This window comes from Corynebacterium glaucum, assembly GCF_002287505.1.
Lineage (GTDB): Bacteria > Actinomycetota > Actinomycetes > Mycobacteriales > Mycobacteriaceae > Corynebacterium > Corynebacterium glaucum.
In genome coordinates, this window is the sequence record NZ_CP019688.1 from 679,480 (window position 1) to 1,128,482 (window position 449,003).

Annotated in this window: 440 protein-coding genes, 4 tRNA genes and 6 pseudogenes (2 of these 450 only partly in view); 227 read left to right on the forward strand and 223 right to left on the reverse strand. The window is 63.2% G+C overall.

Annotation, left to right across the window (positions count from 1 at the left end; genetic code table 11):
• Positions 1-1,428, reverse strand: partial view of a helicase-associated domain-containing protein gene (locus tag CGLAU_RS03300; protein ID WP_095659467.1) — the 5' portion only. The gene continues 636 nt to the left of window position 1, outside the view; the window shows 1,428 of its 2,064 coding nt (coding positions 1-1,428); its start codon is at positions 1,426-1,428; its stop codon lies beyond the left edge, outside the window.
• A gap of 52 nt (positions 1,429-1,480) precedes the next feature.
• Here CGLAU_RS03300 and CGLAU_RS03305 point away from each other — a divergent pair, with 52 nt between their 5' ends.
• Entirely contained in the window at positions 1,481-1,675 is a 195-nt protein-coding gene (locus tag CGLAU_RS03305) for a hypothetical protein (RefSeq protein WP_095659468.1), read from the forward strand.
• Between the two features lie 78 nt (positions 1,676-1,753).
• Here CGLAU_RS03305 and CGLAU_RS03310 read toward each other — a convergent pair whose 3' ends face one another.
• Positions 1,754-2,485, reverse strand: coding sequence for a resuscitation-promoting factor Rpf1 domain-containing protein (locus CGLAU_RS03310; protein ID WP_095659469.1), 732 nt, complete (start codon positions 2,483-2,485; stop codon positions 1,754-1,756).
• Between the two features lie 374 nt (positions 2,486-2,859).
• Here CGLAU_RS03310 and CGLAU_RS03315 point away from each other — a divergent pair, with 374 nt between their 5' ends.
• Positions 2,860-3,243 (forward strand): cold-shock protein, encoded by a 384-nt coding sequence (locus tag CGLAU_RS03315; protein ID WP_095659470.1) that lies wholly within the window; start codon positions 2,860-2,862, stop codon positions 3,241-3,243.
• Positions 3,244-3,267: 24 nt separating this feature from the next.
• On the opposite strand, the gene CGLAU_RS03320 is transcribed toward CGLAU_RS03315, so the two are convergent.
• Together CGLAU_RS03320 and CGLAU_RS03325 are read right to left on the reverse strand one after the other, a co-directional pair.
• Positions 3,268-3,780, reverse strand: coding sequence for a DUF2771 domain-containing protein (locus tag CGLAU_RS03320; RefSeq protein ID WP_095659471.1), 513 nt, complete (start codon positions 3,778-3,780; stop codon positions 3,268-3,270).
• Positions 3,781-3,790: 10 nt separating this feature from the next.
• Positions 3,791-4,585, reverse strand: a complete 795-nt coding sequence (locus tag CGLAU_RS03325) for a glutaminyl-peptide cyclotransferase (RefSeq protein WP_095659472.1) — start codon at positions 4,583-4,585, stop codon at positions 3,791-3,793.
• 48 nt (positions 4,586-4,633) lie between these two features.
• Between CGLAU_RS03325 and CGLAU_RS03330 the strand changes: the two genes are divergently transcribed.
• Entirely contained in the window at positions 4,634-5,332 is a 699-nt protein-coding gene (locus CGLAU_RS03330; RefSeq protein WP_095659473.1) for a DUF3027 domain-containing protein, read from the forward strand.
• Between the two features lie 6 nt (positions 5,333-5,338).
• Here the strand turns inward: CGLAU_RS03330 and CGLAU_RS03335 are convergent, their stop codons facing one another.
• Entirely contained in the window at positions 5,339-5,722 is a 384-nt protein-coding gene (locus tag CGLAU_RS03335) for a VOC family protein (RefSeq protein WP_332461823.1), read from the reverse strand.
• Positions 5,723-5,824: 102 nt separating this feature from the next.
• Here CGLAU_RS03335 and CGLAU_RS03340 point away from each other — a divergent pair, with 102 nt between their 5' ends.
• Positions 5,825-6,421: a TetR/AcrR family transcriptional regulator gene (locus CGLAU_RS03340; RefSeq protein WP_095661010.1), complete on the forward strand. Its 597-nt coding sequence runs from the start codon at positions 5,825-5,827 to the stop codon at positions 6,419-6,421.
• Here CGLAU_RS03340 and CGLAU_RS03345 read toward each other — a convergent pair whose 3' ends face one another.
• The gene (locus CGLAU_RS03345; RefSeq protein WP_157731248.1) at positions 6,422-7,138 is read right to left on the reverse strand and encodes a 3-phosphoshikimate 1-carboxyvinyltransferase; all 717 of its coding nucleotides are present in this window, start codon (positions 7,136-7,138) and stop codon (positions 6,422-6,424) included.
• A 128-nt stretch (positions 7,139-7,266) separates the two neighbouring features.
• On the opposite strand from CGLAU_RS03345, the gene CGLAU_RS03350 reads away from it, so the two are divergent.
• Complete coding sequence (locus tag CGLAU_RS03350) at positions 7,267-8,745, forward strand: NCS2 family permease (RefSeq protein ID WP_415877143.1); 1,479 nt, start codon at positions 7,267-7,269, stop codon at positions 8,743-8,745.
• Between the two features lie 9 nt (positions 8,746-8,754).
• Entirely contained in the window at positions 8,755-9,567 is an 813-nt protein-coding gene (locus CGLAU_RS03355) for a TrmH family RNA methyltransferase (RefSeq protein WP_095659476.1), read from the forward strand.
• A gap of 9 nt (positions 9,568-9,576) precedes the next feature.
• Here the strand turns inward: CGLAU_RS03355 and CGLAU_RS03360 are convergent, their stop codons facing one another.
• The 3 genes from CGLAU_RS03360 to serC are packed head-to-tail and all read right to left on the reverse strand — an operon-like array spanning position 9,577 to position 12,573.
• Positions 9,577-10,440 carry a DUF6928 family protein gene (locus tag CGLAU_RS03360; protein WP_232507178.1) on the reverse strand — a complete coding sequence of 288 codons (864 nt, stop codon included), beginning with the start codon at positions 10,438-10,440 and terminating at the stop codon, positions 9,577-9,579.
• A gap of 30 nt (positions 10,441-10,470) precedes the next feature.
• A complete protein-coding gene (gene sepH, locus CGLAU_RS03365; RefSeq protein WP_095659477.1) occupies positions 10,471-11,391 on the reverse strand; it encodes a septation protein SepH in 921 nt (306 codons plus the stop codon).
• 54 nt (positions 11,392-11,445) lie between these two features.
• Positions 11,446-12,573 carry a phosphoserine transaminase gene (gene serC, locus CGLAU_RS03370; RefSeq protein WP_095659478.1) on the reverse strand — a complete coding sequence of 376 codons (1,128 nt, stop codon included), beginning with the start codon at positions 12,571-12,573 and terminating at the stop codon, positions 11,446-11,448.
• 254 nt (positions 12,574-12,827) lie between these two features.
• Between serC and CGLAU_RS03375 the strand changes: the two genes are divergently transcribed.
• From CGLAU_RS03375 to CGLAU_RS03395, 5 genes are all read left to right on the forward strand, one after another.
• Positions 12,828-14,123, forward strand: a complete 1,296-nt coding sequence (locus CGLAU_RS03375) for a citrate synthase (RefSeq protein ID WP_095659479.1) — start codon at positions 12,828-12,830, stop codon at positions 14,121-14,123.
• Between the two features lie 153 nt (positions 14,124-14,276).
• On the forward strand, positions 14,277-14,636 hold the full coding sequence (locus CGLAU_RS03380; protein ID WP_095659480.1) for an FKBP-type peptidyl-prolyl cis-trans isomerase: 360 nt from the start codon (positions 14,277-14,279) through the stop codon (positions 14,634-14,636).
• Between the two features lie 12 nt (positions 14,637-14,648).
• A complete protein-coding gene (locus tag CGLAU_RS03385; protein WP_095659481.1) occupies positions 14,649-15,476 on the forward strand; it encodes an aldo/keto reductase in 828 nt (275 codons plus the stop codon).
• A gap of 338 nt (positions 15,477-15,814) precedes the next feature.
• Positions 15,815-16,093, forward strand: a complete 279-nt coding sequence (locus CGLAU_RS03390; protein WP_095661012.1) for a DUF485 domain-containing protein — start codon at positions 15,815-15,817, stop codon at positions 16,091-16,093.
• A gap of 6 nt (positions 16,094-16,099) precedes the next feature.
• Positions 16,100-17,749 (forward strand): solute symporter family protein, encoded by a 1,650-nt coding sequence (locus tag CGLAU_RS03395; RefSeq protein WP_095659482.1) that lies wholly within the window; start codon positions 16,100-16,102, stop codon positions 17,747-17,749.
• A gap of 86 nt (positions 17,750-17,835) precedes the next feature.
• On the opposite strand, the gene CGLAU_RS03400 is transcribed toward CGLAU_RS03395, so the two are convergent.
• The 3 genes from CGLAU_RS03400 to CGLAU_RS03415 form a co-directional block, all read right to left on the reverse strand.
• On the reverse strand, positions 17,836-18,750 hold the full coding sequence (locus tag CGLAU_RS03400) for a DUF1906 domain-containing protein (RefSeq protein WP_095661013.1): 915 nt from the start codon (positions 18,748-18,750) through the stop codon (positions 17,836-17,838).
• Positions 18,751-18,825: 75 nt separating this feature from the next.
• Complete coding sequence (locus CGLAU_RS03405) at positions 18,826-19,677, reverse strand: polysaccharide deacetylase family protein (protein ID WP_232507179.1); 852 nt, start codon at positions 19,675-19,677, stop codon at positions 18,826-18,828.
• 390 nt (positions 19,678-20,067) lie between these two features.
• Complete coding sequence (locus tag CGLAU_RS03415) at positions 20,068-20,664, reverse strand: TetR/AcrR family transcriptional regulator (protein ID WP_232507180.1); 597 nt, start codon at positions 20,662-20,664, stop codon at positions 20,068-20,070.
• A 59-nt stretch (positions 20,665-20,723) separates the two neighbouring features.
• On the opposite strand from CGLAU_RS03415, the gene CGLAU_RS03420 reads away from it, so the two are divergent.
• The 3 genes from CGLAU_RS03420 to CGLAU_RS03430 all read left to right on the forward strand — a co-directional run bounded on the left by CGLAU_RS03420 (position 20,724) and on the right by CGLAU_RS03430 (position 23,993).
• Positions 20,724-21,803, forward strand: coding sequence for a GNAT family N-acetyltransferase (locus tag CGLAU_RS03420; RefSeq protein WP_095659485.1), 1,080 nt, complete (start codon positions 20,724-20,726; stop codon positions 21,801-21,803).
• 970 nt (positions 21,804-22,773) lie between these two features.
• Positions 22,774-23,676: an AlbA family DNA-binding domain-containing protein gene (locus CGLAU_RS03425; RefSeq protein ID WP_157731249.1), complete on the forward strand. Its 903-nt coding sequence runs from the start codon at positions 22,774-22,776 to the stop codon at positions 23,674-23,676.
• Positions 23,677-23,714: 38 nt separating this feature from the next.
• Positions 23,715-23,993 carry a hypothetical protein gene (locus CGLAU_RS03430; protein ID WP_157731250.1) on the forward strand — a complete coding sequence of 93 codons (279 nt, stop codon included), beginning with the start codon at positions 23,715-23,717 and terminating at the stop codon, positions 23,991-23,993.
• Positions 23,994-24,021: 28 nt separating this feature from the next.
• On the opposite strand, the gene CGLAU_RS03435 is transcribed toward CGLAU_RS03430, so the two are convergent.
• The 8 genes from CGLAU_RS03435 to CGLAU_RS03470 all read right to left on the reverse strand — a co-directional run bounded on the left by CGLAU_RS03435 (position 24,022) and on the right by CGLAU_RS03470 (position 31,727).
• Positions 24,022-24,369: a proline racemase gene (locus tag CGLAU_RS03435; RefSeq protein WP_095659488.1), complete on the reverse strand. Its 348-nt coding sequence runs from the start codon at positions 24,367-24,369 to the stop codon at positions 24,022-24,024.
• Positions 24,370-24,742: 373 nt separating this feature from the next.
• On the reverse strand, positions 24,743-25,783 hold the full coding sequence (locus tag CGLAU_RS12235; protein WP_157731251.1) for a DUF3039 domain-containing protein: 1,041 nt from the start codon (positions 25,781-25,783) through the stop codon (positions 24,743-24,745).
• A gap of 12 nt (positions 25,784-25,795) precedes the next feature.
• Positions 25,796-26,167 carry a hypothetical protein gene (locus CGLAU_RS03440; protein WP_095659489.1) on the reverse strand — a complete coding sequence of 124 codons (372 nt, stop codon included), beginning with the start codon at positions 26,165-26,167 and terminating at the stop codon, positions 25,796-25,798.
• Between the two features lie 585 nt (positions 26,168-26,752).
• Entirely contained in the window at positions 26,753-28,168 is a 1,416-nt protein-coding gene (locus tag CGLAU_RS03445; RefSeq protein ID WP_095659490.1) for a hypothetical protein, read from the reverse strand.
• A gap of 74 nt (positions 28,169-28,242) precedes the next feature.
• The gene (locus CGLAU_RS03450; RefSeq protein WP_095659491.1) at positions 28,243-28,908 is read right to left on the reverse strand and encodes a DUF4145 domain-containing protein; all 666 of its coding nucleotides are present in this window, start codon (positions 28,906-28,908) and stop codon (positions 28,243-28,245) included.
• A gap of 232 nt (positions 28,909-29,140) precedes the next feature.
• Positions 29,141-29,851, reverse strand: coding sequence for an IS6 family transposase (locus CGLAU_RS03455; protein ID WP_157731252.1), 711 nt, complete (start codon positions 29,849-29,851; stop codon positions 29,141-29,143).
• Positions 29,852-29,878: 27 nt separating this feature from the next.
• On the reverse strand, positions 29,879-30,901 hold the full coding sequence (gene mobF, locus CGLAU_RS03465; RefSeq protein WP_232507181.1) for a MobF family relaxase: 1,023 nt from the start codon (positions 30,899-30,901) through the stop codon (positions 29,879-29,881).
• A gap of 217 nt (positions 30,902-31,118) precedes the next feature.
• Positions 31,119-31,727, reverse strand: a complete 609-nt coding sequence (locus CGLAU_RS03470) for a TetR/AcrR family transcriptional regulator (RefSeq protein WP_332461824.1) — start codon at positions 31,725-31,727, stop codon at positions 31,119-31,121.
• Positions 31,728-31,782: 55 nt separating this feature from the next.
• Between CGLAU_RS03470 and CGLAU_RS12555 the strand changes: the two genes are divergently transcribed.
• The 4 genes and pseudogenes from CGLAU_RS12555 to CGLAU_RS03500 all read left to right on the forward strand — a co-directional run.
• Complete coding sequence (locus CGLAU_RS12555) at positions 31,783-31,998, forward strand: SDR family oxidoreductase (RefSeq protein ID WP_095659493.1); 216 nt, start codon at positions 31,783-31,785, stop codon at positions 31,996-31,998.
• Positions 31,999-32,015: 17 nt separating this feature from the next.
• Entirely contained in the window at positions 32,016-33,239 is a 1,224-nt protein-coding gene (locus CGLAU_RS03480; protein ID WP_095661015.1) for an MFS transporter, read from the forward strand.
• Positions 33,236-34,138 carry an NADP-dependent oxidoreductase gene (locus CGLAU_RS03485; RefSeq protein ID WP_095659494.1) on the forward strand — a complete coding sequence of 301 codons (903 nt, stop codon included), beginning with the start codon at positions 33,236-33,238 and terminating at the stop codon, positions 34,136-34,138. Before CGLAU_RS03480 ends, CGLAU_RS03485 begins: the two co-directional genes overlap by 4 nt.
• Positions 34,139-34,745: 607 nt before the next feature.
• Positions 34,746-34,886: pseudogene (locus CGLAU_RS03500) on the forward strand (IS6 family transposase); the annotation flags it as partial.
• 71 nt (positions 34,887-34,957) lie between these two features.
• Here the strand turns inward: CGLAU_RS03500 and CGLAU_RS03505 are convergent.
• A pseudogene (locus CGLAU_RS03505) lies at positions 34,958-35,599 on the reverse strand (IS6-like element ISCef5 family transposase); the annotation flags it as partial.
• A gap of 153 nt (positions 35,600-35,752) precedes the next feature.
• Here CGLAU_RS03505 and CGLAU_RS12560 point away from each other — a divergent pair.
• The gene (locus CGLAU_RS12560) at positions 35,753-35,923 is read left to right on the forward strand and encodes a winged helix-turn-helix domain-containing protein (RefSeq protein WP_269768557.1); all 171 of its coding nucleotides are present in this window, start codon (positions 35,753-35,755) and stop codon (positions 35,921-35,923) included.
• Between the two features lie 409 nt (positions 35,924-36,332).
• Here the strand turns inward: CGLAU_RS12560 and CGLAU_RS03515 are convergent, their stop codons facing one another.
• Complete coding sequence (locus CGLAU_RS03515; protein WP_092102262.1) at positions 36,333-36,674, reverse strand: helix-turn-helix domain-containing protein; 342 nt, start codon at positions 36,672-36,674, stop codon at positions 36,333-36,335.
• A gap of 146 nt (positions 36,675-36,820) precedes the next feature.
• Here CGLAU_RS03515 and CGLAU_RS03520 point away from each other — a divergent pair, with 146 nt between their 5' ends.
• The 3 genes from CGLAU_RS03520 (at position 36,821) to CGLAU_RS03530 (ending at position 41,244) form a co-directional block, all read left to right on the forward strand.
• Complete coding sequence (locus CGLAU_RS03520) at positions 36,821-38,098, forward strand: hypothetical protein (protein WP_095659496.1); 1,278 nt, start codon at positions 36,821-36,823, stop codon at positions 38,096-38,098.
• 194 nt (positions 38,099-38,292) lie between these two features.
• Positions 38,293-39,285, forward strand: a complete 993-nt coding sequence (locus CGLAU_RS03525; RefSeq protein ID WP_095659497.1) for a tyrosine-type recombinase/integrase — start codon at positions 38,293-38,295, stop codon at positions 39,283-39,285.
• Between the two features lie 102 nt (positions 39,286-39,387).
• Positions 39,388-41,244: a hypothetical protein gene (locus CGLAU_RS03530; RefSeq protein ID WP_095659498.1), complete on the forward strand. Its 1,857-nt coding sequence runs from the start codon at positions 39,388-39,390 to the stop codon at positions 41,242-41,244.
• A 252-nt stretch (positions 41,245-41,496) separates the two neighbouring features.
• Here CGLAU_RS03530 and CGLAU_RS03535 read toward each other — a convergent pair.
• A tRNA-Arg gene (locus CGLAU_RS03535) sits at positions 41,497-41,569 on the reverse strand.
• 61 nt (positions 41,570-41,630) lie between these two features.
• Positions 41,631-42,659, reverse strand: coding sequence for a hypothetical protein (locus CGLAU_RS03540; protein WP_095659499.1), 1,029 nt, complete (start codon positions 42,657-42,659; stop codon positions 41,631-41,633).
• A gap of 28 nt (positions 42,660-42,687) precedes the next feature.
• Here CGLAU_RS03540 and CGLAU_RS03545 point away from each other — a divergent pair, with 28 nt between their 5' ends.
• Entirely contained in the window at positions 42,688-44,088 is a 1,401-nt protein-coding gene (locus tag CGLAU_RS03545; protein WP_095659500.1) for a phytoene desaturase family protein, read from the forward strand.
• Between the two features lie 3 nt (positions 44,089-44,091).
• Here the strand turns inward: CGLAU_RS03545 and CGLAU_RS12350 are convergent, their stop codons facing one another.
• Together CGLAU_RS12350 and CGLAU_RS03550 are read right to left on the reverse strand one after the other, a co-directional pair.
• Complete coding sequence (locus tag CGLAU_RS12350; RefSeq protein WP_198304996.1) at positions 44,092-44,265, reverse strand: hypothetical protein; 174 nt, start codon at positions 44,263-44,265, stop codon at positions 44,092-44,094.
• A gap of 33 nt (positions 44,266-44,298) precedes the next feature.
• Complete coding sequence (locus CGLAU_RS03550; RefSeq protein ID WP_095661016.1) at positions 44,299-44,883, reverse strand: TetR/AcrR family transcriptional regulator; 585 nt, start codon at positions 44,881-44,883, stop codon at positions 44,299-44,301.
• 189 nt (positions 44,884-45,072) lie between these two features.
• On the opposite strand from CGLAU_RS03550, the gene CGLAU_RS03555 reads away from it, so the two are divergent.
• A complete protein-coding gene (locus CGLAU_RS03555; RefSeq protein ID WP_095659501.1) occupies positions 45,073-46,269 on the forward strand; it encodes an MFS transporter in 1,197 nt (398 codons plus the stop codon).
• Positions 46,270-46,341: 72 nt separating this feature from the next.
• Here CGLAU_RS03555 and CGLAU_RS03560 read toward each other — a convergent pair whose 3' ends face one another.
• From CGLAU_RS03560 to CGLAU_RS03575, 4 genes are read right to left on the reverse strand one after another with little or no spacing between them, the layout of a single operon-like run.
• Positions 46,342-46,632, reverse strand: a complete 291-nt coding sequence (locus CGLAU_RS03560; protein WP_095659502.1) for a glutaredoxin domain-containing protein — start codon at positions 46,630-46,632, stop codon at positions 46,342-46,344.
• A complete protein-coding gene (locus CGLAU_RS03565; protein WP_095659503.1) occupies positions 46,629-47,114 on the reverse strand; it encodes a dihydrofolate reductase in 486 nt (161 codons plus the stop codon). The genes CGLAU_RS03560 and CGLAU_RS03565 overlap by 4 nt, the downstream gene beginning before the upstream one ends.
• Positions 47,114-47,914: a thymidylate synthase gene (locus CGLAU_RS03570; RefSeq protein WP_095659504.1), complete on the reverse strand. Its 801-nt coding sequence runs from the start codon at positions 47,912-47,914 to the stop codon at positions 47,114-47,116. Before CGLAU_RS03570 ends, CGLAU_RS03565 begins: the two co-directional genes overlap by 1 nt.
• Entirely contained in the window at positions 47,914-48,687 is a 774-nt protein-coding gene (locus tag CGLAU_RS03575; RefSeq protein ID WP_095659505.1) for a 3'(2'),5'-bisphosphate nucleotidase CysQ, read from the reverse strand. The genes CGLAU_RS03570 and CGLAU_RS03575 overlap by 1 nt, the downstream gene beginning before the upstream one ends.
• Positions 48,688-48,718: 31 nt before the next feature.
• Between CGLAU_RS03575 and CGLAU_RS03580 the strand changes: the two genes are divergently transcribed.
• Both CGLAU_RS03580 and CGLAU_RS03585 read left to right on the forward strand, forming a co-directional pair.
• A complete protein-coding gene (locus tag CGLAU_RS03580) occupies positions 48,719-53,464 on the forward strand; it encodes a DEAD/DEAH box helicase (protein WP_198305005.1) in 4,746 nt (1,581 codons plus the stop codon).
• A 95-nt stretch (positions 53,465-53,559) separates the two neighbouring features.
• Positions 53,560-54,375 carry a DNA-formamidopyrimidine glycosylase family protein gene (locus CGLAU_RS03585; protein WP_095659507.1) on the forward strand — a complete coding sequence of 272 codons (816 nt, stop codon included), beginning with the start codon at positions 53,560-53,562 and terminating at the stop codon, positions 54,373-54,375.
• Here CGLAU_RS03585 and CGLAU_RS03590 read toward each other — a convergent pair.
• Genes CGLAU_RS03590 through pgi form a run of 5 tightly spaced genes read right to left on the reverse strand, consistent with a single transcriptional unit; the run spans position 54,332 to position 58,806 of the window.
• On the reverse strand, positions 54,332-54,775 hold the full coding sequence (locus tag CGLAU_RS03590) for a type II toxin-antitoxin system VapC family toxin (protein ID WP_095659508.1): 444 nt from the start codon (positions 54,773-54,775) through the stop codon (positions 54,332-54,334). The genes CGLAU_RS03585 and CGLAU_RS03590 overlap by 44 nt on opposite strands.
• The gene (locus tag CGLAU_RS12610; RefSeq protein WP_095659509.1) at positions 54,772-55,002 is read right to left on the reverse strand and encodes a FitA-like ribbon-helix-helix domain-containing protein; all 231 of its coding nucleotides are present in this window, start codon (positions 55,000-55,002) and stop codon (positions 54,772-54,774) included. The genes CGLAU_RS03590 and CGLAU_RS12610 overlap by 4 nt, the downstream gene beginning before the upstream one ends.
• Positions 55,003-55,038: 36 nt before the next feature.
• Entirely contained in the window at positions 55,039-55,665 is a 627-nt protein-coding gene (locus tag CGLAU_RS03600; RefSeq protein ID WP_095659510.1) for a DedA family protein, read from the reverse strand.
• Between the two features lie 16 nt (positions 55,666-55,681).
• Positions 55,682-57,169, reverse strand: coding sequence for a glutamate--cysteine ligase family protein (locus CGLAU_RS03605; protein ID WP_095659511.1), 1,488 nt, complete (start codon positions 57,167-57,169; stop codon positions 55,682-55,684).
• A complete protein-coding gene (pgi, locus tag CGLAU_RS03610) occupies positions 57,169-58,806 on the reverse strand; it encodes a glucose-6-phosphate isomerase (protein WP_095659512.1) in 1,638 nt (545 codons plus the stop codon). The genes CGLAU_RS03605 and pgi overlap by 1 nt, the downstream gene beginning before the upstream one ends.
• Before the next feature lie 112 nt (positions 58,807-58,918).
• Here pgi and CGLAU_RS03615 point away from each other — a divergent pair, with 112 nt between their 5' ends.
• On the forward strand, positions 58,919-59,284 hold the full coding sequence (locus CGLAU_RS03615; protein WP_095661017.1) for an antibiotic biosynthesis monooxygenase family protein: 366 nt from the start codon (positions 58,919-58,921) through the stop codon (positions 59,282-59,284).
• Between the two features lie 22 nt (positions 59,285-59,306).
• Here CGLAU_RS03615 and CGLAU_RS03620 read toward each other — a convergent pair whose 3' ends face one another.
• Positions 59,307-59,600: a chorismate mutase gene (locus tag CGLAU_RS03620; protein WP_095659513.1), complete on the reverse strand. Its 294-nt coding sequence runs from the start codon at positions 59,598-59,600 to the stop codon at positions 59,307-59,309.
• Between the two features lie 49 nt (positions 59,601-59,649).
• Positions 59,650-60,279: a LysE/ArgO family amino acid transporter gene (locus CGLAU_RS03625; protein ID WP_095659514.1), complete on the reverse strand. Its 630-nt coding sequence runs from the start codon at positions 60,277-60,279 to the stop codon at positions 59,650-59,652.
• An 84-nt stretch (positions 60,280-60,363) separates the two neighbouring features.
• Here CGLAU_RS03625 and pcrA point away from each other — a divergent pair, with 84 nt between their 5' ends.
• Positions 60,364-62,691 carry a DNA helicase PcrA gene (pcrA, locus tag CGLAU_RS03630; protein WP_095659515.1) on the forward strand — a complete coding sequence of 776 codons (2,328 nt, stop codon included), beginning with the start codon at positions 60,364-60,366 and terminating at the stop codon, positions 62,689-62,691.
• On the opposite strand, the gene CGLAU_RS03635 is transcribed toward pcrA, so the two are convergent.
• Positions 62,688-63,383 (reverse strand): M23 family metallopeptidase, encoded by a 696-nt coding sequence (locus CGLAU_RS03635; protein ID WP_095659516.1) that lies wholly within the window; start codon positions 63,381-63,383, stop codon positions 62,688-62,690. The genes pcrA and CGLAU_RS03635 overlap by 4 nt on opposite strands.
• Positions 63,384-63,659: 276 nt before the next feature.
• Entirely contained in the window at positions 63,660-64,403 is a 744-nt protein-coding gene (locus CGLAU_RS03640; protein ID WP_095659517.1) for a M23 family metallopeptidase, read from the reverse strand.
• 328 nt (positions 64,404-64,731) lie between these two features.
• Between CGLAU_RS03640 and CGLAU_RS03645 the strand changes: the two genes are divergently transcribed.
• The 6 genes from CGLAU_RS03645 to CGLAU_RS03670 are packed head-to-tail and all read left to right on the forward strand — an operon-like array spanning position 64,732 to position 70,405.
• Positions 64,732-65,916, forward strand: a complete 1,185-nt coding sequence (locus CGLAU_RS03645; protein ID WP_095659518.1) for a cell division protein PerM — start codon at positions 64,732-64,734, stop codon at positions 65,914-65,916.
• An 11-nt stretch (positions 65,917-65,927) separates the two neighbouring features.
• Complete coding sequence (gene purN / locus CGLAU_RS03650) at positions 65,928-66,497, forward strand: phosphoribosylglycinamide formyltransferase (protein WP_232507184.1); 570 nt, start codon at positions 65,928-65,930, stop codon at positions 66,495-66,497.
• Positions 66,498-68,033 carry a bifunctional phosphoribosylaminoimidazolecarboxamide formyltransferase/IMP cyclohydrolase gene (purH, locus tag CGLAU_RS03655; protein WP_095659519.1) on the forward strand — a complete coding sequence of 512 codons (1,536 nt, stop codon included), beginning with the start codon at positions 66,498-66,500 and terminating at the stop codon, positions 68,031-68,033.
• 19 nt (positions 68,034-68,052) lie between these two features.
• Complete coding sequence (locus CGLAU_RS03660; protein WP_095659520.1) at positions 68,053-68,946, forward strand: serine hydrolase; 894 nt, start codon at positions 68,053-68,055, stop codon at positions 68,944-68,946.
• A 35-nt stretch (positions 68,947-68,981) separates the two neighbouring features.
• Positions 68,982-69,509, forward strand: a complete 528-nt coding sequence (locus CGLAU_RS03665) for a hypothetical protein (protein ID WP_095659521.1) — start codon at positions 68,982-68,984, stop codon at positions 69,507-69,509.
• 14 nt (positions 69,510-69,523) lie between these two features.
• Positions 69,524-70,405 carry a hypothetical protein gene (locus CGLAU_RS03670; RefSeq protein ID WP_095659522.1) on the forward strand — a complete coding sequence of 294 codons (882 nt, stop codon included), beginning with the start codon at positions 69,524-69,526 and terminating at the stop codon, positions 70,403-70,405.
• On the opposite strand, the gene CGLAU_RS03675 is transcribed toward CGLAU_RS03670, so the two are convergent.
• From CGLAU_RS03675 to rpmB, 5 genes are all read right to left on the reverse strand, one after another.
• Complete coding sequence (locus CGLAU_RS03675) at positions 70,402-71,085, reverse strand: TetR/AcrR family transcriptional regulator (protein ID WP_095659523.1); 684 nt, start codon at positions 71,083-71,085, stop codon at positions 70,402-70,404. The two genes, CGLAU_RS03670 and CGLAU_RS03675, sit on opposite strands and share 4 nt — an antisense overlap.
• Before the next feature lie 131 nt (positions 71,086-71,216).
• A complete protein-coding gene (gene rpsR / locus CGLAU_RS03680) occupies positions 71,217-71,465 on the reverse strand; it encodes a 30S ribosomal protein S18 (protein ID WP_095659524.1) in 249 nt (82 codons plus the stop codon).
• A 15-nt stretch (positions 71,466-71,480) separates the two neighbouring features.
• Positions 71,481-71,786, reverse strand: a complete 306-nt coding sequence (rpsN, locus tag CGLAU_RS03685; RefSeq protein ID WP_066530427.1) for a 30S ribosomal protein S14 — start codon at positions 71,784-71,786, stop codon at positions 71,481-71,483.
• Positions 71,787-71,789: 3 nt separating this feature from the next.
• Positions 71,790-71,954 (reverse strand): 50S ribosomal protein L33, encoded by a 165-nt coding sequence (rpmG, locus tag CGLAU_RS03690; protein ID WP_095659525.1) that lies wholly within the window; start codon positions 71,952-71,954, stop codon positions 71,790-71,792.
• On the reverse strand, positions 71,954-72,190 hold the full coding sequence (gene rpmB, locus CGLAU_RS03695; RefSeq protein ID WP_095659526.1) for a 50S ribosomal protein L28: 237 nt from the start codon (positions 72,188-72,190) through the stop codon (positions 71,954-71,956). Before rpmB ends, rpmG begins: the two co-directional genes overlap by 1 nt.
• Positions 72,191-72,503: 313 nt before the next feature.
• Here rpmB and CGLAU_RS03700 point away from each other — a divergent pair, with 313 nt between their 5' ends.
• Positions 72,504-72,962 (forward strand): DUF418 domain-containing protein, encoded by a 459-nt coding sequence (locus tag CGLAU_RS03700; protein WP_095659527.1) that lies wholly within the window; start codon positions 72,504-72,506, stop codon positions 72,960-72,962.
• Positions 72,963-72,996: 34 nt separating this feature from the next.
• Here CGLAU_RS03700 and mscL read toward each other — a convergent pair whose 3' ends face one another.
• Positions 72,997-73,428, reverse strand: a complete 432-nt coding sequence (gene mscL / locus CGLAU_RS03705) for a large-conductance mechanosensitive channel protein MscL (RefSeq protein WP_095659528.1) — start codon at positions 73,426-73,428, stop codon at positions 72,997-72,999.
• Positions 73,429-73,697: 269 nt separating this feature from the next.
• Here mscL and CGLAU_RS03710 point away from each other — a divergent pair, with 269 nt between their 5' ends.
• From CGLAU_RS03710 to CGLAU_RS03740, 7 genes are all read left to right on the forward strand, one after another.
• Positions 73,698-73,967 (forward strand): type B 50S ribosomal protein L31, encoded by a 270-nt coding sequence (locus CGLAU_RS03710; RefSeq protein WP_095659529.1) that lies wholly within the window; start codon positions 73,698-73,700, stop codon positions 73,965-73,967.
• 25 nt (positions 73,968-73,992) lie between these two features.
• Positions 73,993-74,166: a 50S ribosomal protein L32 gene (gene rpmF, locus CGLAU_RS03715; RefSeq protein ID WP_095659530.1), complete on the forward strand. Its 174-nt coding sequence runs from the start codon at positions 73,993-73,995 to the stop codon at positions 74,164-74,166.
• 121 nt (positions 74,167-74,287) lie between these two features.
• Positions 74,288-74,986, forward strand: a complete 699-nt coding sequence (locus CGLAU_RS03720) for a response regulator transcription factor (RefSeq protein WP_095659531.1) — start codon at positions 74,288-74,290, stop codon at positions 74,984-74,986.
• Entirely contained in the window at positions 74,983-76,509 is a 1,527-nt protein-coding gene (locus CGLAU_RS03725; RefSeq protein ID WP_095659532.1) for a sensor histidine kinase, read from the forward strand. Before CGLAU_RS03720 ends, CGLAU_RS03725 begins: the two co-directional genes overlap by 4 nt.
• A gap of 209 nt (positions 76,510-76,718) precedes the next feature.
• Positions 76,719-77,840 carry a S1C family serine protease gene (locus tag CGLAU_RS03730; protein ID WP_198305071.1) on the forward strand — a complete coding sequence of 374 codons (1,122 nt, stop codon included), beginning with the start codon at positions 76,719-76,721 and terminating at the stop codon, positions 77,838-77,840.
• Between the two features lie 53 nt (positions 77,841-77,893).
• Complete coding sequence (locus tag CGLAU_RS03735; protein ID WP_095659534.1) at positions 77,894-78,457, forward strand: MogA/MoaB family molybdenum cofactor biosynthesis protein; 564 nt, start codon at positions 77,894-77,896, stop codon at positions 78,455-78,457.
• Positions 78,458-78,461: 4 nt separating this feature from the next.
• Entirely contained in the window at positions 78,462-78,653 is a 192-nt protein-coding gene (locus CGLAU_RS03740; RefSeq protein ID WP_095659535.1) for a hypothetical protein, read from the forward strand.
• A gap of 5 nt (positions 78,654-78,658) precedes the next feature.
• On the opposite strand, the gene CGLAU_RS03745 is transcribed toward CGLAU_RS03740, so the two are convergent.
• Together CGLAU_RS03745 and CGLAU_RS03750 are read right to left on the reverse strand one after the other, a co-directional pair.
• Positions 78,659-79,231: an SAF domain-containing protein gene (locus CGLAU_RS03745; RefSeq protein ID WP_232507185.1), complete on the reverse strand. Its 573-nt coding sequence runs from the start codon at positions 79,229-79,231 to the stop codon at positions 78,659-78,661.
• A gap of 100 nt (positions 79,232-79,331) precedes the next feature.
• Positions 79,332-79,931, reverse strand: coding sequence for a 5-formyltetrahydrofolate cyclo-ligase (locus CGLAU_RS03750; RefSeq protein WP_157731254.1), 600 nt, complete (start codon positions 79,929-79,931; stop codon positions 79,332-79,334).
• Between the two features lie 64 nt (positions 79,932-79,995).
• Here CGLAU_RS03750 and CGLAU_RS03755 point away from each other — a divergent pair, with 64 nt between their 5' ends.
• From CGLAU_RS03755 to CGLAU_RS03775, 5 genes are all read left to right on the forward strand, one after another.
• Entirely contained in the window at positions 79,996-80,967 is a 972-nt protein-coding gene (locus CGLAU_RS03755; RefSeq protein ID WP_095659538.1) for a UTP--glucose-1-phosphate uridylyltransferase, read from the forward strand.
• Positions 80,968-80,985: 18 nt separating this feature from the next.
• A complete protein-coding gene (gene glp, locus CGLAU_RS03760) occupies positions 80,986-82,275 on the forward strand; it encodes a molybdotransferase-like divisome protein Glp (protein WP_095659539.1) in 1,290 nt (429 codons plus the stop codon).
• A 9-nt stretch (positions 82,276-82,284) separates the two neighbouring features.
• Positions 82,285-82,944: a GNAT family N-acetyltransferase gene (locus CGLAU_RS03765; protein WP_095659540.1), complete on the forward strand. Its 660-nt coding sequence runs from the start codon at positions 82,285-82,287 to the stop codon at positions 82,942-82,944.
• A 124-nt stretch (positions 82,945-83,068) separates the two neighbouring features.
• Positions 83,069-84,334 carry a divisome protein SepX/GlpR gene (sepX, locus tag CGLAU_RS03770; protein ID WP_095659541.1) on the forward strand — a complete coding sequence of 422 codons (1,266 nt, stop codon included), beginning with the start codon at positions 83,069-83,071 and terminating at the stop codon, positions 84,332-84,334.
• Positions 84,335-84,408: 74 nt separating this feature from the next.
• A tRNA-Ala gene (locus CGLAU_RS03775) sits at positions 84,409-84,481 on the forward strand.
• A 94-nt stretch (positions 84,482-84,575) separates the two neighbouring features.
• Here CGLAU_RS03775 and CGLAU_RS03780 read toward each other — a convergent pair.
• Positions 84,576-85,790: an IS481 family transposase gene (locus tag CGLAU_RS03780; protein WP_095661019.1), complete on the reverse strand. Its 1,215-nt coding sequence runs from the start codon at positions 85,788-85,790 to the stop codon at positions 84,576-84,578.
• A gap of 1 nt (position 85,791) precedes the next feature.
• On the opposite strand from CGLAU_RS03780, the gene CGLAU_RS03785 reads away from it, so the two are divergent.
• The gene (locus CGLAU_RS03785; protein WP_095658980.1) at positions 85,792-87,141 is read left to right on the forward strand and encodes an IS256 family transposase; all 1,350 of its coding nucleotides are present in this window, start codon (positions 85,792-85,794) and stop codon (positions 87,139-87,141) included.
• 239 nt (positions 87,142-87,380) lie between these two features.
• On the opposite strand, the gene CGLAU_RS03790 is transcribed toward CGLAU_RS03785, so the two are convergent.
• Together CGLAU_RS03790 and CGLAU_RS03795 are read right to left on the reverse strand one after the other, a co-directional pair.
• Positions 87,381-87,677 carry a metal-sensitive transcriptional regulator gene (locus tag CGLAU_RS03790; protein WP_095659542.1) on the reverse strand — a complete coding sequence of 99 codons (297 nt, stop codon included), beginning with the start codon at positions 87,675-87,677 and terminating at the stop codon, positions 87,381-87,383.
• 7 nt (positions 87,678-87,684) lie between these two features.
• Complete coding sequence (locus tag CGLAU_RS03795) at positions 87,685-89,808, reverse strand: heavy metal translocating P-type ATPase (RefSeq protein ID WP_095659543.1); 2,124 nt, start codon at positions 89,806-89,808, stop codon at positions 87,685-87,687.
• Between the two features lie 109 nt (positions 89,809-89,917).
• Here CGLAU_RS03795 and CGLAU_RS03800 point away from each other — a divergent pair, with 109 nt between their 5' ends.
• A complete protein-coding gene (locus CGLAU_RS03800; RefSeq protein WP_095659544.1) occupies positions 89,918-90,526 on the forward strand; it encodes a cation efflux transmembrane domain-containing protein in 609 nt (202 codons plus the stop codon).
• 84 nt (positions 90,527-90,610) lie between these two features.
• On the opposite strand, the gene CGLAU_RS03805 is transcribed toward CGLAU_RS03800, so the two are convergent.
• The 4 genes from CGLAU_RS03805 to CGLAU_RS03820 form a co-directional block, all read right to left on the reverse strand.
• Positions 90,611-91,774 carry an MFS transporter gene (locus CGLAU_RS03805; protein WP_095659545.1) on the reverse strand — a complete coding sequence of 388 codons (1,164 nt, stop codon included), beginning with the start codon at positions 91,772-91,774 and terminating at the stop codon, positions 90,611-90,613.
• Between the two features lie 68 nt (positions 91,775-91,842).
• The gene (locus tag CGLAU_RS03810) at positions 91,843-92,445 is read right to left on the reverse strand and encodes a TetR/AcrR family transcriptional regulator (RefSeq protein ID WP_095661020.1); all 603 of its coding nucleotides are present in this window, start codon (positions 92,443-92,445) and stop codon (positions 91,843-91,845) included.
• Positions 92,446-92,530: 85 nt separating this feature from the next.
• Entirely contained in the window at positions 92,531-92,974 is a 444-nt protein-coding gene (locus tag CGLAU_RS03815; protein ID WP_095659546.1) for a thiamine pyrophosphate-dependent enzyme, read from the reverse strand.
• On the reverse strand, positions 92,916-93,512 hold the full coding sequence (locus CGLAU_RS03820) for a DNA-3-methyladenine glycosylase I (protein ID WP_198305006.1): 597 nt from the start codon (positions 93,510-93,512) through the stop codon (positions 92,916-92,918). The genes CGLAU_RS03815 and CGLAU_RS03820 overlap by 59 nt, the downstream gene beginning before the upstream one ends.
• Before the next feature lie 46 nt (positions 93,513-93,558).
• On the opposite strand from CGLAU_RS03820, the gene CGLAU_RS03825 reads away from it, so the two are divergent.
• Together CGLAU_RS03825 and CGLAU_RS03830 are read left to right on the forward strand one after the other, a co-directional pair.
• Positions 93,559-93,969 (forward strand): DoxX family protein, encoded by a 411-nt coding sequence (locus CGLAU_RS03825; protein WP_095659548.1) that lies wholly within the window; start codon positions 93,559-93,561, stop codon positions 93,967-93,969.
• The gene (locus CGLAU_RS03830) at positions 93,962-94,600 is read left to right on the forward strand and encodes a zf-HC2 domain-containing protein (RefSeq protein WP_198305007.1); all 639 of its coding nucleotides are present in this window, start codon (positions 93,962-93,964) and stop codon (positions 94,598-94,600) included. The genes CGLAU_RS03825 and CGLAU_RS03830 overlap by 8 nt, the downstream gene beginning before the upstream one ends.
• Positions 94,601-94,617: 17 nt before the next feature.
• Here the strand turns inward: CGLAU_RS03830 and CGLAU_RS03835 are convergent, their stop codons facing one another.
• Entirely contained in the window at positions 94,618-96,282 is a 1,665-nt protein-coding gene (locus CGLAU_RS03835; protein ID WP_095659550.1) for a dolichyl-phosphate-mannose--protein mannosyltransferase, read from the reverse strand.
• Here CGLAU_RS03835 and rsmI point away from each other — a divergent pair.
• The 3 genes from rsmI to metG all read left to right on the forward strand — a co-directional run bounded on the left by rsmI (position 96,260) and on the right by metG (position 100,849).
• Positions 96,260-97,129, forward strand: coding sequence for a 16S rRNA (cytidine(1402)-2'-O)-methyltransferase (gene rsmI, locus CGLAU_RS03840; RefSeq protein ID WP_095659551.1), 870 nt, complete (start codon positions 96,260-96,262; stop codon positions 97,127-97,129). The genes CGLAU_RS03835 and rsmI overlap by 23 nt on opposite strands.
• A gap of 72 nt (positions 97,130-97,201) precedes the next feature.
• On the forward strand, positions 97,202-98,977 hold the full coding sequence (locus tag CGLAU_RS03845) for a BCCT family transporter (protein WP_095659552.1): 1,776 nt from the start codon (positions 97,202-97,204) through the stop codon (positions 98,975-98,977).
• A gap of 24 nt (positions 98,978-99,001) precedes the next feature.
• Positions 99,002-100,849 (forward strand): methionine--tRNA ligase, encoded by a 1,848-nt coding sequence (metG, locus tag CGLAU_RS03850; protein WP_095659553.1) that lies wholly within the window; start codon positions 99,002-99,004, stop codon positions 100,847-100,849.
• 22 nt (positions 100,850-100,871) lie between these two features.
• Here the strand turns inward: metG and CGLAU_RS03855 are convergent, their stop codons facing one another.
• Complete coding sequence (locus CGLAU_RS03855; protein WP_198305008.1) at positions 100,872-101,792, reverse strand: alpha/beta hydrolase fold domain-containing protein; 921 nt, start codon at positions 101,790-101,792, stop codon at positions 100,872-100,874.
• Positions 101,789-102,178 carry a DUF3806 domain-containing protein gene (locus tag CGLAU_RS03860; RefSeq protein ID WP_095659554.1) on the reverse strand — a complete coding sequence of 130 codons (390 nt, stop codon included), beginning with the start codon at positions 102,176-102,178 and terminating at the stop codon, positions 101,789-101,791. Before CGLAU_RS03860 ends, CGLAU_RS03855 begins: the two co-directional genes overlap by 4 nt.
• Positions 102,179-102,191: 13 nt before the next feature.
• Between CGLAU_RS03860 and CGLAU_RS03865 the strand changes: the two genes are divergently transcribed.
• The 7 genes from CGLAU_RS03865 to CGLAU_RS03895 all read left to right on the forward strand — a co-directional run bounded on the left by CGLAU_RS03865 (position 102,192) and on the right by CGLAU_RS03895 (position 109,764).
• Complete coding sequence (locus CGLAU_RS03865; protein WP_095659555.1) at positions 102,192-103,025, forward strand: TatD family hydrolase; 834 nt, start codon at positions 102,192-102,194, stop codon at positions 103,023-103,025.
• Between the two features lie 101 nt (positions 103,026-103,126).
• Positions 103,127-104,284 (forward strand): resuscitation-promoting factor, encoded by a 1,158-nt coding sequence (locus CGLAU_RS03870; protein WP_095659556.1) that lies wholly within the window; start codon positions 103,127-103,129, stop codon positions 104,282-104,284.
• Positions 104,285-104,296: 12 nt separating this feature from the next.
• Positions 104,297-105,145 (forward strand): 16S rRNA (adenine(1518)-N(6)/adenine(1519)-N(6))-dimethyltransferase RsmA, encoded by an 849-nt coding sequence (rsmA, locus tag CGLAU_RS03875; RefSeq protein WP_095659557.1) that lies wholly within the window; start codon positions 104,297-104,299, stop codon positions 105,143-105,145.
• On the forward strand, positions 105,138-106,100 hold the full coding sequence (locus tag CGLAU_RS03880) for a 4-(cytidine 5'-diphospho)-2-C-methyl-D-erythritol kinase (RefSeq protein WP_095659558.1): 963 nt from the start codon (positions 105,138-105,140) through the stop codon (positions 106,098-106,100). Before rsmA ends, CGLAU_RS03880 begins: the two co-directional genes overlap by 8 nt.
• A gap of 22 nt (positions 106,101-106,122) precedes the next feature.
• The gene (locus tag CGLAU_RS03885) at positions 106,123-106,800 is read left to right on the forward strand and encodes an exonuclease domain-containing protein (protein WP_198305010.1); all 678 of its coding nucleotides are present in this window, start codon (positions 106,123-106,125) and stop codon (positions 106,798-106,800) included.
• A gap of 12 nt (positions 106,801-106,812) precedes the next feature.
• Entirely contained in the window at positions 106,813-108,624 is a 1,812-nt protein-coding gene (locus CGLAU_RS03890) for an ABC-F family ATP-binding cassette domain-containing protein (protein ID WP_095659559.1), read from the forward strand.
• A gap of 18 nt (positions 108,625-108,642) precedes the next feature.
• Positions 108,643-109,764, forward strand: a complete 1,122-nt coding sequence (locus tag CGLAU_RS03895; protein WP_232507187.1) for a glucose-1-phosphate adenylyltransferase family protein — start codon at positions 108,643-108,645, stop codon at positions 109,762-109,764.
• 83 nt (positions 109,765-109,847) lie between these two features.
• Here the strand turns inward: CGLAU_RS03895 and CGLAU_RS03900 are convergent, their stop codons facing one another.
• On the reverse strand, positions 109,848-110,675 hold the full coding sequence (locus CGLAU_RS03900) for a TraB/GumN family protein (RefSeq protein WP_095659561.1): 828 nt from the start codon (positions 110,673-110,675) through the stop codon (positions 109,848-109,850).
• Positions 110,676-110,785: 110 nt separating this feature from the next.
• Between CGLAU_RS03900 and ppk2 the strand changes: the two genes are divergently transcribed.
• Positions 110,786-111,667: a polyphosphate kinase 2 gene (gene ppk2 / locus CGLAU_RS03905; RefSeq protein WP_095659562.1), complete on the forward strand. Its 882-nt coding sequence runs from the start codon at positions 110,786-110,788 to the stop codon at positions 111,665-111,667.
• A gap of 5 nt (positions 111,668-111,672) precedes the next feature.
• Here ppk2 and CGLAU_RS03910 read toward each other — a convergent pair whose 3' ends face one another.
• Together CGLAU_RS03910 and CGLAU_RS03915 are read right to left on the reverse strand one after the other, a co-directional pair.
• The gene (locus CGLAU_RS03910; RefSeq protein WP_095661023.1) at positions 111,673-112,242 is read right to left on the reverse strand and encodes a DNA-3-methyladenine glycosylase; all 570 of its coding nucleotides are present in this window, start codon (positions 112,240-112,242) and stop codon (positions 111,673-111,675) included.
• Positions 112,239-113,033, reverse strand: coding sequence for an HAD family hydrolase (locus tag CGLAU_RS03915; protein ID WP_095659563.1), 795 nt, complete (start codon positions 113,031-113,033; stop codon positions 112,239-112,241). The genes CGLAU_RS03910 and CGLAU_RS03915 overlap by 4 nt, the downstream gene beginning before the upstream one ends.
• Positions 113,034-113,093: 60 nt before the next feature.
• Between CGLAU_RS03915 and CGLAU_RS03920 the strand changes: the two genes are divergently transcribed.
• The gene (locus tag CGLAU_RS03920) at positions 113,094-114,101 is read left to right on the forward strand and encodes a 3-hydroxyisobutyryl-CoA hydrolase (RefSeq protein WP_095659564.1); all 1,008 of its coding nucleotides are present in this window, start codon (positions 113,094-113,096) and stop codon (positions 114,099-114,101) included.
• Here CGLAU_RS03920 and CGLAU_RS03925 read toward each other — a convergent pair whose 3' ends face one another.
• A complete protein-coding gene (locus CGLAU_RS03925) occupies positions 114,102-115,766 on the reverse strand; it encodes a histidine-type phosphatase (RefSeq protein WP_095659565.1) in 1,665 nt (554 codons plus the stop codon). It abuts the gene before it with no gap.
• 203 nt (positions 115,767-115,969) lie between these two features.
• Between CGLAU_RS03925 and CGLAU_RS03930 the strand changes: the two genes are divergently transcribed.
• Positions 115,970-117,430 carry a glyceraldehyde-3-phosphate dehydrogenase gene (locus tag CGLAU_RS03930; protein ID WP_269768551.1) on the forward strand — a complete coding sequence of 487 codons (1,461 nt, stop codon included), beginning with the start codon at positions 115,970-115,972 and terminating at the stop codon, positions 117,428-117,430.
• Between the two features lie 33 nt (positions 117,431-117,463).
• Here CGLAU_RS03930 and CGLAU_RS03935 read toward each other — a convergent pair whose 3' ends face one another.
• The 5 genes from CGLAU_RS03935 to CGLAU_RS03955 all read right to left on the reverse strand — a co-directional run bounded on the left by CGLAU_RS03935 (position 117,464) and on the right by CGLAU_RS03955 (position 123,010).
• Positions 117,464-118,612, reverse strand: a complete 1,149-nt coding sequence (locus CGLAU_RS03935) for a glycosyltransferase family 4 protein (protein WP_095659567.1) — start codon at positions 118,610-118,612, stop codon at positions 117,464-117,466.
• Between the two features lie 5 nt (positions 118,613-118,617).
• Positions 118,618-119,814, reverse strand: a complete 1,197-nt coding sequence (locus CGLAU_RS03940; RefSeq protein WP_095659568.1) for an NAD-dependent epimerase/dehydratase family protein — start codon at positions 119,812-119,814, stop codon at positions 118,618-118,620.
• A gap of 97 nt (positions 119,815-119,911) precedes the next feature.
• Positions 119,912-121,687 (reverse strand): type IV secretory system conjugative DNA transfer family protein, encoded by a 1,776-nt coding sequence (locus CGLAU_RS03945; RefSeq protein WP_095659569.1) that lies wholly within the window; start codon positions 121,685-121,687, stop codon positions 119,912-119,914.
• A 104-nt stretch (positions 121,688-121,791) separates the two neighbouring features.
• Positions 121,792-121,980: a hypothetical protein gene (locus CGLAU_RS03950; protein WP_157731255.1), complete on the reverse strand. Its 189-nt coding sequence runs from the start codon at positions 121,978-121,980 to the stop codon at positions 121,792-121,794.
• Between the two features lie 37 nt (positions 121,981-122,017).
• Positions 122,018-123,010: an SWIM zinc finger family protein gene (locus tag CGLAU_RS03955; RefSeq protein WP_095659571.1), complete on the reverse strand. Its 993-nt coding sequence runs from the start codon at positions 123,008-123,010 to the stop codon at positions 122,018-122,020.
• A gap of 110 nt (positions 123,011-123,120) precedes the next feature.
• Here CGLAU_RS03955 and CGLAU_RS03960 point away from each other — a divergent pair, with 110 nt between their 5' ends.
• The 3 genes from CGLAU_RS03960 to CGLAU_RS03970 all read left to right on the forward strand — a co-directional run bounded on the left by CGLAU_RS03960 (position 123,121) and on the right by CGLAU_RS03970 (position 128,111).
• Positions 123,121-124,548 carry an ABC transporter transmembrane domain-containing protein gene (locus CGLAU_RS03960; RefSeq protein WP_232507188.1) on the forward strand — a complete coding sequence of 476 codons (1,428 nt, stop codon included), beginning with the start codon at positions 123,121-123,123 and terminating at the stop codon, positions 124,546-124,548.
• Position 124,549: 1 nt separating this feature from the next.
• Positions 124,550-126,301, forward strand: coding sequence for an ABC transporter ATP-binding protein (locus CGLAU_RS03965; RefSeq protein ID WP_095659572.1), 1,752 nt, complete (start codon positions 124,550-124,552; stop codon positions 126,299-126,301).
• A 259-nt stretch (positions 126,302-126,560) separates the two neighbouring features.
• Positions 126,561-128,111: an SLC13 family permease gene (locus CGLAU_RS03970; RefSeq protein ID WP_095659573.1), complete on the forward strand. Its 1,551-nt coding sequence runs from the start codon at positions 126,561-126,563 to the stop codon at positions 128,109-128,111.
• Between the two features lie 18 nt (positions 128,112-128,129).
• On the opposite strand, the gene CGLAU_RS03975 is transcribed toward CGLAU_RS03970, so the two are convergent.
• A complete protein-coding gene (locus CGLAU_RS03975) occupies positions 128,130-128,531 on the reverse strand; it encodes a hypothetical protein (RefSeq protein WP_157731256.1) in 402 nt (133 codons plus the stop codon).
• A gap of 24 nt (positions 128,532-128,555) precedes the next feature.
• On the opposite strand from CGLAU_RS03975, the gene CGLAU_RS03980 reads away from it, so the two are divergent.
• The 5 genes from CGLAU_RS03980 to CGLAU_RS04000 all read left to right on the forward strand — a co-directional run bounded on the left by CGLAU_RS03980 (position 128,556) and on the right by CGLAU_RS04000 (position 132,475).
• Positions 128,556-128,909: a DUF2200 family protein gene (locus CGLAU_RS03980; protein WP_095659575.1), complete on the forward strand. Its 354-nt coding sequence runs from the start codon at positions 128,556-128,558 to the stop codon at positions 128,907-128,909.
• On the forward strand, positions 128,906-130,060 hold the full coding sequence (locus CGLAU_RS03985; RefSeq protein WP_095659576.1) for a YihY/virulence factor BrkB family protein: 1,155 nt from the start codon (positions 128,906-128,908) through the stop codon (positions 130,058-130,060). Before CGLAU_RS03980 ends, CGLAU_RS03985 begins: the two co-directional genes overlap by 4 nt.
• A 10-nt stretch (positions 130,061-130,070) precedes the next feature.
• Entirely contained in the window at positions 130,071-130,955 is an 885-nt protein-coding gene (locus CGLAU_RS03990) for an SDR family oxidoreductase (RefSeq protein ID WP_095659577.1), read from the forward strand.
• Between the two features lie 159 nt (positions 130,956-131,114).
• On the forward strand, positions 131,115-131,330 hold the full coding sequence (locus tag CGLAU_RS03995) for a helix-turn-helix transcriptional regulator (RefSeq protein ID WP_095659578.1): 216 nt from the start codon (positions 131,115-131,117) through the stop codon (positions 131,328-131,330).
• A complete protein-coding gene (locus tag CGLAU_RS04000; RefSeq protein WP_232507189.1) occupies positions 131,327-132,475 on the forward strand; it encodes a type II toxin-antitoxin system HipA family toxin in 1,149 nt (382 codons plus the stop codon). Before CGLAU_RS03995 ends, CGLAU_RS04000 begins: the two co-directional genes overlap by 4 nt.
• Here CGLAU_RS04000 and CGLAU_RS04005 read toward each other — a convergent pair whose 3' ends face one another.
• Positions 132,476-133,930 (reverse strand): peptide MFS transporter, encoded by a 1,455-nt coding sequence (locus CGLAU_RS04005; RefSeq protein ID WP_269768552.1) that lies wholly within the window; start codon positions 133,928-133,930, stop codon positions 132,476-132,478.
• Between the two features lie 77 nt (positions 133,931-134,007).
• On the opposite strand from CGLAU_RS04005, the gene CGLAU_RS04010 reads away from it, so the two are divergent.
• Both CGLAU_RS04010 and bioD read left to right on the forward strand, forming a co-directional pair.
• The gene (locus tag CGLAU_RS04010; RefSeq protein WP_095659580.1) at positions 134,008-135,309 is read left to right on the forward strand and encodes an adenosylmethionine--8-amino-7-oxononanoate transaminase; all 1,302 of its coding nucleotides are present in this window, start codon (positions 134,008-134,010) and stop codon (positions 135,307-135,309) included.
• Entirely contained in the window at positions 135,306-135,980 is a 675-nt protein-coding gene (gene bioD / locus CGLAU_RS04015) for a dethiobiotin synthase (RefSeq protein ID WP_095659581.1), read from the forward strand. The genes CGLAU_RS04010 and bioD overlap by 4 nt, the downstream gene beginning before the upstream one ends.
• A gap of 5 nt (positions 135,981-135,985) precedes the next feature.
• Here bioD and CGLAU_RS04020 read toward each other — a convergent pair whose 3' ends face one another.
• The 4 genes from CGLAU_RS04020 to CGLAU_RS04035 form a co-directional block, all read right to left on the reverse strand.
• Complete coding sequence (locus CGLAU_RS04020; RefSeq protein WP_157731257.1) at positions 135,986-137,359, reverse strand: hypothetical protein; 1,374 nt, start codon at positions 137,357-137,359, stop codon at positions 135,986-135,988.
• A 181-nt stretch (positions 137,360-137,540) separates the two neighbouring features.
• Entirely contained in the window at positions 137,541-138,128 is a 588-nt protein-coding gene (locus CGLAU_RS04025) for a TetR/AcrR family transcriptional regulator (RefSeq protein WP_095659583.1), read from the reverse strand.
• 3 nt (positions 138,129-138,131) lie between these two features.
• Positions 138,132-140,489, reverse strand: a complete 2,358-nt coding sequence (locus CGLAU_RS04030) for an MMPL family transporter (protein ID WP_095659584.1) — start codon at positions 140,487-140,489, stop codon at positions 138,132-138,134.
• An 82-nt stretch (positions 140,490-140,571) separates the two neighbouring features.
• Complete coding sequence (locus CGLAU_RS04035; protein WP_095659585.1) at positions 140,572-142,206, reverse strand: peptide chain release factor 3; 1,635 nt, start codon at positions 142,204-142,206, stop codon at positions 140,572-140,574.
• Positions 142,207-142,235: 29 nt separating this feature from the next.
• Between CGLAU_RS04035 and CGLAU_RS04040 the strand changes: the two genes are divergently transcribed.
• The gene (locus tag CGLAU_RS04040; protein ID WP_095659586.1) at positions 142,236-142,775 is read left to right on the forward strand and encodes an NADPH-dependent FMN reductase; all 540 of its coding nucleotides are present in this window, start codon (positions 142,236-142,238) and stop codon (positions 142,773-142,775) included.
• On the opposite strand, the gene CGLAU_RS04045 is transcribed toward CGLAU_RS04040, so the two are convergent.
• Entirely contained in the window at positions 142,772-143,353 is a 582-nt protein-coding gene (locus tag CGLAU_RS04045; RefSeq protein ID WP_095659587.1) for a DUF6891 domain-containing protein, read from the reverse strand. The genes CGLAU_RS04040 and CGLAU_RS04045 overlap by 4 nt on opposite strands.
• Before the next feature lie 18 nt (positions 143,354-143,371).
• On the reverse strand, positions 143,372-143,977 hold the full coding sequence (pth, locus tag CGLAU_RS04050; RefSeq protein ID WP_095661026.1) for an aminoacyl-tRNA hydrolase: 606 nt from the start codon (positions 143,975-143,977) through the stop codon (positions 143,372-143,374).
• A gap of 129 nt (positions 143,978-144,106) precedes the next feature.
• Here pth (CGLAU_RS04050) and CGLAU_RS04055 point away from each other — a divergent pair, with 129 nt between their 5' ends.
• The 6 genes from CGLAU_RS04055 to CGLAU_RS04080 all read left to right on the forward strand — a co-directional run bounded on the left by CGLAU_RS04055 (position 144,107) and on the right by CGLAU_RS04080 (position 148,481).
• Entirely contained in the window at positions 144,107-144,871 is a 765-nt protein-coding gene (locus CGLAU_RS04055; RefSeq protein WP_095659588.1) for a hypothetical protein, read from the forward strand.
• The gene (locus CGLAU_RS04060) at positions 144,871-145,626 is read left to right on the forward strand and encodes a hypothetical protein (RefSeq protein ID WP_095659589.1); all 756 of its coding nucleotides are present in this window, start codon (positions 144,871-144,873) and stop codon (positions 145,624-145,626) included. Before CGLAU_RS04055 ends, CGLAU_RS04060 begins: the two co-directional genes overlap by 1 nt.
• Positions 145,627-145,726: 100 nt before the next feature.
• On the forward strand, positions 145,727-146,500 hold the full coding sequence (locus CGLAU_RS04065; protein ID WP_095659590.1) for a hypothetical protein: 774 nt from the start codon (positions 145,727-145,729) through the stop codon (positions 146,498-146,500).
• Positions 146,497-147,201: a hypothetical protein gene (locus tag CGLAU_RS04070; protein WP_095659591.1), complete on the forward strand. Its 705-nt coding sequence runs from the start codon at positions 146,497-146,499 to the stop codon at positions 147,199-147,201. Before CGLAU_RS04065 ends, CGLAU_RS04070 begins: the two co-directional genes overlap by 4 nt.
• A gap of 11 nt (positions 147,202-147,212) precedes the next feature.
• Complete coding sequence (locus CGLAU_RS04075; protein WP_095659592.1) at positions 147,213-148,133, forward strand: NAD(P)H-dependent flavin oxidoreductase; 921 nt, start codon at positions 147,213-147,215, stop codon at positions 148,131-148,133.
• A 33-nt stretch (positions 148,134-148,166) separates the two neighbouring features.
• Positions 148,167-148,481 carry a hypothetical protein gene (locus tag CGLAU_RS04080; protein ID WP_095659593.1) on the forward strand — a complete coding sequence of 105 codons (315 nt, stop codon included), beginning with the start codon at positions 148,167-148,169 and terminating at the stop codon, positions 148,479-148,481.
• Here CGLAU_RS04080 and CGLAU_RS04085 read toward each other — a convergent pair.
• The 3 genes from CGLAU_RS04085 to CGLAU_RS04095 all read right to left on the reverse strand — a co-directional run bounded on the left by CGLAU_RS04085 (position 148,478) and on the right by CGLAU_RS04095 (position 150,526).
• Positions 148,478-149,320 (reverse strand): fumarylacetoacetate hydrolase family protein, encoded by an 843-nt coding sequence (locus tag CGLAU_RS04085; RefSeq protein ID WP_095659594.1) that lies wholly within the window; start codon positions 149,318-149,320, stop codon positions 148,478-148,480. The two genes, CGLAU_RS04080 and CGLAU_RS04085, sit on opposite strands and share 4 nt — an antisense overlap.
• 228 nt (positions 149,321-149,548) lie before the next feature.
• Entirely contained in the window at positions 149,549-150,109 is a 561-nt protein-coding gene (pth, locus tag CGLAU_RS04090) for an aminoacyl-tRNA hydrolase (RefSeq protein WP_095661027.1), read from the reverse strand.
• A gap of 24 nt (positions 150,110-150,133) precedes the next feature.
• Positions 150,134-150,526 (reverse strand): nuclear transport factor 2 family protein, encoded by a 393-nt coding sequence (locus CGLAU_RS04095; protein ID WP_157731258.1) that lies wholly within the window; start codon positions 150,524-150,526, stop codon positions 150,134-150,136.
• A 106-nt stretch (positions 150,527-150,632) separates the two neighbouring features.
• Here CGLAU_RS04095 and CGLAU_RS04100 point away from each other — a divergent pair, with 106 nt between their 5' ends.
• The gene (locus tag CGLAU_RS04100) at positions 150,633-151,013 is read left to right on the forward strand and encodes a winged helix-turn-helix transcriptional regulator (protein ID WP_232507191.1); all 381 of its coding nucleotides are present in this window, start codon (positions 150,633-150,635) and stop codon (positions 151,011-151,013) included.
• A gap of 99 nt (positions 151,014-151,112) precedes the next feature.
• Here the strand turns inward: CGLAU_RS04100 and CGLAU_RS04105 are convergent, their stop codons facing one another.
• Together CGLAU_RS04105 and CGLAU_RS04110 are read right to left on the reverse strand one after the other, a co-directional pair.
• Positions 151,113-151,784, reverse strand: a complete 672-nt coding sequence (locus CGLAU_RS04105) for a 50S ribosomal protein L25/general stress protein Ctc (protein ID WP_095659597.1) — start codon at positions 151,782-151,784, stop codon at positions 151,113-151,115.
• 157 nt (positions 151,785-151,941) lie between these two features.
• A complete protein-coding gene (locus CGLAU_RS04110; RefSeq protein WP_095659598.1) occupies positions 151,942-153,303 on the reverse strand; it encodes an MFS transporter in 1,362 nt (453 codons plus the stop codon).
• 240 nt (positions 153,304-153,543) lie between these two features.
• On the opposite strand from CGLAU_RS04110, the gene CGLAU_RS12355 reads away from it, so the two are divergent.
• The gene (locus CGLAU_RS12355; RefSeq protein WP_232507192.1) at positions 153,544-154,428 is read left to right on the forward strand and encodes a DUF3558 family protein; all 885 of its coding nucleotides are present in this window, start codon (positions 153,544-153,546) and stop codon (positions 154,426-154,428) included.
• A 557-nt stretch (positions 154,429-154,985) separates the two neighbouring features.
• Positions 154,986-156,431, forward strand: coding sequence for a hypothetical protein (locus tag CGLAU_RS04120; RefSeq protein WP_157731259.1), 1,446 nt, complete (start codon positions 154,986-154,988; stop codon positions 156,429-156,431).
• Positions 156,432-156,453: 22 nt separating this feature from the next.
• Here the strand turns inward: CGLAU_RS04120 and hisC are convergent, their stop codons facing one another.
• The 4 genes from hisC to CGLAU_RS04140 are packed head-to-tail and all read right to left on the reverse strand — an operon-like array spanning position 156,454 to position 161,302.
• The gene (hisC, locus tag CGLAU_RS04125; protein ID WP_095661028.1) at positions 156,454-157,506 is read right to left on the reverse strand and encodes a histidinol-phosphate transaminase; all 1,053 of its coding nucleotides are present in this window, start codon (positions 157,504-157,506) and stop codon (positions 156,454-156,456) included.
• A 49-nt stretch (positions 157,507-157,555) separates the two neighbouring features.
• The gene (locus tag CGLAU_RS04130; protein ID WP_095659600.1) at positions 157,556-158,533 is read right to left on the reverse strand and encodes a ribose-phosphate diphosphokinase; all 978 of its coding nucleotides are present in this window, start codon (positions 158,531-158,533) and stop codon (positions 157,556-157,558) included.
• A gap of 18 nt (positions 158,534-158,551) precedes the next feature.
• Positions 158,552-159,991 (reverse strand): bifunctional UDP-N-acetylglucosamine diphosphorylase/glucosamine-1-phosphate N-acetyltransferase GlmU, encoded by a 1,440-nt coding sequence (gene glmU, locus CGLAU_RS04135; RefSeq protein WP_095659601.1) that lies wholly within the window; start codon positions 159,989-159,991, stop codon positions 158,552-158,554.
• Positions 159,992-160,048: 57 nt separating this feature from the next.
• Positions 160,049-161,302: an MFS transporter gene (locus tag CGLAU_RS04140; RefSeq protein ID WP_095659602.1), complete on the reverse strand. Its 1,254-nt coding sequence runs from the start codon at positions 161,300-161,302 to the stop codon at positions 160,049-160,051.
• 42 nt (positions 161,303-161,344) lie between these two features.
• Here CGLAU_RS04140 and CGLAU_RS04145 point away from each other — a divergent pair, with 42 nt between their 5' ends.
• Complete coding sequence (locus CGLAU_RS04145) at positions 161,345-162,865, forward strand: multicopper oxidase family protein (RefSeq protein WP_232507193.1); 1,521 nt, start codon at positions 161,345-161,347, stop codon at positions 162,863-162,865.
• Between the two features lie 87 nt (positions 162,866-162,952).
• Here the strand turns inward: CGLAU_RS04145 and CGLAU_RS04150 are convergent, their stop codons facing one another.
• Positions 162,953-163,312 (reverse strand): hypothetical protein, encoded by a 360-nt coding sequence (locus CGLAU_RS04150; RefSeq protein ID WP_095659603.1) that lies wholly within the window; start codon positions 163,310-163,312, stop codon positions 162,953-162,955.
• Positions 163,313-163,433: 121 nt separating this feature from the next.
• Positions 163,434-163,649: a hypothetical protein gene (locus CGLAU_RS04155; RefSeq protein ID WP_095659604.1), complete on the reverse strand. Its 216-nt coding sequence runs from the start codon at positions 163,647-163,649 to the stop codon at positions 163,434-163,436.
• 306 nt (positions 163,650-163,955) lie between these two features.
• Here CGLAU_RS04155 and CGLAU_RS04165 point away from each other — a divergent pair, with 306 nt between their 5' ends.
• Both CGLAU_RS04165 and mfd read left to right on the forward strand, forming a co-directional pair.
• Positions 163,956-164,618 carry a TetR/AcrR family transcriptional regulator gene (locus CGLAU_RS04165; RefSeq protein ID WP_095659605.1) on the forward strand — a complete coding sequence of 221 codons (663 nt, stop codon included), beginning with the start codon at positions 163,956-163,958 and terminating at the stop codon, positions 164,616-164,618.
• Positions 164,615-168,283: a transcription-repair coupling factor gene (mfd, locus tag CGLAU_RS04170; RefSeq protein WP_095659606.1), complete on the forward strand. Its 3,669-nt coding sequence runs from the start codon at positions 164,615-164,617 to the stop codon at positions 168,281-168,283. Before CGLAU_RS04165 ends, mfd begins: the two co-directional genes overlap by 4 nt.
• Before the next feature lie 93 nt (positions 168,284-168,376).
• On the opposite strand, the gene CGLAU_RS04175 is transcribed toward mfd, so the two are convergent.
• Positions 168,377-169,744 (reverse strand): esterase-like activity of phytase family protein, encoded by a 1,368-nt coding sequence (locus CGLAU_RS04175; RefSeq protein WP_095659607.1) that lies wholly within the window; start codon positions 169,742-169,744, stop codon positions 168,377-168,379.
• Positions 169,745-169,961: 217 nt separating this feature from the next.
• Here CGLAU_RS04175 and CGLAU_RS04180 point away from each other — a divergent pair.
• Positions 169,962-170,035: transfer RNA gene (locus CGLAU_RS04180), tRNA-Leu, on the forward strand.
• Positions 170,036-170,050: 15 nt separating this feature from the next.
• Here CGLAU_RS04180 and CGLAU_RS04185 read toward each other — a convergent pair.
• Together CGLAU_RS04185 and CGLAU_RS04190 are read right to left on the reverse strand one after the other, a co-directional pair.
• Positions 170,051-170,539 (reverse strand): roadblock/LC7 domain-containing protein, encoded by a 489-nt coding sequence (locus CGLAU_RS04185; RefSeq protein WP_095659608.1) that lies wholly within the window; start codon positions 170,537-170,539, stop codon positions 170,051-170,053.
• A gap of 3 nt (positions 170,540-170,542) precedes the next feature.
• The gene (locus CGLAU_RS04190) at positions 170,543-171,160 is read right to left on the reverse strand and encodes a hypothetical protein (RefSeq protein ID WP_095659609.1); all 618 of its coding nucleotides are present in this window, start codon (positions 171,158-171,160) and stop codon (positions 170,543-170,545) included.
• Between the two features lie 145 nt (positions 171,161-171,305).
• Between CGLAU_RS04190 and CGLAU_RS04195 the strand changes: the two genes are divergently transcribed.
• Positions 171,306-171,680: a hypothetical protein gene (locus CGLAU_RS04195; protein ID WP_095659610.1), complete on the forward strand. Its 375-nt coding sequence runs from the start codon at positions 171,306-171,308 to the stop codon at positions 171,678-171,680.
• 533 nt (positions 171,681-172,213) lie between these two features.
• On the opposite strand, the gene crtI is transcribed toward CGLAU_RS04195, so the two are convergent.
• The 9 genes from crtI to CGLAU_RS04240 are packed head-to-tail and all read right to left on the reverse strand — an operon-like array spanning position 172,214 to position 180,460.
• Positions 172,214-173,806, reverse strand: coding sequence for a phytoene desaturase family protein (gene crtI, locus CGLAU_RS04200; protein ID WP_095659611.1), 1,593 nt, complete (start codon positions 173,804-173,806; stop codon positions 172,214-172,216).
• A complete protein-coding gene (locus CGLAU_RS04205) occupies positions 173,803-174,711 on the reverse strand; it encodes a phytoene/squalene synthase family protein (protein WP_232507194.1) in 909 nt (302 codons plus the stop codon). The genes crtI and CGLAU_RS04205 overlap by 4 nt, the downstream gene beginning before the upstream one ends.
• Entirely contained in the window at positions 174,693-174,974 is a 282-nt protein-coding gene (locus tag CGLAU_RS12480) for a glycosyltransferase family 2 protein (RefSeq protein ID WP_269768553.1), read from the reverse strand. The genes CGLAU_RS04205 and CGLAU_RS12480 overlap by 19 nt, the downstream gene beginning before the upstream one ends.
• Complete coding sequence (locus CGLAU_RS04215) at positions 174,971-176,359, reverse strand: cryptochrome/photolyase family protein (RefSeq protein WP_095659613.1); 1,389 nt, start codon at positions 176,357-176,359, stop codon at positions 174,971-174,973. The genes CGLAU_RS12480 and CGLAU_RS04215 overlap by 4 nt, the downstream gene beginning before the upstream one ends.
• Positions 176,360-176,373: 14 nt before the next feature.
• Complete coding sequence (locus CGLAU_RS04220) at positions 176,374-177,315, reverse strand: ABC transporter substrate-binding protein (RefSeq protein WP_095659614.1); 942 nt, start codon at positions 177,313-177,315, stop codon at positions 176,374-176,376.
• A gap of 21 nt (positions 177,316-177,336) precedes the next feature.
• Positions 177,337-178,035 (reverse strand): ABC transporter permease, encoded by a 699-nt coding sequence (locus CGLAU_RS04225; RefSeq protein ID WP_095659615.1) that lies wholly within the window; start codon positions 178,033-178,035, stop codon positions 177,337-177,339.
• Entirely contained in the window at positions 178,035-178,679 is a 645-nt protein-coding gene (locus tag CGLAU_RS04230) for an ABC transporter permease (protein WP_095659616.1), read from the reverse strand. The genes CGLAU_RS04225 and CGLAU_RS04230 overlap by 1 nt, the downstream gene beginning before the upstream one ends.
• Positions 178,676-179,482 carry an ABC transporter ATP-binding protein gene (locus CGLAU_RS04235; protein ID WP_095659617.1) on the reverse strand — a complete coding sequence of 269 codons (807 nt, stop codon included), beginning with the start codon at positions 179,480-179,482 and terminating at the stop codon, positions 178,676-178,678. Before CGLAU_RS04235 ends, CGLAU_RS04230 begins: the two co-directional genes overlap by 4 nt.
• A gap of 15 nt (positions 179,483-179,497) precedes the next feature.
• On the reverse strand, positions 179,498-180,460 hold the full coding sequence (locus CGLAU_RS04240) for a suppressor of fused domain protein (RefSeq protein WP_095659618.1): 963 nt from the start codon (positions 180,458-180,460) through the stop codon (positions 179,498-179,500).
• A 202-nt stretch (positions 180,461-180,662) separates the two neighbouring features.
• On the opposite strand from CGLAU_RS04240, the gene CGLAU_RS04245 reads away from it, so the two are divergent.
• From CGLAU_RS04245 to CGLAU_RS04255, 3 genes are all read left to right on the forward strand, one after another.
• The gene (locus CGLAU_RS04245) at positions 180,663-181,496 is read left to right on the forward strand and encodes a Bax inhibitor-1/YccA family protein (protein ID WP_095659619.1); all 834 of its coding nucleotides are present in this window, start codon (positions 180,663-180,665) and stop codon (positions 181,494-181,496) included.
• Between the two features lie 237 nt (positions 181,497-181,733).
• Positions 181,734-182,318 (forward strand): META domain-containing protein, encoded by a 585-nt coding sequence (locus CGLAU_RS04250; protein WP_157731260.1) that lies wholly within the window; start codon positions 181,734-181,736, stop codon positions 182,316-182,318.
• A 230-nt stretch (positions 182,319-182,548) separates the two neighbouring features.
• Positions 182,549-184,600, forward strand: a complete 2,052-nt coding sequence (locus CGLAU_RS04255) for a vWA domain-containing protein (RefSeq protein WP_157731261.1) — start codon at positions 182,549-182,551, stop codon at positions 184,598-184,600.
• 125 nt (positions 184,601-184,725) lie between these two features.
• Here CGLAU_RS04255 and CGLAU_RS04260 read toward each other — a convergent pair whose 3' ends face one another.
• From CGLAU_RS04260 to CGLAU_RS04270, 3 genes are all read right to left on the reverse strand, one after another.
• The gene (locus CGLAU_RS04260; RefSeq protein WP_095659622.1) at positions 184,726-185,259 is read right to left on the reverse strand and encodes a hypothetical protein; all 534 of its coding nucleotides are present in this window, start codon (positions 185,257-185,259) and stop codon (positions 184,726-184,728) included.
• Between the two features lie 43 nt (positions 185,260-185,302).
• Complete coding sequence (gene greA, locus CGLAU_RS04265; RefSeq protein WP_095659623.1) at positions 185,303-185,824, reverse strand: transcription elongation factor GreA; 522 nt, start codon at positions 185,822-185,824, stop codon at positions 185,303-185,305.
• Positions 185,825-185,971: 147 nt separating this feature from the next.
• Positions 185,972-186,469: a DUF4307 domain-containing protein gene (locus tag CGLAU_RS04270; protein WP_232507195.1), complete on the reverse strand. Its 498-nt coding sequence runs from the start codon at positions 186,467-186,469 to the stop codon at positions 185,972-185,974.
• A gap of 132 nt (positions 186,470-186,601) precedes the next feature.
• Between CGLAU_RS04270 and mca the strand changes: the two genes are divergently transcribed.
• From mca to CGLAU_RS04285, 3 genes are read left to right on the forward strand one after another with little or no spacing between them, the layout of a single operon-like run.
• On the forward strand, positions 186,602-187,474 hold the full coding sequence (gene mca / locus CGLAU_RS04275) for a mycothiol conjugate amidase Mca (RefSeq protein WP_198305022.1): 873 nt from the start codon (positions 186,602-186,604) through the stop codon (positions 187,472-187,474).
• Positions 187,475-187,774, forward strand: a complete 300-nt coding sequence (locus CGLAU_RS04280) for a hypothetical protein (protein WP_232507196.1) — start codon at positions 187,475-187,477, stop codon at positions 187,772-187,774. It abuts the gene before it with no gap.
• Between the two features lie 30 nt (positions 187,775-187,804).
• Positions 187,805-188,575 carry an isoprenyl transferase gene (locus tag CGLAU_RS04285; protein ID WP_095659625.1) on the forward strand — a complete coding sequence of 257 codons (771 nt, stop codon included), beginning with the start codon at positions 187,805-187,807 and terminating at the stop codon, positions 188,573-188,575.
• Positions 188,576-188,598: 23 nt separating this feature from the next.
• Here CGLAU_RS04285 and coaA read toward each other — a convergent pair whose 3' ends face one another.
• On the reverse strand, positions 188,599-189,534 hold the full coding sequence (coaA, locus tag CGLAU_RS04290) for a type I pantothenate kinase (RefSeq protein ID WP_232507197.1): 936 nt from the start codon (positions 189,532-189,534) through the stop codon (positions 188,599-188,601).
• A gap of 153 nt (positions 189,535-189,687) precedes the next feature.
• On the opposite strand from coaA, the gene glyA reads away from it, so the two are divergent.
• On the forward strand, positions 189,688-190,998 hold the full coding sequence (gene glyA / locus CGLAU_RS04295) for a serine hydroxymethyltransferase (RefSeq protein WP_095661033.1): 1,311 nt from the start codon (positions 189,688-189,690) through the stop codon (positions 190,996-190,998).
• On the opposite strand, the gene CGLAU_RS04300 is transcribed toward glyA, so the two are convergent.
• The gene (locus tag CGLAU_RS04300) at positions 190,995-191,387 is read right to left on the reverse strand and encodes a DUF5997 family protein (protein WP_095659627.1); all 393 of its coding nucleotides are present in this window, start codon (positions 191,385-191,387) and stop codon (positions 190,995-190,997) included. The genes glyA and CGLAU_RS04300 overlap by 4 nt on opposite strands.
• Positions 191,388-191,412: 25 nt before the next feature.
• On the opposite strand from CGLAU_RS04300, the gene CGLAU_RS04305 reads away from it, so the two are divergent.
• Positions 191,413-192,102, forward strand: coding sequence for a LysR substrate-binding domain-containing protein (locus CGLAU_RS04305; protein ID WP_095659628.1), 690 nt, complete (start codon positions 191,413-191,415; stop codon positions 192,100-192,102).
• A gap of 79 nt (positions 192,103-192,181) precedes the next feature.
• On the forward strand, positions 192,182-192,781 hold the full coding sequence (locus CGLAU_RS04310) for an LGFP repeat-containing protein (protein WP_095659629.1): 600 nt from the start codon (positions 192,182-192,184) through the stop codon (positions 192,779-192,781).
• A 67-nt stretch (positions 192,782-192,848) separates the two neighbouring features.
• On the opposite strand, the gene CGLAU_RS04315 is transcribed toward CGLAU_RS04310, so the two are convergent.
• Together CGLAU_RS04315 and CGLAU_RS04320 are read right to left on the reverse strand one after the other, a co-directional pair.
• Complete coding sequence (locus CGLAU_RS04315) at positions 192,849-194,420, reverse strand: MDR family MFS transporter (protein WP_095659630.1); 1,572 nt, start codon at positions 194,418-194,420, stop codon at positions 192,849-192,851.
• Positions 194,414-195,019, reverse strand: a complete 606-nt coding sequence (locus CGLAU_RS04320) for a TetR/AcrR family transcriptional regulator (RefSeq protein ID WP_157731262.1) — start codon at positions 195,017-195,019, stop codon at positions 194,414-194,416. Before CGLAU_RS04320 ends, CGLAU_RS04315 begins: the two co-directional genes overlap by 7 nt.
• A 157-nt stretch (positions 195,020-195,176) precedes the next feature.
• Here CGLAU_RS04320 and CGLAU_RS04325 point away from each other — a divergent pair, with 157 nt between their 5' ends.
• A complete protein-coding gene (locus CGLAU_RS04325; protein WP_095659632.1) occupies positions 195,177-195,542 on the forward strand; it encodes a polyketide cyclase in 366 nt (121 codons plus the stop codon).
• 99 nt (positions 195,543-195,641) lie between these two features.
• Here CGLAU_RS04325 and CGLAU_RS04330 read toward each other — a convergent pair whose 3' ends face one another.
• Positions 195,642-196,160 (reverse strand): hypothetical protein, encoded by a 519-nt coding sequence (locus CGLAU_RS04330; RefSeq protein ID WP_095659633.1) that lies wholly within the window; start codon positions 196,158-196,160, stop codon positions 195,642-195,644.
• Positions 196,161-196,230: 70 nt separating this feature from the next.
• Entirely contained in the window at positions 196,231-197,910 is a 1,680-nt protein-coding gene (locus CGLAU_RS04335) for an AbgT family transporter (protein WP_095659634.1), read from the reverse strand.
• A 126-nt stretch (positions 197,911-198,036) separates the two neighbouring features.
• Between CGLAU_RS04335 and CGLAU_RS04340 the strand changes: the two genes are divergently transcribed.
• Complete coding sequence (locus CGLAU_RS04340) at positions 198,037-199,398, forward strand: M20 family metallopeptidase (RefSeq protein WP_095659635.1); 1,362 nt, start codon at positions 198,037-198,039, stop codon at positions 199,396-199,398.
• 89 nt (positions 199,399-199,487) lie between these two features.
• Here CGLAU_RS04340 and CGLAU_RS04345 read toward each other — a convergent pair whose 3' ends face one another.
• Positions 199,488-200,888, reverse strand: a complete 1,401-nt coding sequence (locus CGLAU_RS04345; RefSeq protein WP_095661034.1) for a class II fumarate hydratase — start codon at positions 200,886-200,888, stop codon at positions 199,488-199,490.
• Between the two features lie 89 nt (positions 200,889-200,977).
• Here CGLAU_RS04345 and CGLAU_RS04350 point away from each other — a divergent pair, with 89 nt between their 5' ends.
• A complete protein-coding gene (locus tag CGLAU_RS04350; RefSeq protein ID WP_095659636.1) occupies positions 200,978-201,667 on the forward strand; it encodes a CPBP family intramembrane glutamic endopeptidase in 690 nt (229 codons plus the stop codon).
• Between the two features lie 20 nt (positions 201,668-201,687).
• Here the strand turns inward: CGLAU_RS04350 and glpX are convergent, their stop codons facing one another.
• Both glpX and CGLAU_RS04360 read right to left on the reverse strand, forming a co-directional pair.
• Entirely contained in the window at positions 201,688-202,701 is a 1,014-nt protein-coding gene (gene glpX / locus CGLAU_RS04355; protein ID WP_095659637.1) for a class II fructose-bisphosphatase, read from the reverse strand.
• 225 nt (positions 202,702-202,926) lie between these two features.
• Positions 202,927-204,372, reverse strand: coding sequence for an alpha/beta hydrolase (locus CGLAU_RS04360; RefSeq protein WP_095659638.1), 1,446 nt, complete (start codon positions 204,370-204,372; stop codon positions 202,927-202,929).
• Between the two features lie 174 nt (positions 204,373-204,546).
• On the opposite strand from CGLAU_RS04360, the gene CGLAU_RS04365 reads away from it, so the two are divergent.
• The gene (locus tag CGLAU_RS04365) at positions 204,547-205,128 is read left to right on the forward strand and encodes a DUF4245 domain-containing protein (protein ID WP_095661035.1); all 582 of its coding nucleotides are present in this window, start codon (positions 204,547-204,549) and stop codon (positions 205,126-205,128) included.
• Positions 205,129-205,161: 33 nt separating this feature from the next.
• Here the strand turns inward: CGLAU_RS04365 and CGLAU_RS04370 are convergent, their stop codons facing one another.
• Together CGLAU_RS04370 and xseA are read right to left on the reverse strand one after the other, a co-directional pair.
• Positions 205,162-205,437: an exodeoxyribonuclease VII small subunit gene (locus CGLAU_RS04370; protein WP_095659639.1), complete on the reverse strand. Its 276-nt coding sequence runs from the start codon at positions 205,435-205,437 to the stop codon at positions 205,162-205,164.
• Positions 205,438-205,504: 67 nt separating this feature from the next.
• Positions 205,505-206,779: an exodeoxyribonuclease VII large subunit gene (gene xseA / locus CGLAU_RS04375; RefSeq protein ID WP_095661036.1), complete on the reverse strand. Its 1,275-nt coding sequence runs from the start codon at positions 206,777-206,779 to the stop codon at positions 205,505-205,507.
• A 128-nt stretch (positions 206,780-206,907) separates the two neighbouring features.
• Here xseA and CGLAU_RS04380 point away from each other — a divergent pair, with 128 nt between their 5' ends.
• Positions 206,908-207,864, forward strand: coding sequence for a 4-hydroxy-3-methylbut-2-enyl diphosphate reductase (locus CGLAU_RS04380; protein WP_095659640.1), 957 nt, complete (start codon positions 206,908-206,910; stop codon positions 207,862-207,864).
• A 14-nt stretch (positions 207,865-207,878) separates the two neighbouring features.
• On the opposite strand, the gene CGLAU_RS04385 is transcribed toward CGLAU_RS04380, so the two are convergent.
• Genes CGLAU_RS04385 through CGLAU_RS04395 form a run of 3 tightly spaced genes read right to left on the reverse strand, consistent with a single transcriptional unit; the run spans position 207,879 to position 211,056 of the window.
• Complete coding sequence (locus CGLAU_RS04385; RefSeq protein WP_198305024.1) at positions 207,879-208,529, reverse strand: DUF6542 domain-containing protein; 651 nt, start codon at positions 208,527-208,529, stop codon at positions 207,879-207,881.
• Positions 208,530-208,570: 41 nt separating this feature from the next.
• Positions 208,571-209,620 carry a DNA recombination protein RmuC gene (locus CGLAU_RS04390; RefSeq protein ID WP_095659641.1) on the reverse strand — a complete coding sequence of 350 codons (1,050 nt, stop codon included), beginning with the start codon at positions 209,618-209,620 and terminating at the stop codon, positions 208,571-208,573.
• Between the two features lie 8 nt (positions 209,621-209,628).
• A complete protein-coding gene (locus CGLAU_RS04395) occupies positions 209,629-211,056 on the reverse strand; it encodes an AI-2E family transporter (protein ID WP_415877144.1) in 1,428 nt (475 codons plus the stop codon).
• 95 nt (positions 211,057-211,151) lie between these two features.
• On the opposite strand from CGLAU_RS04395, the gene ychF reads away from it, so the two are divergent.
• The gene (gene ychF, locus CGLAU_RS04400) at positions 211,152-212,237 is read left to right on the forward strand and encodes a redox-regulated ATPase YchF (RefSeq protein WP_095659643.1); all 1,086 of its coding nucleotides are present in this window, start codon (positions 211,152-211,154) and stop codon (positions 212,235-212,237) included.
• A gap of 3 nt (positions 212,238-212,240) precedes the next feature.
• On the opposite strand, the gene CGLAU_RS04405 is transcribed toward ychF, so the two are convergent.
• From CGLAU_RS04405 to merA, 3 genes are all read right to left on the reverse strand, one after another.
• A complete protein-coding gene (locus tag CGLAU_RS04405; protein WP_005291006.1) occupies positions 212,241-212,630 on the reverse strand; it encodes a peptide chain release factor I in 390 nt (129 codons plus the stop codon).
• A 192-nt stretch (positions 212,631-212,822) separates the two neighbouring features.
• Positions 212,823-213,173 carry a hypothetical protein gene (locus CGLAU_RS04410; RefSeq protein ID WP_095661037.1) on the reverse strand — a complete coding sequence of 117 codons (351 nt, stop codon included), beginning with the start codon at positions 213,171-213,173 and terminating at the stop codon, positions 212,823-212,825.
• On the reverse strand, positions 213,170-214,591 hold the full coding sequence (merA, locus tag CGLAU_RS04415; RefSeq protein ID WP_095659644.1) for a mercury(II) reductase: 1,422 nt from the start codon (positions 214,589-214,591) through the stop codon (positions 213,170-213,172). Before merA ends, CGLAU_RS04410 begins: the two co-directional genes overlap by 4 nt.
• Before the next feature lie 98 nt (positions 214,592-214,689).
• Here merA and CGLAU_RS04420 point away from each other — a divergent pair, with 98 nt between their 5' ends.
• Positions 214,690-215,079: a heavy metal-responsive transcriptional regulator gene (locus CGLAU_RS04420; RefSeq protein WP_095659645.1), complete on the forward strand. Its 390-nt coding sequence runs from the start codon at positions 214,690-214,692 to the stop codon at positions 215,077-215,079.
• A gap of 46 nt (positions 215,080-215,125) precedes the next feature.
• Here the strand turns inward: CGLAU_RS04420 and CGLAU_RS12585 are convergent.
• From CGLAU_RS12585 to CGLAU_RS04445, 4 genes and pseudogenes are all read right to left on the reverse strand, one after another.
• Positions 215,126-215,371, reverse strand: a pseudogene (locus CGLAU_RS12585) (LLM class flavin-dependent oxidoreductase); the annotation flags it as partial.
• Between the two features lie 185 nt (positions 215,372-215,556).
• Positions 215,557-215,813, reverse strand: a pseudogene (locus CGLAU_RS04435) (redoxin domain-containing protein); the annotation flags it as partial.
• A gap of 194 nt (positions 215,814-216,007) precedes the next feature.
• Positions 216,008-217,489, reverse strand: a complete 1,482-nt coding sequence (locus tag CGLAU_RS04440) for a multicopper oxidase family protein (RefSeq protein WP_095659646.1) — start codon at positions 217,487-217,489, stop codon at positions 216,008-216,010.
• 70 nt (positions 217,490-217,559) lie between these two features.
• Positions 217,560-218,135, reverse strand: coding sequence for a CueP family metal-binding protein (locus CGLAU_RS04445; RefSeq protein WP_095659647.1), 576 nt, complete (start codon positions 218,133-218,135; stop codon positions 217,560-217,562).
• A gap of 403 nt (positions 218,136-218,538) precedes the next feature.
• Between CGLAU_RS04445 and CGLAU_RS04450 the strand changes: the two genes are divergently transcribed.
• From CGLAU_RS04450 to CGLAU_RS04470, 5 genes are all read left to right on the forward strand, one after another.
• A complete protein-coding gene (locus CGLAU_RS04450; RefSeq protein WP_095659648.1) occupies positions 218,539-219,261 on the forward strand; it encodes a response regulator transcription factor in 723 nt (240 codons plus the stop codon).
• Complete coding sequence (locus CGLAU_RS04455) at positions 219,258-220,385, forward strand: sensor histidine kinase (protein WP_095659649.1); 1,128 nt, start codon at positions 219,258-219,260, stop codon at positions 220,383-220,385. The genes CGLAU_RS04450 and CGLAU_RS04455 overlap by 4 nt, the downstream gene beginning before the upstream one ends.
• 111 nt (positions 220,386-220,496) lie before the next feature.
• On the forward strand, positions 220,497-220,823 hold the full coding sequence (locus CGLAU_RS04460; protein WP_095659650.1) for a heavy-metal-associated domain-containing protein: 327 nt from the start codon (positions 220,497-220,499) through the stop codon (positions 220,821-220,823).
• A 51-nt stretch (positions 220,824-220,874) separates the two neighbouring features.
• Positions 220,875-223,109, forward strand: a complete 2,235-nt coding sequence (locus CGLAU_RS04465) for a copper-translocating P-type ATPase (protein ID WP_095659651.1) — start codon at positions 220,875-220,877, stop codon at positions 223,107-223,109.
• A 49-nt stretch (positions 223,110-223,158) separates the two neighbouring features.
• A complete protein-coding gene (locus tag CGLAU_RS04470) occupies positions 223,159-223,845 on the forward strand; it encodes a DUF305 domain-containing protein (RefSeq protein ID WP_095659652.1) in 687 nt (228 codons plus the stop codon).
• Positions 223,846-223,938: 93 nt separating this feature from the next.
• Here CGLAU_RS04470 and CGLAU_RS04475 read toward each other — a convergent pair whose 3' ends face one another.
• The 4 genes from CGLAU_RS04475 to CGLAU_RS04495 all read right to left on the reverse strand — a co-directional run bounded on the left by CGLAU_RS04475 (position 223,939) and on the right by CGLAU_RS04495 (position 226,599).
• Positions 223,939-224,565 (reverse strand): ATP synthase subunit B family protein, encoded by a 627-nt coding sequence (locus CGLAU_RS04475; RefSeq protein ID WP_198305026.1) that lies wholly within the window; start codon positions 224,563-224,565, stop codon positions 223,939-223,941.
• A 612-nt stretch (positions 224,566-225,177) separates the two neighbouring features.
• Complete coding sequence (locus tag CGLAU_RS04485; protein WP_075467705.1) at positions 225,178-225,423, reverse strand: ribbon-helix-helix domain-containing protein; 246 nt, start codon at positions 225,421-225,423, stop codon at positions 225,178-225,180.
• 159 nt (positions 225,424-225,582) lie between these two features.
• On the reverse strand, positions 225,583-226,023 hold the full coding sequence (gene arfB / locus CGLAU_RS04490; RefSeq protein ID WP_095661038.1) for an alternative ribosome rescue aminoacyl-tRNA hydrolase ArfB: 441 nt from the start codon (positions 226,021-226,023) through the stop codon (positions 225,583-225,585).
• Between the two features lie 84 nt (positions 226,024-226,107).
• Positions 226,108-226,599 carry an FUSC family protein gene (locus tag CGLAU_RS04495; protein ID WP_095659654.1) on the reverse strand — a complete coding sequence of 164 codons (492 nt, stop codon included), beginning with the start codon at positions 226,597-226,599 and terminating at the stop codon, positions 226,108-226,110.
• A 156-nt stretch (positions 226,600-226,755) separates the two neighbouring features.
• Here CGLAU_RS04495 and CGLAU_RS04500 point away from each other — a divergent pair, with 156 nt between their 5' ends.
• The 4 genes and pseudogenes from CGLAU_RS04500 (at position 226,756) to CGLAU_RS04510 (ending at position 229,482) form a co-directional block, all read left to right on the forward strand.
• A complete protein-coding gene (locus CGLAU_RS04500; protein WP_095659655.1) occupies positions 226,756-227,595 on the forward strand; it encodes a CPBP family intramembrane glutamic endopeptidase in 840 nt (279 codons plus the stop codon).
• Between the two features lie 11 nt (positions 227,596-227,606).
• Positions 227,607-228,005 (forward strand): annotated as a pseudogene (locus CGLAU_RS12490) (chromate transporter); the annotation flags it as partial.
• 266 nt (positions 228,006-228,271) lie between these two features.
• Positions 228,272-228,427: a hypothetical protein gene (locus CGLAU_RS12495; RefSeq protein WP_232507245.1), complete on the forward strand. Its 156-nt coding sequence runs from the start codon at positions 228,272-228,274 to the stop codon at positions 228,425-228,427.
• 86 nt (positions 228,428-228,513) lie between these two features.
• Positions 228,514-229,482, forward strand: a complete 969-nt coding sequence (locus CGLAU_RS04510) for an NAD(P)-binding domain-containing protein (RefSeq protein WP_095659656.1) — start codon at positions 228,514-228,516, stop codon at positions 229,480-229,482.
• A 194-nt stretch (positions 229,483-229,676) separates the two neighbouring features.
• Here CGLAU_RS04510 and CGLAU_RS04515 read toward each other — a convergent pair whose 3' ends face one another.
• From CGLAU_RS04515 to CGLAU_RS04525, 3 genes are all read right to left on the reverse strand, one after another.
• Positions 229,677-231,569: a heavy metal translocating P-type ATPase gene (locus CGLAU_RS04515; protein ID WP_095659657.1), complete on the reverse strand. Its 1,893-nt coding sequence runs from the start codon at positions 231,567-231,569 to the stop codon at positions 229,677-229,679.
• Positions 231,566-231,925, reverse strand: coding sequence for a Cd(II)/Pb(II)-sensing metalloregulatory transcriptional regulator CmtR (cmtR, locus tag CGLAU_RS04520; protein WP_070828718.1), 360 nt, complete (start codon positions 231,923-231,925; stop codon positions 231,566-231,568). The genes CGLAU_RS04515 and cmtR (CGLAU_RS04520) overlap by 4 nt, the downstream gene beginning before the upstream one ends.
• 82 nt (positions 231,926-232,007) lie before the next feature.
• Positions 232,008-232,121 (reverse strand): alkane 1-monooxygenase, encoded by a 114-nt coding sequence (locus CGLAU_RS04525; RefSeq protein ID WP_095659658.1) that lies wholly within the window; start codon positions 232,119-232,121, stop codon positions 232,008-232,010.
• 177 nt (positions 232,122-232,298) lie between these two features.
• Between CGLAU_RS04525 and CGLAU_RS04530 the strand changes: the two are divergent.
• Together CGLAU_RS04530 and CGLAU_RS04535 are read left to right on the forward strand one after the other, a co-directional pair.
• Positions 232,299-232,579 (forward strand): annotated as a pseudogene (locus tag CGLAU_RS04530) (type II toxin-antitoxin system RelE/ParE family toxin).
• Positions 232,566-232,892 (forward strand): HigA family addiction module antitoxin, encoded by a 327-nt coding sequence (locus CGLAU_RS04535; protein WP_095659659.1) that lies wholly within the window; start codon positions 232,566-232,568, stop codon positions 232,890-232,892. The pseudogene CGLAU_RS04530 and the gene CGLAU_RS04535 overlap by 14 nt, the downstream one beginning before the upstream one ends.
• Before the next feature lie 7 nt (positions 232,893-232,899).
• On the opposite strand, the gene CGLAU_RS04540 is transcribed toward CGLAU_RS04535, so the two are convergent.
• From CGLAU_RS04540 to relB, 3 genes are all read right to left on the reverse strand, one after another.
• Positions 232,900-233,250, reverse strand: coding sequence for a VOC family protein (locus tag CGLAU_RS04540; protein ID WP_095659660.1), 351 nt, complete (start codon positions 233,248-233,250; stop codon positions 232,900-232,902).
• A 109-nt stretch (positions 233,251-233,359) separates the two neighbouring features.
• Positions 233,360-233,644 (reverse strand): type II toxin-antitoxin system RelE family toxin, encoded by a 285-nt coding sequence (locus CGLAU_RS04545; protein ID WP_095659661.1) that lies wholly within the window; start codon positions 233,642-233,644, stop codon positions 233,360-233,362.
• Positions 233,631-233,843 (reverse strand): type II toxin-antitoxin system RelB family antitoxin, encoded by a 213-nt coding sequence (relB, locus tag CGLAU_RS04550; protein ID WP_095659662.1) that lies wholly within the window; start codon positions 233,841-233,843, stop codon positions 233,631-233,633. Before relB ends, CGLAU_RS04545 begins: the two co-directional genes overlap by 14 nt.
• Before the next feature lie 43 nt (positions 233,844-233,886).
• Here relB and CGLAU_RS12250 point away from each other — a divergent pair, with 43 nt between their 5' ends.
• Complete coding sequence (locus tag CGLAU_RS12250; RefSeq protein WP_157731263.1) at positions 233,887-234,108, forward strand: hypothetical protein; 222 nt, start codon at positions 233,887-233,889, stop codon at positions 234,106-234,108.
• On the opposite strand, the gene CGLAU_RS04555 is transcribed toward CGLAU_RS12250, so the two are convergent.
• Genes CGLAU_RS04555 through CGLAU_RS04565 form a run of 3 tightly spaced genes read right to left on the reverse strand, consistent with a single transcriptional unit; the run spans position 234,105 to position 236,259 of the window.
• Positions 234,105-234,950, reverse strand: a complete 846-nt coding sequence (locus tag CGLAU_RS04555) for an RCC1 domain-containing protein (RefSeq protein ID WP_095659663.1) — start codon at positions 234,948-234,950, stop codon at positions 234,105-234,107. The two genes, CGLAU_RS12250 and CGLAU_RS04555, sit on opposite strands and share 4 nt — an antisense overlap.
• 6 nt (positions 234,951-234,956) lie before the next feature.
• On the reverse strand, positions 234,957-235,547 hold the full coding sequence (locus tag CGLAU_RS04560; protein ID WP_095659664.1) for a putative glycolipid-binding domain-containing protein: 591 nt from the start codon (positions 235,545-235,547) through the stop codon (positions 234,957-234,959).
• 37 nt (positions 235,548-235,584) lie between these two features.
• Positions 235,585-236,259, reverse strand: a complete 675-nt coding sequence (locus CGLAU_RS04565) for a hypothetical protein (protein ID WP_157731264.1) — start codon at positions 236,257-236,259, stop codon at positions 235,585-235,587.
• Between the two features lie 86 nt (positions 236,260-236,345).
• Between CGLAU_RS04565 and chrA the strand changes: the two genes are divergently transcribed.
• Positions 236,346-237,557, forward strand: coding sequence for a chromate efflux transporter (chrA, locus tag CGLAU_RS04570; RefSeq protein ID WP_232507198.1), 1,212 nt, complete (start codon positions 236,346-236,348; stop codon positions 237,555-237,557).
• An 86-nt stretch (positions 237,558-237,643) separates the two neighbouring features.
• Here chrA and CGLAU_RS04575 read toward each other — a convergent pair whose 3' ends face one another.
• Both CGLAU_RS04575 and CGLAU_RS04580 read right to left on the reverse strand, forming a co-directional pair.
• Entirely contained in the window at positions 237,644-238,723 is a 1,080-nt protein-coding gene (locus CGLAU_RS04575; RefSeq protein ID WP_095659667.1) for a sensor histidine kinase, read from the reverse strand.
• Positions 238,723-239,397 (reverse strand): response regulator transcription factor, encoded by a 675-nt coding sequence (locus CGLAU_RS04580; protein WP_095659668.1) that lies wholly within the window; start codon positions 239,395-239,397, stop codon positions 238,723-238,725. The genes CGLAU_RS04575 and CGLAU_RS04580 overlap by 1 nt, the downstream gene beginning before the upstream one ends.
• Positions 239,398-239,474: 77 nt before the next feature.
• Between CGLAU_RS04580 and CGLAU_RS04585 the strand changes: the two genes are divergently transcribed.
• From CGLAU_RS04585 to CGLAU_RS04605, 5 genes are read left to right on the forward strand one after another with little or no spacing between them, the layout of a single operon-like run.
• Positions 239,475-240,461: a DUF418 domain-containing protein gene (locus CGLAU_RS04585; RefSeq protein WP_232507199.1), complete on the forward strand. Its 987-nt coding sequence runs from the start codon at positions 239,475-239,477 to the stop codon at positions 240,459-240,461.
• The gene (locus CGLAU_RS04590) at positions 240,358-241,224 is read left to right on the forward strand and encodes a trypsin-like serine protease (RefSeq protein ID WP_232507200.1); all 867 of its coding nucleotides are present in this window, start codon (positions 240,358-240,360) and stop codon (positions 241,222-241,224) included. Before CGLAU_RS04585 ends, CGLAU_RS04590 begins: the two co-directional genes overlap by 104 nt.
• A gap of 10 nt (positions 241,225-241,234) precedes the next feature.
• On the forward strand, positions 241,235-241,975 hold the full coding sequence (locus tag CGLAU_RS04595; protein ID WP_095659670.1) for a DUF429 domain-containing protein: 741 nt from the start codon (positions 241,235-241,237) through the stop codon (positions 241,973-241,975).
• A gap of 19 nt (positions 241,976-241,994) precedes the next feature.
• A complete protein-coding gene (locus CGLAU_RS04600) occupies positions 241,995-242,468 on the forward strand; it encodes a chromate transporter (protein ID WP_232507201.1) in 474 nt (157 codons plus the stop codon).
• Positions 242,465-242,926 carry a GNAT family N-acetyltransferase gene (locus CGLAU_RS04605; RefSeq protein ID WP_095659672.1) on the forward strand — a complete coding sequence of 154 codons (462 nt, stop codon included), beginning with the start codon at positions 242,465-242,467 and terminating at the stop codon, positions 242,924-242,926. Before CGLAU_RS04600 ends, CGLAU_RS04605 begins: the two co-directional genes overlap by 4 nt.
• Before the next feature lie 4 nt (positions 242,927-242,930).
• Here the strand turns inward: CGLAU_RS04605 and CGLAU_RS04610 are convergent, their stop codons facing one another.
• The 4 genes from CGLAU_RS04610 to CGLAU_RS04625 form a co-directional block, all read right to left on the reverse strand.
• Positions 242,931-243,722, reverse strand: a complete 792-nt coding sequence (locus tag CGLAU_RS04610; RefSeq protein ID WP_095659673.1) for an ABC transporter ATP-binding protein — start codon at positions 243,720-243,722, stop codon at positions 242,931-242,933.
• The gene (locus tag CGLAU_RS04615) at positions 243,715-244,614 is read right to left on the reverse strand and encodes an ABC transporter permease (protein WP_095659674.1); all 900 of its coding nucleotides are present in this window, start codon (positions 244,612-244,614) and stop codon (positions 243,715-243,717) included. Before CGLAU_RS04615 ends, CGLAU_RS04610 begins: the two co-directional genes overlap by 8 nt.
• 18 nt (positions 244,615-244,632) lie before the next feature.
• Positions 244,633-245,655 (reverse strand): ABC transporter substrate-binding protein, encoded by a 1,023-nt coding sequence (locus CGLAU_RS04620; protein ID WP_095659675.1) that lies wholly within the window; start codon positions 245,653-245,655, stop codon positions 244,633-244,635.
• 119 nt (positions 245,656-245,774) lie between these two features.
• The gene (locus tag CGLAU_RS04625) at positions 245,775-246,146 is read right to left on the reverse strand and encodes a nuclear transport factor 2 family protein (RefSeq protein WP_095659676.1); all 372 of its coding nucleotides are present in this window, start codon (positions 246,144-246,146) and stop codon (positions 245,775-245,777) included.
• A 127-nt stretch (positions 246,147-246,273) separates the two neighbouring features.
• Here CGLAU_RS04625 and CGLAU_RS04630 point away from each other — a divergent pair, with 127 nt between their 5' ends.
• Entirely contained in the window at positions 246,274-246,729 is a 456-nt protein-coding gene (locus CGLAU_RS04630; protein WP_157731265.1) for an acyltransferase family protein, read from the forward strand.
• Here CGLAU_RS04630 and CGLAU_RS04635 read toward each other — a convergent pair.
• From CGLAU_RS04635 to CGLAU_RS04650, 4 genes are all read right to left on the reverse strand, one after another.
• Positions 246,692-248,689, reverse strand: coding sequence for a bifunctional metallophosphatase/5'-nucleotidase (locus CGLAU_RS04635; RefSeq protein WP_095659678.1), 1,998 nt, complete (start codon positions 248,687-248,689; stop codon positions 246,692-246,694). The genes CGLAU_RS04630 and CGLAU_RS04635 overlap by 38 nt on opposite strands.
• Before the next feature lie 277 nt (positions 248,690-248,966).
• Positions 248,967-250,964: a vWA domain-containing protein gene (locus CGLAU_RS04640; protein WP_095659679.1), complete on the reverse strand. Its 1,998-nt coding sequence runs from the start codon at positions 250,962-250,964 to the stop codon at positions 248,967-248,969.
• On the reverse strand, positions 250,957-252,342 hold the full coding sequence (locus tag CGLAU_RS04645; protein ID WP_095659680.1) for a MoxR family ATPase: 1,386 nt from the start codon (positions 252,340-252,342) through the stop codon (positions 250,957-250,959). Before CGLAU_RS04645 ends, CGLAU_RS04640 begins: the two co-directional genes overlap by 8 nt.
• A 50-nt stretch (positions 252,343-252,392) precedes the next feature.
• Positions 252,393-252,875 carry an HPP family protein gene (locus tag CGLAU_RS04650; protein WP_095659681.1) on the reverse strand — a complete coding sequence of 161 codons (483 nt, stop codon included), beginning with the start codon at positions 252,873-252,875 and terminating at the stop codon, positions 252,393-252,395.
• Between the two features lie 119 nt (positions 252,876-252,994).
• Here CGLAU_RS04650 and CGLAU_RS04655 point away from each other — a divergent pair, with 119 nt between their 5' ends.
• The 3 genes from CGLAU_RS04655 to CGLAU_RS04665 all read left to right on the forward strand — a co-directional run bounded on the left by CGLAU_RS04655 (position 252,995) and on the right by CGLAU_RS04665 (position 255,002).
• Positions 252,995-253,561: a CGNR zinc finger domain-containing protein gene (locus CGLAU_RS04655; RefSeq protein ID WP_095659682.1), complete on the forward strand. Its 567-nt coding sequence runs from the start codon at positions 252,995-252,997 to the stop codon at positions 253,559-253,561.
• 167 nt (positions 253,562-253,728) lie between these two features.
• Positions 253,729-254,274, forward strand: a complete 546-nt coding sequence (locus CGLAU_RS04660) for a histidine phosphatase family protein (protein ID WP_095661039.1) — start codon at positions 253,729-253,731, stop codon at positions 254,272-254,274.
• Entirely contained in the window at positions 254,271-255,002 is a 732-nt protein-coding gene (locus CGLAU_RS04665; RefSeq protein WP_198305083.1) for an SCO1664 family protein, read from the forward strand. The genes CGLAU_RS04660 and CGLAU_RS04665 overlap by 4 nt, the downstream gene beginning before the upstream one ends.
• Positions 255,003-255,014: 12 nt before the next feature.
• Here CGLAU_RS04665 and CGLAU_RS04670 read toward each other — a convergent pair whose 3' ends face one another.
• The 4 genes from CGLAU_RS04670 to CGLAU_RS04685 all read right to left on the reverse strand — a co-directional run bounded on the left by CGLAU_RS04670 (position 255,015) and on the right by CGLAU_RS04685 (position 257,869).
• The gene (locus CGLAU_RS04670; RefSeq protein ID WP_095659684.1) at positions 255,015-256,103 is read right to left on the reverse strand and encodes a hypothetical protein; all 1,089 of its coding nucleotides are present in this window, start codon (positions 256,101-256,103) and stop codon (positions 255,015-255,017) included.
• A gap of 28 nt (positions 256,104-256,131) precedes the next feature.
• The gene (locus CGLAU_RS04675) at positions 256,132-256,689 is read right to left on the reverse strand and encodes a DUF1707 SHOCT-like domain-containing protein (RefSeq protein WP_157731266.1); all 558 of its coding nucleotides are present in this window, start codon (positions 256,687-256,689) and stop codon (positions 256,132-256,134) included.
• Between the two features lie 63 nt (positions 256,690-256,752).
• The gene (locus tag CGLAU_RS04680) at positions 256,753-257,256 is read right to left on the reverse strand and encodes a DUF1707 SHOCT-like domain-containing protein (RefSeq protein WP_157731267.1); all 504 of its coding nucleotides are present in this window, start codon (positions 257,254-257,256) and stop codon (positions 256,753-256,755) included.
• Between the two features lie 73 nt (positions 257,257-257,329).
• Positions 257,330-257,869, reverse strand: a complete 540-nt coding sequence (locus CGLAU_RS04685) for a DUF1707 SHOCT-like domain-containing protein (RefSeq protein WP_157731268.1) — start codon at positions 257,867-257,869, stop codon at positions 257,330-257,332.
• A gap of 63 nt (positions 257,870-257,932) precedes the next feature.
• Here CGLAU_RS04685 and CGLAU_RS04690 point away from each other — a divergent pair, with 63 nt between their 5' ends.
• Positions 257,933-258,709 (forward strand): MerR family transcriptional regulator, encoded by a 777-nt coding sequence (locus tag CGLAU_RS04690; RefSeq protein WP_095661041.1) that lies wholly within the window; start codon positions 257,933-257,935, stop codon positions 258,707-258,709.
• A gap of 9 nt (positions 258,710-258,718) precedes the next feature.
• Here the strand turns inward: CGLAU_RS04690 and CGLAU_RS04695 are convergent, their stop codons facing one another.
• The 3 genes from CGLAU_RS04695 to CGLAU_RS04705 are packed head-to-tail and all read right to left on the reverse strand — an operon-like array spanning position 258,719 to position 261,779.
• Positions 258,719-259,468, reverse strand: a complete 750-nt coding sequence (locus tag CGLAU_RS04695; RefSeq protein WP_095659687.1) for an ABC transporter ATP-binding protein — start codon at positions 259,466-259,468, stop codon at positions 258,719-258,721.
• A gap of 1 nt (position 259,469) precedes the next feature.
• The gene (locus tag CGLAU_RS04700; RefSeq protein ID WP_095659688.1) at positions 259,470-260,552 is read right to left on the reverse strand and encodes a FecCD family ABC transporter permease; all 1,083 of its coding nucleotides are present in this window, start codon (positions 260,550-260,552) and stop codon (positions 259,470-259,472) included.
• A 3-nt stretch (positions 260,553-260,555) separates the two neighbouring features.
• Complete coding sequence (locus CGLAU_RS04705) at positions 260,556-261,779, reverse strand: ABC transporter substrate-binding protein (RefSeq protein ID WP_095659689.1); 1,224 nt, start codon at positions 261,777-261,779, stop codon at positions 260,556-260,558.
• A 577-nt stretch (positions 261,780-262,356) separates the two neighbouring features.
• On the opposite strand from CGLAU_RS04705, the gene CGLAU_RS04710 reads away from it, so the two are divergent.
• Complete coding sequence (locus tag CGLAU_RS04710; protein WP_095661042.1) at positions 262,357-262,566, forward strand: DUF3072 domain-containing protein; 210 nt, start codon at positions 262,357-262,359, stop codon at positions 262,564-262,566.
• 25 nt (positions 262,567-262,591) lie between these two features.
• On the opposite strand, the gene CGLAU_RS04715 is transcribed toward CGLAU_RS04710, so the two are convergent.
• Positions 262,592-263,689, reverse strand: a complete 1,098-nt coding sequence (locus tag CGLAU_RS04715) for a DNA alkylation repair protein (RefSeq protein WP_095659690.1) — start codon at positions 263,687-263,689, stop codon at positions 262,592-262,594.
• Positions 263,690-264,523, reverse strand: coding sequence for a non-homologous end joining protein Ku (gene ku, locus CGLAU_RS04720; protein WP_095659691.1), 834 nt, complete (start codon positions 264,521-264,523; stop codon positions 263,690-263,692).
• A gap of 37 nt (positions 264,524-264,560) precedes the next feature.
• On the opposite strand from ku, the gene CGLAU_RS04725 reads away from it, so the two are divergent.
• A complete protein-coding gene (locus tag CGLAU_RS04725) occupies positions 264,561-266,945 on the forward strand; it encodes an ATP-dependent DNA ligase (protein WP_232507202.1) in 2,385 nt (794 codons plus the stop codon).
• 37 nt (positions 266,946-266,982) lie between these two features.
• On the opposite strand, the gene CGLAU_RS04730 is transcribed toward CGLAU_RS04725, so the two are convergent.
• A complete protein-coding gene (locus tag CGLAU_RS04730) occupies positions 266,983-267,192 on the reverse strand; it encodes a hypothetical protein (protein WP_095659693.1) in 210 nt (69 codons plus the stop codon).
• 110 nt (positions 267,193-267,302) lie between these two features.
• On the opposite strand from CGLAU_RS04730, the gene CGLAU_RS04735 reads away from it, so the two are divergent.
• Positions 267,303-267,803, forward strand: coding sequence for a 2'-5' RNA ligase (locus tag CGLAU_RS04735; RefSeq protein WP_095659694.1), 501 nt, complete (start codon positions 267,303-267,305; stop codon positions 267,801-267,803).
• A gap of 25 nt (positions 267,804-267,828) precedes the next feature.
• Here the strand turns inward: CGLAU_RS04735 and CGLAU_RS04740 are convergent, their stop codons facing one another.
• From CGLAU_RS04740 to CGLAU_RS04780, 9 genes are all read right to left on the reverse strand, one after another.
• Positions 267,829-268,620 carry a spermidine synthase gene (locus CGLAU_RS04740; RefSeq protein ID WP_232507203.1) on the reverse strand — a complete coding sequence of 264 codons (792 nt, stop codon included), beginning with the start codon at positions 268,618-268,620 and terminating at the stop codon, positions 267,829-267,831.
• Complete coding sequence (locus CGLAU_RS04745; RefSeq protein ID WP_232507204.1) at positions 268,617-270,077, reverse strand: DHA2 family efflux MFS transporter permease subunit; 1,461 nt, start codon at positions 270,075-270,077, stop codon at positions 268,617-268,619. Before CGLAU_RS04745 ends, CGLAU_RS04740 begins: the two co-directional genes overlap by 4 nt.
• A gap of 11 nt (positions 270,078-270,088) precedes the next feature.
• Complete coding sequence (locus CGLAU_RS04750; protein ID WP_095659697.1) at positions 270,089-271,540, reverse strand: DUF4185 domain-containing protein; 1,452 nt, start codon at positions 271,538-271,540, stop codon at positions 270,089-270,091.
• Positions 271,541-271,645: 105 nt separating this feature from the next.
• Positions 271,646-272,068, reverse strand: a complete 423-nt coding sequence (locus CGLAU_RS04755; RefSeq protein ID WP_095659698.1) for a cupin domain-containing protein — start codon at positions 272,066-272,068, stop codon at positions 271,646-271,648.
• 56 nt (positions 272,069-272,124) lie between these two features.
• Positions 272,125-273,573 carry a hypothetical protein gene (locus CGLAU_RS04760; protein ID WP_095659699.1) on the reverse strand — a complete coding sequence of 483 codons (1,449 nt, stop codon included), beginning with the start codon at positions 273,571-273,573 and terminating at the stop codon, positions 272,125-272,127.
• A gap of 70 nt (positions 273,574-273,643) precedes the next feature.
• Entirely contained in the window at positions 273,644-274,600 is a 957-nt protein-coding gene (locus CGLAU_RS04765) for a DUF808 domain-containing protein (protein ID WP_095659700.1), read from the reverse strand.
• Between the two features lie 51 nt (positions 274,601-274,651).
• On the reverse strand, positions 274,652-276,520 hold the full coding sequence (locus tag CGLAU_RS04770) for a dipeptide ABC transporter ATP-binding protein (RefSeq protein ID WP_415877145.1): 1,869 nt from the start codon (positions 276,518-276,520) through the stop codon (positions 274,652-274,654).
• Positions 276,521-276,750: 230 nt separating this feature from the next.
• On the reverse strand, positions 276,751-277,287 hold the full coding sequence (locus CGLAU_RS04775; protein ID WP_095661043.1) for a ribonuclease FAU-1 family protein: 537 nt from the start codon (positions 277,285-277,287) through the stop codon (positions 276,751-276,753).
• A 26-nt stretch (positions 277,288-277,313) separates the two neighbouring features.
• The gene (locus tag CGLAU_RS04780; RefSeq protein ID WP_095659702.1) at positions 277,314-277,982 is read right to left on the reverse strand and encodes an Rv1157c family protein; all 669 of its coding nucleotides are present in this window, start codon (positions 277,980-277,982) and stop codon (positions 277,314-277,316) included.
• A 195-nt stretch (positions 277,983-278,177) separates the two neighbouring features.
• On the opposite strand from CGLAU_RS04780, the gene typA reads away from it, so the two are divergent.
• From typA to CGLAU_RS04815, 7 genes are all read left to right on the forward strand, one after another.
• Positions 278,178-280,094, forward strand: a complete 1,917-nt coding sequence (typA, locus tag CGLAU_RS04785) for a translational GTPase TypA (RefSeq protein ID WP_095659703.1) — start codon at positions 278,178-278,180, stop codon at positions 280,092-280,094.
• Positions 280,095-280,178: 84 nt separating this feature from the next.
• Positions 280,179-282,119, forward strand: coding sequence for an ABC transporter family substrate-binding protein (locus CGLAU_RS04790; protein WP_095659704.1), 1,941 nt, complete (start codon positions 280,179-280,181; stop codon positions 282,117-282,119).
• Positions 282,116-283,099, forward strand: a complete 984-nt coding sequence (gene mshB / locus CGLAU_RS04795) for an N-acetyl-1-D-myo-inositol-2-amino-2-deoxy-alpha-D-glucopyranoside deacetylase (protein WP_095659705.1) — start codon at positions 282,116-282,118, stop codon at positions 283,097-283,099. Before CGLAU_RS04790 ends, mshB begins: the two co-directional genes overlap by 4 nt.
• Positions 283,100-283,432: a hypothetical protein gene (locus CGLAU_RS04800; protein ID WP_095659706.1), complete on the forward strand. Its 333-nt coding sequence runs from the start codon at positions 283,100-283,102 to the stop codon at positions 283,430-283,432.
• A 13-nt stretch (positions 283,433-283,445) separates the two neighbouring features.
• Positions 283,446-283,769 carry a ferredoxin gene (fdxA, locus tag CGLAU_RS04805; RefSeq protein ID WP_095659707.1) on the forward strand — a complete coding sequence of 108 codons (324 nt, stop codon included), beginning with the start codon at positions 283,446-283,448 and terminating at the stop codon, positions 283,767-283,769.
• 6 nt (positions 283,770-283,775) lie between these two features.
• On the forward strand, positions 283,776-284,921 hold the full coding sequence (gene dapC, locus CGLAU_RS04810) for a succinyldiaminopimelate transaminase (RefSeq protein WP_095661044.1): 1,146 nt from the start codon (positions 283,776-283,778) through the stop codon (positions 284,919-284,921).
• On the forward strand, positions 284,918-285,511 hold the full coding sequence (locus tag CGLAU_RS04815) for a GtrA family protein (RefSeq protein WP_095659708.1): 594 nt from the start codon (positions 284,918-284,920) through the stop codon (positions 285,509-285,511). Before dapC ends, CGLAU_RS04815 begins: the two co-directional genes overlap by 4 nt.
• A gap of 103 nt (positions 285,512-285,614) precedes the next feature.
• On the opposite strand, the gene CGLAU_RS04820 is transcribed toward CGLAU_RS04815, so the two are convergent.
• The 6 genes from CGLAU_RS04820 to CGLAU_RS04845 all read right to left on the reverse strand — a co-directional run bounded on the left by CGLAU_RS04820 (position 285,615) and on the right by CGLAU_RS04845 (position 292,422).
• The gene (locus tag CGLAU_RS04820) at positions 285,615-286,772 is read right to left on the reverse strand and encodes an HNH endonuclease signature motif containing protein (protein WP_095659709.1); all 1,158 of its coding nucleotides are present in this window, start codon (positions 286,770-286,772) and stop codon (positions 285,615-285,617) included.
• A 160-nt stretch (positions 286,773-286,932) separates the two neighbouring features.
• Positions 286,933-287,493, reverse strand: a complete 561-nt coding sequence (locus CGLAU_RS04825) for a GNAT family N-acetyltransferase (RefSeq protein WP_157731269.1) — start codon at positions 287,491-287,493, stop codon at positions 286,933-286,935.
• Between the two features lies 1 nt (position 287,494).
• Positions 287,495-288,466, reverse strand: a complete 972-nt coding sequence (gene dapD / locus CGLAU_RS04830; RefSeq protein WP_095659710.1) for a 2,3,4,5-tetrahydropyridine-2,6-dicarboxylate N-succinyltransferase — start codon at positions 288,464-288,466, stop codon at positions 287,495-287,497.
• A gap of 10 nt (positions 288,467-288,476) precedes the next feature.
• Positions 288,477-289,835 carry an amino acid permease gene (locus tag CGLAU_RS04835; RefSeq protein ID WP_095661046.1) on the reverse strand — a complete coding sequence of 453 codons (1,359 nt, stop codon included), beginning with the start codon at positions 289,833-289,835 and terminating at the stop codon, positions 288,477-288,479.
• A gap of 119 nt (positions 289,836-289,954) precedes the next feature.
• The gene (locus CGLAU_RS04840; protein ID WP_415877146.1) at positions 289,955-291,370 is read right to left on the reverse strand and encodes an amino acid permease; all 1,416 of its coding nucleotides are present in this window, start codon (positions 291,368-291,370) and stop codon (positions 289,955-289,957) included.
• Between the two features lie 98 nt (positions 291,371-291,468).
• Positions 291,469-292,422, reverse strand: a complete 954-nt coding sequence (locus tag CGLAU_RS04845; protein WP_095659712.1) for a DapH/DapD/GlmU-related protein — start codon at positions 292,420-292,422, stop codon at positions 291,469-291,471.
• 19 nt (positions 292,423-292,441) lie between these two features.
• Between CGLAU_RS04845 and dapE the strand changes: the two genes are divergently transcribed.
• Genes dapE through CGLAU_RS04880 form a run of 7 tightly spaced genes read left to right on the forward strand, consistent with a single transcriptional unit; the run spans position 292,442 to position 297,455 of the window.
• On the forward strand, positions 292,442-293,527 hold the full coding sequence (dapE, locus tag CGLAU_RS04850; protein ID WP_095659713.1) for a succinyl-diaminopimelate desuccinylase: 1,086 nt from the start codon (positions 292,442-292,444) through the stop codon (positions 293,525-293,527).
• A gap of 42 nt (positions 293,528-293,569) precedes the next feature.
• Positions 293,570-294,379 carry an LOG family protein gene (locus tag CGLAU_RS04855; RefSeq protein WP_095659714.1) on the forward strand — a complete coding sequence of 270 codons (810 nt, stop codon included), beginning with the start codon at positions 293,570-293,572 and terminating at the stop codon, positions 294,377-294,379.
• A gap of 4 nt (positions 294,380-294,383) precedes the next feature.
• Entirely contained in the window at positions 294,384-295,220 is an 837-nt protein-coding gene (gene folP / locus CGLAU_RS04860) for a dihydropteroate synthase (protein WP_232507205.1), read from the forward strand.
• Between the two features lie 14 nt (positions 295,221-295,234).
• The gene (locus CGLAU_RS04865) at positions 295,235-296,008 is read left to right on the forward strand and encodes a glucosyl-3-phosphoglycerate synthase (RefSeq protein WP_095661048.1); all 774 of its coding nucleotides are present in this window, start codon (positions 295,235-295,237) and stop codon (positions 296,006-296,008) included.
• A gap of 10 nt (positions 296,009-296,018) precedes the next feature.
• Positions 296,019-296,411 carry a cell division protein DivIVA gene (locus CGLAU_RS12500; RefSeq protein ID WP_232507206.1) on the forward strand — a complete coding sequence of 131 codons (393 nt, stop codon included), beginning with the start codon at positions 296,019-296,021 and terminating at the stop codon, positions 296,409-296,411.
• On the forward strand, positions 296,383-296,550 hold the full coding sequence (locus tag CGLAU_RS04875) for a DUF3117 domain-containing protein (protein ID WP_095659715.1): 168 nt from the start codon (positions 296,383-296,385) through the stop codon (positions 296,548-296,550). Before CGLAU_RS12500 ends, CGLAU_RS04875 begins: the two co-directional genes overlap by 29 nt.
• Positions 296,551-296,591: 41 nt before the next feature.
• Entirely contained in the window at positions 296,592-297,455 is an 864-nt protein-coding gene (locus tag CGLAU_RS04880; protein ID WP_095659716.1) for a methyltransferase domain-containing protein, read from the forward strand.
• A gap of 36 nt (positions 297,456-297,491) precedes the next feature.
• On the opposite strand, the gene CGLAU_RS04885 is transcribed toward CGLAU_RS04880, so the two are convergent.
• Both CGLAU_RS04885 and glgA read right to left on the reverse strand, forming a co-directional pair.
• Positions 297,492-298,907 (reverse strand): GH32 C-terminal domain-containing protein, encoded by a 1,416-nt coding sequence (locus CGLAU_RS04885; RefSeq protein WP_095659717.1) that lies wholly within the window; start codon positions 298,905-298,907, stop codon positions 297,492-297,494.
• A 15-nt stretch (positions 298,908-298,922) separates the two neighbouring features.
• Positions 298,923-300,089 carry a glycogen synthase gene (gene glgA / locus CGLAU_RS04890; protein ID WP_095659718.1) on the reverse strand — a complete coding sequence of 389 codons (1,167 nt, stop codon included), beginning with the start codon at positions 300,087-300,089 and terminating at the stop codon, positions 298,923-298,925.
• 179 nt (positions 300,090-300,268) lie between these two features.
• Between glgA and glgC the strand changes: the two genes are divergently transcribed.
• Positions 300,269-301,486 (forward strand): glucose-1-phosphate adenylyltransferase, encoded by a 1,218-nt coding sequence (gene glgC, locus CGLAU_RS04895; protein ID WP_095659719.1) that lies wholly within the window; start codon positions 300,269-300,271, stop codon positions 301,484-301,486.
• Positions 301,487-301,499: 13 nt separating this feature from the next.
• On the opposite strand, the gene CGLAU_RS04900 is transcribed toward glgC, so the two are convergent.
• Positions 301,500-302,183 carry an O-methyltransferase gene (locus CGLAU_RS04900; RefSeq protein ID WP_415877147.1) on the reverse strand — a complete coding sequence of 228 codons (684 nt, stop codon included), beginning with the start codon at positions 302,181-302,183 and terminating at the stop codon, positions 301,500-301,502.
• Positions 302,184-302,318: 135 nt separating this feature from the next.
• Here CGLAU_RS04900 and sigE point away from each other — a divergent pair, with 135 nt between their 5' ends.
• Genes sigE through CGLAU_RS04915 form a run of 3 tightly spaced genes read left to right on the forward strand, consistent with a single transcriptional unit; the run spans position 302,319 to position 303,910 of the window.
• Complete coding sequence (gene sigE, locus CGLAU_RS04905; protein WP_095659720.1) at positions 302,319-302,960, forward strand: RNA polymerase sigma factor SigE; 642 nt, start codon at positions 302,319-302,321, stop codon at positions 302,958-302,960.
• A 60-nt stretch (positions 302,961-303,020) separates the two neighbouring features.
• Positions 303,021-303,395 carry an anti-sigma factor gene (locus tag CGLAU_RS04910; protein ID WP_095659721.1) on the forward strand — a complete coding sequence of 125 codons (375 nt, stop codon included), beginning with the start codon at positions 303,021-303,023 and terminating at the stop codon, positions 303,393-303,395.
• A 44-nt stretch (positions 303,396-303,439) separates the two neighbouring features.
• A complete protein-coding gene (locus tag CGLAU_RS04915; protein WP_095659722.1) occupies positions 303,440-303,910 on the forward strand; it encodes a Sec-independent protein translocase family protein in 471 nt (156 codons plus the stop codon).
• A gap of 1 nt (position 303,911) precedes the next feature.
• On the opposite strand, the gene CGLAU_RS04920 is transcribed toward CGLAU_RS04915, so the two are convergent.
• Positions 303,912-305,060, reverse strand: coding sequence for an Mrp/NBP35 family ATP-binding protein (locus tag CGLAU_RS04920; RefSeq protein WP_095659723.1), 1,149 nt, complete (start codon positions 305,058-305,060; stop codon positions 303,912-303,914).
• 58 nt (positions 305,061-305,118) lie between these two features.
• Between CGLAU_RS04920 and CGLAU_RS04925 the strand changes: the two genes are divergently transcribed.
• Both CGLAU_RS04925 and CGLAU_RS04930 read left to right on the forward strand, forming a co-directional pair.
• Positions 305,119-305,691 carry an ABC transporter permease gene (locus CGLAU_RS04925; protein WP_232507207.1) on the forward strand — a complete coding sequence of 191 codons (573 nt, stop codon included), beginning with the start codon at positions 305,119-305,121 and terminating at the stop codon, positions 305,689-305,691.
• Between the two features lie 71 nt (positions 305,692-305,762).
• Positions 305,763-306,515, forward strand: a complete 753-nt coding sequence (locus CGLAU_RS04930; RefSeq protein ID WP_095659724.1) for a type 2 periplasmic-binding domain-containing protein — start codon at positions 305,763-305,765, stop codon at positions 306,513-306,515.
• A 160-nt stretch (positions 306,516-306,675) separates the two neighbouring features.
• Here CGLAU_RS04930 and CGLAU_RS04935 read toward each other — a convergent pair whose 3' ends face one another.
• From CGLAU_RS04935 to CGLAU_RS04950, 4 genes are all read right to left on the reverse strand, one after another.
• Positions 306,676-310,443, reverse strand: a complete 3,768-nt coding sequence (locus CGLAU_RS04935; protein WP_095659725.1) for a multifunctional oxoglutarate decarboxylase/oxoglutarate dehydrogenase thiamine pyrophosphate-binding subunit/dihydrolipoyllysine-residue succinyltransferase subunit — start codon at positions 310,441-310,443, stop codon at positions 306,676-306,678.
• A gap of 128 nt (positions 310,444-310,571) precedes the next feature.
• Positions 310,572-314,306 carry an ABC transporter ATP-binding protein gene (locus CGLAU_RS04940; RefSeq protein WP_269768559.1) on the reverse strand — a complete coding sequence of 1,245 codons (3,735 nt, stop codon included), beginning with the start codon at positions 314,304-314,306 and terminating at the stop codon, positions 310,572-310,574.
• Positions 314,307-314,334: 28 nt separating this feature from the next.
• Complete coding sequence (locus CGLAU_RS04945; protein WP_095659727.1) at positions 314,335-314,523, reverse strand: hypothetical protein; 189 nt, start codon at positions 314,521-314,523, stop codon at positions 314,335-314,337.
• 20 nt (positions 314,524-314,543) lie between these two features.
• On the reverse strand, positions 314,544-315,593 hold the full coding sequence (locus tag CGLAU_RS04950; RefSeq protein WP_232507208.1) for a hypothetical protein: 1,050 nt from the start codon (positions 315,591-315,593) through the stop codon (positions 314,544-314,546).
• Positions 315,594-315,718: 125 nt separating this feature from the next.
• Between CGLAU_RS04950 and CGLAU_RS04955 the strand changes: the two genes are divergently transcribed.
• Together CGLAU_RS04955 and CGLAU_RS04960 are read left to right on the forward strand one after the other, a co-directional pair.
• Positions 315,719-317,317 carry a carboxylesterase/lipase family protein gene (locus CGLAU_RS04955; RefSeq protein ID WP_095659728.1) on the forward strand — a complete coding sequence of 533 codons (1,599 nt, stop codon included), beginning with the start codon at positions 315,719-315,721 and terminating at the stop codon, positions 317,315-317,317.
• Positions 317,318-317,430: 113 nt separating this feature from the next.
• Positions 317,431-318,387, forward strand: coding sequence for a DNA primase (locus CGLAU_RS04960; protein ID WP_095659729.1), 957 nt, complete (start codon positions 317,431-317,433; stop codon positions 318,385-318,387).
• A 51-nt stretch (positions 318,388-318,438) separates the two neighbouring features.
• On the opposite strand, the gene CGLAU_RS04965 is transcribed toward CGLAU_RS04960, so the two are convergent.
• On the reverse strand, positions 318,439-318,927 hold the full coding sequence (locus tag CGLAU_RS04965) for a hypothetical protein (RefSeq protein WP_095659730.1): 489 nt from the start codon (positions 318,925-318,927) through the stop codon (positions 318,439-318,441).
• Positions 318,928-319,039: 112 nt separating this feature from the next.
• On the opposite strand from CGLAU_RS04965, the gene CGLAU_RS04970 reads away from it, so the two are divergent.
• From CGLAU_RS04970 to CGLAU_RS04990, 5 genes are all read left to right on the forward strand, one after another.
• Positions 319,040-320,254 (forward strand): MFS transporter, encoded by a 1,215-nt coding sequence (locus tag CGLAU_RS04970; RefSeq protein WP_095659731.1) that lies wholly within the window; start codon positions 319,040-319,042, stop codon positions 320,252-320,254.
• Positions 320,251-321,249, forward strand: coding sequence for a nucleoside hydrolase (locus CGLAU_RS04975; RefSeq protein WP_095659732.1), 999 nt, complete (start codon positions 320,251-320,253; stop codon positions 321,247-321,249). The genes CGLAU_RS04970 and CGLAU_RS04975 overlap by 4 nt, the downstream gene beginning before the upstream one ends.
• Before the next feature lie 103 nt (positions 321,250-321,352).
• Positions 321,353-322,177: an ECF transporter S component gene (locus CGLAU_RS04980; protein WP_232507209.1), complete on the forward strand. Its 825-nt coding sequence runs from the start codon at positions 321,353-321,355 to the stop codon at positions 322,175-322,177.
• Between the two features lie 18 nt (positions 322,178-322,195).
• Positions 322,196-322,876 (forward strand): energy-coupling factor transporter transmembrane component T family protein, encoded by a 681-nt coding sequence (locus CGLAU_RS04985; RefSeq protein ID WP_232507210.1) that lies wholly within the window; start codon positions 322,196-322,198, stop codon positions 322,874-322,876.
• Entirely contained in the window at positions 322,867-324,075 is a 1,209-nt protein-coding gene (locus CGLAU_RS04990; protein WP_095659733.1) for an ATP-binding cassette domain-containing protein, read from the forward strand. The genes CGLAU_RS04985 and CGLAU_RS04990 overlap by 10 nt, the downstream gene beginning before the upstream one ends.
• Here the strand turns inward: CGLAU_RS04990 and CGLAU_RS04995 are convergent.
• From CGLAU_RS04995 to CGLAU_RS05005, 3 genes are all read right to left on the reverse strand, one after another.
• Positions 324,038-325,126 (reverse strand): ParA family protein, encoded by a 1,089-nt coding sequence (locus CGLAU_RS04995; protein ID WP_095659734.1) that lies wholly within the window; start codon positions 325,124-325,126, stop codon positions 324,038-324,040. The two genes, CGLAU_RS04990 and CGLAU_RS04995, sit on opposite strands and share 38 nt — an antisense overlap.
• Positions 325,127-325,317: 191 nt before the next feature.
• Complete coding sequence (locus CGLAU_RS05000) at positions 325,318-326,313, reverse strand: L-lactate dehydrogenase (protein WP_095659735.1); 996 nt, start codon at positions 326,311-326,313, stop codon at positions 325,318-325,320.
• Positions 326,314-326,422: 109 nt separating this feature from the next.
• Complete coding sequence (locus CGLAU_RS05005; RefSeq protein ID WP_095659736.1) at positions 326,423-327,847, reverse strand: amino acid permease; 1,425 nt, start codon at positions 327,845-327,847, stop codon at positions 326,423-326,425.
• A 265-nt stretch (positions 327,848-328,112) separates the two neighbouring features.
• Between CGLAU_RS05005 and CGLAU_RS05010 the strand changes: the two genes are divergently transcribed.
• Positions 328,113-330,185, forward strand: a complete 2,073-nt coding sequence (locus CGLAU_RS05010) for a DEAD/DEAH box helicase (protein ID WP_095659737.1) — start codon at positions 328,113-328,115, stop codon at positions 330,183-330,185.
• 316 nt (positions 330,186-330,501) lie between these two features.
• Here CGLAU_RS05010 and CGLAU_RS05015 read toward each other — a convergent pair whose 3' ends face one another.
• The 3 genes from CGLAU_RS05015 to putP are packed head-to-tail and all read right to left on the reverse strand — an operon-like array spanning position 330,502 to position 333,310.
• On the reverse strand, positions 330,502-331,068 hold the full coding sequence (locus CGLAU_RS05015; RefSeq protein WP_232507211.1) for a DUF2269 domain-containing protein: 567 nt from the start codon (positions 331,066-331,068) through the stop codon (positions 330,502-330,504).
• 33 nt (positions 331,069-331,101) lie between these two features.
• The gene (locus CGLAU_RS05020) at positions 331,102-331,713 is read right to left on the reverse strand and encodes an HNH endonuclease family protein (protein WP_095659738.1); all 612 of its coding nucleotides are present in this window, start codon (positions 331,711-331,713) and stop codon (positions 331,102-331,104) included.
• A gap of 43 nt (positions 331,714-331,756) precedes the next feature.
• Complete coding sequence (gene putP, locus CGLAU_RS05025) at positions 331,757-333,310, reverse strand: sodium/proline symporter PutP (RefSeq protein ID WP_095659739.1); 1,554 nt, start codon at positions 333,308-333,310, stop codon at positions 331,757-331,759.
• A gap of 132 nt (positions 333,311-333,442) precedes the next feature.
• On the opposite strand from putP, the gene CGLAU_RS05030 reads away from it, so the two are divergent.
• From CGLAU_RS05030 to CGLAU_RS05045, 4 genes are read left to right on the forward strand one after another with little or no spacing between them, the layout of a single operon-like run.
• Entirely contained in the window at positions 333,443-336,595 is a 3,153-nt protein-coding gene (locus CGLAU_RS05030) for a DEAD/DEAH box helicase (RefSeq protein ID WP_095659740.1), read from the forward strand.
• Complete coding sequence (locus CGLAU_RS05035) at positions 336,588-337,412, forward strand: SWIM zinc finger family protein (RefSeq protein WP_095659741.1); 825 nt, start codon at positions 336,588-336,590, stop codon at positions 337,410-337,412. Before CGLAU_RS05030 ends, CGLAU_RS05035 begins: the two co-directional genes overlap by 8 nt.
• A 37-nt stretch (positions 337,413-337,449) precedes the next feature.
• On the forward strand, positions 337,450-338,610 hold the full coding sequence (locus CGLAU_RS05040; protein ID WP_095659742.1) for a metallophosphoesterase family protein: 1,161 nt from the start codon (positions 337,450-337,452) through the stop codon (positions 338,608-338,610).
• A 3-nt stretch (positions 338,611-338,613) separates the two neighbouring features.
• On the forward strand, positions 338,614-341,265 hold the full coding sequence (locus tag CGLAU_RS05045) for an AAA family ATPase (RefSeq protein ID WP_095659743.1): 2,652 nt from the start codon (positions 338,614-338,616) through the stop codon (positions 341,263-341,265).
• On the opposite strand, the gene CGLAU_RS05050 is transcribed toward CGLAU_RS05045, so the two are convergent.
• Both CGLAU_RS05050 and CGLAU_RS05055 read right to left on the reverse strand, forming a co-directional pair.
• Entirely contained in the window at positions 341,262-341,798 is a 537-nt protein-coding gene (locus CGLAU_RS05050) for a YceI family protein (protein WP_095659744.1), read from the reverse strand. The genes CGLAU_RS05045 and CGLAU_RS05050 overlap by 4 nt on opposite strands.
• A 139-nt stretch (positions 341,799-341,937) precedes the next feature.
• Positions 341,938-342,492 carry a YceI family protein gene (locus tag CGLAU_RS05055; RefSeq protein WP_095659745.1) on the reverse strand — a complete coding sequence of 185 codons (555 nt, stop codon included), beginning with the start codon at positions 342,490-342,492 and terminating at the stop codon, positions 341,938-341,940.
• A gap of 285 nt (positions 342,493-342,777) precedes the next feature.
• Here CGLAU_RS05055 and CGLAU_RS05060 point away from each other — a divergent pair, with 285 nt between their 5' ends.
• Together CGLAU_RS05060 and CGLAU_RS05065 are read left to right on the forward strand one after the other, a co-directional pair.
• Positions 342,778-343,272, forward strand: coding sequence for a MarR family winged helix-turn-helix transcriptional regulator (locus CGLAU_RS05060; RefSeq protein ID WP_095659746.1), 495 nt, complete (start codon positions 342,778-342,780; stop codon positions 343,270-343,272).
• A gap of 107 nt (positions 343,273-343,379) precedes the next feature.
• Positions 343,380-343,610 (forward strand): PspC domain-containing protein, encoded by a 231-nt coding sequence (locus CGLAU_RS05065; RefSeq protein WP_198305033.1) that lies wholly within the window; start codon positions 343,380-343,382, stop codon positions 343,608-343,610.
• Between the two features lie 58 nt (positions 343,611-343,668).
• On the opposite strand, the gene CGLAU_RS05070 is transcribed toward CGLAU_RS05065, so the two are convergent.
• Complete coding sequence (locus tag CGLAU_RS05070; protein ID WP_232507212.1) at positions 343,669-345,285, reverse strand: alpha/beta fold hydrolase; 1,617 nt, start codon at positions 345,283-345,285, stop codon at positions 343,669-343,671.
• A gap of 130 nt (positions 345,286-345,415) precedes the next feature.
• Between CGLAU_RS05070 and CGLAU_RS05075 the strand changes: the two genes are divergently transcribed.
• Positions 345,416-346,249 carry an EamA family transporter gene (locus CGLAU_RS05075; protein ID WP_095661054.1) on the forward strand — a complete coding sequence of 278 codons (834 nt, stop codon included), beginning with the start codon at positions 345,416-345,418 and terminating at the stop codon, positions 346,247-346,249.
• Between the two features lie 9 nt (positions 346,250-346,258).
• Positions 346,259-346,939: a type 1 glutamine amidotransferase domain-containing protein gene (locus CGLAU_RS05080; RefSeq protein WP_095659747.1), complete on the forward strand. Its 681-nt coding sequence runs from the start codon at positions 346,259-346,261 to the stop codon at positions 346,937-346,939.
• Positions 346,940-346,961: 22 nt separating this feature from the next.
• On the opposite strand, the gene CGLAU_RS12505 is transcribed toward CGLAU_RS05080, so the two are convergent.
• Together CGLAU_RS12505 and CGLAU_RS12510 are read right to left on the reverse strand one after the other, a co-directional pair.
• A complete protein-coding gene (locus tag CGLAU_RS12505) occupies positions 346,962-347,411 on the reverse strand; it encodes an alpha/beta fold hydrolase (protein WP_232507213.1) in 450 nt (149 codons plus the stop codon).
• Positions 347,389-347,793 carry an alpha/beta hydrolase gene (locus CGLAU_RS12510; protein WP_232507214.1) on the reverse strand — a complete coding sequence of 135 codons (405 nt, stop codon included), beginning with the start codon at positions 347,791-347,793 and terminating at the stop codon, positions 347,389-347,391. Before CGLAU_RS12510 ends, CGLAU_RS12505 begins: the two co-directional genes overlap by 23 nt.
• A 710-nt stretch (positions 347,794-348,503) precedes the next feature.
• Here CGLAU_RS12510 and cmtR (CGLAU_RS05090) point away from each other — a divergent pair.
• The 4 genes from cmtR (CGLAU_RS05090) (at position 348,504) to CGLAU_RS05105 (ending at position 351,967) form a co-directional block, all read left to right on the forward strand.
• On the forward strand, positions 348,504-348,863 hold the full coding sequence (gene cmtR, locus CGLAU_RS05090) for a Cd(II)/Pb(II)-sensing metalloregulatory transcriptional regulator CmtR (protein ID WP_095661055.1): 360 nt from the start codon (positions 348,504-348,506) through the stop codon (positions 348,861-348,863).
• A complete protein-coding gene (locus CGLAU_RS05095) occupies positions 348,863-349,462 on the forward strand; it encodes a cadmium resistance transporter (protein WP_198305034.1) in 600 nt (199 codons plus the stop codon). The genes cmtR (CGLAU_RS05090) and CGLAU_RS05095 overlap by 1 nt, the downstream gene beginning before the upstream one ends.
• Positions 349,463-350,747: 1,285 nt before the next feature.
• Positions 350,748-351,650 carry an AlbA family DNA-binding domain-containing protein gene (locus CGLAU_RS05100; RefSeq protein ID WP_157731270.1) on the forward strand — a complete coding sequence of 301 codons (903 nt, stop codon included), beginning with the start codon at positions 350,748-350,750 and terminating at the stop codon, positions 351,648-351,650.
• 38 nt (positions 351,651-351,688) lie between these two features.
• Entirely contained in the window at positions 351,689-351,967 is a 279-nt protein-coding gene (locus CGLAU_RS05105; protein WP_157731271.1) for a hypothetical protein, read from the forward strand.
• Positions 351,968-351,995: 28 nt separating this feature from the next.
• Here the strand turns inward: CGLAU_RS05105 and CGLAU_RS05110 are convergent, their stop codons facing one another.
• The 4 genes from CGLAU_RS05110 to CGLAU_RS05120 all read right to left on the reverse strand — a co-directional run bounded on the left by CGLAU_RS05110 (position 351,996) and on the right by CGLAU_RS05120 (position 358,220).
• On the reverse strand, positions 351,996-352,343 hold the full coding sequence (locus tag CGLAU_RS05110) for a proline racemase (RefSeq protein ID WP_095659751.1): 348 nt from the start codon (positions 352,341-352,343) through the stop codon (positions 351,996-351,998).
• A gap of 312 nt (positions 352,344-352,655) precedes the next feature.
• The gene (locus CGLAU_RS12255) at positions 352,656-353,549 is read right to left on the reverse strand and encodes a hypothetical protein (RefSeq protein WP_157731272.1); all 894 of its coding nucleotides are present in this window, start codon (positions 353,547-353,549) and stop codon (positions 352,656-352,658) included.
• Between the two features lie 244 nt (positions 353,550-353,793).
• A complete protein-coding gene (locus CGLAU_RS05115; protein WP_095659752.1) occupies positions 353,794-356,367 on the reverse strand; it encodes a DEAD/DEAH box helicase in 2,574 nt (857 codons plus the stop codon).
• A gap of 2 nt (positions 356,368-356,369) precedes the next feature.
• Entirely contained in the window at positions 356,370-358,220 is a 1,851-nt protein-coding gene (locus CGLAU_RS05120) for a site-specific DNA-methyltransferase (RefSeq protein WP_095659753.1), read from the reverse strand.
• 155 nt (positions 358,221-358,375) lie between these two features.
• On the opposite strand from CGLAU_RS05120, the gene CGLAU_RS05125 reads away from it, so the two are divergent.
• Positions 358,376-360,190 carry a zinc-ribbon domain-containing protein gene (locus CGLAU_RS05125; RefSeq protein WP_095659754.1) on the forward strand — a complete coding sequence of 605 codons (1,815 nt, stop codon included), beginning with the start codon at positions 358,376-358,378 and terminating at the stop codon, positions 360,188-360,190.
• Positions 360,191-360,430: 240 nt separating this feature from the next.
• Here the strand turns inward: CGLAU_RS05125 and CGLAU_RS05130 are convergent, their stop codons facing one another.
• Positions 360,431-360,772 carry a helix-turn-helix domain-containing protein gene (locus CGLAU_RS05130; protein WP_095659755.1) on the reverse strand — a complete coding sequence of 114 codons (342 nt, stop codon included), beginning with the start codon at positions 360,770-360,772 and terminating at the stop codon, positions 360,431-360,433.
• A gap of 146 nt (positions 360,773-360,918) precedes the next feature.
• Between CGLAU_RS05130 and CGLAU_RS05135 the strand changes: the two genes are divergently transcribed.
• From CGLAU_RS05135 to CGLAU_RS05145, 3 genes are all read left to right on the forward strand, one after another.
• Positions 360,919-362,187: a hypothetical protein gene (locus tag CGLAU_RS05135; RefSeq protein ID WP_095659756.1), complete on the forward strand. Its 1,269-nt coding sequence runs from the start codon at positions 360,919-360,921 to the stop codon at positions 362,185-362,187.
• A gap of 194 nt (positions 362,188-362,381) precedes the next feature.
• Positions 362,382-363,374 carry a tyrosine-type recombinase/integrase gene (locus CGLAU_RS05140; RefSeq protein WP_095659757.1) on the forward strand — a complete coding sequence of 331 codons (993 nt, stop codon included), beginning with the start codon at positions 362,382-362,384 and terminating at the stop codon, positions 363,372-363,374.
• A 102-nt stretch (positions 363,375-363,476) separates the two neighbouring features.
• Positions 363,477-365,333: a hypothetical protein gene (locus CGLAU_RS05145; protein ID WP_095659758.1), complete on the forward strand. Its 1,857-nt coding sequence runs from the start codon at positions 363,477-363,479 to the stop codon at positions 365,331-365,333.
• A 249-nt stretch (positions 365,334-365,582) separates the two neighbouring features.
• On the opposite strand, the gene CGLAU_RS05150 is transcribed toward CGLAU_RS05145, so the two are convergent.
• From CGLAU_RS05150 to CGLAU_RS05170, 5 genes are all read right to left on the reverse strand, one after another.
• Positions 365,583-365,659 (reverse strand) — tRNA-Arg (locus CGLAU_RS05150).
• Positions 365,660-365,928: 269 nt separating this feature from the next.
• Positions 365,929-366,534, reverse strand: a complete 606-nt coding sequence (locus CGLAU_RS05155; protein WP_232507249.1) for a LutC/YkgG family protein — start codon at positions 366,532-366,534, stop codon at positions 365,929-365,931.
• A gap of 83 nt (positions 366,535-366,617) precedes the next feature.
• Positions 366,618-368,159 carry a lactate utilization protein B gene (locus CGLAU_RS05160; protein WP_095661056.1) on the reverse strand — a complete coding sequence of 514 codons (1,542 nt, stop codon included), beginning with the start codon at positions 368,157-368,159 and terminating at the stop codon, positions 366,618-366,620.
• A 23-nt stretch (positions 368,160-368,182) separates the two neighbouring features.
• Entirely contained in the window at positions 368,183-368,968 is a 786-nt protein-coding gene (locus CGLAU_RS05165; RefSeq protein ID WP_095659760.1) for a (Fe-S)-binding protein, read from the reverse strand.
• Positions 368,969-369,024: 56 nt separating this feature from the next.
• A complete protein-coding gene (locus tag CGLAU_RS05170) occupies positions 369,025-370,707 on the reverse strand; it encodes an L-lactate permease (RefSeq protein WP_095659761.1) in 1,683 nt (560 codons plus the stop codon).
• A gap of 248 nt (positions 370,708-370,955) precedes the next feature.
• Between CGLAU_RS05170 and argS the strand changes: the two genes are divergently transcribed.
• The 6 genes from argS (at position 370,956) to CGLAU_RS05200 (ending at position 379,259) form a co-directional block, all read left to right on the forward strand.
• Complete coding sequence (argS, locus tag CGLAU_RS05175; protein ID WP_095659762.1) at positions 370,956-372,608, forward strand: arginine--tRNA ligase; 1,653 nt, start codon at positions 370,956-370,958, stop codon at positions 372,606-372,608.
• A 13-nt stretch (positions 372,609-372,621) separates the two neighbouring features.
• Entirely contained in the window at positions 372,622-373,980 is a 1,359-nt protein-coding gene (gene lysA, locus CGLAU_RS05180) for a diaminopimelate decarboxylase (protein WP_095659763.1), read from the forward strand.
• 86 nt (positions 373,981-374,066) lie between these two features.
• Entirely contained in the window at positions 374,067-375,416 is a 1,350-nt protein-coding gene (locus CGLAU_RS05185; RefSeq protein WP_095659764.1) for a homoserine dehydrogenase, read from the forward strand.
• A gap of 10 nt (positions 375,417-375,426) precedes the next feature.
• Positions 375,427-376,371: a homoserine kinase gene (thrB, locus tag CGLAU_RS05190; protein ID WP_095659765.1), complete on the forward strand. Its 945-nt coding sequence runs from the start codon at positions 375,427-375,429 to the stop codon at positions 376,369-376,371.
• Between the two features lie 162 nt (positions 376,372-376,533).
• Positions 376,534-377,856, forward strand: a complete 1,323-nt coding sequence (locus tag CGLAU_RS05195) for a DUF418 domain-containing protein (RefSeq protein ID WP_095659766.1) — start codon at positions 376,534-376,536, stop codon at positions 377,854-377,856.
• 128 nt (positions 377,857-377,984) lie between these two features.
• A complete protein-coding gene (locus CGLAU_RS05200; RefSeq protein ID WP_157731273.1) occupies positions 377,985-379,259 on the forward strand; it encodes a DUF418 domain-containing protein in 1,275 nt (424 codons plus the stop codon).
• Here CGLAU_RS05200 and CGLAU_RS05205 read toward each other — a convergent pair.
• Positions 379,213-380,943, reverse strand: coding sequence for a long-chain fatty-acid--CoA ligase (locus CGLAU_RS05205; RefSeq protein WP_095659768.1), 1,731 nt, complete (start codon positions 380,941-380,943; stop codon positions 379,213-379,215). The genes CGLAU_RS05200 and CGLAU_RS05205 overlap by 47 nt on opposite strands.
• Before the next feature lie 367 nt (positions 380,944-381,310).
• On the opposite strand from CGLAU_RS05205, the gene rho reads away from it, so the two are divergent.
• The 19 genes from rho (at position 381,311) to CGLAU_RS05300 (ending at position 397,979) form a co-directional block, all read left to right on the forward strand.
• Entirely contained in the window at positions 381,311-383,200 is a 1,890-nt protein-coding gene (rho, locus tag CGLAU_RS05210) for a transcription termination factor Rho (protein ID WP_095659769.1), read from the forward strand.
• Positions 383,200-384,279 carry a peptide chain release factor 1 gene (gene prfA, locus CGLAU_RS05215; protein WP_095659770.1) on the forward strand — a complete coding sequence of 360 codons (1,080 nt, stop codon included), beginning with the start codon at positions 383,200-383,202 and terminating at the stop codon, positions 384,277-384,279. The genes rho and prfA overlap by 1 nt, the downstream gene beginning before the upstream one ends.
• Positions 384,266-385,171, forward strand: a complete 906-nt coding sequence (prmC, locus tag CGLAU_RS05220; protein ID WP_232507215.1) for a peptide chain release factor N(5)-glutamine methyltransferase — start codon at positions 384,266-384,268, stop codon at positions 385,169-385,171. The genes prfA and prmC overlap by 14 nt, the downstream gene beginning before the upstream one ends.
• Positions 385,144-385,803: an L-threonylcarbamoyladenylate synthase gene (locus CGLAU_RS05225; protein ID WP_095659771.1), complete on the forward strand. Its 660-nt coding sequence runs from the start codon at positions 385,144-385,146 to the stop codon at positions 385,801-385,803. The genes prmC and CGLAU_RS05225 overlap by 28 nt, the downstream gene beginning before the upstream one ends.
• Positions 385,804-386,970: an MraY family glycosyltransferase gene (locus CGLAU_RS05230; RefSeq protein ID WP_095659772.1), complete on the forward strand. Its 1,167-nt coding sequence runs from the start codon at positions 385,804-385,806 to the stop codon at positions 386,968-386,970.
• An 11-nt stretch (positions 386,971-386,981) separates the two neighbouring features.
• Entirely contained in the window at positions 386,982-387,437 is a 456-nt protein-coding gene (locus CGLAU_RS05235; RefSeq protein ID WP_232507216.1) for a hypothetical protein, read from the forward strand.
• A 344-nt stretch (positions 387,438-387,781) separates the two neighbouring features.
• Positions 387,782-388,576: a F0F1 ATP synthase subunit A gene (gene atpB, locus CGLAU_RS05240; RefSeq protein ID WP_095659773.1), complete on the forward strand. Its 795-nt coding sequence runs from the start codon at positions 387,782-387,784 to the stop codon at positions 388,574-388,576.
• A 107-nt stretch (positions 388,577-388,683) separates the two neighbouring features.
• A complete protein-coding gene (locus CGLAU_RS05245) occupies positions 388,684-388,926 on the forward strand; it encodes an ATP synthase F0 subunit C (RefSeq protein WP_095659774.1) in 243 nt (80 codons plus the stop codon).
• A gap of 51 nt (positions 388,927-388,977) precedes the next feature.
• On the forward strand, positions 388,978-389,559 hold the full coding sequence (locus CGLAU_RS05250) for a F0F1 ATP synthase subunit B (RefSeq protein ID WP_095659775.1): 582 nt from the start codon (positions 388,978-388,980) through the stop codon (positions 389,557-389,559).
• Positions 389,560-389,564: 5 nt separating this feature from the next.
• On the forward strand, positions 389,565-390,401 hold the full coding sequence (locus CGLAU_RS05255; protein ID WP_095659776.1) for a F0F1 ATP synthase subunit delta: 837 nt from the start codon (positions 389,565-389,567) through the stop codon (positions 390,399-390,401).
• A 6-nt stretch (positions 390,402-390,407) separates the two neighbouring features.
• Positions 390,408-392,075 (forward strand): F0F1 ATP synthase subunit alpha, encoded by a 1,668-nt coding sequence (gene atpA / locus CGLAU_RS05260; protein ID WP_095659777.1) that lies wholly within the window; start codon positions 390,408-390,410, stop codon positions 392,073-392,075.
• Positions 392,076-392,127: 52 nt separating this feature from the next.
• Positions 392,128-393,102 (forward strand): F0F1 ATP synthase subunit gamma, encoded by a 975-nt coding sequence (locus CGLAU_RS05265; RefSeq protein WP_095659778.1) that lies wholly within the window; start codon positions 392,128-392,130, stop codon positions 393,100-393,102.
• 57 nt (positions 393,103-393,159) lie between these two features.
• On the forward strand, positions 393,160-394,638 hold the full coding sequence (atpD, locus tag CGLAU_RS05270) for a F0F1 ATP synthase subunit beta (RefSeq protein WP_095661059.1): 1,479 nt from the start codon (positions 393,160-393,162) through the stop codon (positions 394,636-394,638).
• Between the two features lie 10 nt (positions 394,639-394,648).
• Entirely contained in the window at positions 394,649-395,017 is a 369-nt protein-coding gene (locus tag CGLAU_RS05275) for a F0F1 ATP synthase subunit epsilon (RefSeq protein WP_095659779.1), read from the forward strand.
• Positions 395,018-395,214: 197 nt separating this feature from the next.
• A complete protein-coding gene (locus tag CGLAU_RS05280; RefSeq protein WP_232507250.1) occupies positions 395,215-395,673 on the forward strand; it encodes a DUF2550 domain-containing protein in 459 nt (152 codons plus the stop codon).
• A gap of 62 nt (positions 395,674-395,735) precedes the next feature.
• Complete coding sequence (gene nucS / locus CGLAU_RS05285; protein ID WP_095659781.1) at positions 395,736-396,428, forward strand: endonuclease NucS; 693 nt, start codon at positions 395,736-395,738, stop codon at positions 396,426-396,428.
• A gap of 19 nt (positions 396,429-396,447) precedes the next feature.
• Entirely contained in the window at positions 396,448-396,735 is a 288-nt protein-coding gene (locus CGLAU_RS05290; protein ID WP_095659782.1) for a hypothetical protein, read from the forward strand.
• 45 nt (positions 396,736-396,780) lie between these two features.
• Positions 396,781-397,092, forward strand: a complete 312-nt coding sequence (locus CGLAU_RS05295) for a thiamine-binding protein (RefSeq protein WP_095659783.1) — start codon at positions 396,781-396,783, stop codon at positions 397,090-397,092.
• Positions 397,092-397,979: a tetratricopeptide repeat protein gene (locus CGLAU_RS05300; RefSeq protein WP_095659784.1), complete on the forward strand. Its 888-nt coding sequence runs from the start codon at positions 397,092-397,094 to the stop codon at positions 397,977-397,979. The genes CGLAU_RS05295 and CGLAU_RS05300 overlap by 1 nt, the downstream gene beginning before the upstream one ends.
• A gap of 21 nt (positions 397,980-398,000) precedes the next feature.
• Here the strand turns inward: CGLAU_RS05300 and glgB are convergent, their stop codons facing one another.
• Positions 398,001-400,205 carry a 1,4-alpha-glucan branching protein GlgB gene (glgB, locus tag CGLAU_RS05305; protein ID WP_095659785.1) on the reverse strand — a complete coding sequence of 735 codons (2,205 nt, stop codon included), beginning with the start codon at positions 400,203-400,205 and terminating at the stop codon, positions 398,001-398,003.
• Between the two features lie 59 nt (positions 400,206-400,264).
• A complete protein-coding gene (locus CGLAU_RS05310; RefSeq protein WP_095659786.1) occupies positions 400,265-402,289 on the reverse strand; it encodes a maltotransferase domain-containing protein in 2,025 nt (674 codons plus the stop codon).
• A 145-nt stretch (positions 402,290-402,434) separates the two neighbouring features.
• Here CGLAU_RS05310 and CGLAU_RS05315 point away from each other — a divergent pair, with 145 nt between their 5' ends.
• From CGLAU_RS05315 to CGLAU_RS05335, 5 genes are all read left to right on the forward strand, one after another.
• On the forward strand, positions 402,435-403,295 hold the full coding sequence (locus tag CGLAU_RS05315; RefSeq protein WP_198305036.1) for an ABC transporter ATP-binding protein: 861 nt from the start codon (positions 402,435-402,437) through the stop codon (positions 403,293-403,295).
• Between the two features lie 106 nt (positions 403,296-403,401).
• Entirely contained in the window at positions 403,402-404,280 is an 879-nt protein-coding gene (locus CGLAU_RS05320) for an NUDIX hydrolase (RefSeq protein WP_232507217.1), read from the forward strand.
• Complete coding sequence (locus tag CGLAU_RS05325) at positions 404,270-405,454, forward strand: THUMP-like domain-containing protein (RefSeq protein WP_095659788.1); 1,185 nt, start codon at positions 404,270-404,272, stop codon at positions 405,452-405,454. The genes CGLAU_RS05320 and CGLAU_RS05325 overlap by 11 nt, the downstream gene beginning before the upstream one ends.
• A gap of 166 nt (positions 405,455-405,620) precedes the next feature.
• Positions 405,621-406,763 (forward strand): cysteine desulfurase family protein, encoded by a 1,143-nt coding sequence (locus CGLAU_RS05330; protein WP_095659789.1) that lies wholly within the window; start codon positions 405,621-405,623, stop codon positions 406,761-406,763.
• 51 nt (positions 406,764-406,814) lie between these two features.
• The gene (locus tag CGLAU_RS05335) at positions 406,815-407,864 is read left to right on the forward strand and encodes a glycoside hydrolase family 25 protein (RefSeq protein ID WP_095659790.1); all 1,050 of its coding nucleotides are present in this window, start codon (positions 406,815-406,817) and stop codon (positions 407,862-407,864) included.
• A 33-nt stretch (positions 407,865-407,897) separates the two neighbouring features.
• On the opposite strand, the gene CGLAU_RS05340 is transcribed toward CGLAU_RS05335, so the two are convergent.
• The 6 genes from CGLAU_RS05340 to CGLAU_RS05365 all read right to left on the reverse strand — a co-directional run bounded on the left by CGLAU_RS05340 (position 407,898) and on the right by CGLAU_RS05365 (position 413,130).
• Entirely contained in the window at positions 407,898-408,731 is an 834-nt protein-coding gene (locus tag CGLAU_RS05340; RefSeq protein WP_095659791.1) for a spermidine synthase, read from the reverse strand.
• Positions 408,732-408,766: 35 nt separating this feature from the next.
• Entirely contained in the window at positions 408,767-409,516 is a 750-nt protein-coding gene (locus CGLAU_RS05345; protein WP_232507218.1) for an ABC transporter permease, read from the reverse strand.
• Between the two features lie 3 nt (positions 409,517-409,519).
• The gene (locus tag CGLAU_RS05350) at positions 409,520-410,266 is read right to left on the reverse strand and encodes an ABC transporter permease (RefSeq protein WP_095659792.1); all 747 of its coding nucleotides are present in this window, start codon (positions 410,264-410,266) and stop codon (positions 409,520-409,522) included.
• A complete protein-coding gene (locus tag CGLAU_RS05355; RefSeq protein WP_095659793.1) occupies positions 410,263-411,180 on the reverse strand; it encodes an ABC transporter ATP-binding protein in 918 nt (305 codons plus the stop codon). Before CGLAU_RS05355 ends, CGLAU_RS05350 begins: the two co-directional genes overlap by 4 nt.
• Before the next feature lie 88 nt (positions 411,181-411,268).
• Entirely contained in the window at positions 411,269-411,955 is a 687-nt protein-coding gene (locus CGLAU_RS05360) for a response regulator (protein WP_095659794.1), read from the reverse strand.
• Positions 411,952-413,130 carry a sensor histidine kinase gene (locus CGLAU_RS05365; RefSeq protein ID WP_095659795.1) on the reverse strand — a complete coding sequence of 393 codons (1,179 nt, stop codon included), beginning with the start codon at positions 413,128-413,130 and terminating at the stop codon, positions 411,952-411,954. Before CGLAU_RS05365 ends, CGLAU_RS05360 begins: the two co-directional genes overlap by 4 nt.
• Positions 413,131-413,353: 223 nt before the next feature.
• Here CGLAU_RS05365 and CGLAU_RS05370 point away from each other — a divergent pair, with 223 nt between their 5' ends.
• Genes CGLAU_RS05370 through CGLAU_RS05390 form a run of 5 tightly spaced genes read left to right on the forward strand, consistent with a single transcriptional unit; the run spans position 413,354 to position 417,372 of the window.
• A complete protein-coding gene (locus CGLAU_RS05370) occupies positions 413,354-414,055 on the forward strand; it encodes an Abi family protein (RefSeq protein WP_095659796.1) in 702 nt (233 codons plus the stop codon).
• 57 nt (positions 414,056-414,112) lie between these two features.
• Complete coding sequence (gene mnmA / locus CGLAU_RS05375; protein ID WP_095659797.1) at positions 414,113-415,201, forward strand: tRNA 2-thiouridine(34) synthase MnmA; 1,089 nt, start codon at positions 414,113-414,115, stop codon at positions 415,199-415,201.
• 11 nt (positions 415,202-415,212) lie between these two features.
• Positions 415,213-415,716: a hypothetical protein gene (locus CGLAU_RS05380; RefSeq protein ID WP_095659798.1), complete on the forward strand. Its 504-nt coding sequence runs from the start codon at positions 415,213-415,215 to the stop codon at positions 415,714-415,716.
• Entirely contained in the window at positions 415,709-416,587 is an 879-nt protein-coding gene (locus tag CGLAU_RS05385; protein ID WP_095659799.1) for a uroporphyrinogen decarboxylase/cobalamine-independent methonine synthase family protein, read from the forward strand. The genes CGLAU_RS05380 and CGLAU_RS05385 overlap by 8 nt, the downstream gene beginning before the upstream one ends.
• Before the next feature lie 59 nt (positions 416,588-416,646).
• The gene (locus CGLAU_RS05390; RefSeq protein ID WP_095659800.1) at positions 416,647-417,372 is read left to right on the forward strand and encodes an excalibur calcium-binding domain-containing protein; all 726 of its coding nucleotides are present in this window, start codon (positions 416,647-416,649) and stop codon (positions 417,370-417,372) included.
• 10 nt (positions 417,373-417,382) lie between these two features.
• Here CGLAU_RS05390 and CGLAU_RS05395 read toward each other — a convergent pair whose 3' ends face one another.
• Positions 417,383-418,066 carry a 3'-5' exonuclease gene (locus tag CGLAU_RS05395; RefSeq protein ID WP_095659801.1) on the reverse strand — a complete coding sequence of 228 codons (684 nt, stop codon included), beginning with the start codon at positions 418,064-418,066 and terminating at the stop codon, positions 417,383-417,385.
• 282 nt (positions 418,067-418,348) lie between these two features.
• On the opposite strand from CGLAU_RS05395, the gene CGLAU_RS05400 reads away from it, so the two are divergent.
• Positions 418,349-419,086 carry a cyclase family protein gene (locus CGLAU_RS05400; RefSeq protein ID WP_095659802.1) on the forward strand — a complete coding sequence of 246 codons (738 nt, stop codon included), beginning with the start codon at positions 418,349-418,351 and terminating at the stop codon, positions 419,084-419,086.
• A gap of 23 nt (positions 419,087-419,109) precedes the next feature.
• Positions 419,110-421,158 (forward strand): NAD-dependent DNA ligase LigA, encoded by a 2,049-nt coding sequence (gene ligA / locus CGLAU_RS05405; protein WP_095659803.1) that lies wholly within the window; start codon positions 419,110-419,112, stop codon positions 421,156-421,158.
• Positions 421,159-421,170: 12 nt separating this feature from the next.
• Here the strand turns inward: ligA and CGLAU_RS05410 are convergent, their stop codons facing one another.
• From CGLAU_RS05410 to CGLAU_RS05435, 6 genes are all read right to left on the reverse strand, one after another.
• Complete coding sequence (locus CGLAU_RS05410; RefSeq protein WP_095659804.1) at positions 421,171-422,088, reverse strand: hypothetical protein; 918 nt, start codon at positions 422,086-422,088, stop codon at positions 421,171-421,173.
• The gene (locus CGLAU_RS05415; protein ID WP_095659805.1) at positions 422,085-422,366 is read right to left on the reverse strand and encodes a hypothetical protein; all 282 of its coding nucleotides are present in this window, start codon (positions 422,364-422,366) and stop codon (positions 422,085-422,087) included. Before CGLAU_RS05415 ends, CGLAU_RS05410 begins: the two co-directional genes overlap by 4 nt.
• On the reverse strand, positions 422,363-423,376 hold the full coding sequence (locus CGLAU_RS05420; RefSeq protein ID WP_157731275.1) for a serine hydrolase domain-containing protein: 1,014 nt from the start codon (positions 423,374-423,376) through the stop codon (positions 422,363-422,365). Before CGLAU_RS05420 ends, CGLAU_RS05415 begins: the two co-directional genes overlap by 4 nt.
• On the reverse strand, positions 423,376-423,843 hold the full coding sequence (locus tag CGLAU_RS05425) for an ArsR/SmtB family transcription factor (RefSeq protein WP_095659807.1): 468 nt from the start codon (positions 423,841-423,843) through the stop codon (positions 423,376-423,378). Before CGLAU_RS05425 ends, CGLAU_RS05420 begins: the two co-directional genes overlap by 1 nt.
• Positions 423,844-423,995: 152 nt before the next feature.
• Positions 423,996-424,583, reverse strand: coding sequence for a response regulator transcription factor (locus CGLAU_RS05430; protein WP_095661062.1), 588 nt, complete (start codon positions 424,581-424,583; stop codon positions 423,996-423,998).
• A 26-nt stretch (positions 424,584-424,609) separates the two neighbouring features.
• Positions 424,610-425,758: a sensor histidine kinase gene (locus CGLAU_RS05435; RefSeq protein ID WP_095659808.1), complete on the reverse strand. Its 1,149-nt coding sequence runs from the start codon at positions 425,756-425,758 to the stop codon at positions 424,610-424,612.
• Between the two features lie 122 nt (positions 425,759-425,880).
• On the opposite strand from CGLAU_RS05435, the gene CGLAU_RS05440 reads away from it, so the two are divergent.
• A complete protein-coding gene (locus CGLAU_RS05440) occupies positions 425,881-426,861 on the forward strand; it encodes an ABC transporter permease (RefSeq protein WP_095659809.1) in 981 nt (326 codons plus the stop codon).
• The gene (locus CGLAU_RS05445) at positions 426,861-427,514 is read left to right on the forward strand and encodes an ABC transporter ATP-binding protein (protein WP_095659810.1); all 654 of its coding nucleotides are present in this window, start codon (positions 426,861-426,863) and stop codon (positions 427,512-427,514) included. The genes CGLAU_RS05440 and CGLAU_RS05445 overlap by 1 nt, the downstream gene beginning before the upstream one ends.
• Before the next feature lie 19 nt (positions 427,515-427,533).
• On the opposite strand, the gene CGLAU_RS05450 is transcribed toward CGLAU_RS05445, so the two are convergent.
• Positions 427,534-428,199, reverse strand: a complete 666-nt coding sequence (locus CGLAU_RS05450; RefSeq protein WP_095659811.1) for an ACT domain-containing protein — start codon at positions 428,197-428,199, stop codon at positions 427,534-427,536.
• Positions 428,200-428,322: 123 nt separating this feature from the next.
• Here CGLAU_RS05450 and gatC point away from each other — a divergent pair, with 123 nt between their 5' ends.
• The 9 genes from gatC (at position 428,323) to CGLAU_RS05495 (ending at position 439,436) form a co-directional block, all read left to right on the forward strand.
• Positions 428,323-428,622 carry an Asp-tRNA(Asn)/Glu-tRNA(Gln) amidotransferase subunit GatC gene (gatC, locus tag CGLAU_RS05455; RefSeq protein WP_095659812.1) on the forward strand — a complete coding sequence of 100 codons (300 nt, stop codon included), beginning with the start codon at positions 428,323-428,325 and terminating at the stop codon, positions 428,620-428,622.
• 6 nt (positions 428,623-428,628) lie between these two features.
• Positions 428,629-430,125, forward strand: coding sequence for an Asp-tRNA(Asn)/Glu-tRNA(Gln) amidotransferase subunit GatA (gatA, locus tag CGLAU_RS05460; protein WP_095659813.1), 1,497 nt, complete (start codon positions 428,629-428,631; stop codon positions 430,123-430,125).
• The gene (locus CGLAU_RS05465; RefSeq protein WP_232507219.1) at positions 430,115-431,455 is read left to right on the forward strand and encodes an MFS transporter; all 1,341 of its coding nucleotides are present in this window, start codon (positions 430,115-430,117) and stop codon (positions 431,453-431,455) included. The genes gatA and CGLAU_RS05465 overlap by 11 nt, the downstream gene beginning before the upstream one ends.
• A 10-nt stretch (positions 431,456-431,465) precedes the next feature.
• A complete protein-coding gene (locus tag CGLAU_RS05470; protein WP_095659815.1) occupies positions 431,466-432,497 on the forward strand; it encodes a 6-phosphofructokinase in 1,032 nt (343 codons plus the stop codon).
• On the forward strand, positions 432,498-433,019 hold the full coding sequence (locus tag CGLAU_RS05475; RefSeq protein WP_095659816.1) for a mismatch-specific DNA-glycosylase: 522 nt from the start codon (positions 432,498-432,500) through the stop codon (positions 433,017-433,019).
• 352 nt (positions 433,020-433,371) lie between these two features.
• Positions 433,372-434,964 carry a sugar transferase gene (locus CGLAU_RS05480; RefSeq protein WP_095659817.1) on the forward strand — a complete coding sequence of 531 codons (1,593 nt, stop codon included), beginning with the start codon at positions 433,372-433,374 and terminating at the stop codon, positions 434,962-434,964.
• Positions 434,965-434,968: 4 nt separating this feature from the next.
• Complete coding sequence (locus CGLAU_RS05485; protein ID WP_095659818.1) at positions 434,969-436,039, forward strand: glycosyltransferase; 1,071 nt, start codon at positions 434,969-434,971, stop codon at positions 436,037-436,039.
• Complete coding sequence (locus CGLAU_RS05490) at positions 436,039-437,979, forward strand: prolipoprotein diacylglyceryl transferase (RefSeq protein ID WP_095659819.1); 1,941 nt, start codon at positions 436,039-436,041, stop codon at positions 437,977-437,979. The genes CGLAU_RS05485 and CGLAU_RS05490 overlap by 1 nt, the downstream gene beginning before the upstream one ends.
• A gap of 74 nt (positions 437,980-438,053) precedes the next feature.
• Positions 438,054-439,436, forward strand: coding sequence for a polysaccharide biosynthesis protein (locus CGLAU_RS05495; protein WP_157731276.1), 1,383 nt, complete (start codon positions 438,054-438,056; stop codon positions 439,434-439,436).
• Positions 439,437-439,441: 5 nt separating this feature from the next.
• On the opposite strand, the gene CGLAU_RS05500 is transcribed toward CGLAU_RS05495, so the two are convergent.
• From CGLAU_RS05500 to CGLAU_RS05520, 5 genes are all read right to left on the reverse strand, one after another.
• The gene (locus tag CGLAU_RS05500) at positions 439,442-440,503 is read right to left on the reverse strand and encodes a glycosyltransferase family 4 protein (protein WP_095659821.1); all 1,062 of its coding nucleotides are present in this window, start codon (positions 440,501-440,503) and stop codon (positions 439,442-439,444) included.
• A 319-nt stretch (positions 440,504-440,822) separates the two neighbouring features.
• Positions 440,823-441,659 (reverse strand): PrsW family intramembrane metalloprotease, encoded by an 837-nt coding sequence (locus tag CGLAU_RS05505; RefSeq protein WP_157731277.1) that lies wholly within the window; start codon positions 441,657-441,659, stop codon positions 440,823-440,825.
• Positions 441,649-442,230, reverse strand: coding sequence for a hypothetical protein (locus tag CGLAU_RS05510; protein ID WP_157731278.1), 582 nt, complete (start codon positions 442,228-442,230; stop codon positions 441,649-441,651). The genes CGLAU_RS05505 and CGLAU_RS05510 overlap by 11 nt, the downstream gene beginning before the upstream one ends.
• A 66-nt stretch (positions 442,231-442,296) precedes the next feature.
• The gene (locus CGLAU_RS05515; protein WP_157731279.1) at positions 442,297-443,121 is read right to left on the reverse strand and encodes a PrsW family intramembrane metalloprotease; all 825 of its coding nucleotides are present in this window, start codon (positions 443,119-443,121) and stop codon (positions 442,297-442,299) included.
• A complete protein-coding gene (locus CGLAU_RS05520; RefSeq protein ID WP_095659825.1) occupies positions 443,121-443,642 on the reverse strand; it encodes a hypothetical protein in 522 nt (173 codons plus the stop codon). Before CGLAU_RS05520 ends, CGLAU_RS05515 begins: the two co-directional genes overlap by 1 nt.
• Positions 443,643-443,725: 83 nt before the next feature.
• On the opposite strand from CGLAU_RS05520, the gene CGLAU_RS05525 reads away from it, so the two are divergent.
• Together CGLAU_RS05525 and gatB are read left to right on the forward strand one after the other, a co-directional pair.
• A complete protein-coding gene (locus tag CGLAU_RS05525; RefSeq protein ID WP_095659826.1) occupies positions 443,726-444,310 on the forward strand; it encodes a GNAT family N-acetyltransferase in 585 nt (194 codons plus the stop codon).
• A gap of 5 nt (positions 444,311-444,315) precedes the next feature.
• Positions 444,316-445,818 carry an Asp-tRNA(Asn)/Glu-tRNA(Gln) amidotransferase subunit GatB gene (gatB, locus tag CGLAU_RS05530; protein WP_095659827.1) on the forward strand — a complete coding sequence of 501 codons (1,503 nt, stop codon included), beginning with the start codon at positions 444,316-444,318 and terminating at the stop codon, positions 445,816-445,818.
• A 12-nt stretch (positions 445,819-445,830) separates the two neighbouring features.
• On the opposite strand, the gene CGLAU_RS05535 is transcribed toward gatB, so the two are convergent.
• Both CGLAU_RS05535 and CGLAU_RS05540 read right to left on the reverse strand, forming a co-directional pair.
• A complete protein-coding gene (locus CGLAU_RS05535) occupies positions 445,831-447,237 on the reverse strand; it encodes a YkvI family membrane protein (protein WP_095659828.1) in 1,407 nt (468 codons plus the stop codon).
• Positions 447,238-447,311: 74 nt separating this feature from the next.
• On the reverse strand, positions 447,312-447,779 hold the full coding sequence (locus CGLAU_RS05540) for a MarR family winged helix-turn-helix transcriptional regulator (protein ID WP_095659829.1): 468 nt from the start codon (positions 447,777-447,779) through the stop codon (positions 447,312-447,314).
• Positions 447,780-447,824: 45 nt separating this feature from the next.
• Between CGLAU_RS05540 and CGLAU_RS05545 the strand changes: the two genes are divergently transcribed.
• Both CGLAU_RS05545 and CGLAU_RS05550 read left to right on the forward strand, forming a co-directional pair.
• Positions 447,825-448,298, forward strand: a complete 474-nt coding sequence (locus CGLAU_RS05545) for a GNAT family N-acetyltransferase (protein WP_198305038.1) — start codon at positions 447,825-447,827, stop codon at positions 448,296-448,298.
• A gap of 96 nt (positions 448,299-448,394) precedes the next feature.
• On the forward strand, positions 448,395-449,003 hold the 5' portion of the coding sequence (locus CGLAU_RS05550; protein WP_095659830.1) for a DoxX family protein. 324 nt of this gene lie beyond the right edge of the window; the window shows 609 of its 933 coding nt (coding positions 1-609); its start codon is at positions 448,395-448,397; its stop codon lies off the right edge, out of view.

Below are 449,003 nucleotides of genomic sequence, written 5' to 3' on the forward strand. Positions count from 1 at the left end.
ACTGGTCAGTCCACTATCAAGGGCATTGCGTATCGACGCCTCGGTCACACGCCATACACTTGCCAGTCCCGGGGATTCTAAGTCGGCGATTCGCTCGATGAACCGCGCAGCTTCCGGGGTGAGCGGGCCGGGTGCGAGCACGGTCATATCCGCTTGGGCTATGACGTAGCCGACTTCGTCGGGAACGAGGTCCTTGGCAGCGGCGGCGACATCACTGCCGTCAAGCAGGGCAGTCGCCGGAGACGACGGCACGTGCTGGGCGAGCGCGCCGACGGCCTGGCCCTCGGCAACCACGGCGTCGATAAGCGCGTCGCGCATGCCGGATGCTGCCAGCGGGGCGTGGAAGAGGAGCTGTTGCATCTCTCCGCCGTGGCGCAGGATCGTGGCCCGGGCATGGCGAAGCTCTGGCACGTGGCTCTCCGCGGACAGAAGCTTGTGGCCGGTGTCGATGCGCCACGGAGAGGCGACCCAGCCCGCGAGGAGCACAGCCCACTGGTCCGACAGTGTGGCATCCAGCCAACTGAGCGCGTCTCGGGTGGCAGCGAGGACGTCTGCATTGTCGACGCTGCCGCGGCCGATCAAGCCTGCCGACTCGCCGATCGTGATCAGCAACGACGGATCGAAGCCGAGCTCCTTTTCCAAGGCGGCCAGCACGCGGACGCCGACGGTGCCGTCTTTGTTCAACGCGACCGGGCGTGCCAAGAGCGCTGTGATGAGCTGCCGCAACTGTCGCACCGCTTCTAGACCTTGGCTCGCAGCTATTTCGTTGACCTCAGCAAGATCCGCCTCCGGTAACGCGGGCGGCTCGGTGGGAAAGATGCGCGGTCGATGCCCAGCGAGCACGTCGCGGATGGGCCGGGGGAGACGCACGGTGCTGGAATCGGCGCGTACCAAAAACCCAGCTGCTATCAGGCGAGCGACGGGGGTGTCCGGGTTGGCGTCGGTAGCAGCTGACTTAGTAGTGCCGACGCCGCCGGCGTTCGCGAGCGTTTCCAGTACCTGACGTTCACGCGCGGGCAGGGCGGCCAGGCGCGCTTCGAGGTCATCCGGGGCGGTGTCGCTGATTCGCCACCCCGGCGGCAATGCCGACAACGTGCCCGGTGCAATCCGAACCGCGGTATCCGGGCCGTACACCAGCGCGCGCTCCCGCAGGCGGGTGAGGTTGCCGGGTAGGGCGTCCGGCCGCTCGCCGAGTGACGCGTCGACGGGGTCCAACTCGGCGCCGGCGTCTGCGAGGCGCTCCAACGCTCTCAGGTCAGCCGCGTTGAGGGAACGCAGCGCGAGCGCCACCGACCCCGGCAGCGATAAGCGGGTGGCCAAGGACCCGAGTGAGGGTGGGGTAGGGAAGAAGGCGTCGGGGCGTGCGTCGATAAGCAATTTGAGCTCTTCTTCTGAGAGCTCGGTGAGTGCTTGGGTGAACGTAGACATTTCGCGCTCATGTTACGTGCGTTTTGCCAGCGAACGTGAAACAATGAGCAGCATGGCAAAAGAAGCAGAGAAGATCGGCCGCGCGAACCCGGCGTGGCCCACGCACGTCCCCGGTAACGGCCACCCTGTGACCGAGATTTCCTCGAAGCTCACTGGCGCGAACAGCCCGTTCGGCAACGAACTGGTGCTGCCGATGCCGCCGGAGCAGACCGGCTACGTGCACACCACGACGCGCATCAACAAGTAGCTTCGGGTCTCACCCTCAAAGCAAAGCACCGGCTCCCCTCGGTAGGGGACCCGGTGTTTTTGCGTTTGTGTAACTGGCTTACGCCTGGGTGCCGCGGGCCTTGGCGGCGTAGCGAGCTGCCTCAGCGATTGCAGCCTGAGCGTCGCCAATCAGGACAGCCTCGATCAGGGTCTGGTTCTGCTTGTAGAACGTGCCGTAGTCGTAGCGGTTGGCTGCGTAGGTGTCCTGCACGAACTGCGGGACCGCGATGCCGTAGCGCTGCAGTGCGGCGGTGAGCTCGCTGTAGAGCACGTCCACAGCTTGTGCAGCTGCCTCGCGCGGATCGACCGGAGCCTCGGCCTCAGAGGACTCGGCCGGTGCGGAGTACTCTGCCGGAGCTGAAGACTCAACCGGTGCGGAGGACTCGACCGGAGCCGAAGCCTGTGCAGCCTGGTGGTCGCGGTTGGTCGGTGCAGAGTTCAGGCCCAGGCGAGCGGAGCAAGCCGGCCATGCGCCCCAGCCCTGGCCTGCGAGGGTGCGCTCAGCAACGATGATCTGCTGCTCGCGGGTTGCCTGGTGAGCGTACGGTGCGAACTCGCCGCCGCCGTATGCGCGCCAGGTGGAAGCGGAGAACTGCAGGCCGCCGTAGTAGCCGTTGCCGGTGTTGATGTTCCAGTTGCCGCCAGCCTCGCACTGCGCCAGACGGTCCCAGTCGGAATCAGGAGCGGCCGCTGCCTGCGGAGCCAGGACGCCGGTCATCGCAGCGGTCGCTGCGACGCCTGCGAACGTCTTCTTGGTCATCGAGGTGGTCTGCTTGGAGTGGCGTCCCATCGAAAGTTCCTCTCGTGTTCACCGCCTCCGCTTCGCGCAGGGTGTGGGCGAAGCGCTCCCTCCCAGTGAAGTTGTTTGCTGTCAAGTCGTCTTGCTGCTCACGGCGACGGGGCTGGGAAGGATGAAGCGTGCACCCCTTGCCGCATTGCGGGACAGCCTAACGGTTTATAACGATTTAGTCACGCACGGAGCACAAAATAGGTGAACAATGTCCGATTGGCCGCCTACCGGGCGAGTGCTTTAGCGCCATTTCTGCAGGTATAGGGCAGAAACTACAACTAGGGTGATCTGTGTCACACATTCGCGCTTTGTGGGTACGTCGAGGTGGGATAGTAGACTCCTAGATTTCTAGATTGTGCACAGGAGGTTTGGCCATGCCTATTGGAAAGGTGAAGTGGTACGACGCGGACAAAGGATTCGGTTTCGCGTCGAATCCAGGTGAAGAGGACGTTTTCATCGGAAAGAACGTGCTTCCCGACGGCGTCGATGAGCTCGTGGCCGGCCAGCGCGTCGAGTTCGACTTCGCCGCCGGCCGCCGCGGCCCGCAGGCGCTGCGCGTCAAGGTGCTCGACACTCCGAAGCGCCGCCCCACGCACCAGCGCAAGCCGGAAGAGCTGGGCAGCATGCTCGCCGATGTCATGACGATGATCGAGACCCAGATCCAGCCGGCACTCACCGCCGGGCGCTACCCGGACCGCAAGGAGTCGCGCCAGGTCGCCGAAATCTTGCGCGCCGTTGCCAAGGAGCTCGACGCTTAACGACGGCTTGCGTTCGGCGACGCTCTATTCAAACCCGACCGACCACGTGGCGATGACCGGGATCTCTTCTCCCGCATCGTCTACGTCTACGCCAAGGGCGGAAACCTCGCCCACCACCAGCCGCGCGCCGGTATCAGTGACGGCATCGGCGTTGTACTGCGCTGCTTCGCCGGAGGTAAAGACGACTTCGTTGTTCGCGGCCGGATCGTCGTAGATCAGCAGCATCCGCCAGCTCAGTGCTGCGATTTCGTCGGGGACTTTGAAGGTGACCTCGTCGGAATCCAGCGACATAGTCGGGGGAGTGCCGCCGGTGCACTCCTCGTCGAGCTCGCAGACTGTGTACGGCTCGATCTCGCGCGTCTCGCCTGCCGAGCTCACCTCAATGCGGATGTCGCTCGCCGGGGTACCCGGGCGGGCGCTTTGCCACTCCATGAACATGTACACGGCGGCAACGAGGACGAGTGCCGCCATCGCGATGAGCGCGATCTGGTTCCAATTTTGGGTTTTCTTGCCCGCTGCGCGCTTGGTGTCAGACATGGTGAGAAGTCTAGCGAGGCACAAATGCCACCCGGTACATGTCCGGCCACCGCTTGCCGGTCAGGTAGAACTCGTCGGTTCCCGGAATGTGCGCGATGCCGTTGAGCACGTTGTTCGGATCGGCGACAGCGTTATTCGGCACGTCGGAGGCGTCGATCACCGCGGTGACGCTGCCCGTGTCGGCGTCGATGCGGACGATGTCTGTGGTGGTGAAGATGTTGGCGTACACCTCATCGCCAACGCACTCGAGCTCGTTGAGATCTTCCACGGGCTTGCCATCGAGCTCAACGGTGAAGCGTTCGCGTTCTTCGAAGGTGCGGGGGTCCATGCGGCGCAGTTCTGCCGAGCCGTCGGAGAAGATCACCTCATCGGCGTCCTCCCGGTAACAAATGCCCCAGCCTTCGCCTTCGTACGCCACCCGCTCGAGCTCTTCAAGCGTTTCGGCATCGCGGCGCATGGCGACGCCTGCTTGCCAGGTCAACTGCCACAGTGAATCGTCGACAAGCGTGATGCCCTCCCCGAAAAACTCCGGGTCGATGTCTTTGGAGACAAGCTCTGCGCCGTCGAGTTCGCGGCGGTAGATCCGTGATTCGCCGTGCTGGCCGGTGCCGACAACGAGCGTGCCGTCAGGGGCCACCTCGAGGCCCTGGGTGAAGCTGGTGTCGTCGAAGTCGTAGCGTTCCTGCACCACCGCCGTCAGCTCCTCGGGGGAATCAGACGCGATGTTGGTGCTGCACGCACTGGCGGCCAACGCGACGGCAGCTGTGGACGCGGCGAGGATGCGACGCAGAAGACGGTGAGCCATGCCCACCATCTTGCACCACCCAGATTGCAGGCAACGCATAATAGGAGGGTGTCTGATCCGAAGAAGCGTTCACGCAACCGCTCGCGCCGCCGGCCCGCGGCGCAGTCGACCCTTCTCACTCCGGAGGCCGTAGCCGTCGCTCTCGAGGGCCTAGAAGAGGTTGCCGACGACGACGAGATTGGCGAGCACGTCGGTGTCACGGGACTGAGCGCGAACGTGGCCACCCACCGCTTCGAAGCGACCGTGCCGGGGTATGCCGGGTGGGAGTGGAACGTAGTCGTGGCCTGCGCTACCGGCTCCGACGTGGTCACCATTAACGAGGTTGCGCTCGTGCCCGCCAACGGCGCGCTTGAAGCGCCGGACTGGGTGCCGTATTCCGAGCGCTTGTTGCCCGGCGATCTCGGCCCCGGCGACATCATGGAGCTTGCGCCGGGCGACCCGCGGGTCACGGAAGACTCGTTCTCCCGCCACGCGATTACCTTCCCCGGGCGTGAGACGAAGCGCTACCTCACCGAGCAGGGCTTGACCGAGGCGGAGAAGCGCTGGCGCACCGGAGAGTACGGCCCGAACAGCGAGTTCGCGGAAAAGGCGACGCTGCACTGCCGCAGCTGTGCGTTCTACCTGCCGATGGGGGAGCCGGTCGGCGACAACTTCGGGGTGTGCACCAACGAGTTCTCGGCCGACGGGCACGTTGTGGCGGCGTCGTACGGATGCGGTGCCCACTCGGACACGACGGTGGCGGACTAGCTCCGGCTACTTGGCCGAGTCGGCGTACGCAGCCTGAAACTCCTGGCTCGGATCGATGGGTTCAATTACGTCTACTAGCACGTTATCTGGCCCGATCAGAATGAAGTGGCGCTGCCCAAACGCTTCATCACGAAGCTCGAGGGCGGTGTCCAAGCCTCGGGTGGCGACAAGGTCTGTGTAAACCGCGTCAGCATCATCCACCTCGATGTTGAAGAGGATGCCTGCTGGTGCGCTTGAGTAACCGGTTGGGATCGTCTCGTGGTGCTGGTCAAGGATGGCCAGCTCAAAATCACCGTGGCGAAGACTCGCGTACCAATCGGAGCTGAATGTGGGTTCGAAGTTGAAGTAGTCGACGTAAAACTTTGCGGCTTGGGCAACATCGTTCGACATCAGGACAGGGTAGGTGCTTGTAATGACCACGGACACTCCTTAACGTACGGACTGTATGTATCGGGTTCCACTATACATACAGCATGTACGTAAGGAGAGATGATGGCGAGATCTACTGCGGAGGAAACGCAACGAACCCGCGAGCGGGTGTTGCAAGAAGCGCAGGCACAATTTGCAGCCCGCGGATATGCCGGTGCCTCGCTCGAAGAGATTGCTACACGCGCTTCGGTGACCCGGGGAGCTGTCTACCACCACTTCACCAACAAAAGCGGTTTGTTCCAGGCGGTGATGGGTGCGCTCCAGTCACAAGTTGCGGCAGAAGTTCGGCAGGCGGCCGAGAACACAGGGCCCGATGCAGAAGCGAGGCTGCGCGCTGGTTGCCACGCTTTTGTAGATGCCATTACCGAGCCCTCCCGGCTACGCATCTTGCTCGTAGAGGCTCCGTCTGCGGTGGGGTGGCGAGCCTGGCGAGAAGCTGACGCAGCGAACTCGGAGGTCCTCTTGCGGGGCGGCCTCAGAGAATGCGGCGTCGACGCGGCACTAATTGACGCGTACGTGGTCCAACTTTCGGGTGCCATGAATGAAGCGGCGCTTTGGATCGCGGACCAGAGAAATTCGGCAGAAAGTAGAACGAAGTCACATCGCGTGCTCGATGCGGTGTTGGACTCGGTACAACTAGCCTGCAACGGGAGAGAATAGTCACACCGTCGCTGCGCTGCGGCGCCGCACCTCGTTCACCTCGCGGTGCGAGGGGACGCCGTGGCGGTCGAACAGCAGGCGCGCCGGGCGCTTCGTGCCGTACTCGATCCACGTATCCACTAGCCGCGCTCCGTAGACCGGGTCGATCACCCACACCTCGCGGTCCATCAGATCGCCGCGGTCGAAGCCGCGCGGCTCTTCGACGATCTCCACGCCTTGGTGGCCGAGCAAGTCGAGCACGCTTTCCAGCGCGATTGAGTGAGCCGTGTCCGGGTGGGAGGAAACGCGCACTCGACCAGGCTCGACAACCAAAAGCGGGTACATGATGGCGGAAATGACGCGGGACGAGGCGTCGACAAGCAAGCCCTCATGAGCCCCGAGCTGTGCCAACTGGGACTGCTGCCACCCGACATCCGGGCCGAACGTGCCGGGTTCGAGCCGCTCGTCGGGGATGGGAAGTGAGTGCACCGTGATTTCTGACGGTGCTGGAGCGAGCGGGCGAAGCGCGAGCGACGGGGTGCCGCTACGGACTTCGAGCACTCCGCGCCGGGTGCCGGAGACTCCCGCGATGGTGATGCGCAGCCGCTGCAGGTCCGCCACAGACACACCGAGTTTCCGAAGCGCTGGGATGTAACGGTCCGCATCCGTCAACGCCCCCTCCGTTACGGCGAAGTTGAACAGTTCCACTGCGTCCTTCCCGGTCCTTCCCGCGGTCATTTTCAGCGCCCTAACAGTATCTGTATTTGGAAAACCACCACCCGGGTGCCAGTCTATGACAGGTATTGGGCAGATAATCCCAATGCCCATCCAACGTTTCATTGCACAGCAAAGGGCCTTGATTTCCTGTGACTACACGACACGTGCCCGCGCCCGAACAGGGCGCGCCCGCCGAAACCGCGCCGACCGGTGGACTCGACCGATTTTTTCACATCACTGAGCGCGGCTCCACCGTCGGGCGCGAGATCCGCGGCGGTGTGGTCACCTTCTTCGCGATGGCCTACATCGTGCTGCTCAACCCCCTGATCATCGGCACCAGCCCCGACCGCGAAGGCACCGTGCTGGGCATCCCGCAGGTCGCCGCCGTCACGGCGCTGGTTGCCGGCGTGATGTGCATCCTCTTCGGTGTGATTGCGAAGTACCCCTTCGGCATCGCGACCGGTCTGGGGCTGAACACGCTGGTGGCCGTGACACTGGTGGGGCAGCAGGGGCTGACCTGGCCTGAGGCTATGGGCCTGGTGGTCATTGACGGCATCATCATCTGCATCCTGGCCATCACCGGCTTCCGCACCGCCGTGTTCAACGCCATCCCGAACTCGATGAAGGTGGCCATGAGTGTGGGCATCGGCATGTTCATCGCCATGATCGGGCTTGTCGACGCCGGCTTCGTCCGCCGCGTGCCGGACGCCGCGATGACCACCGTGCCGGTCCAGCTCGGCTTCGAGGGCTCCATCGCGTCTTGGCCCACGCTCGTGTTTGTGATCGGCCTGATCATCTGCGGCTTCATGGTGATCCGCAACATCCCCGGCGGGCTGTTCATCGGCATCATCGCCACCACCATCATCGCCATGATCGTCGAGGCTGCCACCGGCACCGGGTCCTCGGCGGACGACCCGCACGGCTGGTCGCTTGCCGTGCCGCGCCTGCCGGAGTCTTTCGGGGGTGTGCCGGATCTCTCCCTGGTAGGCAACGTCGATCTGATCGGCGCCTTCATCAACGCCGGTGCGATTGCCGCCTCGCTGATGGTGTTCACGCTCGTGCTGGCGAACTTCTTCGACGCCATGGGCACTATGACCGCGCTTGGCCGCCAGGCTGAGCTGGCAGATGAGAACGGCAACCTGCCGGACATGAAGCGCGCCCTGGTGGTCGAGGGCTTCGGCGCCGTCGCTGGTGGTTTCGCCTCCAGCTCCTCCAACACCGTCTACGTCGACTCCTCCGCCGGTATCGCCGACGGTGCCCGCACCGGCCTGGCCAATGTGATCACCGGGCTGCTCTTCCTCGCGGCGATGTTCCTCACCCCGCTCTACGAGATCGTGCCCATCGAGGCCGCGGCACCCGTCCTGGTCGTCGTCGGCGCGCTGATGATGATGCAGGTCGGCTCGATCGAGTGGGAGAAGTTCCACGTTGCGCTGCCGGCCTTCCTCACCATCGTGGTCATGCCGTTCACCTACTCCATCGCCAACGGCATCGGCGTCGGCTTCATCGCCTTCACCGTCATGGCTGTTTTCGCAGGCAAGACCAAAGACATCCACTGGATTATGTGGCTCATCTCAGCTCTGTTCGTGGTCTACTTCGTCCAGGGCCCGTTGCTCGCCGCGCTCAGCTAGGAGCAATTTTTGCTTATCGACGACCCCTTGGACCCCCGCCTCGACGACATCCGTGACCTGAAGCATTCGGATACGGAAAAGGGGCTGGTGTATGGCGAGGGCCCGCTGGTGTGCGAGCGCCTGATTGCGTCGCGCTTTCCAGTGCGCGCCGTGTTTGGGTTCGGGGGCCGTCTCGCTACGTTTTTGGAGTCCCACGGCGAGGATCTCGCGCGACGCGACATCCCCGTCTACGAGATAACCCGCGAGATCATGGGCCAGGTCGCCGGCTACGACATGCACCGCGGCCTGCTCGCGTCCGCCGACAAGCCTGATCCGATGGAGGTGGGAGAGGTCATCGATACCGCCCGCACTGTCGTGGTGCTCGAGGGCGTCGGCGACCACGAGAACATTGGCGCAATCTTCCGAAACGCCGCCGGCATGGGCGTTGACGGCGTGCTGTTCGGCGCGAGCTGCGCCGACCCCCTCTACCGCCGCAGTGTCCGCGTCTCGATGGGGCACGTACTGCGCACCCCGTTCGCGCACCTCGACGGCACGCCTACCACGTGGCAGCGCAGCCTTGCGCAGCTTCAAGACGCCGGTTTCCATGTCGTCGCGCTCACCCCGGCGCACGATGCGGTCGAACTGAAAGACGCCGTGCGCGACCCCGACACCGGCGAGCAGTACGACAAGATCGCGTTCCTTGTCGGTGGGGAAGGGCCAGGGCTCACTGAGCACGCGATGCGCGCCGCTGACGTGCGGGCGCAGATTCCGATGGCACCCGGCACCGACTCGCTCAATGTAGCGACATCCGCTGCCATCGCGTTCTACGAGCGCATGCGATAGCCCTGGAACTTACCGGTCCGAGTTGCGCAGGCGCTCCTGCAGCGAATCCTTCGCCTGGCCGAGACGGCGCCGCAGGCTCCGGCCAACACGGCGCGCGGCAGCGACGGAGGCGTCGGCGAGCTCTGCGAATTCGTTGCCCTCGTCGGTGTCGCCGGCAGCTTCGTAGTCGTCGTATGCCTTGTCCTTCTCGGCGAACTTGACGGCGACCTCGTTGACGGTCTTGGTCTTCTTTTCCTGTTTCTTGGCAATCTTCGGCTCGGGCCTGCCGTCGATGGCGTAGCCCACCACGTGCACGTCGGGCCCGCCGGCACCCGGCTCGAGGTCAATCCCGATCCAGTTCTTCTGCGCCTCCCGCACCAGATCCTTCGGCTCAAACGGCAAGGTGATGCCGCCGAGCTGCTCGGCCTTCTCACCGGCCCAGTACGGCGCCTCGAACGGCTCGGGCAGACCGATATCTTCCAGCACCTGCTCGCGGGTCGCCGTCAACGAGCGCCGCAGATTCTCGCCGACGTAGTGCGCAAAGCCTGCGTAGTCGGAGTCGGTGCCCTCCGCGAACATGTACGTTTCCGCCGCGGGCAGCGCCTCTCGCAGATAACCCACGGTTTCGGTGAGCTTTTCCGAGTCGGCCACAAAGGTCTGCACTACGGCCACACCGGGGTAGCCGGCGATGTAGAACTCGTCGCGGCCCGGTTTGGAGGACCGGTTGAGCGGGAACTCGCCAATCGGAGTGATCGGCCAAGTCGGGTTGATCTGGGCCAGCAGTTTGCGGCCGAATCCACGGTCGGCCTTGGGTTCTGCGTCCAGCACCGAACCGGGATCTGCGGTGGTGACAAACCAGAAGGTGACAATCGCCGGGTAGCTAATCGTGTGCATGCGGTTGGGCTCCTCTTACTCCCCGCTGGGTCAATCCCGTGGCCGTTTGGTGTTGGTGCGTACCCCTAAAAGTACGTCCTCCCAGTGAGGGGTAACGGCCTTCCGCCGACGTTTCTGCGGGTGCTGCTGTTCATCCGGGTAGCGCAGGAACTCACCCTCGGCGATCTCATCGGCCGAGTCCTCCCGCACCTCATCAGCTGGCTCCAGGTCAGCTTCAGGCTCGGGGGCATGCGTATCGACGGCAGTGAGCGAGCGCACTGGCTGCACAAAGTCTGGGTCGGTCAGATCCGCGGCAACCGCGTTGCGGGCTTCAGTCGTCGCACCCGAACCCATCTGGCGAGTGTACGACCACACTGCCTCGTTCTCGCTCAACCCGGCTGTCCAGCGCACATGGACAACCCAGGCGTCCCCAGGTTCACGGGTGGCGTCCCAGGTTGCGTCGGACAACGAGTGGCCGCGGGCGGCAAACGCAGAAGCCAAAATCTCAAACAGTGTGAGCTTCGCAGGGCCGTCCTCACGCAGCGGGTGCGACTGCTTCGCTGCCTCCGCTACCTGGGCCCGCTCGAGCAGCACTGGGTGCGCGTACGGCTCGACGCGGCTTTCCGCCACCCCCATCTCTTCGGCGAGCTCCGCTGCGCTCGCGCCTGCGCGAACGCGTGCCTGTATTTCGTTGGGGCGCATGGAAAGCGCGGTGGCGTAGAGCGGATCAGGCTCGGGGAGTGCCCGCTCCTCGACGGGTGCTGCCGGTTCGGGCGCTTCTACTGCCTCGGTGTCATCGCCCGCGCTGGCGTAGGGAAATTCGAGCTGGTTCTTGTCCGCTTGCTCTCCGCGCAGCTGCTCGAGGATGGGATCCATCTCGGCGCGCGCAAGCTGGTAGCGAACGCCATCGGCGTCAAACAGTACGAAGAATGTTTCCGTCGATTCCTCTTCGCTGAGGTACAGCTCGCGCATAGTACTCCTTTAAGCCGGGCACAATTGCGCCCAGCTTAACGCACGAGCTTGCGTTTACTTCGCGCCCACGCCCTGCTCGAGCAAGTAATCAACCGCGCTCGTGAGCTTGGTGATGTCCGCTTCATCGATGGCGGGGAACATGCCGATACGCAGCTGGTTGCGGCCCAGCTTGCGGTACGGCTCAATGTCCAGCACGCCGTTCTCGCGCAGCGCCTTGGCCAGCTCAGCGGCGTCGATGGATTCGTCGAAGTCGATCGTGCCAACCACGAGCGAACGAGAAGCAGGCTCCGCCACGAACGGGGTTGCGTGGGCGTGGTTGTCGGCCCAGCCGTAGAGCGCCTCCGCGTTCGCGGTGGTGCGTGCGACCATGCCGTCGAGCCCGCCGTTATCGTTCATCCACTCGACCTGGTTGGCGAGCATGAGCAGCGTCGCCACCGCAGGGGTGTTGTAGGTCTGGTTCTTGCGTGAGTTGTCCACTGCAGTCTGCAGGTCCAGGAACGCCGGGATGAAGCGGCCAGACTCCTTGATCTTCGCGATGCGCTCGATCGCCGCCGGGCTCATTGCTGCAAGCCACAGACCGCCGTCGGAGGCGAAGCACTTCTGGGGCGAGAAGTAATAAACATCGGCTTGTGCCATCTCGACGGGCAGTCCGCCGGCCCCGGAGGTGGCGTCGATAAGCACGAGTGCCTCGGTGTTGGGGCGAGTGACGGGCACCATTGCGCCGGTGGACGTTTCGTTGTGTGCCCAAGCCACGACATCGGCGTCGGTGCCGTCGAGCTGGCTTGGCTGGGGCGCGGTGCCGGGTTCTGCTTCAACCACCTGCGGTGCGTCGAGCCACGGGGCCTGCTTCGAGGCCTTGGCGAACTTGCCGGAGAATTCGCCGAAGCTCAAGTGGGCCGACTTGTTCTCGATGAGGCCGAAGGTGGCAGCGTCCCAGAACGCGGTGGCACCGCCGAGGGAGAGCACGATTTCGTAGCCCTCGGGGATGTTAAACAGCGCGCTCAGCCCCTCGCGCACGTTGCCCACCAAGTCCTTGACTGCCGGCTGGCGGTGCGAGGTGCCGATGATTGCTGCCCCATCAGCGATTGCGTCCAGCTGGGCCGGGCGAACCTTGGACGGGCCGCAGCCGAAACGGCCGTCGGCGGGAATCAGGTCGGAGGGGAGGGTGGGATACGCGCTCATAGGTATAAACTTCCTTGCCGTGCTAGCCGTGGGGTCGTGCTGGAATGGGCTCAATATACCGCACGGGAAACTGGCGCTGACCAAGGATTATTGGTCCACTTTTTGTGGCCCGTCTCAACAAGGTGCACTTGTGTCGCCCGTGTCACAGGATTTGTTACTATGGCGATTGGAATTTCCGGGCTTTGGCCACCGCTGCATGGTTCGACCGTAGCGCGCCAGCTCGGATTACTTACGACACGCGGAAAGGCTTGACCGTGGCTTCTGAAAACGAAAACAAGGCTGTACTTCACTACCCAGGCGGCGAGTATGAGATGGACATCATGCCCGCCTCGGAAGGTAACGACGGCATTGTGCTGGGCAACTTCCTGGGCGAGACCGGTCTGGTGACCTTCGACCCGGGTTACGTTTCCACCGGTTCGACCGAGTCGAAGATCACCTACATTGACGGTGCAGAGGGCATCCTGCGCTACCGCGGCTACGACATCGCTGACCTGGCGCAGAACTCGACCTTCAACGAGGTGTCGTACCTGCTGATCAACGGTGAGCTGCCGACCAAGGAGCAGCACGACGCATTCTCCGACGACATCCGCCACCACACTCTGCTGGACGAGGATTTCAAGGCCGCGTTCAACGTGTTCCCGCGTAACGCGCACCCGATGGCCGTTCTGGCTTCCTCGGTGAATATTCTCTCCGCCTACTACCAGGACCAGCTGAACCCGCTCGACGAGGAGCAGCTGGACAAGGCCACCGTCCGCCTCATGGCTAAGGTGCCGATGCTGGCGGCGTACGCCTACCGTGCCTCCCGCGGTAAGCCGTACATGTACCCGGACAACAACCTCAACCAGACCGAGAACTTCCTGCGCATGATGTTCGGTTACCCGACCGCAGAGTACGAAGTTGACCCGGTGCTCTCCAGCGCAATGGAGAAGCTCTTCATCCTCCACGCTGACCACGAGCAGAACTGCTCCACCTCCACCGTGCGCATGATCGGCTCCGCGCAGGCCAACATGTTCGTGGCCATCGCCGGCGGCATCAACGCCCTGGCAGGTCCGCTCCACGGCGGTGCAAACCAGGCTGTGCTGGAGATGCTCGAGGACATTAAGAACAACCACGACGGCGACGCCACCGACTTCATGAACCGCGTGAAGAACAAGGAAAAGGGCGTTCGCCTGATGGGCTTCGGCCACCGCGTGTACAAGAACTACGACCCGCGCGCTGCCATTGTGAAGGACACCGCTCACGAGGTGCTCGAGCACCTCGGCGGCGACGAGCTGCTGGACCTCGCGCTCAAGCTCGAGGAGATCGCGCTCAAGGACGACTACTTCGTTCAGCGCAAGCTGTACCCGAACGTGGACTTCTACTCGGGCCTGATCTACCGCGCGATGGGCTTCCCGACGGACTTCTTCACCGTTCTCTTCGCCATCGGTCGCCTGCCGGGCTGGATCGCCCAGTACCGCGAGCAGCTGGACATGAACACCAAGATCAACCGCCCGCGTCAGATCTACACCGGCTACGAGCACCGCGACTTCGTGCCGATGGACCAGCGCTAACACCGCGAATCCACCACCCCTTGTGGGGCCCGGGAACTGCACCGGACCCCACAGCTGAACCGCCAGAGATGTGCATTCCCTTATACTTCGGGGGACGCCGTCTCGGCGGTTTCTTTTCTACGTCTATGAACTTTCCAAGGAGCGAACGACCACATGGAAAAGCCAACCATTGAAATCCCCCAGGAGCCAGCGCCGGTAGACCTCGTGATCGAGGATCTTGTTGTCGGCGAAGGCGCTGAGGCGGTGGCGGGCGGCTACGTCAAGGTCCACTACCTCGGTGTCACCTACGATTCTGGCAGCGAGTTCGACTCCACTTGGGACCGCGGCGAGGCCGCGGAGTTTCCCCTTGACGGCTTGATCCAGGGCTGGCAAGAAGGCATCCCCGGGATGCGCGTCGGCGGGCGCCGTGAACTCACTATCCCGCCGGAGATGGCTTACGGACCTGCCGGCGGTGGTCACCCGCTCGCAGGTCGTACGCTGGTGTTTGTCATCGATCTGCTCGACGCAAGCTAGGGGAGACTCATAGTGCGCATCCCGGTAACCACGCTTAACGACGGCTACGACTTCCCCTTGTTGGGTCTGGGTACGTACAAGCTCCGCGGAGACGAAGCAGAACGCATCGTCCGCACCGCTATCGAGCTTGGGTACCGGCACATCGACACTGCAGCGCTCTACGAGAACGAAGTAGAGGTGGGTAGAGCAATCAACGCCGCCATCGCTGCCGGCGATGTCAGACGTGAAGAACTGTTCATCACCACCAAGCTGGCTAACGATGATCAGCACCGCGCGGCCGAGGCGTACCAAGAGTCGCTGCGACGCCTCGACCTCGAATTCATCGACCTCTACCTCGTGCACTGGCCGATGCCGCAGCGCGGCACCTACGTGTCCGCATTTGAGCAGATTGCCCAACTGCAGGGTATGGGTCAGCTGCAGTCAGTAGGTGTGGCGAACTTCTACGAGGAGTTGCTGGACGAACTTATCAACGAAACGGGTGTGACCCCGGTGTTGAACCAAGTTGAGCTCCACCTTGGCTTCACCCAGCCAGAGCTGCGTGCTTACCACGATGAGCACGACATTGTGACGGAGGCTTGGGCGCCGCTGGCCCGCGGTGAGAATTTCGACGCCCCCGAACTCGTGGCCGTCGCTGATAGATATGGTGTCACCCCGGCGCAGGTTGCGTTGGCGTATCTGCTTCGCATGGGATGCTCGGTGGTTCCGAAGACTGCGAACCCGCAGCGGCTGGTGGAGAACCTTGCGGCGGTTGACGTGGAACTCGGCGACGATGATGTCGAAGCGCTCGATGCAGTCACGGGAGAGCGCCTCTGGGGCAATCCGCGGACGTTCCCCGATTAAAGGTCGATCTTCACCGTCTCGGAGTCACCGAATAAGCCCGCCGATCCGGCGGGTTTTTCGCTATCTGGGGGGCCATACGGGGGTAGTTCGCAGAACGCACATCTTTGCAGCTCGGCGGGCCTGACGGGGGTAGAAACTACTCGAGTCTCAAATCTGGGTAGGTGAAGATGGCTAGGGAAAATGTGCGGTAGGTTACATTCTTTGTGTTGAGTTACTGGTCTCGCATTGAGCCGGTAATGAGGCGAGTGTTTGTTTCCCTGAGAAGAAAGGACTGAGCCGTGGCTGGACCTACCGCTGCCCCGACACGTCGCGAGCCAACTCCAGACGAGTTCGTCGCGATGCAGCAGAGCCCGGAATTCCAGGAACTGCGCAGCACGTTCCGAGGCTTCACCTTCCCCGTGATGATCGTGGCGTTCATCTGGTACGTGGTTTACGTGCTTCTCGCTACGTTCCTCCCCGAGACCATGGCACGCCCGTTCCTTGGCCTCAACGTCGGTCTTTGGCTGGGCCTCGCTCAGTTCCTCACGACGTTTTTGATCACCTGGATCTACGTCCGCTGGGCGAACGCCAACATCGAGCCGCGCGCGGCTCACATCCGCCAAGAGATGGAGGGGTAAGCAACCATGCAGACTCATCTTCTTGCCGCCGCTGATGCTCCTGCACAGGGTGCCGGCAACCCGATTCTGAACATCGCGGTCTTCGCTGTCTTCATTATTGTCACCCTCTTTGTTGTGACTCGCGCTGGTAAAACCACCAGCGAGGCTTCGGACTTCTACACCGGTGGCGCAACCTTCAACGGCACCCAGAACGGCCTCGCCATCGCAGGTGACTACCTGTCTGCAGCGTCGTTCCTTGGCATCGTCGGCTCGATCGCGCTGAACGGCTACGACGGATTCCTGTACTCCATCGGCTTCTTCGTCGCATGGCTGGTGGCGCTGCTCCTCGTGGCAGAGCCACTGCGTAACGTCGGCCGCTTCACCATGGCAGACGTGTTGTCCTTCCGTCTGAAGCAGAAGCCCGTTCGCGTGGCCGCCGCATTCGGCACCCTCTTTGTGTCGCTGTTCTACCTCATCGCACAGATGGCTGGTGCGGGCTCCCTGGTGTCCGTGCTGCTGAACCTACACACCTTCAGCTCGCAGGCAATCTGTGTTGCTATCGTCGGCGTGATCATGATCATCTACGTCCTGGTCGGTGGCATGAAGGGCACCACCTACGTGCAGATGATCAAGGCCGTGCTGCTCATCGCGGGTGTCGCGATCATGGCCGTGCTGGTGTTTGTCAAGCTGCGCGGCGGCGGCCTCTTCGATTCCGCCATCGAAATGCACGCGGCATCTTCGACCCTGGCTGAAAAGGGTTACGCCGCTGAGGCGATCATGCAGCCGGGCCTGAAGTACGGCGGCACCCTGACGAAGCAGATCGACTTCATCTCCCTGGGACTTGCGCTGGTCCTGGGTACCGCCGGTCTGCCGCACGTGCTCATGCGCTTCTACACCGTCCCGACGGCAAAGGAAGCCCGTAAGTCGGTGACCTGGGCGATCGTCCTCATCGGTGCGTTCTACCTGATGACCCTGATCCTCGGCTATGCAGCCGCAGCATTCGTCGGTCCGGACCGCATCCTCGCAGCCCCGGGTGGCGCGAACTCCGCTGCACCGCTGCTGGCGTTCGAGCTCGGTGGCTCCATCTTCATGGCGCTGATCTCCGCCGTCGCGTTCGCTACCGTGCTCGCCGTGGTGGCTGGTCTTGCGATTACCGCGTCCGCTTCCATCGCTCACGACGTCTACGACGCTGTGCTTCGCGACGGCCAGTCTTCTGAGGCCGAGCAGGTCCGCGTCTCCCGCATCACCGTGGTCGTCCTGGGTATCGTCTCGATCATCCTCGGCATCCTGGCCATGACGCAGAACGTGGCCTTCTTGGTCTCCCTGGCGTTCGCTATCGCGGCGTCCGCGAACCTGCCGACCATCCTGTACTCGCTGTACTGGAAGCGCTTCAACACCACCGGTGCTGTGGCGTCGATCTACACGGGCCTGATCTCCTGCCTGCTGCTGATCTTCTTCTCGCCGGCAGTCTCCGGCGCTCCGTCGGCAATGTTCCCGAACGCTGACTGGTCGATCTTCCCGCTGTCCAGCCCGGGTATTGTCTCCATCCCGCTCGGCTTCCTCGCCGGCATCATCGGCACCTTCATTGGTAAGCCGGACAACTTCGATGAGCTGCAGGCGGAAATGGAAGTCCGCTCGCTCACCGGTGTTGGCGTCGAGGCCCCGGTCGACCACTAAAGGTCCCGCTCTCGCCTCACAACAAAAGTGGCGGCCAGGAGAAATCCTGGCCGCCACTGAGGTGTTTTCGGGGGAGCTAGAAGAATCTAGAATAGTCCCCGGATGCTCGAGCTTGGCAAGCTTGAACCCGGCAGGCTCGAGTTGGAGGCGACATCCCCGATCAGCTTGCCGCCCGTGGCCACCAGATCGCTAATCGCAGCGACGGCTTCCTTCTCCTCCTGGGTAAGGCCGCTGAGCGCTTTTCCGGGAGCGGTCGGCGTACCCGGGGCAGCCGGTGCCGCGGGAACAATCGGCGCCGATACGGTTTGACCCGGAGTCCACTGGCCCCAGTCGGCGGCGTAAACGTTGTTGATGTCCACCTTGACGCCGTCAATGGTCGCCTGCCACTTCGCCTTCTGGTGGATGGTGGTGCGCGGGTGGATTTTGCCGCCGGAGCCCCAGTCGTGCTGCCAGAAGAAGGTGCCGATGTTGTCTTCCACGCACCATTGGATCACGTTGTAGTTGCCATACACGCCGGTCTGGTACCCGGCCAGTGCGAGCGCTGCTTGGAACGCGCGCAGGTAGGGGCGGATTTGGTTTTCGTACTGGGCGCGCGACGGGTTGTCGTCAATCGCGACGTAGATCGGTCGGCCGGTCGGGCCGCCTGCTGCAATGTGCAAGCGGATTGCCGAAGGGGCGTGTTGCGCGGCGGCAGCAGCCCCACCCAGCCAGTCGGCCGTGGTATCGCGGCCGAATTGGTACACCGAAGCCGTCGCTAAGCCTTGTGCCTTAAAGTCCTGGGTTTCGGCGAGCGTGACTGGTTTGCCCAGCATCCAGTTTGCGCCGGGGCGGCGTTCGGAAACGTAGCGAACGGCGCCCATGTGGCCTGCAGCTTTGACGGAGCGTGCGGAGGGCACGCCTGCGGAGTAGTCGATGACGGTGCCAACGACGCGGCCTTGCGCCTGCGCGAGGGCGGGGGAGACGAGGGCCGCGGCAGTAGCGATGGCTGCGGCCTTGAGCATGGTGCGGCGGTTCAGAGTAGTCACATTCGTAACAATAGCCCCATCTGTCACAAATGGGCAGCAGGCGCCACGCCCTTATTGCAGTGCGACAAACCGAATGTTGCTGTCCCGCAGCTGTTCGAGCGCCAGCCGAACCCCGGCCGCTGTGCCCGAGTGCGGGTGATTCATGTGCGCGAGCACAATCGCCCCATCGTCAGCGTGCTGAATCCGTGAGGCCACCTCACTTGCACTTGCAGTCGCGCCGCGGTCCCCGTTGACGCTGAATCCGGCGATCCGCACGCCGCTGTCGCGAGCAATGCGCACCGCGACGTCGTCGTAATGCGCTGTGCCCGAACGGAACCACGTTGACCGCACCCCAAGGTCTGCGAGGCGCTGCGCGTTCCCCGCAATCTCCTCGATCGTCTCGGCTGGGCTCGCCGTGCCGCGAATGCTGTACGCCGCGTGGCCGTTAACACTGAGTGGCACATGCCGCGTGCCGTGATTCTCAATCTGGAACAGCCTATCGGCGGCCAGCTCACGCGCAATATCTTCGTGCGAGTCAATCCACGGTTGCGCAAGGAAGAGCGTCGCGGGCGCCTCGAACTCGCGCAGGGTGTCAATCAGGGCCGCGTCGTACGCGCCGCCGCAGGCGTCGAAGGTCAAGGCAATCGTGCGCTCGCCCGGCACAGTCGGCACGGTCTCCACAATGCCGGGCAGGTGCGTGTCAAAGCTTGTCGGCACCTCACCAGCGTAAGTGTCGGGGCTGGGCATGCTTATCGACGCCTCCGTTATCGCCGAAGTCGACGTCGCCGATGTCAATGGGGCGGTGCTACTTGGCTGCGTGCTAGTTGGAGGCTGGTCCTGATCGGGCTGCGCACACGCCGTTGCCGGCCCCAGCGTGAGCAGGGCTGCTGCGAGGAACCGGCGGCGGGGGAGCGGATTGGGCACGATGTCGAATGGTAGATCGGTGCCTACGTACGTGCTCGTCGCAGGGGCGGTTAGTTGCTAACTGAGCAGCCCATTGGCCAGTGCCCGTGCGGCAACGTCGATGTGTGCCGCGCGGGGCAGATCCTCCGGGCTGATTACCGCTCAGAGCGTGAGTCCGTGCAATACCGAGATGGCGAGACCCGCAATGGTCTCCGTGTCGAGTGAACGTTGCTCCTCTCGTTCCAGGCCGGCGCTGATCGTGTCACGCCGCGGATTTAGCGCATTGGATCTGGCATCCGTGGTTTCGAACGCCTGCGGTGCCGTCAGCACAGTCGTGGATGCGAGGGACCGAAACTGCTTGTCGGATCTGAGTATCCTCACACTGCTTCTGACCGAAATAAGATGGTTCCGTCAAGATAAGAGTTTCTTGATGCCCTCGGAGAGGATCTCGCGTGGGCTAATGTGGTGTGCCGCGTGGAGGCGCGCATAAGTCGGGGCTTGTTCGGGGGCGATGGCGACGCGCTTTTCGTCAGGTGCCATGGGAGCCGTCAGGGCGGCGCCGATCACTAGGTTTGATAAACAGTAGGCAGTTCCCAACGGGTCCGGGATGCCCTCTCTTTCGAGCAGGACGCACATACGCTCAGAGAGCGCCAGGTAAGCAGGGCCCCTGGGGGCGCGCATGCCGATAACCTGACCGGCCCACCGGTGGGTCGTGAGGTGCACGAAGAAAGCCTGTATCAGAGTGGGCAGGTCTGCGTTGCGGATTGACTCGGACATTGCGGGGTCATCTGCAAGCGCCGTATCGAGGGCAAGGTCGAATAGGTCCTCGGCTGTCTCCACGCGGGAGTACAGGCTGGCTGGAGCGACGCCCACTTGCTGGGCTACCGCCCTCAAGGTGAGTGCCCTCAACCCACCTTCATCCAACAGCCTCACCGATGCTCTCGCGACCTCCGCAATATCCACGGCGCGGTGACGTTGAACAGGCTTTCGGTGTTCCCAGTAGCTCACCCCACCAGCCTAACCAAACATGCTTGAACCACCTATCCTAACTATGTTAGGTTTGGCACATGCTGGATGCCACCAACCTCCCGATCGCCTTTGAAAACACTCGCCTGCGCCCTCTCTCCGAACTGGACGCAGACGCGTATGCAGCCGGCACCAAAGACGAAGCTGTGCGGCGCTTCGCTCACCTGCCTGAACCCGACTACACCCCCGAGTCCGTGCGACGGATGATTCGTGAGGAGGTCGCGACGGGCCTCTCATCCGGCACGTTGGCAGTCCTCGCGCTTGGCGACGCTGAGACCGACCGGTTCGTGGGCTCCTTAGTGCTTTTCGACGTCAGCCCCGAGGCTGCCGAGGTCGGGTTCTGGATTCATCCCGATGCGCGGGGTGATGGACACGCTCGTCGGGGACTGGAGTTGGCATCGCGCTTCGCGCGCAGCAGTGGACTTCGAACCCTGACGGCACGCACGCTTCCGGAGAACAAGGTCTCCCAGCACTGCTTGACAACGGCGGGATTCCGAGAGGCCGGACGCAGCGTAGGAGTCACGCCTGCAGGACAGCGCGAGGAGTTGTTCCATTACCAGCGCGATCTCGTGCCCACCGCCCAGTGGCCGTTGGTGACAGAACGACTTCAACTCCGCCTGCATGAGACAGGCGATGTCACATGGCTTCACAATCTGTACTCGCAACCCGACGTTGCCCGATATCTGTTGGACGAGCCATGGACTATGGACGTCACCCGCGACAAGCTCACGGAGCGTCTATCAAAGACTGACCTCGATGGTGAGGCTGATGCGCTTGCACTGGTCATCGAGCATGAAGGCAACGCGATCGGGGACGTTGCACTATGGCTGACAGATAAGGAGTACCGCCAGGGTGAGATCGGGTGGGTGCTGGACCCAGCGCACGGTGGACAAGGCTTCGCCAGTGAAGCCGTTCGCGCGGTACTTGCCCTCGGGTTTGATCACTACCATCTCCACCGCATCACCGCGCAGATGGATGCTCGCAACAGCGCCTCCGCGGCACTTGCTAACCGCGTTGGGCTCCGGCTCGAAGCGCATCACGTCCAAGACTGGTTCAGCAAGGGCGAATGGACTGACACCCTCATCTACGCGCGACTCGCCTCCGAGCACATGAGCCAATGATTGGGGGCTGATTTGAGAAGGGGGGCGGCTAGAAGCGATTAACTGACAGTCATATCCAGCAGCATTTCGGCCCGAACGTCCCCGACAGCGGTCCCAAAAACAGAGCGCCCCACCTCAACCTCCACCAATGACAAAGTCGGCACCCCAGAAAACCAAAAACCGAGGCGCCGGTTTGTCCACCATGTCGCGACTCATCTGTCAAACATGTCGCGACTCAGGAGGGGCATTCAGTAAACTCCCCGGCCTCTAGACACGCCGCCGCTTCCGCGGCGGCTTACATGTTTTCCACCGCTTCCTTACACCCCGCCACGCCCACCGTCTCGAAACCCGCCCCGAGCCCCGAACCGAGTTCCGAGGCGAAAACACACACCGCATCCCGCATCGAAACCCGCCACGCACCTCGCAAAGCCCTCCGTCTCGTTTCCCGCTCCGGAAATCCCGTCTCGGAACCACGCACCGAGAACCGAAACGCTCACCGCCGCGCCCGCCGCCCCGAACCCCAAAACGCTAACGCCCCGCCGCACCGTCCCTGCCACGCCCACCGTCTCGGCAACCGAACCGAACCCCGCAACGCTCACCGTCGCGGTAACCCCGCCGCGACTTCCGAACCGAACCCCGTCTCGACAAGCCGCCGCGGACTCCGTGTCGGAAACTCGTAACGGAGCCTCGGGGCGAGACCCCAACCGCCAACCGCCACGTTCTGCGTCACGCTTACCGCCTCGAAAATCCGCAGCGCCTACCGACTCCCGCCCCGAGGTGCGTCTCGGTGCCCCGCGGGTTTCGTTTCGGAGCTCGTTGCGGTTTTCGACCCGGGTGCCGTTTCGGGCACGTCCTCACGCTTCGGAGTCCGACACGTTAGCCGGAGCTGTTGCCGACACGGAAGCGGGGTACGGAGCGGGGACGTTGAACGTGCTGCGTGACCGTTGCATGTGAGCCAGAACCGCCGAAACCGCTTCGTACAATGACACCTATGTTCACCGCCTTGCACTCCGCCCTTGGAATAGTGCCCACCGACGAATTCACAAATGAGATGCTCGACCGACTGGTCGAAGAGCGTATTGCGGAGCGGCAAGACCTCGACTTCAAGGAGAAGATCGACAGCAAGCCGACTCGGCCTGAGAGCGACGTGAAGAAAGACCTGTGTGCTATGGCGAACAGCGGTGGTGGGGTCATTGTCTACGGCGTGGGTGAGCTTCCCGACATGAAAGACCACGCCGGTAAAAGGGTCAGTGCCGGCGAGTACTCCTCTGGACTGGAACAGTCGTATTTGACCGTTGCCACCGCCTACATTTCGCCGCCGCTGCGGGGTGTGGAGTTCCACCGGGTCGAACACCCCGAACACGAAGCATTCGTCGTCGTGGTGCCGGCGAGTCAGCAAGTGCCGCATATGTACTTCGCCGAAAAGAAAAACGCCACGGTGCTCGCTGCGCCGACTCGTAACGGGAGTCACTCAGAGTGGTTGAGTGAGCCTGAAATTGCGAACCTGTACAGGCTGCGGTTTCAACGGGAAGAATCCTCGTCCCGTGAAGTAGACGAGGTGTATAGCAAGGTGGCCGCGAAGCGGTCTAGTGACGGCTTTTGGGGTGTCGGTGTTGCGGTGCCGACGTACCCGGCAAGAAAGGACGACGTTACTGAGCGTGACGCGATTATGGCAAGGTTTGCCGCTTATGACGACCCGCTGCGCCTGGAATACAACGGGGCGGTGTCTCCGGCGACTGCCTCGAATTACCGCAGGGGTTTGAAGTGTTGGACGTTTTCGGGAAAGCAGTACGACACGCAAGAATTGCTCGCGTATGTCGAGCTGCACGAAAACGGGGTTGTCACCGTCCTGTCGCGGCTGGACAGGGAGACGTTCTCGCGGGGGACCAGATAGTGCCCACGCATGCGTTTGCGTGCTTGGCGGGTGACCTTTTGGCACTCATTCGCCACTACGGAGGTGTCACCGGCAACACCGACTACACCGTGCGTTGCAACGTCGAGTGGGACCAAGACAAGCCGCTGGTGTTGTGGCAGCGGAAAGATCCGAGGTACTTCTCTGAAGACCCACTGCCGTTAGAGTCCTTTAGCCCGGTGGAGGCGGAGGTAAGTGTTACCGCGAACGCTCCGCTCATTGACACCGCGAGGTCGCTGGTGCGGGACTGCTTGAACCAGGCAGGAGTTGAGCAGCTTCCGGTGTGGAGAAAGCAGTAAAGCTTAAACGCCTGTCCGTGTCAGGCTACTAGAACTGCGGGTTCTTCTTCCGCTGGTAGGCGGCAGTGTCCACCGTTTCGAGCACCGAGCCGTCTGCCGTCACGACGCGCAATTCGGTGACCATTTCGCGTAGGTAGACGGACTGCTTATTCGTCCAGCCGAGCTCCGTGGCGTAGAAGTCGCCGAGCGAGTCGGAGTAGCCCTCGTTCAGTGAGTTCCAGGCGCCCAAGTCAACGAACTTCTCCGGCTCGATGGTCACCGTCAGCACGCCGTCGCTGTAGGCGACGTCGGTAACGACCTTTGCGCGGACAACGCCTGCTTCGGCGCGCTCATTCAGCCAGTCTCGAACAATGTTGTCGGGGGCAGGGAAAGGCATTCTGTGCTCCTCGGTTGGTTGGGTTGTGTTGGAAGGGGCAACACAGAGGGTAGCGGCGGGTTCGACACGGGTGCGGAAGTATCGACTACATGTTCTGCTCGTTGGCCGGTCACCGACAGGGGCGGTTTGCCGAAAATCGCCATGGTGAACCTTTCGCTCACCGTGGCGGGTTTCTCTCTGTATTTCTACACGGGGTAGACCGTACGAGTTGTCCTACTCAACTGCGCCGGCACACCCTCGTCCCGGAACGACTGGTTAATGCGACGAGCTTATTGGTCGTGGCACATCGGAGTAGGGGGACCTAGGCGATTTGTGACTAATGTGGCAATATCCCTTTTACGTTCCCCGAGATGGCCCTATCTGGGCCACCGTTCTAGCCCTCCCTTGCGTGCTGCAATAGGTTGTGGACGGCGGCACAGCGGGGACACGGATCGAGGTTGTGGTGATCCTGCCGGGGAACAAACGTCGTTCCACAAAGAGCGAACACCGGTTCACCGAAAGCGGTTGCGTCTGCTACCGATCTGATATGGGATTCACCCTCAACCTGGATCGCGTAGTGGTGTTTCGTACCGGGTCTGAACCAGGCCGGCGGCTTGGCGCTGTGATGTCGATTCAAGACCGTTTCAAGACCCACTTCCTCATTAAATTCGAGAGAAAACTGGGGGTTACCACTGGACGTTAGACCATCTTTGGACCACGACTGCTCGCCATCATAAATTGCGGCTGCGACAGTTTCGATACCGAGTAGACAGAGCGGTTGAAGTCGCTGATCAAAAACCTGCTCTTGAACTACCTCGACACCCAAGTAATTCTCTCCGCCGAATGAAATAAGACGGACTGCAACTTCCGGCAATGACTGGGCTGTTATTTTGTCGTCGAGGTGCTGAATTATCCCATCTAGGTTGATCCAAAATGTGGGATCACCGCTTGATCCTAGTAATTGGGAACTACCGATTTTCTTCAGACCAGACGATACTTGCTCGTATAACCCAAGCCGCCACTCCAATAGTTGATTTGCTTTGATGTCCCGTGCCCTCGATGCGCGGTCACTTTTGCTCGGGAGCCACCACCCTTCCTGTGCCTCGCATCGCCTCATAAATTTCCGGTAGAAGTCATCCCGATCTCGGCCTTTACGCAAGCCCGCTGCAACGATCCACACTTGACCTTCCGTGTCGATGTAAGCAATTCCTCTGAATCGAGAAGTCTTAATTTTGTAGCACGTTGGTCTGACGCCACTGATTTTCTCGGGGGCCTTTGACGTGTCTCGATCTTGCGGAAACAGCTCAATAGCATGATCCACGATTGGGTGAATTACATGATGCGTCGCGTCACCGATAGGACCGCTGTCATCCCAGTTATCTAGCTCTAGGTCTTCCAGCGCGCAGCGGATTGTTAGTCGTGGGGGTAGATACATTTTGGGGTGAGTTTACGCCCCAATTGCGTTTGCAGCCTGCTCTACCAGCCGCCCTTGGTGAGCGGCGTGAAGGGCAAAGACTTCACGGCTTCTCATGCATCCCTCAAGACGGCTCATGACAGATGAAGTTTCAACCTTGATCCCACTACCGGTCGTCATCATTCTCAGCTTGCCGTCTCGACCCATCAGTCGGATGTGAAGTTTGCTAACTCCGAGGATGGTGGCGGCAGAGTCGAGATCGATCCAAGATGGAAGCTTCGCGGTTCCATGCTCGAAAGAAACGGCAGTCACAGCAGCCGCTCCATCAACCCCCGCTTCCGCCGTACGCTCAAGGACATCGGAAGTGGTCAGCGACGATTCAACCTGATAAGCTTCGCCTCCCATTTCGGTACTCCTTCCTCATTTCGGCGGGCAACGTGCTGCTAACTATAACCGGATGAGCTCAATAAAGGGGAGCTACTACCCCCGTTTCGAGTAAGAATTTCGGGCATCGACACCTCAGGAACCCCCTTTTTAGTCGAGACTCCCGTACTGAGACGGGATACGTCTAGCGTAGCGGCCACCGCTTCGAGAAACCTTTTCTTTCGAACACCCGTCGACTCTGCCAGGCTTGTAGGAAACCCGCCCCGCCACTCGGCCGGGACCGCAGTGTATACGTGTCGGAAGCCGAGCGCATTTTCTTCGCTTAGAACGTCTCCGGGGCAGCTTAGTGGACCATTTCGAACTAGGCACACCACCGTCACTGTCGTGTCGTTGTTGAGTCATGGACGGGCATTGTGTCGTCGCGAGAGACGAACCGCTACAGCGAGGGTTCGCACCTTGTCCCAACTCGGGACTCTGCTGCCACTATTGACGCACCCCTCCAGGCCAAAGCCCCACTTCCAACCCCTGACACCCTCCCGCACCGACCCTCGCCACGACTTCCGAAACGACTCCCGTCCCGGAACCCAGCCTTGCGACAACCGCGTCTCACCACTGGCTCTCGTCCTCTGGCAACCGCTGCTCAAACGCTGCAATCAGCCCACGGTTCTCGTGCTCGTCGAAGGGGACGGCCATAGGCAAGTCGGTTTCGCCCAGAGCGTTGGTCTTGGTCAGCCGTTCCCTGCACCAGTTGAGCCACTCTTCGGCCTCTGGAACGCCTTCGAGCGCGTCGAGGTGCTCCTCAATTTCCCGCCGCTCTTTCCAGGCCTCAACGCGCTTGAGAAGCACCTTGTGACACTCACCCTCCCGGTGGTGGACACGGGCGAGCTCCGTTGCCTTGTCGAGCCGGCGCTGCCGGCGCTCAGCCTCAATTCGGTCTCGCTCTTCCACCACTGCATACCACTGCTCCCTGCGGTGGACGTCAGCGAAGAAGTCTCCGAGCACCGAATTCAGCCGCGTCGGCTTCGCAGGGGTGTCGTTACGCCTGGTGAAACCGACAGTGAGAAACACCAGACCTGTGCCTTCTTTGACGTAGTACTTCGGCATTTCTTTGCCCTTGTTGTACGACCAGCGCAGCGAGTCCTCGTAGGCTTTGACTTCCTTCTTCGTCGGCGGCCGCTCAACGCTATTTTCGCGCTCGCTGGCCCACACTTCATACGAGCGGTAGTCGGTGTCGAGTGTGACTTTCTCCAGCACCTTCTTTCCCTTGTGGTCCTCGGTGTCGTGGGCCGTCACACTCCACCCGCGGGCTTCGGCCTCAGTGACAACGACGTGCAAAAGCAACTTTGCGCGCTGTTTGGTCTCTGCGCTGTACCACTTAGAGGTTCGCAGAAGCCGGTTGATGGCCGGGTGGAATTTGCGGACCTCAACTTCTCCCCGCAGGACAGGTCCTGGGTCTGGTGACACCCACTCGTCCGCGTCGAGCAACGCAGCGGTCACCGTCACGGGAGAGTTGAAATGCCACGAGTCGTAGCTCCAGTCGAGCATGAACTCTTTGCCGTCTGGGACAAGGTCCTTCCGCGGTCCTTTGACCCACTTTTCTACGGGGTCCCAGTCGGCTCTCGCCACGTCGCGGTTTTCTACGCGCCTGACAACCCACCCGCGCTGAGAGGCGACCAAGTCCGCGAAGAGGTCAGTCACGCGCGTGTCGAGTTCTATTTCGCTTGCAGGTGGCGGCTCTGGTGGAGCGTAGGCCGGCTGGGCGTACACCGTCTCGGCTGCCGTACCGCGCTTGCGTTTCGGTCTCCGGAGCGGTTCTTTACCTGCCAGCACCCGCTTGCCGCGCTCAGTGACCGTTGCTTGCCAGGTCTTGCCGTGGCCTTTGACCTTGACGAGCTCGTGGCCTTCGAGCGTGCGGGCGGTGGTTTTGTACGTCGAAGGCACTTCAGGGTCGGTGGGGCACCCGTCAACGACCCATTGCAGGACGGTGCGTTGGCGCGGGGTGAGTTCGTTCGCGGCTGGCATGGGTTTATTGTCGCCGGTCGGAACGGGTTGCGCAGCGGTTAGCGGGGCGGGTGTCGTTTCGGGGGGACCACCCCTCAAGACTCGTTTTCGGCGTTTGCGTTTCCCTCAAACTCAAAGGCCATGCGAAGAATCATCTGGGTAAACTCGATGGCTTTCAACGCGGTAGATTGCCTCACCGATTTCAGCTCGTGAGTGGCTGCATTGCCCCAGAGTCGAATGCTGTCAGCCCAACTGTCCTTGATGCGCTTAGTGAGAATTCCCTCATTCACCAAAAAATTCACGCACTCTTCGAACTTTGGTGCCCAGCCCCTGTCGTTTTTCTCTGGTAGACCGCAACGAACAGCAGCAGCGAAGACTATCTTGCGGCACATAAGCACCGCGCTGGTGTAGGCGCCAACAGAGTATGTGAGGTTCGCTTCCTCCCACATCTCTGCAACGTCGCCAGGTAGGTTGTCGATAGGTTGCTGTTGTGTCCGCGGCGGGTAGATCTCCTCGCCACCACCCTCCCGAAAAATGCTGATTGAAGCTCCGCAGCAATCTTGGCAGACCATCCAGCGGTACCCGGTTTCAGCGAAGTCGCGCCTGTCGGTGGCCCAGGCGATGTTGACCGTTTTTCCTGCTCCGCACACCGGGCAGGTGATAGCACCCGACTGTGCGCTATCGTCAGCAAACTCAAATCGTTGGTGTCCTTGGTTAACGTCCAGTTCAAGCAGGGCAAAATTTCTGTAGCCGAGCATCATTCTCCTTCGAAACGGGAATCGACACGTTAAGCGTAGCGAGCACCCCGACGCGCCTCGTTTTCTTTCGAACACCCCGTCGACTCTGCCAGGCTAAAAAGCGACACTCGACTCGTTTTCCGAGACGGTTCGATACGCTTATTCCAGCAAAAGAGAGGGTGCTGTTGCAAAGTTGGGCGGAGAGCTGAGACGACCCAGTTTCTCATTTCCTGATGGCCGCTGCGTGTGGGCGTTCTCAGGCCGTCTCGAAGACCCGGTTGACGATCACCGCGTCCGGATTGGGGTGCCCATAAGCAAACATCGTGCCCTGGGCTTTCCGTAATGAATGCATCGCTTCCATCCCTTTCAACGTCCGGTAGGCAGACGTCCGATTTTTGAACGCCCCCTTCGGTCCCAGGATTCGTTTCAACCGGCCATGATCTCCCTCGAGAACGTTGTTCAGGTATTTCACCTGCCGGTGCTCCACCGTCTGAGGGCAGATTCCCTCCGCCTTCAGCTCGAATATTGCCTTGGCCAGAGCTGGTGCCTTGTCGGTGTTGATGACCCGCGGGGACCCGGCTGTCGTATTCGATCGCAGGGTCTTGGCCAGGAAACGCTTGGCCGCCGCGACATTGCGCTTCGGAGAGAGATAAAAGTCCAGGGTCTGCCCACCGGCGGTAATAGCCCGGTAGAGATAGCACCACGTGCCGCCGACCCGAATATAGGTCTCATCCACCCGCCAGGACCGGGCCTGCCAGTCGGGTACCTGCCGGTACCACCGAGTGTGCTTATCCAGCTCAGGGGCGTATTTCTGCACCCAGCGGTAGATCGTGGTGTGATCGACTGGCACACCCCGCTCGGTCATCATCTCTTCGAGATCGCGGTAGCTCACGCCGTAGCGGCAGTACCACCGCACCGCCCACAGGATGATGTCACGGGGGAAATCCCGACCGGAGAAGATGCCCATGGCCGTGATTATTTCACGTCAATCTTCCTACTGCCCCAACTTTGCAACAGCACCCTGCACAGCAAGGTCATCCAACAGCGCCAGGCGTTGCACGGTCTTGCCTTCAAGATTGGTGGGGTCGTAACCGGCATCGCGCAGTTCCTGCACCCACCACTGCTCGTCATGCAGGTCGGTGGGCTTCTTGTCAGGGCGTTGGTGCGTCCATGCGATGCCCTGCATCCGCGCCGTCACGACCGGGCCGAGAACTTCGCCAGGATGCGCGGCTTCCCACTTGACTTCAAGCCGGTCAAGGTTGCGCCTGATCTGTGCTGAGCGCTTCGACATGACCGCGTTGAACGACTCCAACTCGACTACTTCACCGGATGCGGCGTCGAGGGTCAGACCGTGTTCGGCGAGCGCCCGCACGAGCTGCGGGTGCGCAGCAATCACCGCAGTGCCCAACGCGCGGATCGCACCCTGCTGCTTGAACAGCGCGGCGGTGCCCAGCGCCCGCCACTTCCCAGCGGTGAACACCCTCGTGCCGATCTGCATGTGGATATGCCGGTGCGGATCACCCGCCCGAGAAGTCTTGTGCCGGATACCGACCACCTGCATCTGTTCGATCGGCACGACCTCCCGCGCCTCACGCGGCCCGACCCTCGTCACGGAGTGCTGACCGAACCATCGCCGTATCTCCGCCAGCGCGTCCTGCTGCGCGGCGTCGAGTGCCTCGGAGACTCCGGGATGGAGGGCGGTGGCGACCGACAGGCTCTTGGGGGCGTTGATCGTCATCTCCGCGAACAACGGCGACCCGTTCGTCCCCTCAGCGGCCGCACGTGGGGTACCCATCGACTCGCCCGTGATCGGGTTGATCCAGTCCACCCAGCCCTCGTACTCATCCGCTGTCAGGGAACGGGCGGCGGTGACCTCGCCGCTGGCATCGAGCACCGTGTATTCGGCCACGGCGTCGTCCGCGCCGAGGTAGTACTTATCGGCGCGGGAGCGGTCGGCCTCGACATAGCGGCGCGCGGCAGCACCAGAGCCGCGGAACAAGATCACCCCGCCCTTCATTCTGGCCTCCTCATGAGTCGTCTCATGAGGGAGGTGCGCACCACGGCCCCGCCGTGGCATACGTGCATCCAGTAGTTAGGCGTCAGCAGGTGGAAAGGGCGAGACGCAGCAGGTCGGAGACTCGTAAGGCGAGTCTGCGACGCGGGTACTTGCAGTGGGGCGCGCGGCTGTCAGACGGACGGAGTGGAGAAACGCGGCTCGTGGTGGTGCCTGGGCGCTAAGGCTTTGACGTTCCCTTGGATGTGGCGAGCAGCGTCCGTGCAACGGTGACGAGGTGTGCCAGGTCTTCGTATGCGGCCCCGTCTCTGGCCTGGACGGACATGCCCTGAATCAGGGCTCCGATAGTGCGAGCGAGTCCTGTGACATCGGTCGTCTCAGGGAGTTCACCGTCAGCGATGGCGTCGGTCATGCGCTGGCGGAGGCCGGTGAGGGCTTGGTCTCGTTCTGCTCGGCAGATTGCTGCGGCGGCCTCGGCGTCCTGCCCCGTGGCGAGCAGCCCGGTTGACACCAGGCATCCAAGGCCGGGCTCGGTCGTGAACTCGCGGGCGGCTCGGTCGAGGTACTCGATGACAGCGTCGGCGAGGGGGATGTCCGGTCGGATGCCGAAGCCGTACTCCTCCTGGTAGAGCCGCACCGCTCGTTTGAAGAGGCGTTCCTTGGAGTCGAACGCCCGGTAGAGCTGCGGTGCTGTCAGCCCGGTCGCCTCCTGTAACGCGGTCATGCTCGCACCCTCGTAGCCCCGTTCCCAGAACACCATGAGGGCACGGTGGAGTGCCTGCTCTGGGTCGAACGTCCGTGGGCGTCCTGCCTTGCGCATGGTTTCCATAGTGACTGCTATGATACTCTAAGCCCGATTACGTAACAATCACTACGGAGGAATCATGACCCGATCCACAGCTCTCATCACCGGCGCATCCCGAGGCATCGGCGCTGCCACCGCAGCAGCGCTCGCCCGCGACGGCGCCGCGCAGGTCTCCGCGTTCGGCGGGATCGGCACCCCCAAGGACGTCGCCGACATCATCAGTTTCCTCGCCAGCGATCGCGGGCGCTGGGTCACCGGGCAGACGATCGACGCCACCGGCGGCTCCAGCCTCTGAGCCCGCACGAAATGAACATGACCAGAACCGAAACCTCTGTCCACTCCCATCCTGTACGTCCTGGCCTCGCGCTGGCGGGGTTTGTGCTGCTGGTGTTCTGCACCGCCAGCGCCGAATACCTCGTCGCGGGAGTCCTCCCGCAGCTCGCGGCCGATGTCTCGGTCTCCATCGCAGCAGCGGGCCAGACCGTGACCGCCTACGCGCTCGGTGTTGCCATCGGCGGGCCGATCGTGACCGTGCTGACCGCGAAGCTGCCGCGCAAGGGGCTCGCCATCGGGCTCGGGGTGCTGTTCATCGCGGGCACGGTGCTGACCGTTCTCGCGCCATCGTTAGCGTGGATCATCGTCGGCCGCGTGGTCTCCGCGTGCAGCCAGGCCACGCTATTCGCCATCAGTCTCACGACTGCGACCGCCCTGCTCGGAGCGGAGAAACAGGGCCGGGCGATCGCGATCGTCACCTCCGGGCTCACGGTCGCTACCGTGCTGGGCGTGCCCCTCGGGGCATTCCTGGGTGGCGGCACGAACTGGAGGCTCCCGTTCGCGGTGATCGCCGCCGCCGCGATCCTTGCCACCCTGCTGCTCGTATGGACGATGCCTCGCACTCCCGCGCCGACCACCGACGTGCGCGATGAGATCCGCGCCCTGCTGCGCGGCCCGGTACTCCTGGCCGTGGCGACCACGGTGATCGGTTTCGCCGGAGTCAGCGTGGTCTTCACCTACCTCGTGCCGCTGCTGACCGACGTGACCGGCATCGCAGCAGGAGTGATCCCCGCACTGCTGCTCGCATACGGCATCGGCGGCTTCATCGGGAACCTCATCGCCGGTCGCCTCACCGACCTCTCGCTCGGCAAGACACTCGTCGGGGTGTTCCTCGCCCTCGTCGTCACACTGGCCGCGTTCCCACTGCTCGCGGGATACCGGGTGCCGATGATCGGACTCGTGCTGATCCTGGGCTTGCTCTCCACCGCGACAATCGCCCCCTTGCAGTCGCTCGTCCTCCGCCACGCGGGAGCCGCGCCAACCCTGTCGCTGGCGGTCAACGTCGGCGCGTACAACCTCGCCATCGCGATCGGCTCCGCCCTCGGCGGCGTCGGTGTCGCCGCAGGGCTCTTGCAATGGGGCGGCTTCGGCGGGGCCGGTTTCGCCATCCTCGGCCTGATCCTCGCGACCGTTGCACTCCGCGCTAAGCCACGACCTGACACGACCCCCACTGATTCCGCGACCGAGGAGACACACGCATGAAGATCGCACCCATCACCAGCTACGGCGGCCCCGAAGTCCTGACCGTCCAGGACGCGCCGATCCCGGAACCCGGCACGGGCGAAGCTCTGGTCGCAGTGATCGCCTCCACGATCAACCCGGTTGACGTGAAGACCCGCACGCCTGGCACACCGCAACAGGCTGGCCGCTTCCCGGCGGTGCTCGGCTGGGAATTGGCGGGCATCGTCATTACCGCGCCCATCGAGTCGGGCTGGTCGCCGGGCGATCGGGTCATTGCCATGCACCCACCCCGGCCGGACGGGTCGGGAAGCTGGCAGCAGTACGTCACGATCCCCGCCCAGTTCCTCGCGCCTGCGCCGGAGTCCGTCGATCTGCCAACGGCGGCGACCTTACCGCTTGCTGCGTTGACCGCCGACCAAGCGCTGCAACGGCTCGACCTCAAAGACGGTGAGCGGCTGCTTATCACAGGTGCCGCAGGCGGTGTCGGTGGCATGGCGGTGCAGCTCGCCGCACGCGCAGGGGTCACGATTGCGGGGCTGGTCTCACGTCCGGAACACGAGGCGGCAGTCCTCGAACTCGGGGCCGCATCCGCGCACTCGAACCCGACGAGCATGAGTGCGTTCGATGCAATCTTCGATACCGCAGGCATCTTCGACCACCCTCACCTGCTGCGCGAGGGAGGCAGGCTCGTCACCATCAGCGACGACACCATCCCCGAAACTCTTGAACAACGTGCAGTGATCGCGGTGCATAACTACGTCCAGCACGACTCGCAACGGCTCCGACAACTCTCTGACCTTGTGGACTCGGGCAAGCTCACACTGCGCGTCGCCGAACAGTACCCGCTTGCTCTGATCGAGCAGGCACATAGAAGCGCCGAGGTAGGCGGTCTACTCGGCAAAGTCGTCCTCACGACGTAGGGCAATACGCATGTGTCGAGCTATTCCAGCTGGTGCGGGTCGAGGTGCTCACAGAGCGTCTACTCCATCCAGGTTGTGCGCAGTGGAGTCAACGGAGCAGCCAGGACTTCCCTACCGCCAGCAACTCGAAGTGTGACTGAGCGCCGGGTGCCCTCGTCCATTTGACGCCCAAGTGCTCGGCCAGCCGTACCGGGGTGTAATCCCCGGCGCACATCAGTCGCCCGTATCGACGCACAACGCGTATCCGCATCAACAGCTCTATGCGCGGCGCAGGGTGAGCGGCGCGTCTGCTGACGGGTCGCCTTTGTAGGGATGCGATGGTGCGCGTTCTGGCGTGGGTTCCGGTGGCGCACCTCCTTCACGGGAGGTGCCACCGTGACCGAACACACCCCACCCACGACAGGCGACGATGCCCCAGCCCCGGATGGCTCGCCGCGCCACGGGTTCGAGACGCCAGAGGGCTTGCGTGCCCTGCTGATCCGGTTGCACGAGGCCAGGCCTGGGGCCTGGCGTGGTGACCGTGAAGCAGCGGAACTGATGCGGTACACGGCAGGGTGCTGTTGCAAAGTTGGGGCAGTAGGAAGATTGACGTGAAATAATCACGGCCATGGGCATCTTCTCCGGTCGGGATTTCCCCCGTGACATCATCCTGTGGGCGGTGCTGTGGTACTGCCGCTACGGCGTGAGCTACCGCGATCTCGAAGAGATGATGACCGAGCGGGGTGTGCCAGTCGATCACACGGTGCTGTTGCAAACTTCAGGTGGAGAGCCGTGACGTCCCAGTCTTCATCCTCTGATGCTGGCTGCGGGTCGGCGTTCTCAGGCAGCCTCGAACACCCGGCTGACGATCACCGCATCCGGGTTCGGTTGCTCGTAGGCAAACATCGCGCCCTGGCCTTTCCGTAATGAGTGCATCGCTTCCATCCCTTTCAACGTCCGGTACGCCGAGGTCCGGTTTTTGAACGCCCCCTTCGGTCCGAGGATCCGTTTCAGCCGCCCATGATCTCCTTCAATGACGTTATTGAGGTATTTCACCTGCCGGTGTTCCACGGTCTGCGGGCAGATTCCCTCTGACTTCAACTCGGCGATTGCCCTGGCCAGGGAGGGTGCTTTATCGGTGTTGATCACCCGCGGGAACCCGGTTATCGTGTTCGACCTCAGGGTCTTGGCCAGGAAACGCTTCGCTGCGGCGACATTACGCTTTGGGGACAGGTAAAAATCCAGGGTATGCCCACCCGCGGTGATGGCCCGATAGAGGTAGCACCACTTTCCCCCGACCCGGATATAGGTCTCGTCCACCCGCCAGGACCGGGCCTGCCAATCCGGGACTTGTCGGTACCACCGGGTCTGCTTGTCCAGCTCAGGAGCATATTTCTGGACCCAGCGGTAGATGGTGCTGTGATCGACCGGTACGCCGCGTTCGGTCATCATTTCTTCCAGATCGCGGTAGCTGAGCCCGTAGCTGGGAGGGCCACAACGTCCGAACGTAAGGCATTGGCCACGATGGGCCGTAGAGGCGGGCAGAAGGCCGCACAGCGATGGGAGACCGACCCCGAGGGCGACTACGCCCAACGACAGCGCGCCACGATGAAGAAAACACACCGGCGCAAGAAGATGCAGGGGCAGACCACGCGCGCGCGGGTGCAACTGTTCATCGGCGAGGCCTTCGCCGACACCGGGAAGATACCCACGCGCCGGGAGATTATGCGCGAGACGGGCCTCTCGGAGGCCACGGTGAAGCGCCACGTTCGCTCACTCCGGGAGGACGGCCTCATGCCGGACTAGGGGGGGGGTCACGCCGTAAGCAATATACAGTTCCCCTGGAATTGCAAGAAACCCGTGCGGTATCGGCCCAAAACTCACTCTACCAAACGCCTTGCGTACCCCATGTTCGATTGAAGCCGTCTCCGAGACGTTCAGTGCGCCGAAGCCGCTATTTTTGTTGAGTTCCCCGGAGTCGGCCAAAATCGCCAGTTACCCCCGGAATAGGTCAATCAAATACCCCCGGACGGGGTCATCCGAGCGTGCAAACATGCACAAACGTCCGCCACTCCTGTCGACGTCGTTCCGGCCACCCGCGTCGACACATCAAATCGGAACGACTTGCGCCTGCCAGGGGGTGTACTTTTGCGAGTGTGCGAGCGTTTTAGCCATGCGAAACAACAAAACTTTCACCAGCACACACCCGCAAGGCTTACGGGTAGTCGTACCCGCCCTTCGACTTCAACCCCTTTCGCGACGGAGCTTTTTGGTACGGCCACATGGGCATGTGGACTGCGGCTTCGACGGCAGCAACTGTGTCGGCAGACGGCCACACGTCACCTGTGACCCAGCGCGAGAGCACCGAGGGGTGCAGCCCGCACCTGCGGGCAAAGTCCGACCTGTTTTTAGCCCAGCCCTCGGCAACGTAGTACTCGACGGTTTTCACGAGGTTGTCCCGCAATGCCCAAGCCTTGCGGTAGACCTCCGGCACCGTCTCGACGTCCACATCGGGCCACGTCTCGTATGCGCGCCTGGGTGGTGGGAACTGGGCCATACCTGCCACGCTACCGCGTGGGTAGTGCGAACCGAAGCGCAAACAAGCAATGGGGGTACTGGCTTCGGTGTCACGCCCATTTCCGCCGCGCACCCCGTCTCGTTCACCCGTTACGAGTTCCGCTTCGTGACCCGAGGCGGTGCAGCATGACGCTCACCAACCAGCAGCGCGAAGAAGTTGTGCGCCGTATTGAAAACTACGTCCCCAACGGCACCGACGACGGCGCTTGGGAACACATTGCTCATTTCGTCCGTGAGACTGCGAAGAAGGCTACTGTCGAGTCGGCAACCGGGTCGAAGGCATTCGTTGCGGACGCGAAGTCGAGCGTTGACGTGCGTGGTGTACTGCGTGTGCTGACCCGAGCCTCCGCGAGGGCGTTCAACTCCGGGCGTGTGCTCGCCGTTGACACGGTGCTTAGTGAAGCGAACGTGAACGCAGTGCTTGCGGGTTTGGAGTCGAGGAACTCGGTCACTCGCGACGGCTACCTCTACCGGCTCCTGCGCGAGGCAATCAACGGCCAGGAGTTGTCGTTGTACCACCGACGGGACATCGAAAAGCCGCCGGCACAGCCGTACGAGCCGAACGACTGGCAGCGCCTGCACCACTGGGTCGTTTCACAGTCCACCACGCTTCGTCGCGAGCGTGCGGCGGTCATTGTCGGTCTTGGCCTGGGTGCCGGCATTGGCCCAGAAGTCGCTCTCGTGAAAGCTCGTGACGTGACGCTCGACGCGAACGGCGTGGTGTGGGTTGCTGTGCCGCATCGTGTCGCTGAGGGCGCGGCGCCCGCCATTCCTGTGGCGGCGGCACTGGCTCGAAGTGTGTGGGAAGTGGTGCAAGAGCGTGAGCCCGACGAGTTGCTGCTCGGTGGCGCAGAGAGCGACGTTCGAGAAATTACGAAACGGTTGAACCTAAACCGTTCGTTCAGGGTCGAACTCGACAGGTTGCGTGCGACGTGGGTGCGCTCGGTGGTGCGCCACTTACCACGTGAGACTGCGGCGGCCGCGGTGGGCACTGACCTCATCAACTTTCGTCGCCTTGAGAAAACCGCGCGTCTTGACCCGGCCACACCCGACACGCTTGCCGACAGGCTCGACGTGTTGGCAGACCCGCTTCGTGACTGGCCGGCGCTGCGGTTGTCTGAGGCCGCACCTGTGGCTGACGTGGAGGAAGGCACCGGTTCCGCCCCGGTCTCCGACGCAGTGGTCGTGACGCTTCCCGGCACGGCCAGCAACAACACGGACGAGGCCGAACCGGAGCGTGAAACCGAGACACCAGAGCCACAGACCGCCGTCGCCGACCTCGACGCGCACCGCCCAAAGCAGGCACCCCGCTCAATTTCGAGCAAACTGCCTGCCCCCGAAGAGGGTCGTCTTACTGACTTTGCCCGCGGACCGAACCCCGGTACGGAACGTCGTGGGTGGTAGACATGTTGACCTGCGAAATTGCGGTGTTTGTCCAGGCAGAACATTCGGGAACACGCCGTATTCGTGTGCATGTTTGCACGCTGTGAACCTTGACGTCGTGTGCAAATTTGCACACACTGGGGCTAACTCTTTCCACCATAGGAGTAGCCCACGCCACCACCACCTTGTGTGTGGGCGGACAAGGACAAACGAATATGACCACCACAACCACCCGCAAGGACGTCCACCAGGTCATTGCGGCCTACACCCCGAAAGTTGTCGAACCCCACGAATGGGACGTTGTCGCACCGTTTGTGCGCGAGCACGTCGCTGCTGTCGCCAGTGCTGTCTGGTCGGCTGACCAGTGCCGAAACGCCCTTCGACTCGTGACCCGTCTCGCAGTGCATGTGTTCAACGCTGGGCGAGACGTCAGCGTTGCAGCCGTGTTCAGCGAGGGTGCTATCAACGCATTTTGCCACCAGGAGCTCGACACCGCGGCAACGCACGTCCGTGGCACGTCACGGGCGACGCTGCGCCGCATTGCCAAGCAGGTCAACCCGAACTTCGACGGACCGCGTCAGCGTCCCGAGTACGGCAACGAGTCGAAGGCCGCACCTTACACCGAAGCAGAAGTGCTTGGCGTAAAGACCTGGGCTGACGCTGAGCACACCGAGTCTCGCCGCCAGCAGGCGAACCTGCTGCTTGCACTTGCACTTGGCGCAGGACTTCGCTCCGGCGAGGTCGCAAACCTCACGGCCGGCGACATTGAGACCGACGCACAGGGCACCGTGGTCTACCCGTGGGGCTACCGCGGGGCGGACAAACGGTTCGTGCCTGTCGAGAGCGAGTGGGCAGGCGTTGTCGCTCAGGCCGTCGAGAACGCAGCAAGCCGTACAGAGTGGCTGTTTCGGCCAATGCGGACAACCGCCGACTCGGGCACCGTTGCGACGTTTACGAAACGCTCTCCGCACCGGGGCACCGTGCTCGACATGGCCCGGGCGCGGACGACGTGGCTTGTCAACCAAGTGAAAAAGGGCGTGCCGGAGACCGCGGTCGTTGAGGCAGCGGGGTTGACCGACTTGCAGCATTACCGGCAGTTCTTGGTCGAACCGACACACGTTTCGGCACGCGAGGCGAGAAGTCTGCTTTCCGGGACGTTGCACGAGACGCCGAAGCGAGGGCTGACGCTCATTCACGGCAGCGCGTAGGCGCTTTTCACACAAACTTTTAACCCCATAAAACACCTGGTCGCGACCCAGGGTGAGTTTTCTATTGCCAAAAACTTTCCGCTTGAAAAGGAGGTGACAACGATGTCGAAGGGACTTCGCACACGCAAGTTTGCGCCCGCGAAGAAAGGCCACCGCCACAACATTCGCCTTGTGGAGGAGCGCCGCGTGTCGTACGCGAACATGCAGTTGGCCCAGCGCATTGTTGACACCTCCGGCGCGGTTGGTCTCGTGGACTCCTGGCGCGTCGCTGACGGGCTGAAAACCGACAAGGGCGGCCGCCCGCCTGAGGTGGACACCCGCGCGGCGCTGACGCTGTGGACCTACCAGGCAGTCACACAGTCGCCACAGCTCATTGCCCACATGGCAAAGGCCGTCGCCTTCGGTTTGGAAGGTAAGGGCTGGGAACTTCTGGGGCTCACCCCATTCGACTGGGACGAAGCCGACCCGAAGGCGCATTTCGACACCTACATGACGTGGTACAAGCGTATTGCAGCCTGCCTCGACCGCGTTCGCGCGACCATTGAGCCCTTCCCGGAGGTGAGCAAGAAGCGCCGCTACACCGTTGAGGAGTGGGTGCCGTTCATTGCCTACTACGACGAAAAGAAGGGCAAGAAGGAAGTCTTAGCCAAAGTCGAGGAACGCAAAGCCCGCGGCGTCGAACTCGTCAACCGCCTCGTGTGGGCGACTGTGGAACTCATGGACTCCGAGGCCTTCGCCAAGTGGAACGGCGACATTGCCGTGGACGGCACCATTATTCCGGTGTCGAAAAACGGCAACCCGAACAAGAAGGATATGCTCTCTGGCAAGACCAACAAGCACCGCCTTGTCGCCTCGACCCCGACACTTGGCTGGCACGCCAAGGAAGGCGACCACGACGGCGAGAACACGAAGAAGACCGCGACACACACCTGGGGGTTGGAAGCCACTGTTGTCGCCATGTGCGGTGAGGGTTTTGCCGAGCCGGGTGGCGCGCCGGGGCTCATTCTCGGGGTGACTGGCGGAGTACCTGCTGTGGCACCCTCGCAGCGCGTCTTCGAGTCGCTAAAGAACCTCACCGACCGTCCGGAACTCCCGCGCCGGCATTTCATTGCTGACCGCCTGTACTCGCCGGGTCAGAACCCGGTGAAGTTCCAAATGCCTATGCGCAAACTGGGCTACGGGTTCGTCGCTGACATGCGCCGTGACACCCGTGGTGTGCAGACTATTACGACGTCTGGTGCGCCCATTGTGGACGGTACTGCGTACTGTCCTGCAATTCTCAACATGCCGCGCCTGCTCGACCCGTACACCGCTTGGGAAAAGGGGCAACTGACCGACCAGCAGTTCTCAAACCTGCTTCAGGCTCGCAAGCGTCTCGCGCTCGCCCGTTATGGCACGAAGCCGAACAAGAAGGGCGACGTGCGCCTGGGCTGTCCTGCCCGCGCAGAGGGCGCGGAAATTACCTGTCCGCTGGTCCCGCCTGCCGAGGAAGGCAAGAAGAAGGCCGGCTTCCAAAAAGACGAGCTGACCGACTCCGAGGTGCCCTCGAAGGCTGCATGCCCCAAGGTGTGCCAACAGCGCACCGTGACGCTGAAGAACACCGCCGAGGACGGTGCGAAGTTCCTTCAACACGGTCCGGCTTTTATGACCGCCGAGTGGCGTAAAGAGTACGGCCGCCGCAACACCATTGAGTCGCGCAACGCCATGCTCAAGAACGGTTCCTACCAGGGTGCCGGCGACGTCACCACGCGCCTTATGCGTGGCTGGGCAGCGCAAATGCTGTGCATGGCCATGGCCGCGGTGGGGGTGAACCTCGCCATGCTCGACGCTGCTGCCTGGTCTCGTCCACACACGGGTCAGAAGCCGACTCCGCCTCCGCCGCGGGGCGGCCGCAAGCCCAGCTCGGACGACATTGAGCAATGGAAGTTGGGCGACAACGCACCGCCGAAGGCGGCATAAGCCTCCACAGGCCACCGGCTGAATCTTGAGTTTCAAGGACTTCATGCCGAGTGGCCTACAGGTCGTGCAGCAACACCAGTTTCAACACAAAAAACCGGCCGACAAAGCCTTTTTCAGGCTCAAAACCGGCCGGTTTTCGCGTTGTCGGGGATAGTCTCTCCAAAAGTTACCGAACTTTGAAAACCCGGGTTAACCTGGAAGGAGTTTCCTGAATTGAACGGAAAAGTTAACCGAAACCCCCCAGGACAAGAGCGCCCCAGAGAGGAATCGAACCTCCGACACCGGCTTTAGGAGAGCCGTGCTCTATCCACTGAGCTACTAGGGCAGTGGCGCTAGATTACCGCAGCGCCTCGCGGGCTCCGAAATCAGCGACGCCTCGCCTGTGCTTACCGGTTGTACGGCTGCGAAACCCAGGTAAACGGCTGGTCCAGCAGCGTGGTGCCCAGTTCGGACGGGGTGAGCACGAACGCTTCCCCGTCCGCCGGCACGAGCTGCACCGCGTCCCCGTCGGTGTGCCACGTGAACTGCAGGGTTGCCTCCACCGGGCCGCGCGGAGCGGCGTTGACGCGGTCATCGGTCATCGCGGCGGTGAGCTGGATGGTCACCTGATCCCCGCTGAGGGTGTAGAAGCCGAGCTGGAGGGCGCCGGAGGCACGTCGCAAAGCGAAAAGCCCGTGGAACTCACCTTCCGGAGTCTCGCCCTCCACCCGGTAGAAACTGCCGGCCTGGGCACCGTCGTAGGAACCGAATGCGACCTCGGACCAGCGGTCGTCCTGCGAAATGTCGTCGGCGGGCGGGATGTCGCCGCCAGCCACGGAGTACACGCCGGACAGCTCCGTGCCCTCCCGGTCCAGCGCCCGCGGGATGCCGGTGGCCATCGCGTACCCGCCCACACCCAGCGAGGCCACCACGGCCAGCACGGGGAAGAAGCGCGTCACGCGGTGGATTTTCTCGGACGTGATCACGCGCGGCGGCTCCACCGCCTCGGTCGCGCGGCCCGCGAGGAAGCGGAACACCCGGGGCAGCCACGGCAGCAACACCAGCAGATACAGCAGCGCCTGCACCGCGGACGGGATCTTGACGGGGATGTCGAACGTCATGTTCAGCAGCCACACCACGGCCAAATCCACGAAGCCGATGAGCCCGCCCAGCCATGCGGTGCGCCGCCACAGCACGAGCACCGCCGCGACGAACTCGGCCAACCCGGCAAGGAACTGCACCACCGGAGAAAAGCCCATGAACGTCCACAGCAGCCCCATCGGCGACTTCTCGCCGAGGGTGATCAGCAGGTCCGGAAAATCCGGCTTGCCCATTTGCATCAGCCCGAGCTTGGCCAACGCGTACGGCATGAGCAAGAAGAACGCGAGCATGCGCACAACCCAGTGCAGCGCCCAGCCAATCTGTTTCGCAGTCACCCGCCACAGCCTAGCGCGCGTGTTTAGCATGGGCGGGGTGAAACCTTCTGCAGTAGTCGTGGGCGCCGGCCCGAACGGGTTGACGGCCGCCGCTCGACTCGCCGCCAGCGGGTGGAGGGTAGAAGTGCGTGAGCGCGCGAGCTCCGTCGGGGGCGCCGCCTCAACGCAGTTGCTTGACGACGCTTCGTTGCGCGACCTCGGCTCCGCCTGCCACCCCTTCGGCGCCGCCAGCCCCGCGTTCCGGGCGCTCCGGTTGGAGGACTACGGCGTGCGGTGGCTGCGTGCGCCCTACGAGATGGCGCACCCGCTTGACGACGGTGCAGCGGCCGTGCTGGCGGGCTCGTTGGAAGCAACCGCGGCGGGGCTCGGTGCCGACGCCGACGCGTGGGCGCGGCTGCACCGGCCGATAGTGAGGCGTGTGGACGACGTGCTTGCCGACGCGCTAGCGCCGATGCCCCGCTGGCCCGACAACCCGCTGCTGCTGGCCCGGTTCGGCGCCCGGGGGTTGTGGCCGGCGACCGCGCTCGGGCGTGCGGCGTTTCGCACCGAGGAGGCACGCGCCTTGTTTGCGGGCAGCGCGACGCACGCGATCACGTCGCCGTCGAAGCCGCTCACCGGGGCGTTCGGACTGCTTTTCGGCGCGCTCGGGATGACTCGGGGTTGGCCGGTGGCCGAGGGTGGCTCGGGTGCGATCACGGCAGCGCTCCGCCGGATCGTCGAGGAACACGGCGGGGTAGTGCGCTGCGACGACGAGGTTCGCGAGATTCCTAACACGGACGCCGTCATTTTGAACCTCACCCCGGCGCAGGTGCTGCGCCTCCGCGACACTGCGCTGCCCGCCCGCCGCAGCCGGTCCATGCGCCGGTGGCGCTACGGGCCCGCGGTGCACAAGGTGGACTTCCTCCTCAACGCGCCGGTACCGTGGGCCGATGCGCGGGTGGGCCAAGCCGCTACGGTGCACGTGGGCGGCACGGCCGACGAGATCGTGCGCGCCGAAAAGGCGGTGGCTAGGGGAGTGCTGCCGGACCGGCCGTTCGTGATGGCGAGCCAGCAGTACGCCGCCGATCCGTCGCGCGGGCTGGTGCTGTGGACCTACGCACACGTGCCGCACGGCTACCGGGAGCGCTACCCCGGCGAGGTGGCGGAAACAATCACAGAGCAGATCGAACGATTCGCGCCCGGCTTCAGCGCGGTGGTGAAACAAAGGATTGAGACGTCGCCGCAGGCGCTCGAGGAGTGGAACCCGAACCTGGTCGGCGGCGATATCGCGGGCGGCGCGATGAGCGGGACGCAGATGCTGCTGCGCCAACCCCACCGCCTGAGAAGGGGGCTCTACCTCGCGTCGGCCTCGACGGCACCCGGGGCAGGCGTGCACGGCATGCCCGGCTGGTGGGCGGCGGAGGCGGCGCTGCGGGATTTCCCCGGCTAGGGGCTACTCCTCGCCGGTCAGCTCGCGCAGCTTCGCGCGCACGGCGGAAGCCTCCGGGTTGGTTTCGTGGGTGCCGTCGAAAATTGTCCCGATCTCGACGCCGATGCGCGAAGCTTGGACACGAGTGCCAACTGCAGGCTTAAATCTGTCATCGATTGGAGTGGTTTCGTCGAGCACTGATTCGTGGCACCCAACCGTGCTCGATCGCGGCTAATGTAGTAGCCCTTTAGCCAGCGCCTGCGCTGCAATATCGATGTCTGTCGAGTCGGGCAAATCTTTGGGACTGATCACCGCTGAAAGCGTAAGTCCTTGTAATACCGCGATGGTCAGGCCCGCAATGGTTTCCGCGTCGAGCGAACTCTTCTCATCCCGCTTCAAAGCGTCCACGATGGTTTCCCGCCATGCATTTAGCCCATTGGATTTGGCGTCCGTGGCTTCGAAAGCTTGCGGAGCCGTGAGCACAGTCGTGGATGCGAGAGAACGAAACTGCTCGTCGGATCTGAGTAGGGCAATGTATGTGCGAAACAACGAGGCGAGGAATTCTTCTCCGGATTCCTTCCCGAGTTCAGGGCTGAACAAGCGTGCGCCATAGTCTAACCAACCCCAATTCAACGCCTCAGTCAGCAGTGCTCGTTTGCTCCGGAAATGGTGATTCAATGCTCCCCTCGTCACTCCAGCGCGCTCGGCGATGCTCTCGAAGGTCGAGGCCTTCCAACCCACCTCGCCGAATGACTGGAGGGCTGCCTGGAGTAGCGCTTCGCGCGTCTGAGCTGCTTCGGCCGCTGTTCTCTTCATGGAAACAGCATAAATCCGGTTCACGAGAACCTGGCTCACCGTGTCAGTTCCAGCTCGATTTCATTGTGGATGTCGTGGTCTAGCAAGATACATGTTAGTTTGTATGTAAAACACAGCCGCACCAGACTCCGGTAGACCGTGAACCGGTCGCTAGGAGGATCTGACAGAACCGTAAGGGGATACGTACTCATGACGAAACACCACCGCTCCAACTCCGCTGGAGGGACAACGCCTACGCGGGCGCTAATCGTGGGCTCCACCGCACTATTCACCGACATGTTGGTGCACGGGCTCGCAGTCCCAGTGCTTCCCCTTTTGCCCGCAGTTGTCGAGGAGGGCCCGGCGGCAACAGGCGTCTTGTTTTCCTCTTACGCAGTCGCGATGATCATTGCGACGTTGTTCGCTGGTCGGATGGTCGACCGATTGGGACCGAAAACACCACTGCTATTAGGACTCGTTGGCCTGGCCGTTGCAACGATGCTGTTTGCAACCGGGGGTCCGTACTGGCTGCTGTTGGTCGCCCGCCTCGCACAGGGTCTTGCCGGAGGAATGTCCTGGGTAGCAGCGCTTTCACTGATCGCCGCAACCACCCCGTTTGAGAAACGGGGTCAGGCAATGGGGATAGCAATGTCCACCATCACTCTCGGCGTGCTGATCGGCCCGCCCGTTGCCGGATTCCTGGTCGATCACTACGGCACCGCGGCACCGTTCCTCTTGGCGGCGGCGCTCGCACTTGCGGATGGCGTACTCAGGGTCGTTCTTATCGACGGCTCGCCCAAGGTTTCCGACGACCCCGGTGGCCCCGCTTCGGTCATGCGGGTTCCTGGTTCTCTCTCGATTGTGTTGGCCATCGTTGTCGGTGCGGGAGTGCTTTCCGGAATTGAGCCGGTCCTCCCAGTCCACCTAGGGGCCACTGCCCAGACAGTCGGTTTGCTTTTCGGGTTGGCGTCACTCACCGCCATGGTTGCGAATCCCGTTGTCGGCTATCTGGTTCCGAAGGTGTCCTCGAAGGTATTGGTCGGAGGCGGAGTCGTTGCCGCCGCAGCATCCTTGCTTGTCATTGGATGGGCAAGCGCACTGTGGGGGGTGTGCATTGGAATGGCACTTCTCGGAGCTTCTTCGGCGTTGCTGCTTGCACCTGCAACAACGCTAATTAGCGAGCAAGGGCTCCGTTCTGACCCTCCGACGCTTGGTGGTGCGTTCGCGCTCTACAACTTCGCTTATGCGGCGGGTCTGGCTGGCGGGCCCATGCTTACCGGGGTTGCCGTGCAACAGCTAGGGTTCTCGAGCGCGATGGCTGTGACCACGGGCGTGTTGGCAATCATCGGCTGCGCGAGCCTTTTCAAGCTGCCCAACCAGGGAGCCGGAACAATATCTCGAGACTGAAGGCCCGGCGCGATTTAACCGCCGAGCTTTGGGGAAAGAAAGTTGGTGCCCGTCAAACACCGTTGACCGTATCTAGTCCTCCTCGCCGGTCAGCTCGCGCAGCTTCGCGCGCACCGCGGAAGCCTCCGGGTTGGTTTCGTGGGTGCCGTCGGAGTACAGCACGGTCGGCACGACGCGGTTGCCGTCATTGACGCTCTCGATCCAGGCGTTGACATCGTCCATGCCCTCGGCCTCAACGTCGACCAGGTCGTACGGGGTCTCGGTGCGGTCGAGGCGCTCGCGCAGCTTGCGGCAGAAGGGGCACCAGTCCGCCGCGAAGATGGTCACGTGTGCGTCGGTGCTTGGGGGAGTAGGCGCAGTCATGCTTTCCTTTCAAAACGTTGGAACTTGTAGCGCAAGCCGGTAGTAGAGGTTTGCCATTCGCCGTCGGAGACGAGCTCGAACTCGTCGCCGATGCGTGGCGCGTAGACGGGAGTGGCGACGGCGGGTTCCAAGGTGGCGTCGATAAGCGTGCGTTCAATGACGTCGACCTCGTCGAGCGTTGCCTCGTAGAGCTGTCCGCCGCCGATGATCCACGCATCTGCCTCAAGGTCCGGCAAGTCGTGAGACACGTACGCGCCGTCAGACCACGCGCCGGGGGTGCGCGAGGAGAGCACGTGGTTCACGCGTCCTGGCAGCGGTTGAATCGGCAGGGCCTCCCACGTGCGGCGCCCCATGATGATGGGGTGGCCCATGGTGGTGTCTTTGAAGTGCTTGAGGTCTTCGGGCAGGTGCCAGGGCATGCCGACGCCGTCGCCGATCACTCCGTCGCGTGACTGCGCCCAGATCGAACCGAGTGTGGCCATTAGACGGAGACTTTCGCCGTAATGGTCGGGTGCGGGTCGTAGCCGGTGACCTCGATGTCCTCAAAGGTGTAGTCGAAAATCGAGTCGGCCTTGCGCAGTTTGAGCTGCGGGTAGGGCCGCGCCTCGCGAGAGAGCTGCTCTTTGACCTGTTCAACGTGGTCGTTGTAGATGTGGCAATCGCCGCCAGTCCAGATCAGCTCGCCCACCTTCAAGCCAGCCTGCTGCGCGAACATGTGGGTCAACAGCGCATAGGACGCGATGTTGAACGGCACGCCGAGGAACATGTCGGCGGAGCGCTGGTACACCTGCATGGACAAGGTGCCATCGGCAACGTAGAGCTGAAACAGCAAGTGGCAGGGCATAAGCGCCATCTTGTCCAGTTCGGCAACGTTCCACGCGGACACGAGGATGCGGCGCGAGTCCGGGTTGGCGCGCAGCATCTCCACGGCCTGTTCGATCTGGTCGACGTGCTGGCCGTTCGGGGTCGGCCAGGAGCGCCACTGCACGCCGTAGACCGGGCCGAGCTCGCCGTCCTCATCCGCCCACTCGTTCCAGATCCGGACGTTGTTCTCCTGCAGCCAGCGCACGTTGGAATCGCCGCGCAGGAACCACAGCAGCTCGCCGACGATCCCGTGGAAGTAGACCTTCTTCGTGGTCAGCAGCGGAAACGCCTCGGAGAGGTCGTAGCGGATCTGGCGGCCGAACACGCTCCTGGTGCCGGTGCCGGTGCGGTCGCCCTTCGGGGTGCCGTGCTTTAAGACGTCTGCAAGCAACTCCTCGTACGGGGTGGGCACACTCACTAGTTGGAAACTCCTTCGTAGCTGCCGTGCTCGTCGTGGTAGCGCGCGCAGGCGGCCAGGATGTCCTCGGCAAGCTCGGGGCGGCAGATCAGTAGATCAGGAATATAGGTGTCCTCGTTGTTGTAGCGCAATTCCGAGCCGTCCAGGCGCGAGCAGTGCAGACCCGCGGCCATTGAAACACCCACGGGAGCGGCCTGATCCCACTCATATTGACCACCGGCGTGAACGTACGCGTCGTAATCGCCGAGCAGCACGTGCATCGCCTTTGCGCCGGCGGAGCCGACCTGGGCAGTTTCAAAACCCAGCTCGCTTGCCACATACGCAGCGACAGCCGGGGGACGGTTGCGGCTCATCGCGATCTTGCCCGCGAACGGGCCGGAGACGTGGCGGACGTCGGAGGACTTGAACACCACCCCGAGGTCCGGCAGGCCCACAGCCGCGTGGGTGGGCACGCCGTCTTCCACCAACGCCACGTGCACAGCCCAGTCTTGGCGACCGGTGGCAAATTCCTTCGTGCCGTCAAGCGGGTCCACAATCCACACGCGATTGTTGCCCAAACGGCTGTGATCGTCCGCCGCTTCCTCGGAGAGGAATCCGTCGCCCGGACGGTGCTGCTCAAGCACGCGTGCAATCCAGTTTTGCGCGAGGTCGTCGCCAGCTTCACCGAGTTCACGGCCGCGCAGGAGGCCAACACCGCGGATGCCTTTGAGAATCTCGCCGGTGCCTTGGGCGATGAGGTTGGTCAGCCGGGAATCAGAGTACTGGGCGCTCATGGTTCCAGACTCTACCGGCTAAAGTATGCCCATGCCCCCTGAGAGTTCTTCCATCCTGAACCGGTTCCACCCGCAGGTGGCCACTTGGTTCGAGGAAGTCTTCCAGGCCCCGACCGCCGTGCAGGAGCAGGCGTGGCGCGCGATCTCGGAGGGAGAGAACTCTCTGGTGGTTGCGCCCACAGGCTCGGGCAAAACCCTCGCCGCGTTCTTGTGGTCGCTCAATTCGCTCGTGGAGCGCGCCGGCCAGCAGGCTTTGCCCATCGAGGGCTCAAGCTTATCGACGCACGGTGGAACGCGCGTCCTTTACATCTCTCCGCTCAAAGCACTCGGCGTCGACGTGGAGAATAACCTGCGCGCGCCTTTGTCCGGTATTGCACGCGTGGCGCGGCGCATGGATAAGGACATGCCGGATATCTCGGTGGCGGTGCGCTCCGGCGACACCCCCCAATCCGAGCGCAACCGGCAGCTGCGCAAGCCCCCGGACATCCTCATCACCACGCCCGAGTCCCTCTACCTCATGCTCACCTCCAAGGCGGCGGCCATTCTCAAGACCGTGGACACGGTGATTGTGGACGAGATCCACGCGCTCGCCGGCACGAAGCGCGGCGTGCACCTAGCGCTCTCCCTCGAGCGGCTGGAGCGTTTGGCAGGCAAGTTCCAACGCATCGGGTTGAGCGCGACCGTGCGCCCCTTGTCGACGGTGGCGAACTTCCTTGGGCCGCGCACCACCATCATCAACCCGCCTACGGAGAAGAAATGGGAGCTCACCGTCCGCGTACCGGTGGACGACATGAGCGACCTGCCCGTGCCAGAAGACGCCTCCACCATCGGCGAGGCGATCATCGACGACAAGCTGTTCCTTGACGGGTCTCCAGGTGACGGGGCTCCAGGTGACGGCGCAGGATCCGCCGCGGAGCCGATAGCGCCGCCGATCGGGGCGTCGAAAAGCATCTGGCCCCACATTGAGCAAGCCGTATACGAGGAGGTGATGGCGCACCGCTCGACGATTGTGTTTGTGAACTCGCGCCGGACCGCAGAGCGGCTGACCAGCCAGATCAACGAACTGTGGGCGAAGGAGCACGACCCGGAGGCGCTGAGCGCGCCGACCAGGCGGCCGCCAGCGCAGCTGATGAAGCCGGTGGATACAGCGGGGCACGCCGCGACTGTGATCGCGCGTGCGCACCACGGCAGCGTGTCCAAAGAAGAACGCCTGCAAACCGAAACGATGCTGAAAGAGGGCACGCTGAAGGCCGTGATCTCCACGTCTTCACTGGAGCTGGGCATCGACATGGGTGCCGTTGACCTGGTGATTCAAGTGGAGGCGCCGCCGAGCGTCGCATCCGGTCTGCAGCGCGTGGGCCGCGCCGGACACTCCGTGGGCGCGGTTTCTGAGGGCACGTTCTATCCGAAGCACCGCTCAGATCTAGTGCAGACCGCGGTGACCGTGCCGCGCATGCGCGCCGGGCTGATTGAGGAGCTGCACCCGCCGAAAAACCCGCTCGACGTGCTCGCGCAGCACACCGTGGCCGCGGTCGCGTTCGAGGACCTGGATGTGGACGAGTGGTACGAGACCGTCACCCGCGCTTGGCCGTACCGCGACCTGGCGCGAGATGTGTTCAACTCGGTGATCGACCTGGTCACCGGGGTCTACCCGTCGACGGACTTCGCAGAATTGCGCCCCCGCGCGATTCTGGAGGGCACCACCTTGAAGGCCCGACCCGGCGCACAGCGCGTCGCGGTGACCAACGCGGGCACCATCCCGGACCGCGGCATGTTCGGCGTGTTCCTCGTCGGCTCCGATGCGGAAGGCGGCGTACCCCGCCGCGTCGGCGAGCTGGACGAGGAGATGGTCTACGAGTCGCGCGTCGGCGACGTATTCACCCTCGGCGCGTCGAGCTGGCGCATCGAGAACATCACCCGCGACCAAGTGCAGGTTTCCCCCGCGCCGGGCCACACGGGGCGCTTGCCGTTCTGGACTGGTGACGCGCTTGGGAGGCCGTATGAGTTGGGGAAGGCGGTTGGGGAGTTTCGTCGACAAGCAAGCGAAGCCCTCGATCCTTCCTTAGACGAGCGGGCCCGCAACAACCTGCTGGCCTACCTGGCCGAACAGGAGGAAGCGACCGGAATCCTGCCGGACGACACGACGCTGGTGCTCGAGCGCTTCACCGACGAGTTGGGGGACTGGCGCGTGGTGCTGCACACCCCGTTTGGCAAGGGTGTGAACGCCGCGTGGGCGCTGGCGACCGGTTGGCGAGTGGCGCAGGAGACCGGCATGGACGCCCAGGCGGTGGCGGGCGACGACGGCATTGTGCTGCGCCTGCCGCAAGGCGACAAGGAGCCGGACGCGTCGGTGTTCCTGTTTGATGCGGACGAGATCGCCGACATTGTGACTGAGCAGGTGGGCAACTCAGCGCTGTTCGCGTCCCGGTTCCGCGAGTGCGCAGCGCGTGCGCTGCTCTTGCCGCGGCGCAATCCGGGCAAGCGCGCGCCGCTGTGGCAGCAGCGACAGCGCGCGGAGCAGCTCTTGGACGTGGCGCGCAACTATCCGTCGTTTCCGATCATCCTGGAGACGGTGCGCGAGTGTCTGCAGGATGTGTACGACCTGCCTGCGCTTACCGAGGTGATGCAGCACCTGAACACGCGGCGGGTGCGCATCGCGGAGGTGACGACGGATCAGCCGAGCCCGTTCGCGTCATCGCTGCTGTTCAACTACACCGGCGCGTTCATGTACGAGGGCGATACGCCACTGGCGGAAAAACGCGCGGCGGCGCTGTCTTTGGATCCTTCGCTGCTGGCGAAACTCTTGGGCACGGTGGAGCTGCGCGAGCTGCTCGACGCCGACGTGATCGCGGAGGTGGACCGCAACCTGCGGCGCGTGGGGCGCGCGGAGACATCCGAGCAGTTCGCGGACACGCTGCGCATCATCGGCCCGGTGCCGGTGGACGAGCTGGGGGAGTACACCTCCGTGCCGCTTGTCTCGCTCGAGCAATCACTCGGGCCCGCACGCATGATGCGGGTTCGCATCGGCGGCCGCGAGCACGTTGCGCAGGTGCTCGATGCGCCGTTGCTTCGCGACGCCCTTGGCGTGCCCATCCCGCCCGGCGTCCCCGCCCAGGTGGCCACGATCCCGGACGCCCTTGCCCAGTTAGTGGGCCGGTGGGTGCGCACCCGCGGGCCGTTTACGCTGCGCGATCTCGCCGAAGCGTTTGGTCTTGCGGTTGGTGGGGCGTTTGAGCCGTTGTCGCGCCTGGTCGAGTCGGACAAGGTCATCGAGGGCCGCTTCCGCCAGGGCGTGGACGAGCAGGAATACGTCGCGGCGGAGGTGCTGCGCACGATCCGAACGCGATCCTTGGCGGCGGCGCGGGCTCAGTCGCGGCCGGTGTCGCAGTCCGCGTTCGGCCGCTTCCTGCCCGCGTGGGCAAACGTGGCGCCCTCCGGGGTGGTGCCGGCACTGCGCGGGGCAGACGGGGTGTACTCGGTGCTGGAACAACTCGCCGGCGTACGCCTGCCGGCCAGTGCGTGGGAATCGCACATCTTGGCGTCACGCGTTGGGGATTACGCGCCGGAGATGCTCGACGAGCTCACCTCCGGCGGCGAGATCGCCATTGTCGGCGCCGGCAAGGCGGGTGCGCGCGACCCGTGGATCATGCTGCTACCCACCGACTACGCCGCCCAGCTCATGCCGCAGGTCGAACCGCCGGTGCTTTCACTGACGCAGCAGCAGGTGCTGGACCAAGTCGGCCGCGGCGGCGGGTACCTCTTCACGGACCTGTTGGCCGGACCCACTGGCCAACAGACCACCACCTCCGAAGAGCTGCGCGAGGCAATGTGGGACCTTGTCGAGGCCGGGTTCCTATCGCCCGACTCCTTCGCCCCGATCCGGGCGCGCTTGGCGGGCGGGAAGACGGCGCACCGGGCGCGCAGGAGACCGTCGAGAAGCAGGGTGCGCTCCGGCCGCACAAGTTTTGCCAACCTCACGCCCCCCGACATGGCTGGGCGCTGGGCTGCGACTCCCACTCCCGACGGCGACGCGACGCGGCGCTCGCTCGCGTTCGGCGAGGCCTGGCTGGACCGCTACGGCGTGGTCACGCGTGGCAGTGTCGTCGCCGAGGACGTGCTCGGCGGGTTCGCGCTGGCGTACAAGGTTCTTTCCGGGTTCGAGGAATCCGGCAAAGCGATGCGCGGATACCTCATCGAAGGCCTCGGTGCCTCGCAGTTCTCCACGCCCGCGACCATCGACCGGCTGCGCGGCTACCAGGATTCCGACGACGTGGTCGGCTGGCCATCCGGCACCCGCGAGCCGCTGGTCCACGTCCTCGCCGCTACCGACCCGGCCAACCCTTACGGCGCCGCGCTTCCCTGGCCGGAGCAGGGCCCCACTCGCTCGGCAGGGGCACTCGTCGTGCTTATCGACGGCTTGCTTGCCGCCCACATCACCCGCGGCGGCAAAACCATGACCACGTTCTTCGACCACTTCCCGGACGGTGTTGGCGACCCGATGCCGCTGGTGGTGCAGGCGCTGACCGACGCGGTGAACCGCGGCCGCATGTCGCCCCTGAGCGTGGAGAAACTCAACGGCGGCGGCGCGTTCGTTTTGCGCGACTACGGCGCGACGGTGACGCACAAGGGCGCGCGCATCGGCGGCAAGGTGCACGCCGCCCCGAAACGCCGCGGCCGCAGCGTCACCGAGGCCATCGAGGAGATGGAGGGGACCGCGCGGACGGCTGGGCTGGTTGATCTCGACGGCTTCGACGAGGAGCTCAGCTTCGACGATTGATGCCTAGCGGCGGATGGCATGAGGTGCCCGCTCTGTAAAAGATTGCCCGCGTCTTACAGAATGGAACGAGACGAGAGGGGTGTACCCTCGCACGCATGCCCGAAGGCGATTCCGTCTACCAGCTCTCCAAACGCCTGCAGTTCATGGCCGGCCGCGAGGTCACGCATACGTCGCTGCGCGTGCCGCGTTACGCCACCACCGACTTCACCGGCATGACCTGCACGCGGGTGTGGCCCTACGGCAAGCACCTGTTTATGGAGTTTGCCGCCGAGGGCTACGAGCCGCAGGTGCTGCACACCCACTTGAAGATGGAGGGCACCTGGGCGATGCACCGCGCCGGCGACCGGTGGCGCAAGCCCGGTTACACCGCGCGGGTAGTCCTGCGACTCGCGGACCCGCCGCATAAGGACATCGAGCTGGTCGGCCACGAGCTCGGCCTCGTTGAGGTTTGGCCCGCGCGCGACTACGACGAGCGGATGGGCTACCTCGGCCCGGACCTGCTCGCGGAGGACTTCGATTTCGAAGAAGCTTATCGACGCCTCGTGGAAGACCCCGATCGGGAAATCGGACGCGCCCTCTTGGATCAGTATCGGGTGGCGGGCATCGGTAACGAGTACCGCGCGGAGATCTGCTTCCTCGGAGGGGTGCACCCGAGTGCAAAGGTGGGGGACGTGGACGTCGATAAGCTCTTGGAGCTCTCGCGGCGCCTGATGTGGGCGAACAAGGACGAGCCTGTGCGGGTGACCACGGGTGTGAAGCGGGCGGGAGAGACGTCGTACGTGTTTGGGCGCAACAACAAGCCGTGCCGCCGGTGCACGACGCTGATCAAGAAAGGGTTCCTCGGTGGGGAGGGGGACTTGGAGCGGGTTATTTGGTGGTGTCCGGTGTGCCAGCCTGAGCCCAAGGATTAATTACTTCAACTCCCGTGTGCTCGAAGTCGCCCACGCTTCGGGTGGCCAGCGGGGCGCCGTGGCTCCGGCAGATAGCCGCGATCATTGCGTCTTGCGGTGAGATAGGTTTCCCCTCTGCCTTTCGCAATACCAACACTGTGGCGTACTCGACCGCGGCGAAATGGTCGAAAGGGAGAACCGAGCCGAGTTGCTCGAACTCGGAGAGTTGCGCGATTACAACCTCCGAAAGCTTTGTCTTGCGGTGCCCGTGCGGCATGGCACTCAAGCCTGCCCTCAACTCTGCCGCCGTAACCGCGGTGATCGAAGTTTCATCGTTGAGAGCCGCTAACCACCGCAGGACGGAAGAATGTGGCGACGGTTTAGTTACCTCGGAGAGCACATTCGTGTCCAGAACGATCATGAGAAATCGGCGTAACGCGCTTCGCCCTCTCTGGGTGGTAAGGGAAAGTCGTCGACAGCGTGCTCGCGGGTCGCTTCGTAGAGAGCCAACGCGATGTTGTGGGGGCGGGTTCCTTCTTCGATAAGTCTACGAGCTTCTGCTTCCATCGAGCGACCGTTTCTTTCGGCCTGCTGAACGAGCCTCTTCTTTACCGATTCGTCGAGGCCCCGAACAATTATCGATGTCATTACCCCACCTCCTACCGTTTGATAGCAATCATGCTATCACGCCTGAGCCTGGCCGCGCTCCTTGATTGCGCGGCGGATGAAGAAGATAAGGAAGCCCAGGATGATCAGGGCGAGGATCGCGTAGATCACATTGGAGTAGGTGTCCGCGTACTCGGTGGCCTTCTCCCAGTTATCGCCGAGGATGAAGCCGAGGTAAATGAGGATGGCGTTCCAGATGCCGGAGCCGAGGGTGGTCCATAGGCCGAAGGTGACCAGGTTCATCCGGTCGAGGCCGGCTGGGATCGAAATCAGTGAGCGTACACCTGGGATGAGGCGGCCGAAGAAGATCGACGGCTTACCGTACTTAGTGAAAAAGCTCATCGCGGCATCGACATCGGACGCCTTCACCAGCCACATCCAATCGGCGATCGCGCGCAGGCGGGCAAGGCCCAGCCACGCGCCGATACCGTACAAGACGTAGGCGCCGAGTACGGAACCGACCACCGACCAGATGAACACCGAGAGGAAGTTCAAGCTGCCCTGGGCGACGGTGAAGCCCGCCAGGGGCAGCACCACTTCCGAAGGAATCGGGGGGAAGAGGTTCTCTAAAAGAATGGCGATGCCGACACCAGGGGCACCGAGGACCTCCATGAGGTTCACAATCCAGTCAATGATGCTCTGCACAACCGGCTATTGTGCCCTACTCAACCTCGAGCGACCAAGTGTGCACCGGCGCGCCAGTGTTCTGATTCTTCAGGTACTGCCTGAGCAGACGCTCGAGTGCGTCCCGACGCTCGGCCGTCTCGGGGCGCGATGCGGGTGCGATCCGGTTGAGCGCGTTGAGCTGCCACATCGCGCCGTTCTGCCGGTTTCGCACGCGGCCCTCCATGATGGAGAGGTACTCGTCGGCACAGCTCGGGGAAACGTTGAGCGTTTTCAGCCCATCGGCCGCGATTTGCAGCAGATGGTGCTCAACGAGGTCAGTCACTGGAAGCGTGCCCAGAGTCGGCCACTCCAGGTTGGCAGTGAGTCCGTGGCGCGCGCCCTGACGGAAGTTTTCCCGCGCAGCTTCGAAGCTCAGCCGCGACCAGACCGGACGGGTCTGGTCGGCGAGAGTTTTCACGCAGCCGTAGTAGAACGCCGCATCAGCGATGATGTCTTTGACCGTGGGACCTGCGGGCAGGATGCGGTTTTCCACGCGGATGTGGCTGAGTTCCCCATTCGGATCATAAATCGGGCGGTTCCAGCGCCAGATGGTGCCGTTTTGCAGGTTGAGGTAGTGCAGGCCGGGGCTGTCGCCCAGCATCTCGGGCTTGCCTGCCTCCGCGCGGCCCTCCGGCAGAAGGGGAGAGAAGTAGCGGACGTTCTCCTCGAAGAGGTCGAACACCGAGGTGATCCAGCGCTCGCCGAACCACACGCGCGGGCGCACGCCCTGGTTGATCAGCTCCTTGGTGCGCGTGTCTATCGCCTGCTTGAACACGGGGATGCGCGACTCGTGCCACACGCGGTGCCCCAAAAACAGCGGGGAGTTGGCTGACAGAGCGACCTGGGCACCAGCAATGGCTTGCGAGGCGTTCCACGCGTTGGCAAACATGTCCGGTTTTACTTGCAGGTGCAACTGCATCGAGGTGCAGGCGGACTCCGGTGCGATGCTGTCGAAGTCGTGGCCGTAAGTCTCCTCGCGCCACAGATGCATCTCAACCAGCTCGCCGCGCGACTCCATGACAGAGCGGTTCAGCCCCGAGTAGCGGTTCTCCGGCGTCATCCACTCCGGATCCTCGAGGAAAGCCGTGCTCAGCGTGGGCAGGGTACCGATCATTGCAAGCTGCGACCCGACTTCGCCAGCTGCCCGACGCACGTGGTCAAGACGCTCCTGTAAGCCCTGCTCCAGTTTCGACAGGCCATCGCCCTCGATGGAAAGCGGCGGGTGATTGAGCTCCACGTTGAACTGGCCAACTTCTGCCTGGTACTCATCACTCAGCGTTTGAAGGACCTGCTGGTTCGTGGTGTGGGGCCGCATCCGATCGTCGACAAGGTTCAGCTCAAGCTCGAGCCCGATCGTGCCTTTGTCGATGAACTCTGCCTCTTGCAAGTGGCGGTCGAATGCTTCGAGTTCCTCCTCGAGCTGGCGGCGGTAGACCGTGCGCTGGCGAGGGGTGTATGAATCAACCGAGATTTGCTCGCCCATTAGCGGTTGCTCCGGTACCAGGAGATGAGAGCGTCGGTGGAGGAGTCGCCGGTGTTCGGGGTTTCCCTGCCTGCGACAGCGTCGGCTAGATCGTTGGCCTGCTGCTTGCCCAGCTCCACGCCCCACTGGTCAAACGAGTTGATGTCCCAGATGGTGCCTTCGGTGAACGTGATGTGCTCATAGAGCGCGATCAGGCTACCCAGCGCGTACGGGGTGAGCTCCTTGGCCAAGATTGTGGTGGTGGGACGGTTGCCCGGCATCACCTTGTGTGGGGCGAGTTCGCGTGAGATGCCTTCGTCTTCAATCTCTTGTTGGGTCTTGCCAAACGCTAGCACCTTGGTCTGGGCGAAGAAGTTGCCCATGAGCAGGTCGTGCATTGAGCCAGTGCCGTCGGCGGTGGGGAAGTCCTCCTTCGGGGTGGCAAACCCGATGAAGTCTGCGGGAATGAGCGATGTGCCCTGGTGAATGAGTTGGAAAAACGCGTGCTGGCCGTTGGTGCCCGGCTCGCCCCAGAAGATTTCACCGGTGTTGTAGGTCACGGCGGTGCCGTCGTGGCGCACAGACTTGCCGTTGGACTCCATGGTCAACTGCTGCAGGTATGCGGGGAAGCGGGAAAGGTCCTCGGAGTACGGCAGCACCGCGTGGGTCTGCGCGTCGAAGAAATTGCGGTACCAAATGTTGAGCAAGCCCATAAGCACCGGCACGTTCTGCTCGAACGGTGCGGTGCGGAAGTGCTCATCCATGGCGTGGAAGCCGTCGAGCATGCGCATGAAGTCCTGCGGGCCGATCACGGCCATCAGGCTCAGGCCGATCGCGGAGTCCATGGAGTAGCGCCCGCCGACCCAGTCCCAGAAGCCGAACATGTTGGAGGTGTCGATGCCGAACGCTGCAACCTTCTCCGCGTTCGTCGACACTGCGACGAAGTGCTTCGCAATCGCGGACTCGTCGCCGTCGAATTGCTCCAGCAGCCAACGTTTTGCCGCGTGCGCGTTGGCCAAGGTCTCCTGGGTGGTGAAGGTCTTCGAAGCGACGATGAACAGGGTCTCTTCCGCGTTGCAGCGGTCCAGCACAGCGGCCAGGTCAGCAGGATCGACGTTGGACACGAACTCCGCCGTAATCCCCGCGGTGGCGTATGCGCGCAGCGCCTTCGTCGACATTGCCGGGCCCAAATCGGAGCCACCAATGCCGATGTTCACCACCTTCTTGATCGTGTGCCCGGTGTGGCCTTGCCACTCGCCGGAGCGCAGGGCGGATGCGAAGTCGCGCATCCGGCCGAGCACCTCGTGCACATCGGCGGCAACATCCTGGCCGTCTACCTCCAGCTCCGCATCCACTGGCATGCGCAGCGCCGTGTGCAGAACCGCACGATCCTCCGTGTTGTTCAGGTGGGCGCCGGCAAACATCTCGTCGATACGCTCGCGCAAGCTCGCCTCTTCAGCAAGAGCAACAAGTTGCTTCACGACGTCCGCGTCAACCAGATTCTTCGAAAGATCAGCCCGCAGCCCGGCAGCCTCGAAAGTGAAGTGCTCCGCGCGGTTGCTATCTGCGACGAAATGATCGCGCAGTGTCGTCTCTGACTTTTCCGCGTGCAGTTTCTTCAGGTTGTTCCAGGCATCGGTCGTGGTGATGTCGCTCATTGTTCCTCCCAGGTGCGTGCTGGTATTCGTCGCCGGTAGTTGCTTTCCACGGTAATCAAAAACAGTTGTCGGGGCCGGGGGAACATTCTTCGGGCGGGGCATAATGGCGGGCATGAGCATTGTGAAAATCAACGCGATTACTGTCCCTGAAGGAGCCGGGGAGGAACTGGAGCGTCGCTTCCAAGCCCGCAAGCATGCTATCGATTCGCAGCCTGGGTTCGAAGGCTTCCAGTTGCTACGCCCGGTCAAGGGTGAAGAGCGCTACTTCGTAGTCACCCGCTGGGCCGACGAGGATGCATACAACGCATGGTGGGAGGGTGAAGGCCGTGCAGGCCATGCCCAGTCCGGCGATCCCGGCGAGGGCCACGGACACGATGAAGGTCACGCTGAGGGGCGCGGCGGCGAGCGCAAGCCAGTTTCCTCGAAGGCTGAGCTGCTTGAGTTCGAGGTTGTCCTCGACTCGCTCGAGCAGGACTAGAGCTCTCGCGGTTTCAGTCCCGTTACCCCAGTTTGCCGCGGCCGAGGCGCAGAAGAATCTGCGCTAGCCCTGGCCCTTCTTCGCCGAGCTCGTCGCGGAACTGGTTAATAATCGCCACCTCGCGGGTGTGCACGAGCTTGGTGCCTCCGGACCCCATGCGGGTTTTGCCAATGGCCTGCGAGATCTCGGTGCGGCGCTTCACTGCGTCCAGGATGACCCGATCTAGCCGATCAATCTCCTTGCGGTACTCCTGGATCTCCGCGTCGGACAACGGGTCGTCGGTACCGGAGGGCATGCGGATCTCAAGCTCGCTCATGGGAAATGATTATGCCTGACCGCCAGCGCCGACCTGTTGCTTTCCCCCCCTAGATAGACGACGTGACCAGCATCCCAGCCATGATGAACATAGTAATGGCCACCAGAACCTCGATGATCCGCCAGGCTCGGGGAGAGGAGAGTAGGGGAGCGAGCTGGTAGGCACCGAACCCGAGACCTGAGAACCACACGATGGAGCCCAACAGGGCACCGAGGCTGAAGAAAAAACCGTGATCCCCGTGCTGGTGCGCAACGCTGCCCAGCAAAATAACGGTGTCCAGGTAGACGTGCGGATTCAACCAGGTGAGAGAGAGTGTGGTCACCGCGACGCTGTGTAGCGTTGTCGCGTCCGCGTGCCCATTCGCCTGGTCCGGTGTAGAGACCTCGAGAGACTCTTCACTGCGAAGGTTCCGGAGAGACTGAAGCCCGATGTAAACGAGGTATGCGGCGCCGAGCCATTTCATCGCGGTGATCAACTTGGGCTGCTGGCTCAGAAACGCCCCGAGGCCGAAATAGCCAGCCATGATTAAGGTCGCGTCGGACACGATGCAGATCGCAACGACCGGCACAATGAACTCGCGCCGAATACCTTGGCGGAGCACGAACGCATTCTGCGCTCCGATTGCGGCGATGAGTCCGAGTCCCATCGCAAAACCGGTACCGAGGGCGCTTGCAGGCATGGTTCGAAAGATTACCGCGGTGCGTCTCCCGGAGTTCGAACACCCGCACGAGTCGTGTTGGAGGCGGTGGGTAGGGTTTAGCCCATGAGCAATCAGACCGATCTGACGCTGGGGCTGAACCCGCAGCAGCAGGCCGCCGTAGTGCACGAAGGTGGCCCGCTGCTCATCGTCGCGGGTGCGGGCTCGGGCAAAACTGCGGTGCTCACCCGCCGCATTGCGCACTTGCTGCAAGACAGGGGAGTGGCACCCTGGCAGATTCTCGCGATCACGTTTACCAATAAGGCCGCGGCTGAGATGCGCGAGCGCGTTGCGGCGTTAGTCGGGCAAACAGCTGAGCGCATGTGGGTGGCAACGTTCCACTCGGTGTGCGTGCGCATCTTGCGCCAGCAGGCCCAGCTCGTGCCGGGGTTGAACACCAACTTCACTATCTACGACGCGGATGATTCTCGCCGCTTGCTCGGCATGATCGCGAAGGACTTTAACCTCGATCTGAAGAAGTTCACGCCCCGCACGCTCGCCAACGCGATCTCAAACCTCAAGAACGAGCTCATCGGCCCTGAGCAGGCGCTCCCAGAGGCGGAGCGGACCCACAACCCGTTCGAGACCACGGTGGCGAAGGTCTATGCGGAATATCAACGCCGGTTGCGTCAGTCCAACGCTCTCGACTTTGACGACCTCATTGGTGAGGTGGTGCGCATTTTCAAGATGCACCCGCAGGTCACCGACTACTACCGTCGCCGCTTCCGCCATGTGCTGGTGGACGAGTATCAGGACACGAACCATGCCCAGTACGAGCTGATTCACACCCTGGTAGGCGATGGGCCAGACGCGCCAGAGCTCGCCGTCGTGGGCGACTCCGACCAGTCCATTTATGCGTTCCGTGGCGCGACCATCCGCAATATCGAGGAGTTTGAGCGCGACTACCCAAATGCCACCACGATCGTGCTGGAGCAGAACTACCGTTCGACGCAGAACATCCTCAGTGCTGCGAATTCGGTGATTGCCCAAAACGTTGACCGTCGCCCGAAGAAGCTCTGGACGGATCACGGGTCGGGCGAGAAGATTGTGGGCTACGTCGCCGACAATGAGCACGATGAGGCACGCTTCATCGCCGCCGAGATCGACGCACTGACCGACCAGGGCGTGCGGTACTCCGATATCGCGATCATGTACCGCACCAACAACGCCTCTCGTGCGATGGAGGACATCTTCATCCGTTCCGGCATCCCGTACAAGGTCGTTGGCGGCACCCGCTTCTACGAACGGCGAGAGATCCGCGATATCGTTGCGTACCTCAAGGTGCTAGATAATCCGGATGACACGGTGAGTCTGCGGCGCATCGTCAACGTGCCCAAGCGCGCCATCGGAGACAAAGCCCAGGCGATGGTTGCACTCCACGCCGACAATCACGGTCAGAGCTTTGGCCGCTCGCTTATCGACGCTTCGTTGGGCAACGTCGACATGCTCAACTCCCGCTCAACCAACGCCATCTCCGGGTTCGTGCAAATGATGGAGGGTATCCGTGAGGAAATGCCGCAGATGGTCAACGAGGTCACCGGCATGCCGGACCTCGGCCAGCTGGTAGCGCGAATTCTAGATGCCACCGGGTACAAATCGGAGCTCGAGGCATCGAACGATCCTCAAGATGCTGCGCGTCTCGACAACCTCAACGAGCTTGTTTCCGTCGCGCGCGAATTCTCCTCGGAGGCGGCCAACCAGCTCGCATACATGACGCAGGAAGACCTTGACGCAGCAATGGAAGAGGGGGAACCCGCCCCAGGATCACTTCAGGCCTTCTTAGAGAAGGTTTCGCTAGTCGCTGACGCGGATCAGCTGCCGGACAATGATCAGGGTGTGGTCACGATGATGACGCTGCACACCGCAAAGGGCCTGGAGTTTCCGGTGGTGTTTGTTACAGGCTGGGAAGACGGGCAGTTTCCCCACCTGCGCTCGCTCGGCGATCCGGAGGAACTTGCCGAGGAGCGCCGTTTGGCATATGTGGGCATCACCCGCGCCCGCGAGCGGCTGTACCTCACGCGCGCGATCCTGCGCGCTTCGTGGGGCGCTCCGGTAACTAATCCCGCCAGTCGCTTCCTCGCTGAGGTCCCGGAGGACCTCGTCGACTGGCGGAGGGTGGCACCTGAGCCGGAGTTCAACTCGAGCGCGTGGGGCACACCTGCTTCCGTTCCCGCACGGGCGAAACGTACACGGCGCGGTATTGCGGGCGATATGAAAGTGAATAAGAACCTCGAACTGGCCGTTGGTGATCGCGTCAACCACGCGAAGTACGGCCTCGGCACGGTGCTCACCGTAGAAGGTACCGGTGTGCGTGAGACGGTAACGGTGGACTTCGGTTCTTCTGGCACGGTCCGTCTCATGCTGATCGGTGGCGTGCCAATGGAGAAGCTTTAGCTCGGAATCGAGATGCCTCGGGCGTTGAACCACGCCACTGGATCAGCCTGGGTGACTCCATCCGGCTTGATTTCGAAGTGCAGGTGCGGGCCGGTGGACTGGCCTTCGTTGCCGATCTTGGCGATCTGCTCGCCGGCGGAGACACGCTGGCCGACGCTGACGTTGTAGTCGCGCATGTGGCCGTAGACGGAGACCTCGCCGTCATCGTGTCGAATGACGACCCAGTTGCCGAAGCCCTGGGCGGGACCCGCGTTAATGACGGTTCCGTCCATCACAGCGTAGATCGGGGTGCCAATCGAATTCGCGATGTCGATGCCGTTGTGCAGCGTTCCCCAACGCGAGCCGAAGCCAGAGGTAAATGTGCCCTCAGTGGGTGTGACAACTTTGCGGCCGTCAGAAGTGCTGCCCTCCTGGGAGGAAACCCAGTTTTCGGGCAACTCAGGTGCGAATGCCTCTGCTACCTCATCACCCAGTGAACGAGGGTCGTACACTACCGAATATCCGGCGTAGCTCAGGGTGGCACCGGAAGTCACGATCGTGTTTGCTGCGTCGGCCAGGGCCTTGAGCGTTTGCTGGCCGTTGTCGGTGGGAACTCCGTTGACGTGGAGGGTGACAGCACCAGCGTGCGGGGCGGCTGCGGCAGTTAGTACTAGCACCGCTGCGAGAGCGGTGGAAAGCAGACGACAGTTCATGGTGGAGCGAAACCTTTACGTTCGGTGGGTGATACCGCCGTAGAATGTAACGCCGTTACATCCCTTTGACAATGCGTTGACGTGCATGTTTGTCGAAAGAGTGTTTCAAACGCCAAAGAAATGCGCAGGTCAACAAAATGTTACTGGTGTGAAGATTGTTACGAATGTGATTATTGTTCGGGGGTAAAACCGGGGTTGCCCGAGCGCGAAAAACCCGCCACCTTGAGGGTGGCGGGTGCGTTGCTCTGCGCTAGTTAAGGCGATTGCGCGCGAGGGTTAGAGGGAGATGCCTCGCTCGGCAAACCATGCGGCCGGATCCACGGGAGTGTTGCCGTCCGGGTGGATCTCAAAGTGGAGGTGGGTGCCGGTGGAGAAGCCCATGTTGCCCATTCCGGCGATCTTCTGGCCCGCGGTCACGCGCTGGCCGGCGACCACATCAAGGCTCTCCATGTGGCCGTAGATGGAGAGTGAGCCGTCATCGTGCTTGATGCGGATCCAGTTGCCGTAGCCCTGGGCCGGGCCGGAATCGATCACGGTGCCGTCCATGACTGCGAGGATCGGGGTGCCGTTCGCGTTGGCGATGTCGACGCCGGAGTGGAATGCGCCCCAGCGCGGGCCGAAGCCGGAAGTGAAAGCGCCTTCGGCCGGCTTGACCACGTTCGGCATGCGGGCCTGCAGGTCGGCTGCCGCGACCTCGGCGGAGTGCTCGACGGCCTTCACCAGCTGATTGGACAGGTCTTCGACCGGCTTGTACTCGGTGATCGTGAGGATCTGCGGGGCGGCCTCTTCGATCACGCCTTCAGCTGCGGTATCGACAACGTCGAGCAGCTCCTCAGAGTCAGCGGCGAGCTCAAAGTCGAGGTTGGCTTCCGCCGTCTTGTTGGTGGTCAGTTCGCCTGCGGCGGCACCGGAGAAACCTGCAGTCGAGACCGCGCCGGTGGTAACTGCCACCATGGCAACGCGGCCCTTGTTCGGGGACTGCTTGCGGTGCTTACCACCTTTACGAGACGAGTTGTACATATACCCTCTTTGCGCAGATCCTTAGGTTACGTTTAAACCGCTCGTGCTCATCCGTAACCATCTCGTTATCTTGACGTTGCTACTGTAACGAATCGGTTTCGGTGGAGCAACCCAGTTCGCGAACAAAGTACGTCGTTTTGTTCTGAATTTCCGTTACGTCGTTACTTGAGCCACTTTAGTCACACGCGTTACCGTCGGTTGCCCCCATATGCGGACGAGTGTCCCTATCCAATCAGTGCCTTATGTAATGGCAAAGTAAGCGGGGATGAGTAACACACAGAGCACGCGCCCTACCGCCTCCCGTCGCCGGAGGCCGGTAAAAGGGCTCGTGACCGGGCAACAACGGGAGAAGCCTGAACCGAAAGCGCCCGAAACTTGGGCGCAGCGTCTGAAGCAATACGTGCCGTCCGCAGTTGCGCCGCTCGCTGTGCTCGCCCTCGCTACCGGCGTTACCTGCTTCGCAGTGATCTTGCTCTCAGATTGGGGCATGAAATACCTGCCCGCCGCAATCGGGCAGTCCTGGCTCACGTTGCACGGCGTGCCGCTGCGCATCGACGGAGTCGAGTTGTCGCTCGTGCCGCTGCTACCCGCAGTGGGGATCGTTGCGCTTGTCGCCTCCCGCATCCGCGCCGCAACGAAGACTCGCGTCAGCGTGTTGGACCTCGGAGCCATCTTTGTCCTCGTGACGGTGACGTCGCTCGTGCTAAGTGTGGTCTCCCTGTTCATGGTCGCGGATGCGTCCCATGTCTTTGCGATTGCTCCGCCCCATCCAGCGGCCGCGATCCTCATGCCGCTCGGCCTGCACCTCGCCGGCTTTGCGCTCGGCATCAGTCCTGTCGTTTGGCGGGTCATCGCGAAACGCTCCGGAATCCCACCTGAAACTGTCATCACTGCTGGTGCCGCGCTACGCGTCATGCGGGATCTCGTGCTCGCCGCGGCCGTGGTGTACCTGGTATTGCTCGCACTGAACTACCGCCACATCGCTGAGGCGGTCGGTGCATATCCGAACCTCGGTTGGTCCGGGGGACTCGCGCTCACGCTGCTGTGCCTCGGCTACCTTCCGAACGCGGCCGTGGCAACGCTTGCAGTGCTCCTAGGCGGCACGTTCGAATACGCAGGAGCGACGGTAAGCCTTTTCGATGCCACCTCGGTAGCACTGCCGCCACTGCCAATCTTCGCGGCCGTGCCGGCCAGCGCGCCCGTCTGGGTGCCTGCACTCATGCTCATCCCGGTCGCAGTCGTCTTGCGGTTTGCTCTTACCAGGAGCTTTTCGCTTATCGACGTCGCCGCCACCGCCACTTGGGCGGCAGTCCTGGGCCTTGTGGTGGCAAGCTATGCAAGCGGCACTGCGGGTGCCTACGGTCATGTCGGCCCCAACCCGTGGGCGTTCGCGGTCTTGATGTTCCTCTGGACCGCGTTGCCCGGCTTGATCGCGTGGCTGGTTTCTCTCGTTCGGGCGCGTTCCGCTGGCGAAGACAGCGGCCAAGACAGCGGCAAAGACGGCCAGGTCTAAACTCGACTGCTGTGACTACTTCGATCACCGTGCTGGTTTCTGGATCCGGCACGCTGTTGCAAGCGATTCTTGAGAACCAATCCGAGGCGTACCGCGTCGCACTCGTGGTCGCGGATAAACCGTGCCCGGCGCTCGAACGGGCCGAACGCGCCGGTGTGCCTACGCGCGTCGTTGCTTTGGGGGCAGACCGCGGCGCGTGGGACGAGAAACTCGCCCAGGCAGTCGCTGCTGGAAACCCGGACCTGGTGGTCTCCGCGGGGTTCATGCGGATCCTGGGGCAGGCGTTTCTGGACCGGTTCCAGGGCAAGACAGTGAACACGCATCCGTCGTTACTCCCGGCATTTCCCGGTGCGGACGCGGTCGGTGATGCGCTGGCTTATGGTGTAAAGGTCACTGGCTGCACCGTGCACTTCGTTGACGCGGGGGTAGATACGGGCGAGATCATTGCGCAACGTGCCATCCGCGTTGAAGACGGCGACACGAAGGACACACTTCACGAACGCATCAAGCAGGCTGAGCGCGAGCAAATTGTTGGGTTGCTCGCCTCGGCACGATTGGACAATGGAAAGGTGACCTTTTAAATGGGCATCGAGATCAAGCGCGCGCTTATCAGCGTGTACGACAAGACCGGGCTCGAGGAGCTCGCACGCACGCTGGGGGACGCGGGCGTTGAGATTGTCTCGACCGGATCGACCGCGAAGCGCATCGCTGATGCCGGGGTGAAGGTCACCGAGGTCGCAGAGCTCACTGGTTTCCCTGAGGTGCTCGATGGGCGCGTGAAAACGTTGCACCCGCGGGTTCACTCAGGCATCCTGGCCGACCTGCGCAAAGATGACCACGTCCGCCAGCTCGAGGAACTGGGCATCGAGGCGTTCCAGCTTGTCGTCGTGAATCTTTACCCGTTCCAGGAGACCGTGGCCTCCGGTGCCTCCTTCGACGAGTGTGTCGAGCAGATCGACATCGGCGGGCCATCCATGGTGCGAGCTGCAGCGAAGAATCACCCCTCCGTCGCAGTGGTCGTCAACCCGGAGCGCTACGCGGATGTGATCGCAGCGGTACAGAATGGCGGGTTCGACGAAGAGCAGCGTCGGGAGCTAGCGGCCGCGGCATTCGAACACACCGCGCACTACGACGCCGCGGTGTCCGCCTGGTTCAACGAGCAGTTGGGGCGCACAGGAGCCACAAGCGGGGAGACGACCAGCCTGCGCTACGGGGAGAACCCCCACCAGTCGGCCCGACTCGTGTCGTTTGGCACCGGTCTGGCCGCTGCGACCCAGCACGGCGGCAAGGAAATGAGCTACAACAACTACCAGGATGCCGACGCAGCGTGGCGCGCTGCCTGGGACCATGAGCGGGCATGCGTGGCCATTATCAAACACGCCAACCCCTGCGGCCTAGCCGTGTCCGACACCTCAATCGCCGACGCGCACAAGAAGGCCCACGCGTGCGACCCGGTATCCGCTTACGGGGGCGTGATCGCCTGCAATCGCGAGGTGACCCTCGAGCTGGCGGAGCAAATCGCGCCGATCTTTACCGAGGTCATCATCGCGCCGGGCTACGAGCCGGCGGCTTTGGAAAAGCTGCAGGAGAAAAAGAATCTGCGCATCCTGACTGCGGAGAAACCCGAGCGCGACGGTGAAGAGCACAAGCAGATCTCGGGTGGCTACCTGATCCAGGACCGCGACATCTACCAGGCGGAGGGCGACAACGCCGAGAACTGGACGCTCGCTGCGGGCGACGCAGTCGACGCGGAGACATTGGCCGATCTCGAGTTCGCGTGGCGCTCGGTGCGCTGCGTGAAGTCCAACGCTATCCTCATCGCCGCCGACGGAGCGTCAGTGGGCATCGGCATGGGCCAAGTCAACCGCGTCGACTCCGCGAAACTGGCAGTGGACCGCGCGAACACGCTTGACGACGGCAAGAACCGCACCAACGGCGCTGTCGCCGCTTCGGACGCGTTCTTCCCCTTCGCTGACGGTTTCCAAATTCTCGCTGATTCCGGTGTGAAGGCTGTCGTGCAGCCGGGTGGCTCGATCCGCGACGAAGAGGTCATCGCCGCGGCCGAGGAAGCCGGCGTGACTATGTACCTCACCGGCACCCGTCACTTCGCCCACTAAGGGTTTAAAGAGCAAGCCCATGTCTTCCCGCATAGCTGCCGCGCTGCTCGCCGCTGGCCTGGTGTGGCCGGCGATGCCCGCGTTGTACGACGTCCCAGTGCTCGGCCCTGCAATCGCGCAGGCCTACTACCAGCTGCCCAAGGAGATCCAGGGGCGCATCTCGCCCAACGTCCGCGCGCAGATTCTGCCTCCGGCGCTACCAGAACCCAACGCGGCAGGTCCGTCTTATCCTGGTGGCAACGATCACCGCGCGAACCAAGCGGTCCTGGATCAGTTGGTTGCCGAGGTGGGCGCGCGCCACTCGGGCAGCGTCGCGATCTCGGTCGCTGGCGTGCACGGGCAGTACACCGCTGGCGATGACCGGCCGGTGCTTGCATTTTCGACGATGAAGGTGCCGTTGGCGATTGTGGCACTGCGCCAGGATGCGGGTCTCTACCCGGACGCGGAAGCAGCGGTGACGCGCTCCGACAACGAGGCAACATGGCGGATGGAGGAGGTTGTTCCTGCCACCGCGGTTGCCGATGTCATCGCGCAGGCAGGCTCACGCACGACCAACTCGGCCGGATGGCGGATGGGCACGCAGTGGACAACCTCAGACCAGGCACAGTTCGCTTCCGGCCTGCGCTGCGTTGAAGGGCATGAGCCCGTGCTGGACATGATGGGCCGGATCGTGCCTGAGCAGCGCTGGGGTCTTGGGCGCATTGAGGGGGCACGGTTCAAGGGCGGTTGGAATTTCCACGAAGACGGCCACGTTGCTCGCCAATTCGGGTTGATTCCAGGGCCGAATGGAGACGTTGCAGTTGCGATCACGGCGTATAGCCCGGACGGGTACGTGGGCAGCTACCGCATGCTCGATGAGCTTGCCGACGGACTGGCGAAGCTCACTCCACAATTGCCCACGTCGCGCTGCTGAGCGCAGTAGCTGGGGCAGTGCGTTAAGGTGCGAGCATGACACACCCCTACGGCGAAAGTAGCTGGGACCAGTCGCCCAGCTACCCCAGCGGCGATGACGCCTTCTTCGGCCCGGCTTACTACGAGGAGGAGAAAGGCGGCACCAACGCGTGGCTTGTGGCGACTCTCGTGCTGCTGCTCGCCGCGCTTGTCGGCCTGCTGATCTACTTCTTCGGCAGTGGGTTTTTCGGATCCTCGAAGGGTGAGATCGAAGAGCCAACGTACGCACCGTCTACTGACAGTCCCACGACTTCGGCAAGCCCTGGGCCGGAGACGGTGACCACCACAGAGAAACCCCCGGTACGTGATTACTCTAACTTCGCACCCGACACTGATGTCACGTCGCAACAGTTTGCCGCAGAGGTATTCAAGGCGTTCCAGGAGGTTTCCCAGCGAGAAGGTCGGACAGATGTGAGCGTGTCCGCGTACAGTCCGGTGACCGGTGATAGCTACGCCATGACGTGCGGCGGTGACAAGGTTGTGTACTGCTCCGGCGGCAACAACGCCCGGGTGAAGATTTGGTAGGTCGACTCCACACTGTGGCCGCTGGATTTGGCCTTGCGGGAGTACTGATCTTTGCTCGCGGCTGCACGCTGCCGTTACGCGTCGAGGACCTCCCTGGGCCAGCTACTGCAACCACGCAGTCGCAATCTTCTGCTTCCGTGAACGTGACGGCGACCCCAGACACGGCGCAGCCGCAGGGTGGGGAAGAGGCCGGCGCACTTGCTGCGCTTGAATCCGTGATCGCAGACGTTGAGTTAACGTTTGGCGGGAAACTCGGCATCGCGACCGCCAGTTCACAGGGTGCGATCGCAGCAGGCTTCCAAGACGCGAGCCCGGCATGGTCCACCGTCAAGGTGCCGATAGCTATTGCCGCGCTGCGCACGCAACCACATCAGCTTGTCGACGCCGAACTGGCGATCACGGTCTCCGACAACGAAGCAGCGGAGCGCTTGTTCGCGGCCAGCGGAGCTGAGGCCGTGAACACGGTGCTCAAAGAAGCCGGGGTGGGCACCCCAGTCAATGACGTTGTGCTGCGTCCCGGTTTCAGCTCTTTCGGCCAGACGGCGCTCAGTGTTTCGGATGAGGCTGTGCTGGCAAGTAACCTCGCTTGCCTCGAAGGCGCGGACCCGGTGTTGGAGATGATGGGGCGCGTTGACCCGAGCCAGTCGTACGGGCTTGGGGCCATCGAGGGAGCACGCTTCAAAGGCGGGTGGGGGCCGGACGAAGCGGGTAGCTACCAGGTTTGCCAGTTTGGACTCGTACCGCGTAACGACGGCGCCTTCGCCCCGGTGGCCCTCAGTGCTTTCCCCCCCGGACGGAGCGTACGCGACTGGCCAGGCGATGCTCACACACGCTGCAATCACACTTGCGACGCAAGCGCAGTCCCTTCCCGTCGCAGAGTGCTGGTCGTGAACTAGCTCGTCGGCATTTCCGCGCTCACCCGGGAAACCAGTTCCAGTGTCCGTTCACCGCGTCGCTGTGGAATGTCGGCGTGAAGCACGTCGAGCACCGCATCAGCAATGGTGACCGACGGCGCGGGCAGTGCGTCGTCGACAAGCGGATAGGGCGCAATGCCAGTGTTATCGCGCATCTCGATGGCCGCGAGCGTCATATGGAACGGCAGCTCGATGCGGGGATCGTCTTCACCGACGATCTGTGCGGCAAGGTCGCGGTAAATGCCCTCGAGCTGGGCGCGGGCCGCATGGTACTCGGCGAACTCATCGTTGGTGAGCACCGGGAGCTGATAAAGCCTCCCGATGTTCCAGTTCGAGCTGAGCAAGATACGGGTCTCGGCCGCGACGAGCGCCCAGAGTTTGAGCGCCGGCGACTCGTCCGACTCTGCAAGATCGGACGCGAGATCCAACGCGGGCTGAATCGTGCTCATCAGCAACGTCATGAAGATGTCGTTCTTTGAAGGGAAGTGGTAGTACAGCGAAGCTTGTCGCATGCCGACGGCTTCCGCGATCTGGTGGGTCGAAGTAGTCGCAAAACCGTGGCGGGTGAACAGCTCGGACGAGGCGTCAAGGATCTCCTCGCGGGCGGTGCTACCGCGCCGTCGGGGACTCTGCTTGCGCGGGCGGCCGACCGTTCCTGCCATATGCGCCTCATCTCCATTCGTGGCTTCAAGATCGAACGACAACTCTAGACACGAAAACACCCGTCCTCAACCCTGGCGAAACAGGGGAGAACGGGTGGATCGAAGATGCTTACGCTGTTGTCAACCGATTCTTAGCGGCTGGTGAACGGCAGAAGAGCCATCTCGCGCGCGTTCTTCACGGCGGTGGCCACCTGACGCTGCTGCTGCGGGGTCAGGCCGGTCACGCGACGGGAACGGATCTTGTGACGGTCAGAGATGAACAGTCGCAGGGTCTCGATGTCTTTGTAATCGACGGTCTCGATGCCCTTTGCCTTCAGCGGGTTCTTCTTCGGGCGGCGGGACTGCTCCATGCGCGGCTTACGCTGGTTGTTGCGCTTCATTGGTAGTTGTCCTCCTTACCACGAAGACTTACGGACGCCAGGCAGCTCACCACGGTGAGCCATCTCGCGCATACGGACACGGGAAACACCGAACTTGCGGAGGTAGCCGCGGGGGCGGCCGTCACGCGAGTCACGGTTGCGCACGCGCACCGGGGAGGCGTCGCGCGGCTGACGGTTGAGCTCAAACTGAGCGTCGAGACGATCCTCGTCGGAAGTCTCCGGGTTGCGGATGATCGCCTTCAGCTCGTTACGGCGTTCTGCGTAGCGAGCGACGATCTCCTTGCGCTGTTCATTCTTCGCAATCTTGGACTTTTTCGCCATGGATTATCGCTCCTCGCGGAATTCGACGTGCTTGCGCACAATCGGGTCGTACTTCTTCAGCGAAATACGGTCCGGGTTGTTGCGCTTGTTCTTGCGGGTGACGTAGGTGAAGCCCGTGCCAGCGGTGGACTTGAGCTTGATGATCGGGCGGATATCGTTACGTGCCATTAGATCTTCTCACCTCGTGCGCGGATCTGTGCCACGACGGACTCGATGCCGTCGCGGTCGATGATCTTGAGACCCTTCGTGGAAACGTTCAGGGTAATCGTGCGGCCCTCGGAGGGCAGGTAGAACTTCCGCTTCTGCACGTTGGGGTTCCAACGGCGCGAGTGGCGGCGGTGCGAGTGGGACACGGTTTTGCCGAACGACGGCTGCTTCCCCGTGACCTGGCAATGTGCCGACATTGGTTACTTCCTTTACTTCTGCCGCCCACGCACTGATCACGTTGTGAGGAGGGCACCGAAAGGATGCATTGGAAAACGCATCGGTGCAGGTGTAATCGGTTGACGCAGGCGTTTACGTGTTCTTCGACAACAGCGAGTGACAACCTTACAGCTTTGCCGCGCGGATTCCTAATCGCTGATCGCGTTCCGCAATGCCCGCCCACGAGCATTTTCCACCGCACCGGTGCAGATGGTTCCCGTGCAGCGCAGGGTGATGGAAGACTGGCGCTCATGCTGCAAGGAGATCCTCGGCGGAATCCTGCTTTAGCTGCTCATGGTCATGATGGGTGTCGGCATCTTCACCCTCGCCGCGCGCCTCTACCGCGCCGGCTTGTTCCAGCCAGAGCAGGTTGCTTTACGACGCAAGATTGCACGGGTCGGTCTCGGCATCGGGCTTCCACTTGATTGGGGGTTGCGGCTTTTCGCAAGCGGGTCCTCCGGTGTCTTCACCCGGTACCTCAGCTCCACCATTGTTGCTTTTGGGGTCCTGGCGTTGATTGCTGGTTTCTACGTGAAACGCAACAACCGCCTCGGCGCTGCGGGCAGCGCCTTGGCGGCTGTGGGCAGGATGGCTGTGACGTGCTACATCCTGCAGAATCTATTGGCATCAATCGTGTTTTACGACTTCGGCCTTGGCGCGGCCCGGGTCACTGACGGTGAGTTGCAATGGTTGAGGGTCACGCTGATCTACATCGGCCTCTGTGCGGTGCTTATCGGGCTCAGTGTGTTCTAGCTACGAAAGTTTCCGCGGGGGCCGGTGGAGACCGTTATGCATTGGGTGTACGAGTCGCCTGGCCGGGCTGGCCAGGCTGGCCGGCGAGCAGGTCACGGATCTCAGTGAGCAGCTCGGTCTCGGTCGGGTCCTCAACCTCCGGGTCGATGCCCTTGCGGCGCTTCTGTGCCTCGTCAAGCTTGTTCATCGGCGCAACGATGATGAAGTAGACAACTGCGGCGATGAGCAGGAAGTTGATGAAGGCGGTGATCAGTGCGCCGAAGTCGATGAAGGTGGCCTCATTGCCAGGAAGGACGTGGATGCCTAAGGGGGAGAAGTCTGCGCCGCCGACCGCGGAGATCAGCGGGTTGATGATGTTGTCCGAGAACGCGGTGACAACGGCGGTGAATGCCGAACCGATGACGACACCGACAGCCAAATCGATGACGTTGCCGCGCATGATGAAATCTTTGAATCCTTGAAGCATGTGCTCTCCTAAATACAGGCCTAGTTGACGTGGATCGGGTGAAGAACTTATCTGACGCGCGGATTAAGTGCGAAACCAAAGCGGTTTACCGGAGTGTCGCGGGTGGACAAAGGTGGACGGGGGACTCGTCGATAAGCGAACCGCCCAATTATGAGAATGGGCGCCTGAGCTGTAAGCTTTTGCGAGTCCAATTTCGCACCCAACTCAGGCACGGCCGTACGCCTACGGAATCGACCTGATGTTCAACCCTGAGGGAGACGAATCCAACAATGAGGAATGACATTCACCCGGATTACCACCCGGTGATCTTCCAGGACGCAAACACGGGGCACAAGTTCCTGACGCGTTCCACCCTGACCTCCGACCGCACTGACCAGTGGGAAGACGGCAACGAGTACCCGCTCGTCGTCGTTGACGTGACTTCCGAGTCGCACCCGTTCTGGACCGGCGCCCAGCGTCTCATGGACACTGCTGGCCGCGTGGAGAAGTTCAACCAGCGTTTCGGTGGCATGGCTCGCCGCAAGAAGAAGTCCAACTAAGCGCACCCTGTAAGGAGGTACAACGATGGCAACCCCGAAGTTTCGTAAGTCCCGTGCAAACACCCGCATGCGTCGTTCGCAGTGGAAGGCTGACAATCCGGAGCTGACGACCGTCAAGATTGACGGCCAGGAAGTGCGCATCCCGCGCCGGTTGGTCAAGGCGGCAAAGGCTGGCCTGATCGATGTCGAGCAGTTCTAAACTGAACTCGGCGCGCCGGATCTCCCAACGCGTTTGGTAGGTCCGGTTTTTTCTGGTCAATTTACGGCTCAATTGGGTAATCAAGCGCAATTTGAGTTTGCTATACGTTAAGATTTATCACATGAAAATTTTGGTTGTGGATGACGAGCAAGCCGTCCGCGAATCACTGAAGCGGTCGTTGCGGTTCAACGGCTACGATGTGTTACTCGCGGAGGACGGCGAGGAAGCTCTTCAATTAATCCGTGAGCAGCGCCCGGATCTGACGATTCTTGATGTGATGATGCCGAAGCTCGATGGCCTCGGCGTGTGTCGAGTGCTGCGTGAGGAAGGGGATCACACCCCGATCCTGATGCTCACCGCGCGCGATGATGTTGCGGATCGAGTGGCCGGTTTGGATGCCGGTGCCGACGACTACCTACCGAAGCCGTTCGCGCTCGAGGAGTTGCTCGCCCGCGTTCGCTCACTGCTGCGTCGCACCCGGGAGACCCCAACGTCGGAGGAGACCATTGAACGTGCGGCGCTAACGTTCGGGGATTTGACGATGAATCCGGAGACCCGCGAGGTCACCCGCGCTGGCCGCCAGATCACGTTGACCCGAACCGAGTTCGCACTGCTGCTTCTTTTGATGAACAACGCACGCCGCGTGCTTACCCGGCAGCAGATCCTCGAGGAGGTCTGGGGCTACGACTTCCCGACGTCTGGCAACGCACTCGAGGTCTACATCGGCTACCTGCGGCGCAAGACCGAGGCCGAAGGTGAGTCAAGGCTGATCCACACCGTGCGCGGTGTTGGTTACGTCCTGCGGGAGAACGCTCCGTGATCCTCCGACAGTCCGCAGAAAACTACACCCGCGACAAACACGCGAGGCTAGACAATAGTAGTGACAACGCGGACGCTGAGTTCCACCCGGCGAGTTTCTTTGGGCTGGGACTGACCACCCGCCAGCAGTTAGCGTTCTTGGCGGGTGCAATGGTGGTGGTCACCGTGTTGCTGACCTTTACGGTGGGCACGTGGGCGGTTTCGTCTGCGCGCTTGAGCAGGTTGGATAGCGAGCTGAGCTCCAAAGCGTTTGTGGAGATGACTGAGCTGCGCGAGGACGGATTGGCCGACCCGGACGCGATCCGCCAAGAAGTGTGGCGGTTCAAGACCCATAACCCCTTCGTGCGCATTGCGGTTTCGCCCGCAGGGTCCGAGGGTTTCTACGGCGATCCGGTCCCGGTCGGTGGGGAGTTCGCGCCGCTGTCAAACGGCGACGAGCTGTCCACCCGCACCTTGGGTTCGGAGCGCGTAGTGGTGCGTCGTTCACAAGAAGGCGAGTACGTCGCGCTTTCCCAGATGATCGATCCTTATGGTCAGTTGGTGGGCAGCCTCGGGGCGGGATTGCTCATCATTTCCGGGCTTGGGGCGCTGTTGGCGTGGGGATTGGGCAACCTCGTCGTTGCCGCAGGCCTGCGACCCCTCCAACGCCTCCAGCGAGCGGCCGAGGGGGTCACGCGCACGGGAAAGCTGCGCATGCTGCCAGTCGATGGGGACGACGAATGGGCGCAGGTCAGCGCGTCGTACAACGACATGCTGCGCACCATTCAAGATTCCCGCACACGTCAGGCGCAGCTGGTTGCCGATGCCGGCCACGAACTGAAAACGCCACTTACCTCGATGCGCACCAACATCGAATTGCTGAACATGCTGTACTCCTCGGGGCGCCAGGACCAGATCTCGCAAGAAGATCTGGCTGACCTGCAGCACGACGTGATTGCCCAAATGGAAGAAATGTCTTCTCTGATCACGGACCTTGTCGATCTGGCGAGGGAAGACGCGCCTGGCACTGTGTCGGAAGAGTTCCGCTTGGATGAGGTCATCGAGGAAGCCCTGGAGCGTGGCCGGCGCCGCCGTCCTGACGTGCAGTTCCGATACCGCGCCGACCCGTGGATCATGCGAGGAGATCGTGCGGCCATGGTGCGTGCCCCGCTCAACATCATCGATAACGCGTTGAAGTGGTCGCCGCCAGGTGGCACTGTGCGCATTTCGCTGCGTGCCGCGACGCGGCGCGCAGTGCTCATCGTCGATGATTCCGGCCCGGGTATCCCGCCGGAGGAGCGCGACAAAGTGTTCCAGCGCTTCTACCGCGCGACGGAAACCCGCTCGACGCCGGGTTCTGGTCTGGGTCTTGCAATTACCCACCAGGTCCTCGAACGCCACAAGGCAAAGGTCTTCGTAGAAGAATCCGACGACGGTGGCGCACGCTTCCGCGTTGTCTTCCCCGGCCGCGTCCCGTCCGATCTGGAGCTGGCCGGAGGGGTTGACTCCGCTGCTGAGGTGCCGGACGCAAGCGTAGACCTGTAACGCTTCCCGCCATCAAGCTCTTTCACAGCCGGTGCCCAGGGTGCGGCTGGAGAATCTTTGGCAGGAAAGTTTTTCTTCGTTAGTGCAGTCACAGACGCATCGGGCATCATGGTGGGGTGAGTAACGCATATCCACCTCAGGGCCCGTACGAGCCAAACCAGAACTCCTCCTACGAGCCATCTACCTCGAACGCTGGTGTACAACCAGCGTTGAACGAACCTCAGTCAAATCCTGCCTCGCAGCCGAAGCGACGCTCTGGCGTCGGTGCGGCGATTGCGGTGGCAACAGTGACCTCGCTCCTCGTTGGCGGAGGCGCGGGCTATCTCGCGGGTTCCAACGCTACCCCGGAGCCGCGCGATTTCCAGAACAGCTTGAACCAGCCGGTGACCGACTTGGTGGAAGAAGCTCCAGACGGCTCCGTCGAAAAGGTCGCTGCCGCGGTGTTGCCGGCGGTTGTCTCCATCGAGGTGATCGGTCAGCGTTCCGCAGCTGAGGGGTCCGGCTCCATCGTCTCTTCTGACGGGTACGTGCTGACGAACCACCACGTCATCGAGTCTGCTGCGGACAACCACGGCGAAATCACCGTCACCTTGAATGACGGTTCCCGGCACCCAGCGACCTATGTCGCATCCGATGTGAATACTGACATCGGCGTTATCAAGATTGACGGCGTGGAAAACCTGCCGACTTTGGAGTTCGGCAATTCGAATGACCTCAGAGTGGGCCAGCAGGTCGTCGCTATCGGCTCGCCCCTTGGGCTTTCCGCAACCGTGACAAGCGGCATCGTTTCCGCCCTCAACCGTCCCGTTCGTGCGGGCCAGGGTGGGGGAGAGAGCTCGCTTATGGACGGCATCCAGACGGACGCAGCGATTAACCCCGGTAACTCGGGCGGCCCATTGGTCGACATGCAAGGTCGTCTCGTAGGCATGAACTCGGTCATCGCGTCGTTGTCGTCGGGTGGTCCAGGTGGACAGGGCGGAGGCTCGATCGGTCTCGGCTTTGCGATTCCGTCGAACTTCGCCCAGCGAGTCGCCAACCAGCTCATCGAATCCGGCGAGGCGAAGCAACCGATGCTGGGTGTGCAGGTCAATGTGATGGGAGACGCATCAGAAGGTGCCGTCATCGCCGACGTGCAACCGGGAAGCCCCGCGGAGCAGGCCGGGCTGAAACAAGGCGAAACGATTATCCGGCTGAATGACCGCCCGATCGAGTCCGCAGACGCATTGATCGCGGCAACGCGTTCGCGCGATTTCGGCGAGACGGTGACCCTCGAGGTGCGCGGTACCGACGGCGAACTCAGAACGGTAGAGGTGACGTTAAGTTCCGAGTAAAGTGCGATGCGTAGCTTCGTCAGATGAGCAGCAGAGGTAAAGGTGGAAAATCTATGACTACCGCGCAAGACTCGCTGGATTTCTTAGAACCGGATGAGGAGTTTCTCCGCGCCGCGGAACTTGAAACTGGCTCTCGGCCTGCACCCTGCGCGCTTGTGGTCTTAGTCGGCGACCGGCGCTTCGACAGCCCCGACGACAACACGCACTCGATGGTCGCTGAATTATTAACCGAAATCGGCCTCGAGGTTGATGCCGTTGTGCACACGAAGTCGAAGAAGTCGGAGATCCGCAAAGCGATTGAGACCGGTGTTGTCGGCGGCGTTGATCTGGTGTTGACAATCGGTGGCACTGGTGTTGGCCCGCGCGACAAGACACCAGAAGCGACGCGCGCCGTGATTGACAAAATGGTGCCCGGGGTCAGTCAGGCCATCCGCTCCTCCGGTCAGGCCTGCGGTGCGGTCGATGCCTGCACCTCGCGTGGGATCTGCGGCGTTTCGGGTTCTACCGTTGTGGTGAACCTCGCGCCGAGCCGCCAGGCGATCCGCGACGGCATCGCAACCATCGGTCCGCTGATCTCGCACCTGATCAGTGAACTCGACGAACACAGCGTCAGCTAAACGGATGGCTCGAGCACGCCGCCGCGCCAAGCGGACCGCGGATGTGGACTACGACCGCACGGCTGACGTGCCCCTGCAGTCAGCCGATACAACGTCTGACGACGAGCGCGTCGTCGAACTTGATGACAACGCGCCCGAGCTGCTGAGCGACCGGGAATTCTACGAGCACGAACGCCCACCCCACCACGGTGAATAACCCAGCTACCGCGCCGACTTCAACTGCGGAATCGCGGAGTACCCGCCGCCGCTGAGCACCACCGTAAGCGGGTCGACCAACGATGCGGCAGCAACGGCCGCAGCATGCGTCTTTCGCAGCAGCACCAATACCGTGCCTTCCTCTCCCACGGTGACGATCCGCCCACCCTCAGCGATCACTGCGGGGCCGTGGCCAATCACATCGACCCGTGCGCCGTGGTGCAGCATGGGCACGATGTCCGGCTCCGCGAGCGGCAACGGCACCATGGTGAAGTCCTCGCCGGGCGGCTCCTCGGCAACTAGCTGCGCAATCAGATCGGGGCCAACAAGCCGGGTGGTGGTGACCACCTCACCAGCCGATGCACCGGCAGCGAGGATCTGGCCTGTCGCCAACTCGCTTTCTTGAATCGCGTTCGCGGGCACCACGTTGCTGGGAAGGCGAGTGGTTGTCAGATCCTCTTCGGTGAGCACCGCCCCGGCTGCCACGGGCCGGGCAAAGATGAGCACTGAAGGGTCAGCCCGGTGGGCGTCGATAAGCATGCTCAGCCCCGCAACCACCACGAGCACGAGGGCGAGCACCCGCCGTATGACTGTGCTTCGGTGATGTCCGGGGTGCAGGAGGGCGTCAAAACGAGCGAGGTTCATAGGGATTAGACGCGCGCCGAGCCGCCGCCGTTCCCTAGAGCGGGAAGAACCCCGAGGGGGTGATCACCGCATCGACGGGCGCGTCATGCGCTTCGTGCGGCACGGCAGCGACAAACTCTGTGTCATATACCACCGCGGCCACGGGCACATCCAGCCCCACCAACGCTCGGTCGTAGTAGCCTGCGCCTTTGCCAAGTCGCAGGCCATGCTTATCGACGGCCATTGCCGGCGCGATCACCAGCGCGCACGCGCGCAGCACATTCGAGTTGAAGCGGGGCCCTTGCGGCTCGGTGATGCCGAGCGCGCCTTGGCGCTCGGCCTGCCCGTCTTGGGGTGTCGAGGCCCACGCGAGGACCCCTTCTGCCAGCGAAATCGGCAACCAAACGCTTTGAGCGTGGGCGTTGAGGCAGGCCGCGTAGTCCGCGGGGCCCGGCTCGGAAGGCAGGGGGTTATACGCTGCGATCGGCTGGTTCAAAGCGCCGAAGTGCGTCATTGCGGCGATGGAATACGTCACAATTTCGGCGTCCAGCTGAGCCTTGCGCTCGGGCATGCGTTTCAGGGAGCTTCTGCCCTCGGCGACCTCGCGTCGGAGCTGGTCTTTTTCGGTTCCTGGTTTGCTCCGTTGTATGGCCACCGGTATACCTTTCTGGTCGGGTCGGAAAGCGGAGAAGCCTCAATCACGGGTAGACTCCATGCCCATGCGGAATTCTAAAGAGGAGTCTCAGCAGGCGGCGCATGGCGGTGTGCGGACGGTGGTCGTACCCGCGGCAGGAATGGGTACTCGGTTCTTGCCGGCAACCAAGACGGTTCCGAAGGAACTGCTTCCAGTTGTGGACACTCCGGGCATTGAGCTGATCGCGGAAGAGGCTGCTGATTTGGGGGCGGAGCGCCTGGTCATCGTGGTAGCTCCACAGAAGCAGGAAATCATGGACCACTTCGGTGAGTTCAATGTGCTGCAAGAGCGGCTACTCAACCGCGGTAAGGAGGAACAGGCGGAGAAAGTCAGCCGCGCCAACGAACTGATTGACGCTGTCGCGGTGACCCAGGAGTCGCCGCTTGGTTTGGGCCATGCGGTTGGCTGTGCTGAGCCTGCACTTGACGCCGAGGAAGACGCCGTGGCCGTCATGCTGCCAGACGATTTGGTGCTGCCAATCGGTGTGATGGACAAGATGGTGCGCGTGCGCGAGGAGTTCGGCGGCTCCGTGCTGTGCGCATTCAACGTCACCCCGGATGAGGTGTACAACTACGGCGTGTTCGACGTCGAAGACGCTGAGCGCGATATTGAGGGCGTTGAGGTGAAAAAGGTCCGCGGCATGGTGGAAAAGCCTGCCAAGGAAGAAGCGCCGTCCACCCTCGTCGCAACCGGTCGCTACCTGCTGGACCGCGCGGTCTTTGACGCCCTGGGGCGCATCGAGCCGGGCAAGGGCGGCGAGTTGCAGCTCACTGACGCTATCGAGCTGATGATCCAGGAGGGGCATCCAGTGCACGTGGTGGTGCACCGCGGCAAGCGCCACGACCTGGGTAACCCTGGTGGTTACATCCCGGCAAACGTCGACTTCGGCCTTCGTGATGAGAAGTACGGACCTGCCCTCTACCCGGCACTCAAGGAAATCCTCGCTGAATTTGAGGCGGAGCACCCGGAGGTGCTCGAGCGGGGGCAGCAGGGTTAAGCGAGAAACCACGACCCAATGCGCAGCGTTGACGAGCAGCTTGAGATAGTGATCGATGCGGCGGTGACACCGGAACCGGTCCGCGTCGGGATTTCTGATGCGCTCGGACTGATGTGTGCCGAGGAGATCGCCGCGACAAAGTCGCTTCCTGGTTTCCACCAAGCTGCTGTCGACGGGTACGCGGTGCGTGCCGTGGATGTCGGCGGTTCCGCAGGGTTGCGCCGGCCGGAGCCGCGCGACGACGAGGGCGGTGCTGAAACCCCTTCGGCCTCGCGGGACCACACTCTGCCGGTGGTAGGCGAGGTAGCCGCAGGTTCGCAAAAGCCGCTCCGCCTCCAACCGAAGCAGGCAGTTCGCGTGGCCACCGGCGCGCCGCTGCCTACGTTGGCCGATGCTGTGCTGCCACTTGAGTGGTCGGACCGCGGGCGCAAACGCATGACGCCGACGCGTCCAGTTGGCTCCGGTGACTTCGTTCGCCGTCCGGGGGATGACATTCAGCCCGGAGACATCGCAGTGCGTCAAGGGGCTGTGCTCGGCCCCGCACAGATCGGCCTCGTCGCCGCCACCGGGCGGGACAAAGTGCTGGTCTACCCGCGCCCGCGCGTGACGGTCATGAGCTACGGGCTCGAACTTGTCGACGTCGAACGTGACCCCGGATTGGGCCAGGTCTACGACGTAGCTTCCTACGTGGTAGCGGCAGTCGCCGAAGAAGCCGGTGCCGATGTCAACCGCGTGGGCATCATCAACGCGGAACCGCGCCGCCTCGCTGAGGTGATCGCTGGCCACGTTTCGCGCAGCGAACTGGTCATCATTACCGGCGCGGTGGGCGGCTCAGGTTCGGACGCCGTGCAGGATGTGCTCCGCGAACTCGGTGAGGTGGATACCACGCGAGTGGCTATGCACCCCGGCTCCGTCCAAGGGTTCGGACTCTTGGGCGACGAGCGCATCCCGGCCTTTTTGCTGCCGTCGAACGCGGTTTCGGCGTTGATCATCGCAGAAACGATTATCCGTCCAGTGATCCGCGAGTCGCTGGGGAAGAAGGCGACCGGTCGACGCGCGGTGCGCGCACGTTCGCTGCGGGCGATTGACTCCATCGGCGGGCGCCGCGGGTACGTCCGAGCTCGCCTCATGCGCGACGCTGACACCGGGGACTACCTGGTAGAAAGCCTCGGCGGGGTAGGCGGGGCACCGGCGCACCTGCTCGCAGGTTTCGCCGAAGCCAACGCGATGATTCGACTGCCTGAAGGCGTGACTCAGGTGCGTCCGGGCGAGATCGTCGATGTCGAGTTCTTACAACAACGGTCATAGCGTGCGTTAATGCTCGACCGTTTCATCGCTCCTTTCCGCGCACCGACTCCAGGCTGGCCCGAAACCACGCCAGCGGTGCGCATTCGCGACGGTGCCAGCGTGCAGCTGCGGCCGCTGGCAAGCTCCGACGGCGAAGCCTGGAGCCACATGCGCCTGCATGATGAATCGTGGCTCAAACCCGTCGAGCCCACCACACACGGCACCTGGTGGGAGGCGCACTCCCACGCCTCCTGGCGCAACAACTGGCTGAACCTTCGGCGTCTGGCCTACGACGGCACAGTGGTGCCCATGGTCATCGAGGTGAACCGTGAGTTCGCCGGTCAGGTCACGTTGGGCAACATTCAGCACGGGGCCGTGGGGGAGTGCTGGATCGGCTACTGGGTGTTTTCGCCGTACATGGGCCGCGGCGTCGCAACTGCAGCCTGTGCTCTCGGCACCGACCACGCCATCCACCGCGTTGGCATGCACCGCGTCACCGCGACGTACCTGCCCTATAACCCAGCATCGGGCCGAGTGCTTCGATCCTGCGGATACCGGGAGGAAGGGTTCATGCGCCGCAACCTCCATATCAACGGTGAATGGCGTGACCACCACTTCGTCGCTCTTAATGCCGAGGATTACCCGACGACGGCGGTGGAGCGTCTCGCCGCCGCGGGCCGGATCCGCTAAAGCACGCATTATTCAGGCAATTCATGGGTTGTTAACCGGCGCGCCGGGTTCGTTGCCAAGCATGGCCCCGTTAGCGTTGGGCACAACTTTGATGAACTTTGTCGAGGAAAGGTGGCACGTCCTTATGGGCAGCCCGAGCCTGATCATTCTGCTGATCGTCGTCGTGTGGGTGATTGTTCTCGCCCCGCTCGCGTTCGGAAACAACAAGCCGATCCGCCGCTCCGGCCAGGGCTACGAGGAGACCCGCGTGCTCCACGAAGGCGGCACCATGCCAATGGTCGAGCGTCGCCGCCCCAAGCTCACGGCTGCTGATGTGCACCACTACGAGGCTTCGGAGGACGAGGACTACGAGCTTGTCGAGGCAGTTTCGGATGAGGAGCAAGTGCTTATCGACGACACCTCCGCGAGCATGAAGACCCTCATCTCCAGGACTGCCGGCGTGAGCCGGAAGCTCGCTCCCAATGTGATCGAGGCTGATGAGGTCGAGGAGGTCAAGGAAGCCGAGGCGGCCGAGGGTGCCGAGGGTGCCGAGGGCACTGTTGAATCCAACGAGGTCGAGGCTCCGGCGGCAGGTGGCTCCACTGCCTACTCGGTGCTGCAGGCGCAGGCGGAAGACTCGGACGAAGACGAAGACGAAGACGAAGCGCAGGCGGAGTACGAGCTGGCTGAGTCCTACCTTGCACCCGCTGACTTCGGATACGTCTCAGAAGAGGCATCGGCCGCGGCTGAGGATCAGGCTGTCGTGCTCGAACATGGAGAGACTGACACCGAGGACAACGCGGCGGATTCGGACATCGAGGTGGCTGCGGATGCCGATACTTCGAGCGTCGAACTCGAGGACGCCGACATTGCATTCGCCGAAGCTCGCAAGGGCCGCGGCGGCTACGATCCGCAGCGTGATGCGCTCACCCGCGCTGACCGGCTCAAGCGCCGCAAGATCACGTTCATCTCGCTCCTGGCGGCATCCGCGATCACGCTTATAGCGGCGCTCATCGTCGGTGGTTGGATGTGGGTGCTGCCTGCGATCACTGTCGGTCTGACGCTGTGGTTCATGGTCGCGCTGCGCCGCGTAGTCAAGCAAGAGCAGGAACTGCGCGCCCGCCGGATGCGCCAGCTGCGCCGCGCCCGCCTGGGTGTGGACACCGAGGACCGTCCTGCCATCGTGGAGCGGGAGCGCTACCGTGCCGGTGCCGTCATCATGGACCTTGATGATGAGAGCCCGGACTTCGACCACCTGCCGCGCTACCGTCAGGCCGAGCCGGAGTACGGCACCATCGAGCGCGAGCGCCGCGTGCCTGTTCGAGTCGGCGGCCGTTACGACGATTTTGGCGATGACGACAGTTACGACGACTACGAGAGCTACGGCGATTTCGGCGACCGCGCCAGCTAGGGCTACGTCGTTAGTCCAGCTCAGCCTGGCGATTTAACAGTTGCGTGGGAGGGGAGTAACCTCACTTCCCACACGGGGCTATAGCTCAGTTGGTAGAGCGTTGCGTTCGCAATGCAAAGGCCAGGGGTTCGATTCCCCTTAGCTCCACTTTGTCCTGAGTCGCGACATGCTTGACAGATGAGTCGCGACATGGTGGACAAACCGGTGCCTCGGTTTTTGGTTTTCTGGGGTGCCGGTTTTGTCATTGGTGGGGGTTGAGGGGTGGGTCTCCTGTTTTCCAGTAGGGCTTTTGGTAGTCGCGACTGGTGTCGATGTAGTGCTCTGTGATGACTTCGCCGGTGTCGGCCAATGACGTGATGATGTGTTTGTCGGTGATGACCATGAGGATTTTCTTGCTGGCGTATGCGCGTCCGATGCCGAGGTGGAAGAGTTTTCCGGCGTAGCGGACGGTGGTTTTGCCGTTAGTGCATACGGTGTCGTTTCTGATTCGCCATTCTTCTTTGGGGTTGTCGCGTGGGCTGGCTTTGGCCCCAGTGGTGTAGACCTGCGCTGGGGTACGTCTGCCGAGTGCGCGGTGGGGGCGTTGGGTGTTGTAGTAATCAGCGAATTCGTCGAGGAGGTGCTGCAGCTCGTTGATGGTGGGCGCTGGTGATCTGGCGGCGAGCCATTTCTTGAGTGTCTGGTGGAAGCGTTCGATTTTGCCTTGGGTTTGGGGATGTCCGGGGCGACCATTCTTTTGCTGGATACGGTTGGCGGTGAGCACTTTCTCGAAGGCGTTCCTGCCGCCTTTTCGCCCGGCCAAGCGGGCGGTGAAGACGAGCCCGTTGTCGGTCAGCGTTGATGCTGGCGGCCCGTATGTGCTGATGAGGCGGGTCAATTCGGCAGCGACTGCCGCCCCGCTGAAGGCCGCGGCGGCGGTGATTGACATCAGGTAGCGGGAGTGGTCGTCGATGAAGTCGAGGACTTCGACTCGGGTGCCGTCAGCGAGGAACACGTGGGTGATGTCGGCCTGCCAGATTTCGTTGCACAGCGCTGCCTCAAAGCGGATGTAGGAGCTTTTGGGGCGCTTCTTCGGCTCTGGGGTCACCAAACCGGCATCGGTGAGGATCCGTCTGATTGTTGAGGTTGACGGCACCCGTTTGTCCTGCGCGGCTAAGTGGTAGGCAATAGTTTCCGGTCCCGCATCAAGGCCATGGCGGGTGAGCTGTTTGCGCATATCGATGATGTCGTTGCGCAGTGCTTCTGGAACCGCTTGCGGGTGCGTGTGCGGGGCCCGAGATTTCGGGGCGACGGCGGCATCGCCGCCGGCATCGTAGTCGGCGAGGATTTGATACACACGCTGGCGGCTGACACCGAAGCGTTTCGCCACCGCGGCAACTTTTTGTTTCTGGTCGCGCACTGCGAGGGTGTCAGGAGTTTTGTGTGTGAGGCTCTGATCTGAAGGAGTTTCACCGATAATGACTACGGTGTCACCGAAGAAAAGCCATGACCCGGCCAGGGTCAATGAGATCAGCGAGAAGCTGATGGATAACCCCGAGCTCGCCAAGCTCATCGGGGAGCTGTCCACCTCCACCGACGATGCCAGCGAGCTGGTCAAGGGGCTTTTACAGGCCTCGATCAATGCCGGTCTACAGGCGGAGATGGATGCCCATTTGGGCTATGAGCACTCTGACCGCAAAGCCAAAGCTGAGGTTGACACCCGCGGTGAGGATAACCACCGCAACGGGTCGTATACCAAGACCGTCGACTCTGGCTACGGCCCGCTGGAAGTAACCATGCCAAGGGATCGGGCGGGGACGTTTGCCCCGCAGATGGTGCCAAAGGGGGCCCGCAGGCTCACTGAGCTTGATGACATGATCATTTCCCTGTATGCGGGCGGGATGACAGTGCGAGACATCCAGCACCACCTCGCAACCACCCTCGGGGTGGACATGAGCCCCGATACGATCAGCACGATCACCGACGCGGTACTCGATGAGGTGATGATGTGGCAGAACCGACAGCTCGAAGAGTTCTACCCGGTGATCTTTCTCGACGCATTGCGGATCAAGATCCGCGATGGTAACCGCGTGGTCAACAAGTCCTGCTACATGGCCGTTGGTGTCGACATGGACGGCATCAAACACATCCTTGGGTTGTGGATCGCCGGTAACGAAGGTGCCGCATTCTGGGCGTCCGTGTGCGCTGACCTTGCCAACCGTGGGGTCCAAGACGTGTTCATCGTCTGCTGCGACGGGCTCAAAGGCTTACCCGATGCGGTGGAGGCAACCTGGCCGAACTCGATGGTGCAAACCTGTATCGTGCACCTGATTCGGGCTGCGAACAGGTGGGTGTCCTACCAAGACCGCAAACCCGTATCGAGTGCGTTACGGGAGGTCTACACCGCACCGAACGAGGACACCGCCCGCGCCGCCCTGGACGCGTTCGAAGCCTCTGAGCTAGGGCGCCGCTACCCGCAGTCGGTGAAGGTGTGGCGTGATGCGTGGGAGCAGTTCGTGCCGTTTTTGCAGTTCCCGCCAGCGGCCCGGAGGGTGCTCTACACCACGAACGCGATCGAATCGCTCAATGCTGAACTGCGCAAAGCTACCCGCAACCGGGGCCAGTTCCCGAACGACACCGCGGCGCTGAAGACGCTGTGGTTGATGATTTGCAACATCGAAGACAAACGCGCCGCCCAGCGGGCGAAGAAGGCAAAACGGGCAATCGAATGCAACGGCTATATTGAAGGGGCGAAAGCCACCGGGTGGAAACAAGCCATCAACCAACTAGCCGTGGCATACCCCGACCGATTCGCGGACTACCTGTAAACCAAGCCCCCGCACACAAACAATCGGACACCCTCCGCACTGCACGAACGATGGCGAGATTGCGGTTGGGACTGTTCATCTGTCAAACATGTCCCGACTCACCTGTCAAGCATCACTCATCAAGTTAAGGTCGGCCTAAGTGTCAAGTATGTCTCGACTCACCTGTCAAGCATCAGGACCATCGCCGCTGGAACATGGTGTCAAATATGTCGTGAACCTAGACACCCTTAGCTCCACTTCTAGGATTTCAGCATCCGGGCAATCGCCTCGGATGCTTCCTTTATTTTGTGCTCAGCACCCTCGCCGCTGTTCACGGCCTCGGTGACGCAGTGCTTGAGGTGGTCCTGCAGTAGCGCCACAGCGACGTTCTCCAGCGCGGAGTTCACCGCGCTGATCTGCGTGAGGATGTCGATGCAGTACTTCTCTTCCTCGATCATTCGCTGCAAACCTCTGGTTTGGCCCTCAATGCGCTTGAGCCGGGCGAGGTAGCGGTCCTTGTCGCTGATGTAGCCGTAGTGTTCGGACGTAGATGACATGGTCTACCTATGCATTCTCGAGAAGCCGGGCGGTGCTGGCTTCGGGGTTGAGATCGAGGCGGCGCAGCAACTGGGCGTTCAGCGCCACAATCACCGTGGATGCGGACATGAGGATTGCTCCCACGCTCATCGGCATCACAAAGCCGATGGGTGCGAGCACACCAGCTGCGAGCGGCACAGCCGCGAGGTTGTAACCCGCTGCCCACCAGAGGTTCTGTTGCATCTTCTTGTAGGTTTCGCGGGACAAGTCGATGACGGACAGTACCGAGCGCGGATCCGAGGACGCCAGAATGACGCCTGCGGAGCCGATTGCCACATCGGTGCCCGCGCCGATGGCGATGCCGACGTCAGCTTGCGCCAGGGAGGGGGCATCGTTGACACCGTCGCCAACCATGGCCACCGTGCGCCCCTCGCGCTGCAGTTCCTCGACCTTCGCGGCCTTATCCTCCGGGCGAACACCCGCGTAGACGCGGTCGATGCCCAGTTCTGCTGCGACGCTCTCGGCGACAGCTTCAGCATCGCCGGTGATCATCACGACCTCGACGTCGGCGGCGTGGAGCGCCTTGACCGCGTCGAAGGACTCTTCCCGGATCTTGTCGGCGAGGCGCAGGGCGCCGATAACGTGGCCGTCGGCAAGCACATGCAAGATGATTGCCCCCTCCTCCCGCCAGGTGCTGGCGACCTTGAGTTCGTCGGCGCTGCGCTCCTCGACGAGGTACGGGCCGCCGACCTCGATGACGGTGCCGTCGACCGTGGCGCGCACGCCGACTGCTGGGGAGGAGGAGAAGTCGCTGGCGCGGGGAACCTCAAGCTGCTGTTCTTCGGCGGCGCTGACGATCGCGCGGGCCAGCGGGTGCTCACTGTCGGACTCAGCCGCGGCGGCGAGGGCGAGCAGTTCGTTGTCGCTGTAACCCTCGACGGGTTCAAGCGCGGTGACGGTGGGTTCGCCCTGCGTCAGGGTGCCGGTCTTGTCAAAGAGCACCGCGTCGACGTTTCGCATCGATTCGAGCGCGAGGCGGTCCTTGATCAGCACGCCGGCGCGGGCGGCACGCTCCGTCGCAATCGAGACAACCAGCGGGATGGCGAGGCCGAGCGCGTGCGGGCAGGCGATGACCATGACGGTGATGGTGCGCTCGACTGCCTCATCGGGCCGGCCGAGGAAACTCCACACCACTGCCGTGATCACGGCAGCGCCGATGGTGAACCAGAACAGCCAACCGGCAGCGGTATCAGCGAGGCGCTGGGCGCGTGACGACGACGCCTGCGCATCCGAGACCAGTTTTTGGATCCCTGCGAGCGCGGTGTCGTCGCCGGTGGCGGTGACCTCAACTCGCAATCCCGAATCGGTCGCGATCGTGCCCGCCACGACGTTTTCTCCGGTTTCGCGGCGCACGGTCTTCGACTCGCCGGTGACCATGGACTCATCCATCGCGGCGCTGCCTTCGACAATCACGCCGTCTGCTGGGATCGAGGAACCGGGCCGGACGATGACCATGTCGCCGACCTCAAGTTCTGCCGGGGCGACCTTGACCACCTCGTCGCCGTCGACCTTTTCCGCCTCGTCCGGGAGTAGCGCCGCGAGCGAGTCGAGCGCTGAGGTGGTCTGCGCGAGCGAGCGCATCTCGATCCAGTGCCCCAGCAGCATGATCACCACAAGCATGGCGAGTTCCCACCAGAAGTCCAAGGTGTGCGGCAGCACCCCGAGGCTGGACAGCCACGACGCCACGAAGGCGACGGTGATGGCCAGGCCGATCAGCAGCATCATGCCGGGTTGGCGCTGGCGGATCTCATCCACCGCGCCGGTGAGGAAGGGCCAGCCGCCCCAGAAGTAGATCACCGTACCGAGCAGAGGTGAGACCCACGGCACCCAGGAGGCTTCTGGGAGGGAGTAGCCGATCAGGTCGGCGAACATCGCGTTGAAGCCCACGACCGGGATAGAGAGCGCCAGCATGATCCAGAACAGGCGGCGGAATTGGGCGACGTGATCGCCGTGATCGCCGTGGCCAGCATGGCCGCTGTGGCCACCGTGACCGCCATGCCCCTCATGGTCCTCGTGATCGTGGTGTTGATTGTCGTCGTGGTGTTGGTGGTGGGCGTGCGTGTGTGCTTCGCGTGTGTCTTGGTCGTGCATGGTCTATGAATCCCTTGCTCGTTGACGTCTGTATCTGACACCGACCGTATACCCCTGGGGGGTATATCTCAAGGGTGTTTATCCTCACGATGGGGTAGCATGCGCACGCGTGTCTACTGAACGTATCCGCCGCGCCGTACTCATCGTCGCGCTGCTGAACCTGGCCTACTTTTTCGTCGAATTCGCCGCCGCGATCGCAATCGGTTCTGCGTCGCTGTTCGCCGACTCCGCCGACTTCCTCGAAGACACCGCGATTAACCTCCTCGTGTTCTTCGCGGTCGCGTGGCCCGCGCAGCGCCGCCGGAAGGTCGGTGCCTTCCTCGCCGTCCTTATCCTCATCCCGGCCGTTGCCGCGATCGCCACCGTCATCTACAAGTTGCTCAATCCGGTCCCTCCATCGCCGGAAGGGCTCACCGGCGTGGCACTCGGCGCGCTCGTGGTCAACCTCGCGTGCGCAGTCATCTTGCTGCGGGTTCGGGATGAGGGCTCAAGCTTGACGACGGGCGCCTGGCTCGCCGCCCGCAACGATGCTCTCGCCAACCTGCTCATCATCGCCGCTGGCCTCCTCACGTTCGTCTGGGCGACCGCCTGGTTCGACATCATCGTCGGCGCGATCATCGCCGCGGTCAACCTGTCTGCATCGAAGGAAGTGTGGGAAGAATCCCGCGAGGAGCACGACTCGGTGGAAGAAGCGTTCGCGGAGATGGACTGCGACTAAGCCTCCGATTACTCCTCTGCGCTGCCCTCAGGAGTGGCGTGATCTTGGATTTTGCAGTTGCGCGTCGCCCCCCTTTATCTGGAATTAGATAGATGATGCGGCGGATCTCTTAAAGGGAACGGTTTGCGTTGCCAATACGATCGCCGCAAGGCAGGCGAACGCGGCCCCGGTCCACATAGCGATGGCAGGGTCATTACCGGCGATACTCATGGTAAGCGCGCTGACGGCAGTTCCCAGTGTCACGCCCATTGTGATCACAGAGGTGTGGACGGTGCTAACCAGATTTCCGGTCCCGCCTACCTCGGCTACGCGTGTGACAAGAGCGGGGTTCATGGAGACACCTGCGAGTCCGACTAGAAGCACCATTGTTACCGTGAGCCAACCAGTGGTTGCGAACATGGCGATGATGCTGAGCGAAATGATTAAGACTGCGTGTCCTATGCGCAACACCGTTACTGCGTGACTGTCGGCGAACTTGCCCACCACAAGATTCCCGATGAACGAGAACAGTCCATACGTCAGCAAGACCACGGTCGTGGTGTTCGGGCTTAGTCCCGAATTCCGTTCCAGGAGAGGCGTGAAATAGGTGAATGAACCGTAGGCGGCGCCGATGGTCAGCAGGCTGACCAGATAGCGGGACCATAGGCGGAGGGAACGGAGGTTGCGTAGGTCTTGTTCGCTAGCTTCCTGCGATGCGGGATCCCGCGAAGGCAACGCAAATAGACTCGCAACAAACAAGCAGAGCGCTATAAGTGCCAGCAGATAGAAGCTGGTCTGCCAACTGAGTGCGCCAGCAACGTAGTGTGACAGCGGCAGCCCGAATACGGTGCCAACCATGATTCCACCCAGCACAATTGAAATTGCTTCCCCGATTTTCGTTGGACTTTCCGCCAATTGAGCTCCGAAGGTCACTGATAGGCCAAACGTGGCTCCCGACAAGCAACCGGTCAAGATTCGAAAAATGGCTACCCACCAGTACTCGTGGATCAGCGGAACTAGGGCCTCGAGAACCGCATACAAGCCGACGACAGACAGTAAAGCTAGTTTAGGTCGGATGTGGCGCAGCATGTAGGCAACAGCAGGACCTCCAAGCGCCATGCCGAGTGAATACATCGAAACGAGGAGTCCCACCCGGCTGACCGAAGTGTCTAAATCCGTTGCGATTGACGGCATCATTCCGGCCACCTGCAACTCGCTCATCGACACGACCATGATCATGGTCATCAACAGGTATAAATGCTTTTTCATTACGTCACTTTCTGTATAAGAGAGTACAAAATTAGGGCAAAGCCGGGTTGGCGCAGCGGTTTAAAGTTCTATGGCAAGAGAGCAGTCAGCCCAAGTGAAGTCATAGATCGCAAGTCCCCGGGAGACCGCCCAGCTTGAGCCATCACTCGTAGCCCTGCGACAAGTGACACAATCAGCTGCGCCGCGTTCTCGGGGGCAACATTCTTTGAGATTGAGCCATCGGCCTGGCCCTGACGAACCGCTAGTGATAGCGCGGACAGCTGATTGTTTAAACCTTGGTCCAGCAGACGTCTGATGCGATCGTCTCGCCTCGCAACGTCGGGTGTCATGCGAGTGCCGATCGCCATGCATCCGGCAGCGTGGCCATCTTCTGCTGCACACACTTCTTCTTCAATCATGAGGTCGAAGTAGGCGTGCAAGCGCTCGATGCCATTGAGCGATTCGTCACCCAGTACCTCTCTCTGGGCTGCCGACGTGGTTTCCAGGTAGTGCTGCAGTGCTCGTACAAACAACTCGTCCTTCGAAGTAAAAGTGTTGTACAACGTGCTCCGTCGAACGCCCGCTGCTTCACAGAGCTGCTCCGTCGAGGTGTCTGTAAAACCATGAACACGGAACTCGCTCACTGCAGCGTCAAGTACAGATTTCTCGTCAAACATCCTTGGGCGGCCCATGCGGGCGACTCTAGCATGGTTATGGATTCCGTAGTACATAAAAGGCCCGTGTCTAAATCGCTTCACATTTACAGGCGAAACCGAATTACGCCTCTGCGCTGCCTTCAGGGGTGGCGTGATCTTGGTCGACTTTGGCGTGGAGGAGGACGACGTGGCCGTCGTCAAGCTTTTGAAAAGCTCTCTCGATGGTGCCGGGAACCTCCTCGTTGCGCTCGACGGTTTCGGCCCATGCGCCCATGGAGCGGGCCCACTCGGCGAAATCCGGGTTGACCAGCTGGGTGCCTGAGACGCGTCCCGGGTAGGTCTTTTCCTGGTTGGCGCGGATAGTGCCGTACTGCTCGTTGTCCACTAGCACGACCAGCATCGGGGTGTTGTAGCGCACGGCGGTGACGAGTTCTTGACCGTTCATCATGAGCTCGCCGTCACCGGTGAACGCGACCACGGTGCGCTGCAGGGCTACACCGCTCGAGTTAGACCCAGACTCCGGACGCGCCGCGGCGCCAGGTGCCCACCAGGTTGGTGTCCACAATGCCCACCGACTCCATCAGTGCGTACATGGTCACCGGGCCGACAAACGTGAAGCCTCGTGATTTCAGGTCTTTGGCCAGCTGCTCGGATTCTGGGGAGCGGGTGGGCACCTCCTCAACCGTGCGCGGCGCCGGGGTTTCGGCGGGCTGATACGACCAGATGAACTCCGCTAAGTCGGTGCCTTCCTCGCGGAGGGCGACGGTGGCTTGAGCATTCGTCACCGCGGCAGCGAGTTTGCGCCGGTTGCGTATCACGGAGGCGTCGTCAAGCAAATGCTCTACCTCCATACCTGCGACCGTGTCTGGGTCGAAACCGTGGAACGCGCGGCGCAGTGCCTCGCGCTTGGTCAGGATGAGCCGCCATGACAGCCCTACCTGGAACCCCTCGAGGGCGAGGCGCTCGAACATGCCGGCTTCGTCGCGGATGGGCATGCCCCACTCGGTGTCGTAGTAGTCGCGCAGCAGCGGGTCGGTGGCGGCCCACGGCGGGCGGGTGAGGCCGTCGGGACCGGTGATTGGGTAAGTGTGCTCCATACTCATTCGACTCCCTGCGATGCGGTTTGGTTCCATGAGTAGTCTTAGTCGCATGAACCGGCCCGCTGTACGCGACTTTGCACTGCTGCTCTTGCGCCTCGTGCTTGGCGTGGTGTTTGTGGCGCGCGGGTACCAACGCTGGTTCGGTCTTGGCATGGCTCAGACTGCACGCGACTTCGCCGCCGCGGGTGTTCCGCAGCCGCAGATCAGCGCCTATGTGGTCGGCACGGTGGAGCTGCTCGGCGGGGTGTTCCTGCTCATCGGATTGCTCACGACCATTGCGGCGTCGGTGTTGGCGCTGATGGTGCTGGCGGCGGGCTACTTCGTGCACTTCGACCACGGCCTCTTCGTCGAAGATGGCGGGGTGGAGTACCCGCTGGTGCTTGCGGTGTCGCTGTTCATGGTCGTGGTGTTCGGCTCGGGTCGCGCCAGCTTAGATGGGGTGCTCACCCGCAATGATTAACCACGAGGACGTTCAGGCAGCCCTGTCTGCACGACTCGATGGGGAGCTATCAGCGCTTGACGACGAAGTGGTGGACGCCCACCTGGCCGCCTGCGCGGAGTGCTCTCGATTTTGGGAGCGCTCGCTGGTGCTGTCCAAGCAGCTGAGCAAGGTCGACGGTCAACGCGACATGGTGCCGCCGGATCTGTCCGACGTAATCATGGCGGAAGTACGCGATCCGTTCTTGAAGATGGAGCAGCGTCGCGCGCTGACTTTGGCGATCGGCCGGGTGGCGCTGGGCGTGATGGCAGTGGCGTGGGCGCTGTGGGCGGTGAAACTCGTGGCCACCGGTGGCGAACCGGATCCGGTGCTCGCGTCCTTTGCGGCGGTGCGATTCGGTGTTGCGCTCGCGCTCGGGTTGTGCGCGTGGCGTCCACAACAGGTCGCAGGCGTGCTGTTGATCGTGGGCACCATGTTCACGTTCACCGCAGGGTTCGCGGTGCGCGACGCGGTGCTGCAGACCGGGGAATTCCAACCTGCGCTGGTATTCATTCCGCTGCTGACGTCAGTCGCGCTGGTGTGGACCTGGGTCGCCGACCGTGGGGGAGAGCTGCGCCGGGCGTGGGCGCATTTGAACGCTGACCCGAAGTAGCGTTTGGACGCGCGGCGCTACTTCCAGCTCGGCAGCCACATGAGGGACTGGTAGTAGTCCTCCGGCACCATGAAGCCGTAGAGAATCGGCGACCAGTAGACGAACGCGGCACCGACCAGCGCCATGTAGCCCACCACGGCGAGCTGGCCGCTTCGCAGCTGCTGCCCGGCGAGTTTGCGCACCCACTTCCAGGTCACCGGTTTGCCCTTCTGGGCGAGGTTGCCAAGCGCAAGCGCAATGAGCACCGCGGTGAACGGCACGAGTGCGGTGGCGTAGAAGAAGTACATCTGGCGGTCGAACGCGGCTAGCCACGGCAAGAACCCGGCGGCGAAGGCGATGAACGGCACGATCACGCGGAAGTCCTGGCGTGTGAGCCAGCCCCACGCTGCCCAAAGCAGAATCGGCACGGTGAGCCACCAAATCGGAGGCGTGCCGAAGAGGAAGATCATCTCGCGGCACTCCCCGCCATTGCCGCACTCGATGCCGGTGGAGGAGTAATAGAGGATCGGACGCGCAGCGACCAACCACGCCCAGGGCTTGGAGTCCCACGGGTGGGAGTGTCCGCCAGAGGAGGTCAGCGAGCCGTGGAAGTCGAGCACTGAGAAGTGGTAGTACAGCCAGTTGCCCACCGACGGCGGCAGGAGGTTCAGCCACGGCCAGTCCGAATCGGCAACGGTGCCGTCCACGTTCGCGTGGCGGTAGACCGAGGTTTCGGATGCGAACCACGCGCGCCACGACCAGAGGTAGAGCACCGCAGGCAGCAGCACAATCGACGCCAGCGCGGAAGGCACGTCGCGCAGCAGGGTGCCCGCAACCGGCTTTTTTACGCCGTAGCGGTTGCGCAGCCACAGATCCCAGAACGAGCCGAGCAGACCGAAGAAGGCGATGTAGTACAGACCCGACCACTTCACGCTCAGCGCTAGGCCCAGCAGCACGCCGGTGGCAAAGCGCCACCAGCGAAAGCCCACGCGCGGGCCCAACGGACCAGCTGTCTGCACCTCTCCAGCCAGCCACGCATCGTGCCAACGTTGGTGCACCTGGCGCATATCCCCGGCCAGCGTCCACGATGCAATCACGATGAAGAGCACCTGGAAGATATCGAGCATTCCGAACTTCGAGGCGACTAATAAGACTCCGTCGAAAAGCGCAATGGCTCCAGCGAGGATGCCGATCGAGGTGGATTGGCTCAGTCTGCGTGCCAGAAGGAACACGAAGACGACCACGGCTGAGCCGAACAGTGCCGTCATGATGCGCCAGCCGAGTGGGCTGTAGCCGAAGAGCGTCTCACCCATGGCAAGCAGTTGTTTGCCAAGCGGAGGGTGCACGACCAGGCCGTAGCCCGGATTGGACTCGATGCCGCCGAGCACGGGGTTAAACGAGCTGCGCACCATGTCCCAGCCCTGGGGGACGTAGTGCTTCTCGTCGAAAATCGGCGTGCCGCCGCTGGTGGGCTGGGTCAACCCGAGGAAGCGGGTGAACAGCGCGAAGGCGGCGATGACGATGGTGGCTTGGGTGTCGTGCTTCGACCACGGGACCGTCACCGGCGCTTGGGGCGCGGGCCGCTTCGGGCGCACGGGCTTTGGCGCGGGCGTGGTGGGGTTTGGCGCGACGGTACTCACGCCGAAGGATTGTAGCTGGGCGCAGCTAAGATCAGGCCCTATGGTCCCTCCGGTCACAGACATGTCTTCGCCCACAACCGGCGTGGTGCTCGCGGCGACTCCGCTGGGCAACATCCAAGACGCGTCGGAGCGGCTGCGCGACGCGCTCACGCAGGCGGATGTGATCGCGGCGGAGGACACGCGCCGGGCGAAAGCGCTTGCTGCGGCGCTGGGGGTGGAGGCGCGCGGGCGATTCGTGTCCAATTTTGACCACAACGAGGACGCCCGCCGCGAGGAGCTGCTGCGGGAGGCGCGCACCGGGATGGTGCTAGTGGTTACGGACGCAGGCATGCCGATCGTGTCGGATCCGGGGCTTGCGCTGGTGGCCGCCGCGCACGATGCGCAGGTCCCAGTCACGTGCATTCCCGGCCCGTCCGCGGTCACCACGGCGCTTGCGCTCTCCGGGCTCAACGTGGGCCATTTCATTTTCGACGGCTTCGCCCCACGCAAGGCAGGTCCACGCGAGGCGTGGTTGGAGTCGCTGAAACTTGAGCGCCGGGCCGTGTGCTTCTTCGAGTCCCCCCACCGCATCGCTGCGACGCTTGCCGACGCTGCGCGGATCTTAGGCGAGGGCCGCCGCGCCGCCGTGTGCCGCGAGCTGACCAAAACGTATGAGGAGGTCCGCCGCGCGGGCCTCGGAGAGCTCGCGGAGTGGGCGGCCGACGGGGTGCGCGGCGAAATCACAGTCGTCATCGAAGGCGGCGAACCAGAAGCAGCAGAGCCCGGAGACCTCGTGGGGGAGGTCGCGCGCCGCGTCGATGGCGGCCAGCGCATGAAAGACGCCGTCAAGGAAGTCGCCAGGCTGCACCGAGTCAAGAGCAGTTCGCTTTACGACGCGGCGCTGCTGGCCCTCAGCGATTCCCAAGAGTGAACTCGCCTGCCACCTGAATCTCAGCTAACCTGCGTGGTGCTTTGATATTCCCAATTCGATTCAGGAGACGTGATGTCACAACGTGATGAGAAGCAAGAACATCAACCCGACCAGCTAGAAGCAACCGCGACCGGTGAGCTCGCGGCGTTGATCGCTGCCGACCAGCGCGGCGACCTTCCGGAAGTGACAACGCCGGAAAACCACGTCGAGATGCAGTCCGACGCCGAGAACGCTCCGGTGTCCTGGAGCATCGTCGCACCGCTGGCCGTGATCATCGTGGCCATCGTCGCATGGGCACTTGCGGCTGGCGATAGCTTCAACACGTTCGCCTCGGACGCCTTTGCCTGGGTGATGGATAATTTCGGCTGGGCCTTCATCTTTTTCGGCACCGTGTTCGTGGTGTTCATTCTGGTGATCGCGCTGTCGAAGTTCGGCTCGATCCGTCTCGGCGCCGACGACGAGCAGCCGGAGTTCCGCACCACGTCGTGGATCGCGATGATGTTCGCAGCCGGCATGGGCATCGGTTTGATGTTCTTCGGTGCCTCCGAGCCGCTCGCGATGTACCTCGACGGCGTGCCGGGCCACGAGCCGAACGAAGTGGGCACCGCCATGGCGCAGACCATGTTCCACTGGACGCTTCACCCGTGGGCTCTCTATGCAGTGGTAGGCCTGGCAATTGCCTACTCCACGTTCCGTCTGGGCCGTAAGCAATTGCTCTCATCGGCGTTCATCCCGCTCATCGGCCAAGAGCGCGCCGACGGTTGGCTGGGTAAGTTCATTGACGGCTTCGCGGTCTTCGCCACCATCTTCGGCACCGCCTGCTCGTTGGGCCTGGGTGCGCTGCAGATTTCTTCCGGTCTGGAGGCCTCCGGTTTTGTCAACAACGCCTCCACCACGCTTATTGTCGGCATCGTCGCCGTGCTCACCCTGGCGTTCCTGCTTTCGGCCATGTCCGGCGTGAGCAAGGGCATCCAGTGGCTGAGTAACTTCAACATGGTTATCGCGGTAGTGCTGGCCATCTTCGTGTTCGTGCTGGGCCCGACCGTGTCCATTTTGAACCTGCTGCCGACCGCGGTGGGCACCTACCTCTCCCAGTTCTTCGAGATGGCCGCGCGCTCCGCTGAGTCGGCCGATGGCACCGCCGGCGAATTCCTCTCCGGCTGGACCATCTTCTACTGGGCATGGTGGGCGTCCTGGACCCCGTTCGTGGGGACCTTCCTGGCGCGCATTTCCCGCGGCCGCACCGTCCGCGAGTTCTGCCTCGGCGTCTTGCTGGTGCCCTCTGGCGTGTCCACCGTCTGGTTCGCTATCTTCGGCGGCACCGCCATCAAGTTGGAGCAAATGGGCCAGTCGATCTCCGGCGAATCCAACGAGGAGCAGCTGTTCAACCTGCTGCACACCCTGCCCGGCGGCTTCTTCATGGGCATCTTCGCCGTAATCCTCCTGGGCACCTTCTTCATCACCTCCGCGGACTCTGCTTCCACCGTGATGGCATCCCTGTCCCAGAACGGCAAGACCAACGCCAGCCCGTGGCTGGCTGCAGTGTGGGGCCTGGCCACCGCTGGTGTTGGCCTGGTGATGCTCACCGCCGGTGGTTCCGACGCGCTGAACAACCTGCAGAACGTCACCATTGTGGCCGTCGCACCGTTCCTGATCATCCTGGTGGCGCTCATGTTCGCCATCGTGAAGGACATTTCGAACGACTCCATCTACTTGGCGCAGAAGGAGCAGGAGCGGTTCGCCCGCCAGCTGGCCATCGAACGTCGCGCGCTGCGCGACCAAGCCGAGTTTGAACAGCGTCGCAAGCAGGTGGCGGGCATGTTCAAGGGATCGTCGAAAAGCAAATAGCTCGAGTGCCTTAAGCTTTGAACCATGACTGACTCCCAGAATGTTCTTGTGTGCGTGGCGTGGCCGTACGCGAATGGGCCGCGCCACATCGGGCACGTTGCAGGTTTCGGCGTGCCCTCGGACGTGTTCGCCCGTTACCAGCGAATGCGCGGCAAGAACGTGCTGATGGTCTCCGGCACCGACGAGCACGGCACGCCGCTGCTCGTGCAGGCGGACAAAGAAGGCGTGACCGTTAAGGAGCTCGCGGACCGCTACAACCGCCAGATTGTGGAGGACCTGGCTGGGTTGGGTCTGTCGTACGACCTGTTCACCCGCACCACCACGCGTAACCACTACGCGGTGGTGCAGGAGCTCTTCCGCGGGCTATACGACAACGGCTACATGGTCAAAGAAACCACCCAGGGTGCGATCTCGCCGTCGACGGGGCGCACGCTGCCGGACCGCTACATCGAGGGCACCTGCCCGATCTGTGGGGCAACCGATGCGCGCGGCGACCAGTGCGACACCTGCGGCAACCAGCTCGACCCGGCGGATCTGATCAACCCGGTATCCAAAATCAACGGCGAAACGCCGGAGTTCGTGGAGACGGAGCACTTCTTGCTCGACCTGCCGGCGCTGCATGACGCGCTGGAGGAGTGGCTGCGTGGGCGCGAAGATTGGCGCCCGAACGTACTGAAGTTCTCCCTCAACCTGCTCGAGGACATGCGCCCGCGCGCCATGACCCGCGACATCGACTGGGGCATTCCGGTGCCGGTCGAAGGCTGGGAGGACAACCCGTCGAAGAAGCTCTATGTCTGGTTCGATGCGGTGGTGGGCTACCTTTCCGCCTCGATTGAGTGGGCGCACCGCTCCGGCGATCCGGAGGCGTGGAAGGCGTGGTGGCAGGACTCGGCTACCGAGGGCTACTACTTCATGGGCAAGGACAACATCACCTTCCACTCCCAGATCTGGCCTGCGGAGCTTCTGGGTTACGCCGGCCGCGGGGCGAAAGGTGGCATGGCAGGCGAGTTGGGCGAGCTCAACCTGCCGACGGAGGTCGTGTCTTCGGAGTTCCTCACCATGTCGGGCTCCAAGTTCTCCTCGTCCAAGGGCGTGGTGATCTACGTCAAGGACTTCCTGGCCGAGTTCGGCCCGGATCCGCTGCGCTACTTCATCGCCGTCGCCGGCCCGGAGAACAACGACACCGACTTCACCTGGGACGAGTTTGTCCGCCGCGTGAACAACGAGCTGGCCAACGGCTGGGGCAATTTGGTCAACCGCACTGTGTCCATGGCGCACAAGAACTTCGGCCAGGTGCCGGCACCGGGCCCGCTCACGGACGCGGATCAGCGCATCTTGAAGCTGGCCGAGGAAACCTTCGAGTCCGCAGGTGCGGACCTCCACCGCGCGCACTTCAAGGCCGCGATCACCAAGATCATGCACGTCGTCGGCGAGGCGAACGCTTACATCGCCGAGATGGAGCCCTGGAGGCTGGCCAAGGACGACGCACAGCGTGAGCGCCTGGCCACCGTGCTGTGGACCGCGCTGCAGGTGGTTTCCGACTGCAACGCCATGCTCACCCCGTTCCTGCCGCACACGGCGCAGCGGGTCCACGAGACCCTCGGCCGCACCGGCGTGTGGGCTGCAGAGCCGCGCGTGGAGGACGTGGTGGACGACGCCGAGCACACCGCCGACTACAACCTGGTCGGCGTCGGTCTGCCGGAGGAAGGCCAGACCTACCCGATCATCACCGGCGACTACACCGCCGAGCAGGCGGTGTGGGAGCGCGTGGAGGTCACCCCGGGCACGGAGCTGTCCAAGCCGCAGCCGCTCATTGCAAAGCTGGATCCGGAGCTCGGTGAGACCGGCCCGGAGTGGGCCCCGGTTCAGTAGCTCGCTGTTACCCAGCTCGCAGTCAGTCCAGCTGGTCAGCAAGCCACCGGCGTGCGGAAGCAAGCATTTGCTTGACGACGCCTATGTCAAACGCCCAGAGCTCAACCGCATGCGGGGCGCCCTCGATGATTTCCAGCTGCGCCGGCACGCCGGCTGCGCGCAGCCGCGCGGTGTAGTCGCAGATTTCTGGATAGAACAGTTCGATGTCCCCGGCGGAAAGCCATGCGGGCGGCAGCCCTCGCAAGTCGTCGCGTCGAGCCGGGACTGAGTACTGCGGGACTGTCTCTGCTCCCGGCGCTTGCCCCAGGTAAGACGCCCAGGCAAACCGGGTTTGCGCGTTGTTGGCCACCGGCCGGTCGCGCGGGAAGTCGCGGGAGCGATCAGCCGTGGGGCGATCATCAAGCATGGGGCAAAACAGCCATTGCGCACGCGGCAGCGGACCACCTTCATCAAGCAACCGCTGGCACGCTGCCGCGGCCAACCCGCCGCCGGCACTTTCGCCGCCGATGGCAAACGGTGCACCGAACTCGTCGGCGTGCGCGTGCATCCACGCCCACGCCTCCAGCGCGAAGTTGAGGCCGGTGGGAAAGGGGTGCGCGGGCGAGAGCGGGTAGCGCGGGGCCACAACGGTCACGCCCACCTCGGCAGCGGTATTAGCGCACATCGGCCCGTCCTGGCTGGGGTGGCCAATGATGTGGCCGCCCCCATGCAGCCACATCAAGGCGCCCTTGGGCTTGTGAGGTCGGAAAATCAGGTAGTGCCCGCGGCGGAGCACGTCAACTCCTTCGCGGCGCGGGGTGGGAAAGAGCAGTTGCCCGTTCGAGGTGACCCAGCGGGTTGTGCGGTACTGCACCGGTGGGTGCGGGATGAGCCTGGCACGACGGCGCAGCTCGGGCCGGACGTACGGCATGATCGTCGGCTCGCCGCTGTGCGGGGTGGTCACAGGAACTGCGCCAAAAACGTGGTCAGCTTACCGGGTTCGTCGTCGTCGAAGCGGGCATGCACCACGACAAGCGGCGCCATGTACTTCTCGTCGCCTGCGTCCGGGTTCACGACGACCAGATCGGTGCCGTAGTCGTCGTCAAGCAACTGCCACCTGTACCCCTCGCGAACCAGTGACTGGCCGAGTGCCGTGCCGTAGATGCGGGCGGTCTCGCCGCGCGGGTAGGCGCGCTGCACGTCGGCGGGGAGTGCGAGGAAGTCGGTGAGCTCGGCCTCGAAGCTGCCGACGATGTCCGTCGGCGAACCGTTGATGCCGCGGCCGGCGGCTTCGGCGAGGTCGGAGTCGATCTGGGTTTGGGTGGCGGGGTCGATGTCGCGGAATGCCATAGTCTTGGATTCTATGAGCAAGAAGCCACGCCCCACACCCGTGCCCGCCGAGCGAATCGACGGGCTGATCGACGCGCACACCCACCTCGCTTCGGCGAAGGCGCGCACCAAAGAAGAGGTCGATGCGATTGTCGCGCGCGCGGTCGAGGCGGGCGTCGAGCGCATTTGTACGGTGGGCGACGGGCTGGAGGAGGCGGAACTTGCCCTGCAGGCCGCGCATTTCAACGAGCGGGTGGTTGCGGCTTGTGCGATCCATCCGACAAGAGCTCAAGAGCTTGACGACGGCGCGCGGAGCCGCCTAACCGAAATGGCCGCTGACCCGCGCTGCGTGGCGGTCGGCGAGACCGGCATCGACACGTATTGGCTCGAGCACGACCCGGAGCGCACCGCGCCGCTGGAGGTCCAGGAGGAGGCGCTGCGCTGGCACATTGATCTAGCGGTGCAATCAGGTAAGGCCTTGATGATTCATAACCGGGAGGGTGATGCGGAGCTGATGCGGATTCTGGCCGATGCGCCGCGCCCGGAGCACGTGATTTTGCACTGCTTCTCTTCACCGATCGAGGTGGCGCGGGAGGCGTTGGACCGCGGCTACGTGCTGAGCTTTGCCGGCAACGTCACGTTCAAGCGCAATGACTTCCTTCGCGAGGCGGCGGCGCTGGCACCGGCGGGGCAGTACTTGGTTGAGACGGATGCGCCGTACATGACACCAGAGCCGTTCCGGGGCGCGCGCAACGAGCCGGCGTTCATCGGCCACACCGCGAAGGTCATTGCCGAAGCGCGCGGTGCGGATGTGACTCAAGTGGCCCAGGAGATAGGAGAGACGTTTTCGCAGGTCTACGGCGTGTGAATTCATACCAATTTCAGGTAATGGCTTGAAAGTAATGAAGCCGTTACCGTATTGTGACCTTGTATCGAAAAGCCTAAACCCCTAAGGATGCGTTCTTTCCTATGGCTGCTCACTCGGCAAAACGCTCGACTCGGCGACTGAATCCGGCGAACTCCGCACCCACGCGTGTGGCAGCAGGTGTCATTACAGGCGCCGTCGTGGTTGGCGGCGCCGGCACCGCGCTGGCTGCTCAGAAGGACATCGTCGTCGATGTCAACGGCGAAGCCACCAACGTGAAGACCTTCGCGGGTGACGTGGAAGGCACTCTTCAGGCTGCGGGGGTATCATTCGGGGCGCAAGATTTGGTCTACCCGGCGCTGACCGACAAGGTGGTCAATGGAGATACTGTGACTGTGCGAACGGCGAAGCCGGTCGCTGTGGTGGTTGACGGTGTGCAGCAGCAGCTCACCTCGACCGCCGAAACCGTGGGGGATCTGATGGCTGAGGCTGGTGTGGGTGTGGACGCCGCCACCGACATTGACCGATCCGAACCGGTTACCGAGGGATTGACCGTGGACGTTACCACTCCGAAAGTAGTTGCAATCACCGTTGCAGGGGACACCGTCCTCACCACCCAGGCCGCGAAGACCGTGGGCGAGCTGCTCTCGTCGCGCGGCGTGACCGTGGACTCCAACGACCGCCTGAACCATGCTTTGACCGACCCGATCACCCCGAACATGGAGATCGTGCTGGACCGCGTTGAGGTGCACCGCGGCTCCGAGATCATCAAGACCGACCTGCCGGCGAACTACATCGACGACCCGGAGCTTGAAGAGGGTGTCGAGGAGGTGCGCGTAGAGGGCAAGCCGAACGAGAAGATGGTCATCCGCCACACCGTGATCGTCAACGGCGAAATCGAGACCGACGAGATTCTTCGTGAGCGCGAAACCATCAAGGGCAAGCCGGCCACCATCGCGCGCGGCACGAAGCCGACCGGCGGCAACACTGGCGCTGCAGCACCGGCAGTGGCCAACGGCTCCGTGTGGGATTCCCTCGCACAGTGTGAATCCGGTGGCAACTGGTCCATCAACACCGGCAACGGTTACCACGGCGGCCTGCAGTTCTCCGCGTCCACCTGGGCTGCCTACGGCGGCACCCAGTACGCACCGACCGCGGACCAGGCAACCCGCGAGCAGCAGATCGCGGTTGCGCAGCGCACCCAGGCCTCCCAGGGTTGGGGCGCCTGGCCTGCATGCACCGCGAAACTGGGCATTCGCTAAACTCCATCCGGGATGAGCGATTCCCACCTGCTAGGCCCCGTTGAGATCCGCGAGCTTGCCGACGAGCTTGCGGTCACACCGACGAAAAAACTCGGCCAAAACTTCGTCCACGACCCGAACACCGTGCGCCGCATCGTCGCGGCGGCGGAACTTTCGCCTGCCGACGTGGTCGTCGAGGTGGGGCCCGGCCTCGGGTCGTTGACGCTTGGTCTGATCGATTCCGTCGCACATGTCATCGCGTTGGAGATCGACCCGCGCCTGGCGGGGCGTCTCCAACAAACCGTTGACACCCGCGCCCCGCAATTTTCGGAGCGACTCACCGTGATCAACACCGACGCGCTCAAGGTGCGCGCGGAAGACCTCGACCGCGAGCCCACCGCGCTGGTGGCGAACCTGCCATACAACGTCTCAGTGCCGGTGCTGCTGCACCTGCTGGCAGAATTCCCGTCCATCAAACGCGTACTTGTCATGGTGCAAAAGGAAGTCGCCGACCGCCTCGCCGCCGAGCCCGGGTCCAAGATCTACGGCGTGCCCAGCGTCAAGGCCGCGTTCTACGGCGACGTTTCGCGTGCAGGCACCATCGGCAAGAACGTTTTCTGGCCGGCGCCGAACATCGAATCTGGGCTGGTGCGTATCGACGTCTCCGATGAGCGCGACCGCTCACTTCGCGACGCGGTTTTCCCCCTGGTGGATGCAGCGTTTGCGCAGCGCCGCAAGACGCTGCGCTCCACGCTTGCGTCGGTCTACGGCTCGCCGGCCGCGGCGGAACACGCCCTGCGCGCCGCCGGTATCGACCCTGGGTTGCGCGGCGAGGCGCTCGGCGTGGAGGACTTTGTGCGTTTGGGGCAGCAGCGTGGTTAACCAGTTTGCGGCATCCGCGCCCGGCAAAGTGAACCTGCACCTCGGCGTCGGCGAAGCGCGCGCCGATGGCTACCACGACCTTGTTACCGTCTTTCAAGCCGTCGACCAGCGCGAAGTGGTGCGCCTGGTGGTCGAGGACGGTGTCGCCTCCGAGGGTGAAAGCGTCGTCGCCGGTATCACCACGCACTGGACGCTGGAGGGGGCACTCAGCGAGCAGATCGACACACCGTCGAACCTGGCGTGGCGCGCGGTCGATGCGGCAGTGGCTGCGCACCGCGCCGCATTTTTTCCGGTTGCGCTGCCGAAGGTGCGCATCGAGGTAGACAAGGCCGTCTTTGTCGCCGGCGGAATGGCGGGCGGTTCCGCCGACGCGGCTGCGGCACTAGTGGCCGCAAACGCCTACCTGGAACACTTCAGCGGCACCGCGCTCGACCAGAACCAGCTCGTCGCGCTGGCGAAAGACCTCGGCGCCGACGTGCCGTTCGCCCTCATGGGCGGCAACGCGCTGGGCACCGGCCGCGGCGACGACCTGGTGGAGATGCTCGGCCGCGGCGAATTCTGGTGGGTGTTTGTGAACCCGCGCGTGCCTATCAACACCGGCGAAGCCTTCGGCTTGCTGGACGACTTGCGCCACCACAACCCCTCGCTCGTACCCCACCTCGATACCACCGCAGTCGCGCAGGCGCTCACTTCGGGCGACCCGGAGGTGCTCGCGGTAGCGCTGCACAACGATCTCCAAGCTGCCGCGCTCGAGATGCGACCGCAGCTCAAGGAATTGATCCGCGCCGGGGAAGCAGAGGCGCTCGCCGCGATCGTGTCCGGCTCCGGCCCAACGGTGGCTGTGTTGTGCCGGGACAGCGGTCACGCCCAGGAGGTGCGCGACGCACTGGCAGGGCGTTTTCCGGGCTACGAGCTCATCACAACGCACGGCCCCGCAGCGGGCGCCTTGTTGTAGAACACGTGTACGATCTCAGGGCATGATGCTTCTCGACGCCCTGCGCTACCACCTCGACGGCGCTACATCCGGGGTCGATCCGCGCCTTGAGCTGCAGCCAGCCACAAGCGTCGCGGGGTCGGGAAAGCGGAAAGTGGGCAAGTACGTGCCGTCGTTAAGCGAATTGCTTTGCGACGAGTATGTGTGTGTGGATTTTGAGACCGCGAACCGGGTGGGTGGTGCTTCGGCGTGCCAGGTGGCTTTGGTGAAGGTGCGCGGATGTGAGGTGGTGGATGAGCTGTGCACGTTCCTGCGGCCGCCGGAGGAACACATCGCGTTCGAGTTCAGCCATATCCACGGGATTTACCGCGGCGACGTGGAGGACGCGCCGAGCTGGTTCGACATCGCGGACGCGGTGGTGGAGTTCGTCGGCGACGCACCGGTGTATGCGCACAACGCGACGTTTGATGCGTCCGTGTGGCGTGGGCTGGACCGGTACTACTTCACGGGCACGTTCCCGGAGCGGATGTACTGCACGGGTCGGTTGAGCCGCAGGATGCTGCCGGAACTTGTCGATCACCGCTTGCCGACGGTGGCGTCGTACTGCGCGCCGGGGTTTGTGCTCAACCACCACCGGGCGGATTCGGACGCGCTGGCGTGCGCGCACATTGTGGCGCATCTGCAGCGGGACCGGAGTCTGCACGCAATGCTCGCCCCGTAAGATGTTTTCGCGATGGCTAACCTGATCAATCTGGAAAACGTTTCCAAAACCTGGGGGCTGAAAACCCTGCTCGACGGCGTTTCGTTGGGTGTGCAGTCCGGCGACCGCATCGGCATCGTCGGTGTGAACGGCGGCGGCAAGACCACGCTGTTGGAGGTGCTCACCGGCATTGAGCAACCGGATGCGGGCCGCGTGTCGCACAACTCCTCGCTGCGCATGGCGGTGGTGACCCAGCGCTTCGAGCTGGATAGCACGGTGACCGTCGGTCAGGCCGTGGTTGAGCCGCTTGGTTTGCAGGTGTTTGAGTGGGCATCGAACGCCAAGGTGCGCGAGGTACTGCAGGGCACCGGCGTGGCTGATCTCGGGTTGGATACCCCGGTGGGGTCACTCTCGGGCGGCGAGCGCCGGCGCGTGAACCTCGCTGCGGCCCTGGTGCAGGACCTGGACCTGGTGGTGCTGGACGAGCCGACGAACCACCTCGATGTCGAAGGTGTGCAGTGGCTTGCCGACCACTTGCTCTCGCGCAAGCTCGCCGTAGTGGTGGTTACGCACGACCGCTGGTTCCTCGACACCGTGGCCAACCTGACGTGGGAAGTCCACGACGGCCAGGTCGACGTTTACGAGGGCGGGTACAACGACTGGACGTTCGCGCGTGCGGAGCGCGCCCGCCAGGCCGACGCAATCGAGCAGCGCCGCCGCAACCTCGCGCGCAAGGAGCTGGCGTGGCTGCGCCGCGGGGCGCCGGCTCGCACCTCGAAGCCGCGCTACCGCATCGAGGCCGCTGAGGCGCTGATCGCCGATGTGCCCGCGCCGCGCGACTCGGTCGAGCTCATGGCGTTTTCCAAGCAGCGCCAAGGCCGTGTGGTCATCGAGCTGGAGGACGCGCGCATCGATGCCCCCGACGGCCGCACCCTGGTGGACCATCTCACCTGGAGGCTCGCGCCGGGCGAGCGAATTGGCCTGGTGGGCGTCAACGGATCCGGCAAGACGACGCTGCTGCGGACGCTGGCGGGGGAGTACCCCTTGGCGGCCGGCAAGCGCATCGAGGGCCAGACCACCCGCATCGGCTGGCTGCGCCAGGAGCTCGATGACCTCGACCCCACCCGCCGCGTGATCGATGCTGTGGAGGACGTGGCCACCTACATCGAGCTGGGCAAGGGCCAGCTGTCCGCATCCCAGCTCGCGGAGCGCCTCGGATTCTCTCCGAAGCGCCAGCGCACCCCGGTCGGAGACCTGTCCGGTGGCGAGCGCCGCCGCCTGCAGCTCACCCGCGTGCTCATGAGCGAGCCGAACGTGCTGCTGCTCGACGAGCCCACGAACGACTTGGACATCGACACCCTCCAGGAGCTCGAGGACCTGCTAGACAACTGGGCGGGCACCCTTGTGGTGATCTCCCACGACCGCTACCTCATCGAACGCATCGCGGATTCCACCTACGCCCTCTTCGGCGACGGCAAGCTGACGAACCTGCCCGGCGGCATCCAGCAGTACCTGGATCGACGTGCCGCACAACAGGGCAGTGCTGGCGTGTTGGACTTGGGGGAGGCGCGTGCGGCGGAACAACATGCCGTCGATAAGCAAAAAGCTCTGTCCTCCCAAGAGGAACGCGAGCTGCGCAAGCGGATGAACGCGCTGGAGCGCAAGCTGGAGAAGGCCGACAAGGACGCGGCCGCGCTGGAGGCCGAGATTACCGAGTTGTCCGGCGGTGCCGCGCCTGATTTCGAGGCGATTGGCGCCAAGACAAAGGAGCTGGCGGCGCTGCGGGACGAGCGCGACGAGTTGGAGATGCAGTGGCTCGAACTCGGAGAGCAGATCGAGGCCTAATCGTCCACAATGGGTGCCATGCGCAACCCACTCGTCGCCCTCGTCCTCGCAGGCGGCCGCGGCAGCCGTCTCACGCCGCTCACCGACCACCAGCCGAAGCCCGCGGTGGCGTTCGCAGGGAGCTACAGGCTTATCGACATCACCCTGTCCAACCTCACCCACTCAGGCATCAAAAGCGTGTGGATTGCCGAGCAGTACCGCCCCAACTTCTTAAACCGGTACTTAGCGGGTGGGCGCCCCTGGGACTTGGACGGCACCTTGGCGGGCCTGCGCGTCCTCCCACCAGGCGAGGGTGACACCGAGGACGGCTTCAGTGAAGGCAACGGCCACGCCCTCTACCGGCATCTCGACGAGGTGGAGGCGGTGGGCGCCGAGACGCTGGTGGTCATGAGTGCCGACCACCTCTGCCAGCTGGATCTTCGTGCTGTTGTTTCCCAGCACGAACGCCTCGGCAGCGACGTCACCGTGGTGACCACCGAAATCGCCGAGGACCCCTCGCGCTACGGCGTCATCCAGCGTGACGGCGACCGGGTCACCGAGTACGCCTACAAACCTGGGTCGCCGAAGAGTCAAGTGATTGCCACCGAGGTCTTCGTCTTTCGCGTGCCTGCGCTGCGCGCCGCGTGCGACGCCCTGGTTGGTGACGACTCCGACGGTGCTGAGCTGGGCGATTACGGCGAAACCATCCTGCCGTACATGGTGGAAAACGCCACCGTGCACGCGTACCGTTCGGGCGGGTACTGGCGCGACGTCGGCACCGTTGACGCTTACTTTCAGGCGCACATGGAACTGATCGACGGCACCGGTTTCAACCTCTACGACCCCGACTGGCCCATCTTGAGCAACCTCTCGACTTCCACGCCGGCCCGGATCAGGCCGGAGGCAAAGGTCCACAACTCGCTCATCTGCCCGGGCGCTGACGTTGCGGGCGAGGTCACCCACAGCCTGATCGGCCCCGGTGTGCGTGTGGAGCGGGGGGCCACAGTGAACCGGTGCGTGCTCACAGCTGATGTGGTGGTGCCCAGCGGTGCGCACTTGGAATCCGTCATCGCGGACACTGGAGCGCAGGTAGGCGCCGGCCGAACCGGGGCGACGAAACCGGGCCCGGGCAACATCACCGTGCTGACCGCGGAGTTGTAGTCCTTCAACTCGCGGAGGCAACCCAAGTCCATCCGCCCGGGCGTTTGTCGATTACGTCATCGCGGAGCAGCTCGAGGGTTGAGCTAGTGCTTGTCGACGGCCAGGTCAACGCGGCCGATTTCCCACTCCTTATCCGCGAGCAGCGCGAGGACACCGGTGTCGTAGGGCAGGTGCGCGGCACCGAGGAGTACCAGCCCCGGAGTGTCGCGCAGGTGGGTATCCAGCGCGCTGGCCATCGCGGCGTTGCGTTTGAGCATGGTGTCCGAGCGCTGCTCTGCGTCACTGAGTAGGCGGAGGTCTTGGTTTGCGTAGCGGGTGAACATGTCGAAGATCTCGTTCGATTCCGCGCCGCGGAGTTTCGCGCCGTAGTCATCGAGAGCTGCGTCGAGGTCGCTATCAGCGTCGAAGTGCGCGAACTGGTCGGCGGATTGCTCGAGCCCGGTGACTGGGATGTCGCGTTCGGCGGCGACGGTAATGAAGTGGTTCTCCATCTCGAAGCGCGGTTCTTCAAACAGCGGGGAGCGCAGCTGCGTTGCCGTCTTGACGAGCTGGGTGAGCACACCGATGGAAAGCGTTGGAAACTGTTCGCTGAGTGGGTTGAGGACTGGGGAACCGGCTGCGAAATCGTAGAGCCGATCGAGTTGCCCCGGTGTGGCTGGCCCGGTCCCCTGCGGTCCGAGCGCGCTGAGCCCAGTCTCTTGCATCTGCGTCGTCAGCTCCATCATCTCTTCCGGAGCGATTTCGACGTAGAGGTGGCCGAGGCGAATGAGGTGCTCTTCAAGCACGGCGGTCGGCATCGTGATGTGCGAGGTATCGATGACGTGCACGGTGCCGGCAACCACTGAGGTCGCACCCTCGGGTGACTTCAGTGTCCAGAACAGGGAATCTGCGAATCGCTCGTTGGGATGCATGGGGCCGATGATAGGGAAAGTCGTGCCATGATCCGGAGGGCTAACTGGGCTGCGGGGGAAGTGTATACCTCTGACGGGGAGCGAAAATGTGATCCGCTACGGTTGTCCGCATGAGCGAAACGTCTGCCAGCAAACCGCCGAAGCTGTCCAAGAAGGCCTACGAGAAGGAGCTGCTGCGCCTGCAAGCAGAACTCGTCTCCATGCAGGAGTGGGTCGTGCAGACCGGCTCGCGCCTCGTGGTCATCATGGAGGGCCGCGACGCCGCCGGTAAAGGCTCTGCAATCAAGCGCATCACGCAGTACCTCAACCCGCGCACCTGCCGTATCGAGGCGTTGCCGAAGCCGACGGAGCGCGAGCAAGGGCAGTGGTACTTCCAGCGCTACGTCGAGAAGCTGCCGTCCGCCGGCGAGATCGTGATCTTCGACCGGTCTTGGTACAACCGCGCCGGCGTGGAGCGCGTGATGGGCTTTTGCACCTCGCAGGAGTACCGCCGTTTCCTGCACCAGGCGCCGATCTTTGAGCGGCTCTTGGTGGAAGACGGCATCATGCTGCGCAAGTACTGGTTCTCTGTGTCTGACGAGGAGCAGTACCGTCGCTTTGAATCGCGCCGCCAGGATCCGTTGCGCCAGTGGAAGCTCTCTCCGATGGACTTGGAATCAATCACCAAGTGGGAGGAGTACTCCCGCGCCAAGGACGAGATGTTCCTGCACACTGATATCCCGTCTGCGCCGTGGTACACGGTGGAGAGTGAGGACAAGAAGCGCTCGCGCATCAACGTGATCTCGCACCTGCTGTCTACGGTGCCCTACGAGCACCTCGAGCCGCAGCTGCCGGAGATCCCGGAGCGGCCCGAGCCGAGCGGTTACGAGCGCCCGCCGCGTGAGGAGTTCCGCTACGTGCCGGATGCTGCCGCGCAGCTGGAGGAGCGCAAGGTGGAGCCGAAGAAGGCGGCTAAGAAAGACGCTAAGAAGGGCAAGAAGAAGAAGGACTAGCGACCCTACAGCGCGGTCTTCGGATACCCGCGCGGGGTGGACACCGTGCGGTCGCCCGGGATCCAGAACCGCAGTGGCGCGTCGGCGTTCTTCGAGATCCCGATGCGTGGCCCAGCCACCCATTCCGGCTCGGCGTCGCGCATCGCCAGCTCGACCTTCGTACCGTTATCTTCAAGCCGCAGGCCCAGCGCTTGGCCGAGGTTGCCCGGCCCGCGCGCAAGGTTTTCAAATGGAATGAGTGCCCGATCCGGGCGCTGCCGGCGCTCGCGGGCGAGGTCTTCACCAGCGACCACCTCGCCGCCGCGCATGAGACACCCCTGCCCGTCGCCTTCGGGCGCGCACACGAGGTTGCCGTTGTGGTGGATGCCGTAAGAGAAGTACACGTACAGGCGCCCGGGTGGGCCGAACATCGTTGCGTTTCGCGCGGTCATGCCGTTGAACGTGTGGGCGGCGGCGTCGGCGGCACCGAGGTAGGCCTCCACCTCGGTGAGCCGAATGCTCACGCCGTTCATGGTGATCACACAGCCGAGCAGTTGCGGACCAACCACGTCGGCCGGTTGGGAGAAGTCGATCACGCCAGCCACTCCCGCAGCTTGGCCACGGCCCCTTCCTCCGCAACGGTCCCGCACACCTCGTCGGCGATCGCTTTCACGTCGTCGTGCGCGTTGCCCATCGCCACCGCATGGCCGGCTGCCTGCAGCATGCCCAGATCATTCAGGTAGTCGCCGAAGGCGGCGGTATCGGCGGCATTGATGCCAAGAGTCTCGGCGAGCGCCTCAAGCGCGCGGCCCTTGTCTGCGTCGGGGCGCATGATGTCGATCCAGTGCTTCGAGCTCAGCAGCACACGCAGCTCCGGGACGCGGCCCTTCACCCAGTCGAGCGCTTCCGTTTCAGCGTCGCCTTGGATGTACAGGGCGAGCTTCACCGTGGCGTTCAACGGGGCGTCGATAAGCGAAGCAAGCTCCTTCCGCGAGTGGTAGTAGTTGTTGATTTCTTCCGAGATTTCCGCTGGGAGATCCTCGCGGGTGAAGCAGACCTCTGGCGCGCACACCACTGCATAGGCGGTAAAAGGCGCGTCCTCCAACGCCTCAACCAGGCGGCGTACCGGGGCTTCAGGCATCGGAGTCGTCGAAACGATCTCGCCCCTGTGCCACACCACCGCGCCGTTCTCCGCGATGAAGGTATCCGGCGCATCCTGCGCGAACATGTCCCGCAACGTAGCTAGCTGGCGGCCGGACGCCGGCGCAATGGTCACGCCCTGCTCACGAGCCTCGGCCAGCACGGGCCAAAAGCTGTTCGGAATGTCACCCCCTGTGATGAGCAATGTGCCGTCCATATCCAGCGCTACAAGTCGGGGGGTGTGCATATCGGCCAGGGTACCGCCAATGCGGTGCGGCGCCGCGGTGTGATGTGGAACACTGGTCGCATGACTGCACCGAACGAAAACACTGACACCGAAGCCAAGGTTCTCACCGAGGTCCGCAACACCACCGGCGTGATCACGCTGAACCGCCCGAAGGGCCTGAACTCGCTGGACTATGACATGGTCAAGATCATCGACGCGGCGCTGCGCGAGTGGGCCGAGGACGACCAGGTCGAGCGCGTCGTGATTACCTCCAACTCCAAGCACTTCTGCTCGGGCGGCGACGTCAAGTACGCCCGGCAGGCGATCCTGGACGGCGACGAGGCCACCGTGGATCAGTTCTTCGCCGACGAGTACGACATGAACCTGCGCCTGGCCAACTTTGGCAAGCCCTACATCGCCCTGGCCAACGGCGTGATCATGGGCGGCGGCATGGGCGTGTCCGCGCACGGCTCGCATTTCGTGGTTACCGAGGACGCGTTCGCCTCCATGCCGGAGATGAACATCGGTTACATCACCGATGTCGGCATGAGCTTGACCTTGCAAAACCTGCCGAAGCGACCGTCGAAAAACCTCGGCAAATTCCTCGGCCTCACTGGCTACCGCATGACCCCGGACGACATGCTCGAGCTCGGCCTCGCCACCCACAAGGTCGCCTCGCTCGACGGTTTGCTCGATCGCATCGTGGAGGAGGGGGAGCTTTCGCTTGACGACGCCTCGGTAGCGCCGTCCTCAAGCACAATCGCGCAGTATTTCGACGATATTGAAGCGACCTTCGACGGCTCCTGGCCCGAGATCGAGGCGCGCCTTGAGGGCGCGTTCGGTGACTTTGTGCGCAGCCTGATCGCCAAAGCGTCGCCGTCGGCGCTGGTGGCTGCAGCCGAGCTGTTCGAGGCGAACGCGAAGCACGACCTCGCAGGTGCGCTCGAGAACGAGCGCGTGCTCGGCCAGGTCATCCGGCGCGAGCCCGACTTCGCAGAAGGCGTGCGCGCGGTACTGGTGGACAAGGACCAGGAGCCCAAGTTCGCCGAGCGGCCCGAGCCGGAGAAGTACCGCGCGGTGCTGAAGTAGCTAGAAACCGGCGCCGATGATGCCGAGCTGCCAAGCGCCGAAGCCGAGCGCCGCGAGGATAGCAAGCACCGCGGTGACGGCGATCGCGATGGCGCCAGTCTTCGATGAACCGTCTCCGGTGGAGCCGTTCTCCGCCGAGCCGTCCTTCGACGAACCATCCTTGGTGTCGGCGCCCGGTGTGATGTCTGGGCGAGCCTTGGAATGGTCCGAGGTCGAACCGAGCGGCAGGCAGTCGGCCAGCTCCTCGATGGTGTAGAACGCGGAACCATCTACCACCGGCATGCAGCCAGCGTGGAACGGGATCTCAGCCTCGTTGTACAGCATGCGAACCAGGGTGACACCTTGGTCATTCTGGAACGCATCCCACTGGATGTTCGCGCCCATCGGATCGACGGTGTCGCCGCGCCACTTGGAGTTCTCATACGTCATGAGCTCATCTGCCGGCACTCCCTTCTCGGAGCCCGGCAGCTTCAGCAATGCTGCGAGCGGAACAATGGCACCGGAGTGGCTGAACCGGTACTCGGCGGCGATCTCGCCGCCGGCCGCGCGGTCCTTGACACCTTGAATCATGTGGTCCAGCAGCGGAGCGTAGTTGTCGTACGCCACGGTCTCGCCTTCGTTGGCGGGGCCCTTCTGGTAGTAGTCCTCGACATCGAGGAGGTACGCGAAGGTGGGGCCGATTTCATCGTCCATGAACTCGTTGAAGATCCACCCTTCGGCGGGTTTCGCTGCCTCGCGATCCATCGCCGGGGCGATGATGTACAGGTTGTAGAACTGCAGCGCAGCGTCGGCAACGCCTTCCACGGTGTTCTTGCCGTTCTGGGCAGTGAAGGTGAGGGACCCGTCGTCGATGCCATCGACGAAGTCCTGCGTGAAAATCTTCAGCAGAAGCTTCTGCGACGCTTCACGGGAAGCTGGTTTCGCATAGGCCTCATCGATCTTCGCTTCAACGATCTCCCCGTCTTCCCACGCTGCGTACCGCTCGTAGCTGTCGAGAGATTTGTCACCGTGGGCCTTGAGCAGGTCGGTTCGAGCCTCGATCTTGACGTGGTCGTCTTCCATGCCGTCGATCAAGTGGCTGTCCAGTTCAGGCTTCGCCGCGAGCAAGCTGCGGCCGAACTCCCAGCCGGATTCCGTCGCGCGGTCTTCGCCGGACGACATGAACTTGACCTTTGCGTCAGACCCGACGATCGCGTTCAGCAGCTCGGTGTTTCGCTTTGCGTTCCGCTCGCCGATTCCTTGGAGTTCTTCGCGGCCGAACACGGTGAGGTTTCCGTAGCCGGTCTCTGGCCCGGTGAGCTCCTCGTTCGCCTTCGTCATCGCCTTGACCTGCGGGATAAGGCGCTTACCCAGGTCAGTAAGTTGGCCGCGCTTTTCCGCCTCAAGGAGCATCTGCAGCGCGAGGTCGTCGTACTTGAAACCGGAGAGTCCGCGCGATCCGTGGCGGTTCACGGTTGAGGTGTAGATCTGCTTGAAACCGGCAGGTGGCTGGCTGTAGCTAGAGATCGGAGCGGCGGGGGAATACGGCTGCTTGGTGGAGTAGTAGGTGGTCTGGTTCTCAGCCGCGAGCGCCGGAGTGGCCATAAGCGGCGCGGCGAGAGCGGCAGCAAGCGACATTGCGAGAGCGGTGCGGGTGGTTTTTGCGGACGCGGTCAGGGTGGTCAAAACAGGCTCCTCAGATTGGGTGGCGGGCGCGCCCACCAAGCTACCGCCGCGGAGTTACCGCGCGATGAATGGCGGGTGAATATCCGTCTTCCCTTACCGCGCCTGAATTTGGCTTGGACGTTAGTATGGGGGGACGGTTTGAGCAGAGTATGCCCCCAAAAACCACATACGTGATTGATTTCAATGACCGCTTAAGGAGCGACGTGACCGAGAACCAGGTGGACACCACCCCCCGCGACGACTGGAACCACAAGATTGAGCTCGCGCAGGAGATGCTGCCGCTGATCAGCCGTCTGCACCGCGAACACAACGCAGTGACCTCGATTCACGGCCGTCTGCTCATCGGCTTGACCGATATCGAAATCATCAAGGCGCACCGCTACGCACGTCGCATTGTGGAAAAGGAGCTGCCGCTGGATGAAACGCTGCCGATCCTGCGCGAACTCGTCGAGATGGACCTGGGCACCGCTTCGATCGACCTCGGCCACCTGGCGCACCTGTACAAGGAATCTGACCAGCAGGATCTGCGTGCGTTCCTGGAGGAGCAGCTCGCCGAGGTTGTCGGTACTTCCTCCGAACTCGAGGGTCGCGATGTCGTGCTCTACGGTTTCGGCCGCATCGGCCGCTTGCTTGCTCGCATCCTTATCGCCCGCGAGGCCACCTACGGTGGTGTCCGCCTGCGGGCCGTCGTGGTGCGCAAGAAGGGTGATGAGGACATCGTGAAGCGCGCGTCCCTGCTGCGCCGCGACTCGGTGCACGGTGCGTTCAACGGCACGATCACCGTGGACCGTGAGAATGACCTTATCTGGGCGAACGGCACTCCGATTCAGATGATCTACGCCGATTCCCCGTCTGAGATCGACTACACCCAGTACGGCATCGACAATGCCATCGTGGTGGACAACACCGGTGCATGGCGCGACCGCGATGGTCTGTCCCGCCACCTCGAATCCAAGGGCGTGGATCGCGTGCTGCTGACCGCACCGGGCAAGGGTGACATCCCGAACATCGTTTACGGCATTAACCAGGACATGATCGGGGACGACAAGATCCTCTCCGCCGCGTCCTGCACCACCAACGGCATCACTCCAGTACTCAAGGTGATCAACGACCGCTACGGTGTCGTCCACGGCCACGTGGAGACGGTGCACTCCTACACCAACGACCAGAACCTGGCCGACAACTTCCACAAGGGCCCGCGCCGCGGCCGGGCAGCTGGCCTGAACATGGTGCTCACCGAGACCGGTGCAGCGAAGGCCGTCTCGAAGGCGCTGCCGGAGTTCGCCGGCAAGCTCACCGGTAACGCAATCCGCGTGCCCACGCCGGACGTGTCCATGGCGGTGATCAACCTGGAGTTGGAGCAGCAGGTGGACAAGGACGAGGTAAACAACTTCCTGCGCCGCGTCTCCACCGATTCCGAGCTGCGTCAGCAGATCGACTACATCCACTCCCCGGAGGTGGTCTCCACCGACCTGCTAGGCTCCACTCACGCAGGTGTCGTCGACGGCCTGGCCACCATCGCCTCCGGCAATCACCTGGTGCTCTATGTCTGGTACGACAACGAGTACGGCTACTCCAACCAGGTTGTGCGTGTGGTTGAGGACATCGCAGGGGTGCGCCCGAAGATCTACCCGGCCCGCAAGGCGCCGGCTGAAATCCAGTAGCCGATTGCCGCACCCTTCAGCGGCTCGGCACGCTTAGCGATGTAGCGCGCGGCGTGCCGTGATCGCTTTTTTGTAGACCTCCACAACGGCCTCGGTGGAGGTGCGCCAGTTCCAGTGCTCTGCCTCGGCGCGTGCTGCTTGTGCCATTTGCGTGTGCAAGGGGGCGTCGATAAGCAACTGCTCGAGCTTTTCCGCCCACGCGGAATCGGGCAGGGAGGGCTCGACCAAGAACCCGGTGGTGCCGTCGTCGACGACGAAGGGTAAGCCGCCGGCCTTGGCGGCGACCACCGGCACGCCGGACGCGAATGCCTCGAGTGCCGCGAAGCCGAGCGTTTCTGTGGTGGAGGGGAAAAGCAGTGCGTCGCCGGACGCGTAGGCCGCGTGCAACTCCTCGCCGGAGAGGTAGCCGGTGAGTGTGATCCAGTCGCGGTCGAAGGCTTTGCTGATCTCGCGGAACTGGGGTCCATCGCCGATGACGGCGAAGCGGGTGCCGGGGACACGGGCGCGCAGTTCCTCCATAATCGGCAGGCAGCGTTCGACGGATTTCTCGGCGGAAACACGACCGACGAAGATCACCAGGGGAGCGTCGGGGTGGCCGCCAGTGAGACGGGCGCGCATGTCCACGGTGCGCTTCCCCGGCGCGAAGCTCACCGTGTCCACTGCCTTCGGCCACAGCTCAACGTTGGGGATGCCGTAGCTCGCCGCGCGCTCCATCATCGGCCCGGAGGTGACCAGGTTGTACTGCGCCTTGCCGTGGAAGGTGCGAAGCCCCCACTCAGCTGCCGGTTTCGCCCACGGAATGCCCAGCTTGAGGGTGTATTCGGGTACGTCGGTGTGGAAGGAGCCGACCAGCGGCAGGCCCTGGAAGCTCACGATCAGGCTCGACCAGCCGGCAGTCCAGATGGGGTTGATCGCATGCACGACATCGGGTTGAAATTGCGCGAGCCTGCGGGGAATCACCGGAGTGATCAGGCCGAACTGGATCTCGGGGTAAACGGGCCTAAAGCTTAACGACGGCACGTGCACCACGTCGAACCCCGCATACTCATCCGGAGCGTCGCCGGTGGCGAAAATGAGCACCTCATGGCCTAGCTCTGCAAGCTGCTCGAGGTGGCGGATGGTGCGGGTGACTACACCGTCGATCTTCGGCAGGAAGACCTCGGTGAGGATGGCGATGCGCACTGCGGTTACTTCTCGCCTTCCGGCACGCCTTCGTGCTGCTGCTTCGTCCACAGGGAACGCGCCGGGATCTTGCTGCGGTCGGCGCGGTCGGAGTACTTGCGCGCGACATCTTCGACTTCCTGGAGCAGGCCTTCGGCGAGGTAAGTCGGCTCGAGACCCAGGCCGATGAAGGTGTCGTTTGCCACGTGGAGCTCGTTTTCAGCGGACTCCTTGCGCGGGTTGGGCACCATCTGTACCTCGGCGCCGGAGATGTTGCTGATCAGTTCGGCGAGGTCGCGGACGCGGTGGGTCTCGGTCATCTGGTTGAAAATCTTCACGCGCTCGCCTTTGGCGGGCGGGTTCTCCACCGCGAGTTGGATGCACTTCGCCATGTCGCGGATGTGGATGAAGGCGCGGGTCTGCCCGCCGGTGCCGTGCACGGTGAGCGGGTAGCCGACGGCGGCCTGCATGAGGAAGCGGTTGAGCACAGTGCCGTAATCGCCGTCGTAATCGAAGCGGTTGATCAGACGCTCATCGCGCTCGGTCTGCGGCGTGTGGGTGCCCCAGATGATGCCCTGGTGCAGGTCCGTAATCCGCAGCTCATCGTTCTTGGCGTAGTACGCGAACAAGCTTTGATCCAGCACCTTGGTCATGTGGTAGACCGACCCCGGATTAGTGGGGTAGAGGATCTGCTGCTCCACAATGCCGTTCTCACCAGCGTCGACCTGGATGTCCAGGTAGCCCTCCGGGATCTGCATGCCCGCGGTGCCGTAACCGTAAACGCCCATCGTGCCCAGATGCACAACGTGGATGTCGAGACCGGATTCCACGATGGCGACGAGCAGGTTGTGGGTGGCGTTGACGTTGTTATCCACCGTGTAGCGCTTCGTGCGGTGGTTCTTCATCGAGTACGGCGCCGCACGCTGCTCAGCGAAGTGGATCACCGCATCCGGTTCGTAGGTGGTGATGAAGTCGTACAGGCCCTCGTAATCCTGGGCGACGTCGATGTTTTCAAAACCGATCTCTTTGCCGGTGACTTCCTTCCACGCGGCCAAGCGGTCGTCGATAGTGGCGATTGGTGTCAGCGACTGGGCGCCGAGCTCTTCATCGATTGCGCGGCGGGAGAGATTGTCCACAATCACCACGTCGTGTCCGATGTCCGACAGGTGCAGCGAAGCGGGCCAGCCACAGAATCCGTCCCCACCAAGTACTGCAATTTTCACGAAAGAGCTCCAAGCATGATTAGAAAAACAACTTCCCGGATACGTTACCCGGACACACGCAGGCGCGCCGGATGAAAAGGCTCGCTGTGCGATTGTCTTAATCCGGGTGCATAGGATCGCGGCCTTCGGCGATAGCGCGGTATTGCTCTGCCTCTCGGAGAAGCTCGTCACCGGGCTGGTCAGTCGCGTTCTTCAGTAACGAACGGGGTTGCTCGACCTCGCGCCACTGCTGCGGCACACGCTCGCGGTACCCATCAAAGAACTCGCTCGACCACGGGTACGTTCCGATGAACTTCCAGGCGCTTCCCTCCCACAACATTGCTTCGCCCATCGGCATCTGCGCGATGGCTTCAACCGGCACAATATTCGTCCGCTCAGTGTGCACGCTTTGAGTGTCGGAGTGGTAAACGTTATTGCTCCTCGACCAAAAGTCCGGACGGCTCGTGCCCGATGAGCTGGAAATAACTTGGCGGTCAAAATCTCCGGCGATCGCGCTAAAGGTACGAAGCGTCTGATCGTCGCGAATACCTGGCATCAAAATGGCGGACGGGAACATCCCCAAAAAGTTAATTCCTGGCCATGCCGCGCGTGCCTGGGAGAGATCCTGCAGCCCCACCGTTAGCGCAATGCCTTGCCCGCCGAACTGCGAGGCCCAAGTGTCTAAAGGCGGACGTGCCACGTGCGCTGCTTCATCCACCACGACGTTCAACCAGTCCAGGTCCTCACCCTCATTAGCAGCTCGTTTTCGCTCCCGGGTAATCGCCGACAAAAGCGCCATTATCAGACCTGCGGTCACGCTCTGCTCCTCCGGTGACGCTGCGATGTACAGCGTGTCAGACGTGCGTATGAATCGCGCAGGGTCGAAGTCCTCGCCTTTGTTGGACAGCACCGCGGCAGAGTTGTAAACCGAAGTTAGCCGACGCAGCGTGGAAGCGATTGATCCTCGCTCTTTATCCGGTGTGGCCCTGATCCCGCGCAACGTCGAAAGGGCTAAGTCTGCGTCAACGTCCTCTGGGTCGGTCCTGTGCTGCAGAATTGTGTTCTCAACCTGGTCCAATGCCCCCTCGGTTTCCCGGCACCAAGCAGCAAACGTCGGCAAAGAAACGTACTGGCCTGCAAAAAGGATGACTGCGAGCCACTCAGTCGCCGAATCAATCCAGTCACGGTTAGGCGAGCCCACCGCATATGGTGCCGTCCACTCGTTCGCGATCACACGGGCAGAGTCCCATCCAGAGACACTCCATGCTGGCGACCACCGTACGCGCAAAGCTCCATCGGGAATGCCGCTGCCCAGGTCGAGTGCCCAAATACGGCCTCGCTTCGAACGGGTCTGGTGGGTGTCATACAGCACCTCCCACTTCACCGATGTACTTACGACCGGCCCAGTAGCAATAGCCACAGTCGGTGCAATCACGCAGGAAGTCTTCCCTGAACCGGGCGGACCAAGGACAAGCGTCGCACCGCGGGGGTCGGTCACGTGCACATTGTTATCAAAGGTGCCCGCAAACGTACCCGACAGCATCGCAAAATCCGACAGCACTTCTGCCGTCACGGGTTTCGGAGCCCCCCTCCCTGTAACCTTGCGCAGCGCCCACTTACACACCAGGGCAGGCACCACTCGTACGAAGCCGGCTCCAAGACTGAGCCCGGTACCAACCGCTTCATCTTCTGCGTGCTCACTCCGCGTGCTCAGCGTGATGAGGAACCAGATCACGGCGATGAAGATGGCGAACGATTTGAAGAAATCGAAGCCAGTTTGGAAGAAGAGCACGAACAAGCCTGTGCCCCAGAATGGCAAAAAGAGAAATTCCGCCAACTTGTTAAACCAGTAAGTTCTCTCGAAATACTGATGCTGCGGTAATAGATGTGACATGGGCTAACTCTCTTTCTCTTCTACCTTGACTGGGTTACGGAGTTGGCTCTGAGTCCGTTCGGTGTCGGCCACGTCTCCCCCCGTGGTAGCTGAATTTCCTGCGCCTACAGAACGAGCATGAGAGCGCGAACCAGTGAATCCCACAGGCCGGTCACCGAGTAGGACAGATCCGTCAGGGATTGCCGCCAAGATCCGGGTATCCACTGGGCGGCCAAGTCACTGGCCGCGAAATCGCGCACATCCTGCGCGCCGGAGTGGAAGTTGTGGTGCAGCGTTGAACTCAGGGGTGTCATGCCAGCCAGGGTAGCGCTGACGCGGTGGGACGGTGTCTTAAAGCTCATAGTCTGCAAGGGCATCGGCGAAGTGCGGCCAGAATTGGAATTCGCTTCTCAGTAGGTCGAGCTGGCCTTCCCACTGGTAAAGGCCGTCGGTGGCCAGGTCAGGATCTTCGACCTGCATCAGCAACAGCTGGAGCTGCGCGATCCGGAGTGCAACGTGGGCGGCGCTATCGGGCGTTCGCGGCGGCGGCAATTCGGACGATGCTTGGGTAAGCCACAGGCGGAAGTAAGCGAAGAGGCGCCGCACCGCAGTCACTGGGTCGCGGGGCAGCTCGACGCCCACCGCCCAGGTGGCTGCAACAAAGGAGTCGACGCTGGAGGTTTCGATGGTAAGCAGGCCCTCTTCGTAGAGCGAGAACTCTGTCGCCGCCATGAGCTCGAAGGTGGCGTAGTCAGTGTCTCGGCCCAGTTCGGCGAGGGTGATCATAGTCTCGATGTAGGTTTGCTCCGGCGCGTCGAGGTAGGCGGCGAAAGTTGCGATCGACGGCTCGGCGAGGAATTGCTCGCGCAAAACGGCGTGGGTCTCTTTCGCACCGCCTGCTTCCGAATAATTGGGATCGAACCAATGCGGCATGGCAAGTCTGGTGAGCACTGGTTCGACCTGGGGGAGCTCCGCGCGCAACGCGTTGACGAGCTGAACGAGCTCGACCGCGGTCATCCTGTCGAGCGCGGCGTCGAGTAGCGGGTGCCCTCCCGGCTTGAGCTCGGCGGCGTGGACTGCGACCGCGATCGCATGCTTGCACCACTCGTCGCGCACCGAGCAGGTGCAGCTTGCACTGACTCCTTTCGCCGTCAGGCGGAGGGTGATCAGATACGGCTGCGTGCCAACAATCTGGGCTTGTAGTTCATCGTCTTGCACCTCGAGCAGGGCAATATAGTCACCCGGAATGTCTGTCGCACGCGCGATGGACACAGGCTTGGCTACCTGGTCAAGCTGCGTTGCGCTGAACTCGCGCAGTCTGGCGATGATGCGTTGCTCCTCCATGACCCGAACTCTAGGAAACAACCCCCACACGCCATCTGCCGGCTTCGAACGGGCATTTGGAAGCCAACGGAACCAAGGTCGTGTCGGCAACGTCGAATATGGTTAGGTCGGTGAGCACCTTGCCCCGCCCCGACGACCCCCGCTGGCTTTGGAAAACCCTGAACTCCCGGGCCCGCTTTTCGGTGCCCGCGGCACTCGGCATCACCACGATGATGGTCACCAACGCGTCCGCGCCCGTGATCGTCGGCCGCGCAATTGACACCGCCATCGCTACGCAAGACCTCGCCAGCCTAACCCGCTACATCGCCCTGCTCGCAATCGTCATGGCCATCGGCGCAGTTGGCGGATGGTTCGGTCGCAGCTGGCTCTCCAAAGCAGTCCTCACCGTCGGCCATGACCTGCGCATGGCAGTCACCGCGCGCATCCTCGACCCGCGCGGCATTGGCGGCGCCACCCGCTACACCCCAGGTGAGCTGCTGTCCATCGCATCCACCGACGTCAAACGCGTCTCCGAAGCGGTCTTCCTCATGGTCTTCCCGGTGGGCCACCTGCTCACCATCGCGTACGTCGCATACGTTGTCGGCTCAATCCACCTGCCGCTCGGCATTGCGATCCTCGCCGGCGGCCCACTCGTCGTATTTGGCACTATTGCCGCAGGCAAACCGCTCCAGAAACGGTCCGGCGAGCGCCAAAAAGCACTCGCAGATGCCGCCGCCACCGCCACCGATGTCGTGGAAGGCCTGCGGATCATCAAAGGCCTCGGCGCGGTGGACGTAGTCAGCGGCAGGTACAAGGAAGCGTCGATACGCGCTCGTCTCGCCACCATCCGGGCCAACGCGTCGCACGCCCGCCTCGACGCGACGACCGAATCACTCGGCACCCTCTACATCATCGCCGCCACCATCGCGGCCGCGATCTTCGCCGCCCGCGGGGTGATCAGCGTCGGCGATCTCATCACCATCCTCGGTGTCACCCAGTTCGTCATCACGCCAATGACCTTCCTGGGCAAGCACATCGCCGCGCGCCTCGCCCCAGCTCAGGCCAGCGCGCGCCGCATCACCCGGCTTTTACAAGAGCCTTCGCTTATCGACGCCCCGTTGCCCGCACCACAGTTCCCACCCGGCCTCACAGTCATCGACCGCACTCCACCCGCGGATTTGGCCCAGGTCGACCGCACTGAGGTGTTGGTCGCCCCACACGCGGCGCACTTGTTTGAGGGCACGGTGCTGGGCAACGTTGCCGATGACGCGGATGCCGCTCGCGCCGCACTCGTGGTCGCCGCAGGCCGCGACATCCTTGCCGCCGCAGAGCGCGAAGTAGGGGAGAACGGCGCGGGTCTGTCCGGCGGCCAGCGGCAGCGCGTCGCCCTTGCCCGTGCAATCGCCGTCGACCCAGACGTGCTCATTTTGCAGGATCCCACTACCGCGGTTGACTCCGTGACCGAACAAGCCATCGCCGCGAACGTCGCGCAAGCGCGCGCCGGCAAGACCACCGTGGTTTACTCCTCCTCGCCGGCGTGGAAGGCGGTGGCGGAATAGCATGCGTTTCCCAACAGCAACAGGCAGTGAAGTCCGCCAGGAAGTTTCCCGCCAACTCAGCCGGATCCCGCAGGCACGTGGACGTTTCTGGGCCTCGGTAGTTGTGCTCTCCATCGGTGCACTTGGCTCAATGGCGGTGCCGATTCTGCTCGGCCGCGTCGTCGACGTCGTGCTCGCGGGTGGCGCAGACATGGTCACGCGCATCCTTTGGATCGGAGCGGGCGTGTCCATCGCGGCGGTGGTCAGCGCAGGCCTCAACGCCGTCGGGTTCTACCTGCTGTCCACAGTCGCGGAGCGCGCGATCGGCAACCTGCGCGAGGACATGGTCGACACGGCCCTGCACCTGCCTACCCACCGCGTGGAGGAGGCCGGTTCCGGGGATTTGCTGTCGCGATCGACCGATGACGTCGCCGAGTTGTCGTCGTCAATCTCTCAAACCTTGCCCGATGTCACCTCCGCGATCTTTGTGCTCGGCGCAACCGCCATTGCCTTGATCGGCCTCGACCCGTACTACGCCGTCATTCCGCTGCTGGCTGGCCCCGCGTATTTCCTCAGCTTCCGCCAGTACCTGAAGAGTGCGCCGGAGCGCTACGCCAACGAGCGCGCGTCGATGGCCGAGCGCGCGCGGCGCATGCTCGAATCCATCCACGGGCTGGAAACGCTGCACGCGTTCTCGCGCGAGGACCGCGCGCAGGAGCGCATCGGGGAATCGTCGTGGCGAGTCGTGGGAAACGGCTACCGCGCGCGACGCACGATGATGGTGACGCAGGTGCAAATGACGATCATCGAGGCCGGCATGCTCATCGCCGGCCTTGTCATGAGCTATTTCGCCGTGCGCGGTGGTCAGCTCACCATCGGCCAGGTCACCGGCGCGATGATGATCATCATCCGCATCCGCCGGCCGATGATGGGCATCATCCACACCCTCGACACGGTCAATTCCGGCTACGCCTCGCTCGCACGCATCGTCGGAGTGGTGCACAACCCGCCCGCCCGGGTGCCGGATTGCGGCGCCCCCGCGCCTGCCGGCCGCGCGGAGCTGCGTGACGTCTGGTTCCGCTACGGCGACGACTGGGCTGTGCGCGACATCAACTTCAATCTCCAGCCAGGCGAAAAGGTCGCGCTCGTCGGCGCATCCGGCGCGGGTAAGTCGACGGTCGCAGCACTGCTTGCAGGTTTGCGCGTCCCCGACGAGGGATTGGTGCTTATCGACGACACCCCGGTCACCGCCCTTTCCGACTCCGAACGCGTCGCCCGCCTCGCGCTCGTCTCCCAGGAAGTGCACGTGTTTTCCGGCACTCTGCGCGAGGACCTCACTATTGCGAAACCTAACGCCACGGATGCGGAGCTGGAGCAAGCACTTGCCGACGTTGGCGCCGACTGGTTCGAAACGCTTTCCGATGGCCTAAACACCATCGTAGGCAGCCGCGGGATGCGCCTTGAACCCGTGCAGGCGCAGCAGCTCGCGCTCGCACGCATCCACCTGCTCGACCCGGCGATCGTGCTCATGGACGAAGCCACCGCCGAGGCCGGATCTGCCGGCGCAGGCGCACTCGAAGACGCAGCCCGAGTGGTTACCTCGGGCCGGTCCTCGGTGGTCATCGCGCACCGCTTGGACCAGGCGGCGGAAGCAGACCTCATCCTCGTGATGGACGCCGGCGAGGTCGTCGAGCGCGGCACCCACGCTGAACTCCTCGACCTCGGCGGCCGCTACGCGCAGCTCTGGACAGCGTGGTCTCGTGGCCGGGCCTAGCTTCGGCCGCGAACGCGAGGTCGGGGAATGCGTCTGCCATCCAAGTGCGAATCCAGGCGCGAAATCATCTGCGAGATTGTAGAAGGGTCGGGGTGCCGGGGGTATAAAACCGCAGGTCGGTTCGAGCGCGATTGCGTACCCTTCTACATCCACATTGTTGACTTGTGTAGTTGAAAGGAAAATCACATTGGAGTGAGTCTGAGACCTTATTAACGTGGGTGGTGAACCTTGAATATTTGAATATGGAGGAGGAACCACCGTGACTACAAAAGTCAACGGCGGCGCCGGTGGCGCCAGAGTGCCAGATGCCGACGCTAAGGCCGACGGCCAAATCGCCGCGGCGAAAGCGCCGAAGGCGCGCACCACCGGTCAGAACATCGCATTCGTCCTCGCATTCGTCGCCCTGATTGCGGTGCTGCTCATCCCGATTCCCGGCCTCGACGCCACTGGCCAGATTGCACTGGCAATGCTCGCATTCGCCGTCATCATGTGGGTCTCGGAGGCGGTGTCTTACCCCGTCAGTGCGGTGATGATCGTGGGCCTCATCTCGATTTTGCTGACGTTCGCACCCGACCCGGAGAACCCGGGGCAATTAGTGGGATCGAAGACGGCGCTGTCTACCGCAATGACGGGATTCTCGTCGTCGGCAGTGGCGCTGGTGGCCGCGGCCCTTGCGCTTGCCACCGCGATGCAGGCGACCGGGTTGCACCGTCGCCTAGCGCTTTACATCCTCAAAGTCTCGGGCGAGAAAGTCTCGAACATCGTCATCGGCGCGATCGTGATCTCGATTGTGCTCGCGTTCTTCGTGCCGTCGGCAACCGCGCGCGCCGGCGCCGTCGTACCGATCCTCATCGGTATGGTCGCCGCGTTCGGCCTGCCCACGGACTCGAAACTCGGCGCGCTGCTGGTAATCACTGCAACGCAGGCGGTCTCGATCTGGAATGTCGGCATTAAAACTGCCGCGGCGCAGAACCTTGTCGCCATCGGTTTCATCGAAGACCAGATGGGCCAATCCGTCTCTTGGGGACAATGGCTCATGTGGGCGGCACCGTGGTCCATCATCATGTCGATTGCCCTCTACTTCATTATGCGGTGGGCGATTAAGGCGGAAACGGATTCGATTACTGGCGGTAAAGAGCTCGTCGAAAAGCAAATTTCGGAGATGGGCCCGATGACTGGTGCCGAGAAGCGACTGACCGCAATCGCTGTGGCCCTGTTGCTGTTTTGGGCGACTGAAGATGTGCTGCACCCGATTAGCTCGGCGGTGATCACTATCGTTGCCGTGGGCATCATGCTGATGCCGGGGATCGGCGTGATGACCTGGAAGTATGCGCAAGAGAAGATCAACTGGGGCACGCTGGTCGTGTTCGCTGCCGGTATCTCACTGGGCACGTTCCTCCTGAACACCGGTGCGGCGACCTGGCTCTCCGAGGTGACGTTCGGTGCGCTGGGCCTGGCGGGGATGCCAATGCTGGCGACGATTGCGATTGTGTCGCTGTTCAACATCATCATCCACCTCGGCTTCGCCTCGGCGACCTCGCTGGCATCCGCGCTGATCCCGGTGTTCATTGCGCTCGCCGCGACCCTGGACGCGCCGAACGGCGGCCTGGGCTTCGTGATCATCCAGCAGTTCGTGATCTGCTTCGGCTTCCTGCTTCCGGTTTCCGCGCCGCAGAACATGCTGGCGTACGGTACTGGCGCCTTCACCCCGCAGCAGTTCCTGCGCACCGGTATTCCGCTGACGGTGGTCGGCTACCTGCTGATCCTGCTGCTGTCGGCGACCTACTGGAACTGGATCGGCCTGGTCTAAGCCGCGGACCCGCGGCAGCTACTGCAGCACGAGCCCCACGTGAATCGTGGTCAGCTCGTGCTCGCCCGGCCCCGCGGGGAGCGCTTGCAGCTCCGCAGCGGTGGCGGGGGAGACAGGAATGATCCACCCGTGGTTCGGGTCCAGTACCGGAGCGGACGCCGCGTTCGAAGGCACAAAGGTCACCGGGCGCTGGCCCTCGGCGGCAAGCTGCAGGGGCCCGCGAAGGGCACGTAGCTCCTCCAGCGCCTCCGGGGTCGTCGTGATAATCACCAGCTTCTCGTCGGTGTCAGGGGACAGGTTCGCAGTGTGCACGAGCAGTTGCTTAACGACGACGCGCTCATACCGCCTAGGCAACTCGACAAGGCCCGACGCAGTATCGCCGCCGCCGAAAACGTCCCGCACACGGTCCATAAAACCCATGGCCGAAAGTGTAGCGTTCGAAGCATGACTGACCCGAAGCTCGAGCGCGTCTTCGCCTACCCATTCGGCGACATTTACAACAACTACGTGGCCAAAGTTGAGCGCAAAGACCGCACCCGCGGCGAGCTCGATGACGTGCTCGGGTGGTTCACAGGGCTGGACCCGGATCAGCTCGCGGCGGCAGGGGAGCAGACGCTCCGCGAGTTCTTCGACCACACCGCGGAGCTGCCCGCCAGCACCGAGCTCATCACCGGCAGCGTCTGCGGGGTCAAGGTCCAAGAGGTCGACGACCCGCTGATGCGCAAGATCCGCATGATGGACAAGCTTGTCGACGAACTTGCGAAGGGCAAGGCCCTGAAGAAGGTGAAGCGGGGATGACGCAGGACGTCGATAAGCACGAGCTTGCTCAGGGAACCTCCCACCGTGCGCAAATGATCCTGCCGTATGGAACGGGGGAGCTGCGCGTGGCGCAGCCGCGCGAGGAGGAGCCGCTGCGGCGCGGCAACCGGCTTACGAAGCCGGGGTGGAAGTTGGTGCTGAAGCGCTGCCTGATCGACTGGGGCACCGACGCGATGGTGGACCGCGGGGCGACGCTGACGTATTACTCGGTGCTTTCGCTGGCGCCGATGCTGTTGGCGGCGTACTCCATCATCACTTTGTTGCTGCCGCGTGATGAGGCAGCAGCAGAGTCGTTGATGACGGGCTTGGTCAAGGAGTATGTCCCGGCCGAGCTGCAGGACCAGGCACTGGAACTTGTGCTGAACATCATCGGTACGCCGGCGCAGTCCACGATTGCGCTGACTATCTCGGTGATCATTTCGCTGTTGTCGGCGTCCGCGTACGTGCGCTCGTTCTCGCGAAACGCGAACCTGATCTACGGGCGTACGGAGGGCCGCAACATCGTGATCACGTGGCTGACCATGTGGTTGATCACGCTGGTGATGGTTGTTGGGGCAGTGCTGATCCTTATGGGCATGTTCCTCACCGAGTCCATCGTCACCGCCGTCCTTGGGCCGCTCGCCGCGCCTCTCAAGCTCGAGGACACGCTGGAGTACCTCACCTCGATCTTCCTCCCGGTGTGGGCGTACGCGCGCGTGCCTGTCATCATTGTCGCTGCAATCGCGCTGATTTCGGTGCTGTACTTCCTCGCTCCAAACGTCAAACCCGGGCGGTTCCGGTTGCTCACCGTTGGTTCGACGCTCGCTCTAATCGTCATCGCAACCATCTGGAGCCTGTTCAGCTGGTACCTCTCCGCGATCGGTGTGCGTTCGCCGTACGGTGCGTTCGGTACCGTCTTGGCTGTGCTCGGCCTGCTGTGGGTGATGAACATCGTGCTGCTCGAGGGGGTCAAGATCGACGCAGAGATCTTGCGCGCGAAGGAGCTCCAGGCCGGGCTCGATTCTGGGCACCTCATCCAGGCCCCGCCGCGTTCCAACGATGCGGCCAAGTGGCGGCTGCAGACGCTGGCGTGGGCGGACAAGACAGTGGCCGAAATTCAGGCCCGACGCCAAGATGAAGAACGCGAGTAGCCTGGCCGCTATGGCACTTATTGATCCCCGTACCAAGTACCCCTCCGAATTCGACAAGGAAGACCGCCAGAAGGATCCCGGTCTCGATGTGAAAATGACCACGGAGCCGGACCTTGGCCAGAGCACTTATAAGGGCTCTGGCAAGCTCCAGGGTCGCCGAGCACTGATCACCGGCGGCGACTCCGGCATTGGTGCCGCCACTGCAATTGCGTTTGCCCGCGAAGGCGCTGACGTGGCCATCGCGTACCTGCCGGAAGAGCAGGAAGACGCCGAGCGCATTCTTTCCGCCATCGAGGATGCCGGCCAGAAAGCCGTCGGCATTCCGGGCGACCTGCGCGAGCTCTCCGTGTGCGAGGAGACGGTGCAGAAGGCCGTCGACGAGCTTGGCGGGCTGGACATCTTGGTGAACAACGCGTCGCGCCAGGTGTGGAACGACGGCGTGCTCGAGATTTCCGACGAGGATTTCGACGCCACGATGAAGACCAACATCTACTCCGCATTCCGCGTGACCAAAGCGGCGGTGCCGCACATGCCGCCGGGATCGTCGATTATCTTCTCCACCTCGATCCAGGCGTACGACCCGTCGAAGGAACTGCTGGATTACGCAATGACCAAGGCGGCCTTCAACAACTTCGCCAAGGGACTGTCCGGTGAGCTGCTTCCGTCGAAGGGCATTCGCGTCAACGCGGTGGCACCGGGACCGATCTGGACCGTGATCCAGCCGGCCGAGGGTCAGCCGGAGGAAGTGGTGGACAACTTCGGCAAGGGCTCCGACATGGGTCGTCCGGGCCAGCCGGCGGAGCTCGCCGGGGCGTACGTGTTCCTCGCCTCCGAGGATGCGTCCTACGTATCGGGGGAGACGCTGGCAGTCACCGGCGGCGCACTTACGCCGTAGACGGAGCGAGCATTCCGTTTTTGTGCGAACAAGTTAATGTTCCTCACGGAACCAGCCCGGATCGGAACGAACGCTCTGTTTTTTAGCGGTTTATAGCTATACTGCGACGCAGGCTTGCCTAAACGGAGTGAGCGTTCCGATGGAAGTGAGTGGCTCGATATGGATGTGACGGAGCTGGGTGAGTTCGTCCGAATAAACCGCAAAGATAAGGGCCTGACGCAACAAGACCTTGCCGACCTCTCAGGTGTCTCAGACCGGTTTGTACGAGAAATGGAAAAAGGCAAACCTTCAGCCGAGATCGGCAAGGTGATCGCGGTGCTTACAACTCTTGGATTTGATCTCGAGCCCGTCATCCACCGGGGAGTCCTATTGTGATTGCAGCCGATGTCTATCGGAATGAGGAGCTCGTCGGCCACCTCGCAAAATCCGAGGGGGGCATTGTTGAATTTCGGTATCTCGAATCCGCCAAGAGCCCTGTTGCGACAACGTTGCCTCTCGACGGTGGACCCTACATCGGCGTGGCGGGAGCGCTTCCGGCGTTTTTCACCAACCTGCTTCCTGAGGGAAGGAGGCTATCTGCCCTCAAACGGCAGGTGAAAGCTTCGCTTGACGACGAACTGGCGCTGCTGATCGCCGTTGGCGCAGACACGATCGGCGACGTCCAGGTTATACCTCACGGGGAAGAGCCCATTGGTGCGCCAGCGATGATTGACCTGGGCGGCGAATTGGACTTCAGCAAAGCCCTGTCCGACTCCGGTATCCCTGATCCGGTGGCGGTTCCGGGTGTGCAGGATAAGGCCTCGGCGCGCATCATTGCGGCACCGGTGGCGGGAGCCGGAAATGAGTTCATACTTAAGGTCTCCCCGCCAGAGTTTCCGAAACTCGTTGAGAATGAGGCCGCGTGCTTCGACATTGCACGCGGGACAGGGTTTCCACTAGCCGAAACGCAACTGCTCCATGACGTGCATGGGCGCCCCGGTTTGCTAGTCACTCGCTTTGACCGGGAGGGAAAACGACGCCTCCACATGGAGGATGCTGCGCAGATCATGGGTCTTTACCCGAGTGCGAAGTATGACCCGCCCATGGAAGATGTCGTTGAGGCATTGAAATCGGTGAGTGCGTCGCCTGTGCTCACTGCGCGCTCCGTTGCATTCCAGGTTGCTTTGGCTTGGCTTACCGGCAACGGCGATCTTCACGCGAAGAATGTCTCGTTGATCTGGCACAACGGAGCAGCGGAACCCGCGCCGATCTACGACATTCCCTCGACTGTCCCGTATGGCGATACGACGATGGCTCTGGAGCTACAAGGGAGAAACGACAACATCAGCGCGAAAATCTTCCGTGCATTTTGTGCAGAGATTGGGCTACCACAAAGAGCTGCGGAACGCGTGATGGAGTTGGCTCTCAAGACGACCGAGGATGCGCCCGAGCGCATAATTAACGCCACAGAATTCGACCCGCGCCGGGTCCGCGACCTCCGTCGAATTCTGGATCGGCGTCGCCGCCTCTGGCTAGGATGATCACTTCTCCGCGCGGGCCACAACGCGTGCTCCGCGCAGCGCAACGGTGAGCCCGATAACAACCGGAACTAGACCGACAACGAGCAGGTAGGCGCGCTCGGATGACGGGTTCGTTGAATCGTAGAGCACCGATGCGGTACCTGCGAGCGATGTGCCGATTGCCATGGTGAGGAAGTACAAGGCCGCGAACCTCGTTCGGAACGCCGCCGGAGCGTGCGCTCCAGTAGAGGACATGCCGACAGGGCCGATGAACAGTTCGCCGAGCGACATGCACAGCACGCAGCCGGCAAGCGCGAGGAAGGGTGTGCTGGCTTCACCGCCGCCCACAAACGGCAGCAAAAGGAACATCCCAGCCCCGGCGAGCGCGAGCCCACCGCCCATGACGACATGACGTCTCGGCGCGAACCGGGCCATCGCAAACGCGATGGGCAGTGAGAACACCAGGATGTAGAACGGGTTGAGAGACTGCGTCCACGGCGCCGGGATGGTGAAATCGCCAATGGTGCGATCAAGGCGTTGATCTGAGTAAACCGCGAAGACACCTGCGGTTTGAGCGAAGAGACCCCAGTACGCAGTGGAGCAGATGAATAGCGGGATATACGAAAGCACCTTGGAGCGCTCCTCCTTTGTGGTCTCCGGGGAGGTCAGTGCCTGCACAAACAGACCGACTGCCGCGAGCACAGTGAGAGCAAGCAGACCCATCACGAGCCCGTCGGGCTGGAGGACATCCGTGGCCAACAGGGCCAAAATGAGCGCGACAAAGGCAGTTCCAGCGGCGACGATCGAAGCGGCGCGTTTCGAAGCAATCGGCTGCGCCGGGCGCCCGATTGCTTCCTGGCCGAGGACAGCGAGCACCTTTGGACGCAAGGCGAGGTACATCACGGCTCCGGCAACCATGAGCACCGCAGCGGCGCCGAAACCAACATGGAAGCCGTACTGCTGCGCCAACCACCCGGTCAAAAGTGGTCCGAAGAGCGCGCCCACATTAATTCCCAGGTAAAAGATCTGAAACGCCGCATCCCGCGAGCCAGCACGGTCCGGAAATGCAAGTCCCAGCAAGGTGATCGCGGCGGTTTTTAGCAGCCCCGAGCCAAGCGCAATCGCAAGCAGGCCCGCGGCAAGGCCGGCGTACCCGGGGATGAACGCCAGGCAAAGGTGCCCGGCAACCAACAAACCGCAACCGGTGAGCAGCGTGCGCTCGGGCCCGAAGACTCGATCGCCGAACCACCCGCCGACGTAGGCGAAGAGATACAGGCACGCACCGTACGCGCCGACAAGTGCGGTGGCCTGCGTTTCTGCCATCCCCAGCTCGCGGTAGAGGTAATAGACCAGGATGGCCTGCATCCCGTAAAAGCTGAAGCGCTCCCAGGCTTCCACGCCAGCAAGTGCAGCGACAACAGGGCCTTTGGAAGGGGTGCGGGCACGAGCGGTTGAACGGTGTTCAAGTTGAGTCACAAAGAGCAGTATGCACGCAGCTTTAGACTGCTAGGGTCGAATTCGGCAAAATTCTGAACACTGTTCAAAGGGACGTCATGAAGGGAGCAGAGGTGGGCCAGCAAATTGCACCGGAGCAAATTGCCGCGATCGATGCGGCGCACATCTGGCACCCTTACGCCGAGCCAGGACTTTTCACCTACCCCGTCGCATCAACGGGTGGTGCGTACCTCACGCTCGAAGATGGACGCACGCTTATCGACGCCATGAGTTCCTGGTGGGCCGCCATCCACGGGCATGGCCACCCTCGCCTGGTCGACGCGGCGAAGGCGCAGATCGACCGAATGAGCCACGTGATGTTCGGCGGGCTCACCCACGCACCTGCAGCCCGGCTCACGCAGCAGCTGCTCAAGCTCACCGGCGGTCACTTCAACCAAGTCTTCTATTCCGATTCTGGATCGGTCGCGGTCGAAGTTGCGATGAAGATGGCGCTTCAATACGCGCGCGGCACCGGTCATCCGGAACGCACGAAGTTCCTCACCTGGCGCTCGGGCTATCACGGCGACACGTTCGCCACCATGAGCGTGTGCGATCCCAACGGTGGCATGCACGCGTTTTGGGGCTCGGCGCTGCAATCACAGGTGTTCGCGCCGGCGCCGCCGGTCACGGGGGCGTCGACAAGCAAGCGAAGCTCCTACCTTGAGGAGTTCGCATCGCTGATCACCGACGAAATCGCGGCGGTGATCATCGAACCGGTCGTGCAGGGCGCAGGTGGCATGCGGTTCCACGACCCCGAGCTCGTGCAGGGGCTTCGCGAGCTTTGCGACGGCGCCGGGTTGCCGCTCATCGCCGATGAAATCGCGACCGGTTTCGGACGCACTGGGAAATTGTTCACCACGGTGTCGAATGGGGTTGTGCCCGATATTTTATGCGTGGGCAAGGCGCTGACCGGCGGGTTCACCACGCAGGCTGCAACCCTGGCTACGGAGAGGATTGCGGCGGGGATGCAGCCCCGAGCGCTCATGCATGGTCCGACATTCATGGCGAACCCGCTCGCGTGCGCGGTGGCGGCAGAGTCGCTCGCGATGATTGCAGAGGGCGAGTGGGAGCAGCAGGTAGCGGCGATCGAGCGGGGTCTCGAGCGGGGGCTGGGGCAGCTGCGCGGTGCGCCGGGGGTTGCCGATGTTCGTGTGCTCGGGGCGATCGGCGTTGTTGAAATGGACCGTGACGTGCCGATGCGCGAAACCACCGAGGCCGCGATGGCACGGGGCGTGTGGATCCGTCCTTTTGGGCGGCTGATTTACACCATGCCGCCGTATATCTGTACCGAGGATGAAGTAGCGAAGATTTGTGGCGGCATCGCGGCAGCGGTGGACGCAGCGGGAAGGGTTGAAGCATGATCATCTGCGTCACCGGAACGAACACCGATGTGGGAAAAACCATTGCCACTGCGGCGCTGGCCAACGTCATCGACCAGGCTGGCTACAACGTCATCGCGGCGAAACCCGTGCAAACCGGCACCACGACCGATCCAGGCGATGCTGCCACCGTGACCAGGCTAACCGGGTTGCCTACTGTGCAGGGATGGGGTTTCCCCGAGCCCCTGGCACCGAACCTTGCAGCGCGCCGAGCAGGGGAGCAGGCACCGTCGTTAAGGGAAGTCGTTCAGTGGGTGCGAGATCTCGATGCACCCGATCGCACGGTGCTCGTTGAAGGAGCCGGTGGTCTGCTGGTACGCATCGGGGATGATTACTCGCTTGCCGACGTCGCCGTGGAGCTCGACGCACCGCTAGTGGTGGTGACCTCGCTGGGGTTGGGCAGCTTGAACCTCGCGGAGCTTACGTGTGTGCATGCCCGTCAGCGAGGGCTGGATGTTCTGGGGTTGGTCGGCGGGGCAATGCCCGCTGAGCCCGACCTGGCCACCGCGCTCAATGTTGAAGAGCTGCCACGCGTGACCGGGGTGCCGTACCTCGGCTCACTTCCGGCAGGTGCGGGCAAACTTAGCCCTAAGGACTTTGCAGCGATGGCACAAGAGGTACTCGGACCACACGCCCGCAGGTTCACCCCGTAGCCCGATCACGCCCGCTTCGGCGGCAATGCCTGCGGCGTTCTGTTCTGGCCGGGGTAAGTGCGTTTTGGTACGAACTTCAACGGGTGCGACCAGGCATGGACCGAGCCCCCTCTGGTGAGGATGACGTAGTCGCCGATCCCAAATTCCGGTTCGAGTTCTTCGGTGATCCGGGAGAACGGCTCCGGTGCTCCCTCAAGCGGTTCAACGGTGACAATCCACGGGTAGGAATCCTCAATCGCCACGACAGTGTGGATGCCGCCGCCGTTGTCCTCCCCGGTAAGCCGCAATGATTGATGGACGAAGTCGTTCCACCTTTCCCATTCCCTCAGTCGGGCCTGCGGCCGCTCCATGAGCAGTAGCCCGAGGAAGAAGATGACTGTCGCAACTAAGACCAGCCACCACTCGCCGAACGAGACATACATGAGTGTGGTGCTGCCGATGAACGCCAGAGGTGCCCACGCCCACGCGTGCGGGGTTCGTTGTTGCAACATGCGTGCAAAGCCGAAGGCCACGAGGACTCCAGCGATTGCGGGAATGAGGCCGTAGACTCCTCCGCGCGGTTGATCTTCAGCTCCAAGTTCAGTGATCGCGCGAATGATCATGCATATGGCAAGGGCACTGCAGAGTGCGTAGTACCCAGCCGAGATCTGAAACCTGACGTCTTCAAGTAATTGCAGGTTCACCAGTTCCGAGCTGTGCGGCGAGGCTGACAAGTATGAGGCGTGCCGGCGCAGCTCAGGCAATTGCCCTTTGAGTTCTGTTGCGGTGGGGGAGTCGATGACCCGCTCGTGCAGCTCGCGCAGCGTCTCTTCAAGCTCCGCGATCTTCAGCAACGCGGCATTACGTCTCGCCCTCTCTTCAAGCCGCTCTACAGTCTCCGCTTCCCGCAGCACGCGTCGATAGATATCGTCTTCCCACGAGGACAGCTTGCGCTTACGTGCGTCGTCACGTTTGTACTGGCGCCGGGCCGTCTCGCATGCTTGCTTAATTTTGCGTTCTCTGAGCAAAAGTTCAATAGAGTACCAACTAGTGTCGCCAAACTTGTTTCCAAGCTCACGATTGTTGTCCACCGGCTCTACGCGGAATTCCGACGGAGACTCGAGCAAGTCGAAGTACGCGTCCCAGAATGCGGGGGTGCTGATCGGCGTTTCCCCCGTGCTCAGCTTCTCGACGATCGATGCAGCTACCGTGGCTGCATCGCCGCCAATTTGGCGCAGAGCGTCGAGCACCTGCTCGCGCCGTCGAGAAACTTCGTCAGCGGAGCGTTGCTGATCGAACTCCTTCGGTGTGGGGTACAAAAACATCCGGTGCAAACTGACGGTCACCACCTCATTGATCGCCCACGGCGCGGTATTGCCCGGCGACAGGGTCTGATCCACTCGACGGAGGTTCTCTAGCGCGTCTGGGTTGCTTTCAATCTCGCCGAGCAACGCTTCAAGCGTTTGGAGTTCAGTTAGCCAAAAACCCACAGGAGGTGTCCTTTCAATCTCAGCGGATGCCGCTGTCGGGCATGCGGCCCATAGCCCGCGCTCTGCAAGGAAAAGGGAACGTCAAGCGGCGCTAGCGCACGTCGCGAAGCACCTCGAATGCCCGCCGCACGAGGGCGCACCCTTCGTCAGGGTCCCGTGGCTGCGGGAGCGCAAGGTATGTCTTGACTGCTGTGGCGCCCGCGACACCGTACGCGCTGAGCAGCACCTCGGCGTCGAAACGTGTGGCGCCAGGGATGCGCCCGCGCATACTGGTAACCAGCGGCTCGGCCAGCTCGTTCATGGCCTCCTCCTTCGGGGGAGCCTTGGATTCGGAGCGGGTGCGGTCACCGATGAGCACCAGCGTGGAGGCGGAATAGAGCTCGAAGCCGTCTTCGTTGAGTGCGTCGATCAAGATGGCTTCCATCGCTTCCGCTGCGGAAAATTCCGCGGGCATCGCGGCGAGCTGGTCAGCAATGGTGACAAATACCTTGCGCAGGAACTCCACGAGCGCCTCGTCAATGTCCGCGAAGTAGTTGTGAAACGTGCGCGCGGACACACCCGCGCGCTCGGACACCCGCGCGACGGTGACCGCGTCCGTACCCTCCTCGATCAGCAGTGTCGCAGCCGCCTCCGAGATGGCGCAGCGGGTCGCAGCCTTCTTCTCTTCGCGCAGGCTCATGACCTATACCCTAACCGGCTGCTGTTCCTGCGAGTACACGCGGTGGAGCTTCTCGCCCTCGATATCCAGGTTCGGCAGCGCTTTGTCCAACCAGCGCGGGATCTTCCAGGCGCGGTCGCCGAGCAGGTACATCGCCGCCGGAATCAGGGTCATGCGGACCACGAAGGCGTCGATAAGCACACCTGCGGCGAGCGCGAAGCCCATGGCCTTAATGAACGGTTCGTCGATGAGCACGAACGCCGCAAACACCGAGATCATGATTAGCGCGGCCGCGGTGACCACGCGAGCACCGTGCTTGTAGCCGTTGGCAACGGCGTTGCCAGCGGTCTTGCCTCGGGAGACGTAGCCCTCGCGCATACGGGTGACCAGGAACACCTGGTAGTCCATGGCCAGACCGAAGGTGAGGCCTATGAGCATGATGGGCAGGAAGGATAGCAACGGCTGCGGATCCTCAATGAGTCCGAACATGCCCTCCTGGAAGATGGCCACGGTCACGCCGAAGGTCGCCGCCATGGACAGACCGAAGCCGAGCGCGGCGATCAGCGGCACCCAAATGGAACGGAACACCAGCATGAGCACGATGAACGCAAGTCCCAGCACGATGGCGATGTAAGGCACGAGCACGTCGGAGAGCATCTGCGAGATGTCGTCGAAGATCAGCGTGATGCCGGTGATGCCGAACGTGGCGCCGGTTTCGTCCTCGAACGGCTGCTTGAACTCGCGCAGGCGTTCCAGGGTGTCGGTGGTGGCCTGGTCGGTGGCACCAGAGTCCGGGGTGATCAGTACCTGGGCAGCGTCGAGGTTGTCGGTGGTCTGCACGATCTGGGCGTTGACCACGCCTTCAGTGCCAGCAAAGTCCTGCAGTAGCGACTGGTAGGCGCCCATTCGGTCCTGCTCCGCGACGTTGGCGGTATCCACATAGGCGATCATGGGGGCGTTGCGGCCGGGGCCGAAGGCGTCGTCGATAAGCTCATAGGCTTCGCGCTGCGGGGAGCCGAGCTTCGCGGTGCCGTCCGTCGGCATGGCCAGGCGCAGGTTGGCGGCGGGGATGGCGAGGATGCCGAGCAGTACCACCCCTGCGATGAGGTTGAGCCAGGGGCGGGAGCGGATCTGGCGCGCCCACAGAAGGCCCATGGTCGGTTTCTCGTCCTCCGGGTCCGGCACCTTCGGGCCGGGGATGCGGATCGCGAATGCGCGGGTGCCCAGCAGGCCGAGCAATGACGGCAGGAACGTCAAAGCCACCAGCACCGCTATGGCGACAGTCGCAGCTGCGGCGAGCGCCATGGTGGTGAGGAACGGGATACGGATAATTGACAGAGCAGCAAGCGCGATTAACACGGTCGTGCCTGCGAAGACGACAGATCCGCCAGCGGTGCCCAGCGCCAAGCCCATCGCGTGCGCGCGCTTAGCCTTGTCCATCTTCTTCAGTTCCTGCGCCAGCTCCTTCGGCGTTAGGTCATTGAGGCCAGACGAGGAGATCAGCTCGTTCCGGAAGCGCGCCACGATGAACAGGGAGTAGTCGATGCCCACTGCAAGACCGATCATGGATGCGAGCATCGGCGTCATGTCAGAAATCGAATCCGTGAACAGGGTGCCCAGTTGGATGCCGAGGATACCCACGCCGACACCGATAACGGCACTGATCAGTGGCAGGCCGGCCGCGACGAGGGAACCGAATGTCACCAACAGAACAAGTGCAGCGACGGCCAAGCCGATCAGTTCGGAGGTGCCGTCCATCTCTACTGCGCTGGTGAATGCGTTGCCGTTGTACTTCACCGTGAGGTCAGTGTTGTCGTAGCGTTCGAGGATGCTCTCCACCTCGTCGAGCGTCTCCGCCGGAATGTCCATTACGGTGTCATCGGTGAATGTGACACTGACGGTGCCGGTAGTTTCGTCCGGGCTCAGCGGCGACAGCGCCGCGAGGTCCGCCTCGATCTGCTCTTGCGGCATGCCCTGGGCAGCCTTGGCCTCGCCCATTTGTTGAGCCATCCCACCGGCGGCGAGCACCGGGTTGACAATCGCCTCGGGTTCACGGAAATCGCCGGTGGCCTTGAGCTCGTCGAGCATCGCATCAACCTCGGCCATCACCTCTGGGTCCTTCAGCGTTGTGCCCTCCGGCGCCTTGATCACGATGGTGCCGGAAGGCACGCTCATAGCGTCTTCGTCGGTGCCGAAGCGCTCATTCATCTCCTCCTGCGTGACAGTGGAGTCCATGTCAGGCATGGAAAATGTGGGGCTGGGGGATGTTGCAAAGTTCGCGGCGCCGAAACCGAGGGCACCCAAGAGGATGAGCCAGACGACTAAGAACGGCCAGACTTTTTTGTATGACCAGCTGCCTAGACGGTAGAGGAATTCAGACATGTTGCACAGTGTATGCAAAGTTGCAGACAGTGTGCAACATTTAAGCCTCCGCGGAACTCCGCGGCGGCGGCCGGAGCGGCATCTAGTCGGCGACCAGCGGCTCCATGGTCAGCTCGGGGTGCTCCTTCTCCACGAACGCGAGCTTCCACTTGTCGCCGAAGAGGGCAATGAGCTCGCCATCGGAGCGGGTGAAGATCTCCACGCCGCGCTGGCGGCCCAGCTCCGGCGCCGAGGCCTCGTCGGTGCGGCGTGCCACGGAGTAGGGGATTGCCTCCGTGACCGTCTCCACGTTGTACTCCAGCTCCATGCGCGCCTGCATGACCTCGAACTGCATCGGGCCGACCGCGGCCATGACCGGCACGGCATCACCGCGGGTGTCGTTGCGCAGAATCTGCACCACGCCCTCAGCGTCGAGCTGGTCAAGACCCTTGCGGAACTGCTTGTACTTGCCCAAGCTCTTCGCCCGCAGGGTGCGGAAGTGCTCCGGCGCGAACTGCGGCATCGGCGGGAATTGCACCTTCTTGCCGGCGTAGATCGTGTCGCCCGGCGCAAGCGCGCCCGCGTTGACTAGGCCGATGATGTCACCCGGGTAGGCCGTCTCCACTGTGTCGCGGGAGCGACCGAACACGGTCAGCGCGTATTTCGTCGAAAAGCTGCGGCCCGACTGCGCGTGCGTGACTTGCATGCCGCGGTCGAACTCGCCGGAGACCACTCGCATAAACGCCAGGGTGTCGCGGTGGTTGCGGTCCATACCCGCCTGCACTTTGAACACCACCCCAGAAAAGTCACTGTCCAGCGGTCGGTTCGCATCCATTGCGCTTGTCGACGCCTCGACTGCCGCCGGATCCGCCTCACGGCCCTCTGGTGCCGGCGCGATGGCGCACAGCGTGTCCAGGATCTGGTGCACGCCGAAGTTGAGCATCGCGGACGCGAAAATGATCGGCGAGGTCACGCACTGCTCGAACAGCGCCTGGTCGTGGACGGCCCCGTCTGCGGCGAGCAGCTCTGCTTCTTCAACTGCTGTCTCCCAGGCATCCCCTTCCTTTTCGGCCGCTTCAGTGGGCGAAAAGTGCTCCTCGGGCGCGATGGTGGAACCACCCGCGGTGCGCACGAAGTGGACGTAGTGGTCGACCTCGCCGTCGCCATTGACACGGGCGAGGCCGCGGAAGTCGCCCGCGTCGCCGACTGGCCAGTACAGCGGCGTGGGCTGCAGGTCGATCTCGGTAACAATCTCGTCGACTAGCTCGAGCGGCTCGCGGCCGATGCGGTCCCACTTGTTGATCACGGTGACAATCGGCAACCCGCGCGCCTTGCACACGCGGAACAGCTTCAGCGTCTGCGGCTCGAGGCCCTTTGCGGCGTCGATGAGCATCACCGCGGCGTCGACCGCCGAGAGCACGCGGTACGTGTCCTCGGAGAAGTCGGCGTGGCCAGGGGTGTCCACGAGGTTGATCACGAACGGCTCGCCCTCGTGAGACTCGGGTGCGTACTCGAACTGCAGCGCGGACGACGCGACCGAAATGCCGCGTTCTTTTTCCATCTCCATCCAGTCCGACACCGTCGACTTGCGGCCCGCCTTGCCGTGCACCGCGCCGGCCTCAGAAATCATGTGCGCATGCAGCGCCAAAGCCTCTGTCAGCGTCGACTTACCGGCGTCCGGGTGGGCGATAACGGCGAATGTGCGACGGCGAGCGGCTTCGGCGAGGGTGGCGGTCATAACTAGCAGATTCTAGGTACTATCTCCGCATGGCAACAATTGGCATCATCCTTGGTTCCGTCCGTGAAGGCCGCGCCGGCGAGCAGATCGCCCACTGGGTGCTCGAGAGCGCGCAGGCCCGCGGCGACCATGACTACCGGCTCATCGACCTCGCGGACTTCGACGTCCCCCACCTCGTGTCCACCACGCCGCCCGGAGCGGCGAACAAGCAGTACGACGATGAAGCGGTGACCCGCTGGTCTGAGGCCATCGACGCCTGCGACGGATACGTCTTCATCACCCCCGAGTACAACCGCTCGGTGCCCGGCACCATGAAAAACGCCTTCGATTCGCTCGGCCCGGAATGGCTGGGCAAGCCGGTCGGCTTCGTCGGCTACGGCTTCGACACCGGCATCCGCGCCGTCGAGCACTGGCGGGTCATCGTCTCCAACTTCTCCATGTTCGACATCCGCAATCAGGTTTCACTTTCGCTTATCGACGACATGTCGGACGCCACCTTTGCCCCACGCGAGCAGAAGCAAAACGACCTCGACCGGATGCTCAGCGACCTGGCGGGGCAGCTGGACTAGTCCGCGAGCGGAAGCTCGAACACGACCCCCGTGCACTCGATGCGACCGGTGTGCTTGCCGTTCCAGCTAGGGGAGAACCCGACTTCCTCTAGCGCTTCGAAGACCTCTCGGCCGATTTCTGCGTCCGACTCCGAGCCCGGATTGTCGAGCGAGCTGAAACCGAAGTAGAGCTCCCCGATGTGGATCACCGTATCCACGTCCTGCGAGGTGCAGTAGGCGTAGCCTTTGTGGCCTGCTTCCTGGGCCTTCTCAGCGCCGTCTTCGGCTGCTTCTTTCTTGTCGTATCCCTCGTCGAATGAAAAGGAGAGATCGCGCTTCGCGAGCGCTTCCCGCAGATTCTCCATACGCTGCGCGTCCTCTGACGCCTTCGGGATCACGCGGGCATACTCTTCTCGAACCTCCTCGACAAGTGCCTCTGGGTCGGAGATCGGCTCGTCATCGTCCTCAACCCACGTGGTGATCTCATCGATGCTCCACCCGTGGCAGAGCATCAGGGAAATACTGCTGGAGGTCTCCGCGGATTCGTAGAGGCCGTCCGCGGGAGGGAACTTGCTGTCGATCATGGCGTGGTAGGGCATAGCGACATGGTAACAAGACTAGGACTTTGCGTGGATGGTGTTCTGGGCGGCTTGCAATGAGTCGTCGATAAGCAAATGGACAGCTTCCGCTGCGAGCTGGAGCTGGGCCTCGATGTCCTCTTCGACTGGACCGAGGACCCAATCGGTGACTGCCGTGCTTTGGGGCGGGCGGCCGATGCCGACGCGAACCCGCAGGTAGTCGCGCGTACCGAGGGCTTCGGTGATGGACTTCAGCCCGTTGTGGCCGTTCTCGTTGCCGCCGAGTTTGACGCGGACTTTGCCGGCGGGGAGGTCGAGTTCGTCGTGGATGACGATGATGCGCTCCGGTGGGATGCCGAGTTTGGTTGCGAGGGGACCGACGGCCTCGCCGGAGGTGTTCATGTAGGTGGTGGAGCGGGCGTAGGCCGTGTTGTTCTGCACGTCGACGAGCGCTTTGAATCCGCGCGCTGGTTGAAGCTGCGCGCCGAGTTCGTCGAGCACCATGTAGCCGACGTTGTGGCGGGTTGCGGCGTACTTGTCCCCGGGATTGCCGAGGCCGACGACCAGCCAGTCAGCCGCGAGGTCGGCTACGAGATCCTGCGGTGACGCGGTCTTGGTGGGGGAGCTGGAGCGGGCGCGGAACATCGCGCGGATGAATGTGAGCACGACCCTCAGTGTAGGAAACGTGTGCGCTCGGTGAACGAGCGCACGGTAGGCGTCAAACGTACGATGACCGCATAGCACTGTGGCGCGGGTGATGATCGGAGGATCGGCGTGGTTGCAGAGTTAGTCTTCTTTGGGTTCGTCGTTGCTGTCATCGCGATCTCCTTCGGGGTAATTCTGCTGACCGAACTCCGCAAGCGGCGCACCCAAGCCGAGACCGACCGGCAGTATGCCGCGGATCACCGAGCGTTCGCCCAGAGTTGGGCCCGCGACGTGGACATTGCGCTTGCGCACTTGGCGGCATCACCCTTGGTTGCGGGGGCAATGCGGGCCGAGTGGGAGGCATTCAAACGTCGACTCGACTCCGAGCTGGAGTCGCGCGAAGTGTGTGATGGCATCCGCAATGCACGCCAGAACGCCATGTACCTGCAGGGCATCGAACAGGGGGACATGCAACTGAGGGTGCAGGCGGTGAACGAGCTTCGGGAGGAGGCGCACGCCTATGGCGCGCGTGATGCGGCCTTCTTATCGGACCAACTGCGTGCCAACGTGGGCTCGTCCACCTTCACGAACGAGTACATCCAGATCGCCGCGTTGCTTGGGCCGGTCACGCAGCGCTGGGTGGAGCGCGAGATGCGGGTGCTGCGCGGGATCGATGCGTTCTCCAGATCAGCCAAGTTTGAGGTGAAGCCTCCCTCCCTTTGGCACCGCGACTTCGTCCCGGGAGCGGGGTTCGGCGGGTTCATTCCCCGCTACAGCGCGTGGCGTCAGTGCGAACCGCACATCAACATCGGCGGAGAAAACAGCCGCGTGAATTACGAGAACGAGGCCATCTTGTTCACCCGATTCTTGCCGTCGGCGGAGGACGTGCGCTGATGTTCGCCACGATCGTCCTCGTATGCATTGTCCTGTTGTTCGCCTACGTGTATTTCCTGTTGCGCCGGTCCGAACACCGGGTTGCGGACTCGGACTACGCGTTGGATACCTTCGGCACCTATAAAACTGGCGGAAGGACCGAGTGGCGAAACGAAGAATATTACCGCCAAGCGTTAGCCTCCATTCCGCACACCGACCAGCTGGTTGCGCAATTGCGCTCGCCCCTTGCAGCCGGCATCGCGCAGCAGTGGTCGATCGCGAGCAGCGAGTTGCCCGCGCTTCCCAACTATGACCACGATGATCAAGTACGAGCAGCAATGCGCTGCGCGCAGCGTCTCATGCGCATTAACCGGGACTGCGCCACGCTGCTTTCCGCGGAGCAGGGGAACCCGGACGCGCGCCTGGCCATCGTGGCAACGCTCGACCGGGATCTTCGCTTCGCAGACACAAAGTGCCCGACACTGACCCTCGAACAGCTGCGCATCCGCGACGAGCTTCGCGCCATTGCGGATCGCGCCCGCGCGTTGAAAGGCACGGTCGAATCGCCCCGTTTCTTCGACGACTATCTCTCGCTGGTGCGCGACTACGCGGCGCTAGTCGTAAGGGCGCGGCCCGTGTGCTTCAAGCGCATGAAAGCAGACGCACCGTTTGAGCCCCCGCCCATCGGCAGCATCTTCTACGTCTTCGGCTGCACCCACGGTCTCGTGCCGTGGACGACAGCGTATTCCCTGGACAAGCACCGCGTCACGGAGTAGCCGACGAGCTTGGCCCGCATCTGTCGCGGTCACCCTGAGGCAGAATTACAATTCGCGCCGAAAGTAGCAGCGATCGCGGTGGTGAACTCAGAGGAGCAAAATGGCAAATCTCTTCACGTTCCTCGTAGGGGTGCTTATGTTCGCGGGTCTGATCGTGGCCATCGCTCGCACCGGCCGCGAGGAAAAGCGCGCTCAGGCTGAAGCCGATGCGGCGTACTGCGCCGAGCAACATCTCAATGCACAACGCTGCATTCGCGATGTCGATGCGATGCTGCAGCGCATTCCCAATTCTCCGTTGCTTACCGCTGAAGCACGGCGGGAGTGGGAAGTGCTCAAACACCGGTTCGCCACGGAGCCACCTGCCCGCGACGTGATCGAGCAGATCCGCGTGGCACCCCAAAACGCCGCCTACGTGCTGGGATTGGAGCAGGGCGATCCGCACCTTCGCGCTCAAGCGGTCATGGAGCTGTTTACAGAAGCCACGGCCTACGGTGCCCACGACGTAGCGGCACAGATCCTCCATCTACGGACGCGCCTGGGGTCAAACGCGTTCACCCACGAGTACGCCCACCTCGTCGGCAAGCTTGGGCCAATGGCCCGGCAACGGCTGGACGACGACCTCGCGTTTGCGAAGAAGTTTGAACCGTTCAGCCGGCCCAAAGAGCTGACACTCTCGCCGCCGTCGTTGGGGCACAGCGACTTCCTCCCCGGAGCAGGCATTGAAGGATTCATTCCCCGATACAGTGTCTGGCACCAGTGCAAACCTCAAATTGATCTCCACAGCGACAGCTGCGAGGTCACCTACAGGAGCACTGGACTGTTCTTCACCCGCTTCATTCCCTCGCTCCGGGAGATAGGCAGGCTGATTCCATGACATGGCTTACCGTCATCATTGCCGTCGCTGCTTTCTTCACCATTCTGGCGTTGGTAGACGACGTTCGGGTCCGCAGATTGGACACGCGCGGCAGGTACACATCCCCGTCGCACACTGAGCGTCGAGACGAAGAGCTGTACCAGCACGCGACCTCGCTCATTCCTGAAATTGACCGAATGGTTGCGCAGCTTCGCACACCGCTCGCTGCGGGAGTAACGGTGCAGTGGCAGGAAGCGCGCAACGAGATTGCCCCGATGCCGCGCTCCAAACGACGCCGCCAGGTCAACGCCGCCATGCGATCCGCTCGGCGATTGATTCGCATCCACGCCGATTGCCGCATCCTCGCCGCCTTCGAACAGGGCGATTTGCACGCGCGGCTCACTGTTCTAGAAAGCCTCGACCGCGACCTTCGATATGCGCAGAATGCCTGCCAGACCTCGTCACTCGCGCACCTGCAGCTGCGCGACGCGTTGGTAGAGCTCAGCCATCGAGTCAGAGCGCTGTATGGCGTCGTCGACTCGCGGCATTTCGAGGATCAATACCTTGGCACACTGAGGGATTACGGCGCGCTGCTGCAGGCTTACGCTACGGAGTCGTTCGGCCAAGGCGGAATCCCGCCGCTTGGGAGCTGGTTTTACGTGTTCGGCTGCGGCCACGGCCTTGAACCGTGGATGTCGGCAACCGAGGACGAGGCCTATTAAACTCGCGAGGCATGCAACTCCCACGCGTCCTTGCAGCCCCCATGGCCGGCGGGCCCACCACTCCTGCCCTAGTCAACGCGGTCAGCTTCGGCTTCCTCGCACTCGGCTCGTGCACCCCAGCGCAAGCCCGCGAGTGGCTTGCCGAGTGCCAGGCACCGTTCGGAGCCAACCTCTTCCTCCCTCAAGAAGAGCTCTTGCTTGACGACGCCCACGTTGTCGCCACCTCACTCAACACCACAGTCCCCGACGTGGACCTGACCAACGGCTTCGAAGCGAAGTTCGCGGCGGTGTGCGAAGCCGCACCCGCGATCGTCGCGTCGATGTTCGGGTGCTTCACCTCCGCGCAGATCGATCAGCTGCATGAGGCCGGTTCGGAGGCGTGGGCAACGGTGACCAACCCGCGCGACGCTCAAACTGCGAAAGAAAACGGCGTCGACGGGCTGATCGTGCAGGGTCCGTTGGCAGGCGGGCACCGCGGTACCTGGACCGTTACCGAGGACCCCGATGAGCGAAGCCTCGAGCAGCTGCTCGACGAGATCGTGCCGATGGGTTTGCCGGTGATCGCTGCTGGGGGAGTGCGGGTTAAAGGTGACGTCGATAAGCTTCTTGCCCTCGGTGCTGTGGCTGTGTCGTGCGGGACTGCTTTCCTGCTGGCGGACGAGGCTGGGACCTCTGAGCGCAACCGTGAGCTGCTGCGGGGTGACCGTGCAAGTGTGCTGAGCCGGGCGTTTTCGGGGCGGTGGGCGCGCGGGTTGGAGTCGGAGTTCACGCGGGAGCACCCGGACATGCCGCCGGTGTACCCGTATTTGCGGCCGATGACCAGCGATAACGACTACTGCCTCGTGGGCGCTGATCGGGGGGAACTCATGGAGGCGCCCGCGGGGGAGATCGAGCGGTTGTTAACGTCCGGGCCAGAGTCGGCGAAGGAATAGGTAGGTACACGAAAGAGAACCGGAGAGGAAGTCATGAAGAAGTTTTCGAAACTCGCCGTCGCCGCCGCAACCTCCGCAGCGCTTGCAACGGGCGCGTTCGCCCCAGCCGCTGCTGCTGCCGACGATGTTCCGCAAGGCGGCAGCGCGATGTGGCTCTACAGCACCCTGGTGAGCAACCTCCTGAACGGCCTCGATCAGCTCATCGGTGGTCCGGACATGCACCCGACGGAGAAGTTTGGCGGTGTCATGCTCAGCTCGGCACCGTTCATTGTCCTGCTGTTCCCGCTGCAGATGATCGCCGAGGCCGAGGTGCGCCTGCAGGCTATGCTCTCCTCGCAGTACCGCTAGCTCGTCGGGAGCACGCGCGTGGTGTTCTGGATGTGGCCTAGGCCCTCGATCTCCACGCGGACCGTGTCGCCGTCGGCAAGGTAGCGCCGCGGGTCGCGCGCGTGGCCCACGCCGTCCGGAGTGCCGGTGGCGATCACGTCGCCGGGCGCCAGCGGGTAGAGGTGCGAGATGAACTCCACCAGCTTCGCCGGTGAGAACACTAGATCGTCCGTGGGTGCGTGCTGCATGACCTCGCCGTTGACGGTGGTGGTCAGCGTCGGCCCCGGCCGCCAGTCGGTGTCCAGCCAAGGGCCGAACCCGGCTGTCTTCTCCAGCGACTTGCCCTGGTGCCACTGCTGGGTCCGCTTCTGGAAGTGGCGCTGCGTGTAATCGTTGATCACGGTGTAGCCCGCGATGTAGCGCTCCGCGTCGGCCTCGCGCACATGGCGCGCATGCTTGCCGACGACCACCGCCAACTCCCCCTCAAAGTCCAACGTGGCCGAGTTGAACTCGGGGATTTCCGCGTCATCGCGGGCACCGATCAATGCTTCCGGGTACTTGATAAACAGGGTGGGCACGTCGGGGCGGTCGTGCCCCATCTCGTCGATGTGCTTGGCGTAGTTCAACCCGACGCAGATGATCTTGCCCGGGCGGGGAATCACGGGCGCGAGGTCGTGCTCGGTGAAATCAAGTCGCCCGCCTTCGGCGTGCGCTGCAATGCGTGCCCACTCTGGCTCGTGGAGCAGCGCACCGACATCGGCGTAACCCTTGATTGCGGTCGCGGTGCCGTCGCCGTCGATCCGCGCTGCGGTGGTGGTGTCACCGTTTGCTGTGCTCATTCTGATCGTGGCAAGTCGCATGAAGCCAGGGTAGTCCTAATCGCGGCGACGGAATCCAAAGACGCGTTGCCGCGCACCTCCCTCACCCGACCCTTCTACAACGGTTGTAGAGGGGTCGGCACATCGAAGGCGAAAAGCCCAGGTGGCGGATACGCAAAAGACGGACCCCTCTACACTGGATGTAGAGGGGTTGGCACGCATGGGGAGAAGAGGTAGAGGGCCTGGGGCAGAGGCAGGGGCGCTGCCTGATCAGTTTATGGCGCGGAGGAGTTCGTCGGTGGCATCAGCGGCTGCGATTGAGAGATCGACTTGCTCCTTCGCGGAGAATGGATTGAGCACGTAGTCTGCCGGTGCCATGCGTCCGGGCGGGCGACCGATACCAACCGCGAGCTTGTTGTAGGGCTTGCCGCCGAGCGACTTGGTCACTGACTTCAGGCCGTTGTGCCCATGATCGCCGCCGCCGAGACGCAGCTTGACCTCGCCGAGTTCCAGATCCAATTCGTCGTACACCACATATAGATCAGCGGGTTGGACGCGGAAGTAATCGAGCAGCGCCTTGACTGGGCCACCCGAGAGGTTCATGAATGCGCGGGTGCGGGCGAGCACGACCTGGCGGCCGGGAGAGAGGCGGCCCGCCGCGAGCTCGGCGACCTCGGTGTTTGTACGCTTGTGCACCGAGAGTCGCGCAGCCATCGGGGTGGCGCGCTCGAGCAACTCCTCAATCACCGCTACGCCGGCGTTGTGGCGGGTGGATGCGTACTGCGGGCCGGGATTACCCAGGCCGACGATCAAGACGGGGGAGTCACTCACGCCGGCCAGTGTAGGCATCGGCGACTAGTTGCCCCAGAACCGGTCCTCTGCGTCGGGGTCGGAAGAGAACAGGTACACCTCGGCAATCCTGCCGTCGCGGACAATGAGCAGGTCAATGCCGGGCTGATCGAGCGACTGGCTGCCCTTAGTGCCGCTGAAGGAAAGTGGCACGGTTACGTGGTCCTCGTTGACCATCGCGGGGCCAGTCGGCGCGACGATAAAGGTGCCGCTGGTGTCGTCGGCCATTTGGCCAAGGATGGAGGCGACTGCACCGGGGCCTGTGTGCGTGCCAGAGAATTTGTTCGCGCCGGGCTGGTGCCAGATGACATCGTCGGCGAGCAGAGCGAGCGCTTCGGGGACGCGACCCTCGGCGAGGTTGGAGAAATAGGTGTTCACGGTGTTTAGCGCAGAGGACATGGTTGCTCCTTGGTGAGCCATAGAGGGTGATAGTTACAAAATGTAACTAATGGCGGATACTACTGCCCAGGGACTGAATGTCAAGGCCCGGCGATACACTGGGCCCGTGTCTGAGAAACAAGCCGGTGAGCAGCTCTGGGATGTCATGCTCGCCACCTGTCCTTCGCGATCCGCGCTGGTGACCATTGCGAACAAGTGGACAGTGCTCGTGGTCAACAGCTTGCAAGATGGGCCTCAGCGATTTGGCGATCTGCGGGGCGAGGTTGGTGGCATCAGCGCCAAAGTTCTTACTGAACAGCTTCGCGCCCTAGAGCGTGAAGGTATCGTTGCGCGCCAGTCCTACGCCGAATCCCCGCCGCGCGTCGAGTATGAACTCACCGAGCTCGGCCGCGGCTTGGTTGGACCGATGGTCTCGCTGCGGACGTGGGTGGAGGCAAACTTCGCCGATATTCAACAGCACCGGCAAACCTTCGACGCGCAGGACTAAAAACTTTCGCGCCGCCGTGTGGCGCTGAGCCCCAAAACGGCAAACGGCCGGGGGATACGGTTGTACACCGTTCCCGCCGGCCGTCGATAAGCGAAATGCTTACTCGGAAGCGCCCTCGTCGCCCTCGCCGCCATCGGCGATCTCGACGGTTGCGTCCGCATCGGCGCCAGCCTCTGCGCCGCCTTCCTCAGCCTCGGCAGCGGCTTCCTCGAGCTCCTCATCAACCTGCTCGAAGGTGACGTTGACAAGCAGGGTCTCCGGATCGGAGATGAGCTCTGCGCCTTCCGGCAGGGTGATGTCGGATGCGAAGATCTGGTCGCCGATCTCCTTGCCCTCGATGGAGATGGAGATCTCGTCCGGGATGTTCAGCGCGTCGATCTCGATCTCGACCTCGGTTGCCTCCTGCAGGACCACTGCGCCCGGAGCAGCCTCGCCCTCGGTGATGACCGGGACGGACACGACAACCTTCTCGCCGCGCTTAATGCCCAGCAGGTCGATGTGGTCGATCTCCAGGGTGAGCACGTTCTGGTCGATGTGCTTGACCATGGAGAGCAGCTTGGTGCCGTCGACATCAAGCTCCAGAATTGCGTTGGTACCGTTGTTGCGCACCAGCGCGGTGATCTCGATGCGGTCAACCGCAAAGTGGGTGTTTTCGATGCCGGCTTCGTAAAGAACGCCCGGGATCTTGCCGTCGCGGCGCAGGCGACGTGCAGCGCCCTTGCCAAACTCTTCGCGGCGCTCAGCCTTCACAATCGGCGGGGTAATAGCCATGGTGATGCTCCTTCTGTCTGAATGAGAAGGGCCGCGAGAAAACGAAACCGCGACCACTTCAACGGGTACGTGCTCGTCGAGTGATCGCAGGATAAGGATCGTATCGCGTCGATAACGGCTTCGTTCTTTCGCGGAATGTCAGCCCTCGCCGAGACCGCTACAGACTAGCAGGGCGCGGCTGCCACACAAAATGACCTTGGGACTGAATGTCCTCGTATTCGTGGCCGAGCGGGATGCCCTTGCGCTCGCGCATGATGATGGAAATGAACAGGCCGACCGTTGTCATCACCAGCAGGTAGATGGTAATCGCACGGTTGCCGCCGGTGGACTCGTACAGGCGGGCTGCGATGGTGGGGGCGAAGGCACCGCCCAGGATCGCGCCGAGCGCGTAGCTGATCGCCGTTCCGGAGGCGCGCACCGATGCCGGGAAGAACTCGGCGTACAGCGCCGCTACCTGTCCGTACGAGAGACCAATGCCCACTGCCAGGAAGATCAGCGCGCCGTAGATCTTCGCAATCTCGCCCGTGTCCACCAATGGGAACAGCACAGCTACGCCGATGAACTGCACCACGAAACCGATCGTGAGCGTGATGGTGCGGCCCAGGTAGTCCGACAGCCAGCCGGCGAACGCGGTACTGATCATCCAGGTCGCAGCCGATGCGGTCACGGCCCACAGGATGTCACCGCGCGGGATGGCAAGGCCATCCGGGTTGGTCACGTAGCTCTGCACGTAACCGCCGGTGGTCATGTAGCCCACCGCACTGTTCGCGGCGAACGCGAGCGCAGCGGTGATCACCAGCGGGAAGTGGTTGGCAAACAGCGTGCCCAGCGGGTTCTTCGCCTCGTGGGAGCGATCCTGCGCCATCTCCGCGTACACCGGGGATTCGTCCACACCGGTACGAATCCACCAACCCAGCAGCATCAAGACAAGGGAGAACAGGAACGGCACTCTCCAGCCCCACTCCACAAAGGCATCGCCCGGCGCAATCATGTTCATCAAAGCCAGAGCAGCCGAAGACAGCAGCAGGCCGGCGGGAGCACCGACCTGCGGGCCGGAGCCAAAGAGCCCTCGCTTATCGACGGGGGCGTGCTCGACAGACATCAGCACTGCCGAACTCCACTCGCCACCGGCAGAGATGCCCTGGATAATGCGCAGCATCACCAGGATCGCGGGCGCCAGCCATCCGATGGTGGCGTAGGTGGGCATCAGGCCGATCAGCGTCGTAGCCAGGCCCATGGCAAACAGGGTGACCATGAGCACCGCGCGGCGGCCGAACCGGTCTGCGAAGTAGCCCGCGAGAATCGCACCCAGCGGGCGGAACAGGAAGGACAGGCCGACGGTCATGAACGCCGCAATCGTTGCGGAGGCAGCACCAAGCGGAGCGAACATCGTCTGCTTGAACACCAAGCCGGCGACTGCCGCATACAGGAAGAAGTCGTACCACTCGATAGCGGTGCCGATCGTGGTGGCGGCAATGACCCGGCGGCGCTCCGCGGGCGTGGTGTGGGAAACGGTCATGGGGCCTCCGGGGCGTTCAAAAGATCGTCGATAAGCGAAAAGCTCAAAATGTAGCTCGCGTCCACTCTTCTATCGCTAAGTCAGCTTCCGACGTGACACGCCTGGGTGCTGATAAACCGGAAGGCGCGGATCGCAGGCGAAGGAGACGAAATGCTAACACGAAAAATCTACTGGATACTGTGTTGGCCAACCACACCGAGTACGGGCTCGCGTCCTACGTTCTTCTCCGAGAACCCGGACATGCTCTGGCGCGCCTTCGACAACCTCGAGGTCGGCGGCTTGAAGGCTTCCGGCCTGGGCCGCGAAGGCGTGAAGGAGGGCATGCTCGAGTACTCCGAGGCGAAGATGATCGGCGTTCGCGACCCGCACGCCAAGAGCGAGTTTGCTTATCGACGGCTCATAGCAACGCCTTCCCAGCCAGCAACGCAGCTTGGGATAGGGCACTATAGGCGGGACCGCGTCACTTTCTGGGGGACTGAGCTCATGCGCAAAATTGGTACGACTGTCTTGCTGCTCGCGCTGGCGTTAGCTGGCTGCACGGTAAGGGGGGACGGTCAGTTAGCCGAGCCGGCGTTCACTGAGGTTGCCACTGATTCGCCCGATGGAAATTCGCCCAACGAAACCGTGACCCCAGCGGCTGGCTCACCGCGCGCGTTTGTCTTTGAGAGCGGGGTGTTGGAGTTCGGGGACTTCGACCCCTACGCGCTCGGTGATGACCTCTTCGACCCCTGCACCGAGATCACGGAAGCGGAGTACGCGGAGGCGGGGTTTGAAAGGCTGCCGGAGTTCGACTCGATTAACGAGTTAAGTGGGTTGTCGTATTGCGAGATAGCGAGTGATTCCGATTTCGTAGTAAAGAGTTTTTCAAACGGCAGCCTTAACCGAAGGATGTTGGAAGAAGCAGCAGTAGTCCACCACCGATACACTTCGACGCTGCTCCCGGAGATAATCGTCTACGGCCCTAAAGATGGTGTAGAAGGGGATTGCTACACCCAGGTCGATACGCTGCGAGGCGGCGTGGGTGCGGCAGTTGGGGGAATGTCACGTCGGGTCTCCCAGGATGACATTTGCCGCATTGCAATCGACATGACGGAGCAGTTATTCATTGCACATGGTTCAGAGTGAATCGTCCACTTTAGTGCGCACTCCGGATCTAGTTATGGGCACTGATCCGATGTAGCGTTTGATATGACAGATTCAACGGGGATGAAAAAGCCAGCTCTATGGGGGAAATCGTGGGGAACCGAATTCGACTCGACGTGGAGTCTATTGAAAGGGCTGTAGAAGCTCTCAAAGTGGAATCAGCGAAGTTGCTGCGTTCGAAACGCAGCGCCCAAGATTCAAACTTGGACGGGTTTTCAACTGTCTCTGGCTTCAAACAGGCCGGACGCAAACTCGGAACTGTTTCAAACTTCTATTCACCGGAATCATTCGGAGCGCTTTCGGATCATCTCATGGATGCTGCGAAAATTGCTGAAACGAATGTCGCGAATGTGCAGCGCGCGGATGGTTCGTTCGCAGGGACCTTTGATTCCCTCCACGTGCCCAACGTCGACTTTCACGGAATCATGGGCCAATTCCTCGCCAACATGGAATCGGTTAATGCAAAAGCATCCCCTTTTGTACCGCAGGAGCATGTCGTACGACCGCAGCGAAGCCTGCCGCTTCTGCACAACCAGTTCATGGCAACGAACGTTGGTGCTCCGCATGCTGAGTCGGCCTTCTGGAACAGTGTCGCTACTCAAATCACCGACAGCGTGACTTCTCTTTATAGCGTCAAGAACCTTCTGGCGTCTTCAATGGAGACCGAGTGGGTTCGCAACGGCGATGCCCGCATCAACCAGATCCAGCGGGCCGGAGCGCAGTACGCGATGCACGCATCGCAGATGGCTGGACACAACATCGCACTCGCTGCAACGACTTCTGCTGAATCCACCATGGCTGCGGCGTCCTACGCGACGTACATGGCAATCCCAAAGCCGGAGCTGAAGCTCGCTTTTGAACGCGCAGTGATGGCCGCGTTCTCGCCGCGTGCGACGGCATCCCTGACGACAACTGTTCCGCGCTTCGACAAGCTGCTACCTGACCTGTCAACGATCTCGGGAGATCCTTTTTCCATCAACGAGATCACTGAGCCAAATGCACCTTCGTTCGATCGTTCGCCGCTTCCGTCTGTCGTGGCCGAGGCGCTGACGGCAAATGGATACGGTGATCTCGCCCGCGCGCAGACCCCGAGTGAGGTCATCAGCCAGTATGGTCAGCCGAACCCCGACACTTTGGCAGCTATCGCTGCCGGTGAAACCAGGACCCAGGCGGCATCGGTGGCGGCTCCGACAATGCCACCTTCGCTCACTCCCGGTTCTGCACTCGGCAACCTGGCGCAGAACACTGGTTCGCTCAACGGATTGGCGGGCAACGGGGCCGGCGGCATCTTTGGAGGTGGCACCGGTGGTCTTGGCCCTGCGGGTGGCATGATTGCACCGACGGGTGGCGCGGGTGCCGCAGGCGCGTTGGGAAGCGGTGCCGGTGGTCGCGTGGGTTATTCTCCACTGTCGCCTGGCACCACGAACGCAGTGACGACTGCACAGAGCCAGCGTGGTGGCGCGGCCGGTGGCGGCATTAACGGCCGAGGTGAGATTCCCGCCATGCAACCCCTGGCGGGCCAAGCTGGGGGACCGCGTCCTCCGCTGCCAGGCGCAGGCATCGGCGGTGCCGGGCAGGGCGGCGCGATTCCGCGCGGCGGAATGGGCGGCGGCATCGGCGGCGGAGCTGGCTTCGCGCCTACAAGCATGCCGCTCGGAGGCGCGATGGGTGGCGGGTTCGGTGCCGGAGCGGGTGCCGGCGCGGGCGCAGGAGCAACCGGTGGCGGACTCGGTGCCGGCGGACTTGCCCACGGTGCGAATGGCTCAGCTCATGGCAGTCAAGCCCATGCGAACCAGCAATCACGTGCCATGGCGGTCGGTGGCGCACCGATGGCAGGTGCCGCGGGCAACGGCAACAACGACCGCAAATCGTCGAAGGTCAAGGCGGTCACTTCTGCAGTCGAACGTGACGGCAACCTACGCGCGTTGCTCGGCGAGGCTCCGCTTGTCTTGCCGACGGTGATCGGTGACGACGTGCGCCGATAGCGGCAGCCGCTAGCGGCAGCTCCTAGCGGTAGTTACCTGCCACGGTCTCCCAGGCAGCAATGCACGCGTCGGTCTCGTGCGCGTTGGTCACGCTGATCCGGATGCCGTCGTCAAAGGCGCGCACGAGCACTCCGGCCTCGCTGAGGGCGGCTGCGAATTCTTTCGCAGCGACCGGCAGACCGTCCGCGGGGACCCACACAAAGTTGGTCTCCGTCGCCCGGGTGCCGTACTCGGCGAAGAACTCCACCAGGCGAGTCCGCTCGGTGCAGGTTTCGTCGATGCGGTCCGAAAGTTCGTCGTCAAGCGAAAGCGATGCGACAGCACCTGCTTGTGCTGGGGTGCTGACCGAGAATGGGACGGCAACCTTGTTCAGTGCCTCGATGATGGGGGCGGGGCCGAACGCGTAGCCGACGCGCGCCCCGGCGAGCCCGTAGGCCTTCGAGAACGTGCGTAGCCCCACCACGTTTGGGTACTTCGCAATTTCCTCGGTGGCGACGGGGGTGTCGTGTGCGCGGTTGTATTCGAAGTACGCCTCATCAAGCGCAACAAGGACGTCGGCGGGAACGCGTGACATGAATTCGGTGAACTCGGCGCAAGTGATCGTGGTGCCGGTCGGGTTGTTCGGGTTGCACACGAAGATCATGCTGGTGTTCTCGTTGATGGCGTCGGCCATCGCCGCGAGATCCATGCGGTAGTCCTCTGTGAGCGGCACGGGCACCGCAGTAGCGCCAGCGACCTGCACAAAGATGGGGTATGCCTCGAATGAGCGCCACGGGAAGATGACCTCGTCACCCGGCCCGGAGGTTGCGGTGACCAGCTGCTGGCACAGCGCGGATGACCCGGTGCCAACCGCGACCTGTTCGACAGTCACACCGAGGTGCGCGGCCAGCGCCTCGCGCAGTTCCACCGCGCCCATGTCGGGGTAGCGGTTCACCTGTGCGAGTGCATCCACCATTGCCTGGGTTACGCCGGGCAGCGGGGCCTCGGCGGACTCGTTGGAGGACAGCTTCACGGCGCGGTCGTTGCGCGCGCCGGGCACATAGGCAGCCAGGGATTCAAGGTCAGCACGAAACATGCGCCCCATTGTAGGAGGGGCGCATGGTGCTATTCGGGACCGGCTACTGCTACGCCTGGCCCTCGAAAAGGGTGGTCACCGAGCCGTTTTCGAAGATCTCGCGGATCGTCTTGGCCAGCAGCGGTGCGATGGAGAGCACGGTGAGGTTCTTCCAGCCCTCAGTGTTCTGCGGCAGGGTGTCGGTGGTGATGATTTCCTCAGCACCGCAGTCGTTGAGGCGCTCGCGGGCCGGGTCGGAAAACACACCGTGGGTACACGCGATGACCACGGATTTCGCACCGGCTTCCTTGAGCACGCCGACCGCGCCGGCGATGGTGCCGCCGGTATCGATCATGTCGTCCATGAGGATGCAGTCCTTGCCCTCAACCTCGCCAACTACGCGGTTGGACACGACCTTGTTGGCTGCGTCGATGTCGCGGGTCTTGTGCACGAAGGCCATCGGTGCGTCTCCAAGCGCGTTCGCCCACTTCTCTGCGGTCTTCACACGGCCAGCGTCCGGGGAGACCACGCAGAGGTTGTCCATCGAGTAGTTGGACTTGATGTAGTCCACCAGGATTGGCATGGCGTGCATGTGATCCACCGGACCGTCGAAGAAGCCCTGAATCTGATCAGTGTGCAGATCCACCGAGACAATGCGGTCCGCACCCGCGGCGGTGAGCAGGTCCGCGATCAGGCGAGCGGAAATCGGCTCGCGTCCGCGGTGCTTCTTGTCCTGGCGCGCGTAGGGGTAGAACGGCAGGATCGCGGTGATGCGCTTCGCGGAACCGCGCTTCAGCGCGTCGATCATGATGAGCTGCTCCATGATCTGCTTGTTCAGCGGCTTGTCGTGGGACTGCATGACAAAGCAGTCCGAGCCACGCACAGATTCCTCGAAGCGGATGAAAATCTCGCCGTTGGCAAAGTCGCGGGCGGTGGTGGGCACCAACTCGATACCGAGTTCCTTCGCCACAGCCTCGGCCAGCTCGGGATGGGCGCGGCCGGAGAAAACCTTGAGGTCCTTGTGGCTTTCGGTCGAGTAACCAGTCATAGCTTCAGATGCCGTCCTTTATTTCTCTCGTGCTTGTTTCGCGGCCTCGGCCGCATCGGTGCCCGGGCGGTTTTCTTCCACCCATCCTTCGATGTTGCGCTGGCGACCTTCCTTAATGGCAAGCGCGCCAGCCGGCACATCCTGCGTAACAACTGTACCCGCGCCGGTATATGCGCCATCACCCACGGTAACCGGTGCGACGAACATGGTGTCGGAGCCGGTGCGGCAGTAGTCGCCGATGGTGGTGTGGTGCTTCTTCACGCCGTCGTAGTTGGCGAACACGGAGGAAGCGCCGATGTTGGATTCCACGCCCACGGTTGCGTCGCCGATGTAGGTCAGGTGCGGCACCTTGGAACCCTCACCGATCTTGGCGTTCTTCGACTCGACGAAGCCGCCGAGCTTGCCGCGCGCGCCCAGCTCGGTGCCCGGGCGGATGTAGGTGAACGGGCCGACGGAGGCCTCCTCGCCGATCACGCCGAGCTCACCCTGGGTGCGCACGACCTTTGCGCGAGCGCCCACTTCCATATCGGTGAGCGTGGTGTCCGGGCCGATCACGGCACCGTCGCCGATCACGGTCGAGCCCCACAGCTGAGTGTTCGGGTGGATGATCACGTCGCGGCCGATCTCTACGTCCACACCGATCCAGGTGGTTGCCGGATCAATCACAGTTGCGCCGTCGCGCATCGCGCGCTCGACCAAACGGCGGTTGAGTTCCTTGCCAGCCTCGGCAAGCTGCACACGGTCGTTCACGCCAGCCAGCTCGCGCGCGTCAGGGGCGAGGAATGCGGCGACCTTCTTGCCGTCGCCACGCGCAATGCCCAGCACATCGGTGATGTAGAGCTCGCCCTGAGCGTTATCCGAAGTGATGCGGGTCAGCGCGTCGCGCAGCACCGCGCCGTCAAACGCGAAGACACCGGAGTTGACCTCTTTGACCTTGCGCTGCTCATCGTTGGCGTCTTTCTCCTCGACGATTTCGCGCACATCGCCAGTCTGGTCGCGGATAATGCGCCCATAACCGGTCGGGTTCTCAAACTCCAGAGACAGCACAGTCACCGCAGCAGCTTCACGCTCATGCTTATCGACGAGGGCCTCAATGGTCTCAGCCGTCAAGAGCGGAACATCACCGTTTGTCACCACGACAGTGCCATTGAATTCCGGAATGGCGGTAAGGCCAATCTGGACCGCGTGGCCGGTGCCGTTTTGCTCCTCCTGGATGGCCTGGCGGATTTCAACCTGCATCTGCTCGGCGATGTGCTCGACCTCCGGGGAGACCTGATCGCGCTGGTGCCCGACCACGGCCACGAGGTAGGTCGGGTGGACGCCTGCTGCCGCGTGCAGCGAGTGGGACAACAGGCTGCGCCCGCCGATCTCGTGCAGCGTCTTCTGGCGGTCAGATTTCATGCGGGTGCCGGCACCTGCCGCGAGGACGACTACGGCGCGTTCGGAGTGATTGGCCACTCGGGTTCTCCTTTGAAGTGAAGGGACAGTTCACGGGAACGCAGACCAGCTTAACGCCTAGCTGTTTTCAGCGTTTTGCGCGGAGACCTCTTTCAAACTGGATGCGCCGAACACGCCTGCAAAACCCACTACTGCCAGGAAGAGCAAGGTTGCCTGCGGGCCGAAGATGGACACCACGGAGGAGATCCCGCCGACGACAAGCAGCACCACGCCCATCACCGTGTTGGACGCGCCGGTGATCACGGTGCGGCGGTCACCTTCGGCCATGTCGACGAGGTAGGTCTTGCGGCTCACGCGCACCGCGGTGTGAGCCAAATTGACCAGGAAGAACCCGGCGGGGAAGACCCACGCGTTGACGCTGTCCGGCGCCAACCGTGCCGACGCGACCAGCGCGACCAAGACCGCGGAAGCGAAGCCAGCCGACCAGGCCATCGTGCGTTTCGACGACTTGTCCGACCACAACCCCGAGATCCGGCCACCAAGCAGCGATGCGCCGCCGGAGGCGATGATGAAGGCACCCAGCCCGCTGAGGTTGGCGCCCTGCTCGCTCGCGAGCACCACGATGAACGGGGTAGAGAGGGCGGTGACCAGCATGAGCGAACGCACGAGCAAGAAGCGCTGTAGGTCCGCGTCGCTTTTTACCAACTCCCACACCTGCCGCATGTCGGCGCCGTTGGAGCCGGATTTCTCCGGCTCCGGTTCCTCAATTCCGTGGAACACCAGCGAAGCGAAGGCCCAGGTCGACGCACCGAGCGCGAGCAGCGCTGCGAGCCCCCAGGCGGGCAGCTCATCTGGCAGGAACATGAGTATCAAACCGATCGCTAGCGTAAACGCGCCCGCGAGCGCTGTGGCCCGGCCCGTGATCAGCCCGCGGTTGCCCTTGGAGATAGTGCGGCCTTGCACATCCTTGCCAGCAATGGAACACAGCGCCCGGAAGAGCGCCAGGATGGCTAAGAGGATGACGACTGCGATGCCGAGCAGCCAGCCGTCGAAAAGCAAAGCACAAAGCGCAATGATCCCTGCGGCGATGGCTTGGCCCCATGAACCGATGAGCCACACGCGCTTGCGCGATTTGTGCGAGGTGACCCAGGGGGAAAGGAATGCCTGGGGGAGCATCGAGAGCGACTCGCGGGCCGGCACAAGCAGCGAGGTGAAAATGTGGGGCACGCCCGCGGCGGTGAACAGCCGCGGGAGGACGGTTTTGGGCGCGACGATCTGGTCGCCGATGTTTTGCAAACCGTTGGACCAGATGAAGCGTTTCGCGTTGCGTTCTTCGTTGGCGGGGGCGTGATCGCCGGGGGTGTCTGCCATAGTGCGGATAGTAGGGTCGAGTACGTAGAGGCGCAGAAATAAGTGTCGGCTAAGCAGGAGGTTTTGGTGAACGAGCGGTTTGGCAGGCGGACGTTTTTCAAGGGCACGCTGATTGCTGCCGGTGCGCTGCTCGCCGCGTGCACAGACATGGATGGGCCGGCAGGGCCCGGCGGTACGCGCTCTGACCAGGCGGTGCCGAAAGGCGTTGACGCGGAGGCGCGCCCGCTGCCCATCCCGCCGCTCGAGGAGGGAGAGTTGGACGGCACCACCCGCCGCTTCGAACTCACGGCGCAGGAGGGCGAGTTCGAGATCGTCCCGGGCACGACAACCAGAACCTGGGGCTTTAATGGCGCGTGGCTGGGCCCGACGCTGTACATGCGCCGCGGCGAGCGCATCGAGATGACGGTGCATAACGAAGTCTCGGAGCCGACCGTGGTCCACTGGCACGGCCTGCACTTGCCCGCGGCCGCCGACGGGGGACCGGCGCAGATGTTCGATCCCGGCGAGACCTGGGAGCCTGCCTGGGACGTCGACCAGCCGGCGGCGACGTGTTGGTACCACCCGCACCCGCACGAGGTTTCCGCGCTGCACGCCTACAGGGGTCTTGCCGGCGCCATCGTGATCGCGGACGAGGAGGCGGACGCCCTCGAGCTGCCCAACAACTACGGCGTTGACGACATCCCGGTGGTGATCACGGACGCGAAGTTCACCGAGGACGGCCAGCTGGACGAGATCATCGACTCCACCTACGGCCTCCTCGGCGACACGCCGCTGATCAACGGCATCACCAAACCCCGCTTCGAGGCGACCACCCGGCGTGTGCGCCTGCGCGTGCTCAACGGCGCGACGATGCGCTTCCACAACCTCATGTTGGGGAAGCCCGTGCATGTCATCGCCACCGACCAAGGGCTCCTCGAGGCGCCGGTGGAAGTCGACGCGGTGCTGCTCAGCCCCGGCGAGCGCGTCGAAATCATCGTGGACCTCGAGCCGGGGGAGGAGCTCACGCTGCGCTCCGGCGGCGTGGCAAAAGGCAAGACGGCGGACGGCTTCGGGCTCCATGACACGTTCGACCTGCTCGAGATCACCGGCCCACCGGAAGACGCCGCCGAGGCTCCGCAGTTGCCGCGCCGGCTCGTTGCCCATGGCGTCGATAAGCAAACTGCTCCTGAAACCGAGCGGGAGTTTCGCTTGAACGGCTTCCAGATCAACGAGCAATCGATGGACATGCACCGGGTTGATGTGGTGGTGGACCATGAGGGGCCGGAGCTGTGGCGGGTGACCAACGAGAACGACGATTGGCCGCACAACTTCCACATCCATAACGCGCGGTTCAAGGTTGCGGGGGTAGATGGCGGCGAGCTCGCGTTCACCCACGGGTGGCACGACACGATCAACATCCCGCCGCTGGCCACGGTGGAGCTGCTTGTCGAATTCGGCTACTACCCGGATCCCACGCTCGCCTACATGTTCCACTGCCACATGCTTTTCCACGAGGACGAGGGCATGATGGGCCAGTTCGTGGTGGTCGAGCCGGGCCAGTCCCCGCAGCTTGCAGGGCACTAGGGGCTTGTCGCTTAACGACGAAAAAGCAGCGCGGAAACCCAGAAACGCCGGTTCCAGGTTTCCGCGCCGCGGAAGAATTTCGGGCGCTTAGTTCGTCGAGGTGGCAGGTGCGTCCTCGGTGACCTCTTCGGTAGCGGTGTCCGGGTTCTCCTGCTCAGCTGCCGGGCTCTCTGCGGCGGTCGCGGTCGCGTCGGCGGTCGGAGAGATCGGCTGCTCGTCGGAGTCGTCGGAGCAGGAGCGGAAGCCCCAGATCAGCGCAAATGCCAGGATGACCAGGCCGATCCAGATGAGCCAGGACGGGAACTTCTTCTGGCCGGTTGGCATCTGCTCTTCGATCTCGCTCTGGTCCGGATCCGGCGAGGTCTCGGCGCGCTCGTTTGCAGCACGAGCTGCTGAGGTGTCCTTCGCGCGGTTCGGATCGTTCGGGTTCGGGGTTGCGGTGCTCATTTGTGGACGTTCCTCTCATCAGTGTGTCTGGGGAAACGGCGACACAGGTGATTGACAGTTCAAAGACCAAAAATAGTCACGGTCCCAAGTGTGGGCTTGGGGACACCCCTTTAGGGGTGGCTTAGGAACTTTGTGCTTCGTCCACGAGTTGCCCAATCAGCGCACACACTTCACCGCCGATGCGGTTCGCCTCGTCCCACCCTTCAGATGCCGCAGTGTGCTTCAGGCTGGTCAAAATCATGCCGATCCCGGCGGTGAGCGTCTCGGAGTTTCCCAGCGTCTCGGCGGTGGAGGTCATCTCCATCGTGTCAAGGTCGATTGTGATGGTGCGTGCCATCTGAATTCAGCCTTCCGCTTGCAGACGAAAAAAGCTTCCCCACCAGGACTCGAACCTAGAATGACGGTACCAAAAACCGTAGTGTTGCCAATTACACCATGGGGAAAGACAGTAGAAGAGTGTAGACCATCGCTCGGTGAACCCAAAGACGCGGGTAGCGCTGGAAGGACACCCTCCGTTCCGTCACCGTCTTGGACATCGGTTGGAGCATCGGTTTGGGCACCGGTGTGGACATCGGTTTGGGTTCAGACGGCTAGCGGGAAGCTGCCACTCCGTCCAAAGCTACGGTTCCGTAAACTGCATTCCATGGCTCGTCAACGGATGACCGGCACGCAGCGCCGGGATCAACTTATGAACGTGGGTCGCTGCGTGTTCGCCGAGCGCGGGTACGACGGCACTTCAGTCGAGGAGATCGCGAGCCGGGCCGGCGTCTCCAAGCCCGTTGTCTACGAGCACTTCGGCGGCAAAGAGGGGCTCTACCGCGCCGTGATCGAGCGGGAGATGGAACGCCTCCAGGCAGCCATCGTGGGCGCGATCCAGGAGGGCCGCTGGCGCGAGCGCATCGAGCGCGGCGTGCTCGCGCTGCTGACCTACGTTGAAGATGACACCGACGGGTTCATCATCCTCGCGCACGGTCAGGTGCCGGGGGAGGAAGGAACCTACTCCACTATCTTGAACCGGGTCACCGCGCAAGTGTCCTATTTGCTTGCGTTGGCGTTCAACCACCGGGGATTAGATGAGGACGCGGCGACGTTGTACGGTCAGGCTCTGGTTGGCACGGTCTCCAACACCGCCCTGTGGTGGTTGGATGAGCGCACGCCGGACAAACACTCGGTGGCCAGACACATTGCAAACCTGTGCTGGAACGGCCTGCGCGGGCTCGAGGCCCTGCCGCACGTCGCCCCCGATGATCAAGCAGACCCCGCATACCAAGCAGACCCCGCAGAACATTCCGAGAAGGACGAATGACCCCAGGCGATTCCCCGACACCGCAGACCGCTCCTCCGATGCTTGCGGGTGTGTTGACCTCCGCGCTTACCGACCCGAAGCTGCAAGGCGTCGGTGCGCGAGTCGGCGACGAGGCGCTGCACATCACCGCGATCGATCAAGCCCGCCCGTGGGTTGTTGGCGCGATCGCGCGTCAAGCTCCGACCCTGGTGGTCACCGCCACCGCGCACGAAGCTGAAGATCTCGCGGCGGAGCTCAAGGCGATCGTGGGGGAGGATCGCGTCGCCCACTTCCCGTCGTATGAGACCCTGCCGCACGAGCGGCTTTCACCCGCCGCGGACGTGGTGGGCCGCCGCGCCAAGGTGCTGCATGAGCTGCCCCGCGTCATTGTCGCCGCAGCTCGCGCCGTGTGTCAGCCCGCGCTGCCCGCACCTGCGCCGATCACTGTGGCGGTGGACACGGAACGCGATTTCACCGGGCTGGTCCGCGAGATCGAGCAGTTCGCCTACACGCACGTGGACATGGTCGCCAGCCGCGGTGAGTTCGCCACCCGCGGCGGCATCATCGATGTCTTTCCCACCACCGCACTCAACCCCGTGCGCATCGAGTTCTGGGGCGATGAGGTCACCGACATCCGCACCTTCGCGGTGGCCGACCAGCGCACCATCGAGGAAGCCCCTACCGTCGAGCTTTACCCGGCGAGACAGTTGCTTATCGACGACTCCGTCAAAACGCGGGCCGATGAACTCGCCCGCGCCTACCCGTCGAACCCCACGTTGGTGAGCCTGCTTGGCCGGCTGGCCGAGGGCACCCACGCCGATGGGGAAGAGGCGCTCCTGCCAGCGCTCACCGACCAGCCGTGGGCGGTCCTCCCGGAACTATTGCCTTCCGGCGCGGTTGTGCTGGTGACCAACCCGGAGAAGGTGCGTGCGCGCATCGAGGACCTGGCCGCCACCGACCGTGAATTCCTCGAAGCCGGGTGGGAAGCGGCCGCCATGGGCGCCGACGGACCGGTCGCGGTCGAAGGCGTTGATGTCTCGGCATCGTCCTACCGCTCGTTCGAATCCTTGGAGGTTTCCGCCCGCAAGGCCGGAAACGCGTGGTGGACATTCGCACCTCCCGGCATGTTCGTGGCCGACGACGCTGCGACGCTGCCACTTGAGTTCGATGCCGCTCCCGCGCCCAAGGGCGATCAAAAGGCCATAGAGCAGCTCTACGCCACGTTGAAGCTGCACGTGCAGGACAACCACGGCAAAGCCGCGTTTGTGGCCCCAGCCAAGGGCACGATTGAACGAACCGCGGAGCGCCTGCGCGAGCACGGCATCTCGGCGCGCATCGCCACGCCGGGCTTGGAACCCGTCGAAGGCGCGGTGACGCTGTACCAGGCCCTCAACCACGGAGGCCTCGTCTTCTCTGCTCAGAGCTCGACCCCCGGGCTAGTCATGGTGTCCGAAACCGACGTCACCGGCAACCGCGTCGGCGACATTGCGGGTGCCAAGCGCCGCGCGCCGCGCCGCCGCAACCGCGTTGATCCGCTTGCGCTGCAGCCGGGCGATTACGTCGTGCACGAAACCCACGGCATCGGCCGGTTCCTCAAGATGGCCGAGCGCACCATCAAAGCCGGCGACGAGGACTCGCGCCGCGAGTACATCGTGCTCGAATACCAGCCCGCCAAACGCGGCCAACCCGCTGATCAGTTGTGGGTGCCCATGGAGTCGCTTGACCTCCTGTCCAAGTACACCGGCGGCGAGCAACCGCACTTGAGCAAGATGGGTGGCTCCGACTGGAAGACCACCAAGCGCAAGGCCCGCGCCGCGGTCCGCGAGATCGCGGGCGAGCTCATTGAGCTCTACGCAAAGCGCCAAGCCGCGCCGGGCCACGCCTTCGCCCCAGACACGCCGTGGCAGCACGAGATGGAAGACGCGTTCCCGTTCGTCGAAACCGAGGACCAGCTCGCGGCGATCGAAGCGGTGAAAGAGGACATGGAAAAGCCCGTGCCGATGGACCGCGTCATCGTCGGCGATGTCGGCTTCGGCAAGACCGAAGTGGCAGTCCGCGCGGCGTTCAAGGCGGTCCAGGACGGTAAGCAGGTCGCGGTGCTGGTGCCCACGACGCTGCTAGCGCAACAGCACTTCACCACATTCTCCGAGCGGATGGACGGTTTCGGGGTCACCGTGCGTGAGCTGTCTCGCTTCACCTCAACCAAGGAAGCCAAAGAAATCAACGCTGGGCTTGCCGACGGCTCGGTCGACGTAGTCATCGGCACCCACCGCCTCCTGGCAACCGGTGTGCAGTGGAAGAACTTGGGCCTCATCGTGGTCGATGAGGAGCAGCGCTTCGGCGTGGAGCACAAGGAGCACATCAAGGCCTTAAAGTCCCACGTCGATGTGCTCACCATGACTGCGACGCCGATTCCGCGCACCCTCGAAATGAGCCTGACCGGCATCCGCGAGATGACGTCTATCACCACTCCACCCGAGGACCGCCACCCGGTGCTGACGTACGTCGGCCCGCACGAGGACAAACAGGTCGCGGCTGCAATCCGCCGCGAGCTGCTTCGCGACGGCCAGGTGTTCTACATCCACAACAAGGTCGCCGACATCGAGCGGGTGGCAAGCCAAGTGCGAGAACTCGTGCCCGAGGCGCGAGTCGTGGTCGCCCACGGGCAGATGAGCGAACAGGTGCTCGAGCAGACGGTGCAGGGGTTCTGGAACCGTGACTTCGATGTGCTGGTGTGCACCACGATTGTGGAGACCGGCCTCGACATCGCCAACGCGAACACGCTAATCGTCGAGAATGCGCAGAACATGGGCCTGAGCCAGCTGCACCAGCTGCGCGGTCGTGTAGGGCGCTCGCGTGAGCGTGCGTACGCCTACTTCTTGTACCCGAAGGAGTACACACTGACCGAGACGTCCTACGACCGCCTCGCCACCATCGCGCAGAACAACGATCTCGGCGCGGGCATTGCGGTGGCGCAGAAAGACCTGGAGATGCGCGGTGCCGGCAACGTGCTGGGTGCTGAGCAGTCCGGCCACATCGCCGGAGTCGGGTTCGACATGTACGTCCGCCTAGTCGGCGAGGCGGTGGAGACGTTCAAGGCGCTCATGCAGGGCGAAGTCGTCGACGCCACCGACCAGGGGCCGAAGGAAATCCGCGTCGACCTGCCTGTCGACGCGCATATCCCGGAGTCCTACATCAACTCCGAGCGCCTCCGCCTCGAGGTGTACCGCAAACTTGCCGAGGCCCGCAGCGAAGATGCGCTGCGCATCGTCGCGGATGAGATGGTGGACCGCTTCGGACCGCTGCCGACCGAAGTGGAATACCTCATGGCTGTTGCCCGGCTGCGCCACCAGGCCCGTGAGGTGGGTGTTGCCGACATCCTGACTCAGGGCACCCGGCTCAAACTTCACCCCGTTGATCTCCCGGATTCCAAGCAGGTGCGCCTCAAGCGTCTATATCCCGGTGCGAACTACCGCGCTGCGGCAAAGACGCTCCAGGTACCGATGCCACGCGAATCAAAGGCAATCAACAGCCCGAACCTGCGCGACACCGCGCTGTTGCAGTGGGTGTCCGACTTCCTGACCGAGATGTTCGATGCCCCCAAGGTATCTGTATCGGGCTCGAGCGCGGTAGACACCGACAACCTCACCGGCCAGCCGACCGGGGTGCTGTCCTTCCATGAGTAGCCAAGCGTGGGCGCTCAGCCGCCTCGGCTCTGACGAAACCGCGCGATCCCTTTGCAGATGGGATAACGCGCGGGTTGTCGTGAATCGTGCGGGTTACTTCACCGAGAAGATGATGATTTCGGTGTCGTCCGGCTTGCCGGAATAGCGGCCGTCATCGCCTGGGAAGTTGTTATCCAAAGCGGTGAGGTAGCGGCCGTCCTCGAGCTGGATGATGGTCTCTACGCTGCGCAATGCGAAGGAGAACGGGTCGGCAACGCCGTACGCGCCCTTGTCGGACACCATGCCGATCTTGCCTGGGTTCGCGATCCTGAGCAGGTCTGCGTGCTCTTCCTTCTTCAATTCACCGGCCGGGGTGGAATCGCCGAAGTTCTTCACTGCGTAGATCTTCTTCAGCTTTGCTTCCGCGCCGAGGGCATCGTCACGCTCGAGGACGAGCAGGGTGCCGTCCTTGGTCAGGAACGCGTCACCGATCAGCGAGTCGTCGTCTTCGGTGAGGTAGGTCCACGACTTGTCCGTGTACTGCTGCGTCTGCATGTCGAACTGGGAGATGACGCGCGCCTTCTTGTTCTGGGCATCGTCGATGTAGCCCTCGAAGATGGGGTAGAGGTAGCGGCCGTCGCTAGCCATAGCTTCGAAGCCCTTGGAGTTGCGCAGGTTCGCCGTCTCGCTGCCCAGGGTCGGGTTCGACGGGCTCTTCACACTCGGGTGCGCGTACGGTGCCTCGAGCAGGGTGCCGTCCTTGGCGAAGTGGAGGATGTACGGGCCGAACTCTTCACCGATCCAGAACGTGCCGTCCTCCGCAACCCAGAAAGATTCGAGGTCGAAATCGGCGCCCGTGAGCGGGCGGTTCGCATCGTCCTTGTTCACGATGTCCCACTGAATTTCGTTGTTCGGGTCCTTCAGCTGGATGAAGTTGAGTACCTCGATGCCGCCAACCTTCTCCGGGTTCGCGGCGTTGTCTGCGGTCTCCCAGGTTGGCTTCACCGTGTAGATGCGCAGCAGGAAGTCGGAGGAGTTCCCCTTCGCGCCGAAGCCGTTATCAGGCAGGCCGTAAAAGGTGCCGTCGCCGATCTCCTGCACGCCGGAGAAGCCCGGGATAACCTGGCCGTCGTACGGCGGGTTCTGGCCGTTCTTGGGGTCGGTGTCCTTGCCGGAGTTCGGGCCTTCGGCCAGATAGGTGGCGCTCAGCTTGGCGCGCGCCTCAAGCACCGCGTTGGACGCCTTCGGTTCCGGAGCAGACGAAGACGCGGAAGCAGACGGAGTGGCGGAGGCCGTGGCGGTGACGGTGCCGTTGCCACCGGAGTTTGAACCGTTGTTGCTCGAGCCGTCCGGGTTCGAGCTGCCACCGCCGATGAACGCGCCGAAGAGGCCGGTGGCGACGAGCAGGCCGACAATAACGGCAAGTACCTGCTGGAACTGGGGCGAATTGAGGAAGTGTTGCAACTGCGGAGGCAGCTTCATGGTGTTCTCCCGGAGTAGTGGTGTTTGGCAAAACCTCAGGCGCGCCTTATATCGCGCACAGTAATAATAGGTCTGCGGAAACAACCTCGCTGTGCGAGAGAAATCCGTTCAGCAACCGCCACAGAAGTGCTGTAACCAAGGCGGTTCTGAGGGGCCGGAAGCCGTGCCGTATGCTTCTTGTGCGATGCGTCGGACAAGGGTCCGTCGATAAGCACTGGCCCCTATAGCCCAATTGGCAGAGGCAGCGGACTTAAAATCCGCCAAGTGTCGGTTCGAGTCCGACTGGGGGCACTGACGGGGTGGGGGCTACTCCTCGCTGAGCCAATCGCTCATCTCTTTCGCCTGCTGGCGGGCGTGGTACACGACCATGCCGAGCTGGGTCTCGCGGGCGAAGATCGTGAGGACGAGGTGGCCGACCGCCGCATGATCGATCTTGACCAGCGAGACAAACTCGTTGTTCGGTCGGGAAATGGTGACGATGCCGGGCTGGGCATCACCCTGGTCCGGACGCTGCACTCGCCCCTGGGCTTCGGCGACTCCGAGCATAGAAGAACTCAGCGCGCTGATTTCAGAGGCGGCTTGCGAATCCGGGAGACCGAGCGAGCACACGTGCATACCGTCACCGGTGCCAAGGGCTACCGCGTAGAGGCCTGGAACACTCTCGCGCATCCGCGCCATTGCCGGCAGAGCCGCGGCGGCGAGCTCGTTGTTGTCGAAATCGTGACCGCGTACCTGGCGGTGGCGGCCGATCTCTTCCTTCCAGTCATCATTCAGGGTCGGGAAGTCCCGTTGCATGGGCTACAGAAACCTTTCAACTCGTTGCAGTGCCGATTCGACAATGGAAGCAACGTCTCCAGGATCACGCGGGTCCACCATGAGTGCGGGGATATCGCCGAGTTCCATCGAGTTCAGGATCTTGCGAACCGTTGGCAGCGGGTCCGGCTCGTCCTGGGAGACGAAATTCACTCCCACTACCGTACGGTGTAGCGCCCGCTTTTGGTCCAAAATGTCTACCCACAGCTCGAGCTGTTCGCGAAGCATGTGCTCGTAGCCGAAAAGCATCAGGGCAATGCCTGCCTCGGGGTTATGAGCGGGGGTACGAGATGAATGGAAACGGTCCTGACCCGCGGTGCCGAAAAGGGCTACCTGCGAACCGTCCGGGCGCTCCCACATGCCCATATCAATACCGACCGTGGTGGTTTTCTTCTCCTGGGCCACGAAGTCTTCACCGCTGACGGCTAGAACCTCCGAACTTACTGCAGGCACGGAGGAAAGCGTGCGTACTGCGGTGGTCTTGCCGATGCCGACCGGGCCGAGGAAAACTACCTCGAAATCTGAGTGTGAACCGATGATTGCGTCGTCCGGAATGATGAACGGAGCTGCGTTGTCGATGGGTGCTGACAAAGTGAGGGACATTAATTTTCTCCCAGAATTAGCAGATATTTTTCGCGTGTCGTTGAAGAAAATCTCTGGGAAAGCTAGTCTCGTTTTCGCCCGTAAAATCTAAACGTCGACCTTACCCTAAGATTTGGTAAGAACGAGACTAGCCGAAAGGTTTCAAATGACTCAGCAGGACACACTGAACAATTTCCTGAACTCTCTCGCAGAGGATCTCAACGGATTCATCGGTGCATCCATCGTTGACCTCGACACCGGTATGTCCCTTGCTTCCGTGTCCAAGTACCCGGACTTCGACCTCGATGTCGCAGCTGCGTACAACTCTGAGATGGTGAAGGCAAAGTTCAAGACCATGGACGCGCTGTCGATCAACGCGACCCTGGAGGATATGCTGCTCACCCTGACCGGCCAGCTTCACCTGATCAAGTTCCTGGACAAGGACACCTTCATCTACCTGGCAGTCAACTCCGCACAGAGCAACCTCGCCCTCATGCGTAAGGCCGTGATCACCAAGGTCCGCGAATACGACCTCGCATGAATAGCTGACAGCCCTCTCGTCGTTCGACCAACGTCTGCCAACGGCGCTGATACTGGTTTTAAGGTTGCGACCATCGCAGCTTCCGGCACCACTTCTAACGCCAGCGGCAACGGTGGTATCGGTGACAGCACCGCAGCCGACATCATGGCCGGCTACGTGGCCACTGTCTCCCGGTCCGATTCCAATTCGAAGCGTGAGCAGGAAGGCGAAGAGGACAAGGCCCTTGCGGCTTCCGGGGACCGCCCCGATGCTGGCAGTTCCGATGCTGACAGCGAAGACGATCGGAAAGATGAAAAGGTAGTGTCATCCTCTGCGGATGACACCCCGCCTCGAGCGGCCAGTCAAAATGCAAATGCAGACCCTGATAGTCGGGATGTGAGCCCGCTCCGTAGGTTCATGGAACGCACCCTGGGTTGGTCGCCGAACCCCGGCAGATAGCCGACGAAGAGTACGAGGATTGGTACTCCGAGTCGGCTTTTGTCATTTCTGCACGAAGACGCGTTCAGGGGAGGATCGCAAAGGACGCGTGTCGGTTACGCCTTCGAGTTGGGGGACCGACCGGCCAGCGGCGCCTGGAGCGCGCTCGGTGAGCGATCCCCGCGTAGCCGCTTCACCACATTTTCGGCAGAGATCAAGCACATCGGTACGCCCACGCCCGGCAGCGTCGTTGCACCGGCGTAGTACAGCCCGTCAAGCTTTTTCGACGCATTCGATCCGCGGAAGAACGCCGACTGGCGCAAAGTGTGCGCCGGTCCGATCGATCCGCCGCGCCACGCGTGGTAGCGCTCGGCAAAATCCGCGGGTCCGAGCGTTCTTTGCACAACAATGCGCTCACGCAGATCCGGAATCTCGCACCAAGACGCGAGCTGATCCACGGCAGCATCGGCAATCCGCGAAACAGCTTCCGAGCTTGCCTCGCGGTACATGTCGCCGTGCCCCAAATCCTCGTTCGCAGGCACAGGCACCAGCAGAAACAGGTTCTCGCAGCCCTCAGGCGCAGTCGAAGGATCCGTTGCAGACGGCATCGACACGTAGATCGAATGCGACGCACCGAGCGGTCGCGCCGACACCGGACCGTCGAATACTGCATCGAAGTCCGCCTCCCACGCCTCGCTGAACAAAAGGTTGTGGTGCTCGAGCTGCTCGAGCTTGCCCTTAACACCCAGCATCACCAGCACCGTGCCCAGCCCCGGGTCGCGCGGCGCGAAATAAGACTCGTCGTAGGTGCGCAACTTCTTTGGCAGCAGCCGCGTCTCTGTGTGGTGCAGGTCCGCGCACGACACCACGACATCCGCGCGCAGCTCCTCGCCTCCGATCAGTCGAACTCCGGTCGCTTCTCGTCTTTCGTACGTAATCGCAGCAACCTCCGCGCCCAACCGCACCTGGGTGCCGTGCTCGACCGCCAGCGTGTGCAGCGCATCCACCACCGCAGTGAACCCACCCTGCGGATACTGCACACCCTGCACCAAATCCGTGTGGCTCATCAAATGGTACATCGACGGCGTGCGGCGCGGGTGCGAGGACAAAAACACCGCCGGATACGTCAGCATCTGCCGCAGCCTCGTGTCTTTGAACCGCTTGGCCACAAAGCGGTCGAGCGGAACAGTCAAGAATTTCGCCAGGTCACCGTAGCGAGGGAGCATTCGCTTATCGACGAACCCTGCAAGCGAATCGAAGTTCGTATACAAGAACCTCTCAAGCGCCATGTCATACGTCTCGGCGGCTGAATCCAAGTAATCGTGGAGGGCGGCTCCCGCCCCGGGCTCGGTCGACTCGAACAACGCCTCGGCGTTGTTGCGGCCCGAATGCACGTCAATCGGTTCGTGACCTTCCGGGAAGAGACGGTACGCGGGTTGCAGTTCAACCAGGTCGAGCATGTCTTCGGTGAGTTTGCCGAACAGCGCGAAGAAGTGGTCGAAGGCGTCTGGCATGAGGTACCACGAGGGGCCGGTATCAAAGCGGAAACCGTCTACTGCTTCTTCACCCGAGCGTCCACCGAGTGAGTCGAGGCGCTCGACCACGGTGACCTGGTATCCGTCGCGGCCCAACAGTGCCGCCGTGGATAAGCCGGCGACACCAGCGCCGATCACGATCGCATGTCTTGGTATGTGGGTGAAGCTGGTCATGTTCGGTCTCGTTTCTGCAGCGGGGGTTTCTTCACGGGGCGCCTGGAACGGGCGACAGCGCGTGCGGTTATGAAGAGTTTGCGCCGGTTGGGCACGCTGATGCGGGTGTGCGCGAGCTCGCTCGCGGGCGTGGCGGCGACCATGTCGGTCAGCTCGCGAAACAGCGCCTCGGCCGCGGCAACCGCCGGGCGTGCCGAGGTGGGTAGGAGGGGGATCGTGGACTTTGCGTGGTCGAGCTCGCTGCGGATGTCGGCGATGAGGGCGCGCAAGGTGCCGTCGTCAAGCGAATGCCCCTTGAACTGCGGGAAGTAGTTGCGGCCGAGCGTGCCGAAGTCTTCGCCGAAGTCGCGCAGAAAGTTGATCTTTTGGAATGCTGAGCCCAGTGCGCGAGCACCGCACTCCAACTCTTCTCGATCAGCAGCGGTGATTGGGTAGTCAACGAGGAAAGCGCTCAGGCACAACAGGCCGATGACCTCTGCGGAGCCGTAGACGTAGTCAGAGAACTCCGTGTCGGTGTACGTGGTCTGCTTTAGGTCGCGGCGCATTGAGGCGAAGAAAGCCTGCACGAGCTCATCGCGGAAACCGCAGCGCCGTGCGCTCTGGGCGTAGGCGTGGATGACGGGGTCGGTGTGGAAGCGGATCTCGGGCGCGCTGCGGACCTGGGCCTCGTAGGCGTCGAGAAGCGTAGCTGGGTCAGTGCTGGCTTCAGCGGCGGTGCCGTCTACGATCTCGTCGGCAATGCGCACCATAGCGTAGAGGTTGCGGATGTCGCGCTTGAGGCCGGGGCCGAGAAAGCGGGTGGCCAGGGAGAAACTGGTGGAGTAGCGGGCGATGACCTGCGCGGCGGCGTGGTCACACATGTCGTCGTAGCGCGAAAGATACGACGCTACTGGGTTAGGCGCCATGTGGGGCCTGTTGTGCAGTAAACATTGCCACTTAGCATTCCCTTATTTTTGCAATCGTGCAAGTAATCGACGCGGCGAGGCTCTCTAACCACCTGCGCGCCGAAGTCGGTAGCAACAACCTGCGCGCTGTTGTCCGTTGAGCCGTTGTCCACCACGATCACGAACTCAGGCAGGCTGGATTGGGCGGCGAAGCTGTGCAGGCAGCGCTCGAGAAGCGCGGCGTCGTTCAAACAGGGAACAACAACGGCGACAGTAGGAATCACGACTCGGTGGCGGCCTTCATATCGTCGTATGCCGCGAGCGCCCGCTTGCGCGATTCTTTGATTTCCACCATCGGCTCCGGGTACATCGGCGTCAACGCCTCCGGCACCCATTTACTCACGTAGGCGCCGTTCGGATCGAACTTCTCGCGCTGCAGCTCCGGGTTGAACACGCGGAAGTACGGCGCTGCGTCATCACCGGAGCCGGCGACCCACTGCCAGTTGAAAGGGTTGGACGCCACGTCTGCATCTACCAGGGTGTCCCAGAACCATTCCTCGCCGTGGCGCCAATGGATGCCCAAGTTCTTGGTCAGCCACGAGCCCGCCACCATGCGCACCCGGTTGTGCATCGCACCCGTCGCCCACAACTCGCGCATCCCGGCATCCACCAATGGCACACCCGTTTCTCCGCGCTGCCACTGCGCAAGCTCGTCGAGGTGCTCCGTCTCAGGATCCATCGCCTGGTGAGCAAACGCGTGCTCGTCCGAACTCGGCACAGCGCGTTCGGTCCACGCCCAGTCAAAGTGGTCGAATTGGCCCCGCACGTTGCGGGTCTCCATCTTCGGCACGTGGTAATACCGGTGCCAGGCAAACTCGCGCCACACCACCTGCCGCAGGAACGCCCACGCGTGGGGTGCCGCTGCCGTGTACTCGTCGGCAAGCGCGGCAGTTTCGGCCCACACGTACCCGGGCGAGAGTTCGCCGAACCTTAAGTGCGGGCTCAGACCAGACGTCATTCCGCCAGCAAGGTCGTTGTTGTCGTAGCTCCCGCCGTCGCGCAGGCGCTCGAGGAACTCGTGGAACCGTGCCAACGCCGCGTCCTCGCCGGGGGTGTTGTGCGCTGCCAAGGTCTGACTCCACGCCGGTTCCTCGACCGAGTCCGCGTCCGACAGCGCAGCGACATCCACGTCGGCGGACTCGAACTGCGGGGCTTCGAGCGGGTGCGGGGGAGCGTCGATAAGCAATGCCTGAACCGCTTTGTAGAAGGGGGTGAAGACCTTGAATGGGGTGCCTGATCCCGTGACCACTTCCCACGGCTCGGTGAGCAGGAAACCGGGGTGCGAGGTCGCCCCAATGCGCTCTTTCACGGCCGCGTCGACGTCGGTGAGGTGGTAGCGGCGATTCCAGGTCACCTCCGCGCCCAGCGCCTGCGCGATGCGGGGGACTACCTCTCGCGGGTCACCCTTTGCTCGGATCAAGGGGAGCTTTTCGCTTATCGACGCCTCACTGTGGCGCCTCCACCAGCGCGCAGCCGCACCGAGCGGCCGACCTACCGTTTCGTCGACGGTGAGCCCGACCACTGGGCCGCGTTCGGCGGCCCAGTGCAGTGCGGTGTTGTCGGTCAGGCGCAGATCGTCGCGGAACCAGACGATAATTGGGCGGGTCATGGTGGCGCCGGGGCCTACTTGCGGTCGGCGACGTACTCTTTTGCGATCTGCGCGGGTTCTGCGCGTTCCTTGCCCACGTTGCGCAGGTTCATCGAGACTAGATCTTCCGTGGTCAGCGTTGCGTTGACGGAGTTGATCACGTCGAGCGCGCCGTCCGGCAGCTCGCCCGCGCGGTAGAGCGGAAGGATGTTTTGCGGCGGAATGAGGTTTTCCGGATCCTCCAGGGTCACCAGATCCGCTTCTTCACCGTCGTCGTTGAGGGCAGGCGAGGTGGTGTAGATGTTTGCGGCGTCCGCCTTGCCTTCCAATAGAGCGGCTACGGTGAGCGGCCCACCGCCATCGGAGATCGGCGTGACGGTGATTTTGGAAGCGTCGATGCCGTAGACGCCGGTCAGGCCCTCTGGGCCGTAGGGGCGCTCCGTGAACTCCGGGGGCGCTGCGATGGTGATGGTGTCGAGGTTGTCCAGGTCCCCGATGGTGACCAGGTTGAACTTCTCGGCCGTTTCTTTGGTCACGCGGTAGGCGTCCTTGGATTCGCCGGGGGCGAAGTCGCCTGCTTCTAGCTCCTCGGGGAGCGCAGATTTGAGGGCGTCGCGAACGGCGTCTTCGTCGGCGCCGGCCGGCAGGTCACCGAAGTACTGGGTGAGGTTGCCGGAGTACTCCGGCACGAGGTTGATCGAGCCTTCTTCCAGCGCGGTGATGTAGACCTCGCGCGAGCCGATGCCGGAGGTAACCTCCACGTCGAAACCTGCGTCGCGCAGCGCCTCAGCCCAGATTTGGCCGATGATCTCAGACTCGGGGAAGTTCGCGGTGCCGATCTTCACCGTGCCCTGTGCGCCTTCCGTGCCGGTGCCCGGGGCGGTTGTGGTGGCCGTCGGGTCTTCGTTCGCGCATGACGCCAAGGTGAGCGTGGCGATGGCGAGGACGGATGCGGTTTTGGTGATGCGTGCAGTCATACACATCGACTGTAGACAGAATCAGGCTTGAGGCGGTGAACCTGGCAACCGCCCAACACCGGTAGGGCGCACCGCTCGTTGCACTGCGGCGAGGAGGAGGTCAACGGCAAGCGCCAGTGCGATCACCACGACTGCTCCTGCGATCATGCGGGGATAGTCCTGTACCGCGAGGCCGTCGATAAGCAATCGCCCCAACCCCCCGAGACCAATGAAGGCGACCACTGTCGCTGTGGCGAGGACTTGCACCACGCAGGAGCGCAGGCCGCCGACAATCGTCGGAGCGGCCAGGGGAAGCTCGACGCGGGTGAGGATCTGGGTCTCGCTGTAGCCTGCGGCGCGGGCGGAGAGCACAACGTCGCGCTCGACGCTGTCGAAGCCGGCGACGATGCCGGCGACCAGAGGTGCAGACGCAAGCAGGACGAGCGTGAGCGTGGCGGGGATGAGCGGTACGGTGACCCCGCGCGGGAGGGTGACAGCGAAAAACGTGAGCATGCCGAGTGTCGGCAACGCGCGCATGGCGCCGGCGACCGCGAGCACTGCGCTCGCCCCCTTGCGGCTATGGCCGACGGCGACGCCGACTGGCACTGCAACCAGCGCTGCCAGGATGACCGCGAGCACGGTGTAGCCGAGGTGCTGTGCGATGCGTGCGGGAAACCCGCTTGGGCCGGACCAGTGCTCGGCCGCGGTGAGGTATTCGAAGGCCTGGAGGAGGAATTGCATTAGCCCACCCGGCTTGCCCATGGCATGGCTACTCGGCCGAGCAGTACCAACGCGACGTCGATAATGATTGCGAGGAGGATGGTGCCGATGATTCCTGCCATGATTTGGGTGGGGAAGCTGCGCTGGAAGCCCTCGGTGAAGAGCGTGCCCAGCGACGGGACGCCGATGAGCGCACCCACGGACACCAGACTGATGGTGGATGCAGCGACCACCCGGATGCCGGAGAGCAAGCCCGGTCCCGCGAGCGGCAGATCGACGGCGAACACCCGGCGCGCTGGCGCGTAGCCCGCGGCGGTTGCCGATTGCCGCACCGCGGACGGGACAGCGTCGAAGGCGTCGGCGGCGGCGCGCACCATGAGCGCGATGCCGTAGAGCGTGAGCGCAACCACCACGTTGAGCGGGGAGAGGATGGACGTGCCCAGCACCAAGGGCATCAAAATGAACATGGCTAGCGAGGGCACCACGAAGATGAGTCCGGTTGCAACCACCACCGCCTCTCGTGCGGCGGGGAAGCGGTGCGCGGCCCAACCCAGTGGCACAGCGATGAGAAACGCCAGCACGATCGCCGGCAGCGCAATCTTGAGGTGCATCCATGTGAGCTCGGCGATGCGACCGGAGTTCGCGCTCAGCCAGTGCCAGTTCACCGCAGCACACCCTTGATGTTGCCCATGGCGTCGACCACCAGGCGTTCCCCGTCGCGTTCGCGGACGGTCAGGCTGCGCGAATCCATCCCGATGAAATCGCGCACCGCGTCGTTGGCAGGATGCGCCACGATCGCCTCGGGGGCGCCTGCTTGTTCGATGCGGGCTTGAGGCCCGAGGAGCACCACCTCGGTGCCCAACAGAAACGCCTCGTCGATATCGTGCGTGACCATGAGAATTGTGGTGTGGATCCGTTCACGTAGCGCCAAAATTTCCTGCTGCAGGTTGCGCCGCACGACGGGGTCGACAGCGCCGAACGGTTCGTCCATGATCAAAATGTCCGGGTCAGCGACAAGCCCGCGGGCAACACCGACGCGCTGCGCCTGTCCGCCGGAAAGCTCGGCAGGGTAGCGCGTGCCCAGAACGGGGTCGAGATTGACCAGTTCCAGCAGCTCCGCGGCGCGGGCGCGGGCCTCGCGCTTTGAGGCGCCGCCAAGGCGCGCGATGTCGGCGATGTTTTCCGTCACCGTGCGATGCGGCATCAGCCCTGAGTGCTGCATGACGTAGCCGATGCTGCGGCGTAGCTGTACCGGGTCGACATCTTTCACGTCGACACCTCGTACGTGCACCGTGCCCTCGGTTGGCTCCACCATGCGGTTGACCATGCGCAGCAGCGTTGTCTTGCCGCATCCAGATGGGCCGACGAAGACAGTGGTGGCGCCTTCTTCAATGGTGTGGGAAAAGTCTGCAACGGCCGGGGTCTGCGAGCCGGGGTAGCGTTTCGAGACCCGCGAAAATTCAATCACGTCTATCCAACCTAGTTAGGTTCGCTCATCCACGACATGAATTGTCACCGGCGCAGACGAAAATCGGTACACCCCGGGGGCGGTGTCTAAGGTGGCGTTGAGCTCATGTATCAGCGACTTCGTGGCGGCCAGTTGGATGTGTTCCGCATCGGCTTCAAATGATCCCTCCGGGTGCAAGAACACCCAGGCACTCTCGCTTACCAGTGCGAACGAGTGTCCGTGGGGCAGCCGGTAGCGCGCCGCGCGAATCAGCGCCTGCGCCGCTCGCGCATCCATGTCGATGCGGCCGGTCGCATCAACACTCAGCAGTTTCGCGTGCACTGCGCTTATCGACGATCCCTCATCACGCATTCCTCGCTCCACCCGCCCACGCGCGTGAATGTCATTCAAGATGTCGTCGCGCGCCGGGTCGCTAATCCCGAGCGGGACGACGTCGCCAAGTACCCCGGTGAATCGCAGCGGATCCCAAGCGAGCGCGGCTTCGAGTTCGCGTGCGGTGAGCCCCACCGCGTAGGTGAAGCGCACGATGCCGGTAGGCGGGTCGATGACACCGAGGACCGGATCCGTGACAAAGGTGAACGCCTCAATTACGGCGTCGTCGGTGACGGGGGAGCGCATGCGCATGTGGTGGCCCGGAGCAATCTCATAGCCGGAGCGGCGGACGTTGCGCACCATTGTCGCGAGTTGGCGTGCTGGCCATTCATACGGCACCGGGGTATCGGCCGGGGTACGCAGTGTGAGTTCAGTTTGCGTTCCCGCGGCGGGCACTGCGGTGCGCACCCGGGAGAGGCCAAACGTGACGTACAGGGTGTGTGGGAGCGGAGTTTCCACGTGGTAGGCCAGGACTTCGAGCTCGTCGTAATGAAACACGAAGGGATCTTCGGCGCCAGTGAGCGCGGTGATGTGCTCGAGGATCGCATCGCCGCCGAGGCGAGGCCCACGCTTCACCCGCGAGGCGAACTCCGACAACCACCGCATGGGCACCAATCTACGCACCGCGCACAACCCGGCGAACGACGCGGGAACTAAAACACCGCTGGTGACGTTAAAGTTGATGAGTTGTCTTTGAAAAACCTGAGTTTTGACGAGTGGGGCAACTCACGCGATATGTCGTTTCCAGATATATTCGTGAGCGTCTTAAAACTTGAAGTATCAAGAGAATCTGAAAGGACTGGGGTACGTGAGCAGCAACAACCCTGTGTTAACAAACTTGCCTGGTGCGCAGAGCCAGAACGGCTATGGCTACCAGCAGCAGGGCTACGGCTACCAAGACGGCTATGGCGCAGGGGCGCCTCAGATGCCGCAGATGGGCGAGCAGCAGCGCCCGATGACCGTGGCGGACGTGACTGCCAAGACCGGCATCACGCTCGCCGTCATCATCGTAGCTGCGGTGGCGTCGTTCTTCCTGTGGGCTGCGGGGCTCCAACCGCTCGCGTCGATTCTGACCATCGTCGGTGCAATCGGTTCGTTCATCACCGTGCTGGTGCACTCTTTCGGGTCGAAGTTCGGCTCGCCGGTCATCACCCTGGTGTACGCAGTCTTCGAGGGATTGTTCCTCGGCGGCTTCTCCTTCATGATTGCTGGCCGGTTCACCGTTGCAGGTGCTGACGGTGGCGCACTCATCGGCCAGGCGATCATCGGCACGATCGGCGTGTTCATCGGCATGCTCTTCGTCTACCGCACCGGCGCGATCCAGGTGACCAACCGCTTCAACCGCGTCCTCACCGGCGCGATCTTCGGTGTCCTAATCATGGCGCTGGGCAATTTCCTGCTCGCTATTTTCACCGGTATGTCTCCGCTGCGCGACGGCGGTACCCTGTCCATCATCTTCGGTGTGGTGTGCGTGGTCCTCGCCGCACTGGCGTTTCTGCAGGACTTCGACATGGCGGACAAGCTGGTGCGCACCGGTGCACCGGAACGCGCTGCATGGGGTGTTGCGCTTGGCCTGGCAGTGACCCTGGTCTGGCTCTACACCGAGATCCTGCGCCTGCTGTCGTACTTCGCTGACCGCTAAGTACTGTGGCAGATTAACGCTCCGCATTGTTCAGCTCAGAGCTACGAGCAAACCTTGTGCCCGGTCGGCGTTTCGCCGGCCGGGCTTTTGTAATTTTCAGAGCCTGCCTCTGCGTTTGTAAATGGAGGAACCTTGACCTGACGAAGAGCGTCAAACTGGATCAAAATTGGATTGAAGGTTGATGAGCGTCATTTCGAGCCCCTTGTGGCAGCGATCCCAATCAGTAACATCCGGCACATGGTTACTTCAGCCAAGTCTTTAAGGAAACTGTCCATAGCGACCGCAGTCGTAGCCCTTGCGGGTGGCGTGCTCGGAGTCGGTGCAGCCGAGGCTCAGGAGCGACCTGCCACCTCCAGCATCGACCAGTTTGTGCAGATGAGCTCAGATCTCTTCCGCGACCGCGGGGGAAGCCCTGCACCGGCCCCCGATGCCCCAGTTGGCTCGGATCTGATCCGCCCCATCCCCGAGGAAAGTGATCAGCTGGAGGGTGAGCGGCTCGGGTCAGCACTGGACTCCACGCTGCGAGTCAAGAACAATCACGAGATCACGGTCGACTTCCGGGAGAACGGGTTGTTGAGTTACAACGACGGCTGCAACACGGGTACCGCCAACTACCAGATCGACAACACTGGTGCCCTCCGCATCAGCGACCTAGCGGAAACCAAGTTGGCCTGCGAGCCAGGCACCCAGAAGGATGCGGACGACCTGAAGTTGATCCTGCGCTCCAACCCGCAGCTCTACCAGCTCGATTCCACCACACTCTTCCTTTCCGGCCAGGGCCACGGTATCGACTTTGAGAAGATGCATGGCCGAGCGATCTAATTGAGGTGGGACACCCCGTCGACTTCTAGAAAAGGCTGATCGTACTTTCGATCAGCCTTTTCTCTTTTGTAGGGGTCTCGGTGAAACAGTGAAAAAGGTAGAAGTGTCGCCCCTCTCGAGAGACGCTCGGTGCGTCCAAAGCGTCGCCGTCAGTGTGGCGTAGATGACAATTAATGAATATGATCGCCTAGAGCACCGGCCTAGTTACTGGCTCTCTAAGGATCATGGAAATGACGCGCAGATTCTCAGTAGGTTTCTCTTCGGCGCTTCTTGTTCTGGCGCTTGTAGTTGTGTGGGGCATCTTTGCCCCGGGTGATGCAAGAGCGCAGCATGACAGCAGCGCTTCTGCCACGAGTTCTTCTCTATCCACACCACCCAGAAACGCCTCCGCGAGCGAGGCGACCGTAGAAAATAAGGCTGCGCTGGTGATCGATGCGTCAGGGTCGATGGCGGATGCGGATGTCGATGGTGGAACTCGCATGGATGCGGCCAAGCAAGCCTCCCGTGATCTTGTGAACTCCTTGCCAGAGACCGCGAACCTGGGGCTATTGGCGTACGGGATGAGAGAGTCGAGTGCGCCAGACAATCGTGAGCGCGGATGTCGCGACATCGAGACGCTGGTGCCGGTGGGCGAATTGGATAAGCAAGCGATGATCACAAAGATTGACGAGATGACGCCGAGTGGGTATACGCCGATCGGCAACGCGTTGAGGGCTGCAGCGAAAGAGCTTGGCAACGAGGGTGAGCGCACGATCATCTTGGTGTCCGACGGTATTGACACTTGTGCTCCACCGCCGGTATGCGAAGTGGCGAAGGAGCTGGCCAATGAAGGAATCGATCTGACAATCCATACGGTTGGTTTCAAGACGGACGAGGAAGCACGCAAAGAGCTCGAGTGCATTGCCGATGCTGCTGGTGGCATCTTTATGGAGGCGGACGACGCTGGATCCTTAGCTGATTCGTTGAAATTTCTCGCGCAGCGTGATGCCAGCTTGTACAAGACTGCCGGTACGGAGTTCGAGTATTCCGACACCCCGGAGAATGCCAAGTGGCTGGGGGAGGGGCGGTACCGCACAACAGTGACCGCCAAAGTTCGAGAGAACCCAAAGGACGCGGTGGAGCAGCGCTACTTTAAGATCGCTATTCCCAAAAACCACAATGCGATCATTTCAACCGCTGTAATCCCCAAGCGTTCCACCTCTGGATGGGCTCGCGATGTCGATGTTGAGGTGGGAAGAACCGAGCTCATTAACGCCAATGAATCTTGCGGCGGAGTGGCCGGTGGCGTTTGGTCCGGCGACGGGGGGAGGTCGCGGGGGAACGCGGACAACACCCCCGAAGCATACGTCCGACGAATCGAGCCGGTTCGCGAGGAGCGAGGTTGTGAACCGCACTGGACGGTAGCAGATGAGATCTTTCTCACCTACGGTGCGAGTGAGCTGACCTATGGGCCTCAGGGATCGGGGGAAGAAGCAGTCGATGTCGAAGTGGTGATCAACTTCGAGCCGATCCCCGACGAAGCAGAAGTTGCAGATTTTGCTGCACCTGAACAGCCGATGGATAGCGAGGACCAGCTCGATTTTAATGGCGCACAGGAGATCCACGGGGGCTCTAGTTTTGCCAACGCAGTTGAGGTGGAGCCGGGGGCATACAAAGACGCGATCGTTCCAGGTGAATACCGCTTCTACAAAATTCCGGTCGAATACGGCCAACGGCCAGTCATCAACTACCGGACGGGGGTAGCTGAACGAGAAACAGGCGAATCGTTGAACGCGAATCTTTATTCGCCGTTCCGCGCGACGTTAGACACGGATCTCGCCCTCTTTGCCACGAGTTATACAGCTGAAGGCGCGGTTGCGGGAGACACGGTTAACTTTCGCAATCGTGAGGATGGATCCACCGGCAAGCAGATTGCCAATGCCGGTTACTACTATGTGGGCCTTGCTATGGACCAAGGTGAGGGCGAGGAACTCATGGGCGTTGAGCAGCCCTTCGAGATCGCTTTCGCCGTAGACGGGCAGACCACTAATGGTCCGGAATGGCGTCCTACCGACGAGGACGGCCCGGAGCCCAGTGATACGCCGCCAAGTACGAGGAGCTCCGAGGAGCCCGAGGCTACAGAATCGGAAACCACCCAAGCCGAGTCGGAAGAGTCGGATACTCCTGAGACGGGTGACGGGGGTTCCGGCTCACGAGGCATGTTGACCGCCGCAATTGGCATCGGCATCGTGGTGTTGTTGGCAGCTATCGCAGTCGCCGTGGCAGTATTGCGGCGCCGGTAGGTTGACCCGTGGACGAGCGGACGCCGCTCGGAAGTTGCACCGCCAGCACGTTAGAAAGGTTGCAAGGAAAACGGGCTCAAGCAAGGATCCAAACCTTGTTTGAGCCCGTTCTACTCGGCATATGGCTAGATGCCGGACTCCGGGTTCTCCGGCTTGCCGTCGACAGTGATGGTGGTGAACACCAGCTCGCCATCAACAACCTGCGGGCCGCCGAGGGTAACGGTGGACCCCTCCATCACGCGCTCCGGATCAACCGTGATGCGAGTCGCGGTACCGGTAGCGCCGGTGGCGGTCCACTCGTCCCACACGATGTCCTCAAGGCGATCCTTGTTGCCCTTGCAATCAAGGTTCAGGCTAATCGGGCGCTCAACACCCGTGATATCGCAGTTGTTGAACCTCGGAAGCTCACCTGCTGCAGCGGTGGAGCTTGCACCCGCCGACTCGCGCACGGATTCAGCTGCAGTCACGTTGGTCACGGATGCCGCAGAAGTCTCACCCGCGAGGTCGGATCCAGCCAAAGAATCCGGGTTCTGACTTGTTGCGGTATCAACCTTGCCAGAGGCAGAGGGGTTCTCGTGCGGAGGGGAGCAAGCGGCGATGGCCAGTGCGGCGACGGCTGCAACTCCAGCGGCGACTTTACGTGCGGAGGTGGAGGTCACGGGTAGTCCTTAAAATGTCGTCTTGATTTTGGGGAACTGTGCGCTACTTTGCGCGCGGCGTGGAAGCCTTATCCGAATCATAAGGCTCTGCGGAGATAATCGTCACCGAAATCTCGCGGCCGTTCGGGGCGGTGTAGGAACGGGTCTCGCCTTCAGCCGCACCAACAACTGCAGCACCGAGCGGAGAGTTCTCGGAGTAGGTCTCCAGATCCTTGTTGCCGGTCGAGGCGGCGCGAGTACCGATCAGGAAGGTTTCCTTGTCGTTCTCGTCGCCGTCGTAGTACACGTGCACCACGCTTCCCACGTGAGCCACACCCTCGATGACGCCGGAACGCTCGGTTGTGGAGTTAGCGAGGAGCTCGGAGATCTGCTTGATGCGAGCCTCTTCCTGATCCTGCTGCTCGCGGGCGGCATCGTAGCCGGCGTTTTCCTTCAGGTCGCCCTCTTCGCGGCGCTCGTTGATTTCGGCAGCGATGACCGGGCGGTTGTCGATGAGCTGCTGGAGCTCGGACTCCAGCTTCGCTTTCATCTCGGGGGTGATGTACTGCTGCTGGGTCTCAGCCATGGGGTCTTTCAAACCTTCCCTCATACGTCAAACGAGCCCGCACGCCGTCGGCGAGCTGGGCATCGTCAGGTTGTCAAGCCGAAATCCTAACATAGCCGCAGTGCTCCCAGGCAGGAACCCCCAGGCTATCTGCGCCTATCGAGCGGCCTAGCGAGCGCCAAGGTAAGAGTTGGCCGTATCCATATAGAACGGCACGTCTTGCGAGCATCCGTAGATTCGGCCCGAGGACACCGGTGCACGGGTGGGCAGATCAACGGCGACGCTTTGCAGTTTTTCGCCTCCCGCGGGGATGAACACTTCGCGGCGGCCGACCTCCGCATGCTCATAATCGACGGCAAATACGACGCAGTAGGCGTCGACCGTGGTGTCTTTGCGGTCCACCTCGATCCAAAGGCGTGCGGTGGAGTCGTCGACACGCTCCTGCGTGATGAACTCCGCTGTCACCGGGCGCGACTGGGCCCTGATGAATGCTTGGCCGGCCATAACGACGACGAGAAGCACCATGGCCACCGCGAAAATTGCAATGACCTTACCGCTCACGCCCTTCCCAGCAGAGCCCTCCGCGTTTGGTGACCCGGTGCTGGAGCCGTAGCGGGCGCGCTGGCGCGGCTGCGGCGGAGTTGGCTTAGGCGGGCGGCGGGACACTATCGGACAACCTCGAAGAGAAATCGGTGGCGGAATCGAAGGATGGATTTTCCACTGATCGTACTAAGATAAGGCGGCGTTAACGTTTTACCCCCTACAAAAGTTGGAGAACGAGTGTCTGGCCTGCGCCTAATGGCAATCCACGCGCACCCCGATGATGAGTCTTCGAAGGGTGCCGCCACGATGGCGAAGTACGCGGCGGAAGGCCACCGGGTCAAAGTGGTGACCTGTACCGATGGTCGGCGCGGTGACATTCTGAATCCGGCAATGGATCGCCCTGGAGTGTTGGAAAACATCCTCGAGGTGCGAAAAGGGGAAATGGCTGAGGCGGTCAGCGCGCTCGGGATTGAGCACGAGTGGCTTGGCTACGAAGATTCCGGTCTGCCGCAGGGGGACCCGCTGCCGCCGTTGCCGGAAGGCTCGTTTGCCACCAAGCCGAAAGACGAGGTCGCAAAGCGGCTCGTACAATCGATCCGCGAGTTCCGCCCGCACGTGATCATCACTTACGACGAAAATGGCGGATACCCGCACCCAGACCACATCATGGTGCACGAAGCGTCCATGATCGCTTGGGAGAAGTCCGGGGATGCGAACTTTGCGCCCGAGGTCGGGGAACCGTGGACACCGCTGAAGCTCTACTACACCCACGGCTTCATCCTCCAGCGCATGGTGATGCTTCATGAGCTGCTTCTGGAGCGGGGGAGCAAAAGCCCATACGAACTCATGATCAAGCGGTGGAAAGAAAATGAGGGCGACGTCATGCACCGGGTAACCACCCAGGTGAACTGCGCGCCGTACTTTGATCGCCGCGCCCAGGCCTTGACCGCGCACGCCACGCAAATCGACCCGGCTGGCGCGTTCTTGGCGAGCCCGGTTGAGGACCAGCAACGGGTCTGGCCCACCGAGGAGTTCGAGCTCGCGCGCTCACGTGTGGATTCGCCGCTACCCGAAGACGACCTGTTTGCCGGTATCTCTCAGTCCGACGCAGAGGAGGCGGAGCAATAAATGGGGACTAAATTTAGCGACGCGATGACGGAGGCGACCTGGTTCGTTCTGGCCCAGCAGCCGGAGGTGCCGCGCGGGCCCGACTTTGGCAAAGCTTCACCGATCGGTCTGCTTCTGATCGTCGTGCTGCTCGTAGTCGTACTGTTCATCGGCTTCCGTTTCCACCGGCGCTACTCCAGGTTCCAGCGCCGCCGCGCGTTTGCTGAGATGCACGGGCTGGACCCGTTCGACGAGCAGGGGATCGACGAGGCTATGGCGGCCGCGGGTGTGCTCGACAGGCGGCAGAAGCGCTTCCTGTAGGCCACTTTCGCCGGGGTAGGATATCGAACTGTGTCAGTGCTCGATCCAGTTCTCTACCCGCTGTACGAAGCTCGCCTCATGCGCGAACTTCGCCACAAGCCGCGCCCAAAACACATCGCGGTAATGGCCGACGGCAACCGCAGGTGGGCGCGTGAATCCGGGTACGACGACATCTCCCACGGCCACCGCGCAGGCGGCGCGAAGATTGGCGAACTGGTGCGCTGGTCCGCGGAGATGGACGTCGAGGTGGTCACCATCTACCTGTTGTCCACCGAGAACCTCCAGCGCACTTCGGAGGAAGTCGAGCTGCTCTTCACCATCATCTCCGACGTGATTGATGATCTAGCCACCGAGCACTATTCGTGCCGCGTCAAGCTGGTCGGCCACCTCGACCTGTTGCCACCTGAGGTGGCGGGGCGGATGCAACGCTCCGCGGATGCCACCACAGAAAAGGCCGGGCTGACTGTCAATATCGCCGTCGGTTACGGCGGGCGGCAGGAGATTGTCGACGCAGTGCGCTCTCTCATTGCGGCAGAGGCGGATCATATCGACAGCATTGACGGGTTGTGTGAGCGGGTCACGGTGGATTCGCTCGGTGCACACCTCTACACCTCGGGCCAGCCGGATCCGGATCTGGTGATCCGCACTTCGGGCGAGCAGCGCCTCTCCGGGTTCTTAATCTGGCAGGCGGCGTATTCAGAGATCTGGTTCACGGACACGTACTGGCCCGCGTTTCGAAAGATCGACTTCCTTCGAGCGCTTCGGGACTATTCGCAGCGGTCGCGCCGATTCGGTAAGTAGGGGCCGTCGATAAGCGAAAGGCTCTAAATCTTGCGCATGCGCACTCGCTGTACCGTGTGGTCGTAGCCTTTGCGCAGGACGAGAGAGGCGCGCACGCGGGTGGGGAGAATGTTTTCTACCAGGTTGGGCAAGTTGATGGTCTGCCAAAGTTCGCGGGCGCGGAAGGTGGCTTGGGAGTCGTCGAGTTCAGCGAACCTGGCGAAGTGCGCACCCGGCTCGCGGAATGCGGTGGAGCGCAGTTTGAGGAAGCGTTCGATGTACCAGCGCTCGATGTCTTCGGTTTTGGCGTCAACGTAGATGGAGAAGTCGAACAGGTCCGAGACCATGAGGGTGGGGCCTGTTTGCAGGACGTTGAGGCCTTCGAGGATGAGGATGTCAGGCCGGCGCACCTCGATGTACTCGCCGGGCAGGATGTCGTAGGCGTTGTGTGAGTAGATCGGCGCGTTGACCAGGGGATAGCCGGACTTGACCTCGGTGACAAAGCGCAGCAGGTTGCGGCGGTCGTAGGACTCGGGAAAGCCCTTGCGGCTGAGCAGGTTGCGTTCACGCAGTACCTTGGTGGGCAGTAGGAAGCCGTCGGTGGTGATCAGGTCGACGCGCGGGTGCGACTCCCAGCGCTGCAGCAACACTTGGAGCACACGGGCGGTCGTGGACTTGCCGACGGCGACGGAGCCGGCGATGCCGATGACAAAGGGGACGTGGCCAGGGTCGTCGCCGAGGAAGCTCTCCGTCGCGGCGATGAGTTCTTGGCGGGCTTGAACCTGAAGATGGATCAGGCGCGAAATCGGTAGGTAAATGTCCTCGACTTCTTTCAGGTCGAGGTTTTCGCCGATACCGGAAAGTTCTTCGACCTCTGCCTCGGTGAGCACCTGCGGCATGGCCGCGCGACGCTGCTTCCAATCGTTGCGGTGGAAGTCAAGGTACGGGCTGGAGTCGAAGCCGCGCGAAGGTCGAGACATGCGCTCCATTGTCGCACCCGGGTTCACTCAGGTGACTTTCGGGGCGCGCGGTGGGCGGGTGCCTATACTGCAAAGAAACGACTGAGTTTGTTTTTCTCACCTCATTCCAAACACTCTCATTCCAAACCTTGAAAGGATTCGGTGGAAACGTCCGTGTCTGCGCCCGACAACCACTCTGAAGACCTCCGCTACCAGGACCTTGCAACCTACGACCCTGAAGTGCACGCCGCGATCGTGGGAGAGCTGGAGCGCCAGCGCACCACGCTGGAGATGATCGCGTCGGAGAACTTCGTGCCCCGCAGCGTGCTGCAGGCGCAGGGCTCCGTGTTCACCAACAAGTACGCCGAGGGGTACCCGGGCCGTCGCTACTACGGCGGCTGCGAGCACGCCGACGTGGTGGAAGATCTGGCCCGCGAACGCGCCAAGGAAGTGTTCGGGGCGAAGTTCGCGAACGTTCAACCGCACTCCGGCGCGCAGGCGAACGCGGCCGTGCTCATGGCGCTGGCTGAGCCGGGCGACACCATCCTCGGCCTGTCGCTGGCCCACGGCGGCCACCTCACCCACGGCATGAAGATCAACTTTTCCGGGCGTCTCTACAACGTCGCCGCCTACGAGGTGGAGGAAGACACCCACCTCATCGACATGGCGAAGCTGCGCGAGCAGGCGCGCGAGGTCAAGCCGAAGGTGATCATCGCGGGCTGGTCCGCGTACCCGCGCCACGAGGACTTCGCCGAGTTCCGCGCCATCGCGGACGAGGTCGGCGCGTACCTCTGGGTGGATATGGCGCACTTCGCTGGCCTGGTCGCCGCTGGCCTGCACCCGTCGCCGGTGCCGCACGCGCACGTGGTTTCCTCCACTGTGCACAAGACGCTGGGTGGTCCGCGCTCCGGCTTCATCCTGACCAACGATGAGGACCTGAACAAGAAGCTCAACTCCGCTGTCTTCCCTGGTCAGCAGGGTGGCCCGCTCATGCACGTCGTGGCTGCAAAGGCCACCGCGTTCAAGATCGCGGCTACCGAGGAGTTCAAGGATCGCCAGCAGCGCACCATGGACGGCGCCAGGATTCTCGCGGAGCGGTTGCTTGCCGACGACGCACGTGAAGCCGGTGTCAGCGTCATCTCCGGCGGCACCGACGTGCACCTCGTGCTCGTGGATCTGCGCAACTCCGAGATGGACGGCCAGCAGGCGGAGGATCTGCTCCACGAGGCGGGCATCACCGTCAACCGCAACGCCGTGCCGTTCGACCCGCGTCCGCCAGCCGTCACCTCCGGCCTGCGCATCGGCACCTCCGCGCTGGCGACCCGCGGCTTCGGCGAGGAGGACTTCCGCGAGGTTGCGGAGATCATCGCCGAGACGCTGATCAAGGGCAAGGGCGCCGATCTCGAGGCGCTCAAGGCGCGCTCCACCGCACTGGGTGAGAAGTACCCGCTCTACCCGGGCATCGAGGATTGGAAGATGCTCTAGCCCTCAGCAGCCTCAGCGTCAGAGTTTGCCGCCGGCCCGTGTTCCTGCCCGTGTTCCTCCGCGAAGGAGGCACGGGCCTTTTGCAGCCATTCGGGTTGGTCTTCAAGCAGCGCTTTGATCTGCGTGGTGGTCAACGGCTCGTCCATGTCGTTGTTCTTCAGCGCCGTAATGGAGATCCCGAGTTTGCGCGCCACCTCGGGGCGCGGGTGCGGCCCTTCGCGGCGCAGGGTAGCCAGCCACTCCGGCGGGTTGTTCTGCAGATCCCGCAGCTCAGCATGGGTAACTGCACCCTGCTGGAAGTCCTCGGGGGTAGCGGGGAGGTAGATGCCGAGCTTTTTCGCTGCGGTCGCTGGCTTCATCGCGGTGCCGGAAGGCTGCTGGTCACTCATGGCTCAAACGGTAGCATCGAAGCCTATGCTCACCATCGCGTTTGTCACGGGCACGGAGCCGGGGAAATGGTTTCGCCGCTACGAGGAGCTTTCGGGCAATCGCTTATCGACGGTCCCTTCAACCGATCCTTTCCGCCTCCTCGCCGCCGGCGAGGAGGACGAGACGGGGCAGGCAGACATCGCACTCATGCGTCTTCCCGATCCACGCGTGGGGGACGAGCACCACGTCGTGCGTCTTTACGACGAAGCCCCGGGCGTGGCGGTGCCGAAGGATTCCATCTTCGCGGAGCTGGGTGAGGCTGTGGCCGAGCGCGACCTCGACGGCGAGATCTGCAACTTCACCTACGTGCTGGGGGCGGACTCCGCCGCCAGTGTCGACGAGCTGCGGGCGGCGCTCCAGGTGGTCGCCGCCAATGTCGGTGTTGCGCGTGCACCGTTGCCGTTGCTCAAGGCGCTGAGCAAGAAACAGGTGGTGCCGCTTGAACTGAAAGGCGCTGCGGACGGGGAGACGCAGATCGGGCTGGTGTGGCGCAAGGAGCGAGATGCCGAGGACGTGCAGGACTTCGTTGGCGTTGCAAAGGGGAGAACGGTGCGTTCATCGCGGGGTAGGGGTTCGGAAGAGAAGCGCAGTTCTGCAAACTCACGCATTCGTGGTAAAGGGAAAGTCCATCGCGAGCATTCACGCAACCGGAAGCGGACTCGTCGCCCCCATTAAGGGGTGTCGGTCGGTTGTCTAACAATAGGTGTATGCATAATGGAATGCAGCTCGAAAATAGGAGAAAGGTATTATCAAGATGATGAACCGCAAGATCATTGTTTCCGTTGCCGCTCTGGGCCTTGCAACCGGCCTGGCCGCTTGCTCCAACGACGGCGACACCTCCACCACTGTGGAGGAGACCGCAACCGAGACCAACGTCTCCACCGAGACCGTCGCTGAGGAGACCGAGACCGTAAGCTCCGATGCATCCGAGTCTGCTGAGTCCGGCGCTGCTGCTGCAGATGGTGCTGAGGCAACCGAGGAGCTCGCACTGGCTAGCGGCGAGACCGCGCTGGTGCCGCAGGGCGTCATCGATGCCATCGACAAGCACGGCGAGGCGTCCTGGGGCGAGCCGATCGCTGCTGAGGAGACCGACGGCGGCTGGATCATCTCCTACGACGGTGAGCACTACGTGACCTGGAACGAGGCCACCGGTGGCGCACCGATCTGGGGCGAGATCGCAAACGTCTGGATCAACGACGTTGACGGTGCGCGCGAGCTCGGCTTCCCGACGATGCCGGAGACCCCGAACACCGATGAGACCGGCTGGAACCAGGAGTTCGAGAACGGCACCATCGAGTGGAAGCGCGAGGCTGGCTCCACCGACGCATTCGAGGCGCTGGTGACCAAGAAGTAGGGTTTGCCCTCTTTCACGTCGAAAGCCCCAACCGGAATCATCCGGTTGGGGCTTTTTCGTCGTCAAGCTAACTCAAGTCTTCCTTGAGTGGTTCCTCCTTGACTGGGAGCAAGATGACGAGCGCGAGCACAGCGAGCGGGACCATGAGCAAGAACACGGGGGTCAAACCGTCGTTGTAGCTGGAGAGCACGACCTCGCGCAGCGGCCCCGGGAGCTGAGAAACCAGCTCCGGGGTGAGGCTGTTTGCTGCGCCGTTGTTGAACTGTGCCGCCCATTTGGGGCCTTCCTCCGGGCCAAGCTCGGTGAGTGCCTGCGGGAGGCGGTCTTCGAGGTGGCTGCGCATGTTGTGGATGAACAGCGAACCGGACAGCGAGGCACCGATGGCGGATCCGATCTGGCGGAAGAAGTTGTTGGTGCTGGTGGCGGTGCCGACGGCAGAAAGGGGGAAGGAGTTCTGCACGATGAGCACGAGAACCTGCATGACCAGGCCCAGGCCGAAGCCGAAGACGAACATGTAGATCCCGAGCCGGGTGAGCGTCGTTTCCGTTTGCAACGTGGAGAAGAGGTACAGCCCCACCGTGGTCACGGCCATGCCCACGAGCGGGTAGATCTTGTAGCGGCCGGTCTTGGAGATGATGAAGCCGACGGCCATACCCGTCACGAGCATGCCGATGACCATGGGCAGCATCATCAGGCCCGCCTCGGTAGGAGTGAGCTCGTGCACCATCTGCAGGTAGGTGGGCAGGTACGCCAAAGCCGAAGTCATGGCGAAACCGAGCACCGTGCCTGCTGTCGTGGTGAGCACCATGTTGCGGTTGGTGAACAGGTCCAGTGGGATAAGCGGGTTGCTTGCGCGCAGCTCGACGAAGACGAACGCCACCGCAGCCACAAGCGCGATCGAAGCGGTGCTGATGATGGTGGGAGAGGCCCACTCATACTGGGTGCCGCCCCAGGTGGTTGTGAGAATGAGCGCGGTGGTGGCGACCACCATGAGCAAGGTGCCCAGCCAGTCAGCTTCTAGGTCTTTGATGGAACCGCGGCGTAGCTTCAGCACGATCGCTGAGATAGTCATTGCGAGGAGGCCAAGCGGGATGTTCATCCACAGTGCCCAGCGCCAGCCGGGGCCGTCGGTGAACCAGCCGCCGAGCACCGGGCCGAGGACGGATGCGACGCCGAAGACGGCGCCCATCACTCCCATGTACTTGCCGCGTTCGCGAGCCGGTACGACCTCGGCGATGATCGATTGGGAGTTGACCATCATCCCGCCTGCGCCGAGACCCTGCACGGCGCGGCCGAGGATGAGCAGTTCCATCGTGTGAGCGAACCCGCCGATGGCCGAACCGATGATGAACAGCGCAATGCCGCCGATGTAGAGCCACTTGCGGCCGAGGATGTCGCCGAGCTTGCCGTTGATCGGCATCGCGATGGTCATGGTAACCAGGAAGGAGGAGATGACCCAGCTCATGTGCTCTACGCCTCCGAGCTCGCCGACGATGGTCGGCAGCGCGGTGGAGAAGATCATTTGCCCCAGCGAGCTCATGAGCATCGTGGTCAGCAGGGCAGCAAAGACCCAGCCGACGTTTGGTTTCTGCTGTGGTTCATCCACCTCAGACGCCGAGGTGGTTGAGGTTTCTACCATTGAAGTTCCTTCGTATAAGTTGTGATGCGTTGCGCGGTGTGTCGGAGTCCTTCGAGGGGATCTTCGTGCGTGGATGGGTTCCAGAGGTAACGCGCCATGGCGGTGCTAAACAGGCCAACGATCATGTGCGTTTCCTCCTGAACCTCCCAATCGGTAACTCTGTCGGCAGGGAAGTGCTCGAGGTGATCGCCTACGGCGCGGCCGAGATCCGTCAACATCCCGCGCTTTCTCGCCGCTTCCGCGTGGAGGAGCTCCGGGTTGTTATCCAGCATTCGCTGGCGGGTTTCGTGGTTGGGGCCGTAAGCATCTTCCACCGTCTCCAAGCTGGTGACGATGAGATCGATCATGTTGCCCGTTGGTGTTGTTCGGATCCGCTCCAGAGATGCCGGTGTGAACACGAACGGAAACACCCCGAGGACGGCTTCGTCCTTCGAGTCCATGTAATTGAAAAACGTGCGACGTGAAATCTCCGCGGCCTGGCAAATATCTTCGACAGTGACGCTGCCGTAGCCGTTGGCTTGGACCAGCCTCACCGCTTCGTCGATAATGCGCCGCTTGGTTTCGCGCCGCTTCTTATCGCGGATTCCATCGTTTTGCACGGAGTGCAATATTACACTCGGTGCAAGCACCTGCAAATCGGCGCGTTTATCGCCCACCCAACTTTACGGAGGCAAAACAAACCTTCCATGTGGCACACTTGGGTGCAGCCCGGCCGCCCGGCCCGGGACACCCCGACCCACATCCGGAGGGAACCCCATGTCACAGTCCACCTTTTCGCAGGACTACCTCAAGATCTGGACCGAGCCCGACGCGCAGCAGCGCCGTGCAAACATTGAAAGCCTCTTCGCGCCCGAGGGCAAGATGGTCGTCTCTTCCATCGGCAAAACCCTTACCGGCATCGACGAGATCGACCAGCACATCTCCCGCGTGCGAGCGGACGTCATCGAGGACAAGGGCATGTCGTTCTCGTACGGACAGCAGGTCGACAACGCGGAGGCGACCTACCTGACCTCCCTCGTCTCCAACCCTGAGGGCGACGTGGTCGGCCGTGGCGCCGACGTCATCATTCGCGACGAAGATGGCCTCATCAGTGCCGTCTACATGTTCATGGGCCTCAACTGACCAGTGTGTCTGTGGTGGCGGTGAGGTCGCTTGGACCGATCTCGCCGCCCCGCAGACATTCACCCCGGTGGGACACACGCCCCCGCGCGCAACGCCTCTTTAACCAGGTAGGCCGATAGAAAGTGTGCCACCGGCGATAGGCTGGTTGTCCTCCAGGAACGTCATGTGTACTAGGCCTGCTTCGGATGCGTCAATCTCCCACGTGCCTGTGGTGCCCGGCGTAGTGATGCACGCTTGGGTGAGTGGGTGGTTGTCCAAGGATTCGTCGATAAGCACACTGCACCCTGAGTCTGGATAGGTGAGTGTGGCGCTGCCGCCTCCGAATGTGGCGACCGCGACCCACGACTGAGTTTCTGTGGCTGGGTCGAGTGAGTTGAACCTGCCGGAGTAGGTGCCGGCGGGGGCGAGCTCGTCCGGGGCTGTGGTTTGCTCGCTCGGCTGTGCGGTGACCGTGACGGTTGCTGGAAGCTGGTTCGGTTCTGCTTGGGGGCGAGCTGACCACCACGCTGCGGCGAGCGCGATCATTATCAGCGCAAAGGCGAGTGCGGAGACGCCGGCGGCGATCCACGGCTTGTTAGAGCCGCCGGCGCCGCGCAGCTCAGAAAACGAATCGGCCATTGAAAATCCCCAGCTCTGAATGCGGGTAGTGCTGGGAATCGATCTTAGCCAAGGGCTCTCGGCGTTCTGCTTACCCCAAGAAGATGGAGGAGCCAGGGCCGAGAGGAAGGTCGAACGTGTACCAAATGAACAGCAAGATCGCCCAGGCTGTCCAGAACGGGATGACGAAGACCACCAAGCGGGACATCAGCGTGCCCAGACCCGCCTTCGGTTCATAGCGGCGCAGCAGCGTCAAGATCACGATGATGTACGGGTTAAGCGGGGTAATGATCTGGGTAGCCGAGTCGCCCACGCGGAATGCCGCCTGGGTGAAGCTCGGCTCGAAACCGATGAGCGCAAACATGGGCACGAACACGGCGGCCATGAGCGTCCACATGGCGGATCCGGAGATGACGAGCAAGTTCAGCAGCGACGCCAGGATGATGAACGCCAGGATTGCGCCGAAGCCGGTGATGCCAGTCGACTCAAGGAACTCCGCACCCTTGACAGCGGAGAACGTGCCGATTCCGGACCAGTTGAACAGGGCGATGAAGTTGCCCAGGATGAACGCGAGCACCAGGAACCCGAGCAGGTCGCCCATTGCAGAGGTCATCATGTCGACGACGTCTTTCACACCCTTGATCGAGCCGACGACAGCGCCGTACACGACACCCATTGTGAGGAAGTACGTGAAGACGATGAACACGATCGACTGCAGCAGCGGCGACTTGGGCAGGAAGCCGCCCTCTTCGTTGCGCCACGGTGAGTCCGGAAGCAGAACGGCGAAAAGGATGATCGCGGTGACCACAACCATTGCGATGCCGGTGAAGACGAGGCCGCGGTTTTCTTCCTTGGTCAGCTGCGCAGAGATTGGGTTTCCGTCCGCGTCGGTGTCTACGTTGTCTCCGTCGGCGATCTCCTGTGGGACGTCGAGCTTGTGCATGCGCGGCTCGAGCACCTTGTCGGTGATGAAGCCGGCGATAACACCCAGTACGAGGGAAGCGACGATGTTGAAGTAGTAGTTCGAGACCGGGTTGACTTCCGTCGCGTCGAGGTTGGGCAGGGTCTGCATCACCGCGTTGGTGATGCCGGCGAACAAGGCGTCGAGGGAGGTGGGCACAAGCGCGGTTGAGTAACCGGCACCCACCGCCGCGAAACCGCCAAGCAGACCAGCGACAGGGTGGCGGCCGGCAGCCTTGAACACCATCGCCGCAAGCGGAGGAATCACGACGAAGGCAGCGTCCGCCATCACCGATGCGGTGACGCCGATGATGCCCACCGCATATGGCAGGACAGCGCGGTTCGCGGATCCGAAGAGCTTGCGGATGAGCGCGGAGAGCATCCCGGAACGCTCGGCCACGCCGACACCCAGCATGATTGTCAGCACCGTGACAAGCGGTGGGAAGCCGAGATAGTTCGGGCCAAGGTTCGTGGTGAACCAGGTCAGGCCTTCACCGGTGAAAAAGCCCTTGATCTTCACCGTCTCTTCTTCGCCCGGGATCTGCACTTCCGCGCCCATCGACGCCAGCACCGTCGAAATAACGGCGGTGATCAGGAAGAGGATGAGGAAGAGCGTGAACGGTTCGGGCAGCTTGTTGCCCACGTACTCGATTGCGCCGAGCACGCGGTCCATCGCTGTCTTATTCGCTGAGGAGGATGAAGACGAACTGGACGCAGAGCTGTCCGACCGCCCTGTGGTGTCAGCCGCTGCCTTTTTGGACTCGTGCGGAGCATCGGCCCCTGAGCCTGGTGTGATCTTCTTCGAACTCATGCCTCATTGTTCTACCAGTCACACTCTCCGGGCCGCTCGATTTTGCTAACCTCTGGAAGAAATATTCGATGGAAATCGATTTTTCTCCTCGATACCGCCTAAATCCGAGTAACTGAGCTTCAAATCATGAACCCACACCGCCACGCTCCCGATGAACCCACCACCCCTTCCGGTGCATTCTTGGACCAGATGGATGCCATTGTTCAGCACCGTCTGGAAACCGCAGATGCCACTTTCGAAGTTGAGTCCGGTTACTCCAACCGCGAGGCTGTGTGGGGTGAAGCGGAGGCGCGGGTGGAGAATGCGCGCGAAGATCTGGAATTCATCGTGCGGGATCTGCATGCCCACCCAGAAGAAGCGTTCCAAGAGCATCACGCGCAGACGGTGATCGCGGGCATTCTTGAACGCCACGGTTTCGATGTACAGCGGGGCGCGCACGAAGTGGAGACCGCGCTTCGAGCTGAATGGCAAAGTGAAGAGTTTGATGCAGCCACTCACCCCACGGTGGCAGTGCTTGCTGAGTACGACGCTCTTCCCGGAATCGGCCACGCATGTGGCCACAACGTGATCGCAGCAGCGGGCGTCGGGGCCTTCCTCGGAGCAGTTGGCAGCGGTTCAGGACGCATTGTGTTCTTGGGAACTCCGGCAGAGGAGGGGCACTCCGGCAAGGAGTACATGATCCGTGGCGGGATGTTGGACGGTATCGACTGCGCAGTGATGATCCACCCATTTTCCTACGACCTCGTGTCGCATGTCTGGGTTGGTCGCCGAACTCTCACGGCCACATTCACCGGTGTCGCCGCGCACGCATCGATGCAGCCGTACATGGGTCGCAACGCTCTGGATGCTGCGACGCTGGCATATCAAGGGTTCGGCTTGCTGCGGCAGCAGATGCCGCCCTCTGACCGCCTGCACGCCATCATTTCCGACGGAGGAGCGCGAGCCTCAATTATTCCGGAATCCACAACGCTCCAGATCTACGTTCGTTCGCTCTATACCGAAACGCTGATGGATCTGAGCAAGCGCGTTAACGACATCTTGTCCGGCGCGGCGCTGATGACGGGCACGGCGGTGGAAGTGGAGTGGGACAATCACCCGATGTCGCTTCCTGTTCGCAACAATGAGGCACTTGCCGCTCGTTGGGGTGCGACCCAGATTCGCCGCGGCCGTGGGGTGTTGCCAGGTGGCATTCTTCCCGATTCGCAGGCCGCGTCGACCGACTTCGGCAACGTTTCCTACCTCGTTCCCGGCATTCATCCAATGGTCAAGATCGCGGAGGAGGGGACGGCTCTGCACACATCAGACTTCGCTGAGGCGGCAATCTCGAGTGCCGCGTTGGATGGGGCGGTCGACGCAGCTGTGGGTCTCGCACAAGTTGTCGCTGACGTGCTAAATGATCCAGCGCTGCTGGAGGAGGCTCGGCGTGAGTTCGAGGCGGCTGGTGGCCCGGTTTCTGCTGCCGAGTTAGTGGAGCGAGCAAGCGAATAGACAGACTACGGAAAGCAAGCAGCCCCGGGATCCGAAAACCCCGGGGCTGCACCGTATCTCGGCTAATCGACTAGCCGAAACCTGTAGGACTAGTTGCGGTCGGTGTTGGCCATGTCGAGCACGTTGAGGCGCTTGTCCAGCTCTTCCTCGGTGAGCTTCTCGCCGTCGACAAAGCCGAGGTCGATTGTGGCCTGGCGGATGGTGATGCCCTCCTTGACCGCGTGCTTCGCAATCTTGGCTGCGTTCTCGTAGCCGATCGCAGAGTTCAGCGGGGTCACAATCGACGGAGAGGACTCAGCGAGGGTGCGCATACGCTCCTCGTTCGGCTCGATGCCGTCTACAAGGCGGGTCGCGAACTGGCGGGAGGTGTTGGCCAGCAGGCGAGCGGACTCGAGCACGTTGCGGGCCATTACCGGGATGAACACGTTGAGCTCGAACTGGCCCTGGGTGCCAGCGAAAGCAACCGCTGCGTCGTTGCCGATCACCTGAGCGGAAACCTGGGTGGCGGTCTCGCACAGCACAGGGTTGACCTTGCCGGGCATGATGGAGGAGCCCGGCTGCAGGTCCGGCAGGTGGATCTCGCCGATGCCTGCGAGCGGGCCGGAGCCCATCAGGCGGATGTCGTTGGCGATCTTGTACAGGGACACGGCCACGGAGCGCATTGCGCCCGAGAACTCGACGAGGCCGTCGCGGTTGGCCTGCGCCTCGAAGTGGTTCTTCGCCTCGGAGAGCTGCTCGACGCCGGTGAGCTTCTTCAGCTCCTCGGTGACCTTGCCGCCGAACTCGGCCGGGGTGTTGATGCCGGTGCCCACAGCGGTGCCGCCGATAGCCAGCTCGCCGAGGTGCACAAGCGTGTTCTCAACGCGCTCGATACCCAGCTCGATCTGGCGGGCGTAGCCGGAGAACTCCTGGCCCAGGGTGACCGGGGTGGCGTCCATAAGGTGGGTGCGGCCGGACTTGACCACGTCGTGCCATTCCTTGGCCTTCTTGTCCAGAGACTCGTGGAGCACCTTCAGCGCCGGGATGAGGTCCTCGACGGCAGCCTCGGTAGCGGCGACGTGGGTTGCAGTGGGGAAGGTGTCGTTGGAGGACTGGCCCATGTTCACGTGGTCGTTCGGGTGGACCTCAATACCGTTAGCCTTCGCAATAGAGGCGATGACCTCGTTGGTGTTCATGTTCGAGGAGGTGCCTGAACCGGTCTGGAACACGTCGATCGGGAACTGGTCATCGTGCTGGCCGTCCGCGATCTCCTTCGCGGCAGCGATAATGGCGTCAGCCCTCTCCGCGTCAAGGTTGCCCAGGTCCTTGTTCACCTGTGCACACGCCGCCTTGAGCAGGCCGAGCGCGCGGATCTGTTGAGCTTCCAGGCCGCGGCCCGAGATGGGGAAGTTCTCCACCGCGCGCTGGGTCTGTGCGCGCCACAGCGCGTCAACGGGGACCTTGACCTCGCCCATGGTGTCGTGCTCAATGCGGTATTCCTGATCAGCCATGATCATCCTTTTCGTGCTCGAATGTAGGGTGTAGTGCCGTTAGCGATTATGCCCGATTCTGAGACCCGAAGAGGCTTTAAGAAGCGACCATGACCCATCTCACGCCCCCGACGGCGAAGGACGCCCTCGTCGCAGTCGCCGCGAACACAGCAGTCTATGTGCTCCTGGGACTCCAGGGGCTCGCAATGATCAAATTGGAAATCCCGCGGACGGTGGTGGTGGTCGCCCTGTCGGTGGCTATTGTGGTCTCCCTCGTGGTTCCCACCTGGCTTTTGATCCGCTACATGCGCGGCCGCGGGCTCGAACTCGGGTTTACGCCCCTGGGACGGGACGGCTGGCACCTGCTGTGGCGCATCCCGGTGCTCATTCTCGCTGCCGGGATTGCCACTGGGGCGGTTGCGCCGTTGCTCGGCCTCCAGCCGGATCCGGACACTGCGACGGAGTCCATTGCCGGGGACGCCACGAACGCGTTGCCGATTGTGCTGGTGCTTGCCGGGTACCTGTTGCTGGGCCCGTTCATCGAGGAAATTGTGTTCCGGCGCGTGCTGCTGAACTACTTCGACACGCTGATGCCGGCGTGGGTGAGCATCGTGCTCTCTGCTCTGATCTTCGGGCTGGTGCACCTCGCGCCCCAGGCGATCATCTACACCTTCTTCTACGGCATTGGGTTGGCGTGGCTGGCGCGCTTGCACTGCGGGATCACCGGCAGCTTCATTGCGCACCTGGCGAACAACGCGGTGGCCAGCCTGGGCGTATTCGCCGCGTTGTTCGCGCTGTAGAGGGGCCCAGCATTCCGTAGCTATTTGCTCGGCTCGGAGTAGTCCACAACGGAGTACTCTTGCAGCTTCGCCAGCTTGTGAATGGACTCGACGTAGCGCACCGTGCCGGACTTTGAACGCATGACCAAAGAGCGGGTGGTCGCACCGTTCTTGCGGTAAGAAACACCTCGCAGCATGTCGCCGTTGGTCACGCCGGTGGCTGCGAAGTAGCAGTTGTCAGACGTCACTAGGTCGTCGAGCAGTAGCACGCGATCCAAGTCGTGGCCCGCCGCCAAGACCGCCTCGCGCTCCGCGTCGCTCTGTGGAGCCAGCTGGCCCTGAATCTCGCCGCCGAGGCACTTCATCGCACACGCCACGACGACACCCTCCGGGGTGCCGCCGACACCCATCGCAATATCGATGGAGTTGGTGTCCTGCGCCGCCGCAATTGCGCCGGCCACGTCGCCGTCCATAATGAAGCGGACCTTTGCGCCGGCCGCACGAATGTCGTCGACAAGCTGTTTGTGCCGCGGGCGATCCAGCACGACAACGGTGACATCGGCCGGCTTGATGCCCTTCGCGTTCGCGACCGCCTTGATGTTCTCCGCAACCGGGGCGGTGATGTCGATTGTGCCCTTCGCTTCTGCGCCGACGGCGATCTTGTTCATGTAGAACGCGTCGGTTGGCACGAACATGGAGCCGCGGTCCGCAGCGGCGATCACAGAAATCGCGTTCGGGCGGCCCTCAGCCATCAGACGAGTGCCATCGACCGGGTCAACCGCAAGGTCCACCTGCGCCCCCTGGCCGTTACCCACCTGCTCGCCGTTGAACAGCATGGGGGCCTCGTCCTTTTCGCCCTCGCCGATCACGATGACGCCGTCCATGTTCACCGAGTTGATCATCTTGCGCATCGCGTCCACCGCGGCGCCGTCGCCCTCGTTCTTCTTCCCGCGACCCACCCAGCGGCCAGAGGCGAGCGCTGCCGCCTCCGTCACGCGGACAAGCTCCATCGCAAGGTTGCGGTCCGGGAAGTATTCGCTCTGCGGGTCAGTCATTGAACAGGGCCTCCTGAAGGCGGGTTGCAGTTTTGTCGTACGACTTTGTGTCCGTGTGGCAAGCAGGCCACAGCACACCCCTCATTCTGGCACTTTCTGCCGCGCGAAAGCGGGGGTTTCACACCATAAAAGGGGAGGGGAAAGCAAGAGGCGCCGCCAGCAAACTTTTGCTTGACGACGCCTCCGTCGACCCCAAGGGGCCGAACTGGTAGGAATTACGTAGTGCTAGAACAGCGCAGGACGGATGTGCGTCCACGCATCCTCGAGCTCCACACGGAAGATCTCCCAGTTGTGGGTACCACGATCACGGTAAACCACCTTCTGGTGGCGCATGCCGGCCTTCTTCATGGCCTTGTCCAGCTTCTGGGTGCTCTCGTAAGCGAGGACCTCCATCATGGAGCCCATTGCCAGGCCACGGGTGGTGGCATCGGAGTAGTACTGGTTCAGGTAGAGGCCGCCAGTTGCTGCGACAAGGTAGACCGCCTGGTTACGCAGGCCGTACGGGTTGAGGGTGATGTCGTGGCGGCGCCACTCGGTGCTGCCGTACGGGCCCCACATGTTGTCCACGTTGGCGCCGCGCGAACCCGGAACGAACTGCATAGCCTGGCGCCCATTGGTGTCCATCGTGGAGTAGTAGCCGGACAGGCCGATAACTGCGTTGAACTTGTCCGGGTGGCGGTTTGCGATGTTCATCGCGCCGGTCGCGCCCATCGACAGACCCGCGATCGCGCGCTTGCCGTTGGAGTTGATGTCCGGCTGAGCGTCCAGCAGCGGCAGGAACTCCTGGGTGATGAAGGTCTCCCACTTCTGGCGGCCAAGAACCGGGTCGTCGTTGACCCAGTCGGTGTACCAGGTTGCCTCTGCGTCAAGCGGGAAGACGACGGTGACGTTCTCATTGCCGAGCACGCGGTCGAAATCGGTACCGCTCCACTCGCGCAGCCAGCCGGAGTAGGTCGGTGCCGGCAGACCGTCGAGCATGACCAGGGTCGGAGCCGGCTCACCGGTCGGCTGCGGCAGGCGGACATCGACGGTGATGTTGCGACCCATCGACGGCGACGCGACGGTCCAGCGCTCCAGGCGGCGCTCCTCTGAGCGTGGGTAGATCGTGGCGGGCTCGCGGGAGACCAGCGAGACAGAAGTGATAGAGGTGTCGATCGGGTACGGGAAGTTTGCCGGCGGCTCCTGGAAGTCCTTCAGAAGCTGAGTGCTCTGGCTCCCGAACACGCCACCGAGGATGCGCAGCAGGGTAAGAGAAATGAACGGCAGCTGGCTGAACTCGTACAGCAGGGTACGACCAATGTCAGCAGGCTGGGTGTTCGAGTTGTTGGAACGAGAGAAACGGGAACCGGAGGTGCGCTTCTCGGCGGTACGAGACTCCGAATTCTGCGAGCGAGTCGGCTTCGCTGCAGGGCTTGCTGCGGAAGGCTGGGCCGGTGCCGGCTGGGCCGCTTCGGGTTGTGCGGGTGCGGCGTCTGCTGGAGCAGCGTCGGCTGCTTCCGGCTGGATTGGTGCGCCTTCTTCCACGTCCAGCTGCGCTGCAGGCTGGGCAGGGGAGGCATCGACGTTCGGGGTGGCGGGTTCCTGGGCACTTACGGCGGGGACAGTGGCGAGGGGCAGCGAGAGTGAGGCGGCCGTGGCAAGCGCGACGAGCCGGCGACGAGAATTCTGCATGCGAGAATCTTATAACGAACTGAAAACAAATATGTAGTTACCTCAGTACATTTAAAACGTGCTGTGGATAACCGCTGTATATGCCCTGTATGGGCTGACTCCGTGGTCATGGCGCGTGACGCGTCCAACGGTGCGGCAACTGCCCAAATTGACCATCGTGCGATACTGGAGCGCGTGGCTCAGAACAGCAAACCGCGTGTGTTCCAAGACGGCCGTGACATGTTTTTCAATGTCACGGTCGTGGTCGTGCTGATGCTGATTGGGGTGGGTGCCACCGGGTTGTGCACTTACAATCCGGGACGGCCGGAACAAGGGCCGGTGCAAGAGGTCGACGCTAGAACTTTCCTTGAGCTGGAAGCTCGAGCGGTGGATTTTCCCGTCCGCTACCCGGAGATGCCCGAAGGATGGGTGACCAACTCCGCTCGGCGCAGCGTGGTTGATCAACAGCCGGCGCCAGTGGTGGGTTGGGTCACGCCCGACGGCGGATTTCTTCAGCTGACGCAGACCGGGGCTGACCTGGAGACAGCGATCGAGGCACAGGACAGCCAGCCTCGTCCGCATGAAAGCTCCGTGGACATCGAGGGTGTTACCGCGCGGGTCTTGCGCGGAGATGACTCGGACGTCCGGCCGATCTGGGCCGTTGATGCCGGAGATGCCCGGTGGGTGCTCACCGGGGCCGGCACGGACGATGAGTTTCGTGCGCTCATCGCTGCGACGCTCGCTGCGAACCCGATCAACGCTGAAGCTGCGCGGTAAGTTAAACCGTGCCGCCGGGGCGTGGGTTGGGAATTATTCGGCGTCCTCGGAGGTAGTCTGCGCTTCCTCGCGCTCACCGATCACGGCCTCAACGCGCTGGGCAGCGCCCTGCAACAATACTTCGCAGCGTTTGGCCAGCGCTTCGCCACGCTCCCAGTACTTGAGCGATTCGTCAAGGCTCATCTGCCCCAGTTCGAGGATCTTCACCGTCTCTACCAGCTCGGCGCGCGCCTGCTCGTAGCTCAGCGTCTCTGGGTCTGGAAATGCGTTTGCGCCAGCCTGGCCTGCGCCGAATGTGTTCTCTGCCATTTTCAATTTCTCCCTGGTTCAGTCAGTGTTTTTGCGAAAGTTTGTCGAAAAGTTGGTTGTGTGCGGCCTAGTCTGCGCGGCTGACACCCATCGACGCTGCGGAGATGGAGCCGTCCCCGACACGCACCCTCAGCTGCGAGCCAGGCGGGGACTGTTCGATGCTGGTCACTACCTCAGGTTCGCGACCATCGCGCGGCAGCACCTGGACGACTGCGTAACCCCGCGCCAACGTCGCTGACGGACCAAGAGTTGCCACCTGCGCGCGTAAGGATGCGACCAAGGCGCTTTGTTGCTGCACGGTCAGCGAGATCTCCCGACGCATTCGCTGGGTCTCCCGAGAGATTTCCTCGCTGCGCTGCGTGATCGCTGCAAGCGGGTTCGCAAGCGCGGGGCGTGAGCGCATGTTCTGCAGCCCGTGGGATTCGCGTTGGACCCAGCCGCGCAATGCGGCCGCACTGCGGTTTCGCATTTCCGCCACCCAGGCCAACTGCTCGGCGACATCCGGCACAACGCGTTTTGCCGCATCGGTTGGTGTGGCGGCGCGCACGTCGGCCACGTTGTCGAGCACCGGGTTGTCCGGTTCGTGCCCGATCGCTGACACCACCGGCGTGCCTGCTGATGCGACCGCCCGCTGCAATGCCTCCTCAGAGAATGGCAAAAGATCCTCTACTGAACCTCCGCCACGGGCGATGATGATGACATCTACCTCGGGATCGCGGTCCAACCGCTCCAGTGCCGCGATAACCTCAGGGACCGTGCGAGGGCCCTGGACGGCAGTGTTGATGACTTCGAACCTCACGCCGGGCCAACGCCCGCGCGCCACGCTCAGTACATCGCGTTCCGCAGCCGAGCCCTTGCCGGTGATCAAGCCGATCTTGTTCGGCAGGTAGGGGATAGGGCGCTTGCGTTCCGGCGCAAACAATCCCTCTGCAGCCAGTTTGCGGCGCAGTTCCTCAATGCGTGCGAGCAGCTCACCTGCGCCCACGTGTCGGATCTCGCTGACCCGCATAGAGAACGAACCGCGTTTAGTGAAGAAGTTCGGCTTGCCGTGCACTACCACGTGGTCACCGTCGCGTGGTGGGCTGGGCATCGAGGTGAGTAGGCGTGTGTCCGCGATAAGCTCCACGCTTGCTTCCGCCTGGGTGTCGCGCAGGGTGAGGTAGGAGAAACTCCACGTTGGTTTCGTGTTGACTTGGGTGAGCTGGCCCTCCACCCACAGCCAGCCGAGGCGCTCGATCCAGCCCTTCACGCTGGTGTTGAGCTTGGACACGCTCCAGGGTTGGTCCGCGGAACTCCTGGAGCCAGCAGGGTTGTCAGTCTGGTTGCTTGCCTGCGTCACCATCATCTCCTTCGCTGTGTCTTCCCACGCCATGTCACGCCTTCAAGAGTCTTCAACAATAGGCGAAAGTGCCGCGTCTGGGCGCTGCCGGTTTCTAGGGTTTTAGACGCAACTTCGGTAGGGTCGGTTCCATGACTGATCAGGGTAAGACTGTTCTTCTGGCCGCGCCGCGCGGCTACTGCGCTGGCGTTGACCGCGCGGTGGAGACCGTAGAAAAAGCTCTGGAAAAGTACGGTGCACCGATCTACGTTCGCAAGGAAATCGTGCACAACAAATACGTGGTGCGCACCTTGGAGGACCAGGGTGTCATTTTCGTGGAGGAGAACGAGGAGGTTCCGGAAGGATCCCATGTCGTGTTCTCGGCCCACGGTGTCTCTCCCGCGGTCCGCGAGTCTGCGGTGCAGCGAAACCTTTTGACCCTCGACGCCTCGTGCCCGTTGGTAACTAAGGTGCACAATGAGGCCAAACGCTTCGCTCGCGATGGCTACCAGATCCTTCTCATCGGCCATGAGGGCCACGAGGAAGTCGAGGGCACGTCCGGCGAAGCGCCGGAAGTAACCCACCTTGTCGACGGAGTTGAAGGCGTCGAGGCTCTGCCGGAGTTCGCGCCTGACCAGAAACTCGTTTGGCTCAGCCAAACGACGCTGAGTGTGGACGAGACGATGGAGATCGTCGCCAAACTGAAGGAGCGCTTCCCACACCTGCAGGATCCGCCGAGTGATGACATTTGCTACGCCACGCAAAACCGCCAGGCAGCGGTGAAGAACATCGCACCGCGCTGCGATCTCGTCATTGTGGTTGGATCGCAAAACTCGTCGAACTCAAAGCGCCTCGTCGAGGTGGCTCTTGAAGCGGGCGCCAAAGATTCCCACCTCGTGGATTACGCCCACCAGATCGATGAAGCCTGGCTCGAGGGTGTGGAAACCGTGGGGCTGACATCAGGCGCTTCAGTGCCGGAGATCCTCGTCCAGCAAGTTGTGGCACACCTTGATGAGCGTGGCTTTACCAACGTGGAGGAAGTTACCACCACCGTAGAGACCATCACGTTCGCTCTCCCGCGCGATCTGCGCGTGCCGGCAAAACCGTAGGGCGGAAACAGTAACTAGTCAGTGTAGAGGTCGTCGCCGAGGCGATTGACCACGCGCGTCGAGCCGCCGCCTCGTGAAGATCTCGCGCGGGAGCTGCGCTCTCGCTCTCGGCTGACAAGTTCTTGCACCGAAACCGAGCGTGAGCGCTCGCGTGCCCTGCGCCCCTCAATGTTGGTGCGGCGGTTGCTCTCCGACGTGCGGCTGCGCTCTGCGGTTTCGCGCTCAAGAAGAGCGTCGTTTTGCCGTTTGATCAGGCGAATGCGTACCCAGCCGATGAGGATCGCGCCGAGGGTGACCGCGGCCAAGACCGGAAACAGCTCGACGAGCGGGTAGACAACCAGGAGCTGGGCGGCTCGCGAAGATGTCCCTCCTGTAGCGAGCTGATCCCGCGACAGTAAGTAACCGACAGAGACCACTGCAACTACAAAGAGCGGGGGCGCAGTTGCCACGGTGAGGAAGATGCCGCGCGGGTTCACAACCGTTGTCGTGATGATCACGGCTGCGGCGAATAGCGCCAAGAGTGGCCAGCCGATGTAGCCGGCCCAAACGGCGATGAGGGCTCCGGTGAACAGGGCCGCGAAGTTAATGCCAATCGCCGAACCTGTCGGCAAACCAACGAACGTGGTCGTTGACGCGTGGCGGGTTCGGTTCGACGTTTGGGACACGCTGAAAGAGTTTACCCCTCAGCCAAGTCTCAACCACCGATTCAGCCAACATCCGCTTTTCGTGGAGTTGTCGAGACTGGTTGCAGGGTAGTGGAGGCACTGCGTTTGCCGGGCACCTCGAGGTCTTCGAGACGGCGCGCGGTCACCATGACCCGCGAGTCCACCGAGGCCAATGTGGCGTTGAAGGCTTCGACAGCTTTCTCGAGCGAGGAGCCAAGGCGGTTGTAGTGCTCACCCATGACCCCGAGGCGGTGGTGCAGCTCAGCGCCGAGACGCTGGATCTCCCGCGCCTTTTCGTTCAGTGCGTCCTGGCGCCAGCCGAGTGCGACGGTGCGAAGCAGCGCGAACAGGCTACTGGGTGTCGCAATCACGACGTCGCGGGAAAACGCGTAGTCGAGCAGCTCCGGGTCGATCGCCAGCCCCGCGTCGAGGAACGGGTCCGCCGGCACGAACATCACCACGAATTCCGGTGTGGGCTGGAAAGCCTCGATGTAGGGCTTCTTCGAGAGCGTGTCCACGTGCGCGCGCAGCAGGTGGGCATGGCGGCGCAGGTACGCCTGCTTCTCCTCTGGATCCTCCGTCGAGAGCGCGTCGAGGTAGGAGCTGAACGGCACCTTTGCATCGACGACGATCATGCGCCCCTGGGCAAGGCGGATGATCATGTCTGGGCGTACCCCCGAGGCGTCGATAAGCATGTGCTTTTGCACCTCGAAGTCGACGTGCTCGAGCATGCCTCCGAGCTCAACCACCCGCTGGAGTTGCATTTCTCCCCACCGCCCGCGGGTTTGGGGTGAGCGAAGGGCGTTGAGGAGCTGGTCGGTGCGATCGCCGAGCCGCGCGGAGGTGCGGCCGATGGCTTGGACTTGCCCGGCGAGCGCGGAGGCGGAGACGGCTTGGTCGCGCTCCATGGCGCCGAGCTGGTCCTGCATGCGCTCGAGGGAACGGACGATTGGACGCATGTCTGGTGCGGGCGCGCTCGGTGCAGGCTCTGGGGTGGAGCGGCGCAGCCACGCGAGCGCGGCGATTCCGCCGGCGATGATGCCGATCAACAGGCCGGTGAGGAAGATGAGCAGTCCGGTGGCGGTAGGCATACCGCTAGCTAATCAGACGCCTCCGACTTCGCGTCTTTGTTACGCACAGTTTTCTCGAACGTTTCTGCGATCCGCTTGCCGCCCTCGCGGCGAATCTTGGCGCTGCGCTTGCGCAGATTTGTCCAACTCGTGCTGCCGCGGCTTGTTGCTGCAGTCGGCTCGACGACTTCCTCGATCACGGGGGATGCGGACCAGTCGCGCTCGCCGCGCCACTCCTTGCGCTCGAAGACCGACTCGCGTTCTTCAATCTGGGCGATGGCCAGGCCCTCAGGAGTGAAGAAGTCGATCTCTTCGGCCTTGCGCTCGCCGGAGTGAATGCGCAGCATGTCCAGCATGTAGCGGTAGGCCACTGCGATCATCGCCGCGACCGGCACGGCCAGGAACGCGCCGACGAGGCCGAAGAGTCCGCCGCCGATGGTCACCGAGATCAGGACGATCACGGGGTGAAGGTTCATCGCGCGGGATTGCAGCATGGGGGAGAGGACGTTGCCCTCCAGTTGCTGCACGAGGATGACGATGCCGAGCACGATCAGTGCCTTGGTGAAGCCGAGGGATACGAGCGCGACGAGCACGGCCAAGGCGCCCGCCACCACAGCGCCGACGATCGGGATGAACCCGGCCATGAACGTGATCACCGACAGGGTGAACGCCATGGGCACGCCCACGAGCCAGATACCCACACCGATAAACAAGGCGTCGATAAGCGAAACAATTGCCTGTGCCCGAATGAACCCGGAGAGGGTGTTCCATGCGCGAGTGAGCAGCTCGGTGGCGTGCAGGCCGCTGCGACCGCCTGATGCAGAGCGCAGCCACGGCAAAAAGCGGTGGCCGTCCTTGAGAAAGAAGAAGGTGAGCACCATGATCACCACAAGGGTGACGGCTAGGCCCGCGGTCGTGCCGATGCCCGAGATCACGCCGCCGGCGATCGCGCCCGCCTGGTTCTGCACCCACTGCGCGATCTCATTAACAGCCTGGTTGAGGTCATCCGGGTTGAGATTCAGCGGATCGCCTTGCAGCCACAGCTGCAGGCGCTGAATGCCTTCCAAGGCTTGCAAGTACAACACCCGCGAGTGGGCCACGACGTCCGGAGCGATGAGCATGAAGATTGCGCCGATAATTGCAACGAAACCGAGCAGCGTGATCGCAGCTGCAATTCCGGACGGCACCTTCCTTCGGCGCATCCACGTGGCAATCGGCGCGAGCACCGTGCAGATGATCAGCGCCAGCACCAACGGCAAGATGCCGGCCCAGAATGCGCCGATGACCTGCGCGACGGCGTAGAGGAACACCGCGATGATGAGCATCCGCAGCGCGAACATCGCGGTGGACTTCACCCACTCATTGAGCACGACACCACGGTCAACGCGGTCGCCGTGGTCCTCCTCAGCGCCCCGAATCACCTGCTTGTCGTCGGCATCGTTTGTGGTTGTGCTCACCCGCACCATTGTGCACTACGGGCATTTGCTTTGCGACGATTGCTTTCCAAACCACCTGCACGGTCCTGACCTGCCGTGGGCTAGGATTGCGCAGCGTGAGCCTTACTCTTGGAATTGTCGGTCTGCCCAACGTTGGTAAATCCACCCTGTTCAATGCGCTGACGCGCAACGAGGTGCTGGCTGCCAACTACCCGTTTGCCACCATTGAGCCCAACGTCGGCCTGGTGGAGTTGCCGGACCCTCGCCTTGACCGCCTCGCGGAGATCTTTACCTCCGAGCGCATCCTGCCCGCGACCGTGTCCTTCGTGGACATCGCTGGCATTGTCAAAGGCGCGTCCGAGGGCGAGGGCATGGGCAACGCCTTCCTGGCCAACATCCGCGAGGCGGACGCAATCTGCCAGGTCGTGCGCGCGTTCAGCGACGACAACGTCATCCACGTCGACGGCCGCGTCGACCCCGCCAACGACATCGACGTGATCAACACCGAGCTGATCCTCGCGGACCTCCAGACCATTGAAAAGGCCCTGCCGCGTCTGGAGAAGGACGGCCGCAAGGATAAGGACATCGCCGCTCAAGCAGCCGAGGCCAAGAAGGCGCAGACAGTGCTTGAAGACGGTCGCACGCTCTTCGCCGCCTCCAAGGGCGGGGAAGTTGACCTCGGCTTGTTGCACCACCTGCACCTGATGACCGCGAAGCCGTTCCTCTACGTCTTCAACTCCGACGAGGCGGTGCTCACCGACGATGCCAAGAAGCAAGAGCTGCGTGACTTAGTCGCTCCGGCGGAGGCTGTATTCCTCGACGCCCAGACCGAGACGGAGCTGCTCGAGCTTGACGACGAAGACGCCGCCGAGCTCCTCGCCGCAGTCGGTCAAGAGGAACCGGGCTTACAGACTCTGGCCAAGGCTGGTTTTGACACGCTTGGCCTGCAGACGTACCTGACCGCGGGGCCGAAGGAGGCGCGTGCGTGGACCATCCGCCAGGGTGACACCGCGCCGAAGGCGGCCGGCGTGATTCACTCCGACTTTGAGAAGGGCTTCATCAAGGCGGAGATTGTGGCCTTCGATGACTTGGACGAGCTGGGCACCATGGCTGAGGCCCGTTCCAAGGGCAAGGTCCGCCAAGAGGGCAAGGACTACGTCATGCTCGACGGAGACGTCGTCGAGTTCAAGTTCAACGTGTAGTGCTTAACCTCTGCGATGAACTCTTTGATCCCGGGACGTGATGAGGACTGGGGCTATTGTGCTCCCCCGAACGCTACGGCCCGGGGGCACGAGGCTGTGTCGCAGGTGCAAGCGAGAGGACCAGGAGCGAAACACAGACCGCTGAGTCGACGCAGTCACGGTAAAGACGGAGCCGTCTAGGCGGTGCTCGAGGTTGCGCGAGATACGGTGACGCTGGGCGTCGGTAAGCGATGCGCATTCGGCGACATCGATGGAAAGCTGGACTTTGCCGTCCGTCGTGTTGACGCCCTGGCCGCCTGGAGTCGACGATTTCGCGAAACGCTCCGCGAGATCGGCGGCGATGACCGCACCGTCGGGGATCCCCGGGCCGGGCGCTATGGTCAGGTCGTTCATGCCGCCCAGCCTAGGTGCCCACAACCCTTTCTCGTCTCGGCGGAAGCGGAGACCGCGTCGCGACGGCCGGGATCCAGCCTCAGTATTATCCTCGTCACCGGTTGATTCGAACGCTTTTTGCTCCTCCTTCTCCCGTCGGGCTTCGATTTCAGCGGCCTCCGCAGGTGGCAGTGATCACTGGATCCGCTCGAACTACCGGTTCCGATCAGCGGTCGAAGGATTTTCGCAGAAGCCGGACCTGCGGCGCCGGTGCCGCCGCCGTAGCCTGACGAGCATCCCCGCCATGACGGCCATCACGACGGCGGTCCCGGCACCGATGATCCAGGGATTACCGAGGAGCCCACCGACGCCTGCGAGTGCTCCGCCCGCCGCGATGAACGGCAGGCCGCAGCAGAGCAGCGACGGAAGCGCGCAGCATGCCAGCAAGAGCAGCCCGGTCACAGCAGCGACGACGGGACCGGCGCGCCATTCGTCGCGGTCCTGATCGGCGCTCATCGTCTGCTTCAGGATGAGATCTCCCCGATTGCCTGCGTTGCCGTTCATGCGCAGCACGACAGCAGCGACGGGTCGGTGGTGAAGGCCTTCGCGGCGATCCGGATGCCCTCGGCCATGGTCAGGTAGGGGGCCCAGGCGTTGGCGACCTCGGCGACGGTCCTGCCGAGCACGTGGACGCCTGCGGCGGCGAGCTCCCCGGCGTCCTTGGCGACGGCGGTCAGGCCGAGGATCTCGTTCGTCTCGGCGTTCACGACGATCTTGATGAACCCGCGGGTGTCGCGGTTCACCAAGGCGCGGGGCACGTGGTGCAGGGGCAGGACGCGGCAGTCGCAGCGGATCCCCGCGGCGAGGACGTCCTTCTCGGTCATCCCGACCGCGCCGATCGCGGGCCCGGTGAACGTCACCCGCGGCAGGCGGGCGTAGTCGACGGACCGGTCGGCGTCGGCGAACGCGTTCTCGGCGACGAGGGTGCCGTGGTGGGCGGCGACGTAGACGAACTCGGGGTGCCCGGTCACGTCGCCCGCAGCCCAGACCCGCGGGTTCGAGGACTGCAGCCGGTCGGAGACGACCACCTCGCCGGAGTCTCCGGTATTCACCCCGACCGCATCGAGGTTCAGGCCATCGGTGACGGGACGGCGTCCGAGGGCGACCAGGACCTGGTCGGCGCGGAACTCCTGCGAGCCGCCGGACAAGGCGGCGGTCACGACGGCCTCGCCTCCCGTGCCGCGGGAGATCCGGGTGGGCACTGCGCGGCTGACGACGCGGATGCCCTCGTCGGCGAACACCTCCTGGAGCGCCTTCGACACCTCCGGCTCCTCCTTCGAGGCGAGCCGGGACCGCACGAGCAGCGTGACCTGCGAGCCGAGGCGGGCGAACAGCTGCGCCTGCTCCAGGGCGACGTAGCCGCCGCCGAGCACCAGCAGCGACTCGGGGACCTCCGTCAGCTCCATCGCCGTGGTCGAGGTCAGGTATCCGGTCTCCTCCAGGCCGTCGATCGGCGGTGCCCACGGGCGAGAACCAGTCGCGACCAGGTAGTGGTGGGCCTCGATGGTCTCGACGCTTCCGTCGGATCCGGCAACATCGAGAACCGGCGCATCAGGGGTGCCCACGAACGAGGCGTCGCCGCGGAGGACCTGCCAGCCGTAGGAGTCGGCGACGTCGGCGTACTTCTCGCCGCGCAGCGACTCCACCAACGCTTGCTTCCCAGCGATCAGCGCGGGCATGTCGACGGGATCCGCCGTCGTCGCGATCCCGGGGAACCGGGTTGCGGCGTCGACGGCGACGTGCCGCGCGCCGGCCGCGGCAATGAGCGCCTTCGACGGGACGCAGCCCGTGTTCACGCAGGTGCCGCCGAGCGTCCCGCGCTCGATCATCACCACCGACTTCCCGAGCGTGCTGGCGCGGATCGCAGCGGCGAACGCGCCGCCTCCCGATCCGATGATGGCGAGATCGTACTTCGTAGGCATCGCTGCTCCTGTCAACTCTTGGCTTTCTGCTCTGTCTCAGCCATACTGGACCTTCCAGTGCAGGGGAAGGTCAAGCGCGGCCACGGACGGAGACAGCAATGTGGATCGGAGAACTCGCCGAGAGGGCGGGCACTACCGCGAAGACCCTTCGCTTCTACGAGGAACAGGGCCTTCTGCCCCCGACCGAGCGCACGCCGTCCGGATACCGCGACTACGCGCCCGAGACGGTCGCTCGGATCGACTTCATCCACCGCGGCCAGGCCGCGGGCCTCACCCTCGCCCAGATCCGCCAGATCCTCGACATCCGCGACAGCGGCCATGCGCCCTGCGAGCACGTGCGCGACCTGCTTGACGTGCGCCTCGCTGAGATCGAGCAGCAGATCGCGCAGCTCTCCGTGCTGCGCGACACTATCGCGGACCTTAGCCAGGACGCCGCGCACCCGGATCCTGAAACGTGCAGCACCGATCAAGTGTGTAGGTACTTGTAGACGGCGGGAGTCAATGACTCAAACGCTACAACCCCGATATGCGCTAGCGCATGTCGATGCCGCCGGTGCCCACCTCGATGATTTTGGTGGTGGCCGCGATAGCACACAGCAGCGGCATCGGGGCGGAGGCCTGCAGCGCGAAGTGGTGGACTCGGAAGGACGCGTTGTTCACGCCGATTTCGTCCGCAGCCTGGGTGATCTCCAGATGAGTCTTGGCGATCTTTTCCGCAGATGGCCCGCACTAGCTGCCGAAGGCGTAATGCCCGAAGCTTAAGAAGCCGAACGCTTTCATTGGATAACACTCCTTTTGATGGTGTTAACGAGAGGGAGTAACTTTGCAACGACATACCGTGGAGTTCAAGTTCAACGTGTAGTGCTTAACCTCTGCGATGAACTCTTTGATCCCGGGACGTGATGAGGACTGGGGCTATTGTGCTCCCCCGAGCGCTACGGCCCGGGGGCACGAGGCTGTGTCCCCGCCCGACACGGTGCACACCACTGGCCCCAAGCGTTGAGGACGACGACCTCGCCTTCAAAATCAGACAGGCTGATCTCATCACCCGCCTCCTTCAGTGACGGGCCGGAGAAGTCCGGCAGCGGGGCACGTTCCTCCTCTGCGTAGATAATCTCGGTTTGGCCTCCTGGTGAGTGGAACTGGAAGGTGCCCCCGACGGCGACGGCGTTTCGGGCGCCGTCGCCTGAGAACAGGCCACCAGGGTCACGGCGGTGAGCACCGCGGCAACCGCGATGGCGGCTCTGCGGGGGTGTGCTCGGTATGGATTAGATCTCCTTATTCCGGGGCGGTGGGGAAGAAGACGGTGTTCTGCTTGTCCCGGAAGACCACAACACCGAGGGAGGTCATCGTGCTGCCCGGTGGGTGGTCTGCAGCGACTCTGCCCACCTCGGCACTCAACCCTGCTGTGGGGGGTTACTCGTAGCGAAGCGAGCTGAGCATCCCGGTTTCCATGTGATAGGCGTTGTGGCAGTGAAATGCCCACTCACCGGGGTTGTCAGCGATCAGGTCGGCGATCATGGTTTCACCGTGGCGGAGAAGGACGGTGTCCTTGCGTAGCCCGCCGCTGCCGGGCAGCGCCCATGTGTGGCCGTGGATGTGCATGGGATGGGGCATCATGGTCCTGTTGCGCATGACCATCCGCAGGCGCTGGCTCTCCTGCACGGTTGCGGAGGAGGATTGGCCGTCGGTGAGAATGCTCCATTCATACGGCATCATCTGCCCGCCCAGGTCGATGCTGACTTCTCGGTCTGGTGTGCCCTCGGGCAGGAGTGCACGGTCTGCTGGCTTTAGGGAGGACAGAAGCAGTCCGGTGGACGACAACTCGGGGAAGTCAACATCGGGGCGGGGGGCCTGGCCGCCTGCGGTGCGGATGACGGCGAAGGCGCGGTCGTCCTTACCCACCGCCAAAGCCGTGAGCGGGAATATGCCGTCGCCGAGGATGACCTCGACGTCGACACGCTCGCCCATCGACAGGTAGATCGATTCGGTCTCCCTGGGCTGGACAGGGAAGCCGTCGGTGTGGGTGACGGTCATGCGGTGACCACCGAGGGCCACCTTGAAGATGGTGTCACCGCCGGAGTTGATAAACCGCAGGCGGGCCTTGTCGCCCGGGTGAGCCTCGAAGGTCCGGTGAGCACGGGGGATACGTCCGTTGATGAGGTAGTGCGGATACATCACATCGCCGGCATCCCCGCCCAGTACCCGGTCCGGGGTGCCGTGCATCATCTGGCCGTGACCTCCCATTCCCATCCTCCCGTTATGGTCGCCCGAACCCATTCCGGTGAGCTTGTCGAGCTCATCGTCGGGAGTGCCCTGAATGCCATCGACCCAGTCGTCGAGCACGATGGTCCACTCGACGTCCTGGTCCTCAGCGTCTTGCGGGTCACGGATGATCAGTGGGGCGTGGAGGCCGCGATCAAGCTGCAGGCCGGTGTGGGAATGGTAGAAGTAGGTGCCACCGTGGGGGACTTCAAAAACATAGGAGAAAGACTCGCCAGGTTCAATGGGGTCCTGGGTCATGCCGGGCACACCGTCGGCTGCGTTGTGGAGTGCGATGCCATGCCAGTGGATGGAGGTGCTCTCAGGCAGTTCATTGGTGATATCGACCTGCAGGACGTCGCCGGCGGTGGCCTCAATGGCCGCATCCCCGGTGTCAGAGACGTATCCCCACGTGTTGGCTTCGATGCCGCCGATATCCAGGGAGAGGGGCCGGGCGGTCAATGTCCGGCGCACCGTCGGCTCACCGAGCGCAGTGGGGGCGGGAGTGGGGCGAAGGGAGGGACCTGGTGCCGAGGCAGCGGGTCCAGGGTCGCTGGTGCAGGCGGCCACGGCCCCGGTGCCGGCGAGGACGAGCCCGCCGAGCAGAAACTGTCGTCGGGAAAACGCGTTCGTCATGATTTAACCTTCCTGGTGTAAGTATTCAGTGACACGGGAGACAGGCGCAGGTGAGGACCCTGCTGAGCCATCACGTCAGGCGCAGGTCTGTGACACAGGTGGCACCGTCGTCGGTGGTGGAAAACTCCGTGGTGCCGGTACGCCCCTGGTAGCTGACCTCAATCAGGCCGGTGACATCATCGGGAAGCCAGAAGCCAATAAACCCGTTGTCGAAGGTGGTTGTCGCCTCGTCCACCAGCACCTCACCGGTCGCCTCATCGGTGATCGTGACCTGGATATCCTCATTGCTGAGTTCCCCCAGGCAGGTCGTGAGGCTGTGGTAAAAGCAGTCGTGGGTGGAGGTGAGATAGGGTGCGATCGAGACATACGTCTGATTGTCGGGAAGATCGACCACGACTTCCTGGTCACCGCTCGAGAGCAGCAGCTCATCGGCACGCACTGAGGCGATCAGATCCGTGGGACGCTCAGCGACCTTCTGCCGGTCGAGGTGATCAATGATCTCCACCGCGTCCATGTCGGCCAGGCCATGGGTAGTCAGGAATGTATCCTGGGACACCGTCCCGTCGGCCGTGGGTTCCGGGTCGGCGGCCGAACACCCCGTGAGGGCGAGGGCAAGGGCGGCGGCTGCGATCGCTGCTCGTTTCACGTCAATCTCCTTGGATCGTGGTAAGACCGTGAGAAGACACCGCCTCAAGGCCGATGTCATACCTTTATCTAGCACGGGTGCCTGACGGACTAGAAATCAAAAACCCTGCTCACAGCCTTATAGCAGGGCGAAAAGGGGGTGAATTCGGTGGGCTGGGTCACCACCGGGACACCACCCCACAGCCGTGGGCGATGTCCTTCTACCCGCCCCGGGTATGCGGTGCAGGCAGTGAAATCCCTGGTGGCGCCTGCTGAACCGACGAGGGGAGGCGATGCCGCCGGCCCGGGGTGGGGCACAGGGGTGACGGCGGTCGAAGGGTGATATTTGAAGATTTGATGAAGATTTCCCCGCCGGGTACTGAGCGAGGGTGGTATTCCCCCTGGACGGAGTGATACTGGGGTCTATGGCTGACCGCACACCGACCACCGCCACGCCCCCGGGGCGGGTGCTGGTCGTCGATGATGAACAACCCCTGGCTCAGATGGTGGCCTCCTACCTCATCCGGGCCGGCTTCGATACCCGCCAGGCGCACACCGGCACCCAGGCCGTGGACGAGGCCCGTCGCTTTTCCCCCGATGTTGTGGTGCTGGATCTGGGGCTGCCCGAACTCGACGGCCTGGAGGTGTGCCGACGGATCCGCACCTTCTCGGACTGCTACATCCTCATGCTCACCGCGCGTGGCAGCGAGGACGACAAGATCAGCGGTTTGACCCTGGGGGCGGATGACTACATCACCAAACCTTTTAGCATCCGGGAACTGGTGACCCGGGTGCATGCGGTGCTGCGCCGCCCGCGCACCAGCATCACCCCACCGCAGGTGACCACCCCCTTGATCGTTGGTGACCTCATCCTTGACCCCGTCGCCCATCAGGTGTGGGTGGGGGAGACGACCGTGGAGCTCACCCGCACGGAGTTCGAGCTGCTGGTTGCCCTGGCCCTGCGCCCCGGCCAAGTGTTGACCCGCCACGACCTGGTCACCGAGGTCTGGGACACCACCTGGGTCGGTGATGAACGCATCGTCGATGTCCACATCGGCAACTTGCGTCGCAAGCTCGGCACCGACACCCGGGGCCGGGGGTTTATCGACACCGTGCGTGGCGTGGGCTACCGGGTGGGGCAGCCATGAATCACGGACCCGGCCTGACCTTCCGCTTCCTGGCCGCCCAGGTGTTGGTCGTGGTGATTAGCCTGCTGGTGGCCGCGGCCGTGGCCACGATGGTGGGCCCGACCCTGTTCCATGATCATATGTTGATGACCGGCCCGGAGGACCCCTCGCTGGAGTTGTTCCATGCCGAGCAGGCCTACCGGGACGCCAACCTGATCACCCTGGCCGTCGCCCTGCCCTCCGCCTTGATCAGCGCCCTGCTGGCCAGCCTGTGGTTATCGCGTCGTCTGCGCACCCCCCTGCAGGATCTCACCCGCGCCGCTACCAGCCTGGCGGCCGGCAACTCCCGTATCCGCGTGCCCGCCGGAGAAGCAGGCCCCGAGGTCACCACCCTGGCGCATGCCTTCAACACCATGGCCGACCGGCTGGAACACACTGAACAGGTCCGCCGCCAGATGCTCTCTGATCTGGCCCACGAAATGGGCACCCCCTTATCGACGCTCACGGTCTACCTCGATGGTCTCCAGGACGGGGTCGTGGATTGGAATAATGCCACCCACACGATCATGGCTGACCAACTCACCCGCCTGACCCGGTTGATGGAAGACATCGACGATGTCTCCCGGGCCCAGGAACACCGGATCGATTTGGACCTGGCGGAGGAAGGGCTCGGGGATCTGCTCCATACCGCCGCTGCTGCCGCGGGGGAAGCTTATGCTGACAAAGGCGTCGATTTACAGGTCGAGACCATTACGGACACCGCCCGGGTGCTCGTGGACCGGCAACGCTTCGGCCAGGTGATGAGCAATCTCCTGTCGAACGCGCTACGGCACACCCCAGCCGGCGGGCTGGTCCGGATCAGCGTCCACCGACAGGGGGCGTCCACCGCGCTCATCCACGTCGCCGATGACGGCGAGGGCATCCCACCTGGCCAGCTCGAACACATCTTTGAACGCTTCTACCGGGGGGATGCCGCCCGCAGCCGGGACAACGGCGGGGCCGGTATCGGTCTGACCATCTCCAAGGCATTGATCGAGGCCCACGGCGGCACTCTCACCGCCACCTCCCCCGGACCCGGTCGCGGAGCGGTGTTTGCCCTCCGCCTCCCGCTGTCCCCTCCCGACAGTGAGGAGGCTGCTCGGTGACCACACCCTGCCCCGCGTGAGGGCCGTGCCCTGCACCCCTTGAAAATATACCCCCGGGGGGTATATGCTAGCGAGCGTTACCGCATCCCACCGACCCATAGGAGCTTTCCCATGATCACCTCCCCGCCCCGCCTCTTGCCGATGGCCTCCCACGGCTGCAGCTGTTGCGGACCTGCCTCACGTGCCGACACCGCCTCCATCCCTGCCGCCAGCGACTCGTCAGCAGGAGGATCCTCCCCGAGCTACCAGGTCACCGGCCTGACCTGCGGGCACTGCGTGAAAAGCGTGACCCAGGCCCTTCAGGCCCTCCCCCAGGTCGACGACGTCCAGGTTGATCTCGCTGCTGGTGGTGTTTCCACCGTCACGGTCACCGGTGTCGTACCTCCGGAGATGGTTCGCCGGGCCATCGAGGAGGCCGGCTACACCGTCTTATCCTGATCAGTTTTACCCATCATCTCGACCCCGACCGGGTTGAGCGAAAGGAACGTCATGAGCACTCCCCACCATTCCGGTGATCGCCATGGTGATCACCGCGCTCCGGAAACAGACCACACCCACCACCCGGATCATGCCAGCCACGAACACCACGCAGATGCCGACACCCACGGCCAGGCGATGCCCCACGATCACCCGCACTCCGCCCTGGACGAAGATCACCAAGTTCATGGTCACGGCGAACACGCCGGACACAGCACCGCAATGTTTCGGGACCGCTTCTGGTGGTCGCTGATTCTGTCTATTCCCGTCGTTATTTTCAGCCCCATGGTCGCCCAGCTGCTCGGCTACCACCTCCCGGCATTCCCCGGATCCACCTGGATCCCCCCGGTGCTGGGCACGATCATCTTCGTCTACGGCGGAACGCCTTTCCTCAAGGGTGGATGGAAAGAACTGAAATCCCGCCAACCCGGGATGATGCTCCTGATCGCCATGGCCATCACCGTGGCGTTTGTCGCCTCCTGGGTCACCACTCTGGGGCTGGGCGGTTTTGACCTGGACTTCTGGTGGGAGCTGGCTCTGCTGGTGACCATCATGCTGCTGGGCCACTGGCTGGAGATGCGCGCTCTCGGGGCCGCGTCCTCAGCGCTTGACGCGCTGGCTGCCCTGCTGCCGGATGAGGCCGAGAAAGTCATCGACGGGACCACCCGCACCGTCGCCATCTCCGAGCTGGTCGTCGACGACGTCGTGCTGGTGAGGGCCGGTGCCCGGGTGCCGGCCGACGGAACCATCCTCGACGGAGCCGCCGAATTCGATGAGGCGATGATCACCGGCGAATCCCGTCCCGTCTTCCGCGACACCGGTGACAAGGTGGTCGCCGGTACTGTGGCCACCGACAACACCGTCCGTATCCGGGTGGAGGCTACCGGCGGGGACACCGCCCTGGCCGGGATCCAACGCTTGGTTGCCGACGCCCAGGAGTCCTCCTCCCGGGCCCAGGCCCTGGCGGATCGGGCGGCGGCGTTGTTGTTCTGGTTCGCGCTGATCTCCGCTCTGATCACCGCGGTGGTGTGGACCATCATCGGCAGCCCGGACGATGCCGTGGCGCGCACGGTCACGGTGCTGGTCATCGCCTGCCCGCACGCCCTGGGCCTGGCGATTCCGCTGGTCATTGCGATCTCCACCGAGCGGGCCGCGAAATCCGGGGTGCTCATCAAGGACCGGATGGCGCTCGAGCGGATGCGCACCATCGACGTGATGCTCTTCGACAAAACCGGCACCCTGACCGAGGGTGCGCACGCGGTCACCGGTGTCGCGGCAGCTGTCGGCGTCACCGAGGGCGAGCTGCTGGCCCTGGCCGCCGCCGCGGAGGCCGACAGCGAGCACCCCGTGGCCCGCGCCATCGTGGCGGCCGCGGCCGCCCATCCCGAGGCCCCCCTTCGGCAAATCCGTGCAACTGGTTTCAGCGCCGCCTCCGGCCGGGGGGTCCGGGCCACTGTCGATGGCGCTGAGATCCTCGTGGGCGGGCCGAACATGCTGCGCGAGCTCAACCTCACCACCCCGGCCGAGCTCACCGACACCACCAGCGCCTGGACCGGGCGTGGGGCCGGTGTGCTGCATATTGTCCGCGACGGTCAGATCATCGGTGCGGTGGCCGTCGAGGACAAGATCCGCCCCGAATCCCACGCCGCCGTGAAAGCCCTGCAGGACCGCGGGGTGAAGGTCGCGATGATCACCGGTGACGCGCAGCAGGTGGCCCAGGCGGTTGGCCAGGACCTGGGGATCGATGAGGTCTTCGCCGAGGTCCTGCCCCAGGACAAGGACACCAAGGTCACCCAGTTACAGGAGCGTGGCCTGAGCGTGGCCATGGTCGGCGACGGTGTCAACGACGCCCCCGCTCTGACCCGCGCGGAGGTCGGTATCGCCATCGGGGCCGGCACGGATGTGGCCATGGAATCCGCCGGAGTGGTCCTGGCCAGTGATGACCCGCGGGCAGTGCTGTCGATGATTGAGCTCTCGCAGGCCAGCTACCGCAAGATGATCCAGAACCTCATCTGGGCCTCTGGCTACAACATCCTCGCCGTGCCGCTGGCCGCCGGCGTGCTCGCCCCGATCGGGTTCGTGCTGTCTCCGGCCGTGGGCGCGATCTTGATGTCTGCCTCGACCATCGTGGTGGCCCTGAACGCCCAGCTGTTGCGTCGCATTGATCTGGATCCGGCTCACCTGGCTCCGACCGAGTCGAAGGAAGAACACACCACGCCTACTCCGGCATCCACCGCCGTCCACTGATCCACTACTTCTCTCCACTGCCCCCCATATGACCCTGAAAGGCTCCACGATGAAGCGCACGCTTGTTCTTTCCGCTCTCGCCGTGGCCTCCACCCTGGCGCTGACCGCCTGCGGTGAGACCACCGAGTCAGGCAACACCGACGCCACCACCTCGGCCACCAGCACTGCGACGACTACCGCTGAGACGACCGAGACCACCACGGCGACGACTGAGGCGGACGGGGAGATCTCCGCCGATCACAACGACGCGGACATCATGTTTGCCCAGATGATGATCCCCCATCACCAGCAGGCCGTGGAGATGAGTGAGATGCTCCTGGCCAAGGAGGGTATCCCCGCCCAGGTCGTGGAGTTTGCCCAGGGGGTTATTGACGCCCAAGGACCGGAGATTGACCGGATGAACGCCATGCTCGAGGCCTGGGGCCAGCAGCCGGTCACCGACTCTGGGGGCATGGGGACCATGGACGAGATGGGTGGAATGGATCACGGCGAGATGGGTGGCATGAGCGGGATGATGAGCCAGGAGGACATGACAGCCCTTGAGAAAGCCCAGGGCACCGAGGCTGCCCGCCTCTACCTGGAGCAGATGACCGCCCACCACGAAGGTGCGGTCGACATGGCCCGTGACGAGGTTGCTGACGGCCAGAATCCCCATGCGATCACCCTGGCCGAACAAATCATCAACGACCAGGAAGCCGAGATCGCCCAGATGCAGCAGATGCTCGCTGACCTATGACAGGTCCCCGTCTTTTTCTGATCCCGAGGACAGGAATCTGAAAAAGAGGGATAACCGTGACGATTGCGACCTGCTGCGGGCGATGGGTCGTTGTCACCGCAGCGGGTGCACCGGGGTGGATGTTTCTTCTCCCTCTGGTCGCACCACTTCGGCTAGGCCTTCGACGTGCTCCGCCTCCTTGCGTGCGTCGCTGCGAATCTGCTCGGCGTCTTGCTCGGCCTTCTCACAGGCTTCCTGCAATACTCGGTCAGCAACTTTGCGGGCCTGCTCTTCGGCGTTCTGTTGGATACGCTGTGCCTTCTTGAGCTCGTCGGCGTCCTGTTTGCGATCACGTTGCGTCGCGTCCATGTCACGTTGCACGGAGCGTCGCTTCAGTTCGACTTCGCTCTCTCGGTTCGCGAGATCACGCTCCCAGTCTTGCTGCTCAGCGTAGCGGTCCGGGTTCAGTGACTCGTTGTGTCGTTCGGAGACTTCCAGCTCGACCGGGTAACCGAGCGAGTGCATTTGTTCGCGCAGGCCCTTTTGCGCCGTCAGCGTTTTATGTTGTCCAGTGATCTGCTTGCCCTTCTTCGGATCATCCTTGTACCTGTTCGACGGGTCGGTGTTGTACGCAATGCCGGGGCGGCAGCGTAGCTTGTCGGGATCATCGGGATTGGCGGAGAAGGTATCCGCTTGGAACTGGATGTGCAGGTAGCCCTGCACCATGAAAAATATGTACATTGAACGCGCATCCTTCCGTGCCCTGTTGCTTCCCGAGTTGCTAGATATTCCGGGAGCGATAGCGCCATGACCCCATCTTGCGGTACTTCTCTGGATTTACTTGCTGTCTTTAGCGGAAAGGTTTCTTTGCGCCGACACGCCGTGGAGTTCAAGTTCAACGTGTAGTTACGCTTCGGGGCTGCCCACGCAAAACTCGTTGCCTGGGGTGGAGTCGGCCATGACAAAGGCTCCGTAGTCGGTGACGATCTGGCATCCTGTTGCGGCGGATCAGAATTCGCCGAGCTTAGAGGGACCGTTACAGCCGAAATTTATCTGGCTGACAGCGGAGACTGTGTCACACATAGTTCGTATCGAACCTGTCTTCCGATTAGCCGAGAAGGTTCCGGTACTGCTTACGCGCCTTCATTGAATGGATGATTGTCTCCGTTCCGTCATCCCAAAGGAGAACGACGAGCTCAAGTAAGCGCATCGAAGTGTCGAATCCAAGACGGAGCTCTCGTTGAGGATTTTCATCGTCTAGCGGAGCGTGAAATGCGCAGCCTGAGGTCGCCGCGACTATGGAATCTTCGGGCTCAATGCCGTGCTTGGTCGCGCTCCGTCGGACTTCCATCTTTAGATTGCGTTCTTCAAAGCTTCACGGATCGCCTGCGACCGTGACCAACCGTGGGCAGCGGCATACTTGTCGAGGTTCGCAATCTCTTTGGGCGAGAGTCGGATAGAAATCACTTTTGCCGCGTCGTTGTTTCGCGGCTTCCGTCCTCGTCGGCGCAGCGTCTCCACATCGTAACCGTTTTCGGCTTCGGTTACCCACCTGTCAATTTGCGCCTCGCTCACCGGTTGGCCATTAATCGTTTTCATACAAACTAATCGTAATACGGAAATCATTGGAACTTCTAGAGGAAGACGGGTTTTGCCTGAAGTTCGGTGGAGCTCAAATTCAATGTGTGCTTCACCAATGGGCTAGCTGAATGCGGTAACCGACCAAACCCTCGTAACTTTGGCGAAGTTCCACCGAAATCACAGCTGGGGCTTACGCCTCGTCGACTTCAGCTCCGAGCGCCGCTTCTTCGCTTCGAGACGGCGCCGCACCGAGCCGCGCGTCGGCTTCGTTTTCCGCCGCGGAGGAGGCGGTGGGGCGAGCGCCTCCCGCAACAGGGCGGCCATTCGTTCCCGCGCCTCGGCACGGTTGCGGACCTGCGAGCGCTGCGTCGACGCGCTTATGGTGAGCACAGTGCCGTCTAGGCGGTGTTCGAGGTTGTGGAGGGCGCGGCGGCGTTGGGCGTCGGAAAGCGATGCGCATTCCGCGATGTCGATGGAGAGCTGCACCTTGCTGTCGGTGGTGTTGACGCCCTGGCCGCCCGGGCCTGACGCTTTCGCGAACCGCTCCGTCAGATCCGCGGCGACGACAACGAGGCCGCCGGGGATCCCCGGGCCGGGCGCGATGGTCAGGTCCTGCATGCCGTCCACACTACGTTCACCCTGGGGCCGAAGACGAGGCAGCTGGGAAAGGGCTGAGGCGGAGCCCGGCGCAAAACACTTGCGTTAGCGCCGCGGCAGCACGACCTCGGGGCACTTGCGCACGTAGCCGACCGCGCTGACGACGAGCGCCGCGAACACGCCGATGACTGTCTCCGCGGTGCGGGCGAGCAGCATCGGCCAGACGGGGGAGGCCTCGACCGTCTGCACCATCAGCAGGGCGGTCGGGGTGATGAAGCTGGCGGCGATGGTGTAGTTGCGGGTCACGTACATCTCGGTGAGGTACTGCAGAATCACAATCCACACGACGATCTGCCAGCCCTGCATTGGGTGGGACAGCAAAAAGCCGGCTACCGCGATGCCGGTGGGGGTGCCCAGGACGCGCTCGATGGCGCGGTAGTACTGCATCTTGAACCGGGAGTTAACCAGCGGCGCGACGGCGGCGACCATGGCCCAGTAGGAGTGGGTGAGGGGGTCGGAAATCGTCACGGAGATCAACCCCAGGATGCCGGCACGCCGGGCAGGACCCATCTCAAACAGCGGGCTGAAGTGGTGCAACAGGGAACCCCCATACGCGATCCGTGCTCGATTGTGGTTTTCCGCGGGCAGAGTCTAGCGCGGGCGCCGCGCCGGGGCTGATCGACCCGTGAACATATCAACAGACAGGCGTATGATGGCCCGGTTGTTGTAACCGCGAGAAGGAGTTTCGTCACAGTGTCACACGCGGGGGAGTACGCGTTCGCGTCAAGAAACCAACCCAACTACGCCTGGTGGAGGCCGCTCGCCGAAATCGTCGCGGTCGCCGTGCTCACTGTCGCGTTCGTCGCGGTGATTGATGTTTCCCTTGAAGCTGCGGGGGTGGATACGACGAGCGGCGCGGCGGACAAGTACTTCGGGTACGGCTCCGTGGTGGTGGAGATCCTGGCGGTGCTCGTCGCAGTCCGGTTCATCGGGCGCAGGCCGGTTGCGTCGGTGTTCACAGCGCGAACAGGAACGAAACCTTGGGTGCCGTTCGCCGCGTACGCGTTGGCGTTTGTGGTCATCGCCGCCGTCATGGGCGTGGTCGGCGTGGTCGGCTACGGCGCGTCCTGGGACCAAATCATCGGAGATATTCGGAGCGATCTTCCGTTAGAGCTCATCGCTATTCTGCTCGCGGCGCTCGCGGAGGAGATGGCGTTTCGTGGCGTGTTCTTCCAGGCGTTCACGGCGTGGACCAAGCACCCGGCTGTGGGCGCGGCGCTCGCCGCAATCCCGTTCGTGGCGATGCACCCGCAGGCGTACGGCTCACCGGTTCCCTTCGCCCATTATTTCCTTGACGCGCTGCTCTACGCGCTTTTGGTGTGGGCGTTCAACAGCCTCTGGGTCGCGGTTGCGGTGCACGCGGCGTGGAACACCTTCGGCTCGGTCCAAGCCCTGGGAATCCCGAATTCGGCTGCGAGCGTCGTGGCGGCATTCGCGGCTGCTGCGGCGGCTTCCGCCGTGGTGATTGCAGTGCTACCCCGCGCCGCGTCGGGTCACACGCGGGCACCTGCTCAGCGTGGCGCCGACCGCTAGCCTCACATCTTGTGCTTGAGGTATTACACGTATTCACCCGCCTTGGCCTAACGTCGTTTGGCGGACCGACGGCGCATTTGGGGTACTTCCGTGAGGGATTCGTCGAGAGGCGAAAGTGGCTCTCAGACGACGAATACGCGCACCTCGTCGCGTTATGCCAGTTCATGCCGGGCCCCGCATCGAGCCAGGTCGGCATGGCAATCGGCCTGAAGCGTGCGGGATACGGTGGCACGCTCGCGGCGTTTGTGGGTTTCACGCTGCCGAGCGTGGTCCTCATGGTCGCGTTCGCGCTCGGGGTGGCGCGCCTCGGCGACATCTCGGACGCCGGCTGGCTCGCGGGGTTCAAGGCGACGGCGGTCGCAGTCGTCGCGCTCGCCGCCTTCCTTATCGTGCTACTCGTGCCGCACCCCGCGGCCCAGGTCGGTATGATCGTTGCGGGCATGCTCGTGGCCACCTTCGCACTTTCGCCTATCGACGCCCCTTCGGCCCCCAGCCGCACCGTCGACGTGGGCGCGCTCGCTGTGTTCGCGGCCCTGCTGGCACTGCTGCCGCTGGTAGGACGCATGGGCACGAGCTGGGGCATCTTCGACAGGTTCTACCGCTCCGGCGCCCTGGTGTTCGGCGGTGGGCACGTGGTGCTGCCGCTGCTAGAGCAGGCCACGGTGCCGCCCAGGCGATGCCGGGCCCGCTGTTTACTTTCGCCTCCTTCCTGGGCGCCTCTGCGCAGGGCGTGCACTGGTTGTGGGGTGCGGCCCTGGCCACGGTGGCGATCTTCCTGCCGGCGGCGCTGCTGGTGCGTCGACACGCCGTCGAGTTCAAATTCAACGTATAGCGAGGCAACGGTTGTGGAGGGTAAGCTCGCGGAGACACAACTGGGTGGGCATTTGCCCGATGTGGTGATTACGGAGAGATGATCGATTGGCTGAGCATCACACGGCCATCGTCGTCGGTGGTGGCCAGTCCGGCCTAGCCACGGCATACTACCTGCGACGCTACGAAGTGGACTTCTTGATCTTGGACAACCAAGAGGAACCCGGCGGAGCGTGGTTGCACACGTGGCCTTCACTGACGCTTTTCTCCGCCGCGGAGTTTTCCAATCTGCCCGGCTGGCCGATGCCGCAGTACCCGGGGTACCCGCCGGCAAGCCATGTCATCGACTACCTCGAACGCTACGAACAACGGTACGACCTCCCGGTTAGGCGCCCAGTGCACGTTCGCAGCGTGTCCCATGAGGGAGGGGTGTTCCACTTAGATTCGACCGTTGGTCAATTCACAGCGGAGCACGTTGTCGCGGCCACAGGCACGTGGTCCGCGCCCTTCGTGCCCCACTATCCCGGTACCTTCCGCGGACACCAGTCGCATTCGGCGACCTACCCGGGCCCCGAACCATTCCGCGGCGCGAAGGTCGCGGTGGTCGGTGGGGCGAACTCGGGTGCCCAGATCGCCGCTGACCTCATCGAGACGTCGGAGGTCACATGGTTCACACGTGAGCGGCCGCGCTGGATGCCTGATGATGTCGATGGCCGCGATCTCTTTCTCCGCAGCCGCCGGCGAATTCTCGGTGGCGATTCCGGCCCGAACCTCGGGGACATTGTCGCGCTTCCTCATCTACGTGAGCTCCGCAACTCCGGTCAGCTCACCGCTACGCCCATCTTCGATAGCTTGAGCGAGCTCGACCATGACCACCTAATCTGGTGCACTGGTTTCCGTCCGGCCCTCGGCCCATTCCGCCATCTCATGCGCGGCCGCGAAACCACGGTGAAGAATCTGCATCTAGTCGGTTACGGCAACTGGACCGGCGACGGCTCGGCAACGCTGATGGGTGTGGGGCCCTTTGCCAAACACACTGCCCAGGTAATCGCGGGCCGTGTCGATGAAGCTCGGTAGCAAAAGTTTTGAGATGACGCTTGGTCCCTGAGCAGCTCGATCCTTCCAGGATCCGCGTTGGAGAGCCAGCGCGCTCGGTCCACGAATTCGAGTAGCGCTCCGGCCAGGCGACGAAGGGCCAAGCGGTCGAGTACGATCCCGATTCCGCGGAGGCGGACCGTGACTCGACTGACGTGTCTGGGCGAAGGTGTGTCTCAGCGCTTCGCTTGCGCAGCCCGCAGGCCGTTCAAAATCACGATGACTTCGGCGACCTCGTGAACCAACACGACGGCAGCCAGGCCCAGCACGCCGCTGATTGCCAGCGGCATCAACACGATGATGATGGCCAGAGACAGCACGATGTTTTGGTTAATGATCCTGCTGCCTCGGCGGGCGTGTTGCAGTGCCTGCGGGATCAGCCGGAGGTCGTGGCCGGTGAAGGCGACGTCAGCGGACTCGATCGCGGCGTCAGAGCCGGTCGCTCCCATCGCGATGCCCACCGTTGCGCCCGCCAGTGCCGGAGCGTCGTTGATGCCGTCGCCGATCATCGCCGTCGGCGTCTTGGAGGAAAGTTCTGCGACGATGCTTGCCTTGTCCTCTGGGCGCAGCTCGGCGCGCACGTCGTCGATTCCGGCGATTGCAGCCAGCGCCCGGGCGGTGCGAGTGTTGTCACCGGTTAGCATGCTCACTTCCACGCCGTTGGCGTGCAGGGTCTGTACGGCTTCGGGTACCTCGGGCCGCAGCTCGTCGCGGACCCCAATCGCCCCGGCGAGGGCGCCATCGACGGTGACCAGGACGCAGGTCTGGCCCTCGGACTCCATGCGCTCGACGTCTGCTTTCAACGGCCCGGCGTTGATCCACCGGGGGCTGCCCACCAGCACCCGTCGACCTTCGACGGTGCCGCTGATGCCGTGTCCGGCTTCCTCGCTGATGTCCAGGGCGGCGGGCGCTTCGGGCCCCGCTGCCGCGATCGCCGCGGCGAGGGGGTGCGTCGATTGCTGCTCAACTGCCGCCGCGAAGGCAAGCACCTGCGCCTGATCGAATCCCCCTGCCGGGACCACGCCGGTAACCTCGGGCTGGTTGCGGGTCAGGGTTCCGGTCTTGTCCACCGCCAAGTGACGGATGCCGCCGAGCCGCTCGAACGCCGCGCCGGACTTGATGACCACGCCAAACTGGCTGGCCGCGCCGATCGCGGCCACGACCGTCAGCGGCACGGAGATTGCCAGCGCGCACGGCGACGCTGCGACCAGAACCACCAACGCACGCGTGATCCACGTCTCGGGGTCGCCCAGCAGCGAGCCGATCACGCCGACCAGCACCGCCAGGATCATCACTCCGGGCACTAGGGGTTGGGCAATCCGGTCGGCGATCCGGGCGCGGTCGCCCTTTTCCGCTTGCGCCTGCTCGACCAGGTCCACGAGTGTGGTCAGTGAGTTGTCCGTTCCAGCTGCGGTCGTTTCGACCTCCAGCACACCGGCGGAGTTGATCGCTCCCGCGGGCACCTCGTCGCCGGGCGCGACCTCCTCCGGAATGGATTCTCCGGTGATCGCTGAGGTGTCAAGGCTGGAGCGCCCAGACCGAATGATGCCGTCCGTGGCGATCCGCTCCCCGGGGCGCACGAGCATCAGCTCGCCAGCCACGAGGTCCTTCGCTGCGACCTCGACCGCTGTGCCGTCGCGCAGCACCGTCGCGGTCTGCGGTACCAACTTCAACAGTGCCCGCAGTCCGCCCTGGGCCCGGTCCATCGCCTTGTCTTCCAGTGCCTCGGCGATCGAGTACAGGAACGCTAGCGCCGCGGCCTCTCCGACGTAACCGAGGATCACCGCGCCGACCGCGCTGATCGTCATCAGCAAGCCAATGCCGAGCTTGCGCTTCGTGACAAGGTTCCGTATTGCGCCGGGCGCGAAGGTATACGCCCCTAGCAGCAGGCCGACCCAGAACAGTACTGTTGCGGGTGTCTCCAGCCCGGTCCAGTCCAGCGCCAGGCCTATGCAGAGGGCTACGCCGGAGAAGATTGGCAGTAGCAACTCGGGGTCCTTCCACCATGGCCGATCGAGCTCTTCGATCTCCTTGGCGGGTTCGTGTTCGCACCCACACGCCGAGCTCATGCGTCCGCTCCCTTCTCGCCGCAGCCGGGCACGGAGCACTCAGGGTCGATGCAGGGGGCGTTTTCGTCGACAGCCAACGTCGCGTTCACCAGCGCGTCGAGCGCTGCCGCGAGGTGCGGATCGGCGATTTCGTAGCGGGTCTTGCGGCCCTCTGGCTCGGCGACGACGATGCCGCAGTCGCGCAGGCAGGTCAGGTGGTTCGAGACGTTCGAGCGGGTTAGGTCCAGGTCGCGCGAAAGCACGGCCGGGTAGCTCGGGCCATCAAGTAGGGTCATCAGGATTCTGGAACGCGTCGGATCCGCCATGGCCCGGCCGAGCCGGTTCATGACGTCGAGGCGTGAAGCAATAGTCAGCATGTGCTGAACTATACAGTAGTCACTGAACTATTCAAGATTGGCTGAACTGCCATGAACGCGAAGAGCCTGTGACCTGCAGGAACTAGCCGATGGGGTAGCCGGTGACTGGGCCTTCGCGGTTCGGCTGGCACCCCAAGGCGGGGGCGACGCGGGTGGCGAAGTTCTCCAGAATCTTCACGTTGGCGTCCACGCCCATCCCGCAAAACCTATGCGTGTTTCCGTGCGCCCCATATGTTCTCTGTGTAATGACGCAAATTACTGTTTTTTGATTGTTGCAGGCTAACGAGAAAGTAACTTTGCAACGACATACCGTGGAGTTCAAATTTAACGTGTAGCGTTATTGACGCTTCGCGTTATGGGGGTAGGGTGAAGCATGATCCAGTCGTTCGCTGATAAGGACACTGAACGTCTTTGGAACCGAGAACGGGTGCGTTCAATCGATTCGCGCATTCCTCGGTGGCATTGCGGAAGCTACGCCAGCTTGGGTACGTGCAGAGCCTCGACGAGCTGCGAATTCCCCCGGGGAACCGTCTCGAGGCCCTGAAAGGCGATCGGCGGGGTCAGTACAGTATTCGAATCAACGACCAGTGGCGGAACTGCTTCCGATGGACTGCAGCTGGGCCAGAGGAGGTTGAGACCGTTGACTACCACTGACAAGCTGCCCCCAGTGCACCCGGGGGAAATCCTGATGGCGGATTTCCTCAAGGAGATGGGCATTACCCAGCACAAGCTCGCGGTCTCCATTGGTGTTCCCCCTCGTCGGATTAACGAGATTGTTCATGGAAAGCGTGCGATCACCGCTGATACGGCGCTTCGTTTGGCGAAGTTTTTCGGGATGAGCCCGCAGTTCTGGCTTGGGTTGCAGGCCCAGTACGACCTGGACGTGGCAGAGGACAAGATCCTCACCGAGATCGAGAATATTCGGCCGCTCCAAAGTGTTTCGCGTAGCGGTGGAGTTCAAATCTAACGTGTAGCTAGGCTTCGGGGCTGCCCACGCAGAACTCGTTGCCTTCAGGATCCTGCATAACCGTCCATACGAGTCCCGGTGCCTTGTGAGTGCCGAGTTCCGTCGCACCCAGCCCCTTCAGGCGCTGAACGATCGCTTCGCGGTCGGCTCCACCGCCGTCGATATGCATGCGGTTTTTCCCTGGCGTGGGGTCCTCGACGCGCTGGAAGCCCAGCGCCGGAGTGGAGTCGACCATGACGAAGTCCCCGTAGTCGGCAGCGATCTCGCAGCCAGTTGCGGCGGACCAGAACTCAGCGAGCTTAGAGGGATCGTGGCAGTCGAAGGTGATCTGGCGGATGGCGAAGTCGGTATTGTTCATAGCCCCCATTCTGGGCGCGTGGCGCCGCACCTGCAATAGTCCGGCATTTGCGGCTACCGCGTTTTGGCCATCCAGACGTTCCAATCTGCCTCGAAGGTAGGCGGGATTATCAGCCGTAGATTTTGTCGTGTCGCCCTATCGAGAAGACCTCGATGGTTACAGTCTTGTCCTGGATCAGCGCCAGGATGCGGTAGGACCCAACACGGTATCGCCATTCGCCTGAACGATTCGCCGAGAGTCCTTTTCCAAATGCTCGCGGATCTGTACACCCATCCAGGTTGTTTTTGATCCAAGTGGCGAGGATACTCGCATCGAAACGATCCATCTTCTGCAGCTGCTTGCGCGCGTTACTGGTCAGTTCGACGCGATAGGTTCTCTGGTTACCTGAGTTCACTCAGAACCTCGTCGATACTGAACCGCTCGCCTGAGTCATCCGCGATCGCTTGCCGCAGCGCCTGCAGGTCATGGGTATCCTCAATCTTTTCGAGGATCGCGGATCGAGCGAAGGCGGAAATCGTCACCCCCTCGAAACTTGCGAATCTGCGTACAAGTTCCGCATCCTCGTCCGGCATTCGAATGGTCATTGTGGCCATGATTCCTCCCTACCCGTTCTGAATACAACGTATTCTGCCGGAGGTGTCTAGTGCAAGCGCATCGGCGCGAAGTGGAGTCCAACAAGCTTTCAGCGCTCACCGGGCCCGCCCCCACGACCCACTTGTCGCTGCTCGAGCCGATCGGGCAGTCATGCTTGTCGACGGCGTCGTGCGCGACAATCTGCCTCTAGACACCTACTCGGGGGACGACGACGGAGCACGGCTAAACCAGGTCAGCGAGTTGATGCACGCCCACGGGATTTAACGCCCCACGCCTTCAGTACCCAGGCGCCATCCGCTGGTTTCCAACTGACCGTGCCGATTGTCGCCGACGCCGACCACTGTGCCGTCGATAAGTACTCCGAGCGTGAAGGCACTGCCCGCAGCGACGGCGACGACCTGACGCCAATGGCTGACGTCGCATTGACCGTGATCGTTGTTGCCTGCGGCGAGGACTGTGCTTGCCGAGGTCAATCCCACCGTGTGGTAGCTTCCAGCTGCAACGGCGATGATGTTCTCCCAGTCCTGACAACCCTGCCAGTACGCACTGGCACCGGCGCCCAGCACCCGGCCCTCGGCGGTGAGCCCGACCGTGTGGAGATACGCTGCCGACACCGAGGTGAGGTTTTCCCAGCTGGAGACGTTGCATTGCCCGCGCGAGTTGTTACCAGCCGCGACCGCAGTCCCGTCGGTGCGACGGCCCACGATGTGCCAATCACCCGCCGCGACTTGGGCGATGTCGCTCCACTCTGTGAGCTCGGTTGGGTCAAACTTGCCGGCGCAGACTGTGGCTCCGTCCCGAGTAGCTCCAACGCTGAATCGCCAGCCTGCGGCGATGGAGATGATGTCATGCCAAGCATCGACATCGCATTGGTCGAAACGGTTCCAGCCAGCGGCGACTACTGTGCCATCGGTTTGCAACCCAAGCGTGTGCGAGTGCTTGGTGTTGCTTGCGAGGTGCACGGCATTCGCGCTCACCGATGCGATGTCGCACCACGTTGCGACATCGCTTTGCCCGTGGAAGTTCGCACCAGCGGCGACGACGTTACCGTCGGACAAGACTCCCACCGCGTGGCTGGCACCCGCCGCTACGAGATTACGGTCCAAGGGGTTCTAGATGCGCCGGGCCATGTCTGGATATGCGATGACCACGCCATCGTGGTCCACCTCGAGCTCGACGTCGACGCCTCTGGTGCCGCTTCGGTAGTGCACGGTGTCCTGGTCGATGGAGCCGTAGTACTGGTCTGAGGCGATGATCTGAAGCGAAGGCATGTCGATCCACGCCATGATCAGCTGTGTATCCGGCACGGAGTCGGTGAGCAGGTTCAGCCGCCGGATCGGCATGGTGTTGGTCATCGGGCAGAGGCCGAGGTCGCAGTCCAGCGCATCGCTGAGATCAACCCCGTCAACGATGCCAGGGGAGGGGAGATCAGCGGGTTGCTCGCCGGAGACGGTGGTGTCGCTTGACCACTCGCCGTCATCGTTTCGGGTGAGCTCCAGCGTCCGTGTCCAGCCGTTACCTTGCACTTCCACGGTAACGCGCCGGGTGATCCACCCATCGGCAGCGTCCAGGGTCCACGTTGCGCGGTACCCGTTGCCGTACTGCGTGCCGGTGGCGGTCAATCCGTCGTCAGTGAATGCGACCTCCGCGACGTTTCTGATGTTGGGGTCGTCCCAGTGCTCCCAGGTGTATGTCTGCGTCATGGGAACGAGACTAATGATTCAGAGACCAACGGCGCTGTCACAGGAAGCCGGAAGCGACGGCCACTCCCAACGCGATGACGGCGACGATGCCGCCCAGAGCACCGAAGATAATCCCGATCTTGCCGCCGGTGGATTGGTCTTTGTACTTCAGCGGAGCGTAGCGCTGCCCGCTCGCTTGCAACGCTTGGTTGATCTCGCGGTCGAGGTTGAACCCATCGATGCGGCGCTTGACCAACTGGCCCGTCTCGTCGCGCTCGAGTTCCCACGCGAAGCTGGCACCAGCGATGCGTCGCTGGAACCCGGACATGAAGTGGCTGACTTGCTCCCCGTCGGTCTCGACACCCTGGCTAGTCATGCGGTCTTCGCGAACGAACCCGTCCGGCTTCTCGTGCATGATCACGGTGTGGTGCTGATCGGAGACCGCCACGCGTTCCTCGTCGTTGCTCAGCTGATTGTCATCGTAAGACTGAATCACGACGCTCGTCGGGGTGGTGGACACGATGTACGGAGTGCCGCGCAGCCGCGATGCGAGTTCGCTTGCCAGTGCAACGACTCGGGGACCGCCCTGATTGAATTCGGGGCCGGCGACACCGGGATCGCTCGGTGGACGTTCGGTGACGTCGTTGGCGGACCCCAGGACGAAAAATCCCACGGCAACAACGACGGCGGCGACGACAAAGATGAGGAGGATGAACCCGTAAATCCATGCCATGGGATCAGATCGTAATCCGTGTACCGGCATTGCGAAGCGCAACGTTCGGACGGCAGCTCGCCAGCAACGTCCGTAAGGTAGCGGGCGTGTTTGAAGTCCTCGCCGTGTTTTTCCGCCTCGGTCTGACCTCGTTTGGCGGCCCGACCGCGCACCTCGGATACTTCCGCGACGAGTTTGTGGAGCGCAGGAAGTGGATGACCGAGGAGGAATACGCCGACCTCGTCGCCCTGTGCCAGTTCATGCCGGGACCCGCTTCCAGCCAGGTGGGCATGGCGATCGGACTCAAGCGCGCCGGGTATGCAGGCATGCTCGCGGCGTGGATCGGGTTCACCATGCCGTCGGTGATCCTCATGGTGGCGTTCGCACTCGGGGTCGCCCGCCTCGGCGACATCTCGGATGCCGGCTGGCTCGCAGGGCTCAAAGCAGCAGCGGTGGCCGTTGTCGCACAGGCAGTCATGGGCATGAGCAAGAGCATTATTATCGACGCCTGGCGCGCCGCCATCGCACTCGGTGCCTTCCTCGTGGTGCTCCTGGTGCCCAACCCGTTCACACAGGTAGGAGTGATTGCCGCAGGCATGGTTGCCGGCATGCTGTTGTTCGGCCGTAAGCGGAACAGCGAGGACGCCGCCGACGACGTGCCAGCGCCGACCGAGCCAGCGGTAACCCAAATCCGCGCCCAATCCAAAACTCAGTCCCGCACCGTGGGTGCCGCCGCGCTCGCAGCGTTCGGGGCGCTGCTCGTCTTCCTACCGATGATCGCGGGCGCAGCACGCAACACCAGCCTTGACATGTTCGACAGCTTCTACCGCGCCGGCGCGCTCGTCTTCGGCGGCGGCCACGTGGTCCTGCCACTGCTTGAGCAGGCCACAGTGCCCACCGGCTTGGTGGATCACGATTCTTTCCTCGCCGGCTACGGCGCCGCCCAAGCGGTGCCGGGCCCGCTGTTCACCTTTGCGTCCTACCTCGGCGCATCCGCAGAGGGTGTGCCGTGGCTCTGGGGCGCCACGATCGCAACGGTTGCGATCTTCCTGCCTGCTGCGCTGCTGGTCATCGGCATCATGCCGTTCTGGGACCGGCTGCGCCAGCACCCGATGGCCGCCTCCGCCCTCGCCGGCGCGAACGCCGCGGTGGTCGGCATCCTCGCCGCCGCGCTCTACAACCCCGTCTTCACCGCGGGCGTTACGGGCCCGGTGACGATGGCGATCGCAGCGTCAGCGTTTGTGGCGCTTCACATGTGGAAAGTGCCGCCGTGGGTCGTGGTCGTCGCCGCTGCCGTCGTCGGGGGAGTAGTGGCGTAATGGAGCCGCAGGAGCCCTAGCCCAGGAAGGCCTTATCCGAAAGCGTCGCGCCCTTGATCTTGGCCCCGGGAAATCGAACATGCGCACTAAAGGTGCAGTGTGGCGGTCACACCTCCCTGCGGGCGCGCTTCGAGCGCGAGTGATCCACCATGGGCTGCGGCGATGGCCTGCACAAGCGCGACGCCAAGGCCGTGGCCACCCTTGCTGTGGCCGCGCTGGCGAGCACGGGCGAATGGTTCGGTCAGGGTCGCAACCTCTGCGGGGTCGAGCACCTCGCCGCCGTTGGTCACGGTGAGCGCGGCACCGCCGTCGCCGGCGGCCCGGAGGCGCAGCGCTGCCGTGCCCGCCGCGCCGTGCTGCACGGCGTTGCGGGCGAGGTTGTCCACCGCGTGGCGTACAAGGTCGCGGTCCCCGGTGACGGTCACGTTCTCCGCGATGTCGGCAGGAATACCGCGTTCTTGCGCCACCGCGCTGCACAGCGCGGAGAGGTCTACCTGTTCCGCGGCGATCTTGGCACCGCCCTCGAGTTCCGCGAGGCTGAGCAGGGACGCAGTGGTGCGCGCGTTGCGGGAGTTCACCTCGCGGATGCGCGTGAGCCCCGCACGCAGGTCCGCGGCGCTCGCGTCCGGGTCGGCGAGGGCGACATCTGCCACCGTCTGGATGGTGGTGATTGGGGTGTTCAGCTCGTGTGATGCGTTGGCGGCGAAGCGGCGCTGCGCGGCGATGGAAGCAGCGAGGGTGTCCAACATGGTGTTTAGCGCGCTGGCCAGTTCGGCAGCCTCGTCGTCGGCTCCGGTGTGCTCGATGCGCCTGGTCAGGTCGCCGCGGGTGATGTCGCCCGCAGCGTCGGCAATGGTGCGTAATGGGCGGATGACGAGGCCTGCCACCCACCAGCCGATGAGTCCACTCAGCGCGGTGAGCACGGCGAGGCCGCCGAGAGAGCTGAGAAGCACCACGCGGAGGATCTCCCGCGTGATGGGCACGGCCGCGTCGATGACGGCGGTGCCGGGGGCGCCGTCGATCCCATTAGCGCCGAGCACTGCCTGGAACGGCACCGGGGTGAACCGCAGGTAGGCGTACACGATCCCGATCAGCGCGAGACCCACGCCGAGCACCGTGAGCACGAACATCACGGTGATGCGGGCGCGCAGGCTGAGTGTGCGCATCACTGGCCCTCGTCCGCCACGTAGTAGCCGGCGCCGGTCACGGTGTGCACAATCCACGGGTCGCCAAGTTTGCGGCGCAGGTGGGACACGGTCACGCGCGGGGAGTTGGTGAACGGATCAGCGTTGGCATCCCACGCTTCCGCGAGGAGTTCCTCGGCGGAGATGACACCGCCGTCGGCAGCCATGAGCACCTCGAGCACGGCGAATTCTTTCGGGGAGAGCGTGATTGGCTGCCCGCCGCGGGTGACCTGCTTGCGGAAGGTGTCTAGGCGCACGTCGCCGCAGCGGTAGACCTCGCCGCGCTGCGGGGCGTTGCGCCGCGCAAGCGCTTCGATGCGGGCTATAAGCTCGGGCAACTCGAAGGGTTTGGGCAAATAATCGTCGGCACCCAGCGAGAAGCCCTCCAGCCTGGCATCGAGCGTGCCCGACGCAGTCAGCATGATCACGCGCGTTGCCAGGTGCGTATCGACGATCTCCTGGCACACCGCATCGCCGTGCACCACCGGCAAGTCGCGGTCCAGCACCACAACGTCTGGGGCGAGCTCGAACACCTTATCCAGCGCCTCCTGGCCGTCGAACGCAAGCGAAACGTCCATGCCTGCGCGGGTCAGCGCCGTGCCGACTGCCTCGGCCAAATACTCCTCGTCGTCCACTACGAGCACACGGATTGTCATGGGAAAACATGGTATCGGCGGCGGTGTTGCAGCGCCGTTAACGCGATCGCAACATCGCCGGTTCTACTCTCGGCGCCATGCAGTCGCGAAACCCAAGCCGTATCACCGGCATCGACGTGGCCAGGGCAGTGGCGCTGATGGGGATGTTCTTTTCCCACCTCACATTTCCCGACGGCATCGCCGGCCAGCTGATCTACGGTTTCCCCTCGGCGCTGTTCGCCTTCGTGGCGGGCGTGTCCATGTCTCTCATGGCATCCAAGGGGGCCACCCCAGCGCACTTCATCGTGCGCGGCGTGGCGCTCAGCGCGCTGCACCCGCTGCTCGCTTTTGTGCCAACCAACATCTACATCGTGCTGGGCACTCTCGGTGTCTGCATGATCGTGCTCGCCTGGGCCCCGAAGTGGGACTCGCGGTGGCTTGCGGCGCTCACCGTGCCGCTGGCCGTCCTGTCCGCGTTCCAGGTGATCCCGGCGATGTACTCGCCGGCGATGTGGGCGGTGCTCATGATCGCCGGCATGCTGTTCCACCGCCACGTGATGGGTAACGTCGCGCGGCTCGCAGTCGGCGCAGTGACGGGCTTGGCGGCCATCGCCGGCGTGATCGCCGTGCGCTGGTACGTGCCGCTGCACTGGTTCTTCGACGCTGACGGCCACACGGGCGGTCTCGTGGACGTGGTGGGCAGCACTGCGGCATCGGTCGGCATCACTGCGTCGTGCTGCCTCATCGCGCAGCCCTGGCAGCGGGTGATGCCGCGGATGGGAGCGATGCCGCTCACGCTGTACTGCCTGCATGTCGTCACCTCCCCGTTCATCGGCATCTGGCCGACGCTCATCGGTTCCGCCGTAATGGCCACGCTGTGGCTGCAGTACTTCCCCCGCGGCCCGCTTGAGGAGGGCCTGAGGCGAGTTGTCGCATTCGGCGCAAGCGAGATCAACACCAAATTTTCAAAGGAGTCAATGTATGGACGCAAAGCAATCGACAGGCCTGACGCTCGCAGCGATGGTGCTGGTCGCGGTCGCAGCCCCCTCGGCGCTCGCGATGGAGAGCGACACCTTCGCGGGTGACACCGACGAGGCCGGCACCGTGGTCTCCGTGCGCGTCGAGGACAAGGACCCGGCCGACGGCGTGTGCACGGGCACCGCCATCGGCGAGCACTGGGTGATCACCGCCCGCCACTGCGTTGAGGCAGCGAAGAAGCTCGGCGGCTCCGTGCGTACCGGCCAGGGCGAGGAGCAGAAGGTTTACGACGTGGACCGCTGGGAAATCGCCCCGCGCGGCGACATCGCGCTCGCACACACGGTGCAGCCGATGCAGCTTAAGCACTTTGCCGAGGTTAGTGACACGGTGCCCTCCGGCGACGTGCACCTCTATGGCTGGTCCAGCGACGGCTCCGGCGGCTCCACCACGCTCCCGTCCGCAGACGGCAAGGTCGAGGGCGAGTCCCCGCTGGCGCTGTTCGAGGCGCCCTCCGCGCTGCAGGTGACTCTGCAAAACGGCGCGCGCATCCAGCCGGGCGATTCCGGCGGCGCGATCTTTGAGGGCGGCAAGGTCGCCGCCATCATGTCCGCGGGCCTTTTCGAGGACCCGGACAACCCGAAAGAGGAGGAGCTGACCAGCAACGGCGCTGTCGCCGTCGCGCCGGTGGCGGACCAGGTGGAGTGGATCCGCGAGACCATCGCGCAGGCGGAGGCCAACCCGGCCGACACCATGCGGCAGAACGGCGATAACGGCCTGTGGTGGAAGGTCGCCGCCGGCGCGGGTGTCCTCGTGCTGCTCGCAGCGCTCGCCATGGCCGCGGCGCGCTACCGGAAGGCGCCGCTCGACTAAGCGCGGTGTAATGGCAGGCGTGACACTGTTTTCCGGCATCGACCTCGCCGCCGACCCCGCCAAGACCGGCATCGCGTCGATCCACGTCCGTGGCGCAGGGCTCACGCTTACCGACGCTTCTTTAGGAGCCTCCGACACCGACGTAGCCCGCACGGTCGGGGTTGCGGAGCTCACCGGCATCGACATCCCCCTGGGGTGGCCGCGTGGGTTCCGGGAGGTCATCAACGCCCACGCGGCGGGTGCGTTGCCGCCGCCAGCCAGCACCGGCCCAGACTGGCGGCGCGGGCTAGCAAACCGTTTCACAGACCTGGAGGTGCGACGCATCGCTGGCGTCGTCCCGCTGTCCGTCGCCGCCGACAGGATCGCCCATCCCGCTTTGCGCTGGATGGGCATCGAGGCGCGCTTGCGTGCCGACGGTCTCCCCACGAACCGTGACGGATCTGGTCGCGTTGCCGAGGTCTACCCGGCGGCTGCGCTGAAGATGTGGGGGCTGCCGCACCGCGGCTACAAGGGGGATGACGCGGCGGGCAGGATCGCAATCATGGCGGGGCTCGCCAGCCGGTTCGACATTGACTGGGCGGGGTTTGCAACTACCGTCGAGAAAAGCGCGGACGTGCTCGACGCGGTGATTGCAGCGCTTGTCGCACACGAGGTGCGGGCTGGGCGCTGCTTGCCGATACCTGCGGATAACGCGGATCTTGTCGCCGAAGAGGGCTGGATCTGGGTCCCACGCGACACGGAGAAGAGTTAGAAAATCCCGTAGTTGAGTGGTGCCCGGGGGCCACGTCGTCCTTCCGCTGCTCGAGCAGGCCACCGTGCCCACCGGCATGGTGGACCACGATTCTTTCCTCGCTGGCTACGGCGCCGCCCAAGCGGTGCCGGGCCCGCTGTTCACCTTTGCGTCCTACCTCGGCGCATCCGCAGAGGGTGTGCCGTGGCTCTGGGGCGCCACGATCGCAACGGTTGCGATCTTCCTGCCTGCTGCGCTGCTGGTCATCGGCATCATGCCGTTCTGGGACCGGCTGCGCCAGCACCCGATGGCCGCCTCCGCCCTCGCCGGCGCGAACGCCGCGGTGGTCGGCATCCTCGCCGCCGCGCTCTACAACCCCGTCTTCACCGCGGGCATCCACGGCCCCGGCACCATGGGTGTCGCGGCCGCCGCGTTCGTCGCGCTGCAGTCGTTCAAACTGCCCGCGTGGGCTGTGGTGATCGCCGCTGCACTCGTCGGCGGGATCGCGCTATGATCCCTGTCTTCACGGCTGGCGAGGGCGACGGGGGAGTCGTCGCAAAGCTTCTGCGCAAATTCAACACGGAGTTCGACACTCCCGCGCCGCCGCAGGACATCCTCGCTCGTAGTTTTGAGGAGCTTTTGAAGCTTGACGACGTCATCGTCATCCTCGCCGGACACGATCGGGCTTCAGGATTCGCGTACCTGACGCTGCGCCCCACCCCGTATTTCGAGGGGCCGCTGGCCCAGCTCGAAGAGCTGTATGTGGCGCCTGAGCTGCGCGGTCAGGGGATTGGCACCGCGATGATAACGCGGATGGTGGAGCTGCTTCGCGAGCGCGGATGCGAAGAGATCCACATCAACGTCGACGAGCCGGACGTGGACGCGCGCAGGTTCTACGAGCGCCACGGGTTCTCGAACTTCGAGGCTGGGGAGGATTACCGCATGCTCTGCTACATTCGCGAGCTGGGCTAAGCGCTTAACCCAAGAACGCCTTGTCGGAAAGGGTGGCGCCCTTGATGTTGGCGAACTGAGCCAGCAGGTCGTGGACGGTGAGCTTGTTCTTGGTCGCGTCGTCTGCTTCCCAGACGATCTTGCCCTCGTGCATCATGATCAGCCGGTTGCCCACACGCAGCGCCTGTTCCATGTTGTGGGTGACCATCAGCGTGGTCAGCCCGCCGTCTTCCACGATGGAGCGGGTGAGGTCGGTGACCAGCGCCGCGCGCTCCGGGTCGAGTGCCGCGGTGTGCTCGTCCAGCAGCATCACCTTCGGCTGGGTGAAGCCAGCCATAAGCAGCGAGAGCGCTTGGCGCTGGCCGCCCGAGAGTAGGCCAACCTTGTGGGTGAGACGGTTCTCCAGGCCCAGGTCGAGGGACTTCAGCTGGTCGACGAAGATGTCGCGGCGCTGCTGGTTCAGCGCGCGGCCCAGGCTGCGGGACTTGCCGCGCAGGTAGGCCAACGAGAGGTTTTCCTCGATGGTGAGGTTCGGGGCAGTGCCGGTCAAGGGATCCTGGAAGACGCGGCCCACGTGGCGGGCGCGTTGGTGTTCCTTCATCTTCGTCATGTCGGTGCCGTCGATAAGCACCTTGCCCTCATCGGGCTTGAGCCGGCCGGCAACCATGTTGAGCAATGTGGACTTGCCGGCGCCGTTGGAGCCGATGATGGTGACGAAGTCGCCTTCGGCGAGCGTGAGGTCAACCCCTGCGAGTGCGACGCGCTCGTTGGCGGTGCCGGGGAAGAATGTTTTGCGGACACCGTGGATCTTAAGCATGGACCTTCTCCTTCTTGCCGCGGGAACCCGGGTTGCCGATGCCTTGGCCCAGGGACTGGAACTTCGGCAGCAGCAGCGCGATGACCACAAGCACTGCGGAAACCAGCTTCATGTCGTTCGGGTTCAGGCCGAGCTGGAGCGCGAGGAAGATGATCAGGCGGTAGACCACCGCGCCGACAACGACTGCGAATATGGCCTGGAGGAGCCGGCGCTGGCCGACGATTGCCTGGCCGACGATCACCGATGCCAAGCCGACGACGATCAGACCGATGCCCATCGAGATGTCGGCGAAGCCCTGGTACTGGGCGACAAGCGCGCCGGCGAGGCCGACAAGGCCGTTCGACAGAGCGAGGGTGAGGATCTTCGTGTTGTCGGTGGAAACGCCGAAGGAGGTGATCATCGGGCCGTTGTCGCCGGTTGCGCGAATGGACAGGCCGAGGTCTGTGGAGAGGAACCAGTAGACGATGAGCGCGAGTGCGCTCACACCAGCGAGCAGGATAGCCGGGCCGGCCCAGTTGCCCATGAGGCCGGTGTCGCGCATCGCGGTGAAGGCGGTATCTTCGCGCAGCAGCGGGAGGTTCGCCGAGCCCATGATGCGCAGGTTGATCGACCAAAATCCGATCTGGGTCAAGATACCGGCGAGCAGGCCGTCGATGCCACCTTTGGTGTGCAGCAGACCGGTGATGACTCCAGCGAGAAAGCCGATGACGAACCCGGCGAGCGTTGCCACGATCGGGTTGATGCCGTTGATGATCAGCATCGCGGCGGTACCGCCGCCCGCGGTGAAACTGCCGTCCACCGTGAGGTCAGCGAAGTTGAGGACGCGGAACGTCAGATACACGCCCAGCGCCATCACGCCGTAGAGAATGCCGAGTTCTAAAGCTCCGATCATGGCGGTGAGTCTAACCCCTTAGACTTTCTCGGCCTGATCCAGGATGGCCTGCGGAACCGTCAGGCCCTGGTTCTCAATCGCCTTTTCATTGATCACGTAGGAGAACTCGGAGGCGGTCTCCACTGGCATGTCGGCGGTGTCTTCGCCGTCGCGAAGCACGCGCAGCGCCATCTCGCCCGTCTGGTAGCCGAGCTTGTGGTAGTCGATGCCGATGGTGGCGGCAGCTCCGCCTTCGACGGCGCCGGCCTCAGCGCCGATCACCGGGATGCCCTTCTGCTCTGCGGCCTGCACCAGGGAGGCGATGCCGGAGACGACCATGTTGTCGGTGGGCACGTAGAACACGTCGACGTCGCCGAGCGCCTCAATGGCCTGCGGGATCTCGTTGACACTGGTGACGGTCTGGGTCTCGACGGTCCAGCCGCGGCCGTCCGCCTCTTCCTTGGCGTTGTCCACCTGAATCTGGGAGTTGATCTCGCCGGAGGCGTAGACGATGCCGACCTTGGTTGCGTCCGGGACGAGTTCGGAGATGAGGTCGAACTGGTCCTTGATCGGCGTCTCGTCCGAGGTGCCGGTGATGTTTCCGCCCGGCGCGTCCATGGAGTCCACCAGCTGTGCCTCGACCGGGTCGGTGACGGCGGTGAAGAACACCGGGGAGTCGGTGACGTTTTGCACCATGGCCTGCGCTGCCGGGGTGGCAACGGCCAGCACGGCATCGAGCTTCTGGCCTGCGAACTGCTGCGCGATGGTCAGCGCGGTGGCCTGCTCGCCGTTGGCGTTCTGCTCAGTCCAGTTGACCTCGACACCGGCGTCCTCGAACGCTTCCTTGAAACCTGCGGTCGCAGCGTCGAGCGCCGGGTGCTGCACCAGCTGGCTGATGCCGATGTTGTAGGACTCACCGGATGCTGCGGCATCTCCCTTGTCAGCGTCCGAGTCGGAGCTGGAGTCCTGCGAGCAGCCGGCGAGAACGAGTGCAGTAGCGCCAAGTGTGGCGGTAACGATGCGGGTGCGAGCGCCGAAGCGGCCGAAGGTGCGGTGTGACATGGGAATGCCTCCTGGATCTCTCAAAAGCTGCAACCAGGGTGGTTGCAGTGATAATCGGAGAGCATAGTTTATTTAGGCGCGCATATTATTGAGTTTCGCTAGTGAAGTGATTGTGCGCGCTAGTGCGTCGCGGTCGTCTGTTGGTAGACCGCCAGCCGCGGCTTGCCATCAACGTGGTGGTACACGCTGGTCATGATCGCTTCGAACGGCTCCTCGCCGTCGCGCCGCGCCACCGCGCGGTACACCAGGGCTGCGGCGTTGGTGCCCATCGGCACCAGACGCTCGTCGGAAAGCTCGTAGGAAGCCCACGCGGGCGCGCCGTTCAGCGACTCGACCACCGCGTCGCGGGTGAGGACAAACCCGTTGACGAGGACCATCAGCCCGTCGTCAAGCATGAGCTCCCCATAGAAAGCCCCGCCGCGAGATTCGCACAACGCGTCCCAGCCCATGCGCTCCAGCTCGAGCAGTGATTCCAGAGTCAAGTCAGCCATGCGGTGAATGCTACCGGCGCGGCAGGTCGACGGCAGGGAGCGCGAGCTTTGCGACGGTCCTCCGGGCCGGCGGTGTGGAGGATCCGTGGCTCGCCGTCGCAACATCGACTGATTTATGCTCGGCGCCATGCAGATGCAAACCACCACCCGGGTAGTCGGGGTGGACGTCGCTCGAGCGGTCGCCTTGATCGGCATGTTCGCCGCTCACCTGCTCTACCTCGAAGGGGTAGTGGGGGAGGTGGTCTACGGCTTCCCGTCGGCGCTGTTCGCGTTCGTCAGCGGCATTTCCATGGCGCTGATGGCGGAGCGCGGCGCCCGCCCGGCGCACTTTGTGGTGCGTGGAGCGCTGCTTCTCGTGCTGTTCGGGTTGCTCCTGCTCATCCCCACCGACATCATCATCGTCCTCGGCGTGCTCGGGGCCTCAATGATCTGCTTGGCCTCGGCGCTGCGCTTCGTCGCGCGGATCCTGCTGCCGGCTTCGGTGATCGCAATGGAGCGCGACACCTTCGCCGGTGACGCCTTGGAGGCGCTGCGGCGTCGCTGGATTAGGCGAGGATGCCGCCGCGCAGGAATGCCGGGATGAACCGCGAGATCAGGCCAAGCACCGAGGTCAGGCCAACGAGAGCGATGCGGGCGATGGTTAGCACCGGGTTTTCCTTGACCGGCTGGACGGTGTGCGACGGATCCTTCTTGTCGTCGTCCTTGTTGTCGTCGTCGGCGCCTGGGGTGGTGGTCGCCGCGCCAAGCTCGACCGGAACAACGGCTTCGGTGCCGGTGTCGGTGGTGATCTTCAGCTCCTGCGTGCCGGTCAGGCCTGCGGGCACGTCGAGCTCCACGGTTGCAACGCCGTACTCGTTCTTGGTTGCGCCGCCGGTGTCGGCGGTGATCGGTGCGGAGACGGTGGCGTCGCCAAGCGAGACGGTGACGGTGGATGCGGTCTCGCCATCGGCGTAGAGCAGGGAGCTGAGCTCGATGGTCGCCTTCTCGCCGGCCTTGAGCGACTTCGGGAGGTGGACACCGACGTTGGACTGGCTGGTGCGCGGGGTCGGGTTCTCGTTCGCGCCGAGGAACTCTACAAGCGCGTTGACATCGATGTAGCCCAGGTTGGCCTGCGCGCTGCCGCGGGTGAACGCCTCGAACTTGTCGCCACCGCTGAGCAGGAACTGTGAACCTGCGACGATGTAGGTTGCCTCCGGGTCGAGCGGTTCGCCGTCGATGGTCACGGAGGTGACCTTGGATCCGACCGGTGCAGTCGGGTCGTAGGTGTAGGTCACGTTGTCAGAGACGCCGAGCGGGAACATCGGGCGGTCCGGGTCCTCGCGCCACTGCTGCTCGAGCGCCGCGACGAAGTCGGAACCCTTGAGCTCGACGTAGGTGTTCTCGTTGCCGAACGGCTGGATCGCGAACGCCTCGGCGTAGGTCACCTCGCCCGGCTCGAGCTCCGCGCGCACGCCGCCCGCGTTCATCACAGCGATGTCGACCTTGACAGCAGAGTTGTTGGTCACGCCCTGGCGAGTCACCTCAGCGATGAAGTTGTTCAGCTGCGACTCCTGCGCACCGTTGCGGTAGAACTGGGTGTCCACCTTGCCGATCACACGGTTGCCCTCGACGCTTGCGGCATCGACTGCGGCGTTCACGATCGCCTCGACCTCCGGCTGCGGGGTGTCGCAGGCGCGGATCGCGTCAGCGTCGAGAAGCTCGACCTTGTCAAAGGTGATCTCGCCGGTGGCGCGGTCGAAGCTGATGTCGACGTTGGCGAGGTTCTTGCCGTACTCGCCGGCCTGGATGAGCACAGGGGAGTTATCCGGCTCGTTGATCACCTGGTGGGAGTGGCCCAGGAAGGCGATGTCGACGGAGTCGGAGAACTCGCTGGCTTTGATGCCACCTTCGTGAACGAGTGCGACCACGATGTCAGCTTTCTTCGAGTTCTTCAGCTCGTCGGCGAGAGTGTTGGTAACTGCAACCGGGTTGTTCCAGGTGATGCCTGCGATCGATGCGGGGTTGACCAGGTTCGGCATGTCGTCGGTAACCGTGCCAACGAACGCGACCTTGACGCCGTCGATCTCCTTGATCACGTAATCCTCGGTGCCGTCGACACTGTCAGCGTTGGCGGCGAGCCAGGTCCAGTTCGCGTCGGCGGCGACGCGGTTGGCGAAGTCCTCCGTGCCCTGGTCGAACTCGTGGTTGCCCACGGCAGACACCTCGAGGCCCATGAGGTTCAGGACATCGATCGTGGGTGCGTCATCCAGCAGCATCGACTCAAACGGGGAAGCGCCGATTAAGTCACCGGAGGAAGTGAAGATGTGGTTGCGGCCTTCGGCTGCGCGATCGACGGCGCACTTGAGGTGGGTTGCGCCCGGAACGCGCTGGGTGGTGTTCCAGTAGCCGTGGAAATCTGTGATGTTGGAGATCGTCAGCTGGGCGGTGCCAGCGTTCGTTGGTTGTGCAATGGCGACGGTGGTGCCGGAGACAGCAATCGCGGCGGCAGTTGCAGTCGCGGTGGTAACGGTGGCGAAGTTGAGGCGGAAGCGACGGGTACGCATTGTGTGCGGGGCCTTTCGAGCTCAGCAGATAACGGGGAAGAGGCAAAGTCAGCGGTGCGGGTATACCGCACGAACGCTGAGAAAAGTCTAAGACCGCGTCTTGGATCCCGCAGGGCAAGCTGTTTCTCCCGGTTGGTGCGCTCGGTCCCCGTTGTAGACCTCAGCGTTGTAGACCTCACCGGAATGCCGATCGCACAAGTCACTCCAGCCACAGCTGAACTGGGCTTTTATAGGGCGGAATTCTTGAGGTCTACAACCGGAGCCGGGGGGGAGGCGGCTAGAACCAGCCGCGCAAGTACTCACCGACCACGGCTCCGCCGAGCTCGTCTAAGTCCGGAGCCACGACGTTCGCGCCGGAGCGGTTTGCCATGGCGTCGAGAAGCGCGATGAGCCCCGGGTCGTCGGCCAGCCGGAAGAAGGTGATGCGCGCGCCGCGTTTCGTCACCGAGTCGAGCGCGTCAATGGTGCGGGCCAGCGTGATGCGGTCGGTCGGCCAGTTGAAGTGCGCCTCGCCCCATTCGGTGAGCATCGATGTCGGCTCGCCGTCGGTGACAATCAAAAGCGTCGGGTCGAGACCGGGGTGGCGGGTGAAGAACTGCTCCGCGAGCAATAGCGCGTGGTGCAGGTTCGTGCCTTTTTCTTGGATGGGCGGCAGGCCGGTGAGCTCCTCAATCGACAGCGTCTGAGCGTAGAGCCCGAAACCGATGAGGGTGAGTTCGTCGCCGCGGAACTGCGTGGACATCAGGTGGTGCAGCGCGAGCGCGGTTTGCTTCATGGGCATCCACCTGCCCTCCATCGCCATGGAGAACGAGGTGTCTACCAACAGCGCTACGGCGTTGCGAGTGCGTGCTTCGGTCTCCACGACCTCGATGTCGCCGACCTGGATGCGCACGCCGCCTGCGAGGTCGCCAGCAAAGTTGGCCGCGCTGCCGCCTTCGGCCACCGTGCGCTGGATCGCGTTCGTGATTGTGCGGGTGGTGTCCCACGGCTGCGTGTCGCCGAACTCCCAAGGCCGGGTCCCGCCCGTGGCTTCCCCGGTCTGCCCGGCCAAGCGCGTGTCGCGTTGGCCTTCGCGGGAAGACAGGTGCTGCGCGGCGTCGTCAAGCAATGCTTTGCCCAACATGCGCATTGCGCGAGGGGAAAGCTGCAGTGACCCGGATTCTCCCTTGTTCAGCAGGCCCGAGTCGCGAAGGGCGCGCTCGAGGTCTTTGAGCATCTGGGCGTTGGTGGCGGCGTCTTCGCCGAGGAGATCGGCGATATCGTCGAGGTCGATGTCACCGGGGCGCGCGCCGGAGAGCGTGTCGGCGAGCTGGTCCATGCGGCCGATGTCGCGCATGGCGCGCGAAGCGTCGCCGAGCCCCAGCGGATCGTCACCGGAAAACTGCTCACCGGAGGTCCAGTCGAGGTCTGGGCGGATCCCGCGCAGGTTCGCGTCCAGCTCGGAGACCAGGTTCATCAGCTCCTCGGAGCCGAAAGCCTGCGCGGCAAGCTCCATGAGTTCGCGGCGCTGCTCCTCCGTCATCGAATTCAGCATGCGCTGCGCGGCGGCCGAGCGCTGGGCGAGCAGCTCCGCCAGCTCGTCAATGTTCTTCGGGTTCTCCGGGAACTGGTGGCCGTGCTTCGCCATGAACTCCTCGAAGTCGGCATCAGCGGCCATGCCCGCGCGGTGCTTGCCCAGCAGCACGTTCAGATCGCGCAGCATCTCTGCCACGGCCGCGCGGTCCTCATCAGTCGCGTTCTCCAGCGCGCCCTTCATGCCGGCGAAGCGCTGGTCCAAGATCTCGCGACCGAGCAGGTCTTTGATCTGGTCGAACTTCTCGCGCGCCTCGCCGGATGCCCACTCGTACTCGCCGAGCTCGCTCACTGCAGCCGCTGGCGAATCCGGCAGGTTGTCCAAGGTCATCTCGCGCATGGAGCGGTCAAGATCGTCCATCTCCACGTCGCGCGCGAGCTGGCCGCGCTCCGCAAGCACAGCTTCATCGAGCAATTTCTGCACGTCGCGCAAGGTTCCGGTCAGGTTGTGCTGGGACAGCATTGCTTGTCGACGCTCTGCCAAACGCGCCATCAGATCGTCATAGCCTTCGAGGCCTTGACCGCCTCGCCGCAGATACTCCCGGAGCGCCTGCTGCGCCGAGTAGCCCGTCATCACATCGTTCGCGATCGCGCGCACCGCCTTGGTCAGATCCGGCGGCGGGGCCAGCGGGTCCGGCCCCGGCGTGTACGCGCGGTAGCGGGCTCCCCGCCTAGGCCCGCGCGAAGAGTAGGCGTTAGCCATAGATCGTTTCGCCCTCTCCGGAGTCCTTCGAGATCTTGCGCGTCAGGTAGAGCGCTTCCACACCCAGCTCGATCGCGGCGGCGCGTTCGCCGTCGCTGGAGGCGTCGAAGGCGTTCGACAGGTCGTCGTAAAGCGAAGAGCTCAGGCTGGGCAAACCTTCCAGGAACTCGCGGGCGGTGACCTGCTCGCCGGTGGTGATGAAGGTGTTGCCGTCGAGCGCTTCGATGAGCGGGCCGAAGTCGAGGCCGCGGATGCGCCCGCGCACGGCTTCGGCGACGGCGTTGCGCAGGAGGTATTCGAGGATTTCCCACTCGCGGCCCTCCTCGCCGTGCTCGAATTCGACCTTGCCGCCGAGGACATCGACGGCGGCTTCGAGGTCGACCAGGCGGGCAACGGCCTCGTCCTCGCCGCGCACGGCCGCGCGGCGCTGGGCTGCGGCGGCGACCGTCTCTGCACCCGCAATGGCGAAGCGGGCGGAAACGCCGGCGCGCTGGTTGACGGCGTCGGACTCGCGAAGCGCGCGGGTGAAGCGGGCGAGGATCTCCATGATCACGTCCGGCACCTGCGCCACCAGGTCGGCCTCCTGGCGGATCACGGCGATCTCCGCGTCCAGCTCAAGCGGGTAGTGGGTGCGCACCTCCGCGCCGAAACGGTCCTTCAGCGGGGTGATGATGCGGCCCCGGTTGGTGTAATCCTCCGGGTTCGCAGAGGCGACCACCAGCACGTCCAGCGGCAGGCGCAGCATGTAGCCGCGGATCTGGATGTCGGCCTCCTCCATGACGTTGAGCATGGCGACCTGGATGCGCTCGGCCAGATCCGGAAGCTCGTTGATGGCCACAATGCCGCGGTTGGAGCGGGGGATCAGGCCATAGTGGATGGTCTCCGGGTCGCCCAGGCGGCGGCCCTCGGCCACGCGCATCGGGTCCACGTCGCCGATCAGGTCCGCGACCGAGGTGTCCGGGGTAGCCAGCTTCTCCGAGTAGCGCTCGGAGCGGTGCAGCCAAGTGATCGGTGTGGCATCGCCGTCGGCCTCGATGCGGCGCTTCGCGGCGTCCGTGATCGGGTGCAGTGGGTGCTCGCGCAGCTCGGAGTCTTCGAGGACGGGAGTCCATTCGTCGAGAAGCAATGGCAGCGTGCGCAACAGGCGGGTCTTGCCCTGGCCGCGCTCGCCGAGCAGCACAATGTCGTGCCCCGCGAGGATTGCGCGCTCCACCTGCGGAATTACAGTGTTTTCGAGGCCATGCAGGCCCGGCCACGGGTCCTCGCCGGCACGCAGCTTGGCCAGCAGGTTGTCGCGCAGTTCTACGCGCACGGGTTTGTAGGTTGCCCCGGCGGCACGCAGCTCGCCGAGGGTGGACATGCTTGGAGCTTGGCTCATGGTCGACAGGGTACGCCCGTTCGCTGTGAGGCAGGCCCAGTTTCCAGGCGCTACCAGACGTACTCGGGGTAGGTTGCGCCGTTGAGTCGGTTGCCGAGCACTCCGATCAGGACCAGAACGGCCGCGGCAAGGAAAGCGAGAAGGACGAACGACCAGCCCACCGGAACGGCAACTCCGATGACCGCTGTGGCCGCGGCGGGCGAATGGGGCATGCGAAGCAGCATCATCGCTCCCAGGGCCAACCCGCCGGCTAGAGCTGCTAACCAGAGGGAGTCGCCCAGCGCTCCCACCGCGACACCGACGGTTGCGCTCACTGTTTGTCCGCCAATGACGTTGCGAGGTTGAGAGAGCGGCAACTTTGGTGCGCCCATGATCAGTGCCATCGATGCGGCCATTGGTGGAATGAGCCATTCGTAACCGGAAGTCGCAGTGAGCAGAGCGAGTGAAAGAAGAGCGGTGACACTCGACGCGGTAGCTACAAGGATGACGCTTCCAGCGGGTCTTGGCGGAGCTTTGGTTTGTGTGAGAGACATCTGCAGATCCTTTCTAATGGGTTTGGCATTAGCGAGGTTTAAATTTACCCAGATCGGCACTAACGTGAAAGGCATTAATTCATCCGGTTGTTGCTGTCTGAGGGAAGGGGGAGCGTTAGGTGAAAGCCCAATACACCGTGGACGGGGTGCTGGTTCGGCCTTTCGAGCCCATCTCCACGCAATTTCTGAGCAGTCGCTTCTACGACGGGCGCACGATTGTTGATGCCCTGGAAACTCCGGAGTTGGCCGAGCAATGGTTTGCAGTGATGACGCAGGAGTTGTCGAGACCGCCGGTTGCTCACGTGGATGCGGGTGCTCTGGACGCGCTACGGGGTCTGCGCGATGGGGTAGCGACGGTCTACGAGCACGCGCTCGGCAACAACCGAGATCAGATCGCAGATTCACTCAACGCGCTGGTTGGTTCCGTGGAAATCGCCCCAGCGATTCCCAAGCGAAAATCTCAAGCGCTGATCGACTTCGCTGGGCGTGGAAACCCTCTTGAAAGCTTCATGGCTGAGGTTGCTCTTTCCTGCGCTTTTACGGTTTCTGCCCCGCAGGTGGCCCAGCTCGAGAAGTGCGAAGGACCGAATTGCGTGCTCTACTACACGCGAATGCGCGACAGTCAACACTGGTGCAGTAACACCTGCGGAAACCGCGCACGCGTCGCCCGTCACGCGCGTAAGTAAGGATCCGTAGAATCGCGAACGGCTTCAGTGCTGGGAGTCAGTCGCAGTAAAAGGAGTGGGCCGTGGAGGGTTCAGAGAAAATAAGGGTGGATGAACTGTTGATCGACGGGCCTCCCGCTGATCTCGAAGTTGATTCGCTCAAACTCGGTCTGAAAGTTCCCAACTTCATGCCCACCACCATCCTCCTCATCCGCCACGGGCAAACGCCGACCACCGGCACCGTCCTGCCGGGCCGCGCGCCGGGCCTCCACCTCTCGGAAAAAGGCCAGGAGCAGGCACGCAAGGTCGCCGAGGGCATCGAGCGCGTCGACGCAATCTACTCCTCGCCACTCGAGCGCACCCAGGAAACCGCCGCGCCGCTCGCAGAAAAGTTCGGGAAAGAGCCTTTGCTTGACGACGCCTTCTTGGAAGCCGATTTCGGCACATGGACCGGAGAAAAACTCGCCGACCTGGCGAAACTGCCCGAATGGGAGACGGTGCAGAAAACCCCGAGCCAGTTCCGCTTCCCCGGTGGGGAGAGCTTCGTAGAGATGCAGGACCGCATCGTCGCGGGCCTTGAACGCATCGCGGCCGCGCACCCGGGCCAGACCGTCGCCTGCTTCTCCCACGCCGACCCGATCAAGGCCGCGCTGACTCACTTCGCCGGCAAACGCTTGGACGAGTTTCAAAAGGCCCAGGCGGAACCAGGGTCCGTCGCAAAGCTTGAGCTCTGATGGCCGTGAACTTTGAGGCCCAGCTGAACCTGCTGACCCACGGCGAGATGGCCTTTGTCGGGCAGCTCGCCGAGTCATCCAACGCGGCGTTTGTCGTGGAGCTTTCGCTTGACGACGACTACGCCTGGGCGATCTACAAACCCGAAGCGGGGGAGCAATACCTGCACGATTTCCTGCCGGGATTGTGGCGGCGCGAACGGGCGGCCTTTTTGCTCTCGCTGTGGCTGGGGTGGAATCAGGTGCCGCCGACGGTGGTGCGCGACGTAGAGCCGTTCGGGGTGGGGTCGCTGCAGTTTTACGTGGACAACGACGGGTCGCATTACTTCCCGCTGGTGGAGACGCGCGAGGATCTGCATGAGCAGTTCTTCAAGCTGGCGGTGTTTGATCTACTGGCGAACAACACCGACCGCAAGTCAGGGCACGTGCTGCTGGGCAGCATTGGTGAGAGCGGTGAGCGTGGCGAGCGTGTGTGGGGGATTGACCAGGGGTTGTGCTTCCACGAGGACCCGAAGTTGCGCACCGTGATTTGGGAGTTCGCGCACGTCCCGATTCCCGACGAGTGGCTGGCCGCGATCGAGCCGCTGATGGAGTCTGTGCCAGATCAGGTTGCGGAGCTGCTGACCGACGCCGAGGTGGAAGCGCTAAAGAGCCGCGCGGGCCGCCTTGTGCGCCTGCCGTGGCTGCCCGAGCCGCACTCGCAATACCAGTTCCCCTGGCCGCTGGTGTGAGGGGCGGGGTGGTTAGTCCAGGATTTCGTAGTCGCGCGCGTACTCAACGAATGGAGCGAGTTCTGGAAATGCCGGCTCATTCGAGAAGTGAAACAGGGTTTGATCGATGATCAAGCGAGCGTGCTTGCCAACGAGATCTGATGGGCTTCCGCCATCGATCGGTGTATCCGTCCTACCGAAGAACAGCCACTGCACTTTCTCGGTTCTGGTGCCGGGTCCTTGTTTGCCAGTTACCTGGGTGGGTTGGTCGAGCTTGAAAAACCGGTAGCGCGCGGCCGGATCCGCATCGAATACACCAACCTTGTTGATGGCTTCGCTTGCGCTGAGCTCAAGCATTGTCCCTTCGAGCGCCACCTCTCCAGGACCCGCGGCGAGCTTGCCCTGTCCGGAGGAAGGCTTCTTCGGTTTCGTTCCAGCAGCCGATCCGCCGGTGGTGGGTTGGCTGGATCGCAGGCCCGATTTGTCCGTGGTGGCGTACCACTTCACCTCGAGGTGGTCGGGAAGCTCGCTTTGGGAGGCGTACTCAACCTCGTCGCTGACCTTGGTTAACTTCGTCCTGCTGGGTTTGAACGTGGTGGAGTAGGCGTACTCCTGCACCGAGTGGTAGGTCACTTGGTGGATGCCGATGCCGCTCGCGGATGCGTCCACGCGAGCGCGGCTACCGCCGGCGGGAGAGGCCCCTTGGATCAACACATCTTGCGTGCCAATGGCCTTGCCGTCGCTGCCGATCGTGAATGCGAGCACCGGGCTGAAGTGCAAGCTATCGACCTGCAACAGCAGTTCTGGGGTGTTGTCACCGTTCGCCTCTACGAGCGCGTACGAATATGTTCCCTTCGGCTCGTAGTCGGCAGCGGCACTGACTGGGTAATCGCCGGGATGATCGAGTACGTACTCGTAGGCCTTGATCCAGGTGTCGGCCTTGTCATTGGTGGTTGCGGAAGCCTTGGTTTCCGATGTCTGGGAGGTGGGGGCGGTTGAGCTCGCCACGGAGGTGAAGTTGGGTTCTGCCGTGGTCTCGGCACCAGAGCTGCAGGCAGCGAGCGTGGGAAGTATAAGGGTGGCGACAGCAGCCGCAGCATAGACGCGAGAACGGGGTTGCATAGAAGTAAAGACTACTATGCGAACGCGCTTAATTCCCCAATTCCTTGCGACGCTTATCTGCGATGCGGAGGCGTTCCGCCCGCTCCTTCTCGCGCTCTTCCTGGATCTCCTCCAGCACTTCCATTTCTTTCCAGCTCAGGCCTGCACGGTCGTAGAGGACGTACGTCACCACCGCGAGCACAATGGCGACCGGCAGCATGATCCACATCAGGTCGACGTCGATGAACCTGTTCGCCAGGAACACGCCGCCTGCGCCAGCGAGCCAGAGCGCGATCGTCACCGCGTCGACACGCTTCTTGCTCTGCAACTTCTCTTCCAGCTCGGACTCAGCTGAGTCGACCGGAGTGGCCTGCTTGCTGTGACCTGCAGCGCTCGTTGCAGGCAGGTTCGTGGACGAGGTCGGACCCTGGGGGAGATCAGCGAATAGTGCGTCGAGCTCGCTGCGGGTGCTAGCGTCTGCCACCCGCGCCGTGCGATCTTCAAATTCGCCCAGGTTCAGGTATCCGTCCGCGAAGTGCGTCCCCAGTTTGTCTAGCGCGGCGTTGCGGTCTGCATGGCCAATGCGGATCTCGGGGGTCTCGGACAAGGCGGTATCAACTCCAAACGTCGTCTCAGCAATCGTCGCCGATCTTAGCGGAGCTAGAAGTATCTACTGTCCGCTAAGTTCTTTCCTGCGCTTTTCGGCTACCCGCAGGCGTGCTGCCCGCTCTTCGTCGCGTTCTTGTTGGATGGCTTCCAGCGCTTCCCATTCTTTGCCATTGAGGCCTGCGCGGGCGTTGAGTGCAAACGTCACCGCCAAAACCACTGCCGGGGTTGCCAGTGCGCCCCAAAGCGATCCCGCCTGCAACGCCAAAAACGCGGGGATGACAGCCGCGACCCATAACGCAATAGTGATCCCGTCAATGAGCTTCTTGCGCCGCAATTTCTGCTCGAGTTCCAACGCTTCCGGATCGACCCGCGCGATCTCCGTTGCCTGGGGTAGATCCGCAAACAGCGCATCAAGCTCGCTGCGGGTGTTGGCGTCCGCCACCCGCGCCGTGCGATCTTCAAATTCGCCCAGGTTCAAATACCCGTCCGCGAAGTGCGTACCCAGTTTGTCTAGCGCGGCGTTGCGGTCTGCATGGCCAATGCGGATCTCAGGGGTATCGGACACTGCGCTATCAACTCCAATTTTCTGCGCGACAAAACTGAGCAGTGGTCGACGATTTTAGCGAAGCCAGCGGTACCTACAGCTCGCCCAGTTCGCGCCGCCGCTCGATCACAATGCGCATCCGCTCCGCGCGTTGCTGGCCCTGTTCATGTTCGAGGTCGTTCAGCGCCCGGATTTCGTCGCCGCTCATGCCGTACGCGTTTGCAAGGATCACGTTCAGCACGCCGGCGATTGGGAATACGATCCACGCGAACTCCACGTCAAACACCACGCCGAGCATCAGGAACACACCCACGGTCACGCCCCAGAGTCCGCCGATCATCATGTCGACACGCTTTTTCCGCGCCAGTTTCTGCTGGACATCGACCTCGACCTCACGAATGTCCACGCCGTCTTCCGCGCGCAGCACTGGGGCGTTCGCGGTTTCGGAAGGCGCGTCGGGCAGGTCGTCGAAAAGCGAATCAAGCTCCCCGCGCGTGCGCGCACTGGCCGCGCGTGCCGTGCGATCCTCGAACTCGCCCAAGTCCAGATACCCGTCGGCGAAGTGGGTTCCCAGGCGCTCGAGCGCGGCGCTGCGATCCGCGTGGCCCACTCGGATTTCCGGGTTATCCTGCATGATCGCAAGCATATCGAACTTGCGCTTGACCTTGCCCCAACGGAAAGGATGACACTTCTGCACATGACCGAATCCAGTTGGTACAGCATCGGCGAAGCGGCAGAGGCGCTCGGAGTGACACCGAAAGCACTGCGGCATTGGGAGGAGCTCGGCCTGATCGAGCCCGCCCGCACGTGGAGCGACTACCGCGTCTACTCCGAGGCCGACCTCGAACGCGGCGCAGCGATCGCGCTTTACCGCAGCGTCGGCGTGCCGCTCGCGCAGGTCGCCGGTTTGCTCGAGGCATCGGAGCACATGCTTATCGACGCTTTGCGCCACCACCACGAAACGCTGTCGGCAAAGCGCGACGTGCTGGATCGCCAATTGGATGCGGTCATGACCTTGATTGACCAAACGAAGAAAGGAAGTGTCGATATGGACGCAATGAAGCGATACCTCGGCGAGGATATGCCGGCGTATCAGGAGGAAGCGGAGCAGCGCTGGGGCGACACCGCCGAGTGGTCGCAGTCCCAGGAGCGGCTGTCCGAGATGGGCGAAGAGGACTTCGCTCGGCTGCGACAGGAGCAGGACGCGTTCGCGGCTGACCTTATCGCCGCTCGCGACGGTGGGGTAGCGGCTGGCTCGACTGAGGCGGCAGCGCTGGTGCAGCGCCACCGCGAGATGATCGGCCAGTGGTACGAAGCAACGCCCGCGCGCCAGCTCATCCTCGCGCGCATGTACGTGGCCGACGAGCGTTTCCACGAGGCCTACGGCGGTGCGCAGGAGTATCTGCTCGAGCTGGTTGAAGCTCAGGCCGCCGCAGACGGTGTGGACACTGCCAACCCGCAGTGGGAGGGGTAAACGCCTTCCTTATGCCGGGCAGATGACGGGCACGCCGCTATCGTCGAGAATCCGGGCCCGGATGCCGTAGACCTTCTCCAGCAGGTCGGGTGTGAGCACTTCATGCGGAACGTCATGTGCCACAACCCGGCCTGCTTTGATCACCAGCAACTCGTCGCAAAAGCGGGCGGCGAGGTTCAGGTCGTGGATTGCCACGAGCGCAACCCGTTCTGTGCCCACGACCTCGTCGCGTACAAGCTGGAGCAGATGCACCTGGTGGTGCAGGTCGAGGGCGGACGTTGGTTCGTCGAGAAGCAAAATGCTTGGGGAGCGTACCAACATCTGCGCTACACCAACGAGCTGACGTTGGCCGCCCGACATGTCGGAGACCATGCGGTCCGCAAGGTAGGTGATACCGAGGCGCTCCATGATGTCCGCAGTTGCGCCGATCGGATCCCAGCCTGATTCCCCGCGGCGACGTGCCGAAACCATGATGGACTCGAATGCGGTGAGCGAAGCCGTGGTCAGCATGTCCTGCGGGACGTACCCGACGGCGATGGTGCGTGCCTTGCCGGTCACTTCGCTACCGTTCACCACGATCGAGACGCTGCCCGCGGTCGGTGTCTTAATACCGGCGATGGTCTTCACCAGGGTGGACTTGCCGGCGGCGTTGGGTCCAAGGAGGCCAACCACCTTGCCTGCTTCCAAGTGGTCGAAGGTCATGTCATCGATGATTGTGGTGCGGCCGTAGCCGACTGAGAGATTCTGCGCCGCGATCATGTCAGCTCCTCCGTTTTGCGCGGGTGAAGATGAGGAAGACGAAGAATGGCACGCCAACCAACGAAGTAATGATGCCGATCGGAATGGCAAGGCCGGGGATAATCGACAGGCTTACGGCGTACGCAAGGCTGAGCAACATTGCACCTGCGGCGGCTGCGCCAGGGAGGAAATACTTTTGATCCTCGCCGACGAGCATTCGCGCTACATGTGGTCCTACTAGACCAACGAAACCGATGATTCCCGTGAACGCGACGGCAGCCGCTGCGAGGAAAGACGCGACGAGCAGGGTAGTGATGCGCAAGCGTTTGACATCGATGCCGAGGGCGGCAGCGCGATCGTCGCCAAGCCTCAGAGCGGTGAGCCGCCACGAGTTGGCAATACAGAACGGGATCGCAGCTGCGACCACCACTGCGAGGATGATGTTCGCAGTCCAGTTTGCGCGCTGCATCGACCCCATTGTCCAGAACACGATTTGCTGCAGGGCTTCGATGTTTGCACCGTACTGCAGTAGCGAAAGCAGAGCTTGGAAGAAAAACGAGAGGGCGATGCCCAGCAGAATCATCGACTCTGCAGTGGCACCGCGCCACACTGACGCTCCAGCAACAATGGTCACCGCGATAAGCGCTGACAGCGCTGCCATCAGCGCGAGGTTGAACTGGGGATTGGCGATGACGGTCCAGCCCATCACGATAGATAATGCAGCTCCGAAAGCGGCAGCTGCGGAAATGCCCAGCGTGAAGGGCTCCGCCAGCGGATTATCCAAGATGGTTTGCATCTGGCCGCCAGCCAAACCGAGTGCGGCGCCGCATAGCACGGCCATCACTGCAGCTGGGAGGCGGAGCGTCTGGATCACCACTCGAGTTTGCTCGCCGACCAGTTCTGGGCGGAAGACGGCGTTGAATACGTCCGCGGGGGCGATATCGATTGGGCCTACCACCACGGCGAAGATGAAACTCGCGAACGCCGCGGCAATCAGCCCAGCAATGGAGATTGCTTTCTTGCGTCCGCGCCGACGGTAGCTTTCAATCGCCGCTTGGCGAGCATCGTCTGGCGCTTGCAGCGTCGGAGATACCTGAGTTGTCACGGTCTAGCTCTCGTCAGGGTTGGCCGGGTCGATGAAGAAGACGCCGCTGTAGTCGAAAGGCATCCAGTCCTCGTGGAATTGCTTGAAGTCTTCGGTCGGGTTGAGGTCGGAGAATTCCTCCGGGTGAATCCACTTGGCAAATGCCTCGAGTGCGAAGACGTTGAACGGGTTGTCGTAGAACTGGTGGTAGACAGCGAAGTAGTTACCGTTCTTCGGCCCGTCCAGAAGCTCCATACCGGCTTTGCTCAATGGGCCGTCGCAAGTCTCCAACGCTAGCTCCGGAGTGGACTGGTAGCCCAGCTCCACGTGGCGGAACGTGTCGGTCTTATTCGGGTCGCGTGCCCATTCGCCTCCGGTGACGATGATCTTTTCTGGGTTCAGCTCCACGAGTTTTTCCGGGGTGATGGTCTTGTTTTCCGGCCCAATGACCTCGGGGCCGAGGTTGTGACCACCCGCGGCGGTGACCAGGGTGCCTAGGTGGACGTCGCCTGCCACTGCGCAGCAATCGTTGTATCCCGCTGCGGTCCAAAGCAGCACATCTGGCTTGGTGGAGGTCTTAGCGGCCCGCTCGGTGATGTCTTTGACCTTCGCGTTGTAGAACTCGTTGTACTTCTCCGCGCGCTCACTCTGGCCCAGGAGGTCGCCGAGCAGGGTCATCGACACGGTGGTGTTTTCGAGCGGCTTTTGACGGAAATCGATGAAGGCGTAGGTGATGCCAGCCGAGTCCAGGTCCGTGATGAACCCGCTTTCCTCCACCGCTTTTTTCTGATCGAGGGTCATGATCACCACATCTGGATCCTGTGCCAGAAGGTTCTCGACGGTCACGTCTCCCTTTTGGATCGATCCGATCACAGGCATGTCTTTTGCCTCGGGTTGGAGCTCGAAGAGTTTCTCGCGGAAAGCTCCCGCTGCAGTCTCCAAATCCTGCCCGTACGCGACGATGTTGTCCAAAGGGTTCTCCTGCAATAGGGCGGTGGCGTACGCAGCGCGGCCCTCTGCAAGAACGATGCGATCGGGCATCTGCTCGAATTCGATCTTGCGCCCGGCAGCGTCGGTGACTGTGAGCGCGGCATCAGCAGTTCGCTCTGACGATGATGTCGATTGTGATTCTTGAGCTCCGGTGCTCGATGTCTGTGTCATATCCCCGGAAGAATCTGAGCAGGCGGTCACGCCAAGCGCCGTGGTGATAGCGATCGCCGCAGTGGCGACCTTGAGAGAAATCTTCAATTCAACCCCCTTGGGATTTAAGTAAGCCTAGGCTAATTCAGTCAGTAGCGAAGCATGGTAAGGCAAACCTAAAATCAGTGCAAGGGGTGGGTGGGTTAGGAGGGGAAAAATTGACGAGCATGAGGAAACGCCAGGGGTAGGGTGCCCCTGGCGTGGGTTGTTGTTTAGACCCTAGCTCGCGCGGTCGCCAGTGCCGTAGAACACGTACGCGGCGCGAATGTTCGTGGGGCGCGGTGTAAACGAAATTTTCCGTTTGGTCTTGTATGGAAAACAAACGCCGAAGGCCGAAACCCGATCTGCATCGAATCAGTAGGATGGCGAGAACTCTGACCAATGCACACGCCCGCCGAAGGAGCGCACCGTGAACGACAACTATGATCCGCAGCTCGACCCGCAGCAGACCCCGGGTGAGGTGCCGCCGCCGACACCGCTTCCGGATGAGGCTCCGTACGACCCGGAGCTCGACGGTCCGGAACCGGAGCCGCAGGGCCAGCCGGCGGTCGACGGCCAGCAGGCCGCATCAGGCCAGCCGGTGACCAACCAGGGCCAGCAGCAGGCTGAGGCTCAGAGTGGCGAGATGATCGGCGCGACCGGCGACGCGCAGGGCGACAGCACCCTGGAGAAGGACCCCTCCGACTGGGTTTCCGGCGACGACCCGATGACCGAATCCCAGAAGTCCTACCTGGACACCCTGGCCAAGCAGGCAGGGGAGCAGCTTCCGGCGAACATGACCAAGGCGGAAGCATCGCAGCACATCGACCGCCTCAAGGGCATCACCGGAATGTAAGCGGGAAGCCCGGCATCACGAGGGCCTATTCAGTGGTGAGCTCGAACTCCTCGGGCTCGCTTTCCATCCCGTTAACCACCACGGTGAGCGCCTGCGTGCCGGGGTAGTACGTCCGCGTGCCCGTCACGCGGAACACATGGTTCTTCTCCACCACGCGGGTTTCACCCGGCGCGAGCGTGAACTTTCCCAATCGGAACACGCTCGGACGCCGGGTGCCGTTCTTTTTCACGAAGTACACGCGGTACTCGCCAAGCACCTCCTGCGGCTCCGAGCTCGTGTTTGTCAGCGACACCGTGAGCACTGCGGTGTCGCCCACCGCAACAGCTTCGGGGAACTCGATGTCGCTAATTTGGATCGCGTCACCCGTCGCAAAGCCTGCGATGCCCAAAGCCTCCGGATAGCCCTGCTTGATCAGCCCGCGCAGGCCCCGCTCGACCACCCACGCCGCGTGCGGCGCATCGCTCGCCGCCCACCGACGCGCCGTCTCTAGCGCTAGATCAGGGTGCGTGCGCGTAATGTCGTTCAAGTTGTTCGCCACCGACTTGCGCACGAACAGCGACTCATCCGCGTACAGCCGGTTCAGCACCGGAATGATCGGGGAGGGGTCCGCAACAAACGGGGTGTGCACTTTCGCCCACGGCAGGCGAGGTCGAATCCCCTCGGAGGCCAGGCGGCGCACATTGTGGCTTTCCGAGCGCGACCACTCATCCACCCGAGCCAGCGTCAGCTCCGGATAGCGCTCGAGATACGGCCGCACCGCCCACTCACCGGTAAACGCGCGGGTCAGCGCCTCGATCGCATCCAGCGACTCCTCAGGGTGCTCGAGCCCGTACAGCTCGATGTAACGGCTCACCGGCCACAGGTGGAAGCCATGGTTGAAGTAGCCCTCGCCCTCTTGAAGCTCGGGCCCAAGCTTTTCGACGACCCCTTCTACCGCCTCGGCATAATCCTCCGGAAGCCGGTCGCGCAGTGCTTCCGCGAAGACGGTGACGCGGTCGAGGATCTCCAGTTCGCCCACGCGCGGGACGACGTAGGCGGCGTACTCGTCGCCGTCGATGCCCAGTTGGTCGCCGAGCGTCTTCGCCGCCTTCGCGTCGAAGTACTCCTTCATTTTCTTCGCCATTTACGCACTGCTCTTTTTCGTCGACTTCTTCTTGCCGCCGCGCTTGTCCAGCGACGCCTTGAGCGCCTCCATGAGGTCGACCACGTTGTCGTCGTCATCCTCATCGTCCGGCTGCTCGCCGAAGGTGGCTTCGGTGTCGATGGTGTCGCCTTGCTCGAACTTCGCGTCGATGAGCTTGCGCAGCTCAATCTGGTAGTCGTCCTCGAACTCTTCCGGCGTGAAGTCGGATGCGTAGGACTCCACCAGCTGCTGCGAGAGTTCGAGCTCCTTGCTCGACACCTTCGCGCGGGACTTCACGCCCTTGAACTCGCCATCGAAGTCGAGCTCGCGGATCTCGTCGGCCCACATCATGCCCTGCAGCACAATGACCTTGCCCACCACGCGCAGCACGCCAAGGCGCGTCTTCTGGCGCAACGCGAAGCGCACCACCGCGATCAGGTCGGTGTCTTCGAGCGTCTGGCGAAGCAGCAGGTACGACTTCGGCGTCTTGCCCTCAGGCGCGAGGTAGTAGGACTTCTCCAACATGATCGGGTCGATCTGATCCGCGGGCACGAACTGTACGACATCGATCTCGTCGTTGTCGGCCTCGGGTAGGGAAGCGAAGTCGTCGTCAGTGAGCACGACCGTATCCCCGTCTTCCTCGAAGGCCTTGTCGATGTGCTTGTACTCGACCTTCTCTCCGCAGACCTCGCAGCGGCGCTCGTATCGGATGCGCCCGCCGTCCTTGTCGTGCACCTGGTGGAAGGAGATGTCGTGGTCTTCCGTCGCGCCGAACGCTTTGACGGGAACATTGACAAGGCCGAACGTGATTGAGCCGGTCCAGATTGCGCGCATGTGCAAAAGTGTACGGAAACAGAAGGGAGGCGAGCGCGTGGCGCAGCAAAGCACAAAAGTGCGCGTTGACGGGCACGACCTAAAGGTCAGCAGCCTCGACAAGGTGCTCTACCCGGCCACAGGCACCACCAAGGCCGATGTCATGCGCTACTATCTCGAGGTCGCCGATGTCATGGTGCCCCAGATCGCGCGCCGGCCGGTGACTCGAAAACGCTGGCCAGATGGCGTCGATAAGCAAAGCTTCTTCCGAAAAGACCTGGAGGATTCTGCTCCGAGCTGGATCACCACCGGGGAGATCGAGCACAAGACCTCGACGAACACATATCCGCTTGTCGACGGCCCAGCCGTGCTTGCTTGGTTCGCCCAAGTTGCCGCTCTTGAGCTGCACACCCCGCAGTGGCGCTTCGGGAAGGGCGATTCGAAGCAGAACCCGGATCGGCTGGTGCTGGATCTTGACCCGGGCGAGGGCGTGACGCTCGCGGAGACTGCCGAGATCGCGCTCGCGTGCAACGAGGTGCTCGACGGCATGGGTCTGGTCAGCGTGCCGGTGACGTCCGGGTCGAAAGGCATTCACATCTACGCGGGGTTGGATGGGGAGACCGATGCGGCAGGCGTGAGCCAGGTGGCGAAGGCGCTTGCGCAGGCGCTGGAGGAGGAATACCCGGAGCGCGTGACGGCCGTGATGCGCAAGACGGAGCGCGCCGGGAAGATCTTCCTCGACTGGAGCCAGAACAACGGCAACAAGACGACGGTGAGTCCGTACTCGTTGCGCGGCCGGGAGCGGCCGACCGTGGCGGCGCCGCGGACGTGGGAAGAGATCGCGGAGCCGGGGCTGAAGCACCTCGTGTTCGAGGAGGTGATTGAGCGCGTTCAGGAGGGTCTAGATCCGATTGCTGCGCTCGGAGGTGGGGAGACGGCTGCTCCCGGGGGCGACCGCCTGACCACCTATCGCTCCATGCGAGACGCGACGAAGACCGGCGAGCCTGTGCCCGAGGCCGCGCCGCGTCCACGCGACGGGGTGCCGATCTTCGTGATCGGCGAGCACCACGCGCGCCGCCTGCACTGGGATTTCCGCCTTGAGCACGACGGGGTCCTCGTCTCCTGGGCCGTGCCAAAGGGCCCTCCGCTGGATCCGAAAGAGAACCGCCTCGCGGTGCAGACCGAGGACCACCCGATCGAGTACGCCTGGTTCGAAGGCACGATTCCGAAGGGCCAGTACGGCGCGGGGGATGTGAAGATCTGGGACATCGGCACCTGCGAGATCGAGAAGTGGCGCGACGACGAGATCATCGCCGTGCTCTTCGGCCGCGACGACGGCGGCCTCGGCGGGGTCCCGCGCCGCTTCGCGCTGATTCGCACCGATGCGGAGGAAAACCACTGGCTGCTGAAGTTCATGAAGCGCCAGCCTGACGAGGCCACGCCAGCGCCGGGCGAGCTTGAGGCGCCGGAGCCCGCACCGGCTGAGCCCGCGCCCGCCGACACGGCACCCGCCGACTTCGCGCCGGCCACGCCACCGAAACCCATGCTCGCCACCGCCGGCACCAAAGCCGATATCGACCTGGCCGTCAAAGACGGCGCCACCTTCGCGTTCGAAATGAAGTGGGACGGCTACCGCATCATCGCCGACACCCGCGCCGGCACCACCCGCCTGATCAGCCGAAACGGCAAGGACTACACCTCGCTCTTCCCCCACATCGAGGAGTTCGAGCAATTGCTTGTCGACGCCACCGTCGACGGCGAGCTCATCGCCCTCGACGAGGACGGACGCCCCAGTTTCTCTGCGCTGCACGGCGCGGATAAGCACGGCAGTACCGAGGGAGTCGAGCTGCGCTACATGGCCTTTGATCTTCTGCGTCTCGGGGAGCGCGACCTCACCGGTGAGCCGTACACGCAGCGTCACAAAGCTTTGGAAGCGCTGGGGGAGAGCGACCACATCGTGGTGCCTCCCGCCTATACGGGCAGCTTCAAATCTGCTTGGCGGGTGGCTGAGGAAATGGGGTTGGAAGGGGTCGTCGCAAAGCAAACAAGCTCTGTGTACGAGCCTGGGGAACGAAGCCGCGCGTGGCTGAAGATCAAGCGGGCGCTGCACCAAGCGGTGGTCGTTGTTGGGGTGCGTGAGGGCAAGTCGCTGCTGGTGGCGGTGCCGGATGAGGACGGCGAGCTGGCGTACGCCGGGCGGGTGGGCACCGGGTTTTCTGCCGGGCAGTTCGCCGAGATTGAGAAGAAGCTGCGGCGCAGCAAGCGAAAAACGCCCCCGGTGGACGTGCCGAAGTCTGATACCGAGGGCGTGTTCTGGGTGACGCCGAAGTACGTTGCCGAGGTCGCGCTTGCGGGCGCGACTGGGGGCAGGAAGGTACGCCAGGCGTCGTGGCGCGGGTGGCGCGAGGACCTCGACCCCAGCGAGGTGCGCTGGGAGGTCTAGCTGGTTAGCTGGTTTCGCGCGGGTGCTGGTTCAGCCGTTACTTGTCGTCGCGGATGGTCGGGTGCTCGCCGTCGTCGTCCTGGCTGATGTCGTAGGTGAGCTGCGCATCCTCGACAGAATCTTCTGCCTCCTGGCCGTAGCCCAAGGCCGAGCCGGTGTCCTGTGCGAACTGGTCATCATCGTGGTCGACCGGCTTATTCATGCTGCCTTCGGTGGTGTAGCCGGGCTTTGCTGGATCGTTCTGCATGTTTTCGTTCCTTTCACCAGTAAAACGTGGTGCATCCGATACTAGCGGGGGCGCCCTAACTGGAGTCTGCGACTGCCACACGCGCGGTCGAGCTGGCTAAGCTTCCAAGCGTGTCGCAACGATCGCCCGAGAACATCCTGCTTCGCCTCCCCAAGGAGGAAGAGGAGGCTGTCCGGGCGATTTACGCTGCCCTAGCGGAGCGTGGCTTCCCGCAGCAGCACCAGCGCCCGCACGTCTCGATCACCTTCGCGCCCACCATGGACACCCGGGTGGTGGGGGAAGCAGCAGAACTCCTCCCGGGGCTTTTGCCAGAAGCTTTACGACGAGCTGGCGTCGTCATCTTCGGCACTAAATCGAAGCAGACAGTGACGTGGTTGCTTGAGGCCCCGGATGAGCTCGAACGCGCAGCCCGGCGCTTAAGCGCGATGAACCCCGACGGGCGCGGCGAGCGGTGGGTACCCCACCTGACGATGGGCTTGCGCCTGCCGAAGGCCATCGTGCCGGACTACGTCGCGGCCTTGGGAGAGGTCACCTCGCCGCACTTCACCGAAATCACCGCGGAGCGCGCTGTGTTCTACCAGCCGCGACTGGGCACCGAGTTCGCTTTCTAGCGCCCACTTCGTAACGCCTGGCAGCTCAGTCGTGGCGTGGGGCGGCGCCCGCGATGCGGTCCGCCATCCAAGCTCCGTCGCGGTCGCTGCCGCGCCACGGCACCTCGCCGTTGAACGCGAGGGGTGCGTCCGACGCGGCAATCACGACGTTGCCGTAGGCGCGTCCGGCGAGCATCTCCTCCGGACCCGCCACAGCTACGTGCGCGAACACCTCCCGCAGCCCCGCGAGCTCCGCACGCGTCTCCTCCAACCCGGCGCGGTCGCCGACGTTCGCCACGTACAGCCCACCCGGCGTTAGCACCGAACGCACCGCCCGAAAGAACTCCACCGTGGTCAGCGCGCGGGGAGTGTCGGGTCCGGCGAAGACGTCGCGGGTGATTGCGTGCACAGGGGTCGGGGCGTTGGAAGGGGCGTCGATAAGCGAATCGATGAATGCCCGAGCCTCCGCAACCTGAATGGCAACCGGCGGGTCGAATGCCCACCGAACGAGCTCCGCAAGCTCGGCGTCGATCTCCACCGCGACCTGCTCGCCGCCGAAGCGATGAGCGAAATAGCTCGGCAGCGCGCACCCGGCCGCACCGAGATGCACCGCGCCCTCAGGGCGCAGCGCGTGCGACTCCGCAAATCCTGCGATCCAGCGCATGTAGTCGTACTCGAGCACCTCGGGCGCGCCGGGCACGACATACGACGACGGCACGCGGTTGACCTCGAGCACGTATCCGCCGTCGCGCGCCGGGTCCGCGACGATCGATGCCTCGCCAGTGTAAATCGGGTATGTGCCCGCGATGCGCTTCTTCGACGCCCGGGGCTTTCTCACTCGCTCCACGACTGCGTCCGGTGGAAGCAGCAGGCGAGCACCGCACCCGCCGCAATCACCGCGCCGGGCAGCCAGATGGTTGCGCTCATCGCCGCAGCAAAAGGTTCGTGGAGGGTTTCGGGGAGCGGTCCGCTTATCGACGCTCCGCCGCCCACCCGAGCAGCCGCATCCTCGCCCAGCTGGCGTGCCAGTTGGGCAGACATCATCGCGGCGATCGCGGCCGAGCCGATGACGGCGCCGATTTGGCGCATCGTGTTGTACACCGATGAGCCGGAGCCAGCGAGGTGGCGCTCCAGGTTGCGCGTGGCCACCATGGACAGCGGGCCCCACATCATCGAGTTGGCCACGCCGTAGAGCACCGAGATGGCGTACATCCAGCGCGCGTCGACGGCGGGGGTGGTGATCAGCGCCGCCGCACCGATCGAGATGGCGGCCATGGTGAGGCCCGCGATAGCGAACGGCTTCGGGTCGTGAGTATTGGTGAGCCTGCCGATAGCGGGGGAGAGGAAGAACGACACCGCACCCGACGGCAGGATGAGCAGCGCGGCGTGTGTAGGCGTGAACTCCTGGACGGTTTGGACGTAGATCATCCACGGGATCGCGAACGTAGACACCGCGAAGCCGACAGTGGCGATCACCCCGCCGGCGAGAGCGAAGTTGCGGTTGGCGAACAACTCCAGCGGCACGAGCGCGTCCGTCCCGCGGCTCGCCTGCCAGCGCACGAACAGCACCATGGCTACCGCACCGACTGCGAGGAGCGCCCACACGCGCCAATCCCAGCCAAAGTGCTGGGCCTCCTGAATGCCGTAGACCAGGCAGAACATGCCGATTGCGCTGAGTGCCATGCCGGCCCAGTCGAAGCGCCGGTTGGTCTGCTCCAGCTTCGGCACGAAAGTCATTGCCAGGATGAGGCCGACAACGCCGACTGGCACGTTGACCCAGAAGATCCACGGCCAGCCGCCGGCGTCGACAAGCACACCGCCTAGCAGCGGGCCGGTGACGGTGGCGAGGCCGGCGGTCGCGCCCCACACGCCCATCGCGCTGCCGCGCTGCTTCGGTGTGAAAGTGCGGATCATCACCGACATTGTCTGCGGGGTGACCAGCGCCCCGCCGAGGCCTTGGAACGCGCGGGCGGTGATCAGTGCGGCGGCTGAGCTAGCCAGCCCGCAGGCGAGCGAAGATGCGGTGAAGAGCGCGAGGCCGATGAGGTAGATCGTGCGCGGCCCGAATCGGTCCCCGAGGCGGCCAGTGATCAAAAGCGGCACCGCGTACGCCAAAAGGTACGCGCTATTGACCCAGATGACCTCGTTATACGTCGCGTCCAGGCCTGACGAGATCGCGGGGATTGCCACCGAGACGATGGTCGAATCCACCAGGATCATGAAAAACCCCAGCATCATCGACCACAGAGCGGGCCACGGTGATGCGGATGTGGCCGTTGCAGGGGTCGTCGACAAGCGAAAAGCTCCTAGAAAGGCAACATCTGCTGGACCTGAGGCGGCAGCAGCGGGCGCACGGTGGGCAACGCGACGGTGGCGACACCGCCAAGCACCGCGAGGATGCTCAGCACGATTACCGCGGTGGTTGCGGAATCGTTCGACTCAGAGGACAGGGTCATTCGCTGCGGCTTCTGCTCGACCAGAGAGTCCTCGGCCTGGGTCTCCGGGATGACCTGCGCGGCCGGGCGCTCCGTGACGGAGAGAGTCTCATCCGCAGGCAGCGCCGCAGAGTTGATGCCGAAGAACTTGTCCAAGCCCTTCACGTTGAACTGGGTGGACATGTAGCGGGCGTGGGTGTCGGTGTTCCATTGCGAGACCACGATGTCCATGTCCGCGATCGTCGAGCCTGGCACGATGTAGCCACCATACGGCTGGGAGAAATTGCCCGGGGTCTGCGCGTTGGACCAGGGGCCGTGCTTGGCCACCGTCGCCACCGGGACGTTCGCCCAATCCTGCGCGAGGGTGTCGGAGATGCGGACCTCGATTGCCAAGGTCGCCTCGTTGAACATCACCAGTACCCACTTGCCCTGGATGTAGCGCAGGTTCATTTCGCCGGCCTCGATGTTCGAGCCGCTAAGGATCGGTGCGCCCGAGTCGCCCCACTTACCCGAAGCCGGGTCGAAGAGCTGCCACTTCGAGCGGTCCGCGATGTCCTGCTCGCGGAAGCGCGACAGGTACACCGGGTCGTCGCGCTTAAACTGCGTGGACACGACGTAGATGTAGCCGTCTGGGCCCTTCTCCCAGGAGATGAGGTTGCCCATGCCGCTCATGTAGTCGGCGGAGGTGGTGCCGATCGAGCTCCACGACTTGCCGCCGTCGGTGGACTTGAAGATCTCGGTGTCGCGCACGTTGCCGATGCCGTGGTTCCACATCGCTTGCATGTACAGCGTGCCGTCGAGGTTGATCACGTCGGACGGAATCAGCGTGAGCTCATCCTCGTGCAGGTACCCGACGGTCTGCTCGACGCGCTCGCCGCGGTTGAGCGGGCGGATGATCTCGATGAAGCCATCTTCGTTCATGCGCGCGACGACGCCGACCGGGCTCATCCAGTCACCCTCGCCGAAGCGCTGGCCGCTGAAAGAGTCGCCGAAGATCATCGCGAACTCGCCGCCACCCAGCGGAGCCATCGTGCCCAGGTCAGTCGCTCCGAGGCCGACGTGGCGCGAGTGCTTGCCGGCAACATCGTCCATGATCTGCACCACGGTGCCGTCGGGCATGGTGTACGGCTGCGACGCTTGCTTCTGCGGCGGGGCGGAGTTGTCCACCGTTGGGCCGGAGGAGCTAGACAGTTCCGAACTCAAACCGGAGCTGGAGCTTGACTGCGCGAGCGCGTCGGGCACCACCGTTGCCGTAAGGATGAGTGCGGATGCGGTGGCGGCGCTCACGGCACCGGTAAGGCGGGGAAGGGGAGTGCGAGACATCGCGATAGCTACCTTTGGCTTGCGGGGCAAAACATCTCGAATGTAGCAAAAATGCGGCCCGCCCAGTAGGGCGAACCGCGTTTCACAGGTTGCGGGGGAGGCGGGTTACACGCCTGCGTCCTCGTGCGGGTCGTTGTCCGCGTCGTCCTTAGTCTCGTGGCGAGTCCCCGGCTCGTGCTCCGGCGGAGCGTAGATCGAGTACAGCTTCGCCGGCTTCTCGGACTCGTTGACAAAGTTGTGCCACTTGCCGGCCGGGACGAACGCCGCCCAGTCAGCGCCGACAACCTGGTCGACCTCGAGATCATCCTCGCTCGCGCCGATCATTGCGCGCAGCTCGCCCTCTTCGAGGCGCAGGAACTGGTCGTGGTCGTCGTGAATCTCGGCGCCGATCTCGCCGCCCGGCTGGATGGTCATCACCGTCAGCTGCAGGTTCTTGCCGGTCCACAAGGTGTCGCGGAACGCGTCGTTGGCCAGCGTCGCCTTTTCAATATCCACCACGTATGGGTTCGGGCCGTGGTCGTTGCTCATAATCGCTCCTTCGCTCGCCGGTTAGGTACAACTCCCACCGTAGCGAAGCTTTTCGCTTAACGACGGTGGCGCCCACCCCCTTCACGTTCTCGCTGCTTCCGCCGCAGCCTTACCTTTTCAACCTCGGAGAGGTTGGGGTCATCCAAGTCGATGAAGAACTCCTCGTCGTCTTGGTTTTCGGGTTCATGATCTGGCTCCAGCTCGGGTTCTGGCGCCAGCTTCGGAACGGATGCGGAAGCAAGGAGCGATTCCACCGAGAACTCCTGCGAGAAGTCTACTTGGGGCACGAACTCAGGTTCTGGGACCAGCTCTGTTTCGGGGGTGAACCCAATCTCGGGCTCGTCATCAGGCTCAGGTTCGGGCACGGCTTCCGTCTGCGAGGGCGATTCCGGTGCCGGTTCCTGCACCGCTTCCTCTGGCACAACATCTTCCGGCGCAGCGTCTTCCGGCGCAGTGTCTTCCGGCGCAGCGTCTTCCGGTGCCGAGTGTGTTCGCTCGACCGGCTCTGGGTGCTGCGGCTCCGGCACCGGTTGCGATACCGGTTGCGGCTGAGGCTGAGGCTTTGCAACCTGCACACGCTCGAACTCCTCTGTCGTAGGAGCGACGCTGTCCGGACGCTCAATCCCAGCGAGGGAGACGTACCGTGCAGTGTGCTTCGGGTGGAGGTAATCGCCAGGATCAGCAACGTGGTCACGCTCCACGCTGACGCCCCAGGTGTCGTCGGGGAACTCGATGAGTGACCACGGCTTTGCCAAACGCACGTCGGGTACTTTCAGCTGCTGCACCGGATATGCCGGGTTGTCCTCACTCGGCTCAGCTACATCGAGTGCGGCCATGCCCTGCAGTAGCACGGCGCGCGCGTATAACTGCGGAACCTGGGAATCAGTGTGGGTGGCCTGCATGTAGGAGATGAGTTGGGTCGCCTCGTCCCCACGGATCGCGCCCAGCAGTTTCGGTCCCAAGGTGATTGCAACCAGACTGCCGATGTGGTGGAGGGCTACCAGCCATTGGCCTGGCGAGCGGGCCGTGATTTCTTCTCGGGTGTATTCCCCCATCGAGGTGTCAACGACCAGCATTTCGCCCGAAGGCAGTGTCAGGGTGTCGTCCGGCGCGTCGTTACGCGGCACGGCGAGCAATGGGGGAGGCAGCAGCACGCGAACCGCGAACTGGCCTGCGGCCTCATCCCACGCAACAGTTGCGCTGGTTTTCGGCATCAGTAGTGACGCATCGACGCGCCGCATATCGGTGAAGCGCTCTCGATAGTAGGGATCAATCTCGCCGATCACTCGGCCTTGCGCGGTCTCCTGATCGTCGATACTCGCCCCGAGCAGACGCACCCGCCACGAGCCACTGAGCGGGTTGGGTTGAAGCAAAACCTCTTCATGCGCCATGCCAGCCATGCCGGCGAAGTCGTTGAACAGTGGTGCTTGTACGACGTTGTCAACCGGCAGCTCAACGCCTTCTCCCCAGGTCGCAGGCGCCAAAGGGTAAATCCTCGGACCCATGGTGCCTCCTTCAGCGAATCTCATCCCGCCCCGACCCACTCAGGTTCTTCATCATACGGCAGAGCCGAGACTAGGCAGTGCTTGCAGCCTCCCGGCCCGGAGCCGACTCGTCCCGTTCAGGCATGAACTTTTTCGCCAGTTGCACGATCGCGAGCACGATGAACCCGGTGATCAGGCCAAACACCAGCGAGACGCCGGTGTCAACGAGCCAACCGGAGAATCCACCGCCGACGGTTTCGGATAGACGCTCGATGAGGTCGTGTGGCCAGTGCCAGCCCACCACCTCGTGGAGACCCCGCACGATGAGGTGGCCGCCAACCCAGAGCATGGCGATGGTGCCGATGATGCCGATGGCGCTGAGCACGTACGGCATGCCCTTAACCAACGCGCGTCCTGTCTTGGGGGCGTTGCCGCGGCGAATCATGCCGTGGCCGATGTCATCAACCTTGACCAGAAGCGCAACCGCGCCGTAGACAGCGAGGGTGATGAAGATGCCCACCGCGACCAAAACTGCGGCCTGCATCCAAATCGATTCGTTCGCGATCTCATCGAGCGCGATAATCATGATCTCCGCGCTCAGGATGAGGTCGGTGGTGATCGCGCTCTTCACCAACGTGTCTTCGTCTTGCGGGGTCTTGTTGACGGCCCGCTCTTCCTCAGCATGCTTATCTGCGGCAAGCTTGTGCGCGATCTTTTCCGCACCCTCGAAACAGAGGTAGGTACCGCCGGCCATGAGCAGGGGAGTGAGTGCCCACGGCGCGAAAGCGTTCAGCAACAGCGCGATCGGCAGGATGATCACGAGCTTGTTGCGCAGCGAACCCTTTGTGATCTTCCAGATCATCGGCAGCTCGCGAGCCGGGGTGACATCGGAAACATACTGCGGGGTCACCGCGGCATCGTCGATGACAACGCCAGCAGCCTTGGCAGATGTTTTCGCTGAAAGAGCTGCGACATCGTCGACTGAAGATGCTGCAGTGCGTGCGATCAGCGCGACGTCGTCAAGCAAGGCGAGCAAGCCACCGGCCATGGGCGGGTCCTTTCAGTAGGCGTAAGATGCGAGTGCACAGCCTACCGTGACTTACTTCGACTTGTTCTCTACCGGCTCGTACTTCACACGGGTTCGATTGCGCTCAGCGTCCGGGTCCGGGATTGGGATCGCCGACAGCAGCGCTTGGGTATACGGGTGCTGCGGGTTGTCGAATACAGCGTCCGACTCACCAAACTCGACAAAGTCGCCTTTGTACATCACCGCGACGCGATCGGAGAGGTGGCGCACCACCGACAAATCGTGAGCGACAAACAAGTACGACAGCCCGAGCTCGCGCTTGAGTGACTCAAGCAAATTGATCACGCCCGCCTGAATGGAGACGTCGAGTGCCGAAACAGGCTCATCAAGCACGATCACGGCCGGGTTGGTAGCCAGTGCCCGGGCAAGGCCGATGCGCTGTCGCTGGCCACCGGAAAAGTGGCCGGGAAAGCGGTCAATCTGAGACTCGTCGAGTCCAACAGTGCGCATGAGCTCAGTAACCCGTGCATCCTTGTCACCTTCGTACCCAAGCGCATCGAGTGGCTCGCGAATGATCTCTTTCACCGTCATGCGAGGGTTGAGCGAACTCATTGGGTCTTGGAACACCATCTGGATGTTGCGGCGTGCCTTCTGCCGCGTAGCGGTGGTGAACTTCGACGCGTCCTCACCGCAGATCACAATGCGGCTGTCTGGTGCCGGGTCAAGGTTCATAATCTCCAGCAACGTGGTGGTTTTGCCGGACCCTGATTCGCCGACAATTGCCATGCACTCGCCAGCGCGTAAGTTGAACGAAACATCCTTCACTGCATGCACAGTGCCCACCCGCCGCTTCACCAGCGAGCCCTTGGTCAAGGGGAACTCCTTGTTCAAGTTCTCCACTTCGAGCGTGACCTCGCGTTGGTCGCGGGGGACACCGGCAAGCGAGTCGTCGGGAAGCTTCGGCGTGGGGTAAAGCGGCTTGCCGTTGAGCTTGCCGTCGTGGATTTCAGCGTGCCGGATGCAAGCGACTTCATGTGGCACGTGGCCACTGAGCGGGACCATCGGTGGTTCGCCGTCCAAACACTGCTCGATGGCGATGGGGCAGCGGGGCGCGAATTGACACCTGGGCTGCATGTTCACCAGTTTCGGTGGGGTGCCCTCAATGTAAGTTAGGGGCTCAGTTGACGGTTGATCCACACGAGGGGTCGAGCCGAGCAGACCAATCGAGTAGGGCATCTGCGGCTGGTGGAAAAGAGTATGCACATCAGTCTTTTCCACAGGCCGCCCACCATACATCACCAGTACATCATCGGCAGTCCCAGCGACGACGCCCATATCGTGCGTGATCATGATGCACGCGGCGCCAGTTTCGCGCTGAGCGACCTTGATCACGTCGAGGATCTGCGCCTGGATAGTGACATCGAGCGCAGTGGTGGGTTCGTCGGCAATGAGCACTTTCGGGTTGTTCGCGATTGCAATCGCAATGACAACTCGTTGGCGCATACCCCCGGAGAATTCGTGGGGGAACGACTTCAAGCGCTTTTGCGGTTCGGGGATACCAACGAGGTCGAGTAGCTCCGCCGCCCGGCTTAGTGCCGCCTTCTTTGAGATGTTGTTGTGTGCTTGGAGGGCTTCGACAAGTTGCGTGCCGATGTCGTATACCGGCGTGCGTGCTGAAAGCGGATCCTGGAAGATCATGCCGATTTCATTGCCGCGGATCTTGGACATCTGCCTGTCCGTTTTAGTCAGCAACTCCTCGCCGCCGTACATCACAGAGCCGGTGACTTTTGCATACTCAGGAAGTAAACCCATGATTGCCATCGAGGTCACGGACTTGCCTGAACCGGATTCACCCACGATGCCTAGAGTGCGGCCGCGGTAGAGATCAAAGTCAACGCCGCGTACCGCTGAGACCACACCTGCTTCTGACGGAAATGACACGTTGAGGTCGCGGACTGAGAGCACGACCTCGCTTGACGGGTCGGCGTTTGGCTTGTATCACCCGTTTTTCAAGATTAAAGTTCAGTCACATTCGGGCAAGAGCCAATGGAATGCCAAGCGACCGCCCACCGCAGGCACATGCTTCTGCTGGGACGGTCGAAGAAAACGTTTAAATAAGCCGCGCGGGCGCACCCCGCTGAAGCCAACAGCCCGCCGGCGCCAGCCCGGCGCTAGCCCACCGGCGCGAGCTCGACCTCCTCGGCCCAAGTCAGCTCGATGCCCAGGGCACGAAGCCACTCCATCGCGTCGTCGCCGTGGCGGGTGATGCCCTCGACGGCGTTCAGCGTGGCGTCGATAGCCTTTTCTGCTTCTTCCGCCGTGATCAAACCGGCCGATGTCGCCGCGGCAAGCTCGTCGATGTCCAGCACGTCAATCGGGTTGCCGGTGTTGGACACCAGGTCGACGTACAGGTCGCGGGTGGTCCAGACATCGCCCTCAACGTCGATGTCAGCAATGTCGAAATAGAAGTCCTGCTCCATTTGCACGCCTTCGCGGAAGTGGAAGATGTTTGCGCGCAGGCCCAGCGTCGGCAGCAACCAACTCTCCAGGTAGCCGAACCGCGGGTGGTTCGCACCGCGTGCCATGTACAGCCCGAACTCCGTCACCCGGAAAGTATCAACCTCGCGCAGGTAGCCCTTCGGGTCGATGTTGGTCTTCGACGTCGTGTCAAACGTCTCCTGCTTCACGGGATGAAGATCGGCGTTCATGTGCTCCTCATTCGTGGTGTGCATGGTTACCTCACGGAGAATGTTGCGACGGTCGGGGCGAAGTTACAGACGTTATCGGTGGTGCGGACACCGCCGTTAACCACCGCGAGCACCTGCCCGTGGCCAGTGTTCGCGGTCCCGGACAAGGTTGCCGGTCCTGAAGGATTTATCAGATTGTTATCAAGTGACGTTACACCGGTGCTGAACGTGTTCAGGTTTATCCAGTACACCTGCATCAAACCTTGCTGCTCGGCGGCGGCAGACGTGCCCAAGGCGGTGAACACAAACGTGGTCTGACCAGGCACGGCGCCGGGTGCCGGAGTCCGGGTGGGCCCTGGAATCGCGATCGCTGAGGCAGTAGAGTGCAGGCCAGGTCCGATGCAATTGCTCGACACGGTCGGCCAGAGGAATTGGGTGAACGGGGGAGCGTCGTCCGGAAGCGGGGGTCCGCCAATCTCGCCGGTGCCGGCGTAGAAGCTCACTGCGGTTCGCAACGCGTTGGCCGCGGGTTCAGGCACAAGCGGACTGTCGGCGAACTCGTGCACGCGGGCAACGGTGTAGTCCGTCGGTCGCCCGAGGCCGTCGATGTACTGGGAGGACTGGGCATGAGCCGCTGGGAGGGTCACGGAAGTCGCGCCCGCACAGAGGGCGGTTGCCAGCGCCGCGGCGCGCGCGAGTGATCGGGAAAAGCGCACAGCTCTCCTTACAAACATCTACAGTAACTCCCGTAACAATAGTCACTATATTCCCAACGTCAAGGTGAACTCAGAAAAAGAGCTTTCGCTTATCGACGCCTCGTTGCCACGCCTCGCAAGCCATTCAGCGCTTGGACCCCTCGCGCGGTAGTGTTTAACCGTTAATTCCGCCTATATATAAGGAGTAGCGGCTCAGTGACGCACCCTGAATTCCGCAATGTTGCCATCGTCGCCCACGTCGACCACGGCAAGACCACGTTGGTCAACGCCATGCTGGAGCAGTCCGGCGTGTTCGGCGACCACGGCGACCACGGCGACCGCGTGATGGACTCCGGCGAGCTCGAATCCGAGCGCGGCATCACCATCCTGGCGAAGAACACGGCGATCCGCCGCCAAGGCGCCGGCAAAGACGGCCGCGACCTGGTCATCAACGTCATCGACACCCCGGGCCACGCCGACTTCGGCGGCGAGGTCGAGCGTGGCCTGTCCATGGTCGACGGCGTCGTCCTGCTCATCGACGCTTCCGAGGGCCCGCTGCCGCAGACCCGCTTCGTCCTGGGCAAGGCGCTCGAGGCGAAGAAGCCGGTGATCATCTGCGTGAACAAGACCGACCGCCCGGACGCGCGCATCGACGAGGTCGTCGAAGAAGCGCAGGATCTCCTGCTCGAACTCGGTGCGGGCCTTGAAGACCCGGACGCTGCCGAGGCCGCCGAGAACCTGCTCGAGCTGCCCGTCCTCTACACCTCCGGCCGCGCCGGCCGCGCATCCCTGGAGAACCCGGGCAACGGCGAGCTGCCGGATAACGAGGATCTGCAGCCGCTTTTCGACGTCATCTACGACGTGCTCCCGGAGCCCTCCGCCGACATTGACGCGCCGTTCCAGGCGCAGGTGACCAACCTGGACTCGTCTTCGTTCCTGGGCCGTATTGCGCTGATCCGCGTGTACCGCGGCTCGGTGAAGAAGGGCCAGACGGTCGCGTGGGTGCACTACGACGCAGACGGCGAACAGCACATTAAAAACGTCAAGATCGCCGAGCTCCTTGTCACCGAGGGCCTCGACCGTGTGCCGGCGGCCGGCGAGGTCGTCGCAGGTGACATCGCCGCAGTCTCGGGCATCGACGAGATCATGATCGGCGACACCCTCTGCGACCCGGAGAACGTCGAGCCGCTCGAGCGCATCAAGATCGACGACCCGGCCATCTCCATGACCATCGGCGTGAACACCTCGCCGATGGCGGGCCGCAACGGCGGCGACAAGCTCACCGCCCGCATGGTCAAGGCCCGCCTGGACCAGGAGCTGATCGGCAACGTCTCGATCAAGGTGCTGCCGACCGAGCGCCCAGACGCCTGGGAAGTCCAGGGCCGTGGCGAGATGGCGCTGACCGTGCTCATCGAAACGATGCGTCGTGAAGGCTTCGAGCTCACCGTGGGCAAGCCGCAGGTGGTGACCAAGGAGATCGACGGCAAGATCTACGAGCCGTATGACCACGTCGTCATCGACGTGCCTTCCGAGCACCAGGGTGCCGTCACCCAGCTCATGGCCAACCGCAAGGGCAACATGACCTCGATGGGCAACACCGGCTCCGGCGACTGGGTGCGCATGGAGTTCGACATTCCGTCGCGCGGCCTCATCGGCTTCCGCACCACCTTCCTCACCGAGACCCGTGGTGCCGGCATCACCAACTCGTACTCCATCGAGCACCGTCCGTGGGCCGGCGAGATCAAGGGCCGCCCGACCGGATCGCTCGTTGCCGACCGCTCCGGCCAGGTCACCGCCTACGCGTTGCAGCAGCTCGCGGACCGCGGCGACTTCTTCGTCGAGCCGGGAGCAGAAACCTACGAAGGCATGGTCGTCGGTGCGAACTCGCGTGATGAGGACATGGACATCAACATCACCAAGGAAAAGAAGCTGACCAACATGCGTTCCGCCACTGCGGACGCGACGGTCACACTGCAGAAGGCGCGCACTCTCTCGCTCGACGAGGCCATCGAGTTCTGCGACGACGACGAGTGCGTCGAGGTCGCCCCCGAGGCAATGCGCGTGCGCAAGATCATTCTCAACGCCACCGAGCGTGGCCGCGCCCGCTCCCGCGCAAAGCAGCTCAACAAGTAGCTGCTCGCGCACCTGCAACCGGGCACGCAACCCACGCGAGCGCTGCGCGGGGAGGGGAGCTGGCGTGGATTACAATTCCCGTCGATGACTCGCTTCACACACCCCGCGCACAAAGGCTCGGCGCGGACGCGTCACCCGCGCACGCGCCTCGCGGCCACTGCGACCACTGCGACCACTGCGCTCACCGCGCTCGCCGGACTGACCGCGGCCACCGCGCTTACGGCCCTCTCCGGGTGCGCGGCGGATCCCGCGCCGCCCCCTTTGGTTACTGAAGGGGAAGCCGAGAAGGAGCTCGAGCGACTGGCGGAAACGACGGAAAGCGCGACGTCGACAAGCGAACGCCCCGCTCGAGTGGAGGTGAGCGTCGGAGTCGACCCGGTGCGCGCCGGCTTCAACCCGCACCTAGCCGCGGACGAGCAGGCCACGGTCCGCTCGATCGCTGACCTGGTGCTGCCCAGCGCCTTCGTCGACGGCGAGCGCAACCCCGATCTGCTGCTCGCCGCGACCCGCCTGCCCAGCTCGCCCAAAGCCGCGACCGTGCGCTACGTCATCGACCCCGAAGCGCAGTGGTCCGACGGCACCCCGATCAGCGGCGCCGACTTCATCTACCTCTGGCGCGCGATGCGCACGACACCCGGCACCATCAACGCCTACGGCTACGACGCCATCGCCGACATCCGCGTCTCCGGCCCCAGCGGCAAGACCGTCGACGTCGATTTCCGCACGCCGATCCGCGACATCCGCGGCCTGTTCACACACCTGCTGCCGTCGCACCTGCTCGCCGCTGACGCCTCCGACTTCGCCACCGCGCTGCACGATTCCATCCCCGCGTCCGCGGGCCGCTTCCTGTTCTCCGGCGTCGACCGCGGCCGCGGCACCATTACGCTGAACCGCAACGACCGCTTTTGGGGGCCGGCGCCTGCGCGCATCGACATCCTCAACCTGCAGCCCGCGCGCACCACCACGCAGACCGCGGACCAGCTACGCAGCGGCCAAATCGCGTTCGTGGACATGGCGCCCGATGAAACCACGCACCGCGTCCTCGAACTCGTACCCGACACGCAGGTCCTCACCACCGACGGCCCGCGCACACTCGGGGTCACCCTCACCGCGGGCGTCACTTTTGAGGCTCGGCAGGAGCTTGCTTCGCTTATCGACGCCCCCTTGCTCGCGTCCATCGCCACCAACCGCTCCACCGATCTGGCGCTTCCCTCCGAGGTAACCCCCGCCGGTGCTGCTCCAGCTGGCGCCGCTCCAGCTGCGCTCCCCTCAGACGCGTCCACTTCAGGCGCGTCCACTTCAGGCGCGTCCACCTCCAGTGAACCCACCTCTAGCGAGAGCGGAATCGCTGGGGGAGCGCTCGAGGCGTACATCGCAAAACAAGGTGCCCTGCGCGTCGCTGCTGACGCTGCCGACCCAGCAGCGGCCGCCGCCGGGAAGACCTTCGTCGACCAACTCAATGCAGCGGGTATCGAGGCGAAGTTCGTCGGCACCGACAACAACACCATCATGGGTAAATTGCTCCCGGCCGGCGCCATCGACGCAGTCTTTGGGTGGCGAGTATCCGATGCCGCCCTCGCCGCCAGCAAAGCGACCAACGCGACCAACGCGACCAGCGCGACCAACCCCAACGACACCTCGAGCTCCACCAGCACGAGTAGGGTCGCGAGCCCCGCCAACCCCGAGAGCATCACCGAGATCGCTGGCCGCGCCGCTTGCCCCGCGCACGCCTTCCGCGCCGCGAACCTATCCGGCTACTGCTCATCCGGTACCGAGCAGCTGGCCGCCGACGTCCTCGCAGGCACCACCAGCGTCCAAGACGCAGTCGCGATCTTTGCGCAGATCGAGGCGGCCGAAGCGCTCTGGGTGCCTATCGTCACCGAGACCCGCGTCGCCGCGCTCGGCCAGGGCATCGAAGGCCCCGACCCCAACCTGAAGAACTGGGACGGCGGGCTTGCCACCGCGCCGACATGGCGCGTCACCACCCCAGCCAACGCCGGCAAGAAGGAGCCACTCGCACAATGAACCTGACCCGCACCCGCCCCGAGCGCGATCTCGCAGGCTACCGCGTCGTCCTCGTCCACGCGCACCCCGACGACGAGGCAATTACCACCGGCGGCACCATCGCCACCCTCACCGCGCGTGGCGCCGACGTCCTCGTCGTCACGTGCACCCTCGGCGAGGAGGGCGAGGTCATCGGCGAGCCCTACCAACACCTGGTCGCCGACGAAGCGAACCAGCTGGGCGGTTTCCGCATCCACGAGTTGCGGGCCTCGCTCGCCGCGCTCGGCGCGCGCGGGACATTCCTCGGCGGCGCCGGCCGCTTCCGCGACTCCGGCATGGAGGGCTCGGCCGCGAGCCAGCACTCCCGCGCGTTCGTCAACTCCGGCGACACCGCCGTGGACGCGCTCGCTGCCATTTTCACCGCCGAGCGCCCCCACGTCGTGATCACCTACGGACCCGACGGCGGCTACGGCCACCCGGATCACATTCGCGCCCACGAAATCACCCACGCCGCCGCCAAACTCACCGACATCCCGCGCATCCTCTGGGCCGTCCGCCTCGAGCACGAAACCGCCGCGCTCATGCCCACCGAAGCCCCCGCAGGGTGGCGGCTCCCTCAGCCAGGTGAGCTCGATGGAGTCAGCTCGTCCGACTTGAGCATTTCGCTTAACGACGCCTCGTACTCAGCGAAAGTCCAATCCATGCGCGCCCACGCCACCCAGCTGTGGATCGCCGACGGCCAGGTCACCGACGTCAACCCGCACGCCGCCCTCCCCGCCACGGTCTCATCCGCCGTGCACGTATCCGCCACGCACTTATCCGCCACGGTCTCATCCGCCGCAGCGCAGCCCGTGGTCTACTACGCCCTGTCGAACCTCATCGTGCAGCCCATCCAGCGCGTCGAGCACTTCCAGCTCGGCGAAGGTGCGCCGCTCCCTACCGAGGACAATGGTGCCGTTGCGGGTGATGCGGCGGCGCTGTTCGCCGGCATCGACAAATAGATGACCTCCTCCGGCTACCGCGACGACTTCTACCGAGACTTTTCCCGCGGCGAGGTCATCCAGGCGTTCGTCTGGCTGTCCGTCTTCGCGGCCGTCGCGGTCATGCTGCAGGTCGGCTATTTTTGGGCGCCGCTGGGAATAGTATTCGCCGGATGGTTCAACGCGGTGCTCCGCAGAACCGCGAAGCTGTGGACGCAAAACCGCTGGATTCAGCTGGTGCCGCTGGGTGTCTGGGCCGTTGGGTTTTGGATGATGGTGGGCAAGGGGCCGTCGATAAGCGAAATGCTCCTGTTGTTGGTGGGGATAATTTGGCCCCTCGCCACTGTCAAGTGACATACTGAACGGTATGACTTATGTGATCGCCCAACCCTGCGTCGACGTGATGGACCGCGGCTGCGTGGAGGAGTGCCCCGTCGATTGCATCTACGAGGGCAAGCGCATGCTCTACATCCACCCCGACGAGTGCGTCGACTGCGGCGCATGCGAGCCGGCATGTCCCGTCGAGGCCATCTTCTACGAGGATGACACGCCCGACGAGTGGGCCGAGTACTACGACGCGAACGTCGGCTTCTTCGACGACCTTGGCTCGCCGGGCGGCGCCGCGAAGACTGGCCCACTGGACTTCGACCACCCAATGGTGGCGAAGCTGCCGCCGCAGAACCAGGAGTAGGCGATGATACAGCGCACGCCGCTGGGTGCTTCGCTGCCCGCTTTTCCGTGGGACACGATCGCCGATGTCAAAGCAACCGCCGCCGCGCACCCTGGCGGACTGATCGACCTGTCCGTGGGTGGGCCTGTCGACCCGGTCGCGCCGTCGATCCAGCTCGCGCTCACCGAACACGCCGCGGAGCCCGGCTACCCGCAGACCGCCGGCACCCCAGAGCTGCGCCGCACCATCGTCGACGCGCTCGAGCGCCGCTTCGGCATCGCGGGCCTGGACACTGAGTCGGTGCTGCCGGTCATCGGGCTGAAGGAGGCGATCGCGTGGCTTCCGACGCTGCTGGGCCTGCGCGGCCAGACCGTCGTCATCCCGGAGGTCGCGTACCCCACGTACGAGGTCGGCGCACTTATGGCTGGGTGCACGGTGCAGCGTTGCGACGACCCCGTGACCGCCCCGACAGACACCGCCCTGGTCTTCCTGAACTCGCCGTCGAATCCGACGGGGCGGGTGATGGGCACCGACGAGCTGCGCGCGTGGGTCGAGTTCGGCCGTGAGACCGGCGCCATCATCGCATCCGACGAGTGCTATCTGGGCCTCGGCTGGGCCACCCAGCCCGTGTCGCTGCTGCACCCCGAGGTCTCCGGCGGTGACAACACGGGTCTGCTCGCGCTGCACTCGTTATCGAAGACGTCGAACCTCGCGTCGTACCGCGCCGGCACGATCGCGGGCGACCGCGACCTGGTCCAGGAGCTGCTCCTGGTGCGCAAGCACGCCGGCCTCATCGTGCCGGGCCCCGTCCAGCATGCCATGGTGGCCGCGCTTGCCGACGACCTCCACGAACGCCTGCAAGCTTCCACCTACGCCATGCGCCGCGCCGCGTTGCTTAAGGCGCTCACCGGCGCGGGCTTCACTATCGACGACTCCGATGCCGGCCTTTACCTCTGGTGTCGCAAGGACGGGCTGAACTCCCGCGAGGCGCTGGACTGGTTCGCCGAGCGCGGCATCCTCGCAGCGCCAGGCGACTTTTACGGCCCCGCCGGCGCGGACCACGTCCGGGTCGCCCTGACCGCTTCCGACGAGCAGATCGCCGACGCCGTGCGCCGCCTCACCGCGCAGGAGACCACCGCCGGTGACGCCGGCCAGGAGACAACCGCGCAGTGACGGGAGCAGCACAACCACGCAGTGCCAACGCCGTCGCCACAGCTGGCGTAGGCACGTCGCGCGCTCACCGTTTGGCGGTGGGGCTGCGCGAGTTCGTGAAGTTCGGCATCGTCGGCGGGTCCGGGGTGCTGGTCAACCTTGCCGTGTTCTATGTGTGCAAGAAGCTGCTGGACTCCGGCATTGGCATTCACGAGACGGACGTGTTTTTCAACCTCTTCGGCACGCGTTTCAATGTGCGCTGGTACCATGTGCTGTCGACGGTCGCGTTCTTGGTCGCGAACACGTGGAACTACCAGCTGAACCGTTCGTGGACGTTCCGCCACGTGGAGCAGCGGTCGTGGCTGCGCGGTTACTTCCCGTTCCTGGCGACCGGTGTGGTGGCATTCGTAGTTTCGCTGACCTGCATGACACTGCTCATGAACTCGTCCTCGCCGATCGCGCTGCCGGACAGCGTGTTTGACGACTCGACCGGGCTGCGCACCAAGTCGTACTGGGCGCAGGCGATCTCCACGTTGGTGGCGATGCCGGTGAACTTCATCATCAATAAGTTCTGGACTTTCGGGAAGCCGAAAGTTGTCCCAGTAAACTGATCAGCCCTATCGTAGGCGCGCAAAATCGGTGTGCGAGCAAATTCGGTAGGTGTGCAAACCCGCTAGCCCGGGTAATTGCAGACGTCGATAATTGCAAGCTCGGCTAGCCGAATAGCAGGTGCATTGCTGCAAACGGGTGAAGCGTGTTGCGCACGTGATAGCCGCGCGGCGAACACCACGTCGGGGTTCCGCGCACCATTTCTATGCGGCCGCGTTTTCGACGCTGAGGGTCGTCGTCGTTGACCCGGTTGTGATATCGGCACAGTGGGGCAAGGTTGGCGATGTTGGTTTCGCCGCCGTGTTTCCACGCTTTGATGTGGTGGATTTCGCATGAGTCGGCGCCGTGTCGGCAACCGGGCACTGGACAAATTGGCATCGAGATCCTTGCGAGGTCTCGCTGCTTCTGGTTAGCCAGGCGCACCTCGCGGTAGAGGTTCACCGCACCGTCTTGCGCGGCGAATAGCGCAACTTCGAGCTCCGTGCCATAACGCGCCTTGAGGTATTCGACGCCAGTCATCGTGGTGCCGTCGGTGAGCCCGAGGCGGACGTCGTCGCCCTCGCCGCTAAGGATCTTGAGGTGAGTTTCCAGCGGCACGATGATGATCGGGCGCGGGTTGGCGTACGGCACGCGCGGCTGCGATGCCGGGCTGGTGGTGGCGGCGGGCGGGTCGGCGCAGTTTGGGGTGGCGGCGGGGTGCTCGCCGGAGTTGTCGGAGTTGTCGCCGGGGGCGGCGCTGCGGAGGAGATCGATGAAGGCGTCGAGCATCTGTGGCGACACCGGCTTCGACGGGTCGATATCGCGGGTGAGGCGGTGTTCTAAGTCGGCCATGTCGCGCTCGTCGGCGGTGACGCTCATGCGCCGCAGCCCTGCCTTGGACGCAGAGAAGGACATCTGTTTCTTCGGCGGCTTCTGCTCGGCGGGGATCAGTTGGCGGATGCGTCGCGCGAGGGCGTCATACGTGCACGGGCGGGAGAGGAGTTGGAGGCGCGTTGTCCACTGGGCGTCGATAAGCAAATGCGAAATGCGACGCTCGATGAGGACGAGCTGATCGATGGAGAACCCGCCGGCGCGCGCGAGGGCGACTGCTTCTTCCTGCTTGCGGGTGAATTTGGTCGGGCCGAAGTAGGCGCTGTGAACGAGGCCCCAGCTCCGCACCTTGGTGGGCTCGAGACCGGCGGCGAGAGCGGCGTCGCGGTCGAAGCCCACGAGCGAGTCCAGCGCGGCGCCGGACATCGCTTCGAGAAGTGCGGAGAAGGTCATGCCCGGCACAGTAAACGCAATCGAGAGTGCCGTAAAGGGCGCGGTGGCGGAGCTGTGGAGACCGAAAACGGCTATCCACAGGCGAATCGGGAAAATGCCTGGTCAGCGGCTACTGAAGAAAAATGGGGGTTGCAGGGAACCGGCAGCAGCGCAGCGACGGCTAAGCGTCGGTGGCGAGGCGCGCGTACAGCGCGTGGTCGACGAATTCGCCGCGCAGCAGCTCCGCACCGCGCAGCACGCCCTCGAACGCAAACCCGCACTGCTCGGCAACGTGGCGCGAGGCCGCGTTTTCCACGCTGGCGCGAATCACCAGCCGGTGGACACCGTGCGCAAACGCGTGGTCGGACACCAGCCGCACCGCGCGCGTAGTCAGCCCCCGGCCGCGCGCCCACTGCGCCGCGTTGTAACCGAACTCCGCGGCGCGGTGCTGCTCCGACACGAGCCGCAGCTCGGCGTTGCCGCTGTAGCGCCCGTCGATCACCAGCGCCCAGCGGAGCTCGTTCGCGGGCACCTCCAGGAAAGCCGCGGCGTGCTCCGCGGTGCACGGGTGCGGCACTTGCGTCCAGCGCACCATGCGCAGGTCGTTGCAGGATTCAATAAGGTCCTCGCGCACATTGCTTATCGACGCCACCTCGCCCCACGGCACAAGCCCCAGCTCGCCGTCGCGCAGTGGCGGGCAGGGGATGGGCCAGGAGAACGCCGCGGGCAAGGTTGCGGGCACGCTAGTTCGCGTGCAGCGCTTCGTTGAGCTCGATGCCCTTCGCCGGCACAACCTCGATGGCGCCGGACAGCGAGTTGCGACGGAACTGCAGCCCGTTCTTGCCCGACAACTCCAACGCCTTGACCTCCGCGCCGGCTTCCTTGCCCAACGCGTCCGCGACCTCGCTGGTCAGGACCACCTTGGAGGAGGCGGTGACGTACAGGCCGGCTTCGACCACGCAATCGTCGCCAAGCGAAATGCCCACACCCGCATTGGCGCCGAGCAGGCAGCGCTCGCCGAGGGTGATGGTCTCCTTGCCGCCGCCGGACAGCGTGCCCATAATCGACGCGCCGCCGCCGATGTCCGTGCCGTCGCCGACGACAACACCTGCGGAGATGCGGCCCTCGACCATCGATGCGCCAAGCGTGCCGGCATTGAAGTTCACAAATCCCTCGTGCATCACGGTCGTGCCCTCGGCCAGGTACGCACCCAGGCGCACGCGATCCGCGTCGCCGATACGCACACCCGACGGCACAATGTAGTCCACCATGCGCGGGAATTTGTCCACGGAGTACACCACGACCGGGCCTTCCTCCGCGAGGCGGCCGCGCACAGTCTGGAAATCGGCCACCGAGCACGGGCCGTGGTTCGTCCACACCACGTTCGACAGCAGCCCGAATACGCCGTCCATGTTCAGCTCGTGCGGGCGCACAATGCGGTGCGACAGCAGGTGCAGGCGCAGGTACACGTCGTAAGTGTCGGTCGCCGGCGCGGACAGGTCCGCAATCGAGGTTTCCACGGCCACTCGCTCAACGTTGCGCTTCTCGTCACGCCCAACAAGGTGCGCGAAGCGCGGGTCGGCTTCTTCCACACGGTGGGTTCCAGTTTCGGCCACTTGCTTATCGACGTTTGGCGCCGGGAACCAGACATCTAATACCGTGCCGTCTTGCGCCACAGTTGCCAGGCCGCGTCCAGATGCGAAGGAGACAGTCATGGCCCCCACCTTAGAGCACTGTCTTGGGGGTCTCAGCGTGGGCGCGCGTTGCGCTGTTGGCGGCGCTGTTGGCAGGCGCGAGCGGTGGGGTGTTTCGCGTGGTGAACGACAGTGCAATCAAGATCGCCGAGAGGACGCTGACTGCGATGACTTGGGAGCGCGACGAGTCGTCGAAAAGCATGAGCCCTGTCAGCCCAAGGAGGGCGACGAGGGTGACCCACGGTACCCACGACGCGCCGCGGACCTGGACTGCTGAGCCCTGGATCTCGGGGTGGAGCTTGATGTAGCTGAGCGTGATCATGATCCAGGTGACGATGAGACAACCGCCGGTGGCGGCCATGATGAAGTCGATCATGCCCGGCGGGTTCCACCACTGCAGGCCGACGGCGACGAAAGCGAAGAAGACCGAGACCAGGACCGAGTTGGTGGGCACGGCGTTGGCGTTGGTCTTGGCCATCCAGCGTGGGGCGTCGCCTTCGAGTGCCTGCTGGTAGGCGAGGCGGGAGGTGCCGTAGATCTGCGCGTTGAATGCGGACAACAGCGCGAGCACGATCACGGCCTCCATGAAGCCGGCGGCGCCGGGGATGTTCGCCATGTCGAGGACTTGGGTGAAGGGGGACTCGGCGGCGGTGTCGGCGCCGTCGATCTGCGCGAAGGGGAGCAGCAAGATGATGATGACGACGGAGCCGACGTAGAACAGGGCGATGCGCCAAATGATCGAGTTGACTGCGCGTTTGACCGACTCGGCGGGGTTCTCGGATTCGGCCGCCGCGATGGTGACCACTTCGATGCCGCCGAACGCGAAAGCGACGGCGAGCAGGCCCGCCGCGATGCCGGTGAGGCCGTTGGGGGCGAAGCCGGACTCGCGGACGTTGTCAAAGCCGACGAACCCGGAGGCGGGCAGGAGACCGAGCCAGAGGGCTGTGCCGATGACCAGGAAGGCGAGGATGACCACGATTTTGATCATGGCGAACCAGTACTCGAACTCGCCGAAGCCCTTGACCTGCGCGAGGTTGACGGCGGTGAGGATGGACACGACGATCAGCGCTGGCAGCCACTGCGGCACGTCGAACCAGCCGGCCATGATGGCGGAGGCGCCGGTGATCTCGGCGCCGCACGCCATGATTAGCAGGAACCAGTAGATCCAGCCGAGCAGGAAGCCCGCCCAGTGGCCGAACGCCTGGCGGCCGTAGGTGGCGAACGAGCCGGAGCTCGGGCGGGCGGCGGCCATCTCGCCGAGCATGCGCATCACGGAAATGACGATCGCGCCGGCGATCACGTACGCGATGAGGATCGCCGGGCCGGCGGCGCGGATGCCCACACCGACGCCGAGGAACAGGCCCGCGCCGACGGCAGTGCCCAGGCCCATGAGCGTGAGGTGGCGCGACTTCAGGCCGCTGCCGAGCTCAGAGGCAGCGTCGGCGCTGCCGTGAGTGTCGGCGCCGCCGTGGGTGGGTTGGTTGCTCGCAGGAGTGATGCTGCTGCCACTCATTGGTGGGTCCTTTCCGGCGTGGCGTTGCGCGCGAAGGTGTCGGTGCGGGTCCAGATCACGCCGGCGGCAGCGATCACGCCGACGACGATGGCAACGGCCATGACCTGGAAACGGCCGTCCGGGTTAGTGAGCATGAGCAGCACGATGCCGGCTGCGAGCGCAATGGTCGCCCACGGCAGCCAGCTCGGGGCCCACATGCGTACGTGGGTGATCTCGCCGCTTTCAACGAGCCGCGGGTGCAGCTTCAGGAACGAAAAGGCGATCGCGAACCAAATCACAATCAAGCAGCCACCGACTGCGTTGAGCAGGAACGCGAGCAGTCCCGGCGGGTTCCAATACTGCAGGGCCACCGCGCCGAAGCCGAAGATTACGGAGACGATCACGGCACGCATCGGCACGCCGCGCGAGTCGGTGGAGGCAAACGCCGGCGGGGCATCGCCGCGCACAGCCAAGTTGTGCAGGAACCGGGAAGAACCGTAGACCTGCGTATTGCACGCCGAGAGCAGCGCAATCACAATGACGGCCTCCATGATCCCCACCGCGCCGGGGATGTTCGCCATCGACAGCACGGCGGTGAACGGCGACTCGGATGCATCCGACGCGCCGCCGATTTGCTCGAACGGCAGCAACAGCACGATCAGCAGCACCGACCCGATGTAGAACACCGAGATGCGCCATATGATGGTGCGAATCGCCGAGTGCACCGCCACCTCCGGATCCTCGGACTCCGCCGCGGCAATCGTGACCAGCTCGATGCCGCCGAACGCGAACGCCACTGCCAGCAGTGCCGTCGCCACGCCGCCCCAACCGTTCGGCATGAACCCGACCTCTGCGACATTGGACAGCCCCACAAAAGATGTCCCCGGCAGCAACCCCAGCCACAGCAGCGTGCCCAGCACCAGGAACGCCACGATCACGAGCACCTTGATCAGCGCGAACCAGAACTCGAACTCGCCGTAGTTCTTCACCGCGGCGAAGTTGATCAGGGTGAAGCACACGATGGCAACAAGCGCCGGAATCCACGCGGAAATGCCAAACCACGCGGCGATGATCGCGGAGGCACCCGTGATCTCGACGGCCATGATCATGATCATCATGAACCAGTACAGCCACCCAATGGTGAACCCGGCAGACGGCCCGAATGCCATCTCGGCGTAAGTGGAGAACGTGCCCGACGACGGCCGTGCCGCCACCATCTCAGCCAGCATCTGCATGATGCACACGGTGATCGCTCCGGCAATCACATATGCCAGCAGCACGGCGGGCCCAGCCGCAGAGATGCCGACACCGGTGCCCAGGAACAACCCGGCACCGATCGCGGAGCCGAGCCCCATCATGGTCAGGTGGCGCGTCTTCAGGCCCCGCCCTAGCGAGGTCTCCGCGGTCGCGTTCGCGGGAGGCATAGATGACATGCTCCTCACTCTAAACCGCACCTCACCGGGCCCCACCACCGCGGGGGTCAGGCTCATCACAATGCTTATCGACGGCCCCGGTGCACCCGCCCAGGAAACTACAGCACGCGAAGATCGGTACTGCGCGGCGGACGCGTGCGCACCACCGGCGAGTTCGAGAACGGCTCGTGCGCAATCAGCAGATCGCTTTGGCCCGACAACTCGCGCGCCTTCACCTGCTCGCCAACGCGCGCGTCGAACACCACGGTCTCGGGCGCGAGCACGACGTTGAGACCGATCTCGCAGTTATCGCCAAGGTCAACACCGATGAGCCCCGCCGAATGGCGCAGCAAGCAGTCGCGTCCGATGCGCAGCGGTAGCCGGTTGCGTCCCTCGCCCTCGTTGGCCATCACGTTCGCGGACAGCGCGATCTTCGTGCCTTCGCCAACCATCACCGACGACGACATCCGCCCCTCAATCTTCGCCGGCCCCAACGACCCGGCGTTGTAGGACACGAACCCCTCACGCACCACAGACGTGCCCGGCGCCAGGTACGCCCCCAACCGCACGCGCTCGGCCTCCGCAATCGCCACGCCCGACGGCACGACGTAGTCCACCATTCGAGGCAGCGGCTCAATCGACCACACGTGAATCATCCCGCGCGAGCGCAGGTTCGTCCGGACGTACTCAAAGTTGTCCGACAGGCACGGCCCCTTATTCGTCCACACCACGTGCACGAGGTGTTCCAGGCAGTCGTGCATATTGATCTCGCCGGGGCGCACCAACCGGTGCGAAAGCAGGTGCAGCCGCAGGTACACGTCGTGCGCGTCCACCGGCGGCTCCGATAGGTCCCCAATCCGCGTCTGCACCGGCACCAGCTCCACGAGGCGGTCATGATCCATCCCGACCAAGTTCAAAAACCGGTCGGACAGGTCGCGCGCGGAGACGCGGTGGGTGCCAGAAGGGGCGTCCAACGGGCCGTCGATAAGCGAAGGGCTCGGGAACCATGTGTCCAGAACCGTGCCGTCGATCGCAATGTTCGCAATGCCTGTACCTTGAGCTCCTAGCGGCATGCACCCATAATAAGGGCTTGTGCTTAACGACGACCCGGTGGCCTTGACCGCCACCCTCATCGATATCGAGTCCCCGTCGCACCATGAGGCTGCGATCGCGGACGTGCTTGAGACTGCGCTGCGCGGGCTGGCCGACGTGGACGTGCAGCGCTTCGGCAACACGCTGGTGGCGCGCACGAATTTTGGCCGTGATCAGCGCGTCGTGCTGGCCGGGCATGTGGATACGGTGCCGCTGGCGGACAACACGCCGCACCGCATCGGACCCGACGCCGACGGCAACGAGACGCTGTTCGGCTGCGGCGCCGTGGATATGAAGTCCGGTCTCGCCTGCTATCTCAATGCGTTCGCGCGCCTGAGCCAGGACCCGGAGCGCGCGGCGTTCGACCTGACGCTGATCGCCTACGAGGGCGAGGAGGTGGCCACCGAGTTCAACGGCCTCTACCACCTCGAGCGCGATCACCCGGAGCTGCTCGCGGGCGACATCGCGCTGCTCGGCGAGCCCTCCGGCGGCATCATCGAGGCCGGCTGCCAGGGCACGATCCGCGTCTTCGTCGACGCGCACGGCACCCGCGCGCACTCCGCGCGCAGCTGGTTGGGGGAGAACGCCGCGCACAACCTCGCCGGGGTGCTCGCGCGCGTCGCGGCGTACGAGCCGCGCACCGTCACCATCGCCGGCTGCGAGTACCGCGAGGGCCTCAACGTCGTGGGCATGGAAGGCTTCGTGGCCACCAACACCATCCCGGATTTCGCGCGCCTGACCATCAATTTCCGGTACGCGCCGGATCGCTCCGTCGAGGAGGCCAAGGCTCATCTCGAGGAAGCACTTTCGCTTGACGACGGCCTGACGCTGACCTACGACGACGTCGCCCCTGCAGCTCTGCCCGGGTTGGACGACCCGGTCGCCGCGAACTTGGTCGCAGCCGTGGGCGGCAACTTCCGGGCCAAATACGGTTGGACGGACGTTGCGCGCTTCTCTAGTCTGGGTGTTCCGGCTGTCAACTTCGGGCCCGGCGACCCGGGGTACGCCCACAAGCGCGATGAACAGTGCCCAACGGCGCAGATCCGGCACGTGTCGGAGCAGCTGCTGCAGTACTTGACGCGATAGATCGCCAGCGCGATAACCAATACAAGGAGCACACCTACCTCCATGGCCCCTCACATCACCCCCAGGCCAGGCCGCGAACGCAAACTCCGCGGGCCGATCATGGTCCGCAGCGAGCAGGACCAGCAGGCGACCACCTACGACCAGCGGCTGCTGGAATCCATCGGCCACGCCGACCACGACTGGAAGCACGCTGACCCGTGGCGCGTCATGCGCATCCAGTCCGAGTTCGTCGCCGGCTTCGATGCGCTCAGCGAGCTGCCGAAGGCCGTCACCGTTTTCGGCTCGGCGCGCCTGGGCGAGGGGACTGAGGAGTACGAGCAGGCCCGCCAGGTTGGCAAGGCGCTGACCGAGGCCGGCTACGCCGTAATCACCGGTGGCGGCCCGGGCCTGATGGAGGGCCCGAACCGCGGCGCCCACGAGGCTGACGGCGTCTCCGTTGGCCTGGGCATCGAGCTGCCGTTCGAGCAGGGCCTGAATGACTGGGTCGATCTTGGCCTCAACTTCCGCTACTTCTTCGCCCGCAAGACCATGTTCCTGAAGTACTCGCAGGCGTTCATCTCGCTGCCGGGCGGCTTCGGCACGATGGACGAGGTCTTCGAAGTGCTGTGCATGGTGCAGACCGGCAAGGTCACCAATTTCCCGATCGTGCTCATGGGCACCGACTTCTGGTCCGGCCTGGTCGATTGGATGCGCAACCAGCAGCTCGCCCGCGGCCTGATCTCGCCGGGCGACGACGAGCTGTTCATTGTCACCGACTCCGTCGACGACGCCGTCCAGCACATCGTGGACGCCCACAAGGTGATGACGGATGGCCGCCTCCGCGAACAGCGGGGCGAGCAGCAGAACCGCTAGCCCGATGGCACCCCAGCTCGCCGCAGTCATGGCGATTGTGAACCGCACCCCCGACTCCTTCTACGACAAGGGCGCGACCTTCGCCGTCGAGAAAGCAGTCGAGCGCGCGAGCAGAGCCATTATCGACGGCGCGAGCATCATCGACATCGGCGGAGTCAAAGCAGGCCCCGGCGACAACGTCGACGAACGAGCAGAAATCGATCGGGTAGTGCCCGTCATCGCCGCTGTTCGCGCGGCCCATCCGGACGTGACCATCAGCGTGGACACCTGGCGCGCGAGCGTGGCCCAAGCCGCGATCGATGCCGGCGCAACGCTGGTCAACGACACCTGGGCGGGCTTCGACCCGGAGCTCGTCGAGGTCGCCGGCGCGAACAAGGTCGGTTACGTCTGCTCGCACACCGGGGGAGCGGTCCCTCGCACCAGGCCGCACCGCGTGCGTTACGACGACGTCGTGGCCGACGTCATCCGCGAAACCACCGCCCTCGCCGAACGCGCGGTCTCAGTTGGCGTGCCTGAAGATGCCGTGTTCATCGACCCGACGCACGACTTCGGCAAGAACACCTTCCACGGGTTGGAGATTCTGCGCCGCGTCGATGAGCTGGTGGCAACCGGCTGGCCGGTGCTCATGGCGCTGTCGAACAAGGACTTCGTCGGCGAAACTGTGGGCCGGGGTGTGGATGAGCGCGTCGCCGGCACGCTCGCCGCGACCGCTTGGGCCGCAGCCCACGGCGTGGCTGCGTTTCGCGTGCACCAGGTACGCGAGACCGTCGACGTGATCCGCATGACCGCCGCGATCCAAGGCACCGCAGCTCCGCTAGCGACCGTGAGGGGCCTCGCGTGACCCCGCCAGAATCCATGCCAGAGTCCGCGCCTGTACCTGCGGTGAGCGTGGTCATCCCCGCGCTCAACGAGGAGGCCACCGTCGCGCACGTGATCGCCGCCTGCCTCGCCTCGGAGGCTGTTTCCGGCGCAGCCGCAGGCGCGGGCGAGGTGCTGGTCATCGACTCCGACTCCACCGACGCCACCGCCCGCGTCGCCGCCGAGGCGGGCGCGAAGGTGGTCAACTGGCGCGACGTGGACCCGCGCGAGCCGGTGCCCGGCAAAGGCGAGGCACTGTGGCGCGGGGTGCGCGCGGCACGCGGGGACATCGTGGTGTTTGTAGACGCGGACGTCACCAACGTCGAGCCGTGGTGGATCGACGCTCTCGTCGCGCCCTTCGCAGACCCCAGAATCGAGCTGGTCAAGGCGACCTACACCCGCGACGAAGGCGAGCACGGGCGCGGCGGGGGTCGCGTCACCGAACTGACAGCCAAACCGCTGCTGCGCGCATTCTTTCCGGAACTTGGCCACATCGACCAACCGCTTGCAGGCGAGTACGCCATCCGTCGCAGTATGGCCCTCGAGCTGCCCTTTGTCGCGGGCTACGGGGTGGACGTCGGGTTGTTGATTGATGTGGCGGTCAAAGGGGCGTCAATAAGCACTGCCCAAACTGACCTGGGCCATCGCACCCACCGCAACCGACCGCTGGCTGAGCTGGCGCCGATGGCCGACGTGGTGGCGCGCACCATCCTGAATCGCGCGAGCCTTGGCGCCGAGGTGGACCAGCGACCGCCGTGGTCGGCCAGCTAGGATAAGCCCCATGCTTTCCTGGATCATGCTCATCATCGCGCTAATTGTGTTCAGCGTGCTCGGCCTGTGGCTGTTTTCCGCGGTGTTCGGCCGGGGTGAAGCGCTGCCGCCGATGATGGAAACCGCCGACGTGAAGGAGGCGAACCGCCGCGCGGTCGACGAGGGGCGGATCGACGACATCCAGCTCGAGGTCGTGCACCGCGGGTACCGCATGGACCAGGTGGACGCGCTCATTGCGCAGCTGACAGGAACCGGCGAAACGCCAGCTCAGCCAGTCGTAGAGCCTGCGACCCTGGCGGCGGCCGAAGATGGGGACGCGCAAAAGAGCGTAGACTCTTCGGAAGTAATGGTTAGACCTGAAGGAGAACCGACGCATGGCAGCAATGAAACCGCGCACCGGTAACGGCCCGATGGAGGCTGTGGAAGAAAGCCGCAAGATCGTAATGCGCATCCCGTCCGACGGCGGCGGCCGCCTCGTCGTAGAGATGAGCAAAGAAGAAGCCGCCGAACTGGGCCAGCTTCTGCTCGACGCTGCGGAGTAGCGCGTTTCAGCCGCGCAGAGGCTGCGCGGTACTATCAGCCCATGCTCAAAGATATCCTCGACGTGCTGGCTGACCCGGTCGACCTGTCCCCGCTGCGCGGTGCGGACGACTTTTCTCGCCTCGTGTCCGAGACCGGCCACTCGTACGACGTTGCCCGTCAGGGGTACGTCACTCTCGCCGGCGGCAAGGGGCTGAATCATGACGGCGACTCACCGGAGATGGTGCAGTCGCGCGAAGCTTTTCTGTCGCAGGGCTATTTCGCTCCGTTCGTCGAGGCAGTTACGGAGGCCGTCGAGGATGTGCTGGAGGTCTCGGCCCCCGATGTCGCTGAGCCGGTCATTTTGGAGGTCGGCGCTGGCACCGGCTACTACCTCTCGCACACGCTGGACACGGTGGACGGTTCGCGCGGCGTCGGCCTCGACATCTCGGTCCCGGCCGCGAAGCACCTCGCCAAGTCGCACCCGCGGGTCGGTGCGGTCGTCGCCGATGTCTGGGAGCGCATCCCGCTTATCGACGGTAGCGCCCACGCCATCACAGTCATCTTCGCTCCGCGCAACCCAGCGGAATTTCGCCGAGTGCTTGTCGACGGTGGCGAGGCAGTCATCCTAACGGCAGACCAGGGCCACCTCGACGAGCTTCGCGAGCCTCTGGGGATCCTGGGCGTGGAGGAAGGCAAGCTCGAGAGGATGCTTGAGCAGGCGCAGGGTTACCTGGAGCCAGTGGGGGACGCTGAGCTGATCGAGTTCCCGATGCAGCTCGAGCGCGAGGCGATCGCTGCGCAGGTAGGCATGAGCCCATCCGCCCGCCACGTGGACCCGGCGACGCTGCAGGAGCGCGTGGCCGCCTTGCCGGAGCGCCTTGAGGTCACCGCCCGCGCCCAGCTGATCCACCTGCGCAAGGCGTAGTAACTAACAAGGCGTAGGCGCGGGGTGGACTAGCAACTAGCGCAGCGCGGCGTAGCCGCGGCGCCACTCGCTGTAGATCTCGGCGTCGCCGTTGGTGCGCACGCGGATGCCGGAGCTTCCGCCTGTAGGCCAGAAGCGCGAGGACATGACAACGCTGCCGCCGCCGGCGTAGACCTCAAGCGTGGAGCCGTCGACGATGATGGTGATGTTGTCCTCGTCATCGTCGTGCAGCTGCGCCGTCTTCGGCTCCCCGTCGAAGCGGTCCAGCTCGATGTGGTCGCCGCTGTGGCGGATCCGCGCAGCTGGCTCGCCGGACGCGTCGAGCACCTCGGCGACAATCGCTGAGTCGGACGGGATGTCGCACAGCGCCGCCCACAGCAGCGCGCGCTCGGACGCATCGATCGCTTCCGGCAGTCCCGGCGCCGGCACCTGATAAAGGTGTCCGTGTTGCAGGGTGACGCGGCGTGGCAGCGTGAGCGCGTTGGCCCACCCCTCTGCGTCCCAGTTCGGCTCGCTGGTCGGGTCGCCTTTGCGGCCAGAGTTGGTCATGAAGCCGTAGAGGTACGCGCGGTCGTACCGCCCCAGCTCGTTTTCCACGTCGCGCGGGTAGTTGGTGTTGCGTGGGCGGGTGAAGTCGTGACCGTGGTCGAAGAGCTGACCCGGCGTGACCACGTGGAACACATTGCCCTCGAGCGTGCCAATGATGTAGCAGGCGATGTCCTTGCCGTCGCGCTCGATGGTGAGGAACAGGACGTCATAAATGTTGTCGTCCACCTCATCGCGCAGCCGCACCAGGCGCGGGGCGACAAGCGAATCGTCCAAGTCTAAGCCCGGATCGCCGTCGAACTCGAGCGGGCCGTCGAAGGTCCAAGCGCGACCGTCTGCGGAGTGCAGGACCACCGGCTTCGGGTGGTCGGTGGGGCCGGACACGGCGAGCATGAGCCAGCCTTCATGGCCCTCGTCGCGGTTGGCGGCGCTGTCCCAACCAGGAATGACGCACGGCGAGCGGAAGTTGCCGTACTCGCCGGCGTCATCGACCACGACTCCTAGGCGCTCGACGGCCGCGGAGACGCGTACGTCTTCGTCGAGGTCGTCGCACAGCGCGTCAATGTCATCGACGCGCGCGAGCTGAATCGTGTTGCCGGCGTCGGTGCGCGAGGTGAAGTAAAAATCCACACCGCCATCGTTGATTTCGCCGCCAACCACGGCACCGGCGCGCACGTGCGTCTCGTCGTCAATCGGCACGATCGCGTCGTTGCACTCGAACCAGCTGAACGGGTCGCCTTCGCTCATGTTGTGGCCCCAGCGGCTCGGCCCACCCGGCTCATCGGCGTACTGGTAGAACATGTGCCAAACCCGTTGCTCGGGCTTGCCAAGGCGGATCACCCCCGCCGGACCCTCGAGGACGCCGCTGTCCGCGGTGACGTGCAGTTCTGGTCGGTAAACAGTCATTAGCCTGGAGTTTTCCTAGATCAGTTGCTTGTAAATGTCCACGGTTTCTTGCGCAATGGTCGCCCACGAGAAGTCCGCCACGGCGCGCTGGCGGCCCGCCTCGCCCATCTGCGCAGCCTTGTCGGTGTTGCCAGCGACTGCGTTGACGGCCTCCGCCAGCCCACGCTCGAAGGTCTCCGGATCGGACTCGTCGTAATCCACCAGCGTGCCGGTCTCGCCGTCCACGACCACCTCGGGAATGCCGCCCACACGCGATGCGACGACGGCGGTTCCGCAGGCCATTGCCTCCAGGTTCACAATGCCCAGCGGCTCATAGATTGAGGGGCACACGAACACATCGGAGGTCGAGTACACCTCGCGGATGCGCTCCGACGGCAGCATCTCCTGCACCCAGAACACCCCGTCGCGCTCTGCACGAAGCTTTTCGACGAGAGCGTTTGTCTCCTCAGCGATCTCGGGAGTATCCGGCGCGCCTGCACAGAGGATGAGCTGCACGTCCTCATCGAAGTGCTGCGCCGCCTTCAGCAGGTGGGGCACACCTTTTTGCCGGGTGATGCGCCCGACGAAAGAGACGATTGGGCGGGAGGTGTCCACGCCCAACTCGTCGGCAATAGTGCCTTTCTCTGGGAACCATTTCTCCGGGTCGATGCCGTTGAGCACGACGTGAACCTTGGACTCGTCGATGCGCGGGTAGGCGCGCAGGATCGCGTCTTTCATGCCGGCGGAGACACCAATTACGGCGTCTGCGTACTCCATGGCGTTCTTTTCGCTCCAAGAGGAGATGTCGTAGCCGCCGCCGAGTTGCTCGCGCTTCCAAGGGCGGTCCGGCTCCAGTGAGTGGGCGGTGACCACGTGCGGAATGTCGTTGAGCAGGCCGGCGAGGTGGCCGCCGAGGCCGGAGTACCAGGTATGGGAGTGCACGACATCTAGCCCGCCGTTGACCTTGCCCACTGCATCCGCCATGCGAAGGCCGGTGGACAACGTTTTGATTGCGCCGTTGGCATCTTCCAGTTCAGGGTCAACCCCGTGGACGTAGACGTCCTTCTCGTCGCGGGGAGCTCCCATGCAATGCACGTCGACATCGACAATGTCGCGCATGAAACGGGTCAGTTCGGTGACGTGGACGCCTGCACCGCCGTAAATCTCCGGCGGATACTCTCTGGTCATCATTCCGACTCTCATGCCCGCCGAGCTTAGTTGCGTTTAAAACGTGCTGCACGGACGTCAGCTTGGCTCGCGCCGACGGCCACGCCGCCCAACTCGCCCGCCGCGTCGCGGGCTACCCCCGTGGGGCGGGATGCGGTGCCCGAATCGTCGTCAATGTCCTGCGCGATTCGGGCAGTTTCAATACCCTAAACAATATGAAGAGCCAGCCAAGAGTCCTCGCCATCGTCCTCGCTGGCGGTGAGGGAAAACGCCTGTTCCCGCTAACCGCCGACCGTGCAAAACCCGCTGTTCCCTTTGCCGGGACCTACCGTCTGATCGACTTCGTTTTGTCGAACCTCGTCAACGCCGGCTACATGCGTATCGCGGTCCTGACCCAATACAAGTCGCACTCGCTTGACCGCCACGTGGCCACCGCGTGGAACGTTTCCGGCCCGACCCCGCAGTACATCGCGTCGGTGCCTGCGCAGCAGCGCCGCGGCAAGCGTTGGTACACCGGTTCCGCGGACGCGATTGTGCAGTCGCTGAACCTGATTTATGACGATATGCCGGACTACGTCCTGGTCTTCGGTGCGGACCACGTCTATCGCATGGATCCGTCGCAAATGGTGGAAGACCACATTGCGTCCGGCAAGGACGCCACGGTAGCGGGCATCCGCGTCCCGCGCGCAGAGGCGACGGCCTTTGGCTGCATCCAGTCCACCGAGGACGGCACTATCACCGAGTTCCTGGAGAAGCCGGCCGACCCGCCGGGCACCCCGGACGACCCGGAGATGACCTACGCGTCGATGGGCAACTACGTGTTCACCACCGAGCCGCTGATCAAGGCGCTGCTGGAGGATGAGCAGAACGAGGATTCCTCCCACGACATGGGCGGCGACATCATCCCGTACTTCGTGTCCCAGGGGCAGGCCAACGTCTACGACTTTTCCTCCAACGAAGTTCCGGGCGCGACCGATCGCGACAAGGGCTATTGGCGCGACGTCGGCACCATCGACTCGTTCTACGACGCGCACATGGACTTGATCTCCTCGCACCCGATCTTCAACCTCTACAACAAGGCGTGGCCGATCCACTCGACGGAGGATTCGAACCTCCCGCCGGCGAAGTTCGTCATGGGCGGTATTGCGCAGGAGTCGATGGTGGCATCCGGCTCGATCATCTCCGGTGCGACGGTGCGCAACTCGGTGATCTCCACCGATGTCCGCGTGGAGGAGGGTGCGACGGTCGAGGGCTCCGTGCTGCTTCCGGGCGTGCGCATCGGCAAGGGTGCTGTCGTGCGCCGCGCGATCTTGGACAAGAACGTCTACGTCTCCGACGGTGAGATCATCGGCGTCGACTTGGAGCGCGACCGTTCCCGTTACACCGTCTCTGACAGCGACGTCGTGGTCGTCGGCAAGAGTGAAGTGGTTTAAAGGAAGGCCCGGCCTAACGTTTCGTGATCAGCGTCAGGCCCCCATCAAGGGGCAAGCGCGTGACGACGGCTGCGTTATCCACCCCAAGCGCAGCTGCATGAGCGTCAGCCTGTCGGGCGGCTTCTGTCTCGCGATCGCGCCGTGATGGGTCGGACAGTGTGCCGTCGAGAAGCGAATCGGCGATGATGAGGGTTCCGCCCTGGGTGAGCAATGGCCAGGCGTTGTCGATGAGCGGTGCCATCTCTAGGGGCGCGACATCGGCGTAGATGAGCTGATACGCGTCGGCGGCGAGCCGGCCCATAACGTCGAGCGGGCGCGCGGTCAGGAATCGCGCGCGGGAGGGGGAGTGGCCCCCGATGCGGAACGCTTCTTTCGCGCCTGCCTGCAGCGCTGCCTCCGGCTCGATGCAGGTGAGCGTCGCTTTATCCGGGAGTCCGCGCAGAATGTGCAGACCGACCACGCCTGCAGCTGGGGTGACGGCGACAGCGCCTTGGCCGGGCGAGCCGGCGCCGGCAGCGAGCGTTGTCAGGAGAGAACCCACGACGGCACTCGGCGCGCGCACGCCGTTTTCCTCCGCCTCGATGTACGCGTGGTTGAGGGCTTCGCGAAGCGCGTCGTCGCCTTCGCCGCCTTCGCCGTTGGCGCTGGCTTGCGCGTTGATGTAGGCGGTCATCTGGGTAAACGCAGTCTCACTCACGGGATTCATCATAGACGGCAGGTGGGAGCGGCCCGGGCATTGTGCGGTGAGATTTGCGCAGCTGACTCGCACAGCCGATTTGCACAGCGTTTTGTCAGTTCGTTCCCTGGGTGTAACCGGCGACACTCTGACACAATGGCACTCGTGACTTCCGATCCTGCCGCGCACCTTGAAACCGCTAGCGACGCTGAGTTGACGCAGCCGCTGACCGGGACCGCCGCGTTCGACGCTGGCCACGGGGAGATGCCGAGCTGGTCGGAGCTGGTCGCCGAGCACGCGGACAGCGTCTACCGTCTGGCGTTTCGTCTCTCCGGTAACCAGCATGACGCGGAAGACCTCACGCAAGAGACGTTCATGCGCGTGTTCCGCAACCTGAAGAACTACCAGCCGGGCACCTTTGAAGGCTGGCTGCACCGAATCACCACCAACCTGTTTCTGGACATGGTGCGCCACCGCTCGAAGATCCGGATGGAAGAGCTGCCGGACGACTACGAGCGTGTGCCCGGCACCGCGTTGACCCCAGAGCAGGCGTACTCCGCCACCAACCTCGACCCGGCACTGCAGCGGGCGCTGGATGAGTTGGGCCCGGACTTCCGCGTCGCAGTAGTGCTCTGTGACGTCGTGGGCATGAGCTATGAGGAAATCGCCGAAACCCTCGGCGTGAAGATGGGCACTGTTCGCTCCCGCATTCACCGCGGCCGTACACAGTTGCGCGAATCCCTAGAGGCTCAGGCAGTGCACGACACCGCCACGAAGGAGCTGCTGCGCACCCGCTAAGCCGTGTGCTCCGCTTCGCGAGTACCCTTTGAATGGCAATCGGAAAGGAGAGCGGCGACCATGGTCAAACGCGCAGATAAGCCCCGCTTTTCTTCCACCGATCATCTAAGCGCCGAGGCAGTTGCCGCGTTCGTTGACAACGAGCTTGGTCACTCCGCGCGCCGTCGGGCGATGGACCACATCGCGCAGTGCCAGGAGTGCCACGAGGAGATAGTCGCCCAGCGCGGGGCGGCGGAGCGCGTGCGCAGCTGCGGCGCTGACGGGGTGCGGGCCCCGGACTTCCTCGTCGAGCGCCTGGCCCGCATGTCCGAAGCAGACATCGCCGCAGAAGTAGGAGCCGCGGATGAGCACGCCCCGCGCTCCCCGCGTCGCTTTGCGCAGAATCTGCTTAACCGGGTGGTCAGCGTGCTGCGCGCAGTCAAACGCAAGCACTAAGTCGAAGCGCTGAAGAAGATTCGCACGAGGGTAGGGTGTGAGAGGTGTTATCGAACTTCGGATGGACTGAGTTCTTCTTCCTGCTGATCATCGGGCTGATCGTGATCGGCCCGGAGCGCCTGCCCAGCGTTGTCGAAGACGTCCGAGCCGCCATCTACGCTGCGCGCAAAGGCATCGCGAACGCGAAGCGTGAGCTCAATGGCGAGTTGGAAGGCTTCGAGGAGTTCCGCGAGCCGATTAACACCGTGTCCAAGTACGCCGCGATGGGTCCGCGCCGCGCGGTGTCGTCGCTGCTCTTCGAGGGCGATGAGGAGTACCTGGACGAATTCGACCCGCGCCGCGCACTCGCCGACGACGAACCACAACAGCCGGAGCATCCAGCGCAACCAGCACAGCCCAAGCAGGTCAACTCCGGGCCCCGCCCCAGCCCGCAAAACCAGACGCCGCCACCGGCGCCGGAGCAGCCTGGTGAGCCGAAGCGCACCGCGGGATTCTCCTGGGAGGACGTGGTTTAGGCTACTTCACCGTCGGGTTGAGGTTCTTGCCCGCCAGCGAGTTTCGTCGCACTTTAAGCTTCTCGACGATCCCCTGCACCGCCTTGGCTGCCGGAGCATCCGGGTCTGAGAGCACGACAGGGGTGCCGATGTCGCCATTTGCGCGCAGGGCAGGGTCGAGCGGGATCGAGCCGAGCAGTGGCACGTCGGAATCGGTGAGCGCCGTGAGGCGGTCTGCCACCTGCTGGCCGCCGCCTTCTCCGAAGACGTTGACAACGGAGCCGTCGTCAAGCAACAGCCCTGCCATATTTTCGATGACTCCCGCAATGGGCTGATCCGTCTGCTGCGAGATGGTGCCGGCGCGCTCGGCGACTTCGGCCGCGGCGGCCTGCGGGGTGGTGACGATGATGAGCTCGGCGGTGGGCACAAGCTGCGCGACTGTGATGGCGACGTCACCAGTGCCGGGCGGAAGGTCGAGGAAGAGGACGTCGAGGTCGCCCCAGTAGACGTCGGCGAGGAACTGCTGGATGGCGCGGGTGAGCATGGGCCCGCGCCAGACGATGGGCGCGTTGCCTTCCACGAACTGGCCGATGGAGATGTGGCGGACGTTGTGGCTGATCGGCGGCATGATCATGTCGTCGACAACCGTGGGACCCTTGTCCTGCGACCCCATGAGGCCTGGGATGGAGTGGCCGTAGATGTCGGCGTCGATGACGCCCACCGTGAGACCCTGGGCGGCCATGGCGGTGGCGAGGTTGACTGTCATCGAGGATTTGCCGACACCGCCCTTGCCGGAGGCAACCGCGAAGACGCGAGTGCGCGAATCCGGGTCGGCGAACGGGATGACCGGCCCGGTCTGTTCGCCGCGGAGCTTCTCTGAGAGGGCGCGGCGCTGCTCGTCGCTCATTGTATGGAGAGTGACGGTGACGGTGCCGACGCCGTCGAGTTCCTCGAGGACTGCGCGGACGTTGGATTCGATGGTGTCGCGCATCGGGCAGCCAGCGATGGTGAGGTAGATGCCGACATGAACGTCGGTGAGGCCGGCGGAGTCGGCGGGGGAGAGCTGGATCGACTCGACCATGCCGAGTTCGGTGATGGGTTTGCCGATCTCGGGGTCATCAACCCGCGCAAGCGCATCGCGGACTTGGGATTCTGAAGGTGCTGTAGCCATATCAAAAGGCAAGTATAGGCCCCGGGGAAATGCAAGGTCATCTGTATACTTCTTCACTATGACCAATCCCAATCGTCGTCAGCTCCAAATCCGTGAAGTGCCGTCCGGATGGCCGGTCGGCTCGTTTGACACCTACGCCGAAGCGCAGGAGGCCGTCGACAGCCTGTCGGATCGTGAGTTTCCCGTTGAGAAGCTCACCATCGTGGGTGTGGACCTTATGCAGGTGGAAAACATCACTGGCCGTCTGACTTGGGGCCGGGTGCTGGGCGGCGGTGCGCTGTCCGGGCTGTGGATGGGTATGTTCATCGGCTTGATCTTCGCGCTTTTCGCCATGCCGGGTACCGGGTGGTCAGTACTTGTTTGGTCCCTGCTGATTGGTGCCATGTTCGGCTTAGTTTTCGCCGCGATTGCTTACGCGTTCTCCGGCGGCCGGCGTGACTTTTCCTCGGCGACGGCCATTGTTGCCGGCCACTACGACGTGCTGTGCGAGGCGGACATGGCGCCGCAGGCGCGCGACTTGATCGCCGCGGGCGCACGGGGTCAGCGGCCGCCGGAGCGGCCGGCACAGCCGGAGCAGCCGAACAATGCTCCGCACTCCGACAACCCGGGTGGCCCGGGCAACGCGCAGTAGCGCGTCATTGGCGCGGTAGAGTCGTAGACCAGATTCACGATTCCCCGCCGAGAGCAAGGGAGGGCTTAACCATGGGAGTCAACCCGAAACGCTCGATCGCCGGCGCAGCGGCACTTGCCGCGGCGTCGGCGCTTCTTGTCGGGTGCTCAACTGCAGACAACGCGTTAGCCGCGTTCAGCGACACTCGGCCGGTGTCGATCGGGATTGATCCCGATTCCGCCGAGCAGGTCGTGCTGGGGGAGATCTACAGTGAGATCTTCAACTCCATGGGTTACGCCGTGGGAGTGATCAGCCTGTCCGATTTCGCGGAGCGCGACGCAGTACAGCTGCTACGCACTCAGGAGGTCGACCTGGTCATCAGTTGCACCGGGACGTTGCTGGACGCGCAGGATCACGCCGCCGCCCGCGCACTCGCGGCCTCCGGTGAAACCGGGGAGGCACTGTCCGTGGCTACGTACGACGCCATGCAAGGCACGTTCCCGGCTGACATCCGCACGGTCGATCCGTCGCCGGCCCAAGGCTGCGGCGCAGGATTCTCGGCAACTCAGCCGGCGACCCAGCCGGGCACCGCGCCGGCTGCCCAGCCGGGCACTGCGCCGGCGGGAAAGCCACAGCTGCCGCAGAACATCGTCCCGATCTTCACCGACTCGAAATTTGACCGTCGTACGGTGCAGCGAATCAACTTCATCACCCGCGTGATGGCCACCGAAGATATCGCCGAGGCCGCTGAGCGGGTCGAAGGCGGTGAACCGGTGCGCGCAGCCGTGTCCGAGTGGCTCATGGAGTACGCAAACATCACGATCGGACTCGCTCCCGAAAACTAGCTGCACCGCCTGTTTCGTAGCCTGTCCGCACAACAGCGCGATTGCGCGACTGCACAACAGCGCGATTGCGCGCAATCACGAAACCGGCCCGCGGGGATCATCTCCCTGCGGGCCGGTTCTTTGCCTAGACGGCTACGCGCCTAGAGCTGGGCGGGAACGTTTACTTGGCAAACGCCTCGTCGACAAGCGCCTGCTCCTCTTGCTGGTGCACCTTGGCCACACCGGTAGCGGTGGTGGACTGGGCGCGGCGGGACACGCGCACCATCTCCGGCATGTCCTCGATGAGGTCGCGCAGGTGTTCGTTGTAGAACGGCCACGGACCCTGGTTCGCCGGCTCGTCCTGCACGAAACGGATCTGCTTCGCGTTCGGGTAGTTCGCGAACGCGTCGCGCAGGCGGTTGAACGGGATCGGGTGGAGCATCTCGATGCGGATGATCGCCACGTCGTCGCGGCCGTCCTTCTCCTTGCGCTTTGCAAGCTCGTAGTAGATCTTGCCCGAGCACAGCAGGATGGTCTCCACGTTGTCAAAGTCCGCGCCGTTGACCTTCTTGTTGCCGCGGGAGACAAAGTTCGGGTCATCAATAACGGACTCGAAGCGGTCTGTCTCGATGAAGTCGGCCGGCTGGGAAACCGCGGCCTTGTTGCGCAGCATCGACTTCGGAGTGAAGACGATCAGCGGGCGACGCATCTCACCGAGCGCCTGGCGGCGCAGAAGGTGGAAGTGGTTCGCCGGGGTCGACGGCTGGGCAATGGTCATCGAGCCCTCAGCCACAAGCTGGAGGTAGCGCTCAATGCGTGCCGACGAGTGGTCGGGTCCCTGTCCCTCGTAACCGTGCGGCAGCAGCATGGTCAGGCTCGAAAGCTCGCCCCACTTGGTCTCGCCGGAGGAGATGTACTCGTCGATAATGGTCTGCGCACCGTTGGCGAAGTCGCCGAACTGCGCCTCCCAGGCCACTACGGCATCGCGGTTGGCAATGGTGTAGCCGTACTCGAAGCCCAGGCCTGCGAACTCGGTCAGGGCGGAGTTGTAGACCTCGAAGCGGCCGCCGTTTTCGGCCTCAACTGCGTTGTGATCCAGCGGATTGAACGCCTCGCCGTTGTCCGGGTTGTAGAGCACCGCGTGGCGCTGGGTGAAGGTACCGCGCTGGGAGTCCTCGCCGATGAGGCGGACGTACTTGCCCTCCTCGGCCAGGGAGCCGTAGGCGAGCAGCTCGCCCCAGCCCCAGTCGATGCCGCCGTTCTCCAGCGAACCGCCGCGGTTCTTCAGCACGTTCTTGAGGCGCTTGTTCGGAGTGAAGTCCTCCGGCAGGTTGGCGTAGGTCTCCGCCAGGCGCTTGAACTGCTCCTCGCTGATGGAGGTATCCAGGCCGCGAGTGAGCTCCTGCGCCTCGGTGATGCCGGTCTGCTCGCTCGGCTTACCCTCGGTGGACTTCACATCGGAGAAGACCGAGTCCAGCTGGTCCAGGAAATCCTGTGCTGCGATCTCTGCTTCTTCCTCGGTGATGTCGCCGCGGCCGATGAGGTCGTTGGTGTAACGGGTACGCACGGACGGGTGCGACTCAATGCGGTCGTACATGATCGGCTGGGTCACCGTCGGGTCGTCAGCCTCGTTGTGGCCGCGCAGGCGGTAGCAGATCAGGTCGATGAAGACGTCCTTGCCAAACTCGCGGCGGTACTCGGTGGCCAGCTGGGCAACCCATGCAGCGGCTTCCGGGTCGTCGCCGTTGACGTGGAAGACCGGGCAGTCGAAACCCTTTGCCAGATCGGTGGCGTAGAAGGAGGAACGGCCGGAGTCCGGGGTGGTGGTGAAACCGATCTGGTTGTTCACCACGACGTGGACGGTGCCGCCGACAGCGTAGCCCGGCAAGCGCGACAGGTTCAGGGTCTCCTGAACCACGCCCAGGCCGGTGAACGACGCGTCACCGTGCAGCATGATCGGCACAACCGGGTAGTCCTCGCGGCCTTGCTCGTGCTTGAGCAGGTCGGTCTTTGCGCGCGCCATGCCCACCAGGACCGGGTCGACGGCCTCGAGGTGGGACGGGTTGGCGGCCAGGGAGACCTTGATCTCGCCGTCGCCGAACATCTGAATGTGCTGGCCCTCGAAACCGAGGTGGTACTTCACGTCGCCGGAGCCACCCTGCTGAGCGGCCTTGAAGTTGCCCTCAAACTCGTTGAAGATGGTGGCAACCGGCTTGCCCACGATGTTGAACAGCACGTTCAGGCGCCCGCGGTGCGGCATGCCGATGACAACCTCGTCGAGGCCTTGGCCTGCGGCGGTGTCAATCACGGCATCCATGAGCGGGATCAAGGTCTCAGCGCCCTCAAGCGAGAAGCGCTTCTGGCCCAGGTACTTCGTCTGCAGGAAGTTCTCGAAGGCTTCAGCAGCGTTGAGCTTCTGCAGGATGTACTTCTGCTCGGCGTGGGTCGGCTTCGGCATGCCGGCCTCGATGCGGTCGAGCAGCCACTCGCGCTCGTCGCGGTCCATGATGTGGGTGAACTCCGCACCCACCTTCAAGGTGTACGCAGCGCGCAGGCGGGTGAGCACCTCGCGTAGCGTCATCTGCTCCTTGCCGCCGAAACCACCGACGTGGAAGGTGCGGTCGAGATCCCAGATGGTCAAACCGTGGGTCTCAATGAGCAGGTCACGCGAGTCCGGCTTCGGCAAACCTGGCTGGTGCCACTTCAGCGGGTTGGTGTCCGCAATCAGGTGGCCGCGGGAGCGGTAAGCCTGGATAAGCTGCATCACGCGGGTGTCTTTGTTCACACCCGTGTTCGGCAGGTCCTGCGCCCAGCGAAGCGGAGCGTAGGGGATCTCCATTGCTTCGAAGATCTCGTCCCAGAACTTGTCGTCGATAAGCAACTGGGAGATGTCGCGCAGGAACTCACCGGACTCCGCACCCTGGATGACGCGGTGGTCGTAGGTGGAGGTGAGGGTGACCAGCTTGCCCACGCCGAGCTCGGCGAGGCGGTCCTCGGAAGCGCCGGCGAACTCCGCCGGGTAGTCCATCGCGCCGACACCGACGATGGTGCCCTGGCCCTTGGTCAGGCGCGGAATGGAGTGTCGGGTGCCGATGCCGCCCGGGTTGGTCAGCTGGATGGTCACGCCGGAGAAGTCATCCATGGTGAGCTTGCCGTCGCGCGCGCGGTCCACGATGTCCTCGTAGGCGCGGACGAACTGCTCGAAGTTGAGGGTCTCGCACTCCTTGATGGCCGCAACGACCAGGGAGCGGGAGCCGTCCTTCTGCGGCAGGTCGATCGCCAGGCCGAGGTTGATGTGCTCCGGCTGGACGGCGAAGGACTTCTTCTCTTCCTCGCGGTAGTTTTCGTTCATGTCCGGGTGCAGCTTGGTGGCCTGGACAATCGCGTAACCGATGATGTGGGTAAACGAGATTTTTCCGCCGCGGGTGCGCTTGAGGTGGTCGTTGACCAGCGCGCGGTTTTCAAACATGAGCTTGACCGGCATGTCGCGCACGGTGGTCGCGGTCGGCACCTCGAGCGACTCGTTCATGTTCTTCGCAATCGCCTTTAACGCGCCCTTGAGCAGGGTCTCGCCCGGCTCGTAGGAGACGCTGGAGATGTTGTCCAGCGGCGACTTCTTCGGCTTCGGCAGCACCGAAGTCTTCTGCTTCGCGGCGGCCTTGGCGGCGGAGTCGACCTTGGTCTCGCGACCGTCCTGGCTCGGTGCGGCGGTGGTGCGAGCAACCTTTTCGTCGGTCTTCGCAGCGGCGGTCTTGCCGGTACCGGTGTCGGAAGCAGCTACCTGCTCAGCCTTGGGGCTAGCGGGACCACCCTTCGCCGTACTCGGTGCGCCCTGCTGCTCAAAAAGTTCGCGCCACTCCTGGTCCACGGAGCTCGGATCCTTCTGGAATTGCTGGAACATCTCGTCGACCAGCCAGCTGTTTTGGCCGAATGTGTTATCGCTGCTCACGGCAGGTGATCGCCTTCCTTGATCTATGAACGTTCGTCGTTTCAATGGTAATGAAACAACCACGACAACGGGACGATAGGTAGCAATAACTCACGATGAGGGGTTGTGGCTACCCCCGATGATGGTGGTTAGCGGTGTGCAGCCCACATTGCGGCGTACCTTCCGCCCGCATTCTTCAGCTGCTCGTGGGTGCCGTCTTCCACGATACGACCGCTGTCAATGACCACGATGCGGTCCGCTCGCGCAGCCGTCGCTAAGCGGTGCGCGACAATGACTGAAGTGCGCCCGGCGGTGGCGGAATCGGCGGCGTTGAGCACCGCGGCCTCGGTCGCCGGGTCGAGGGTAGCCGTCGCCTCATCCAGCAACACCACATCCGGCTCCAGCATCTCCGCGCGCGCCAACGCGATGATCTGCCGCTGCCCGGAGCTCAAGCCCCGGCCCCGCCCGCCGACGCGCGCGTTGAACCCGCCGGGAATCGCGGCGATCACATCCAAGGCCCCTATGCGCGCCACCGAGGCCTCAATCTCGGCCTCGCTCGCCCCCGGCACCCCGTACGCAATGTTCTCAGCCACCGTGCCCTCGAACAGGTAGGACTCTTGCGGCACCTGCGCCAGCGCCCGGCGCCACTCGGTCAAAGGAAACTCAGCCACACTCGTCCCCGAGGCAGTCACCTCACCATCGGTCGGGTCGTAGAACCTCGCAAGTAGCTTGACGACGCTCGATTTACCCGCCCCGGTGGGACCCACCAGCGCAACCGTCTCGCCGGGCGCGAGGGGTAAGCGCATGTCCTCAATCACGTTCTCGGTGCGGGTGCCGTCTGTGCGGTAGGCGAAGCTGACGTCCTCAAGCGAAAGAGCTCCCTTGGCTGCCTGCCGTGCCTGCGGCTTCGTGCCTGTATCCGGGACTGTGGTGCGCTCTGCGAGCAGTTCCGTGATGCGCTCGAAGCTGACCTGGGCTTGCTGCCACGAGTCGAAGATCTGGCCGAGCTGCTGGATTGGGCCGTAGAGCTGGCCGAGGTACATGGTGAACGCGACGAGCACGCCGACCGAGAGGTCGCCGTTGGCGACGCGGCCCGCGCCGACGCCGATGACGGCGGCCGTCATGATCTGGCTGATCGCTTGCATGCCGGGGAAGTAGAGTCCCATCAGCGTCACGGTGCGCATGCGTAAGCGGCGGTAGGTGTCGGACATCTCGTCGAAGCGGGCCTCTGCCGGGGCTTCGGCGCGGTGCATCTGGGTGACGCGGATGCCGCCGATGAGTTCGGCGAACTCGCCGTTGACGATGGAGATCTGCTGGCGTGCTTCAGTGTAGAAGCGTTTGGAGAAGCGCCGGAAGATCGCGGTTGCGGCGATGATGACCGGCACCGCGATGAGCGCAACGAGGGTGAGCTGCGTGTCGGTGGCGACGAGCATCACGGTGACGCCGACGAGGCTGCCCGCGGCGACGATGGCTTGGGCGAGGCCGGTTTGGAGAAACGACGACAGCGTGTCGATGTCCGTGGTCATGCGCGTGATGATCTTGCCGCTGAGGCGCGATTCGAAGTAGCTCAGGCCCAGTTGCTGCAGGTGGGCGTAGCTGCGCAGGCGTAAGCCGTAGAGGAGGCGCTCGCCGGCGCGGGCGGACAGGACAGTCATCGTCGCTTCGGCCGCCCAGGCGATGAGCACCACTGCGAGCGCGATCGCGCCCACGGTGATAAGGGCGTCGGAGTTGCGCGGCTCGATGCCGCCGTCGATGGCGGCGCGAATCAGGGTGGGGAATGCGAGGTCGGCGACGACGCCGACGATGAGCAGCGCGACCGTGGCGGCGATGAGGCCGCGCACCGCCTTGAAGAGGCTGGACACCTGGAACTCGCTCGACGGGGTGCGCAGGCGTGTGAGTGTGGCTTCGGCGAGGTCGGGGCGCTCGGTGGCGTTGGGCAGGGCATCGACGCGGGCGAGGAGTTCCGGGGTGGCGCTGATCGGGGCGTTGTGGCCGCCGCCGCCGCCGCCACCGCCGCCACCGCCGCCACCGCCGCCACCGCCGCCACCGCCGCCACCGCCGCCGTGGCCCTGGGGTGCGAGGACGTGGTGGGTCTCAGAGGTTTCGATGGCGGGCCAGAGAGCCTCATGGGTGGGGGCCGGTTGCACACCTGAGCTGGTTCTGATGTGCGAGGTCGCGTCCGGGTCCATGAGGTCGGTGTACGCGGGCGTTTCGACGATGGTGTCGCGAGGCCCGTCCGCCATGACGCGGCCGGCGTCCATGACCACGACCCGGTCGGCGAGGTCGACCGTGGACTGGCGGTGCGCCACCGCGATCACGGTGACGCCGTCGAGATGGGAGCGGAGGTTTGCGAGGATGACGGCTTCGGTTTCAGCGTCGATGGCTGAGGTCGCGTCGTCGAGCACGAGTACCGGGGGTTGCGAGATGAGTGCGCGGGCAAGGGCGAGGCGTTGGCGCTGGCCGCCGGAAAGTGTCAGTCCTCGTTCGCCGACCTCGGTCGCGTAGCCGTCGGGCAGGCGGTCGATGAACTCGTCCGCGCAGGCGAGGCGCGCTGCTTCGCGCACGGCGGCATCGAGCGCGTCTCCGGTGAGCTCGGGGTCGGCGCCGAGCGCGATGTTGTCGAAGACGGAGGCGGAGAAGAGGAACGCCTCGTCGAAGACACACGTGATCTTGCTACGGATGCCGGTTGGTGTCAGTTCGGGGTAGGGGATGCGGTTGGACGAGGCGTCGATAAGCGAAATGCTCCCGCGATCCGGGCTGTAGAACCCTCCGGCGAGCTGGACTGCCATGGTTTTGCCTGCGCCGGGCGGGCCGACGATGGCGACGGATTCGCCGGGGACGATGCCGAGGCTGAAGTTGTTGAGGACCTGATGGCCGTCGGTGGTGAAGTCGACCGAGTCGAAGGCGATGCCGGCAGGGCCGGTGGGCGCTTCGGCGGTGGCGGGGGAGTGCTCGGGGGCGAGGTGCAGGACATCGTCGAGGCGATCGATGGAGCTCATGCCCATGTGAATGCGCACGTACTGGTTGGTGAGCATTGCGAGCTGAGACGTCATCGACGTGAGGTACGCGGTGAACGCGACGAACGCGCCGATGCTGATGCCGCCTTGGATGGCGGTGATGCCGCCGGCGACGATGGTGACAACGAGGGCGACTTTTGGCAGCTGCGCGAGGAGCGGCTGGAAGCGGGCGGTGAGTTTCGCGGTGCGCATTTTGACCGCGTAGAGGTCACGGCCGAGGCGGTCGAGGGTGTCGATCTCGCGCTGTTCCTGTCCGAAGGCTTTGACAACGCGGACACCGGAGACGGTTTCTTCAACGTGTTGGGTGAGATCCGCGGCCGTTTGCTGGTTGACCCAGGTGGCGGCGTAAAGGAAGCGGCGCGAGCGGTTGGCTTCGAAGAGGATGAGCGGCAGCAGCGCCAGCGACATCAACGTGAGCGGGATGTCCATGGCGAACATGACCGCGAGAGTGAGGCCGAGTTGAAGCGCGCGTGTGAACAGCATCGGCGCAGATCCAAGCACCATGTGGAACTGGTTGAGGTCTGTGATCGAGCGCGAGACGATTTGGCCGGCGACGATGGTGTCCTGCGCGGGGCCATCGAGGCGGTGGAGGGTGCGCAGCAGCTCGACGCGCAGCCAGTGCTGCGAATTGGATGCGAGACGGCCGGAGGTGAAGCGCCGGACAAAGTTGAACGCGTACGTGGCCAAAGCGACGGCAACCATGAGCCACACGATGTGGGTGACATCGCCTGCGGATTCGCCGGTGGCGATGTCGATCGCGCGGCCGGTGAGCGCAGGCATGGACGTTTGCAGGATGGCGCTTAAGCCCGCGGCTGCAAACGCGGCGACGGCGGGGCCCGCGTTGGCTCTCAGTGCACGGGAGAGCAGTGTGCGCGGACCCCGCCGGGTAGGCGGATTACTCGGTGTCGGTGTCGTTTTCTTTCGCCCTCGCCTCGCTGTTGGCCTTGCTGTTGGCAAAGATGCGGCGCATCTTGCTGCGTTCTTCCTCGTCGCTGTCAAAGGTGTCGGTGTCCATCGACTTTTCCTTCTCTGCGATCTCGCGCTCGAGCTCAGGGTCGAGGCCGGAGTTCTTCTCGGTGGTCATGATGCATCTCCTTCAGTCCGCTATTTCTCATCGCGACGGTTTGACTTGTCCTCGTTTGTACCAGCGGAGCGCTTGCCGAGGCCGAGTATTCCCCGACGCTTCGAGTTGCCTTCGGCGGTCTCGGTGTCGGTGTCGGTGTCGGTGTCGGTGTCGCTGTTGGCGGTGTCATCGGCGTCACCGGTGTCGCGGTTGAACACCTGCATGATCCAGGCAGCGAACTCGCGCGGGTTGGTGGAGAGCTTTGCCTCTACCTCTTGCTCCTCGGCAGATTCCTCTTCCTTGGTGGGCAGCGGCTCAATGAACCGGGCAGGTGCTGGCCCGAGGGTGTCGGCGGTGTTGGAGAGCACGATGTCTGCAAGCTTGCGGTTCGCCGCGGTGCCGGCGATTGCTCCGATGCCCAGTGGCAGCAGCTTGCCAAACCAGGCGCGGCGCAGACCCCGGCCCATGGAGCGCATGGCGAATCGCGTCAGGATGCTGTTCGCTTCTTGCAGCGTCGGGCCAGAAAACCTCGCCAGCATGCTGCGGGAGGGCGCGTCCGAGGCTTCGTCTCCAAGCAATGTTTCAACGATGGCCAAGCCCTGCGTGCCCATGAGTGTGGTGAGCACAATCGCGCGGCGCTGTTCAGAATCCTTGACGTCGATGCCGCGCAGGTACGCGGAGGCGACGGTGTAGAACGCGGCGAGGTCGAGAAACAGCACCGACTCGCCGGCGATTGCCATGGAGCCGGTGACAATGCCGACGCCTGGCACTGCGGCCGCGGCCCCCGCACCAGCGCCGGTTCCGGTGACGGTGTTACGGAAGTGCTTCGCCATGATCTGCTGGATCTCCTCGGGCGAAGCATCCGGGTTCTGGCGGCGGAGCCAGTTCACGTAAGCCCGGATCGTGCCAGTCTGCAGATGCACAGCAGTATCGACGGCACTGATGAACGCCCGGCCGATCATGCCCGCTTCTTCCTGCAAACGTGCAGGATCGGAAGACAAAACGTCTGTGATGATTTCCTGCGGCGTTTCCTCGCGGGTATCGAGTGCAGCGTGGTCGCTATTGGTGTCGCCTTTGGAGCGTCCAAACATGTGCAGATTTCTCCTTAGATGGGGTGGCATCAGTGTACGGGGCATCGCGAACTCCTCAGCGGATGCACAGTCCGCCCCATTGCAGCAGAGATTGAATTGTAATCTTTAGAGCTACGCTATAGGGCATGTCTGATGCCCCCCACCTCGAAGTGCCCACCACCGCGGGCACCGTCGGCGGCATCATCCATTCTCGCACCGGGGTCCGTACGTGGCGTGGTGTGCCGTACGGCGCAACGACGGCGGGGGAGCACCGCTTTCGCGTCCCGCGTCCGGCGGAACCGTGGCAGGGAGTGCGTGACGCATCCAGGTTCGCTCCGCCCGCGATGCAGGGCGTGTTCAGTTGGCGCGACGCCGTCTACGGCACGGAAGACTGCCTCACCTTGGACATTGTGCGCCCCGACACTGACGACGAACTTCCGGTGGTGGTGTACTTCCACGGCGGCACGTTTGTCACCGGCGCAAGCAATGAGAAGGTGCTTCGCGGGCACTTTCTGGCGCAGGCGACCGACATTGTTTACGTTTCGGTGAACTTCCGCCTCGGCGTACTGGGCTATCTCGATTTCCGCTCGATCGGCGACGACTGCGTGGCAAACCCTGCGATCTGGGATCAGATCCAGTCGCTCGAGTGGGTGCGCGACAACATCGCCAACTTCGGTGGTGATCCGAACCGGGTGACCATCATGGGTGAATCTGCTGGTGGCGCAGCGGTGACCCACCTCATGTGCGCCCCGGCCGCGCGCGGGTTATTCCACGGCGGCATCGCGCAATCGCCGCCGAGCGCGTCGGTGCACTCGCGCGTCCAGGCATCGATGTGGGTGCGCCAGCTTCTCGACGGTATGGGGATGTCTCGGCTTTCCACCCTGGAGGACCTGCGTGCCGCCGATGCAGAGGACCTCGTGCGCACGGGGCAGTCAATGCTGCTCAACGGCAAAGAGCTGGTGCAGTTCAACACAAGCTTCATGCCGACCGTGGATAGTGTGACGCTGCCGCAGCATCCGATCGACATCTTCGAGAACGGCGATCAGGCGCCGGTGCCGCTGATCATCGGCACCAACTCGGACGAAGCCAGCTTTGCCAAGACGATGTATCAAACCACAGGTCAGCGTCAGCGCGCCGCGCGCCGGGCACTGGACGTGTACGACCCCGACAATGCTCACCAAGTGCTCGAGGCATACGGCTATGTGGGTGGCCGCGCGGACTTCGCTGACCTGATCGCCGATGCGGTGTTCTGGGCGCCGTCGGTGATGCTGGCAACCTCTCACCGCCGCGTCGCGCCGACCTGGATGTACCGCTTTGAATATGCGTCTGCCACGATGCGCAAGCTCGGCCTTGGCGCGATGCACACCTCCGATTTGGTCGCAGTGTTCGGTGATCCGAACTCCACCCGCGCGTCCAAGATCGATCGGTTCGGGTCGAAGGAGGGCTTCGAGGAAGTCAGCCGGATAATGCAGTATCACTGGGGCTCTTTCTTCCACTCCGGCCAACCGGGAGAGGGTTGGCCAGCCTACGGGTTCCGCGACGAGGAGCGGCCTGGGCGAGCCACCGTCGTCTTCGACAGCGAGCCGTACGTGGAGCTGGACCCAAAGGCGGATCAGCGGCGCGCTTGGGAAGGATTCGACATGCGGGAGTGGGGCAACAATCGCGCCGATCTCATGGAGCCGCTTGCCGAGTTTTTCGGCTTTGACGTGCTGGAAACGTTGACAGGCGACCGAGTCGGCGATTAAGCGTTGAGCATTTTTCCAGTTGGCACACCTGTCGCTGGTTTCCTGGCTAGGCTAGTTCAAGCCTGACGTAAAGTTCGTGGGTAAGCTGAGGAAGGAAGGCAGGGCAGACAATCATGAGCTTCTTTGAGGACATCGCCGCCGCCCTGGACCGCGAGGGTATTGAATCGCGCGTGCATGACGAGACCATGTTCGTTCCGATCACGGCCGACGTGGAGATCCAGTTTGTTGAGATCGACCCGCATCTTCCCGCGGCCAACGTCTACGTCGCGGCGGCTGATGTCGATGAAGATGACGACGAGTTCGAGGCTGTTTTGGTCTCTGTGGTCTTTTCCGCAGAGGATGCGGTCCAGACCGTCGCTGACCACATGGCAACCGACCAGGTGCTCACCGTCCTGCGCGACCTCCTCGAGGGCACCGACGAGCGCATTGTTGATCTCGAGTTCTTCCAGGACAGCGTCAACCCGCAGATGGTGCGTGCCGAAATCGGCGAGAACGCGGAGCTGCAGGTGCTCGTGGAGGTTGTCGATGGCGTGCCGTGCGCGAAGGTCGAGTTCGTCGCTCTGTCTGACTCCTACGAGGACATGATGGATGAGGCGATCGGCGAGCTGTGGGAGTCCGACGGCGACGCCGAGCTGACCGACGAGGACCGTGTCCGCCTGTTCCAGGCCATCCACAACGAAGTGGTGGATGATTCCGAGGTGCTGGACCTTGGTCAGTTCACGGACTTTGACCGCCTCTTCGAGGTTCTCTCGCTCGCCGCGGATCAGGCGGAGGATTGGGAATCGCAACTCCTCCCGATCGATGACGACTTCGACGAGCCCGACGTCTACGACATCTTCGGTCGCGATGACGATGACGACGAAGACGAGGACGATTACGAGGACGATAGCGAGGATGACGACCCCGAAACCGTCACCGCCGCCGACCCCGACCCCGACGCCGACGCTGACGACGCACGCGGCGCTGGCAGCCGGGTGATCACGGATTCCGAAGAAGCAAGCGCCGACGGTGTTGACGGGCCAACAGGCATTGACCCGGACGACGCCATCGATAACGAAGACGAGGTTTAGTAGACGAGGTTTAACTGCGCTAAGCCCCAACAGGGCTACGCAGCAACAGGGCTACGCGGCGACGAGTCCCTCGAACATTGACGACGGCGACTCGATTGGATTGAACTGCCCGTCCACCAGCCACACATAGTTGGCGGCTCGTGTCGCCGGCAGTTCGTGAACGGCTTCAATCGCCTCATCCGGCACCAGTGCGCGCACCCACGCCTCGGCGACCCGGCGATCGACCGGAAGCCCTGATGGGTCGGTGATGCGCAGCTCAATCAGGTAGGCGGGCACCTGCGTTTGCCCGTATCCGCGGATCCGGGCGCGTGCCCGAGGTCCAACTCGCCGGCGCGTAACCGCGGCGGTGAGCTGTTCGCTTCCGCCGGTGCGGGGGAGCGTCTTCACCGGCGGGCGCCAGGTGGCTGAAGGGCGGGACAGCGAACGCGGGTGGTGCATGATCGCGTGGAGTGCGTCGACGGTTTCGGGGGAGCGGGTCAAAATGTCGTTGGCAAGAGCGGTGGGCGTGGTGATTGGAGTGGTTGCTGAAGTGTTGAACATGCTCTGCATGCTAGAACGCAGGTTCGACAAGGTGGCGCAAAATATAGAACACGTGTTCTAATACTGCTCGAATCGGACGTTCGCCCCAGTTGGGACTACTGTGAACTGCGATATGACAACTGCACCTGCGCTCGCCGCCAAACCCGAGATCCCCCGCGCGATCTGGGTTTTGGTGGCTGCGGCGTTCATCATTGCGCTGGGATACGGCCTTATCGCCCCGGTACTCCCGCAGTTCGCCTCCAGCTTCAACGTGTCCATGGCCGCTGCCGGCGCGGTCATTTCCGCGTTCGCACTTGCGCGACTGCTCGGTGCGCCGGGCGCGGGCATTCTCATCGACAAACTCGGCTCGCGCCCGGTCTATCTCACCGGCCTCTTCATCGTCGCGGTGGCCACCTTCTTCGTGGCGTTTGCTCAGGCCTATTGGCACATTTTGCTCCTGCGCTTCATCGCCGGGTTTGGCTCCACCATGTTCACCCTGTCGGCGCAGGCACTGATTGTGCGCGTTACGCATCCGTCGATACGCGGGCGTGCGAACGCCCTCTACGCCACATCCTTCCTGTTGGGCAACATCTTCGGCCCCATCATCGGCGCGGCGCTGTCCTTTCTGGGGTACCGCATCCCGTTTGCCGTCTACGGCATCGGCGTGGGGCTCGCGGCGTTTGTGGTGTGGCTGTTTACCCACAGCCGCCACAGCGGCAAGACACTGCCGCCGAACAAACCGCCAATGCAGCTCGCCGCCGCGTGGCGGCAGCCCACGTACAAGGCCTTGCTCGCGACGTCGTTTAGCAATGGGTTTGTAAACATGGGTACGCGAGTGGCCATCCTGCCGCTGTTCGCTGCCGCGATCTTTGAGCAAGGTGCCGCCGAGTCCGGGCTGGCGCTCACGGCGTTCGCCCTCGGCATGGCGATCATGCTGCAGTTCTCCGGCCGCCTGTCAGACCAGCACGGCCGCCGCCCGATGATTCTCATCGGGCTTATCGTCTGCGCCGCGGCGACCGGCGTGTTCGGCATGGCCACCAGCTTCTGGCCGCTAATGATCCTATCGATGATCGCGGGCGTCGGCTCCGGGCTGATGGCCCCGTCGACGCAGGCGGCGCTGGCGGACATCATCGGCAACGAACGCTCTGGCGGCAAAGTGCTTTCCACGTTCCAAATGACGCAGGACGCGGGCCAAATCCTCGCCCCGATCCTGGTGGGCTGGGTCGCCGAGGTCGCTGGCTTCGGCGCCGCCTTTGGTCTCTGCGGCGCGCTGCTCGGCATCTCGCTTGTCACCTTCGCCATCCTGGGCAAAGAGACCGCGACCAACTCGACCAAAGGAGCGAAATGACCCGCGTCATCTTTGACTGCGACCCCGGCATCGACGACACCTACGCCTTGATCTACCTCGCCGCCGCCAACCACGCGGGCGAGCTCGAGCTGGATTGCGTTACTACCACCGCCGGCAACGTCGAGGCGGAGCAGTGCGCGCAAAACGCCGCCTTCGTGCTGGCCCAATGCGGCCTGACCACGGTGCCGATCGCTGCCGGTGTGCCGGGTCCGCTCGAGGTCGAGCTGACCACCACGCCCGAAACCCACGGAGAGACGGGCCTGGGCTACATCACCGCGCCGCAGCGCCACGTCGATACCGACTGGGACCTGCTCTGGATCGACGCCATCGAGCGCGGCACGGAGGACCTCCACCTCATCGTCACCGGGCCCATGACCAACCTCGCCGCCTTCGCTCGCCTGCACCCGCAGCACTTCCACGCGCTGCGGCACATCACGGCCATGGGCGGGGCGGTGAACTATCCCGGCAACACCACGCCCACCGCGGAGTGGAACTTCTGGGTCGACCCGCACGCCGCCGCCGAGGTCTTTAACATCGCGCGCACCCCGATCACCCTTTGCCCGCTCAACGCCACGGAACAGATGTTGCTTGAACCGAGGCGGTTGCAAGGGGTCGTCGATAAGCTTGGGCAAGCTCCGATTGCCGCAAACCTTGCGGAAATCACCCGGTTCTACTTCGAGTTTCACCAGGAGGTAGGGGAGGGCTACCGCGCACAGATCCACGACTTGCTCACCGTGCTCATCGCACTGGACAAGGTCGAGAGCACAGTTTGCTTAACGACGCTCGACGTCGAGCCCACCTCCGCACTCCTGCGAGGCACCGTGGCCGCCGACTTGCGGGGGATGTGGGAGCGCGAACCCAACGCGCGCGTGGTTGAGCAGGCCGACGTGGCGGGGGCGTGGGCGGAGTTCGAGCGCGCCTGCGAGATCCACGCACAATTCGCCGCCGGCGATGCCGGGTTGGCGGCCGGCTACCACCGCAAGGCGGAGGACTAGGCTTCGCGCTGCTACACTGCCAGATCAGTACGCCCGCGCGACCGAGGTGACATAGGCGCGTGGGTGCGTTGCTGTCGTTCCGATTCATCGCTACGGAGTTTTCATGTCACACATTTCCACCCCTGCAGGCGCTGTTGGTACTGCCGGCGCCGAATGGACCCCGGCCCGCCGTGTGCTTGTGCTCACCGGCGCAGCGGTGATCGCCGCTACCTGGCTCTACGTGGTGCTCGCTCGTCCGACCGAGTGGGAGAACGTCACTGATTCGACCCAGGGCCTCATCACCTTGGCCGGTTACGGCATCGGCACCGTGCTGTTGCTTATTGCCACCATCCCGGTGCTGCCCGCGCGCACGCTGGGTCTGATCCCGATTGCGATGATTTTCAACTCACTCATCGGCCAGATTGTCGGATCGATCGGCCTACCGCTGTACCTGGACACTATCGGTACCGTCATTGTCGCGGCCCTCGCCGGACCCGTGGCCGGCATGACCACCGGCGCGTTGAACAACGTTGTGTGGGGCCTGCTCACCCCGGCGGCGCTGCCGTTCGCCGCGGGTGCGGCGCTGGTTGGGTACCTGTCCGGGCTGTTCATTCACAAGTTCCACGCGTTCAAAAATGTCGGCACCGTGATCCTCTACGGCTTGATCCTGGGTCTTATCGGTGGCGCTGTGGCAGCGCCGGTCGCCGCGTTTGTGTACGGCGGCACCGCCGGTGTGGGTACGGGTGCGCTGGTGAGCCTGTTCCGTGAGATGGGCCAGTCCTTGATCGCGTCTGTAACCACCCAGGCGTTCATCTCTGACCCGATTGACAAGGTCATCGTGATGCTCATCGGTTACTTCACCGTGAAGGCACTGCCCAACAAAACTGTCAACGCCTTCGCCCCGCGCGAAGGTTTGGGTTCGAAGGGCGCCATCGCCGCCACTGGTTAAGTCCTCGAACTGCTGCCAGTGGTCAACCCGCTCACCGCGCTCGCCGTCGCGGCCTCCGGCTGGATCCTCGTAATGGGGATCAACACACCGGTGGCCTCGGCGGCGATCATTGTTACCGCGCTGGTGATCGGCACCGCGAAGACCCGCAACGCCTCCCTCATCATCGCCGTCGCTGCGCTTGCGGTTCCGGTACTGCTGTCGATGATGCTCATCCACGCCCCATACGGCGAACAGCGGATCGCCCCGCTGATCACCGCCGACGGACTGCTTGTCGCCGGTGAACTGGGTCTCCGATTCATCGCGCTGATGTCCTGCGTCCTCTCCGCAGGCACGTTCATCCGCATCACCGAGCTGACCAAAGCTCTGCAAATTCTGCGCAGCGGAAACCGATTGAGCTACCTGGCTGGTTCAACGCTGCAGCTGTTTCCTCAAGGCGCGCAGCGCGTCAGCATCACCCGCGACGCGAACGCACTCAAGGCTCGCCCGATCACCGTCAAGACGGTGGTGCCCAACCTGGCTATGCCGGTGCTCACCGAGCTGCTCACCCAGGCCGCATCACGCGGCCGCGCGCTGGAAACCGCAGGCTACAACCTTGAGGGCCGCCGCACCGTGCTGCGTCCCGTGCACGACTCCAAGCTCCAGCGCGCGATCCGCTGGCTGCTCCCAATCATCTGCATTGCGGTGGTCATATGGATCTAACTCCGCTCATCGAAGCCCTCGAGCGCCACGACACCGTCGAGATCATCGGCAACTCTGGCTCCGGCCTGACCACCTTGGCCAACCAGATTCACGAGACCTGGCCCCACGCCGCCGTGGTCGGCCAAGACCCCATCGCCCACATCACCTTCCTGCGCGACACCGTCATCGAAGAGGTCGCCATCGGCCTCGAGCAACACGGCGTGCCCCGCGAAGAAATGCAGGCACGCTGCGAAGCCATCCTCGCCGCCGCCGGCCTTGCCGAGCTCGCCGAGCACAACCCCACCAAACTCTCCGGCGGCCAAACCCGCCGCCTCGCCATCGCCGCCGTCGCCATCCTCGAGCCCGAAATCCTCGTACTCGACGACCCCTTCGCCGGTCTCGACCCGAACTCCGCCGCCCGCATCGCCACGCTCCTCAGGTCGCTTCCCTCCAAGCTGGTCCTGCTTGGCACCCGCCCCCGTATGGCAGGGGAGCAGTTCACGCTTATCGACGCCTCGTTGCAACCCCATACCCAACCCCCAACCGCACCGGTCTTGCCCGCTAAAGTCACGCCGCCGGTTCTTCCCGCGCTCGACCTCGGGGAGGTGGCCGCGACCCGCGGCGGTAAGAAGCGGAAGTGGTGGCAATTCCGCGGCGCGGAAGAACCGGTCTTCACCGCAGGCCCGATCCACCTAGTCGCGCGTCCCGGTGAGGTGGTGTGGCTCCGCGGTGCGAACGGCGCCGGCAAGACAACCCTGCTTCGCGCGCTCGCTGGCCTCGACGGCAATCCGGGCCTAGAGAAGACCCACGGCATCACCGTGTCGCTTGCGCTCCAACGTGCAGCCGACCAACTTGCGGAATCAACGGTGCGCGCCTTCGTCGATTCAGACGAAGCACTAGCGCGTCTCGCAGAACCGGCCGGCTCGCTTCCCGGCATCGCCTTTGATCCGGACTCCCACCCGATCGATCTGCCGGCCGCGCATTTGCGCCTCGTGCAGCTCGCCCAGGTCTTCGCCCAAGGCCGCCAGCTCGTACTCCTCGATGAGCCCAACGTCGGCCTCGACGCCCCCGGCCGCGAGCGTGCCCACGCCCTCATCGCCGACGCACTCGCAAACGGCCAGGCGATCATCATGACCTGCCACGACGAGACCTTCGCCGCGGAAGTGGGGGAGTTCGGGTCCGTTACCGCTCGGAAGCTACTGGCGCAGTCGTATCCGTAGCGAACAGCCTGTCGTGCACCGCGACCGAGACGTCCTTTATCTTGTTCGCGTAGTTGTCTCTCTGGGTAGTTTGTGCGCCTTTCACCCCATCGTTTGATGTGAGTTCTGCGATCGGCGCGTGGACATCTTGAGCAGTAGCAGGCATGGAGTGCATGTGTGGAACATGCCCGAGAAGGTACTCCGAGTCTTGCTGGCTCAGTGCTTGTCCGATTCGTAGAGCTTCATCACCGAATTTGTCACGGAATCGTTCAAAGGCGCCTACAAGCTGCTCTTGACCGTTTGCTTTTTTCTTGACGTACTCAAGTGTCGTGTAGCCCAGGTAGTTCAGCTGACTTCCTCCGTGACCCGGCAGCCGGAGATTTCGAGCTTTCTTCTCGTAACTCGGGCTGAATCTCCGCCACGCTTCGATGTTGCCTTCCGCCATTTCGGAGTACTCCGTTACCCAGGCATCGAACCATCGGGCAAGATTTCCAAAAGCGTGGTAGCTGAAAAGGTCAGTCGCAGTGGGTGTCACAAAAGCATCGCAACCCAGCAGCACCGTCCTGTTGAACGGTCCAAGGCTTGGGCCGACATCAAACATGATGATGTCGTACCGGTCTTTGTCCTCCATCGCAGTAACGAGTTGTCCCGCCCAGTGCACGCGCCGAAAGGCAGCAGTTTCTCGACTTAAGGCCATCTGCCAAGCCGCGGACATGACGTCTTCGATCTGAGAGAGAGACGTGTGCCCCGCAAGTACATCAATGTTGAAACGTTCTGAACGATAGATCGGAAGATTGTCGTCGATCTCAGGCTCGCCCTCACGCAGCGGAATAAAGAGACCGTAAACGGATTTGGAAAGAGATTCGCGCAGCGCCACCTCGGGATCGGTGCCGCCATCGTAGATCTCGCGGGTCTGTGCTTCACTAAGCAGCAGTTGTGTGGCATTGCACTGTGGATCGCAGTCTACAAAGAGAACCCGATAACCGCGTTTAGCAAAGTTATACGCAACGTTGGTAGATAGGGTGGTCTTGCCTACCCCGCCCTTGTTATTGAAGAAGCTCAGAGTCTTCATTCTGGACATAATTCCTCCCGTGAACTGCGGCCCGAAAAATATTACCGGACTAAAAGTCTCTATACCCTTTCAAGCCGCGGTGCAGGTCGAATACGTGGCGGATCCCGCCCGGTAAGTACGTTCCTCTTACAGGGCACTGGTTGTACTAAACCGCGCGGAGGAGCAACCACCCGTCGTGAAGCAAAAGCTCCTTAGTCTGTCAGCCCAGTGCTCTCGATGACCTCGCGCAGGGTGGAAGCGGACTTGTCAAACTTTGCGAACTCGTCCTCGGAGAGGCGCAGCTCGACAACGTTGCGCACGCCGTTGCGGTTGAGGACGGTCGGGGTGCCGATGTAGATGTCCTCGCGCGCGTACTCGCCCTGGAGCAGCGCGGAGATCGGCAGAGCGACATCCTCGTTGCGCAGGATCGCCTTGGTGATGCGGGCGAGTGCGGAGCCGATGCCGAAGGAGGTGTTGCCCTTGCGCTTGATGATGTCGTAGGCGGCGTCGCGGGTCTTCACGAACATCTCGTCGATTTCGTCGTAGATGCCCGGGTTGGTCTCGGCCTCCTTCTCCAGCATCGCGTGCAGCGGGACACCGGCGACGGTGCCGGTGGAGATGACCGGAAGCTCGGAGTCGCCGTGCTCGCCGATGATGTAGTTGTGCACCGCCGACGGCGCGAGGTCGAAGCGCTTGCCCAGGTTGTGGCGCCAGCGCGCGGTATCCAGCACGGTGCCGGAGCCGATGACCTGGCTCGACGGCAGACCGGTCTGCTTCCAGGTGACGTAGGTGAGCACGTCGACCGGGTTGGTTGCGACGAGGTAGATGCCGTTGAAGCCGTTGGCCATGACCTCGTTGTTGATGGACTCGAAAATCTTCACGTTGCGTGCCACCAGGTCGAGGCGGGTCTCACCCTCGCGCTGCGCAACACCAGCGCAGTTGACCACCATTGCGGCGTCGCGGCAGTCTTCGTAGGTGCCAACGGTGACATCGATGTTGTGGCCGGAGTACGGCACGGAGTGGGAGAGGTCCTCAGCCTGCGCCCAGGTGAGCTCCTCGTTCAGGTCGATGATCGCCAGGTGATCGGTCAGGCCCTGGTTCAGCAGAGCGTACGCGTACGCGATGCCGACAGCACCTGCGCCGATGAGGACGACCTTGGTGCCGGGGGTGACTGGGAGGTTGTTCGGATTTGCGTCGATGCCTGGCATGGCGAGATCCCTTCTGCGTTTTTCAATAGCGCTCGATGGCTTCTGACACCACCCATTGTCCCACTTTGGTCATACCTTCGCCGGGTAGCCGGGTGGTTCGTGATCGAGGTTACTTGCGGTCGTAGGGGGAGTGGGCTGAAGCAATTGCTTGAGGACGCCCTGACGCGTAGTAGAGCACCGTCATCACGGTCAAGAATCCGACACCGACAGCCAACGCGAGGTGGTAGCGCGGTTGCCAGACCATGATGCCGAAGGTGAAGAGGATGAATGCGATAGCGAAGTACTGCCCGTAGGGCCAGAAGGGTACGGGAAAACGCAGGGCCTGTACCTCGTTGGGGGTCATGTGGCGGCGGGAGGCGACGTGTGCGAGCAGGATCATTAGCCAGACGAAGACTGTAGCGAAGGTGGCCAAGGCTGCGATGGTCTCAAAGACGTTTGGGAAGATCGCGTTGAGCACGACCCCAACGATGAGCACGACGAGCAAACTGATCGTGGTCATCACCGGGATGTCGCGGACGGTCTTGGCCATCGCCTTCGGTGCGAGGCCCTCCTTGGCCAGACCAGTGAGCACTCGCCCGGTACCGAAGAGGTCAGCGTTGATCGCGGAAAGCGCTGCCGTGATGACGACGACGTTGAGGAGCCCCGCCGCCCAGCTCACGCCGAGCGTGCTGAAGATCTGGACGAAGGGGCTCTCTTCGCCGTCGATGGTGGGCCACGGGTTGAGCATGAGGATGATGAGGATGGCCAGCACGTAGAAGATGAGGATTCGTGCAGGCACGGTGTTCACTGCACGGGGGATTGAGCTGTCCGGGTCGTCGGCTTCCGTGCCGGCAACGCCAATGATCTCGGTGCCGCCGAATGCGAATAGTACGAGGATGAACGACGCGATCATCCCCTCGAAGCCATTGGGGAAGAAGCCGCCGTGGCTCCACAGGTTGCTGATGCCCGTCAACTCGGGGTTCTCGCCGAGGTTGAACGCCAGGATTGCTGCGCCGCCGACAATCATGCCGACAACGGCTGCGACCTTGATCAGGGTGAAGGCGAACTCGAGTTCACCGAACCACCGCACCGATGCGAGGTTGGCTGCGCCAATGATGAGCAGTGTCACGGAGATCCAGACCCACGCCGGCGTGGTGGGAAACCAGAACTTCATGTAGATGCCAATGGCGGTGAGGTCAGCGAGACACACAATCATCATTTCGAAGGCGAACATCCAGCCTGTGATGTAGCCGCCCAGACCCCCGAGGTGCTCGCGGCAGTACACCGCAAATGAGCCCCGCACGGGGTGGCGCACCGACATCTCGCCCAGGGCGCGGAGCATGAAGTACACGACCGCGCCGCCGAACAGGTACACCAGCAAAACGGACGGGCCAGCTGCTTGAATCGCCCCGGCGGACCCGTAGAACAGACCGGTACCAATCGCCGACCCCAGCGCGATGAAGTGAATATGTCGGTGGGACAGCCCCCGCCGTTGTGGGTGGGCGGCCGATTCAGCGGCCGACACTGCAGAACCTTCGGGCGGGGGAGTGGTCATTGCTTCCAAACCTTTGCTCTTTTACCTGTCCATCGATGTGAACCGCTTCGAGGATATCCCCCGTGACTCGGCCGTGAAAACAGTGTGGGGACTAGTGGAGCCACAACCTCCCGCGGGATATCAAGCGGTGCTCGTACACAGCGCCTGACCTACGCGGCAAATTGGTGCGCTCGGTTGGGGTTGGTGGGGGCGTTGGACGGGCCGTCGATAAGCGAAAAGCTCCTTTTAACAGGTTGGAGGGATGTTCACGTAGGGTTGGTGGGCAATGAACATTTCCGAAAACGCCACCGGCGGCGAGAACGAGCCGGACGTGAACATGTCGGAAAATCAGGAAACCCCGCAGGATGTCGTGGCCGAATCGGCCGCAGGTGAGGACACCAGGGATGCGGGAGATGCTGATGAGACCGGCGCTGCGGAGAAATTAGAAACCGCGGCCACCGAAACTGAAACTGAAGCAGCAGCTGAACCTGAGGCTGTGTACCCGTTCGCCGAGCTGGGCCTGCCCGAGCGCGTGGTGGACGCGGTGAAGCAAGTGGGCTTTGAGAAGCCGTCGCCGATTCAGGCACAGACGATTCCGCACCTGATGGAAGGCCGCGACGTGGTTGGCCTTGCGCAGACGGGTACGGGTAAGACGGCGGCGTTTGCGTTGCCGGTGCTCTCGCAAATCGACACCGGTGCGCGCCACCCGCAGGCGCTTGTGCTGGCGCCGACTCGTGAGCTGGCGCTGCAGGTGTCTGATTCTTTCCAGTCGTTTGCAGACCACCTGGGCGGGGTGTCGATCCTGCCGATCTACGGTGGCCAGGCGTACGGGATTCAGCTTTCTGGCCTGCGCCGCGGCGCGCAGGTGATCGTGGGTACGCCGGGCCGCGTGATCGACCACCTGGAGAAGGGCTCGCTGGACATTTCCAACCTGCGCTTCCTGGTGCTGGACGAGGCCGACGAGATGCTGAACATGGGCTTCCAGGAAGACGTGGAGCGCATCCTCGAGGACACGCCTGATGAGAAGCAGGTGGCGCTGTTCTCGGCGACGATGCCGAACGCGATCCGCCGCATCTCGCGCGACTACCTCAACGACCCGGTTGAGGTGACGGTGAAGAGCGAGACCCGCACCAACACCAACATCACGCAGCGTTACCTGTACACGGCGCACCGCAACAAGCTGGACGCGATCACGCGCATCCTTGAAGTCACCGACTTCGAGGCAATGATCGTGTTTGTGCGCACCAAGCACGAGACAGAAGAGGTTGCGGAGCAGCTGCGCGACCGCGGGTTCTCTGCCGCCGCGATCAACGGCGATATTCCGCAGGCGCAGCGTGAGCGCACAGTGGATCAGCTTCGCGACGGCCGGTTGGACATCTTGGTAGCTACCGACGTCGCCGCGCGTGGTTTGGATGTGGAGCGCATCAGCCACGTGCTGAACTACGACATTCCGAACGACACCGAGTCTTATGTGCACCGCATTGGCCGTACTGGTCGTGCTGGTCGTACTGGTGAGGCGATTCTGTTTGTCACCCCGCGTGAGCGTCGCATGCTGCGCTCTATTGAGCGCGTGACCAACGCGAAGATCGAAGAGATGGATCTGCCGACCGTCGATGAGGTCAACGAGGCGCGCAAGGGCAAGTTCATGGACTCGATTACGGGTTCACTTGAGGCGTCCCAGCTGGACGTGTTCAAGCAGATGGTGCGCGATTACTCTGCGGCCAACAACGTGGCGATGGACGACATCGCAGCCGCGCTGGCGATCCAGGCGCAGTCCGGCGACGAGTTCTTCATGAAGGAGCCGCCGAAAGACAAGCGCGATCGACGCGACCGTGAGCGCGGCGGGCGTGGGCGTGACCGCTTCGACCGCGAAGACCGTGGCGGGCGCAGACGTGACCGTGATGATCGCGGCGGACGCGGGCGTTTCGAGCACAGCGACAACGAGAACTTTGACACCTACCGCCTTGACGTGGGCAAGCGCCAGCACGTGCGCCCGGGTGCCATTGTCGGTGCGATTGCCAACGAGGGTGGTTTGAGCGCGAAGGACTTCGGTCGCATCACCATCGGCAGCGACTTCACGCTGGTAGAGCTGCCGAAGGGCTTGGACAAGGGCGTGCTGAATCGCCTCGAAGACACCCGCATTTCCGGTCAGCTGATCAACATTCAGCGCGACCACGGTGCGCCGCCGCGCGATCGGGGCGGACGTGGACGCGGTGATCGTGGCGGGTTCCGCGGCGGACGCGACCGCGACGATCGTGGTGGCCGCGGCGGCTACAACCGCGACCGTGATCGTGACCGTGATCGCGGCGGCCGAGGCGGGGACCGCGGCGGCCGTGGTGGCCGCTGGGACCGCGACTAAATCGCCTAGCCCTCGGCTTGTAGACCTCAGCCGGGGGTTGTAGACCTCAAAATGTAGACCTCAGCGGCGGCTCGGTCACAACCGTCTCATGAGCCACAGCTGAACTGGGGTTTTCTGAGACGATTTTCTTGAGGGCTACATTTCGGCCCGCTGCTTAGCCAGGTAGCTCGGGTTCACTTGACGCGGGTACCGAAACTCGTGGGTGCGAAAACACAAACGCTCCCTTCCAACGCTTAGTGCGTAGGAGGGGAGCGTTTCTTGCGCCTGCTAGCCGATTCCGCGGGGCCGAATTTCCGCGGGGCGGAATCGCGGGGCGCTACTGGGTAGCGGTAGTAGCTGCGGTGGTGGCGACGGTCTCAGACGCGGTGGTCGCCGAAGTGGTCGAATCTGAAGATGCGCCTGCATCCGGGCTCGGCAGGAACATCAGGATCAGGGTGAGGAACCACATCAGGTTGAAAATGCCCGCGCCGGCAGCGGCCTTCGCCTTGGACTTCTCGAAGTTGCCGGTCCTGTCAGCCGGGTCGGCGTCGGCCGGATCGAGCGCGCCGAGGGAGCCCATCATCTTGCGCTGCTGCGGGATGACCATGAAGAACAGGATCGCCCAGGCGATCACGGACAGGATGATTGCGGTGTGCAGCCAGTAGTTGCTGCTGTAGAGGTCCCAGTCAAACGCCATGACCACGCCGCCGAGCAGCGGCACGAGCGCGGAGAGCATGCCGTAGGTCTTGGTGATGCGGTGCAGCACCGATGCGCGACCGGTGGCCTCCTCGCCGCCGACGCGGGACTTATCCGCCTCGGCCGGGAACATCGAAGTGGCAACAACGACCGGGCCGAGCAGGACAATCGCCGCCGCGACGTGGAGGAAGATGAAGATTGTGTTCATGTGACATCACTGTACGTGACATGTGTGTGAACCTCAGAGTTCACGCGCCGAGACCAGCCCCCGCGCGCCTGAGCAGGACCGGCGCATGACTCGGTAGTCGTCGCGCGTGAGTGGCAGTCCGTATTTCTCCGCCACCGCGCCGAGTCTGCGCGAATAGGCACAGTGTGCCCGCCAGGCCGGAGGCATCCACTCGGCGGGAAGCATGTCGGACTTCGCCTGATTCGCCTTCGATGAGGTCACAATTAGGTTCAGCGGATCGTTGGCAAACGCCACTCGCTTTTCTTGGTTCCACGAGTGCGCGCCCATGTCCCATGCGGCGCTGAGCGGGTAGAGGTGGTCCAGCTCAACATCGGTGGGCAGCAGCGGATCGCCGGTATAGGGATCCGAGATCGGGGCGGCGTCCCAGTGTGCGTAGGGCATATCGCACTGGGCGCTCCAGGCGTCGGCCAACGCGAGTTCGCGCGAGGTGCATTGCGTACCAGCGACTGACACCCACGTGCCAAAATGCGCCTCCCGGTCGTAGCCGGTCACGGTGAAGCGAGTGGGTTGCAAGGGGGCGTCGATAAGCAAAAGCCCCAAGGGGAATGGGGCGATGGCAACTGTGGCGACCGTGAGCACCGCGAGGTAGAGGCGGAACCAATCCATGCAGATTTGACTCCGAAAGCGAGGTGCGGGTTCCGTCGTTGAGCTATGACTTTGCGGCCTGCTTCATCGACTGCTCGAACGTCGCCTCCGGGTGTGCCATGGCGTAGTCGGTGACGGCTACAGCGCGGTCAAACTCGGCCTCGACCCCCGGCTTCGGCTTCGTCATCAGCGAGACCGCCACCATCGCGATGGTGGCCAGGATGAAGCCCGGCACGAGCTCGTAGATGATGTCGCCGTAGAAGGTGCCCCAGATAAAGACGGTCACGGCTCCGACGATCATGCCGGTGATGGCACCGGGGGCGGTGAGGCGCCGCCAGTAAAGTGCGGCAAGTACCACCGGGCCGAAGGCCGCACCGAACCCTGCCCACGCGAAGCCGACCAGGCCCAGGATGGTGTCAGACGGGTTGAAGGCCATGAGCATGGCCACCACCGCAACGACCACGACCATGGTGCGCGAGAGCACCAGCAGGGTGGTCTGGCTCGGGGTCTTGTTGAAGATGCGGTAGAGGTCCTCAATCAGCGCCGTCGAGGTGATCAGCAGCTGCGACGACATAGTGGACATGATCGCGGCCAGCACGGCGGTGAGGATGATGCCGGCGATCAGCGGGTGGAACAGCAGGCGCGACAGGTCGAGGAAGATGGTTTCAAAGCCGGTTTGGTCGGTCACGCTCGCCTGCGTGGTGCCGAAGTACACGGTGGACACCAGCGCGGTAAAGATCCCGCCAAGGTAGCAAATCGCCACCCAGATCATTCCGGTGCGGCGGCCAGCTTTCGCCTCGGCGGGGGAGCGCAGCGCCATGAAACGGGTGACAATGTGAGGCTGACCGAAGTAGCCCAGACCCCACGCCAGGTTGCCGATGATGGTGGCCACCGACACCCCAGCGACCATGTTGAAGTAGGACGGGTTGCCCTCCGGCCACGGTCCGTACGGGTTCGAGGTGGCGTAGGAGAACAGCGAGCCGGGGTCGTCGACCGCGAAGAGCGCCATCACGGGCACGATGATCAGCGCGAGGAACATCAGCGCACCTTGCACCACGTCGGTATAGGACACAGCGAGGAACCCGCCGATGAAGGTGTAGAGCACTGTGATCGAGCCGACGATGAGCATGCCGGTCAGGTAGTCGCCGCCGAAGGTGGATTCGTAGTAGCGCCCGCCGGAGACCATGCCGGAGGAGACGTAGAAGGTGAAGAAGAAGATGATGATCACCGCGGCTGCTACGCGCAGCACACGCGAGGTGTCGTGGGTGCGGTTTTCAAAGAAGCTCGGCAGCGTAATCGAGTCGTTGGCCACCTCGGTGTACGCGCGCAGGCGCGGGGCGACCAATTTCCAGTTCGCCCAGGTGCCGATGAACAGGCCGACAACAATCCACAGCTCGCTCATGCCGGAGACGAACAGCGCGCCGGGCAGACCCATCAGCAGCCAGCCGGACATGTCCGAGGCGCCGGCAGACAACCCGGCCACCATGGGGTGCAGGCCGCGGTCGGCCAACACGTAATCGTCGTACTTCTTCGTTTGCAACCAGGAGTAGAACCCGATTGCGACCATGACGCCGAAGTACAGCACAATGGCCAGCACGAGCCAAAAGTTCTCGGACATCTTTTCCTCCTTCTACTTGCTTCTACTTGCGCAGATATCCATCTGGCCACACTGTAAACTACGCGCTGGCTGTGAACGTGCGTTTGGACTTTGAACACGATCATGTCGGGGGTGGGTGGTATAAGGAGGGGTATGCATAATTACCTGCTGCACGGCCTCTGGTTGCCAGAGTCCGGCCTCAACCTGTGGGTTGAGCAGGTCGAAGGCCACCGGATTCTCACATTGGAGAAGGTTCCGGAGGGGACCTTTCCACCGGTCGTCCATTCGCTTATCGACGGCTCACGTTTCCGCCACCGCAGCCGCATCACGCTCCAGACTCCGAAAGGGAAATCGGTGCAACTCACCGCGCCCACGGCGGCGCTCGCACCGGACGAAACAGTGCAATTCCTTTCGTCGCTCGCGTCCATCGACGCGCCCATCCCGGCGGCGACCCAGGAGCAGCGCGACGCGATCGCGCCGGATTTGAAGTGGCTGCTGCGGATGTTCCAAGGCCTTGGCCGGTTCGTTAAGGCGGGACGTGTGACCATTCACGTGCCGATGCGGGACCACCAGTGGTACGCGCAGTGGCAGCTGGGCACCGGGGTAGAAGAGCGCGGCTGGCTCGCTGAAATGACCGCCGCCGCGCCCGGCGTGCTCGTGGCCAACAACCCGGGCTTGAGCGAGGACATGGCCAAGACGCTGGTTCACTGGATCACCTCCTATCGCCTCCGAAACGCCGGCGCGGCCGATACCTCGCGGCCCTACGGGCGCCACGACTTCATCAACTCGCTGGTCAACGGAGAACCGCTGCGCCGCGGCAACGCCTCGCTGTCGCGCCGGGTGGCGGATTGGAACGGCTCCATCACCGCGGTGAACCTGCAACTGGTCTTTATCGCCGACGAGCCCGCCGACCCCGAAGCGTCGGCTGACCAGGATGGCAGCGACGCCCCGGTCGACGAAGACGCGGCGATCTGGCCCGTGCGCGTCAACGTCCGCTCCGGTTCCGACGCCCCGCGCCCGGTGCGCCAGCACGACTACGACGGCCAGACGGCGCAGAAGCTGCGCGAGGAGCTGTTCCGCGCCATCAACGCGACTTCGCTTGCCGACCCCTCGCGACACCCGCGCCCAAGCTCCGTGCCCCGCCCGTTCGATGAAGGTGACTGGGACCTGTACCTCACCACCGAAGAGATCGTGCGCTTCGCCGACACCGAGGCTGCCCGCCTGCGCAGCGCCGGTTTCGCGGTGATGCTGCCGCGCGCCTGGTCGCACGCCGAAACCACCGCGAAGCTGGCCGTCGCCGAGCACTCCAACCCGTACGACTCCTCGACCGTCACGCACCTCGGTTTCGGCACGCTACTGGAGTACAACTGGCGCCTCTCCGTCGGCGACATCGAGCTCACCGACGCCGAGATGGAGCAGTTGGTCAACTCCAAGACGGGCCTGGTCAAGCTACGCGACGAGTGGGTGCTCGCCGACACCACGCAGCTCGCCCGCACGCGCAAATACATGCAGAAACTCCAGGAGAAGTCGCTGGAGACAGCCAAGCGCGACGTTGAGGCGGCCGAATCGCGCGCCGCGCTCGCCGAAGCCGCCGGCAGCGATGACGCCCCAGTGCTCGCAGCCAAGGCCAAGGAGTTGCGCGAGGCATATGAGCAATTGCTTGACGACGAACTGGCGGGCGCCGCAGGTGTTACCGGCGCCGTCACGGCAGACGAGCTGCGCCAGCTTGCCCTGGAATCTGAAACGACCGATGCCGCCCCCATCGAGTTCACGGGTTCCACGTGGTTCACCTCGCTGGTCGGCGGCACCGACCGGCCGGCCCCGGAACGTGTGGACATTCCGAACACGGTGCAGGCGGATCTGCGCGAGTACCAGCGCCGCGGCGTGGACTGGCTGTTTTTCATGTCCCGCAACAACCTCGGCGCGGTGCTCGCCGATGACATGGGCCTGGGCAAGACGCTGCAGCTGCTCACCCTGCTGGCCGTCGAGGCGGAGCAGGGTGTGCGCACCGGCCCGACTTTGGTGGTTGCGCCGACCTCGGTGGTGGGTAACTGGGCGCGCGAGGCCGGCCGGTTCACCCCGGGTATGCAGGTCGTCGTGCACCACGGCCCAGGCCGCCTGCACGGGTTCGAGCTCATGCAGTCCTGCGAGGAGGCGGATCTGGTGGTCACGTCCTACGGCATCATCAACCGCGACCATAAAGACTTAGCCCACGTGCGCTGGGACCATGTGGTGCTGGATGAGGCGCAGGCGATTAAGAACGTTGGTACGCAGTCGTCGAAAAGCGTGCGAGCCTTGCCGGCCCGCCACCGCATTGCGCTGACCGGCACCCCGATTGAGAACAAGCTGTCTGAGCTGCGCAGCCTGCTGGACTTTGTGAACCCGGGGATGCTGGGCACGCAGGCGTTTTTCCGCAACCACTTTGCCAAGGCGATTGAGCGCGGCGGCCAGGATGCGTTGGCGGTGGAGATGAGTGAGCGCCTGCAGCGTCTCACCTCGCCATTTATTCTGCGCAGGTTGAAGTCGGATCCGGCGATTATCGACGATTTGCCGGACAAGGCCGAGCACGTCGTCGCCGTCGACATGACGCCGGAGCAGGCGGCGCTCTACACCGCGCTGGTGAAGGAGACCGAGGGCGAGCTGGAGCGCCGCCAAGGCATGGCGCGCAAGGGGCTGATTTTGGCGATGATCACGCGCATCAAGCAGGTGTGCAACCACCCCGCGCACTTTCTCGGCGATGCGTCGCCGGTGACCGTCAACGGCGTGCACCGTTCCGGCAAGGTGGAAAAGCTCGTAGAGATCCTCGACCAGGCGATTGCGACGGAGCGCCGCGTGCTCATCTTCACGCAGTACAAGGCGTTCGGCGACATTTTGCAGCCGTACCTGAGCCAACGCTACGGCGAGCAGATCCCGTTCCTGCACGGCGGGGTGGGCAAATCCGCGCGCGATGCGATGGTGGAGCGCTTCCAGCGTGACGACGGCCCGCCCGCGATGCTGCTCAGCCTCAAAGCCGGGGGCACCGGGTTGAACCTCACCGCGGCATCGATCGTGGTGCATATGGACCGCTGGTGGAACCCGGCGGTGGAAAATCAGGCAACGGATCGCGCGTTCCGCATCGGCCAGGACAAAGACGTCACGGTGTACAAGATGATCACCCGCGGCACGATGGAGGAGCGCATTCAGGATGTGCTCGACGGCAAGATGCACCTTGCCGGCACCGTTGTCGGCGAGGGCGAAGGGTGGATCACCGAGCTGGACAAGGAAGATCTCGCGCGTTTGATCAGTTACAGGGGGCAGGATGAGTAGCCAGCGACCAAAACGCCCCAGCGAAGACAACGTCATCTACGCCAACTTCGGCGCGCGCAAGCGCGTGGCCACCGCCGCAGAGACCGGCGGGCCGCAGACGGTGCCGCCGACGGTGAGCAAGTCCCAGGCCGCGATGCGGGTGCTCAACGCCGCGGTGCGCCGCACCGATATCGGCCGCGCCAAGCGGGGCCACCAGTATGCGCAGCAGCGCCACGTCACCGACTTGCGGGTGCGCCCCGGCGGGATGGAAGCCTCGGTGGTGGGCAGCCAGAACGAGCCGTTCTACACCGGGTTCACCCTGCCCATGCGCACGCCGCAGGAACTGCGCCGCGCGATGAGCGAGATGGCGCGCAGCGCCAGCGCCAGCAAGCGGGCCCGGGCCGGCGAATTCCCCGACTCCGTGCTCGATGTGCTGCTCGCGGCCACGCCGGAAGAGTTCAAGTTCTTCTGCGACTGCCCGGACAGCGCCGACGTGTGCAAGCACGCCGTGGCGCTCGCGGAGGAGGCGGCCAAGCAGATCGACGCCGACCCGGGCACCGTGTTCGCGATCCGGAGCCTGTCCATGGCGGTGTTCGAGGACTCTGTGCGCGACTCGGCGCACACCACCGCGCAGGAAAACGCGAGCGCGGGTTCGGAGTACTTCTGGTCCGGGCGCGAACTGCCGGCGCTGCCCACGCCGAAGATCGCCCCGATGATCGATGATTCAGACTCGGACCTGCTGCGCCACGCGATGGAAACCGTGTCGTTCACCAACATCGACCTCTTACACGCCGTCTCCGACATCGAAGACCTCTACGACATGCTGGTCGAGGAATAGACCAGGAATAGGCGAGGAGTACACCAAGGAGCACACCATGGTCACGTTCATCCACACCTCCGATTTCCAGATCGGCATGACGCGCAAGTTTTTGAGCGCCGAGGCGCAGTCGCGGTTCAGTGACGCGCGGCTCCGGGCCGTCGAAAAGCTCGGTGAGCTCGCGACCGAGCACGGTGCGGAGTTCATTGTGGTCGCCGGCGATGTCTTCGAGCACAACTCGCTGTCGAAGGAAACGCTCGGCCGCGCGCTGGAGACGCTGCGCAAACTCCCGGTGCCGGTCTACCTGCTGCCGGGCAACCATGACCCGCTGGTCGCCGACTCGATTTTCGCCCGCACCAAGGACATCGACAACGTCACGGTGCTCGACTGCGCGGGGCCGTTCACGGTGCGCGAAGGCGTCGAGATCGTCGCCGCCCCGCTGGTGACCAAGCACGCTAACGAGGACCTCTGCGCGCGGGCCATCCGCGACCTCGGGCCCACCGAGAACGTCCGGATCCTGGTTGGCCACGGCCAGGTCGAAGGCTACGGCGACGAGGACACCGAAGCACTCATCGACTTGGGCAAGCTGGAGCGTGCGCTTATCGACGGCACCTTGGACTACGTCGCCCTCGGCGACACGCACTCCACCCAAGCGCTTGGCTCGAGCGAGCGGGTCTGGTTCTCGGGTTCCCCGGAAACCACCGATTACTTCGACCGATCTCCCGGGGCTAAAGGGGGAGAGGTGGATTCGGGCAATGCGTTGGTCGTGAGCGTCGATAAGCAAAAGCTTGTTTCGACCGTACAGGTGGAGCGAGTGCCGACGGGGGCGTGGACCTTTGAAGCCCTGAGCTGGGATGTGGCTGATGAGGCGGATGTGGACCGGTTGGTGGAGGAGCTGAAGGCGTACCGGGATAAGGACCGGACGGTGATTAAGTACGCGATTGCCGGCACGCTGGGGTTGGAGGCGACGCAGAAGCTCGAGCGCGAGCTGGCTGAGCTGGAGCCGGTGTTCGCGGCGCTGTACCCGCACGAGCGGCTGACCAGCCTGCACTTGGCGCCGAATGATGCGGAGCTGGAGCAGCTGCCGCTAGCGGGTTATGCGCGCGACGCGATGCATGAACTGGTGGCGCAGGCAGCGAGCAACGGCGATGCGGCGGGCGATCCGACGGCGCGTGATGCGGTGAACTTGCTGTTCCGGCTGTCGAAGGAGGCGGAGTAGGCGATGCGGATTCATTCGGTGGTGATTGACAACTTCCGCGCAATCGAGCACCTGGAGATGGATGATCTGCCCGAGACGGGCGTGATCATCATCGAGGGCAACAATGAGGCGGGCAAGTCCACGATCCTCGACGCGATCACTCTGGTGTTGCGGTGGCCGGCGAAGAGTAAGCGCCAGGAGGTCAAGGCGTGCGCGCCGGCTGGTCGCGACGAGGGTCCGGAGGTCGCGCTGACGGCGACGGTGGGGCAGACGACGTTTCGGATTCGGAAGCGGTGGTTGAAAAAGCCTGTGTCCGAGTTGTCCGTGACTGCGCCGACGCGCGCGCAGTACACCGGCGAGGAAGCGGAGGCGCAGCTTGAGGCGATCTTGAGCGCGAACCTCGACCGGGAGCTTGCGGAGCTGCTGTTCTTGCGCCAGGGCGAACTTGAGGCGGGCGCGCAGGCGGCTGGTGTGAGCTCGATTTCGACGGCGCTGCAGGCGGCGTCTGGCTCTGAGGCGGTAGGCGAGGAAGACACCGAACTCATGGCCGCGGTGGAGAAGGAGTACAGGCGCTACTTCCAGCCGAAGACCGGCAAACCGAAGGCGGATTACCAGGCGTTGTTCGCCGCGGTGGAGGCTGCGCGCGAGGCCGCCGAGGGTGCGAGGCAGCAGGTCGGCGCGTTGGCTGGGTACGTCGACGAGCATGCCCGCAGGCAGGAGGAGATCCGCCGGGTGGATGCCGAGCTGCCGGGAGCGGAGGAAGAGGCCGTAGAGCTCGCCCGGGCGGCGGGTGAGGCCGCGCAGTTGCGGGACAAGGCGCAGCAGGCGGGCCAGCAGCTCGCGCAGGCGCGGGTGAACTTCGAGCGGGCGGAAAACGACCTTGAAGCGCGGGAGGCGCTGGTGGCGCGGGTTTCGGCCACCGAGGCCGAGGCGGAATCGCTGCGCGCCGATGCCGAGCAGGCGCGGGAGGCCCGCGATGCTGAGCAGGCGAGGGTTGCACAGCTCACCGAAGAGCGCGACGCCGCGAAACAGACGTTGGACAACGCGCGCGAGCGTGCCAAAGCAGCCGCGAAGGCGCTGGAGCTGATCCGCGCACGCCGCCACCTGCGCGAGCGTGATGAGCTGCTTGCCCGCGTCGAGGAGGCTGACGCGGCATACACCGCGCTGGTGGAATCCGTCCCGTCGCGTGTGGTTACGGACAGCGACATCAACGCCCTCGACGCAGCCGAGAGCGAGTTGAAGCTCCAGCGCACGCTGCGCGACACCGCCGCCGCCAAGCTGGACATCTCCGCCGATCGCGCGACGATCACTGTCGACGGCTCGCCGCTGGACATCAACGGCACCACCGCGGTCAACGTCTTCGAAGGCACCGAACTCCAACTCGGTGACTTTCACGTGGTTTACCGCGCGGCTCGGGGCACGACCGACTCCCACGAGGCGGTGGAGAGAGCGGAACGCGCGCTCCAGGAGTTGCTCGAGGCGGTGGGCTGCGGCACGGTCGCCGAGGCGCGCGCCACCCGCGACGCTCACAGGGACCACGCGGCGGAACTCGCCGCTGCCACGAGGCGTCGTGAAGACCTGCTCTCCGGCAGCGACCTCGCAACTCTGCGCGCCGAGCGCACCGCGTTGGCTCAGCGAGTCGAGCAGCTCACCGCGCACACTTCAACAGAGCTCTCGCTTGACGACGAATCCGTGGCTGCCCTAGCCGCCGCCGACGGCGACACCGCGGTGTCGCAGGCTGAAGCCGCGGCCGATGCTGCCGAGGCGAAGCTCAAGCCGTTTGCGGAGCGCCCTGCCCACGCGGCGCTGGTCGCGCTGGAAACGAAGGCGGAGGCCAAGGAACACGAGCTCGAAGCGGTGCGCGCTGAACGCGCTGCCGTCGAGGAGAAGCAGTCCACTGAGGAGCTGGCCCAGGCGCTCGAGGCGGCTCGCGCAGCGGTGGAGGAGGCAAAGGTAGTTGCCGACAGCCTCGCTGCCGATGCGGCGGCCGCGAATCCCGACATTGCCGAGCAGCTTGCGCGAGGTGCGGAGAACCGAGTGGCGACGTTGCAGGACCGTCGCGCGCAAGCGCAGAACCGTCTGATCGAGCTTGGCGGGCGCATCGAGATGGCCGAGGGTGCAGCGGAGCGGTTAGACCGCGCCGAGGCCGAGTTGGAGAAGGCGGAAAGCGATCTCGAACGCGCCACCCGCCGCGCAGATGCCGCACGCCTGCTACGGGAGACGATGGTGGCTCACCGTGACGCGGCGCGTGCGCGCTACACCGCGCCGTTCAACGATGCGGTGCGCAAGCATGCCAGCGTGATTTTCGGGCCTACTGTGGATTTCAACTTCGGTGATCAGCTCGAGGTCACTGCTCGCACCGTCGATGGGGTGACGGTGCCGCTCACGGACCTATCGGGTGGTACCAAGGAGCAGCTCGCGTTGCTGACGCGTTTCGCGATCGCGGATCTGGTGACCGGAAGCGGTGAAACCGCGCCCGTTCCAGTGGTGGTCGATGATGCGCTCGGCGCCACCGACCCCGACCGTCTGGGGCTGATGAACGTGCTCTTCGAGCAAGTGGGGCAGAAGGCACAGGTGCTGGTGCTCACCTGTTTTCCACAGCGCTTCGACCGTGTTAACGCCGCAAAGCGGCTAAGCATGGACGAATTGAAGCTCCGCAACGCGGGGAGTGCTTAAGCCCGTATTGCGGAACCGTTGATTTCGATGTCGATCTCGTTCGAAATCATGACACCGCCGGTCTTAATCGGCATGTTGAAGTCGATGCCGTAGGCCGCGCGGTCGATGGTGGTGGTTGCCTGGAAACCCAAGCGGACCGCACCGTACGCGTCCTCTTCGATGCCGAAGGTTTCTACTTCGAAGGTGACTGGCTGGGTCGTGCCCTTCAGCGTGAGCTCGCCGTCGACGGTGCCGGTGCCGTGCTCATCGACGTTGAATGCGGTGGAAGCGAAAGTCGCCTCGGGGTAGTTCTCGGTGTCGAAGAAGTCGGCATTTCGCACGTGTGCGTCGCGCTCGGAGTGCAGCGTATTGAGCGAAGCCATTTTGATTGCGGCCTGCGCGCGGGAGTTCTCGGGGTGTTCCTGGTCGAACTCGATCGTGGCGCTGTAGTCGGTGAACTTGCCGCGGAACTTGTTCACCATTGCGTAGCGAAGGACGAAATCGACGCTTGAGAATGTGGGGTCGAGGTTCCAGGTGCCGGAGAGCTGAGACATATTCGGATTCCTTAATTTTGTGGGGTCATTTTGTGGGGTCATTTTGTGGAGTCGCGGGTGTTAAAGAGGCAGGACTTCTGCCGCCTGCAGATGGTAACGGGGCCTTTGCGCTGACGCTGGCCCAGCAGTAGCGCTCGTCTTATCCCGCTGCGCTATCCCCGGTCCGGATTGCCGAGCCTTCAATTTCCACCTTGATCTCGTTGGAGATGAGCACACCGCCGGTTTCAATGGGCGCATCGAAATCCAGGCCGAAAGCGTGACGGTTAAACGTCGTTGCGGCTTCAAATCCCAAACGGGTGTTGCCCATCGGGTCGGGTTGAATGCCAAAGGTTGCCACGATGAGGATGATGGGCTTGGTGATGCCTTTGATGGTCATGTCGCCCTCAACAGTGCCGTTGCCCTTCTCATCGACGTGGAACATCGTTGAGACGAAGCTTGCCTCGGGGTACCTGTCGGCCTCGAAAAAGTCGTTTTTGCGCAGGTGGGTGTCGCGGTCTGCGTTACCCGTGTTAACCGAGGCGATTTGGATCAACGCATCGACGGAGGATGTTTCGGGTGCGTCCTGGTTGATATGCAGGGTTGCGTTGAAATCTTGGAACGATCCGCGGATCCTGGTCACCATCGCGTGCCGAGCGATGAAGTTAACGCTGGAATGGGTTGGGTCAAGGGTCCATGTACCGGACAGTTCGGTCATCGCGTGCCTCTAATCGTTGGAGTCAAGTATTGGGTGGAACCTGATAAAGGTATCTGAAAACGCAAAGCTTTACGACACCTTTGGGCCAAGTGTCGCCCTCGAAGCCCCAAGAGGGGGCGAAGTAGCGCAGCTCAAGTCGGCGTAGGTCAACTTCGGCCCGCGTAGGTCCCGCGTAGGTCTAGAAAGAATGCAACGTTTGCAAGATCTTGTTGGCACATGTCGTTTAATAGGGTTTTCGCTACCCATTACAAACCTTTGATGAGTCCGCCAAGTAGGCTGCGTCTTATGAGTTCGCCGACCCGATGGTTAAACGACGATGAACAGCACCTGTGGAGGCTGTTGCTGTCATCGCAGTGGAAGCTGTCACGCGCTATCGAAGAGTCGGTGCAGCAGACTTCGAACCTGTCGTATTCGGAGTTCGGGGTTCTGGTCGAGCTTTCGGAGGCGGAAAACCGCACGCTTCGGCTGCGCGATCTGTGCATGCATCTTGAATGGGATCGCTCCAGGGCTTCGCACCAAGTAACGCGCATGGAAAAACGCGGGCTGGTTACCAAAGAGCCGAGCCCGGGAGACGGCCGCGGCGTCCTGGTTACCCTTACCGATGAAGGATTTAGCCGCCTCGAAGCGGCGGTGCCAGAGCACGTCGAGGTAGTGCGGCGCATGGTGTTCGACCATATGAAGCCGTCCAGCGCGCCAGTGCTTGAAGAGTTCTTCTCCGGCATCATCGCCGTGCGCGAGGCATCTGCTCAGTCTGAGGTGGCTGACGCGGACGGCGATTAAGTGGAGCGAGATCAGGGTAAAACTCAGGGCAATCCCCGTTGCCGGGGGTCGCAGGCGCGAGTTCAATTGGGAGCTAGCAACAACTTCTCCGTTGAAAGGACCCGAAGATGACTTCTCCGTACATCAACTCCCCGTACATGGACCCTCAGGAGCCGAAGCGCCTTACCCGTTCTGTCACCCACAAGATGATCGGCGGCGTGTGCGCCGGCCTGGCCGAGTACCTCAACGTTGATCCGACGCTGGTCCGCCTGGTCTTCGTCTTCCTGTTCCTCGCAGGCATCTTCCCGGGCGTGCTCGCCTACATCATCTCGTGGATGGTGATCCCGCCGGAGTTTTAATCTCGTCGCCAAAAACGCCCTCCCACACACTGTGTGAGAGGGCGATTTTGCGCGCGCTTTACTGGTCGAAGTATCCGGGCTGGTCGACCGGGCCAAGTTCGCCGGTGCGCAGGTAGTTGACCACCTGGATGTCAACTGCATCGTTGCCGAACGCGACGTGGCCGTGGCCCGGGCCGTGGACGGTGACCAGGTGCGAGTTCATTGCGTTGGCAATGGTGTGGCGGCCCGCGTAGACGGTCTGTGGGTCACCGGTGCCGTTGAACTGCAGCGGACGGGTCTGCAGCTGGGAACCGTCCATCGGTGCCACACCCGCGACCGGGCCTGCGCCGGAGCAGTATGTGCCGGATGCGATGAAGGAGTACGGCAGGGTGAACAGGTTGCCGGTGGCCTGCGACCAGAACAGCTCCGGAAGCAGGGTATACACCGGCGGGGTCACGTTCTCGTTGCACAGCTGAGCACGCTGCAGGAGCTCAATACCCTGCATCTGCGCCTGTGCTTCCTCGATCTCCGCCGGGGTGAGCTCCCTGTCGCCATTCAGATCCTCGGGGGAGACAGTACCGTTGGTCAGACCCGCGATGACACCCCACATCTCCGGACGGGGCAGCATGCCAATGGTGTTCTGCAGAAGCGGCGAGTTGATCTGGTTTGAACCCGGGTTCAGGGTGCGGGAGATGATGCCCTCGCCCTCAACACGCGCCTTGCCGGTTGCGGTCATTGCATCCGCACCAGCCTGGCCGGTGAACTCCAGTCCCGGAGGCAGGTCGCCGATGCGCGCCGGCGGGGGAGTCACCGTCGGGTTAGTGCCAGCTTCCGCAGCGACCGCGTTGTACCAGTGCTGGTACGCCTTCAGCGGGGTATCACCCATGCCGAAGGTTGCTTCGTTCGCCGCGACCCACGCAAAGTAGTCGTGCAATGCGCGCTCGAAACCGCCGATCTGATCGGCGAGGAGCTGCTGCCACTGAGTGTTTGGATCAGCTGCAGAGTCCAGCACGACGCGGTCGGTGTGCTGCGGGTACATGGTGGCGTACGCGGAGCCGAGGATCGTGCCGTAGGACAGGCCGATGATGGAGATGCGCTCCTGGCCAAGGGCTTGGCGCACCATCTCCCAGTCGCGGGCGTGGTTCTCGGTGGTGATGGTTTCCGGATAGCCCGGCTTGTCGCCCTGGCAGATGGAGCGCATGAAACCGCCGTGCGAGAGGTTGGCATCAATCTGGAACTTCGCCACATCAATCGGGTTCTGCGGGGTCTCCACCTCGCACTCAAGCGGAGTGGAGTGCGGCAGGCCGCGCGACTGCACGGTCACAAGGTCCCACTCGTTGGTGATCTCTTCCGGCCACTCGAGGGCGGTGCCGAAGTACATGTAGGTGTCGCCACCAGGACCGCCCGGGTTGCCAAAGATGGTGCCGCGGCGCGCCGCCGGGTTTGCCGCCGAGCGCTTCAGGAAACCGACGGAAATCTTCTGCCCGTCCGGGTCGTCGTAACGCATCGGTACCTCGATGCGGCCGCACTGAGTGTTCGGCGCGCTGACGTGCACCGGGCATTGCTCCCAGGTGATCTCCGGCGCTTGCTGGGCGTTCGCCGTCGGGGTGGTCAGGGCAGCCGCCGCGATCGCGATGCCCGCGGCGGTTGCGCTCACCGTCTTTCGGATCGACTTTGCCGGTTTAACCTGGGACATCGAGCAACACCTCTTCAGCTAACGGTACGAATTCTTAAGCTCCGCATACATAATAGCTGTGCGCGCGCACTTGTTGCGGTGAGAGCAAGAGCTTTTGCTTATCGACGCCCCTGCTAACATCCTTCCGCTGATGAACGTTTCGGCATTTCGCCCTGTGCTGTTCGTGTTGATCGGCTCGCTGGGCATCCAATCTTCGGCCGTGATTTCCTCGACGCTGTTCGCGGAGCTCGGCACCGTCGCTGTCTCCACCTTCCGCCTCGCGGTTGCGGCGCTGCTGCTCTTTGCCGTCTTCCGGCCCTCGCTGCGTGTCATGACCCGCGAGCGCTGGATCAACGCCGCCGTCTACGGCATTGCCATGGCGGCGATGAACCAGTTCTTCTTCGCGGCCGTCGAGCGCCTCCCGCTCGGCGTCGCGGTCACGCTCGACTTCCTCGGTCCCTGCCTGGTCTCGTTCTTCGGCATCAAACACTGGCGCGGGCGCATCTGGGCGCTGGTCGGATTCGCCGGCGTCATGCTCATTGCCGGACCATCATCGGGCCTCGACCCCGTCGGCATCATGTTCGGCCTCCTCGCCGGCACGTTCTTCGCCACCTACACCGTCTTCGCCGAGCGCGTCGGCAAGGCAGAAGGTGGCTTGGGCGACCTCGTGATCTCCGTCGGTGTCGCCGCCATTGTCACCATGCCGCTCGCCGCGCCGAAACTGACCCACATCACCCTGAACGCCTGGCTCGTGCTCACCCTCGCAGCGGTCGTGGGTGTGGTGATCCCGTACATTGCGGACACCCTGGCGGCCAAGTATTCCTCCGCGCAGGTCGTCGGCACGCTCTTTGCCCTTGACCCGGTGGTCGGCTCGCTGCTGGGTTGGCTTTTTGCGGGCGATGCGCTCACCGCTCGCATGGTTGCGGGCATCGCCATGGTGACCATCGCCGGCGCAGTGATCACCTGGAGCTCTGCAAGAGAGTAGAACGGTGGCATGAAAATTCTCGCTCTTTCAACCAGCGCCCACCGTTACCAATCCTCGGGTTTGCGCACCGGCATGTGGCTCGGTGAGTTCACCCACTTCTACGACGTGCTCACCGAAGCCGGCCACGAGGTTGAACTCGCAAGCGTCGCCGGTGGCACCATCCCGATCGACCCGGTCAGCCTCAAAACCCCCGTCATCCAGATGGGTGGCACCAACAAGCGTTACGAGGACCCGGAATTCATGTCGCTGCTGGACGACACTCCGTCGATAAGCGATGTGGACCTTGATTCCTACGCCGGCATCTACCTGATCGGCGGCCATGGCACGATGTTCGACTTCACCACCGAGCCCGTGAAAGCGGCCGTCGCGCACTTCGCCGATGCGGGCAAGATCGTCTCCGGTGTGTGCCACGGGCCGGTCGGTTTGCTCGAGGTCACCCTCGCAGATGGCACATCGCTTCTCGACGGCCGACGTGTCACCGGCTACTCGTGGTCCGAGGAGAAACTGGCTCGGCGCGCCGATGAGGTTCCGTTCAGCCTGGAGGAAAAGCTCAGCGCGGAGGCGGGGGAGTACACGACCGCCGCGGTGCCGATGACGAAGCACGTGGTTGTGGACGGCAACCTGGTCACCGGCCAGAACCCGACCAGCGCGACCGGTGTGGGCGAGGCGGTGCTCGAGCTGCTTGGCTGATATCTACGTGCCGCCGGCGTAGTCAGTTGACCCCGCGCGGCGGCACCTTCTCGCGCAGAAACGCGACCTGTTCCTCGATGATGCGGCTGAACAGGGGCTGCACATAGGGGTCGAAGTGTCCTCCCTCATGCACGTGCACGGTAGCGTCGGGGACTTTCGCCGCGACCCTCAGGGCCACATCCGTGGGGGTGACGGCATCGTTCGACATGATGTGGAACAGCACCGGGCAGGAGATATTCGCGGCTTTTCGGCCGGGGGAGTAGAAGCCGACCCACGCAAGGATCCGGGCGGCGACAGTCTCCGGATATTCGCCGTGCTCCAGACCCGACGTTTCGAGCATCTTGTCTAGCCCCTCCATCGACCCGGACGCTGTCATGACGGCGGTATCGCCCGGGTAGCCGACGGAGTCGATGTAGCGCGGTGGCCGTCGCGTGAAGGAGCGGATGAGATCACTCGCGGCCCGTGGCGCCACTCTGAGCGCAGTGCGGAGCGAACGAAGTACCCCACGCAATGATCCGGTCCGGGTTAGTCCCGTCAAGCGAGCGTGCGTAAGCCAGCGCGCGGCGCCAATCGTCGAGTTGCTTAGCGGTGTCCAACAGCTGGCGCGGCTCGCCTTTGCTTTCCCCGAAGTGCCGGTAGTCGAAAACCACAACCGCATAGCCATTGCGGGCGAATTCTTCGGCGTACACGTAGAGGGCAACCGCTCGCGGGGTGCCGAAGCCGTGGGCCATGACGACTGCGGGAATCTCACCCGGCGCACCCTCGGGGCGGAATACTGTGGCGGCGCAGCGCAGCCCTTCGGACTCAAACCACTCGTCGCTGCGTGTGAAGCTGCCAGTCCCAGAACTTTCCATGTTGCCGTCCCAGAAACCCACACACTAAAAGTGCCGGTCGAATGAGTACCGATGGGCTTGACATTAGCAGCCTTAGGGGAGTGAAGCGGCACCAATAAAGCGGGAAATGCCTGGTCGGGGCTTTTGTGAAACTTTTTGGCCAGTTATATCAGGTCCACGGTTACACCCCAGTTACACCGGGTTTCGCCTCAGGTTACGCGACCTTAGTCGATTGGGCACCGTGAACAGGAGCCTCTTAGAACGCGGTGTCGGAAAATCCCGTGCCTGCTCGACAAGTTCGTCTAAACGCCTCGTCGTCGTCAAGCCATAACCGCATAGTGTCAACGACAACGCGACGATTATTCAGTTCCTTGATCTCAGCTGCCGAGGTCTCGGTTTCTACGAGAGTCTGGATCGCCCGGGGTCTTCGTCTTATAGCTATTGCAGTCCGCTCTGGTCGGCGACGATGCATGCGAAAACGCCATCGTCAACCCTTCCCGGTTCAAGACGACGACGTCATCGAGTTTCGGTCGTTCGGGTCTCTTCTTCGCGCCTGATAACGGACCTCGCCAACTATGCCAGGCTCGCGCACAACTTGGATCTCGAGCTGGCGACGCTGTTTCGCAACTTTGCCGGAATCTCTGCCACTTCCACTGTCTCCTGAGCAGCGCAAACGGCTACGTCACTACATCAGACTTGACGTGTTCAGCCCTCGCTGTATAGTTCAGTGCATGCTGACTATTGCTTCGCGTCTCGACGTGATGAACCGCCTGGGTCGTGCACTGGCCGACCCCACTCGATCCCGGATCATCTTGACTCTGCTCGACCATCCCGCTTACCCGGCAGAACTGGCTCGAGCTCTGGACCTGACACGCTCGAATGTGTCCAACCACCTGGCATGCCTGCGCGATTGTGGGATCGTCGTCTCCGAGCCCGAGGGTCGTCGGACACGATACGAGATCGCCGATCCGCACCTGGCGCAGGCACTGACGACACTGGTCGATGCCACCCTGGCAGTAGACGAAGACGCCCCGTGCATGGATCCCGCCTGCACGCTTCCCGGATGCGACGTAGCTGGGGAGGGCGCGTAATGCTCACCACGGTCTTGCAGGCGATAGGCCTGTTCGCAGCTACCAACATCGACGACATCATCGTGCTCTCCCTCTTCTTCGCGCGAGGGGCAGGCCAGAGCGGCACTACCGCCCGTATTTTGGCCGGCCAGTACCTCGGATTTGCCGGCATCCTCGTCGCCGCGATCCTTGTGACCATCGGCGCCGGAGCATTTCTGCCCCCGGCAGCCATTCCATACTTTGGTCTCATCCCTCTGGGCATCGGCCTCTGGGCCGCATGGGAGGCCTGGCGCGGAGACGATGACGACGATGACGACGAGGCCAAGGTTGCCGGCAAGAAGGTCGGCGTAGGGACAGTCGCAGGCGTCACTTTTGCCAATGGCGGCGACAACATCGGTGTCTACACCCCTGTCTTCCTCAGCGTGGAACCTCTCGCAGTAGTCGCCTACTGCGTTATCTTCCTCGCGCTCGTTGCGGTCTTGGTGGCCCTGGCAAAGTTCGTCGCCACCCGCCCCCCGATCGCGGAAGTGCTCGAACGCTTTGAGAACATCCTCTTTCCCATCGTTCTCATCGGCCTCGGCATCGTGATCCTCGTCAGCGGCGGAGCCTTCGGGCTCTGACGTAGCGGCAGTGTTCCAAACGGCCCCGACCGGGCGCACCCCTCTCGGTTCAGGCCCCAACAACTACCCGCAGCCAGTCCTGCGTGATCGCAGCAACAAGACCGCCATGGAGCGCTGCAAAAACCGCGCCACCAGTTGAACGAAGCCACAGCCTCTGAGTGCACGCGCGCATACTGGTTCGCCACGGGTTTAGTGGAGGGTGGGAATTTGGAAAAGTAACCCTACATACGCCCTCGAAGTACACCCCTGAGTTGAAGCAGCGCGCCATCGAAACTGGTGCAGCACGGGCAAGCTGACCCTCACACGTCTCGCGGTGCGATATCCTGCATCGCCGGCGCGTTCGGAACGAGTACGGAAACTCTTCCGCGGCTGGGTCCGCGCTCATAAACAATCCGGCGCGACAACCCGAGCGGGAACGGCGTTTTAGAAGAGAAAAATGACCCCTCCGAACGAGCGGAGCGGGTCATTTTTACGTTCTCGGCCAGTTTTCTTTGGCCGGCGGGAGGTTTCGTGAATAACTTTAAGAGGTTTGCTGAAAGCCCCATTTACAACGGGGTATTCAGTAAACTCCCCAACCTCTAGACTCGCCGCCACTTACACGGCGGCTTACACGTCTTCCGCCGCTTCCTTACACACTCCGCAACGACCCCCGACCCGGAAACCGAAGCGGAACCCCATCTCGGAACCCCGCACCGAGGAAGTCTCCTTCTTTGAACAACGACTACCGCGTCTTGCAGACTCGTCACGCTTACCGTTTCGACCCTCGTCCCGAACGCCCCGAAACGTACCTCGCATCGGAGATCCGAGCCGAACTCCGCAGCGAGCTCCGAACCGCCCCTCGCCACGCCCACCGTCCCGAAAGCCCCGAAACGCACCTCGCTACGGAAACCCCAAAGCGGACCTCGTACCGGAAGCCTCGGGGCGAGACCCGAACCGCCAAGCGCCACGTCCTGCGTCACGCTTACCGCCTCGAACACTCGCAGCGCCTACCGACTCCCGCCTCGGTGCCTGCCTCGTTTTCCGTCCCGAGTGGACGAGTCGAAACGGTGTGCGCCACGGCCGCCACCCCGGGGTGCGCCTCGGTGCCTGGTGGGGCTCGCTTCGAAGGCCCGTTGCGATATTCGACCCGGGTGCCGGGGCGGGTACTAATGTCGCTTCGGGGTGCGACACGTTAGCCGGAGCGGTTGTCGACGCGGGGCGGGGTACGGAGCGGGGACGTTGAACGTGCTGCGTGACCGTTGCATGTGAGCCAGAACCGCCGAAACCGCTTCGTACAATGACACCTATGTTCACCGCCTTGCACTCCGCCCTTGGAATAGCGCCCACCGACGAATTCACAAATGAGATGCTCGACCGGCTGGTCGAGGAGCGCATTGCGGAGCGGCAAGACCTCGACTTCAAAGAGAAGATCGACAGCAAGCCGACTCGGCCTGAGAGCGACGTGAAGAAGGACCTGTGCGCTATGGCGAACAGCGGCGGCGGGGTCATTGTCTACGGCGTGGGTGAGCTGCCCGACATGAAAGACCACGCCGGCAAAAGGGTCAGCGCCGGCGACTATTCCCCCGGCTTGGAGCAGTCCTACCGCTCTGTTGCCACCGCCTACATTTCACCGCCATTACGGGGCGTGGAGCTCCACCGGGTCGAGCACCCCGAACACGAAGCAGTCGTCGTCGTGGTGCCGGCGAGTCAGCAAGTGCCGCATATGTACTTCACCGAAAAGAAAAACGCCACGGTGCTCGCTGCTCCGACGCGTAACGGGAGTCACTCAGAGTGGTTGAGTGAGCCTGAGATTGCGAACCTGTACAGGCTGCGGTTTCAACGGGAAGAAGCCTCGTCCCGTGAAGTAGACGAGGTGTATAGCAAGGTGGCCGCGAAGCGGTCTAGTGACGGCTTTTGGGGTGTCGGTGTTGCGGTGCCGACGTACCCGGCAAGAAAGGACGACGTTACTGAGCGTGACGCGATTATGGCAAGGTTTGCCGCTTATGGCGACCCGCTGCGCCTGGAATACAACGGGGCGGTGTCTCCGGCGACTGCCTCGAATTACCGCAGGGGTTTGAAGTGTTGGACGTTTTCGGGAAAGCAGTACGACACGCAAGAATTGCTCGCGTATGTCGAGCTGCACGAAAACGGGGTTGTCACCGTCCTGTCGCGGCTGGACAGGGAGACGTTCTCGACGGGGGACCAGTAGTGCCCACGCATGCGTTTGCGTGCTTGGTGGGTGACCTCTTGGCACTCATTCGCCACTACGGAGGTGTCACCGGCAACACCGACTACACCGTGCGTTGCAACGTCGAGTGGGACCAAGACAAGCCGCTGGTGTTGTGGCAGCCGAAAGATCCGAGGTACTTCTCTGAAGACCCACTGCCGTTAGAGTCCTTTAGCCCGGTGGAGGCGGAGGTAAGTGTTACCGCGAACGCTCCGCTCATTGACACCGCGAGGTCGCTGGTGCGGGACTGCTTGAACCAGGCAGGAGTTGAGCAGCTTCCGGTGTGGAGAAAGCAGTAAAGCTTAAACGCCTGTCCGTGTCAGGCTACTAGAACTGCGGGTTCTTCTTCCGCTGGTAGGCGGCAGTGTCCACCGTTTCGAGCACCGAGCCGTCTGCCGTCACGACGCGCAATTCGGTGACCATTTCGCGTAGGTAGACGGACTGCTTATTCGTCCAGCCGAGCTCCGTGGCGTAGAAGTCGCCGAGCGAGTCGGAGTAGCCCTCGTTCAGTGAGTTCCAGGCGTTTAAGTCAACGAACTTCTCCGGCTCGATGGTCACCGTCAGGACGCCGTCGCTGTAGGCGACGCCGGTGACGACCTTGGCGCGGACAACGCCCGCTTCGGCACGCTCGTTCAGCCAGTCTCGAACAATGGTGTAGGGGGCGGGGAAAGACATTCTGTGCTCCTTGGTTGGGTTGTATCGGAAAGGGGCAACACCGAGGGTAGCGACGGGCCCGACGCGGGTACGGAAGTATCGACTACACGTTCTAATCGCTGGCGGTCACTGACAGGGTCGGTCTGCCGAAACCCGCCCCGGTGAGCGAGACGCTTACCGGGGCGGGTTTCTCTCTGCATTTCTACACGGGGTAGACCGTACGAATTGTCCTACTCAACTGCGCCGGCACACCCTCGTCTCGGAACGCCTGGGTTATACGACGAGCCGAGCTCGAACTAAGCGTTCCGGTGGATGGAAAGACCGTCACCGTAGTCAGAGTCGCATAAGGACTTTCCGCACCTGCTGGATGAGCAGAAGGAGCGCTTGGCGGGGAGAAAACCGTTTCGGACGGGATGCGTGTACTGGGAAATCAAACTTGCTTACAGACCCTCCTGCAAGATGACTAGCTGGGTTGAAGCTCACTTGCGCAGTGAGCCAATCAAGTGGGTCAACAGTGGACGGCGGGTTGTCTATGGCAAGTGGAACAAATGGAGGAATTGAGTTGAAGGAATCGGCAATTCCTTGAACTTCTTCTTCAGAAAGATCACGACCCAATCTTTGTTTTTCCTGAATGACGTGTTCCAAAAACCACTTGTCTCTGAATAACGGTGCTGCCCACATGAGCTGGCGTTTCGGCTCGTAGATTGGTGACCGTGTGCCACGAGAGATGCTCTCTTGGGACGCCGGGCGGTAGGGAGGGGCGTAGTATCCCACCAAACACCCGATGAAACCGTCTTCGATTATCGTAAAGAATGCGCTGGGTTCATTGGTGTTTTCGAGTAACTCTCCACTTCCTTGGCTCGTCCTGCTGGCGAAAGGGTCGGAAAGAACGCCGTCACTTGTCACCTCGTCGGGTCCGTAGTCTCGGTACATGATGACACCGAGCGGAGATTCTGCGTCTAAATCATCGAGGAATGTAACTAACTGTTTTGGCACGTCTGCACCACTGTCAACGATTCGGCAGCACATGTTTTTGACGTAATAACGCGCAAGGTGTCGGTTGTCGTAGTTCGTCTCTGCGAAAACTTCAGACCAGTCTATGTGCGTGACAGTTCGAAGCCGTTCACGGTTGGCCTTAGTCCAGCCCACAAAATGGTCGTAGGCTGCGTCGAACGGTTGCGACCTCGTTGAGTTGCAACGCTGGCACAGTGTCTTCCCGAACTTCACTGCCTGCGCGTCTGTACTTCGGAGAGTAGTTGGTCGAAACCCTGCGGCGAAGTACGTCAAGGGCCCTCCGCTGGAAGTTTCCGCTTCCAAACGTGAACGTTTAATTCGGTGCTCGCGTGATGAAGCGGGGTTAATACCGCACCACCAACAAATCTTTACATCTAGCCCGCCCAATAGCTTCCCTTCCCTGGCCGCCACAAGAAGGCGCATCGCCACGCCTCTGCTTCATCGTTTACATCGTTTACTAGAGTCTCGGCATCCGCTCCGTCACCGATCCGGCAAGCAGATCGGCCCACGAATCGGAAGAAGCAATGTCGTCCTCGTAAGCAATGAGGTAGCCCCAGGTCTGGTCCTCGTACTCCGGCATACCGACGAGCTGGCGCACCACGCGCTCGGCGGCCGCACGCTTGGCCTGGACGCGCTCGTCGTCGCGGCCGCGGTTCTCCTTGGCTTCGACAATCCAGTGGGTGCCGTCTTTGTCGTAAACCACGAAGTCTGGGACGTACGAGTTGTGCGGAGTGTAGGCCACCCGAGCGCCCTCGTGGGCGTAGATCCGCTTCCACCACACCACGTTCGGGTCGAGGTCGAGTATTGCTGCGAGGCGGTACTCGCCGGTAAACGAGTCGAAGCGCGCGGCCTCAAAAAGCCCCTTTTTCCAGGTGCCGTAGTACTCCGCGGTGCTAAAGCCTGCCTTACCCGCGCGCTTTTCCTGCCGGTCGAGCAGGTCGAGGATCTTCTTGTCGAGATCCAGAGAAAACGAGTCGTTAATCGGCAGGGTAACCGGGTGGATCGACACGGTCGTCCCGGTCTGCGCGTTCGCTTTCCTGGACTCTTCAATAACGAGTTCTCGCAAGTGTCGAGCCGCGGACTCCTTGGCCTTCTCCGTCCACTGCTCGATCTTCGTCGCTTCCATAAACGTTGGCACGATGCGGCGTTTGAGTTGACTGTTGTTTTCTACCGTCGCGGCAACCGCACCGGAACCCATGACGCGGCGGATGAGCTCCGCGGCGACTTGGGAAGGAGTCTGTTTGAAACTCGGTACAGCGAAGCGCTCGTCGTTGTCGAGTTCGATTTTGTTGCCCTCGTCTGCCACGCCGATCTTCGTGCGAGCCAAGTACTCGTCAGTGTCGGTGACCTTGTCTGCTCGCTCGACAATGACGGAGTTCGGAATGTCGACCAGCTCGAACTGTTTCTTCGTCTTCTTCATAGCCGAAGACGGGAAGTCGAACGTGGTACCAGCGAACTTCTCGTTGACGTGGACAACGACCGGCGTAAATATCTCAACGCCCTTCGCAACGTCGTCTTCGTCGGTGAGCGCTCGTGTGCCGACGGTGCGGTCAACTGCTGGGGTGTCAGGACCGTCACCAGAGGCGCGAGAGTCCTCGCCGGGTTGCACCGTGGTGCCAGTCTCTCCGGTGTCGCCCGTAACACCGGTGCCGTCCCCAGTACCAGTGCCAACCCGCGGCGGGTTGGTCGTGCCAGGCGGGGTGATGATCTTCTTGTTGTCGCCTTCTCGCACCGCGTTCTCGATGCCGAACTGCTTGAGCACGTTCTCACTTTCGAGCAGCTTGACGAAGGACTCGTGCGACAAAATGTCTAATTCGTCAATGGCAGGCACCTTAGTCAACGCCCCGAACGGCAGGCGAAGGCCTCGGCCCATGACCTGCTGGGTGAGCACCTCAGAGCCCATTGTGCGCAGCGTACACATCACGGCAATGCGCTTGGTGTCCCAACCTTCGCGCAGCTTGTTGACCGAAACGATCACCCGAACCGGGGAGTTGTCCGTGTCGAGATAACGCAAGAACGACTGGGTGGTGTTGTCGTTGTGCTCGTTGTCCACCTGAAGCACCGCAAGCGGGTCTCCAACGAAGCCTGGTCCGCGTAGGCGCTCGGCGATCTTGGTGGCATGCGACACATCAGAGCAGACTACGAACAGCAGCGGTTTGGTCTGCTTACCGTTCGGGTGGGTTGCCCTGTAGTTCGCGTACGCCTCTTCCTTGATAGCCAAAAGTGACAAAGCGTCTTGGAGCTGGCGGTCCTCCGAGGCGTAACCCGACTCGCGGTAGACCAGCACCGGCTGCTTGACGTAACCGTCCTGGATAGCACGCCACAGCGGGTAGTGGTAGACAATGTCGTCGCCCCTGTCCGGCGAGGCCGTAAGCCCCACAGTCACGGCGGGTTTCAGCGAAGTCAGCGACTTGCGGAACGTCTTCGCGGTGGAGCCGAACAGGTGGGACTCGTCGGCGATAATGACCAAGTCTTCCGTGTCGATCAACCGTTGCGCCAGCGCGCCGGAGTCCTCCTGGAACTTCCATGTCTTGCGGCGCGCCGCTTCGTCTCCCGTTGCGACGTTCTTCCCGCCCTCCTTAGGCGGGAAAAGTTGCTGGACATTGAAAACGTACAGCGTAGAGGCACCTTCGCCCACAAACAGGTCGGACGTGACGTTATCGACTCGCAGGTTCGACACGTCACCCGGAGTCACAAGCCGGGGCGGAACGTCGAAGCCGCCAATGTAGCGGTGCGAGCCTTCGGTGAAGTCGAGAACGGTCTTGTCCTGCACGACCTTCGTCGGCGTGACCACCATGACGTTGGGGTGTCCCTGGCGACGCAGGTACTCGATAAACGCGGCCATGACGTAGGTCTTGCCAGCACCTGTTGCGAGGTTGAGCACCAGCGGTTCCAAAGCGTCGTAGTTGCCCTCCTCGATTCGTATCACCAAGTCGGCAAGCGCTTCGGCGTTCGGGTCGCGGAGGTCGAACTTGTTCGAGAGTTCTGCAACCAGGTTTTCATCAAAGGAGAGGTTCAATTTCTGTGACATGGTTACTTCTCCTCTTCGGCAGCGTCGGAATACGGGAAGACTTCAAGCGGTACGTGAACGACTCGTGAGCCGTTCTTGAACGAACGGACATGCTCGCGGGCGAACTCGTCGACCACGGTGGCTGCGAACAAGACGGAGTGGCCTTCTGGGAGGTGGGACATAACCTCGTCAATCTTCTCCTCGTCAAGCACACCTTCGACAACGACCAAGTGCTCGCGGCCACGATTGCCGTCGAAGTGCAAGTCCTCAGGCGTGAGTGCAAAACGGAGCTGCGCTGCCACGGAGCGCACGAGTAGGTCGCCGGTGGCGTGCTCCGTAAGGGTGGTCAGAGCCACCTCGGGGTCGTAGTCGAAGCAGGCCGGCTCAAGGTGAGCAACTTGGAAGCCTCCGCCGCCTCGCCAGTTGACCAGGCCCTTGACCGGCTTGGTCTTGGTCATGGCCTTGAGTTGCTTGACCGCGGGGTTCTTCTTGAGCTCGTCAGCGTTCTTGATGGTCTTATTCAGCAGCGAGGTGAACTTCTGTGCTTCCTCGGGAGTAAGACCTTCCGGCAAACCGTCCTCGGTAGCGTCGGCGCGTTCTTCCTTCTGGAGGGTGATACCACCCTGGTCTTCGTTGTTGACAACCTTCTCCAGGCGCGGGCGGGTAAAGCGGTTGAACGTGTCCTCCACGAGCTCGCAGGTGACCCAGCGACGGCCCATTTTCTGGGCGACGGCCGCGGTGGTTCCCGAACCGGCGAACACGTCGAGGACAACGTCACCGGGATTCGTGGCGATGTGGATGATGCGTTCGAGGAGTCGCTCGGGCTTGGGGGTCTCGAAGATGCCTTCTGAGTCGGGGAACAGCGCGTCCTGCTCCTTTTCCGCAGCGTTGTTTACCGGGAACTCCTCGAAATTATCGTCCAGCCATAGTGTTGGGTAGGTAAGTCCGGCGCGAACGTTGGTCAAATAAGTTTTCTTTTTCGGACCAGATAGACCATTCCGTCCGAAAACAATTTCTCCACGCTCGATCTTTCCGGGGATGGATTCGCGGGGATACAGCCAGTTCCTGCCTTTAGCGGGCCAGTATTCTTTTCCCGTATTGGGGTTAACTATGGGGTAGAAAAGGTGGTCAACACCGCGACCGCCTTTTGCATTTGAGTCCATCGGGTGTTCTGCCCAGGGACCAAGTGGGTCATTATCCGTGTTGCGATAGCCGCCATGGCCATCTGGTCGTGGTCGGAGGTTAAACGAAGACTGACTGCCATAAACCACAATCGTGTCGTGGTTCGACCCTACGGCAACATCATTGGGCAGATTTGACCGCTTCTTCCACTGGATCTCGGCGACGAAGTTCCCGCTCCCAAACACTTCGTCCAATAGGGCGCGCATTCGGTGATTTTCAACTGCATCCAGGTGAACCCAGATCGAACCGTCGTCGCTCAGAAGGTCGCGCAGGTGCAGCAGTCGGTCGCGCATCATGGTCAGCCAAACCGAGTGTTCGAGGTTGTCCTCGTAGTTGGAGAAAGTTTGCGCGGTGTTGAACGGCGGGTCAATGTAGATGCACTTGACCTTGCCGACGTACTTCTTCGACCACTCCGGCACCCGCGTTAGTGCTTCGAGTACGTCGCCGGACTCGCCCAGAATGAGTAAGTTGTCTGTTTGCGGCTCAAGGTCGGCTCGCTCGGAGTAGGTGGTTCCTTCCTCTTTTTCCGACCTCGTCCCGGCCACCGTTTCGTCAACCGTCAACACCCTCGTCTCGCAATATCGCGGGTCGCGGGGGTCAACCCAGGTGTAGCCGTAACGGCCTTGCTCGGTAGGGATGAGTGCCTTGTCCTTGTTTGTCCAGGTCAGCTCAAGGCGTTGTTGTCTGCCCAACTGTGTCTCCTTCGCGCTAGTCGGGTGTGTTTTCGTCGCCTATCAGAGTAGCCGGGGGCACGACAGAGACCCGAGAAAATGGGCTTAGAGGGCGAACCTGCTTTCGAGCCGCACAACTCCGTTGCTTTCCTACCTCCGACACTTAAAGTAGACGTATGGCAACGACCCAGGTGTGCAGTGCCGAGGGCTGCGATGAGTCCGCGCTTTTTCGCACTCGAACAAAGCCGGCGTGGTGCGAAAAACACCTCGGCGAGATTTACGACCAGGCTGGCTTGCAGCTTCTCGAACCGTTTACAAAGCCCAAGGAGTATTTGCTTACCCGCTGCACCTCCTGTGGCTTCGAAGGTCACTACCGCTTCGAATACGTTTTGCAGACCGTCGGCCGGCACGAGAAGACTTGTCGGGCGTGCTACTGGCGAGGGTGGGCTCGTGACCAGCGCGCGCTACTAGACAAAGGCTCGTCGCGGGAGTCCATTGAGCTCGCTAAGGCCGCAGCGGAAGAGAACGGTTACATCTATCTCGGTCCACTCACAGAACCGTGCTTGGAAAACGACCCACACAAAGTGAAGTGCAAGCGCTGCGGGGTGATTACCGCCGAGCGGGTGGGTGACATTGGCTGGGGCTGCACCTGTGTGAAGTCCAACAAGACAGCAACGGCCGGTACTTCGAAGGCAGTGGGGTCCAACCTGGTCAAAAACGCCACAGACGAGTGTGTTTCCTGGTGGGACCACGAGAAGAACTCCGAGCAGTTGTGGCGTACGGCGAAGAAGGGCTCTCGAAAGACGGCGTGGTGGACTTGTTCTAACGGGCACACGTTTGAGAGCCGAATTGACGAGATGTTCAAACGCGGCAGTTGCAGGCAGTGCGACGAGGAGAAGTGGCGCAAGAAGAAGGCACAGGACGCTATCCACACTTTGGCCTGGCGGCTGGCTTACGCGTTTAGCTCCGTCGCGGACGTGCCAGAGCTCGCCGCTGCGTGGAACGAACCGGACATCGACCCGGCTGACGTTCCGGCGTTGTCGGAGCAGACGTTCATGTTCCGCTGCGAAAGGGGGCACACAATCCGCACATCGCCGCAGGGGGCGAGTCTCTACGAGTGCCGGAAGTGCATCGGGGTCAAGACTAGGGAGCGCAATCTTGCCGCCGCGAAAAGCGGTGAGGTGAAGTCCAGACTCACGCCGGAAATCACGTCCCAGTGGCACCCGACGAAAAACGACGGGCTACTGCTCGGGGCCATCCCACCGACGTCTACGCGCAATGTGTGGTGGCTCGACCCTGTGTGCGGGCACGAGTGGCAGGACGTAGTAGGAAACAGAGACAAGTACGAGCGCTACCGCTGCCCGTTCTGTGAGACCATCCTCGACTCACTCGCGTACCATTATCCGGATGTGGCCGCGCAGTGGTCAGAGCAAAACGACATCAGCCCGTGGCAGATCCGACTGTATACGACTCAACTCGCACAACCACCGCTGTGGGTGTGCCTCGACAACCCTGAGCACACATGGCGTGCCATGCCGTCGAGGCTGGTGAACGGCGCAAGTTGCCCCGACTGTAAGACTGTCGGCAAGTCTGCCGTGGAATGTCTCTACGCAAAGGCAGCGAAGAAGATCTGGGGAAATGCGGCGTCAGGGCAGTGGGTGTACTCCGACTCGTTTACGAACCACTCGTCATGGAGCGTGGACGTGCTCGTTGACCTCCCTGATGGAAAGCAGCTCGGCATTGAGTACGACGGGTCCTACTGGCACAAGGACAAAACCGAGACCGACCTAGTGAAGACTCTGGACTTGCTGAGGCATGGTCTCATTCTGTGCCGCGTTCGAGAGCACCCCCTTCCCGGACTCGACGTCGAAAATCAGAACTACTTCGAGATCACTGCGTACGCCGGCTCCAACGACCCGGAGCATGAACTGGCCGAATTCGCGGAGGTACTAACGCAACACATAGAACGCTCGAATCAAGTCAAACCTTGACGAATAAGCGAAACCGCATAACACCCCCGGAATGGGTCAATCAAACACCCCCGGACGGGGTCATCCGCGCGTGCAAACATGCACGCATTTCCACCACTCCTGTCGACGTCGTTCCGGCCACCCGCGTCGACACATCAAATCGGAACGACTTGCGCCTGCCAGGGGGTGTACTTTTGCGAGTGTGCGAGCGTTCTAGCTATGCGAAACAACAAAACTTTCACCAGCACACACCCGCAAGACTTACGGGTAGTCGTACCCGCCCTTCGACTTCAACCCCTTTCGCGACGGAGCTTTTTGGTACGGCCACATTGGCGTGTGAACCGCGGCTTCGACGGCAGCAACTGTGTCGGCAGACGGCCACACGTCACCTGTGACCCAGCGCGAGAGCACCGAGGGGTGCAGCCCGCACCTGCGGGCAAAGTCCGACCTGTTTTTAGCCCAGCCCTCGGCAACGTAGTACTCGACGGTTTTCACGAGGTTGTCCCGCAATGCCCAAGCCTTGCGGTAGACCTCCGGCACCGTCTCGACATCCAAGTCGGGCCACGTCTCGTATGCGCGTCGCGGTGGAGGGAACTGGGCCATGCCTGCCACGCTACAGCCCAAATGCAGCGAACCGTAGTGCAAACATGCAATGGGGGTACCGGCTTTGCCGTTGCAACTGGTTCCGCTTCGCACCCCGTCACGTTTACCCGTTGCGAGTTCCGCTTCGCCACCCGAGGCGGTGCAGCATGACACTGACCAACCAGCAGCGCGAAGAAGTTGTGCGCCGTATTGAAAACTACGTCCCCAACGGCACCGACGACGGCGCTTGGGAACACATTGCTCATTTCGTCCGTGAGACTGCGAAGAAGGCTACTGTCGAGTCGGAAACCGGGTCGAAGGCATTCGTTGCGGACCAGAAGTCGAGCGTCGACGTTCGTGGTGTACTGCGTGTGCTGACCCGAGCCTCCGCGAGGGCGTTCAACTCCGGGCGTGCGCTCACCGTTGACACGGTGCTCAGCGACGCGAACGTCTCAGCGATACTCGCAACCTTGAAGTCGAGGAACTCGGTTTCTCAAGAAGCCTACCTCTACCGGCTCGTGCGCGAGGCGCTCAACGGCCAGGAGTTGTCGTTGTACAACCGACGGGACATCGAAAAGCCGCCGGCACAGCCGTACGAGCCGAACGACTGGCAGCGCCTGCACCACTGGGTCGTTTCACAGTCCACCGAGCTTCGCCGGGAGCGGGCGGCCGTTATTGTCGGCCTCGGCTTAGGGGCCGGCATTGGCCAGGAGGTTGCTCTGGTCAAAGCCCGTGACGTCACCCTCGACTTAAACGGCGTGGTGTGGGTTGCGGTACCGCACCGTGTCGCTGAGGGCGCGGCGCCCGCCATTCCGGTGGCGGCGGCGCTTGCTCGAAGTGTGTGGGAAGTGGCGCAAAAGCGTGACCCCGACGAGTTGCTGCTCGGTGGCGCAGAGAGCGACGTTCGCGAAATTACGAAACGGTTGAACCTGAATCGTTCGTTCAGGGTCGAACTCGACAGGTTGCGTGCGACGTGGGTGCGTGAGGTGGTACGCCACTTGCCGCGTGAGACTGCGGCGGCCGCGGTGGGCACCGACATTCGCGACTTTCGCCGTTTTGAGAAAATTGCGCGTCTTGACCTGTCGAAGCCGGACTCGCTTGCCGACAGGCTCGACGTGTTGGCGGCCCCGCTTCGAGACTGGCCGGCGTTGAGTCTGTCGGAGGCGAAGCCGGTGGAAGACGTGGACTCCGACACGGGCACCGGCGCGGTGGTCGTGACGTTGCCGAAGCCGGTGGCAGGTGGCACCACGCGCGACGACGAGACCGAGACTGCGGCACCGGAACCAGGCCAGCAGGCCGCCGTCGCCGACCTCGACGCGCACCGCCCAATGCGGGCGCCCCGCTCAATTTCGAGCGAACTGCCTGCCCCCGAAGAGGGTCGTCTATTCGACTTCGCCCGCGGACCGAACCCCGGTACGGAACGTCGTGGGTGGTAGACATGTTGACCTGCGAAAGTGTAGTGTTTGTCCAGGCAGAACATTCGGGAACACGCCGTATTCGTGTGCATGTTTGCACGCTGTGAACCTTGACGTCGTGTGCAAATTTGCACACACTGGGGCTAACTCTTTCCACCATAGGAGTAGCCCACGCCACCACCACCTTGTGTGTGGGCGGACAAGGACAAGCGAATATGCCCACCACAACCACTCGCAATAACCCTCACCAGGTCATTGCGGCCTACACCCCGAAAGTTGTCGAACCCCACGAATGGGACGTTGTCGCACCGTTTGTGCGCGAGCACGTCGCTGCTGTCGCCAGTGCTGTCTGGTCGGCTGACCAGTGCCGAAACGCCCTTCGACTCGTGACCCGTCTCGCAGTGCATGTGTTCAACGCTGGGCGAGACGTCAGCGTTGCAGCCGTGTTCAGCGAGGGTGCTATCAACGCATTTTGCCACCAGGAGCTCGACACCGCGGCAACGCACGTCCGTGGCACGTCACGGGCGACGCTGCGCCGCATTGCCAAGCAGGTCAACCCGAACTTCGACGGACCGCGTCAGCGTCCCGAGTACGGCAACGAGTCGAAGGCCGCACCTTACACCGAAGCAGAAGTGCTTGGCGTAAAGACCTGGGCTGACGCTGAGCACACCGAGTCTCGCCGCCAGCAGGCGAACCTGCTGCTTGCACTTGCACTTGGCGCAGGACTTCGCTCCGGCGAGGTCGCAAACCTCACGGCCGGCGACATTGAGACCGACGCACAGGGCACCGTGGTCTACCCGTGGGGCTACCGCGGGGCGGACAAACGGTTCGTGCCTGTCGAGAGCGAGTGGGCAGGCGTTGTCGCTCAGGCCGTCGAGAACGCAGCAAGCCGTACAGAGTGGCTGTTTCGGCCAATGCGGACAACCGCCGACTCGGGCACCGTTGCGACGTTTACGAAACGCTCTCCGCACCGGGGCACCGTGCTCGACATGGCCCGGGCGCGGACGACGTGGCTTGTCAACCAAGTSAAAAAGGGCGTGCCGGAGACCGCGGTCGTTGAGGCAGCGGGGTTGACCGACTTGCAGCATTACCGGCAGTTCTTGGTCGAACCGACACACGTTTCGGCACGCGAGGCGAGAAGTCTGCTTTCCGGGACGTTGCACGAGACGCCGAAGCGAGGGCTGACGCTCATTCACGGCAGCGCGTAGGCGCTTTTCACACAAACTTTTAACCCCATAAAACACCTGGTCGCGACCCAGGGTGAGTTTTCTATTGCCAAAAACAGACCACTTGAAAAGGAGGTGACAACAATGTCGAAGGGACTTCGCACACGCAAATACGCACCCGCGAAGAAAGGCCACCGCCACAACATTCGCCTGGTGGAGGAGCGCCGCGTGTCCTACGCGAACATGCAGTTGGCCCAGCGCATTGTTGACACCTCCGGCGCGGTTGGTCTCGTGGACTCCTGGCGCGTCGCTGACGGGCTGAAAACCGACAAGGGCGGCCGCCCGCCTGAGGTGGACACCCGCGCGGCGCTGACGCTGTGGACCTACCAGGCAGTCACACAGTCGCCACAGCTCATTGCCCACATGGCAAAGGCCGTCGCCTTCGGTTTGGAAGGTAAGGGCTGGGAACTTCTGGGGCTCACCCCATTCGACTGGGACGAAGCCGACCCGAAGGCGCATTTCGACACCTACATGACGTGGTACAAGCGTATTGCAGCCTGCCTCGACCGCGTTCGCGCGACCATTGAGCCCTTCCCGGAGGTGAGCAAGAAGCGCCGCTACACCGTTGAGGAGTGGGTGCCGTTCATTGCCTACTACGACGAAAAGAAGGGCAAGAAGGAAGTCTTAGCCAAAGTCGAGGAACGCAAAGCCCGCGGCGTCGAACTCGTCAACCGCCTCGTGTGGGCGACTGTGGAACTCATGGACTCCGAGGCCTTCGCCAAGTGGAACGGCGACATTGCCGTGGACGGCACCATTATTCCGGTGTCGAAAAACGGCAACCCGAACAAGAAGGATATGCTCTCTGGCAAGACCAACAAGCACCGCCTTGTCGCCTCGACCCCGACACTTGGCTGGCACGCCAAGGAAGGCGACCACGACGGCGAGAACACGAAGAAGACCGCGACACACACCTGGGGGTTGGAAGCCACTGTTGTCGCCATGTGCGGTGAGGGTTTTGCCGAGCCGGGTGGCGCGCCGGGGCTCATTCTCGGGGTGACTGGCGGAGTACCTGCTGTGGCACCCTCGCAGCGCGTCTTCGAGTCGCTAAAGAACCTCACCGACCGTCCGGAACTCCCGCGCCGGCATTTCATTGCTGACCGCCTGTACTCGCCGGGTCAGAACCCGGTGAAGTTCCAAATGCCTATGCGCAAACTGGGCTACGGGTTCGTCGCTGACATGCGCCGTGACACCCGTGGTGTGCAGACTATTACGACGTCTGGTGCGCCCATTGTGGACGGTACTGCGTACTGTCCTGCAATTCTCAACATGCCGCGCCTGCTCGACCCGTACACCGCTTGGGAAAAGGGGCAACTGACCGACCAGCAGTTCTCAAACCTGCTTCAGGCTCGCAAGCGTCTCGCGCTCGCCCGTTATGGCACGAAGCCGAACAAGAAGGGCGACGTGCGCCTGGGCTGTCCTGCCCGCGCAGAGGGCGCGGAAATTACCTGTCCGCTGGTCCCGCCTGCCGAGGAAGGCAAGAAGAAGGCCGGCTTCCAAAAAGACGAGCTGACCGACTCCGAGGTGCCCTCGAAGGCTGCATGCCCCAAGGTGTGCCAACAGCGCACCGTGACGCTGAAGAACACCGCCGAGGACGGTGCGAAGTTCCTTCAACACGGTCCGGCTTTTATGACCGCCGAGTGGCGTAAAGAGTACGGCCGCCGCAACACCATTGAGTCGCGCAACGCCATGCTCAAGAACGGTTCCTACCAGGGTGCCGGCGACGTCACCACGCGCCTTATGCGTGGCTGGGCAGCGCAAATGCTGTGCATGGCCATGGCCGCGGTAGGGGTGAACCTCGCCATGCTCGACGCGGCTGCCTGGTCGCGTCCACACACGGGTCAGAAGCCGACTCCGCCTCCGCCGCGGGGCGGCCGCAAGCCTGACGCTGACGACATTGAGCAGTGGAAGTTGGGCGACAACGCGCCACCGAAGGCGGCGTAAGCCACAGGCCACCGGCAAAGACCTTGTGTTTTCCAAGGACTTCATGCCGAGTGGCCTAAAGGTCGTGCAGCAACACCAGTTTCAACACAAAAAACCGGCCGGCAAAGCCTTTTTCAGGCTCAAAACCGGCCGGTTTTCGCGTTGTCGGGGATAGTCTCTCCAAAAGTTACCGAATTTTGAAAACCCGGGTTAACCTGGAAGGAGTTTCCTGAATTGAACGGAAAAGTTAACCGAAACCCCCACAACACATGGTGTCCCCGACAGGATTCGAACCTGCGACCTTTGGTACCGGAAACCAATGCTCTAATCCACTGAGCTACGGAGACAATCGGTCTGCGCAACAATTGCGCTGACTGAGCAAGCCTAGCACCGCCCCCATTGGCCATTGAAATCGCCTGCACCCCTAACCGCGTAACGGGTTCCAGGCGGTTTCTAAGAAATGCATGAGGAACTTGCAGGAAATAACAATTCAATTACAAACGGTGCTCTGCCATACTGTTTCTTGCGCGATGAAAATCGTGGCACGGGAAACAATGACAGCGAAACGGCCGGATCCTCCTTTCGGAGGGCCGGCCGTTTCGTGGTGTTCGGGGTGTTACTTGATGATCATGACGATCAGGTCGCGCGGGCCGTGGACACCCTCCACTCGCACCAGCTCGATGTCGGAGGTTGCGGATCCGCCGGAGATCATCGTGGCGGGCTTCAGCGGGTCCAGACGAGCAATCATTTCGGGCACGCCGTAGACAACCGAGTCTGGGCGCACGAACACGACGTGGCGGTCGGGGACCAGCGACAGCGAACGGCGGCCGCAAACGCCGTCCGCCTCCAGCACGATGGTGCCGGTCTCGGCACACGTCACGTGGGAATCGGTCACGGCAACGACATCGCCGAGTTCGCGCGGGTCGCTCGCCGGGTCGTCGGCACGGGCGGTGCCATCGAAGTCGTCGAAAAGCTTCGAGTCGAGCTCCGGAGCGTAGACGATCTCCTTGGAGCCGCGCTCGGCGAGGATCTTGGCGATGTCCTTGCCAAGCTCGCCCTCGGTGGTCTGGACCACGGTGGCACCGTAGTCAACGAGGCGGTCAATGAGCAGCTCGCGCAGCTCCTCGGTGCCCATGTCGGAAGTGGTGCGGTATTCGCGGATTACCTCGACGCTTGACGGGGCGTTCGACAGCTTCTGCGCGTTACGAATGCGGGTTAGCATCTCCTGCTTCGCGTCAGCGTTGCGGCGCTCGTCGTCGCCGAAACCGCCCTTGGACGGGGTGCTAGCAGTAACTTTGTTCGTCATTACTTCTCGAACTCCTCCGGGGTGGTCAGGTAATCGTCGACGTCAGGGGTTCCCTCACGGCTCGGGATACCTTCCTCGCGCGCCTTTGCCAGCAGCTCCTGCGCCTCGTCGGTGTCCCACCACTGGCGGAACGACTTCTTCGGCGGCACCGCGACATCGCGGTACTCAGTCCAGCCGGAGATTGGCGGCGGCATGGTCTCGATCTCGCCGTTGAAACCGCCAAGCACGCGGCCGAGCGCGACCATGCGCACAGCGCGGTTCCACAACTTCGGCTTGCCCCACAGCAGGCTGATTGTGCCGAACGCCTTGGACTCAAGGAACGGGGTCTCGTTCTTGACCTTCTGGTGGCGCAGCTCGAGGAGAATGTCGGTGATCGGGATGCGCACCGGGCAAACCTCGTCACAACGGCCGCACAGCGAGGACGCGAACGGCAGGGTGCCGTTCGGGTCGTCGCCGGACTCGATGCCGGTGAGCTGCGGGGTCAGAATCGCGCCGATCGGGCCCGGGTAGGTCGAGCCGTAGGAGTGGCCGCCTGCGCGCTCGTAGACCGGGCAGACGTTCAGGCACGCGGAGCAGCGGATGCACTTGAGCGCCTCGCGGCCGATCTCGTTGCTCATCGCAGCGGTGCGGCCGTTGTCCAGGAGCACGATGTGGAAGTTCTTCGGGCCGTCGCCCTCGGTCACACCGGTCCAGAGCGAGGTATACGGGTTCATGCGCTCCGCGGTGGAGGAGCGCGGCAGCAGCTGCAGGAAGACACCGAAGTCCTCGTACTTCGGCAGCAGCTTCTCAATGCCCATGACGGTGATCAGGGTCTCCGGCAGGGTCAGGCACATACGGCCGTTGCCCTCGGACTCCACGATGGAGACGGTGCCCGTCTCCGCCACACCGAAGTTCACGCCGGAGATAGCGACCTTGGCCTTCATGAACTGCTCGCGCAGGTACACGCGTGCGGCCTCGGCGAGCTCCTGCGGATCATCCGTCAGCGTGTCATCCGTGTTCGGCATCTTCGCCACGAAGATGTCGCGGATCTCGGAGCGGTTGCGGTGGATGGCCGGCACGAGGATGTGGGAGGGGAAGTCCTCGCCGAGCTGGACGATGAGCTCAGCCAGGTCTGTCTCCTGTGCGTGGATGCCGCGCTTTTCCAGCTCCTCGTTCAGCGCGATTTCCTGGGTGGCCATCGACTTAATCTTGACCACGTTTTTCTCGCCGGTCTCTTCGACCAGACGGGCGATGATCTCGTTGGCTTCCTTGGAATCGCGTGCCCAGTGGACATGGCCGCCGCGAGCGGTGACGTTGCGCTCGAACTCCTCGAGCAGCTCCGGCATGCGGGCTGCGACGTCCTGCTTGATGGTGGAGCCTGCGGTGCGCAGATCCTGCCAGTCATCCAGCTCGTCGACTGCGCCCTGACGCTTCACGCGAATGGTCGTGGTGGCGTAGTTCAGGTTGCGGCGCTTGGTGACGTTGTCGAGCTCGTTGTGCGCGGCCTTCTGGAACTTCTCGGTGCCACGCAGGTGGTTCGGGCCGACTGCATGCGGCGGCATCGCGGGTTTGCCCAGTGCAACTTTCACAGCATTTTCTCCTTCGAGTACGCGGCCTTCGTCGGCGTCCACGGGTTTTCCTTGGTCGACGCCAGGATCTCAGCCATGTGCAGCGCACGAACACCATTGTGCTGGCGGCTCATGGCACCCGCAATGTTCATCAGGCAGGAGGAGTCACCGGCGGTGACGTACTCGGCCTTAGTTTCCTTGATGTGGCGAGCCTTGTCGGACACCATCGCCGCGGAAACTTCGCTCATCTTCACCGCGAAGGTGCCGCCGAAGCCGCAGCACTCTTCCTCGTTGGGAAGATCCACCAGCTCGAGGCCCTCGACCGCGCGCAGCAGGTCCTTCGGGCGCTCGCCGACCTTGATAAAGCGGCGGGAGTGGCAGGAGGAGTGGTAGGTCACGCGGTGCGGGAAGAAGGCTCCCACGTCGTAGGTGCCGGCGACGTCCACGATGAATTCGGACAGATCGTAGGTCTTCTTGGCGGTCTGCTCCGCGCCGTCGGCAAGCGCCTTGCTCCCGTAACGATCCGCGATGCGCACGTGCTGCTCGCGAACCGCACCCGTGCACGAACCGGAGGGGACGATCACGTAGTCGATCGAGGGATCGGAGAACGCGTCGACGTAGGACTCGATGATCGGCACGGCCTGCTCTTGGTAGCCGGTGTTGATGTGCATCTGGCCGCAGCAAGTTTGGCCTTCGGGGAAGACAACCTCGTAACCAAGACGCGAGAGCACAAGCGCGGAAGCTTTGTGCGCGTCGGGGAAGAGGGCATCACCGATACAAGTAGAAAACAGCGCTACTCGCATGTATGGACTCCTTGAATGGTGGTTTTAATGTGGGACACAGGCATGACCGTACTCTGTTACTGCACGACCGGCGCGAGTGCGGTGAGAATGTTGGTCTGTAGGAAGACCATCACGCAAACTGCGAGCAGGAAGACGAAGGACCACGGAAAGACCTTCTTGAAGATCTCGGACTCCTTGCCCTCCATGTTCACCGAGGTTGCGGCGATGGCGAGCGACTGCGGGGAGATCATCTTGCCCACGACACCACCGGTGGTGTTGGCCGCGAGCAAAAGATCCGGGTTAAGGCTCAGGCGGTCTGCCGCAGTGACCTGGAGGTTGGCAAACAGCGCGTTGGCGGAGGTGTCGGAGCCGGTGACGGCCACGCCGACCCAGCCAAGAACCGGGGCGAAGAACGCGAATGCCGGGCCGAGGTTGGCGAAGAACTCGCCGATAGTCACGGTCTGGCCGGAGTAGTTCATCACGAACGCGAGCGCGAGGACGAGGAAGATCGTCGCTGCAGACCAGCGCATGCGGTAGGCGGTGTCGCCGAACTCCTTGCCCACCTGGCCCCAGGTAAGCGGGTAGCGGCCGTCCTCGTCCCAGATCATGTAAATCACGGCCACGATCAGGCCGGAGATGATCAGCAGGGTGCCCGGGTTGTTGATGTAGGCAAACGAGTAGTCGGTCTTGACCTCGCCGCCGGTGGCGTTGAGCAGCTTGCCGGTCTCGATGCCCGGCCAGGCGAATTTGATCTGGAAGCTCTTCAGCCAGTTCGGGATGGTGGTGCCCAGGTTCGCGAGGCCGAAGATGACCACGACGATGGCGTAGGGTAGCAGCGCCATCCAGACGCGGTTCGCCGGCAGTTCGATTTCGTCGGAGGAGTGGCCGTCAACCTCGAGACCGAGGCGTTCGCGCAGCTCCGGCACACCCTTCGGGGTCCAGAATCGCAGCAGGACGAATGCCGCGCCGAGGGCGACGATGCAGGCCACCACGTCGGTGAGCTGGTACTGGAAGAAGTTGGAGGTCCACCACTGGGCGATACCGAAGGAAAGGCCGATGACGAAGGCCGCCGGGGCGGTCTCCTTGACGCCACGCCAACCGTCGACAAGGAACGCGATGATGAACGGCACGAAGAAGGCCAGGAACGGCGTCTGGTGGCCGACAATGGCGGCGATGTTCTCGGTCTGCTCGAGGCTGCGGCCGCCGACTTCGCCGGCGGTGGTGATCGGAATCGCCACGGCGCCGAAGGCCACCGGGGCGGTGTTGGCCAAAAGCACGATGGTGGCGGCCTTCAGCGGCGGGATGCCCAGGGTGAGGATCATGGTGGCGGTAATGGCCACCGGCGCGCCGAAGCCGGCGAGTGCCTCAAGCAGGCCACCGAAGCAGAAGGCGATAAGCATCGCCTGGATGCGCACGTCGCCGTTGCCCATCTTGTCAAAGACCAGGCGCAGGTCTTCGAAACGGCCGGAAGCCACGGTGATCTGGTAGAACCAGATCGCGCTGAGGATGGTGAAGACGATGGGGAAGAGGCCGTAGAGGCCGCCGCGCAGGGCGGAGGACAGGGCCATGGCCGTGGGCATGTTGAAGCCGAGGATTGCAACCAGGATGGCCACAACCAGTGCGACAAGTGCGGAAGTGTGAGCGCGGGCTTTGACGCCCAGCAGCATGATGAAGAACGTGATCAGCGGCAGGGTAGATACCAGTGCCGAGAGCCCGACGCTGCCTCCGACAGCGTCGGTGTACACCTGGAATTGGTCCATGTACAGACTCCTCGTTGTTAGGTGAGCGATAGTGACCTGTCGCACGAGATTGCGCAACGTGTGATCGAAGCGAATTATCGCACCTAGCGCATAGAACTCGTGCATGGAAGGCGCGCGGATTTCGCCGCCACCCACCAACCTGACAGTTGTCGCTGTACAGCCACTGTTTAGCGCCGCCACCGGGGGTAATTCAGAAGGCGGAGAGGGGGTAGTACGCGTGTATGTCGCGGGCGCTACACTTTCACCACATGACCCCAGCAGATCTTGCAACAACTGTCAGGCAAGTCACCGTCGATGTGCTGCGCGAGCGCGACCTTGACACCACCGCCGTCCCCGAGGCGGTCACCGTCGAGCGCCCCCGCAACCCCGAGCACGGCGACTACGCCACCAACGTTGCGCTGCAGGTGGCCAAGAAGGTCGGCATGAACCCGCGCGAGCTCGCGCAGTTGCTTGCGGACGTCCTGGCCAACCACCCCGCCATCGACACCGCCGAAATCGCGGGCCCCGGCTTCATCAATCTCCGCCTGGCCAGCGATGCGCAGGGCCAGCTCGTCGCCACCATCTTGGAGGCAGGGGAGCAGTTCGGGCACTCAGAGCTTTACGACGGCCAGGTGATCAACCTGGAGTTTGTCTCAGCGAACCCCACCGGGCCGATCCACCTGGGCGGCACCCGTTGGGCTGCAGTGGGTGACTCTCTCGGCCGCGTGCTTGAGGCGTCCGGCGCCAAGGTGACGCGGGAGTACTACTTCAACGACCACGGCGGTCAGATTGACCGCTTTGCCCGGTCCCTCGTCGCTGCTGCGAAGGGCGAGCCGACTCCGGAGGACGGCTACGGCGGCGGGTATATCTATGACATTGCTCAAGTGATCGTCGATAAGCACCCTGAAGCTCTTGAGGGGGATGCCGCAACGGTGCAGGAAACCTTCCGTGCGGAGGGTGTGGAGCTGATGTTTGCGCAGATCAAGCGCTCGCTGCATGAGTTCGGCGTGGATTTTGACGTGTACTTCCACGAAAACTCGCTGTTCGAGTCGGGGGCGGTGGACAAGGCCGTGCAGACGCTGAAAGACAACGGGAATCTGTATGAGGCGGAGGGCGCGTGGTGGTTGCGCTCGACGGACTTTGGCGATGACAAGGACCGTGTGGTGATTAAGTCGGACGGCGATGCTGCGTACATCGCCGGCGACATCGCGTACGTGGCGGACAAGTTCGACCGCGGCCACACGCTGGCGATTTACATGCTGGGCGCGGACCACCACGGCTACATCGCGCGTCTGCGTGCGGCGGCGCAGGCGCTGGGCTACGACGCGAACGCGGTCGAGGTGCTCATCGGCCAGATGGTGAACCTGGTGCGCGACGGCGAGGCCGTGAAGATGTCCAAGCGTGCGGGCACCGTGATCACGCTGGAGGACCTGGTGGAGGCGATCGGCGTGGACGGCGCGCGGTATTCGCTGGTGCGCTCCTCGGTGGACTCTTCGTTGGATATCGACCTGGATCTGTGGCAGAAGCAGTCCAGCGACAACCCGGTGTACTACGTGCAGTACGGCCATGCGCGGCTGTGCTCGATCGACCGAAAGGCCGCTGAAGCGGGCGTCAGCGTTGAAGGCGCCGACCTCTCGCTGCTCACGCACGAGAAGGAAGGCGACCTGATCCGCACGCTCGGCGAATTCCCGGCCGTGGTGAAGGCGGCCGCCGAGCTACGCGAGCCGCACCGCATCGCGCGCTACGCCGAGGAACTGGCCAGCGCCTTCCACAAGTTCTACGACTCGTGCCAGATCCTGCCCAAGGCCGCCGAGGACCCGCAGCCCATCCACGGCGCGCGCCTCGCGCTGGCGCAGGCGACCCGGCAGGTGCTGGCGAATGCGCTGGGCATGCTCGGTGTCAGTGCGCCGGAGCGGATGTAGGAGGCGCCACCGCATGGAAACTCGATCTGCGGCGCAGGCCGCTATTGACGCGTTCAACGAGCTGCCCGCGCACGTGTGGCCGCGCAACGCCCGCCGCCAGGAAGACGGGGTGGTCACCATCGCGGGCGTGCCCCTGACGGAGATCGCCGAAGAATACGGCACGCCGGTCCTGGTGGTGGATGAGGACGACTTCCGCTCCCGCTGCCGCGACATGGCCGACGCGTTCGGTGGGCCCGCCAACGTGCACTACGCCTCGAAGGCGTTTCTGACCCGCCACATCGCGCGCTGGGTTGAAGAAGAAGGCCTGGCGTTGGACGTAGCCAGCGAGAACGAGCTGCGCATCGCGCTCGCCGCGGACTTTCCGGCGGAGCGCATCACGGTGCACGGCAACAACAAGTCGGCGACTTTCTTGCAGCTGTGCCTAGATTCCCGGGTTGGCCACGTGGTCATCGACTCGCACCAGGAACTCGCGGAGCTCGAAGCGCTCGCGCGCGAAGCCGCTGTAACCCAGGACGTTTTCGTTCGCGTGAAGCCGGGTGTGGACGCGCACACGCACGAGTTCATCGCGACCAGCCACGAGGACCAGAAGTTCGGCCTCTCCCTGGCCTCCGGTTCCGCGTACAAGGCGGCGGTCGACGCGATCCGCTCGCCCCACCTTGAGCTGACCGGCCTACACGCCCACGTGGGCTCGCAGGTCTTCGACGCCGAAGGTTTCAAGCTCGCCGCCCAGCGCGTGCTCGCGCTCTACGCCCAGATCTTCAAAGAGACTGGAGTAGCCCTCGGCTACCTCGACCTCGGCGGTGGCTACGGCATCGCCTACACCACCGAGGAGCTGCCGCTGGACGTACGCGCTGTCGCCGCGGATCTGCTCAGCGAGGTCCAAGACGTCGCCGACGACCTCGGCATCGCCGCGCCGACCGTCGTCGTCGAGCCGGGCCGCGCGATCGCCGGCCCATCCACCGTCACGGTCTACGCCGCCGGCGTGGTCAAAGACGTCCACACCTCCTACACCACCACGCGCCGCTACATCGCCGTCGACGGCGGCATGAGCGACAACATTCGCCCCTCGCTGTACGCATCGCTTTACGACGGCCGCGTGGTCAACCGCTTCGCGGAAGGCGAGCCCACCCAGACCAGACTTGTCGGTTCCCACTGCGAATCGGGCGACATCCTGATCAACGATGCGATGTGGCCCGACGACATCGCGCGCGGCGACCTCATCGCACTGCCGGCCACCGGCGCCTACTGCTACGCCATGAGCTCGAACTACAACGCCTTCGGCCGCCCCGCGGTGGTCGCGGTGCGCGCCGGGCGGGTCAAGCCGATGGTGCGCCGCGAGACCGTCGAGGACATATTGGCCCGCGAATACTAGCTGCCTTTCGCGTCGGAACACCCAGTACACTGACTCCGGACTAATCCATCTTGATCCACTGAAGAACAACGAGGAGTGCACCACGCATGAGCGTCGTAAGCGCTGAGAGCAACGGCAATTACCCAGGCAAGGGCGTTGGCGAACCGGTTGGTGTCGCCATTCTGGGCAAGGGCACCGTGGGTACCGGCGTGCTGCGCCTGCTCTCGGAGTTCTCGCACAACCTCGAACAACGCATTGGTGGGCCGCTGGAGGTCCGAGGCGTCGCGGTATCGAACGTCGATAAGCATAAGGATGCTCCGGAAGCTGCGGGCCTGTACCTGACTGACAACGCACTCGAGCTGATCGAGCGAGACGATGTTGACGTGGTTGTCGAGGTCATCGGCGGCATTGATTATCCGCGTGAGCTGGTGCTGAAGGCGCTGCGTGCAGGCAAGTCCGTAGTCACGGCGAACAAGGCACTGGTGGCCGCGCACGGTTCGGAGCTTGCCGATGCCGCGAACGAGGCCGGCGTAGACCTCTACTACGAGGCTGCGGTGGCGGCGGCGATTCCGGTGGTGGGCATGCTGCGTCGCTCACTGGCCGGTGACCAGGTGCAGCGCATCTCGGGCATTGTCAACGGCACGACCAACTTCATCCTGGATGCGATGGCGTCGACCGGCGCGAGCTACGAGGACGCGCTGGCGGAAGCGACGCGACTGGGCTACGCCGAAGCTGACCCGACCGCGGACGTAGAGGGCCACGACGCGGCGTCGAAGGCCGCGATTCTCGCATCCATGGGCTTCCACACCCGCGTGACCTTTGATGATGTGTACTGCGAGGGCATCACCGGCATCACAGCCGAGGACATCGCGGCGGCGGCGAAGGCGAACCAGACCATCAAGCTGCTGGCGATCTGCGAGCGCCTGGTGAACGAGGACGGCACCACCCGTGCCGTGAACGCGCGCGTGCACCCGACGCTGGTGCCCAACGAGCACCCGCTGGCGAGCGTGGACAAGAGCTACAACGCGATCTTCGTCGAGGCCGAGGCCGCCGGGCGCCTCATGTTCTACGGCAACGGTGCCGGTGGCGCGCCAACCGCGTCCGCGGTGCTCGGCGACCTGGTCGGTGCCGCCCGCAACAAGATCCACGGTGGCCGCGCACCAGCGGAAAACCCGTACGCGAACTACGACGTCGTGGGATTTGAAGAAGTGGAAACCCGCTACCACGTGAATATGACGGTCAACGATCGCGTCGGCGTGCTCGCTGACTTGGCGCGAATGTTCTCCGAGGCCGACGTGTCGCTGTCCGCGGTACGCCAGGAGGAATCCGGCAACGAGGCCCACCTGATCGTGGTTACGCACAAGGCGCGCGAGAAGAACCTGCATGAGATCGTGCAGCGCTTGAGTGATCACGACGACGTGATCGCCGTGAACTCCGTGCTCCGTCTGCACGACTAGGGGAGAGGTTATGTCCGAACTTGCTGCCCTTCCCGTCGGCCTGAAGGCCAACGTCCGCGTGCCGGGTTCTTCCGCGAACTTGGGTCCCGGCTTTGACACCCTCGGCCTCGCGCTGGGAATCTACGACACCGTCGAAGTGGAGGTCACCGACTCCGGCTTGGAGATTGAGATCCACGGCGAAGGCGCCGACGACCTGCCGCGCGACGAGTCGCACCTGGTCGTGCGCGCCATACGCTCGGGTTTGGACGCCGCCGGCGTGACCGCGCCAGGTTTGCGCGTGGTGTGCCACAACACGATTCCGCAGTCCCGCGGCCTCGGCTCCTCGGCCGCCGCAGCAGTCGCCGGAGTCGTCGCCGCAAATACGCTGGCAGGTTCGCCGCTTGACGACGACGCGGTGGTGCAGCTTTCCTCCGAGTTCGAGGGCCATCCGGATAACGCCGGTGCCTCGGTCGTGGGCGGGGCCGTCGTCTCCTGGACCGACATTCCGGTCGACGGCCACTCGAAGCCGCAGTACCGAGCAGTGCGGATCCCGGTGGATCCGTCGATACGCGCTGTGGCTCTGGTGCCGAACTTCCATGCTTCGACTGAGGCCGTGCGCGAGGTGCTGCCCTCGCACGTCACGCACATCGACGCGCGCTTCAACGTTTCGCGTACCGCGGTCATGACCGCGGCGCTGCAGTCCCACCCCGAGCTGCTTTGGGAAGGCACCCGCGACCGCCTGCACCAGCCGTATCGCTCCGATGTCCTGCCGGTCACCGCCGAGTGGGTCAACCGCCTACGTAACCGGGGCTACGCCGCATACCTCTCCGGCGCCGGACCGACCGCAATGGTGCTGCTCACCGGCGAGGTTGACGAGACTTTGAGCAGTTTGCTTAACGACGCCCGCGCCGCCGGCCTCACAGTGCACGAGCTGGAAGTAGCGGGGCCGGCGACAGCCGAGCTCACCCGCCCCTAGCCTGGCTCCGCGCGTAGCCTGGCTCGGCGCGTAGCTCCGCTCCTGCTGAGGTCTACAACCGACGACCCCAGTTGTAGACCTCAGCCGGGGTGGGTGAAATCAGGGTCGATATCGGGGCAATCCCCGTTGTCCAACTGCACGTCTGAAGATTGACTTGAAAGTATGACCGCACCGCACGCTGACACTCTCGCCCGCGCTCCAAAGCGCACCCTGCCCACATCCGCGAAGGTGCGCTACCTCGCCCCTGATGTCGCACGCGGCGTGGCACTGCTGGGGATCGCAATGGCTAATGTGGTCACCGCCTGGCTTCCCGGGCACGCGAACTTCCCTTTTTACTACGGTGACGACCTCAGCGACCCGAGCGTGCTGGATAAGGTGCTCGTGGTCTTCCAGACGATGTTCGTGCACGTGCGCGGGCTACCCATGTTCTCGACGTTGCTCGGGGTGGGCATCGGCATGATCACTGCGAGCCAGCTCTCGAAGGGTAGGTCCGTGAAAGCCACTCGGCGGCTCCTGTGGCGCCGATACGCCTGGCTCATGGTTTTCGGCGTGCTCCATGCTGCGCTGCTGTTCTGGGGCGACATCATGACCGCGTACGGTGTGATCGGCCTGCTCATGGGCGTGCTCATCAGCCGAAGCGACAGATTCCTGAAAGCCACCGCGGTGGTGGTCTACATCGTGGCGTCGATAGCGATGCTTGTGGCTGGGTACTTCCTTACAGGCCATTTCAAAGCTGCAGTCTCCGAGGCTGACTTGATGCCGCCGGTTGAGACTGGGGTGCCGCAGTCGTGGGACGAGCTCGGGGAGAACCTGGTTGGCGCCGTGGTTGGAATTGCCGGGGGGCTCCTCGCCGCACTGGCGCTGCTCCCGATCGTCCTCGTGGGCTTCCTGTGGGGACGCAGTGGCGTGTTCGCCGACATCGATGCGCACCGGCGGATGCTGCTGCGCTGGGTGTGGGTTGCGGTCGCGGTGATCCTGCTGAACGGCCTGCCCGTCGGCCTTGCTGCCGTTGGTGTGTCGCCGGACGCGTGGTCTGAGCCACTCTTCATGCTGGTAGAGGTGGTGGGCGTGCTCACCGGGCCCGGCATCCTCGCGGCCATTGCGCTGCTGGTGCAGCCTGTGCAGCGCCAGGTGGCGGAAACCGGAATCCCGAGGTGGCTCTACCCGGTCAATGCATTGGGTAAGCGGTCGATGAGCGGCTACCTCATGCAGTCGGTGATCTTCGTGCTTGTGATCCAGTTCGTGTCGTACTCCTACCTCGAATGGATGAGCATTGCCGAGAAGATGCTGCTAGCTGTTGCGGTGTGGCTGGTCACCCTGGTGCTGGCGACGCTACTCGAGCTCGCGGGGCTGCCGGGCCCGTTCGAATGGGCGCACCGCCGCTTGAGCTACAGAGAGCCGAGGCGGAAGCGGAAGCAAAGGCGCGGTGTCGAGCAAGAGCAAGCTCCGGTACTTACGTCACCACAGCCGGCCGGGCCGCAGTAGGCGGATTGACATTCCGCGGCGCGGAATTCTGCCGCGCGGAAAATCGCTACGCCGATTCCGCCGCGCGGAATTTTGTGGAGCCCCAGACTCGTCGCGCGCGAAGCTAGGTTCTGAGTTTCAATGATCGCGTGCCCAAGACACGCGTGACCCAACACGCTGCCCACCAGGCATCGGTCAGCGCGCGCTACCTTGCTCCGGATGTAGCCCGCGGCCTCGCATTGCTCGGCATCATCATGGCAAACACCATGACCGGTTGGTTCAACATCTGGCCGGTGAAGTATTCCGCAGGTTCTGAGACGCCGGATCCTCTTGAACAGGCATGCATCGTCTTTGAAGCGGTGTTTCTACATAACCGCGGCCTGCCGATGTTCATAACGCTCTTCGGGGTAGGGGTGGCCTTCATCGTTCAACGGGAGCTGGCTCGCGGTAAGTCTGTGAGTCAGGTGCGGTGGCTTCTTGCACGCCGTTCCTTCTGGCTCATTGTGCTTGGGATTCTGCACGCATCGTTGCTTTACGAAGGCGACGTGATCCTCATCTACGGATCGATGACCTTCATCTTGATGTGGCTCATCACCCTGAGCGATAAATCACTCAGAACGGTGGTCTTTCTTCTGGTTGCACTGACCGGAGTGGTGTTCCTTCCAATGATCATTGGATCGTTCAGATCTACCCTGGTGGTCGGCTCAGGTGAGGTCATTCCTTCCCACGCGCTGCCCTGGAGCATCGAAAACTTCGGCTTCCGGTTGGAAGAAGCCCTTTGGGGAGTTTTGCTTACCCCGTTCGTGGCGGTGTTTTGGCTCCCACTCATGTTGATCGGTTTCATGTGGGGCAGGGCCGGGGTCTTCGCTGATGTTGACGCTCACCGCGGCATGCTTTCACACTGGGCTATCGCCGCCGCGGCAGTGATGATCTGCGTCGGTATTCCGGTTGGGTTCGAAGCCGCGGGCATCGTTTCGGCTGGATGGTTCCACTTCTTCCGCAACATCGACGGTGCACTCACGATTGTGCTTGGACCGGGCATTCTCGCGATGATCACGCTTGCGGTACAGCCGGTGCAACGCGCTGTAGCTACGCCCGGCATCCCATGGTGGCTAGTGCCGGTGGATGCATTGGGCAAGCGCTCTCTGAGCGGCTATCTCGTGCAACACATCATCATGGCGACGATCATCGAAACAGCACCGATGGGCACGCTAACTGCGCTCGAAAGGCCGCAGTTCCTGCTGCTTGCGTTCCTTATCTGGCTCGCCACGTTAACCATAGCGACACTGCTGGAACTTGCCCATCTCCCGGGTCCATTCGAATGGATCCACCGCCGGCTCACCTACGGTGCCGCCTGGAAGGAGCGCGGGCTGGTGACTACTGTGCCTCCCGCGAGCGGTTACCCGGACCGGGCAGGGCAATGATGTCGAACTCGTCGCGCGCGAGGTGTTTGCGCAGGTCCTTCTTGTCAAACTTGCCCACGGACGTCTTATCAATGGAGTCAACGAAGGTCCAGTACTCCGGCGCCATCCAACGCGGCAGCACGTCGGCAAGCGCTTCGCGAAGCCGCTTCGCGGTCTCCGAGGTCGGCTCGATCTCCGGCAGCAGCACCGTCACGGCCAGCGGCCGCTCACCCCACTTTTTATCCGGGATGCCGATCACCGCGCATTCGATGACCTCTTCCGACTCCATGATCAGGTTCTCTACCTGCGCGGAGTAGATCCACTCGCCGCCGGAACGAATCACGTCACGAGCACGGTCGTACAGGTTCATGAACCCGTCGTTGGTCACGGTGCCCACGTCGCCCGTGCGAAGCCAGCCGTCGGCAGTGAAATGCTCCTGCTCATCGGTGACTTGCTCGCCTCGAAACTCCGAAGCAAGCTGCCCGGCCTCCTGCGAAGGGGAGTGGTAGTAACTCGAAGCGACCAGATTGCCGCGCACCTGGATCTCGCCCTGGGTGAGGTCGTTGGAGTGCATCACGCGCCCGTCGTTGACCACCCGGTACTCCAACCACGGCGCGAAGCGGCCCTGCGAGATACGGTACGCCCAGCGTGCCTCGCCAGCAGCGCCCGATGGCGGCCGAGCCACGGTACCCACGGTCGAGGTCTCCGTCATACCCCACACGTGCACCACGTCAACGCCGTAGCGCTCCTCCCACACCTTGATCAGCGTCGGCGGCGCAGGGGAGCCACCGACGTAGAGCTCCTGCAAACTCATGCGCTCCGGCGGATTGTGCAGGTAGTGCACCATCAACTGAATCCACAGCGTCGGCACACCGTGCGCCACACGCGGGTGTGTGCCCGCGATCAGCTTCGCCAGCGTCGGCGCGGAAACGTCCGCATCCGGCAGCACGAGGGGAGTGCCGGCCAGAAACGCCGCAAGCGGAACTCCCCAGCTCAGCACGTGGTAAATCGGGATGCAGCACAAGAAGGACTCACCGTGCGTCACCGCGAGCGAGTCCGTCGCCCGCAAGCTCATCGCCTCCAGCCAAATGGAGCGGTGCGAGTACGCCACACCCTTCGGCGCACCGGTGGTCGCGGTCGAATACACCAGTGCCGCAGCCGTCGTCTCGGGCAAGGTCGGCCAGTTGAATACGGTCGACCGGCCGTCGAGAAGCATCTCGTAGCTATGCTTTTCGACGCCCTCTGGAAGCGCCTCGGCCAATTCCCCGACGGGTTCTAGACCGGTGAAGACGACCGCGCGAACTAGCGGGCACTGCTTGAGGATGCGGCCGAGCTTCTCCGCGAGGCGCGGATCGGCGACGATGACTTCTGCCTCGGAGTGGTTGACGATGTAGGCGATCTGATCTTCCATCAGCTGCACATTGAGCGGGTTGAACACCGCGCCCTTCGCCGCGACGGCGAACATCACTTCGAGGTGCTCCGCGCAGTTGTAGAGCATTGTGGCCACGCGCTGGTCCGAATCAATGCCCAAGTCATCGTGCAAGGCGTTCGCGAATGCGCCGGCGCGCGCACCGATCTGAGCGAAGGTGGTTTCTTCCGCCGTGCCCGTCCGCCACGTGGTGCATTTAGTGGAGCCGTGCAAGGTGGATCCGTACTCGAGGATGCGAGCAACGGAAAACGGAACTTCCTGCATCGTGGAAAGCATGTGTCTCACTCTAGCTTGGGTGGGAAACAGAGCCGGGATATGGAATCGCGGGGCATGCGCTATACTTCCGGGAAGGATCGCCGCACCTAAGCCGCGGAAGTTCGCGGGGATAGCTGGTAAGCGCCCCGGAACGTGACCTCAATTCCATCATTGGAAGGCAGCGAGGCCTGATCCGCCCCCTAGAGTTTTACCTGGCGCTGGCGCGCGGTTTTCAACCCTGCGTAGTGGTGTCACCTGGGGTTTGACGCGCAGTTGCTGCGCGAAACGTGAACGACATAACTTGCACACGAAAGCACCCGGTGTGTCCGCGGGAGTCCCGTTCTACTCCGCACGCACAGGCCGCCGGCAATGCGACGAAAGGACATCCGTGACCGAATCGGGTAATACGGCTGCAGGCCAAGACCTTGCCTCGCTGAAGCTCCCCGAGCTCCGCAAGATTGCGTCTGAGCAGGGACTGAAAGGCATCTCTGGTTTGCGAAAAGGTGAGCTGATCCAGGCCATCACTACCGGCCGAGTGCCGGCGAAAGCGGCGAACGAGCAAGCTCAAGGGGGCACCCAGGACGGTCACCGCAGTGACCGCAACGAGCGCAGTGAGCGCGACGAGCGCAACGAACACACTGAGCGCAACGAACACACTGAGCGCGATGAGCGTCCGGCACGTGAGACCGCTGTCTCGGACGACGAGCAGCACGAATCCCGCTCCACGCCACGGCGTGCGCGCCGCAGCCGCTCCCGCGACGAGCAGAGCGAGCACGGTGAAAGCGGAGCGACTGCTGACAACAATTCGGGCCAGAATTCCGATTCGAACGACCGCGGTGGCAACGAAGACCGCCGTGACAATGAGGACCGGGGCGGGAACAACCGCCAACGGGATAACCGCGACAACCGCGACAACCGCGACAACAACAACCGCCGCGACGGGGGCCAAAACCGCGACGACAACGACGGCGGCGGCCGCCGTGGGCGCCGAGGACGTCGAAACCGGAACCGCAACCGGGACAATCGTGACAACCGCGATAACGGCAACAACCAGGGCGGCAACCGCGACAACCAGCACGACAACAACCAGCACTTCGAGCCGGAAGAGCTGCAGGAAGTCGCCGGCATCGTCGACGTGGTTGACAACAACACCGCGTTCATCCGCACCACCGGCTACCGCCACAACCAGGCAGACGTGTTCATCAACAACAAGCTTGTGCGCCAGAACGGTCTGCGTTCCGGCGACGCCGTGATCGGCCAGGTGCGTGCGAACGGCCAGGGCCACCAGCACGGCAACGGCCGCAACCGCCAGCGCTACAACCAGCTCGTGCGCGTCGATTCCATCAACGGCATGACCCCGGATGAGGCAAAGGGGCGCAAGGAGTTTCACAAGCTCACGCCGCTGTACCCAAACAAGCGCCTGCGCTTGGAGACGGAGCCGAACATCCTTACCACCCGCGTGATCGACTTGGTTATGCCGATCGGCAAGGGCCAGCGCGCGCTGATCGTCTCCCCGCCGAAGGCCGGTAAAACGACGATCCTGCAGAACATCGCCAACGCGATCGCCACGAACAACCCGGAGTGCTACCTCATGGTTGTGCTTGTCGACGAGCGCCCGGAAGAAGTCACCGACATGCAGCGCAGCGTGCGCGGCGAGGTCATTGCTTCCACCTTCGACCGCCCGCCGTCAGAGCACACAGCCGTGGCGGAGCTGGCCATCGAGCGCGCGAAGCGCCTCGTGGAGATGGGCCAGGACGTCGTCGTCCTGCTCGACTCGATCACCCGCCTGGGCCGCGCGTATAACAACTCCTCGCCGGCATCGGGCCGTATCCTGTCCGGTGGCGTGGACTCCAACGCGCTCTACCCGCCGAAGCGCTTCCTGGGTGCCGCCCGCAACATCGAAGAAGGCGGCTCGCTGACCATCATCGCCACCGCGATGGTGGAGACGGGTTCCGCCGGCGACACCGTGATCTTCGAGGAGTTCAAGGGCACCGGCAACGCCGAGCTCAAGCTGGACCGCAAGATCGCCGAGCGCCGCGTCTTCCCGGCGGTGGACGTCAACCCGTCCGGCACCCGTAAAGATGAGCTGCTCATGGCTCCGGACGAGGCCCGCGTCATGCACAAGCTGCGCCGCATCCTCTCCGCGCTGGATCCGCAGCAGTCCATCGACATGCTGATCAAGCAGCTGAAGAAGACCAAGACCAACGGCGAGTTCCTCATGGGCGTGGCCAACTCCGCACCCATGGCAGCCGATCAGACCGAGGAGGAATACGTCTAATGGCAGGCAATTCGCATGTCTCGCTTGTCGACGACTACGTCTCGGAATACGAAGGCATCCAGGCCCAGATGGGCGATCCAGATGTCGCGGCGGATCAAGACCAGTTCCGCAAACTGTCCAAGCGCTACGCCGAGCTGCAGCCGATTATCAAGGTCAACACCGAGCTGACCCAGGCCCGCGAGGACCATGAGGCCGCGCTTGAGATGGCCAATGAGGACAAGGAGTTCGCCGAGGAAGCGACCCGCCTTGAAGGCGAGATCGTGCGCCTCGAGGAGGAGTTGGCCGACCTGCTCGCCCCGCGCGACGAGCACGACGGCGACGACATCATCATGGAGCTCAAGGCCGGTGCCGGCGGCGAAGAAGCCGCGCTGTTCGCAGGCGACCTGGCGCGCATGTACCAGAAGTTCTGCGAGAAGAACGGTCTGACCTGGGAAGTTCTCGACGTTGCGGAGTCTGACCTCGGCGGTGTCAAAGACATGACCGTGGCTGTGAAGGCGAAGAACCCGTCTCGCGACGGCGCCTGGTCCAAGCTGAAGTTCGAGGGCGGCGTGCACCGTGTGCAGCGCATCCCCGTGACCGAGTCCCAGGGCCGCATCCAGACCTCGGCCGCCGGCGTCTACGTCTTCCCGGAGGCCGACGAGGTCCAAAGCGTGGACATCGACGAGAAAGACATCCGCGTCGATGTTTACCGTTCCTCCGGCAAGGGCGGCCAGGGCGTGAACACCACCGACTCGGCGGTGCGCATCACCCACCTGCCGACTGGCATCGTCGTGACCTGCCAGAACGAGCGCTCCCAGATCCAGAACCGCGCTCGCGCCATGCAGGTGCTCCAAGCCCGCCTGGACCAGCTCGAGCGCGAGAAGGCCGAGGCCGCCGAGGCTGAGGGCCGCGCCAGCCAGGTGCGCACCATGGACCGCTCCGAGCGCATCCGCACCTACAACTGGCCGGAGAACCGCATCTCGGATCACCGCATCAACTACAAGGCCAACAACCTTGATTCGGTGCTCGACGGCAACATGGATGAGCTGATCACCGCGCTGCAAACTCACGAGCGCCAGGAACGCCTTGAGGCCGAGTAGTCCGGGGAGCACAACCCACCCGGACCTGCGTGAGCTCGTGCGCGAGGCGACCTGGGCACTCGCGCACGCCGGCATCGACTCCGCAGCCAACGACGCGCGCCTCATCGCCGCACACCTCCTCGGCATCGGGCCACTCCAGCTCACCTTCGCCGAGGCCACTGAAGGCTTCGAGTCCGAGTTTGCCGCAGCCATCGCCCGCCGCGCCGCCCGCGAGCCACTCCAGCACATCACGGGCATCGCCCAGTTCGGCCCGCACGAGCTCGCCGTCGGCTCAGGAGTCTTCATTCCCCGGCCGGAGACAGAGGTCCTCGCAGAGTGGGGGGCTTCATTGCTTGACGACGGTCGCGTTTCGGCGCCCACCGTCATCGATTTCGGCACCGGCTCCGGCGCCCTGGCGATCTACATCGCTGCGCGGCACCCGAACGCCCGCGTCATCGCTGTGGAAGCGTCGCCGGTCGCGCGCGGGTACGCGGAGCGGAATGCGGGGACCAATGGGGCGTCGATAAGCATTGTGCCTGGCGATATGACCGACCGTGAGCTTTTGTGCGAGCTTGACGGCCAGGTGGACCTGATTGTGGCGAACCCGCCGTACGTGCCGGAGACTGGGGAGCTTGACCCCGAGGTTTACCGCGACCCGCACGAGGCGGTGTTTTCTGGTGCCGACGGGATGGATGCAATCCGGGGGCTGGTGCCGGTGGCCGCGCGGCTGCTGAAACCTGGCGGCCAGATCGGCATCGAGCACGACGACACAACATCGCAGGCGGTGCTGGACGTAGTGGGGGCATCGGGCCAGTTCACCGACGCGCGCAGGTTGCTGGACCTGACCGGTCGGGCGCGGTTTGTCACGGCGAGTAAGCTACCCCTATGCCCGCCACCACCTACAACTGCCTAGACCCCGACGAGCGCGCCCAGGGTGTCGCCGCTGCCGCCGACGCGATCCGCTCCGGCGACCTTGTGGTCTTGCCGACGGACACCGTCTACGGCATCGGCGCGGATGCGTTCAACAACGCGGCCGTGGAAAAGCTGTTGGCTACGAAGCGCCGCGGCCCTGATATGCCGGTGCCGGTGCTCGTGGGCTCGTGGCTGACCATTCAGGGGCTGGTGCGCGAGTTCACCGACACGGCGGCGACCTTGGTGGAGGCGTTTTGGCCTGGCGGTCTGTCCATCATCGTGCCCGAGGCGCCGAGCCTGCCGTGGAACCTTGGTGATACCCGCGGCACCGTGCTGCTGCGCATGCCGAACCAGCCGCTCGCGCTCGAGCTTCTGCGCGAGGTGGGGCCGATGGCGGTGTCATCGGCGAACATCTCCGGCAACGCGCCAGCGACGAAGATCCACCAGGCGCGTCAACAGTTTGGCTCTGCCGTTCCGGTGTATTTGGACGGGGGAGAGGCTGAGATTGGGGAGCCGTCGACCATCATCGACATCTCCTCCGGCCACCCAGTGATCTTGCGCGAGGGCGCGATTACCCCGGAGCGGATCGGTGAAGTCTTAGGCGTTGACCCAGAATCAATGCGGAGGAAGTAGATGACCGGGGCCGGCGTACCCTTGCGCGAGCTTGGGCTCGTGCTGCTTGTCGCCACCGCGATCACCTACCTGGTCACCGGGGTGGTGCGCTCGGTACTGGTGCGCACCGGCCGGGTCGCGGAGGTTCGCCAGCGCGACGTGCACACCCAGCCAACGCCCTCAGTGGGTGGCGTGGCCATGTTCACTGGCCTCGTGTGCGCGGTGCTGCTTGCCGCGCAGCTGCCGGCCCTGACCCGCGGGTTCGCGCCCGTGACCCCGGAGATGACGGCGGTGATCGCGGGCGCGTTCGCGATCGTGGTCGTCGGCATTGTCGACGACCTTTACGAACTCGGCGCATTAGCCAAGCTAGCGGGGCAGTTCTTTGCCGCGCTGCTCATGGCGTTCATGGGGATCGTGTTCACTGTGTTCTACGTGCCGTTTGCCGGCGGCACCACGCTCATCCTCGACCAAGTCCAGGGTGTGGCCTTGAGCGCGATCTTCACCGTGCTGCTGATTAACGCGGTGAACTTTGTCGACGGCATCGACGGGCTTGCCGCGGGACTCGGCATGATCGCGGGGTCGGCGATTCTCGTGTTTGCGCTTACCGTGCTGCACGACCAAGGCGGGGCGGTTTCCGCGTACCCTCCGGCCATCATCTGCGCTGCGCTAGTGGGCATCTGCGCGGGGTTTTTACCGCACAATTTCGAGCCGGCGCGCATCTTCATGGGGGACTCCGGCTCGATGCTCATTGGGCTGCTGCTCTCCGCAGCCAGTGTCTCGGCATCGGGCAAGATCAACATGTCGCTGTACGGGGCTGCTGACTTGGTGGCACTGGTTAGCCCGATCATTGTCGTGATTGCTGCGATCGCGCTGCCGGTGTTGGACCTGGTGTGGGCGGTGGTGCGGCGTACCGCGCGAGGGGAGAGCCCGTTCAAGGCCGACGCCGGACACATTCACCACCGCTTGCTGCGCCTTGGGCATACGCACCGGCGCACAGTGCTGGTGCTCTACATGTGGGTCTCCGCGGTCGCGTTCGGGGCCGTGAGCTTCTCCATCGTTCCGGTCCGCTACGCCGCGGCGTTCACTGCGATCGCTCTGGTGCTGGCCTTCGTCGCCACGTTGGTGCCTTGGGCTAAGGGCAAGATTGGACCGCAGCGGAGCGTCGATAAGCAAACTGCCCTTCTGTAGGATCAGTGCGCGTGAGTACTCCCGAAGCCCGCGAACCTGACCTGACCGTGCGCGATGCGGACGAGTTTGTCGACCACCGGCGGCCGCTAATCCGCGCGCTGAAGGCGGGTGGCTGGGCCCTGGTGGTGCTGACGGTGATCTCGCTGATGGCGTGGGGTGCCACCCGTGACCTGCCCGGGATTTGGGGAGTGCTGCTCGGGGTGGCGATTGGCGGCGGCTTTGTGCTCGCGACGGCGGCGAGTGTGCTTGCAACCGCGAATACCTCGATCACAACGACGGCCGCGGTGATATTCGGCGGGTGGCTGATCAAGATCGTCGTGGTGCTGATGCTTTTGCTGTGGCTACGCGGGTTCGACTTTTACGACACGGCGGCTTTCGGCGTGACGACGATTGCAGCGCTTGTGGTCGCTCTTGTCGCGGAAACCTGGGGCGTGCTCACGGTGCGCACGGCGTACGTTACCCCGTAGTTTTCATGCTGTGACTGACTTAACAGTTAGGTGAAAACTATCTGTACCCAGCTCAATTTGGGACGTGAGTCACAAGGGGGTGGGGGATGGTGGGTGCAGCCCACCCCTGTCACGTGAAAACCCCTCGCCACCTGTTAGAGTAGCCGCTGGGTTTGCTTGAGGTAGGGGACGGCCCGCATGCCGGGCTGCGCCACGCCTTCGAGGTCCATCCCCTGTTCCGCGGTAGCAGATGTGCGACGGAGTCCGCCGCGGAATCAGTTGTCTTTCAAGACGTCCATCGCACCGCATTCTTCCTGGATGCGGCCCGAGAACGGGAGAGAACGCTGAGCGTTACAACTTTGGCCATGAAGGGCAGCTTCCACGCACCCGAACTTGGTCCAGAATTTTTCCCGGGGCACGAGTTCGGCCACATGGTCGGCGAAGATTTCGCCGGTGGGTGGTTCGCGCTGGATCGCATCATGGTCGTTCGTCTGCTTGTGGCGGCGATCCTGGTGCTTCTCTTTGTTATCGCCTTTAGGAAGCCGCAGCTGGTTCCCAAAGGCCTGCAGAACCTCGCCGAGTTAGGCGTGGACTTCGTTCGCGTCAACATCGCTGAGGACACACTGGGTAAGAAGGATGGCAAGCGGTTCCTTCCGGTGATCGCCTCCATCTTCTTCACAATCCTGTTCATGAATGCCGCCACGATCATTCCTGGCCTGAACATCTCGCCTAACTCGCGCATTGGTATGCCGATCGTTTTGGCGCTGGTGGCTTACGTCGCGATGATCTACGCGGGTGTGCAGCGCTACGGCGCCGCGTACTTCAAGCACTCGGTTGTGATTCCGGGGTTGCCCCCGGCACTCCACCTCCTGGTGGTGCCCATCGAGATTTTCTCGACCTTCATTCTGCGACCGGTCACCCTGGCGCTTCGTCTCATGGCGAACTTCCTAGCCGGCCACATCATTCTCGTCCTGCTGTACTCCGCCACGAACTTCTTCTTCTGGCAGTTGAACGCATGGACGGCAGTGAGCGGCCTGACCATCGTCGCAGCGATCCTGTTCACCCTGTACGAGTTGATCATTATCTTCCTGCAGGCGTACATCTTCGCCCTTCTGACGGCGGTGTACATCGAGCTGTCGCTGCACGCAGATGCGCACTAACAAAGCGCGAACTACCGGCCAAACTGAATAACCCCACACATTGTCACTCGCGCCGATCGCGGTACACCTCAAGGCGGCGGCGCACCTAGAAAGGGAACGACTTTCACATGAACGAGATCATCCTTGCTCAGGCAGCAGACGCTACGACCTACAACGGTCTCGGCACCATCGGCTACGGCCTCGCTACCATCGGCCCGGGCCTCGGCATCGGCATCCTCGTGGGCAAGACCGTCGAGGGCATGGCTCGTCAGCCGGAGATGGCTGGCCAGCTCCGCACCACCATGTTCCTGGGTATCGCCTTCGTTGAGGCGCTCGCCCTCATCGGCCTCGTTGCCGGCTTCCTGTTCTAAAAAGCACCACGCGTTTTCACCCCGTAACACTTTTTAGATCAGGAGCACCCAATGACTAACGTCATCGAATTCCTCGTCGCCGCTGAAGGCGCCGAGACGCTGCCGCTGGAGCACACGGACAACATGCCGTCCATCCTCCTGCCGGCACCGTACGATGTGGTCTGGTCGCTCGTTGTCTTCATCATCGTGTTCCTGCTCTTCTGGAAGTACGTGCTTCCGAAGTTCCAGGAAGTGCTGGCGGAGCGCGAGGACCGGATCAAGGGCGGCATCGAGCGTGCTGAGGTCGCCCAGAAGGAAGCCAAGGCTGCTCTGGAGAAGAACAACGCTGAACTCGCTGAGGCACGTGCCGAGGCGGCCGAGATCCGCGAAGCTGCGCGTGCGCGCGGCAAGGAGATCGAGGCCGAGTCCCGTCTGCGTGCTGAGGAAGAGTCCCGTCGCATTGTCGAAGCTGGCGAGAAGCAGCTGCAAGCATCCCGCGAGCAGGTTGTTTCCGAGCTTCGCAACGAGATGGGCCAGAACTCGATCAACCTCGCCGAGCGTCTGCTGGGCACCGAGCTGTCGGATTCCACCCGCCGCTCGAACACGATCGATGACTTCCTCTCTGAGCTCGACAACGTGTCGACGAGGAAGTAGGCGAGATGAAGGCAGCTAGTCGCGAAGCAAAGACGCACGTGGAAGGTCAGCTCGATTCGCTGATCCGCAACTCCGACAACGCCGTCGCCGTTGCCGCACAGGTTGGCACCGAGCTCTTCCTGATTGTGGATCAGCTTGACGCCGAGCGCTCGCTGCGCGTCGCTGTCGCGGACACCTCGCTCGAGCCGTCTCAACGTGAAGGCATCATCAGCGAGGTCTTCGGCGACAAGATCGCGGAGCCCACCAAAGAGATCCTCACGTCTGCTACGTCGCAGGAATGGTCCACCCCGCGCGAATTCCGCACTGGGCTGATCGCCTTTGGCCGCCGTGCACTCATGCTCGGCGCTGAGGCTCAGGGCCAGCTCGAGCAGGTTGAGGATGAGCTGTACCAGCTCTCCGTCCTGCTGGAAAGGGAGAGTGAGCTCACCCAGCTCCTGTCCGATCGCACTGCGACCCCAGCCCAGAAGCGCGGCCTGATGGCCAGCGTGATCTACGGCAAGGTCACCATGTTCACCGAGGCGCTCGCGCTGCAGGTGATCGGTCGCTCCGAACACAACCCGGTTGACGACTTGGCAGCACTTGCCGAGCAGGTTGCCGAACTGCGGGGCAAGTCGGTGGCACGCGTCGTCGCTGCAGAGGAACTTTCCTCTACCCAGCGCGAAGCCTTGGCGCAGAAGCTTGAGAACATCTACGGTCGCGAGATGGCCGTCCATGCCGAGGTTGACCCCAGCCTCCTCGGCGGGATGATCATCCGGGTTGGCGACGAGGAAATTGACGGTTCGACGCGCGGCAAGTTGACGCGCCTTCGTACCGACCTCGCAGCGAGCACGACCCTTTACTAAAAACACATGCTGGAAGAATCTACCGAGAGCAGGAAGAACATGGCGGAGCTGACGATCTCCTCCGATGAGATCCGTAGCGCGATAGCGAACTACACCTCGAGCTACTCCGCGGAGGCCTCCCGTGAGGAGGTCGGCGTGGTGACTTCGGCTGCAGATGGTATTGCCCAGGTTTCCGGGCTGCCAGGCTGCATGACGAACGAGCTGCTCGAGTTCCCCAACGGCGTCATCGGCGTCGCACAGAACCTTGACACCGACACGATCGGCGTTGTGGTGCTGGGTAACTTCGAGTCCCTCCACGAGGGCGACAAAGTCCAGAGGACCGGCGAGGTCCTGTCCGTACCGGTTGGGGAGGACTTCCTCGGCCGCGTGATCAACCCACTGGGCCAGCCGATTGACGGCTTGGGCCCGATCGAGTCCAACGAAGAGCGCGCCCTGGAGCTGCAGGCTGCTGGCGTTCTCGACCGCCAGCCGGTCGAGGAGCCGATGCAGACAGGCCTCAAGGCGATCGACGCGATGACCCCGATCGGCCGTGGCCAGCGCCAGCTGATCATTGGTGACCGCAAGACCGGTAAGACCGCGGTCTGCATCGACACCATCTTGAACCAGAAGGCGTTCTGGGAGACCGGTGACCCGTCGAAGCAGGTTCGCTGCATCTACGTCGCGGTCGGCCAGAAGGGCTCCACCATCGCTGGCGTGCGCCAGACCCTCGAGGAGGCTGGTGCACTCGAGTACACCACCATCGTGGCAGCTCCGGCATCTGACTCCGCCGGCTTCAAGTGGCTCGCGCCGTTCACCGGTGCCGCCCTTGGCCAGCACTGGATGTACCAGGGCAAGCACGTTCTGGTGATCTACGATGACCTAACCAAGCAGGCAGAGGCATACCGCGCCATCTCGCTGCTGCTACGCCGCCCGCCGGGCCGCGAGGCATACCCGGGCGACGTGTTCTACCTGCACTCCCGCCTGCTGGAGCGCGCCGCCAAGCTCAACGACGAGCTCGGTGCAGGCTCGCTCACCGCGCTGCCGATCATCGAGACCAAGGCAAATGACGTCGGCGCGTTCATTCCGACCAACGTCATTTCCATTACTGACGGCCAGTGCTTCCTCCAGTCCGACCTGTTCAACCAGGGTGTGCGTCCGGCTATCGACGTGGGTATCTCCGTCTCCCGTGTCGGTGGTGCCGCACAGACTAAGGGCATGAAGAAGGTCGCCGGTAACCTGCGTCTGGACCTCGCTGCATACCGCGACCTGGAGTCCTTCGCTGCCTTCGCGTCCGACCTCGACGCCGCTTCCAAGAAGCAGCTCGAGCGCGGTCAGCGTCTGGTTGAGCTGCTGAAGCAGTCCGAGAACTCGCCGCAGCCGGTTGAGTTCCAGATCGTGTCGATCTGGGCCGCCAACCAGGGTGTCTTCGATCCCGTTCCCGTCGAGGATGTCCGTCGCTACGAGTTCGAGCTGCAGGAGCAGATCCGTGCATCCGCTCCGGAGGTCTACGAGCAGATCGCCGGTGGTGCACAGCTGAGCGATGAGTCCCAGCAGGCCATCCTCCGTGTCAACGAGCAGTTCGCCCGCACCTTCCAGGCATCTTCCGGCGAGCGCATCGTGCGCGAGGCCGAGGCTGAGGCTCTGGAATCGTCGCAGGTGTCCAAGAACCAGCTCAACGTCAGCCGTTCCAAGTAGCCAGCAAGTGCTACTGCAGGATTACTAATTACAGGAAGGGAGGAAGTACACCATGGCAACACTTCGCGAATTGCGTGACCGCATCCGGTCCGTCAACTCTACGAAGAAGATCACCAAGGCTCAGGAGCTGATCGCGACCTCGCAGATCACCAAGGCCCAGCAGCGCGTTGCCGCTGCGAAGCCCTACGCCGATGAGCTAAAGGAAGTCATGGAGCGCCTCGCGGCTGCGAGCTCCCTCGACCATCCCATGCTCCACGAGCGTGAGAACGGTCGAGTCGCAGCGATCCTCGTGGTCAGCTCTGACCGCGGCATGGCTGGCGGTTACAACCACAACGTTCTCAAGAAAGCAGCGCAGCTTGAGCGCATGCTTAAGGACGCGGGCTATGACGTGGTTCGCTTCGTCACCGGTAACAAGGGCGTGACCCACTACCGGTTCCGCGGGATGGACGTTGCGGGCGCGTGGACCGGTTGGTCCCAGCAGCCGTCGTGGGACGCAACCCACGATGTGCGTCACCACATGGTCGGAGGCTTCATGGCCGGCTCCGAAGGCACCGTCAAATGGCGCGAAGGCGTCGACGGTGCCGAGGGCGAGTCGGTGCGGGGCTTTGACCAGGTGCACGTGGTCTACACCGAGTTTGTCTCCATGCTTTCGCAGGAGGCTACAGTGCACCAGCTGCTCCCGATTGAGCCGGTGCTGTCCGAGTCCAAATACGAGTACGAGCACATGCTCGCTGAGAACGAAGGCGTCGGCCCGGACATGGAGTTCGAGCCGGACCCGGACACTCTGATGGCTGAGCTACTGCCCGTGTACGTCTCTCGTGCGCTGTTCTCGATCTTCTTGGAGGCCTCGGCGTCGGAGTCCGCTTCGCGCCGTACCGCCATGAAGAACGCGACCGACAACGCGACGGATCTGGCTAACCAGCTGTCTCGTGAGGCAAACCAGCTCCGCCAGGCAAAAATCACCCAGGAAATCACCGAGATTATCGGCGGCGCTGGCGCGCTGTCCGGCAGTGGAGAAAGTGACTAAATCATGACTACTGCTCATAGCTTCAATGAGCGCAACGACGAGGTTGCGGCCGACGCCATGACCCTGGGTGATGACCAGGGTGAGGCTCGTGCGGCAGCTCGTGAGGAGCACACTCAGAACCCGCGTGGTTCTGAGAACGGCCGCGTCGTTCGCGTGATCGGTGCAGTCGTCGACGTGGAGTTCCCACGCGGCGAGCTGCCTGAGCTCTACAACGCACTCGAGGTCAGCATCGACTTCGGTGAGATGTCCCGCGACATCATCCTCGAGGTTGCCCAGTTCTTGGGCGACAACCTCGTGCGCACCATCGCCATGGCGCCGACGGACGGCCTCGTCCGCGGCGCGCAGGTGAAGGATTCCGGTAACCCGATCTCCGTGCCGGTTGGCGACCAGGTCAAGGGCCACGTGTTCAACGCGCTTGGCGGGTGCCTGGACGACCCGTCGGTGGGCAAGGATGGCGAGCGCTGGGGCATCCACCGCGAGCCGCCTGCCTTCAAGGACCTCGAGGGTAAGACCGAGATCCTGGAAACCGGCATTAAGGTCATCGACCTGCTGACCCCGTACGTGAAGGGTGGCAAGATCGGCCTCTTCGGTGGTGCAGGTGTGGGCAAGACCGTGCTCATCCAGGAGATGATCACCCGTATCGCCCGCGAGTTCTCCGGTACCTCCGTCTTCGCAGGTGTCGGTGAGCGCACCCGTGAGGGTACGGACCTCTTCCTCGAGATGGAGGACATGGGCGTGTTGCCTGATACCGCCCTTGTCTTCGGCCAGATGGATGAGCCGCCAGGAGTTCGTATGCGCGTGGCGCTGTCCGGCCTGACCATGGCGGAGTACTTCCGCGATGTGCAGAACCAGGACGTGCTGCTGTTCATTGACAACATCTTCCGTTTCACCCAGGCTGGTTCCGAGGTGTCGACCCTTTTGGGCCGCATGCCTTCCGCCGTGGGTTATCAGCCGACGCTGGCTGACGAGATGGGCGTGCTGCAGGAGCGCATTACCTCCACCAAGGGCCGTTCCATTACCTCTCTGCAGGCCGTCTACGTGCCGGCGGATGACTACACCGACCCGGCTCCGGCAACCACCTTCGCTCACCTGGATGCAACCACCGAGCTTTCGCGTTCCATCGCTTCGAAGGGTATTTACCCGGCAGTGGACCCGCTGACCTCGACTTCCCGCATCCTCGAGCCGGGCATTGTCGGCGAGCGCCACTACAGCGTTGCGCAGAAGGTTATCGGTATTCTGCAGAAGAACAAGGAGCTGCAGGACATCATCGCCATCCTTGGTATGGACGAGCTTTCTGAGGAAGACAAGATCACCGTGCAGCGCGCACGTAAGATCCAGCGCTTCCTGGGCCAGAACTTCTTCGTTGCGAAGAAGTTCACCGGCGACGAAGGTTCCTATGTGCCGCTGGAAGAGACCATCGACGCGTTCGACAAGCTGGCTGAGGGCGAATTCGACCACTACCCGGAGCAGGCGTTCAACAACCTCGGCGGTTTGGACGACGTCGAGGCGCAGTACAAGAAGCTGCAGGAAGCGTAGGGGATTGGACATGGCTGAACTTACCGCTCAACTGGTCGCGGTGGACCGCATGCTCTGGCAGGGCCAGGCAAGCATCCTCACCGCCCAGACCACCGAAGGTGAGATCGGCATCCTGCCTGGTCACGAACCGTTCTTGGGGCAGCTCAAGAACAACGGTGTGGTGACCATTAGCCCGGTTGACGGCGAGCGCATTGTGGCCGCTGTGCAGGGCGGGTTCCTCTCCGTACAGCGCGACCGCGTGACCGTCCTCGCGGACTTCGCGGTCTTCTCCAGCGAAGTCGACTCGGCTGAAGCCGAGGCTGGCCTCCAGGATGAAGATGAGCTGACCAAGGCCCGCTCCGAAGCGGAGCTGGCCGCGGTGCGCCGCGCATCCAAGTAGGAAGGCAGACGCCAACCTCAACGCCTGAAAAGACCCGCACGTTCCACGAGTTCAGACTCGCGGAGGGTGCGGGTTTTTCGCGTTCGAAAACACGGGGCGTGGAGGGGTTGATTGCTTCGCGCGCGGGACTATGATTGTCCGAAACGTTGTAAATAACGTAAAGAATGCGAAGAAAACACACGGAAAGTTCGGTGCGTATGGAGATCCTCGGCTACATCGTGGCGTTGATCTTCGTGTTTGCTGCGATCGCCGTCGCTTGGCGATTCATGATGTTCCGAAATTCGGGTGCCCAGGGGCTGATCAGGTCTTTGCCTGCCGACGGGGTTCACGGCTGGCGCCACGGCGTCGTGCGCTACGTGGGTGAGGAAGCACGGTTCTACAAGCTGCGGTCTTTGTCGTTCAACTACGACATGTCGATTGACCGCCGCGACGTGACGTTCAATGGGGTGCGCGACCTCACCGATGACGAGCGCGACATCATGCCCCAGGTAGAGAAAGTGCTTTCGTTGTCTGGGCCGATGGGGCAGTTCGAGTTCGCGGGCCAGCGCCACGCAGAGATGGCGCTGATTTCCTGGGTGGAGTCTGCGCCCGATTCGCGCGCACAGCGCGAGGATATGAATGCGCTCGCACAGCGGGCGAACCGCGGTCGTCGGTAGTGGACGTGAGCCGTCGATAAGCAATTTCTAGCTCCTACTGACTCGCCGGTACGCTAGCACCCATGCGTCTTGTCATCGCCCGTTGCTCCGTGGACTACGTCGGCCGCCTGGATGCCCACCTGCCGGAAGCGCTGCGCCTGATCATGGTGAAGGCGGACGGATCGGTGTCGATCCACGCCGACGACCGCGCGTACAAGCCGCTGAACTGGATGACGCCTCCATGCACGTTGAAGGAAGAGCGCGTGGTGGACCTCGACGGCGAAGACACCGGCGAGCAACTGTGGATTGTGGAGAATCCGAAGGGAGAGCAGCTGCGCATTACTATCGCCGAGGTGATCGCCGATACTTCCGTGGAGCTCGGTGAGGATCCGGGTTTGGTGAAAGACGGCGTGGAGGCGCACCTGCAAGAGCTGCTGGCAGAGCACATCACGACCCTTGGCTCGGGCTATACGCTGGTGCGCCGCGAGTACCCAACGGCGATTGGACCGGTGGACATTCTTGCGCGCGATCGCGATGGGGCGACCGTGGCGGTGGAGGTGAAGCGCCGCGGCGGGATCGACGGGGTGGAACAGCTCACCCGCTACGTGGAGCTGCTGAACCGCGACGAGCTGCTGCGGCCGGTCACCGGCGTGTTTGCCGCGCAGGAGATCAAGCCGCAGGCGCGCACGCTTGCCGAAGACCGCGGTTTCCGCTGCGTGACCCTGGATTACGCGGAGCTGCGCGGCATCGAATCTGACGAGCTGCGGCTGTTCTAGCGCAGGTAGGGTAGGCGTCATGCCGCGCAAGAACCGCAGGATGAACGTAAGCCCCAGCTACGTGCTGCCCAGAGACGGCTCGACGTTCATCGGCACCCAGGAGGTCGATGGGCCGAGCTGGACGCACGGGGAACCGTACTGCGTTCGCCAAATCGGCTCAGTGGCGGCGACGAAGTTCTATATTTGCCCCGGTTGCAACCAGAACATCCCACCCGGTGTCGCGCACGTGGTGGCGTGGCCGAAGGAGACCGGCCGCGGGGTGGATGATCGGCGGCACTGGCACCGGCACTGCTGGGATCGTCGGTAGCTGTCAGGCAGAGAGCCACTGCCCAAGGCGCGTAAGGTGGGGCGCATGATTGCAGCTTTCTCGGTCGCCCCAGCGGTGACGGATAACCCGAACGGGGAGATGTCTGAGGCGGTAGCGAGGGCGGTGCGCGTGGTGCGCGAGTCCGGGCTGCCGCACGAGACCACCTCGATGTTCACCACGATCGAGGGGGAGTGGGACGAGGTGATGGACGTGATCAAACGCGCCACCGCCGCCGTCGAGGAAGTCTCGCCGCGGGTGTCGCTGGTGATCAAGGCGGACATCCGTCGCGGCTACACCGACATGCTGCACCAGAAAATGGATTCGCTGAACCAGCACTTCGAAGGGGAGGCCCACTAATGGCTGATTTCCAGGAACCGCAGTTCACCGGCGGCGCCGTCGACCTCGGTGCGCTCGCGCAGCAGGCGGAGGCGCGCAAGGAAATGGAAAGCTCGGCGTTCCAGCCGTTCATCACGGTCACTGAGCGCGACATCGAGGCGCAGGCGTTCCAGCGCTCGCTGCAGATCCCGGTGGTGCTGATGATCGGCACCAGCCGCTCCCCGGACTCAGAGTCGCTCAAGGCGACCCTCCGGGAGCTCGCGGCCGGTCAGCGCGGCTATCTTGTGGCCTACGTCGACGCCGACGCCACCCCCGAGGTCGCCCAGATGCTCGGCGTGCGCGCGCTGCCCACGGTGGTCGCACTTGCCGCCGGCCGCCCGGTCGCAGAGTTTGAGGGCAACCAGCCGCGCGAGCAGCTCATCCAGTGGGTCGACTCGCTGGTTAGCAACATCGGACCCCAGCTCCAGGGACTCAGCGAAGAACCGCAGGCAGGGGAGGAAGAACAAGAAGACCCTCGGCTCGCGGCAGCCACCGATGCGCTCAACGTCGGCTCGTTCGACGCAGCCATCGCGCTTTACGACGAAATCCTGGCCGACGACCCTACCAACAAGGAGATCGCCCAGGCCAAAGCAACGGTCGGAGTGCTGAAGCGGCTGGATCCGCAGAATCGGGAGACCGACCCGATCCAAGACGCCGAAACTGACCCGGAAAACCTGCAGAAGCAGCTCGATGCCGCCGACGCCGAGGTTGTCGCAGGCGTGCCGGAGCGCGCCTTCGAACGGCTGCTCGCGCTGGTGAAAACGCAGCCGGAGGCGAAGACTCGCCTCCTCGAGCTGTTTGGCCTCTTCGACGCAGCGGACCCGCGGGTCATCGAGGCTCGTACGAAGTTGGCGAGTGCGCTGTTCTAGGCGTCGATAAGCGAAAAGCTCTTAACGAACCAGCTTGTACCACTGGGCGCTAAGCGCGGGGACGTGGAGCTGAACCGACTGCTCGAAGTTGTCCCAGCCGACCGCCTCGGTGTGGATTGCTTCCGGTAGGTCGTTGCCGGCGCCGCCGTAGATGGCCTGGTCGGTGTTGATCAGCAGCTCCCAGGTACCTGCCTCCGGCATGCCCAGGCGGTAATCCGTATGCGAGGCGCCGGAGAGGTTGACCACGGCCATGATCGGCTGGCCGTCCGCGCCCCAACGCACGTAGGCGAGGAGGTTGTGGGCGGCGTCGTCGCCCTTGAGCCACTGGAAGCCCATCGGCGAATTGTCCTGGCTGAACAGCGCGGCGTTGTCGCGGTAGACAAAGTTCAGGTCGCGCACGAGGCGGGCGATGCCGCGGTGGTACTCGTGGCCCCAGTTATCCGCGAGGTTGTCCCAGTTGATGGAGTTCGCCTCGTCCCACTCGGTGGTTTGGCCCCACTCGCAGCCCATGAACAACAGCTGCTTGCCGGGGTGGGAGAACATGTAGCCGAACAGGGCGCGCAGGCCAGCGGCCTTGTTCCAGTCGTCGCCGGGCATGCGCTCCCAGAGCGACCCCTTGCCGTGGACCACTTCATCGTGGCTGAACGGCAGGACGTACTTCTCCGAGAATGCGTAGACCAGGGAGAACGTGATCTCGTTGTGGTGGTAGGAGCGGTGAATCGGGTCGAGCGAAAAGTACTCGAGGGTGTCGTTCATCCAGCCCATGTTCCACTTCAGCGAGAAGCCCAGGCCATCGACTTCGGTCTGGGCGGTCACGCCCGGCCAGGCGGTGGATTCCTCGGCGATGGTGAGCACACCCGGGTGCGTGCGGTGCACCGTGGCGTTCATCTCCTGGAGGAACTGCACCGCGTCCCAGTGCTCGCGGCCGCCGAACTGGTTGGGCAGCCACTCACCGGGTTCGCGGGAGTAGTCGAGGTAGAGCATGGAGGCCACAGCATCGACGCGCAGGCCGTCCAAGTGGAACTCCTCGAACCAGTACAGGGCGTTGGCAACAAGGAAGTTGCGCACCTCGTTGCGGCCGAAGTCGAAGACGTAGGTGCCCCAGTCCTTTTGCTCGCCGCGGCGCCAGTCCGGGTGCTCGTAGAGCGCGGTGCCGTCGAAGCGGGCGAGCGCCCAGGCGTCCTTCGGGAAGTGCGCGGGGACCCAGTCCACGATCACGCCGATGCCGGCTTGGTGGCAGGCGTCAACTAATTCGCGGAACTCGTCCGGGCTGCCCCAGCGCGCGGTCGGCGCGTAGTAGCCGGTGACCTGGTAGCCCCAGGAGCCGCCGAAGGGGTGCTCGGCCACCGGCAAAAACTCCACGTGTGTGAAGCCGTTCTCTACCAGGTAGGGGACGAGTTCTTCCTTCATGGTGGCGTAGGTCGCGCCCTGTTTCCAGGAGCCAATGTGGCACTCGTAGACGCTCATCGCCGCGTTGGTGGCGTCCAGCCCGACGCGGCGGGCCATCCAGTCTTCGTCGCCCCACTCGTAGGAGTCGTTCGGCGCGACGATGGAAACCGTCTCCGGCGGGGCCAGGGTCTGGCGCGCCATCGGGTCGGCCTTGTCGATGCGGTCGCCGTGAACGGTCTGCACGGCGAATTTGTACGCCGTACCCGCGCGCAGCCCCGGAATGAAGATCTCCCACACGCCGGTGGAGCCGAGCGTGCGCATCGGGTACTGGTTCGGGTTCCAGCCGCAGAACTCGCCGACAACCGCCACGCCTTGCGCGTTCGGTGCCCACACCGCAAAGGAGGTGCCGGAGACCTCGCCGAGCGCGGTGGTGTAGCTGCGCTCGTTCGCGCCGAGCACCTCCCACAGCCGCTCGTGGCGGCCCTCGGAGATGAGGTGCAGGTCAAGCGAGCCGAGCGTGGGCAGGAAGTGGTACGGGTCGGCTATGATCTGCGTTTCGCCGAACGGGTAAGTGACCTTGAAACGGTAGTCCGGCGCACGGTCATCTTCCAGGCCCACGACCCAGATGTCGTCGCCGGTGTGGTGCATCGGCAGCTCCTCGTTGTGCACGATCAGCTGCACGTCCTCCGCGCCGAGGAGACGGGTGCGAATCACCGAGCCGCTCTTGGCCGCGTGCCAGCCGTAAAAATCGTGCGGGGCGTGGTGCTTGCATTCGAGCAGGCGCGCGCGGTCACCTTCCGGGATAAGCAGCTGCGGGTCAATCTCCTGGGCAGTCATAGGGGGTCCTTCATGTTGGTAATTCTATTCATTGGTAGGTGGTTACCCACCGTAGCGGTTTACGGGCGGTAATCGTGGTCGGAGATTCGTCGATAAGCAAGAGCTTGTCGACGGCTCTTAGGCACCTGTGGGAGCCGGAACACGTGCGCGACATTGACCTGCGGCGCAAGGCGGACGTAGTTCTCAGTGCCCCACGTGTAGGTTTCGCCCGTGATCATGTCGTGAACCTCGAACGGCTCGCCAGGGTTGAGGCCCAGCTCGGTCACATCGAGGCGCAGCGTGCCTTCCTGGGTGAAGTAAGGATCGAGGTTCACCACCACGAGCACGGCGTTGCCGGTGACCGCGTCGACCTTTGAGTAGGCGATGACGTTGTCGTTGGCGATGTCGTGGAAGCGGATGTTGCGCAGCTGCTGTAGCGCCGGGTTGTCGCGGCGGATCTGGTTGAGCAGCGCGAGGTAGGGCTCGAGGGATTCGCCGCGCTTCAGTGCCGCGTCGAAGTCGCGCGGACGCAGCTGGTACTTCTCGCTGTCCAGGTACTCCTCCGAGCCGTCGGCTACCGGTTCGTGCTCGTAGAGCTCGTAGCCGGAGTACACGCCCCATAGCGGGCTCATCGTTGCGGCCAGGGTGGCGCGCAGCGCGAACGTGGCAGGGCCGCCCTTCTGCAGGGACTCGTGGAGGATGTCGGGGGTGTTGACGAAGAGGTTGGGGCGGCTCACGTCTGCGACGTCGATGAGCAGCTGCGCGAAGTCGGTGAGCTCCGCTTTCGTCGTCTTCCAGGTGAAGTGGGTGTAGGACTGGCTGAATCCTGCCTTGGACAGGCCGTACATGCGCGGAGGACGGGTGAATGCCTCGGCCAGAAAGATCACGTCCGGGTCCGTCTCATGAACCTTGGAGATGAGCCAGTGCCAGAAATTCACTGGCTTGGTGTGCGGGTTGTCAACGCGGAAGGTGGTGATGCCCAAATCCACCCAGTACATGACCACGCGGTAGATCTCGTCGTAAATCGTCTCCGGGGCGTTGTCGAAGTTGATCGGGTAGATGTCCTGGTACTTCTTCGGCGGGTTCTCGGCGTAGGCGATGGTGCCGTCCGCGAGCACGGTAAAGAACTCCGGGTGCGCTTTCGCCCACGGGTGGTCGGGCGCGGCCTGCAGCGCGAGGTCGAGCGCGATCTCCAGACCCAGGTCAGTCGCGTGGTCGAGCATTTCGAGGAACTCTGCTTCGCCACCAAGTTCGGGGTGGAACGCGTCGTGGCCGCCGTCCTTGGAACCGATCGCCCAGGGCGAGCCCACGTCGTGCTCCTCCGGGGTCAGCGTGTTGTTGCGGCCTTTGCGGTTGATCTCACCGATCGGGTGGATCGGCGGGAAGTACACGGTGTCAAAGCCCATCGCGGCGACGCGATCGAGCGCCGCCGCGGTGGTGGCCCAGGTGCCGTGGACGGGGTTGCCGGCCTCGTCCACGCCGCCGGTGGATCGGGGAAAGAGTTCGTACCAGGAGTTGACCAGAGCTTCGCGGCGCTCCACCAGGATGTCGCAGATCGGGCCGTGGGAGATCAGCTCGCGCAACGGGAAGGCTTCGAGCGCTTCAAGCACCTCATCGGACAGGCCGGCTTCGACTCGGGTGCGCAGGTCCAAGGTGCCGTCGGCAAGCACCTTGCGTGCGTGCTCGAGTACCTCCCGCTCGGTGCGGGCTGCCTGCTCTGCCGCTTTGTCGAACAGGAGGATGCCGTGAGCGAGGTCATTGGCCATTTCTGCCTCGGTCTGGCCGGCGAGGAGCTTCTTGGACACCGCGTTGCGCCAGGTGGCCATGACGTCGCTCCACGCGTCGACGCGGAAGCGCCACAGCCCCTGCTCATCCGGCACGAAAATGGCGTGAACGTAGTCGGGGCGGTAAACCTCCTGCTCCATGGGTACGGAGTACTGCTCGCCGCTCGGTGCGGTGAGCTGGAGCGTAGCGCCGACGGCATCGTGCCCTTCGCGCCACACCAGCGCGGAAACCGGAACGACTTCCCCCACAACCGCCTTCGCGGGCAGCGTGCGACCTGAAACCTGGGGGCGGACATCATCAATACCGAAGCGGGCGACCATGGCGTTATCCTTCGTACTTGCTTATTGCTTGCGTTTTCCGCGCGTGCACGTTCAGGCCAAGCGTAGCGAAGCAGCAGGGTTTTGACCGGTTAACTCCCGCGCCACTTTCCACACAACCGCGCCCAAATAGGCCAAAATAGGACAGGTGAGTACGGAAACGACGCAAACAGCTCAGACGCAACCCACCACGGATGAGGATCTGCTCATCGACTTCCAGAACGTCTCCTTCGTCCGCGGAGGAAAGACGCTCGTGGGACCGGTGGATTGGCAGGTCGAGCTGGATGAGCGCTGGGTGGTCGTCGGCCCGAACGGCGCAGGCAAAACCACGCTGATCCGAATGGCATCGGCGCAGGAGTTTCCGTCCTCGGGCGTGGCCTTTGTGCTCGGGGAGCAGCTGGGCAAGACCGACATGCGCGATCTGCGTGCGGCGATCGGCATCACCTCGTCCGCCATCGCCCAGCGTGTTCCTGACGACGAGAAGGTCGGCGACTTAGTGGTCTCCGCCGGCTACGCGATCATGGGCCGCTGGCGCGAAGAGTACGAAGGCATGGACTACGAACAGGCGCTTGAGGTGCTCGAGCAGGTCGGTGCGATGCACCTGATCGACCGGACGTGGGGGACGCTTTCGGACGGCGAGCGTAAGCGCGTCCTGGTCGCGCGCGCAGTGATGACCAACCCGGAGCTTCTGATCCTGGACGAGCCGGCGGCCGGCATGGACTTGGGCGGGCGCGAAGATCTCATCGGCTACCTCGGCGATCTCGCGCTCGACCCGGACGCCCCGGCGATTGTGATGATCACCCACCACCTCGAGGAAATCCCTTTCGGTTTCACACACGCCATGCTTCTCGACGAAGGGTCGGTGGTCGCCCAAGGCTTAATCGAGGACGTTCTCACCTCCGAGAATGTCTCGAAGGCGTACCACCAGCCGATCGAGGTGACGTACGACGATGGCCGCTACTTCGCGCGCCGGGCACGCAAAGGCCGCGGGGGCGCGCACCGCGCTTAAACGCTGCGCGTCGCCGCACACGGCACCCAGGCTCGGCTGAGCCGGTATGAGTAGTGGTGGCACCACAAATGGAGCCGCGGATGAATGCGTAGGGAGGTGATGGTCGATGGAAAGGGCGGAAAAGCGCCGAACCGGTGCCGTGTCCACGGACGCCGGTGACACCATCGACGTCACCGAAACCAGCGGCTTCGGCGGCGCGCGACTATCCGCCACGGTGATCCTCATGCGCGATCGCACCGAAGGCTTCGAAGTCTGGGTCCAAGAGCGCGTGCTCAGCATGCCGAACTACCCAGGCATCACCGTCTTTCCCGGCGGCGGTGTGGACACGCGCGACTTCCCCGGGCGCTCCTGGGACGACGGCGAGCTATGGACCGGGCGCTCCGCCATCTCGCTCGCCCGCCAGCTCGGCTTGACCAAGTACAAGGCGCACGCGGTGATGTTCGCCGCGGTGCGCGAGCTCTTCGAAGAAACCGGCATTTTCCTCGCCGTCGACCACTACGGCAACCTGCTCGAGGACGCGAGCATCTTCCACGAGCACCGCAACGCGCTGGAAGAGCACACCATCTCCCTCACCGACGTGCTCCAACACAACGACCTGCGGGTCAACGGCGACCTGCTCACTCCGTACGCGCGCTGGATCGGCAAGTCCGAACGCGGCAACTGGTTCGACACCTTCTCATTCCTCGCCGTGAACCCAGAGGGCCAGGAGCCCGACGGCAACACAGGCGAGGCCGACGACGCCAACTGGTTCCCGCCGCAATTGCTTGTCGACGGCTGGCGCGCCGGCCTCGTCCGCTTTGCCCCCTCCACCTGGATGCACCTGCTCGACCTTGCCAAGTTCGAAAGCGTCGCAGAGGTCCTCGCGGCGAAGCAGAACGCCACCATCACCCCGATCGTGGATGAGCAGCACGTAGACCACGAGGGCATGAAGGAGTTTCTCCACCGCGCACCGAAAGATCGGATCGGGCGGCGCATTGAGTTTTAGCCTTGAAGAGGTCGCGTTCCTCGCGGCCAACGCGCAGCGCATCGAGACCATCGCGCCTGAAATCGCGCTGACGAAGCAGTCCGTCTTCGCCGACCGTGCCGTGCTCGACCGCGAATTCGGCGACTACGCGCGCGCGGTGAGTGTGCTCATTTACGCCCAGCGCGCGGCCGTCGGCAAGCTCCCTGCTCACTGGTTGACTGATTACGATGCGGCGCAGCAGGCCACCCCGCGTGCTGTGGCCGATGTGCGTGCCGGGCACGTGCGCGAGGCGGGTGCGACGCTGGTCCACGATGTGACCTGTTCCGTTGGCTCCGAGGCCCCCGCGTTCGCCGACGCCGGCCTCGCCTGGCTGGGCTCCGACCTCGACCGCTCCCGCATTGCTATGGCCCGCCACAACCTCGGAGACTTAGCGTGGCTCGCCGTGGCGGACGCGCTTGCGCCCGCGAGCCGCGCCGATGTGGTGGTCGCCGACCCTGCCCGGCGCGCGGACGGCAAGCGCATCACCGACCCCGCCAAGCTGATCCCGCCGCTGCCTGACCTCCTCGGCGCGCACGCCGGGCGCGAGCTGGCCGTGAAATGCGCGCCGGGCATCGACTACTCCGAGTGGGACGGCCTGGTCAGCGTCGTCTCCGTCGACGGCGGCGTCAAGGAAGCCTGCCTGTACACCCCAGGCTTCGGCCGCGGGCGCGAGGCGGTCGTGCTCAAGGAAGGCTTCGAAGAACGATGCTTATCGACGGCCCCTTCAACCGCCCCAGTCGAACCACCAGGCGCCTTCATCATCGAGCCGGATGGAGCCGTGATCCGCGCCGGGCTGGTTTCGCACTGGGCGACGCGGCACGGGCTGTGGATGCTGGATGAGCACATCGCGTTCTTGTCCGGCGACACCATCCCGTCCGGCTACTCGGGCTTTCCGTTCATCGAGGCAGTGCCGCTGAAAAAGCTGCGCACCGCGCTCGCCGCGCATGGGGCCTCGAGCGTGGAGATCCTCGTGCGCGGCGTCGACGTGGACCCCGACCAGCTCCGCGCGAAGCTCAAACTCAAGGGCGGTAAAGGCGGCAAGGCCGGCAAGGGCGGCGCGAAACTCAGCGGCGGCGCGGCACCGATGGCGGTGGTCATCGCGCGCATCGGCGACTCTGCGGTCGCCCACATCTGCGGCCCCCGCGTCCATGCTTAACCCCAACTTTTCAGCACCAAGTTGGTGTTCTTGGCGGAGTTAAACACCAACTTGGTGCTCAAGAGTTGGTGCTAAAGAGTTGGTGCTCAAGCGTTGGGGTTGGACGCCGCCGGCCACTGACAGACGGATCTCGGGACGGAAGGTGCGAGGTCTAGGCTGGGGTGCCATGACCTACCTCGACTACGCGGCGACGAGTCCGATGCGCCAGTGCGCGATCGACGCTTGGCGCGAGCACGCGGGCGCGCTCAACCCTGGCAGCCAGTACGCCTCCGGGCGCAAGGCGAACGCGGTGCTCCAAGAGGCCCGCGAGCAGATCGCTGAGCTGCTCGGCGCGGATCCGGTCGAGGTGGTCTTCACCGGCTCGGGCACCGAGGCGAACAACATTGGGGTGCGCGGGCTCTACGCCGCCAGCCGAGCCCGCGCCGGTGACGCTGCACCGAACCGCGTGGTCGCGAGCACCATCGAGCACCCCGCAGTGCTCGAGTCGGTGCGTGCGCTCGAAGCCGCAGGCGCCGACGTCGCGTGGCTATCGGCAGGCCGAGACGGCCACGTCACCGACCTCACCCCGCTAGATACCCCGGCGGCGGTGGCGACCCTGATGTGGGCGAACAACGAATCCGGCGCGATCCAGCCAGTACAGGAGGCCGCCGAACGTGCCGCCGCCCACCACACGCCGCTGCACGTCGACGCAGTCCAGGTGGTTGGCAAGCTCCCCGTGGACTTTCACGCCCTCGGCGCCACGACGCTCGCGGCCAGCGCCCACAAGTTCGGTGGCCCGCGCGGCACGGGCATCCTCCTGGCCAAGCGCTCTCCTGCACCGCAGCCGGTCATCGTCGGCGGGGGACAGGAGCGCGGCATCCGCTCCGGCACCGTCGATGTCGCCTCCGCCGCAGCCACCGCGGCAGCGCTCGCCGAGGCCACCCGAGAGATGGAGCAGGAACAGACCAGGATCGCAACGCTTCGCGACGACTTCGCCAACCGCGTCCTCCGCCAAATCCCCGCCGCGGTCCTAACCACGCAAGAGCCCGCGCTCCCAGGCCACGCGCACTTCCTGTTCCCGGGCGCGAACGCGGACGCGATGATCATGTTGCTGGATTCGCGCGGGATCGAAGTCTCCACCGGCTCCGCCTGCGCGGCAGGTGTGACGCGTTTTAGTCACGTTGTCGAGGCGATGGGCTACACCGAGGCCGAAGGTGGCGGTGCCCTTCGCGTCACGCTGGGGGAGGGGACGGTGCAAGGGGACGTCGATAAGCTCTTGCTCGAACTTCCCGAGGTGGTGCGACGCGCGCGCGATGTGGGACTGCTGTGAATCGTGTGTCTTTTGTGACTAAAGGGGCGAATCGGCGTTACACTCGCGCCCATGTATGCGCGCAGTCGAACCAACCATGCCCTCACCGCCGCAGTGCTCGCGGTGGTCATGGCCTTCACCTCTTTGCTTGCTCCCGCGACCGCTCAGGCGCAGACGCTGCCGGGTCTGGTCTCCGGCGTGGATGTCGCCGGGCACCAGCGTCCGGGCGGTGCGCCGATCAACTGGCGGCAGGTCTCCGGCCCCGGCGGGCAGCAATTCGCGTTTGTGAAGGCGTCGGAGGGCAGCGACTGGAAGAACGACTTCTACGACGAGGACGCCCAGGCCGCAGCCGATGCCGGCATGCAGGTCGGCGCTTACCACTACGCGCGCCCCGCGGGCGATCCGCTCGCGCAGGCCCGCTTCTTCGCCTCCGTGATCAACGATGGCCCGGCCACCCAGCTACCGCCGGTGCTTGACCTCGAGGTCGACGAGGGCCTCGGCCCGCTACAGCTCGCGGCCTGGACCAGCATCTTCCTCAAGGAAGTCGAAGCCCAGACCGGCACTAAGCCGATGATCTACACCTACCGCTACTTCTGGTACGAGCACATGAACAACACCGACGCGTTCACGGACTACCCGCTGTGGCTCGCGGCGTACCAGAACCAGCCGCCGCGTCCCGTCGGTGGGTGGGACAAGCTGAGCTTTTGGCAGCGCAGCGATTCGGGCCGCGTCGCCGGCATCAACACCCCGGTGGACATGAACCTGTTCAACGGCACCAACTCCCAGCTCGGCCAGTTCGCCGGCGGCAACTACAGCGCAGGCGGCGGCGTGCTGGAGGCGTTCCAGGTGCCGGATTCCGACGAGCTGCGCGTGCTCGAGCAGGACAACACCAAGCTTGTCCTGGCCATCCTTGCGCTCGCGGGCGGCGCGTTCGGCATCAGCCAGCTCACCGAGGCTGCGGACCAGGCCGGCTTCGGCGCCACCGATGCCCGCAACATCGCCGGCCACGTGCAGAAGTTGGCCAACGAGGGCGAGCTCCCGCTCGACGACCTGGCCAAGATGGTCATCGGCGAGTACCAGATCGGCGACCTGCTCATCCTTCTCGATAACGCCGCGAAATAGAGCTTTTTCGCTTATCGACGACTCCCCGGGGCGCTAGACCCCGGGGCCTTCTGTGTCCGGCTTGCAATCCTCCGGGTCGCGGCGAGCGACTCCCTGCGCAGCCAGTGAGCGTGCCCACGCCTCATCCTTGAACTGCGCCGGCACCGCGCCCATGAGCAGGTTGCGCGTGAGCTCTGGGGTCGCCTCAACTGGCTGATTCGCACCGATGAGCACGATGTTGCCGTAGCGCCGGCCCTTGAGCATCGGCGGGTCCGCGATCGCTGCGACGTGCGGCCACACCTCCACCATGCCGGCCAGCTCATCTTTCGCTTCCTTCAAGTCCGCGTGCGAGCCGCAGTTCGCCAGGTACACACCACGCTCGCTTAACGACGCCCGCGCCGCCCCGTAAAACTCCACGGTGGTCAAGTTCCGGGGAGTCGTGGCCGACGTGAAGACGTCGCGGATAATCACATCGCGCGTCGCCGGTTTGAAGCCGTCAGTTTCTTCGCGCGCTTCGCCCACGCGGATCTTGACCGCGGGGGCGCGGGGGACGTCGAAAAGCTCGCGGGCGAGCACCGCGAGCTCCGAGTCGATTTCGACGACCGTGTTGCGCGAGCCTTTCCAGGCGTGTGCAAAGTACCGCGGCATGGTGCAAGCTGCACCGCCGAGGTGGGTGAGCCGGGCTTTGTCTTTGGGGCCAGCGGCGTATACGTCATCGATGAAGTCAACCATCCAGCGCATGTACTCAAAGTCGAGCCGCTCGGGGTCCCCGGGCACGATGTGCGAGCTAGGAACCCCGTTGACCAGGAGCACCATGGAGCCGTCGGGTTCGTGGAGTACCTCGGCGATTCCGGTGTCGATCTCGTAGAACTCGCTTTTCTCTGCCATGGTGCGAGGGTACCCGCCCGTCCCACTCGCCCTGCTTACAGGCGGGCATCGGCGCGCCGCAGATACACCACGGACGCGAACCACCCGACGATGATCATGAGCGCCGATGCCGCGACGACGGTGAAGACGGTGCTGGCTGTCAAAGCACCTGCGTCGGCAACCGCCGAGCTGCCGAGCCATAACGTGTCCGAGAGCAGGGCAGGAGGCAGGAAGAACTTCACACCAGGAGCACCAGAGGCGAGTGCTCCGAACGACACGATGGCAACAACCAGACCGATCGCGATTGGTGCCGCGAAGTTGCGGATCACCATGGACAGCAGCGATTGCCATGAGGCCACCGCTGTCGCCGGCGCTAACGCGAGCAGCGCGGATGCAAGGAACTCCCGCGGGATGTTGCCCGGGATGCCCAGCAGCCAACCGCCCACGAGCGCGAGGAGGATCAGCACACCGTGCATTGCCGCGATCGCGATGGTCGTCGATGCGACCTTCGATGCCACGAGGCTGCCCTCCGAACAAGTAGAGGTGAGCATGGTGAGCCAGTTGTGGCCGCGGTGTTCGACTCGCCATGCGGCTGCAGCGAGGATGGCGACACCGGCCGTCATGAAGATCAGCCCGTAGAAGAGCATGATCTGGGAGAGGTAGCTGTCCCAGCCCGCGCTGAGCATCTCCGTGTTCACGGTGTAGTTACCTGCGCCGATGGCGACGGCGATGAGCGGGACGAGCAAAATGACGGCCCAGATGTGTGAACGGCGGAACTTCAGCAGGTCGTTTCGAATCAAGTTCACGGCCTAGATCTCCTTTCGATCCAACACTTTGGTGCCGGCGCCGAAGAGCGCAGAAACAATCACGAGGTAGCCAGCCCACAGCGGCCAGTGCGCCTGCACCGCTTCGACACCAGATTCGGCGAAGTTGAACGGGGTGAGCACGGCGAAGTAGCCGAACGGGTTTATCGCGGCCAACCAGGTGGGGGAGAGCAGCGCGGCGATGCCCAAGAACCCGCCGACGACTCCGACGGCAAGGACCACAATCTGCGAGTCAACGATCGCGGCGAGGAAGAGCATCACGGCAAGCAGGGCAAGGCTGGTGCCGGTTGCCCCAAGGCCGAAACTAAACCACGTCCCAAGCATTTCGCCGTCCGGCGCCGGCGCACCGAGCGCAATCGGCAGCCCCAGCACTGCCGCGAACTCGATGGCTTTCAGCACGGCCACAATCAGCCCGGCGACGCCGAACTTGCGCACCAGCAACGCACCGGGTCTCGTGCCCGCGACGGCGTTCAACCGCCAGCCGCCGCTTGCGTGCTCCGCGTCCACAACTCGGCTGGCGATCAGGGCCAGCTGCAACGGCGCGAGAAACGCCTGCGCCATGGAAAAGCCGACGAGGTAGCCACCCCAGGACGAGTGTGGGTCGGCCATGAACTGTTCGATCTGCCCGCCGGCGAAGAGGTTCATGCTGGCGAACAAGATGATGCCGGCCGAAAGCACCAGCCCAAGCAGCAAGGTCTTGGTGCGGCGAAGTTTCGCGATCTCGATCATCATGCGCTCAGCGCCTCCCGTCCGGTCAAGCCGATGAACACTTCCTCCAGGCTGCGGCGCTTGCGCACCACCTGGTGCAGCGGGATTCCGTGGGACACCAGCTGCGCACAGACTTCGGCGACTTGCTCGTCGGTCAGGCCGGAGAGCTCCAACCCGCCGTCGGCGGGCGCAGGATGCAAACCGCGCAGCACCTCAGCCGCAATCGAGGCGGCCGGGGTTTGGATGAAGACGTCGGGCAACTGGGCGTCGTAAAGCTCCTGCTGCGAACCCTGAAAGACGCACCGACCTTGATTGATGATGGTGAGGTGCGAGGCCATCTTTTCAATCTCCGAGAGCAAGTGGCTGGAGACGAGCACCGTGCGGCCCTGCTCGCGCGCGAGGCTGACGATGAGCTCGCGGATCTCTTCGATGCCGGCCGGGTCGAGGCCGTTGGTGGGCTCGTCGAGGATGAGCAGCTGCGGGTCGCGCGCGAGCGCCATGGCGATGCCCAGGCGCTGTTTCATGCCCAGCGAGTAGTTCTTCACCAGCTTGTCCATCTGGTTTTCCAGCCGGACCAGCTCGATCGCTTGCTGCGTGTGCGCGGGATCGGCGTTGAGCAGGCGGGTGGCAATGCGCATGTTTTCCCCGCCGGTGAGGTGCGGGTACGCGGAGGGCGCCTCGATGAGCGAACCGACGCCGGTGAGCACCTGGGTGCGGGTAGCAGCGGTCATCGGCTGGCCGAGCATCGTGATTTCGCCGCTCGTCGGAGCGATAAGGCCCAGCAACATCTTCATCGTGGTGGATTTGCCGGAACCGTTGGGCCCGAGCAGACCGTGCACCACGCCGGGCGCGACCTCCAGGTTGAGGTTGTTCACCACGGGCGTGTTGCCGTAGGTCTTGGTCAGACCCCGCGTTGCAATGATTGGTTGTGTGTCCATGGGTCCCAGGTTTCCGCAGATCAGGGGCTCGGCACATCGGCGCCGGGCACGATTTCGGCGGTGATACCCGGGTATGACGTGACCGGGCTTAAGAATCCAGCAAGTCCGCGCGCTCGACCAGCCCGGTCCGGTACGCGAACAGCGCCGCGTGCACCCGGTCCCGCGAGCCCGTCTTCGCCAGCACGCGCCCCACGTGCGTCTTCACCGTCGGCATCGAGATGAACATCCGCTCGGCGATCTCGGTGTTCGTCCACCCTCGCCCCATCGCCACCAGCACCTCGCGCTCGCGTTCGGTCAGCTCGTCCAGCGCGAGCCGGTCAGCAGGGGAAAGGGTCAAGGTCTGCTCGGGAGCTTCATTGAGCTTTGCGACGACCCGGTTAGTCGCCTTGGGAGAAATCACCGCGTCCCCGGCGGCGACCGTGCGAATCGCGTCGAGGAGTGCCTCCGGCTCGGCGTCTTTGAGGAGGAACCCGCTCGCGCCGGCTGCCAGTCCGCCGAGCACGTAATCCTCGTCGTCGAAGGTGGTCAAGATGATGACCTTCGTGTCCGGGTGGCGCTGGGTGAGTTGGCGCGTCGCGGCAATGCCGTCGAGGACCGGCATCTGCACGTCCATGAGCACGATGTCGATTGGCTGTTCCGCGGCGTTAGTCAGCGCCTCCTCGCCGTTAGCAGCGAGCCAACGGACTTCCAAGTCTGGCTGGGAATCGATCACGCCGCGGATGCCGTGGAGGAACAGAGCCTGGTCGTCGGCGAGGCCGATGGTGTGGGTGTTCACTGGGCCACCTCCCGCGGAGCATCGGTTCTGCGCAGCGGAATCGTCGCCTCTGTCACCCAGGTGTTGGTCTCGGTAGGGGCGGCGGTGACGAAGCCGTCGATAAGCGATGCTCTCTCCTGCATGCCTTGCAAACCGGTGCCGGGTGAGGGGAGAGTTCCGCGCGGCGGAATCGGGTTGGTTGTACGGACTATGACGTTGTCCTCGTTCCAGTCGACAGTGAGCTGGGCGGTGCCGGTGCCGTGTTTGAGTGCGTTGGTGAGCGATTCCTGGATGATGCGTTGCACCGCGAGCGTGGTGGCGGGGGCGAGGCCCGCGGGTGGTTGGCCGTGGGTGGTGCAGTCGACGTCGAGTCCGCCGGCGCGGCTGGTGGCGACGAGCTGGTCGATGTCGAGGTTTTCGACGAGCGGGGTGACGGGGCGCTGCTCTGCACCCCGGAGCAGGCCAACGACGCCGCGCATTTGCTTCAGGGAATCGCGGCCGACCTTGGCAATAGTGCGCAGAGCTTCGTCTTTGGTTTCGGTGCGAGCGGCGTTGTCGGGTGCGCCGGCGTAGAGTGCGCCGTCGGCCTGCGCGACGATAACGGTGAGCGAGTGGGTGACAATGTCGTGGATCTCGCGGGCAAGGTGGGCGCGCTGTTCCTCGGATGCGCGCTCGAATTCTTCCCGCTGGCGTTCCAGCCGTGCCTGGAGCTCTTTTTCTGCGGTCTCTTCGGCGCGGCGGCGCAGTTCACCGAAGAGGCTCGCGGCGGTGAGGAGCGTAACGCTCCAGGCGATATACGGGGCTCGCTCTGCCAGTGTCAGCGCGGTGAGCGTCGGTGAAATGAGAGTCAGTGCGACGATGTCGCCGACAAACAGGGCGGCGGTAATCAGGTCGCGGTGCGGCGAGGGCAGGTGGCGGCGGGCGACGTAGGCGGCAAAGGGTGCGAGCGCGACCGAGCCGGTGGGCAACGTTGGCCTGAACGCGCAGACTGCGAGCGCTGCGGTGATAGTTGCGACGGTGAGTAGCGGCCACCGCCCGCGCGTGAACGGAGCTGCGAAAGCGCAGAGCAGGAGCACCACATCTAGCGTGATGTGGCCTGAGGGTTGGAATCCGCCGAGCAAGCATGCAAACGCGAGTCCTGCGGCGAGAGCCAGGTCTCGGTATCGGGGCCAGCGAAGCGACGTTTGCTCATGCATGCCATCCCACGCTAGTCACCGCTCAGGCCGATCACGTCATACTCCAGTATCATCTCGCGCTGTCGTGTAGTGTACCTGTGACCCGATTGGCTCTGAGTGGCTGCTTCAGCCATGAAACGTGAAAGTAGCCCCGAACTTGGAAGTTCGAGGCTACTTCTTCGTAGGTCCCTGAGGGAGGTGTTACCACCCACGATCCTCAGCGGCTCTGTGCTACATAGGCTACATGGCCGAAGCCTCAAATTCAATCAGTACTGAAGACGCGTGGCGAATTCGATCGGTGTTGAGTCCACCCCGGCTCAGCACCTATGAGCCTCCATCAGTCACTGCTAAACCTGGCGAGACCTCGGTCCAGGCCGCTGTTCGACTTTATCAGTGGAACGCGGAGGTTAGTGCGGCGTTCTGGCCAGTCATCAACGTATTTGAGGTCGCAGTCAGAAACGCCATCTCGACAGTAATCAGTCAAGTACACGGTCAAGACTGGGCCCATGATCCGAGTTTCATTAATAAGCTTCCTAATCCTACGGGGCCGGTTTACAACCCCCGCAAGGATCTGAAAAGGATGGCTGATCTCCACAAAACGACCGGCAAGGTTATCCCTGAGCTGAAAATGAGCTTCTGGGAGAAAATGTTAACTAAACGCCACGACGGGGACTTCTGGAGCCTCTACATGAACGTAGGTTTTCCCTACCTTCCTCCCGGATCCCATCAAGCCCATCGAAATGAGCTCCGCAGTAGGTACGAACGGGTGCGAAAGATGAGAAACCGGCTTGGCCATCACGAGGCCATTTTCGATTCGACTCGCTTTAGTCTTCACGCGATCTTCTTCGACATGGTCCAAGTTCTTGAGTGGCGTGAACCTGAAGTGAGCGATTGGGTGATGCAATTCGAGTTAGTTCAACAGACGCTCACGAAAAGACCAACGTAGTTTGGCCCAAACGCGGATTTTTGGGGACTTGAAGTTGGCTGACTACACTGCCGCACCATGCGAGTACTGGCAGCAATGAGCGGGGGCGTGGACTCCTCCGTCGCTGCCGCGCGCCTTGTCGAGGCGGGGCACGACGTTATCGGCGTCCACCTCGCGCTGAGCAAAGATGCGCAACAGACACGCGAGTCGGCCCGCGGTTGCTGCTCCCTAGAAGATTCCGCCGATGCGCGCCGGGTCTGCGACAAACTCGGCATCCCGTTTTATGTGTGGGATTTCTCGGACCGCTTCAAAGCGGACGTTATCGACGATTTCGTCGATTCCTACGCCCGCGGCGAGACCCCCAACCCGTGCCTGCGCTGCAACGAGAAGATCAAGTTCGCTGCCTTGCTCGACCGCGCGGTCACGCTCGGTTTCGACGCCATCGCGACCGGCCACTACGCCATCATCGACAGCGACGGCAACCTCCGCCGTTCCGCTGACCCGCTGAAGGACCAGTCCTACGTGCTCGGCGTGCTCACCCGCGACGAGCTTGACCGCTGCATCTTCCCGGTCGGCGACACCGAGAAGCCGCAGATCCGCGAGGAAGCCGCTCGCCACGGCTTCTCCACCGCGTCGAAACCGGACTCCTACGACATCTGCTTCATCCCCGACGGCAACACGCAGGCTTTCCTCGGCCGCTCCATCGGCATGCGACCTGGCATGATCAAGGACACCGACGGCAACGAGCTCAAGGAGCACGACGGCGCGTTCCAGTACACGATCGGCCAGCGCAAAGGCCTGAACATCCGCGTGCCGGCCGCCGACGGCAAGCCGCGTTACGTCACTGATGTCGACGCCGCGACCGGCACCGTCACCGTTGGCCCGCGCGAGGCGCTGAAGGTCAGCGAAATCACCGCGGACCGTCTCAAGGTCCTCCACCCCGCAATGGAAGGCGAGTTCGAGGCCCTCGTTCAGATTCGCGCGCACGGGGGAGTCGTCGGGTGCAGGGCGCGTATCGACGGCTCGTCGATGACGCTCACACTCCACGAACCGCTCGAAGGTGTTGCCCGCGGTCAGGCCGCAGTGTTGTACCTGCCGGATCCGGACGGGCAGGGCGACATTGTGCTTGGCTCAGGCACGATCTGCGGCACCGCTTCAACCGCCTAGACTCAGCATCTGTGAACGAACATCTCGTCTGGACCAACCCGCTCGCACCCAAGTGGCGCTGGGGGCTGATCGGGCTTGTGGTGCTTGCGGTCCTCGGCGTGCTGGCGGCCATGGCCACGCAGCGTTTGAATACCTGGATAGGCATCGCCATCATGCTCGCTTTCGCCGTGCTGATTAACCTCATCCACCGCATCGGCACCTTCCTCATGGTGGATGCGGACGGTCTGCACTTCGGGATGTTCCCGCGTCCAAATGACGTTATTCCGCTCCAGCAAGTCAAGGAGGCACGTCTCGAGGAGTTGCCGGCCCACCACCGCGTGAAGCGCCCGTTCGGCTCGTTCGCGGATCCCGACAAACCAACCGTCAGCGTCGTAGACGCGAACTCGTCCACCCGTGCAGTGGTCCTGAAGACTCGCGACGGACGCACCATCAAAGTCGGCGTCGGCGACAACGGCCCAGCAGCAGAGACGTTCGTAGAATCCCTGCGCCAGCAGCGGCGGGGGATCCGTGGCTAACCAGCTTCCCTCCGCCCCGACCGCGTTCGGGCTCGGCCCGCTACCCGGCACCGACCTGGTGAACGCCGCCGACATCGTCATCTCCGAAACCCCACTGCCGCACATCCCGCAACTGCCTGACCGTGGCATCGGCTCCGACGCGATCGGGCGCACCGCAGCACTGCTCGACATCCCCGTCGAACCCGGCCCACGCGGCTGGCGTGTCGCCCCGCGCCCGCGCACCCAAACCCAATTCCGGGACCAGATGGAGCGTGACCTTGACGTTCTCGAGGAACTCTGGGCGGGCAAAGTCGATCAGCTCAAAGTGCAGCTTGTCGGCCCCTGGACGCTCGCGGCCGAAATCGAAATGGCCAACGGCCACCGAATGATCACCGACCCCGGCGCCCTTCGCGACATCACCGATGCGCTTGCCGGAGCGGTGGATCAGCATAAAAGTGCCGTCGATAAGCGAATTGCTTCAACCGTCCTGCAACTCGACGAGCCGCGACTCGTCGACATTGCTGTGGGCAACCTCAAGGGAGCGACCGATTACGAGGAGATCCGCGCGTACCCCGAGCCCTTCGAGCGGCTCGCAGGTTTCGGGGAGTTTTTGCTCAATGCACCATTGCTTATCGACGCCCCCTGGCAGACTGCAGACCTGAAGTCGCTGACCTTGGCTGGGCAGCGCGATCGGGTCGCGGGGTTGTTGGAAAGCGGGGCGCGGTTGGCAATTGCGCCTATCGAGCCGTCCTGGCTTTGGCGCTACTTTGACGAGCTGCAGCTGGATCCGGCTGAAGCGGCGCTCGATGTGTACGCGGCTGGTGGCGGTACTTTGGCAGACTCCGCTGCGAACTACCGCGCCGCGAGGGAGATGGCGGAAGGTTTGCGGTAACGCTTCGAAGCCAGCGGGGAGTATGCGATAGTTATCGCATGAAGAAAACTGCACATTCTATGATTCTTGCGCTGGCCGTTGCGGTCGCCGCCATTGTTGTTCCAGCTCACGCCGCTGAAAGTGACGCTCCTTCGATCCAAAAAGAGGCCACAACCCAGACTGACGCATCAGAAAGTCCGTCTGCTGAACCGGCTGAGGAGACTGCTGGTGCAGCCGGCACCACCGAAGCGTCCGAGTCGGCAAGCGAGGCTGCCGCGACGACGAGCACGACGGCCACGTCCCCCGCAACCACCACCACGCCAGCGCCCGCGACGACGCCCGCGACGACGCCGACCTCGGCTCCGGTGGCAGTTCCGGCTCCAACTGAGCGTGACGGTTCGTCGACCGGCGCGATCGTCGGTGGCGTTGTGGTCACCCTCGGCGTACTCGCGGCGGCAGCCGGTGGAGCGTGCTGGGCGATGCAACAGGGCATTATCCCGAACCCGCTGCCGGGCATCATCCCGTGCCACCCGCCGGCGCCGCCGGCCCCTCCGGCACCGGCGCCCGCTCCCGAACCTGCTCCGGCTCCGGCCCCAGAGCCGGCACCCGCACCGGCTCCAGCTCCTGCACCCGCTCCGCAGCCTGCCCCGGCACCTGCGCCGAGGCCAGCAGCGACCAAGCAGTACAAGAACTGCACGGCGGTGTGGAACGACCTCGGGCGTCCGATCCGTCGCGGTGAGCCCGGCTACGGATCGCACCTTGACCGCGACGGTGACGGCGTCGGCTGCGAGCGCCGCCCGAAGTAACTAGCAGTAACTAGCCCTTCATCGGCCAAGCCAGCGAAAAGTCGGAGGTGTCACGGCCCTTCGACTGGAAGTGGCGGCGGAGGTTCTCCTGGCAGTTGTAGTACTCCACTGCCTGGTACTCCATAAGTGAATCGGCGTCCATGTCGGCGAGTTCTGGCCAGATCTTGCGGACCTGCTTCCATGCAATACGTGCCGCGGCCATTGCGTCCGAGGTGGCTTCATGCGCGTTGTCTAGACGCACTCCATAGAACTCCGAAAGCGCAGTCAGGTTGCGGCTGCCCTTGCGGTAGCGGTCCCGGGCGCGGTCGATCACCAGCGGATCGAAGACGGGGCCGGTGACTGTGAAATCGCCGGTGAGGTTGCGCAGCACGGTGAGGTCGTATGGCGCGTTGAACACGATCAACGTTAGCCCGTCCTCCCAAGCCTGCTTGATCGCGTCAACCGTTTCGCGCAGCACCTCGTCGTGGTCGCGCCCTTCGGCGCGGGCCTTCTCCGTCGTGATGCCGTGCACGGCGGCGGCTGCCTCCGGAATTTCCACACCAGGGTCGGCAAGTGCTTCCGTGGCGGTGACCTCGGAGCCGTCGATACGCACGAGCGCACTGGTGACAATGCGAGCTTCCTGCGGGTTTGCCGACGTTGTTTCGAGGTCGAACGAGAGCATCCGCGACGCATCGAAGCCTGGTGGGGTTGCCATGCGGATTATTCTAACGGGCACCCCGACGCGCCAGCTCGAGTCTTTCGGAGCTCGCTTAAAGCTAGGGCAGTCCGAGGCTCACGCTGGTAGTTTCCGGGCAGGCTGCGACCCTCAAGCTGCATGGAATCAAGGGTTGATTTCCATGTCCGATCGCCCAGCTCCGCGACATCACGAGCAGCGGTCTTCCCAACGTCCATGTCTCCTCCTTCGTCAGAACGCTGACCCACTTGGAGCTGAATTTAAAAGTTGCCCCGTGAATAGGCGGGATCAATAGTCAAACGCATGTCGAGTCTAAGCGAGTTCCAACAGCAGGTCCTGAATGCGACCCGCATCGACCTTACGCACCAGGTGCACGCGGAGATCCCGCGCTTCCCGGCGTTCGAGCCGATGCGAGAGCGCACCGTGAACACGATCGCGGAACACCGATTCTGGGCGAAGGAGTACACATTCGCCACACCTTATGGAACGCACATTGATGCGCCTGGCCACTTCGCAGACGGCAAGAGACTCGTTGATGCCATCGGCGTCGACGAACTCATCCTCCCGTTGTACGTGCTGCACTTGGAAGACGAGGTGGCAAAGAACCCAGACTATGAGGTCACGGTAGACGCTATTACCGCGTTCGAGTCAGAGTATGGGGCGATCCCATCGGGAAGCTTCGTGGCCTTCTCGAGCGGGTGGCACGAACGCTGGGAAGACCCGGTAGCGTTCCGCAATCTCGACGACGACGGTGTGCAGCACACCCCGGGTTGGTCTCTCGAGGCATTGAAGTACCTGGTGGAAGAGCGAAACGTTGCCGCGATTGGACATGAGACACTCGATACGGACGCAGGTGTGACTGCCGCCCGAGAGGGTTTCCTTTACGGCGAGCTCTACATCCTCGAGCAGAACATCTACCAGGTCGAAGTCATGACCAACCTGGACCAGGTGCCTGCCACCGGGGCCGTGATTGTGGTCGGTCCGGCGAACATCAAGGGCGCGCCGTCGATCACGTCCCGCGTCTACGCGCTGCACGAGTAGCAGGCGACCTAGACTTGGGCGCTATGACTGACACCGCGCCCGAACTACAGGACCTCCACCGCCAGTGGGATGAGCTGGCCGAGCAGGTCCGCCACCACCGCGACCTGTACTACAACGGTCAGCCGGAAATTTCGGACGCCGAGTTCGACAAGATCTTCCGCGAGCTCCAGGCGTTCGAGGAAGCTCACCCGGAGTTCGCTGTCCCGGAGTCGCCGACCATGGAGGTCGGCGCCGCGCCAACGAGCGACGCCTTCGCCGATGTCGTCCACCTCGAGCGCATGCTCAGCCTGGACAACGTGTTCTCACCCGAGGAACTCACCGAGTGGCTGGAAAAGACACCCGGACCGTACGTCACCGAGCTGAAAATCGACGGGCTTTCCATCGATCTGGTCTACGAAAACGGCAAGCTCACCCGCGCCGCAACGCGTGGCGACGGCCGCGTCGGCGAGGACATCACCGCCAACGCGCGCGTCATCCCAGACATCCCACACGAGCTCACCGGCGACTTCCCGTCGCTGGTAGAGGTTCGCGGTGAGGTGTTCATCCGCCCAGAAGACTTCCCGGAACTCAACGAGCAGCGCATCGCGGAAGGCGGGAAGCCGTTTGCCAATCCGCGCAATACCGCAGCCGGAGGCCTGCGCCAGAAGAACCCGGAGGACGTGAAAAAGCGCAAGCTCCGCATGATCTGCCACGGCTTTGGCGCACGCGAAGGGTTCAACCCGCAAACCCAGTTCGAGGCTTACGAAAAACTTTCCGAATGGGGCCTGCCCGTCTCCGAGTACACCAAGCAGGCCGAGAAGCCGGAGGAGATTCTCGGCATCGTCGAGTACTGGGGCGAGCACCGCCACGACGCAATCCACGAGATCGACGGCCTCGTGATCAAGGTCGATCCGATTGCCACTCAGCGCCAGCTCGGCAACACCTCACGCGCCCCGCGCTGGGCAGTCGCCTACAAGTATCCGCCGGAAGAAGTGACCACGAAGCTCAACGACATCGCGGTTTCGATCGGCCGCACCGGCCGCGCCACACCGTTTGCTGTGCTCGAGCCCGTATTCGTCTCCGGTTCCACCGTCTCCATGGCCACCCTGCACAACCAACACGAGGTCAAACGCAAGGGCGTACTCATCGGCGACACCGTCGTCGTCCGCAAGGCCGGCGAGATCATCCCGGAGGTGCTCGGCCCGGTCGCCGATCTCCGCGACGGGACGGAGCGCGAGTTCGTTTTCCCCAAAGACTGCCCCGTCTGCGGCACCGAGCTCGCGCCCGCCAAGGAGGGCGATGCCGACTGGCGCTGCCCGAACACTCGCTCCTGCCCCGCGCAGCTCGGTGCCCGCCTGGAGTACATTGCCTCGCGCGGCGCGTTCGACATCGAGGCACTCGGCGAGAAGGGCGCCCAGGACCTCATCGCCTCCGGCGTGCTCGAAGACGAAGCCTGCCTTTTCGACCTCACCGAGGAAGACCTGCAAAAATCCCAGGCCTACACTCGCAAGGACGGCCAGATCAACGCCTCCGGCAAAAAGCTCCTCGCCAACCTCGAGCAGGCTAAAGGGGTCGAACTCTGGCGCGTCCTGGTGGGCTTGAGCATCAGGTATGTCGGTCCGACGGCAGCACGCGCGCTTGCGGCTCGTTTCAAGAGCATGGAGGCGCTTGTCGACGCCTCGGTCAACGAGCTTGCCGACACCGATGGCGTGGGCCAGATCATCGCCGAATCGTTCAAAGCGTGGTTCGAAGTGGACTGGCACCGTGAGATCGTGCGCCGGTGGGCCGACGCGGGCGTGCGCATGGAGGACGAAGCCGGCGAAGAGATCGAGCAAACCCTCGAGGGGCTTACCGTCGTAGCCACGGGTTCGCTCGAAGGCTTCACCCGCGACGAGGTCAAGGAGGCGATCATGTCCCGCGGCGGCAAGGCCGCCGGCAGTGTGTCGAAGAAGACCGACTACGTCGTGGTCGGGGAGAACGCCGGCTCAAAGGCCGCCAAAGCGGAGGAGCTCGGCGTCCCGATGCTCACCGAGGCGCAGTTTGTGCAGATGCTCGAGGGCGGTCCTTCGGCGCTGGACGGCGCGGGGGAGTAGCTGCCTGCCGGCCTACACTTCGTCCGGGTTCGCCGCGTAACGGTAACGGTAGATCTCTCGGGTTGTGTAGGCCGGATTGGTGCCGTTCCAGCGAAGCGTTCCCATGACGCGCAGACCCTTGTCGCGGGGTGGGAGATCCTGGGCCACAATTTCTGCGGCGCGGAAACAGGCCGGAATCGCAGAATGAATCGGCTCGCCGTCCACCGCCGCCAAGCACTTTGGCCCTAGCTTCCGAACGTCATCGTATCGCCGCTCGCGCAACGCGCATTCGAGGTCCCAAGAAAGGCTTCTGTCAGTGCGATCGAGTTCTGAAACCGGGAGGCGGTCCAGGTTCTCTGCCGTCACATCCGCGAGAAGGGCGTCGAGATCCACCGGGTCGAGTGCTGTGGTGACCAGGTCGATGATGGGGAAGTAGTTCGCGGTGATTTTGAGATAGACCCGATTCCCGCGGTTCGGGCCACGCACTCCGCGGCGAGCTGCACTGACGTGCTGCAGCCGCTGAAGGCGACGCTCGAGCTTAGTTTGCGCAGCGATCTCGGGTGCGCCGTTGAACTCGTCGAACTCGCCAAGAAGCTCCAGGAACCAGACGAAACGGGATACGCTGAGCGCCCGCGGATCTATGCTCTCGATCGCTTGGGGTATCAACGATATTTCACGAAGCGCAAAGTACTGTTCGCCCGGCAGGTCGTGCTGCTCGGCCATGTACGTCATCTCATCGCGCTCATCCAACCATGCCGACACGCCGTTCTTCGAATGGTCAACGTTCCGCTCAGCGATGACGCGTTGAATGTTTGGTGGGATCAGGTGAGCATGGGGTTTCGCCACCTGCTCTACCATTTCGTACATCAAATCAACGATGTCGTACTGCGTCAGATGCTCAAATATGCGCTCCGCAACAGGTTCGTACGGGTTTTGTTCGCGGCTGGTCATGACAACGTTTCGCTTTCTGCGCGTCCCTTCTGTACAACGGCGAAAATCCTGGCGGTGTAGATGCCAAGAAGCGCTGCTGTCCACACGGCAACGAACCACCAGAGGGGGAGTGGGAGGGTGCCGTTCCAATCAAGGCCTGAGGCTATTACCAACACAACGACCGTGAGGATTAGCATCCCGAACAATCCAGTCCGCGGCCTATCCTTCTTGCGGAATACCTTGTTGGTCTCCCACGCCAGCATCGCGACCACGAAGATGATGAGGATGGCGTCCATCATGAGATCACCTCAAGCAGTCCGACGCCTAAATCGTCCACCGGTTTGAAACTGTCTCCGGACACGTAGGCCGCCCTGTGGGGATCTTCACGATCCCAAACCAGCATGGAACTAAACCCAAACGTGCCGCCGTTATGGAACGTGTACGTGGGATCGTCGGCTTCAGTGATCCAGCCGTACTCCGGCCTCCCGTGCTCTGCCACCCACTCGACGTATTTCGCCATGTCGTACGGTGTCGAACGGATCGCACCCGCTGGTGCCCACCCGTCCATGTCCCACGGCTCAATAGGCAAACCAGTGGACCACAGGCCCCGCCGAAGGCCGCCGGCCCGCCCAGGTGTGGACAAAAACGTCTCAGTCATACCGGCGGGTTCGAAGATTCGGGTCCGAAGCAACTCCTCATATTCCACACCGGTGCGTGCTGCGAGCAGCTGCCCGAGCAAGGCATGCCCGTAGTTTGAGTAGTTCTCCTCGCCGCGACCGTCCAACTTTGCGTTGCCGGCGGCGTCGAGAATGTCTTGTGCGCTCTGCCTGCGGTAGGGGTTTCCTCCGTCGCGAATGTCGGAAAGCAATGCCTCGTACCAGCTGATGCTTTCAAGACGCTTGAGCCCGGAAGTGTGGTTAAGAAGCTCCTCCAAGGTGACGTCGTCAACCTCGCCGCCGGTGTTTCCGATGATGTCGGCGACGGTGGTTTCGAGTGTGATTGATCCCTCTTCGATGAGCTGGCGCACAAGCTCTGCGTTGAACGTCTTTGTCACTGAACCGATCTCAAACTCGGTGTGCTCGTCAGCACCGAGACCGCCGAAGGTGACCTCGCCGTTGTCGTAAATGAATCCTGCGAGCTGGTGGTGGCCCTTCTCCGCGTGATCAGCGAAAAAGGAGGCGATGCGTGCATCTCCGGTGCGGTCGCTGGCGAGAGGGATGTTGCGGGGGCCGAAGGCGATAAGCAGTGCTGCGGCGAGAACGCCGACACCGGCGCCGGCCAGGATGGAGGTGGTGGTGAGGTTGCGCATTAGTGGGCCCCCGAGGCGATCATGATTGTCATCAGCGGAATCACGCGTGCTGGGGGGATCTCGTAGGCGCCGGCGGTTTTTGATACCCATCCGGCGGACTGGAGTTCCTTCAAGTGGTGGTAGGCGGTGCCGGTGGAGGAGACGATTTCTGCTTCGACGAGATCGGCAGCGGTGGCTGGTTTATTGAGCAAGTGGCGCAGCATTTCGCCGCGGACGGGATGGGCGAGTGCTGCGATGCGTTCGATCTGGTCGTCCCATGGATCGTCCGTGATCCAGCGAGTTGGCCGGGCCCATTGGTATTCGTAATCACCTGTGCCGAGCGTGACAGAGCCATGCAGCGTCACGCCCCCGTCAACGGTGGAGTTGTAGTCAATGGGCACCTCGCCGGGGGAGCCGGGAAAGTGTGCTTCGAGTGCGGCAACGCGCGCCTCAAGCGCTTCGATGCGCTGTATGGCGTCTGAATTCATGAATTCTAGAATTCCAGAGAAGTGAAAACACGGCAACCTTGCGCCACACCTAAACCTCGGACCAAGCGCATCGGATCCGCGCCAGTTTTGCACTTTCCAGCGCATATCCAGGACATATGATCCGGGGTTTGCGTCGGGGGAGGAGCGCCGAACTAGATGATGCGCCGCTGCCGCGCCGTATCCACCGCAGCAGTGCGGTTGTCCACGCCCAACTTGGAGTAAATGTGAATCAGGTGCGTCTTCACCGTCGCCTGCGAGATGAACAACCGCTGCGCAATCTCCCGATTCGACGCACCCGTCTGCAGAGCCTGCAGTAGCTCGATCTCACGCTCGGATAGCGCTCCGTCGGGGCGCATCACCCGCTCCGCCAACACATTTGCCACCTGCGGCGACAGCGCGCGTTCGCGCCGGGCGGCACGCACCACAGCGTCGTGTAGTTCGTCCTCGGGCGCGTCTTTGAGTAGGTAACCCATCGCCCCGGCTTCCACAGCGGCGACCACGTCTGCCTGCGTGTCGTAGGTGGTCAGGATGAGCACCGGCGGTCCGCCCTCTGCCACCAGGCGGCGTGTCAAGGCGATGCCGTCGGCCTTGGGCATTTGAATGTCGCTGACTACCACGTCTACACCCGCAGGCACCTCGGCGGTCCCGTCGGCGGCCTCGGCCACCACTTCGATGTCGCCGAACGAGTTCAAAACGGCTCGCAAGCCTGCACGGACGACAGGGTGATCGTCGATAAGCATGACCTGCAACTTCTCTGAACCCTGCACTATCGTCCTTCCTTTTGCCCACTGAGCGGCAACGTCGCTGCGAGCACGTTGCCCTCAACCGTGAGCTCCCCGCCAGCCTCCTCCACCCGCGCGCGCAGCCCCTTCAGACCGAAACCTTCCGGGCCGGTGATGCCGCGGCCATTGTCGTAAATATCGACGGTTGCTTGGGCACCAAGCTTATCGACGGTCACAACAGCGACGTTGGCCCCAGCGTGACGCACAACATTGCTCAAGCCTTCGCGCACGATGCGTTCGGTGACCGATGCCGCCGGTTCCGGAAGGTCAACAGCGTTAACGCGGACATCCAACGGTGTGCCCAGCGCGCGCTGGCGGGCCTCCGCGCCCCGGGCGAGCCGCTCGATGCGCGCGGTCAGCGGCTCGGGGGCGGGCGCGTCACCTACTGCTCCGGCCGCGTTGCCGGAGACGAAGCGGCGGGCTTCCGAGAGGTTATCGGCGGCGGTCTCTCGAATGACGGTGAGCGTGTCGTGGGCGGACGTGGGGGCGTCGATAAGCGAAAGCTCTTTGTCTAGAGCTCGGCCGAGCAACACGATGGAGCTCAAGCCCTGAGCCATGGTGTCGTGGACCTCGCGGGAGAGGCGCGAGCGCTCCTCGGCGACTCCGGCCGCGTGCTCGGCGGCGGCGAGCTCGAGTTGGGCGGCCTGCAGATCCGCGGCGAGCTGGCGGTAGTGCTCCGCGTCGGCGCGAAGCACCTGGTAAGCGTGCACGATGCCGACGGCCAAAATCGTGCCAATCGTGGGGCCAATGAGGCCGCCGATGCCGCTTCCTGGGACGGTGACCGTGAGGGTGTAGGCCAACAGGCCTGCGGTGACGGCGAGCCCCCACCCGGTGGGCAAGACGAAACACGCAACCATGACCAGCGGGAACTCCAGCCAGACGAAGGTGGGGGAGAGTGCGGCGAGGATGATCCAGAGCACGATGACCGCGGTGAGCCATACAGCCGCCTGGCCGTGTGTGTAGGCGCGACCGCGGTTCTGGTGCACCGTGCCGAAGAGGTAGATGGCGGCGAACGCGGTGACTACGCACATCGTGAGCCACGAGCGGGTGCCGATCAGTCCCACCACCAACAGGACGGCGACGAGCACGTGCAGGCTCACGCGCAGTGTGGCCAAGATCCGGTTCGAGCTCATGCGCGCAACACTAGCGCGCAGCACCTACAGCTAGGGGGACGGCGAATCAACCGATCGGTTGATTCCGATTTCAACCGGCTTCCCGATGTCTCAATGCCCTGGTCAGCGCCACAATCGGAGCCATGTTCGTAGCAATTCGAGAAATCAAGAAAGCGAAGGGGCGCTTCGGGCTGATCGTTGGCACCGTCGCGTTGATCACCCTTCTCGTTGTTGTCCTTACCGGCCTGACCTCGGGTCTGGGCAAGCAGAACACGTCTGCGCTGGAGGCACTCGCGCCAGAAGCTGTGGTGTTTGAGGACCCGGAGAATCCGTCCTTCACCACTTCCCGCGTAGACGCAAAGGACGGCACCGTGCCGCTGGGCACCGGCCAAACCCTGATGCAGGCCGCCGACGGCGAAGAGGACTCCGTCGCCGTCCTCGCGTTGCCGAGCGGCACCGAGCTACCTGGCGGTGAAGTGCTGGGCAGCGGCGCTGTCGCGTCGGAGTCGATCGGGCTTGCCGCTGGCGAGTCGGTGCGTATCGGCCCGGCCGAGACGACCGTCGACACGGTCACAGGTGACTTGCAGTTCTCCCACACTCCGGTGATCTGGGTGCCCACCGAGATCTGGCAGCAGGCGTTCCACACCGACGCGGACGGCACCGTGCTGCTTTCTCAGGACGCGCACATTGAGGGCGGCGTGAGCCTGAAGGAGTCCTTCCAGGGTCTGGCGGCATACGGCTCCGAGCGGGGATCGTTGATGCTCATCCAAGGCTTCCTCTACGCCATCGCGGCGCTGGTGATCATCGCGTTCCTCACCGTGTGGACCATGCAGCGCACTCGAGACCTGGCAATCCTCAAGGCCATCGGCGCATCGAACAAGTACCTGATGAAGGACGCGCTCGGCCAGTCCGCAGTACTGCTCGCACTCGGTGTCCTGGTCGGCGGCCTCGGCGCCTTCGGCATCGGCATGGCCATGGCCGGCGTCGCGCCCTTCACGCTTTCCGCGCCTGTGATCGCCGCGCCGCCGGTCGCCGTGTGGGTGCTCGGCATGGCCGGTGCACTCCTGGCAACCCGCTCCATCACCAAAATCAACCCGCAAAGCGCACTTGGAGGTGTCGCGTAATGTCAAACGCCAATCTCGAGCTCAACAACGTCACAGTCACCTTCCAAGACGGCCAGGAGCGCCTCACCGTACTCGACAACTTGGACTTCACAGCAGAACCCGGCCAGCTCACCTTCGTCGTTGGCGAATCCGGCTCCGGCAAGTCCACACTGCTCTCAGTCGCAGCCGGCCTGATTCAGCCCGATTCCGGCACCGCCACGCTCGGCGGGGTAGAGATCAATGACGAGGTGCGCCGCGACAAGATCGGCATGATCTTCCAGCAAGCTAACCTCATCTCCGCCCTCAACGTCCGCGACCAGCTCCTGGTCACCGACCACTTGCGAGGCATGAAGCCCCGCAAGAATAGGGCCGATGAGCTGCTCGCCGCCGTCGGCCTCGAGGACTTGGGCGACCGCGACATGAAGGCGCTCTCCGGCGGGCAGCGCCAGCGCGTCGGCATCGCTCGAGCGCTCATGGGGGAGCCGGAGCTAGTGCTTGCCGACGAACCCACCGCCGCACTGGACCACGAGCGTTCCGAGGACATTGTCGCGTTGCTTCGCTGGCTGGTAGAAGATCGCGGCATTGCCTGCGGATTCGTGACCCACGACCGCTCGCTGATTACGGAGGGCGATGCCGTCTTCGAGATGGATAAGCGCGCAGCAGCGCTGGTCTAAACGGTCTGCATGCGCTGGGTTAGCGCAGCATCGCGCCGATGATCGCGCCAAGGTCGCCGATATGGGTGACCTCTGACGCCAAATAATCCGGCCCACCCACGCGGCCGACTACAAGGACGAGGTCGGTCCCGGTCAACGGTGCGACCGCAAGGGCTGTGTCCAACAGGCCCCACCCCTCCGGTACCCACGGCTCAGACTCGGCGTCCAGCACCCGCGGTCCGTCGAGTTCGATCACCGGAGGCCGGGAGCCGTCGTCGCCTGGAGCCGCGTCCGAGGCGGCCACGCGCTCCATACCGTCGCCAACACTTTGCAGCACCACAGCCCAAGACGAAGTCATGGTCCGCGGCATCAAGTCCACAAGCTCATTCAGCGCGCCTTCGCGGCTTCTCGCTTCCTGCGCAACACGGGCCAGCATCTGTACTTGTCCCCGACGGTCAACGCGACCGGTAAACGGGCGGATCGAATCGACCTCGACCCCCTCCACCTCGGCGGACGCGGTAATCACCGCGTCGATCATGGTCCCGGTGGGAAGTTCCACGACGATGTCGTCCGTGACCATCCCGTCGGGACTCGTGTGCACAATGTCGACGGACTTGATGTTCGCGCCTGCTAACCCGAAGGCCTCGGCGAGCTCGCCTAGGCTGCCGGGGACGTCCGGAATGGACACGCGAATGAGGTAGGCCATGGCTCCTTTTATAACACCCGGCGCGTTCGCTGCGGGTGCTGGTTCCCGCCGTCCGTCGGCTGCAGACGGTGCCGTAAGATGAAGCCGTTGATTGCAAAACCACGCGACTTGAAGGAATCAGTAGTGGCTGAGATTTCACGCGACGAGGTGTCGCGCATCGCTCGTTTGGCGCGTATCGCGCTGAACGACGACGAGCTTGACCAGATCGCCGGGCAGTTGGACACCATCATCGAGGCCGTTTCTGCGGTGCAGCAGGTAGATACTGACGGTGTCATCCCGATGAGCCACCCGCACTCGGTGGAGGCGGAGATGCGCGAGGATATCCAGCGCACCACGCTGACTCAGGAACAAGCATTGGATCAAGCACCCGCAGTTGAAGATGACCGCTTCGTGGTTCCGCAGATTCTCGGCGAGGGGGAGTAACACAGCATGACTACATACACGCTGCCAACTGAGGGCTTGGTGTCCAAGCCGGCACACGAGCTCGCCGCGATGATTCAGGCCGGTGAGATCACCTCCCGCGAGGTCACGCAGGCCTTCCTGGACCGCATTGCGGAGACCGACGGCGAGATTGGCGCGTTCCTCCACGTCGGTCCTGAGGAAGCGCTCGCAGCTGCCGATGCCGTGGACGCACAAGTAAATGAGGGCGGTACACCCGCCTCCGCGCTCGCAGGTGTGCCACTGGCACTGAAAGACCTGTTGGTGACCACCGATGCGCCGACCACTGCGGCGTCGAAAATGCTCGAGGGCTACATGAGCCCGTACGACGCGACCGTCGTGAAGAAGCTGCGCGAGGCTGGCATTCCGATCCTGGGCAAGACGAACTTGGACGAGTTCGCAATGGGCTCTTCGACCGAGAACTCCGCGTACAAGAAGACGAAGAACCCGCACGACCTTGAGCGCGTACCGGGTGGTTCCGGTGGCGGCACCGCGGCGGCACTCGCCGCTGGTCAGGCCCCGCTCGGCATCGGTACGGACACCGGCGGCTCCATCCGCCAGCCGGCGTCGCTTACCGGCACCGTGGGAGTCAAGCCCACGTACGGCGGCGTGAGCCGCTACGGCGTTATCGCTTGTGCCTCCTCGCTCGACCAGGTGGGCCCGTGCGCGAATACCGTGCTCGATACTGCGCTGTTGCACGAGATCATCGGCGGGCACGACGAGTTCGACGCCACGAGCGTCGATAAGCAAATGCCCTCTCTGGCTGATGCCGCGCGAGAGGGTGCCAAGGGTGATTTGAGCGGCGTGAAGATCGGCCGGATCAAGCAGTTCAACCGCCCGGGCACCCAGGATGGTGTACGCGAGCGCATTGATGCAGCCTACGAGCAGCTTGCGGCCCAGGGCGCGGAAATCGTCGAGGTCGACTGCCCGAGCTTCGACGACGTCATGGGCGCGTACTACATCATCCAGATGTCCGAGGTGAGCTCGAACCTCGCTCGTTTCGACGGCATGCGCTACGGCCTGCGCACCGGCGACGACGGCACCCACTCCGCCGAAGAGGTCATGGCGATCACCCGCGGCGAGGGTTTCGGTTCCGAGGTCAAGCGCCGCATCATCCTGGGCACCTACGCGCTCTCGGTCGGTTACTACGACGCTTACTACCTGCAGGCTCAGCGCGTGCGTACCCTTATCGCCCAGGATTTCGAGAGGGCTTTTGAGCTTTGCGACGTCATCGCTGGTCCCGCTGTTCCGTCGACGGCTTTCAAGCTCGGCGAGAAGGTCGACGATCCGCTGGCGATGTACAACTTCGACCTGTTCACCCTGCCGCTGAACCTGGCTGGGCTGCCGGGCATGTCGGTGCCGGTGGGCATGGCCAGCGATACTGGTCTGCCGGTCGGCCTGCAGCTGATTGCGCCGGCGTTTGCCGATGACCGGATCTACCGGGTAGGCGCAGCAGTTGAGGCTGGTCTCGCGGCAAGTGAGAACTAACCACTGGAGTACCCTCGCGGCCCTTTCCGCTGGGTACTTTCTAGTCCTCTTCGACCAGGGCTTTATGCCGGTGGTCACCCCGCTCTTACCATTCGAGGTCACCAACTCTGTGTGGCTGACCAGCATGTTCCTGCTGTTCTCTGTCGCGCCGATGCCGGCCGCGGGACGGTTAGGTGACGCTTTTGGTCACAGGCGGATGTTCCTTCTTGGGCTTGCAATTACGGCGGCCGGCCTGCTGCTGGCAGGTTCATCCTGGTCCTTTGCGGCGCTCGTGGTGGGCCGTGCGGCCCAGGGCCTCGGCGTGGCCATCTTCCTGCCGCAGGCGTTCGCGGTCCTGCCGAAGGTGTTCCCGGAGCAGCTTCAAGGCCGCGCGTTCGCAGCCTGGGGTGTCATCGGCTCCGTAGCGTCGCTGCTTGGCCCGATTGTCGGTGGCGCGATCGCGCAGTCGCAGGGGTGGCGCGCGGCGTTCTTCGTCCAAGCGGCGCTGTGCGCTGTGGCGCTGCTGGCTGCGGCGATCTGGGTTCCGCAACTTCCGAAGGCGCAGGTACGCGTGCCCGTGTTGGGTGTGCTGTTGTCCTTCGGCGGCCTCGGCTCGCTGGTGTACGGCATTCAGTACGGCGGCTGGCTCAGCATCCTCTTCGGTGTGCTCTGCTTAGCACTGCTGGTCCTGGCCGCTCGCAACGGCCAGGACCAGGGCTTTCTGCCGCTGTACCTGCTGCGAGATCGCACCTTCGCGTTTGGCACTGTCGCCATCTTCGCCATGGGTTTCTCGGTAGCCTCGATGTTTATCCCGATGATGTACTGGCTGCAAACTGTCGCCGGCGCAAGCCCAACGATGTCGGGGTTCATCACTGCGCCGATGTCGGTGGTTGCATTCGTGGCAACTCCGGTCGCCGGCTATCTCACGGACAAGCGCGACCCGCGCCGTCTCTGCGTCGCCGGGTTCGCCGTGCAGGCGGTAGCTATTGCTCTGGCTATCGCGTTGATCCTGGGCTCTGCGGAGCCGGCGTGGTTCGGTCTCACGACAGCGCTCCTTGGGTTGGGCAGCGCATTCGTGTGGGCTCCGAACGCAGCGTTGACCATGCGCGGCATTCCAGAGGCTGACGCCGGTGCAGCTTCCGGCTTGTACAACACCTCCCGCCAGGTGGGCAGCGTGCTTGGCGTGGCGCTCGTTGGCGCGGTACTTGCCACCGGAGAGATCGCCGACACCGCAGCTCCAGCGATGGCACTGCCGCTTGTCGCGTTCCTCGTTGGCGTGGTCAGCGCACTGCTGCTCAGTCGCACCGTGGCGAATCCCCCGCGCACTGCCAGCGCTCTGGCTTCGCGCTAGGCTGGCAGCCATGCGACTTGCCACTTTGACATCCGGCGGCGACTGCCCGGGCCTGAATGCCGTAATCCGCGGGATTGTGCGCACGGCCAACACGGAGTACTCGTCCACAGTGGTGGGCTACCTGGACGGGTGGGTCGGCTTGATGGAAGATCGCCGAGTTGACCTGTACGACGACGCCTACATCGACTCCATCCTGTTGCGCGGCGGCACCATCTTAGGCACCGGCCGCCTCCACCCGGATAAGTTCAAAGCGGGCATCGACACGATTAAGGCGAACTTGGACGACGCCGGCATCGACGCGCTGATCGCCATCGGCGGCGAGGGCACGCTCAAGGGTGCCAAGTGGCTCTCCGACAACGGCATCCCGGTCGTCGGTGTGCCCAAGACCATCGACAACGACGTCGCGGCGACGGATTACACCTTCGGCTTCGATACCGCCGTTTCAGTCGCCACCGACGCCATCGATCGTCTCCATACCACCGCAGAATCCCACAACCGCATCCTCATCGTGGAGGTCATGGGCCGCCACGTCGGTTGGATCGCGCTGCACGCCGGCATGGCTGGAGGTGCGCACTACACGGTCATCCCGGAAGAGCCGTTCGACATCGCCGACATTTGCAAGGCGATGGAGCGCCGCTTCCAGATGGGGGAGAAGTACGGCATCATCGTCGTCGCCGAGGGCGCGATCCCTAAGGAAGGCACCATGGATGCCGGCCTGGGCGAAGAAGACGAGTTCGGCCATAAGACGTTTACCGGAATGGGCCAGATCATCGCCGACGAGATCAAGGAGCGCCTGGGCTACGACGTGCGCACCACCGTCCTCGGCCACATCCAGCGTGGCGGTACCCCGACTGCGTATGACCGCGTGCTGGCCACCCGCTACGGCGTGCATGCCGCACGCGCCGCGCACGAGGGCCACTTCGATACTTGTGTCGCGCTCCACGGCGAGGACATTGAGCTGGTCCCGCTCGAAACGGCCGTCGCGCATCTCAAGCAGGTCCCGGAGGGCCGTTACCAAACCGCGAAGAGCATGTTCGGCTAAATGCACGATCGCAATCTCGCGGACGCGCGGTTGTGGGTGGTTGGCATCAACCCGGGCGGGCGTTCAGAGGCCGTCGATGCCCCCTTTGCACACCCCGGCAACCGTTTCTGGCCAGCCATGTACGCAGCGGGCATAACCCCGTATCTTGTGGATGCCCGGAACGGCTTGTCTGTCGAAGATTCCGACATGCTCGCAGCTCAAGGCATCGGATTTACAAACCTTGCCGATCGTTTCACCGCGAAGGCGAGCGAGCTGTCCGACGATGAGCTCCGCCACGGGGGAGAGGCCCTCGTCCGCAAGGTTGAGCAATTCCAACCGGCAGGGCTCATGGTTGCAGGTATTGGAGCTTTTCGGATTGCTTTTCGACGGCCGCGTGCATCCCGTGGTCTCCAACCAGACCCAATCGGATCTGCGGAAGTCTGGGTCGTCGGAAATCCCAGTGGCTTGAATGCCCACGAAACGGTGGACTCACTCGCCGCAAGTTATCGCGAGGTCTACGAAGCCGTAATGGGGGATGATTGACCACCTGGCTTGATCCCGGTGTGTCCCTTCCGGTGATAAGCGGCAAGGTCACGGGTTAGCCTAGGCCCGCTCGCGCTCCGGCGGCTTTCAGCCTGCTATCCGCAATCGTCTTCTGTATTCGTGCTTTTCGAAACATATAAGGAACGGTTGCGCGGTTGCTCAATCAGCGAGGGTTGGGGCATGCCTCACTTTTCGGTGGATTTGAATTCATTGGGTTGGATGCCCGCTTAGTTCTCTGTGGCCCGGTTGGCTGGGTGGCAGCATTCGGCTTTGCCAAATCGTGATATGAACGTTATAAAAATTCTGTTAGTATGCAATGGTCGAACGTCGAAATCCGACCAAGGACTAACTCATGACTTCTGTGCATGCCCACGCGAAGGGGGGTTCCTCGATGGAGAACGATGAAACCATCTCGGGACCCCAAGAAGTCGGCCCAGACCGTGACGGAAACGAAAAGGAGCCAATCTACGGCACGTCGACAACTAAGATCCGCCGGGTCGCGCATCGCACCGTCCCTAAACGCAACGTTCGTCTCACTCTCTACATAACGCAAGCGGTGGACCTCACCGCCTTGCTTGTTTCCTGGTTTGCGGCTCGATTGATCTTGGGTGATTACTGGCCCAGCTGGGTTGTCACGCCCGACGCAACGCAAACAACGCGGGTCAGCATTATCTCGGCGGTGCCCTTTGTCGCCCTTTACGTGATCGCATTGTGGATCAACAAGTCCTACCGCTGGCACACGCGTCTGGATGTGCATCGCTCGACGCGTCTTGTAGTGCGATCGTGTGTGTACGCCGCGTCATTTCTTTTCGCCATCGGCGTGATGTTTCACGGTTACCTGTTGACCATCACGCTTCCGCTCGCTAGCTCGCTCGCCGTCGTCTTCCTTTTGATCGGACGAGGCATCTCCGCTGCGGTTTGTCGCCGGGTGCTGGAGCGCAACCCGGTCAAGCTTCTTGTGGTTGGCACAGCCTCCGGTGTTTCTCACGTGCTCGGTGATGACCTTGAAGCACGCTTCCCGTTGCACGAGATCGCAGGCGTGATGATCTCAGACGGGATCAACGCCCCGCTCCTACGAGAAGAAAAGGAGGTTCCAGTCACGACCTACTCCACCGTCGTTGATATCGCGGACAAGGTGCTTGACGGCGACTTTGATGCTGTCTGGCTCGCCAGCCTGGATGATCTGCGCGACCGGGATATCAGGAGAGTGATGTGGCTGCTGGAGGGGACCGACGTTCGCGTATACGTCGACCCGATGATCGGCGGCATCGAAGGGCACCGAGTTAAGCACGAGCGTGTGGGCACCCGCACCGCAATCCAGCTCAGGAAGCCGAAGTTCAATCGCGTTAACGGGTTCGTCAAGCGCGCAATGGACATCATCGGCTCGGCCGTTATTTTGACGCTGATTTCACCGATCCTGCTCATTACCGCGATCGCAATCAAGCTTGATGACGGCGGCCCGATCTTCTACAAAAGCACCCGCGTTGGTCTCCGCGGCGAGCCGTTCCAGATGTGGAAGTTCCGCAGCATGCGAGTCGATGCCGATCAAATTCGCGAGAAACTGGCGAAAGAGCAGGGGCAGAGTGCTTTCTTGTTCAAAATGAAAGATGACCCCCGTGTCACCCGTGTGGGCAAATTCATCCGCAAGACCTCCATCGACGAACTCCCGCAGTTCTTCAACACTTTCAATGGCACGATGAGCATCGTTGGCCCTCGTCCAGCGTTGGCGAACGAAGTTGACATGTATAGCCCCGATATGCGCATGCGCCTCGAGGTCAAACCGGGTATCACGGGCCTGTGGCAGGTCAACGGTCGATCTGACCTGAGTGCAGAGGAGGCAGAAAACCTGGATCTCTACTACGTCGACAACTGGACCATCTGGATGGATTTCACTATTTTCTTCAAGACCTTCAGCGCAGTGCTGCTTTCTCGAGGTGCGTACTAAAGAAATGGCGAAAGAGAACACTGATTCCGTTATCCGCGTCCTACATATCACCGAGGCGTTCGGCGGGGGAGCTCGAACCGCGATTCAAGGGTATGCGGCACTCGACATGTCGGTTGAGCATAATCTGTTGTGGAACGAGCGGCGCCAGATCAACGCGGCCACCGGTCCGGACGAAGGATTGTTTGTGTACACCGCTGCGCTCCCCGAAAGCCATGTCGCAGCATTGAAGACGGTGGTCGCTACCATCCGTGAATTGGAGCCAGACGTAGTACACGCACACTCGAGCTTTGCAGGGGTTTATGGGCGGCTTGCGGCAGCATTGACCCGCACCCCGGTGGTATACACTCCGCACGGTTTGTCGACCGAGCGCAAGGACATCTCCAAGTGGAAGCGCAAGGTTTTCCACACCGCAGAGCGGGCGCTGTCACCACTGACTACCGTTTTCGCTGGATGCTCCACCCATGAGGGTTCCTTGCTGAGAGAGTTGAATCCGCGCGTTCCCAACCAAGTCGTTCCAAATGCCTTGCCCGACGCTAAAGTGGCAGAGCTACCGCGCTGGGCCGATACCGAGCGAGCGTCTACCCCGACGCTGTGTTTTGTTGGTCGGATTACTTCGCCTCGCTACCCGGAGATGGCGTGTGAAATTGCCGAGGCGCTCGAACCTGAAGGAATCAGGTGCATCTGGGCGGGGGACGGCGAGCCGGAATTGCGGGAAATGGTAGAGAGTAGCGGCATCGAGGTATTAGGGTGGCTTGATCGCGAGGCGCTATTTGACAGAGTTGCTTCTTCACATGTGGCTGTCCATACTTCTCGTTGGGATGGTTTTCCTATGAGTGTGCTAGAGTTTCGTGCGATCGGTATCCCCACCGTCGTTTCCGACATTCCAGCTCTAGCCGAGTGCCCGGATGAGGCGAGGTTTGACAGCGCCACATCGGCAGTCAAGGCAATTCACACCGCGCTAGAGAACCCGGGATCTGTCGACTGGTCAACGGTTGAACAAACGTACACGGAAGAACAGCAGCGGGATTCGCTTCTGTCGGCTTACGAATCTGCGAGGAGAAGGCGCAAGCGGTAATGACTCTCGTAGACGTTGGCACGAAAGCTCCCGAGGATGTGAATCCGCAAGCGAAACATGCCGACGAGCAGCCAGCGACCAGGTGGGCGCAGTTCAAGCACCTGTTTTTCAAAGTCAAACAATTCCAATGGCCGCTGTGGGCCACGGTGTTGTGGGTGCTTTTCGGTACCGCGATCGCAGCATATATCTCCATTAACCGAGAATGGCTGCTCAGCAGCAACTTTGGAAACGACGCGGAGCTGATCCTCAAGTTTGCCCGCATGGAGACTGACGAGGGCGGATCCTATAGAACTATCGCCAACGTCTATACCGCTCTCGGTTTGGTAGAGAAGCCGATTGCGGCTGGATTGGTTGGCGTATTCATCGCTGCCGCCGGTGCAGCGTTCGCCCTTGTTCCCTCAAAAGGTCTAAGAGGAGTGTTTGCGCCTGTCGCGCTGTTTGGCTACCTGGTGCTATCCGGAGCGTTTGTCGGAACGTACACCAAGGAACTCATCGTTGTTTCAATCGTCGCCCTGATCTGCGTTCTTCTCTCCGCGCCAAGTCACTGGTCGGGTGACCTCCTCATCGTTGCCTCAATCATGTTGGTGGCAGGGACGTTCCGTCCATACTGGATTTTCTTGGCGATGGCCTACATCGCGCTCAGGATAGTGCCGCTGAAGCGGTTGACCGTGATTACCTTGCCGGCTCTCCTCATTGCTGGGAACCTCGCATGCTCGATCGCGATCTTTGTCTTGCTCGGCCAATCACCCGACTTCTTCCGAACCTCGGTGAATGTCGACCGCGGTGCCGCAGAGGCCGGGACAATGATTACCCGGTTCGTGGACGGTTCCGCTGAACCGTTTGCGGGTGCGCTGAACAACCTGCTGGTGATGCTAACGATGGTGTTTCCCGTTCCGATGCTGCTTCTCGGGAGCTTGTACTACCTTGTTAACACGGTTCTGTTCATTTCACTGTGGGGATTCGCTTTTCTGAGGTTGTTCTTGCGCAAGTTCGAACGCCCTGTGCTCGCACACCGGTTGATTGCGCTATTGTCCGGCTTCCTCGTCTCGCAGGGCCTGTTCGAGCCTGACTATGGTTCAGCGCTGCGCCACCTCACTCCATTCATCCCGCTCATCCTCGCGCTCTGGATGATCAACTTTGGGAATCCGAGAGAGCTGAAATCCAATGGGACGGATTTCGCGGTGCCGTCCTTCATTGTGCCAGGCGAAATGAAGGCGCTCGAGGCGGGCCCGTCGGCGACAAGTACCGAGCTGGGTACGACGGAAGAACTCGATCGCATTGCGCAGCCTTTGGCACTGCTGAACATGATCCGGCTTGCCGAGTTGGAACGTAGAGGTAACTCGGAAGCCGCCGCAGAAGTGGATCCCGTGCTGGTTACTGCGGTGGCTACCAAAGCACAGGAAGGCGCAGCGCAAGACGATAGAGAGGCTCAGCCCGCGAAGGGTGGATCCTCCAAGATCGAGCCGGACGACGCTGCTGCGACCGCGCCAGAGAAACCAAGTGGCGCTGTCGTACAGGAGACAACCGAGGTACCTGGCTCGCGGCCTGTCGAGGACGAGGTCGAGAGCAGGGGATCGTCGATAATCCCTCAGCCTGCTGACGAGAAAAGCGAACTTAAGGATAGTGAGGCCGCTGATGAAGAGACTGACATCGAAGCCGATGTGATTGTGGCTGAGCCGATCGAAGAAGTTGAGGTTGAGGCTGTCATTGAGGAGGACGAGGCCATCGCGATCGACGACCACGGGGCGCAACCGCAAAAGGCTGAGTTGGTGCGGCAAAGTCTCATGGTCTCTGGTGCCGCCACGACGGTCTCGAACCAGCTCGCACGGGCGATTAGTGCTGCGAAGGCGAATCTGCGACCAGACGTGCGCTGGGTTACCTCCCTGCCGCCGCTCATCGTTGAGACGGTGGAAGACCACCGAGGACGCGAGATTCGTTGAAGGGGCTGAAGGACCTGCAATCGCTGCGGTCGGTGAGCAGCGCGACGATTGGGCAGGGTCTAAATTTCCTCGCGATGCTTCTGCCTGTGTTCGCGCAGCGCGGCGACCAGCTTGCGTATCTCCTCGTTCCACTCTCGCTAGCTACGGTCTTGCATAAAGTTGGGTTCCTCTGCTTCAACGTGCGCTACCTGGGCATTCGGCGAGAGCAGGAGGGGATTGCGACCGCAACCTCTTTCTGGGGGCTAGTCGGGGCGACTGTTGTGATGTTGGCGTTAGCCGGAGTCATTGCGCTGTGGAGCTCCAGATGGGCGATCGTTGCTCTCGCAGCGAGTTTCCTCATCATCAGCCACGGCCTGTACTTCATGGCGGTGACCATCCTTATTGCGGAGAACAAGCTCGGCGCGTACGGGACTGGGCGTCTCATATACGGGGTGTTGAACATTGGGCTCACAGCAGCGGCGGTATACTTCGTTCCCAGCCGTGCAGGCTTGATCTACGTTGCTTTCGTGCTCACATCAGTTATTGGGGTGTGGATGCTGAGCCGAGCGGATAACAAAGTGCACGGCTTTGTGAGGAGCCATTCGCGTCAAGCCTTCGGCCCCGAGGGCATTGCGTATGTGAAGGAGAGCTCCCCAGTCGTGGGCTCCACGGTCGTGGCCGAGATGGGCTTTCAAATCAACGGGTTCTTCACCCCGCTGATGGGACACCTGCAAGAGATGTGGGCAATCGTGGTTCGCATTGCTGGCGGATTCGCCACCGTCGGCTCACAGGTTCTCGCGCCTGTCTTTGAGTCGAAGGTTTCTTTTGCTTTGCGGAATTCGCAGCTCGATGAAGCATTTGTCTGGGTGAAACGCAGCCAGTTGGCCGGCATCGGTTTCGCTTTGGCAACCGGGTTGTTCCAGACGCTGCTCATCTACGTGCTGTACGGTAGCGAGTACAGCTGGTTGATCATCGTGAGCGGCAGCCTCTATTCGGCAGCGTTCTTGTCCTCCACCGTGCCCGGGAAGATGCCGTTCCTCATGGGCCGGAATAAGACGATCTTGGTGTGGTCGCTGCTGCGCGTTGGCTGCCACATCCCTCTGTTCGCGATGCGCGACGAGAAGCTTTTCATCGCTGTATGCGCGGTGCAACTCATCTTTGCGATTTGGCTGATTGGCATCACGTATTTGCCGCCGAAGCGTTCCCAGGTTGATGCCGCAGCTCAGGTCTCCGAAGAAGAGGACGAGGCGGCCGAGCAGGTCACCGACGGAGTCTCTGGCTCGGCGCTTACTGCGCCTCCCGCCGGCACTCAAAGTCGGGCTGACGGCAACGGTGACGAGAATGCACCCACGAACTTGTCAGCGGCGTTGAAGGCTACACCAGCGCCAGAAGTGGTTTGGGAGAGAACTCTCCCGCCGTTTGCCACACGCGACGGGGTGAATGCTCCACAGAACCAGCGGCGCGACCGCAGGGACTGAACCTACTAACCCTCGCGGATGAGTTCAGCGAGCTGCGCCCACGTTTGCGAGGTGCGTAGCTGCTCTACTGCTGCAGCACTCAGGCCGTCGTAAATCTCCGGCTGCAGTACACTGCGCATCGCTTCAGCGACAGCCAAGGGGCTGGTCTCGGTGGCGACGGCACCGAGACCATCCGCTTGGCTTGGCAATGCGCCTACTGGTGTAACCACGCATGGAATGGCATTCGCTTTTGCCAAGGTTATCGGTCCAGACTGGCTCGCCGAGGTGTAAGGCAGGATCATCGCGTCGAAGCTGTTGACCAGCGAGTCGACTTCGTCTTCTGGGATCCAACGGATGTCCCATTCAGCCTGGTTCCCCAACGGCGAGACCTTGAGGTGTTCTTCTGGGCCGAACCCGATGATTCGCACTTGAAACTCAGGCACTTGCGGGTCTGAGCGAAGGATCTCTGCTGCCTGGAGAAGGAGTTCCACGCCCTTGTACTTCTGCAGCCGGCCAAACATCCCGAAAATGAACGGCCTGCCAGTGGGGAACTGGCGAGCAGGAACCCCATCTGTTCGGTGGCCAAACGGTGGGTGCGAACCGACGGTGATCTTTTTTTGCGACTGCTGTTTCAGTACCTCTCGCACTGCGGGAGAGAAAGTCGCGAGCCGGTCTGCGAACTTCAGTTCAATGATCCGTCCCAGGCGCTGCACAAAGTTGGATTCGCCGGGATGGTGCTCCCCATCGTGGATGCAGGCGACGTACTCCACCGAGCGGGGCACAAGCAGCGGCAGTGCCAGGGACTGGTATACGCTCTCCATCACGCCCACGACGCGCTTGACGTTGTGTGCACGGAGCCAGCGACGCATCCGGAGTGCGTTGAACGCCAAGCGGGGGAGTCCCAGGATGACTCCAAGGTTGGAGTTATATGTCGGAATCGCAATGGAAGGTACTGGCAAAGTCTCTAGCCGCGGTGCGATTTCGGCGTCCGGGTTGTAGCTCAGCAGGGTTGCCCCGGTGTTGAGAAGATCTCCCTCGATCAGTTCAAGAAGGAAGCGTGGACCGCCGCCGGTCCTTCCCCAATGCACCCAGCAAGTGCTCGCACTCGCGTCAAGTGCGGTTGTCTTGAGATCTGATAATTTCTGCACGGCAACATCATAGGTAGTCGTTGAAAACTCACCATAGTCGGGGTGGGGTCTTTGGTCTAGTGCTTTCGTCCTGGCTAGTGGAGGTGGGACCTTTACTTCGCGGGGACTGGGAGAAGTAGTCCGCGACTTGTGCGAACTCTATTGACAGGATCGCATTCTAGACGCGTAGGGGTGCCGTTTGCGTAGACATTTGCGGTGCCCTCCGGACTACTACTACGCGCCGGCGGCACGAACCCTGAAGCTTCCTGAAGGAGGTGTCCTAGCCGGCAAGTGTGCCGACCGGCTCTTGACGACGGCCGATCTTGCGTGAGCGGATATACAGCCAGATGACGAGAATCCATTGAAGCGCCGTGGCACCGACCAGTGCGAGGCCCTGGGCATCTGGGTTGAAAGATGCTACGAACGCGGGGAGGGCGTTGTATGCGGCGTGAACGGCATAGCCCAAAGCGAACCACGTCACTAGCTTCCTGACTCGCCAGCCAAGGTCTTTATCCGTGCGAGAAATAAAACATCCAATGCCCCATGCCAGGATGCCCGCATACATGCTGTGGCTGAATGGACAGGCCAACGCACGCCCGAGGTAACCCGTGAGGGCACCATCCACGTCCGAAGTAAGCGATTGGAGTGCGGTTTGGGTTATGTAGCTGATGTTTTCCATGATCGAGAATCCGCCACCGACAACAATTCCGAGCACGGTGGCCTCAATCGGCCTGCGGACCTTGACACACCCGATCGCTACAAACAACACCGCGAGCCCCTTCGCAGTTTCTTCCGCGGAAGGAGTCAGAAGCGCAGCTACCCACTCGGGCCAATCAAATGCGGACTGCAAAGACGAAATTGCCCCGTTTGAGGGGATCGCGATCCCGCCGGCCATTCCGGCGATGAGCCCCGCCCACCAGAACCAGCGGTTTGCTGGACGACCAGGATGGCGTCGCACAGCGAGCCAAATGAAGAGCGCCTGTAGCGCAGCCCAGGCGAGGGCCATGCCCCAGGCGGCGTTGCTTGCCGGCGCATGTGTCAGCGACCGAGTGCTGACAAAGAGCCCGACTGGTATGAAGACAATCAGGAAAATTCGCGCGAGGTTCTTAGCGGACATTGGCATCCTCCTGGCTGCGAATATCGTCGATGAGCGGTTGCGCCAGCGCGTCAGGATCACCACCGGCAAACGTGAAATACACGCTGGAGCTTTCTTCCTGGGGGACCGAGACTGCCACGAGCCGACCCTTCGGCCGATCAGCTCGCTTGAGGCGTGCGTCCCCGCCGAGGTCTTCCACGTCGCTGGTATCTGGTTCGCGGTCGAGAAGCTGCATGCGTACGTAGCGCGCCAACGCGAGATCCGGATCGTCGGTGGTTCCTCCGGACTTCGCCGTCACCACGGTTTCCCCGCATGTCCACCGCTGTACAGAGTCGTTGTAACTCGTGCGGCTGCGGCACACCAAGTCGCCGCCATCGCGTCCCGGCACCGTGATGCCCGCCAGCGAAACTGGTTTCTTTGCCGTTTCCCTGGCGACGTCATCGTCACCGGGATGACTGCGAGCGACGAGTATGGGAGCCCCCATTGCAACAGCTGCAAGGAGCACCGCGGCCACCAAAGTAACGAGTGTTGAGCGCTGCTCTTCAACCGGAATAACTCTATCAGCGTCAATAACATCTATAGGTGAAGTCACTCGGGTTATGCTAGGCCACCCCGAATCTCCCGGGCGTACCTGGTCCGAGTTTGAGAGAACCGGTCATCACTTACCTGGCGAGACCTGCGCTGCCGCGTCCCGACGGCCGATTGCACGGGAACGCCGGTAGAGCCAGATGAGAAGCATCCACTCCACAACCGTCACTGTGACCATTGCAATAAGGCCGGCGATTCCGGGGATTACGCGGGAAGCGTTGAACGTGCCATGGAGCGCTGTGGCGAGGAGAAACCAGACGGCGAAATGAGCCAGGCGCCAATCAAGTGGCTGGTCAGTGTGGCAGAGGAATACGCCGAGGCCCCATGCGGCTAAACCGGTATACACCGCGTGCGAGAAGGGGCCCAAGACGAAAAGCGCCGTCATTGTGCCCACCCCATTGAAATAGTCGGACTGCAGGTCCATTGATGCGGCAATCAACGAATTGTTGACGACTTCTGCGACGGTGAAGCCGGCACCGACTGCCATACCAACAACCGCGGCCTCTATCGGGCGGCGAATTGGGACGAGTGCCGCGATCAACGCGAAGACCGCGAGGAACTTCGCCGTTTCCTCTGGAAAGGAGGAAAATAGGCTCATCACCGCTTCCGGCAGGCTCGCTGCAGCTTGGAGGTAAGCGGTATTTGCCGGTGCAATTGCTACGGATATCCCCACCCCACCAAGAAAGCCGGCGGGCAGCCACCACGGATTCCCAGGGCGTCCCGGGTGCTTGCGCAACAGAAGTGAGACGACAGTGACAGCGACGATGACGAATCCTGCCAGGATGCCGGCGAACACAGAAGTCCAGGGCACCAGCGTGAGACGATAGACATACAGGGTGGCCAAACCGAGAATTGCAATCCCGCAAAGTGCCTGCGCCACGAGTTGCTTGCGCACTAGCGCACCTCCTCTTGCACGAATTGGTTGACGATCTCGCGGCCTCTGTCGTCGGCCGCGGCGACGTAGATAGTGATGTCACCGCGCTCGACAGCGGCAAGTGAGACTCCGTTGCGGTACAGCTCGTACACGTTAGGTGCGGGGTGCTCGAGCTCATTGGGGCTGACGGACTCCCCGCTGGTGATTTGCCAATAGAACCTCGCGACGGTCTTCGTCCGCTCCGCTTCAACATCTGCTGTGTAGTCGGTGCGTATCTCGATCGAAGTGTCATCGCAGTCCCACCTCCACCGGCCGGTCACGCCATCGCTGCTGTTCGCCGATTTCTGTGCGCACTGCAGAGGGGCCCCATTGGTGTCGCGCAGGGTGGCACCACCCGCAGAGACTTCGGTGAGTTCAGGTTCGGCATTGCTCGTTACCGCCTGAGCGACGAACGGGGCCGAGAGAATGAGTGTGCCGACGGCCACGATGGCGAGTGTGCCCGAGCGGGTGCCACTGTCAGAAAAGTCGGGGTACTTCATCATGAAGAGGATAGGATATACCGCTCAATCGCTCTCAAGCCGCCCGGACGGTGAAAACCTCGGCCGAAGAATTAGGGTAATTGCCCATGGATATTGATCGCGAGAACTTTTTCGCAGCCCCGACGCTGGCAAATGAATGGGTCACCCTCGAGCCACTTAGCGGCGAGCACGCGGATGCGCTCGCCGCCGCTGTCGGTGACCTTCACGAATTGTGGTATCAGGACCACATTCCGTCGATAAGCGAAGTCCCCGAGTACATCGAGCGACTGCTCGGGGAGGACAACCGCGTCGCGTGGACGATCGTCAACCCTGACGGCACCCCGGTCGGGGTGACAACGTACCTCCACCTCGACCCGGTAAATCGCAATCTCGAGATCGGCTCCACCTGGATCGGCGCCGACTTTCAGGGAGGTGCGCTCAATCCCGCAGCGAAGTTGCTCTTGTTGCAGCGCGCCTTCGAGGACCTTCGCTGCTTGCGAGTAGAAATTCGCACCCACTACATGAACCGCCAGTCGCGTGCGGCCATCGAAAAGGTCGGCGCGAAGCTTGACGGAGTGCTCCGGCGGCACAAGATCCTAAAGTCCGGCCTCGTGCGTGATACCTGCGTGTACTCCATCCTTGACACTGAGTGGCCCGAGGTGAAAACCGGCCTGCAGGCGCGACTAGACTGAACGCCATGACTGCGTACGACCTGATGGATTTTGACGAGGTGCTGGAGAAGTACGACCCGGTCATGGGTCTTGAGGTGCACGTCGAGCTCGCGACGGAAACAAAGATGTTCTCCACCTCCTCTGCTCACTTTGGTGCGGAGCCTAACACCAACATCGACCCCGTCTCGCTGGGTCTTCCGGGCGCATTGCCCGTGGTCAACGCGAAGGGGGTGGAGTGGGCCATCAAAATCGGCCTTGCACTGAACTGCAAGATCGCCGAATCGTCCCGCTTCGCTCGGAAAAACTACTTCTACCCGGACCAGCCGAAGAACTACCAGATCTCGCAGTACGACGAGCCAATCGCTTACGACGGCTACTTGGACGTGGTTTTGGAGGATGGCACTGAGTGGCGCGTGGAGATCGAGCGCGCGCACATGGAGGAAGACACCGGCAAGCTCACACACCTGGGTTCCGCATCCGGGCGCATTACCGGTGCGACCGCCTCGCTGGTGGACTGCAACCGTGCCGGCATTCCGCTGATTGAGATCGTGACCAAGCCCATCGAGGGCGCGGGCGAGCGCGCGCCCGAGGTCGCCAAGGCGTACGTCGGCGCGCTTCGCGAGCTGGTCAAGGCGCTCGGGGTTTCCGACGCGCGCATGGATCAAGGTTCGATGCGCTGCGACGCCAACGTGTCGCTGCGCCCGATTGGCCAGGAAAAGTTTGGCACCCGCACCGAAACGAAGAACATCAACTCGCTGAAGTCGGTCGAACAGGCGGTGCGTTTCGAGATGCAGCGTCAAGCCGCCGTGCTAGACAACGGCGAGGAAATCATCCAGGAGACCCGCCACTACCAGGAGAAGGACGGCACCACATCCAAAGGCCGCCCCAAGGAGGAGGCGAGCGACTACCGCTACTTCAACGACCCGGATCTGCCGCCGGTGATCGCCAAACCGCAGTGGGTTGAGGAGATCCGCGCGACTTTGCCGGAACTGCCGTGGGTGCGTCGCGCCCGCATCCAGGAGGAGTGGCAGTTGCCGGAGAAGGAGTTCCGCGATCTGGTCAACGCCGGTGCACTCGACCTCATCGTGGACACGGTGGAGGCCGGCGCTACTCCGGACGAGGCCCGCGCGTGGTGGGTCAGCTACATCAACGGCAAAGCGAACGAGGCCGGAAAGGATCTCGACGCGCTTGGTGTCACCCCGCAGGACGTTGCCCGCGTTGTCGAGCTGGTCAAGGACGGCAAACTGACCACCAAGCTTGGGCGCCAAGCTATCGATGGTGTGATCGAGGGCGATGGCAGCGTCGACGAAGTCGTCGCCAAGCGTGGGCTCGAAGTGGTGCGTGACGACGGTGCGATTGAGGCTGCCGTAGACGAGGCTCTGGCCGCAAACCCGGACATCGTGGAGAAATACCGCGCCGGTAACACCAAGGTCACCGGCGCCATTGTTGGTGCTGTAATGAAGGCAACACAGGGCAAGGCCGACCCAGGCCAAGTCAACAAGCTCATCGCGGCCAAGCTCGCAGACTAGGCGAGCGGGCGGCTACTTTGCCTGCGGCGGCTTAGTAGCCGGGAACTCGCCGGTCTTGTACATCTCGTCGTAGGCGTGCCAGTGGATCTCCTCGCCCGGGGTGTCAGGGGCGCCATCGTAGGCGTTCGATTCCGGGTCGAGGGCGGGAACGTCCTTGAGATCGAAATTGCTTGAATCGTCCGCGTGGAGGTCGGCCGCGACCTCCTCCTGCACCGACTGCCACAATTCCTGATCGGCAACGTTCGAATCGGACGCCAGTTCCTCCACCTCAGCGCGCTCCGCCTTCGTGAGATCGGCAGAATCTGGGTTGAGTTGCGTCTCCGCGAGCTCTGCGAGACGCTCGCGCCGCTCGGTCTCGTCCTTGATGTTCTGGCGGTCACGGAACCAAGCGGTGCCCATAACCACGGCCAGAATCAAGCCGAGGTATCCGAGCACGGGGTAGACCCAGCCAACCAGGTCTGCGAAGCCGATAAAGGAAAGCGCGAATCCGACCGCCACCACGGCGAAGTAGTAGGGGCGGAACTTCTCTGCCTTGTCGTGCGACAGTCGACGGCCTAGGGCGTAGAACATGCCGACAGCCGTGTTGTAGATCATCAGATAAATCACGATGGAAACCGCAGTTCCCACTGCCGGGTGCATGGAATCGAACACCATCAGCAGCGGGAAGTCCGCGCCGCTGACGTGGTCCATGTTGCAGAACAGGATGAACACCAAAATCATCAGCAGGACTGAGAACATGATGCCGCCGAGAAGGCCGCCCCGGCCCGCCTGGGTGGGGTTCATGTGGGAACCGGCAAACACCAGCATCATGGAGGTGTCCATGATCAGAACCAGCGTCGCGTAGTTCACCGCGGTAACCAGCCAGTTGTCGAACGTCCCGGACGCGTTCTGGTTTGTCTGCGCGAGTTCGTTCAGCCCGTCGAAGCTGCTCGGCATCTGCGTCAAGGTGATCACAAACGCAGCGAGAACGCAGACGATCAGGAGGGGAGTGATCATGGAGATGACATTGGAGAGCTTGTCAATGTCTAGGAAACCGGACAACAGTAGCAGCACTGTCATGATCGCGGAGCCGACCCAGGTGGCCGTGCCGAACTGCTGCCCCAGATTCGAGCCAGCGCCGGCGACCATGACAAAACCGATGCAGAACAGCGTGAACATTGTTGCCACGTCCATGTAGCGGGCCACCCATGGGCGGGACACGCTTCGAAAGACGGCACTGTGGTCATCGGCGAGGTAGTAGGACCCAAGCTGGTAGACCCAGCCGCTGAATACGGCGATGATCAGGCCAGCGACGGCGGCACCGATAACTCCCCAGTACCCAAAGGCGAGAAAGTATTGCAGGATTTCTTGGCCGGAGGCAAAGCCAGCGCCGACCGTAAGGCCAACGAGGGCGAGTGCCACCTTCAGTGTTTTGCTCACGCGAGTTGCGCTCCTTCCGAATGGTCATGACACAAACCGCTCGATGGTAACACCGCGTGAGCGTGAGCTCCGAACTAACTTCGTGGCAACCCGTGGGTGTTCGCGAGAATCTTGCGCATAATCGCGTTCAGCTGAATCGCCTCATCAACGGTGACAGCCTCAAAGATGGATTCCCGTAGCTGGTGAATCATCGTCGGAGTTGCTCTCACCATAAAGTCCGCTCCTTCCGGTGTCAGAGAAGCGATGGTGGAGCGGCGGTCCTCTGTGCTGCGGGTGCGCGTGGTTAAGCCCTTGTCTTCAAGCCGATCCATCACGTGGGAAAGGCGCGATGCCGACGTCCGCGTCGTCCGTGCCAGCTGAGACATGGTGATCTGCTGGTCTTTAGCCTGGGCAATTGCCAACATCGCCAGGTAGTCAATCAGTGACATCTGCTCGGAGCGCTTAAGGTGCTCATCCAAACTCGCGGGCACCCATGTCACAAACGCCCAGAGTGTGGCCCACAAGTCGGCATCATGCGGGTCGAGCCAGTGAAACCGGTCCATATCCGAACTGTAACCCACTCTGCCCACGCATTACGCTTCTGGTCTATGACTATAATTCGCCGCGCCCGCGATACCGACGTCCCCGAGATCTTCGCCATGATCAACGAGCTTGCGGAGTATGAGAAGCAGCCCCAGGACGTCACGTCCACCGAGCAGGACGTCCGCGAGCACCTTTTCGGCGACAACCCGAAGGTCTTCGCCCACATCGCAGAGGTCGACGGCAAGGTTCAAGGCATGGCGCTGTGGTTTCTGAACTATTCCACGTGGCAGGGTCGCCACGGCATTTGGCTCGAGGACCTCTATGTCCGCGAGGCAGCCCGCGGTCAGGGCCTTGGTTCGGCACTGCTCAAAGAGCTCGCCCGCACCGCGGTGGCCAACGACTACCGCCGCGTCGAGTGGTCCGTGCTGAAGTGGAACACGCCTTCGATCGGTTTCTACACTGCTCTCGGCGCCAACGACATGGGGGATTGGTCCACGATGCGGCTCGACGGCGAAGCCCTCCAGGTTCTCGGTTCTTAGGAGTTTCTTGCTTATCGACGGCACCTTTGAACCTCTTCCCAGCCACGCCGACCGAGCTCCCTGACCTGCGCGGTTCCATCGCATAGATTCTGCATCATGTCATCCCATAACACCCGCGATGTGACCCCCGACGACTTCGGCCCTGACGATGTGCCCTCATACAGCTCCCGCCATTCAAGGGCAGAGGCGAATACCGAGGCGTTCCCGAGCGCGATGAGCCCGAATGAACCTACCGAGCAGTTCCTGCGGGCAGATCCCGCCCCGGACGAGCTGCTGGCGCAGACCGAGCACATCTCCGAGGCGTCTTACGCCACCCCCGAGCCGACCGTGTCCTACAGTTCGGTCTCCCACGAGACCGCCGCGATTGACCGCGAGCCAGCGTACATCGCCCCGGCCGACCCGCTGTACGAAGAGACCACCGTGGTCTCCGCGCCGGTTGCTGCGGTTGAGCCGGTTGCGGAGGCCGAGTCGGCGACGCCAGTTGGACGCGGCACCATGGACTTCGGTCTTTTGTTGCTGCGTCTAGTCTTCGGCGGCTACCTCGTGCTGAGCTCGTTGATGACGTTCTTCCGCCTCGGCAACTCGGCCGGCATCGGGGGGCTCGAGTCCGAGTTCGCCAACTACCCGTTCGGCAACGGGCTCGCCATCGTTATCCCTACCTTGGAGCTCGCCGCGGGCGTGTTCCTTATCCTCGGCCTGATCACT

What these genes read in the sequence shown, in the direction of transcription:
- CGLAU_RS03305 (WP_095659468.1), top strand. Translation starts at nt 1,481, where the DNA reads ATGGCAAAAGAAGCAGAGAAGATCGGCCGCGCGAACCCGGCGTGGCCC.
- CGLAU_RS03310 (WP_095659469.1), bottom strand. Translation starts at nt 2,485, where the DNA reads ATGGGACGCCACTCCAAGCAGACCACCTCGATGACCAAGAAGACGTTC.
- CGLAU_RS03315 (WP_095659470.1), top strand. Translation starts at nt 2,860, where the DNA reads ATGCCTATTGGAAAGGTGAAGTGGTACGACGCGGACAAAGGATTCGGT.
- CGLAU_RS03320 (WP_095659471.1), bottom strand. Translation starts at nt 3,780, where the DNA reads ATGTCTGACACCAAGCGCGCAGCGGGCAAGAAAACCCAAAATTGGAAC.
- CGLAU_RS03325 (WP_095659472.1), bottom strand. Translation starts at nt 4,585, where the DNA reads ATGGCTCACCGTCTTCTGCGTCGCATCCTCGCCGCGTCCACAGCTGCC.
- CGLAU_RS03335 (WP_332461823.1), bottom strand. Translation starts at nt 5,722, where the DNA reads ATGTCGAACGATGTTGCCCAAGCCGCAAAGTTTTACGTCGACTACTTC.
- CGLAU_RS03340 (WP_095661010.1), top strand. Translation starts at nt 5,825, where the DNA reads ATGGCGAGATCTACTGCGGAGGAAACGCAACGAACCCGCGAGCGGGTG.
- CGLAU_RS03345 (WP_157731248.1), bottom strand. Translation starts at nt 7,138, where the DNA reads ATGACCGCGGGAAGGACCGGGAAGGACGCAGTGGAACTGTTCAACTTC.
- CGLAU_RS03360 (WP_232507178.1), bottom strand. Translation starts at nt 10,440, where the DNA reads ATGCACACGATTAGCTACCCGGCGATTGTCACCTTCTGGTTTGTCACC.
- sepH (WP_095659477.1), bottom strand. Translation starts at nt 11,391, where the DNA reads ATGCGCGAGCTGTACCTCAGCGAAGAGGAATCGACGGAAACATTCTTC.
- serC (WP_095659478.1), bottom strand. Translation starts at nt 12,573, where the DNA reads ATGAGCGCGTATCCCACCCTCCCCTCCGACCTGATTCCCGCCGACGGC.
- CGLAU_RS03380 (WP_095659480.1), top strand. Translation starts at nt 14,277, where the DNA reads ATGGAAAAGCCAACCATTGAAATCCCCCAGGAGCCAGCGCCGGTAGAC.
- CGLAU_RS03390 (WP_095661012.1), top strand. Translation starts at nt 15,815, where the DNA reads ATGCAGCAGAGCCCGGAATTCCAGGAACTGCGCAGCACGTTCCGAGGC.
- CGLAU_RS03395 (WP_095659482.1), top strand. Translation starts at nt 16,100, where the DNA reads ATGCAGACTCATCTTCTTGCCGCCGCTGATGCTCCTGCACAGGGTGCC.
- CGLAU_RS03400 (WP_095661013.1), bottom strand. Translation starts at nt 18,750, where the DNA reads ATGCTCAAGGCCGCAGCCATCGCTACTGCCGCGGCCCTCGTCTCCCCC.
- CGLAU_RS03420 (WP_095659485.1), top strand. Translation starts at nt 20,724, where the DNA reads ATGCTGGATGCCACCAACCTCCCGATCGCCTTTGAAAACACTCGCCTG.
- CGLAU_RS03425 (WP_157731249.1), top strand. Translation starts at nt 22,774, where the DNA reads ATGTTCACCGCCTTGCACTCCGCCCTTGGAATAGTGCCCACCGACGAA.
- CGLAU_RS03435 (WP_095659488.1), bottom strand. Translation starts at nt 24,369, where the DNA reads ATGCCTTTCCCTGCCCCCGACAACATTGTTCGAGACTGGCTGAATGAG.
- CGLAU_RS12235 (WP_157731251.1), bottom strand. Translation starts at nt 25,783, where the DNA reads ATGTATCTACCCCCACGACTAACAATCCGCTGCGCGCTGGAAGACCTA.
- CGLAU_RS03440 (WP_095659489.1), bottom strand. Translation starts at nt 26,167, where the DNA reads ATGGGAGGCGAAGCTTATCAGGTTGAATCGTCGCTGACCACTTCCGAT.
- CGLAU_RS03445 (WP_095659490.1), bottom strand. Translation starts at nt 28,168, where the DNA reads ATGCCAGCCGCGAACGAACTCACCCCGCGCCAACGCACCGTCCTGCAA.
- CGLAU_RS03450 (WP_095659491.1), bottom strand. Translation starts at nt 28,908, where the DNA reads ATGATGCTCGGCTACAGAAATTTTGCCCTGCTTGAACTGGACGTTAAC.
- CGLAU_RS03455 (WP_157731252.1), bottom strand. Translation starts at nt 29,851, where the DNA reads ATGGGCATCTTCTCCGGTCGGGATTTCCCCCGTGACATCATCCTGTGG.
- mobF (WP_232507181.1), bottom strand. Translation starts at nt 30,901, where the DNA reads ATGAAGGGCGGGGTGATCTTGTTCCGCGGCTCTGGTGCTGCCGCGCGC.
- CGLAU_RS03470 (WP_332461824.1), bottom strand. Translation starts at nt 31,727, where the DNA reads ATGGAAACCATGCGCAAGGCAGGACGCCCACGGACGTTCGACCCAGAG.
- CGLAU_RS12555 (WP_095659493.1), top strand. Translation starts at nt 31,783, where the DNA reads ATGACCCGATCCACAGCTCTCATCACCGGCGCATCCCGAGGCATCGGC.
- CGLAU_RS03480 (WP_095661015.1), top strand. Translation starts at nt 32,016, where the DNA reads ATGACCAGAACCGAAACCTCTGTCCACTCCCATCCTGTACGTCCTGGC.
- CGLAU_RS03485 (WP_095659494.1), top strand. Translation starts at nt 33,236, where the DNA reads ATGAAGATCGCACCCATCACCAGCTACGGCGGCCCCGAAGTCCTGACC.
- CGLAU_RS12560 (WP_269768557.1), top strand. Translation starts at nt 35,753, where the DNA reads ATGCAGGGGCAGACCACGCGCGCGCGGGTGCAACTGTTCATCGGCGAG.
- CGLAU_RS03515 (WP_092102262.1), bottom strand. Translation starts at nt 36,674, where the DNA reads ATGGCCCAGTTCCCACCACCCAGGCGCGCATACGAGACGTGGCCCGAT.
- CGLAU_RS03520 (WP_095659496.1), top strand. Translation starts at nt 36,821, where the DNA reads ATGACGCTCACCAACCAGCAGCGCGAAGAAGTTGTGCGCCGTATTGAA.
- CGLAU_RS03525 (WP_095659497.1), top strand. Translation starts at nt 38,293, where the DNA reads ATGACCACCACAACCACCCGCAAGGACGTCCACCAGGTCATTGCGGCC.
- CGLAU_RS03530 (WP_095659498.1), top strand. Translation starts at nt 39,388, where the DNA reads ATGTCGAAGGGACTTCGCACACGCAAGTTTGCGCCCGCGAAGAAAGGC.
- CGLAU_RS03545 (WP_095659500.1), top strand. Translation starts at nt 42,688, where the DNA reads ATGGGCGGGGTGAAACCTTCTGCAGTAGTCGTGGGCGCCGGCCCGAAC.
- CGLAU_RS03550 (WP_095661016.1), bottom strand. Translation starts at nt 44,883, where the DNA reads ATGAAGAGAACAGCGGCCGAAGCAGCTCAGACGCGCGAAGCGCTACTC.
- CGLAU_RS03555 (WP_095659501.1), top strand. Translation starts at nt 45,073, where the DNA reads ATGACGAAACACCACCGCTCCAACTCCGCTGGAGGGACAACGCCTACG.
- CGLAU_RS03560 (WP_095659502.1), bottom strand. Translation starts at nt 46,632, where the DNA reads ATGACTGCGCCTACTCCCCCAAGCACCGACGCACACGTGACCATCTTC.
- CGLAU_RS03565 (WP_095659503.1), bottom strand. Translation starts at nt 47,114, where the DNA reads ATGGCCACACTCGGTTCGATCTGGGCGCAGTCACGCGACGGAGTGATC.
- CGLAU_RS03575 (WP_095659505.1), bottom strand. Translation starts at nt 48,687, where the DNA reads ATGAGCGCCCAGTACTCTGATTCCCGGCTGACCAACCTCATCGCCCAA.
- CGLAU_RS03580 (WP_198305005.1), top strand. Translation starts at nt 48,719, where the DNA reads ATGCCCCCTGAGAGTTCTTCCATCCTGAACCGGTTCCACCCGCAGGTG.
- CGLAU_RS03585 (WP_095659507.1), top strand. Translation starts at nt 53,560, where the DNA reads ATGCCCGAAGGCGATTCCGTCTACCAGCTCTCCAAACGCCTGCAGTTC.
- CGLAU_RS03590 (WP_095659508.1), bottom strand. Translation starts at nt 54,775, where the DNA reads ATGATCGTTCTGGACACGAATGTGCTCTCCGAGGTAACTAAACCGTCG.
- CGLAU_RS12610 (WP_095659509.1), bottom strand. Translation starts at nt 55,002, where the DNA reads ATGACATCGATAATTGTTCGGGGCCTCGACGAATCGGTAAAGAAGAGG.
- CGLAU_RS03605 (WP_095659511.1), bottom strand. Translation starts at nt 57,169, where the DNA reads ATGGGCGAGCAAATCTCGGTTGATTCATACACCCCTCGCCAGCGCACG.
- pgi (WP_095659512.1), bottom strand. Translation starts at nt 58,806, where the DNA reads ATGAGCGACATCACCACGACCGATGCCTGGAACAACCTGAAGAAACTG.
- CGLAU_RS03615 (WP_095661017.1), top strand. Translation starts at nt 58,919, where the DNA reads ATGAGCATTGTGAAAATCAACGCGATTACTGTCCCTGAAGGAGCCGGG.
- CGLAU_RS03620 (WP_095659513.1), bottom strand. Translation starts at nt 59,600, where the DNA reads ATGAGCGAGCTTGAGATCCGCATGCCCTCCGGTACCGACGACCCGTTG.
- CGLAU_RS03625 (WP_095659514.1), bottom strand. Translation starts at nt 60,279, where the DNA reads ATGCCTGCAAGCGCCCTCGGTACCGGTTTTGCGATGGGACTCGGACTC.
- pcrA (WP_095659515.1), top strand. Translation starts at nt 60,364, where the DNA reads ATGAGCAATCAGACCGATCTGACGCTGGGGCTGAACCCGCAGCAGCAG.
- CGLAU_RS03635 (WP_095659516.1), bottom strand. Translation starts at nt 63,383, where the DNA reads ATGAACTGTCGTCTGCTTTCCACCGCTCTCGCAGCGGTGCTAGTACTA.
- CGLAU_RS03640 (WP_095659517.1), bottom strand. Translation starts at nt 64,403, where the DNA reads ATGTACAACTCGTCTCGTAAAGGTGGTAAGCACCGCAAGCAGTCCCCG.
- purH (WP_095659519.1), top strand. Translation starts at nt 66,498, where the DNA reads ATGGGCATCGAGATCAAGCGCGCGCTTATCAGCGTGTACGACAAGACC.
- CGLAU_RS03660 (WP_095659520.1), top strand. Translation starts at nt 68,053, where the DNA reads ATGTCTTCCCGCATAGCTGCCGCGCTGCTCGCCGCTGGCCTGGTGTGG.
- CGLAU_RS03665 (WP_095659521.1), top strand. Translation starts at nt 68,982, where the DNA reads ATGACACACCCCTACGGCGAAAGTAGCTGGGACCAGTCGCCCAGCTAC.
- CGLAU_RS03675 (WP_095659523.1), bottom strand. Translation starts at nt 71,085, where the DNA reads ATGGCAGGAACGGTCGGCCGCCCGCGCAAGCAGAGTCCCCGACGGCGC.
- rpsR (WP_095659524.1), bottom strand. Translation starts at nt 71,465, where the DNA reads ATGAAGCGCAACAACCAGCGTAAGCCGCGCATGGAGCAGTCCCGCCGC.
- rpsN (WP_066530427.1), bottom strand. Translation starts at nt 71,786, where the DNA reads ATGGCGAAAAAGTCCAAGATTGCGAAGAATGAACAGCGCAAGGAGATC.
- rpmG (WP_095659525.1), bottom strand. Translation starts at nt 71,954, where the DNA reads ATGGCACGTAACGATATCCGCCCGATCATCAAGCTCAAGTCCACCGCT.
- rpmB (WP_095659526.1), bottom strand. Translation starts at nt 72,190, where the DNA reads ATGTCGGCACATTGCCAGGTCACGGGGAAGCAGCCGTCGTTCGGCAAA.
- CGLAU_RS03700 (WP_095659527.1), top strand. Translation starts at nt 72,504, where the DNA reads ATGGTCATGATGGGTGTCGGCATCTTCACCCTCGCCGCGCGCCTCTAC.
- mscL (WP_095659528.1), bottom strand. Translation starts at nt 73,428, where the DNA reads ATGCTTCAAGGATTCAAAGATTTCATCATGCGCGGCAACGTCATCGAT.
- CGLAU_RS03710 (WP_095659529.1), top strand. Translation starts at nt 73,698, where the DNA reads ATGAGGAATGACATTCACCCGGATTACCACCCGGTGATCTTCCAGGAC.
- rpmF (WP_095659530.1), top strand. Translation starts at nt 73,993, where the DNA reads ATGGCAACCCCGAAGTTTCGTAAGTCCCGTGCAAACACCCGCATGCGT.
- CGLAU_RS03720 (WP_095659531.1), top strand. Translation starts at nt 74,288, where the DNA reads ATGAAAATTTTGGTTGTGGATGACGAGCAAGCCGTCCGCGAATCACTG.
- CGLAU_RS03735 (WP_095659534.1), top strand. Translation starts at nt 77,894, where the DNA reads ATGACTACCGCGCAAGACTCGCTGGATTTCTTAGAACCGGATGAGGAG.
- CGLAU_RS03740 (WP_095659535.1), top strand. Translation starts at nt 78,462, where the DNA reads ATGGCTCGAGCACGCCGCCGCGCCAAGCGGACCGCGGATGTGGACTAC.
- CGLAU_RS03755 (WP_095659538.1), top strand. Translation starts at nt 79,996, where the DNA reads ATGCGGAATTCTAAAGAGGAGTCTCAGCAGGCGGCGCATGGCGGTGTG.
- glp (WP_095659539.1), top strand. Translation starts at nt 80,986, where the DNA reads ATGCGCAGCGTTGACGAGCAGCTTGAGATAGTGATCGATGCGGCGGTG.
- CGLAU_RS03765 (WP_095659540.1), top strand. Translation starts at nt 82,285, where the DNA reads ATGCTCGACCGTTTCATCGCTCCTTTCCGCGCACCGACTCCAGGCTGG.
- sepX (WP_095659541.1), top strand. Translation starts at nt 83,069, where the DNA reads ATGGGCAGCCCGAGCCTGATCATTCTGCTGATCGTCGTCGTGTGGGTG.
- CGLAU_RS03785 (WP_095658980.1), top strand. Translation starts at nt 85,792, where the DNA reads ATGACTACGGTGTCACCGAAGAAAAGCCATGACCCGGCCAGGGTCAAT.
- CGLAU_RS03790 (WP_095659542.1), bottom strand. Translation starts at nt 87,677, where the DNA reads ATGTCATCTACGTCCGAACACTACGGCTACATCAGCGACAAGGACCGC.
- CGLAU_RS03795 (WP_095659543.1), bottom strand. Translation starts at nt 89,808, where the DNA reads ATGCACGACCAAGACACACGCGAAGCACACACGCACGCCCACCACCAA.
- CGLAU_RS03805 (WP_095659545.1), bottom strand. Translation starts at nt 91,774, where the DNA reads ATGAAAAAGCATTTATACCTGTTGATGACCATGATCATGGTCGTGTCG.
- CGLAU_RS03810 (WP_095661020.1), bottom strand. Translation starts at nt 92,445, where the DNA reads ATGGGCCGCCCAAGGATGTTTGACGAGAAATCTGTACTTGACGCTGCA.
- CGLAU_RS03820 (WP_198305006.1), bottom strand. Translation starts at nt 93,512, where the DNA reads ATGAGTATGGAGCACACTTACCCAATCACCGGTCCCGACGGCCTCACC.
- CGLAU_RS03825 (WP_095659548.1), top strand. Translation starts at nt 93,559, where the DNA reads ATGAACCGGCCCGCTGTACGCGACTTTGCACTGCTGCTCTTGCGCCTC.
- CGLAU_RS03830 (WP_198305007.1), top strand. Translation starts at nt 93,962, where the DNA reads ATGATTAACCACGAGGACGTTCAGGCAGCCCTGTCTGCACGACTCGAT.
- rsmI (WP_095659551.1), top strand. Translation starts at nt 96,260, where the DNA reads ATGGTCCCTCCGGTCACAGACATGTCTTCGCCCACAACCGGCGTGGTG.
- CGLAU_RS03835 (WP_095659550.1), bottom strand. Translation starts at nt 96,282, where the DNA reads ATGTCTGTGACCGGAGGGACCATAGGGCCTGATCTTAGCTGCGCCCAG.
- CGLAU_RS03845 (WP_095659552.1), top strand. Translation starts at nt 97,202, where the DNA reads ATGTCACAACGTGATGAGAAGCAAGAACATCAACCCGACCAGCTAGAA.
- metG (WP_095659553.1), top strand. Translation starts at nt 99,002, where the DNA reads ATGACTGACTCCCAGAATGTTCTTGTGTGCGTGGCGTGGCCGTACGCG.
- CGLAU_RS03860 (WP_095659554.1), bottom strand. Translation starts at nt 102,178, where the DNA reads ATGGCATTCCGCGACATCGACCCCGCCACCCAAACCCAGATCGACTCC.
- CGLAU_RS03865 (WP_095659555.1), top strand. Translation starts at nt 102,192, where the DNA reads ATGAGCAAGAAGCCACGCCCCACACCCGTGCCCGCCGAGCGAATCGAC.
- CGLAU_RS03870 (WP_095659556.1), top strand. Translation starts at nt 103,127, where the DNA reads ATGGCTGCTCACTCGGCAAAACGCTCGACTCGGCGACTGAATCCGGCG.
- rsmA (WP_095659557.1), top strand. Translation starts at nt 104,297, where the DNA reads ATGAGCGATTCCCACCTGCTAGGCCCCGTTGAGATCCGCGAGCTTGCC.
- CGLAU_RS03885 (WP_198305010.1), top strand. Translation starts at nt 106,123, where the DNA reads ATGATGCTTCTCGACGCCCTGCGCTACCACCTCGACGGCGCTACATCC.
- CGLAU_RS03890 (WP_095659559.1), top strand. Translation starts at nt 106,813, where the DNA reads ATGGCTAACCTGATCAATCTGGAAAACGTTTCCAAAACCTGGGGGCTG.
- CGLAU_RS03895 (WP_232507187.1), top strand. Translation starts at nt 108,643, where the DNA reads ATGCGCAACCCACTCGTCGCCCTCGTCCTCGCAGGCGGCCGCGGCAGC.
- CGLAU_RS03900 (WP_095659561.1), bottom strand. Translation starts at nt 110,675, where the DNA reads ATGCATCCCAACGAGCGATTCGCAGATTCCCTGTTCTGGACACTGAAG.
- ppk2 (WP_095659562.1), top strand. Translation starts at nt 110,786, where the DNA reads ATGAGCGAAACGTCTGCCAGCAAACCGCCGAAGCTGTCCAAGAAGGCC.
- CGLAU_RS03915 (WP_095659563.1), bottom strand. Translation starts at nt 113,033, where the DNA reads ATGCACACCCCCCGACTTGTAGCGCTGGATATGGACGGCACATTGCTC.
- CGLAU_RS03920 (WP_095659564.1), top strand. Translation starts at nt 113,094, where the DNA reads ATGACTGCACCGAACGAAAACACTGACACCGAAGCCAAGGTTCTCACC.
- CGLAU_RS03945 (WP_095659569.1), bottom strand. Translation starts at nt 121,687, where the DNA reads ATGTCACATCTATTACCGCAGCATCAGTATTTCGAGAGAACTTACTGG.
- CGLAU_RS03950 (WP_157731255.1), bottom strand. Translation starts at nt 121,980, where the DNA reads ATGACACCCCTGAGTTCAACGCTGCACCACAACTTCCACTCCGGCGCG.
- CGLAU_RS03955 (WP_095659571.1), bottom strand. Translation starts at nt 123,010, where the DNA reads ATGGAGGAGCAACGCATCATCGCCAGACTGCGCGAGTTCAGCGCAACG.
- CGLAU_RS03965 (WP_095659572.1), top strand. Translation starts at nt 124,550, where the DNA reads ATGCGTTTCCCAACAGCAACAGGCAGTGAAGTCCGCCAGGAAGTTTCC.
- CGLAU_RS03975 (WP_157731256.1), bottom strand. Translation starts at nt 128,531, where the DNA reads ATGGGTTTTATGGACCGTGTGCGGGACGTTTTCGGCGGCGGCGATACT.
- CGLAU_RS03980 (WP_095659575.1), top strand. Translation starts at nt 128,556, where the DNA reads ATGACTGACCCGAAGCTCGAGCGCGTCTTCGCCTACCCATTCGGCGAC.
- CGLAU_RS03985 (WP_095659576.1), top strand. Translation starts at nt 128,906, where the DNA reads ATGACGCAGGACGTCGATAAGCACGAGCTTGCTCAGGGAACCTCCCAC.
- CGLAU_RS03990 (WP_095659577.1), top strand. Translation starts at nt 130,071, where the DNA reads ATGGCACTTATTGATCCCCGTACCAAGTACCCCTCCGAATTCGACAAG.
- CGLAU_RS03995 (WP_095659578.1), top strand. Translation starts at nt 131,115, where the DNA reads ATGGATGTGACGGAGCTGGGTGAGTTCGTCCGAATAAACCGCAAAGAT.
- CGLAU_RS04010 (WP_095659580.1), top strand. Translation starts at nt 134,008, where the DNA reads ATGAAGGGAGCAGAGGTGGGCCAGCAAATTGCACCGGAGCAAATTGCC.
- bioD (WP_095659581.1), top strand. Translation starts at nt 135,306, where the DNA reads ATGATCATCTGCGTCACCGGAACGAACACCGATGTGGGAAAAACCATT.
- CGLAU_RS04025 (WP_095659583.1), bottom strand. Translation starts at nt 138,128, where the DNA reads ATGAGCCTGCGCGAAGAGAAGAAGGCTGCGACCCGCTGCGCCATCTCG.
- CGLAU_RS04030 (WP_095659584.1), bottom strand. Translation starts at nt 140,489, where the DNA reads ATGTCTGAATTCCTCTACCGTCTAGGCAGCTGGTCATACAAAAAAGTC.
- CGLAU_RS04035 (WP_095659585.1), bottom strand. Translation starts at nt 142,206, where the DNA reads ATGACCGCCACCCTCGCCGAAGCCGCTCGCCGTCGCACATTCGCCGTT.
- CGLAU_RS04040 (WP_095659586.1), top strand. Translation starts at nt 142,236, where the DNA reads ATGGCAACAATTGGCATCATCCTTGGTTCCGTCCGTGAAGGCCGCGCC.
- CGLAU_RS04045 (WP_095659587.1), bottom strand. Translation starts at nt 143,353, where the DNA reads ATGCCCTACCACGCCATGATCGACAGCAAGTTCCCTCCCGCGGACGGC.
- pth (WP_095661026.1), bottom strand. Translation starts at nt 143,977, where the DNA reads ATGTTCCGCGCCCGCTCCAGCTCCCCCACCAAGACCGCGTCACCGCAG.
- CGLAU_RS04060 (WP_095659589.1), top strand. Translation starts at nt 144,871, where the DNA reads ATGTTCGCCACGATCGTCCTCGTATGCATTGTCCTGTTGTTCGCCTAC.
- CGLAU_RS04065 (WP_095659590.1), top strand. Translation starts at nt 145,727, where the DNA reads ATGGCAAATCTCTTCACGTTCCTCGTAGGGGTGCTTATGTTCGCGGGT.
- CGLAU_RS04070 (WP_095659591.1), top strand. Translation starts at nt 146,497, where the DNA reads ATGACATGGCTTACCGTCATCATTGCCGTCGCTGCTTTCTTCACCATT.
- CGLAU_RS04075 (WP_095659592.1), top strand. Translation starts at nt 147,213, where the DNA reads ATGCAACTCCCACGCGTCCTTGCAGCCCCCATGGCCGGCGGGCCCACC.
- CGLAU_RS04080 (WP_095659593.1), top strand. Translation starts at nt 148,167, where the DNA reads ATGAAGAAGTTTTCGAAACTCGCCGTCGCCGCCGCAACCTCCGCAGCG.
- CGLAU_RS04085 (WP_095659594.1), bottom strand. Translation starts at nt 149,320, where the DNA reads ATGCGACTTGCCACGATCAGAATGAGCACAGCAAACGGTGACACCACC.
- CGLAU_RS04095 (WP_157731258.1), bottom strand. Translation starts at nt 150,526, where the DNA reads ATGTCCTCTGCGCTAAACACCGTGAACACCTATTTCTCCAACCTCGCC.
- CGLAU_RS04105 (WP_095659597.1), bottom strand. Translation starts at nt 151,784, where the DNA reads ATGGCTATTACCCCGCCGATTGTGAAGGCTGAGCGCCGCGAAGAGTTT.
- CGLAU_RS04110 (WP_095659598.1), bottom strand. Translation starts at nt 153,303, where the DNA reads ATGACCGTTTCCCACACCACGCCCGCGGAGCGCCGCCGGGTCATTGCC.
- CGLAU_RS12355 (WP_232507192.1), top strand. Translation starts at nt 153,544, where the DNA reads ATGCTCTGGCGCGCCTTCGACAACCTCGAGGTCGGCGGCTTGAAGGCT.
- CGLAU_RS04120 (WP_157731259.1), top strand. Translation starts at nt 154,986, where the DNA reads ATGGCAACGAACGTTGGTGCTCCGCATGCTGAGTCGGCCTTCTGGAAC.
- hisC (WP_095661028.1), bottom strand. Translation starts at nt 157,506, where the DNA reads ATGTTTCGTGCTGACCTTGAATCCCTGGCTGCCTATGTGCCCGGCGCG.
- CGLAU_RS04130 (WP_095659600.1), bottom strand. Translation starts at nt 158,533, where the DNA reads ATGACTGGTTACTCGACCGAAAGCCACAAGGACCTCAAGGTTTTCTCC.
- CGLAU_RS04140 (WP_095659602.1), bottom strand. Translation starts at nt 161,302, where the DNA reads ATGGCAGACACCCCCGGCGATCACGCCCCCGCCAACGAAGAACGCAAC.
- CGLAU_RS04150 (WP_095659603.1), bottom strand. Translation starts at nt 163,312, where the DNA reads ATGAGCACCGCAACCCCGAACCCGAACGATCCGAACCGCGCGAAGGAC.
- CGLAU_RS04155 (WP_095659604.1), bottom strand. Translation starts at nt 163,649, where the DNA reads ATGGCACGCACCATCACAATCGACCTTGACACGATGGAGATGACCTCC.
- CGLAU_RS04165 (WP_095659605.1), top strand. Translation starts at nt 163,956, where the DNA reads ATGGCTCGTCAACGGATGACCGGCACGCAGCGCCGGGATCAACTTATG.
- mfd (WP_095659606.1), top strand. Translation starts at nt 164,615, where the DNA reads ATGACCCCAGGCGATTCCCCGACACCGCAGACCGCTCCTCCGATGCTT.
- CGLAU_RS04175 (WP_095659607.1), bottom strand. Translation starts at nt 169,744, where the DNA reads ATGAAGCTGCCTCCGCAGTTGCAACACTTCCTCAATTCGCCCCAGTTC.
- CGLAU_RS04185 (WP_095659608.1), bottom strand. Translation starts at nt 170,539, where the DNA reads ATGCAACGGGACTTCCCGACCCTGAATGATGACTGGAAGGAAGAGATC.
- CGLAU_RS04190 (WP_095659609.1), bottom strand. Translation starts at nt 171,160, where the DNA reads ATGTCCCTCACTTTGTCAGCACCCATCGACAACGCAGCTCCGTTCATC.
- CGLAU_RS04195 (WP_095659610.1), top strand. Translation starts at nt 171,306, where the DNA reads ATGACTCAGCAGGACACACTGAACAATTTCCTGAACTCTCTCGCAGAG.
- crtI (WP_095659611.1), bottom strand. Translation starts at nt 173,806, where the DNA reads ATGACCAGCTTCACCCACATACCAAGACATGCGATCGTGATCGGCGCT.
- CGLAU_RS04205 (WP_232507194.1), bottom strand. Translation starts at nt 174,711, where the DNA reads ATGGCGCCTAACCCAGTAGCGTCGTATCTTTCGCGCTACGACGACATG.
- CGLAU_RS04215 (WP_095659613.1), bottom strand. Translation starts at nt 176,359, where the DNA reads ATGACCCGCCCAATTATCGTCTGGTTCCGCGACGATCTGCGCCTGACC.
- CGLAU_RS04220 (WP_095659614.1), bottom strand. Translation starts at nt 177,315, where the DNA reads ATGACTGCACGCATCACCAAAACCGCATCCGTCCTCGCCATCGCCACG.
- CGLAU_RS04225 (WP_095659615.1), bottom strand. Translation starts at nt 178,035, where the DNA reads ATGCAATTCCTCCTCCAGGCCTTCGAATACCTCACCGCGGCCGAGCAC.
- CGLAU_RS04240 (WP_095659618.1), bottom strand. Translation starts at nt 180,460, where the DNA reads ATGCGGTGGTTGTCGGAGTTCGCCTCGCGGGTGAAGCGTGGGCCTCGC.
- CGLAU_RS04250 (WP_157731260.1), top strand. Translation starts at nt 181,734, where the DNA reads ATGGTTACTTCAGCCAAGTCTTTAAGGAAACTGTCCATAGCGACCGCA.
- CGLAU_RS04255 (WP_157731261.1), top strand. Translation starts at nt 182,549, where the DNA reads ATGACGCGCAGATTCTCAGTAGGTTTCTCTTCGGCGCTTCTTGTTCTG.
- greA (WP_095659623.1), bottom strand. Translation starts at nt 185,824, where the DNA reads ATGGCTGAGACCCAGCAGCAGTACATCACCCCCGAGATGAAAGCGAAG.
- mca (WP_198305022.1), top strand. Translation starts at nt 186,602, where the DNA reads ATGGCAATCCACGCGCACCCCGATGATGAGTCTTCGAAGGGTGCCGCC.
- CGLAU_RS04280 (WP_232507196.1), top strand. Translation starts at nt 187,475, where the DNA reads ATGGGGACTAAATTTAGCGACGCGATGACGGAGGCGACCTGGTTCGTT.
- coaA (WP_232507197.1), bottom strand. Translation starts at nt 189,534, where the DNA reads ATGTCTCGACCTTCGCGCGGCTTCGACTCCAGCCCGTACCTTGACTTC.
- CGLAU_RS04300 (WP_095659627.1), bottom strand. Translation starts at nt 191,387, where the DNA reads ATGAGTGACCAGCAGCCTTCCGGCACCGCGATGAAGCCAGCGACCGCA.
- CGLAU_RS04305 (WP_095659628.1), top strand. Translation starts at nt 191,413, where the DNA reads ATGCTCACCATCGCGTTTGTCACGGGCACGGAGCCGGGGAAATGGTTT.
- CGLAU_RS04310 (WP_095659629.1), top strand. Translation starts at nt 192,182, where the DNA reads ATGATGAACCGCAAGATCATTGTTTCCGTTGCCGCTCTGGGCCTTGCA.
- CGLAU_RS04315 (WP_095659630.1), bottom strand. Translation starts at nt 194,420, where the DNA reads ATGGTAGAAACCTCAACCACCTCGGCGTCTGAGGTGGATGAACCACAG.
- CGLAU_RS04325 (WP_095659632.1), top strand. Translation starts at nt 195,177, where the DNA reads ATGTCACAGTCCACCTTTTCGCAGGACTACCTCAAGATCTGGACCGAG.
- CGLAU_RS04330 (WP_095659633.1), bottom strand. Translation starts at nt 196,160, where the DNA reads ATGGCCGATTCGTTTTCTGAGCTGCGCGGCGCCGGCGGCTCTAACAAG.
- CGLAU_RS04335 (WP_095659634.1), bottom strand. Translation starts at nt 197,910, where the DNA reads ATGAGTTCGAAGAAGATCACACCAGGCTCAGGGGCCGATGCTCCGCAC.
- CGLAU_RS04340 (WP_095659635.1), top strand. Translation starts at nt 198,037, where the DNA reads ATGAACCCACACCGCCACGCTCCCGATGAACCCACCACCCCTTCCGGT.
- CGLAU_RS04345 (WP_095661034.1), bottom strand. Translation starts at nt 200,888, where the DNA reads ATGGCTGATCAGGAATACCGCATTGAGCACGACACCATGGGCGAGGTC.
- CGLAU_RS04350 (WP_095659636.1), top strand. Translation starts at nt 200,978, where the DNA reads ATGACCCATCTCACGCCCCCGACGGCGAAGGACGCCCTCGTCGCAGTC.
- glpX (WP_095659637.1), bottom strand. Translation starts at nt 202,701, where the DNA reads ATGACTGACCCGCAGAGCGAATACTTCCCGGACCGCAACCTTGCGATG.
- CGLAU_RS04360 (WP_095659638.1), bottom strand. Translation starts at nt 204,372, where the DNA reads ATGCAGAATTCTCGTCGCCGGCTCGTCGCGCTTGCCACGGCCGCCTCA.
- CGLAU_RS04370 (WP_095659639.1), bottom strand. Translation starts at nt 205,437, where the DNA reads ATGGCAGAGAACACATTCGGCGCAGGCCAGGCTGGCGCAAACGCATTT.
- xseA (WP_095661036.1), bottom strand. Translation starts at nt 206,779, where the DNA reads ATGGTGACGCAGGCAAGCAACCAGACTGACAACCCTGCTGGCTCCAGG.
- CGLAU_RS04380 (WP_095659640.1), top strand. Translation starts at nt 206,908, where the DNA reads ATGACTGATCAGGGTAAGACTGTTCTTCTGGCCGCGCCGCGCGGCTAC.
- CGLAU_RS04390 (WP_095659641.1), bottom strand. Translation starts at nt 209,620, where the DNA reads ATGCCTACCGCCACCGGACTGCTCATCTTCCTCACCGGCCTGTTGATC.
- CGLAU_RS04405 (WP_005291006.1), bottom strand. Translation starts at nt 212,630, where the DNA reads ATGAACGACCTGACCATAGCGCCCGGCCCGGGGATCCCCGACGGTGCG.
- CGLAU_RS04410 (WP_095661037.1), bottom strand. Translation starts at nt 213,173, where the DNA reads ATGAACGGCAACGCAGGCAATCGGGGAGATCTCATCCTGAAGCAGACG.
- merA (WP_095659644.1), bottom strand. Translation starts at nt 214,591, where the DNA reads ATGCCTACGAAGTACGATCTCGCCATCATCGGATCGGGAGGCGGCGCG.
- CGLAU_RS04420 (WP_095659645.1), top strand. Translation starts at nt 214,690, where the DNA reads ATGTGGATCGGAGAACTCGCCGAGAGGGCGGGCACTACCGCGAAGACC.
- CGLAU_RS04440 (WP_095659646.1), bottom strand. Translation starts at nt 217,489, where the DNA reads ATGACGAACGCGTTTTCCCGACGACAGTTTCTGCTCGGCGGGCTCGTC.
- CGLAU_RS04450 (WP_095659648.1), top strand. Translation starts at nt 218,539, where the DNA reads ATGGCTGACCGCACACCGACCACCGCCACGCCCCCGGGGCGGGTGCTG.
- CGLAU_RS04455 (WP_095659649.1), top strand. Translation starts at nt 219,258, where the DNA reads ATGAATCACGGACCCGGCCTGACCTTCCGCTTCCTGGCCGCCCAGGTG.
- CGLAU_RS04460 (WP_095659650.1), top strand. Translation starts at nt 220,497, where the DNA reads ATGATCACCTCCCCGCCCCGCCTCTTGCCGATGGCCTCCCACGGCTGC.
- CGLAU_RS04465 (WP_095659651.1), top strand. Translation starts at nt 220,875, where the DNA reads ATGAGCACTCCCCACCATTCCGGTGATCGCCATGGTGATCACCGCGCT.
- CGLAU_RS04470 (WP_095659652.1), top strand. Translation starts at nt 223,159, where the DNA reads ATGAAGCGCACGCTTGTTCTTTCCGCTCTCGCCGTGGCCTCCACCCTG.
- CGLAU_RS04475 (WP_198305026.1), bottom strand. Translation starts at nt 224,565, where the DNA reads ATGTACATATTTTTCATGGTGCAGGGCTACCTGCACATCCAGTTCCAA.
- CGLAU_RS04485 (WP_075467705.1), bottom strand. Translation starts at nt 225,423, where the DNA reads ATGAAAACGATTAATGGCCAACCGGTGAGCGAGGCGCAAATTGACAGG.
- arfB (WP_095661038.1), bottom strand. Translation starts at nt 226,023, where the DNA reads ATGCAGGACCTGACCATCGCGCCCGGCCCGGGGATCCCCGGCGGCCTC.
- CGLAU_RS12495 (WP_232507245.1), top strand. Translation starts at nt 228,272, where the DNA reads ATGCCGGGCCCGCTGTTTACTTTCGCCTCCTTCCTGGGCGCCTCTGCG.
- CGLAU_RS04515 (WP_095659657.1), bottom strand. Translation starts at nt 231,569, where the DNA reads ATGAGCTCGGCGTGTGGGTGCGAACACGAACCCGCCAAGGAGATCGAA.
- cmtR (WP_070828718.1), bottom strand. Translation starts at nt 231,925, where the DNA reads ATGCTGACTATTGCTTCACGCCTCGACGTCATGAACCGGCTCGGCCGG.
- CGLAU_RS04525 (WP_095659658.1), bottom strand. Translation starts at nt 232,121, where the DNA reads ATGGGCGTGGACGCCAACGTGAAGATTCTGGAGAACTTCGCCACCCGC.
- CGLAU_RS04540 (WP_095659660.1), bottom strand. Translation starts at nt 233,250, where the DNA reads ATGAACAATACCGACTTCGCCATCCGCCAGATCACCTTCGACTGCCAC.
- relB (WP_095659662.1), bottom strand. Translation starts at nt 233,843, where the DNA reads ATGGCCACAATGACCATTCGAATGCCGGACGAGGATGCGGAACTTGTA.
- CGLAU_RS04560 (WP_095659664.1), bottom strand. Translation starts at nt 235,547, where the DNA reads ATGACGCAGACATACACCTGGGAGCACTGGGACGACCCCAACATCAGA.
- CGLAU_RS04565 (WP_157731264.1), bottom strand. Translation starts at nt 236,259, where the DNA reads ATGGCATGGATTTACGGGTTCATCCTCCTCATCTTTGTCGTCGCCGCC.
- CGLAU_RS04575 (WP_095659667.1), bottom strand. Translation starts at nt 238,723, where the DNA reads ATGCGCACACTCAGCCTGCGCGCCCGCATCACCGTGATGTTCGTGCTC.
- CGLAU_RS04580 (WP_095659668.1), bottom strand. Translation starts at nt 239,397, where the DNA reads ATGACAATCCGTGTGCTCGTAGTGGACGACGAGGAGTATTTGGCCGAG.
- CGLAU_RS04585 (WP_232507199.1), top strand. Translation starts at nt 239,475, where the DNA reads ATGCAGTCGCGAAACCCAAGCCGTATCACCGGCATCGACGTGGCCAGG.
- CGLAU_RS04590 (WP_232507200.1), top strand. Translation starts at nt 240,358, where the DNA reads ATGGACGCAAAGCAATCGACAGGCCTGACGCTCGCAGCGATGGTGCTG.
- CGLAU_RS04595 (WP_095659670.1), top strand. Translation starts at nt 241,235, where the DNA reads ATGGCAGGCGTGACACTGTTTTCCGGCATCGACCTCGCCGCCGACCCC.
- CGLAU_RS04605 (WP_095659672.1), top strand. Translation starts at nt 242,465, where the DNA reads ATGATCCCTGTCTTCACGGCTGGCGAGGGCGACGGGGGAGTCGTCGCA.
- CGLAU_RS04610 (WP_095659673.1), bottom strand. Translation starts at nt 243,722, where the DNA reads ATGCTTAAGATCCACGGTGTCCGCAAAACATTCTTCCCCGGCACCGCC.
- CGLAU_RS04615 (WP_095659674.1), bottom strand. Translation starts at nt 244,614, where the DNA reads ATGATCGGAGCTTTAGAACTCGGCATTCTCTACGGCGTGATGGCGCTG.
- CGLAU_RS04620 (WP_095659675.1), bottom strand. Translation starts at nt 245,655, where the DNA reads ATGTCACACCGCACCTTCGGCCGCTTCGGCGCTCGCACCCGCATCGTT.
- CGLAU_RS04625 (WP_095659676.1), bottom strand. Translation starts at nt 246,146, where the DNA reads ATGGCTGACTTGACTCTGGAATCACTGCTCGAGCTGGAGCGCATGGGC.
- CGLAU_RS04630 (WP_157731265.1), top strand. Translation starts at nt 246,274, where the DNA reads ATGCAGATGCAAACCACCACCCGGGTAGTCGGGGTGGACGTCGCTCGA.
- CGLAU_RS04635 (WP_095659678.1), bottom strand. Translation starts at nt 248,689, where the DNA reads ATGCGTACCCGTCGCTTCCGCCTCAACTTCGCCACCGTTACCACCGCG.
- CGLAU_RS04640 (WP_095659679.1), bottom strand. Translation starts at nt 250,964, where the DNA reads ATGGCTAACGCCTACTCTTCGCGCGGGCCTAGGCGGGGAGCCCGCTAC.
- CGLAU_RS04645 (WP_095659680.1), bottom strand. Translation starts at nt 252,342, where the DNA reads ATGAGCCAAGCTCCAAGCATGTCCACCCTCGGCGAGCTGCGTGCCGCC.
- CGLAU_RS04650 (WP_095659681.1), bottom strand. Translation starts at nt 252,875, where the DNA reads ATGTCTCTCACACAAACCAAAGCTCCGCCAAGACCCGCTGGAAGCGTC.
- CGLAU_RS04660 (WP_095661039.1), top strand. Translation starts at nt 253,729, where the DNA reads ATGCCCACCACCATCCTCCTCATCCGCCACGGGCAAACGCCGACCACC.
- CGLAU_RS04670 (WP_095659684.1), bottom strand. Translation starts at nt 256,103, where the DNA reads ATGCAACCCCGTTCTCGCGTCTATGCTGCGGCTGCTGTCGCCACCCTT.
- CGLAU_RS04685 (WP_157731268.1), bottom strand. Translation starts at nt 257,869, where the DNA reads ATGCAGGATAACCCGGAAATCCGAGTGGGCCACGCGGATCGCAGCGCC.
- CGLAU_RS04690 (WP_095661041.1), top strand. Translation starts at nt 257,933, where the DNA reads ATGACCGAATCCAGTTGGTACAGCATCGGCGAAGCGGCAGAGGCGCTC.
- CGLAU_RS04695 (WP_095659687.1), bottom strand. Translation starts at nt 259,468, where the DNA reads ATGATCGCGGCGCAGAATCTCTCAGTCGGCTACGGCCGCACCACAATC.
- CGLAU_RS04710 (WP_095661042.1), top strand. Translation starts at nt 262,357, where the DNA reads ATGATCGGCGCGACCGGCGACGCGCAGGGCGACAGCACCCTGGAGAAG.
- CGLAU_RS04715 (WP_095659690.1), bottom strand. Translation starts at nt 263,689, where the DNA reads ATGGCGAAGAAAATGAAGGAGTACTTCGACGCGAAGGCGGCGAAGACG.
- ku (WP_095659691.1), bottom strand. Translation starts at nt 264,523, where the DNA reads ATGCGCGCAATCTGGACCGGCTCAATCACGTTCGGCCTTGTCAATGTT.
- CGLAU_RS04730 (WP_095659693.1), bottom strand. Translation starts at nt 267,192, where the DNA reads ATGCAGAACGATCCAGCAAAGCCCGGCTACACCACCGAAGGCAGCATG.
- CGLAU_RS04750 (WP_095659697.1), bottom strand. Translation starts at nt 271,540, where the DNA reads ATGTCTCGCACTCCCCTTCCCCGCCTTACCGGTGCCGTGAGCGCCGCC.
- CGLAU_RS04755 (WP_095659698.1), bottom strand. Translation starts at nt 272,068, where the DNA reads ATGAGCAACGACCACGGCCCGAACCCATACGTGGTGGATATTGAAAAG.
- CGLAU_RS04760 (WP_095659699.1), bottom strand. Translation starts at nt 273,573, where the DNA reads ATGGGTCCGAGGATTTACCCTTTGGCGCCTGCGACCTGGGGAGAAGGC.
- CGLAU_RS04765 (WP_095659700.1), bottom strand. Translation starts at nt 274,600, where the DNA reads ATGGCCGGTGGCTTGCTCGCCTTGCTTGACGACGTCGCGCTGATCGCA.
- CGLAU_RS04775 (WP_095661043.1), bottom strand. Translation starts at nt 277,287, where the DNA reads ATGAACGCCGATCTTCATCCCGTGAAGCAGGAGACGTTTGACACGACG.
- CGLAU_RS04790 (WP_095659704.1), top strand. Translation starts at nt 280,179, where the DNA reads ATGACTCGCTTCACACACCCCGCGCACAAAGGCTCGGCGCGGACGCGT.
- mshB (WP_095659705.1), top strand. Translation starts at nt 282,116, where the DNA reads ATGAACCTGACCCGCACCCGCCCCGAGCGCGATCTCGCAGGCTACCGC.
- CGLAU_RS04800 (WP_095659706.1), top strand. Translation starts at nt 283,100, where the DNA reads ATGACCTCCTCCGGCTACCGCGACGACTTCTACCGAGACTTTTCCCGC.
- fdxA (WP_095659707.1), top strand. Translation starts at nt 283,446, where the DNA reads ATGACTTATGTGATCGCCCAACCCTGCGTCGACGTGATGGACCGCGGC.
- CGLAU_RS04820 (WP_095659709.1), bottom strand. Translation starts at nt 286,772, where the DNA reads ATGACCTTCTCCGCACTTCTCGAAGCGATGTCCGGCGCCGCGCTGGAC.
- dapD (WP_095659710.1), bottom strand. Translation starts at nt 288,466, where the DNA reads ATGACTGTCTCCTTCGCATCTGGACGCGGCCTGGCAACTGTGGCGCAA.
- CGLAU_RS04835 (WP_095661046.1), bottom strand. Translation starts at nt 289,835, where the DNA reads ATGGGCCTGGGCACTGCCGTCGGCGCGGGCCTGTTCCTCGGCGTCGGT.
- CGLAU_RS04840 (WP_415877146.1), bottom strand. Translation starts at nt 291,370, where the DNA reads ATGTCATCTATGCCTCCCGCGAACGCGACCGCGGAGACCTCGCTAGGG.
- CGLAU_RS04845 (WP_095659712.1), bottom strand. Translation starts at nt 292,422, where the DNA reads ATGCCGCTAGGAGCTCAAGGTACAGGCATTGCGAACATTGCGATCGAC.
- CGLAU_RS04855 (WP_095659714.1), top strand. Translation starts at nt 293,570, where the DNA reads ATGGCCCCTCACATCACCCCCAGGCCAGGCCGCGAACGCAAACTCCGC.
- folP (WP_232507205.1), top strand. Translation starts at nt 294,384, where the DNA reads ATGGCACCCCAGCTCGCCGCAGTCATGGCGATTGTGAACCGCACCCCC.
- CGLAU_RS04865 (WP_095661048.1), top strand. Translation starts at nt 295,235, where the DNA reads ATGCCAGAGTCCGCGCCTGTACCTGCGGTGAGCGTGGTCATCCCCGCG.
- CGLAU_RS12500 (WP_232507206.1), top strand. Translation starts at nt 296,019, where the DNA reads ATGCTTTCCTGGATCATGCTCATCATCGCGCTAATTGTGTTCAGCGTG.
- CGLAU_RS04875 (WP_095659715.1), top strand. Translation starts at nt 296,383, where the DNA reads ATGGCAGCAATGAAACCGCGCACCGGTAACGGCCCGATGGAGGCTGTG.
- CGLAU_RS04880 (WP_095659716.1), top strand. Translation starts at nt 296,592, where the DNA reads ATGCTCAAAGATATCCTCGACGTGCTGGCTGACCCGGTCGACCTGTCC.
- CGLAU_RS04885 (WP_095659717.1), bottom strand. Translation starts at nt 298,907, where the DNA reads ATGACTGTTTACCGACCAGAACTGCACGTCACCGCGGACAGCGGCGTC.
- glgA (WP_095659718.1), bottom strand. Translation starts at nt 300,089, where the DNA reads ATGAGAGTCGGAATGATGACCAGAGAGTATCCGCCGGAGATTTACGGC.
- glgC (WP_095659719.1), top strand. Translation starts at nt 300,269, where the DNA reads ATGAAGAGCCAGCCAAGAGTCCTCGCCATCGTCCTCGCTGGCGGTGAG.
- sigE (WP_095659720.1), top strand. Translation starts at nt 302,319, where the DNA reads ATGGCACTCGTGACTTCCGATCCTGCCGCGCACCTTGAAACCGCTAGC.
- CGLAU_RS04910 (WP_095659721.1), top strand. Translation starts at nt 303,021, where the DNA reads ATGGTCAAACGCGCAGATAAGCCCCGCTTTTCTTCCACCGATCATCTA.
- CGLAU_RS04920 (WP_095659723.1), bottom strand. Translation starts at nt 305,060, where the DNA reads ATGGCTACAGCACCTTCAGAATCCCAAGTCCGCGATGCGCTTGCGCGG.
- CGLAU_RS04925 (WP_232507207.1), top strand. Translation starts at nt 305,119, where the DNA reads ATGACCAATCCCAATCGTCGTCAGCTCCAAATCCGTGAAGTGCCGTCC.
- CGLAU_RS04930 (WP_095659724.1), top strand. Translation starts at nt 305,763, where the DNA reads ATGGGAGTCAACCCGAAACGCTCGATCGCCGGCGCAGCGGCACTTGCC.
- CGLAU_RS04945 (WP_095659727.1), bottom strand. Translation starts at nt 314,523, where the DNA reads ATGACCACCGAGAAGAACTCCGGCCTCGACCCTGAGCTCGAGCGCGAG.
- CGLAU_RS04950 (WP_232507208.1), bottom strand. Translation starts at nt 315,593, where the DNA reads ATGTTTGGACGCTCCAAAGGCGACACCAATAGCGACCACGCTGCACTC.
- CGLAU_RS04955 (WP_095659728.1), top strand. Translation starts at nt 315,719, where the DNA reads ATGTCTGATGCCCCCCACCTCGAAGTGCCCACCACCGCGGGCACCGTC.
- CGLAU_RS04960 (WP_095659729.1), top strand. Translation starts at nt 317,431, where the DNA reads ATGAGCTTCTTTGAGGACATCGCCGCCGCCCTGGACCGCGAGGGTATT.
- CGLAU_RS04965 (WP_095659730.1), bottom strand. Translation starts at nt 318,927, where the DNA reads ATGTTCAACACTTCAGCAACCACTCCAATCACCACGCCCACCGCTCTT.
- CGLAU_RS04970 (WP_095659731.1), top strand. Translation starts at nt 319,040, where the DNA reads ATGACAACTGCACCTGCGCTCGCCGCCAAACCCGAGATCCCCCGCGCG.
- CGLAU_RS04975 (WP_095659732.1), top strand. Translation starts at nt 320,251, where the DNA reads ATGACCCGCGTCATCTTTGACTGCGACCCCGGCATCGACGACACCTAC.
- CGLAU_RS04980 (WP_232507209.1), top strand. Translation starts at nt 321,353, where the DNA reads ATGTCACACATTTCCACCCCTGCAGGCGCTGTTGGTACTGCCGGCGCC.
- CGLAU_RS04990 (WP_095659733.1), top strand. Translation starts at nt 322,867, where the DNA reads ATGGATCTAACTCCGCTCATCGAAGCCCTCGAGCGCCACGACACCGTC.
- CGLAU_RS04995 (WP_095659734.1), bottom strand. Translation starts at nt 325,126, where the DNA reads ATGAAGACTCTGAGCTTCTTCAATAACAAGGGCGGGGTAGGCAAGACC.
- CGLAU_RS05000 (WP_095659735.1), bottom strand. Translation starts at nt 326,313, where the DNA reads ATGCCAGGCATCGACGCAAATCCGAACAACCTCCCAGTCACCCCCGGC.
- CGLAU_RS05005 (WP_095659736.1), bottom strand. Translation starts at nt 327,847, where the DNA reads ATGACCACTCCCCCGCCCGAAGGTTCTGCAGTGTCGGCCGCTGAATCG.
- CGLAU_RS05010 (WP_095659737.1), top strand. Translation starts at nt 328,113, where the DNA reads ATGAACATTTCCGAAAACGCCACCGGCGGCGAGAACGAGCCGGACGTG.
- CGLAU_RS05015 (WP_232507211.1), bottom strand. Translation starts at nt 331,068, where the DNA reads ATGAACACAATCTTCATCTTCCTCCACGTCGCGGCGGCGATTGTCCTG.
- CGLAU_RS05020 (WP_095659738.1), bottom strand. Translation starts at nt 331,713, where the DNA reads ATGGATTGGTTCCGCCTCTACCTCGCGGTGCTCACGGTCGCCACAGTT.
- putP (WP_095659739.1), bottom strand. Translation starts at nt 333,310, where the DNA reads ATGTCCGAGAACTTTTGGCTCGTGCTGGCCATTGTGCTGTACTTCGGC.
- CGLAU_RS05030 (WP_095659740.1), top strand. Translation starts at nt 333,443, where the DNA reads ATGCATAATTACCTGCTGCACGGCCTCTGGTTGCCAGAGTCCGGCCTC.
- CGLAU_RS05035 (WP_095659741.1), top strand. Translation starts at nt 336,588, where the DNA reads ATGAGTAGCCAGCGACCAAAACGCCCCAGCGAAGACAACGTCATCTAC.
- CGLAU_RS05040 (WP_095659742.1), top strand. Translation starts at nt 337,450, where the DNA reads ATGGTCACGTTCATCCACACCTCCGATTTCCAGATCGGCATGACGCGC.
- CGLAU_RS05045 (WP_095659743.1), top strand. Translation starts at nt 338,614, where the DNA reads ATGCGGATTCATTCGGTGGTGATTGACAACTTCCGCGCAATCGAGCAC.
- CGLAU_RS05050 (WP_095659744.1), bottom strand. Translation starts at nt 341,798, where the DNA reads ATGTCTCAGCTCTCCGGCACCTGGAACCTCGACCCCACATTCTCAAGC.
- CGLAU_RS05055 (WP_095659745.1), bottom strand. Translation starts at nt 342,492, where the DNA reads ATGACCGAACTGTCCGGTACATGGACCCTTGACCCAACCCATTCCAGC.
- CGLAU_RS05060 (WP_095659746.1), top strand. Translation starts at nt 342,778, where the DNA reads ATGAGTTCGCCGACCCGATGGTTAAACGACGATGAACAGCACCTGTGG.
- CGLAU_RS05065 (WP_198305033.1), top strand. Translation starts at nt 343,380, where the DNA reads ATGACTTCTCCGTACATCAACTCCCCGTACATGGACCCTCAGGAGCCG.
- CGLAU_RS05070 (WP_232507212.1), bottom strand. Translation starts at nt 345,285, where the DNA reads ATGTCCCAGGTTAAACCGGCAAAGTCGATCCGAAAGACGGTGAGCGCA.
- CGLAU_RS05075 (WP_095661054.1), top strand. Translation starts at nt 345,416, where the DNA reads ATGAACGTTTCGGCATTTCGCCCTGTGCTGTTCGTGTTGATCGGCTCG.
- CGLAU_RS05080 (WP_095659747.1), top strand. Translation starts at nt 346,259, where the DNA reads ATGAAAATTCTCGCTCTTTCAACCAGCGCCCACCGTTACCAATCCTCG.
- CGLAU_RS12510 (WP_232507214.1), bottom strand. Translation starts at nt 347,793, where the DNA reads ATGGAAAGTTCTGGGACTGGCAGCTTCACACGCAGCGACGAGTGGTTT.
- cmtR (WP_095661055.1), top strand. Translation starts at nt 348,504, where the DNA reads ATGCTGACTATTGCTTCGCGTCTCGACGTGATGAACCGCCTGGGTCGT.
- CGLAU_RS05095 (WP_198305034.1), top strand. Translation starts at nt 348,863, where the DNA reads ATGCTCACCACGGTCTTGCAGGCGATAGGCCTGTTCGCAGCTACCAAC.
- CGLAU_RS05100 (WP_157731270.1), top strand. Translation starts at nt 350,748, where the DNA reads ATGTTCACCGCCTTGCACTCCGCCCTTGGAATAGCGCCCACCGACGAA.
- CGLAU_RS05110 (WP_095659751.1), bottom strand. Translation starts at nt 352,343, where the DNA reads ATGTCTTTCCCCGCCCCCTACACCATTGTTCGAGACTGGCTGAACGAG.
- CGLAU_RS05115 (WP_095659752.1), bottom strand. Translation starts at nt 356,367, where the DNA reads ATGTCACAGAAATTGAACCTCTCCTTTGATGAAAACCTGGTTGCAGAA.
- CGLAU_RS05125 (WP_095659754.1), top strand. Translation starts at nt 358,376, where the DNA reads ATGGCAACGACCCAGGTGTGCAGTGCCGAGGGCTGCGATGAGTCCGCG.
- CGLAU_RS05130 (WP_095659755.1), bottom strand. Translation starts at nt 360,772, where the DNA reads ATGGCCCAGTTCCCTCCACCGCGACGCGCATACGAGACGTGGCCCGAC.
- CGLAU_RS05135 (WP_095659756.1), top strand. Translation starts at nt 360,919, where the DNA reads ATGACACTGACCAACCAGCAGCGCGAAGAAGTTGTGCGCCGTATTGAA.
- CGLAU_RS05145 (WP_095659758.1), top strand. Translation starts at nt 363,477, where the DNA reads ATGTCGAAGGGACTTCGCACACGCAAATACGCACCCGCGAAGAAAGGC.
- CGLAU_RS05155 (WP_232507249.1), bottom strand. Translation starts at nt 366,534, where the DNA reads ATGCTAACCCGCATTCGTAACGCGCAGAAGCTGTCGAACGCCCCGTCA.
- CGLAU_RS05160 (WP_095661056.1), bottom strand. Translation starts at nt 368,159, where the DNA reads ATGCCGCCGCATGCAGTCGGCCCGAACCACCTGCGTGGCACCGAGAAG.
- CGLAU_RS05165 (WP_095659760.1), bottom strand. Translation starts at nt 368,968, where the DNA reads ATGCGAGTAGCGCTGTTTTCTACTTGTATCGGTGATGCCCTCTTCCCC.
- CGLAU_RS05170 (WP_095659761.1), bottom strand. Translation starts at nt 370,707, where the DNA reads ATGGACCAATTCCAGGTGTACACCGACGCTGTCGGAGGCAGCGTCGGG.
- argS (WP_095659762.1), top strand. Translation starts at nt 370,956, where the DNA reads ATGACCCCAGCAGATCTTGCAACAACTGTCAGGCAAGTCACCGTCGAT.
- lysA (WP_095659763.1), top strand. Translation starts at nt 372,622, where the DNA reads ATGGAAACTCGATCTGCGGCGCAGGCCGCTATTGACGCGTTCAACGAG.
- CGLAU_RS05185 (WP_095659764.1), top strand. Translation starts at nt 374,067, where the DNA reads ATGAGCGTCGTAAGCGCTGAGAGCAACGGCAATTACCCAGGCAAGGGC.
- thrB (WP_095659765.1), top strand. Translation starts at nt 375,427, where the DNA reads ATGTCCGAACTTGCTGCCCTTCCCGTCGGCCTGAAGGCCAACGTCCGC.
- CGLAU_RS05195 (WP_095659766.1), top strand. Translation starts at nt 376,534, where the DNA reads ATGACCGCACCGCACGCTGACACTCTCGCCCGCGCTCCAAAGCGCACC.
- CGLAU_RS05205 (WP_095659768.1), bottom strand. Translation starts at nt 380,943, where the DNA reads ATGCTTTCCACGATGCAGGAAGTTCCGTTTTCCGTTGCTCGCATCCTC.
- prfA (WP_095659770.1), top strand. Translation starts at nt 383,200, where the DNA reads ATGGCAGGCAATTCGCATGTCTCGCTTGTCGACGACTACGTCTCGGAA.
- CGLAU_RS05225 (WP_095659771.1), top strand. Translation starts at nt 385,144, where the DNA reads ATGCCCGCCACCACCTACAACTGCCTAGACCCCGACGAGCGCGCCCAG.
- CGLAU_RS05230 (WP_095659772.1), top strand. Translation starts at nt 385,804, where the DNA reads ATGACCGGGGCCGGCGTACCCTTGCGCGAGCTTGGGCTCGTGCTGCTT.
- atpB (WP_095659773.1), top strand. Translation starts at nt 387,782, where the DNA reads ATGAAGGGCAGCTTCCACGCACCCGAACTTGGTCCAGAATTTTTCCCG.
- CGLAU_RS05245 (WP_095659774.1), top strand. Translation starts at nt 388,684, where the DNA reads ATGAACGAGATCATCCTTGCTCAGGCAGCAGACGCTACGACCTACAAC.
- CGLAU_RS05250 (WP_095659775.1), top strand. Translation starts at nt 388,978, where the DNA reads ATGACTAACGTCATCGAATTCCTCGTCGCCGCTGAAGGCGCCGAGACG.
- CGLAU_RS05255 (WP_095659776.1), top strand. Translation starts at nt 389,565, where the DNA reads ATGAAGGCAGCTAGTCGCGAAGCAAAGACGCACGTGGAAGGTCAGCTC.
- atpA (WP_095659777.1), top strand. Translation starts at nt 390,408, where the DNA reads ATGCTGGAAGAATCTACCGAGAGCAGGAAGAACATGGCGGAGCTGACG.
- CGLAU_RS05265 (WP_095659778.1), top strand. Translation starts at nt 392,128, where the DNA reads ATGGCAACACTTCGCGAATTGCGTGACCGCATCCGGTCCGTCAACTCT.
- atpD (WP_095661059.1), top strand. Translation starts at nt 393,160, where the DNA reads ATGACCCTGGGTGATGACCAGGGTGAGGCTCGTGCGGCAGCTCGTGAG.
- CGLAU_RS05275 (WP_095659779.1), top strand. Translation starts at nt 394,649, where the DNA reads ATGGCTGAACTTACCGCTCAACTGGTCGCGGTGGACCGCATGCTCTGG.
- CGLAU_RS05280 (WP_232507250.1), top strand. Translation starts at nt 395,215, where the DNA reads ATGGAGATCCTCGGCTACATCGTGGCGTTGATCTTCGTGTTTGCTGCG.
- nucS (WP_095659781.1), top strand. Translation starts at nt 395,736, where the DNA reads ATGCGTCTTGTCATCGCCCGTTGCTCCGTGGACTACGTCGGCCGCCTG.
- CGLAU_RS05290 (WP_095659782.1), top strand. Translation starts at nt 396,448, where the DNA reads ATGCCGCGCAAGAACCGCAGGATGAACGTAAGCCCCAGCTACGTGCTG.
- CGLAU_RS05295 (WP_095659783.1), top strand. Translation starts at nt 396,781, where the DNA reads ATGATTGCAGCTTTCTCGGTCGCCCCAGCGGTGACGGATAACCCGAAC.
- CGLAU_RS05300 (WP_095659784.1), top strand. Translation starts at nt 397,092, where the DNA reads ATGGCTGATTTCCAGGAACCGCAGTTCACCGGCGGCGCCGTCGACCTC.
- glgB (WP_095659785.1), bottom strand. Translation starts at nt 400,205, where the DNA reads ATGACTGCCCAGGAGATTGACCCGCAGCTGCTTATCCCGGAAGGTGAC.
- CGLAU_RS05310 (WP_095659786.1), bottom strand. Translation starts at nt 402,289, where the DNA reads ATGGTCGCCCGCTTCGGTATTGATGATGTCCGCCCCCAGGTTTCAGGT.
- CGLAU_RS05320 (WP_232507217.1), top strand. Translation starts at nt 403,402, where the DNA reads ATGGAAAGGGCGGAAAAGCGCCGAACCGGTGCCGTGTCCACGGACGCC.
- CGLAU_RS05330 (WP_095659789.1), top strand. Translation starts at nt 405,621, where the DNA reads ATGACCTACCTCGACTACGCGGCGACGAGTCCGATGCGCCAGTGCGCG.
- CGLAU_RS05335 (WP_095659790.1), top strand. Translation starts at nt 406,815, where the DNA reads ATGTATGCGCGCAGTCGAACCAACCATGCCCTCACCGCCGCAGTGCTC.
- CGLAU_RS05340 (WP_095659791.1), bottom strand. Translation starts at nt 408,731, where the DNA reads ATGGCAGAGAAAAGCGAGTTCTACGAGATCGACACCGGAATCGCCGAG.
- CGLAU_RS05350 (WP_095659792.1), bottom strand. Translation starts at nt 410,266, where the DNA reads ATGATGATCGAGATCGCGAAACTTCGCCGCACCAAGACCTTGCTGCTT.
- CGLAU_RS05355 (WP_095659793.1), bottom strand. Translation starts at nt 411,180, where the DNA reads ATGGACACACAACCAATCATTGCAACGCGGGGTCTGACCAAGACCTAC.
- CGLAU_RS05365 (WP_095659795.1), bottom strand. Translation starts at nt 413,130, where the DNA reads ATGCATGAGCAAACGTCGCTTCGCTGGCCCCGATACCGAGACCTGGCT.
- CGLAU_RS05370 (WP_095659796.1), top strand. Translation starts at nt 413,354, where the DNA reads ATGGCCGAAGCCTCAAATTCAATCAGTACTGAAGACGCGTGGCGAATT.
- mnmA (WP_095659797.1), top strand. Translation starts at nt 414,113, where the DNA reads ATGCGAGTACTGGCAGCAATGAGCGGGGGCGTGGACTCCTCCGTCGCT.
- CGLAU_RS05390 (WP_095659800.1), top strand. Translation starts at nt 416,647, where the DNA reads ATGATTCTTGCGCTGGCCGTTGCGGTCGCCGCCATTGTTGTTCCAGCT.
- CGLAU_RS05395 (WP_095659801.1), bottom strand. Translation starts at nt 418,066, where the DNA reads ATGGCAACCCCACCAGGCTTCGATGCGTCGCGGATGCTCTCGTTCGAC.
- CGLAU_RS05400 (WP_095659802.1), top strand. Translation starts at nt 418,349, where the DNA reads ATGTCGAGTCTAAGCGAGTTCCAACAGCAGGTCCTGAATGCGACCCGC.
- ligA (WP_095659803.1), top strand. Translation starts at nt 419,110, where the DNA reads ATGACTGACACCGCGCCCGAACTACAGGACCTCCACCGCCAGTGGGAT.
- CGLAU_RS05410 (WP_095659804.1), bottom strand. Translation starts at nt 422,088, where the DNA reads ATGACCAGCCGCGAACAAAACCCGTACGAACCTGTTGCGGAGCGCATA.
- CGLAU_RS05415 (WP_095659805.1), bottom strand. Translation starts at nt 422,366, where the DNA reads ATGATGGACGCCATCCTCATCATCTTCGTGGTCGCGATGCTGGCGTGG.
- CGLAU_RS05420 (WP_157731275.1), bottom strand. Translation starts at nt 423,376, where the DNA reads ATGCGCAACCTCACCACCACCTCCATCCTGGCCGGCGCCGGTGTCGGC.
- CGLAU_RS05425 (WP_095659807.1), bottom strand. Translation starts at nt 423,843, where the DNA reads ATGAATTCAGACGCCATACAGCGCATCGAAGCGCTTGAGGCGCGCGTT.
- CGLAU_RS05430 (WP_095661062.1), bottom strand. Translation starts at nt 424,583, where the DNA reads ATGCTTATCGACGATCACCCTGTCGTCCGTGCAGGCTTGCGAGCCGTT.
- CGLAU_RS05435 (WP_095659808.1), bottom strand. Translation starts at nt 425,758, where the DNA reads ATGAGCTCGAACCGGATCTTGGCCACACTGCGCGTGAGCCTGCACGTG.
- CGLAU_RS05440 (WP_095659809.1), top strand. Translation starts at nt 425,881, where the DNA reads ATGTTCGTAGCAATTCGAGAAATCAAGAAAGCGAAGGGGCGCTTCGGG.
- CGLAU_RS05445 (WP_095659810.1), top strand. Translation starts at nt 426,861, where the DNA reads ATGTCAAACGCCAATCTCGAGCTCAACAACGTCACAGTCACCTTCCAA.
- CGLAU_RS05450 (WP_095659811.1), bottom strand. Translation starts at nt 428,199, where the DNA reads ATGGCCTACCTCATTCGCGTGTCCATTCCGGACGTCCCCGGCAGCCTA.
- gatA (WP_095659813.1), top strand. Translation starts at nt 428,629, where the DNA reads ATGACTACATACACGCTGCCAACTGAGGGCTTGGTGTCCAAGCCGGCA.
- CGLAU_RS05470 (WP_095659815.1), top strand. Translation starts at nt 431,466, where the DNA reads ATGCGACTTGCCACTTTGACATCCGGCGGCGACTGCCCGGGCCTGAAT.
- CGLAU_RS05475 (WP_095659816.1), top strand. Translation starts at nt 432,498, where the DNA reads ATGCACGATCGCAATCTCGCGGACGCGCGGTTGTGGGTGGTTGGCATC.
- CGLAU_RS05480 (WP_095659817.1), top strand. Translation starts at nt 433,372, where the DNA reads ATGACTTCTGTGCATGCCCACGCGAAGGGGGGTTCCTCGATGGAGAAC.
- CGLAU_RS05485 (WP_095659818.1), top strand. Translation starts at nt 434,969, where the DNA reads ATGGCGAAAGAGAACACTGATTCCGTTATCCGCGTCCTACATATCACC.
- CGLAU_RS05490 (WP_095659819.1), top strand. Translation starts at nt 436,039, where the DNA reads ATGACTCTCGTAGACGTTGGCACGAAAGCTCCCGAGGATGTGAATCCG.
- CGLAU_RS05495 (WP_157731276.1), top strand. Translation starts at nt 438,054, where the DNA reads ATGCTTCTGCCTGTGTTCGCGCAGCGCGGCGACCAGCTTGCGTATCTC.
- CGLAU_RS05505 (WP_157731277.1), bottom strand. Translation starts at nt 441,659, where the DNA reads ATGTCCGCTAAGAACCTCGCGCGAATTTTCCTGATTGTCTTCATACCA.
- CGLAU_RS05520 (WP_095659825.1), bottom strand. Translation starts at nt 443,642, where the DNA reads ATGATGAAGTACCCCGACTTTTCTGACAGTGGCACCCGCTCGGGCACA.
- CGLAU_RS05525 (WP_095659826.1), top strand. Translation starts at nt 443,726, where the DNA reads ATGGATATTGATCGCGAGAACTTTTTCGCAGCCCCGACGCTGGCAAAT.
- gatB (WP_095659827.1), top strand. Translation starts at nt 444,316, where the DNA reads ATGACTGCGTACGACCTGATGGATTTTGACGAGGTGCTGGAGAAGTAC.
- CGLAU_RS05540 (WP_095659829.1), bottom strand. Translation starts at nt 447,779, where the DNA reads ATGGACCGGTTTCACTGGCTCGACCCGCATGATGCCGACTTGTGGGCC.
- CGLAU_RS05545 (WP_198305038.1), top strand. Translation starts at nt 447,825, where the DNA reads ATGACTATAATTCGCCGCGCCCGCGATACCGACGTCCCCGAGATCTTC.